Here is a 455,721-nt window from a genome sequence, read left to right as displayed (position 1 = left end):
GCCTGGCGAGCGCCTTCGAGGCGGCTCGACACGGTGCCGTCGATGATCTCGTCACCGATCTGCACCCGGACACCGCCCTGGACCGTGGGGTCCACGTCGATGTTCAGGTGCACCTGGCGGCCGTAGAGCCGGCCCAGGGCGCTGCCCAGCCGGTCCTTCTGACCGTCCGAGAGCGGAACGGCGGTGGTGACCAGGGCCACCACGCGACCACGCCGGGCTGCGGCGAGCTTGGAGTAGGACTCCAGGCCCTGCTCCAGGCTACGGCCACGCGGGTTGGTGACCAGGGTGCTGACCAGTCGGACGGTGCCCGCGTTGGCGCGGCCGCCGAGCAGCTTCTTGATCAGCTCCGCCTTGGCGACGGAACCGGCCTTCGGCTCGGTGAGACCGCTGCGCAGCTCGTGCGAGGCGCTGACGATCCGTCCGAAACGGAACAGCTCGTCCTCGACGTCGTCCAGCTGACCCGCCTTGTCGGCGGCGATGATCTCGGCGTAGGCGGCGAGTTCCTCGACCGCGTCCGCGAAGTCACGGCCACCCGACCAGCGGGACCGGACCAGGCCGGAGACCAGGTCGACGGTCTCGCCGGAGACCTGGCCGGCCAGCAGCGAGCCGACCAGCTGGGCCTTGTCCTGACCGGACCGCGAGGGGTCGGTCAGCACCCGGCGCAGCGTGACCTCGCGGTCCAGCAGCGCCGTCACGGAGGTCAGCTCCTGGGCGAGCTTGGCGACGTCCACCGAGGTGTTGTCGGTCAGGCTCTCGAGGTTCTCCCGGCCGGCGGCCAGGGCCTCACGGCTGGCGCCGATCACTTGGACGCACCCTGAGCCGCAGAGGCCTTGGCCTCCAGGTCGTCCAGGAAGCGGTCGATCACGCCACTCTGCCGGGCGGAGTCCTCGAGGGACTCGCCGACGATGCGGGAGGCGAGCTGCGAGGCGAGCGAGCCGACGTCCTGACGCAGGACGGCAGTCGCCTGCTTCTTGTCGGCCTCGATCTGCGCGTGGCCGGCGGCGACGATGGCCTCGCGCTGACGCTGGCCCTCCTCGCGCATCTCGGCGATCAGGGCAGCGCCCTGCTCACGAGCCTGCTCGTTGATACGAGCGGCCTCGTGACGCGCCTCGGAGAGCTCGGCACGGTACTGCTCAAGCAGGGCCTGGGCCTCGGCCTGAGCAGCGTCCGCGCGCTCCATGCCGCCCTCGATCGCGTCCCGACGGTCCGCCAGCACCTTTTCGATGCTGGGCAGGAGCTTCTTGCCGAGGATGCCGAAGACGATGAAGAAGCAGAGCAGGCCGATGATGACCTCGGGCCACGCGGGGAGAAGGGGATTCATCTTCTCCCCCTCCTCCGCGAGGAGGAGTGCCACGGAGGCGCTCATATCTGAACCTTTCGTCGAATGGGGCTACGACAGTAATTACGAGGAATTAGCTGCCGGTGCCGAAGACGAACGGCATGACGATGCCGATGAGGGCGAGCGCCTCGGTCAGCGCGAAGCCGATGAACATGTTGGAACGGATCAGGCCGGCAGCCTCGGGCTGACGGGCCATGGCCTGGACGCCGTTGCCGAAGATGAGACCAACACCGATGCCGGGGCCGATCGCGGCGAGACCGTAACCGACGGAGGCGATGGAACCGACGAGCTCAGCGAGCTGTGCCATTTCAGCTTGTCCTTTTCGGGGTGTGAACCGGCGGTGGTTGGCCACCGGGAGTACGAGGAGGAGTCGGGCGGGGTGCTACAGCGGGTCAGTGCGCTTCTTCGAGGGCACCGGCGATGTAGCTGCTGGCCAGCATCACGAAGATGTAGGCCTGCAGGAACTGGACCAGCAGCTCGAAGGCGGTCAGGCCGACGGTCACCACGAAGGAGACCGAGCCGTACAGCGCGCCCAGGCTCGGGCTGAGCAGGTACCAGGAGGCGATGGAGAACATCACGATCAGCAGGTGGCCGGCGAACATGTTCGCGAAGGCTCGGACCGCGAGCGTGAAGGGGCGCACGAAGATGTTCGAGAAGAACTCGATCGGCACCAGGATGAACATGACCCAGCCGGGGATGCCCGACGGCCAGCACAGGTTCTTGAAGCCGCCGACGAAGCCGTGCTTCTTGAAGGTCAGGAACATGTAGGTGAACCAGACCACCGCAGCCAGACCGGCCGGGAACGCGATCGCCGCCATCACAGGGAACTGTGCGAACGGGATGATCGACATGATGTTCATGATCCAGATGAAGAAGAACATCGAGACCAGCATCGGGACGTACTTCTCGCCCTTTTTGCCGATCGTCTCCAGCACGATGGACCGCTTGACGAAGTCGTAGCCGATCTCACCGACCAGCTGCAGCTTGCCCGGGACCAGCTTCGGCCTGGCGAACGCCGCCCAGAAGAAGCCGATCACCAGAAAGGCACAGATGAACGACAGGAGCATCGGCTTGTTGAACTCGAGGCTCCCGATCGTGAAGATCGGCTCGAACTGGAACTCGTTCAGGCCGGGAGCGGGGAATCCGCATCCATGGTCACTGAAGTGGCAGTTGCCCCCAGAGGCGAGCAACGTGAGTTCAGCACTCACCACAGACTCCTTCGTCATGACGCATGGTTACGGCAACCTCGGTGTGTCGGCGCGGCCTGCGGCCACGGTGCGGCACTGGAACTTGATGGGTATCTCGCCGACCCGGCGCGGCGTCGTCCGGTGCCGCGGGATCGTTGAAGACTGTGTGAGTCCGGGGGGCGATCCGTCCGCCGTGCGGAGAGACCTGGCCACGTCCCGTACTCGTTCGTCGCGACGGACGATAGCAGTCCGTCAGGACGGCATAAACACCGCCCCCCTCGTGCGAGGGACAGCCGGAGCCGGTCACGGCCTGCTGTCCTTCTGGTCCGAGGAGTCGTTCTGCACGTAGTAGAGCTTGGCCTTCATCCCGGCGCGGACCTGGACCGCAGTCCAGATCAGAACGCAGCCGAGCAGCGTGAAAGCGAACGCTTTGGTGTTGAACAGTGAGGTGTCCTTGAACACCGCGAGCACGATGCCCACCAGCAGGATCTGGGTGGTGTAGACCAGCAGCGCGCCGGCCATCAGCATGTGCGGGTTGTTCCTGGTCAGGCGGTCGAGCGCGACCTGACCGAAGATGAAGAAGGCCAGCACCAGCAGCGTCGCGGCGAGAGCGCCGATCAGGCCCTTCGTCCCCACGAGTGCGGTGGAGATCGCGGTGGCGACAACTCCGGCGGCCGCAGTGGAGATTGCGGCGCCGCGGAACGGGATCCGGGCGTCGTGGGACGGCATGTCGGCAACTCCGGCGGCATGTCGAGAAACGGGGGGACGGCGCTTGGGACGCGGTGGTGGCACCGCACCGAGGACGTCAGCCATGGTTCGCCGGCTCGACGGCGATCCCGTCGAGGGAGACCGACCAGGGACGGAAGTCCTCCACCTGTCAGGTCTTTCGGCGCGTTCTCGGTACTCGTGAACGGTATCACAAACTATTTGATGAGAGCTTTACCATGGACGTGTGGTACCTGTCACACCGACGGCTCAACAGTGCCGCCGTACGGGTGAAGGGAGTTGACGGCCGTTCAGCCCTGCGAGTCGCTCCGGCCGCCGACCGCCGTGGCGCCGGTGCCGAGCCGGACGAGCAGCTCCTTGTCGTCGGCCGAGAGCTCCGCCATGGCCGGGGCGTCGGCCGCGGTCACGGACTCCTTGCGGTAGCGCGGCGGCACGAAGGCCTGCACCGCGTGGGGGGCGCGCGGGCGGAACCGGGGCATCATCAGCACCACGATGCCGAGCAGGCAGAGCCCGGCCAGCCCGAGCACCAGGGTCCGGCCCCGGCCCGGCACCGAGAAGGCCACCGTGCCGAAGGCGATCAGCGCGGCCCAGAAGTACATGATCAGCACGGCCCGGCTGTGCGAGTGCCCGACCTCCAGCAGCCGGTGGTGCAGGTGCTGCTTGTCCGCCGCGAACGGGGACTTGCCCGCCCAGGTCCGGCGGACCACCGCGAGCAGCAGGTCGGCCAGCGGCAGCGCGATCACGGTCAGCGGGAGCAGCAGCGGAATGTAGATCGGCACCAGCTCGTGCACCGTGGCGGTCTGCGAACCGGTCTGATCGGTGATCAGGTCGGGGTCGACCCGGCCGGTGATCGAGATCGCGGACACCGCCAGCATCAGACCGAGCATCATCGAGCCCGAGTCGCCCATGAAGATCCGGGCCGGGTGCAGGTTGTGCGGCAGGAAGCCCAGGCACATCCCGATCAGCAGGGCGCTGAACAACACGGCGGGGGCCGCGTCGTTGATGCCGTAGCCGTACCAGAGCCGGTACGAGTAGAGGAAGAACGCCATCGCCGCGATGCAGACCATGCCGCCGGCCAGGCCGTCCAGGCCGTCGATGAAGTTCACCGCGTTGACCATCACGACCACCAGCGTGACCGAGATGACCATGCCCATGGTCGGGGTGACCGAGACCGGGCCGACGCCGGGCACCGGGATCGAGATCACCGTGACGCCCTGCCAGACCATCACACCGGCGGCGATCATCTGGCCGCCGAGCTTCACCAGGGCGTCCACGCCCCACTTGTCGTCCAGCACGCCGAGCAGCCACATGATCCCGGCCCCGGCCAGCAGGGCCCGGATGTCCGCGCTCTGGATGAACAGGTTGCCCAGGTGGGTCAGCTGGGACGCGACCGCCAGCCCGGCGCACAGACCGCCGAACATCGCGATCCCGCCCAGCCGGGGCGTCGGCTCCCGGTGCACGTCCCGGGCTCTGACCGGCGGCATGGCGCCGGCCACGATCGCGAACTTCCGGACCGGCCCGGTCAGCAGGTAGGTGACCGCGGCCGTCACGAACAGGACCAGCAGATACTCACGCACCACTGACCTCCTGCGCGACGGTCCGACGGGTGGGTACCGAAGGTACCCCCGTGATTGCCCGGGATTCGAGGTGCGTCGCCACGGAGCACACCTTATTGAGTCGGACGCGCCGCATGTGCATCGCGGTTCGCCTTCCCGGGTGTTCCGGTCCGTCAGTTTGCCGCGAGCGCGGCCGCCAGCTCCCTGACCCGGGCCCCGATCTCGGCCGGCGCACCCCCGCTGAGCAGGCGTCCGATCAGTTCGCCGACCTCCGCCATGCCCTCCACCGCCATCCCCTGGGCCGCCACCGCAGCTGTGCCCAAACGGATACCCGAGGTCTCGGCCGGCGGGGCCGGATCGTACGGGAGTGCGCACTTGCCGAGCATCAGTCCGGCCGCCGAGCACCGGCGCTCGGCCTCCACCCCGGTCAGCCCGAGCCGCCCGACGTCCGCCGTCACCAGCTGGGTGTCGGTGCCACCGGTCAGCGGCGGCGCGCCCGCCGCGCCGAGCGCCGCGGCCAGGGAGCGTGCACCATCCACCGCGCGCCGCAGGTACGCGCCGAACTCCGGCGTGGCCGCCTGCGCGAACGCCACCGCCTTGGCCGCCACCTCGTTCATCGCCGCCCCGCCCTGGCTGAACGGGAACACCGCCCGGTCCACCCGCCCCGCCAGCTGCTCCGAACAGAGCAGCAGCCCGCCGCGCGGCCCGCGCAGCAGCTTGTGGGTGGCCGCCACCGTGACGTCCGCGTACGGCACCGGGCTCGGCGCCAGACCCGCCGCGACCAGGCCGGTGGTCTGCGCGGTGTCCGCGATCAGATAGGCGTCCACCTCGTCGGCGATCTCCCGGAACGCGGCCCAGTCCAGGTGCCGGGGGTAGGAGATCCCGCCCGCCACGATCGCCTTCGGCCGGTGCAGCTTCGCCAACTCCCTGACCTGGTCGTAGTCGACCAGCTGGTCCTGCTCGCGCACCCCGTACCCGATGAAGTCGAACCACCGGCCGGAGAAGTTCGCCCGCGAGCCGCAGCTCAGGTGGCCGCCGTGCTCCAGCGACATCGCCAGCACCAGGTCGCCCGGCCGCAGCAGCGCCGCGTAGGCCGCCAGCATCGCCGAAGTCCCGGACCGGGGCTGGACGTTGGCGTGTTCGGCGGCGAACAGCCGCTTGGCCCGGTCGACCGCGAGCAGCTCGGCGGCGTCCGCGAGCGCACAGCCGCTGTGGTGCCGGTGCCCCGGGTAGCCCTCGGCGTACTTGTCCACCAGCGGGCCGGTCAGGGCCGCCAGCACGGCCGGGGTGGCGAGGTTCTCCCCCGCGAGCAGCTGCAGCGTCTCGGCCCGGCGGCCGGCCTCGGCGGCCAGCAGGTCGGCGAGTTGCGGGTCCGCCTCGCGCAGCGGCGCGGGGGCGGTCCAGGAGAGCTGCACATCATGGATCACGGTCATGGCAAGGCTCCCGGGCAGCGGACATTTCGGGCGGCACCACCCAGCCTAGGCCGCCGCCTGCCCTACGGCCCGTCAATACACCCGCCCGGGCCGCACCTCGTGCCGGGTGCCCTGCCACCGACCCCTAGTGGCTGCGGTGGGTGACCCCGGTCAGGGCCGTCACCACGGGGTCGAGGGCGTCGAATATCTCCTCGCCGCAGTTGCGGAACATGCCGATCGGGGCGCCGTACGGGTCGTCGACCTCGTCGGACTCCGGGGTCGCGGCGAGCAGCCACCCGCGCAGCGCGGCGGCCGCCCGGACCAGGGCGCGGGCCCGCTCGGTGACCTGGTCGCCGCCCCGGGGGTCCGGCAGCGTGGACGGGTCGATCCGCCGGACCAGCCGGGTGAACTCCTTCAGGGTGAAGGTCCGCAGCCCGGCCGCGTGCCCCATCGAGATCACCTGCGCCCGGTGGTCGAGCGTCGCGGTGAGCACCAGGTCGGCGTCGATCACGTGCTCGTCGAGCAGTTCACGCCCGGCGAAGCCGTCGGCGCCGACCCCGTACTCACCGAGCACGGTGGCGGCGTGCGCCTCCATCGGGGCGCCCTCGTGCCCCCAGGTCCCGGCGCTCTCCACCACGATCCGGCCGGCGAAGTCCGCCAGCCTGCTGTCCAGCTCGTGCCGGGTCAGCCGCTCGGCGATCGGCGAGCGGCAGACGTTGCCGGTGCAGACGAAGAGGATCCGGAACGAGTCGAGCGGCCGCGGCGAGACCGTGACGTACGCGGGTATGCCGAGGCCGGGGCCGGCGCCGTGCAGCGAGGCCGCTGTCAACTGCCGGCCTCCAGGTCGGGTACGACCTCCCTCAGCTGCTCGGCGCTGATCGCGCCGGCCCGCAGCAGGACCGGGACCTTGCCCGTGACGTCGACGATGGACGAGGCCTGCCCGAAGTCGGCGTTGCCGCCGTCCAGGTAGACCGAGACCGAGTCGCCGAGCTGGGTGAAGGCGTCGTCGCAGGTGGACGGCGAGGGGCCGCCGGTCCGGTTGGCGCTGGAGACCGCCATCGGGCCGACGTTGTTCAGCAGTTCGAGCGCGACGGGGTGCAGCGGCATCCGGACCGCGACGGTGCCCCGGGTGTCGCCGAGGTCCCAGCGCAGCGACGGCTGGTGCTTGGCGACCAGGGTCAGCCCGCCCGGCCAGAACGCGTCGACCAGCTCCCAGGCCTGCTCGGAGAAGTCCGTGACCAGCCCGTGCAGCGTGGTCGGCGAGCCGACCAGCACCGGGGAGGGCATGTTCCGGCCCCGGCCCTTGGCGTCCAGCAGGGCGGCCACGGCCTCCGGGCTGAACGCGTCCGCACCGATCCCGTACAGGGTGTCGGTCGGCAGCACGACCAGCTCACCCCGGCGGATCGCCGAAGCGGCCTCGCGCAGCCCGGTCTCACGATCGCCTGCATCGGCGCAGTCGTAGCGGCGGCTCATCGGTGCGGTCCCCTCTCGGAAAACTGACTGGTCGTCACTGCCACGGTCACAACGACGCCTTGCGGGCGGTGGTGAAGCGCGGCCGGTTGTTCAGGTCCCGGTGGTCGGCGGCGTCGGTCCAGCCGCTCTCCTCGCGGAACACCCACGGCACCTGTCCGCCCTGGGTGTCGGCGTGCTCGATCACCACGACTCCCCCGGGCCGCAGCAGCCGGGCGGCGACCCGCTCGATGCCGCGGATGGTGTCGAGGCCGTCCTCGCCGGAGAACAGCGACATCTGCGGGTCGTGGTCGCGGGCCTCGGGTGCCACGTACTCCCACTCGGTGAGCGGGATGTACGGCGGGTTGCTGATCACCAGGTCGAACCGGCCGTCCCAGGAGCGGTCGTCCTCGAACGCGCGGGTGGCGTCACCCGCGTGCAGGGTGACCCGGGCCCGGTCGGTGCTGGCGGCGATGTTGCGGCGGGTGTACTTCATCGCGCCCTCGTCCAGCTCGAAGGCGTGCACGGTGGAGCGCGGCAGCTCCTGGGCCAGCGCCAGCGCGATCGCGCCGGAGCCGGTGCAGAGGTCGATCACCAGCGGCTCGGCGACGTCCATGTCGCGGACGGCGTCTATGGCCCACTCGACCACCGACTCGGTCTCGGGCCGGGGCACGAACACGCCGGGACCGACCTCCAGCTCCAGGTACCGGAAGAACGCCCGGCCGGTGATGTGCTGGAGCGGCTCGCGCGCCTCCCGCCGGGAGATGGCCTCCCAGTACCGGGCGTCGAAGTCGCCGTCCTTCACCGTGTGCAGCTGGCTGCGCTTGACGTTGTGGACGTGTGCGGCGAGTTCCTCCGCGTCGAAGCGCGGCGACGGCACCCCGGCCGCGGCCAACCGCTGGGTGGCCTGGGCCACCTCCGCGAGCAGCAGGTTCATCCGTACACCCCTTGTCCGGTCAGTTCTCCTGGGCGGCGGCGGCCAGCTTGGCCGCCGCGTCGGCGTCCACGCAGGACTGGATCACCGCGTTGAGCTCGCCGTCCAGGACCTGGTCCAGGTTGTACGACTTGAAGCCGGTGCGGTGGTCCGAGATGCGGTTCTCCGGGAAGTTGTACGTCCGGATGCGCTCGGAGCGGTCCACGGTGCGGACCTGGCTGCGCCGGGCGTCGGAGGCCTCCTGCTCGGCCGCCTCCTGTGCCGCGGCCAGCAGCCGCGAACGCAGGATGCGCATCGCCTGCTCCTTGTTCTGCAGCTGGCTCTTCTCGTTCTGGCAGGACGCCACGATACCGGTCGGCAGGTGGGTGATCCGGACCGCGGAGTCGGTGGTGTTGACGGACTGCCCGCCGGGGCCGGAGGAGCGGTAGACGTCGATCCGCAGGTCGTTGGCGACGACCTCGACCTCGACCTCCTCGGCCTCGGGCGTGACCAGCACGCCGGCCGCCGAGGTGTGGATCCGGCCCTGCGACTCGGTGGCGGGGACGCGCTGCACCCGGTGCACGCCGCCCTCGTACTTGAGCCGGGCCCAGACGCCGAGGCCGGGCTCGGGGTTGCCCTTGGTCTTCACGGCCACCGAGACGTCCTTGTAGCCGCCGAGGTCGGACTCGTTGGCGTCGATGATCTCGGTCTTCCAACCCACCCGCTCGGCGAACCGCAGGTACATCCGGAGCAGGTCGCCGGCGAACAGCGCGGACTCCTCGCCGCCCTCACCCGCCTTGACCTCCAGGATGACGTCCTTCTCGTCGTTGGGGTCGCGCGGGACCAGGAGGAGCCGCAGCTCCTCCGTCAGCTCGTCGCGCCGGGCCTCCGAGGACTTCATCTCCGCGATGAAGTCCGAGTCCTCCTGCGCGAGTTCGCGGGCGGCCTCGATGTCCTCGCCGGCCAGGAGCCAGGCCCGGTAGGTGCGGGTGATCGGGGTCAGCTCCGCGTAGCGCTTGGAGAGCTTGCGCGCGTTCGCCTGGTCGGCGTGGACCGAGGGGTCGGCCAGCCTCTCCTCGAGGGCGGCGTGCTCGGTGAGGAGCTCTGCGACTGCCTCGAACATCGGGGGGCCTACTTCCGCTGGGTCTGCTGCCGGGTCTGCTGGGTGCCGGGCCTGGAGGTGGTGGGGAGACGCCAACGGCGCCGGTCCGAACGCCCCCGCGCGTACGCGGGAACGACCGGGACCGGCGCCGTACGGGCGCTAGTCCTGCTTCGCGGAGAGCTTCTTGCCGAAGCGGGCCTCGAAGCGGGCGACACGGCCACCGGTGTCGAGGATCTTCTGCTTGCCGGTGTAGAACGGGTGGCACTGCGAGCAGACCTCGGCGCGAATGACGCCACTGGTCTCGGTCGAGCGGGTGGTGAACTCGGCGCCGCAGGTGCAGGTCACGTTGGTGACCACGTACTCGGGGTGAACGTTGGGCTTCAAGGGGTTCTCCTAGGTTCGGGAGGGCACCGGGTCGGCAGCTGACAGCCGCACGTGAACCGGGACCGACGGACCAGTCTGCCAGGACTGACCGCTTCTTCCCAAACCGAGTGCGGTCCTCCGGTATTCCGGCTATGCCTTGGAGGCGGGTGCCTGGGCCGGGTTGGTCGGCTGGGTGCTGAGCACCGACTCCGGGACCGCCCGGTCCGCCGCCAGGGCCTTCCACAGCTCGGCCGCCCGGGGTTCGGCCGGGATCACCCGGTTCGGGTCGCTGGGGGCGGTCACGACGGGCAGGGTGACCATGCTCAGGTTGTCCGGGCCGATCGGTTCGAGGGTGTTGGCCAGACCGACCAGTGCGCTCACCGAGGCCAGCTCGGAGTCGGTGGTGATGCTCTTGGTGAGCTTGTCCCCGACCGACCAGAGCCTGGCCGGGTTGGCGGCCAGCCCCAGGCTCTTCACCTGGGTCAGGATCGACTTCACCATCTGCTTCTGCAGCTCGATCCGGCCGAGGTCGCTGCCGTCGCCGACGCCGTGCCTGGTCCGGACGAAGGCGAGCGCCTGGTCGCCGTTCAGCCGGTGCGTACCGGCCCCCAGGTGCAGCCCGCTGTCCTTGTCGTCGATCGCCACCGCGGTGGTCACCGTGACCCCGTTGATGGCGTCGATGAAGCTCGCGAAGCCGGCGAAGTCGACCTCGACGTAGTGGTCCATCCGCAGCCCGGTGAGCTGCTCGGTGGTCTTCACCGCACAGGCCGGGCCGCCGACCTCGTACGCGGTGTTGAACATCACGCTCCGCGCGGCGGGCGCGGCCTTCCCGCCGACCGCCGTGCAGGCGGGCCGGGCCACCAGGGTGTCCCGGGGGATCGAGACCACCTCGGCCTGCGTGTGCGCCTGGTTGACGTGCACCACCATCGCGGTGTCCGAGCGGGCGGTGCCGTCGGCGTCACCGCCGGCCAGGTCCCCGTTCTTGCCCTGCCGCGAGTCCGAGCCCAGCACCAGCACGTTGAACGAGCCGTTGGTCGAGGCGGGCGGCCGGGCGGTGCCCAGCTGGGCGTTGATGTCGACGCTCTTGATGTTCCCGTTGAGCTTCCAGTACGCGTACCCCGCCGCGCCGCCGCCGAGCACCAGCAGCCCCGCCACGGCGCACACGATGGTCCTGCGCAGGCGTATCCGCCGGCTCAGGGTCTTGCGTCGGTGCTCGGCCATAGCGTCTCGTCCTCAGCATCTGGGGCTTGGTCGGTATGACCTTCATTCTGAGCATAGGCGAATGAGATACCGATTAGTCCGTTTCTTGACTCGTGCTGAGAAGACGCCGAAGCCCCGGACCGCGGTTGCGGTCCGGGGCTTCGGGTCCAGCCGGGAGGTCAGTCCTGGCCGGGGGTGTTCTTGGCGATCACCATCAGGAACTCGGCGTTGCTCTTGGTCTGCTTCATCTTGTCCAGCAGCAGCTCGATCGCCTGCTGCGAGTCGAGCGCGTGCAGCACCCGGCGGAGCTTCCAGGTGATGGCCAACTCCTCGCTGCCCAGCAGGATTTCCTCCTTGCGGGTGCTGGAGGCGTCGACGTCGACGGCCGGGAAGATCCGCTTGTCGGAGAGCTTGCGGTCGAGCTTGAGCTCCATGTTGCCGGTGCCCTTGAACTCCTCGAAGACCACCTCGTCGGCCCGCGAGCCGGTCTCCACCAGCGCGGTGGCGAGGATGGTCAGCGAGCCGCCGTTCTCGATGTTGCGCGCGGCGCCGAAGAACTTCTTCGGCGGGTAGAGCGCGGTCGAGTCGACACCACCGGACAGGATGCGGCCGGAGGCCGGCGCCGCCAGGTTGTAGGCACGGCCCAGGCGGGTGATCGAGTCGAGCAGGATGACCACGTCGTGGCCCAGCTCGACCAGGCGCTTGGCGCGCTCGATCGCCAGCTCGGCGACGACCGTGTGGTCCTCGGCCGGGCGGTCGAAGGTCGAGGAGATGACCTCGCCCTTCACCGACCGCTGCATGTCGGTGACCTCTTCCGGACGCTCGTCGACCAGGACGACCATCAGGTGGCACTCGGGGTTGTTGTGGGTGATCGCGTTGGCGATCGCCTGCATGATCATCGTCTTGCCGGTCTTCGGCGGGGCGACGATCAGACCGCGCTGGCCCTTGCCGATCGGCGACACCAGGTCGATGATCCGGGTGGTCAGGATGCCCGGGTCGGTCTCCAGCCGCAGACGCTCCTGCGGGTAGAGCGGGGTCAGCTTGCCGAACTCGGGGCGGTTGCGGCCGCTCTCCGGGTCCATGCCGTTGACGGAGTCCAGCCGCACCATGGCGTTGAACTTCTCGCGGCGCTCGCCGTCCTTGGGCTGGCGCACCGCACCGGTGATCGCGTCACCCTTGCGCAGGCCGTTCTTGCGGACCTGGGCGAGCGAGACGTAGACGTCGTTCGAACCGGGCAGGTAGCCGGAGGTCCGGACGAAGGCGTAGTTGTCGAGGATGTCCAGGATGCCCGCGACCGGGATCAGCACATCGTCGTCGTTGACCTGGACCTCGGCCGGGCCGGCCTCGAAGCGCTCGCCCCGGGTGCCGCGGCCCCGGCGGTCGCGGTAGCGGCCGCGGCGGCCGCGACGGCCGTCGCCGAACTCGTCGTCGTCGTAGCCGCCGGCCTGCTGCTGGCCGCCGCCCTGGGGCTGGCGGTTCTGCTGCGGGGCGCTCTCCTGCTGGACCTGCTGGCCCTGCTGGCGCTCGCCGCGCTCCGGACGGTCGGTGCGGTCACGGCGGTTGCGGCGGTCCCTGCGGGACTCGCGGCTGTCGCCGTCCTGCGCGGCCTGGCCGGTCTGGCCCTCGGTCGCCTCGGTGCGCTCGCCGCCCTCGCGGCGGTCCCGACGGTCCCGGCGGTCCCGACGGGTCTCGGTGCGGCCCTCGGCGTCGAGGGTGCGGGCGTCGGTACGGGCCTCGGCGACCGCGGTGGCGGTCGAGTCGGCGGCGGCCGCGGTGGCCGCAGCGGCCTCGGCGGTCGGGGCGCCGGCGGCCGAGGTGGCCCGGCGGCGGGTGCGCTCGGCCCGGGCCGGGGCCGCGGTCTCGGCGGCGGCCTGGACCGGGATCTCGATCTGGGTCTGCGGCTCGGCGGCCGGGGCGGCCGCAGCGGCGGCGGCCCGGGTCCGGCGGGCGGGCTTCTCCTCGGCGGCGGGCGCCTCGGCGGCGGCCGGAGCCGCGGCCTTGGCGGCCCGCTTGGCGGGAGCGGCCGGGGCGGCAGCACCCGCCAGCAGCGGGTCACCGCCGCTCTTCTCCTTGATGGCGTCAATCAGCTGGCTCTTGCGGAGACGGCCGGTACCGCTGATCCCGAGGGTCGAGGCGAGCTTCTGCAGCTCGGCCAGGACCAGGCCGTCAAGGCCCGCGGCGGCGGTACGGCGGCGCTTGGCCGGAGCCGCCGGGGCGGCGGTGTCTGACGCGTCGGCGTCGGGGCGCGCGCCCATCAGATCGGTGGAGTCGCTCACTAAGGGTCCTTCCCTGGAGCGGACGTCGGCCTGTCTGGCTCGGCGACCGGTTGTGCTGTCCTGACCAACGCTTGACTGCGCCGGTCCGAGGCGGTGATCCCCCGAATGGCGCTGCCAGTCGGGGAAGAGCTGCGATGTGCACTGTGGTGCGGAGTGGCGCGGATCGGTCTCGCCGACCCCGCTGCCTGCGATACCCGGGCCCCCGTCGCGTGACGGTGGCCGGGTCCCGTCCGGGCGTGCCTCTAGTGCAGGAGCCGCGGGAGGGAGTCAGGTGCCGTCACGGCTTCGGGAAACGGCCGCATTCGCGCAGGCAGGCTGCGTACGCGCTGCGGAGGGCTCCCGGAGAATCGTGGTCCCGTTCGTCCACGGCTCCACACGTGCGGACTGGCCGCAGCAGCGGAGGCTCGGGATCGGGACGTGGCGCACGGCACCCCGGAGGGCACCTGGTGCAGCAATGAGGTTAACACTACCGACCCCCTGAGACATTCCCCGGCCCCGTTCTCGTCAATCGTGTCCGTGCGACCGTCTTGCTCAGCCGTCCAGCGGCAGTACGGCGGCGCCCGTCCCGTCGAGCCGGAGCCGGTGCGCGGCGAAGCCCTCACCTGCGAAGCTCAGCAGCTTCTCGGCGTTCGCCTCGTCCGCGAGGGCGAGCACGGTGGGGCCCGCGCCGGAGATCACGGCCGGGATGCCCTCGGCCCGCAGGGCGCCGACCAGGCCGGCGCTCTCGGGCATCGCGGAGGCGCGGTAGTCCTGGTGCAGCCGGTCCTCGGTGGCGGCCAGCAGCAGCTCGGGGCGGTTGGTCAGCGCCTCCACCAGCAGGGCGGCCCGCCCGGCGTTGACGGCGGCGTCGGAGAGCGGGACGGTCTTCGGCAGCAGGCCCCTGGCGGTCTCGGTGAGCACCTCGGTCGACGGGATGAAGACCACCGGGACGACCTGCTCGGACGGCTCCAGCCGGACCGCCCGGGCGGCGTCCTCGTCCGTCCAGGCGATGGTGAAACCGCCGCGCAGGCAGGCGGCGACGTTGTCGGGGTGGCCCTCCAGCTCGGAGGCGAGGGCCAGCAGGGCGTCGTCGTCGAGCGCGCTCGGACCGCCGATGGTGACCGCGCGGGCGGCGACGATGCCGGCGCAGATCGCGGCGGAGGAGGAGCCGAGGCCACGGCCGTGCGGTATCCGGTTGGCGCAGACCACCTCCAGGCCGCGCGGCTGGCCGCCGAGGCGGTCGAAGGCGGCGCGCATCGAACGGATCATCAGATGCCGTTCGTCGCGCGGCAGGGTGGCCGCGCCCTCACCGGCGATGTCCACCGAGAGGCCGGAGTCGGCGACCCGGACCACCACGTCGTCGTAGAGACCCAGGGCGAGTCCGAAGGCGTCGAAGCCGGGGCCGAGGTTGGCACTGGTCGCGGGAACCCGGACCCGGACGGCGGCAGCACGGAACGCGGGACCAGCCATGGTGGTGGGACTCTCCTGGGAGGTGACGGCCCGATTGGGGGCGGGCCTGCGGTGGTACGTGTGCGGGGCTCATTCGACCTGCACCCCGGCGGGGCGGGCGCGGCGCACGGCGCGGCCCGCTGCTGACCAGACTATCGAAGAGAGGTTCCACAGCGGTACACCCCGCACCCCTCCGATCTGCCGTGTTGCCGGATCTGGCCGGAAATTGTGCGGAAAAGGGCGGCAATACCGCCTGCAAGTCGGCCTGCTCGGGCAGAAATCGCTGCCCCCGATAAACAACTGGGGCCGACCCCCGAAAGAGTCGGCCCACTTGTTGACAGCCCGTCAGTCCAGCAGCCCGAGCCGGCGGGCGGCCGTCTCCGGGTCGATCGGCACGATCTGCGGCTGCGGCGCGCCGGCCACCGCCCAGTCCGGGTCCTTCAGGCCGTTGCCGGTCACGGTGCAGACGATCCGCTGACCGGGGTCGACCAGGCCGGCCTCGGCCTTGGCCAGCAGGCCCGCCACCGAGGCGGCCGAGGCGGGCTCCACGAAGACGCCCTCCTGCGCGGCCAGCAGACGGTACGCCGAGAGGATCTGACGGTCCGTCACCTTGTCGATCAGGCCGCCCGACTCGTCCCGCGCGGCGAGCGCGAAGTCCCAGGAGGCCGGGTTGCCGATCCGGATCGCGGTCGCGATGGTCTGCGGCTTCAGCACCGGGGCGCCGTCCACGATCGGGGCCGAGCCGGAGGCCTGGAAGCCCCACATCCGCGGGTTCCGCGAGCTGAGGCCGTCCTTGGCGTACTCGGTGTAGCCCTTCCAGTAGGCGGTGATGTTGCCCGCGTTGCCGACCGGGAGGACGTGGATGTCGGGGGCGTCGCCGAGCATGTCGACGATCTCGAAGGCGGCGGTCTTCTGGCCCTCGATCCGGACCGGGTTCACCGAGTTGACCAGCGCCACCGGGTACTTCTCGGAGAGTTCACGCGCAAGGGTGAGGCAGTCGTCGAAGTTTCCGTCCACCTGGAGGATCTTCGCGCCGTGCACCAGGGCCTGGCCCATCTTGCCGAGCGCGATCTTGCCCTGCGGCACCAGCACGGCGGAGACCATCCCGGCCCGCACCGCGTACGCCGCGGCGGAGGCCGAGGTGTTGCCGGTGGAGGCGCAGATGACGGCCTGGGCGCCGTCCTCCTTGGCCTTGGAGATCGCCATCGTCATGCCGCGGTCCTTGAAGGACCCGGTCGGGTTGGCGCCCTCGACCTTGAGGTAGACCTCGCAGCCCGTGCGCTCGGAGAGCACCTGGGCGGGGACGAGCGGCGTCCCGCCTTCGAGCAGGGTGACCACGGGGGTGGCGGCGGAGACCGGCAGACGGTCGCGGTACTCCTCGATGAGGCCGCGCCACTGGTGGGTACGACCGCTCTGGATGACGGCGTTCATGGTGCTTCCTACTCCCCTTCAACCCGCATGATGCTGGCCACGTCCCGCACGCTGTCCAGCGCGCGGAGCTTGTCGACCGTCGCCGACAGCGCGGCGTCGGTGGCGCGGTGGGTGACCACGACGAGCGAGGCGTCGCCGTCGCGGCCCTGCTGGCGCACGGTGTCGATGGACACGCCGTGCTCCGCGAAGGTGGAGGCCACCTGGGCCAGCACGCCCGCGCGGTCGTCCACGTCCAGGCTGACGTGGTACCGGGTGATCACCTGGTCCATCGGCTTGGCCGGGAGCTGGGTGTACTCCGAAGCGCCGGGCCCGGTGGTGCCGTTGACCTTGTTGCGGCAGACCGCGACCAGGTCGCCGAGCACTGCGGAGGCGGTCGGGGTGCCACCGGCGCCGGGGCCGTAGAACATCAGCCGGCCGGCCGCCTCGGCCTCCACGAAGACCGCGTTGTACGCCTCCCGGACCGAGGCCAGCGGGTGGCTCAGCGGCAGCATCGCGGGGTGCACCCGGGCCGTCACCGACTCGCCGTCGGCGGAGCGCTCGCAGATCGCCAGCAGCTTGACCACGCAGCCCATCGCCTTGGCGGAGGCGATGTCGGCGGCGGTCACCTCGGTGATGCCCTCGCGGTAGACGTCCGCGGCGGTGACCTTGGTGTGGAAGGCGATGCCGGCCAGGATCGCGGCCTTGGCGGCGGCGTCGAAGCCCTCCACGTCGGCGGTCGGGTCGGCCTCGGCGTAGCCCAGCGCGGTGGCCTCCTCCAGCGCCTCGGAGTACCCGGCGCCGGTGGAGTCCATCTTGTCCATGATGAAGTTGGTGGTGCCGTTGACGATGCCGAGCACCCGGTTCACCTTGTCCCCGGCGAGCGACTCGCGCAGCGGGCGGAGCAGCGGGATGGCACCGGCGACGGCGGCCTCGTAGTAGAGGTCCACGCCGGCCGCGGCGGCCGCGGCGTGCAGCTCGGCACCGTCCTTGGCGAGCAGCGCCTTGTTGGCGGAGACCACCGAGGCGCCGTTGGTGAAGGCGCTCAGGATGAGGTGCTTGGACGGCTCGATGCCGCCGACGACCTCGATCACCACGTCGATGTCACCGCGGTTCACCAGCGCCTCGGCGTCGGTGGTGATCAGGTGCTCGGGCACCCCGGCCCGGGCCCGGCCGGCCCGGCGGACCGCGACCCCGGCGAGCTCGACCGGAGCACCGATCCGCGCGGCGAGGTCGGCGGCGTCCGTCGTCATGATGCGCGCCACCTCGGAGCCCACCACACCACAGCCCAGCAACGCCACCTTCAGCGGGCGCGTACGCATCATCCGACTCCGCTCTGCTTTCTCGGGTTTCCGGCGGGTTGTCGATCGGCGCCATTCGCCGCCCGCAGGGTATTCGGTCCGTACCAGTCTCGGGGACCGGCCGCACATATCTACGGCTGGTCCAGACTCTGAGACAAGAATTTCCTCATCCGATATCGAGCCGCAAGAGATCCTCCTCCGTCTCGCGTCGGACGATCACCCGGGCCGTACCGTCCTGGACGGCGAGCACGGGAGGCTTGAGGGCGTGGTTGTAGTTGCTCGCCATCGAGCGGCAGTACGCCCCGGTCGCGGGGACCGCGATCAGGTCACCCGGCGTCAGGTCGGCGGGCAGGAAGGCGTCCCGGACCACGATGTCGCCGGATTCGCAGTGCTTTCCGACCACCCGGACCAGCATCGGCTCGGCCTCGCTGGTGCGCGAGACGAGGGCGACGGAGTACTCGGCGTCGTAGAGCGCGGTGCGGATGTTGTCCGACATGCCGCCGTCCACGCTGACATAGGTGCGCAGTCCGTCGAGTGGCTTGATCGTACCGACCTCGTACAGCGTGAACGCGGTCGGGCCGACGATCGCCCGGCCCGGCTCCACGCTCAGGCGCGGCGCGTTCAGGCTGGCGGCGGCGCACTCGCGGCGGACGATCTCGGCCAGTGCGGCGGCGATCTCGGCGGGGGTGCGCGGGTCGTCCTCGCTGGTGTACGCGATGCCCAGGCCGCCGCCGAGGTCGATCTCGGGCAGCTCGACCCCGTGCTCGTCCCTGACCTGCACCAGCAGGCCGACCACCCGGCGGGCGGCCACCTCGAAACCGGCCGTGTCGAAGATCTGCGAGCCGATGTGCGAGTGGATGCCGCGCAGTTCGAGGCTCGGGTGCGCGAGCGTGCGCCGGACCGCCTCGGCGGCCCGGCCGCCGCTCAGCGAGAGACCGAACTTCTGGTCCTCGTGCGCGGTGGCGATGAACTCGTGGGTGTGCGCCTCGACGCCGACGGTGACCCGGATCAGCACCGGCTGCCTGACCCCCTGGGCGGCCGCGATCGCGGCCAGCCGGTCGATCTCCTGGTAGGAGTCGACCACGATGTGCCCGACGCCCGCCTTGACCGCCTGCTCCAGCTCGTCCGGCGACTTGTTGTTGCCGTGCAGCGCGATCCGCTCCCCCGGCATCCCGGCGGCCAGCGCGACCGCCAGCTCGCCCGCGCTGCACACGTCGAGGTTCAGCCCCTCCTCGTGCAGCCAGCGGACGATCGCCTTGGAGAGGAACGCCTTGCCCGCGTAGTAGACGTCCGCCCCGTCGCCGAAGGCGTCCCGCCAGGCCCGGGCCCGGGCCCGGAAGTCGGCCTCGTCCATGACGTACGCCGGGGTGCCGAACTCGGCGGCCAGTGCCTTGACGTCCAGGCCGCCGACGGTGACGACGCCGTCGGTGTTCCGGTCGACGGTGCGGGACCAGACCTTGGGGTCGAGCGCGTTCAGGTCGCTCGGCGGGGCCAGGTAGTGGCCCTCGGGCAGCACGTCACCGTGGCGGGGACCGGCGGGGTGGGCGGAGCGGCTCATCGTGGTGTCCTTACGAGTAGGGGCGGTGACTGCCCTGACGGACCGTCACCGCCCCCGGGGCGCTTGGGGGGTTGGCGGTTACATCCGCTCGGGCGTGGAGACGCCCAGCAGCGTGAGGCCGTTGGCGATGACCGTGCGCGTGGCGTCGGCCAGCCAGAGCCGGGCGTGCGTCAGGTCGGTGACGGGCTCGTCGCCCTTGGGCAGGATCTGGCAGTTGTCCCAGAACCGGTGGTACGCACCGGCCACCTTCTCCAGGTAGTGGGCAACGTGGTGCGGCTCACGGAACTGACCGGCCAGGGCCAGCACGCGCGGGAACTCGCCGAGCTCGCCGAGCAGCTCGGACTCCCACTCGGTGGACAGCAGCCCGGGCTTGAAGTCCTCCGCAGAGCCCTTGGAGATGCCCCGCTCCTCGGCGTTGCGCTGCACCGAGCACATCCGGGCGTGCGCGTACTGGACGTAGTGGACGCGGTTCTCGTTGGTGTTGCTGGTCAGGATGTTGATGTCGAGCGTGATGGTGGAGTCGGTCGAGGACCGGGCCAGGGTGTACCGGGCCGCGTCCACGCCGATCCAGTCGATCACGTCGTCGATGGTGATGATGTTGCCGGCCCGCTTCGACATCCGGACCTCCTCACCATCCCGGACCATCTTGACGAACTGACCGATCTTGACCTCGATGTTCTTGTCCATGTCGTCGCCCGCGCAGGCCGCGATGGCCTTCAGCCGGTTGACGTAGCCGTGGTGGTCCGCACCGAGCATGTAGACCGAGACCTCGCTGCCCCGGTCCCGCTTGCTCAGGTAGTACGCGGCATCGGCGGCGAAGTAGGTGGTCTCGCCGTCGGCCTTGATCAGGACGCGGTCCTTGTCGTCACCGAAGTCGGTGGTGCGCAGCCAGATCGCACCCTCCTGGTCGAAGACGTGGCCCTGCTCGCGCAGCCGCTCGATCGCCTTCTCGACGGCGCCGGAGTCGTGCAGCGTCTTCTCGGAGAACCAGACGTCGAAGTGGGTGCCGAACTCGTCCATCGAGCGCTTGATCTCGGCGACCATCAGCTTGAGGCCCTCGACCCGGAAGGTCTCCAGCTGCTCGGCCTCGGGCAGGTCGAGCACGCCGGGCACGCCGGCCACCAGCGCCTTGGCGATGTCGACGATGTACTCGCCCACGTAGCCGTCGGCGGGTGCGGGCCGGCCGTTCGCGGCGGCCTGCAGGGAGGCGGCGAACTTGCCGATCTGCACGCCGGCGTCGTTCAGGTAGTACTCGGTGGTGACCTCGGCACCGGTGGCGCGGAGCACCCGGGCGAGCGAGTCACCGACCGCGGCCCAGCGGACGCCGCCGATGTGGATCGGGCCGGTCGGGTTCGCCGAGACGAACTCCAGGTTGATCTTGAGGCCCTTGAGCGCCTCGTTCCGGCCGTACGCCGGGCCGGCCTCGACGATGGTGCGGGCCAGCTCACCCTGGGTGGCGGCGTCCAGCGTGATGTTGAGGAAGCCCGGACCGGCGATGTCCACCTTCGACACCCCGGCGATCTCTCGCAGGCGCGCGGACAGGATCTCCGCGATGGCTCGCGGCGGCTTGCCGGCCGCCTTCGCGAGCTGGAGGGCCACGTTGGTGGCGTAGTCGCCGTGGTCCCTGTTCTTGGGCCGCTCGATCGTCACGTGCTCGGGCACGGCGACGGTCAGCTCGCCCGCCTCGACGGCGGCGCTCACTGCGGCCTGGACTGCCTGGGAAAGCTCTGCGGGTGTCACGGGCCCAAGCCTAGGCGAGAGGTGGTGCCCGACCGCACCCGGTTTACCCGTTGAGACGGGCGCGCCGCGGCTTTCCCACCCCCGCGTTCGCTCTCGGCGAACGTCAGCCGCTCTCCCCGAACCCGTACGCGAAGCGCTGGTGCCCACCGCCCCGCCGGCTCAGCAGCATCAGCCGCCGGACCAGCTCCACCAGCTCGGCCGGGTCGAACGGCTTACCCAAGTACCCGTCCACGCCCACCGATTGACCCTGTCGCAGCTCGGCCGGCGCACACGCGCTCACGATCGCGATCGGCAGCCGCCTGGTCGCCGGGGCCGCCCGCAGCCGGGCCGCCGTCCGCAGCCCGTCCAACCGGGGCATCATCACGTCCAGCGTCACCACGTCAGGAGCCACCCGGCGGACCACCTCCAGGCACTCCGCGCCGTCGGCAGCCGTCACCACCTCGAAGCCCTCGAGCTCCAGGTTGACTCTGATCAGCTGGCGGATCACCTCGCTGTCGTCCACCACGAGGACCCGCCCGGACGCTCCGGACACCTCACCGAGGGTAGCCGCGCACCCACCCACCCGTCCGGCCTTTCCCCACTTCCGTCCGCACCCGCCCGACCCACCCCCGAAACCCGTGCACGGACCACTCCCCCGGCCTGGTAATGTTCTCCACGTCGCCACCAAGGGACACCACGCAGGCCCCCGTAGCTCAGGGGATAGAGCACCGCCCTCCGGAGGCGGGTGCGCAGGTTCGAATCCTGCCGGGGGCACTTCGCAAGAAGTGCTGCAAAGGCCCAAGTTGACCACTGGTCGGCTTGGGCCTTCGTCATGTTCCGGGCCCGGTACGGGCCGTGGAGGCCCGCTCCTTGGTGCTTCGGCAAGCGCTTCCGGGCCAGCAGGAGCGCCGTGCAACCGGTCAGGACGAACAACAGCACCGGAACAGGTGCAGTGCGACCAGGGCGACCCCGGGCATCGCGACCGCTGCGGCAGCGGACTGCCGGCGGATCTCCCGGGCCGAGCGTCGACGGCGGCGATCCCCGGGACGGGTCCGGGGTTCAGGCGGTGGTGACCTCGGTGAAGAGGGTGGCGAGGGTGGTGTCGAAGGCGGCGGAGTAGGAGATGTCCTCGGTGTTGCCGCCCTGCTGGTAGCCGCCGATGACGCCGATGACGCGGCCGGTGGCGGTGTCGATGAAGGGGCCGCCGCTGGTGCCGCCGGGGAAGGCGGGGCAGTCGATCCGGCGTTGGTGGGCGGACCGGGCGGTGGTGACGTTGGTGCAGAGGATGGGGGCGTCGCTGCGGGAGGGGTAGCCGTAGAGGCGGGCGGTGGTGGCGAGGGGGGTGCCGAAGGCGAGGGGGTTGCCGCCGACGGCGGCCTGGATGGTGCGGCCGGTGGCGTCGGGGGCGATCTCCAGCAGGGCGTAGTCCTCGTCGGGGTTCTCGTCCCGCTGCCAGCCGCCGGTGGTGTGGATCTCAGTGACCCTCCAAGTCCCGTACGGGGCAGTGCCGTTGCGGTAACCGGGGACGAAGGTGACGCCGTCGGTGGAGGAGAGGCAGTGCGCGGCGGTGATCGCGAAGGTGCCGCTCGGGCTGGTGATGACGCTCGCCGTGCAGAAGTGGTGGCCGTCGACGAAGAGGGCGCCGACCCGGGCGGACTCGGCGTTGGCCGGGGCGGTGGCGGTCGTACCGAGTTGGGACGACGGGGTGGGCTGCGCGGACGGCGACGGCGACGGGGCCGGGGGCGGGGTGGACGACGGGGTCCTGGTGGGGGACGGCGTCGGGGTCGGGGCGGCCGGCCGCACGGGGGTGGGCGACGAGGTCTCGGGTTCGTCCTCGGACTCCGTCGGGGACGGCTCCGCCGACGGGGCGTCAGTGGTCGGGTCCGGCACCGGGAGCGGCTCGGGGGTGGGCGTGGGGGCCGTCGGCACGGGGGCTGCGGCCGGGGCGGCCACGGGCGCCGGCGTCACGCCGGGCCGGACCGCGACCCGCACCGCGGGCTTCGCGGTGGCGGGCGACATCGACAGCATCGCCGCGATCAGGGTGACGAGCGCAAGGCGGTTACCGGAGTTCATGGTGGCGCTCCCTGGTCGCGGCCGACAGCTGGACGGGTCCTTCCGAACTATGGGTGACCGATCTGGGCAACGGGTGATCTTTTCCTGGGAGTGCTCTGAGAATCCCCGATTCCCACCCAATTGACGGCCCCTCGGTCCCCCGGTCAGTCCACGATCCGGCCGTCGTGCAGCGAGACCACCCGGTCGGCCCGGTCCATCAGGTTGGGGTCGTGGGTGGCGACCAGGGCGGTGACGCCCCGGGCCTGGACCACGGCGCGGAGCAGGTCCATCACGGCCAGGCCGGTCTCGGAGTCGAGCTGTCCGGTGGGTTCGTCGGCGATGATCAGGGCCGGGTCGTTGGCCAGGGCCCGGGCGATCGCGACCCGCTGCTGCTGACCGCCGGAGAGTTCGGCAGGCCGCTGGTCGGCGTGGTCGGCCAGGCCGACCAGGGCGAGCAGGGTGCAGACCCGCTCCTCGCGCTCGGCCGCGGGGAGCTTGCGCAGCCGCATCGGGACGCCGACGTTCTCGGCCGCGGTGAGGACCGGGAGCAGGCCGAAGGACTGGAAGACGAAGCCGATCCGGTCCCGGCGCAGCGCGAGCCGCCCGGTCTCGTCCAGGCCGGCCAGGTCGGTGCCGTCCAGTGAGATCCGGCCGGCGGTCGGGGTGTCGAGGCCGCCGACCAGGTTGAGCAGGGTGGTCTTGCCGGAGCCGGACCGGCCCTTGAGGGCGGTGAGCTCGCCCCGGGCGGCGGTGAAGGAGACGCCGCGCAGGGCGTGGACGGTGCGCGGCTCGGCGCCGAAACTGCGCTTGAGGTCCTCGACCACGACCATGGGCGAGAGGGTTTCGGTCATCAGTTGTCCCCCGGGAACGGCTCGGTGTGCAGAAGCACGATTCTGCTCACCTTTCACATGGTTCGCGCAAGGTCCTTCCGCTTCCTGTTCGAATCTGACAGAGTCGTCCGCTATCCGGTAACAGGACGCCGGAACGGGGGGAATGACACATGCTCGGCTTCGTCCTGCTTCGCCTGCGCGGACGCCTGTCGCTGGCGGCGGCGGTCCTGCTCACCGTGCTGATCACCACCACGGTGCTCACCACGCTGTTCGCCTTCAACCGCTCGGTGGCCGATGCCGGACTGCGCCGCAGCCTGGGCAACGGCGCCCGGGCCACCGTGCTGGTGACGGTGGACCACACCGTGGACACCCGGGCCAAGGACGACGCCGACATCGCCCGGTTCGGCCAGGACCTGTTCGGCGGGCTGCCGGTCACCGTGCAGCAGCTCGCCCGCAGCCGCTCGTACGGCCTGCCGAGCAACGGGCGGGTCGGCGGCGAACCGGATCTGACCGTGCTGGCCGCGCTGGACCGGGACCGGGTCAAGCTGCTGGCCGGCCAGTGGCCGGCTCCGGCGGCCGCCCAGGCGACGGCCCAGGCTCCGGCCGCACCCGTCGAGACCGCCGTTCCGGAGAGCAGCCTGCAGCGGCTCGGCCTGACCGCCGCCGCACTGCCCGCCCCGGTCGAGCTCTCCGACCGCTACGGCGGCCGCCCGATCACCGTCCGGATCACCGGGGTCTACCGGGCCGCCGACCGGACCGCGCCCTACTGGCGGCTGGAACCGCTCGGCGGCCGCGAGATCCAGGCCCAGGGCTTCACCACCTTCGGGCCGATGCTGGTGGACGACAGCGCCTTCGGGACCGGACGCCTGCCACAGGGCAGCCGCGGCTCCCTGCTGACCGCCGACTTCACCGGTGCCGACCCCGACCGCGCCGATCAGGTCGGGCGCCGGGCCGCCGCCGCCAGGACCGACTTCATGCAGCAGTCGCCCGGCATGCAGGTGAACAGCGAACTCACGGACCTGATGGCCGAGTTGCACGCGGCCACGCTGGTGACCAGGTCCGGGCTGCTGACCGGGGCGCTGCAGCTGGCGGTGCTCGCCGGGGCCGCCCTCCTGCTGGTGGTGCACCTGGTGTCGGAGCGTCAGGCCGGGGAGGGCGTCCTGCTCACCGCCCGCGGCGCGACCCGGGGCCGGCTCGCGCTGTGGACCGCGGTCGAGGCCCTGCTGCTGGCCCTGCCCGCGGCCGTCCTGGCGCCGCTGCTCACCGGCCCACTGCTGCGGCTGCTCAGCGGCTTCGGCCCGCTCGCGGGGCTCCCGCTGGACACCGCCGACGTCGCCCTCAGGTGGCCGACCGCCGCTGCCTGCGCACTGATCTGTGTCGTCCTCATCGCGCTGCCCTCGATGGTCCGGGAGAGCGCCGGGAACCGGGTCGCCTCCCGCCGTCAGGCGCTGGTCGGCACCGTGGCCCGGTCCGGCGCCGACCTGGCCCTGCTCGCGCTCGCCGTGCTCGCGTACCAACAGCTCAGCGGCCGCACCGGGGGCCTCTCGGTGGAGGCGGACGGGCAGTTGGGCATCGACCCGGTGCTGGTCGCCGCCCCCACCCTGGCCCTCGGGGCCGGGACCCTGCTGGTGCTTCGGGTGCTCCCGTTCGCGGCCAGGCTGGGGGCACGGGCGGCCGCGGTCGGCCGCGGGCTCGGCCCGGCGCTGGCCGGCTGGCAGCTGGCCCGCCGCCCCGGCCGGGCGAACGGTCCGGTGCTGCTGCTGGTGCTCGCGGTCGCGACCGGCGTGCTGGCGCTCGGTCAGCACACCTCCTGGCGCGACTCGCAGCGCGACCAGTCCGACTTCGACTCCGCGGGCGGCCTGCGGATCTCGGCCTCGGCCCTGCCCCCGATCGGCCACGGCCGCTACGCCACGCTGCCCGGCGGCGAACGGCTGCTGCCGGTGGCCCGGACGGACCAGTACCTCCCCGGTGACACCACCGGCCGGCTGCTGCTGACCGACACCGCCAAGGCCGCGGCCGAACTGACCGTCCGACCCGACCTGTTCGGCCACCGCCCGCCCCGGGACCTGCTGGCCCCGCTGGGCGGAGCGCAGTCGGCCGGGGTCCTGCTGCCGGGCCGGCCGGCCCGGATCGACCTGACCGTGGACGTCCACCTCGCCGACCGCCCCCAGGTGCACAACCCCTTCCAGCTCGGCGGTGAGACGGTGGAGCGGCTGCGGTCGCCCGACCTGTGGCTGCTGCTGCGGGACGGCCTCGGCACCAGCCATCGCATCCCGCTGCCGCGCCTGCCCTCCCGGGGCGAGGCGACCGTCCCGGTGGACCTGGGCGCCCTGACCGCCGCACCGCTCGGCTCGGTCGCCGCACCGCTCACCGTGACCGGCCTGGCGGTGTCCTTCGACACCGGGTACACCGAGGAGTCCAGCACCCTGACGGTGCGCCGGATCGGCGTCTCCGACACCCCGACCGGACCGGCCACCCCGGTCCAGGCCCCGGCCGGGGCCTGGACCGGGAAGAAGACCGCCGGCGTCACGCTGCGGGGCGAGGCCACCCCCGAGCGGCTGCTGGAACTGGCCTACTCGCCGAACGACGGCACCAGCGACTCCGGGCGGATCACCGTGCTCCCGGCCGGCAGCCTCCCGGCCGCGAACGAGCTCAAGGGCCTGGCCACCCGGACCTACCTGGACGCCGTCGGCGCCCAGGTAGGGCAGCTGATCCAGCTCCAGATCGTCGGCGCCCCCGTGCCGGTCAGGATCACCGCCGCGGTGGACGTGCTGCCGGTGGCCGGGACCACCGGCATCGTCCTGGACCTCGACCAGACCACCCGCTGGCTGCTCGACCGGAACCTGAACCCGCCGCCGGTGACGGAGTGGTGGCTGCCCGCCGCAGGACCGGACGACCGCGCCCCGGCCGAGGCCGCCGCCGCCCTGCGGGCCGGCCCCGCCGCCCAGCAGCTGACGCTGCGTGAGGAGGCCACCGCCGCCCGGACCTCCGACCCGTTGAACGCCGCTCCGCAGAGCGCACTGATCGCACTCGCCCTGGTCTCCGCCGTCTTGGCCGCGATCGGCTTCGGTGCCGCTGCGGCCGCCTCGGCGGGCGAGCGGGCCGCCGAGTCCGCGGTCCTGCTCGCGCTCGGTACACCGCGCCGGCTGCTGAACCGGGCCGCGTTCGGCGAGCAGATCGTCCTGGTGGGCATCGGCACCGCGGTCGGAGCGGCCCTCGGCGCCGTACTGGTCCACCTGGTGGTGCCGCTGCTGGTGCTCACCCCGGCGGCCCGGCCACCGCTGCCCGAAGTCCTGGTCGCGCTGCCGCTCGGCCAGCTGCTGGCCCTGGCGGCGGCGACCGCCGCCCTGCCCCTGCTGTCCGCCTTCCTGGTCGGCGGCCGCCGCCGGGACGTGGCCGCCCGACTCCGGTTCGTGGAGGACAAATGAGCGCCCCCGCCCCCTGGGTCAGGACCCGGCTGCGCACCGCGCCGCTGGGCGCCCTGCTCACCGCCGTCCTGGCCCTGGCCATGGTCTTCCTGGCCGCCGCGCTGCCGCGGGCACTGGACCGGAGCGCCGACGACGCGCTGCACAGCCTGCTCGGCCCGCTCGGCCCGGTCCACACCGGCCTGCAGATCACCGCCACCGCCGCCGCCGGCGGCGGTGACCAGGCGCAGCTGCTGGACAGCAACACGGCCCAGTTCACCGGGGCGATCGGCCCGCTGCTCCCGCTCGACCCGTCCGGCCCGGTGTACGGCCGCCGGGGCCTCAAGCCGCGCTCGCTGGACAATCCCGGGCTGTCCCGCCCGGACGGCCTCTCGCCCGCCCTCTCCGTGCAGTACCTGCACGCGGTGCGGGACCGGATCGACCTGACGGCCGGTCAGTGGCCGGACGGCCCGGCCGAGGGCCCGATCCCGGTCGCGCTGTCGACGGGCGCCGCCGCCGCCATGAAGGCCGGGCTCGGCTCGGTGCTCGACGGCAGCCTCCTCGGCATGGGCCCGGGGCAGGTCAGGCTGGTCGGCCTGTACACGGCCCGCAATCCGGCCGACCCGTTCTGGGCCGGTCTGGGGTGCGCCGTGAAGGAGTGCCTCAACATGACCAGCGGGGACCCGAAGGATCCGCCGAAGACGTACTGGTACGCCGTCGCCCTGGCCGACGCCGGGTCGCTGCCCCGGCTGGCCGGCTGGGGCTCCGGGGCCGAGGACTTCTGGCAGCTTCCGGTCCACGTGGACGCGCTCCGGGCGGACCGGCTCCGCCAGACCTCCTACAACCTCGCGGCGGTCACCACCGGCCCCGTCGCCGTCCGGCTGGCCGCCGGGACCGGCCGCACCGGCCTCCGGATCAGCTCCGAACTGCGCACCCTGATCGACGAGGCCCGGACCCGGCAGAGCACGATCGCCTCGCTCACCGCGGTCGGCCCGGCCGGTGCCGCCGGCGTGGCTGCGGTGGTGCTCTGCCTCGCGGCGGCGCTGACCGCCGAGCGGCGGACGGCGGAGCTGCGGCTGCTCCGGGCCCGCGGGGCCAGGACCGGCGGGATCTGCCGACGGCTGCTCGGCGAGGGAGCGCTGACGGTGCTGCCCGCCGCCGGGTTGGGCGCCCTGCTCGCCTTCGCCCTGCTGCCCACCCCGCGCTGGTTCCCCGCCGCCGTCGCGGCGGGCTCGGTGGCCCTGCTCGCCCTGCTCGCCTTCCCGGTCCGGGCCGCCGTGCTGCTGCGCGAGCCGACCCGCCGGGCCCGGCCGGGACGCCGCCGCCTGATGGCCGAACTCACCGTGCTGGCCGCCGCGGTGGCGGCCTTCACCCAGGTCGCCCGACGCGGGGTGGCCCCGGCCGGCGAAGGGGTCGACCTGCTACTGGTGACCGCCCCGCTGCTGCTGGCGCTGACCGGCGCACTGGTACTGGCCCGGCTCCAACCGCCGCTGATCGGACTGCTGGCCCGCTGGGCCAGGCCCCGGTCCGGCGCGGTCGCCTTCCTCGGCCTGGCCCGGGCCGCCCGGGGCAGCGGCCAGCGCTCGCGCCCCTCGGTGCTGCCGCTGCTCGCCATGGTGCTCGCGGTGACCTGCGGTGCGGTCGGCGCCAGCGTGCTGGCCGCGGTGACCGCCGACCGGGACCGGTCGGCCAGGTACACCATCGGCGCCGACGCCTCGGTCAACGCCGCCCTGGACAGCGCCCTCCCGGCGCCCTTCGTCGAGGCCGCGGGCCGGCTGCCCGGGGTCCGGACCGCCCTGCCGGTCTGGACCGAGGAGCGCATCACCGTGCTGCTCGGCAACGGCGCGACCGTCCTGGCCAACGTGGTGCTGGCCGACCCGGTCCGGTACGCCGAGCTGTCCGATGCCGTCGGGCGCGGCCGGTTCGACCCGGCCCTGCTCGCCCCCCGGGCGGGCGGACCGGTGCCCGCACTGGTCACCGACGACCTGCCCGCGGGCGACTACGTGGTCCGGCTGAACAACGGCGACTCGGTGCCGATCCGCACCGTCGGCACGGTCACGGGCACCCCCGCCATGTACGGGACGGCGACCAGGGCCATCGTGCTGCCCGCGGAACCGGCCCTGGCCCAGCTGCCCCGGGTCGGCGGCCCGAACAAGTGGCTGGCCACCGGGCAGATCGACGACACCCGGGTGCGCGAGCTGGCCCGCGAGCTGCTCGGGCCGGTGGCGGCGGGCAACCAGCCCGGCCACGTGGTGCGGACCAGTGCCGGGGTGGTCCGGGAACTCGCCCGGGACCCGCTGCAGAACTCGGCCGAGCGCCTGTTCTGGGCCTCGGTCGGCGCCACCGCGCTGCTCGCGGTGCTGTCCGTGCTGCTGACCCTGTTCCGGGCCGGGCCCGAGCGGGCCGCGATGCTGGCCCGGCTGCGCACCATGGGTCTGCGGCCCCGGGAGGGGCTGGCGCTGATCCTGGCCGAGGCGCTGCCGCAGGCGCTGTTCGCCGCTCTCGGCGGCGCGTTGGCCGCGGTGGCCTGCATCCTGCTGCTCGGCCCCGCCATCGACCTCTCCCCCCTGGTCGGCGCACCGGTGGCGGCCGGCCTGCGGCTCACCGCGGCCCCGATCGCCACCCAGGCCCTCGGGCTGGCCCTGCTGGCCGGCCTGGCGGTACTGGCCGAAGCCGCCGTCACCGCCCGTCGCCAGATCACCACCGAGCTGAGAGCAGGAGACACCCGATGAACACTGCGTCCCCGAGCCTGGCCGAGCTCCAGCAGCGGGCGCTGGCCGCCGCCGCGCCCCGGAGCGTCCGCTCCGACCTGGCGGTCAGCTGCGAACGGCTGGTCCGGATCTTCAACGCGGACGGCATCGAGGTGCAGGCCCTCCAGGGGCTCGACCTGACGGTGGACCAGGGCGACCTGGTGGCCCTGGTCGGCGCCTCCGGCAGCGGCAAGTCCACCCTGCTCAACGTGCTGGCCGGGCTGGACACCCCGACCGCGGGGACCGCCGCCGTGGCGGGCTGCGACCTGCTGTCGATGAGCACCAAGGAGCGGCTGCGCTACCGCCGCGAGGTGGTCGGCTTCATCTGGCAGCAGACCTCGCGCAACCTGCTGCCGTTCCTGACGGCCGCTCAGAACGTCGCGCTGCCGATCCAGCTCAAGTCCGGCCACCGGGCCGCCAAGCGGCAGCGCTCCCGGGTGGCCGAGCTGCTGGACGCGCTGGACATCGGCGAACTGGCGGACCGTCGGCCCGCCGAGCTCTCCGGCGGCCAGCAGCAGCGGGTGGCGATCGCGGTCGCGATGGCCAACGACCCCGCGGTGCTGCTGGCCGACGAGCCCACCGGCGAGCTGGACTCGGAGACGGCGGCCGGGGTCTTCGAGGCCTTCCGCACCGTCAACCGCGAGCTCGGCACCACCGTGGTGATCGTCACCCACGACCCGATGGTGGCCGGCGAGGTCCGCCGCACGGTGGCCATCCGGGACGGCCGGACCAGCAGCGAGGTGCTCCGGCGCACCGTCACCGACGAGCACGGCCAGGAGACGGTCAGCGAGCGCGAGTACGTGATGCTGGACCGCACCGGCCGGGTCCAGCTGCCCGCCAAGTTCCTGGCCGCGCTCGGCATGGAGCACCGGGTGGCGGCCGACCTCGCGGCCGACCACATCGCGCTGCACCCGGACGACCACGACTGATCAGCCCAGCGCGGCGGCCCCGACGAAGTCGGTGTGGGTGCCCGCCGCGGTGCAGGCGTACGCCCCGGCGACCGCGCCCGCCCGGGCGCAGTCCAGTGCGGGCCGGCCGGCGAACCAGCCGTACAGGAAGCCGGTCACGTACGCGTCGCCCGCGCCGTTGCTGTCCACGACCGGCCGACCGGGGTCGACGGCCGGGAGGTGGTGGACGGTGTCCGGGTCGTCCCGGGTGAGCAGGTAGCTGCCGTCGGCGCCGGCGGTGGCGGAGACCACCGCGGCCCGGCCCTCGGCCAGCACCTGCCGCATCACCTGCTCGTGCCGGCCCCGGCAGCCGGCCACCGAGAGGAAGACCAGGTCGGAGTTGACCGCGTAGTGCCGGTGGTGCGGATTGACGCCGTCCCAGTCGTGCAGGTCGGTGGAGCTGGTCAGGCCGAGCCGGTGGATGTCGGGGTACATGTCCCGGTTGATGCCGGTGATGGAGAGGTGCACGTGGCGGCTGCGCTCCAGGTGCGGCAGGTAGAAGGCGGCCGGGAGCCGGAGTTCGGCGGGGTGGCGGCCGTCGTAGAAGGAGAACCGGCGGCCCTGGTCGTCGACCAGGTTGACCGCGCGCGGCGTGCCGGTCCGGGAGACCAGGTGGCTGAACGGCAGGCCGCGCCGCTGGTACTCGGCCAGGATCAGCTCGGCCTGCGGGTCGTCGCCGAGGAAGTCCAGGAACCGGGTCCGCAGCCCCAGGTGGTGGGCGCCGAGGGCCACGCCGTTGCCGGTGTGCGCCACGTAGTCGCGGATCGGCGGGACGTGCCAGGAGTCGGCGTCCGGCAGTTCGAGGCGGTCCACCCGGACGACGGTGTCGACGCCCGCACCGCCGACCACCAACAGGTCGTATTCGCTCATGGGCCGGAGTCAACCAGGGGCGCCCGGACATCGGCAATCCCTTGCGGAAACTTTCCGCAAGGGATTGCCGTCCGGTTCGGGCCGGGCCGGCGGCCGGGGATCAGGCCAGGACGTGCGCCGAGGGCTCGGCGCTCTCCGCCTCACCCGGCTCGGGTTTGTGATCGATCATCAGGAACGCGATCACGGCGGCCACCAGCAGGATGCCCATCGCCACCGTGGTCGCCACCGCGTAGCCGTGCACCGCGCCCTTCGCCTGCACCGCCTGGTCGGCGGCGTTCCGGCTGGCCAGGTAGGTCGCGGTGACGCTGGCCGCGATGGTGTTCAGCAGCGCGGTGCCGAACGAACCGCCCACCTGCTGGGCGGTGTTGATGGTCGCCGAGGCGGCTCCGACCTCGTGCGGCGAGACGCCCAGGGTGGCCAGGCTCATGGTCGGCATGAAGACCAGGCCCATGCCGGTGCCGAGCAGGATCTCGGCCGGCAGCACCATGGTGCTGTAGGAGCTCTCCACCTTCATCTGGGTCAGCCAGGCCATCCCGGCGGCGGCCAGCAGCAGGCCGGGCACGACCAGGTTCCGGGACGGCACCCGGGTCATCAGCCGGGCCGCGATCCCGGTCGCGCTGAGCATGATGGCGGCGGTCATCGGCAGGAAGGCGATCCCGGCCATCACCGGCGAGTACCCCTTGATGGCCTGGAGGTAGTAGGTCAGGAACAGGAACAGGCCGTACATCCCGATCACCGCGAGGCCGACCGAGAGCGCGGCGCCGCCGCGGTTGCGGTCGGCGATGATGTGGGTCGGCAGCAGGGCGTGCGGGGTGCGGCGCTCGACCAGGGCGAACAGCACCAGCAGCAGGACGCCGAGGCCCAGGCAGCCCAGCACCAGCCAGTCGCTCCAGCCCCGGGTGACCGCCTCGGAGGTGGCGTACACGATCGCCAGCAGGCCGCCGCAGCCGAGCACCGCGCCGGGCAGGTCGAGCTTGACCCGGTCGTCCTTGCCGATGTGGTCGTGCTTCAGCAGGTAGAACGCGCCGACCGCCGCACCCAGCGCGATCGGGATGTTGACGAACAGGCACCAGCGCCAGTCCAGGTACTCGGTCAGCAGACCGCCGGCGATCAGGCCGATGGCGGCGCCGCCGCCCGCGATGGCGCCGAAGATGCCGAAGGCGGTGGCCCGCTCCTTGGGGTCGGTGAAGGTGTTGGAGAGCAGCGAGAGGGCGGCCGGGGCGAGGATCGCGCCGAAGGCGCCCTGGAGCGCGCGGGCGGCGAACAGCATGCTCTGGTCGGTGGCGAACCCGCCGATCGCGGAGGCCAGCGCGAAGCCGATCAGGCCCACCGTGAAGGTGCGCTTGCGGCCGAACAGGTCACCGATCCGGCCGCCGAGCAGCAGCAGGCCGCCGAAGGCGAGCAGATAGGCGGTGATCACCCATTGGCGGTTGCCGTCCGAGATGCCGAGGTCCTTCTGCGCCGACGGCAGGGCGATGTTCACGATGGTCGCGTCCAGCACGATCATCAGCTGGGCGATGGCGATCACGGCCAGGGCCCACCAGCGGCGGGAATCGGCCTTCTGGTCTTCAGGGGCGTGCAGATGATGGGACACCGGTGGGCCGCCTTCCGAGGGATGCCGGGAGAGCTGGATGGGGCAACACTCTCTCCAGGAGATCCCCCGGAAGGGCGACAAGCAACACGATTTAAGGGTTTATGTCCAGATTTGGACTGATCAGAGCGCGGCCAGTACCTCGACCAGGTCGTCCAGGCCCAGTGAGCCCTGCGAGAGCGCCGCCATGTGCCACGCCTTCTGGTCGAACGCCTCGCCCCGCGACTCCGCCGCCGCCCTGGCCGCAGCCCGGCCGAGCAGCCAGGCGCGCTCGCCGAGCTTGTAGCCGATCGCCTGGCCGGGCAGGCCGAGGTAGCGGATCAGCTCGCTGTCCAGGAAGTCCACCGAGAGCCCGCAGTACCGGCCGAAGAACTCCCGGGCGTCGTCCGGGAGCATCCGCTCGCCGGGCTTGAACGGGGACTCGGCCGGGAAGTCCAGGCCGACGTGCATGCCGATGTCGACGATCACCCGCAGCGCCCGCATCATCTGCGCGTTCAGGTAGCCGAGCCGCTGGCCCGGGTCGGTCAGGTAGCCGAGCTCGTCCATCAGGCGCTCGGCGTACAGCGCCCAGCCCTCCAGGTTGGCGCTGACCCCGCCGATGGTGACCTGGTAGGTGGAGAGCCGGTCGGCCATGTACGCCCACTGCGCCAGCTGGAGGTGGTGGCCGGGGACGCCCTCGTGGTACCAGGTCGAGACCAGGTCCCAGACCGGGAAGCTCTCCCGGCCGAGCACCGGCAGCCAGGTCCGGCCGGGGCGGGAGAAGTCGAGCGAGGGGGCGGTGTAGTACGGGGCCGCCGCGCTGCCGCTCGGCGCGATCCTGGACTCCACCTTGAGCAGCGGCTCGGCCAGGTCGAAGTGCACGCCCTGGAGGTCGGTGATCGCACTGTCCATCAGGCCCTGGAGGTACGTCCGGACGTTCTCCTCGCCCTTGATGGCCGGGCCGTCGGTCTCCAGCCAGGCCATCGCCTCCATCGGCGTGCTGCCCGGGACGACCTTCTCCGCCTCGACCCGCATCTGCGCGTCCAGGTCGTGGAACTGCTCCCACGCCCACCCGTACGCCTCGTCCAGGTCCAGGTCGGAGCCGGTCCAGTAGCGGACCCAGCGGGCGTACCGCTCCCGGCCGGTGGTGTCCGGCTGCCCGGCCGCCGCCGCGCCGTACACGTCCCGGAGCCAGTCCCGCAGCTCGGCGAAGGCCGCGGCCGCGGTGACCGCGATCGCGGACAGCTCGGCGCGCTGCTGCTCCGGTGCGCCCTGGACGAAGTCACCGAACCAGCCGCCGGGCTGATCCCCCGCCAGCCACTCCTCGACCTGGCCGACCACCGTGGACACCTGCCGGGGGCCCGAGAGCAGTCCGCGCGCGATGCCCTCGGTGAGCAGCTCGCGGTACTGGGCCACCGCCTCCGGCAGCCTGGCCATCCGGCGGCCGATCAGGGTCCAGTGCTCCGGCGTCTCGGTGGGCACCATGGTGAAGACCTCGCGCACGCCGTGCAGCGGGGAGCCCAGGTTCCGTACCGCGCGGAAGCCCTCGCCCGCGTCGTGGACGGCGAGTTCGGCGGTGAGGCGCTCGCGGAGCAGCCGGGCGCAGCGGAGCTCGGCTTCGTCGAGCTCCGCACCGGCCGCCTCCGCCCCGTCCAGCTCGGCCAGGGTGCGGCGGGCCAGGTCGGCCACCGCCTCCAGGCCGGCCGGGGAGAGGTCGGGCAGGCGGTCGTCGTCGTCGGGGCCGAGCCCCAGGTAGACCGCGGTCAGCGGGTCGAGACCGGCCAGCGAGTGGACGTAAGCGTCGGCGATACGGCGCGGGGTGGTGCCGTCGGCAGGGGAGTTGATCAGTGCTTCAACCATTCGGCCATCCTTCCGCAGGTGGCCGGGTTTGCAACCATCTTTGCCTAGGCTTGTGCCGATGTACCGTCAGCCCGCGCGCCGCCACGGCCGGCTCCGCCAGGCCGCCACCGGGTCCCAGGTCGGGCGGTTCCGGGCGAACCGGTAGAAGCCGAGTCCGATCAGCACCGAGCAGAAGTGCCCCAGGTCGGTGAAGGTGTGCGAGGTGATCAGCGGCAGCAGGTAGAAGAACAGCAGCCCGCCGCCGTAGACCCAGCGCCAGCGCCCGGCGAAGCGGTAGGTCAGCACCCCCTCCACCCCGGCCAGCGCGTACGAGACGCCGACGTCCACGGTGGTCGCCATGTTCGCCGGCAGCCGGCCCGCGTCCACGCCCCAGGCCACGATGCCCTCGCTGATGAAGGTGGCCAGCACGTGGGCGGTGAGCGCGACCGCGAGCCAGCGCCAGGTGCCCAGCCAGCGCTCGACCGGCACGTGGAAGATGTTGTAGATCACGAAGTAGAAGAGGAACGCCGACTGCTCGGTCCAGATCGCGCTGGCCAGCAGGGCGTGCACGGGGTGCGAGCGGAGCTGGTCGATGTTGGTGCTGCGCTTGCCCAGGAACCAGTCCAGGTTGGCCGGGTCGATCCGGGCCACCACGAAGCTGGTGACGGCGAGCAGCAGCAGCCAGCAGTACGTGCCCGGGGCCGCCCTGACGTACCGCCAGACCGCCCGCGACGCCCGGACGGCCAGGCCGGCGCCCGGCGGCTCCTGCACGGTCTCCTGCATCTGCACTCCCGTTTTCCCGCCGCCGCCGACCTCTGGTCACATGATGGTCCGATATGCCCGATTCGACCGCCGGACCCGCCGGGCACGGGGGCAAACGGCGGACGGGCGGCTACCCTGGCCGCCATGGCAGCCAGCGCACCGACCTCGTCCGATCCGACTTCCCGGCGATCCGGCTACCGACGGCTCCCGGTACAGCAGCGGCGCGAACAGCTGATCGCCGTCGCCCTGGAGCTCTTCGCCTCCCGCCCGCCGGAGGAGGTGAGCCTGGACGACGTCGCCGAGGCGGCCGGCGCCTCCCGCCCGCTGGTCTACCGCTACTTCGCCGGGAAGCAGCAGCTGTACGAGGCCGCCCTGCGCAGCGCCGCCGAGGAGTTGGCGAACCGCTTCACCGTCCCGCCGGACGGCACCCCCACCGAGCAGCTCTCCGCCGTCCTGGACCGCTACTTCGACTTCGTCGCCGAACACCACACCGGGTACGGCGCCCTGCTCCGCGGCGGCTCGGTGGTCGAGACGGCGCGGACCGGGGCGATCGTGGACGAGGTCCGCCGCGCCGCCCTGCGGCGGACGGTCCGCCACCTCGGCGTCCGGGAGGCCGCCGGGCCCCGGCTGACCCTGCTGGTCCGGTCCTGGATCTCGGTGGTCGAGGCCTCCGCGCTGAGCTGGCTGGACGAGGGCCGCCAGATCCCGCCGGAGTCGCTCCGCGACTGGCTGATGGACGAGTTCGTCGTGATGACCGCCGCCACCGCCCTGCACGACCCGCAGACCGCGGCCGTGCTGGCCCGGCTGCTGGAGCGCGAGGGCCCGGACGGGCGCGCCACCCGGCTGACCGTCCGGCTCCGGGAGCTGCTGGCCTGACGGCGGGTGCGCGGCGCCGCTATCCGGCCGACCCCTGGCGCTGCACGGCCGAGCGGAAGCCGGACGGCGAGACGGCGTAGCGGGCCGTGAACGCCTGGCGCAGGGTCTCGGCGGAGCGGAAGCCGCAGCGGGCCGCGACCCGGGCGACCGGCAGTGCGGTGCCGGTCAGCAGCTGCGCGGCCGCCTCCAGCCGGGCGTCCCGGACGTACCGGGCCGGTGTCCGTCCCAGGTGTTCGCCGAACAGCCGGGTCAGGTGCCGTTCGCCGACGCCCGCGACCGCCGCCAGCGCGGCCGTGCCGAGGTCCTCCGCCAGGTGCCCCGCGACGTGGTCGGCCACCCGCCGGACCACGTCGTGCCGGGGTGCGCCGGTGGCCACGAACATGCTCATCTGCGCCTGGTTGCCCGGCCGTTGGAGATAGGTGACCAGACTCCGGGCGACCGATCGGGCCAGCTCAGGGCCGTGGTCCTCGGCGATGAACGCGAGGGTCAGGTCGAGCGCGCTGGTGACCCCCGCCGCGGTCGAGACTGCGCCGTCCCGGATGTAGATCGGCACCGGGTCGACCTCCACCGCCGGGTAGGCGGCGGCGAGTTCGGCCGCGTAGCTCCAGTGCGTGGTGGCCCGCCTGCCGTCGAGCAGCCCGGCGGCGGCGAGCACGGTGGCGCCGGTGCAGACCGAGGCGATCCGGCGGCTCTCCCGGGCCAGCCGGCGGACGTGGCCGACGATCAACGGGTGGGCCGCCGCCGCCTGGTGGCCGTACCCGCCGGTGACCAGCAGGGTGTCCAGCGGACCCCGGAGCCGCTCCAGGCTCCGGCAGCCGTCCAGCGAGAGGCCAGAACCGCACCTGGCCGGGCGGCCGCCCGGGGTGGCCACCCGGGTCGCGTACCGCGGTTCGGCGCCCAGGCGGTTGGCCGCCGCCAGGGTGGTGGTGACGCAGGCGAGGTCCAGCAGTTCCGCCCCGTCGTACCCGACCACCACGACCTGTCGCTCCGTCATGGCGGCCACCCTATGTCGGAAGGACTTGGTTCCCAGGATTCCGGACCTGCTCCCGGCCGCCCCTGGCCGGGCCGGGCGGGCGGCTCGGAGAGTGACGGCATGACCAAGACACTGGCATTCGTCGTCTACCCCGGCCTCACCGCGCTCGACCTGGTCGGACCGCTCCAGGTGATGTCGGCACTGGCCTCGCTCGACCCGACCTACCGGGTGGTGGCGGTCGGCCGCGACCTCGACCCGGTCGGGACGGACACCCCGCTGCGGCTGGCGCCGAGCCACACCTTCGCCGAGATCACGGCCCCGGACGTGCTGGTGGTCCCGGGCGGCGGCGCACCGACCATGGCCGCCCTCGCGGACCAGGAGCTGCTGGACTGGATCCGGACGGCGGCCGACACCGCCTGGACCGTCGCCTCGGTCTGCACCGGGTCGCTGCTGCTCGGCGCGGCCGGCCTGCTGGAGGGGCGGCGGGCCACCACGCACTGGGGCTGCCGGGACCTGCTCACCAGGTTCGGCGCGACGCCGGTGGCCGAGCGCTGGGTGGCGGACGGGCCGGTGCTCACCGCCGCCGGGGTCTCGGCCGGGATCGACATGGCGCTGCACCTGGTCGAACGGCTGGCCGGTCCGGAACTCGCCCGGACCGTCCAGCTGTTCATCGAGTACGACCCGCAGCCGCCGCTCGGCCCGATCGACTGGCAGTCGGTCGACTTCCCCGCCTTCGAGCCGCACACCCGCCGCATGGTCACCGACGGCCTCGCCGACCACCCGGAGCTGCTGGCCCGCCTGCTCGGCTGACGGCCCGTGCGCCGCTGACGGCCGGTCAGGCCTTGCCGAGGACCTGGCGCTGGCGGCCGAGGCCGTCGACCTCGAGCTCGACCACGTCGTTGGGCTTGAGGAAGGGGGTGCCCGGGCGGCCGAGGGTGACGCCGGCGGGGGTGCCGGTGACGATGACGTCGCCGGGTTCGAGCACCATGAAGTGGCTCAGGTAGCGGACCACCTCGTGCACCGGGAAGATCATCTCGGCGGTGCTGCCGTCCTGCCGGAGCTCGCCGTTCACCCAGAGCCGGAGCCCGAGCCGCTGCGGGTCACCGACCTCGTCCGCCGTCACCAGCCAGGGGCCGAGCGGGGTGAAGGTCTCGGCGGACTTGCCCTTGTCCCACTGCCCGCCGCGCTCGAACTGGAACGCCCGCTCGGTCACGTCGTTGACCGCGGCGTACCCGGCGATCACCGCCGCCGCCTCCTGGTGGCTGTCCAGGTAGCGGGCGGTGCGCCCGATCACGATCGCCAGCTCGACCTCGTAGTCGGTCTTCTCGCCGCCGCGCGGGATCAGCACCTCGTCGTTCGGGCCGACCACGGTGTTGCTCGGCTTCAGGAAGACCACCGGCTCGGCCGGGATCGCGGCACCCGCCTCGGCGGCGTGGTCGCGGTAGTTGAGGCCGATCCCGACCACCTTGCCCGGCCGGGTGACCGGGGCGCCGACCCGCTGCCCGGCGATGTCGACGACCGGCAGCTCACCGGCCTCGACCGCCCGGGCCAGCTCGGCCGGATCGAGCGCGGCCAGGAAGGCCCCGTCGATGTCCGGGGTCCGACCGGAAAGGTCGAAAGCGGTGCCGTCCTGACCCAGCACCGCGGGGCGTTCGGCGCCCTGAGGGCCTACACGGAGGAGCTTCACTGCCCATCACCACCTGGTTCGTCGCAAGCCATCGAGGAGGCCGCACACCTCTCCCGTCCTATGCATCCGAGGTATATCAACGGCCGGGGCCCGCGAACCAGGGGGGACGGCTCGGCCAGTTCCTATCAATTCCTCCAAGCGGCCGAGCGGCCGAATCAGCGTCCCGCACTGTTGACACACCGCCGGTCCGATGGTGTCGGGTCGGACTGGTAGACAGTCCGGTATGGCGATCAGCAAGCACATCGAGGAATTCCACGGCCTCCCCGTCTTCGACTTCCCCGGCCCGGACGGCGGCACCGACGGCGGCACCGGGCTGCCCGCACCGGAGTCGGTGGCCTGGCGGGTCCAGGTCGAGTACGAGGGCGGCAGCGACTTCGCCGCGGTCTGGGCGGCCTTCCTCGCGGCGGTGGAGGTCGAGCGGGTCCGGGCACTGGTGATCGGGCCGTGGTGGGAGGACGAGTACGAGCTGGTCGAGCCGGTGGTCACCGCGCTGACCGGCAGCGCCGACCGGCTCGGCGGGCTGCGGGCGCTGTTCCTCGGTGAGGCCACGTTCGAGGAGTGCGAGATCTCCTGGCTCCAGCTCGGCGATGTGACCCCGCTGCTGGAGTCGTTCCCCGCACTGGCGGAGCTGGTGGTGCGCGGCGCCTCCGCCGACTACGACGGCAAGGGCGGGCTGGCCCTGCGGCCGCTGCGCCACGAGGGGCTGCGGGCGCTCCGGTTCGAGGCCGGCGGCCTGCCCGCCGCGGTGGTCCGGGCGGTCGGCGAGTCCGACTTCCCGGCCCTGGAGAGCCTGGAGCTGTGGCTCGGCGTGGACGAGTACGGCGGCGACGCCACCGTGGCCGACCTGGCGCCGGTGCTGGACGGCGGTCGGCTGCCCGCGCTGCGCCGGCTCGGCCTGGAGAACAGCCTGTTGCAGGACGAGCTGGCCGCGGCGGTGGCCGGGTCGGCGGTGGCGGGCCGGCTGGAGGAGCTGAGCCTGGCCCTCGGCAACCTGACCGACGCCGGGGCGGAGGCCCTGCTCGGCCTGACCGGGCTGCGGCGGCTGGACCTGCACCACCACTACCTCACCGAAGGCATGCAGCAGCGCCTGCGGGACACCCTGGGCGCTGCCGGGGTCGAGCTGGACCTGTCCGGCCCGGAGGACCCGAACGACGACTGGCGCTACGTGGCGAACGGCGAGTGATCGCCGTCGTCGGCCACCCGGGGCACCGCCGGGTGGAGCTGTTCGCGGCGGCGGTCCGCTCGTTCGGGCTGCCGGCGCCGACCGTGCTGCCCTGGGTCGAGGTCCTGCGCGGCCAGGCCGCCGTCCCGGTGGGCGCCCTGGTCCGGGTGGACTCCCCCGGCGAGGACCCGGCCGTGGACGCGCTGCTGCGCGGCCCCGGGTACGCGCCGACCAGGGCGGAGGGGTCGGCGGCCTGGTACGCCGGGCTGCTCGGCGGGCTCGCCACCCTGACGGCGGCGGTCGAACGCGCCCCCGGGGCACGGCTGTTGGCCGACCCGGCGGAGACCGCCGTGATGTTCGACAAGCGCCGCACCCACGCCCGGCTCGCCGCCGCCGGAATCCCGGTACCGCCGGCCCTGGGCCAACCGGTCGGCGACTGGCGGGAGTTGCGCGCACTGCTGGCGGCGGCCGGGCTGCGACGGGTGTTCGTGAAGCCCGCGCACTCCTCCTCGGCCGCCGGGGTGCTGGCCCTGGAGCTCGGCCCGAACGGGCAGGCCAGGGCGACCACTTCGGTCGAGCTCACGCCGGACGGGCTGCACAACTCGCTCCGGGTCCGGCGCTACACCGCCGAGCCGGAGATCGCCGCGATCGTCGACGCGCTGGCTCCGGACGGCCTGCACGTGGAGCGCTGGATCCCGAAGGCGTCCCAGCACGGCCGCTCGGCCGATCTGCGGGTGGTGGCGGTGCACGGCAGGGTCACCCATGCGGTGGTCCGCACCAGCACCGGCCCGCTGACCAACCTTCACCTGGGCGGCGCCCGGGGCGATCTGGAGCTGGTCCGGGCCGCGGCCGGCCCCGGCTGGGCCGGGCTGCTGGAGCTGGGCGAGCGGGTCGCCGCCTGCTTCCCCGGCTCCCCGATGGTCGGGGTCGACGTGCTGCCCGGCACCTCCTGGCGGCGCTGGTACGTCGGCGAGGTGAACGCCTTCGGCGACCTGCTGCCCAACCTGCCCGGCCTGCCCGAGGGCCCGGCCGCGGGCCTGGACACCTACGCCGCCCAGGTCCGCGCCCTGCTCGAAACGGACCTGGGGCCGGACCTCGGAACAGAGCTCGGAGCGGACCGATGAACGCGATACCCGACATGAACCAGGTGGTCGGCAGCCACGATCTGCTGCTGGTCACCCTCGACACCCTGCGCTTCGACGTGGCCGAGGAGCTGGCCGCCGCCGGGCGGCTGCCGAACCTCGCCGCCGTCCTGCCCGGCGGCCGCTGGGAGCGGCGGCACTCCCCCGGCAGCTTCACCTACGCGGCCCACCAGGCCATCCTGGCCGGTTTCCTGCCCACCCCGGCCACGCCGGACGGCCCGCACCCGAGGCTGTTCGCGGCCCGGTTCGGCGGTTCGGAGACCACCGAGCCGCGGACCTGGGTCTTCGACACCCCCGACCTGCCGTCCGCGCTGGCCGCCGCCGGGTACCGGACGGTCTGCGTCGGCGGGGTCGGGTTCTTCAACCGGCAGGGCCCGCTCGGCTCGGTCCTGCCGGGGATGTTCCAGGAGAGCCACTGGGAGCCGGAGTTCGGCGTGCCCTCGCCCACCTCGTTCGAGGCCCAGGTGGCCCGGGTCGAGCAGGTGGCGGCCGAACAGCCCGCCGGGCAGCCGCTGTTCGTCCTGCTCAACGTCTCCGCACTGCACCAGCCGAACTGGTTCCACCTGCCGGGCGCGACCAGGGCCGACGGCGACACCAGGGCCAGCCACGCCGCCGCGCTGGAGTACGTGGACGCGCACATCGGCCGGCTCTTCGCCGCGATGAGCCGGCGCCGCCCGTGCTTCGCGATCGTCTGCTCCGACCACGGCACCGCGTACGGCGAGGACGGGTACACCGGCCACCGGCTCGGCCACGAGGTGGTCTGGACGGTCCCCTACGCGCACTTCACCCTTCCCGGAGCTGACACCGCATGAGGCCCTACCAGTCCTACGTCTACGCCTATCCGCACAAGACCGCGTACCGCCCGCTGGAGCCGCGGCCGGAGCTGCGCGAGCTCTGGGCGGGCGAGCCGCAGGACGCGCTCTCGCTCTACCTGCACATCCCGTTCTGCGAGGTGCGCTGCGGCTTCTGCAACCTGTTCACCCGGATCGGCAGCCCGGACGGGCTGACCACCGCCTACCTGGACGCGCTGGAGCGGCAGGCCACGACCGTCCGGGCGGCGCTGGACCAGGGGGCCCGGTTCGCGGTGGCGGCGTTCGGCGGCGGCACCCCGACCTATCTGACCGCGGGTGAGCTGGAGCGGCTCTGCGATCTGACCGAGCAGCGGATGGGCGTGGACCTGCAAGCCGTCCCGCTCTCGGTCGAGGCCTCGCCGGACACCTCGACGGCGGACCGGCTGGAGGTGCTGGCGGCCCGGGGCACCACCCGGCTCAGCCTCGGGGTGCAGTCCTTCCTGGACGAGGAGGCGAAATCGGCCGTCCGGCCGCAGAAGCGGGCCGCCGTGGAGGCCGCGCTCGGCCGGATCAGGGCGGCCGGCTTCCCGGTGCTGAACATCGACCTGATCTACGGCATCGACGGCCAGAGCGAGGCCAGCTGGCTGCGCTCGATCGACGCGGCGCTGGCCTGGCGGCCGGAGGAGCTCTACCTCTACCCGCTGTACGTCCGCCCGCTGACCGGCCTGGCCCGGCGGAGCACGCCGCAGGACTGGGACGCCCAGCGGCTGGCGCTCTACCGCGCCGGGCGGGACCACCTGCTCGGGCAGGGCTACCGGCAGGTGTCGATGCGGATGTTCCGCCGGGCCGGTGCGGCGGCCGAGGTGGACGGCGAGTACAGCTGCCAGACCGACGGCATGGTCGGCCTCGGCTGCGGCGCCCGCTCGTACACCGCCGGGCTGCACTACTCCTTCGACTACGCGGTGAACGCCACCGAGGTCCGGTCCATCATCGACGGCTACGTGGCCACCACCGACTTCGGCCGGGCCGAGCACGGCTGGCCGATGGGCCCCGACGAGGCCCGCCGACGGCACCTGCTGCAGTCGCTGCTGCAGGCCGACGGGCTCGAACTCGCGGACTACCTGGGCCGGTTCGGCTCCGCTCCGGCCGAGGACTTCCCGGCCGAGCTGGCCGCCTTCGCCGGGCGCGGCTGGCTCGCGGACTCCCCCGGACGGCTGGCGCTCTCGGCCGAGGGGCTGGCGTACTCGGACGCGGTCGGCCCGGCCCTGTTCTCCCCCGCCGTGCGGGCCCGGATGGACGGGCACGTGGCCCGGTGAGCACCTTCCTCGGACTGCCGGGCGAGCAGCCGGAGTTGACGGTGCTCTACCGGGGCCCGCTGGCCTCCTGCGACTACGACTGCCCGTACTGCCCGTTCGCCAAGCGGCGGGACAGCCCGGCCACCCTGCGCGAGGACCGGGCGGCGCTGGAGCGGTTCTGCGACTGGGTGGCCGAACAGCCCTCGGTCTCGGTGCTGTTCACCCCCTGGGGCGAGGGCCTGGTGCGGTCCTGGTACCGGCGGGCGATGGTGCGGCTCAGCCTGCTGCCGAACGTCCGCCGGGTGGCGATCCAGACCAACCTGAGCTGCCGCACCGACTGGCTGGCCGAGGGCGACCCGGCGAGCCTGGCGCTCTGGGTGACGTACCACCCGGGGCAGGTCGCCCGGGAGCGGCTGCTGACCAAGTGCCGGGAGCTGGACGCGCTCGGCGTCCGGTACAGCGTCGGCGTGGTCGGCCAGCCCGAACACCTGGCGGCGGCAAGGGAGTTCAGGGCAGCACTGGACCCAGGGGTGTACCTCTGGATCAACGCCGCCGAGGGCCGGAGCTACACCGACGCCGAGGCCGCCGACTGGACCGCGCTGGACCCGCTGTTCGGCTTCAGCCGGGAGCCGCACCCGAGCGCGGGGCGCCCCTGCCGGACCGGCTCCTCGGTGATCTCGGTCTTCGGCGACGGCTCGGTGCAGCGCTGCCACTTCGTCCGGGCCCCGCTCGGCAACATCTACGACGGCTCCTACCGCGCCGGGCTGGCCGAGCGCCCGTGCCCGCTGCCGGTCTGCGACTGCCACATCGGGTACGTGCACCTGGAGACGCTGCCGCTGTACCAGGTCTTCACCGACGGGGTGCTGGAGCGGATCCCGTACGGGATCACCTGACCAGCACGGCCAGTTGGCCGACCGCCGGGACGGCGTTGCGCGGCAGCCGGGCGGTCAGCCGGGCCAGGTCCCGGGCGGCGTCCTCGGCCACCGGGCCGCTGATGCCGGTGGCCAGCAGGTCGCGCAGCAGGCCGACCGCGTCCGCGAGCCGGCCCTCGGCGGCGAACCAGAGCGCCAGGTCGTGGCAGGTCCGCAGGGTGCGCGGGTCGTCCGGGCCGCACTCGCGGGCGAACTCGCCGATCAGCGGCCAGAGCCGGCGGGCGGCCTCGGCGGGGGCGCCGGCCACGCCGAGCGCCCAGGCCACGTCGGCCCTGGCCCGCAGTTCGGCGGCCCGGCCGGGCCGGATCGCGGCCAGCCGTCGGGCCACCTCCAGACCGTCCGCCGGGCGGTGGTCCGGCTCCTTGGCGAGCAGGTCGAGGATCAGCCGCTCCAGCTCGGCGGGCAGGTCGGGCACCAGCAGGCGCGGCCGGGTCGGCTCCACGTCGACGTGCTGGCGCATCAGGCCGACCACCGTCCCGGAGTCGAACGGCCGCTGTCCGACGCAGAGTTCGTAGAGCATGCAGCCGACCGCGTACAGGTCGGCCCGGCCGTCCACCGGCCCGTCGGCCCAGCGCTCGGGCGCCAGGTAGAGCGGGCTGCCGATCACCGTGCCGACCGTGGTGAGGCCGCCCGGGCGGCCGTCCAGGCGGGCGATGCCGAAGTCCAGCACCTTGGCGCTGCCGGAGTCGGTGACCATGATGTTCTCGGGCTTGATGTCCCGGTGCACCACCTGGGCCCGGTGGGCGGCCGCCAGCGCCTCGCAGACCTGGCCCAACCAGCCCAGTATCTGCGCCAGTTCGGGCCTGGCCTGCTTGACCACCGCGGCCAGCGAGCGGCCGTGCACCAGCTCCATCACCAGGTACGGGCTGCCGGTGGCGGTGACGCCGATGTCGTGCAGGGTGACGATGTGGGCGTGGTTGAGCTTGGCCACCGCCTGGGCCTCGTGGGTGAACCGGGCCACGTCCCCGGCCCCGAGCTCGGCCGAGTCGGAGATCACCTTGACCGCGATCTCCCGGCCGAGCCGGGTGTCGACGGCCCGCCAGACCACCCCGAACCCGCCCCGGCCGATCTCCTCGACCAGCCGGTACTTGCCGTCCAGTACGTCCCCGCCCCGCATCCCCGCTCCCCCCGAGTACCGCCGTGTCGGGGAGAGTCCACCACACGGCGGCGTCCGGGAGGGGAACAGCGGACTACTTGTTGGCCTTGGGCAGACCGGGCGGGTTCAGCTCCGCGGCGGGGACGGCCTCGTTCTCCAGGCCCCAGCGCTTGAGCACCTGGCCGTAGGTGCCGTCCTTGATGATGCTGCCGAGCGCCTCGTGCAGCGCCTTGACCAGGCCGTTGTCCTTCTTGGTGGTGGCACCGATCTTGCCGAGCACCTCGGCGCCGGCCCCGGAGTAGGTGCCGATGATCTCGGTCTCGCCGGTCTGCGCGGCGTGGAAGGCGGCCACCGGGTTGGGGCCGAGGTAGGCGTCGATCCGGCCCGAGCCGAGGGCCAGGTAGTAGTCGGAGGAGTTCTGGAAGTACTTGATGTCGACCGGCTTGAGGCCGTTCTTGATGTTCTCCTCGTTCCAGGAGACCAGCAGCTTCTCCTGGTTGGTGCCGGAGGCGACCGAGATGGTGCGCCCGGCCACGTCCTTGGGCCCGGTGACCTTCCAGGCGGAGCCCTTCTTCGCCTCGAAGCCGATGATGTCCAGCCGGTAGGTGGCGAAGTCGTACTTCTCCTTCCGGGCCTCGGTCACGGTGATGTTGGAGAGGCCGACGTCGTACTTGCCGCTGTCCAGGCCGACGAAGATGTTCTCCCAGGAGACCGGGTTGAGCTCGACCTTGAGGCCGAGCACGTCGCCGATCAGGTAGGCGATGTCCGGCTCGGTGCCGATGATGGTCTTGTTGTCGTCGGCGTAGAAGTCCAGCGGCGGGACGGAGCCGATCGATTCGACCACTCTCAGGGTCCCTCGGTTCCGGATCTCCTCCGGGACCAGGGCGGCGATCGCGTCCACCTTGGCGGTGGTGACCCGCTTCTGGTCGGCCGTCAGGTTCACCTTGGTCCCGTTCGGTGCGGTGTTGCCCTTCCCGGCCGCCGGGGCGGTCGAGGGGGAGCTGCCGCAGGCGGTGAGGACCAGGGCGGCGGCGACGAGGGTCAGGGCACGACGGGGTAGGGACATGGCGCTGCTCCAGGAGTGGGAGGGGGGTTCAGAGGACCTTGGAGAGGAAGGCGCGGGTGCGCTCGTGCTGCGGGTCGTCCAGGACGGCGGCGGGCGGGCCCTGTTCGACCACCAGGCCCTCGTCCATGAAGACCACCGTGTCGGCCACCTCGCGGGCGAAGCCGATCTCGTGCGTGACCACGATCATCGTGGTGCCGGAGCGGGCCAGGTCCTTGATCACGTCCAGCACCTCGCCGACCAGCTCCGGGTCGAGGGCCGAGGTCGGCTCGTCGAAGAGCAGCACCTTGGGCTCCAGCGCCAGCGCCCGGGCGATCGCCACCCGCTGCTGCTGCCCGCCGGAGAGCTGCCTCGGGTAGACCTCCGCCTTGTCCGCCAGGCCGACCCGGTCCAGCAGCGCCAGCGCCTGCTCCCGGGCCGCGGCCTTCGACCGGCGCAGGGCGCTGATCGGCGCCTCGGTGACGTTCTCCAGCACGGTGAGGTGCGGGAAGAGGTTGAAGTTCTGGAACACGAAGCCGATGTGGGTGCGCTGGCGCAGCACCTCGCGCTCCTTCAGCTCGTACAGCTTGCCGCCCGAGCGCCGGTAGCCGATCAGCTCGCCGTCGATCGAGACGTGGCCCCGGTCGAGCTTCTCCAGGTGGTTGATCGACCGCAGCAGGGTGGACTTGCCGGAGCCGGACGGGCCGAGCACCACCGTGACCGAGCCGGCCGCCACCGCGAGGTCGACCCCGCGCAGCACCTCCAGCTGGCCGAAGCTCTTGTGCACGCCCCGGACGTCGACCATGGTCGTGCTCATCGTTGGCCTCCAGCAGGCTTGTTGACGGGAAGTTGGCCGAGGAAGGAGCGCAGCCGCTGCAGCGGGGTCGGCGGCGGGGTGCGCTGCGAGCCGCGGGCGAAGTACCGCTCCAGGTAGTACTGGCCGAACGACAGCAGCGTGGTCAGCACCACGTACCAGACGGTGGCCACCATCAGCAGCGGCACCACCCGGCCGGTCCGGCCGTAGATCACCTGGACCTGGTAGAAGAGTTCGCCGATCGCCATCACGTAGACGATCGAGGAGCCCTTGAAGAGGGAGATCACCTCGTTGCCCGCGTTCGGCAGGATCGAGCGCATCGCCTGCGGCAGCACGATCCGGCGGATCTGCCGCAGCCGGGGGATGCCGAGCGCGGCGGCGGCCTCCAGCTGGCCCTGCTCCACCGAGATCACCCCGGCCCGGATGATCTCGGCGGCGTACGCGGCCTGGTGCAGCGCCAGGCCGAGCACGGCGGCGCCGAGCGCGCCGAGCAGGTCCATGGTCTCGAAGCTGAACACGGTCGGGCCGAACGGGATGCCGATGCCGAAGCGCTTGTAGAGGTAGGAGAGGTTGAACCAGAAGACCAGCTGGACGATCAGCGGGATGGACCGGAACGCCCAGACGTAGACCCAGGCGATGGTCTGCAGGATCGGGCTGGGCGAGAGCCGCAGGAACGCCACCACGGCGCCCACCGCGAAGCCCAGCACCGTTCCGTACAGGGTGAGTTCGAGCGTCACCCCGACCGATCGGAGGATGGTGTCGGTGGTCAGGAAGGCCCGGAAGGTGGGCCAGTCCCAGCCGGGGTTGGTGGCCAGCCCGTGCAGGAACTGGGCCACCAGCACGATCGCGGCCGCCCCGGCCAGCCAGCGCCAGGGGTGCCGGGCCGGGACGACCGGCAGGGCGGACAGGTCCTCCTCCGGTGCGATCAGGGGTCTCTCGGTGGTGACGGCGGTCATGGCGGACCTCACGGACGCTCGGGCGGGCTGATCTCGGACTTGGTGATGGCGGACCCGGTGGTGCCCCACTTCTGCAGGATCTTCTGGTAGGTGCCGTCCTGGATCAGCTGGTTGACCGCCGCCTGGAAGGCCGGGGTGAGCGGCGAGCCCTTCTTGAACGCGAAGCCGACGTCGAGGCGGCGGAACTCGCTCAGGAACCGGGTGCCGGAAGCCGGCTGCGACTCCTGGTAGCGCAGGCCGTTGATGGTGGACATCACCAGGTCGACCTTGCCCTGCTGGAGGCTGGTCAGGGTGGCGCCCGCCTCCGAGTAGGCCCGCACCTCGTACGCCTTCTTCCCGGCGTCGGTGCAGATGTTCTTCTTCGCGTTCAGCGTGGTCTCGAAGGTGGTGCCGACACCGGTGCCGATGGTCAGGCCGCAGAGCTGGCCGATCTCCTTGACCGGCTGCTGGGTGGTGTTGTCCTTCTTCACCGAGAAGCCCTGGCCGTCGTTGACGTAGGTGACGAAGTCGATCGTCTTCAGCCGGGCCTCGGTGACCCCGAAGTTGCCGGCACCGAGGTCGTACTTGCCACTGCCGAGCGCGGGCAGGATGGCCTCGAAGGCGGCCTCCTCGCGCACGATGGTGATGCCCAGCACCTTGGCCACGGCGTCGGTGAAGTCCACGTCGATCCCGGCCGCCTTCTTCACCGCCGGGTCCGGGTAGAACGCGCTCGGCGGGGTGCCGGTGGAGCCGCCGAGCTTCAGCGTGCCGGCCTTCCGGGTCTCCTCGGGCAGCAGCGCGGCCACCCGGTCCACCTTGGGGACGGTCGAGACCACGTCCTGGGCCGCCGCCGCGACCGCCGAACCCCCAGCCGGGGAGGGCGACTTGCCGACCCCCGAGCCGCAGGCGGTGAGCAGGAACAGGGCGGCGGCTACGGGCAGTACGCGTCTCACGGGGTCGGGGCCTTTCCGGTCAGGTGCTTCTCGAACGGGAGCGGGCCGAGCTGGTCCTCGGCGGGGTCGAACAGCGGGGTGTAGCCGGTGGCCAGGTAGAGCCCCTTGGCCTCGGGCTGGCGCGGCCCGGTGGTGAGGTGGATCCGCCGGTAGCCGGCCGCCTCGGCGGCCCGCTCCAGCTCGGCCAGCACCCGGCGGGCCAGGCCGCGCCTGCGGTGCGCGGAGTGCGTCCACATCCGCTTGAGCTCGGCGGTCCCCTCGCCGTGGCGGCGGTAGGCGCCGCCCGCGACCGGTTCGCCGTCCTCCAGCAGGAGCAGCAGCAGGCCGTCCGGCGGCTCGAACTCGGCGGCCGGGAAGCGGCTCATCTCCTGCCGGCCGCCCGGGCCGTACCGGGTGACGTACTCGTGCGTGAGCTCGCGGACCAGCGGCTCGGTCAGCGGGTCGTCGAAGGTCACCCGGCGGACCTCCAGCAGCGCGCTCATGCCTGGAGCGCGATCAGTTGGTGCCGGTCCCGCTCCCGCTCCAGCTCGCGGGCCTGTTCGCGGGCGGCCGCCTTGGCGGCGTCGCGCCTGGCGACCTCCTCGCGCACGATCGGGATCACGTGGCGGCCGAAGTCGATCGCGTCGTCCAGCAGGTCGTAGCCCCGGGCGGAGAGGATGTCCACGCCGAGGTCGTAGTAGTCCAGCAGGGCCTGGGCCACCGTCTCGGGCGTGCCGACCAGCGCGTTGGAGTTGCCCGCCCCGCCGGTCGCGGCGGCGGTCGGGGTCCACAGCGCGCGGTCGTAGCGCTCACCGGCGGCGGCGATCTCCAGCAGCCGCTGCGAACCGGTGTTCTCCGGTGCCCAGGCGCCGGCGCCGTCCTTCGGCCGGACCAGCAGCGAGCCGTCCGCCGCCCGGGACTTGATCCGCTCGACGGTGCGGTAGGCCTTCTCCCAGGCCAGCTCCTCGGTGGGCGCGATGATCGGCCGGAACGCGACCTGGATCCGCGGGCTGTCGGTCCGCCCGGCGTCCGCCGCGGCCTGCCGGACCCGCGCGATCTGCTCGGCGGTCTGCGCCAGCGGCTCGCCCCAGAGGCAGTAGATGTCCGCCTCGGCGCCGCCGGCCGCGTAGGCGGCGGGCGAGGAGCCACCGAACGAGACGCCGGGGCGCGGCTGTTGGACCGGGAAGACGTCGGAGACGAAGTCGTTGAAGCGGTAGTACTCGCCCTCGTGGTCGAACCGCTCCGTGCTGGTCCAGATCTTCTTCACCAGCGCGATGTACTCGCGGGTCCGGTCGTAGCGCTGGTCCTTGGTCAGGAAGTCGCCCTCCCGGCCCTGCTCGCGGTCGCTGCCGCCGGTGATGAAGTGCACGGTCAGCCGGCCGTCGCTGATCTGGTCCAGGGTCGCGAAGGTCTTGGCGGCGAAGGTCGGGTACGAGACGTTCGGCCGGTGCGCGAGCAGGATCTGCAACCGGTCCAGCCGGCTCGCGATGTACGCGGCGGCCGGGGCCGGGTCGGGCGAGCCGGAGCCGTAGGCGAACAGCACCCGGTCCCAGCCGTGGTCCTCGTGGGCGCGGGCCAGCCGCAGGGTGTAGTCGCGGTCGAAGGCGGCGGTGGAACGGGGGTTGGTCTCCGAGCCGTCACCGGTGGCGGCGATACCGAGGAACTCGACGGGCATGGCGAAGGGCCTTTCGGTCGTGCGGAAGGCGGGGCGTGGCGGGGCACGGCGAGGTGCTGCGCGAGGGGTGCGCGAAGGGTGGTTCAGCGCGTGACGGCGCGAGGGAGGAAGGGCGAGCGGAAGGACGGGGGGCCGGTCGGACGGCCGCGACTACCGGGTCAGGCGCAACACGCTGCTGACCACACTCGACCGAAGTCGATGTGGCCGCGCGTCACCAGGCGCTGCTGCTCGGGGTCCATGGAGGAAGTTGAACAGTGGATCTCACGGGGCGTCAACCTCTCCGGGATTCCTTCATGTTCTGTTATCAGTCGACTCCGACCGTTCCCCGACCGCTCTTGACAGCCGCTGTTCGTCCGCGCTTACGATCGGGTCCGGACGCGTTGAGGGGCGCGGCCCGGCGTGACGGCCCAGCCATGTCTGGAGCCGACCGATGGCCGCTGTCCTGTCCGCCCCCACCCGCCAACAGACCGACCAGCCAGACGACGCCCCGATCGTGCCCCGCCGCCGACCGGGCCGGGTGGTCGCCTCGGTGGTGGCCCTGCTGTTCCTGGCCATGGTGCTCAACTCCGTGCTGCGCAACCGGGCGTTCGAGTGGGACGTGGTGGCCCAGTACTTCACCACCACCGCGATCGTGCAGGGCCTGCTGCTCACGCTCTGGCTGACCGCCGCCGTGATGGTGCTCGGCTTCGTCCTCGGCACCGTCCTCGCGGTGTTCCGGCTCTCCGACAACCCGGTGCTGCGGAGCCTCAGTTGGGGCTTCGTCTGGATCTTCCGGTCCACCCCGCTGCTGGTCCAGCTGCTGTTCTGGTTCAACATCGGCGCGCTCTACCCGACCCTCGGCCTGGGCATCCCGTTCGGCCCGGAGTTCCTCACCGTGAAGACGGTGAACCTGCTCGGCCCGACCCTGACCGCCGTCATCGGGCTCACCCTGCACGAGGCCGCGTACGCGGCCGAGGTGGTGCGCGGCGGCATCCTCTCGGTCGACCAGGGCCAGCTGGAGGCGGCCCAGTCGCTCGGCCTCGGCCGGAGCCGGGTGCTGCGCCGGATCGTCGTCCCGCAGGCGATGCGCTCGATCGTGCCGACCGCCGGCAACATGCTGATCGGCACCCTCAAGGGCACCAGCATCGTCAGCGTGCTGGCCGTCCAGGACCTGCTCTACTCCGCCCAGTTGGTCTACAACCAGACCTACCAGGTGATCCCGCTGCTGCTGGTCGCCACTGTCTGGTACATCGCCGTCACCAGCGTGCTCTCGGTCGGCCAGTACTACTTGGAGCGGTACTACGCCCGGGGCGCCACCCGGGGCGCGCTGCCGCCCACCCCGCTGCAGCGGGCCCGGCAGCTGCTGGCCCGGGCGGGGGTGGCACGTTGAGCACCCTGGCGATCATCGGCGCGGGACCGCGCGGCACCGGGCTGCTGGAGCGGATCGCCGCCAACGCGGCCGAACTGCTGCCGACCGGACGGACGTTGGAGATCCACATGGTCGACCCGTACCCGCCGGGCGGTGGCCGGATCTGGCGGTACGACCAGTCGCCGCTGCTGCGGATGAACTCGATGGCGGAGGACGTGACGATGTTCACGGACGAGACCTCCACCATCGAGGGCCCGGTCCGACCCGGCCCCTCGCTGGCCGAATGGGCCGCCGCACCACAGGAGTTCAGCCCGTACGAACCGGTCACCGACCCCGCCGTCCGGGCCGAGCTGGCCGGGCTGGCCCCGACCGACTTCCCCACCCGCCGGGCCCAGAGCGCCTACCTGGACTGGGCGTTCCGCCACGCGGTGGCCTCGCTGCCGCCGCAGATCACGGTCACCGTGCACCGCGACACCGCGCTCTCGGTCACCGGCCCGGCCGACGGCCCGCAACTGGTCCAGCTCTCCGACGGCGTCCTGGTCGCCGACCAGGTGGTGCTCACCCTCGGCCACCTCGGCTCCGCCCCCGCAGAACAGCACCGGGAGCTGGCCCGCTTCGCCGCCCGGCACGGCCGGTTCCACCTGCCGCCCGCCTTCTCCTCCGACGTCGACCTCTCCGGCGTCGCCCCGGGCGAGCAGCTCCTGCTGCGCGGCTTCGGACTGGCCTTCGTCGACCTGGTCGCCATCCTCACCGAAGGCCGGGGCGGCCGCTTCGTCCCCGCCCCGGACGGCCCGGGCGGCCCGGACGGCCTGGTGTACCTGCCCTCCGGCCGGGAGCCGGTGATCCACGTCGGCTCCCGGCGCGGCGTGCCGTACCACTCCAAGACCGGCTACCGGCTCCAGGGGCCGCCCGCCCCGCTGCCCCGGTACTTCGACGCCGCCGCGGTCGACCGGGTGCTGGCTCGGCCCGGACCGCTCGAACTCCGCCGGGACTTCTGGCCGTTGATGGCCAAGGAGATCGGTTTCGGCCACTACCACGAGCTCTTCCACGCCCACGCCGAACGGGTCCGGCTGCCCTGGGCCGACTTCCTCGACCGGTACGAGCAGCTCGACTGGTACGCACCCGAGCTGGCCGCCCTGGTGGAGCAGGCCGTCCCCGACCCGGCCGACCGGCTCGACTTCGAACAGCTCGACCGCCCGCTCACCGGCGTCGAGCTCTCCCCCGACGGGCTCCAGCAGCACCTGCGCGACCACATCCGCGCCGATGCCGACCGCCGCGCCGATGCCGGGCACAGCACCGACCTCGGCGCCTTCCTCGCCCTGCTCTCGCTCTTCGGCCAGCTGCCCCGGATCATGGCCTCCGACCGGCTCACCGACCGCTCGGCCGCCGAGGAGCTGGACGGCTGGTGGTTCGGGTTCTTCAGCTTCCTCGCCTCCGGACCGCCCGGGTTCCGGCTCCGCCAGCTGCTCGCCCTGTCCGACGCGGGCGTGGTCCGCTTTCTCGGCGCCGACCTGCGGGTCGAACCGGACGAGCGCACCGGCACCTTCGTCGCCACCAGCCCGACCACCCCCGGCCACGCCGTCCGGGCCACCGCCCTGATCGAGGGCTACCTCCCGCACCACACCCTCGCCCGCACCGAGGACCCGATCCTGCGCGGGCTGGCCCGCGACGGCGAACTCCTCGACAGCTCCGGCCTGCTCACCGTCTCCCTCGCCGACGGCCGCCTGCTCGACCCCGCCCTCGGCGACGCCCCGCACCCCCGCCGTACCGCCCTCGGCCCCTTCACCAACGGCCGCGCCTACGCCGCCTTCGCCCGCCCCCGCACCAACGCCCCCGGCTTCCGCCAGAACGACGCCGCCGCCCGCAGCCTGCTCGACCGGCTGCGGTCCGGGGCCAGGGAAACGGCGGCGCCGGCCTCGGAGCAGGTCACCCGTGCGTAGCCGGGCGGACCGCTCCGCCCACCGGCCGTCGGCATCGCGCCGGCGGCCACCGGCGGCTGCGGCGCCGCACAGTGACAGGATGGGAGGCGCGAGCACCCGGACAAGGAAGTAGGGCTGTCATGGCGAAGCAGGCGCCGAAGGTCGACCCGGCCCAGGACCGGGCCCGGGTCACCGAGCCGAAGCACGCTGCGGCCGGTCTCCCGGCCGTGGGCCACAGCCTGCGGATGGCGAACGACCAGATGAGCCCGAAGCGGGCCCTGGCCACCCTGCTCAAGGTGAACCAGCCCGACGGGTTCGACTGCCCCGGCTGCGCCTGGCCCGAGCCGGGGAAGACCCACACCGCCGAGTTCTGCGAGAACGGTGCCAAGGCGGTGGCCGAGGAGGCCACCGAGCGCCGGGTCACCGCCGCGTTCTTCGCCGAGCACCCGGTCGCCGAACTGGCCGACCGGTCCGGCTACTGGCTCGGCCAGCAGGGTCGCCTGACCGAGCCGATGCTGCTGGAAGAGGGCGCGACGCACTACACCCCGGTCTCCTGGGACCGCGCCTTCGCGATCGTCGCCGAGGAGCTGCACCGGCTCCCGAGCCCCGATGCCGCCGCCTTCTACACCTCCGGCCGGACCAGCAACGAGGCCGCGTTCGCGTACCAGCTGTTCGCCCGTCAGCTCGGCACCAACAACCTGCCGGACTGCTCCAACATGTGCCACGAGTCCTCGGGTTCGGCACTGGTGGAGACGCTCGGGGTCGGCAAGGGCAGCGTCAGCCTGAAGGACCTCTACCAGGCCGACCTGATCATCGTGGCGGGCCAGAACCCGGGCACCAACCACCCCCGGATGCTCTCCGCCCTGGAGCGGGCCAAGCGCGCGGGCGCGAAGATCGTCAGCGTCAACCCGCTGCCCGAGGCCGGGCTGGAGCGCTTCAAGAACCCGCAGAACGCCCGCGGCCTGGCCGGTACGGGCACCAAGCTGACCGACCTCTTCCTGCAGATCCGGCTCGGCGGCGACCTCGCCCTGTTCCGGGCCCTGAACCAGCTGATCCTGAACGCCGAGAACGGTGTCGACCACGCCTTCGTGGCCGAACACTGCCTGGGCTTCGAGGAGTTCGCCGCCGAGGCGGCGGCCACCACCCGGGCCGAGGTGCTCGCCGCCACCGGCCTGCCCTGGGAGCAGATCGAGGAGCTGGCCGAGCTCACCCTCGGCTCGCAGAAGGTGATCGTCTGCTGGGCGATGGGCCTGACCCAGCACAAGCACTCGGTGCCGACCATCCGCGAGGTGGTCAACTTCCTGCTGCTGCGCGGCAACGTGGGCCGCCCGGGTGCCGGCGTCTGCCCGGTGCGCGGGCACAGCAACGTGCAGGGCGACCGGACCATGGGCATCTTCGAGCGCCCCGCCCCGGCCTTCCTGGACGCGCTGGGCAAGGAGTTCGGCTTCGAGCCGCCGCGCCACCACGGGCTGGACTCGGTCGACACCATCCGGGCGATGCGCGACGGCAGGGTGAAGGTCTTCTTCGCGATGGGCGGCAACTTCGTCGCGGCCACCCCCGACACCGAGGTGACCGAGGCCGCGATGCGCCGCTGCGCGCTGACCGTGCACGTCTCCACCAAGCTCAACCGCTCGCACGTGGTCACCGGCGCCCGGGCCCTGATCCTCCCCACCCTCGGCCGGACCGACCGGGACTGGACGGCCGCCGGCGCCCAGTTCGTCAGCGTCGAGGACTCGATGGGCATGGTGCACTCCTCGCGCGGCGGCCTGCAGCCGCCGTCGGCCACCCTGCTCTCCGAGGTGGCCATCGTCTGCCGACTGGCCCGGGCCGCCCTCGGCGAGGCGAACGACGTGCCGTGGGAGGCGTTCGCCGAGTCGTACGACACCGTCCGGGACCGGATCGCCCGCGTGGTGCCGGGCTTCGACGACTTCAACGCCAAGGTCCGCGCGCCCGGCGGCTTCGCCCTCCCGCACGGCCCGCGCGACAGCCGAACCTTCCCGACCGCCACCGGCAAGGCCAACTTCTCGGTCAACCCGCTGACCGCCCCCGAGGTCCCCGAGGGCCGGCTGCTGCTCCAGACGCTGCGCTCGCACGACCAGTACAACACCACCGTCTACGGGCTGGACGACCGCTACCGGGGCATCATCGGCGGCCGCCGGGTGGTCATGGTCAACCCGGCGGACGCGGCCGCGCTCGGCCTGACCGAGGGCGGGTACGTCGACCTGGTCAGCGAGTGGGTGGACGGCAGCGAGCGCCGGGCCCCGCACTTCCAGGTGGTGCACTACCCGGTGGCCCGGGGCGGCGCGGCCGCGTACTACCCGGAGACCAACGTGCTGGTGCCGCTGGACTCCACGGCCGAGATCAGCAACACCCCGACCTCCAAGGCGGTGCTGATCCGGTTCGAACCGGACAGCGGCAGCTGACCAGCTGACGGGCCGACACTCCGGCGCACGGGTGCCCGATATGTCCGATGTGCAACTAATCTGACATCAGCTCACCCCCACCGCCGGAGGTACCCGCGCCATGGCCGATGCCGTCCCGTCCGACAGTGCCGACCAGACCGGGGGCGCCGACCTGACCTCGGGGTCGCCCACCCCGGCCTCCCGGCTGATCCCGCTGATCGCCCCGGCGATCCTGACCGGCATCGGCGCCAGCCTCGCGCTGATCGCGATCAGCTCGGTGGCCGGGCGGCTGGAGAACCTGCTCTGGGAGATCATCCCGAGCGGCCTGGGCATCGACGGCTTCAACCCCTGGTGGATCCTGCTGATCCTCACCGTCACCGGGGTCGCCGTCGGCCTGACGGTGTGGAAGGCGCCCGGCCACGCCGGCCCCGACCCGGCCACCACCGGGCTGGTCGACCCGCCGGTCTCCCCGTTCCTGCTGCCCGGGCTGATCGTCGCCACCGTACTGGCGCTGGCCGGCGGCGTCAGCCTCGGCCCCGAGAACCCGATCACGATGATCAACATCGCGCTGGCGTACTGGATCGGACGGCGTTTCATGCCCTCCACCGGCCCGGTGCTCTGGGTCGCCCTGGCAGCCGCCGGGACGATCGGCGCGCTGTTCGGCACGCCGATCGCGGCGGCGCTGATCCTGTCCGAGATGCCCGGCCCCGGCGCGCTCTGGGACCGGCTGTTCGCCCCGCTGATCTCCGCCGTCACCGGGTCCCTCACCACGCTGCTGCTGGTCGGCAACGACTTCGTGATCAAGGTTCCCGGCTACCCGGGCACCCGGTTCGTCGACCTGCTCTGGGCCCTGCTGGTCGGCGCGGCCGGAGCGCTGCTCGGCCTCGCCGCGGTCTACGCCTTCCCGCTGGTGCACCGGACGTTCCGACAGATCCCGCACCCGGTCCTGATGCTGACCGTCGGCGGGCTGGTGCTCGGCGCACTGGGCGCGATCGGCGGCGAGCTGACCCTGTTCAAGGGCCTGGACCAGGTCAAGGAGCTGGCCCTGGACTACACCCACTACGGCTTCTGGGAGCTCGCCGGCATGGCGGTGCTGAAGATGGTGGCCCTGCTGATCGCGGCCGGCTCCGGCTTCCGCGGCGGCCGGATCTTCCCGGCCGTCTTCGCCGGGGTCGCCCTCGGCTTCGCGGTCAACGCGCTGATCCCCTCGGTGCCCCCGGCGCTCGCGGTGGTCTGCGCCATCCTCGGCATCCTGCTCGCGATCACCCGGCAGGGCTGGCTCAGCCTGTTCACCGCCGCGGTCATCGTGCCCGACCTGGCGCTGCTCCCGCTGCTCTGCGTCGCCGCCCTGCCGGCCTGGCTGATCGTCACCGGCCGCCCCGAGATGCTGATCGAGCCCGCCGACGCGGAGCCCGCGCCGACGCCGGCCTGACCGGTCAGCCGGTCGGGCCCGCCGTGGCCTCGGCACTCTTCGAGGCGGCGGCGGACGCCGAACGGCTTGCCGCGGCCGACTCCGAGGTGGACGCCGAGGCCGAGCCGGACGGCGAACCGGTGCCGGTGCTCGGAGAGGTGCTCGGCGACGTACCGGTGCTCGGCGAGGTCCCGACGGACGGCGAGCCGGACGGCGTACCGGTCGCGGACGGCGAGGTGGTGGCCGGCGGCGGGGTCACCGGCGGCTGCGTCACCGGCGGGGTGGTGACGGGCGGCTGCGACGGAAGGTCCTCCGGCTTGCTCGGCCGGATCGGCGTCGCCGCGTCCGCGCCCTTGGGCAGCTCGGGCACCTTCCAGGCACCGCCCGGGTCGTCCGACACCGACTGCGGGTCGGGGCGGACCGCGCCCAGGATCGGCATCGCGCCGATCGGCGAGACCTTGATCACCGCTCCGGTGCGCGGCGCCTGCACCACCAGGCCGCCGCCGATGTACATCGCGATGTGGGTGGCCCCGGCGTAGTAGACCACCAGGTCACCGGGGCGGAGCTGGTTCAGCGGCACCTTGGTGAGCTCGGACCACTGGTCCTGGCTGACCCGGGGGATGTTCACACCGGCGGCCAGCCAGGCCTGCGAGGTCAGGCCGGAGCAGTCGAACCGGTCCGGTCCGGTACCGCCCCAGAGGTAGTCCTTGCCCAGCTGGGCCAGCGCGAAGGTGACGGCCTTGCGCCCGGCCTGGGAGGGCGTGTGCTCCCCCTTGCCCAGCGCGCCCGAGGCGAGGAAGGCCAGCTGGGCCTCGTCCGCCCGGGTCTTCTCCAGCTGCTCCAGCTCGGTCCGCTGGGCCCCGGTCAGCGAGCTGACCATCTGCTCGACCTCGGCCAGCCGCTTGGCCACGTCCGCCTTGGCGGCCTCCTGCTGGACCACCAGCGCCTGGGCCTGGGTGAGCGTCGCCTCGGCCAGCTGCTGAAGCACCGTCAGGGTGGCCCGGTCGCCCTTCAGCCGGTCCAGGAACTCGCTCTGCGAACGCCCGGCGGCGTTCAGCAGCTCGGCCACCACGGCCGCCTCGTACGGGGAGTCGGTGAGCAGCAGCTCGGCCAGGTCGGAGGCGTTGCCGTTGCGGTACTGGGCCGCGGCCAGCTGGGAGGCGAGGTCGCTGCCGGCGTCCACGGCGGCCTGCTGGTGCTCCAGCCGGAGCTTCAGGTCGGTGACGGTGGCCTGCTGGGTGGCGAGCTTGGCGACCGTCCCGTTGTACTGCTCGGTGGCGGCCTCGGCCTCGCGATAGAGCTCGTGCAGGCGGTCCAGCATCGGGCCGAGAGTCGCCTTGGCCTGGGCCAGCGGATCTGCTCCGGCGGCGACCGAGAAGGTCGGTTCAGGCGTGCCGGGCGCGGCGAACGCGGCTCCGGTCGAGCCGAGCGCCAGGGCCGCCATCGCCAGTACCGCACCACAGCGCAGGGCGGCTCGCACCCAGGGCCGCACGCCGTTCTCCGTCGTCCGCACCCCAGCGTGCATCAGCTCGCCCCTCCCCGTTGACCCCGACCCCTGCCAGGCCGTCCGGCCTGGCAATTCCCCTGCGATCCTGCCATGCGCCCCGTGCATCCAGACAGGGGGTTACCGGGCAGTCCGGTGAATTCTCAGCTCCGATTCAGATTGGATGTGAGACACCTCTCAACAAACCATCACCAAGGCGGACCTTACCGCCCAAAATGGCGGTCCTGGGGCCCCGCCACCACGATTCGGCAGCCCTCCGGAAACCCCGGCGACACCTTCGGAACCACGACTACCGTCTCAGTTAACCTTCCGTTCACCCACCCTCCCTACCGTCGCCGGTGACATCAGCGTCAGTCCGACAACTACGACGATTGTTTGGGTCCATGGAACACATCACGTTCCTGGTGGCCGTTGTGATCATCACAGCGCTCGCCTTCGACTTCACCAACGGCTTCCACGACACCGCCAACGCGATGGCCACCTCCATCGCCACGGGAGCCCTCCGACCGAAGGTCGCGGTCACCATCGCTGCGGTCCTCAACTTCGCCGGTGCCTTCCTCTCGGTGAAGGTCGCCACCACCATCTCCGGCGGCATCGTCAACGAGAAGGCCGGGATCCAACCGGCGATCATCTTCGCCGCGCTGGTCGGCGCGATCCTGTGGAACCTGCTGACCTGGCTGAAGGGTCTGCCGTCCAGCTCCTCGCACGCGCTGTACGGCGGTCTGATCGGCGCCACCGTCGTCGGGGTCGGTCTGAACGGCGTGAACTTCGGCGTCGTCGTCTCCAAGATCCTGATCCCGGCCGTCGCCTCCCCGATCGTGGCCGGACTGGCCGCCTGGGGCGCCACCAAGCTGGCGTACCGGATCACCCGCAACGGCCGCGAGAAGACCACCAACAAGGGCTTCAAGGCGGGTCAGATCGCCTCGGCCTCGCTGGTCTCGCTGGCGCACGGCACCAACGACGCGCAGAAGACCATGGGCATCATCACCCTGGCGCTGGTCTCGGCCGGCGCCCTGCCCAAGGGCGCGCTGCCCCCCACCTGGGTCATCGTCAGCGCCGGTGCGGCGATCGCGATCGGCACCTACATGGGCGGCTGGCGGATCATCCGCTCGATGGGCAAGGGCCTGACGGACATCCAGGCGCCGCAGGGCTTCGCGGCCGAGGCCGCCGCCACCACGGTGATCCTGACCTCCTCGCACATGGGCTACGGCCTCTCCACCACCCAGGTCGTCTCGGGCGGCATCATGGGCGCCGGCCTCGGCGGCCCGAAGGCCGAGGTGCACTGGAGCATGGCCCGCCGGATGCTCTACACCTGGGGCCTGACCCTGCCCGCCGCCGCCACCGTGGCCGGCCTGGCCGCCTTCGTCGCGGACAAGGGCACCTGGGGCGTCCTGCTGGTCGGGGCCGCGCTGGTGATCGGCTCGGGTGCGATGTGGATGATCTCCCGCCGCCAGCCGGTGCACGCGGACAACGTCAACGACGTCACCCCGGTCGAGGTCCCGCCGGCCCCGACCCCCACCCCCGCCTCGACCACGGTCGCGGCCTGAGCCCGGAAGGCTTCCCCTTATGAGCATGAGCATCAAGTGGGCCGCCCTGGCCCAGACCGCCGGTGTCAGCTTCGTCGTCACCGTCGCCACCGTCGCCGTCTTCGCGCTCGGCATCATGGCGCTCTCCCGCCGGGAGGCCGCCCAGGAGGCCGCCACGACCGGCACCGCCGGACCGGGCACCGCCAACCTCGCGCTCGCCGGAGCCTCGGTCTGCTTCGCGGCCTGCGCCTCGGTGGTCGGCTACGGCCTCTACCTGATCGCCGGCTAGCACCGCGCGTACGTACGACGCCGCCCTCCCCGTCCGCCAACGGGGAGGGCGGCGTCGTGTCCGGGGTCAGTCCAGGGCGAGTTCGCGCGGCCGGTCGGCCGGGGCCTCGTCCTGGGTGGTGCGCAGCGGGACCTCGCGGATCAGCAGCACCACCAGGAAGGCCAGCAGGGCGAGCGGGGCGGCGATCAGGAAGACCGTGGCCACGCCGTGCCCGAACGCGTCGGTGACCAGCGGGACCACCGGGGCGGGCAGCGTGCGCAGGTCGGGGATGCCCCCGCCCACGGCCCCGGTCGGCAGGTGGGCGGCGGTCAGACTGTCCGTCAGGTGCCGGCTGACCTGGTGCGCGAGCAGGGCGCCGAGGGCGGAGACGCCCATCGCGCCGCCCATGGTGCGGAAGAAGGTCACGGTCGAGCTGGCGGTGCCGAGTTCGTGCCGGGGCACGGTGTTCTGCACGGCCAGCACCAGGTTCTGCATGGTCAGGCCGAGCCCGATGCCGGTGACCGCCATGGCCACCGCCAGCAGCGCGTACGGGGTGTCGTCCCTGACCGTGCCGAGCAGGGCGAAGCCGACCGCCAGCAGCCCCGTCCCGGCCACCAGGTACGCCTTCCAGCGCCCGTACCGGGTGATCAGCCGGCCCGCCACGGTGGACGACACGGCCAGGCCCAGGATCATCGGCAGGGTGAGCAGCCCGGCCATGGTCGGCGACTCCTGCCGGGCCAGCTGGAAGTACTGGCTCAGGAAGGTGGTCGAGCCGTACATCCCGACCCCGACCAGCACGCTGGCGATCGCGGCCAGCGTGACGGTGCGGTGGCGGAACAGGTCGAGCGGGACGATCGGTTCGGCCGCCCGGCGCTCCGCCGCCACGAACAGGGCGGCCAGCGCCAGCCCGCCGCCGACCATCGCCAGGGTCTGCCAGGACAGCCACGGGTAGCTGTCCCCGGCCAGCGAGATCCAGATCATCAGCAGGCTGACCGAGGCGGTGATCAGGGTGGCCCCGAGGTAGTCGATCTTCGCCTTCCGGTGCACCACCGGCAGCCGCAGGGTGCGCTGCAGCACCACGATGGCGATCAGCGAGAACGGGATGCCGAGGTAGAAGCACCACCGCCAGCCGAGCCAGCTGGTGTCCACCACCACGCCGCCGATCAGCGGCCCGCCGATGGTGGCCAGCGCGAAGACCGCGCCGAAGTAGCCGCTGTACCGGCCGCGTTCGCGCGGCGGCACCATGGCGGCGAGGCAGATCTGGGCCAGCGCGGTGACACCGCCGGCGCCGATGCCCTGGAGCACCCGGCAGGCGATCAGCTGGCCCGCGTTCTGGGACAGCCCGGCCAGCGCGGACGAGACGATGTAGATCACCAGCGCGATCTGCACCAGCAGCTTGCGGCTGACCAGGTCGGAGAGCTTGCCCCAGATCGGGGTGGCGGCGGTGAGCGAGAGCAGCGCGGCGGTGACCACCCAGGTGTACGCGGTCTGGCCGCCGTGCAGGTCGGTCAGGATGTGCGGCAGCGCGTTGGCCACCACGGTCGAGGAGAGCACCGCCACGAAGAGGCCGAGGAGGAGCCCGGAGAGGGCTTCGAGAACCTGGCGGTGGGTCATCGGGGTGTCGGTCGGGGCGGGGTCTGAAGTTGTGGTCATGCGGGTCCTTCGGCCTGGATTTTTGTTGCCTTTGGCAACCATAAGCCGAGATGGTTGACCCGGGCAACAATCAGGCGAAGTGCCTCAGCTCACCTTGGGCTCACCCAGCGCGTCGTTGAACCGCTGCAGCAGATCGGCGAGTTGGGACACGTCGGCCCGGTCCCAGTCCTCCAGCATGTCCCGGAACCGGCCGAGCCGGCCGCTGCGCGCGGCGAGGTAGCGGGCCGAACCGTCGGGGGTGAGCGAGACCAGCGAGGAGCGGCGGTCCAGCGGGTCGGTCTCCCGGGTGACCAGCTCCAGCTCCTCCAGCACCTTGATCTGCCGGCTGATGGTGGCCTTGCCCACCCCGAAGTGCAGACCGATGTCGGTCAGCCGGACCTGCCCGGCGTCCTGGATGAAGCCGAGCATGCTGTACGCCACGCCCTCCAGCGCCGGGTGCACCTGCCGGGACATCTCGGCCGCCCGGGCCCGGCCGCGCCGGAACAGCACCGCGACCTCGCGCTCCACCGCGATGAGCGCCTGCTCGGCGGTCCGGTCCTCAGTTGCCCGCTCAGTCATGGCGCCAGTATCCCGCAGCCGCGCCTCCGGTGATCGACAACTGTTTCATGATATGAAGTATCCGTTTTGCCCTTGTTTATTGAGCCATGTTCTAAGGAGAGGTTCGATGGCCGACCCGGGCCGCCAGGGATTCCTCACGGAACTGAAGGACGCGGTCACCCCGCGCGCCGCCATGCTGGTGATCGCGGTGCTGCTGCTGCAGCTCGGATTCATCACCTCGTACGTCGGTGCCCTGCACCACCCGACCCCGCACGAGCTGTCGATCGCGGTGGTCGCCCCGCCCCAGGTCGCCCCCAAGCTGGTCGGCGCCCTGGAGTCGGTGCCGGACAACGCGGTCCGTGCCACCACCGCGACCGACCGGGACGAGGCGGTCGCCCGGATCAAGGACCAGAAGGTCTACGCCGCCTGGCTGTTCGACCCGACCGGCACCCAGGACACCCTGCTGGTGGCCGACGCGCGCGGCCCCGCCGCCGCCACGGCCGCCGAGACCATCGTCACGGCGGTCGACAAGTCCCAGGGGCGGACGGTCGTGGTGGAGGACGTGATCCCGCTCGCCAAGGGCGACGCGGAGGGCCTGTCCTCCTTCTACCTGGTGGTCGGCTGGTGCGTCGGCGGCTACCTGGTCGCCTCCATCCTCGGCATCAGCGCGGGCTCGCGGCCCGCGAACCCGACCCGTGCGGTGATCCGGCTCGGCGCGCTGGCCCTCTACTCGGTCGCGGCCGGGATCGGCGGAGCGGTGATCATCGGGCCGGTGCTCGGCGCCCTGCCCGGCTCCACCTGGGGGCTGAGCGGGCTGGGCGCCCTGGTGGTGTTCGGGGTCGGGGCGATCACCATGGCGCTGGAGTGCCTCTTCGACGTGGTCGGGATCGGACTGGCGGTGCTGATCTTCGTGGTGCTCGGGAACCCCAGTGCGGGCGGAGTGTTCCCGCCGCCGATGATGCCCGCCTTCTGGCGCGCGATCGGCGCCTGGATCCCCAACGGCGCCGGCACCGACGTCGCCCGCTCGATCGCCTACCTCGGCGGGACCAACATCCTCGTCCCGCTGCTGGTCCTGGCCGCCTGGGCCGTCGTCGGCGTCGCCGTCACCATGGCCGCGGTCATGAAGCGGCCCCGCTACGGCCGCGAGCACGTCTCCGTCAAGAGCTAGCCGCACCGGGGGGCTCGGGGGATGGCAGCCGCAGACGCTGCCGTCCCCGAGCCCCCCGGCTATCCGCCCGCGTAGGCCCCCGGGTCGGCGATGATGCGGCGGACCACGCCGACCGCGGCGCCGAGCAGCGGCCCCCGGCGGCCGAGCGGCGAGACGGAGAGCCAACTGTCGTCCCAGGGGCGGGCGGTGACCCGGGCGGCGAGTTCGGCCCGCATGGTGGGGAGCAGCCACTCGCCGAGCTCGGCGTAGCCGCCGCCGAGCACCACCGCCTGCGGATCGAGCAGGTTGACCGCCCCCGCCGCCGCGATGCCGAGCGCCGTCCCGGCCCCGGCCAGGGCCGCCAGCACCTCCCGGTCGCCGCCCGCCGCGCGTTCGGCGAGCAGCGCGACCCAGTCCCCGCCGACCCCCGTCAGGCCGGCCGCCCGCAGCACGGCGGTCTCCCCCGCGTACTGCTCCAGGCAGCCCCGCGCGCCGCAGGCGCACCGCGGTCCGTCCGGCCAGACCGTCAGGTGCCCCAGCTCACCGGCGAAGCCCCGGGCACCGCGCAGCAGTTGACCCCCGATCACGATCGCCGAACCGATACCGGCCTCGGCCGAGAGGTGGCAGAAGTCGTCGGGGCGGCCCGCCAGCCAGAACTCGGCCAGGCCGCCCAGGTTGGCCTCGTTGCCGACCTCGACCGGCAGCGCGGCCAGCTCGGGCGCCCCGGCGGCCCGGAGCGCGAGCCGCAGTTCGGTGGCGACCGGGACCTCGGCCCAGCCGAGGTTGGCGGCACCCTCGATCATGCCCTCGGCCGAGCGGACCAGGCCGGGTACGGCGAGCGCGAGGCCGGCGGGGTGCAGCCCGGCCTCCTCGGCGGCCAGGCGGAGCAGTTCGGCCAGGTCCGCCAGCACGGCGGCGGGGCTCCGGCCCCGGTTGCCGACCTCCCGCCGGTGCCAGCTGCGCACCTCGCCGCGCAGGTCGACCACGCAGGCGGCGAGGTGCTCGACCCCGATCTCGCCGCCGAGGCCGGCCGGCCCGTCCTGACTGAGCCTCAGCTCGCTGCCGGGGCGGCCGACCCGGCCGTTCGGGGCGCTCCGGCCGGCCTCGGTCAGCAGGCCGGCCGCCAGCAGCTCCTCGACCAGCGAGGAGACCGCCGCCCGGGTCAGCCCGGTGCTCGCGGCGACCGCCGCGCGGGAGCACGGCCCGGCCGCGATCTCCCCGAGCACCAGAGCCAGGTTGGCCCACCGCATCCCCTGCTGACTCGCCGGTCCGACCACCTCCGGCCCACCCCCCTTGTCCGCGTACCGGCCCGTGCCGGTTTCCGCAGCGTAACCGCCGCCGCGGTCAGGCCCCGGGCAACCCCCCGGCCGCTGCGGGGGACGGGGTCGGGATCCGACGCCCTCTCACCGACCGGCCCCGGCCCGGGGCCGGTCGGTGCGGACCGGGTCCTCGGCCCGGTGCGTGAAGACCCAGCGGTTCATCGCCCAGTACCGGAACACCATCGCCAGCAGCGTCCCCACGATCATCCCGCTGAGGAAGTCCGCCGCCTCCTCCGTGAACGCGCTGACCCGCGGCTCCCGCAGATCGAGCAGGTACCGGGAGGCCACCAGCGGCGCATCGTTGACCAGCACCGCCAGCCCGCTCACCACCAGGTACAGCACCGCCTCGCGCTGCCGCCCGTGCGCCCGGAACGACCACTGCCGGTTCAGCACGTACGACACCGCCGTCGCCAGCACCGTCGCGATGGTCAGCGCGACCACCGGCTTCTCGCTCAACAGGGTGTGCCGGAGGCCGTAGTTGACCGCCATCGTGAGCAGGAAGCAGGTCCCGCCCACCAGCAGGAACTTCACCAGTCTCCGGTGCCGCACCAGGAACGGCCGCAGCCGGGGCGGGACTCGGGACAGCACCCGTTGCGTAGGTGACGGCATTTCGGCAGTTTCGCACGCCTTCGTGCCGTCCGGTACCCGGCTCCCCCGGCCGGGTGGCGGCGGCCCGGCAGCTACCCGGCGGTGATCCGGAGCACGCCGGTGGTGGTGCCCTGGAGCACCACCCGGCCGGGCGCGATGCTGCCCACCATCTGCAGGGTGTCGAAGATGAAGCCCGCCCCCAGGTACGCCGTCCGCACCGTCCGCCCGGTGGCCGGGTCGATCTCGGCATACGCGTACGGGTCCACCGCCGAGGTGCTGTCGGTGCCCGGGATCACCGGGTTGCGCAGCACCGTACGGAGCAGCCCGTCGGCGGTGGACAGCCTCGGCACCGCCGCCGACCGGGTCCGGTTGTCCCACTTCAGATCGCAGCCCGACCCGTCGGCCCGGACGTCCACCCGGCTCAGCCCGCCCCGGAAGGCGCCCGAGGAGGGCACGCTCGGCCCGGCGTCGTCCGGCAGCTTCGGGTACGGGTAGCCGTAGGTGCTGGCCACGAAGACCGCGTTGCCCACCGCCACCGGGGAGTTCTCGCTCCCGCTGCCGCCCGCCTTGAGCACCGGCACGGAGCAGACCTGCTCCCCGCTGCCCGCCCGGTAGACCAGCAGGTTCACCGTCGGTGCGGCGTTGTCCACCACGGTCACGTAGTCGGTGCCGGTGGCAGGACCGAAGAAGGTCGGGGTCGAACCGCTGCCCCAGCTGAGCTGCCCGGGCTTGCGCCCCGGCCCCCGGTCGTACGCCTGACGCCAGCTCACCTGCGGGGTGCCGTCCGCCGCTGCGGTCAGCAGGTAGGTGGCGTGGGTGGTGGTGACGGCGGTCCCGACCGGGGCGGTGGAGATCGAGTTGGACACCCGCTCGCCGGCCGGCAGCGCCAGCGTCCGGACCTCGCCGGTCCGGTCGTCCGCGGTGCCCACCACCCCGCCGCCGGTGGCGAACCAGACCCGGCCCTGCCAGTCCGGCGAGATCCCGGTGACGGCGTCGCCCGCCGGGACCGCCCCCGCCAGCGAGAGCCGCGAGTCGACGTACAGCTCCCAGCCGCCGGAGGCCGTCCTGCGGTGGGCGACCCGCAGCAGGTCCCGGTTCCCGTCGACCGCGACCAGCCGGTCGCGCTGGTCCAGGTACGCGTACACCCCGCCCAGCAACGATCCCTTGGCCAGGGCCAGTTCGGCCACCGACTCACCGGTCGCCGGATCGAGCAGGTGGACCGTCGGGGCCAGCCCGAAGATCTCGGTGCAGAGTGCGACCGGGTAGCCGTCCGCGCCGACCAGGACGGTCGGGCAGGCCGAGGCCAGGGCCGTCCGGTGCGAACGGATGCTCCCCGCGCCGGGGCCCGGCAGCGGGGTGGCGTCCGAGGAGCCGGTGTCGCCGTGCATGGTGGCCGTGCCGGGCGGGCCCGCGAAGGGGTTGGCCGGCGGCAGCGGGGTGAACACCTCGGCGGCGTGGGCCGGGGTCTGAGCGGTCAGCAGGAGCGCGGCCGTGGTGAGCACGGCAGCGCGGGCGCGCAGGCGCATGGAAGTCCCGTCGAAGAAGGGTGGACACAGGGGTGCACCCCGCCCGGCAGGACGAGAGAGGGCCCGGCAGCAGCCGGGCGGGAGGGCACCGCGCTCAACAGGCGCGGCGACAGATCGCCGAACACGCACGGGCCAGGTCGACATCGAGTCGACGGCTCAGGTGCGCGTGGCGGGTCATGGCCCCATGTTCCCGCCCTGACAACCCGTCACACAACCACCGTCTCACGGTGCGGAAGCACAGCCGCGCAAGGTGGCACCGCCAGGGGCCCGGGGAACGGCGACGCCGACCTCGTACAAGGTCTCACCAACTTGCACGGTCAGGCACTTCCGCAGTGACCCGCACGCCGGATCTCGTCGCCGTTCCCCGAGCCCCTCGGACTGCGGCTACGCCGCGACCAGCACCTCCGCCGGCTCCAGCGCCAGCTCCAGCACCTCCCGGACGTCGGCCACCGGGTGGACCGTCAGCCGGGACAGCACCTCCGCCGGCACGTCGTCCAGGTCGGGCTCGTTCCGCTTCGGGATGATCACCGTGGTGACCCCGGCCCGGTCGGCCGCGAGCAGCTTCTGCTTCACGCCGCCGATCGGCAGCACCCGCCCGGTCAGCGACACCTCACCCGTCATCGCCACGTCCGTCCGGACCTTCCGCCCGGAGAGCAGCGAGGCCAGCGCGGTGGTCATGGTGATGCCCGCGCTCGGCCCGTCCTTGGGGACGGCCCCGGCCGGGACGTGCAGGTGGATGCCGCGCTCGCGCAGCCCCGTCACCGGAAGCTCCAGCTCCGCGCCCCGCGACCGCAGGTAGGAGAGCGCGATGTGCGCGGACTCCTTCATCACGTCCCCCAGCTGCCCGGTCAGCGTCAGCCCGGTGGCCCCGGTCTCCGCGTCGGCCAGCGAGGCCTCGATGTACAGCACGTCGCCGCCCGCGCCGGTCACGGCCAGCCCGGTCGCCACCCCGGGGACGGCGGTGCGCCGCTCACCGGGCTCCTGGGCCGCCTCGGGGGTGTGGTGCGGGCGCCCGATCAGCGCGCGCAGCTCGTCCGGACCGATCGCGACCGGCAGTTCGCGCTCCCCGAGTTCGCTCTGCGCCGCGAGCTTCCGCAGCACCCGGGCGATCGACCGCTCCAGGTTCCGGACCCCGGCCTCCCGGGTGTACTCCCCCGCCAGCCGGCGCAGCGCGGCCTCGTCGACCGTCACCTCACCGGCCGTCAGACCGGCCCGCTCCAGCTGGCGCGGCAGCAGGTGGTCCCGGGCGATGACGACCTTCTCGTCCTCGGTGTAGCCGTCCAGCCGGACCAGCTCCATCCGGTCCAGCAGCGGCTCCGGGATCGACTCCAGCACGTTCGCCGTGGCGAGGAAGACCACGTCGGAGAGGTCGAGTTCGACCTCCAGGTAGTGGTCCCGGAAGGTGTGGTTCTGGGCCGGGTCGAGCACCTCCAGCAGGGCGGCGGCCGGGTCGCCCCGGTAGTCGGAGCCGACCTTGTCGATCTCGTCCAGCAGCACCACCGGGTTCATCGAACCGGCTTCCTTGATCGCCCGCACGATCCGCCCCGGGAGCGCGCCGACGTAGGTGCGCCGGTGCCCGCGGATCTCCGCCTCGTCCCGCACGCCGCCGAGCGCGACCCGGACGAACTCGCGCCCCATCGCCCGCGCCACCGACTCGCCGAGCGAGGTCTTGCCCACCCCGGGCGGCCCGACCAGCGCCAGCACCGCGCCGCCCGCCCGTCGCCCGCCGCCACCCTTGACCGAGCCGCTTCCCGCCGCCCCCGCCTCGCGGCCGCCGACCGGCCCCAGCCCCTGGTCGGCCCGGCGCTTGCGCACCGCCAGGTACTCGACGATCCGGTCCTTCACGTCGCCCAGGCCCGCGTGGTCGGCGTCCAGCACCGCCCGTGCGCCCGCGATGTCGTACGCGTCCTCGGTCCGCTCGTTCCACGGCAGTTCGAGCACGGTGTCCAGCCAGGTGCGGATCCAGGAGCCCTCGGGCGACTGGTCGGAGGAGCGCTCCAGCTTGTCGACCTCCTTGAGCGCGGCCTCGCGGACCTTGTCGGGCAGCTCGGCCGCCTCGACCCGGGCCCGGTAGTCGCCCTCCTCGTCGGCCGGGTCGCCGTTCAGCTCGGCCAGCTCCTTGCGGACGGCGTCCAGCTGGCGGCGGAGCAGGAACTCCTTCTGCTGCTTGGCCACCCCCTCCTCGACGTCCTTGCGGATGGTGTCGTTGACCTCCTCCTCGGCGAGGTGGTCCCGGAGCAGGGTGAGCGCGTACTCCAGCCGGGCCAGCTGGTCGGCCTCCAGCAGCACCTTGAGCTTCTGCTCGGCGCTGGCGAACGGCGCGTAGCCGATGTTGTCGGCCAGCTCGCCGACGCCGTCGATCTGCGCGACCCGGTCCACCACCTGCCAGGCGCCGCGCTTGCGCAGCCACTGGGTGGCGAGCGCCTTGTACTCCTTCACCAGCTCGGCGGCCCGCCCGGCCACCGGCAGCCCGGGGTCGGACTCGCGGAAGGCGCTGGTCTCGACCCAGAGCGCGGCGCCCGGGCCGGTCGTCCCGGCCCCGATCCGGACCCGGCGGACGGCCCGGACCAGCGCGGCCGGGTCCCCGTCGGCCAGCCGGCCGACCTGCTCGACCGTGGCCAGCGTGCCGACGGCGGCGTACGAGCCGTCCAGCCTCGGCACCAGCAGGACCTGGGGCTTGGCCCCGGTGCCGACACCGGACCTGGCCGCCTCCACGGCGGCCCGCACCTCGGTGTCCGACAGGTCCAGCGGGACCACCATGCCGGGCAGGACCACCTCGTCGTCGAGCGGCAGCACGGGCAGAGTGAGCGGTGTGGACGTCGATGCCATGATCTCTCCCCAGTCAGTGAAGTTGAGTTGACCTGACTAAGGTTTGGCGAAGGCCGATTGTTCCCCGGCAATTGTTCGCCCTGAGCGATCACTCCGCGCCCGGGTCGGCCCGGGCCGCCGACCTGGGATCAGACCCGCGAGGGGACCAGGCGCCGCACCGACAGGCCCCGGCCGGAGCCCCTGCGCAGCCAGTGGCCGAGGGCCACGCCGATCAGCAGGGCGGCCGGATGGCCGACCCGGGTGACGAGCTCGGAGTCGGAGACGAACTGGTAGCCCGTCATCGCGACCGCACCGGTGAGCACCAGTGGCCGGGCCGACCCGGGGAGCAGCGCGCCCAGCGCGCCCAGACTGGCCAGCACGCCGTAGCTGACGCCGATGTCGACGCTGTCCAGCGCCTCGGGGGCGAGCCGGCCGGTGGAGACCGCGAAACCCACCGCAGCCTGCGAGAGGAGGGTCGCCAGCACGTGCCCGGCGGCCAGCACCAGGATCGTGCGCCGGGCGCCGACCCGGCGCTCCAACGGCGCGACGGTGACGGCGAAGGCCCAGAAGTACGGCATCCAGACCGGCCCGGCGACCCAGAGCCCGCTCAGCAGCAGGGACCGGACCGGGTGGTCGAGCAGGTTGTGGCCGTCGGAGCTGGAGAACTCCTGCAGACGGTCCACCAGGGCGGCGTCGCCGAAGCGGGCGAACAGCGTGGTGCCGAGCAGGACGGCGAGGTAGCCGAGAGCGAAAGGGTTGCGGCGCGGCGTGGGCACGAAACTCCGCAACCGTGACCGGAGATCCGCCATTCCACCCACCACCCGACTCGTGCCACCATGTGACTTGTCGTGCTCACGGTACTTCGCCGTCCTGAGAGCCCGCTGTGAATCCACTGTGAACATGGTTCGAACCAGCACACCCCTTGGTCCGGACCATCCCTTTGCTTACGGACAAGTAGCCGTCGCGCAGAGGAGTCTGCCATCCCTTCGAGGGCATACGCACCGTTACGGGCGATATTTTCGGCGGGTAAGGTATCGCCCCGTGCCTCATCCCCGGCAGGGTCGGCACCGGCCCACCGGCCGGTTGTGTCCGGTTCACCTGCCGGGATGCTCGCGGTGTCCGTACGCTGCGAACAGAGCCGAGCGGTGCACGGACCACACCCGTGCACCCCTTCGGAGCCCGAGACCTCGGCGGACGGTCCGGGTGACCACGACGGGCCCGACACGGGCCCGGAACCGACGGAAACAAGACGACTACGAGCGGACCCCGCTGTCCCCACAGACAGCCGGGCCGCAGCCCTGGGGGCGGTGGCGTGACCGTGACAGACATTCAGCAAGAGCCCATCAACAGCAGCGCGGTGAGCACTCAGCGACGAGTCCTCGTCGTCGAGGACGAACCCACCATCGCGGAGTCCATCGCGGCCCGGCTCGGCGCCGAGGGCTTCAAGGTGGCCGTGGCGCACGACGGGCCCGGTGCGGTCGACGGCTTCCACACCTGGCAGCCCGACCTGGTGGTGCTGGACGTGATGCTGCCCGGCTTCGACGGCCTGGAGGTGTGCCGCCGGATCCAGGCCCAGCGCCCGGTGCCGGTACTGATGCTGACGGCCCGCGACGACGAGACCGACCTGCTGGTCGGCCTCGGGGTCGGCGCCGACGACTACATGACCAAGCCGTTCTCGATGCGCGAGCTGGCGGCGAGAGTGAACGTGCTGCTGCGCCGGGTCGAGCGGGCCCAGCAGGCCGCCCGCACCCCTGCCCTGGGCAGCCTGCGCTTCGGCGAGCTGGAGATCGACCACGTGCAGCGCCGGGTCCGGATCGGCAGCGGTGACGTCCACCTCACGCCGACCGAGTTCGACCTGCTGGCCTGCCTGGCCGCCCAGCCGCGCGCGGTGCTCACCCGCGAGCAGCTGCTGGCCGAGGTCTGGGACTGGACCGACGCCTCCGGCACCCGCACGGTGGACAGCCACGTCAAGGCACTGCGCCGGAAGATCGGCGCCAGCTGGATCCGCACCGTCCACGGCGTCGGGTACGCCCTGGAAGCACCCCTCTCCTAGCCGGGCACGGAGCCGGGCCACCGGGGGGCCCACGCTCCGTCCGTTCGACCCAGGAGTCCCGCGGGGGGACGACGCAGAGGCGACATGACCTTTCCACAGCAACGCAACGGTTCCCGCGGCGAGGGCGATCCGGCCCGCCGCGGCCTGGCCAGCCGCGCCGCCAGCCGGCTCTGGGCCGATGTCAGACCACTGGACCCGGTCCGGTCGATCAAGGGCAAGCTCACCCTGCTGGTGATCGTCTCGGTCTTCCTGGCCAGCCTGATGGTGGTGGTCGCGATCCGGTCCGAGACCCAGATCCGGATCATCATGATCTTCTCGATGATCGCCTCCCTGCTCTTCATGCAGTTCCTCGCCCACGGCCTGACCGCGCCACTGCGCGACATGACCGCCGCCGCCCGGGCGATGGCCGAGGGCGACTACAGCAGCCGGGTCGAGGTCAACTCCCGCGACGAGATCGGCGAGCTGGCCGCCACCTTCAACAAGATGGCCGGCGACCTGGAGGCCGCCGACCGGCACCGCCGGGAGCTGATCGCCAACGTCTCGCACGAGCTGCGGACGCCGATCGCCGCCCTCCGCGCCGTGCTGGAGAACGTCGTGGACGGCGTGGTCCAGCCGAACCCGAAGACGCTCGGCGCGGCCCTGGAGCAGACCGAGCGGCTCGGCCGCCTGGTCAGCCACCTGCTCGACCTCTCCAAACTGGACGACGGCGTGGTCCCGCTGGACGCCCGCCCGTTCGAGGTCAGGCCGTTCCTGGACGGCGTGCTGCGCGGGGTGACCGTGGACGGCGCGACGGCCGGCGGCGCGTACGGGCGGCGCGACGACGTGCAGCTGGCGCTGGAGGTCCGGCCGCCCGGGCTGGCCGCGGTGGCCGACCCGGAGCGGCTGCACCAGGTGGTGGCCAACCTGGTCGACAACGCCTGCAAGCACTCCCCCACCGGCGGCACCGTGACCGTCCGGGCCAGCGCCGGCGAGGGCCCGGGCGCGCTCCGGCTGGAGGTCGAGGACCAAGGCCCCGGCATCCCCAAGCAGGACCGCGGGCGGGTGTTCGAGCGGTTCGGCCGCAGCGGCTCCGCCACCGCGATGGGCCCCGGCAGCGACGGCGGCACCGGCCTCGGCCTCGCCATCGCGCGCTGGGCGGTCGATCTGCACGGCGGCCGGATCGGGGTGGCGGAGACCGCCCGGGGGTGCCGAATCGTGGTCACGCTGCCCGGCGGGGTACCGTCCGAACAGGAGTTGTCACCGAACTGGGACATTCCTGCGGCGGGGACTCCATCAGATCCGGCACGGCAGCACTGACCTGCGGTAATGTCCTTCTTTGAGGGGATTTCCACCGACTTGGGAGGCGATCGCTTCCCCGTCGTTGGAACTTTCTAACGCACAATTTCGGCCAAAGTACCGGTCGGCACTGTGATCTGGGCGACGCCTGGCCCAGGGGGACTGCGCGATCAGTGATCGTAGGCGTAGCCTTAATCCCCGCTGTCCACCATCCCAAAAGGAAGCGGAAGAGGGCGGTTGCCCCGTGTCGCCACACCCTGAAACCCCCGTCAGCTCGGCAAGCTCCACTGGCTTCGGCCCCAACGAGTGGCTCGTCGACGAGATCTACCAGCAGTACCTCCAGGATCCGAACTCGGTTGACCGAGCCTGGTGGGACTTTTTCGCCGACTACAAGCCCGGTACCGAGGTGACTCCAGTGACCCAGGCCGCGACCCAGGTCGGCCCCACGCCGACCGCCGTTGCCGCCCCTGCCCCTGCTGCTGTTCAGGCGGCGCCCGCCCCCGCTGCACCGGCCGCTGCCCCCGTGGCCGCGCCGGTTCAGCCGGCGCCTGCGCCACTGGCAGCGGCTCCGGCCGCGCCGCCCGCGCCGAAGGCGGCCCCGGCCGCCCCCGCGCCCGCCGCTGCGGCCGGTCCTGAGCTGATCGTGCTGCGTGGCCCGGCCAAGGCCGTCGCCACCAACATGGACGCCTCGCTGGAGGTGCCGACCGCCACGTCGGTCCGCGCCGTGCCGGCGAAGCTGTTGATCGACAACCGCATCGTCATCAACAACCACCTGCAGCGCGCCCGTGGCGGCAAGGTCTCCTTCACCCACCTGATCGGTTACGCCCTGGTCCAGGCCATCAAGGCCAGCCCGGCGATGAACTACAGCTACAAGGTGGAGGACGGCAAGTCCTACCTGGTGAAGCCCGAGCACGTGAACCTCGGCCTCGCCATCGACCTGGTGAAGCCGAACGGCGACCGCCAGCTGGTCGTCGCGGCCATCAAGAAGGCCGAGACGCTCGACTTCCTCGGTTTCTGGCAGGCCTACGAGGACATCGTCCGCCGGGCCCGCGCCAACAAGCTGACGATGGACGACTTCACCGGCGTCACCGTCTCGCTGACCAACCCGGGCGGCATCGGCACCGTGCACTCCGTGCCGCGCCTGATGCAGAACCAGGGCACCATCGTCGGCGTCGGCGCGATGGAGTACCCGGCCGAGTTCCAGGGCTCGTCCCCGGACACCCTGGCCAAGCTGGGCATCTCCAAGATCATGACGCTCACCTCGACCTACGACCACCGGGTCATCCAGGGTGCGGCGTCGGGCGAGTTCCTGCGCACGATCCACCAGCTGCTGCTGGGCGAGCACAACTTCTACGACGACGTCTTCGAGTCGCTCCGGATCCCGTACGAGCCGGTCCGCTGGGCCACCGACGTCGCCACCACCCACGACGACGAGGTCAACAAGACCGCGCGCGTCATGGAGCTGATCCACTCCTACCGGGTCCGCGGCCACCTGATGGCCGACACCGACCCGCTGGAGTACAAGCAGCGCAAGCACCCCGACCTGGACGTGGTCCAGCACGGGCTGACGCTGTGGGACCTGGAGCGCGAGTTCGCGGTCGGCGGCTTCGGCGGCCACAAGATGATGAAGCTCCGCGACATCCTCGGCCTGCTGCGCAACACGTACTGCCGCACCGTCGGCATCGAGTACATGCACATCCAGGACCCGACCCAGCGCAAGTGGCTGCAGCAGCGCCTGGAGAAGCCGTACACCAAGCCGGAGCGCGAGGAGCAGCTGCGCATCCTGCGCCGGCTGAACTCGGCCGAGGCGTTCGAGACCTTCCTGCAGACGAAGTACGTCGGTCAGAAGCGCTTCTCGCTGGAGGGCGGCGAGTCGCTCATCCCGCTGCTGGACGCGACCATCGACGCGGCGGCCGAGCACCGCCTCGACGAGGCCGTCATCGGCATGGCCCACCGCGGCCGGCTGAACGTGCTGGCGAACATCGTCGGCAAGCCGTACGGCAAGATCTTCGGCGAGTTCGAGGGCAACCTCGACCCGAAGTCGATGCACGGCTCCGGCGACGTGAAGTACCACCTGGGCTCCGAGGGGACCTTCACCGGTCTGGACGGGGAGACCATCAAGGTCTCGCTGGCCGCCAACCCCTCGCACCTGGAGGCCGTCGACCCGGTGGTCGAGGGCATCGTCCGGGCCAAGCAGGACGTGCTGGACCAGGGCGGCACCACCTTCCCGGTGCTGCCGATCCAGATCCACGGTGACGCGGCCTTCGCCGGCCAGGGCGTCGTCGCGGAGACGCTGAACATGTCGCAGCTGCGCGGCTACCGCACCGGTGGCACCATCCACCTGGTGGTCAACAACCAGGTCGGCTTCACCGCCGCCCCGGCCAGCAGCCGCTCGTCGATGTACTGCACCGACGTGGCGCGGATGATCGAGGCGCCGATCTTCCACGTGAACGGCGACGACCCGGAGGCCGTGGTCCGCGTCGCGCGGCTCGCCTTCGAGTTCCGGCAGGAGTTCCACAAGGACGTCGTGATCGACCTCATCTGCTACCGCCGCCGCGGTCACAACGAGGCCGACAACCCGTCGTTCACCCAGCCGCTGATGTACGACCTGATCGACAAGAAGCGCTCGGTGCGCAAGCTCTACACCGAGGGTCTGATCGGTCGCGGCGACATCACCATGGAAGAGGCGGAGCAGGCGCTCCAGGACTTCCAGGGCCAGCTGGAGAAGGTCTTCTCCGAGGTCCGCGACGCGGCCTCGGCGCAGTCCCCGGCCTCCAACGGCAAGCCGCAGGCGGACTTCCCGGTCAGCATCCAGACCGGCATCTCCGCCGAGATGGTCAAGCGGATCGCCGCCTCGCAGAGCAACCTGCCGGAGTGGCTGACGGTGCACCCGCGCCTGCTGCCGCAGCTCCAGCGCCGCACCGCCTCGGTCGACGACAACACCATCGACTGGGCCATGGGCGAGACGCTCGCCATCGGCTCGCTGCTGATGGAGGGCCACCCGGTCCGGCTGGCCGGCCAGGACAGCCGTCGCGGCACCTTCGGCCAGCGCCACGCGGTGCTGATCGACCGGGTCACCGGCGAGGACTACACCCCGCTGCTGTACCTGACCGAGGACCAGGCCCGCTACTCCGTCTACGACAGCTTCCTGTCGGAGTACGCGGCGATGGGCTTCGAGTACGGCTACTCGCTGACCCGCCCGAACGCGCTGGTCATGTGGGAGGCGCAGTTCGGCGACTTCGTCAACGGCGCGCAGACCATGGTGGACGAGTACATCGCCTCCGCCGAGCAGAAGTGGGGCCAGCACTCCGGCGTCACCCTGCTGCTGCCGCACGGCTACGAGGGCCAGGGCCCGGACCACTCGTCCGCGCGTCCGGAGCGCTTCCTGCAGATGTGCGCGCAGGACAACATGACGGTCGCGATGCCGACCCTGCCGTCGAACTACTTCCACCTGCTGCGCTGGCAGGCGCACAACCCGCACCACAAGCCGCTGATCGTCTTCACCCCGAAGTCGATGCTGCGTCTGAAGGCGGCGGCGAGTGCGGCGTCGGAGTTCACCTCGGGCTCGTTCCGTCCGGTCATCGGTGACACCACCGTCGACCCGGCGAACGTGCGCAAGGTGGTCATCACCGCGGGCAAGTTCTACTACGACGTCGAGGCGGCCCGTACCGAGCGCGGGGTCACCGACACCGCGATCGTCCGGGTCGAGCGGCTCTACCCGCTGCCGGTGGCCGAGCTCCAGGAGGAGCTGGCCAAGTACGGCGACGACGTCCAGTTCGTCTGGGCCCAGGAGGAGCCGGCCAACCAGGGTGCCTGGCCGTTCATCGCGATGAACCTGGTGGACCACCTCCAGGTCGTGATCGGCCGCAGCGCGGGCGCCGCCCGCCTGCGCCGGGTCGCCCGCACCGCCTCGTCCGCCCCGGCGGTCGGCTCGGCCAAGCGGCACGCCGCCGAGCAGCAGGGCCTGCTGGACGAGATCTTCATCATCTGACGCCCCGTCGTCGGTGCCCACGGGCCCCGTACCCCGCTTCGGCGGAGTACGGGGCCCGTGGTCGTTCCCGTCCCAAGTCGCCCGGTGCTGCCGTATGTTCGTCCCACTGCTGAGCAATTCTTCGGGGGAGAGTTCGGATGACCACGGATTCGGTGTTCCAGCCGCTCTCCGCGGACGACCCGCGCCAGGTCGGCAAGTACCGGTTGGCGGGCCTGCTCGGGGCCGGCGGGATGGGGCGGGTCTATCTGTCGTACACCCCGGGCGGGCGGCCGGTGGCGGTCAAGGTGGTGCGGCGGAAGTTCGCGGCCGACCCGGAGTTCCGCCGCCGGTTCCGGCACGAGGTGGCCAACGCCCGGCGGATCCACGGCCTGTACACCGCGCTGGTGATCGACGCGGGGGTGGACGACGAGACCCCCTGGCTGGCCACCTCGTACGTGGCGGGGCCCTCGCTCCAGCAGGTGGTGCGGGAGTACGGGCCGCTGCCGGTGCGCACCGTGCTGCTGCTGCTCGGCGGGATCGCCGAGGCGCTGCAGGCGATCCACGGGGTCGAGGTGGTGCACCGGGACCTCAAGCCCGCCAATGTGCTGATGGCCGCCGACGGGCCCCGGGTGATCGACTTCGGCATCGCCAGGGCCGCCGACTCCACCGTGCTGACCGACTCGGGCTCGATGATCGGCTCGCCGCCGTTCATGGCGCCCGAGCAGATCCGCGGCCTGCCGGTGACCCCGGCCACCGACGTCTTCGCGCTCGGCGCGCTGGCCGCGTACGTGCTCAGCGGGACCATGCCGTTCGGCGACGGCCCGGACACCGCGGTGCTCTACCGGGTGGTGCACGAGGAGCCCGATCTCGGTCAAGTGCCGGACAGCCTGCGGCCGTTGCTCGCCGCCTGCCTGTCCAAGCAGCCCGGCAACCGGCCCCGGCCGGCCGAGCTGATCCGGGCCGCCAGAGAACACCCGCTGCTGGACGGCGAGTTGAGGTTCACCGAGAACTGGCTGCCGGACCCGGTGACGATGGAGATCGCCCGCCGGGTCGAGCTGCTGCGGCCGCCGCCGCCGACCGTGCCGCCCCGCCCGGCCGCGGTGCCGACCCCGACCCCGAGCGCGGTACGGACCCCGACCGCCCCGGCCACCGCGCCGCCCGCCGCCGCACTCGCCGCACCGCCCCGGCCGGTCGCGCCGCCGCTCGGCGCCTTCGGTCCGCCGCCCGTCCTGCCGACCGCTCCACCGCCGGCCCCGACCGCTCCGGCCGTCCGGTCGAGGGGCGGGAGGCTGCTCGCGGGCGGGCTGGCGCTGGCCGCCGTGGTCGCGGCGGGTATCGCGTTCTGGCCGGAGTCGGAGGACACCGGCCCGTACACCACGGTCTACCGCGACCGGGAGCTCACCATCCCGCCGGCCGGCGACTACGAGTTCGACCTCGACGACGGCAGGGTGGTGCCGTCCGGCGAGTCGTCCTGGAGCGTCGGCACCGCCGGCCCCGAGTTCCGGGTGCGCGGCGAGTCGGACGTCTTCGTGGGCCGGGGCAAGGACCGGCTCGGTGCCCAGGCCTGCGCGCTCGGAGTGGAGAGCGAACCCGCCGCCGGGTCGGTCAAGTTCGACCAGGTGCCGCCCGACCGCTCGTTCTGCGTCCGGTCCCGGGCGACCGGTTCGGTGGCGGTGCTGCGGGTGCTGAAGCTGGGCGACAGCGACGGCCGGGCCACCTGCGCGCTGAGCTACTACCGTTACCAGGGCTGACCCCGGCCCGCCGCCCCGGGCCGATAGCATGCGGGAGCCCGGGGACAGCCTGCCGGGCGGGCCCACCGCTCTGCCTGTTCTGGGGGATCTCCGCACATGACCGCCGCCCCGCTGCCCGACTCCGCCCCGGCCCGGCCGCCGGTCTTCCTGCCGCTGGAGCGCACCGACCCGCGCCAGGTCGGCGGCTACCGGTTGTACGCCCGGCTGGGCGAGGGCGGGATGGGGCGGGTCTACCTGTCGTACACCCCGGGCGGCCGGGCGGTGGCGCTGAAGGTGGTGCGGCCCGAGCTCGCCGAGGAGCCGCAGTTCCAGCGGCGGTTCGCCCAGGAGGTGGCCAGCGCCCAGCGGATCCACGGGCTCTACACCGCCCAGGTGATCGACTCCGGCACGGCCGGCCGGACCCCGTGGCTGGCCACCTCGTACGTGCCCGGGCCCTCGCTCCAGCAGGTGGTGCAGCAGCACGGCGCGCTGCCGGTGCGGACGGTCCTGCTGCTGCTGGCCGGCATCGCCGAGGCGCTGCAGGCGATCCACGGGGTCGAGGTGGTGCACCGGGACCTCAAGCCCTCCAACGTCCTGGTCACGGGCGACGGTCCGCGCGTGATCGACTTCGGCATCGCGCTGGCCACCGACGCCGACGCGCTCACCCGCACCGGGATCCGGATCGGCTCCCCCGCCTTCATGGCCCCCGAGCAGGCCCGGGGCACCGAGGTCGGCGCCGCGACCGACGTCTTCGCCCTGGGTGCGCTGGGTGCGTACGTGGCCGGGGGCGTGGTGCCGTTCGGCGACGGCCCGGACACCGCGGTGCTCTACCGGGTGGTGCACGAGGAGCCGGATCTCAGCCGGGTCCCGGGCGAGTTGCAGGAGCTGCTGCTGCGCTGCCTGGCCAAGCAGCCGGAGCAGCGTCCGACGCCCGCTGAGATCATCGAGGCGGCCCGCAGCCACCCGGCCCTGGGCGGGCAGCTGCTCTTCGCCGACTGGCTGCCCGGCGGGATCACCGCCGAGATCGCCCGCCGCTCCGAGCTCCCGCCGGCCGAGCTGCTGTCCGGCCCGGACGACGAGCCGCTGTCCTCGGCCGAGGCCCCGACCGCCCTGATCGACGCCCCGGCCCCGACCAGGCTCCTCGCCCCGGCCGAGGAGCCGGCGACCCGACTGCTGACCCCCGCCGAGGAGCCGCAGACCGCTCCGGCCACCCAGGCCGCCCCGGCCGGGGCGCGGCGGACCGGCCGCTGGAAGGCCGGGCTGGCGGCGGTCCTGCTGCTGGCCGTCGGCGGCACGGTGGGCGGCGTGCTCTGGGTCAAAAACTCCGGCGCGAAGTCCGGCGGCTCCGGCCCGGGCGGGTACGCCGCCGAGTACACCGACCGGGAGCTGCTCTCCCCCGACGGCCGGTACGACTTCGACCTCAAGCTCGGCAAGGTGATCCCGAGTCAGGGGGCCACCTGGTTCCTGGGGCACAGCTCGGACGAGTTCTACCTCACCGAGGACAGTGACGCCTTCATCGCCGAGGAGGAGCAGCAGCCCACCCCGGAGCAGTGCGCGGCGGGCATCGACCAGCAGCCGGTGACGGCACTGCGGTTCGACGACGTGCCGGCCGGGCGGTACTTCTGCGTCCGCGAGCGGAGCACCCACGACCTGGCGATCGTCCGGGTGATCGGCACGAATCCGGACGGCGGGCCGGTGGAGGTCTCGCTCGGCTACTACCGGCACCAGGGCTGATCACCCGCCGGACTATCCTGGGCCGGTCACACCCCAACCGACCCGGAGCACACCGTGTACTTCACCGACCGCGGCATCGAGGAGCTGACGAGCCGGCGCGGCGACGAGGAGGTCACCTTCGAGTGGCTGGCCGAGCGCCTGCGCGAGTTCGTCGACCTGAACCCGGACTTCGAGATCCCGGTGGAGCGGCTGGCCACCTGGCTGGCCAGGCTCGACGACGAGGACGAGGACTGACGCAGCACCCGCAGGAGCGGCCCGAGGGCCCGGAGGCGACCGCCTCCGGGCCCTCGGCTTTCCCTGAGTGACCCTGAGGTTCCCCCGAGACCTCCTTGACTTCGCCTCCACGCGATATATCGTGTTGTTCAGGGGAGACGCGATACATCGCGTATCCGACAACGGGAGGCGGGACACATCATGGGCAAGTGGACGGTCAGCGAGCCTGACAGGATCACCCTGGACGAGCCGGTCGGCACGCTGCATGTGCGCGTGGTCGCCGGAGCCGTGAACGTGGTCGCCGGCGAGGGCCCGGCCCGGCTGGAGGTCACCGAGCTGGAGGGCGAGCCGCTGCAGGTCACGCTGGAGAACGGCGTCCTGACGGTCACCTACCAGGACCTCGCCTGGAGCGAGCTGGCCGAGTCGGTCAAGTCGCTGGAGACGGTGAAGAGCTTCTTCGGCGGGCTGCGCCGCAAGCGCCGCGCCGTGGTCTCGCTGAGCGTGCCGGCCGGCTCCGACGTCAAGGTCGGCTCGGTCTCCGCCGCCACCACCGTCTCCGGCATCGCCGGGCCGGTCGCCGTACACGGCGCCAGCGGCGAGACCACCCTGGTCGGCCTGATCGGCCGGACCGACGTCAACACCGTCACCGGCGACGTGAACGCCCAGTCGGTGGCCGGGGAGCTCCGGGTCAACACCGTCTCCGGGCACGTCACCGTGGTCGCCGGCACCGCCGACAAGCTGCTCGCCAAGTCGGTCAGCGGCTCGGTCACCCTGGACCTGGACACCACCACTCCGACCGACCTGCACGTCACCACGGTCAGCGGCGCGGTCGCCGTCCGGCTGCCCTCGCAGACCGACGCCAAGGTCGAGGCGGGCAGCACCGGCGGCGAACTCTCCAGCACCTTCGAGGAGTTGAAGGTCGGCGGCAGCTGGGGCACCAAGAAGCTCTCCGGCCAGCTGGGCTCCGGCACCGGCCGGCTCCAGGTCACCACCGTCTCCGGCGCCGTGACCGTGCTCCGCCGCCCGGAGGCCGAGTCCGACCGGATCGACCTGGTCAAGGAACTCCCGGCCGCCCCCACCGACCCCACCACCCAGGAGAGCTGACATGACCCCCGTCTTCGGCCACGGCCGCCTCCGCCTCTACCTGCTCAAGCTGCTGGACGAGTCGCCCCGGCACGGCTACGAGGTGATCCGCCTGCTGGAGGAGCGCTTCCAGGGCCTGTACGCGCCCTCGGCCGGCACCGTGTACCCCCGGCTGGCCAAGCTGGAGCAGGAGGGCCTGGTCGCCCACAGCACCGAGGGCGGGCGCAAGGTCTACCGGCTCACCGAGGCCGGACGCACCGAGCTGTCGACCCGTCAGAGCGAGTTGGCCGAGCTCGAGGTGGAGATCCGGGACTCCGTGGCCCAGCTCGCCGGGGCGATCCGGGAGGACGTCCGGGACAGCGCCCAGGACCTGCGGGCCGAGATCTGGGGGGCGGCCAAGGAGGCCCCGCGCCCCAGGTCCGAGGACGGCTCCGACCCCTGGGCCGGCCCCTGGGGGGACAAGGAGTCCTGGCAGCGCGCCAAGGACGAGTTCACCCAGTTCAAGCTCCAGGCCAAGGAGCAGGCGAAGCGCGCCAAGGAGCAGGAGCGGGCCGCCAAGCAGAAGGCCAAGGCGGCCGAGGACGAGGCCCGCCGCCTGCGCGCCGAGGCCAAGGCGTCCAGGACCGCCGCCCAGCAGGAGGCGCTGCGGATCAAGCGCCGGATCGAGCAGCAGGTCAAGGAGGCCGCGGCCGGCGGCGACTGGACGGCCGGCCTGGCCGAGGGGCTCTCCGAGCTCACCCGCTCGCTCTCCGGCCTGGCCGACGCCAAGTGGGGCCGCCCGGCCGACGCGCCCGCCGACGGCGGGGCCGAGGAGGTCCGACTGGACCGGATCGACCTCGACAAGCCTCCGGCCGACCTGCCCGAGTGGGCCACCACCGACCCCGCCGCCGACCCGGCCCGCGAGCTGGAGCGCCTGCTCGACCGCTTCCGCGACCAGGTCCGCGACGCCGCCCGCGACGGCGGCGTGACGCCCGCCCGGCTCGGCTCCGCCCAGGCCGTGCTGGCCGCGGCGGCCGAGCAGCTGCACCGCACCCTGGGCCGCTAGGACGCCAGGTGAGGGGCGGTACCGGTCTCACCGGTACCGCCCCTCCCGGCTGTCACGGCGTCAGGACCAGCTTGCCGAAGACGTCCCCCTCGGCCAGCCGGGCGAAGGCGTCCCTGGCCTCGGTGAGGGGCAGCACGGTGTCGACCACCGGGCGGATGCCGGAGTTGGCGCAGAGGGCGAGCAGGGCGGCGAGCTCGTCCTTGGTGCCCATGGTGGAGCCCTGGACGTTGAGTTCGAGGAAGAAGATCCGGTTCAGCTCGGCGGCCTTCGGGCTCGGGCCCGAGGTGGCGCCGGAGATGACGATGCTGCCGCCGGGCCTGAGCGCCTTGACCGAGTGGGACCAGGTGGCCGCGCCGACCGTCTCCATCACCGCGTCGACCCGCTCGGGCAGCCGGGCCCCGCTCTCGAAGGCGGCGTCGGCACCCAGCCGGAGCGCGCGGTCCCGCTTGGCCTCGTCCCGGCCGGTGACCCAGACCCGCAGGCCGGCCGCCTTGCCCAGGACGATCAGCGCGGTGGCCACTCCCCCGCCCGCCCCCTGCACCAGCACGGTCTGGCCGGGCCGGGCCGCCGCCTTGGTGAACAGCATCCGGTACGCCGTCAGCCAGGCGGTGGGCAGGCAGGCGGCCTCGGCGAAGGAGAGCTCGGCCGGCTTCGGCAGCAGGTTCCAGGTCGGGACGGCCACCCGCTCGGCGAACGTGCCCTGGTAGCGCTCGGTCAGGATCGACCGGGGCTCGTCCGGGCCGACGCCGTGGCCGCTCTGGCCGATCACCGAGTGGATCACCACCTCGTTGCCGTGCTCGTCGACGCCGGCGGCGTCACAGCCCAGGATCATCGGCAGCCGCTCGGCCGGCAGCCCCACCCCGCGCAGCGACCAGAGGTCGTGGTGGTTCAGGGTGGCGGCCTTGACCGTCACCACGCTCCACCCCGACCTGGCCACGGGCTCGGGCAGCTCGCCCAACTCCAGTGCGCTGAGCGGGTCCTCGGCATCGATACGGGCTGCGTAGGCGGCGAACATGCCCCGGACGATAGCGGTGAACCACCGCTAACCGGAACCACCCATCGGTGTGACGCCGACCTCTCGACAGCCGACAGGGGCCCGGAGAACCGCGACGCCGCCTGGCGTCGTCACCGTTCCCCGGGCCCCTGGACCGTCGGCAGGGTCCTGCCTACAGGCGGGCGACGCCCTCGCGGCGGGCCGCCTCGGCGACCGCCTTGGTGACCGCCGGCGCGACCCGCTCGTCGAACGGCGAGGGGATCACCTTCTGCGGGGTCAGCTCGTCGGCGACCACGGCGGCCAGCGCCTCGGCGGCGGCCAGCTTCATCCCCTCGGTGATCCGGGTGGCCCGGACCTGGAGGGCGCCGGCGAAGATGCCGGGGAAGGCCAGCACGTTGTTGATCTGGTTCGGGAAGTCGGACCGCCCGGTGGCCACCACGGCGGCGTAGCGGTGCGCGACCTCCGGGTGGATCTCCGGGTTCGGGTTGGCCATCGCGAAGATGAAGCAGCCCTCGGCCATGGTGGCGACGACGTCCTCGGGGACGGTGCCGCCGGAGACGCCGATGAAGACGTCCGCCCCGGCCAGCGCGTCGGCCAGCGAGCCCTTGAGCCCGGCCTTGTTGGTGACGGCGGCGATCTCGGCCTTGACGTCGGTCAGGTCGCCCCGGCCCTCGTACACCACACCGCGGCGGTCGCAGACGGACACGTCGCCGATGCCGGCCGCGACCAGCATCTTGGCGATCGCGATGCCGGCCGCGCCGGCGCCGGAGATGACCGCGCGGAGCGAGCCGATCTCCCGGCCGGTGACCTTGGCGGCGTTCCACAGCGCGGCGGTGGAGACGATCGCGGTGCCGTGCTGGTCGTCGTGGAAGATCGGGATGTCCAGGGCGTCCTGGAGCCGGCGCTCGATCTCGAAGCAGCGGGGGGCGGAGATGTCCTCCAGGTTGACGCCGCCGAAGGAGGGCGCCAGCCGGACCACGGTCTCGACGATCTCGTCGACCCCGGTGCAGGCCAGCGCGATCGGCACCGCGTCCACGCCGCCGAACTGCTTGAACAGGATGGCCTTGCCCTCCATGACGGGCAGCGAGGCCTCCGGGCCGATGTCGCCGAGCCCGAGCACGGCGGTGCCGTCGGTCACGACGGCGACCACGTTGGACTTCCAGGTGTAGTCGTTGACCAGCTCGGGCTGCTCGGCGATGGCCGTGCAGACCTTGGCGACACCGGGGGTGTAGGCGAGGGACAGGTCGTCCGCGTCGCGCACCGGCACCGTCGCCCGGATCTCCATCTTGCCGCCGCGGTGGAGCGCGAACACGGCGTCGACGGGGTCGTCGGTGTCTTGAGTGCTGCTGTGGATGATCTCCGCTGCCACGATGACCTCTTCGTCATGATCAGCGAGAGCGCGTTCCGACGGACGTTCGACCCGCTCCGGGAATACCGAAAAACCCGGGACCGCCGTGGCGGACCCGGAGGGGGTCGGGGCACTGCCGTCGGGCAACGCCCTCGGGTGAGGGTTTTTTGGGTGTCGCTGCGTTGTGCTTCCGGTCTGCCAGGGCATCGTCCGGTCGGTACCGGACCATGAGCCTAGGTCGGACTCAGGCATCGCACCTATGCCTTTTTGTCCTTTTAACGCGCATGTCATCCCCTGGTCGGACAGTTGACGACCTCTGGTTTCGGAAGTTCCAGAAGCCCTGCACCGAACAACGGCGATCATGCACGCACACCCGCAGGAGTGAACACCAGACACGGAGGGGAGCTGGCGCCTCGAATCCGGAGTCGGCGTCGTCGACTTCCGGTTCTGCGCGCCCCAGGCCTGTCGGGACCTGGCGGTCTGAGTTCTGATCGGGGGTCACCCGATACCCGATTCTGACACATCCGAGACCCGCCCCGGCAGGGCGGGATGGCAGGATCCCTGTTCCGGCCACCGACCAGGACCGTCCGCGCGACACGCGAGCGCGACCCCTCCGGTCCCGTCGCAGACCCGCGCAAGGCCCGGTGGCACGGGCACCACCTCTCCCACAGGAGGAGCTTCGCCATGCAGCGCATCACCCTCATACCTCGTCAGATCGGCCGCTGCGGTGCGGTCGTGGCAGCGGGGTCGCTCCTTCTCACCGCGTGCGGCGGCGAGCAGAAGCAGCAGAACTCCGCGGACGAACTGCACTCCCTCGTACCGGCCGGTATCAGGGCGGCCGGCGTTCTGCGGATCGGTTCGGACCTGAACTACGCACCGGTGGAGTTCCGGGACGCGAACGGCGAGGAGACCGGCCTCGACCCGGAGATCGCCGCGGCGGTCGGCAAGGAGCTCGGCCTGCGGATCGAGTTCGTCGACACCACCTTCGACAAACTGCTCCCCGGCCTGCACGACAAGCAGTACGACGTGGTGATGTCCGCGATGAGCGACAACCGCCAGCGCCGGGAGGGCACCGACGACTCGGGCAAGCAGACCGGCCCGGGCGTGGACTTCGTCGACTACTTCATCGCCGGGACCTCGATCCTGGTCCGCAAGGGCAACCCGAAGTCCATCTCGGACCTGGACGACCTGTGCGGGCACACCGTCGCCCTGCAACGCGGCACCACCCAGGCGGACGTGATCGACCGCCAGACCGTCGCCTGCACCAAGGCCGGGAAGCCGCTCAAGGTGAAGCTCTTCGACAACGACGACCTCGCGCTGGCCGAGCTGGCAGCCGGGCGCGCGGACGCGGACCTGAACGACTTCCCGGTGGCCGCCTACGTGGCCCAGCAGCGGGACGGCGGCAAGACCTTCCAGGTGGCCAGCGCCCAGCTGCAGCCCGGCCCGTACGGGATCGCGGTGCCGAAGGACAACCCTGCCCTGCGCGACGCGCTGCTCAAGGCCCTCAACCGGGTGATCCGCAGCGGCGAGTACGACAAGATCCTGACCAAGTGGAACGTGACGGCCGGGGCGGCGCAGAACGCGGTTGCCAACGGCGGGTTCTGACCGGCCCGCACCCCTCCGGTCTGCATACTTATACACGGAGTGACAGGGACACGGGATTAGTCCGGATAGCGGACACTCCGGCCCCCCGTTATCCGATTTTGATCTGAATAGTGGCCCGATCCCTGACCCCTGATGGCAGGATTCCCACCAACTCGGATCGCTTCAGCCCACCTCGGCGGAGGGTGGCGACAGCCCCGGCACCCGTACGCCGCCCCCGCGGCGCGCTCCGCCCAGCCTCTCCCACAGGAGGAGACTCCCCCCATGACCGTCCGTAACCCGCGCACCCGCCTCTTCGCCGCCGGTGCCGTCCTCGCGACCGGGTCCCTGCTGCTCACCGCGTGCGGCAGCAGCTCCTCGCCCAGCGGCGCCGCGAGCCCGAGTGGATCCGTCAAGGCCGTCACCGCCGATGCCTCGCTGGCCGCCCTCGTGCCGGCCGACGTGAAGTCGGGCGGCAAGCTGGTGGTCGCGGTCGACGCGTCCTACGCGCCGAACGAGTTCAAGGACGACAAGGGCACCATCGTCGGCATGGACGTCGACCTGGCCAACGCCATCGCGCAGAAGCTCGGCCTGACCGCCGACGTCCAGAACTCCCCGTTCACCGCGATCATCCCGGGCATCTCCGCGAAGAAGTTCGCCCTCGGCATGAGCTCCTTCACGGACACCAAGGAGCGCGAGGCGACCGTCGACATGGTCACCTACTTCACCGCCGGCACCTCCGCCGCCGTGAAGAAGGGCAACCCGGAGAAGGTCGCGGCCGACGACTACTGCGGCAAGAAGGTGGCCGTCCAGACCGGCACCACCCAGGCCGACGCGGTCAAGGACACCATCAACCCGGCCTGCACCAAGGCGGGCAAGGCCACCGTCCCGAACGACGGCGACAAGTTCGACCTCCAGACCGACGTGACCACCGCGCTGGTCTCCGGCCGCGACCAGGTCATGCTGGCCGACTCCCCGGTCATCGACTACGCGATCAAGCAGACCAACGGCCAGCTGGAGAAGCTCGGCGGCACCACCGACAGCGCGCCGTACGGCGTCGTGGTGGCCAAGGGCTCGGACCTGACCAAGGCGGTCCAGGGCGCCATCACCGCGCTGATCGCGGACGGCACCTACAAGTCGATCCTGTCGAAGTGGGGCGTCGAGGCCGGTGCGGTCGACAAGTCCGTGATCAACGGCGCCACCAGCTGACCTGTCGTCAGACCTCACTCCCCGAAGGTCCCCTGTGAACTCTCCCGACCAGGGGGTGACGAAGCAGCCGGCACGGCCCGAAAGCATCAAGGCCGTGCCGGTCCGTCACCCCGGACGCTGGGCCGGAGCCGTCGTCATCGTGGTACTCATCGCGATGCTGCTCCACGCCCTGTTCTACAACAAGGCATTCCAATGGGATGTCGTCGGCAAGTACCTCTTCGACTCCAGCATCACCAACGGCCTGGTCGTCACGCTGGAGCTGACCGCGCTCTCGATGGTGATGGGCCTGGTCGGCGGCGTGCTGCTGGCCGTCATGCGGCTCTCGCCGAACCCGCTGCTCTCCGGCGTGGCCTGGCTCTACATCTGGATCTTCCGGGGCACCCCGGTCCTGGTCCAGCTGGTGTTCTGGAACTTCCTCGGCGCGCTCTGGCCGACGCTGTCGATCGGCATCCCGTTCGGCCCCGAGTTCTGGTCCGGGTCGACCAACACGCTGATCCCGGTCTTCACCGCGGCACTGCTCGGCCTCGGCCTGAACGAGGCCGCCTACATGGCCGAGATCGTCCGCGGCGGCATCCAGTCGGTGGACGAGGGCCAGGCCGAGGCCTCGCACGCGCTGGGTATGAGCCGGTTCACCACCATGCGCCGGATCGTGCTCCCGCAGGCGATGCGCGTGATCATCCCGCCCACCGGCAACGAGACCATCTCGATGCTCAAGACCACCTCGCTGGTCTCGGTGATCGCCCTGGAGGAGCTCTTCCGGGCCGGCCAGAACATCTACTCGCGCACCTTCGAGACCATCCCGCTGCTGATCACGGTCAGCCTCTGGTACCTCTTCCTGACCTCGGTGCTGACCGTCGGCCAGTACTACGTCGAGCGGTACTACGCACGGGGCAGCAACCGGGCCCTGCCGCCGACCCCGATCCAGCGGATAAGGGCTCTGTTCCAGGGCCGGCACACCCCGCCGGCCCCGCCGGTGGTCAACCCCGGGGTGCACGGCGGAGGTAACTTCTCATGACCGAGCTGACCAAACAGGACCGGCCCGAGCACCCGATGGTCAAGGCCGAGGGCGTCCGGAAGTCGTACGGACAGGTCGAGGTGCTCAAGGGCATCGACCTGGAGGTCAAGCAGGGCGAGGTGTTCTGCCTGATCGGCCCGTCCGGTTCCGGCAAGTCCACCTTCCTCCGCTGCATCAACCACCTGGAGAAGATCAACGGCGGCTTCCTCTCGGTGGACGGCGAACTCGTCGGCTACCGCCAGAAGGGCGACCGGCTGTACGAGCTGAAGGACCGTGAGGTCGCGGTCAAGCGCCAGGACATCGGCATGGTGTTCCAGCGCTTCAACCTCTTCCCGCACATGACCGCGATGCAGAACATCATCGAGGCCCCGGTGCAGGTCAAGGGCGAGAGCCGGGCCGATGCCAGGCAGCGGGCGATGGCCCTGCTGGAGCGGGTCGGCCTGGCCGACAAGGCCGCCAGCTACCCGTCCCAGCTCTCCGGTGGCCAGCAGCAGCGGGTGGCGATTGCCCGGGCGCTCGCCATGAAGCCCAAGCTGATGCTCTTCGACGAGCCCACCTCGGCGCTCGACCCCGAGCTGGTCGGCGACGTCCTCGACGTCATGCGCGACCTGGCCCGGGAGGGCATGACGATGATCGTCGTCACCCACGAGATGGGCTTCGCCCGCGAGGTCGGCGACGCGCTGGTCTTCATGGACGGCGGCGTGGTGGTCGAGTCCGGCCACCCGCGCGAGGTGCTCACCAACCCGCAGCACGAGCGGACCAGGGCCTTCCTCTCCAAGGTGCTCTGACCCCACCGCGCAGGCGCCCGTACGGTCTCCGGACCGTGCGGGCGCCTGCGCGTTTCCGCCGGGGGCCGGAGGTAATACCCTGGGGGCAGCTCACCCGTTACGCCCTGCCCTGGAAGGACCCCCTGTGGAGCTCGCCGCGTACGCCAACTTCGCCGTTCGGCTGGTGAACAGCGAGGAGCCCGAGCGCGGCACCGACGCGCTGACCTCGGTCGAGGCGGTCCGCGCGCTGTTCGGGCCCTCGGCCCAGGCCGCCGGGCTGGCCGACGAGTCCGACCTGCCCCGGCTGCGGGCGGTCCGGACCAGGCTGCGCGGGGTCTTCGAGGCCGCCGCCGAGGGGGACGAGATCCGCGGGGTCGACCTGCTGAACAGCCTGATGATCGAGTACCCGGTCAGCCCGGTGGTCTCCGGCCACGACTACCTGGACGACGCCGGGCGGCCGCGCTGGCACCTGCACCTGGCCGACAACGCCCCCACCGCCACCGCCAACTTCACCGCGGTCGCCTGCATGGGCCTGGCCATCCACCTGACCGAGCTGGGCGCCGACCGGCTCGGCATCTGCCAGGCCGCCCCCTGCCGGAACGCGTACCTGGACACCTCCACCAACCGCTCCCGCCGCTACTGCTCCGACCGCTGCGCCACCCGCGCCAACGTCGCCGCCTACCGCGCCCGCAAGCGCGAGGAGGCCCGCCGGGCCGCCCCGGCGGCCTGAGCGGTCGTCAGAGCTCCAGATCGATCGGCCGGTACGGGCCCAGCCGGCCCGGGCGCGGCCACAGTCGGCACACGACCTGACCCAGTACCAACTCGTCGGCCACCGGCCCGTACTCGCGACTGTCGCTGCGCACGCCCTGGTTGTCGGAGAGCATCCACCACCCGTCCGGCCGCCGCTCGGCCGCCCGCTTGAGCACCAGCAGCTCCGGCCGGACGGGGTGCCTGAACAGCACCACCGCCTCCGGCCGCACCCTGACCCCGTACCGGACCAGCACCAGCTCACCGTCCCGCAGCCGCGGCCGCATCGACGGCCCCGCCACCGCGGCCACGCCGAACGGCACCAGCCCGCCGCCCTGCTGTCGACCCGTCATCCGCACCGCGACTCACCCCTCCGCGCACCCGAACCCAGGCTCTGAGGGTAATCTCAGGCGCGGGAAGACGATCTAAGGAAGGACTCCCATGCGTCTGTTTGCTTCGCGCGTCACCGCGCACGCCCACTGCGACCTGCCCTGCGGCGTGTACGACCCGGCCCAGGCCCGCATCGAGGCCGAGTCGGTGAAGGCCACTCAGGAGAAGTACCAGGCCAACGAGGACCCGGTGTTCCGGGCCCGGGCCATCGGCATCAAGGAGGAGCGGGCCGAGCTGGTCAAGCACCACCTCTCGGTGCTGCACACCGACTACTTCAAGGCCCCGCACTTCGAGAAGTACCCGCAGCTGCACGAGCTGTTCAACAACGCGGGCAAGGCCGCCTCGGCCGCCAAGGCGTCCACCGACCCGGCCACCGGCCAGGCGCTGCTGGACCTGATCGCCGAGATCGACAGCATCTTCTGGGAGACCAAGAAGGCCGCTGCCTGATCCCGGAGCCCACGCTCCTGTGCCCGGCCGCTCACCGAGCGGCCGGGCACACGCGTTCCCGAAAGGCCTTTCCGGTCTGCCGGGGCGCCCAAGTAGGCTCGCCGTATGATCCGCACCGCCGAACCCTCCGACGTCCCCCTGATCCTCGACCTGATCCGCGAGCTGGCCGACTACGAGAAGGCCCCGCAGGAGGCCGTCGCCACCCTGGAACAGCTGCACGAGGTCCTGTTCGGGGCGAACCCGGCCGTCTTCGGCCTGATCGCCGAGGACGACGGGACCGGCGAGCCGGTCGGCTTCGCGCTCTGGTTCCGGAACTTCTCCACCTGGCGCGGCACCCACGGGGTGTACCTGGAGGACCTCTACGTCCGCCCGAGCGCACGCGGCGGCGGCCACGGCAAGGCACTGCTGACCGAGCTGGCCCGGATCTGCGTCCGGCGCGGCTACTCCCGGATGGAGTGGTCCGTACTCGACTGGAACGAGCCCTCGATCGGTTTCTACCGCTCGATCGGCGCCGTCCCGATGGACGGCTGGTCGGTCTTCCGGCTGACCGACGACGCACTGTCCGCCCTCGGCGCCGAGTAGCGCACCGGTCGCCGGAGTTCGAACACGTTAGCTCGTTCCCGTGACGGTGGTCCTGGATCGCGACAAGCGTCGGTGGATAGCGGTAACGTCACGGGCGGATGCGCGGCGTTCCGACCTCTCCCGTATGGGTATGACCGGTACGTACCGCACCACCCCTCTGGACAGTTGGGGCGAAGCAGTTGAACCGAGCAACAGGAAGTGCCGCGGCTCCCGAGCCGCAAGCACCTTGCGTCACCCAGGAGGTGAGGGTGTCCCAGATCGACGGCGATCCCGGTGTGAAGGACTTCGTCGAAGTCCGGCTGCCCGCGGCAGGGGCGTACCTCTCGGTACTGCGAACGGCGACCGCCGGCCTCGCGGCCCGGTTGGACTTCACCCTGGACGAGATCGAGGATCTCCGGATCGCGGTGGACGAGGCCTGCGCCATCCTGCTCCAGCAGGCGGTGCCCGGCTCCGTACTCTGCTGCGAGTTCCGGCTGGTCGGCGACTCGCTGCGGGTCACCGTCTCGGCTCCGACCACGGACGGCCGGGCCCCCGAGCGGGACACCTTCGCCTGGACGGTGCTCTCCGCACTGGCCGGCGAGGTGGAGTCCTCGGTGGCCGCCGACAAGACGGTGAGCATCAGCCTGCACAAGAAGCGCGGCGGAGCACCGGCACCGGTGTGAGAACCGCCGGTGCGAGGCCCGCCCGTGCAGCCGTACGCCCGGCACCCCGTGTGCCGCGCGTACGGCTCCCCCGTACCGCCCCGCGGTACACCCCATGTGAAGTGCTCCCGGAACGGAACGGGTGACCGCCGTGAGTGATCTCGACCGCACAGGCGTTGCCGGAAGCCCGGCCGCCACCGCCGAGGTGACGCTGCCGCCCCAGGCGGGCGCCACCTCCCCGCACCTTGCCCGAACCGACACCGCCAACGTGCACCCGAAGGACACCCATCGGATGAGCCAGCCGACCGATCCGCCGACCGATCCGTCGCCGACGCCGGAGCAGCCGCCGGCTGCGGCCGGTGCCGAGGAGGTGCGCCCCGCGGTCCCCGTCCAGGTGCACCGCTCCGGCGCGCCGGACCGGGAGGCCGCGCGGGCGCTGTTCGTCAAGCTGGCCGGGCTGGCCGAGGGATCGCCCGAGCGGGTCGAGCTGCGCAACCAGCTGGTCCGGATGCACATCCCGCTGGTCGAGCACCTGGCCCGGCGGTTCCGCAACCGCGGCGAGCCGCTGGACGACCTGACCCAGGTCGCCACCATCGGCCTGATCAAGTCGGTGGACCGCTTCGACCACGAGCGCGGGGTCGAGTTCTCCACCTACGCCACCCCGACCATCGTGGGCGAGATCAAGCGGCACTTCCGGGACAAGGGCTGGGCGGTCCGGGTGCCGCGCCGGCTCCAGGAACTGCGGCTCTCGCTCACCACGGCGACCAGCGAGCTCTCCCAGCGGCACGGCCGCTCCCCCACCGTGCACGAGCTGGCGGAGCACCTCGGCATCTCCGAGGAGGACGTGCTGGAGGGCCTGGAGTCGGCGAACGCCTACTCCACCCTCTCGCTGGACGTGCCGGACAGCGACGACGAGTCGCCCGCCGTCGCGGACACCCTGGGCTCCACCGACCTCGCGCTGGAGGGGGTCGAGTACCGGGAGTCGCTCAAGCCGCTGCTGGCCCAACTCCCGCCCCGGGAGCAGAAGATCCTGGTGCTCCGGTTCTTCCGGAACATGACCCAGTCGCAGATCGCGGCCGAGGTGGGCATCTCCCAGATGCACGTCTCCCGGCTGCTGGCCCGCACGCTGGCCCAGCTCCGGGAGAAGCTCCTCGTCGAGGAGTGACCTCCGCCTGGGTGACCGGGGTGCGCTACTCGCCGGACGGCGCGTAGAGCACCCCGGTCACCTTCGGGTTCAGCAGCGAGCCGATCCCGACCAGGCCGAGCAGGCCCACCGCCACGCCGGCCACCTGCATGGCGCCGCCGTTCTGCCACATGAAGTACGCCACCGGCAGGCAGATCGAGTTGGTCAGCACGGCCGGGCTGCGCCCCCACCGGCGCGCCTTGAGCAGCGCACGCCCCGCCAGTAGCGGGAGCGCCCCCATCAGCAACAGGATCACTCCGCCGAGCTCACTCCGGCCGAGCGCCGGGGAGTCCCAGAAGAAGCCGGCCACGATGTCGTAGAGACCCCAGCCGGCCAGGGCCGCGCCCTGCAGCGCGGTGATCGCGGCGCCGACGAGCAGCGCGGTGGGCCGGGCAGGGCTGGGGGTGATGGATTCTGCGGTCACTCCAGCAGGGTAGCCGCAGGGCCCGGAGCACCGACCCGTAGGCTGAGCGCCATGCGCGCTCTCCTGGTCGTGAACCCGAAGGCGACCACCACGAGTGGACGCACCCGCGACGTGCTCACCCACGCCCTGCGCAGCGATCTCGCCCTTGAGGTCGCCCACACCGAGTACCGCGGCCACGCCCGCGACCTGGCCCAGGACGCCGCCGAGCGCGGGCTCGACCTGGTGGTCTCGCTCGGCGGCGACGGCACCGTGAACGAGATCGTCAACGGCCTGCTCGCGCACGGCCCGTCCGATCGGGTGCCCCGGCTGGCCGTGGTCCCCGGCGGCTCGACCAATGTGTTCGCCCGCACCCTCGGTCTGCCGAACGACCCGGTGGAGGCGACCGGCGCACTCCTGGACGCGTTGGAGCACCGGCGTGAGCGGGCGGTCAGCCTGGGCAAGGCGATGACCGAGGGCCTGCCGGACCGCTGGTTCACCTTCACCGCCGGACTGGGCTTCGACGCCGGTGTGGTGGGCCGGGTGGAGGCCCAGCGGAGGGCCGGGCGGAAGTCGACCCACGGGCTCTACGTGAGCCAGGCGCTGCGGCACTACCTCACGGAGCGTGAGCACCGCAGAAACGGCCCCATCACGCTGGAGCTGAACGGCCAGGAATCCGTGCCGGGACTGGTGCTGGCGATAATCTCCAACACCTCGCCGTGGACGTTCCTGGGCAACCGGCCGGTCTTTCCCTCCCCTTCGGCGTCCTTCGACCGGGACCTCGACATCTTCGGCATCACTCGAATGACCGCGTTCGGCACGGCTCGAACGGTGCGTCAGATTCTGCGCTCGCACACGCCTGCGGACGGCGCCGCAGGGCCGGTCGGCCCTACGGGCAAGCACCTCGTCTCCTATCACGACGTCCGACACTTCACCTTGGTTTCACAGGAACCGGCCCCGTTTCAGGTCGACGGGGACCACCTTGGAGACAGGAGTCGCGTCAGTTTCACAGGCGTTCGGCGGGCACTGCGTGTGATTGTGTGACCAGAAGGGGCCCTTGCCCTTCTTCTCGAACGCACAAGCCCCCTTCACCCCATAGAAGTACGGGCTGTGAGCTAGGCGACACCGAAGAATCAAAAATTCCTAGCCGAAGGGGGTTGTATCCGAGCCCGAGGTTTGCGAACCTCTACATGGCGATCGGGACACGTCGCAGCGGGACATACCGCGACAGTTCCCTTGATCCGCCCGAACCCCACTTCTGCACAGACCACCCGGGCCTCATGGGCCTTTGGTCCCTTTTGCTGTTGCGGGATTCGTGAAAGCGTTCACATTCACAAGCCACCATCGATTGCGTCGGCCGGGCCACAGCCTGCCGACCGGAGGAGTTGGACGAACATGGACTGGCGCCACCGCGCTGTCTGTCGCGAAGAGGACCCGGAGCTGTTCTTCCCGATCGGGAACACCGGTCCTGCTCTGCTGCAGATCGAGGAAGCCAAGGCCGTGTGCCGCCGCTGCCCCGTCATGGAGCAGTGCCTGCAGTGGGCACTGGAGACCGGCCAGGACGCCGGCGTCTGGGGCGGCATGAGCGAGGACGAGCGTCGTGCGATGAAGCGCCGCGCCGCCCGCAACCGGGCCCGCACCGCCTGACAATCCGTCAGCACCGCCTGATCAACCCATGATCAAGGGCTTGGCCGCAAGTTCGGCCGAGCCTTCCGCGGCACGGACACTTGCTAGTGTTCACTGAGAGCAATATCGTGGAGCTGTGGCGCTCACCGTGTGCAACACGTGAGGCGAGCGCCGTGCAACACCAAAGAGCCCCCGTTCCGGCCGACTCCCCCCGACGGCCGGAACGGGTTGAGAGGCCCTGTCGACCCACCCCCCCGGTCGACAGGGCCTCGTTGCCTTCTCCGCCGCCCGTGCCTTAGGGGACGGGGATCTCCAGCACCACCTTGGTGCCGCCCTCCGGGTTGGCCACCATGTCGAAGCTGCCGCCGAGCTCGTTGGTGGCCAGGGTCCGGACGATCTGCAGGCCGAGGTTGCCCGCCGTCTGCGGGTCGAAGCCCTCCGGCATGCCCCGGCCGTTGTCCTGCACCGTGATCAGCAGGTACTCCTCCGGCTTGGTGCCGCCGTTCCAGCTCTCCGACCAGCCCGTCCCGGTGGCCGGGGCCCGCCCGCGCAGCGCGCTGACCTCGACGCTGCCGCCGTCCTTCGGGTCGAAGGCGTGCTCCAGCGCGTTCTGCAGCACCTCGGTCAGCACCATCGCCAGCGGGGTGGCCACCTCGGCCGACAGGATGCCGAAGCTGCCGGTCCGCCGGGTGGCGACCTTGCCGTCCTGGGAGAGCTCCATCACCATCGCCAGCACCCGGTCCGCGATCTCGTCGAAGGCGACCTGCTCGTCCAGGGTCTGCGAGAGGGTCTCGTGCACGATCGCGATCGAGCCGACCCGGCGGACCGCCTCGTCCAGTGCGGCCCGGCCGGCCGGCGAGTCCATCCGGCGGGCCTGCAGCCGCAGCAGCGCGGCCACCGTCTGCAGGTTGTTCTTCACCCGGTGGTGGATCTCCCGGATGGTGGCGTCCTTGGTCATCAACTCACGGTCACGACGCCGGAGTTCGGTGACGTCCCGGGCCAGCACCAGCGAACCGGTCAGGGTGCCCTTGGGCTTCAGCGGGATCGCCCGCAGCGTGACCACCCCGCCCTGCGCCTCCACCTCGGTCTGCCGGGGCGCCCAGCCGCTGGCCAGCTTCACCAGCGCCTCGTGCACCGCACCGCGCGCCGGGGGCGCCAACTCGGCCGTGGTCTGGCCGAGGTGACTGCCCACCAGATCCGTGGTCAGGCCGATCCGGTGGTACGCCGACAGCGCGTTCGGGCTGGCGTAGGTGACCACGCCTTCCGCGTCGAGCCTGATCAGCCCGTCGCCGACCCGGGGCGCGGCGTCCATGTCGGTCTGCTCGACCCCGTGGTACGGGAACGTTCCTGCGGCGATCATCTGGGCCAGGTCCGAGGCGCTCTGCAGGTAGGTGAGCTCCAGCCGGCTCGGGGTCCGGACGGTGAGCAGGTTGGTGTTCCTGGCGATCACGCCGAGCACCTTGCCCTCGCGCCGGACCGGGATCGACTCGACCCGGACCGGCACCTCCTCGCGCCACTCCGGGTCGCCCTCCCGGACGATCCGCCCCTCGTCGTAGGCCGCGTCCAGCAGCGGCCGGCGGCCCCGGGGCACCAGGTGGCCGACCATGTCGTCCTGGTACGACGTAGGCCCCGTATTGGGCCGCATCTGGGCCACCGAGACGTATCTGATGCCGTCCCAGGTGGGGATCCACAGCACCAGGTCGGCGAAGGAGAGGTCGGAGAGCAGCTGCCACTCCGACACCAGCATGTGCAGCCACTCCACATCGGCACCGGTCAGGGTGGTGTGGCGGCGGACGAGTTCGTTCAGCGAGGGCACAGGGCGAGCGTATCCGGACCGGGCCCCGGGCGGCTTCTCCACTGTGGACCAGACCAATCTCGGGAGCTCTCTGGACAAGCCGGATTGGTCTAGTCCACAATGAAAGAGCACCAAGGAGCCGCCCCCCGCGCAACTGCCCTGACCGCGCGAGGCAGCTCCTCGGTCGGACGCCCCGTACCCCGTTGGCCCCGCACAGCTGACGGCCGGTGGAGGCGCCCGACGACAGCTCCGGGCTGCGGTGCCGCACAGGTTGAGGGTCCTGTGTCGGCGCCGTGGCCCGTAGTGCTTTCCGGGTCGCCCCCGGGGCACCGGGCCGTCCGCGACCGGCTTGCGACCGACATCCGCACTCCCCTCACCCGATCCCCACCCGATGCACAGATCGGGCCGCCCGGAGGCGGCCCGGCCCCGGGTCGCCTGTGGATATCCCTTGCTTGGGCCATTGGTCTAGTCCAAAATGATCGTCGGCCCACGCCCCGGCGGAAACGCCCGCACACGGCCCGCACAGCCGCCGCCGGTCATCGGATGAGGGGGACGCCATGTCAGGGAGGACGTCGGCCGCGGGGCGCTCGGGAGGACCGGCCGACGAGCCGTGCCCGTTCGGCTCCCGGGTGCAGGGATTCCGCAAGCGGGCCGGCCTGAGCCAGGAACTGGCCGCGTTACGGGCCGGCATCAGCACCAGGGCACTGCGCGACATCGAACGCGGCCGGGTCCAGCGGCCCCAGCCCCGCACCCTCCAGCGACTGGCCGCCGCACTCGGCCTGACCGGCGGCGAGCTGGCCGAACTGCTGGCCGCCGCCCGCACCGGCCCGGCGCGCAGCCCCGGCCGGCCCCGCCTGCTGATCCTCGGCCCGCTCTCGCTCCAGCGCGGCCGGACCCCCGTCCCGGTCACCAGCCCGATGCTGCGCCGCCTGCTCGGCCTGCTGGCCCTCAAGCACCCCGAGCCCTCCACCCAGCAGGAGATCACCGAGACGCTCTGGCCGTCCGGTCCGCCCAGCTCGCACCAGAGCCTGATCCACACCTACGTCAGCCAGCTCCGGCAGCTGCTGGAGCCGGTCGGCGCCCGGGCCGTCCCGCCGCCGACCGTGGTCCGGACCCCCACCGGCTACCGGCTGGAGGCGGCCCGGAACCAGATCGACCTCGGCCACTTCGACGAGCTGCTGTCCCAGGCCAGGCGGGTGCAGCGGGCACCCGACCCGGGGCCCGCGTACGAAGCGCTGACGCAGGCCCTGCAGTGGTGGCGCGGCCCGGTGCTCGCGGACGCGGACCCGGTGCTGCGCCAGCACCCGGCCGCGGTGGCGGCCAACGAGCGGCGGGTCACGGCGGTGCTGCTGCACGCCGACGCGGCGCTGCGGCTGGGCCGGCCCGAGGAGGCCGTCCCGGTGCTGTGGGACCTGGTGAACACCGAGCCGCTGCACGAGGGCCTGCACGCCCGGCTGATCCTCGCCCTCGCCAGCTGCGGGGAGCAGGCCGCCGCGCTCAAGGTGTTCAGCCGGCTGCGCGACCGGCTCGACGAGGAGTTGGGCATCGCGCCCAACGCGGAGGTCCGCGACGCCCACCTGCGGGTGCTGCGGCAGCAACTCCCCCTCGCCCAGGGCCCGGACCGGCCCGCCCCGCCCGACCCGGGCCCGCCGCCCGACCGCCCCGCGCCGCCCGGACGGACGGCGCTCCCCGAGCCGCTCCCGGCCCAGCTGCCCGCCCTGGCCGGTGCCCACATCGGGCGGCGGCGGCAGCTGCGCGAGCTGGACGCCCTGGTCTCGACCGACCCGGCCCGGCGCTCGCGGGTGATGGCGGTGGTCGGCCCGCCCGGGGTCGGCAAGACCGCCCTCGCCACCCACTGGGCGCACGCCCGGCGCGAACACTTCGGGGACGGGCAGCTCTTCGTCGACCTGCGCGGCCACTCCCCGCTGCCGACCCTGCGCCCCGGCGACGTGCTGGCCCAGTTCCTCCGGGCCCTGGGCGCTCCGCCGGACCAGCTGCCCGCCGACGAGGACGAGGCCGCGGCGCTCTACCGCACCCTGCTCGCCGACAAACAGATGCTGATCCTGCTGGACAACGCGCGCGACGCCGAGCAGGTCAGACCGCTCATCCCGGGCGCCCCGGGGTGCGCCGTGGTGATCACCAGCCGGAGCCAGCTCGCCGGGCTGGTCGCCAGCGACGGCGCGTGCCAGCTCGGCCTGGACGTGCTCGATCCGGACGAGGCCCGCCAACTGCTGGGCCGCACCATCGGCGAGAGCCGGGTGGTGGCCGAGGAGGAGGCGGCCCGCAGGCTGGTCCGGCTGTGCGGCGGCCTGCCGCTGGCGATCCGGATCGCCGGGGCCAACCTGCTCGCCCGCAACGTCCGGATCGGCGACCTCTGCACCGAGCTGGCGGGGGGCGACATGCTCAGCCGGCTGCACATCGAGGGCGACCGGCGCTCGACCGTGCGGGCCGCCTTCGACCTCTCCTACCGCGCGCTCCCGGCACCGGCCCAGCGGATGTTCCGCCTGCTCAGCCTGATGCCGGGCCCGGACGTCACCGAGGCCGGCGCCGCCGTGCTGGCGGACTCGGACCCGGCCGAATCGGCGCTGCTGCTGGCGCGTCTGACGGATGCCCACCTGGTGCAGGAGCGGGCGGGCGACCGGTACGGACTGCACGACCTGCTGCGCTCGTACGCCCGTGAGCTGGTCAGCCGGGAGGAGGCGCACGCCGCCAGGCAGCGGCTCTTCGACTGGTACCTCCACCACACCGACGCGGCGGCCCGGCTGCTCTACCCGGCCGAGTCGGCCGCCGCGCCGGCCGGCCGGGCCCCCGCCTCGGCCGCGCCGGTCTTCGCCGACCACGGCCAGGCGGCGAAGTGGCTGGACAGCGAGCGGGAGAACCTGGCCGGCGCCGTGCTCCAGGCGTCCGGCGCCGGCTTCACCGCCGTCGCCTGGCGGCTGGCGGAGAGCCTGCACAGCTACCTCTCGGTGGGGATGTACACCGGCGACTGCCTCAAGGTCGCGACCGCCAGCCTGTTCGCCGCCGTCGCCGACGGCGAACTGCGGGCCCAGGCCGCCGCCCAGCTGCGCCGGGCCGAATGCCACTGGGTGCTGGCGAACAGCACCCAGGCGCTGGAGCTGTTCGCCAGCGGGCTCGAACTCGCCCGGCAGGCCGAGTGGCTCGACGGACAGGCGCTGGCGCTGCGCCGGATCGGCGCCGTGCACCAGGAGAACGGTGCGCTCCGGCCCGCCTACGACCACCTCTCCCGGGCCGGCGGGCTCGCCCGGCCCGGGAGCGGCTCGGAGAGCGGGGACGACGTGGTCAACCTGGGGCTGATCTGCTGGAAGCTCGGGCGGCTGCCCGAGGCCGCCGAGCACTTCACCCGCGCGGGCCGGCTCTTCCGCGAGCTCGACTCCCCCTGCGGGGAAGCGGTCTCGCACACCCACCTCGGGATCGTCCAGCGCGCACTGGGCCGGCCCAAGGACGCGATCCGGGTGCTCGGCGAGACCCTGCCGGTCCACCTGAAGAACGGCAACCGGCTCAGCGAGGCGATGGCGCTGAGCTGCCTCTCCGGCGCGTACACCGACCTGGGCGACCACTCCACCGGGTCGGTGCTGGCCCACACCGCGCTCGCCGCCGCGCAGGCACTGCACAACCGGGGGCTGGAGGCCGACGCCCACCTCGTCCTCGGTGCCGCGCAGGAGCGCGCGGGCGATCCGGCCGCTGCGGCCGGCAGCTACCGGGAGGCGCTCCACCTGGCCGAGGTGGTGAACGACCGCTTCCCGCTCGCCGCCGCGCTGGTCGGGCTCGCGACCGTCCAGGCCGGGCCGGAGCCGCAGGCCGCCCTGCGGACCGCGGAGCGCGCCGTCCTGCTCGCCCGCGAGGCCGGGTTCCGGATGCTGGAGGGCTGCGCGCTCAACGTGCTGGCCTGCGTGCGGCTGCGGCTGGGCGAGACCGGGACCGCCCTGGAGACCGGGCGGGACGCACTGGTCCTGCACCGCGGGACCGGGCACCGGCCGGGCGAGGCGCGCAGCCAACTGGCGCTCGGCCGGGTGCAGTCGGCGCTCGGCGCGCCGGACCAGGCGGTCACGCACTGGCGCGAGGCGCTGCGGCTCTCCCGGGGGACGGCAGGATTCCGGCTCCGCTGAACGGCGGCCGGTCGCGGCCGTCCTTCCGGCGGCAGGACAACTGCTCCGGCAGTCGTCCCGGTTCTGCCGGTTCCCGGGGGCCGGCCGCCGGGCACCGGCAGGGCCGCAGGTCAGCGGCGGTGGGCCGGGCCCGGGACGGCCTCCCGGCGGACTTCCGGTCCTCTGGTCCGACTGCAGGGGCCCGAACAGACCGTCTCCGTACGGTGGATGGCACGGCGAGGCCGCCCCCGTGCCGTCCTGAGGCGACACCTTGCCACGCGCACGGTGTCCGTCACCACCACCCGTACGGGGCGGGCTCCTCTCCTTCTGTCATGCCACATCATCCGGACGATCAGAATGAGGTGACGATGGAATTCGCGGCCCAGACCCTACGTCAGGAAGCCCGGCGGGCCGCCGGGGTGGACGATTTCGTGGTGGCGTTCTACGAACGCACCATCGGACGTGCCGACTTCAGTCCGTCCGGGATCGCCGAGGAGCTGGGCGTCCCGCAGCAGCGCGCCGAGCAGGCCGCCGACCTGCTGCGCGAACTGCGCCTGGCCAAGCCGGCCGACGGCGGCGCGGACCGGCTGGTCGCGGTCAGCCCGGAGGCCGCCCAGATGGAGTTACTGGTCCCCCTGGAACGGGAGATCCTCGACAGCCGTCGCCGACTCGCGGACTTCCAGGGACAGTTGAACTCCTTCACGGCCGCGTTCGAGAAGCAGGCCAGGACCAGGGCCGAACCGGTGGTGATCACCGACGACTGGGAGGAGATCGAGCTGCGGCTGCTGGAGGCCACCCAGGGCTGCACCACCGAGGTCCTGGTGATGCAGCCGTGCGTGGCCCAGGAGACCCCCGAGTTACGCCTGGCCCGCCCGCTGGTCCTGGACGCGCTGCGGCGCGGCGTACCGGGCCGGATCCTCTACCCCCACACCGCCCGAGGCGACTCCGACACCCGGGCGCACATCGGCGAACTGCTGCCCGCGGGCGGGCAGGTGCGCACCACCAAGGAGGTGCGCGACCGGTTCCTGGTCTTCGACCGGAAGACCGCCTTCTTCCCGGCCGGTGACGGCGACGCGATCGCCGTCGTCTACGAGGGCGCGGTCGCGGCCTTCCTGGCCGGACTGCACGCCCGGGTCTGGGAGTCCGGGTTCGACTTCGACTCCGGTGCGGCCGGCTACGCCGGGACGCTGGAGGACCTGAAGGCCACCCTGCTCGACCTGCTGGCCTCCGGCGCCAAGGACGAGGTAATCGCCCGTCGGGTGGGCATGTCCGAGCGGACCTTCCGCCGCCATGTGGCCACGATCATGCAGGAGTTGTCGGCCACCAGCCGCTTCCAGGCCGGTGTCCTGGCCGCGCAGGGCGGCCTGGTCGAGCTGGATCTGAGGAGCGCCGCATGAGCCGGTTCGAGAACCTCGCCTACACCTCGGCGGTGCGCCAGGTGCAGGAGGAGATGGGCAGCGCCAAGGCGGCCGGGCGCCTCCTGCAGGCACCCGGCGGGGCGGCCGATCCGCTGACCTCGGCGGCGGCCGACTTCATCAGCGGCCTCGACGGCTTCCTGTTCGCCAGCGTGAGCGAGAGCGGCTGGCCGTACATCCAGTTCCGGGGCGGGCCGGCCGGGTTCGTCCACGTCCTGGACCCGCACACCCTCGGCTACCTGGACGTCCGGGGCAACCGGCAGTACATCACCGCGGGCAACGTGCGCGCCGACGACCGGGTCGCGCTGTTCTTCCTCGACCAGGCCAGACAGACCCGGCTCAAGCTGCTCGGCCGCGCCACCGCCGTACCGGTCGGCTCGGACCCCGCGCTCGCCCGGCGGCTGGACTCCCCGCGCACCGAGGGCACGGTCGAACAGCTCGTCACCATCCGGGTCGAGGGCTACGCCTGGAACTGCCCCAACCACATCACCCCGCGCTTCAGCCAGGCGGAGCTCTCCGAGGCGCTGGCCCCGGTGCACGAGCGGATCGCCCGGCTGGAACAGGAGAACGCCGCCCTGCGGGCGGAACTCGCCGGGTCGCACTGACCGGATTCGGCAGCCGGTTTCGGGCGTTGAGAACCCCGCTCGGGATTCCTTACCTTGGATTCAGTAAAGAGCCCCCGAAGGGAACGGAGACATCGCGCGATGGTCAGCGATGTGATCGATCGAAACGACCGGTTCCGGGGAATCCTGGACCGCCTCGCCACCAAGTCGATCGACGACTACTACAACCCGTACCGGCTGTTCGAGTGGCCGGACCGACTCCCCGAGGACATGTGGTGGATGAGCCCCGAGCTCACCACCACGTACGGGACGGAATGGGCCGAGAAGCTCACTCCGGAACAGCTGCACCGGCTTTCCAAGCACGAGAGCATCAATTTCTACAGCCTCAATGTGCACGGAATCCGGGAACTGCTCATCGAGGTGGTCGGCCGGATCCACACCGCCGGGTTCGAGACCCCGTCGGAGTTCTTCCACCACTTCATCGGTGAGGAGAACGAGCACATGTGGTTCTTCGCCGAATTCTGCCTCCGCTACGGCGGGAAGATCTACCGCCAGCCGGCCGGCGCGGAGACGGCCGGCACCGGGGCGGACGGCACCGGGGCGGACGGCACCTCGGCCAAGATCCAGAGCCTGCTGGTGTTCGCCCGGATCCTGATCTTCGAGGAGCTGGTCGACCACTTCAACTCGCAGATGGCCGAGGACGTCCGGCTGCACGAGACCATCCGCGGCATCAACCGGATCCACCACCAGGACGAGTCCCGGCACATCGCCTTCGGCCGCGAGCTGGTCGACCTGCTGCACCGGGACCTGAAGGAGACCGCCAGTGAGGAGGAGCTGGCGTACATCTCCACCTACCTGCGCCGGTACCTGAAGCACAGCTTCGACTCGCTCTACCACCCGCAGGTCTACCGCGACGCCGGGCTGGAGAACCCGCACGAGCTGCGCCGGGCCCTGCTGGACTCGCCCGCCCGGGCCGAGGCCGAGCAGCGCACCTTCCGCAAGACCGTCAGGTACCTGGAGAAGACGGGACTGGTCCGATGAACCGGCTGACCGGGAGCGACGGCGCGCCCGCGCTCGCCATCCTCGGACCGCAGGCCACCCGGCTGGTCCGGGAGCTCGACCGGGTCTTCGCCGACTGGGGCCTGGCGGCCGGCGCCGAGGAGATCAGCGCCCCGCCGCTGTTCCCGGTGACCGACCTGGAGAAGTTCGACGTCTACACCAACTTCCCCCAGCTCGCCTGGGTGGCGGGCTCGCTCGACCTGACGGGCGATCAGTTCAAGCCGGTGGAGGGCAGGTTCGGCCCCGGCGCGGTCGCCGAGGCCAGGTACGGGCTGCCGCACGCCACCTGTTACGGCGCGTACCTCTTCCACGAGGGCGACCAGGTCGGCGACCGGACCCTGGTCACCCTGGTCAACCGCTGCTTCCGGAACGAGGACCACTACGGCGGGCTGCGCCGCCTGGCCAGCTTCCAGATGCGCGAGATCGTCGCCCTCGGCAGCTACGAGCACACCCAGGAGGTGCTGGCCGGCTTCACCGGGCGGATCCAGTCCTTCGCCGCCGCGCTCGGGATCGGGCTGGAGAAGGTCCCGGCCGCCGACCCGTTCTTCCGCAACGACAGCGGCCGCGCCCTGCTGCAGAAGATCAGCCCGGTCAAGTACGAGTTCCAGTACGGCGACCTGGCGATCGCCTCGGTCAACACCCACCGCAACTTCTTCGGCGAGCGGTGCGCCATCCGGCTGGAGTCCGGCGAGCACGCCTACACCTCCTGTGTGGCGTTCGGGCTGGAGCGCTGGCTCGCCGTCCTGACCGAGCACTTCGGCGCGGACCTCGACGCCGCGCTGGCCGCGGTCCGGGCCGCCGCCGACCCGTCGTGACCCAACCCCGGATCGGCGTCGACCTGGTGCCGCTCTCCCGGGTCCGCGAGCTGCTGGAGCCCGGCCGCGGTCCGGTGCTCGGACGGTTCCTCTCCGCCGCGGAGCTGACCGCCTCCCGGACCCCGGACGGCGCCCCCGACCAGGCCGGGATCGCCGGTCGGCTGGCCGCCAAGGAGGCCGTCTTCAAGCTCCTCGGCGCGGTCGGACGGACGGTCCCCTGGCAGGGCATCGAGGTCCTGCGCGGCCCCGGCGGCCGCCCCGGGGTCCGGCTCTCCGGCGGCGCGGCCGAGCTGGCCCGGGAGGCCGGGCTCGGCCCGATCGACGTCAGCATCAGCCACGACGGCGGCTTCGCCATCGCCGTCGCGGCCGCCACCACTTCGCTAGCCCCCAACTCTGAAGGGATCGCCATGAGTTCCGCAGGTATCGACAAGGTCAGGGACTGGATCCTCGGCCGCCACCCCGACCGCACCGAGCTCGCCGCCGACGTCGACCTGATCGAGAGCCGGCTGGTCGACTCGCTCGCCTTCGTCGAGCTCGTCTACACGATCGAGGACGCCGCGGGCGTCGAGATCGACTTCGACAACATCGACATCGAGGACTTCCAGACCCTCACCACCATCGAGAAGGCGTTCTTCGCCTGATCCCGAGGAGGGATCTTCACCATGGATGCAGTCTCGTACACCGCACAGTGGATGGCCGCCGCCCGCTCCCAGGAGTCCGAGCGCGAGGACGCGCTCTTCGTCGACCCGCTGGCCAAGGACCTGGCCGCGCCCAGGGGCTTCGAGCTGATCGAGCGCTACGCCGGCGGCGGCCTGCTGCCGTTCATCTCCATCCGGACCCGGTTCCTGGACGACGCCATCCGGGACGTCCTGGCCGAGAGCGGCATCCAGCAGGTGGTGCTGATCGCCGCGGGCATGGACACCCGCGCGTTCCGGCTCGACTGGCCGGAGGGCACCGAGGTCTACGAGGTCGACCACGCCCTGCTGATCGCCGAGAAGCGCCGCCGGCTCGACGCCCTCGGGGCCGAGCCCCGCACCGACCGGCGCGAGGTCTCCGCCGACCTCACCGGGGACTGGCTGCCGACGCTGGAGGCGGCCGGCTTCGACCGCGAGCGCCCGACCCTCTGGGTCGCCGAGGCGCTGACCTTCTTCCTCACCGAGGAGCAGGCCGCCGGGCTGCTGCAGCTGCTCGCCTCCGCCTCGGCCCCCGGCAGCCACCTGGCCTTCGACATCCTCGGACGCGCCCTGCTGCGCAGCCCGTTCTCGAAGCCCTTCCTCGACACCCTGGCCGCCGACGGCACGCCGTGGATCTTCGGCTCCGACGAGCCGGAGGAGTTCCTGACCGCGAACGGCTGGAAGACCACCGACCTGCGCGAGCCCGGCCAGCCGGGCGCCGGCGAGGGCCGCTGGCCGTACGAGGTCCAGCCCAGGAACCGCCGCGGCGCCAACCGGCTGTGGCTGATCCGCGCCGAGATCGCGACGGCCTGATGGGCCGTCCGACCGCGGACCGCCTGGTCACGCTGGAGCGGATCGAGTCGTACCTGCCCGAACGCAGCGTACGGATCGAGGAGTTGGGCGAGCGGCTGGGCCTGCGCCGGGCCGAGCTGGGCGTGTTCCGCAAGTTCTACGGCCTGGACACGCTCCGCTACGACCCCGAGCTCCCGCTGCTGGACCTGCTGCGGCCCGCCGCCCGCGGCGCCCTGGCCGCCCTCCCCGAGGGCGGCCGGGTGGACTTCCTGGCCTACGCCCACGTCACCCAGGCCGTGGCACCGGCCGACGTGGACATCGCCCGGGTGGTCGGCGACGACCTCGGCCTGACCGGCACCGAGGCGTTCGGCCTCAGCCACCAGGCCTGCGTCAGCAGCCTGGGCGCGATCGAGGTGCTCGGCGAGCTGCTCCGGGCGGAGGGCAGCGAGGGCGGGTACGCCCTGATGGTCACCGGCGAGCAGGCGTACTCGCCGATCGTCCAGCACGTCCCCAACACCTCGATCATGGCCGACGCCGCCGCCTCCTGCCTGCTCACCCTGGACGGCGACGGCGACGTGGTCCGGTCCTTCGCCAACCGGACCCTGGGCGAGTACGCCCAGTGGCTGGAGCTGACCGCCGAGCAGAACACCGCCTTCGGCGAGCAGTACGGCAGCCGGATCGCCGAGGTGATCCACCAGGCGGTGGCGGAGGCCGGGCTGACGTTCGACCAGATCGACCTGGTGATCCCGCACAACGTCAACAAGCTGGCCTGGCGGCAGACCATCAAGGAGCTGGAGGTGGCGCCGGAGAAGGTCTTCCTGGACAACGTCCCGCGCTACAGCCACACCTTCGCCTCCGACGTCTTCGTCAACTACACCACCCTGCGGGACTCGGGGCGCCTGCTGGACGGTGCGCACTACCTGCTGGTCTCGGTCGGCCTGGGCGCCACCTTCGGCGCGATGGTGATCACCCACCGGGCGGCCGGGGGTGCCCGATGAACCGTCAGGACGTGCTGCTGGTGATCGAGAAGGCGCTCGGCGAGGTGCTGGAGCGGCCGGTCGACGGGCTCACCGAGGAGACCGCGCTCTTCGACGAGCTGCAGCTGGACTCGCTGTCCGTGCTGGGGCTGCTGATGACCGTCGAGGAGGCCACCGGGATCTCGGTCGACCCGGAGCAGCTCGACATCGACCACCTGCGGACCGTGCGGTCCTTCGCCGACTACGTCGAGGCCGCACTCCGCGAAGGAGAGGGGCCGTCATGACCGGACTCGCCGTCCGGGCCGCCGCTGCGGTGCGCTCGCCGCAGGGCCGGGGGCCGGGCGACACCCGGGCCGCGCTCGACTACTTCCGCGACCTGCTCACCCCGTTCGGGGAGAAGCCGGACGAGGAGCTGCTGAGCCGGGGCCCGCACGTCCACCACCGCGACCTGGCGGACCTGCTGGTCGCCGACGAAGGCGTCGGCCGGAGCCGGCCCGAGCTGCTGATCGTCACCCACGCCCTGCCGGACGTGGTGCCGTTCACCGCCGTCGCGCCGTACCTGGTCGACCGCCTCGGCGGCGGGGCGACCAACTTCGCGATCGCCCAGCAGGGCCTGGCCGCGCCCTTCACCGCGCTGCGGATCGCCTCGGCGTACCACCGCGCGGGACGGGCCGCGGAGGTGGTGCTGGCGGTGCTGGAGCAGACCACGCTGCCGACCGCCTTCCCGCTGGTGCAGGAGACCCCGCTGATCGACTCGGCGGCGGCGCTGGTCCTCGGCGCCGCCGACGGGGACGGCCTCCGGTTCGTCCGGGCGCACTCGGCCGGTTCGGCGGTGGAGGCCCTGAACGTGGACACCCTCGGCAGTGAACTCGGGGCGGACGGCACACTACTGGTGCTCGGCCCCTGGGTCACCGACGACCTCCCGGACCGCACCCCGGTGCACCGGGTGGCGCCCGGCAGCTACTGCACCAGCCTCTGGCTGGCGCTGGCCGAGCACTGGCAGGAGTGGCAGCAGGCCCACCGGCGGATCGTGCTCTGCGACACCGACCCGCGCACCGGGCGGAGCCACGTGGCGGTGTTCGCCACCTGACAGGCCCCGGGGCCGGGCCGGACGTCGCGTCCGGCCCGGCCCCGGCAGACATCGGACTCGGACGAGGCAACTCGACGGAAGGTTGGACCACGATGACCACGGTCAACGAGCGGACCATCAGGCTGGACTCCGCACGGACCGGCAAGGGCCCCGCGACCTGGGGGCAGCGGGCGATCTGGGGGGTCGTCACCCGGCTGGGCGACGACGCCCCCCGGTACAACGTGCCCGCCGAACTCCCGGTCTCCCCGCCCCTCCCGCCGTCCCGGGTGCTCGCCGAGCTGACGGAGCTGCTGCTGCTGCACGACAGCCTGCACACCAGGTTCCTGCCGGACGGCCCGGACGGCCTGCTGCAGGTGGTGGACGGCAGCGGCGAGCTCCCGGTGGAGGTCAGGACCTGCTCGGCCGCCGAGGCCGCGGAGGTCGGTGCCGCGCTGCTCCGGGAGTTGGCCGGGCGCTCCTTCGACCACGAGCGGGAGTGGCCGCTGCGGGTCGGCCTGGTGGAGTGCGAGGGCGAGGTCCACCGGCTGGTGCTGGTCGGCTCGCACGCCGCGATGGACTACTGGGGCCAGGGCCGGCTGCTGCGCGACCTGGAGTCGGTCCGGGCCGGGGAGACCGCCGAGTCGCTGCGGCTGGCCCGCCCGGCCCTCCAGCCCCTGGAGGCCGCGGAGTTCCAGGCCTCGCCGCTCGGCCGCCGCCGGGACGAGGCGGCCCGCCGGCACTGGGTCGAGCAGCTGACGGCCGGTCCCCGGCAGATCTTCCGGGAGCCCGCCGCGCCGGAGCTCGCCGCCGATCCGGACCGCCTGTTCCCCAACGCCCTGCTGCGCTCGCCCGCGCTGGCGGTCGCCGTCGGACGGGTGGCGGCGGAGCTGGAGGTGAGCGACGCCGCGGTGCTGCTGGGCGCGGTCTCGCACCAGCTGGCGCTGAGCTCGGGGAGCAGCGACGTGCTGTTCCAGGTGGTGGTGGGCAACCGGTTCCAGCCGGCCGCCGCCGCGGCGGTCAGCACGGTGGCGCAGGAGGCGCTGTTCCGACTCCCGGACGCGGACCGGGACTTCGGGGACGCGGTGCGGCGGACCAGGTCGCTCGCGTTCGCCGCGTTCCGGCACGCCGCCTACGACAAGTGGGCGCTGGACCGCGAGATCGCGCTGCTGGCCGAGAAGGGCGAGGCGGCCGACCACTCGTACTGGTGGAACGACACCCGGGACCCGGGCGTGGGCCCGTTCGACACCGTCGAGCGGCCCCGGGCCGCGCTGAGCGAGCTGATCGGCCGGACGGTGCTGACCTGGCCGACGGACTTCCCGGCCCGCCGGAACGTCTCGATGGCGGTGGACGTGCTGACCGCCCCCGGCGCCCTGGACCTCGCCATGACCGCCGACCCGGCCGTGATCGACCGCGCCGGGATGGAGCGGTTCCTGCGCGGGGTCGAGCGGCTGGTGGTCGCCGAGGCGATCGCCCTGGGGGACTGATGGCGACGCGGTACGCGGGGATCGCCTGGACCGGCGCGGGCTACCGGGTCGAGGTGCTGGACGGCGCGGGGCTGGCGGCGGCGGAGCCGAGCAGCTGGGGCGGCGCCCAGGTGGCCGAACTCATCGCCTGGCTGCGGGACCTGAGCCGGGAGCAGCCGACCGCCGTGGTGCTCGACAGCACCAACGGCCTGCTCGACGGCCCGATGACCGCGGCCGGTCTGGAGGTCTACCGCGCCGATCCCTGGCAGCTGCCGCCCCGGCCCGGGTTCGGCTCCGTCCCGGCCGGGCAGCTGGCGGAGCGGGCCCGCAGCGCGCCCGGCGCGCTGGCCCGGGTCACCGCCGAGGGCGGCAGCCTGACCGGCCGCGCCGAGGAGTTCTTCGAGGGCGTCCGGCGCAGCGAGCCGATCCGGGCCGAACTGCAGGCGGCCGGACGCTGGTTCGAGCACGGTCGCCGGGACGTCGACCGGGTCGCGCTCACCTTCGACGACGGCCCCGACCCGGTGCACACCCGCCAGGTGCTGGAGATCCTGGACCGCTACGGCGTCCTGGCCACCTTCTTCTGCGTCGGCCACCACGTCACGGCGCTGCCGGACGAGGTGCGCCGGATCGCCGCGGCCGGGCACGAGCTGGGCAACCACTCCTGGTCCCACCCCTACCTGCCCGACCTGACGGCGGATCAACTGCGCGAGCAGCTGGACCGGACGGCGGCGGCGGTGGCCCGGGTGACCGGCCGGGCCCCGACCCGGTTCCGGCCGCCGTACGGCGCGCTGAGCACCGGGCTGCCGACCGCGCTGGAGGGGCATCCGGCCACCCTGACGATGTTCGACGTCGACTCCCGCGACTGGACCCGGCCGGGGTCGGAGCAGATCGCCGCGACCGTCCTGACGGCCGCCCGGCCCGGCTCGGTGGTGCTGATGCACGAGGGCGCCGGCGACCGCGGCCAGACCGTCCGCGCCCTGCCGTCGATCATCGAGGGCCTGCTCGAACGCGGCCTGGAGCCCGTCACCGTGGGAGAGCTCGAAGCGCCTCCCCACCACGATCCACAACTGAAGGGTTGAGCAGCAATGAGCGATCGCTTGGCGGACCACACTGCCGAGGCGCCGTCCCCGGAGATCGAGGACCCGGCCGCGGCCGCCTTACCGTCCGGGGAGCCGGCGATCTGGTCCCGCAACTTCCGGTACTACTTCACCGCCCGCAGCGCGGGCCTGCTCAGCTGGGCCATGCTGCCGGTCGCGGTCGCGGCCGGCCTGCTCAGCGGCGGGTACGGCCTGGACACCGCCGGGTACGCGATGGCCTTCCTGGTGGCGCCGTTCGCCGGTCTGGTGCTGTTCGGCGGCGTGCTGGCGGACCGGTTCACCGCCCGCCGGATGATGATCATCGCGGACCTGGCCAACCTCACCGCGCACGTCCTGCTCGCGCTGCTGTTCCTGCACGGCATCGACCACCTCTGGCAGCTGTACGGGCTGCTGGTCGTGGCCGGCACCGCGAACGCGCTGTTCCAGCCGGGCGCCTCCTCGACCGTGCCGCTGGTGGCCCGGGACGTGCAGGGCGCCAACGGGGTGCTGCGCACCTCCGAGGCGATCACCGGTCTGGGCGGCCCGGCGCTGGCCGGCGCCCTGGTCGGGTTCGGGTCCACCGGCTGGGTGATGGTGATCTCCGCGGCCGCGTACGCGACCAGCGCGGTCTGCCTGTTCGCGCTCCGGCTCGGGGTGGTGCCCGCCCCGCCGGCCGGTGAGAGCCTGTGGCGCAACCTGGCGGTCGGCTGGCAGGAGTTCCGCTCCCGCAGCTGGCTCTGGGGCGTGATCGTGATCTGGATGTTCTACGCGGTGCTCTCCTGGGGGCCGCAGCTGTCGGTGGCGGCCGGCGTGATCGTGCCCGCGCACGGTGCCACCGCCTTCGGCCTGATCAACTGCGCGCTGGGCGCGGGCACCGTGGCCGGCGGCCTGCTGGCGATCCGTTACAAGCCCGCCCGGCCGCTCGCCGCCGGGGCGGTGGCGATGGCGGCCTACCCGCTCTACCCGCTCGGGATCGTGCTCGGCTGGCCGGTCTGGCTGCTCGCCGCGGCCCAGGTCGCGGTCGGGGTCGGGATCGGCGTCTGGGGCGTCATGTGGGCCACCAGCGTGCAGACCCAGGTGCCGGGCGAGGTGCTCAACCGGGTGCACGCCTACGAGGTCGCCGGCTCCGTCGGCATGTACCCGATCGGCAGCGCGCTGGCCGGACCGGCCGTCGACGCGTTCGGCACCGACAAGGTACTGCTGGTCGGCGTGGTGGTCGGCTTCCTCACCGTCGGCGCGCTGCTGGCCGCCCGCCCGATCCGCACCCTGGGCCGGGTGCCGACCCGCGCCTGAACCGCGCCCGGGCCGGGGAGCGTCACGCCTGCAGCTTGGCCAGCACCCGGGGTGCGTCCGGGTCCTGGCCCCGGGCGATGGCGACCTCGTAGGCCAGCTGCTGCAGCGGCAGGATCTCCAGGATCGGCTGGACCTCCTCCGGGACTCCCCGGGGGAGGGCGAAGCCCGCGGAGGCGGCGTCCACCTGCTCCTGCTGACCGATCACCACCAGGTCCGCGCCCCGCCCGCGCAGGCGGTCCAGCACCGGCTGCAGCGCCTCCCCGCCCTTGCCGTCCGGCACCACCGCGATCACCGGGGAGACGTTGTCGACCATCGCCAGCGGACCGTGCAGCAGATCCGCGCCGGAGAACGGCGAGGCCGGGATGTAGGTGGTCTCCATCAGCTTGAGCGCGCCCTCCCTGGCGGTCGGGTAGCCGTAGCCGCGCGAGGTGAGCACCAGCCGCTGGGCGAACCGGTACCGCTCCGCCAGCGCCTTCACCTCGGCCTGCCGGTCCAGCACCTCCCGGGCCAGCTCGGGCAGCACCTCGGCCGCCGCGCCGTCCCCGCCGCGCAGCCCCTCGACCAGCAGGTAGAGGGCCAGCAGCTCGGCGGTGTACGTCTTGGTGGCGGGCAGCGCCTTCTCCGGGCCCGCCAGCAGGTCGATGTGGAACTCCGACACCTCGGCCAGCGGGGAGTCGGCGTTGTTGGTCACCGCCAGGGTGACCGCGCCCGCCTCCCGGGCGGCCTTGGTGGAGGCCACCAGGTCGGGCGAGCCGCCGGACTGACTGACCGTGACCGCCAGCACGTCGGTGAGGTCGGGCCTGGCCCCGTAGGCGGTGATGGTGGACATCGAGCTGAGGCCGGCCGGCTTGCCGAGCCGGATCTCGGTCAGGTACTTGGCGTACAGCGCCGCGTTGTCGGAGGTGCCGCGCGCGGTCAGCAGCACGAAGCGCGGCTCGCGGCCGGCGATCTCGGCGGCGATCTCGCGGATCTTCGGGCCGCCCTGGTCGAGGATCCGCCGCAGCACGGCGGGCTGCTCGGCCATCTCCGCCGCCATGATCCGGCCGGGGGCAGGCGCGTGCTGCGGGTCGGTCATCTGACGGTGCCTCCGCTCGGGACGGTCGCTCCCCCTCCGTGATGCTACGAGCGGGAACGCCCCCGGGCACCCGCGGTGCGCCGTCCGAGAAAGCCCGGACGGCGCACCGGTGGGAGGTCAGGACGGGTTGTTGATCAGTTCGTCGATCTTCGCGTCGGCCTCCAGGGTGGCCGCGTCGACCGACTTGCCCTTGAGGATGTCGTTCAGCATCGTGACCAGGACGTTCTGCTTCTCGATCGCGCCCCAGCCGGGGGCGATCGGGGTGAACCAGGCGTCCGGCACCGCGTTGGCGGCGGCGGCCGTGGCCGGCTTGGACTTCAGCGGGCTGAGCTGGGTCAGGTTGTTCGGCAGGGTGTCCTTGTCGACCAGCACCTGCTGCGACTTGGCGCTGGTGAACATCCGGATCCAGTCCTTGGCCGCCTCCTGCGACTGCGACTTGGCGGTCACCGCGAGGTCCGAGCCGCCGATGAAGGAGGGCAGCGGCTTGCCGTTCGGGCCGGGCATGCCGACCACCTTCAGGCTCTCCTTGAGCTTGGGCTCACCGCCGACCGGGGCGATCGCGGTCCCGATCTCCCAGCCGTTGCCGTACATCATCGCGGTCTTGGACCGGCCGAGCACGGTGGCCTGGTTCAGCTCGTTCACCGTCAGGTCACCCTTGTTGTACGTCTTCACCAGGTCGACGAAGTGCTGGACGCCCTGCTGCGACTTGGCGTCGTGCAGCGCGCCGTGCCACTTGCCGGCACTGTCGAAACGGGCGATGGTGCCGCCGTAGGCGGTCACGTAGGACATCGCGGCGTACCAGTACGGGCCGGGCAGGTAGAGCGCGGAGTAGCCCTTGTCGCCCTTGTGCTTGGCCGCCACCTTGTCGAGCGCGGCGCGCAGCTCGTCCTCGTTCTTGGGGAACTCGGCGCTGCCGGTGGCCTCCTGGAACGCGGCGGCGTTGTAGATGCCGACCCGGGCGCCCGCGTAGTACGGCACGCAGTAGAGCTTGTCCTGGTACGTACAGGTGTTGACCAGGCCCTGGATCCAGGTGTCGGAGTTCTCGTAGCTGGCCTTGTCGACCGTCGCCAGCGAGCCGTTCAGGATGTATTTCATGGTCTCGGTGTTTCCGAGTTCGACCACGTCCGGTGCCCCGCCGCCGGCCAGCGCCGCGTCGAGTTTCGTGATCTTGTCCGCCCAGGTCTGGTAGCTGAGCTTGAGATCGACCTTCGGGTACTTCGCCGCGAACTCGTCGTTGACCTGCTGGACCAGTTCGGGCCAGCTGGCCTGCGCCTCGGGCATCAGCCAGATGGTGACGGAGCCGGTGACGGACTTCGGGTCGGTGGTACTGGGACCGCTGCCCTTGGCCCCGGAACCGGCGCTGCCCCCGCAGGCCGCTGTGCTGGCGAGCAGTGCCGCGACGCCGAACGTCGCCATGAGCCGACGGTTCACGCCATCCTCCCGGTTGCTTGGTCCGGCCCAACTGTGGTTTAGACCGGATTGCTGGAGACTGGCCTAGACCAAAGCTGAAGTCAACGATTACCGGGGCTCAAATCACGGACGTTGCAGACCTGTTGTGAGTTGTGTGCGCCCTGTTGCCGCACCGACACTAAGGGTTCCGTTAAGGCTCCCTTAAGGCCCCCTTGAGGGAGCACCGTCATTCCGCTCCGGCATTTCCCGGCCGCCGGAAAAATGCCGGGACATGACAGGTCTGACGCACCGTCAGCCACCTGCGGCGGAGCGGAATTCGACCCCGGAAAACACGGAAACCCACCTGCCGGCGCAGATGGGTTTCCGAGTTGGTGCGGGTGCGTTCGGCCTACTGGCCGGTGAGCACCTCGACGGCGGCGAGTCCGAGGACCCGGGCCGCCCCGTGGGTGGCGATGTACAGCGCGCCGGCGGGCGCGGCCTGCGGGACGCCCATCTCGACCACGGCGCCGTCCGGACGGGCCGTCAGGACCCGCTCCAGCACTGCCGTCATCCAGTCGTAGCGGTGCGCGTCCCGGACCACCAGGACCAGGCTGCGGCCCTCGGCCTCGGCCAGCAGCCGGGCCACCGTGGCGTCCAGCGCCTCGGGGGCGGCGTCCGCGGCGTCGACCTTGGCCGTCCGGGTGCCCGGGAAACGGGCCGTCAGCAGACCGGACAGGCCCCAGGGGGTGTCGTCGCCGACCGCGAAGTTGGGCTGGTCGGAGAGCGAGACCACGTACGGGCGCTCGGTCACCGGCGGGAAGGCCCGGCCCGGGGCGCGGACCACGCGCAGGGCGCGGCGGGCGGCCCGCAGGCCGATCGCCAGGTCCGGCTCGGCCAGCTGGCCCTGGGCCTCGATCCGGGCCCAGCTGCCGAGCGTGCGGACCCGCTGGGCGGCGTCGGCCAGGCGCTCCTCGGACAGCGCGCCGGAGCGGACCGCCTCGACGATCGCGTCCCGGAGCTCCAGGACGGTCTCCTCCTCGGTGGACCCGCCGCCGACGCAGATCGCGTCGGCACCGGCGGCCAGCGCCATCACGGTGCCGGGGCCCATGCCGTAGGTGTCCGCGATGGCACCCATCTCGATGCCGTCGGTGACGATCAGGCCCTGGTAGCCCAGCTGACCCCGGAGCAGGTCGGTGAGCACCGCGGGGCTGAGCGTCGCGGGCAGCTTCGGGTCCAGCGCCGGGACCATGATGTGAGCGGTCATCACGGCCTTGGCGCCGGCCTCGATCGCGGCCAGGAACGGCACCAGGTCGCGGGAGCGGAGCAGGTCCACGTCCACGTCGACCATGGGCAGGCCCAGGTGCGAGTCCACGGCGGTGTCGCCGTGGCCGGGGAAGTGCTTGGCGCAGGCGGCGACGCCGACCTGCTGCAGGCCCTCGACCCAGGCGGCGGTGTGGCGGGCGCACAGCTCGGGGTCGGCGCCGAACGAGCGGACGCCGATCACCGGGTTGCGCGGGTTGGAGTTGACGTCGGCCGCGGGCGCCCAGTTGTAGTTGATGCCGCAGGTGGCCAGCGCCCGGCCCAGCTCGCGCGCGACGTCGCGGGTGAGCGCGGTGTCGTCGACCGCGCCGAGCGCGAGGTTGCCCGGCCAGGAGGAGCCGGAGCCGACCTCCAGGCGGGTGACGTCACCGCCCTCCTCGTCGATCGCGATCAGCAGGTCGGGGTTGACCGAGCGCAGCTCGGCGGTGAGCGCCGCGAGCTGCTCCGGGTCCACCACGTTGCGGGCGAACAGGGCCACCGAGCCGAGGCCGGCCGCCAGGTGGCGGCGGACCCACTCGGGCATGGTGGTGCCGACGAAACCGGGCTGAAGGACCGTCAGGGCGTCGCGGTGCAGCTGGTCGCTGTCGGTCACGGCGGGGGTGAGGATGCTCACGCGCGGGTCATCCCTTCACGGCGCCGTCGGTCATGCCACCGACGGCCTTGCGCTGGAGGAACAGGAAGAGGATCAGGATCGGGACGGCGAACAGCGTCGAGGCGGCCATGGTGGCGCCCCAGTCGTTGCCGAAGTTGCTCTGGAACGAGGTCAGCCAGAGCGGCAGGGTCTGCGCGGTGCCCTCACCGGTCTGCTTGTTCAGGATCAGCACCAGCGGGAACTCGTTCCACGCGGTGATGAAGCCGAACAGCGAGGTGGACATCAGACCGGGGGCCAGCAGCGGGAAGACCACCTTGACGAAGGCCTGCACCCGGGTGCAGCCGTCCACCATCGCGGACTCCTCCAGCTCCTTCGGCACGGCGGCGATGAAGCCGCGCAGCGTCCAGATCGAGAAGGGCAGCACCATCATGGTGTAGAAGATCGTCAGCGGGACCAGGCTGTTCAGCATCTCGCTGTCCCGGGTGATCAGGTAGACGGCGATCACCATGACCTCCCAGGGGGCCATCTGCGCCGCCATGATCACCAGCACGAAGCTCTTCCGGCCGCGGAACTTCAGCCGGGCGACGGCGAACGAGGCCAGCATGGCGATCACCAGCGAGGCCAGCACCGCGCCCACCGTGACGGTGAGGCTGTTGCCGACCATGGTCCAGAACTGGTCGGCGTGCACGGCCCTGTCGAAGTGATCGAGGGTCGCCTCGAGCGGGATGAAGACCGGCGTCTTGCTGATGATGTCCTTGTTCGGCTTGAACGCCGTGGAGACCATCCAGTAGACCGGGAAGATGAAGAAGACGAAGAGGACGACCGCGATCAGGTTCGGCCAGCTGCGTCCGACGATCGAGCGCTTCACAGCTCGTCCTCCTGCTTCAGAATGATCCTGAAGTAGTACGCCATCAGCGCACCGAGGATCAGGATGGTGAGCACGGCGATCGATGCTCCGGCGCCGTAGTGCTGGTTACCGATGCCCTCGATGTACGCGTACACCGGCAGGGTCTCGGTGAGTCGTTCCGGACCGCCCGCGTTGAGGGTGAACACCTGGGTGAAGCACTTGAAGATCCAGATGACCTCGAGGAAGGTCGTGGCCAGGAAGAACGGGCGCAGGCTGGGGAAGATCACCGAGGTGAAGATCTTGGTGGATCCCGCACCGTCCATCCGGGCCGCCTCGTAGAGCTCGGCGGGGATGGTGGTGAGGCCGGCGTACATGTTGAAGGCCACGAACGGGACCGAGCCCCAGACCACCAGCAGGGTGATCACGAAGAACGTGGACATCTGGCCGCTGTACCAGTTGTACGTGGCCATGCTGTCCCAGCCCAGCTGGGACAGGAGCCAGTTGACGACGCCGAACTGACTGTCGAACAGCCAGGTGTAGACGGTCGTGCTGGCCACGATGGGCATCGCCCAGGCCATGATCAGGGCGAACGAGAGGAGCAGCCGCATGTTCTTGCCGAGCCGGTTCAGCAGCAGGCCGACCAGCGAGCCGAGCACCATCGTCAGCACCACGTTGACCAGCGTGAACGCGACCGAGCGACCGGCCGTGTTCCAGAAGGCCGCGTTGGTGAGCTGGTCGCTGTAGTTGTCGAAGCCGTTCCACTCGGTCAGGTGCTGAATCAGCTGACGCTTGTTCAGGTTCTGGAAGGAGATGATGAAGGTCTTCACGAGCGGCCAGCCGAGCAGGGCCAGCGTGGCCGCGACGGCGGGCAGGATCAGCAGATACGGGGCGCTCCTGGCGAGGAGGCCCGGACCGGCTGCCGGTCTGGTGTTCTTCGGGGCGCCCTTCACAGCGGCCGCCTGACTGGGATCCACGGCGTCCTTCCCGACCAATGGGGACCGTGTCTGCACCCGCTCCGAATGCACAGCCATCGTTCTCTCTTCCTACCCAACCGGCCACAAAACAGGGTGACGGCGCCGCACACCACGCTCCCCTGGAGCCTGGTGTGCGACGCCGTACGGAATTACTGCTTCTGCGCGAGGCGCTTGGTGATCTCTTCGTCGTACTTCTTGGCCGCGGCGTCGTAGTCGCCGGCGAGGGCGGCGGTCAGGAAGTCCTTGATCGGGTTCGGGGTGTTCTCGACGTTGGCCCAGGCCGCGATGTTCGGCGTGGTGTCACCGCTCGCGGAGGCCGGGATGGCCGCCTTCGCGAAGTCGGTCACGGCCAGGCTGTTCAGCGACGGCTTGTTCGGGATCAGGCCGGTCGAGGCCATCTGGCCCTCGAACTTGTCCGACATGGCGAGCTTCAGGAAGCCCTTGGCCAGGTCCTGGTTCTTGCTCGCCTGGGCGATCGCCAGGTTGGAGCCACCGAGGAAGACACCGGACGGCTTGTCCGCGGCGACACCGGGGATCGGGAAGAAGCCGATCTTCTCGGCGGCCATGTCCTTGGGGGCCGGGGCCTCCCAGCCGAGGCCGATCATGGCGCCGACGTCACCCTTGGCGAAGATGCCGCCCTGGGCCGGGGTGGCCTCGTCCTTGTCCTTCGGGGCGTTCGAGTAGCTCTGCAGCTTCTTGTACTGCTCGAACGCGGCCTTGGCCTCGGGGGAGGACAGGTTGCCGACGTACTTGTCGCCGTCCTTCTTGACGATCTGGCCCTTGTTGCTGACGACCAGGCCGAAGTAGGTGTACCACTCCTGGCCGGGCAGGTAGATCGGGTTGGTGACGCCCGGGACGGCCTTCAGCTTGTCCAGGTCGGCGTAGAACTCGTCCAGGGTCTTCGGGGCCGCGGCGATGCCGGCCTTGGTGAAGAGCTCCTTGTTGTAGATGACCACGCGGTTGGTGAAGTACCACGGCGCGGCGTACTGCTTGCCCTCGAAGACCGAGGAGTTGTTCAGGTTGGCAGCCCAGTCGTTGCCGCCCAGGTTGGCCTTGTCCTTGGTGAGGTCGAGCAGGCCACCGGTGGCCGCGTAACCCGCGGTCTGGGTGTTGCCGATCTCCAGGACGTCGACCGAACCCTCGGAGAGGGCGGTGGTGACCTTCGCGCCGATGCCGTTCCACTTCTGGATCTCGAGCTTCAGCTTGGCGCCCGGGAACTCCTTCTCGAAGTCCGCCTTGATGCCGTCCTGCCACGTCTGCGGCGCCGAACCGTCCATCACCCAGGCGGTCAGGGTCTTGCCGTTGTAGTCCTTGGGCTTGGCCGCGTCGTCGGCCTTCTTGGCGTCCGAACCACAAGCCGCAAGACCGACGACCATTGCTGCGACGCCGACCGCCGCGATGAGCTGACGCTTCACGCCATCCTCCTGAGGGATGCCCGGGTTACCCCCACCCGGGCGGCGACCCAACCGATACAAATCGGGGGGAAGGGGTCGCGAACCCTTGGGACGGGGTTGGGAAATTCATGTGTGGTCTGCAGTGGTGTAGACCAGATGCCTGGAGCTTGGCCTAGACCAATGGGCGTGTCAACGGCTCTTCGAGCAAACCGGACCACCCGTTATCAAGCCGACACCGCTCATCGTTCATCGCGTGATGAGGGCCCCGTTCACAGCCCATACGTGCAACGATGTGTGCCGTTAACGAGGAAGCGTGGCCTGGGAAGGCTTCGCGAGCACCGGGAGATGCGGCCGATGAGCAGCGACGGGGGCACCACTGCCCAGGTGAACCACCCCCAGGCCAAGAGCCTTCCGACGCAGGGGGCGGCCGATCCGACCGCGCGCGTCCCGAAGTACTACGGCCTGAAGCGACACCTGCTGCAGCTCACCGAGACGCAGCCGGCCGGCACCCCGGTGCCGCCGGAGCGCGCGCTGGCCGCACAGTTCGACACCTCCCGGACCACCGTCCGACAGGCCCTGCAGGAGCTGGTGGTCGAGGGGCGGCTGGAGCGGATCCAGGGCAAGGGCACCTTCGTGGCCAAGCCCAAGGTCGCCCAGGCACTCCAACTGACCTCCTACACCGAGGACATGCGGGCCCAGGGCCTGGAGCCCACCTCGCGCCTGATCGAGGTCGGCTACATCACCGCCGACGACCGGCTGGCCCCGCTGCTGGACATCAAGCCCGGCGGCCGGGTGCTCCGGATCGAGCGCCTGCGCCTCGCCAACGGCGACCCGATGGCGATCGAGGTGGCCCACCTCTCCGCGAAGCGCTTCCCCGCACTGCGCCGCAACCTGGTCAAGCACAACTCCCTCTACACCGCGCTGCGCGAGGTGTACGGGGTGACCGTGGCGGAGGCCGAGGAGACGATCGAGACCACGCTGGCCAACCCGCGCGAGGCCGGCCTGCTCGGCTCCGACCTGGGGCTGCCGATGCTGCAGCTGGCCCGGCACTCCTTCGACGCCGACGGCGCACCGGTCGAGTGGGTCCGTTCGATCTACCGCGGCGACCGCTACAAGTTCATCACCCGCCTGCAGCGGCCCTCTTCCTGACGGAGAGTAGTCCGGTATCCGGGAAGTTCCGCACGGAGTAGTGACACAGGTCACCCGGTGTCCTAGATTTCGCTGCCGTAGTGACCAATCGATCACCACGGGTGCTGCTCGGCGGACGCACGATCGTGTGCGTTGCGGCGCGTTGAGGTGAGCCCTCACCAGCGGAGCCGCATACATGTCGTCAGAAAACCCGCCCGGAGCGCAGCTTCCGGTGGTCACCCCAGCGCGGGTGCTCGCCGGGCTCAGCCTGCTGCTGCCGGTCGTCGCGATGCTCTGGGTGTCCTCGTACACCAAGGCCACCCCGGAGCTCGGCGGACTTCCCTTCTTCTACTGGTACCAGCTGGCCTGGGTGCCCGCCTCGGCGATCTTCACGGTCGCCGCCTACCTGCTGCTGCGCCGGGACGAGCTGGCCCGCAAGGCCGCCGCGGGCGGTGACGCGGCATGAACCACTCCGGCGTCAACTGGACCGCGCTGACGGTCTTCCTGCTGTTCTTCGTCCTGGTCACCGTGATGGGCTTCCTGGCCTCGCGCTGGCGCCGGGCCGACAACGCCCAGCACCTGGACGAGTGGGGCCTGGGCGGCCGCAGCTTCGGCACCTGGGTCACCTGGTTCCTGCTCGGCGGCGACCTCTACACCGCGTACACCTTCGTCGCCGTCCCGGCGCTGATCTACGGGGCGGGCGCGGCGGGCTTCTTCGCGGTGCCGTACACGATCATCGCCTACCCGCTGGTCTTCCTGTTCCTGCCCCGGCTCTGGTCGGTCTCCCGGGTGCACGGCTACGTCACCCCGGCCGACTTCGTGAAGGGCCGGTACGGCTCCAAGTCGCTCTCCCTGGTGGTCGCCCTCACCGGCATCCTGGCCACCATGCCGTACATCGCGCTCCAGCTGGTCGGCATCCAGGCCGTGCTGGACGTGCTCGGGGTCGGCGGCAGCGCGGACAGCAACTGGTTCGTCAAGGACCTGCCGCTGTTCCTGGCCTTCGCGGTGCTGGCCGCCTACACCTACTCCTCGGGCCTGCGCGCCCCGGCGCTGATCGCCTTCGTCAAGGACACCCTGGTGTACCTGGTGATCATCGTCGCGGTGATCTACATCCCGATGCGGCTCGGCGGCTACGGCGCGATCTTCGACTCGGCCGCGCAGAAGTTCAGCGCGGTCAACCCGGCCACCGGCAAGCCGGTCGGCTCGCTGATCACCGGGCCCAAGGCGCAGTGGACGTACGCCACGCTGGCGTTCGGCTCGGCGCTGGCGCTCTTCATGTACCCGCACTCGGTGACCGGCGTGCTGGCCTCCAAGTCCCGCAACACGGTGCGCCGGAACATGGCGATCATGCCCGCGTACTCGCTGATGCTCGGCCTGCTCGCGCTGCTCGGCTTCATGGCCATCGCGGCCGGCGTCGGCAAGGGCGTGAAGGGCTTCAACCCCCAGCTCTCGGTGCCGCAGCTGTTCGAGAACATGTTCCCGGACTGGTTCACCGGCGTGGCCTTCGCCGCGATCGGGATCGGCGCCCTGGTGCCCGCCGCGATCATGTCGATCGCCGCGGCCAACCTGTTCACCCGCAACATCTACAAGGAGTACCTGAAGCCGACCGCCACCCCGGCGGACGAGACCAAGGTGGCCAAGCTCGCCTCGCTGCTGGTCAAGGTCGGCGCGCTGGCCTTCGTGCTGCTGATGGACAAGCAGTTCGCGATCAACCTCCAGCTGCTGGGCGGGATCTGGATCCTGCAGACCTTCGTCTCCATCGTCGGCGGCCTGTTCACCCGCTGGTTCCACCGCTGGGCGCTGCTGGCCGGCTGGGCGGTCGGCATGGGCTACGGCACCTGGAAGGCGTACGGGGTCTCCTCGGCCGCCACCAAGCACTTCGGCGGCAGCTCGGCCGAGATCCCCGGGGTCGGCGAGATCGGCTACATCGGCCTCACCGCCTTCGTCCTCAACGTCCTGGTCACCGTGGTCCTCACGCTGGCCCTGCGGGCCCTCAAGGCCCCCGAGGGCGCCGACGAGACCAGCCGGGCCGACTACACCGCCGAGGCCCCGCCCGCGTCGCCGGTGAAGGTCCCCGCGCCCTCCGACTCCCCCGACTCCCCGGAGGCTCCGGAGCCCGCCGTAGCGCACTGATTCATCCGGGCGCACGGGCCCGTGCTGCGCGCGCCCTGTGATCGCGCCGTCCCCCCGGTCAACACTTGGGGGACGGCGCGATCATCCGTATGACCGGATGACCGGACAACGGGGAGAGAGACATGGCGGAACCCAGCAGCAGCGTCCTCAACGGCCACCGCACCACCCGCACCGCGACCGCACAGCCCGCGGTGCTGATCGCCACCAGACATGGCGAGAGCATCGCCAACGTCGAGTTCCAGCTGGCCGGCGAGACCGGCGCCCTGACCGTCCCGATCACCTCCAGGGACGCCGACATCCCGCTCTCCCTGCACGGCCAGGCCCAGGCGCAGGCCCTCGGCCGCTGGTGGGCCGCCCTCCCCCCGGAGGACCGGCCCCGCTCGGTCTGGTGCTCCCCGTACGTCCGCACCGCCGAGACGGCGCGGATCGCGCTGGCCCAGGCGAGCGGGCTCGGGGCGGTGCCGGTCGGCCTGGCGGTCCGCTACGACGAACGGCTGCGGGACCGCGAGCTGGGCGTGCTGGAAATGCTCACCAAGGCCGCGATCGAGAAGGAGCACCCCGGCGAGGCGGCGAGGCGGCGCAAGATGGGCGAGCTCTATTACCGGCCGTCGGGTGGTGAATCGTTTCTGGACGTCGCACTGCGGATGCGGAGCCTGTTGCGGGATCTCCGCGAGGAAGAGGACGGGCGGCCCGTTCTGGTGGTCGCGCACGACTGCCCGGTGCTGATGCTCCGCTACATCCTGGACCGGCTGACGGAATCCCAGTTGCTCGATCTCCCCCCCGTCGCCAACTGCTCCACCAGCCTCTGGCGGAACCATGCCAATTCCCTTCACCCCGAGAGCTGGAACCGCACCGACCACCTTTAACCGAAGGTGCGGCGGTACGCCTGCGGAGTGGTGCCGAGCCAGCGGGTGAAGTGGTGCCGCAGCGTGGCGGCATTGCCGAAGCCGCAGCTGGCCGCCACCGTCTCGACCGGCTCGTTGGTGCCCTCCAGCAGCCGCTGGGCCTGCAGCAGCCGCTGGTTGGTCAGCCAGCGGTGCGGGGTGGTGCCGGTCTCCTGCTGGAACCTGCGGGCGAAGGTGCGCGGCGACATGTGGGCCCGGGAGGCGAGTTGTTCCACCGTCAGCTCGTGGTGCAGGTTCCGGCGGAGCCAGTCCAGCAGGCCGCCGAGCGAGTCCTCGTCGCCCTCCGGCAGCGGCCGGGCGATGAACTGCGCCTGGCCGCCGTCCCGGTGCGGGGCGACCACCATCCGCCGGGCGATCCCCCGGGCCACCTCGGCCCCCTGGAACTTGCGGACCAGGTGCAGGCAGGCGTCGATCCCGGCGGCGGTGCCGGCCGAGGTGATCACCGGGTCCTCGTCCACGTAGAGCACGTCCGGCTCGACCCGGGTGAGCGGGAACCGGGCGGCCAGCCGGTCGGTGTGCCGCCAGTGGGTGGTGGAGCGGCGGCCGTCCAGCAGCCCGGCCGCACCGAGCAGGAAGGCGCCGCTGCAGATCGACAGCACCCGGGCACCCCGCTGGGCCGCCGCCTGCAGGGCCTCGATCAGCACCGCCGGGTACTCCTCCCGGACGGTGGTGGCGGCGGCGATCACCAGGTCGGCCCCGGCCAGCCGCTCGGCGCCGTACTCGACGTCGATGCTGTACCCGGCGTGCGTCCGGAGCCGGCCCGGCCGGTCGGAGGCCACCGCGAAGTCGTACACCGGCAGGCCGTTGTCGCTCCGGTCGAGGCCGAACACCTCGCAGGCGACGCCGAGTTCGAAGGGGTGGACTTCTTCCAGCACGACGGTCACGACGTTCTGCAGCATGGCACCAGAATGCCCGATGGCAGGATATCGATGCAATAGGTCGTTTCTGCCACTCGTCCCGGCGCCCGGGCGGCGGGACAGTGAGGACATGGACTCCTCGACCGTCGCAAGCACCCTGGCCCTGCTCGGCATCCTCGGCACGTTCGCCCTGCTGGGCGTGCTGGTGGGCCGGGACGTCGACCGCAACTCCCGGCACGGCCGGGACAACTGGCACCGCCCCGGCGGCTACCCCTACGACCCCGCGCCCGGCGCCCGGCTGCAGGGCACCCTGCCCGCCCCCTCCGACCCCGCCCCCGGCACACTGTCGCCATGGACATCGTCATCCGCCGCGCCGTCGAAGCCGATCTCGAAGCAGTCGGAGCGGTCACCCTCGAAGCCTTCGTCGGCGACGGCCACAGCCCCGCGGACGGCCCCTACGCCGCCAAGCTCGCCGACGCCCGGCCCCGGTTCGAACAGGCCGAGCTCCTCGTCGCGGTCGACCCTGGCAGCGGACAGCTTCTCGGCTGCGTGACCTTCGCGGTCGGCGGCACCGGCTTCGCCGACATCGCCGCCCCGCACGAGGGCGAGATCCGGATGCTCGCGGTCGGCGGGGCGGCCCGCGGCCGCGGCGCCGGCGAGGCGCTCGTCCGCGCCTCGATGGCCCGCAGCCGGGAGCTCGGACTGACCGCCATGGCGTTCTCCACCCGGCCCTCGATGACCTCGGCCCACCGCCTGTACGAACGCCTCGGCTTCCGCCGGGCCCCCGAGCGCGACTGGGAGGTCCGCCCGGGGGTGCTGCTGCTCGTCTACGTCATCGACCTCTGACCGCCGGCACCTGTGGCGGACCGCGCCGGGCCAGTCCCGGTGCGGTCCGCCACATTCTGCTGCCCGCAGGACCCGCCTGCGGATACGGCGGGTACGGAGCGGGCCGCCCCCGGTAGGGCCGTACCGCCCCCCGCCCGTCCGGTGCCCTTTGCGCGCCCGAGGGTGTGCGCCGGACGGCCCCCCGTCGCCGCCCCCGAACCCGCCGAGGAGTCAGCCCGACACGCTGCGCGCACAAGATGTGGGGTTACATCTTGGATGGACTACAACATGTATGCTCGCTCTCGCTGTCGAAGCAGGGGAACCCGGTGCGAATCCGGGACTGCCCCGCAGCGGTGAGCAGGCGCCCCAAGGGGTGCCCGTGAGTCCGATGACCTGCCGACGGTGTGCCACAGGGCTTCCCCGCAGACGCCATGCAGCACAGCAGTAACGTCCGGGCCTCGCGGGTGGGCCAGGGGGGTTGAATCGCGCACGCCGTCGGGCGTTGCGCGCGCTCCCCTGTGCCCCAGTGGTCCGGTAGCCCCCTCGCCGACCGCCGCCGCCAGGAGAGAAGCGCCTTGACCATCGCTGCCTCAGTTGCCCTGCCCTCCCAGGGTTCTGCCGACTCCGCACACACCGACCCCGGTGCTGCGCTGCTTCGGCTGCTCACCGACCGCAGCATCGACCTGCCCCAGGTGGACCCCGGCCACGTCGCGGCCGCTGCGCTGCGCGGCCGGAACGCCAACTCGGACTTCGCCGAGCTGCGCGGGCTGGCCGTGGAGGCTGCCGCCTCGATGATCGCCGAGGACCCGCAGTACTCGAAGCTCGCCGCCCGCCTGCTCGCGCTGGAGATCCAGGACGAGGCGATCGGCCAGGGCGCGGTCTCCTTCTCCGCCTCGATCGTGGTCGGCCACACCGAGGGCCTGATCGGCGACATCACCGCCGCCTTCGTGGCCAAGCACGCCGACGCCTTCGACGCCCTGATCGACCAGCAGGGCGACGACCGGTTCGAGTACTTCGGCCTGCGCACCGTGCAGTCCCGCTACCTGCTGCGCCACCCGATCACCCGCAAGGTGATCGAGACCCCGCAGCACTTCCTGCTCCGCGTCGCGGCCGGCCTCGCGGTCGGCGACACCGAGCAGTCGGTGGCCGAGGTGGCCGAGCTGTACACCCTGATGAGCCGCCTGGAGTACCTGACCTCCTCGCCGACGCTCTTCAACTCCGGCACCAAGCACCCGCAGATGTCCTCCTGCTACCTGCTGGACTCGCCGCTGGACAACCTGGACTCGATCTACGGCCGCTACGCGCAGATCGCCCGGCTCTCCAAGCACGCGGGTGGCATCGGCCTCTCCTACTCGCGCATCCGCTCGCGCGGCAGCCTGATCCGCGGCACCAACGGCAAGTCCAACGGCATCGTCCCGTTCCTGCGCACCCTGGACTCCTCGGTTGCCGCGGTGAACCAGGGCGGCCGCCGCAAGGGCGCCGCCTGCGTGTACCTGGAGACCTGGCACGCCGACATCGAGGAGTTCCTGGAGCTCCGCGACAACACCGGCGAGGAGGCCCGGCGCACCCACAACCTGAACCTGGCCCACTGGATCCCGGACGAGTTCATGCGCCGGGTGAACGCCAACGCCGACTGGTCGCTGTTCTCCCCGGCCGACGTGCCCGAGCTGGTCGACCTGTGGGGCGCCGAGTTCGACGCCGCGTACCTGAAGGCCGAGGCCGCGGGCAAGGCCGTCCGCACCATCCCGGCGCAGACCCTGTACGCCCGGATGATGCGCACCCTGGCCACCACCGGCAACGGCTGGATGACCTTCAAGGACGCCTCCAACCGCGCCGCCAACCAGACCGCGCTGCCCGGCCGGGTGGTCCACTCCTCGAACCTCTGCACCGAGATCATCGAGGTCACCGACGACTCCGAGACCGCGGTCTGCAACCTCGGCTCGGTCAACCTCGGCGCCCACGTCGCCGCCGGGGCCACCGCCGCCGACCTGCTGAACGCGATGGACTGGGACCGGCTGGACGCCACCGTGCGCACCGCCGTGACCTTCCTGGACCGGGTCATCGACATCAACTTCTACCCGACCACCGAGGCCGGGACCTCCAACTCCCGCTGGCGCCCGGTCGGCCTCGGCGTGATGGGCCTCCAGGACGTCTTCTTCCAGCTCCGGCTGGACTTCGACTCGGCCGAGGCCAAGCGGCTCTCCACCCTGATCGCCGAGCGGATCATGCTGGTCGCCTACGAGCGCTCCAGCGAGCTCGCCGTCCAGCTCGGCCGGCACGAGGCGTACGCGGAGACCCGCGCCGCCCGCGGCCAGCTGCACGTGGACCACTTCGACACCGCGCCGCAGTGGGCCGACCACTGGGACGCGCTGCGCGCCACCATCGCCGAGACCGGCCTGCGCAACTCGCTGCTGCTGGCGATCGCGCCGACCGCGACCATCGCCTCGATCGCCGGCGTGTACGAGTGCATCGAGCCGCAGGTGTCCAACCTGTTCAAGCGCGAGACCCTCTCCGGCGAGTTCCTCCAGGTCAACCCGTACCTGATCCGCGACCTCAAGGAGCTGGGCGTCTGGGACGCGCAGACCCGGGACGCGCTGCGCGAGTCCAACGGCTCGGTGCAGGACCTCAACTGGCTGCCCGCCGAGGTCCGTTCGCTCTACCGCACCGCCTGGGAACTGCCGCAGCGCGCGCTGATCGACCTGGCCGCCGCCCGGCAGCCGTACATCGACCAGAGCCAGTCGCTGAACCTCTTCATGGCCGCGCCGACCATCGGCAAGCTGAGCTCGATGTACGCGTACGCCTGGAAGGTCGGTCTGAAGACCACCTACTACCTGCGCTCGCGCCCGGCCACCCGGATCGCCCAGGCCGCCTCCTCCTCCGGGGCGAAGGCCGTCGTCCCGGCGCCGTCCGCCCCGGTCTCCGTGGCGGCCCCGACCACCCTCACTCCGGAGGAGGAGGCGGCGCTCGCCTGCTCCCTGGAGAACCCCGAGTCCTGCGAGGCCTGCCAGTGAGCACCACCGACCGCGAGAAGATGCTGCTCGACCCCGGCTTCGAGCTGACGCTGCGTCCGATGCGCTACCCGTCGTTCTACGACAAGTACCGCGACGCGATCAAGAACACCTGGACCGTCGAGGAGGTGGACCTGCACTCCGACGTCGCCGACCTCGCCAAGCTCAGCGAGGGCGAGCGGCACATGATCGGCCGCCTGGTCGCCTTCTTCGCCACCGGTGACTCGATCGTCTCCAACAACGTGGTGCTGAGTCTCTACAAGCACATCAACTCGCCCGAGGCGCGGCTGTACCTGTCCCGGCAGCTGTTCGAGGAGGCCGTGCACGTCCAGTTCTACCTGACGCTGCTCGACACCTACCTGCCCGATCCCGAGGACCGGGCGGCGGCCTTCGACGCGGTGGAGAACATCCCCTCCATCCACCAGAAGGCGCAGTTCTGCTTCAAGTACATGAACGCGGTCGACCACCTCGACTCGCTGCAGAGCAAGGACGACCGCCGGGCCTTCCTGCTCAACCTGATCTGCTTCGCCGCCTGCGTCGAGGGCCTGTTCTTCTACGGCGCCTTCGCGTACGTGTACTGGTTCCGGTCCCGGGGCCTGCTGCACGGCCTGGCCACCGGCACCAACTGGGTGTTCCGGGACGAGTCCATGCACATGGACTTCGCCTTCTCGGTGGTGGACACCGTCCGCCAGGAGGAGCCCGACCTCTTCGACGACGCGATGGCCAAGCAGGTCACCGAGATGCTGGAGGAGGCCGTCGAGGCCGAGCTCCAGTTCGCCGAGGACCTGTGCGGCGAGGGCCTGCCGGGGATGAACACCGCCTCGATGCGGGAGTACCTCCAGGCGGTCGCCGACCAGCGGCTGGCCCGGCTCGGCATGCCGATCCGGTACGGCTCCAGCAACCCGTTCGGCTTCATGGAGCTGCAGAACGTGCAGGAGCTGACCAACTTCTTCGAGCGCCGGGTCAGCGCCTACCAGACCGCCGTCGAGGGCTCGGTCGCCTTCGACGACGACTTCTAGGCCTGAACACCGAAGGGGCGTACGGGACTCCCGTACGCCCCTTCGGCCGGTCCGGGGCCGGTTCAGTCCCCGACCGGCCGCACCAGCCCCGCCGCCACCAGCCCGGCGACCCCGAGCGCCAGCCGGGCGTCGGCCGGGCCGCCGGTCTGCTCGGCGTACGCCGCCTCCAGCTCGGCCGTCGAACCGCCGTCGCACAGCGCGTAGATCAGCCAGGCGTGCTCGTTGAGCCAGTGGAACCGCGCCGACTCCGGTGCGAAGGCCAGCAGTTGCTGCTGCTCCGGCAGCGGGCAGACCGCCACCGGCTCGACCTTGCGGTAGCCGCGCGGATCGAGCACCGGCGGGTCCGGCACCGCGGCGACAGCGGCGGCGGCCGCGACCGCCGGGCCCCGGACGCCCGGCGCCAGCGGCGCCACCGCGTCCAGCAGCCACCGGACGAACCGCCGCCCGGCCGGGGTCAGCGCCCCGCCGTGCAGCTCCAGCGCCTGCCGGCCGAGGTAGCCGGCCCGCTCGGCGCTGGTGGTGTACCCGCCCTCGACCGCGGCCCGGCTGCCCGGTGTCGGTACGCCGACCGCCTCGGTGGCCGGCGGCGGTCCGAAGCGCTCGCGCAGCTCGGCCGGGGCCTCGGCGGCGGCCGCGAAGAACAGCACCATGTGGCTGTAGACGTGCAGGGCGGCCAGCACCCGGGTCAGCGTCCACGGGGTCAACCGCCAGGGGATCTCCACCTGGTGGCCGGGCTCGGCCACCAGCGAGCCGGTCCGCAGCACGTCGAACTCCTTCAGGTGCAGCCCCTCGTGCAGCAGGATCTCGGCCGTCATCCATGGGTCGTCCAGGTGCTCCGGCGCGATGAACAGCGCCGAGGGCAGCGGGTCGCCGCCGGAGAGCGAGTGCAGCTCGCCGTCCTCGGACGCGCCCCGGGCCAGGCCGACCAGCGAGATGTGCGGGAAGACGCCCGCGCCCGCGTGCGGCAGCAGGGCGGCCAACAGCTCGGCGCCCCGGCCGAGTCCGGCCAGCTGACCGGCGTCCGGGACCACCCGGCGGGCCCCGCGCAGCTCGGCGAAGCTGCCCTCCCTGAGCTCCTCCAGCCGTCCGGCCAGCGGCAGTTCGGCCGCCCCGGGCCGGGGATCGGTCCACACCCAGCCGACCCCGCGCCCGGCCCAGGGCCGGCAGTGCGGCGCCATCAGGCGCTCACTCGGCCCGAGGCCGTCCCCGGCGTCGAGGTCGGGATCGGTCAACTGCCTTGCTAGTTCGCCCGGTTCGGACCGGCGGTGCTCCAGCGCGAGCAGGTCGTCCTCGAACGCGTTGCGCAGCACCGGGTCGTAGAGGAACGGACGGAGCGCCGCGTCCTCCAGCGCGCCCAGCCGCTCGAACCGGTCGGCCGCCGCCGGGAAGTGCCGGGCGAGCACCGTCAGGCCGAGCCGGTAGCGGGCGAGGTTCCTGGCCTCGATGGCCTCGGCCGACCCGAACTGCGGTTCGGTGCCGAGGAGTCGGTCGATCTGTGCGTAGGACGGCGACAACGTTCACCCCAGGGTGGATCGGCGGGTCCGGCGGATGCGGCGGGCCGGCCCCGGGGACTCCGGTGGCCGGCCCGCCGTTCGGCGCTACTTCGTCGGGGCCAGGTCGGACGGCAGCCAGGCCCGCTCGTGCGGGGCGTCGGTGGTGATGCTCGGGACCGACTCGGCGGTCACCTTGGTCTTCGGCAGTTCCACGGTCTGGGACGGCATTTCGTCTCCTTTCACGAGACTGTCAGGGAGGTTCTAGGCAGCACGGGTGCGGTGGCGGTCCGGTACCTCCTCTCCGGCCTGGAGCACGTCCTGTTCCGCCACCGTGACGCTGTACAGGTCGAGCTCGCGGAACGGGTTGGGCTGGACCGTCCGCAGCCGCGTCGACCAGGCCGACAGGGTGCTCTGGTACCAGATCGGGATGGTCGGCATGTCCGCCAGGATCTCCCGCTCCGCCTGCTGGTAGAGGTCCCACGCCTGCTCGCTGGTCGGCGCGGTGTCGGCCGCGGTGAGCAGGGCGTCGACGGCCGGGTTGCTGTACCGGCCGACGTTGTCGGAGGCACCGGTCCGGAACATCGGGCTGAGGAAGTTCTCGATCGACGGGTAGTCGGCGATCCAGCCGGAGCGGAACACCGCGGTGACCTCCTGGGCGTTCAGCCTGCGCCGGAACTCCCCGAGGGTCGGGATCGGCACGAAGCGGCAGGGCACGCCGAGCGTCTCGGTGACCGAGGCGCAGACCTCCTCCATCCAGGGCCGGTTCGGCGAGTCGATGTTGGAGGTCAGCTCGATCCCGCCCCGGAACCCGGACGCGTCGAACAACTCCCGGGCCCAGACCGGGGAGTAGCTGCACAGCTCGCCGCCCTGGTTCTCGGCCCGGCCCGGGACGGCCGGCGGGACCAGGCCGTCGGAGGGCGCCTGGTGGCCCCGGAAGATCGTGTCGATCAGCTTGACCCGGTCGATCGCCATCGAGATCGCCTGCCGCACCCGCCGGTCCGCGTAGCGCTCGTCGTGCAGCGGGAAGGTGATGGTCTGGATCCCGAGGTAGGTCCGGTCGTACGTGCGGCCCGGCAGGTCCCTCCGGTACCGGTCCCCCGCCAGCGCCCAGAACGGGGTGACGTCCAGGTAGTCGAGCCGGTCCGCCACCACGTCGTGGTAGGCGTCGGCCAGGTCCGCGTAGATCCGGAACTCGACCCCGCCGATCTGCGGCCGGTCGTCGCCGGCGTAGCCGTCGTAGCGGGCCAGCAGGATGTTCCGCTCGGGTTCCCGGGAGACGAACCGGAACGCGCCGTTGCCGATCGGGTGGGCCTCGAACGCGGCCCGGTCCTCGAAGAACGCCCTCGGCAGCGGGAAGAACGCGCTGCAGCCGAGCGTGACCGGGAACTCGGAGAACGGCGCCGACAGGGTCACCACGAACCTGTGGTCGTCGACCACCTCAAGCCCGGACAGCTCGGTGACCGTCGAGTCGGGGGCGTTCACCTCGGCGAAGCCCTCGATGTGGGCCAGGAAGCCGGCCGCCTGCATCCGGTTCGGACCGTGCGCGGTGTGGTTCCAGGCATCGACGAAGCTGCTCGCGGTGACCGGCGTGCCGTCGTGGAAGGTCCAGCCGCGCTTCAGCTCGACGGTGAACACGGTGGAGTCGGTGGTGCTGATGGACTCCGCGACCGCGTTCCTCAGGTGGGCGTCGACGGGATCGTAGGAGGCCAGCCCCCGGAACAGGGCCGCGATCACCTTGACCCCGCCGGACTCGGTCGTGTGGCCCGGTATCAGCGCGTTCTCCGGCTCGGTGCCGTGGTAGCTGATGACCGTTCCCGGTACTGCTGCGGGCCGGGCGAAAGGGGTGGACGGCACGGTTCCTCCGCGAGGTCGGAGCTGGTGGGGGAGATCGGCCTCGCATGCATACCGCCGTGCATCCGAGCCACCAGAAGTCCACCAGAGCGCCGAATTGGTCGCCAGGATCCGCGGCCCGGACTAATCAACCGGGCCAACCGGACCAACCAACCGGGCCAACCCACCCGGCCAACCGGCCCGGGCGACGCAGGAGGGCCGGCCCCGGGCTGCTGCCCGGAACCGGCCCTCGGCCGACCGTCAGTCGTTGGGGACGGTGGCGTAGCGGGCGGTGCCCTCCGCCATCTGCTTCAGCGCGTCCTTGCGGTCCCGCTTGGAGAGCCGGTCGATGTACAGGTAGCCGTACAGGTGGTCGGTCTCGTGCTGGAGGCAGCGGGCGAAGAAGCCGGTGCCCTCGACCCGGATCGGGTTGCCGTCCTTGTCCTGGCCGGTGACGGCGGCGAAGTCGGGGCGGGCCAGCTCCATGTACGCGGTGGGCACCGAGAGGCAGCCCTCCGCGGAGTCGTCCAGCTGCCGCTGCCCGGCCGGCAGCTCGACCAGCACCGGGTTGACCACGTGGCCGACGTGGCGGACACCGTCGTCGTCCGGGCAGTCGTAGACGAACACCTTGGCGTCCACGCCGATCTGGTTGGCCGCCAGGCCGACGCCCTCGGCCGCGTACATCGAGACGAACAGGTCGTCGATCAGCCCGGCCAGCTCCGCGTCGAACGCGGTGACCGCCTTGTTCTCCCGGTGCAGCACGGGGTTGCCGACCACGGTGATGGGGCGCGCGGTGCCCTTGGTCAGGTCGGGCAGCTCGCCGACCACCTTCTGCTCCGCGGCCGCCTCGTGCGCGTGGTCATGGTCGTGCGCGTGGTCGTGGTCGTGCGCGTGGTCGTGCTGGTCCGCCATCGTTGCTTCCGCTTTCTGGGTCTGCCGAAGATCTACCGGGTAAAGAGTACGGCGCCCGGTGGGTCGGGGGCCCTTACTCAGCAGACCTCTTCGAGGTCCCGGTAGGCCCGGGTGGCGGGTGAGGCGGCCACCCAGCGGTCCAGCAGGCCGCCGACCAGGTTCGCCGGGGCGGCGATCCCGCACTCCCGTTCGGCCAGCCAGGACAGGCCGGAGCCTGCCTGGCTCAGGTGGCTGAGGTGCCCGGGGTGGGCCGCGTCACCGTCGTCGTGCGGGTCGTGGTGCACGGTGCGGCCGTCGTCGGCGGCCATCCGGCTCTCCGAGCAGGCGCGGCAGAGCAGCCGGACCGATGAGGTCCAGTCCTCGGCCGCGTACCCCGCGTCGGCGACCAGCCGCTCCAGCGCGTCCCGGTCGGCGGCGGTGGCCGCCTGCAGCAGCACCACGTAGGTGGGCACCGGGGACGGCGCCCAGAGCTCGATCTCGTCGAACACCGGGTAGGCCACCCCGTCCGCGACCCGCTCGCCGTGCGGGGCGCCGTCGTGCAGCACCACCTCGCCCCAGCGGCGGCCGGAGGAGGGCAGCGGGATCGAGAGCACCTCGATCCGGGCCGGGTCGAGCCGCCGGCCCCAGACCACCTCGGCCTCGCCCTCCGGGGAGAGCCGGACGGGGGTGGTGCCCAGGTCGAGCCGGACGGTGCCGTCCTGGGCACCACCGGGCAGCCGCATGCCGTACGCCTGCCAGGCCCGCCGGGCCAGCGCCCAGTCCTGCAGCGCGGTCGCCGTGATGCCGAGGTTCCACCAGTCGGGGGCGCCCTGTTCGCGGTCCAGCAGGGCGACGGCGCGCAGGCCGGCCGATCTGGCCTGGTCCCAGTCGCGGCGGAACTTGTGCAGCAGGGCGAGGTTGAACCAGGAGTCGGAGAGGCCGGGCTCCAGGTCGGCGGCCATCACCAGCAGGGTGCCGGCATCCTCGTAGCGGCCGTCACCGATCAGGGTGAAGGCGCGGTCGGTGGTCTGCCGCCAGGTCGTCGACGGCCGGTGCCGTGTGCGGTGGAAGATCCTCACGTTCCGTCCCTGCCGTAGTCGTCCGCCGGTCTACTGCCCCCCGGTCGCCGGGGCATTCTTCCCGCCTCGATCCGGGCCATTCCACGCTATGACGGCATCCAACCACGCCGCCCGTCGGACGCGCTCCCCGCACGGCTGTTCAGTCAGGTCGGTGGACGGCGGCGACGGATCGGGCCAGTGCGTCGAGCACCTTCGGGTCGTAGAGCAGGCCGCCCTCCGCCCGCAGCAGTTCGAGCACCTCCTGCCGCCCGGCCTGCTCGGTCAGGCCCCGGCCGCGGGCGGCGGCCGACAGGTCGTCAAAGGCGTTGGCCACCCGGATGATCCGGGCCGCCAGCGGCAGCGTCCGATCGGCGCCGCCGTCCGGCCGGCGGCAGGGGTCGGCCAGCCTGGCCACCTGCCCGACCACCTGCCGGGGCACCCCGGTGCGGCTGATCACCTCGCTGCCGAGCCGGGCGATCCGCTGCTGCTCCGGCTGGGGCAACAGGGCGGTGGCCCCGCCGGGCACCGGCTCCACCAGGGAGAGCTGGCCGATGTCGTGCATCAGTGCGGCGTACTCCAGCAGGGCGAGGTCCCGGCTGCCCAGGCCGAGCTCGCGGCCGAGCTCGCAGGCGGTGTCGGCCACCCGGCGGGCATGGCCCGGCGGGGTGTACCCGGCCACCTCGGTGGCCCGGGCCAGCGTCTCGATGGTCTGCCCGGTGGTGGCCCGGACGGCGGCCGCCCGCCGGAACGAGGCCTGGGCCAGCAGCAGCGGGGCGCAGAACAGCGGCAGCGCCCAGAGCCCCACCTCGCCCGCCAGCAGGCTGATCAGCATCCCGGTGGCGGCGATCGCCGAGCCGATCCCGAGCAGCGAGCGCAGCTCGTCCTCCAGCGCCGCCCCGAACCGCAGCCCCGTCCTGGCCCGCCGCTGCACCGCCGCCAGGGTGGCGTCGCAGAGCGCGGCCAGCACGGCCACCCCGGTCAGGAACACCCCGTACGCGGGCCCGGCCAGCGGCAGCTGGTCCAGTGCCCCGCTGTTGTAGAGCGGCTGGAACAGCAGCGCCGCGAAGCCCACCGTGAGCAGCCGCCGCACCGCACCGTCCACCCGGTCCGGCTCGGGACGGCGCCGGCGGTGCCGGTGCCTGCGGCCGTTCACCGGCACCAGCCCGGCCAGCGTGCCGACCCCGACCACCGCCAGCACCTGGGCCGCGCCGTGGGTGGTGGGCAGTCCGTGCAGCGGGCCGAGCAGCGCGTACGCCAGGGCCACCGCGGTGCCGATCGGGGCCTGCTCCCGGTCCCCCGGGAGGGTGACCCGGACCCGCTCGCCGACCGCGATCACCGCCGCGAAGGCGGCGGCCACCCCGGGGGCGGAGATGCCGTGGCCGAGCGCGTCGGCGCAGGACAGCAGCAGGAGCAGGGCCGCTGCGGCCCGGAGCGCACCGGTACCGGGCCCGCCGGTGCCGGTGCGGGGGTACGGCCGGCGGACCGGGGCGGCCCGCCGGCTCCGCGGGACACCGGTCACGGCGCACCGCGCAGCAGGTCGCCGCCCGCCCTGCGGGCCGGTTCGGGCACCCCGAGCGGGATGTCCGGGACCTCCCCGGCCCAGCCGCCGGGCGGCGGCAGCGCGGGCTGCCAGCCGTGCAGCCGGACGGCCTCGACCAGCGCCAGCACCATCGCCGGGTCGAACTGGCTGCCCGCGCACCGCTCCAGCTCGGTCACCGCCTCGGCCACCGGCCGGCCGCGCCGGTAGGAGCGGGTGGAGGTCATCGAGTCGAAGGCGTCCGCGACCGAGATGATCCGGGCGAACTCGGGGATCTGCTCCCCCGCCAGACCGCTCGGGTAGCCGCGACCGTCCAGCCGCTCGTGGTGGTGCAGGATGCCGCCGCGCGCCTCGTCCAGGAAGTCGATCCCCCGGACCAGCTCGAAGCCGAACACCGGGTGCACCTCCACCGCCCGCCGCTCGGCCTCGGTCAGCGGCCCGTTCCGCCGCAGCAGCTCGGTGGCCACCCCGAGCTTGCCCACGTCGTGCAGGGTGCCCGCGAAGTGCAGGGTGCGCAGCCGGTCCTCGGCCATCCCGAGCTGACGGGCGATCAGCACCGCCGCCCGGCCGACCCGCTCGCTGTGGCCCCGGGTGTACGCGTCCTTGATCTCCACCGCCTGCACCAGCGCCTGGACGGTGGCCTGATGGGCCGTCCGCTCCCGGTGCCCCTGGGCGGCGACCCAGGCCGAGATGGAGAACGGCAGCAGCGCGAGCACCGCGGCGAAGGCGCCGTACGGGCCCTGCCAGAGCACCGCGACCATCAGCCCGCCGGCCCCGTGCAGCAGGGCGGGCACCAGTGCGGGCAGCAGCGTCCCGGCCGGCCCGGTGCGCTCCCGGCCGGGTTCGGCCAGCCGTCGCATCCCGCCCACCAGCGCGGAGTTGACCAGGCAGAACAGCAGCACGGCCGCCAGCGCGGGCAGCGCCGCACCGGGGAACCGGGAGCCGAGCAGCAGCTCGGGCCCGGGCAGCAGCCGGAACAGCACCGCCGCGGCGAAGGCGGACAGCGCCAGCTGGGCCGCGTTCCAGACCCGGCGGACCGCCCGCGGCGCGGCCGCCGGAGCGGTAAGCGCGGCCGGGAGCGCCACCAAGGCGGCGGCGGCCGGCGGGAGCATCAGCACCCCGGCGAACAGCACCGGCAGGAAGACCGGCCCGGCCCGCTCCGGGGTGGCCGGCCGCGGCTGCGGCCTGGCGCGCCCGGGCACCGCCGCCCGGAGCAGCCGCAGGCACGGGGTCGGACCGCCGTGCGCGAGCGCGCCCCAGCAGACGTTCAGCCCGGCCAGCAGTCCGACCCGGGGCCAGTCGACCGGCCCGGTCAGCCAGCCGGGCCCCGGCAGCACCAGGGGCAGCAGGCAGCCGAGCGCACCGAGCAGCACCAGGGCGACGTAGCGCACCGCGCCTCGTGGCAGCGCCGGGTCAGCGTCCTCGTCAGCGATCTCCGCCTCCCGCCACGGCCGCAGTTCCCCTTCGGCACCCAGGGGCTGAGTGCTCGTCAGGAGAATAGGGCCCGGCCCGGCGGGCTGGACGCCCGATCGCGGAATGCCCCGGTCGGCGCAGTGTCAACTCACTCGAACGAGTGACGACCGGCCGGACGGCGGACTACTCCGCCGCTTCGGCCACCGTGAGCGGCTCGCCGACGCGCTGCCCCGCCCGGATCGAGTCGATCCGGGCCAGCACCTTGCCGCGCAGGTCCGCCGGGGAGTGCTCGCTGCTGCAGGAGCGCTTGACCAGGGCCTTGATGGCGGCCTCCAGCCCGTACTCCTCCAGGCAGGGGGAGCACTCCTCGAAGTGCACCCTCAGCTTGGCGCAGTCGCCCTCGGCCATCTCGTTGTCGAGCAGCTCGTAGAGGTGGTCGAGCACCTCTCCACAGTCGGTGTCGTGCGGATCGCCGCAGCTCATGAGCCCGAGCCCTTCGCTTCCTGCCCTGCCCCGCTGCCGGCCGGGACGAGCCCGCGCTCACGGGCGTAGTCCTCCAGCATGCCGCGCAGCTGACGGCGGCCACGGTGCAGACGGGACATCACCGTGCCGATGGGAGTACCCATGATGTCCGCGATCTCCTTGTACGCAAAGCCCTCGACGTCCGCGAGGTAGACCGCGATGCGGAACTCCTCCGGGATCGCCTGCAGGGCGTCCTTCACGTCGCTGTCCGGCAGGTGGTCGAGGGCCTGGGCCTCGGCCGAGCGCAGGCCGGTCGACATGTGCGACTCGGCCCGGGCCAGCTGCCAGTCCTCGATCTCCTCGGCGGCGGTGCGCTGGGGCTCCCGCTGCTTCTTCCGGTACGAGTTGATGAAGGTGTTGGTGAGAATCCGGTACAGCCAGGCCTTGAGGTTGGTGCCCTCGCGGAACTGGTGGAAGGAGGCGTAGGCCTTGGCGAAGGCCTCCTGGAGCAGGTCCTCGGCATCGGCCGGGTTGCGGGTCATCCGCAGCGCGGCGGAGTACATCTGGTCCAGGTAGCCCAGGGCGTCACGCTCGAAGCGATCCCGCCTGGCGTCCTCGGTCTCGTCGACCGACACCCGGAAGGTGTCCTCGCCGATCGCCTCGGCCAGCTCGTCGCCGGTCAGCATCTCGCCGACCTGCTCCGACTCGACCGGATCGGCCTCGTGCTCCGCTCCGACGACCGGACCCACCTCCTCGGCATCACGAGCCGGCACCGGAGTGGGTCGACCCGACAGCGAGGATATCGGGCTGACGGGCTTCTCGCCCGCGACCAGCCACTCGGACCAGTCGGGCACGGCGGCACCGGCCGCCGCTCGCTCGTCCGGCCGTTCGGGGCACACGATCGAACCCATCCTGCCCTGCCTTCCTACCGGGTCACCTTGCTGACGTGAGGTGTAAACCCGGCCGGACGCCCGGACATTCCCGGCGTGGCGCCGGTCGCGTTCAGAGCCCGGCGGCCCGGAACCCGGCGGCCCAGTCGCCGACCGCCGTGGTGATCAGCTCCAGCGCCTCGTCCTGCCCCAGCGGGGCCCGCTTGGGCACCGCGAAGCCGTGGCTGCCGTACGGGACCGCCACCAGCAGGTGGCCGGCCGGGAGTTCGGGGAACTCCTCGGGGGTGCCGAAGGTGTCCTGGCCGGCCTGCACCACCAGGGTCGGGCAGCCGGTGCCGAGCAGCTCCTCGGCCCGGCTCTTGTCCGGCCGGCCCGGCGGGTGCAGCGGGAAGGCCAGCGCGACCACGCCGGCGGCGCCGACCTGCCCGGCCGTCCGGCAGGCCACCCGGGCCCCGGCGCTGCGGCCGCCGACCAGCAACGGGAGGCCCTGTCCGGCCAGTTCGGCCATCACCGGGAGCCAGGCCTGGTCCAGCGTCTTCGGCGCCGGGCCGATCCGCTTCCCGGCCACCCGCCAGGGCTGCTCGACCAGGGCCACGGTGATCCCGCGCGCGGGCAGGGCGGCCGCCAGCGCCTGGAGGTCGCGGGCCTCGACGCCGCCGCCCGCGCCGTGGCCGAGCGCGAGCAGGGCCTTCGGGGCTCCGACGGCGGGGTACAGGGTGATCCGGGCATCGCCGACCGGGGTGGGGACAAGCATGGCGCTCCGTCAGAAGAGGGTGCTGTCGTCCGGCTCGATCTCGTCGAGCGGGCGCAGCAGTTCGGGGCTGTTGTTGCGGATGTTGCCGACCGCGGGGCCGATCGGCCGGGCCAGCAGTGCGCCCGGCGGCGGCGGGACCAGCAGGCCGCGCAGCTCGTCCGGGTCGCTCAGGCCGGGATCGAGCCAGGCGTCGAAGCCGTCCGGGTCCAGGAAGAGCGGCATCCGCTCGTGGATCGGGGCCAGCGCCGGCTCCGCCCCGGTGGTGACCACCGTGCAGGTGACCAGCCACGCGTCGGGGTGGTCGGCCGGGTAGCGGCGGTCCCGCCAGAACTCGTACAGCCCGGCCAGCGCGAGCAGGGTGCCGTCGGCCCGGTGCACGAAGTACGGCTGCTTCCGGGGCTTGCCCTTCTCGGTGGGTATGGTCTCCCACTCGTAGTAGCCGTCCACCGGCAGCAGGCAGCGGCGGGAGGCGAAGGCCTGGCGGTAGGCGGGCTTCTCGTGCACGGTGTCCGCCCGGGCGTTGATCATCTTCACCGCCGTCTCGGGCGACTTCGACCAGGCCGGCACCAGGCCCCAGCGCACCACCCGCAGCTGCCGGACCGGCGGGCCGCCGCCCTTCGGGGCCCGGTCCAGCACCACGAAGGCGGGATCGGTCGGCGCCACGTTCCAGCTCGGCACCAGGGTCTCGGTCGGGTCCCACTGCTCGACCCCGAAGACCTCGACCAGGTCCTGGGGCGCGGTGGTGGAGGCGAAACGTCCGCACATGGTGATCAGCTTGCCACGCTGTTCCCACCCGGTCCGCAGAACCGGACGGTTCCCTCCCGCCGTCCCGGCATGGGAGGGTGCTGGTCCGAACGCGGCGAGGAGGTACGGAATGGACTTCGCGGGACTCTGGGACACCGTCACCGCCACCCAGCCGGCCCCGCCGCGCTGGCTCCTGCTCGGCACCGCGGCCGTGGCCCTGCTGGCGATCCTGCCCCGCCCGCTCTGGCGGCTCAGCCGCAACGTGGTCACCATCGCCCACGAGGGCGGCCACGGCCTGGTCGCCAAACTGACCGGCCGGAAGCTGGCCGGCATCCGCCTGCACTCCGACACCTCCGGCCTCACCATCTCCTCCGGCCCGGCCGCCGGACCCGGCATGATCCTGACCGCGGCCGCCGGCTACACCGCTCCCCCGCTGCTCGGCCTCGGCGGGGCCGCCCTGCTGGCCGGGCACCACGTCACCCAGTTGCTCTGGATCGCGATCGTGCTGCTGGCCGGGCTGCTGGTGATGATCCGCAACGCCTTCGGCCTGCTCTCGGTGGTCGTCACCGGCGCCGCCTTCTTCCTCATCTCCTGGTACGGCAGCAGCCAGCTCCAGTCCGGCTTCGCCTACCTCGGGGTCTGGTTCCTGCTGCTGGCCGGCGTCCGCCCGGTGCTGGAGCTCCAGGGCAAGCGGCGCCACGACGGCGCCCGCAGCACCGACGCCGACCAGCTGGCCCACCTCACCGGCATCAGCCCGCTGTTCTGGGTCGGCCTCTTCCTCGCCGTCGCCCTCAGCTCGCTCGCCCTGGGCGGCACCTGGCTGCTGACCTGAGCCCCGGCGGTGGAACGTCTGCCAACAGTTGCCGCCCCTAGACTGAGCCCCATGACCGAAGCCCTGTGGCCCGCCCCCGTTGCGACCGGCGCCGTCGACGCCACCGTCACCATCCCCGGATCGAAGTCGGCGACCAACCGCGCGCTGGTGCTGGCCGCGCTGGCGGACAGCCCGGGCTGGGTCCGTCGGCCGCTCCGCAGCCGGGACTCCCAGCTGATGGCCGACGGCCTGCGGGCGCTGGGCGTCGGCATCGAGGAGACCGTCAACAACGCCAGCGGCGGCACCGGCGGCGGCGAGGCCTGGCGCGTCATCCCGGCCGGTCAGCTCCGCGGCCCGGCCCAGGTGGACGTCGGCAACGCGGGCACCGTGATGCGCTTCCTCCCCCCGCTGGCCGTCCTCGCCGACGGTCCGGTGCACTTCGACGGCGATCCGCGCAGCTACGAGCGCCCCCAGCACGGCGTGATCAACGCGCTCCGCGCGCTCGGCGCCCGGATCGACGACGGCGGCCGCGGCGGCTTCCCGCTCACCGTGCACGGCACCGGCGCGCTGGACGGCGGCCCGGTGGAGCTGGACGCGTCCTCCTCGTCCCAGTTCATCAGCGCCCTGCTGCTCTCCGGTGCCCGCTACAACAACGGCGTGGAGATCCGGAACACCGGCGGCAGCGTCCCGTCCCTCCCGCACATCCGGATGACGGTGGACATGGTCCGCAAGGCCGGCGCCCAGGTGGACGCGCCGGAGGACGGCGGCGAGAAGGACGTCTGGCGGGTCACCCCGGGGGCGCTGATCGGCCGCGACCTGGTGGTCGAGCCGGACCTCTCCAACGCCGCGCCGTTCTTCGCCGCCGCGCTGGTTACCGGCGGCCGGGTCACCGTCCGGGACTGGCCCAAGCACACCTACCAGCCGGGCGACCAGCTCCGCGAGCTGTACACCCGGATGGGCGGCAGCTGCGAACTGACCGACGAGGGGCTGGAGTTCACCGGCACCGGCAAGATCCACGGGATCGAGGCCGACCTGCACGACGTGGGCGAGCTGACCCCGGTGATCGCGGCGGTCGCCGCGCTGGCCGACTCCGAGTCGCACCTGTACGGCATCGCCCACCTGCGGCTGCACGAGACCGACCGGCTGGCCGCGCTGGCCAAGGAGATCAACGAGCTGGGCGGCGACGTCAGCGAGACCGAGGACGGTCTGCGGATCCGGCCACGCCCGCTGCACGGCGGCGTCTTCCACACCTACGAGGACCACCGGCTGGCCACCGCCGCCGCGGTGATCGGCCTGGCCGTGCCCGGAGTCGAGGTGGAGAACGTGGCGACCACCGCGAAGACCCTGCCGGACTTCCCGCAGATGTGGGCCGAACTGCTGGGCCAGGGCTGACGGGGAGTCGGGGACATGCGCCGTTACGGCAAGGACGCCGACGAGGACGACATCCGCAACCGCCCGGGCCGCAAGGGCTCCAAGCCGCGGACCAGGATCAGGCCCAAGCACGAGGACGCCGCCGAGGCGATGATCCTCACCGTCGACCGGGGCCGGCTGACCTGCCTGGTCGAGGCGGGCACCAAGCAGGAGCGCCAGGTGATCGCGATGAAGTCGCGCGAGCTCGGCCGCAAGGGCGTGGTGGTCGGCGACATCGTGCACGTGATCGGCGACCTCTCCGGCGACGTGGACACGCTGGCCCGGATCGTCCGGGTCGAGGAGCGCAGCTCGGTGCTGCGCCGCACCGCCGACGACGACGACCCGTACGAGCGGATCGTGGTGGCCAACGCCCAGCAGTTGGCGATCGTCACCGCGCTGGCCGACCCGGAGCCCCGCTCCCGGCTGATCGACCGCTGCCTGGTGGCGGCGTACGACGCCGGGATGCGGCCGCTGCTGGTGCTGACCAAGTCGGACCTGGCCTCGGCGGCGCCGCTGCTGGAGACGTACGCCCCGCTCGGCATCGACTACGTGGTGACCCGGCGGGACGAGCTGGAGACCGCCGGGGCGGAGGCCGTCCGGGACCACCTGCGCGGGCGCTCCACCGTGTTCATCGGGCACTCCGGCGTCGGCAAGACCACCCTGGTGAACGCGCTGGTGCCGCTGCACCAGCGGAGCACCGGTGTGGTCAACGCGGTCACCGGCCGGGGGCGGCACACCACCGTCTCGGCCCTGGCGCTGCGCCTCCCGCCGCCGCCCGGGGCCAAGCCCGGGTCGAAGAAGGCGCTCGACCCCGGCTGGGTGATCGACACCCCCGGCTTCCGCTCGTTCGGCCTCTCCCACATCGACCCGTCCCGGGTCATCCTGGCCTTCCCCGACCTGGAGCCCGGCACCGAGGGCTGCCCGCGCGCGTGCAGCCACGACGAGCCGGACTGCGCCCTGGACGCCTGGGTCGCCGACGGCCATGCCGAACAGGCCCGGCTGTACTCGCTGCGCCGGCTGCTCTCCTCCAAGGAGACCCGCGAAGGTGACTGAGCGGTATCTATCGGCCCGTCAGAAGTGTTGGATGCCGCTCCCCCGGTGATCATAGGAAGGTCGGACCAATCGGTCCGGCCCTCCGATGGGACGGGAGTCGGCTCCGATGGCATGGGCCCTGGTGATCATCGCCGGACTGTTGGAGACCGGTTTCGCGATCAACCTCAAACTCAGCGACGGCTTCACCAAGCTCTGGCCCACCGTCAGCTTCTGCCTCTTCGCGCTGGGCAGCTTCGGGCTGCTCACCCTCTCGCTCAAGACCCTCCCGGTCGGCCCGGCCTACGCGGTCTGGACCGGCCTCGGCGCCGCCGGGACGGCGATCTACGGGATGGTCTTCCTGGACGAGACCGCCTCGGTGCTGAAGCTGGTCTCGATCAGCCTGGTGATCGCCGGCGTGATCGGCCTCCAGATCAGCGGCACCGGGCACTGACCGTCCAGTTCGCGAGCCGAACTGTCCGGATCCATGGACGAATCGCTAGGGTTCGGGCATGGCCGACTACCACGACGATCTCCGACTCGCCCACGTCCTCGCCGACTCGGCCGACTCGATCACCATGGAGCGCTTCAAGGCGCTGGACCTCAAGGTCGAGACCAAGCCCGACCTGACCCCGGTGAGCGACGCCGACAAGGCCGCCGAGGAGCTGGTGCGCAGCGTGCTGCAGCGGGCCCGCCCGCGCGACGCGGTGCTCGGCGAGGAGTTCGGGCTCCAGGGCACGGGCCCGCGCCGCTGGGTGATCGACCCGATCGACGGCACCAAGAACTACGTCCGGGGCGTCCCGGTCTGGGCCACCCTGATCTCCCTGCTGGAGGTCGGCCCGGACGGCGAGCAGCACCCGGTGGTCGGCATCGTCTCGGCGCCCGCCCTGCAGCGCCGCTGGTGGGCGGCCAAGGGTCTGGGCGCGTACGCGGGCCGCAGCCTGGCCAAGGCGAGCCGGATCCACGTCTCCTCGGTGTCCCGGCTGGAGGACGCCTCGCTCTCCTACTCCTCGCTCAGCGGCTGGGAGGAGCGGGCCCGGCTGGACGCCTTCCTGGACCTCTCCCGGGCCTGCTGGCGGACCCGCGCGTACGGCGACTTCTGGTCGTACATGATGGTCGCCGAGGGCGCGGTGGACATCGCCGCCGAGCCGGAGCTCTCGCTCTGGGACATGGCCGCCCCGTGCATCGTGGTGCAGGAGGCGGGCGGCCGGTTCACCGGCCTGGACGGCTTCGACGGCCCGAACGGCGCGGACGCGGTGGCCTCCAACGGCCTGCTGCACGAGGACACCCTGCGGGCGCTGACGGTCTGACACATGGTTGCGGGCCCCGGTGACGAGTGAACGTCTCCGGGGCCCGCGGTCTGAGGTGCCGTTACTTCTGCTTGCGCAGCTCGCGGACGGCGTCCTCCAGGCGCTGACCGTAGTCGGCGTCGGCCTGGCGGAAGTTGTTGATCGCCCGCTCCACGATGTCCTCGCGGTCGGCCGAGACCTTGGCGATGAAGCCGGCCAGGTTGGCGATCAGACGGGCCTTCTCGTCCTCGGAGAAGAGCCGGTAGAGGTCGCCGGCCTGCACGAAGTCGGTGTCCTCGCTGTGCGAGGGCGCCTCGTGGTTGCCGGTCAGGCCGTTCACCGGCACCGAGGCCCAGAGCGCGCGACCGGTCTCGACCGGGCCGCCGAAGCTGTTCGGCTCGTAGTTCTTCGCCCGGCCGTGGCGGCCGTCGTAGAGGTGGCCGTCCCGGCTGTTGGTGCGCGCTTCGGCGGCGTGCGGGCGGTTCACCGGCAGGTGGTCGGCGTTGATGCCGACGCGGTAGCGGTGGGCGTCCGCGTAGGCGAACAGGCGGCCCTGCAGCATCTTGTCCGGGGACGGGCCGATGCCCGGCACGAAGTGGCCCGGGGAGAAGATCGACTGCTCGACCTCGGCGAAGACGTTGTCGGGGTTGCGGTTGAGCTCCAGCTTCCCGATCTCGATCGGCGGGTAGTCCGCGTGCGGCCAGACCTTGGTCAGGTCGAACGGGTTGAAGCGGTAGTTCGCCGCGTCGGCCGCGGGCATGATCTGGACCTGCACGGTCCAGGTCGGGAAGTCACCGTTCTCGATCGAGGTGCGCAGGTCGCGCTGGTGGCTGTCCGGGTCCTCGCCGGCCAGCTTGGCGGCCTCCTCGGCGGTGAGGTTCTTGATGCCCTGGTCGGTCTTGAAGTGGTACTTCACCCAGAAGTACTCGCCGGCCTCGTTCTGCCACTGGTACGTGTGGCTGCCGTAGCCGTTGAGGTGGCGGTAGCTGGCCGGGATGCCGCGGTCGCCGAACAGCCAGGTCACCTGGTGGGTCGACTCGGGCGAGAGGCCCCAGAAGTCCCAGACGTTGTCCGCCTCCTGCGAGCCGGTGTACGGGTCGCGCTTCTGGGTGTGGATGAAGTCCGGGAACTTGATGGCGTCCTTGATGAAGAACACCGGGGTGTTGTTGCCGACGAGGTCGTAGTTCCCCTCCTCGGTGTAGAACTTCAGCGCCCAGCCGCGCGGGTCGCGGACCGCGTCGGCCGAACCGAGGTTGCCCGCCACGGTGGAGAACCGCAGGAAGGTCTCGGTCTGCTTGCCGACCTCGGACAGGAACGCGGCCCGGGTGTACGCCGAGACGTCCGCCGTGAGCGTGAAGGTGCCGTACGCGGCCGCGCCGCGGGCGTGCACCACGCGCTCCGGGATGCGCTCCCGGTTGAAGTGCGCGAGCTTCTCGAACAGCGTCTGATCCTGGATCAGCGCCGGACCACCGATGCCCGCGGTCTCGGTGTTCTGGTTGTCGGCGACCGGTGCGCCGGCCTCCGTCGTCAGCGTGGGCCGCAGCTCGTCCTGGGTGGTCATGTCGGGTATGCCTCCGCGTGTCCGGTCGTACCGTGCCTAAGTATTGGCTCGATCCTAGCTTGGACTTTGTCTAAGTCAACACTGGAACCAAGTCGAGAACGTGGCTTACCCTGTCCCCATGAGTGACCTGCTGGAACGACTTCGCGGACGCGGCTGGCGTCTCACCTCGCAGCGGCGTGTCGTGGCCGAGGTCCTCGACGGGGACCACGTCCACCTCACCGCCGACGAGGTGCACGCCCGCGCGGTGGCCCGCCTGCCCGAGATCAGCCGCGCCACGGTCTACAACACGCTCGGCGAGATGGTGTCCCTGGGCGAGGTGATGGAGGTCGCCACCGACGGCCGCGCCAAGCGCTACGACCCCAACGCCCGGCACGCCCACCAGCACCTCATCTGCTCCGGCTGCGGCTCCATCCGCGACGTCCACCCCCAGGGTGACCTGATCGCCGCCCTCCCCGCAGGGGAACGCTTCGGCTTTGTCATCTCCGGCGCCGAGGTCACCTACCGGGGCCTCTGTCCGGACTGCAGCTGAACTTCTTCGCAGGGATCTGGCGCCGGGGTCACTGACGGTGCACCGCGTGCCTAAGCGCTGAGCTCCGCGTGCAGCGCACCGAGCAGCCGCGAGGCCCGCTCGGTGACCTCCGGCGGCCCGTAGTCGGCGGCCCGTCGGCACCAGTTCTCCGCCTGCACCGGCTCCCCCCGCCGCAGCGCGAGCAGCGCGAGCCGCAGCGCGGCCCGCCCGTGCCCGGCGTCCGCGGCCCGGGTGTACCAGACCATCGCCTCCGCCTCCTCGTCCTGACGGGCCAACAGCAGCCCCAGGTTGAAGGCGGCGCTCCGACTGCCGGCCTCGGCCGCCCGCCGGTACCAGCTCTCGGCGATCTCCAGCGCCCCCCGCTCGGCGGCCCGCACGCCCATCCGGACCTGCGACCGCCGGTGCCCGGCGTCGGCCGCGACCGCGTACCAGTGCTCGGCCTCCTCGTCCGCGTCTCCGCGCCGGTCCAGCAGCGAGGCCAGCCTGAACGAGCCCTCCGCCGACGAACCCGCCGCCGCCTGCCGGTAGCGCTCCAGCGCGCCGGTCAGCTGCCCGCGCTGCTCCAGGGCCACGGCCAGCTGCAGCGCAGCCTCGCCGTGCCCCTCCGCCGCAGCGCGCGCGTACCACTCGTGCGCCTGCTGCTGCTCCCCGCGCCCGGCGTGCAGCACGCCCAGGTTGAACGCGCCGTCGACGCTCCCCGCCTCGGCCGCCTTCGAGAACCACGGCTCGGCACCCGACTCGTCTCCACGCTGGAGCAGCACGACGGCCAGCGCGTTGCAGGCCTCCCGGTGCCCGGCGTACGCCGCGCGCCGGTACCACTGCTCGGCCTGGGCCTCGCGCCCGGCGCCCGCGCAGAGCAGACCGAGGTTGAACGCGCCGTTCTGGTCGCCCGCCTCCAGCGCGGCGCGGTACCAGCGCTCGGCGTCGACCGCCTCTCCCCGCCCGGCATGCAGCGCACCGAGGGCGTTGGCGGCGTTGCCGTCACCGGCCTCGGCCGCCTCCTGCCACCACTCGGCGGCCGAGGTCAGGTCACCCGCGTCCCGGAGCAGGAAGCCCAGCGCGCAGGCCGCGCGCGGCTCGCCGTTCTGCGCCGCCTGCCGGTACCAGCGCGCCGCCTCGTCGAGGTCGTTGCGCTCCTCCAGCAGCACGCCGAGCCGCAGCCCCGCACGGGCGTGGCTGCGGGCGGCGGCGGTGCGGTACCAGGTCTCGGCGGTCTCCTTGTCGCCCGCCGCCTCCCGCATCCGGGCCAGCCGGTACGCGGCCTCGCGGTGCCCCGCGTCGGCGGACACCTTGAACCAGCGCTCGGCCCGCACGTCGCGCCGATGCTCCATCAGATCGCCCAGCGCGTACGCCCCGAGCGGGTGGCCGTGCTCGGCGGCGAAGTGCAGCCAGTACTCGGCCGCCTCCTCCTCGCCCTGGTCGCGCAGCTGCAGCCCGAGCGCGTGCGCGGCCGGGGCCGAGCCGGCCACGGCGGCGTGCCGCCACCACTGGGCCGCCTCGGCCCGGTGGCCGCGCTGGTGCAGCAGCACGCCCAGGTTGTTGGCGGCGGCGCGCAGCCCGGCGGCCGCGGCGGTGCGGAGGTACGGTTCGGCGTCCGCCAGGTCGCCCCGGCGGAGCAGCAGCGCGCCGAGCTGGCTGGCCGCGTTCGGGTCACCCTGGTCGGCGGCCTGACGGTGCCTCGACTCCAGCGCGGCCTGCTCGCGGGCGGCCAGCGCGGTCTCGAAGCTGTCCCGGTCCGGCTCGGTGGCGGGCGGCGGGCCGTAGCTGCCGGCGGCGGGTGCGAACTCGCGCGCGGAGACCCGGACCAGACTGTCCGGGCCGAACCCGGCGTCCGTCCGAGGGACCGTCAGACCGCTGGTCCGCTGGGCGGGCAGGGCCGCCGCGGTCTCGTCGCTCTGCGCCCATGCCTCGGTGTCGGCCGCCCCCGCAACCGACTTCGATCCTCGGCCCGGATCGTTCCTTCCGATCAGCTTCATGCCGACTCCCGCTTCCCCCGAGTGCTGCGGCACCCGCCGGGGACGTGTCGGATTCGGCGGCGACGACTCCCCCTGGGCCAGGGAGTCAACTGCCGTACGGCGTCCCCCATGTGCTCCATCGTCGCATCACCCGCAACCCGCGTACACCTGCCCCGGCCAGGTTTTGGCGGGGCGGGCCGAAGCCCGGCGAGATTGCTTCAGCGCTTTGTCGATTTCCCGACACTTGACCCCCACAAACCCCGGGCACGCATCGTACCGGAGTGGACCACGGGTGAGCGCCCTCAATACAGAAGCACCGAAGGCCCGGAGAAAGATCTCCGGGCCTTCGGTTCAGAGTAGCGGGGACAGGATTTGAACCTGCGACCTCTGGGTTATGAGCCCAGCGAGCTACCGAGCTGCTCCACCCCGCGTCGTTGTGTCCCAACCATAACACGGGGGTGGAGCAGCTCGTTAACCGCTATTCGCCGGCCGGACCTCAGCCGGTCTTCTGCTGGCCCGCTGCCGCGGCGGCGTCCAGCGCCGCCTTCAGCGCCTTCTGGGCCTCGCCGTACTTGGCCCAGTCGCCGGCCTTCTGCGCCGCCTCGCCGTCGTTGAACGCCTTCTGGGCGTCCGCGATGGCCTTGGCCTGCTCGGCGTTGACCGTCCCCGGCGTGGTCGGGGTGGTGGGCGTGGTCGGCGTGGTGCCGGGAGTGGTCGGCGCCGTCGGGGTGGTCGGCGTCACCGTGGTGGCGTTGCCGAGCACCTTCTTCAGCGCCTCCTCCAGCGTGTTCTCGAAGGCCACGTTGTCGTTGCCGTACACCGCGAGCACCTTCTGCAGCACCGGGTAGTCGGCGCCGCGGCCGCGCACGTAGACCGGCTCGACGTTGAGCAGGCCGCCGCCGACCGGGAGGGTCAGCAGGTTGCCGTACTCGATGTCGGAGTCGCCGCCGATCTTCAGCGTGTTGAGCTTGTTGGCCACGTCGGTGTTCGAGTTGAACTGCGACTGCACCAGCTTGGGGCCGAGGGTGTTGGAGTCACCCGGCACCTTGAGGATGCGGATCTTCCCGTACTCGGGCCCCGGGTCCGCGCTGACCGCCATGAAGGCCGCCAGGTTGTCCCGCTTGCTGGGCACGAAGGTGGTGGTCAGCGAGAAGCTCGCCTCGGTCACCGCGGGGTCGGGCATCCGCACCGTCATGTAGTACGGCGGCTGCACCGCACCGGTGTTGGTGGTCGGGTCGACCGGGACCTGCCAGATGTCGGTGCCGTTGAAGAACGAGTTGGCGTCCGTCATGTGGTACTGGCCGAGCAGGTCGCGCTGCACCTTGAACATGTCCTGCGGGTAGCGCAGGTGCGGCATCAGCCCGGTCGGGATGTCGGCCTTGGCCTTCACGGTGCCGGGGAAGGCCTTCATCCAGGTCTTCAGCACCGGGTCCGCGTCGTCCCACTGGTAGAGCGTCACCTCGCCGGTGTAGGCGTCCACGGTCGCCTTCACCGAGTTCCGGATGTAGTTGACCTTGTTGACCGAGGTGAGCGTGCGCCCGCGCTGGTCGGTCAGCGAGTCCTTGGTGACGTCGCCCAGGGTGGTCTTGGACGCGAACGGGTAGCCGTCCGAGGTGGTGTAGCCGTCCAGCACCCAGACCAGCTTGTTGTTCTGCACCACCGGGTACGGGTCGGCGTCGATCGAGAGCCAGGGGGCGACCTTCTCCACCCGCTCCTTGGGCGTCCGGTCGTAGATCACCTTGGCACCGTTGGTGATCGCACCCGCGTACAGGATCTGCGGCTCGGCGAAGCGCACCGCGTAGGCGGCCCGGGTGAACGGGTTGTTCAGCGAGACGCCGCTCTCCCCGGTGTACTGGTACTGCTTGTCACCGGCGTCGGTGGAGTAGTCGATCTCCTGGTTGGAGCCGCCGACGATGGAGTAGGTCTTGGTCTCCTCGCCGTAGTAGATCCGCTGCTGGTAGTCGCCCAGCGCACCGGTGGACGGCAGACCCGACTCGGTGAAGACCGGCTGGCCCTTGTCGTTGACCTGGTTGCCCTTGGCCGAGACGACGCCGTAGCCGTGGGTGTACTTGAAGTGGTCGTTGATCCAGTTCCGCTGCTGCACCCCGGCGAGGTTGAGCTCGCGCAGGCCGATCACGGTGTCCTGGCCGCCGGCCTGGCCGTTGCCGTACCGGTCCACGTCCAGCGTCTTCGGGAACTTGTAGTACGAACGCTGCTGCTCGATCTGCTGGAACGTCGGCGAGACCACGTTCGGGTCCAGCAGGCGGATGTCGGCGATGGTCTGCGCGTCCGACTTCAGCGCCTCGGTGTTGGTGGTCGCCTTCGGCGAGTACTGCTGCGTCTGGCTGTCCGCGATGCCGTACGCCTGCCTGGTGGCGTCGATGTTCTTCTGGATGTACGGCGTCTCCTTGGCCTGCTCGTTCGGCTTGACCTGGAACTGCTGCACGATCGCCGGGTAGAGCCCGCCGATCAGCACCGCCGAGAGCGCCATCAGCCCGAAGCCGATCAGGGCCGGGGCCCAGGTCTTGCGGATCGGGGTGAGGAAGAACAGCGCCGCACAGATGATCGCGACGAAGAACAGGATGGTCTTGGCCGGCAGGAACGCGTTGGCGTCCACGTACCGCAGCCCGGTCCAGCCGTCGACCTGCTTGTAGGCGCCGGTCTTGACCGCCAGCGCGTACCGGTCCAGCCAGTACGCGGCCGCCTTCAGCAGCACGAACACGCCCAGCAGCACGGCCAGATGGCCCTGCGCGCCGGAGCTCGCCTTCCGCCCCGGGCCCTGCAGCCGCAGGCCGCCGTACAGGTAGTGCACGACCACCGAGGCCAGCAGCGAGACGATCACCGCGCTGAACGCGAAGCCGAGCAGGAACTCGTACCAGGGCAGCTCGAAGGCGTAGAACGAGACGTCCAGGTGGAACTGACTGTCCTTCACCCCGAACGGCGTCTGGTTGGTCCAGAGCATCCAGGTCCGCCACTGCCCGGCCGCCGCCGCTCCGGCCACCAGGCCGACCAGCAGCGCGATCGCGATCAGCAGCCACTTCTTGTACGGGGCGACGCCCATCCGGTAGCGGTCCAGGCTCTGCTGCTCCACCGACATCGCGGCCAGCGGCGGCCGGAGCCGGTACGCCAGCCAGACGTTGAAGCCGACCACCACGGCCATCGCCAGCCCGAACGCCGCGAACAGGCCGGCCTTGGTCCAGAGCTGGGCGGTGAAGACGGAGGAGTAGCGGACCGACTTGAACCAGAGCCAGTCGGTCCACAGGCCCGCGAACATCACGAACAGCAGGAAGAGCACCGCCAGCACCCCTGCGGTCAGCAGGAGTACGCGGGTGCGCCGGGAGGGCGGGCCGACTCTGGCGCGGAAGCCCGGGCCCCCCGGGCGGTCCGGCATCTGGAATACCAAGGTGGCACCTCTGCTGTGTCGTGTGGTCGGGTCGGGTCCGGTCTCCTGTGCAACTTAATCGGTCTTTACCTGAGTTCCCACGGTTAACCACGAGTTAGACGGGTGGGCACCCGGGCGGGCCGAACCGGCGGCGGCGCCGCGCATGTGAGGATTGGTCCCATGTCCGATGCACTTGATGCCCTGGCCGGCGGCAAGCCGCCCGCCGCCTCCCCGCTCACCCGCGCCGCGCTGGAGATCGACGAGTACGCCGCCACTCTCGGCTGGGACCTGCCGACCCGGCTGTTCGCGCTGGTCGACAGCACCGCGCTGCGCAAGCAGGACCCGAAGCTGGCCAAGCAGCTCGGCCTGACCGACGAGAACCCCGGCGACCTGACCGTGATCGAGCAGGACGAGCTGCCCGCCGGGATGGAGCTGGACAAGTTCCTCGGCACCATCGCCTGGCCCGACCAGGTGGTCGGCTGCGCCCTGGTGGTGGAGCGTCAGATGCTCCCGCCGGGTGCCGAGCAGACCCGCCCGAAGAACGCCACCGAAGCCCAGATCGCCGAGTGGGTGGCCAACCAGCCGGGCCGCGAGGAGGTCCGGATCACCGCGGCCGTGCTGCGCGGCGGCAAGAAGGAGATCGCGCTCCGGCTGCGCTCCAAGGACGTCGCCCGCGAGGTGCTCACCGGCCCCGACCTGGTGCCCGGTCTGACCGAGGCACTGCTCGCCACCTTCGCCTGAACCACCGGGCCGCAGACCCGCTGAGCAGCCGTCAGGCCGCGGTGGGCCGGATCAGCCGGCCGGGCAGCTCGGCAGCTCCGCGGTCTGCCCGGCCCGGATCAGGTCCAGCGACTTGAGTGCGCCGTCCAGGGTCTCCGCCTTCACCAGGCGGAGGCCCTTCGGCGTGGCCCCGGACGCCTCGGTGCAGTTGTCGGCCGGGGTGAAGAAGTACTCGGCGCCCTTGTCCCTGGCCGCGATCAGCTTCATCGAGATGCCGCCGATCGGGCCGACCTTGCCGTCGTCGGTGATGGTGCCGGTGCCCGCGACGAACTTGCCGCCGGTCAGGTCGGTCGGGGTGAGCTTGTCCACGATGCCGAGCGAGAACATCAGGCCCGCGCTCGGGCCGCCGACGTCCTGCAGCCCGATGTCGATCTTGAACGGGTAGGTGTGCTCGACGTCCGGCCTGATCCCGACCACGGCCCGGTCCGACTCGGCCGCCTTCGCGGTGACCACCGGCACCTGGGTCTCGTCGGCCGGGCCCGCCGTGGCGCTGTTGCGGTCCTTGGGAACGATGGTGAAGTTCGCCGTCTCGCCCGGCTTGTGCTTGGTCACCAGCTCGGCCACCTGCTGGGCGGTGGTCACCGGGGTGCCGTCCACCGCGACGATCCGGTCCCCCGCGTGCAGCTTGCCCTCGGACGGGCCGCCGGCCACCACGGACTTCACCACCACCTGGGTCCCGACCGGGATGCCCAGCTGGTTCAGCGCGGCGGTCTTGGCGCTGTCCTCGGAGGAGGCGAACTCCTCCGCGTTCTGCTGCTGCGCCTCCTGGTCGGTCTGACCGTCGGAGTAGACGTTGTCGTGCGGCACCACCAGCACGTCGCCGCGCAGCCAGCCGATCACCGCCGAGACCAGGCTCGGCTCGTACTTGGCGCCGGTCACCTGAACGGTCGTCATGTTGAGGTGGCCGGTGGTCGGGTAGGTCTCGTGCCCGGTGATCTGGATCACCGGCTTCCCGTCCTCCTCCTGCGTCCCGAGCGTGTTGTACGTCGGGCCGGGGCTCATCTCCGTGTACGGCACCTTCATCAGGACCGACGCGCAGAGCAGTGCTATGAGCATCAGGGTGGCTGCGAGCATCGTCGCGGAGCGGCGTGGCATGGGACCGACAGTACGGGACGGAGCCGTCACCGTGCCGCCCGGGCTACCGCTTCCGGGGCTCCGCCGGGGAGCCGGTGCTGCGCTCCATCGCGGCCCGGAAGCGCTGGTGCTCGGCCAGCGAGGCCGGATCACCGGTGGCCCTCGGGGTCCGGGCGGCCCAGCCGGCCCAGAGCATGGCGAACACCGCCGCCACGACAGGAATGATCAACCAGGCGAGCGCAGCCATGTCCGTACTCCCAGCTCGTCGTTCGTATGAGCAGATTAACCACCCGGCAGCACAACGGCTGCAGCGCCATTCGGGTTACGGCACGACGATTTGGCTCACCGCTGGGGAGTATTCGTAGGACCGGGTGCGACCGAACGGGGTGGGACGGCGGCTCAGCAGGAGCCCGCGCCGACCCACTCCTCCTCGCCGTCGGTGAAGACCTGGTGCTTCCAGATCGGCACCTCGTGCTTGAGGTCGTCGATCAGCCGCCGGGCGGCCGCGAAGGCCTCGCCCCGGTGCGGGCAGGAGACCGCGACGATGACCGCCTTGTCGGTGATCTCCAGCCGGCCGACCCGGTGCACCGCCGCCAGCGCCCGGACCGGGAACTCGGCGCAGATCTTCTCGGCGATCCGCCGCATCTCCTGCTCGGCGCTCGGGTGGGCGCTGTACTCCAGCGCGGCGACCGACTTGCCGCCGTCGTGGTCGCGCACCGTGCCGACGAAGACCGTGGTGCCGCCGGCCGCGTCGTCGCCGACCGCCTCGTACACCTCGTCCAGCGAGAGCGGGGTCTCCCGGACGGCCAGCAGGCGGATGGGGTCGTGGTTCTCGGACATGCTCACCATGATTCCTCATCCCCCGGGGTTCGCGACAAGAGGTTTCCGCATCACGATTGGGACATTCCGCCAGACGGAACGGGCTGGCGGCCGCCCGGATGCAGTCCGACCGGGCAACAGGCGCACGGCCTCGACCGCACGCCCCTGGACGGACCCGACCGCGTCAGATCCGGCGGCTCTTCCTGGCCCGGCGCACCAGCGCCGCCGTACCGATCAGCGCCACCGTGGCCCCCGCCGCCCCCAGACTGGTCGCGGCCTCCTTGCCGCCCAGCCGGCGCCCGGCCACCGCGTGCTTGCCCGCGACCTGCGCCAGCAGCTCGCCCAGCACCTGCTCGTTGGTGTACGCGGGCCGCCAGCCCGCCTCGTACAACCGGCTGCCGGAGACTACCCACGGGTACATCGTGTAGGCCAGGTCACCCGCCGGGGCCGGGGTCAGGCCCAGCCGGTGCAGCCGGGCCGCGGTGCCCAGCGCCAGCGCGGCGGGCAGTTCCATCCGGCGGATACCGGACAGCTGCTCCACGTCCTCCTGCTCCAGCCAGCCGTCGCAGCCGACCGTCACCTCGCCCTCGACCAGGCCGAGCGTCGCGTACTCCAGTGCGGCCGCCAGGTCGTCCACGTGGCAGAACTGCCAGCACGGCCGCGAACCGGCCACCACCAGCAGCCGGGGCGCCTCGAAGTGCCTGGTCAGCACGGTGTCGACGCCCGGGCCGACCACCACGGCCGGCCGCAGCACGGTCACCTGCAGACCGGGGTGCGCCCGGGGCGCGCGCCGGGCCAGCCGCTCGATCTCCAGCAGGTCCCCGACCAGCGAGGCCTCCTCGGTGGCCCGCAGCTCGGCCGACTCGGCCAGCGGCACCTCGTTGTCCGGCAGCGCGCCGTAGACCATCGCCGAGGTGCAGAGCACCACCCGGCTCACACCGGCGGCCGCGGCAGCGGTCAGCACGGTCTGCGCGCCCCGCACGTTGTACGCGCTCCGCGCCCTGGGGTCGGTCTCCATGCCGAGGTCCATGGCCAGGTGCACCACCACGTCCACCCCGGTCAGCCGCTCGGCCACCGCCGGGTCGCGGACGTCCAGCACCCGCCACTGCACGCCGGGCACCTCACCGCGCCGGTCGTCCAGCGCGAGCACCTTGCGCACGCCCGGCGAGCCGACCAGCCGGGCCGCGACCCGTTCACCGAGCACCCCCGCGGCACCGGTGACGGCCACGGTGAGCGGCTTGCCGCCGTAGGCTGGAGACGGCGAACCCGCGGCAGCAGGGGCGTCCTCACCTCCGGTCAGCCCAGAGCGAACGTCCGAAGGCGGGGAACTCACCGGCCATCCTCCACGGTTAGCTTATGTGCGTACGTACGAGTGTCACGTACCGACCATCCTGCCCGAGGCGCGGCCCCGGCGGTGCACCCGGCGCGATCGGGCCGCGCGGCCACCGCCGGTTCCGGGCACGCAGACCCCCGCCACACCACCCGCGTGACGGCCGACCAGAACGAGGACCCCGTGAGCGACCTCCCCTTCGGATTCGGCGTTCCTCCCGAGGAGCCCGAGGACGGCAAGGCCAAGCGCGACAAGGACGACAAGGCCGAAGGCGCCGAGCCGACACCGCCGCAGCCGTTCGGTTTCGGCGGGGCCAACCCCTTCGGCGCGCTGTTCGGGATGGGCGGCCCGGGGGCTCCCGGCGGGGCTCAGGGTGACAACCCGTTCGGGGCGATGCTCGGCGGTCTGAATCCCAACGACCTCGGCGCGGCGTTCCAGCAGCTCGGTCAGATGCTCTCCTTCGACGGCGGCCCGGTGAACTGGGACCTGGCCCGTGACATCGCCCGGCAGACCGTGGTCGCCGAGCAGCCCGAGGGCAGGAGCAAGGACCGCTCGGTGAGCGCCGCCGAGCGCTCGGCGGTCGCCGAGGCGGTCCGGCTGGCCGACCTCTGGCTGGACTCCGCCACCGAGTTCCCGTCCGGTGCGGGCACCGCCGTGGCGTGGAGCCGGGCCGAGTGGATCGAGGCCACCCTGCCGGTCTGGAAGGACCTGGTCGACCCGGTCGCCGAGCGGGTCGGCAACGCCATGGGCGGCGTGCTGCCCGAGGAGATGCAGGCGATGGCCGGGCCGCTGATGGGCATGATGCGCTCGATGGGCGGCGCCATGTTCGGCACCCAGATCGGCCAGGCGCTCGGCGCGCTGGCCGCCGAGGTGGTCGGCTCCACCGACGTCGGCCTGCCGCTCGCCCCGGCCGGCAAGGCCGCCCTGCTGCCGCAGAACGTCGCCGAGTTCGGCGAGGGCCTGAACATCCCGGTCGACGAGGTCCGGCTCTACCTGGCCCTGCGCGAGGCCGCCCACCAGCGGCTGTTCGCCCATGTGCCGTGGCTGCGGGCGCACCTGTTCGGCGCGGTCGAGGCGTACGCCCGGGGCATCAAGGTCGACACCACCCGGATGGAGGAGCTGGTCGGCCAGCTCGACCCGTCCAACCCCGAGGCGCTGCAGGAGGCGCTGGCCAACGGCCTGCTCCAGCCCGAGGACACCCCGGCCCAGAAGGCCGCGCTGGCCCGCCTGGAGACCGCGCTCGCGCTGGTCGAGGGCTGGGTCGACGCCGTCGTGCACGCCGCCGCCGAACCGCACCTGCCGCAGGCCGGCGCGCTCCGCGAGACCGTCCGCCGCCGCCGCGCGGCCGGCGGCCCGGCCGAGCAGACCTTCGCCACCCTGGTCGGCCTGGAGCTGCGCCCGCGCCGCCTGCGGGACGCCTCCCGGCTCTGGGCCTCGCTCGCCGACGCCCGCGGCGTCGACGGCCGGGACGCGCTCTGGGAGCACCCCGACATGCTGCCCACCGCGGCCGACCTGGACGACCCGGACGGCTTCGTGCACCGCGGCTCCGGCGACGGCGCCGAGGGCGGGATCGACTTCTCCGAGCTGGACAAGCTGCTCGGCGAGGCCGCCAAGGGCCGGGACGCCGACCAGGGCGAGGGCACTCCGGGCACGGCCGGCGACGACGAGGAGCCCGGCAAGTGACGGTGCTGCACGCCGACGCGGTCCGGACGCTGCGGTCCTGGTCGGTGGCCGACCCGGGCCAGGACCGGCTCCGGCTCGACTACCTCGACCACCTGGCCGACCGCCCCGACGGGATGTGGCGCTCCAGCCTGCCCGCGCACATCACCGCCAGCGCGGTGGTGGTCGACCCCTCGGCGGGCCGGGTGCTGCTGACCCTGCACCCGAAGGTCGGCATCTGGCTGCAGATGGGCGGGCACTGCGAGCCCGGGGACGACACGCTGGCCGCCGCCGCGCTGCGCGAGGCGACCGAGGAGTCCGGCATCGCCGACCTGGAGCTGCTCACCGCCGACGGCGGGCCGGTGCCGGTCAAGCTGGACCGCCACCGCGTCCGCTGCACCGGCAAGGACCAGCCGGAGAACACCCACCTGGACGTGCAGTACGTCGCCCTGGCACCGGCCGGGGCGCAGGCCCTGATCAGCGAGGAGTCGCTCGACCTGCGCTGGTTCGACTACGACCGGCTGCCGGAGCTGACCGACGGGTCGGTGCGCGAACTGGTCGCGCTGGCACGGAAGCTGACGGAGGGTTAGGCGGGGGCCTGCTCGCCGCTCCGGGCGTGCGGCAGGTGCGCCGCGGCGGCCACCCCCTCCAGGTAGCCGCGGGCCCGCTCGGTGCGCGGGTAGGCCGCCAGCAGGGCCCAGAACACCGGGCCGTGACCGGCCTCCAGCAGGTGCGCCAGCTCGTGCAGCAGCACGTAGTCGACCACGTACTCGGGCATGCCCTGGAGCCGGTGGGACAGGCGGATGCTGCCCTCGGCCGGGGTGCAGGAGCCCCAGCGTGAATTCTGGTTGGTCACCCAGCGGACCACCGCCGGACGGGCCCGGCCGCCCAGGTAGGCGTCGGAGAGCTCGCGGGCCCGCACGGTCAGCGCCTCGTCGCCGAGCACCCGGCGGCTCTCCTGTGCGGCCAGCCGGTCGAGCATCCGGGCCACCCAGCGCCGCTCCTCCGCCTGCGACATCCGGGCCGGGATCAGCACGATCGTCCGGTCGCCCTCGCGGTAGGCGGAGACGGTGCGCTTGCGGCGGGCGCTGCGGCGGACCTCGACCGCGGAGTCCAGTTCGGCTGCCATGACAGAGGACGGTACCCGGCGCCGCCGACAGTCCGGCGGCGGGCGGAGTTGTCCACAGGCTGTGCAGAACTATGGTCGGACAAGCCCTCCGGGCCTGTGGACAGCGCCGAGCGGGAGGACGCCGGGATCGGGCATGCTTCCACCAGCCCGCCGTACCCGCTCCGACCGGAGGCCGCCGTGCGCCCGATGGTGAAGCCCGCCCTCTCACGTCTGTGGCGCGACCACGACACCCTGCAGTTCGGCACCGTCCGGCAGCACGCCCGGGTGGTGGACGAGGTCAGCCAGCCCGTCGCCGCGTTCCTGGAGCTGCTCGACGGCAGCCGCGAGCGGCCCGCCCTGCTGGAGGCGGGCGAGCGGCTCGGGCTCGGCCGGGAGGTCGCCGAGCAGCTGCTCGGCTCGCTGGAGCAGGGCGGGCTGCTGGACGACGCCGAGGCCGGCCGGGCCCTGCTCGACGACTACCCCAAGGCCAGGCAGGAGCTGCTCGGCCCCGACCTGGCGTCACTCTCCCTGGTCCACCCGGACCCTGGCGAGGCACCCGCCGTCCTGCGCGGCCGGGCCGCCGCCCGGGTCGAGGTCCAGGGCGCCGGGCGGGTCGGTGCCGCGATCGGCGCGGTGCTGGCCGCCGGGGGCGTCGGCGGGGTCACCCTCACCGACCAGGGCCGGGTCACCGCCCGGGACTGCTCCCCCGCCGGGTACCCGCCGAGCGAGATCGGCCGGCTGCGGGCCACCGCCGCCCGGGAGGTGGTGCACCGCGCCTCCGGGGCCGCCACCGGGGACCGGCACCGCCCGCGCAGGCCCGAGGACGGGGCGCCGCCCGCCCTGGTGGTGCTGGCCCCCAGGGACGGCGCCGGGGCCTTCACCGGCGTCGCCGCCGAGGCGCACCGGCTGATGCGGGCCGGCGTCCCGCACCTGTACGTCGGGGTGCTGGAGCACCTCGGCATCGTCGGGCCGCTGGTGCTGCCCGGCGCCTCCGCCTGCGGCTCCTGCGCCACCCTCACCCGCCGGGACGAGGACGAGGCCTGGCCCCGGCTGCTGGCCCAGCTCGGCGCCGACGGCCCGGGCCGCCCCCGCACCCCGGCCTGCGACAGCGCTCTGGCCACCGCGGTGGCCGGGCTGGCCGCCCTGCACGTCGAGCTCTACCTGGACGGCGTCCGGCCACCCAGTGTGGACGGCTGGTGCGAGGTCTCCGCCGCCGACGGGATGGCCCGCCGCCTGCGGCTTCCCACCCACCCGGCCTGCGGCTGCACCTGGCCCTCGGGTCCACCGGAGCAGCGAGTGGGCAGCTGAGGCCGCCCCAGGAGTTGCCAAGGTCCGGCCGACCCCGGCGGAGCCGGTTCGGCGAGCGGGCACAATGGCCAGTGACACGTCCTGCGGGTGGGACTCGGAGCTGGGAGGCCCTGGGGTGAGCGATCTTCCGCGTAAAGCAGTGACCCGGACGGCGCGGTTGGCTGCGCTGCCGCTCGGGATAGCTGGGCGGGCCACGCTCGGGTTGGGGCGTCGGATCGGCGGCCGCTCCGCGGACGTGGTCACCGCCGAGCTCCAGCAGGCGACCGCGGACCAGCTCTTCAAGGTCCTCGGCGAGCTCAAGGGCGGGGCGATGAAGTTCGGGCAGGTGCTGTCCGTCTTCGAGGCGGCGCTGCCCGAGGAGGTGGCCGGCCCCTACCGGGCCGCCCTGACGAAGCTTCAGGACGCGGCCCCGCCGATGCCCGCCGCCAAGGTGCACGCCGCCCTGGCCGAGCGGCTCGGCCCGAACTGGCGGAAGAAGTTCCGCAGCTTCGACGACCGTCCGGCCGCCGCCGCCTCGATCGGGCAGGTGCACCGCGCGGTCTGGCACGACGGCCGCCGGGTCGCGGTCAAGATCCAGTACCCGGGCGCGGGCGACGCGCTGCTCTCCGACCTGACCCAGCTCAGCCGGGTGGCCTGGCTGCTCGGTCCGCTGATCCCCGGTCTGGACATCAAGCCGCTGATCACCGAGCTGCGCTCGCGGGTCGCCGAGGAGCTCGACTACGCCCTGGAGGCGGAGGCACAGCGGCGGCACGCCGAGGAGTTCGCCGACGACCCGGACATCACCGTGCCCGGCGTGGTCGCCCAGGCCGACCAGGTGCTGGTGAGCGAGTGGCTGGACGGCACCCCGCTCTCCGAGGTGATCACCAAGGGCACCCAGCAGGAGCGCGACCGGGCCGGCCAGTTGCTGGCCCGCTTCCTGTTCGCGGGCCCGTCCCGCACCGGCCTGCTGCACGCCGACCCGCACCCCGGCAACTTCCGGCTGATCAAGGACGACGGCCCGGTCGAGGGCTGGCGGCTCGGCGTGCTGGACTTCGGCACCGTCGACCGGCTGCCCGAGGGCCTGCCCGCCCCGATCGGCAACGCGCTCCGGATGGCCCTGGCCGGGGACGCCGCCGGGGTGCTGGACATGCTCCGCGAGGAGGGCTTCGTCAAGCCCTCGATCGAGCTGGACCCGAAGGCCGTACTGGACTACCTGCTGCCGATCATCGAGCCGACCACGGTGGAGACGTTCCACTTCACCCGGGCCTGGATGCGGGCCCAGGCGGCCCGGATCGCCGACCCGCGCTCGCCCGCGTACAACCTCGGCAAGCAGCTCAACCTGCCGCCGGCCTACCTGCTGATCCACCGGGTCACGCTGAGCACCATCGGCGTGCTCTGCCAGCTCGGGGCCAACGCCCCGTTCCGGGCCGAGATGCGGGAGTGGCTGCCCGGCTTCGCCAACCCCGTGGACGAGCCCGCCGGGAGCTGACGCCCCGACGGCCGGTACCGCCCGACCGCCCGTACCACGCGACGATGGCCGCCCCACCTCTCGGTGGGGCGGCCATCGTCGTCACGGGGGTGTTGCTGCTACTCCGTCAGGTCTCACATGAGGGCGACGGCGAGCGCCTTGCGGGCCCGCAGCGAAGCACGCTCGGCCTTCCGCACCAGGCGGCCGGCCCGAGCGACCCGCTCGCCCATCCGTTGGTGCTCGGCCTCCTGGAGGCGTTCTTGCATATGGGCGCGGGCCAGGGTTTCTTGCATGAGTTGCATCTCGCGGGTCCTGTTCTGGATCAAAAGTTCTTTGGTCTGCTCGGGGCGGACGGTCTGCTTGGCTGCGGTGGCGGTCATGTCGTGGTCCTGCTCGTGGTGCGTGCTCGGAAACGGACGGGAGTCGGCGGCATCGGCCTTGGCGGCGGCGATGCGGACCGAGTTGCGCAGTGCACTGTCCAGCGGGGGCTGCTCACCCCGACGGACGGACACGGCGCCGGCGGGGTTCACGCCGCGACCTCGGTCTTGCGCGGACGGCCACGCGGCCGCTTCCGGGCCACGACGACACCCTGGACGAAGAGCTCGCCGCCCCAGACGCCCCACGGCTCACGCCGCTCCAGCGCACCGGTCAGACACGCGTCCTTGACCGGGCAGGTGCCGCACAGCGACTTCGCGTACTCGACGTCCGCCGGGGTCTCGGCGAAGAAGACCTCCGGGTCGAAGGCACGGCACGGGATGGGCTGGCCGTTGACCTCGGCCTGGTCGTTCGCGGTGAGCTGCATAAGAGAAACCTCCGGGGGGTCGGCCTGGTCGGCCTTGGTGATGTCTGTCGGTACGGACGGGAGTGGCGGTGTGATGACCGTGGACACTGTGGCGTCTTCCTCGTCTTCTGCTGTGGATCCGGCCAGCTGACTGGTGGGGCTGGGCCGGAGGTCCCGGAGGACCTGGGTGGGTCTGACGTACCGGACAAAACAAGAGGGCCGCGAATCCCGGTGTAGACGGGTTCCGCGGCCCTGGAGGCTCGACCTGAGACTGACTCAGGTTTGGTCTCTCCAGGGTTCAGGGCCGCGGAAGGCCCACATCCGGACGGCCTTGGCGCCCATCAGGGCGGCCTTGGCCTTCATCTGCTTCTCGTCCTGCTGCTCGGCTGCTCCGGCACCGATGACCTGCTGCGCATACTCGCCGTGCTGGGCGACTGCTACTGCTGCCTTCGATGCCTTGAGCGGTCGGTCGCTACGGAGGCCATGGCCGCCGCCGAACGTCGTCCCATCAAGGGACAGACCCGTCTCGACGGAGGTGCCAAAGGTGCCGTTGCCGAGCCCATTAATGCCGAGGCCACTGACAACACCGGAGACACCGGAGCCGTTGAGACCCAGACCGATCAGGCTGCCGACCTGCGAGGGAGCGCACGAGGGCATGGCGATGACGGTCTGGCCAGTCAGGTTGGTGATCGTCTTGGTTTCCACTGTCTTCGCCTCCTCTCGGCGCTCGCGGGGCCTGGTTTCCCTGGCCCCGATGTTCGGATGTTGGTCGGTCGTGCAGGTGGTGCTGCTCGCAGAACTGCTGGGAACCACGAGGTACTGCTGTGGTACTGCTGGCAGGCGCGCGGAAGGGAGACCCTCACGGCCTTGCGATCTCGTCCCCTTGACCGCTCCGGCAGGCTATTGCGCGCTGTGTGCAGCGCGCAAACTATTTTTCCGGCGAGTTTCGAAGAGCGCCCCGGGCGGCTCTCGGGAGCGGCTCAGGCCGACTCCTCCGACTCCCCCTGAGTCTCGTCGAGGGGATCTTCCGCGGACTCGTCCGCGGGCTCCTCCCCGGCACACAACGACAACACGGCGGCCCCGTATTTGTCCAGCTTCATCGCGCCCACGCCCGAGATCACCGCCAGCTCGCGCTCGCTGGCCGGGACGTCCTCGGCGATCGCCATCAGGGTCGCGTCGGTGAAGACCACGTAGGCCGGGGCGCCCTGCTTCTTCGCCTGGACCGAGCGCCACTCGCGCAGCCGCTCGTACAGCGCCTCGTCCATGTTGGACGGGCAGCTCTCGCAGCGGCGGAGCTTGCGCTCGACCGCGTCGGTCAGGGTGCGGTCGCAGACCCGGCACTTGACCGGGCCGCGCACCTTGCGGGCGGCCGAGCGCTCGGCGCCGAACTCGACCCCGCCCTTGCCGCCCTTGCTGCGCGGCCCGGAGGCGCTGGAGCCCGGCCGCAGGCCGTCCAGGAAGCGGGTGGGCTTCCGGCTCGCCCGGCCGCCCGGGGAGCGGGAGAGGGCCCAGGAGAGCGACAGGTGCAGCCTGGCCCGGGTGACGCCGACGTAGAGCAGCCGGCGCTCCTCCTCGATCTGCTCGTCGGTCTTGGCGTAGATGATCGGCAGGGTGCCCTCGGTCAGGCCGACCAGGAAGACCGCGTCCCACTCCAGGCCCTTGGCGGCGTGCAGCGAGGCGAGCGTGACGCCCTCGACGGCGGGGGCGTGCTGGGCGGCCGCGCGCGCGTCCAGTTCACCCACGTACGCCGCCAGGTCGGTGCTCTGACCGACCGCCGACCGGGCCGCCTCGAACTCCTCGGCGAGCCGGACCAGGGCGGACAGCGACTCCCAGCGCTCGCGCACCGTGCCCGAGCCGGCCGGCGGCGCGGGCGTGAAGCCGCGGCTCGCCAGCACCGCCCTGACCTGGCCGGAGAGGTCGGGCGCGTCGGCGGTGAGCGGGTCGGAACCGGCCCGGGCGGCACCGCGCAGCAGCATCACCGCGTCGCGCACCTCGGGGCGCTCGAAGAACCGCTCCGCGCCCTTCAGCTGGTACGAGATCCCGAGGTCGGCCAGCGCCTGCTCGTAGACCTCGGACTGGCTGTTGATCCGGAACAGCACCGCGATCTCGCTGGCCCGGACGCCCTTGGCCAGCAGCGCCCTGATCTCCCGGGCGGTGGTCTCGGCCTCGGTCGGCTCGTCGGCGTACTCGGCGTAGACCGGCTCGGGGCCGGCCTCGCGCTGCGAGATCAGCTCCAGCCGGTGCTGGGCGGCCTGGCCGCGGGCCTTGGCCAGCAGGCCGTTGGCCAGGTGCACCACCTGCGGGGTGGAGCGGTAGTCCCGGACCAGCTTGACCACGGTGGCCTCGGGGTGGCGGGCCCGGAAGTTGAGCAGGTAGTCGGGGGTGGCGCCGGTGAACGAGTAGATCGTCTGGCTGGCGTCGCCGACCACGCAGAGGCTGGCGCCGCCGCCCGTCCACTGGTCCAGCAGGCGCTGCTGGAGCGGGGAGACGTCCTGGTACTCGTCCACCGTGAAGTGCCGGTACTGGGCCCTGACCTGGCCGGCGATCTCCGGCCGGTCCTCCAGGATGGCGGCGGTGAGCAGCAGCACGTCCTCAAAGTCGATCACGCCGCGGTCGCGCTTGGACTGCTCGTAGGTGGCGTAGACCCGGGCGATCTCGGCCGGGTCGCGCGGGGCCTCGCGGCCGGTCTTGAGCACGGCGGCGGGGTAGTCGTCGGGCACGATCTGGGTGACCTTGGCCCACTCGATCTCGCTGGTCAGGTCGCGCAGCTCGGTGCGCTGGACCCGCAGGCCGCTGCGCCCGGCCGCCTCGGCGACCAGCTGGACCTTGCGCTCCAGCAGCCGGGGCACCTCGCCGCCGATCGCGCGCGGCCAGAAGTACTGGAGCTGGCGGAGCGCGGCGGAGTGGAACGTCCGCGCCTGCACGCCCTCGGCGCCGAGCTGGCGCAGCCGGCCGCGCATCTCCCCGGCGGCGCGCGCGGTGAAGGTCACCGCGAGCACCTGCTGCGGCTGGTAGACGCCGCTGCGCACGCCGTAGGCGATCCGGTGGGTGATCGCCCGGGTCTTGCCGGTGCCGGCGCCCGCGAGGACGCAGACCGGGCCGTGCAGGGCCGTGGCGACGGCGCGCTGCTCCGGGTCCAGCCCGGCGAGCACCGCGTCGGCGCCGGCCGCCGGATCGCCGTAAGGGGTGTCGTACCGGTCGGGGAGACCCGAGAGCTCTTCCTGCATGCCGTCCATCCTCGCAGGGTGGACGGACGTTCCCGCCCGGGTTGTCCACAGGCCCCGCCCGCCCGGCGGATAATCGGTTCGCCGACCGGCGCGCGCGGAATGTTCTGCCGCCCGCCGGACGTTGTCGGCTCAGACCGTACGCCCCCTCGCGAAGGAGTCCACCGCCATGTCCGGCAGCGTCACGATGTACAGCACGACCTGGTGCGGGTACTGCAACCGGCTGAAGAGCCAGCTGGACCGCGAGGGCATCGGCTACGACGTGATCAACATCGAGGAGGACCCGGCCTCGGCGTCGTACGTCGAGTCGGTCAACAACGGCAACCAGGTGGTGCCGACCGTCATCGTCAAGCCGGTCAACGGCGGCGAGCAGGTCGTGATGACCAACCCGAGCCTCCGTCAGGTGCAGGCCGCGCTGGCCGGCTGACCTCCGCGCCCGCGGCTGACCTCCGGTCAGAAGCCGTGGCCCCGTTCCTCCGGGACCGGGGCCACCGGTGTCTCCGGCACCGGCCGGGCGGCCAGCTCGCCGAGGCCGTAGACGAGCCGGCAGCGGTCCGCCGAGTACCTGGTCTCGATCACCCGGACCGGGCCCCTGGCGTCGTAGCCGACCCGGGTCTGCACCAGCAGCGGGGCGCCGGGGCCGCCCTGGAACCAGGCGGCCTCCTCCGGCCCCGGCATCCGGGAGACCAGGTGGTCCACCGCGCCGATCTCGGTCCGGCCGAGCGCGGCGAGCACCGCCTCGTCGCCGCCGGGCACCGGATCCGGCTCCATCAGCGGGGTGCCGGCCGCCAGCCCGGCCCGGTAGTGGCTCTCCTCGATCGAGTAGGGCTCGCGGTCCAGCAGCCGGAGCTGGCGGCGCACCACCACCGCCTCGCCGGGCCGCAGCCCGAGCCGCTCGGCGATGTCCACCCGGGCCCGGACGATCAGCATCTCGAAGTCGACCGTGAGCCGGCGCCCGGCCGCCCTGGCCTCCCTGGCGTAGACCTCGGTCGGCGCGGCCAGGCAGTCCCGCTGCCCGGGGAGCTGGCCGGGCAGCAGCGGCGGGCCGTAGACCCGGTGGTCCAGCACCGGGTGCTCCTTGAGGTACGTGCCCTTGCCCTGCAGCCGGACCAGCCGGCCCTCGTTCACCAGCACGTCGACCGCGAGCCGGACGGTGTTGCGGGCCACCCCGTACTGCTGCTCCAGCTCGGTCTCGACCGGCAGCGGCGAGTCGCCGCGCCACTCGCCGGCGGCGATCCGGCGGCGCAGGTCGGCGGCCAGTCGCTGGTACTTCGGTGATTGGGTACTGCCGCGTGGGATTGTCACGCGAGTGAATGTAGCGATCCGGCTTGCGCCATTTCAGCGAAACCGGCCAATATTGGCCGAGATCGGGGATCTCGGTATTGATCCCGACCAGGTCGTTCGCAGTCGCCCGGCGGTGCTCCAGCCTTCTCGCAGGCTTTCTGGTCGAAAGCCCTGTCGAGAGCCTTGGCGAAGAGGGCCGCATCCCAGCCACGTACACCCGGGGGCGGAGCCATGCCCGTGACCAGTACCGCGCGCCAGTTCAAGGCGCGGCCGACCAATCTTCCACACACCGGGGCCGCCGGTGCCGATCGCCGCCCGGGGCGGGCCCTGGAGGCAGCCGACCGGGGCGCCTGGTCCGCCACCGCGAGCTTCCCGCCACAGCCGCGGAACGTGGCCAGGGCCCGGCAGCTGACCCGGACGGCCCTGGCCGCCTGGGGTGCCGCCGAGCTCGCCGACAGCGCCGAGCTGCTGATGTCCGAGCTGGTCACCAACGCGCTGCGGCACGGCCGGGGCGCGGTCTCGATCACGCTGGCGCTGACCGACAGCACGCTGCAGATCTCGGTGGCCGACTTCGGCCGGACCCTGCCGGAGGCCAGGGAGGCGGCAGACGAGGACGCCAACGGCCGCGGCCTGGCCATCGTCGGCGCCCTCTGCACCGACTGGTCGGTCACCACCCGGCTGACCGGAAAGACCGTCAGCTGCTGGCTTGAAGTCGGCCGGAAGAACGACTGAGCAAGAGATTTCGATTACGGTCGAAAATAGCCGAACAGCGGAATCAGGAACAGTAAAAGGGGCGTACGGCAATCAGCCGCACGCCCCTTTTTCGCTCCAATCGGCCGACTACCAGCGGGCCGCACTCGGCAGCGGTTCGCCGTACCAGAGTTCGACCAGGTGACGGGCGATCGAAATACCGGACGGGGGCAGGATCTCCCCCGCCGCCATCCCGGCCCGCAGCTCGTCCCGGGAGAACCAGCGCGCCTCCGCCAGCTCCTCGCCGTCCACCGTGATGGTGGTGCCGGTCGGGTCCGCCTTGCCGAGGAAGCCGAGCATCAGGCTGGACGGGAACGGCCACGGCTGGCTGGCCACGTACTCGACCTCGGCCACCGTGACGCCGGCCTCCTCGAACACCTCGCGGGCCACCGCCTGCTCGATCGACTCGCCCGGCTCCACGAAGCCGGCCAGGGTGGACCAGCGGCCCTCCGGCCAGATCGCCTGCCGGCCCAGCAGGCAGCGGTCCTGCTCGTCGGTGATCATCATGATCACCGCCGGGTCGGTCCGCGGGTAGTGCTCGGCGGCGCAGGAGGTGCAGCGCCGGACGTGCCCGGCCCCGGCCTTCTCGGTCGGCTGGCCGCAGCGCGAGCAGAAGCTGTGCAGGCGGTGCCAGTGCTCCAGCGCGACGGCGTGCACCAGCAGCCCGGCGTCGCGGTCCGAGAGCATCGCCCCGACCTCGCGCAGCCCGGCCGGACGGGCGTCGCCGTCCAGCCGCCCGGGCAGGCTGGGGCCCGCCAGCGCGAAGTACGAGGTGCCGTCCTCGTCGGTGCCGAGGAAGTAGCGGTCGCCGGTCTGCGGCGCCTCGAAGGAGGGCAGCAGCACCAGCTCGGTGCCCAGTTCGGTGTCGACCACGAAGGCCTCGCCGCCGGCGATCGGCAGCACCTTGGTGTTCGGGTGGCTCCAGGCGGCCGCCAGCCACGGCTCGTCGAAGCGGTGGTGCGCGGCCCGGTCCACCCCGGCCCTGGCCAGCGCGAGGTGCTTGGTGTCAGGCACGGTGCTCAACTCGGTCCATCCCTCGGTCGAAAGCTTCCAGGTGGTTCATGCCGTCCGGCCGGCTCATGCCTGCGGCCAGCTCTCGGCCAGGTCGCCCCACAGGTGGGCGGCGGTCTCCACGCCCTTGGCCAGCAGGTCCAGCTCGACCTTCTCGTCCACCGAGTGCCAGCCGTCCGAGGGCACCGAGATGCCCAGGAAGAGCACCGGCACGCCGAGCACGTCCTGCAGGTCCGCGGCCGGGCCGGAGCCGCCCTCCCGGGTGAACAGGATCTCCTGCCCGAACGCCTTGCCCATGGCCCGGACGGTGGCCTGCAGCGCCGGGTGGTCCAGCGGGGTCAGGCAGGGGCGGGTGGCGCCGGGGAAGGTCAGCTCGTACCGGATGCCCTCGGGCACCTGCTCGGCCACCCAGGTCCGGACGGCCTCGCGGACCTTCTCCACCTCCTGCCCGGCCACCAGCCGGAAGGAGAGCTTGAGGTGCGCCTCGGACGGCACGATGGTCTTGCCGCCGGGGCCGGTGTAGCCGCCCCAGATGCCGTTCACCTCGGCGGTCGGGCGGGCCCAGACCCGCTCCAGGGTGGAGTAGCCGGCCTCGCCCCGGGTGCCGGAGGACTTGGCGATCCGGAGCCACTGCGCCTCGTCGAAGGGCAGCGCGGCGAACAGCTCGCGCTCACGGTCCGTCAGCTCCACCACGCCGTCGTAGAAGCCGGGGACGGCGACCCTGCGGTCCGCGTCGTGCAGGCCGGCCACCAGCTCGGCGGCCACCTCGGCGGGGTTGGGCACCGCGCCGCCGAAGGAGCCCGAGTGGATGTCGGTGGTGGGGCCGTACAGGTCGATCTGCGCGTCGGCCAGGCCGCGCATGCCGGTGCAGACGGTCGGGGTGGTCTCGGACCACATCCCGGTGTCGGAGACGAAGACCACGTCGGCGGCCAGCCGGTCGGCCTCCCGGCGGACCAGCGCCTCGAAGTTCGGCGAGCCGGATTCCTCCTCGCCCTCGATCAGCAGCTTGAGGTTGACCGCGGGCGCCGTCCGGCCGGTCGCGGCCAGGTGGGCCCGCAGGCCCAGGGTGTGGAAGAAGACCTGCCCCTTGTCGTCGGCCGCGCCGCGCGCGTACAGCCGGCGGCCGATCACGGTCGGCTCGAACGGCTCGGTCGCCCAGCCGTCCTCCTTCGCCGCGGGCTGCACGTCGTGGTGGCCGTAGACCAGCGCGGTCGGCGCGGCGGCGTCCCCGGACGGCCACTCGGCGAACACCGCGGGCAGCCCGTCGGTCTCCCAGACCTCGACCACCGGGAAGCCGGTGGCCCGCAGCCGGTCCGCCAGCCACTCGGCGGACCGGCGGACCTGGCCGGCCAGGGCCGGGTCGGCGGAGACGGAGGGGATGCGCAGCCAGTCGGCGAGTTCGCGCAGGAACTCGTCCTGGTGCTGGTCGATGAAGGAGCGGACGACGCTGTCCGGGGTTTTCGTCATACGGACGACTTTAGTTCGCCGGTGCGACTCGGTGAACCGTGCTCCCGAGGAGCGGACCCGTAACCTGCGTCACCCCGGGGTCAGGGGTGACGCAGGTGACAGCGGGCTCAGGCCGAGCGGCGCAGCAGCGTCAGCTTCGACCGGGTGAACAGCATCGCCAGCAGCACCGCCACGGTCGGCAGCAGCACCACGGTCACACCGATGTTGAGCCAGGGGAAGGCGATCACGGCCTCCCGGACCGGCTCGTCCGGGCCGTACGGCATGGCCTCGATCTTGCGCAGGGCCACCGCGGGCACCACCCCGCTGATCGCTCCGAGCACCGCGCCCATCGCGGCGATCACCCCGCACTGGAAGCCGGACAGCCGGCGCCGGATGCCGCCGGTCGCGCCGACCGCCGCCAGCGTGGTGAGGTCGCGCTGCGAGTCGGCCGCGGCCAGCCCGGTGGCGATGCCGGCCGCGCCCAGCGCGACCAGGGCCGCGAAGCCGGTCAGGCCGAGCTGCACCAGGTCGGCCTTGCTGCGGTAGCCGCGTTCGACCGTGAACCGGCCGCCGTCGCTGCCGACCTTCGCCAGCGCGGCCTCCGCCTTCTGCTCGGCGGCGCTGCTCGGCGGCACCGCCGGCTGCCAGACCGAGCCGCCCTGACTGAGCGTCAGGCCGAGCTTGCGGGCGGTCTCGGGGCTGGTGAACGCCCCCGCGTTGCGCACGGTGGGGCTGAACAGCACCGCGTCCAGCACCAGTTCGTGCTTCTTCGGCTCGACCCGGGACGGCGGGGCGTCGAGCGGAGCCGCGTTCATGGCCTTCTCCTGCTCCTCGGTCAGCGGCTCGACCAGGGTGAAGGTGATCTTGCCGTCCCGGACGTAGGCCGGATCGAAGGCGATCACCTTGCCCTCCGCCAGCGCCCGGCCCGCCGCCGGGTCGCGCACGCCGGTCAGGTTGCCGAGCGCGGTGGCGTCACCGGCCAGCAGCGGACCGTTGAAGGCCGAGGCGTAACCGCCCGCGGGATCGGTGCAGCGCGGGTCCTTGGCGTACTTGCGGCTCTCCTCCTCGCTGAGTTCCGGCTGCTGGTACCGCGGGCAGCGGAGCTCCTTGCGCACCTCCAGCGACACGTAGCCGCCGCCGAAGCGCTTGCCGCCGTAGTTGGTCTCCAGGATGTCGCCGCGCGCCCCGAGATCGGGGACGGTCCGCTCCAGCGCGGCCCGCTTGGCTCCGAGACCGGCGTCGTCCTCCGGGCCGTAGCTCGCACCGATCATCACCGCACCGCTGGGCAGGGTGGCCTCGTACCGGCGGCTGCTCTCCAGGTCCGTACTGGCGGTGTAGATGCCGACCGCGACCGAACCGGCCACCGCCGCCATCACGGCCGCCACCGCGGGGGCGGTCCGCCCCCGGTGCCGGACCGAGTCGCGCAGCGCGAGCCGGGGGCTGAGCGGCAGCCAGCGGCCGAGCCGGCCGAACAGGCCGACCAGCATCGGGGTGCAGGCGACCATGCCGAGCTCGGCGATCACCGAGCCGCCGAGCACGGCCAGGGCCCGGCTGCCGACCTGCGGGCCGAGCAGGGCGATCGCGGCACCACCGGCCAGCATCAGCAGGCCGAGCAGCGCCAGCTTGCGGTTGGGCGGCTTGACCGAACCCCGGCCGGTGAGCGCCTCCACCACGTCCTGCCGGGACGCCTGGACGGCCGGGACGACCGCCGCCAGCAGGCCGGTGACCAGGCCGATCGCGGCGACCCCGAGCAGGTCCAGCGGGACCAGGTCGAAGCTGCCGAACCGCATGCCGGCGAAATCCTCCAGCCAGGGCCGGGCCGCCGCGACCAGCGCCGCGCCGAGCACCACGCCGACCAGCGCACCGGTCAGGCCGAGCACCACGCCGCCGCCGAGCACCACCGAGCGGACGTGCGAGCGGTCACCGCCGCCGGCGGCCAGCAGCCCGAGCTGCCGCCGCGAGCGACGGGCCCCGACCGCGAAGGCCGGGCCGGCCAGCAGGACGATCTCCAGCAGGGCCATCCCGGCCACCGTGGCCAGGACCGCCAGCGCGGTCTTGTCGAGCAGCATCCCGTTCCCGGTCTGCTGGGCGTAGAACGGCACGGCGGACCGCGGCGGCGGGTCCAGCACGACGGCCCGCGAGGTGACGGCGAAGCCGTACTTGTTCAGTTCCTGCACCTTGGCCCAGTCCAGGGACCGGCCGGCCGGCAACTGGACCAGCCACTGGTCGCCGCCGAACGGGCCGCGGCTCTGCTTCGCCCCGGCACCCTCCGCCGGCGCGGCGGTCAACGCACCCGGACGGGCGACCAGCTGACTGCGCTTCAGGTCGCCGGGGTACTCCACCTCGGCCGTGATGGTGAAGGACTTGCCCTCAAAACCCCCCAGCGTGGTGCTGCCGCCGATCCCGAGGCCGGAGAGCTTCAGGAACTCCGAGGTCGCGGCCAGCTCCAGCGGGGCGCTCGGGGCCCGGCCGCCGATCAGGTCGATCCGGCCCCGCCAGACCGGGTTGGCCAGGTCCATCTCGGCCGTCTCGACCCTGAGCCGGCCCTCGGTGGTGGCGGCCAGCACACTCTCGCCCTCGGCCGGCGCGATCAGCCCGGCCCCGGTGGGCAGCAGCTCCTTGAGCAGACCGGCGGCCCCGCCGGGCCCCGGGTCCTGGCTCCTCAGCTGCTCGGGGGTGGGCTTCTGGCCCGTCCGCGGGCTGTCCACCATCATGCCGTCGTCCGGATTCGGCGCCTGGACCACGGTCGTGCCCCGGCCGATCGCGCTGATCCTCGCGTCGGCCCCGCCCATCTGCCGGGTGATGGTCTGCTCCGGCGAGAGCTGGGCACTGCGGAAAACCACGTCGGCACCGGCCACGCCGAGCACCGGCAGCGCGATCATCGCGATCACCAGGGCACTGCGGCCCTTGGCGCGCAGGGCGTCCCGGCGGGCGATCCGCAGGGCGACCCGCCATGCGGTGAGCTTCACTCCGCCACCGGACCCTTGCTGTTGGTGGCGGCCGAGACCAGCAGACTGGCGGCGTCGCGGCTGACGCTCTCGTCCACCACCCGGCCGTCGCGGATGAAGACCACCCGGTCCGCCCAGGCCGCGTGCCGGGCCTCGTGGGTGACCAGCATGGCGGCGGCACCGGCGTCGCAGCGGGCCCGCAGCACGGCCAGCACGGCCTCACCGGTGGTGGAGTCGAGCGCACCGGTCGGCTCGTCGGCGAGCACCAGGCGCCGCTCGCCGATCAGCGCCCGGGCGATCGCCACCCGCTGCTGCTGACCGCCCGACATGTCGTCGGGGAAGCGGTCGGCCAGCTCGTCGATGCCCAGCTCGGTGAGTGCGGCCAGCGCCTCCCGCCGGGCGGACCTGGTGGAGACGCCGTCCAGCTCGCGGGGCAGCGCGATGTTCTCGGCGGCGGTCAGCGCGGGTATCAGGTTGTAGTCCTGGAACACGTAGCCGATCGCCCGGCGGCGGATCTGGGCCTGCTGCTTGCGGGAGAGCCCGCCGAGGGCCTGGCCCTCGACCAGCACCCGCCCGCCGGTCGGGCTGTCCAGACCGCCCGCCAGGGTCAGCAGGGTGGACTTGCCGGAGCCGGACGGTCCCATCACGGCGACCAGCTCACCGGGATGCACCTTCAGGTCGACCCCGCGCAGTGCGTGCACCTCGGCCGCGCCGTGGCCGTGGACCCGGGTGACGTTCTCCAGGTGCAGCACCGCATCGGTGCCGGACCGGTTGTTCTTGGTGGTCAACTCTCCCCCTGCTGTGACATCGGATCAGAAGACGGTGGTTCAGAACCTGACCCGGCGACGGGTCTTGGGCGGCACGGCGGGCGCGGCCGCCTCGGCCGGCGGGGCCGGTTCGGGCTCCGGTCGGAACTGGGCGAGTCGGGTCTCGCAGTGGTCCAGCCAGCGGATCTCCGCCTCGGTCTGGAAGATCAGCTGCTCCAGCACCAACAGCCAGGCCAGGTCGGAGCGCTCCTGGCCGCCCGACGTCATCGCCTGGCCCTTGAGCCGGGTGTAGTCCTGCAGCGCCTTCATGCTGTGCCGGCGCTGGCCCTGGACCACGGCCTCGACGTCCACACCGGGCACGGTGACCGCCATCGCGAGCTTGATCGCCAGCTCGTCCCGGGGCGGATTGGTCCGGGGCACCGGGGTGTCGAACCAATGACGCAGTTCCGCGCGTCCCTGTTCGGTGGCGGCGTAGTAGACGTGGCCCTCGTCGTCCTCACCGTGCGGGGCGACCAGGCCGTCCCGTTCCAGTCGGCCGAGCGTGGTGTAGACCTGGCCGACGTTGAGCGGCCAGGTGGCACCGGTCCGGGCCTCGAACTCGCTTCTGAGCTGGTAGCCGTAGCGCGGGCCCTGGTCGAGCAGGGCGAGCAGGCCGTGTCGGATGGACATACTCAGTATGTATACCCGGTATGCCCCACCGCCTCAAGCTCAGCCGGTACCGTCATCCGGTGTGAGCCCGCTGCGCATCGCCACCTTCAACCTGTTGCACGGCCAGCCGCTGGCCGCCGACGGCAGCCCGCTGCCCTACCCCGCCGAGCCGGGTGAACCCCTGGCCGACGCGGTGGCCGCACTGGACCCGGACGTGCTCGCGCTCCAGGAGGTGGACCGCCACCAGGAGCGCTCGGGCGGCACCGACCAGGCCGCGGTGGCCGCGAAGGCGATGGGCGCGGGCGACTGGCGGTTCGCCGCCGCCCTGCACGGCCGCCCAGCCCCCTCCACCGGCTGGATCCTCGACCCCGCCGTCCCCGGACTCCGGGTCTACGGCCCCGACGACGTCGACGACTCCCCCGGGCCCCCCTCGTACGGCACCGCCCTGCTCACCCGACTGCCCGTCAGCCACTGGCGGGCCCGCCGGTTCGCCCCGGCACCGTTCGGCCTGCCGCTGCGGGTCGCCGGGCGGCGCGGGCTCACCCCCGTGCCGGACGAGCCCCGGGCCGCCCTGGCAGCCGTCCTGCTGGGCGGGCAGGGCGAGTTCACCGTGGTCGCCACCCACCTGTCCTTCGTGCCCGGGTGGAACATGGCCCAGCTCGCCGCGATCCGGCGCTGGATCGCGGACCTGCCGAAGCCGCACCTGGTGCTGGGCGACTTCAACCTGATCGGGGCGGTGCCGCGGACGGTGCTGCGCAGCTCCGCCGCGTTCGGCCGGCGCCCGCAGCAGCTGCCGCCGCGGCGGCGCGGCCGGGGTCCCCGCCCCCGGCTCCAGGGCTGGCACGACCTGGCCAAGACCCCGACCTACCCGTCCCACCGCCCGGCGGTCCAGTTCGACCACGTCCTCGCCACCGGCATCCCCCGCACCGCCGCCGTCACCACCGCGGCTCCCCGGACGGGCATCTCGGACCACCGGCCGCTGGTCGTCGAGGTCGACCTCTAGGCCCTGCCGTCGGACCCCCGTCGTCCGCCCGGAAGGCGGGCGGGGCGGCGTTGGGGTGCGTGCCTCGGCGGCGCCGAGGAGGGGCCCTCCCGGCCGAAGGCTGGGATGTCGAAGGCGGGGCGGGGCCCCTCCCGGCCGAAGGCTGGGGGAGAGTCCATGCGGAGCATCGGCGACCGACGAGAAGCCGGCGAGGTGCGTGCCCCGGCGGCGGCCCACAGACGGGGGTTCGACGACAGGCCCTAGGTCCTGGGCGGGCCCTACGTGCGGGTGACCGGCTCCGCGGGCGGCGCCGGCGTCCCCCGGGCCGCGGACCGCAGCTGGGTCTGCTGCGGGAAGACGGGCTCGTACTGGAGCAGCAGCATCGCCGCGTCGTCGCCGAGCTTGCGCCCGACGTGGCGGACCACGTCGTCGTGGAGCCGCCGCAGCACCTCGACCGGCCCGCCGACCGCGCAGTAGGGCAGTCGCTCGGCGAGCGGGTAGAAGGCGCCCCGGTGGTCCCGGGCCTCGATCACGCCGTCGGTGTAGAGCAGCACCCGGTCGCCGGGCTCGACCCGGAGCCGCTGCACCGGCGGCCGGACGTCGGCCGGGTCGAGCACCCCGAGCGGCGGCACCGTCTCGGGCAGCTCCAGCGGCTGCGGGGCCTGGCCGGTGCGGAGCAGCAGCGGGGCGGGGTGGCCGCAGTTGACGATCTCGGCGGTGCCGTCGGGGCAGACGCCGATCAGCACCAGGGTGACGAACTCCTCCTCCACCCCGGGGTGGTCGTTCTCGTGCAGGGCCCGGTCGAGGCTGACGGCCAGCCAGCCGGCCACCCGGTCCAGCGCCGGCTCCTGGTGGGCGGCCTCACGGAAGGCCCCGAGCACGGCGGCGGCGGTCTCGACCGCCGCCAGGCCCTTGCCCCGGACGTCGCCGACCACCGCGCGGACGCCGTGCCGGGTGTTGACCACCTCGTACAGGTCACCGCCGATCGAGGCGTGCTCGGCGGCGGCGGCGTAGTGCACGGCGGCCCGGACGCTTCCGACCCGGTCGGGGACGGAGCGCAGCAGCACCCGGCGGGCGATCTCGGCGACCAGCTGGGCGTCGGCGAGGGCCTGCTCCTGACGCACCCTCAGGGTGGCGCTGACCCAGCCGATCGCGGCCACCAGGGCGATCGCGAAGACGGTGGCGGTGTGCACGGACTGGCCGAGCACGTCGTTGTAGGCGGCCATCAGGAAGGACGCGCCCTCGGTGAACAGGCCGACCAGCAGCGGGTACCAGGTCCGCCGGCTCACCACGGCGGCCAGCGCGGGCACCGCGGTCAGGGCCGGCTCGACGGTGACCGCGGAGTTGCTGAAGTAGTCGAGGGAGATCACCAGCAGCATGCCGATGAACGGCAGCGCCATCGAGGTCTTCGGCCAGGTGCCGGTGACCATGCCTGGAACGGCCCCCGGGGGCGACCCCGCGAGCCGGTCTCTGATCCATCCGGTCGCGCTCAACTTCGGTCTCTCCAGCGAAAGGTGGCCGGTGCCTGGGACACCTGCGGTGATGACAGAGGGTCAGGTCGTGGAGCCCTGACGGGTGGCCGGAGTACGGGAGTGACCGGTTACCGACCCCACAATAGGCGCGAATAGTGCACAGCGCACAGGTTTCGCACGATGCCGTGACGAATTGGATGCTCTGCGTGACTCAACTTGAGTCATTCCCGATCAGAAGCCGGGTCAACTCTTTTCGGTCGGGAAGTTCGGTCGGTCTTTCGATCCGGCCGCTGCGGACGTACAGGAACGAGGCGATGACCTGCTCCGGCTCGACGCCCATCAGTTCGGCCCAGGCCAGCCGGTAGACCGCGAGCTGGAGCGGGTCGGCGGTCTCCTCCCGGTGGGTCTTCCAGTCGACCACCTCCCAGCGGGGGGCTGCTGGTGACCCTGAGCCACCGTCACCCTCCTGGTAGACCGCGTCGATCCGGCCGCGCACCACCCGCCCCCCCAGCACCAGTTGGAACGGCGCCTCCACCCGGTACGGCTTCCGCCGGGCGTACGGGCTGCGCAGGAACGCCTCCTTGAGCCGGTCCAGGTCGTGCTCGTCCTCGATCCCGTCGTCGTCCACGCCGGGCAGCGCATCCGGCTCGACCAGCAGCAGCGGTTCGATCCGGGCCTGCACCCAGGCGTGGAAGCGGGTGCCCCGGCGGGCGGCGGGCTGCGGGGGTCGCGGCATCGGGCGGGCCAGCTCCCGGGCGAAGCCGTCCGGGTCGGCGGCCAGCCGCAGCAGTTGGGTGGCGGAGAGCGAGGCGGGCAGCGGGACCTCCCGGACCGCCCGGCGGGACCGCTCCAGCTCGCCCAGCAGGGCCGTCAGATCGCGGTCCCAGGACGCGACCTGACGCTCCGACTCCGGGGCCATCCGCTCCGGTGCGGGGGCGGGCTCCCCCGCCAGCCGGCGGTGCACCACCTCGGCCACCCGGCGCCGGGCCAGCTGGGCGGCCGGGTCGAGCGGCAGCGGCCAGGGGGTCTCCACCGAGGTGTCCAGCGCGGGGTTCTCCGCGTCCGGCAGCGGCGGCTCGGCCCAGACCTCGACCTCGCCGTTGCCGGGCTGCCCGGCGTGCTCGGCCAGCGCGGTGAGGAACTCGGACGGGCCCCGGCGGCGCTTCTGGCTCGGCCCCCACCAGTGCCCGGAGGCGAGCAGCAGCTCCCGGGGGCGGGTGAAGGCGACGTAGCCGAGCCGGAGCTCCTCGGTCTTCGAGTGCTCGGCCATCTCGGCCTTGAACACCTTCATCTCCTTCGGCGCCAGCTCCGCCAGCACCGGCAGAGTGGCGGCGTCGCCGCGCAGCGCGTGCGGCAGCACCTTCTTGGTGCTGGTCCAGCGCTCCCGGCCCTTGGCGCTCGGGAACGCCTCGCGGACCAGGCCGGGCACCGCCACCACGTCCCACTCCAGGCCCTTGGACTTGTGCGCGGTGAGCACCTTCACGGTGTCCTCGCCGCCGGGCAGGCTGCTGTCCAGACCGCGCTCGTACTCCTGCGCGGCGCGCAGGAAGGCCAGGAAGGCGGACAGGCCCGGGTCGCCGTCCAGGTCGGCGAAGCCGGCCGCGACGTCCAGGAAGGCGTGCAGGGTCTCCCGGCGGCGGGCGGCCAAGGCGGTCGGGGAGGCCGAGAGTTCGATCTCCAGCCCGGTCACGGCCAGCACCCGGTGCAGCACGTCCATCAGCGGCTCGGCCAGCGAGCGGCGCAACTCCCGGGTCTCCCGGGCCAGATGGGCGAACCGGACCCGGGCCTCGGCCGAGAACGGCAGCTCGTCCGGCTGCTCGGCGTCCAGGAAGCTCTCCAACGCGTCCGCCAGTGACACGACTTCGGTCGGATCGGTCTCCGCCACCGCCGCCGCCAGCGCGTCCGTCCCCTCGGACCGGCCGGTCCGGACCAGGGCGGCGGCCCGGCGGCCGAGCAGGGCCAGGTCGCGCGGGCCGATCCGCCAGCGCGGACCGATCAGCAGTCGGACCAGCGAGGCGTTCGCGGTCGGGTCCTGGAGCACCTCGCAGACCGCCACCAGGTCGGCCACCTCGGGGAGTTGGAGCAGCCCACCGAGCCCGACCACCTCGACCGGCACCTCCCGGGCGACCAGGGCGGCGTGGATGTCCGGGAAGGCCGAGCCGCTCCGGCAGAGCACCGCGATCCGTCCCGGCGCGGTGCCGGTGGCGGTGAGGTGGGCGATCCGGTCGGCCAGCCACTCCACCTCCTCGGCATGGGTCGGCAGCAGCGCGCAGCGGACGAAGCCGTCCTGCTCGGCCCCCGGGGCGGGCCGCAGCGCCTCCACGCCCGCGTGCATCTCCCGCAGCGGGGCGGCCAGTTGGTTGGCGAAGGCGAGCAGACGGCCGCCGCTGCGCCGGTTCTCGCTGAGCGAGTACCGGTGCGCGGGCGCGCCGGAGCGGCGCGGGAAGTGCCGGGGGAAGTCGTCCAGGTTGGCCACCGAGGCGCCGCGCCAGCCGTAGATCGCCTGGCACGGGTCGCCGACCGCCGTCACCGGATGTCCGCTGCCGGAGCCGAACAGCCCTGCCAGCATCAGCCGTTGGGCCACCGAGGTGTCCTGGTACTCGTCCAGCAGCACCACCTCGAACTGCTCCCGCAGCAGCGCCCCGACCTCCGGCCGCTCCTGGGCCAGCCGGGCCGAGGCGGCGATCTGGTCGCCGAAGTCCATCAGGTTCGCGGACTGCTTGCGGCGGCGGTACTCCTCCACCAGCTCCAGCAGCTCCAGCCGGGCCTTCGCGGTGACCGGGATCGCCCGCAGGTCGTCGTTGCCGAGCTTCGCGGCCGCGGCGAGATCGAGCAGCTCCCGGTCGAAGGCGCGCAGCCGGGCCGGCTGCACCAGGTGCTCGGCCAGCTCGGAGTCGAGCGCGATCAACTCGGCGACCAGACCGGAGAACGCACCGGTCAGCGACGGGTACGGGCCGCGCGAGTGGCGCAGCACCCGGGCCGCCAGCTGGAACCGGGTCGCGTCGGCGAGCAGCCGGACGTCGGGCTCGATGCCGAGCCGCAGACCGTGCTCCTTCAGCAGCCGCCCGGCGAACGCGTGGTACGTCGAGATCTCCGGCTCGCCGAGCGACTCCTGCACGTCGTCCACCACGCCGGCCCGCAGCAGCGACGCCCGGACCCGCTCGGCCAGCTCGCCCGCCGCCTTGTTGGTGAACGTCAGCCCCAGCACCTGCTCCGGCCGCACCGCCCCCGACCCGACCAGCCACACCACCCGGGCCGCCATCACCGTGGTCTTCCCCGACCCGGCCCCCGCCACGATCACCGCAGGCTCCAGCGGCGCCCCGATCGCGGCCATCTGCTCCCGGTTGAACGGGACGCCCAGCAGCTCCTTGAGCTGTTCCGGGTCACTGAGCACTGGTCGCATCCGCCAACCCTAACCACCACGGGCCCGGGGCTCAGTCCAGCAGCTGGCGGCCGTCCCGCTGGGCGGTGCAGCTGCTGCGGAAGGCGCAGCGGGCGCACGACTCCCCGGCGGACGGCGTGAAGCGTTCCGCCAGCACCTTCCCCGCCGTGTCCGCGAGCAGGTTCTCCACCCAGGGCTCCTCCGGCGGCCCCTGGTGCTGCACCTTGGGTGCGTCCGGCGCCGCCTTGGAGGCCTCCGCCCGCAGGTGGACCAGCTCCGCGCCGCCCACCTCGACCGGCTGCTGCTCGAACCCCGGCAGGCCGTCGAGCGCCCCGGCCCGGGCGGCGAGCTGGTAGACCGCCAGCTGCTTGTGCTCGGGCAGCGACTTCTCGGTCGGCAGTTGCTTGCCGGTCTTGAAGTCGACCACGTACGCCCGGCCGGCCTCGTCCCGTTCGACCCGGTCCATCGAGCCCCGGATCCGGACCGCGATGTCGCCGACCGGCAGGGTGAGGTCGAAGCCGTGCTCGGTGGCCACCGTGCTGCGGCCCCGCTCCAGCACGTGCCAGTGCAGGAACCGCTCCAGCGCCGCCCTGGCCTGCTCCTTCTCCTGCTGGGACTTCCACGGTGCGTCGAAGGCCAGCGCGTCCCAGACCGTGTCCAGCCGCTCCATCAGCACCGCGAGGTCCGCCGGGGTCCGCCCGGAGCCGACCTCGTCGGCCAGCGCGTGCACCACGTTGCCGAAGCCCTGCGCCGCCGTGGTGGTCGTCCCCGCCTTGACGTCCTTCTCCAGGAACCACTGGAGCGAACAGCCCTCCAGCTGCTCCAGCCCGCTCCCGGACAGCCGCACCGGCTCCGCCGCGTCCCGCAGCGGCTCGACCGACTCGGTCCGGTCCACCAGCCCCCACCACCGGTCGGGGTGGGCGGCGGGCACCAGCGGGGCGCCGTCCTCGTCGGCGGCCCCGGCCAGCAGGGCCAGCCGCTCGGCGGCGGCCCGCCGGAGCTCGGGCGGGCGGGCCGGGTCGACCGTCACCGCCCGCAGCTCGGCGACCAGCGCGGAGACGGCCAGCGGCCGCTTCGGACGGTGCGTCACATCCTCGACCGTCACCTGCGGGGTCCGGCGCAGCACCCGGCCGGTCCTCGGGTCGAGCTCCTCCCGGTACAGCTCGCGCAGGAACCGGGACGGCTCGTCGCCGTCCTCGGCGGGCGCCTTCACCGCGGTGACGATCAGCCGGTCCTTGGCGCGCGTGACGGCGGTGTAGAAAAGGCGCCGCTCCTCGCCCAGCAGGGCCGCCGGGGAGAGCGGCTCGGCCAGGCCGTCCCGGCCGATCCGGTCCGCCTCCAGCAGCGAGCCGCGGCGCCGCAGGTCGGGCCAGAGCCCGTCCTGCACGCCCGCCACCACGACCAACCGCCACTCCAGCCCCTTGGACCGGTGCGCCGTCATCAGCCGGACGGCCTCCGGGCGGACGGTCCGGACGGCCAGCGTGTCGGCGGCGATGTCCTGGGCCTCCAGCTCGGCCAGCAGCTCCTGGGCGCCCCGGTGCCCGGCCACCTGCTCCTCGGCCCGGGCGGCGGTCTCGAACAGGGCGCAGAGCGCGTCCAGGTCCCGGTCGGCGTTGCGGCCGGCCGCGCCGCCGCGCAGGGCGGCCCGCTCCAGCCGCTCGCGCCAGCGGCGGCTGCCGTCCCAGAGCTCCCAGAGCGCGGCCTCGGCCCCGCCGCCGCCAGCCAGCTGCTCGCGGACCTTGCGCAGCAGCACGCCGAGCTCGCGGGCCCGCCGGGCGTAGCCGGGCTCCATCGCCACCAGCCGGTCGGGCTCGGCCAGCGCCTCCCGGATCAGCTCCTCGGCCGGGCGCACCACGGCGGGCTCCTCGGCGCCGCGCAGGGCCTGGCGCTCCTCCTCCCGCAGGGCCCGGCCGAGCCGGCGCAGGTCGGAGCCGTCCAGGCCGCCGAGCGGTCCGGTGAGCAGGGTGTGGGCCTGTTCGGCGGTGCAGAGCTCGGCGGGGTGGGCGCAGACCCGGAGGGCCGTCAGCAGCGGGACCACGGCCGGCTCCTCACGGAGCGGCAGGTCGTCGCCGTCGATCTCCAGCGGCACCCCGGCCGCGCTCAGCGCCCGCCGCACGCCGGGGATGGACCGGCCGCCGGCCCGGACCAGCACCGCCATCTCGCCCCACGGCACGCCGTCCTCCAGGTGGGCGCGGCGCAGCAGGTCGGCGACCGAGTCCAGCTCGGCGCCCGGGGTCGGATAGGTGTACACCTCGACCCGGCCGCCCTCGCGGGAGGGCAGCAGGGCGCGGTGCTGGGCCAGCTTCTCGGCGGGCAGCCGGCCCATCGGCATCCGCCGGGTGAGCTCCCGGGCGGCGGCCAGCAGGACCGCGCCGGAGCGGCGGGAGACCCGGAGCACCTTGACCTCGCCGTGGCGGCCGTCGGCCTTCGGGAAGGCGTCCGGGAAGTCGAGGATGCCGTTGATGTCGGCGCCCCGGAAGGCGTAGATCGACTGGTCCGGGTCGCCGACCGCGACCAGGTCCCGCCCGCCGCCCGCGAGTTGGCGCAGCAGCCGGACCTGGGACGGGTCGGTGTCCTGGTACTCGTCGACGAAGACCACGTCGTAGCGGGCCCGCAGCCGGTCGCCGACCTCGGGGCGCTCCGCCAGCAGCACGGCGCGGTGGACGAGTTCGGCGTAGTCGAGCACGCCGCGCAGGTCGAGCACGTCCAGGTAGTCGGCCAGGAAGTGCGCGGCGGCGGCCCAGTCGGGGCGCTGCACCCCGGCGGCGAACCGGGTCAGCTCCTGGCCGCCGAGGCCGAGCTCCCGGCTGCGGGCGAGCACCGCGCGGACCTCGTCGGCGAAACCGCGGGTGGTCAGGCAGGCCCGCAGGTCGAGCGGCCAGGGGATGCCGCCGGCGCCGTCCCTGGCGTCCTCGGCGTGCCCGGCCAGCAGCTCGCGGACCATCACGTCCTGCTCCGGCCCGGACAGCAGCCGCAGCGGTTCGCCGTACGCGGCGGGCTCCTGCTCGGCTCGGAGCAGGGCGTAGCAGAAGGAGTGGAAGGTGGTGGCCTGCGGCGTGGCCGAGCCGGTGCCCAGCCGGGTGGTCATCCGGTCCCGCAGCTCCATCGCGGCCTTGCGGCTGAAGGTGAGCACCAGGATGCGTTCCGGGTCGGTGCCGCGCTCGATCCGCCGGACCACCGACTCCACCAGTGTGGTGGTCTTGCCCGTCCCCGGCCCCGCGAGCACCAGCAGCGGCCCGTCGGTGTGCTCGGCCACGGCCCGCTGGTACTCGTCCAGCACGGGCGGGGCCGGCTGCGCGAGCGGACTGCGGACCAGTCGGAACGGGGACGACACCCGGACGAGCCTACCCGCGCGGCTGCCCCGCTCCGGTCCCGTCCCACCGGGCCAGCCGGAGGTCGACCCGGGGCTCGCCGCCGACCAGCCGGAGCGGCGTGCCCTCGGACCGGTACTCGGGCAGCGCCCGGTGCTCGTGGCCGGGCAGCGGCCGCCCGTCCGCCCGCACCACCCGCCACCAGGGCACCCCCGACCCGTACAGCGCCATCACCCGGCCTACCTGCCGGGGTCCGCCCCGGCCGAGGTACTCGGCGACGTCGCCGTACGTCATCACCTGGCCGGGCGGAATGCGCTCGGTCAGGTCGAGCACCGACTCGGCGTACGCGGGCAGCTCGTCCCCCGGCTCACTGTTCGTCACCCCGGCATCCTGCCAAAGCCGGGCGATCTCCGGCACCATCCGGTCGATCGGGCCACCCCCAGGGAGGGATTCGGCGCGCCCGATGTGGCCCCTGTCCGGCACGGGCCGACCCGGCGTGCCACCATCTTCGGGGCGGTGAGTGGTGATACGAGGACAAGACCAGATGACCGGGACGGTAGAAGTGGACGTGGACGAGGGCCCGCAGGGGCCCGCCACCGCATCTCCCGTACCGCCGCCGCCGTCGCTGACCAAGGGGGAAGAAGGAGTGGCCGACGAGCCACCGAGCGGCGACAACCTCGCCGTGGACGAGCCGCTGCTCGCGGCCCGGGCGCACCGCCCGTCGGACCTGATCCGCTTCCTGGCGGGGCTCTCCGGCATAGTGGCCCTCTTCCTGGTGGCCCGCTTCGCGGTCTCCACCACCTCGGGCCTGGAACACGACATCGCGGTCAACGCGCACCGCATCCCGGGCTGGCTGACCACCGTCGCCGGGCTGGCGTCCAGCATCGCGGTGCTGGCCGTCCCGCTCTCCTTCGCGGTCGAGCGGCTGATCAAGCGGGACGGCCTGCGGGTCGCCGACGGCGTGCTCGCCTCGGTGCTGGCGTACGGGGCCTCGCTCGGCGTGGACTGGTGGGTCGCCGCGGGCGCCCCCGAGACCGTCCGGCAGGCGCTGACCCAGCTGCAGCCGAGCGGCAGCCAGGTGCTCACCGACCCGGTGCACGGCTACCTCGCGCCGGTGATCGCCTATATGACGGCGGTCGGCATGTCGAGCCGCCCGCGCTGGCGGGTCGCGCTCTGGTCGGTCGTGGTGCTCAGCGGTCTGACCGAGCTGATCAGCGGCTACACCACCCTGCTCTCGCTGATCCTGACCGTGCTGATCGGCTGGTCGGTCGCCTACGCCACGCTGTACGCGATCGGCTCCCCCAACATCCGCCCGACCGGGCAGCACCTGATGATCGGCCTGCGCAAGGTCGGCTTCGCCCCGGCCGGCGCGCACCGCGCCCCGGACGCCCCCGGCGGCACCCGGCGCTACTACGTCGAGCAGCACTCCGGCCCCCCGCTGGACGTGCACATCATCGACCGCGAGCAGCAGGCCTCCGGCTTCTTCTACCGCGCCTGGCGCCGGGTCAGACTGCGCTCGGTCGCGGTCCGGCGCAGCCCCCAGTCGCTGCGCCAGGCGCTGGAGCAGGAGGCCCTGATCGCGTACGCGGCCACCGCCTCCGGCGCCCGCGCCCCGCAGCTGGTGGCCACCTCGGAACTCGGCCCGGACGCCGCCATCCTGGTGTACGAGAAGCTGACCGGCCGTCCGCTGGACGAGCTGGCCGACGCGGAGGTCACCGACCAGGTGATGGCCTCGCTCTGGGAGGCCGTCGACGCCCTGCACGAACGCCGGATCGCGCACCGCCGCCTGACCGGCGAGTCCCTGCTGGTGGTGGACGAGAAGACCGGGTACCTGGTCAACCTCTCCGGCGGCGACATCGCGGCGGGCGACCTGACGCTGCGGATCGACGTCGCCCAGCTGCTCACCACCTTCGCGCTGCGGATCGGCCCGGAGCGCGCGGTGGTGGTCGCCAACGGAGCGCTCGGCGCGGACCGGGTCGCGGCGGCGCTGCCGCTGCTCCAGCCGGTCGGGCTGAGCCGGTCCACCCGGATCGACCTGGCCCGGCTGAACAAGGAGCGCAAGTCCGCCGCGCAGGCACTGGCGCTGGAGCAGGTCGCGGCCGGCGAGCGGACCCAGCAGCAGGCCGAGGAGGACATCGCGGCGGCCAGCGAGGACCTGCTCAGCCGGATCCGCAGCCAGATCCTCCAGGTCGTCCCGGAGGCCCCGCTGGCACCGGAGAAGATCGAGCGGCTCAAGCCGAAGACCGTGATCACCGTGGTGGCGCTGGCCTTCGCCGCGTACTTCGCGCTGACCACGGTCAAGCCCGAGCAGTTCAAACTGGACCAGATGAACCTGGCCTGGGCGGCCGCCGCCCTGGCCGCCGCCGCGGCCACCTACGTGGCGGCCTCGATGAGCCTGACCGGTTTCGTGCCGGAGCGGCTGCCGTTCCGGCGGACGGTGGCGGCCCAGATCGCCGGCTCGTTCGTGAAGCTGGTCGCGCCCGCCGCCATCGGCGGCATCGCGCTGAACACCCGGTACCTGCAGAAGTCGGGCATCCGCTCCGGCCCTGCGGTGGCCAGCGTCGGCGCCTCCCAGCTGGCCGGCCTGGCCGGGCACCTGCTGCTGCTGTTCATCTTCGGCCTGGTGACGGGCAGTCAGAAGCAGGGCGGGGAGGGCACCGACAAGGCGGTGATCATCGCGATCCTGACCGCGGCGGTGCTCTGCCTGGTGATCGCGGCGGTGGCGCCGCTGCGGCGGTTCGTGGTGACCCGGGTGCGCTCGCTGTTCTTCGGCGTGGTGCCCCGGATGCTCGACCTGATGCAGACCCCCAGGAAGCTGCTCACCGGCTTCGGCGGCATCCTGCTGCTGACCGTGAGCTTCACCGCCTGCCTGGACGCCTCGATCCGGGCCTTCGGGTACTCGATGAGCTTCTCCGCCGTCGCGGTGGTCTTCCTGACCGCCAACGCGGCGGGCTCGGCGATCCCCACCCCCGGCGGCATCGGCGCGGTCGAGATCGCCCTGATCGGCGCCCTGCTCGCGGCCGGCGTCCCGACCTCGATCGCCACCCCGGCGGTCTTCCTGTACCGGGCGCTGACCTTCTGGCTGCCGGTCGTCCCCGGCTGGTTCTGCTACAACATCCTGCAGCGCCGGGGCGCGCTGTAACGGAAACCGACGCGAACGCCGAAGGGGCGCAGGGCCACTGGCCCTGCGCCCCTTCGGCGTCGGCGTCCTAGTAGGACGGCTTGTGCGGCTCGATCTGGTTCACCCAGCCGAGCACGCCGCCACCGAGGTGGACGGCGTCGGAGAAGCCCGCGGACTTGAGCACGGCCAGCACCTCGGCCGAGCGGACGCCCGACTTGCAGTGCAGCACGATCTTCTTGTCCTGCGGCAGCGTCTCCAGCGCGTTCCCCATCAGGAACTCGTTCTTCGGGATCAGCACGGCGCCCGGGATGCTGACGATCTCGTACTCGCCGGGCTCGCGGACGTCGACGAGGAAGATGTCCTCGTTGTCGTCCTGCCACGCCTTGAGCTGCTTGGAGGTGATGGTCGAGCCCGCAGCCGCGACCTGGGCCTCCTCCGACACGACGCCGCAGAAGGCCTCGTAGTCGATCAGCTCGGTGACGGTCGGGTTGTCACCGCAGAGCGCGCAGTTCGGGTCCTTGCGGATCTTGACCTGGCGGTAGTTCATCTCCAGCGCGTCGTAGATCATCAGACGGCCCACCAGCGGCTCGCCGACCCCGGCCAGCAGCTTGATCGCCTCGGTGACCTGGATCGACCCGATCGACGCGCAGAGCACGCCCAGCACGCCGCCCTCGGCGCAGGACGGGACCATGCCGGCCGGCGGGGCCTCCGGGTAGAGGCAGCGGTAGCACGGGCCGTGCTCGGCCCAGAACACGCTGGCCTGGCCGTCGAAGCGGTAGATCGAGCCCCAGACGTACGGCTTGCCGAGCAGCACCGCGGCGTCGTTCACCAGGTACCGGGTGGCGAAGTTGTCGGTGCCGTCGACGATCAGGTCGTAGCCGGAGAAGATCTCCATCACGTTGTCGTTGTCGAGGCGCTCCTCGTGCAGGATCACGTTGACGTACGGGTTGATCTCCTGGACCGACTCGCGCGCCGACTCGCCCTTGGAGCGACCGATGTCCGACTGGCCGTGGATGATCTGCCGCTGCAGGTTCGACTCGTCGACGGTGTCGAACTCGACGATGCCGAGCGTGCCGACACCCGCCGCCGCCAGGTACATCAGGGCGGGCGAGCCGAGGCCGCCGGCGCCCACACAGAGCACCTTGGCGTTCTTCAGCCGCTTCTGCCCGGCCATCCCGACATCGGGGATGATCAGGTGGCGGGAGTACCGGCGGACCTCGTCAACGGTGAGCTCGGCGGCCGGCTCGACCAGGGGTGGCAGCGACACGGGGACTCCGATGGTCGTCAGTTCGGGGCTTGGCATGAGCCACCATCGGTGACTCTGATACGGCAACAGTGTCACTCGGTCGGGGTATTCCGAGACAGCAGGTCCGATGGGTGAGACGGTCGTCACCGGATGCTGGGACCGCGCCGATCGGCCCAACTCCCCTGGTGGCGGGGCTCAGACCCGACAGGCCGTCTCCAGCCAGATGTCCCCCAGCGACTCCTCCAGCGGCACCTGTGTCCGCCAGCCGAGACGGTCCCGCGCCGTCCGGACGTCGGCCTGCCGCCACTGCACCGGCTCGGCGGCCGGACGGTGCGGCGGGTACTGCGGCGGGTGGTGGTGCTCGGGCCCCGGCTGCACGGGCAGCGCCGCCCCCCGGCCGTCCTCGACGATCGAGCCCTCGAACCCGGCCGCCCGCACCAGCAGCTGCGCCGCGTCCCTGGCCCGGACGGCGTGGCCGCTGCCGATGTTGATCACGCCGGTGGCCGCCGAGACCGCGGCCGACTGGATCGCCCGGGCGACGTCCCGGACGTCCACGAAATCCCGGTAGCCGGACAGGTCCGGCATCCGCACCTGGTGCTCCTCCTGCTCCAGCGCCCGGCGCAGCCCCTCCGCCAGCCGACCGAACAGCGAGGCCGCGGGCGAGCCTGGCCCGACCACGTCGAAGACCCGCAGCACCGCCGCGTCCAGCCCGGAGGCCAGCACCAGCTCCGTCCCGGCCAGCTTGGACACCCCGTACGGACCGGCGGGCCTGGGCTCCGCCGTCTCCGGCACCGGCACCCCGGCCGGCATCGGCCCGTACTCGGCGGCCGAGCCGACGTGCACCAGCCTGGCCGGCTCCCGGCTGCGCCGGATCGCCTCGCAGACCGTGGCCACCGCCAGCGTGTTCGACCTGATCAGGGCGCGCGAGCTGCCGTATGTCGCCCCGGCGCAGTTGATCACCGCCTGCGGGGCGACCGCGTCCAGGAACCGGGCCAGCGCGCCGGGGCTGCCCGCCGTCAGGTCGAAGCGGATGTCGGCCGAATCGCGTCGGCCGAGCACGGTGACCTGGAGCTCCGGTTCGACCAGCAGTCGTTCGGCGACCCGACGGCCGATGAAGCCGTCGGCGCCCAGCAGCAGCACCCTCATCAGGGGGTGTCCTTCCAAGAGATTCGTACAGGGATCGGTTTGGTGCGGAGATCGGTGGGGACTAGACGCGCCGGTGCGCGCCGGGCCGGCCGAGGACCAGCCAGGCGTACGGCAGCAGCAGGGCCGCCGCCGGACCGCAGGCCAGCAGTTGGGCGGTCTCCGGCCGGTACCGGGCCGCCGTCAGCAGCGCCCCGGCCGCTCCGGCCGCCAGCAGGCCGGCCGCGGCCGGGGCCGCCCGGCCGCAGCGCAGCAGCACCGCGGCCGGGAGCAGCAGCAGGCCGAGGGCAGCCTGACCGGCCCACTGCGGACCGGTGGCCCGGTGCACGGCCTCGTACAGCAGGCCGCCACCGGGGCGGGGGCCGACCGCGGTGAGCAGCACCAGCCCGGTCAGGCCGAGCCCGGCCGTCGCCAGCAGGTGCAGGCCGGACGCCACCGGCAGCGCCGGACGCATCCGGCTCCGGAAGTCCGCCATCGTGCGGGCCGCGCCGAGATGGCCCCAGCCCACCCGGCGCAGCCAGTCGGCCGCCCACTCCGCCGCGCCGACGGCCGTCGCGGCGGCCACGCCCAGCACCGCGCCGGCCGGGCCGCCGGACGCCACCGGCAGCACCACCAGCAGCGCCACCCCGGCGCCGTACCCGGCCCGGTGCAGGACCGTTCCGCCTGGCTCGGCGGCAGCGGCACGAACCGGATGGGCGGGACGGGTCAGCGGCCGGGCGGCGGCCCAGGCCAGCCAGCCGCCGCAGAACACGGCCAGCGGCACCCGGGCACCGGGCAGCACCGCGACCCCGCCGGCCAGCGCCGCCGCCGGCAGGCCGTGCCGGACGGCGCTGCGCAGGGCTGCCCAGGACCGGCTCCGCCAGCGGACCGGCGGCTCGGACGGCAGGGCGGCGGGCGGGCGGCGCGGGACCCGGGCGTACAGCTCCTCGGCGAGCGAGAACACGTCGGCGTGCCGGTAGCGGGCCGCCTCGGCGGAGCCGATCCCGGCGTCCTCCAGGGCGGCGGCCAGCTCCAGCGCGTCCACGGCCTGCTCGCACGAGGCACGATGACGCTCCATCAGCTCCCGGACCGGGTCCGCGACCTCCCGCCCGGTCATCAGACGGCCTCTGCCACGGGCTCGGCACCGGCCGGACCGGCCACCCAGTACTCGGCGGGCCGGGCGAACGGGCGCGCCGCCGCCTTGGCCGCGGTGGGGAAGGCGGGCCAGCGGGAGACCAGCTCCAGGTAGATCTCCCGGAAGGCCGTCACCACCGGCTCCACCGCGAACCGCTCCTGCGCCCGCAGCCGCCCGGCCAGCCCGAGCCTGGCCCGCCGCTCCTCGTCGCCGAGCAGGGCCAGGCAGGCGGTGGCCAGCGCCCGGGGGTCGCGCGGCGGGACCAGCAGGCCGGTCGGCCCGACCACCTCGCGGGCCACCCCGACCTCGGTCGCCACCACCGCGCGGCCGCTCAGCATCGCATCCGCCAGCAGGCGCGGGCTGCGCTGGGCGAGCGCGGAGAACACCACCACGCTGCCCGCCGCCCAGGCCTCGGCCGGGCCGCCCTCGGGACGGCCCTCGAAGCTCACCGCCGCGTCGACACCCAGCCGCCCGGCTATCTCCCGGCAGTGCGCAAGGAAGCCGGGTGCGCCCTCCTCGCCGTACATCCGCAGCCGGGCACCGGGCAGCTCGGCCCTGACCCGGGCGAAGGCATGCAGCATCAGCGCCGGGTCGCGCCCGGGCTCCAGCGCCCCGGCCCAGACCAGCACCGGCCCGTCCGGCTCCGGCCCGGCCGCCGCCCTGGCCACCGCCGGGGTGCCCTCGTGCACCACCCTGATCCGGGCCGGGTCGGCCCCGCAGCGCTCCTGCCAGTGCCGGTCGTAGCCGCTGCCCGGGGTGAGCACGGCGGCCTGCCGGTAGGTCTCCTCGGTGAGCAGCCGGAAGAAGCCGATCAGCAGCGCGCGGACCGGCCAGCGGTACGGCGCGGTGCGGTAGCTGCGGTACTGCTCGCGCAGGTGCAGGCCGTGCTCGGTGATCACGAACGGGACCCCGTGCAGCTGCTTGGCGACCAGCGCGGGCAGCGCGGCCGGGCCGCCGCCCACCACGTGGCACAGGTCGGCCGAGCCGAGCCCGCCCTCCCCGGTGCCGTACCAGGGCGCGGAGAGCGGCCGCAGGCACTGCTCCAACAGGTCGGCGGCCACCAGGACGTCCCTGACCTGGGGCTGGCCGGCCGAGGTCTCGGCCCCGGGCGAGCGCCAGACCTGCTCCAGCACCCGCTGGGCCGGCCCCGAGGCCAGGAAGGCGGGCAGCGCCCTGTCCTCCCGGCCGAGCGCGGCCAGCCGGTAGAGCGCGGGGCCGAAGGACTCCCGCTCGCCGGGTATCACCAGTGATCCGATCAGCGACCGGTACGCCTGCAGGTAGGAGCGTCTCCGGTGCAGCGCCGGCCCCCGGCCCTTCGGCCGCCGCCCCCACAGCGGCAGCTCCGCCACCGGCAGCCGGCCCTCGGCCGGCTGCCCCGCACCGCCCAGCAGGTAGAGCCGGAACTCGTGCTCGGGCAGCCCCTCGACCAGCCGCCCGCACCAGCTGCCGGCACGCTGGGCATGGGACCCGGCACCCTCGGTGAGCAGAGCAATGCGCACGACGACCTCCAGGCAGAGCGGTTCGATTGACCGGGGTGCGGTGACGCCTCGGCCTCAGCCGACGTACCGGTACTCAGAACGGGCTCCCGGCGGGCGACTCCGCACCGCTCGACCCTGCGCAGCCGCTGACGCCTGCTGCTCCCCCACACCTGTTCGGTCCGACACCACGAAGGTAGAACGAAACGCTGACGACCCCTCGGTCACTTGCCTGGCTGCCACCTGAACGAGTGAAAGGGCGTGACCTCGGCCGGAGTGGGCCGTTCTAGACCGATCGCAGGCTCTCCGCCAGCAGCTCCCGCACCGAGCGCGCCACCAGCTCCGGGTGCTCCAGCATCGCCACGTGCCCCGCCTCCGGCAGCACCAGCAGCCGGGCGTCCGCGAACGCCGCGCAGGCCCGCCGGGCGGAGCGGTACGAGACCAGCTTGTCGCGCAGCCCGTACACCAGCAGCACCGGCGCCTTCACCTGCCCCGCCTGCCGCCAGAGCGACTGCTCGCCGCGCTCGGTGTACGCCGAGACGATCCCGCGCGCCGAGCCGGCCAGTGCCGCCAGCGAGTACGGCAGCCCGGACCGGCGCCGGTACTCGGCCACCGCCCGCTCCCACTGGGCCGGCCGCACCGCGGCCGGGTCGCCGTAGACCAGCGCCAGCAGGTCCCTTATGGCCTGCTCGACATCACCGCCCGGGCGGGTCCGGCGCAGCAGCGAGGGGACGCCGGGGACGGCGAGCAGGCCGGTCGGCCAGGCGGTGCGCTGCGGCGGCAGCTCGGGCAGGGCGGGCGAGATCAGGGTCAGGCTGCGCACCAGGTCGGGCCGGAGCGCGGCCAGCCGGACCGCCACGGCGCCGCCGAGCGAGTTGCCGAACAGGTGCACCGGGCCCCGGCCCGCCGCCTCCAGGTACCCGATCACGGCCCGGACGTGCCCGGAGAGCGAGAAGTTGCCGTCCTCGGGCGGGGCCGACCACCCGCAGCCGGGCAGGTCGACCGTCTCGGCCGAGAGGTCACCGGAGAGCTCGGCGACCAGCTCGGTCCAGTTCTCCCCCGAGCCGCCGAGCCCGTGCACGAACAGCGCGGGCGGCAGTCCGTCGTCGGCCGCGGCGGGACCGCGCACCGCCAGTACCGCCCCGGGGACCGCCACGGTCCGCTCCGGCCCCAGTCCGTCGGCCATCACCCGCTGCTCAGTGCTCATGGGGCACGATCGTAGTGAGCACGGCGGATCCGTCCCAGCCTCCACGACGTCTCACCCCCTGGACAGCGCAGGCGGGCCCCGTATTGTGTGCTTCCGACAAGGGGGTCCGGGCGCATTTCTCGCGTTCGCCCGGCGCGGATCGGGTTACCGAAAAGTAGAATCAGTCACCTTGCCAGCAATACCCGGCACACCCGTCCCAGGGGCGCTGCCGCAGACCGTGAAGTGAGGAGCGCCCGTGACGGCCGTCCAGGAGGCGCAGGAGCGCCCGCGCGGTGCCCGCCTGCCGCGCAGCGCCCGCCGTGAACAACTGCTCGGCGCCGCACAGGAGGTGTTCGTCGCGCAGGGCTACCACGCCGCTGCGATGGACGACATCGCCGACCGCGCCGGGGTCAGCAAGCCGGTGCTCTACCAACACTTCCCCGGCAAGTTGGAGCTCTACCTCGCGCTGCTCGACAAGCACTGCGACGCCCTGGTGGAGTCCACCCGCGAGGCGCTGACCACCACCACCGACAACAAGCTGCGGGTCGCCGCGACCATGGAGGCGTACTTCAACTACGTCTCCAGCGAGTCCGGCGCCTTCCGCCTGGTCTTCGAGTCGGACCTGACCAACGAGCCCGCCGTCCGCGAGCGGGTGGAGCGGGCCGCCGACGCCAGCGCCACGCTGGTCAGCCAGGTCATCGCCGAGGACACCGACCTGCCGGACGCGGAGTCCAAGCTGCTCGCCGTCGGCGTCTGCGGCCTGGCCCAGATCACCGCCAGGTACTGGCTCTCGCAGAACCTGGAGATCCCCCGCGACGCGGCGGTCAAGCTGGTCGCCAGCCTGGCCTGGCGCGGTCTCAAGGGCTTCCCGATGCACCCGGGCGAGGGCCCGGCGGACGGTGCCGCCGAATAGGCGATCACCGGACCTTCGCCGATCGGCGCGGCGGTTGCTCTAAGGTGAAGCCGTACGGCGCGAAGCCCGCGAACAGCGGTTCGAGCGTGTGGATGGCTGCAACCCGGAGGGACGGAAGCCGTGGAGGTCAAGATCGGCGTGCAGAACGCGCCCCGAGAGATCGTTCTCGAGAGCTCGCAGACTGCCGATGAGGTCGAGAGCGCGGTCACCAAGGCGCTGGAGGGCACCTCGAAGCTCTTCACGCTGACCGACGAGCAGGGCCGCCGCGTGATCGTCCCGGCCGAGCGCCTGGCGTACGTGGAGATCGGCGAGCCGAGCGTCCGCAAGGTCGGCTTCGGCACCAACTGACGCAGCGAGCAGTACGAACGGCCGTCCCCGCACCCGGGGGCGGCCGTTCTGCATCGGTGTGCGTACCGGCCGGGGTGGCGGGGTAGGCCCGAGGAGGAACCCCCCAGGGAGGCACCCCGTGGTCATCGGAACGATCGCCTTCGTCCTCATCGGCCTCGCCGTGGGCTTCGGCACGCTGGTGCTGCTGCCCGCGTACTTCCCGGCCGCCCGCTCGCTGACCGTGGCGACCGCGGTGACCGCCGCCCTGATCGGCGGCGGGATAAGCGGTTACGCCCTGGACGACCACCTGCCCGCGCTGGCCCTGCTCTTCGCCGCGGTCACCTCGGTCCTGCTGGTCTCGGTGCTCGCCCGTCCCGACCAGGTGGCCGGGACGGGGCGGCACCGGCACGCGTGAGCGCTACGAGGCCAGCCCGAGCGCGGCCATCCGCCGGGTGTGCGCCTCAGTGATCCGGTTGAACATCTTGCCGACCTCGACCAGGTCGAAGCCCTGCACCTCGGCGCCGCCGACCAGCAGGTTCGAGAGCGCGTCCCGCTCCGCCACCACCCGCTGGGACTGGCTCAGCGCCTCGCCCATCAGCCGCCGGCCCCAGAGCGCCAGCCGACCGCCGACCCGGGGGTTCTCCTCGATCGCCTGCCGGATCCGGTCCACCACGAACTGGGCGTGCCCGGTGTCACCGGAGACCCGGAGCACCAGGTCGCGGGTGTCGTCGTCGAGCCGGACGGCCACCTCGCGGTAGAAGTCGGTCGCGATCGCGTCGCCGACGTACGCCTTGACCAGGCCCTCCAGCCAGTCCGCGGGCGCGGTCATCCGGTGGAACGCCTCCAGCGGCTCGACGAACGGCGTCATCACCTCGGTCGGGTCGGCCCCGACCTCGACCAGCCGGTCGTGCAGCAGCTGGTAGTGCTGGTACTCGTTGGCGGCCATCCTGGCCAGCGCCGCCTTGTCGACCAGCCCGGGTGCGAACTTGGCGTCCTCGGCCAGCCGCTCGAAGGCGCTCAGCTCGCCGTACGCCAGCGCCCCGAGCAGGTCCAGCACGGCGGCCCGGTAGCCGGCGTCGGCCGAGCGGGCCGCCCAGCCGCCGATCGAGGCGGGCGGGTCGGAAGCGACGGGAGTGACGGATGCGTCCAGCGGGGTGCCGTCGTCGGCTGCCTGAGTCTCCATTTTCGTCACCCTATCCCCCGTGAACAGGGCCGTCCGGCGCCGAGTAGGGCACGTCACGTGTTCGAGTCGTCGCCTGACTGTATGGTGGTAGGGAAGCTCGATGTATCCCGGCGGCACATGCACGTGCCGCGTACGGACACCGGGCGTTCACGTACGCGGATGCCCGGTCGGAGACCCGATCGGCTCCGACCATGGCCCGGACCTCGGGCCCTGGCACCGCATCAGTGGCCGAGCGAGGGCCGCCGCGGACCACGCCGCTCCGGCGCAGGTCCCGCGCCTGGCCCCTCACGGGAATCCTCCCCCACGCCGCCGACCGAAGCGCCCGTCACGGGCCGTTCGGGTCGGCAGGCCGCAGGGGCCGGCGCGGTTGTGCGACCTCGTAACCGACGTGTCGGGCTGTTCTGCGGCCCGCTGCCGACCACGGGGCTGCCCGCCCGCCCTCTCGCTCTCGGCCCCACCACATGGAAGAGGCAGCACCCTGTCCACCACCGCTGAACCCACCAAGACCACTTTCCGGGAGCTCGGGATCCTCCCGGAGACCGCCGAGGCCCTGGAGGCCGTCGGCATCCTGCACCCGTTCCCGATCCAGGAGATGACCCTCCCGGTCGCGCTGACCGGCCACGACGTCATCGGCCAGGCCAAGACCGGCACCGGCAAGACCCTCGGCTTCGGCCTCCCGCTGATCGAGCGCGTCGTGGTCCGTGCCGACGTCGACGCCGGCCGGGCCACCGAGGACCAGCTCTCCGACGGTCCGCAGGCGCTCATCGTGGTCCCCACCCGTGAGCTCTGCACCCAGGTCACCAACGACCTGCAGACCGCGGGCAAGGTCCGCAACGTCCGGGTGCTCGCCATCTACGGCGGCCGGGCGTACGAGCCGCAGGTCGAGGCGCTGAAGAAGGGCGTCGACATCATCGTCGGCACCCCGGGCCGCCTGCTCGACCTGGCCGGCCAGCGCAAGCTGGACCTCTCCAAGGTCAAGGCGCTGGTGCTCGACGAGGCCGACGAGATGCTCGACCTGGGCTTCCTGCCGGACGTCGAGAAGATCATCACCATGCTGCCCGCCAAGCGGCAGACCCTGCTCTTCTCGGCCACCATGCCCGGCCAGGTCATCTCGCTGGCCCGCCGGTACATGAGCCAGCCGACCCACATCCGGGCCGCCGCTCCGGACGACACCGGCCACACCGTGGCCAACACCACCCAGCACATCTTCCGCGCGCACTCGCTCGACAAGGTCGAGATGGTGGCCCGGATCCTGCAGGCCGAGGGCCGCGGCCTGGCGATGATCTTCTGCCGGACCAAGCGCACCGCCGCCGACGTGGCCGACCAGCTGACCCAGCGCGGCTTCGCGGCCGGCGCGGTCCACGGCGACCTCGGCCAGGGCGCCCGCGAGCAGGCCCTGCGGGCCTTCCGGGCCGGCAAGGTCGACGTGCTGGTCTGCACCGACGTCGCCGCCCGCGGCATCGACGTCGAGGGCGTCACGCACGTCATCAACTACCAGTGCACCGAGGACGAGAAGACCTACCTGCACCGGATCGGCCGCACCGGCCGGGCCGGCGCCTTCGGTACGGCCGTCACCCTGGTCGACTGGGACGACATCCCGCGCTGGCAGCTGATCAACAAGGCCCTGGACCTCAAGTTCCCGGACCCGGAGGAGACCTACTCCACCTCGCCGCACCTGTACGAGCTGCTCAAGATCGCGCCCGGCACCACCGGTGTCCTGCCGCGCTCCGAGCGGACCCGGGCGGGCCTGAAGGCCGAGGAGATCGAGGACCTCGGCGAGACCGGCGGCCGTGGTGCCCGCACCGCGGGCGGTGGCCGCGGCCGTCGCCCGGCCGCCGCCGAGGCCGAGGCTCCGGCTGCGGAGCGTCCGGCCCGGGCGCCGCGCGAGCGGCGCCGCACCCGGGGCGGTGCCGCCTCCGACGGCGCCGTGGCCGTCACCGAGGCCGCTCCGGCCGCGCCGGTCGAGGACGCCGCCGAGGGCGACGCCCCGAAGCGTCGCCGTCGCCGCCCGCGTTCGGCTGCCGCCGGCACCGAGACGGCCGCCGCGGTGGCCGCTCCGGCCGCCGAGGCCGCCCCCGCCGGCGAGGCTGCCCCGCGCCGCCGGACCCGCACCCGTCGGACCACCACCGACGAGAGCTGATCCACTGACAGGCCCAGGGGCCCGGGGAACGACGCCGTCGTTCCCCGGGCTCCTGGCATGTGCCCACTAAGCTCGGCCCGTGAGCACTCCGCCGTTTCTGAAGCTGCCCGCCTGTGCCAGTGCCGTCCGGCTGGCCACCTCGCGGGGGAGCTTCGCGTCGCTGGTGGCAGAACCGGCCGGCCCGGTGCTGGGGACGGCGCTGCTGGTGCCCGGGTTCACCGGGAGCAAGGAGGACTTCATCGCCCTCCTGGAGCCGCTGGCCGGCTACGGCTACCGCACGGTGGCGGTGGACCAGCGCGGCCAGTATGAGACCGGCGGCGAGGGCGGCCCCGCCGCGTACGCGATCGACGAGCTGGCGCTCGACCTGCTCGCGCTGAGCGCGGCGCTGGAGACGGGTACGCCGCTGCACCTGCTGGGGCACTCCTTCGGCGGCCAGGTCTGCCGCCAGGCCGTGCTGGCCGCCGATCGTGCGGGCGGCCCGCTGCCGTGGAGCTCGCTCACGCTGCTCTCCACCGGGCCGGCCGCGATCGAGCCCGACGAGGCCGCCCGGACCAAGCTGCTGATCGACGCGCTGGCCGGGATGAGCCTGGAGGAGATCTGGCAGGTCCTCCAGGAGATGAACCGGGACAAGCCGAAGCCCGCCCCGGAGATCGGCGAGTTCCTGCACCGCCGCTGGGTGGCCAACCGCCCCGAGGCGCTGATCGAGATGGGCGGCCACCTGGTCTCCGCACCGGACCGGGTGGCGGAGCTGGCCGCCGTCGGCCTGCCCGTGCAGGTGGTCTCGGGTGAGCAGGACTACGCCTGGCCGGTGCCCGAACAGCGCGCGATGGCCGAACGGCTCGGCGCCCGCCACACCACCGTGCCCGGAGCGCTGCACTCGCCCAACGCCGAGCAGCCTGCCGCGACCGCGGCCGTGCTCGCCGGATTCTGGGACCTGACGAAATAACCGCCGGTCAGCGGCCTGCGGGGGCTTTGTCCGGGCAGAGATTCGTTAGTTCGGGTAATATTTGATTCTGTCCGGGAATCATCTCGCCGCAAGGCCTGTTGTCCACGATGGCGCACAGTGCGCCGAAACCGGGACTTAACGGGCGGGCAACCGCCCCGACGCAGCAGTGCGGCACCGTGGTCGATGAGGCTCGATCAGCTTCCACCCGGCGCCGGTACGAGCAGTACGACAGCAGCACCCCGGACGACGAAGACCGAGCTGTCAGTTGAAGCCTCAGTCATGCAGTGAGGCAGGGAAGGGAGAGACCCATGCGTTTCGAGATCCTCCGCCTGGACGACGTCCAGGGCACCGCCACCGACACCCTGATCGCCGATGCGGAGACCGTCCGCGAGTTCGTGGAGCGGGCCGCCCGCACCGGCGAGCGCCTGTACATCCGACCGTTCAAGACGGCGTGACCGCGCCAGGCGCGGCGCCCGCCGCGTCCGACGTACCGATACCCCACTGACGCCCCGTCACCAGATCCACCGGTGACGGGGCGTCAGTGCGTCTGCCGCACCACCGCCTCCGAGCAGCCGTACGTTTGCCGCGGTCCGGCACGGGACATTCCCCAACGGGGCTGCCGGCGGCCCGGTGTGGGGCACTCCATCCGGGTGATCGTCCTTGACGCGGCGCTCCGGAGGGAGGAGCGTTGTCCGTCATGAGGGGCGAGCCAAGCTGCCCGAGGTGCGCCGCCCGTGTCCGCGCGCCCGGTCTCTTCTCCGACACCTGGCAGTGCGACCAACACGGCGCCGTACACCCGATGCAGCCGGTGCTGCCTCCGAGCGTGGAGGCCCTGGGCGTCGCGGTGGCCAGGTCCCAGGTCCCGGTCTGGCTGCCCTGGCCGCTGCCGGTCGGCTGGCTGTTCACCGGGATCGCACACGCCGGCGACGACGTCTCCGGCGCCCGCGCGACCGCCGTGGCCTGCTCGGGCCCCGGGCCGCTGGGCGGCTTCGGCGAGCTGGTGCTGGTGGCCGAGGAGCTCGGCGTCGGCCTGGGCGCACGGTACGCGGGCCTGCCCGGCCCCGACCCGGGCGACACCGTCTCGCTCTACAAGCCGGCCGACACCAAGGTGACGGCGGCCGGGCGGGCGTCGTCGATGTTCCACGTCCCGGAGGCGCCGGCCGACCGGGCGGTCTACGTCGGCGAGGCGCGCGGGCTCTGGCTCTGGGCGATCGCCTGGCCCGAGCAGTCGGCGCTGATGATGTACGACGAGCTGGTGCTCACCGACCTGCGGGACGCGGGCGCGGAGCTGGGGCTGCTGCCGTGCGGGGCGCTGTCGCCGAGGCTGCTCGGCTGAGACCGGGGCGCGTACATTTGGGGTCCACCGATCCCTGAGGAGCCGTCACCCGTGCGCATCGACCTGCACGCCCACAGCAACGCCTCGGACGGCACCGACTCGCCCGCCGAGCTGGTCGCCAACGCCGTCGCGGCCGGCCTGGACGTGGTCGCGCTGACCGACCACGACACCGTGGCGGGCCACGCGGAGGCGGCCGAGGCGGTCCGCGGCACCGGGCTGACGCTGGTGCCGGGGGCCGAGCTGTCCTGCCGGGTCGGCGGGATCAGCCTGCACCTGCTGGCGTACCTGTTCGACCCGGCGGAGCCGGCCTTCGCCGCCGAGCGGGAGCTGGTCCGCACCGACCGGTTCCGCCGGGGGCGCGCCGTGGTGGAGCGCTGCCGGGAGCTGGGCGCGCCGATCAGCTGGGAGCAGGTGGAGCGGATCGCCGGGGCGGGCTCGGTCGGCCGGCCGCACGTCGCCAGCGCACTGGTGGAGGCGGGCGTGGTGGCCACCGTCTCGGACGCGTTCACGCATGAGTGGCTGGCCAACGGCGGCCGGGCCGACGTGCCGAAGCACGAGACCGACCCGGCGGTGGCCGTCCGGCTGGTCCGGGCGGCGGGCGGGGTGCCGGTGTTCGCCCACCCGGGTGCGGTGAAGCGCGGGCGGACGGTCTCGGACCAGGTGATCGCCGACCTGGCGGCAGCCGGCCTGGGCGGCCTGGAGGTGGACCACCTGGACCACGACGAGGAGACCAGGGCCCGACTGCGCGGGCTGGCCGCCGAGCTGGGGCTGCTGACCACCGGGTCGAGCGACTACCACGGGCACCGCAAGACCGTCCGGCTCGGCGAGTACACCACCGACCCGGAGGTCTACCGGGCGCTGGTGGCGCAGGCGACGGGGGCGAAGCCGATCACCGGGTGATCGGCGGGGCGCTGAGGGTGCGTCAGCCGCGAGCGGACCAGACAATTCGTCACATGAGCCGCGTACCGCCCCAGAACAGCCCCCGCCGATGAGCTTCTTCGACGTCACGACCTTCGGGTCGCTCTTCGTCACGCTCTTCGTGATCATGGACCCGCCGGGCACCATCCCGATCTTCCTCGCGCTCACCTCGGGCCGGGCCGCCAAGGTGCAGCGGCGGATGGCCTGGCAGGCGGCCGCCGTCGCGCTCGGCGTGATCACGGTGTTCGGCCTGTTCGGCCAGCAGATCCTCGACTACCTGCACGTCTCGATCCCGGCCCTGCAGGTCTCCGGCGGCATCCTGCTGCTGCTGATCGCGCTGGACCTGCTGACCGGCAAGATCGAGGAGCCGACCCAGACCAAGGACGTGAACGTCGCCCTGGTCCCGCTCGGCACCCCGCTGCTGGCCGGGCCCGGCGCGATCGTCGCGGTGATCCTGGCCGTCCAGGGGGCGCACGGGGCGGCGGCGGACCTCGCGGTGTGGACCGCGATCCTGGCCATGCACGTGGTGATGTGGCTGACCATGCGGTTCTCGCTGGTGATCATCCGGGTGATCAAGGAGGGCGGCGTGGTGCTGATCACCCGGCTGTCCGGGCTGCTGCTCTCGGCGATCGCGGTCCAGCTGGTGGCCAGCGGCGTCTACGGCTTCATCAAGGACTACCACTGACCCGTCGTCAGTCCAGCGGTACGCCCCGGCGGAGCGGGTCGCGCAGGTCGGTGCCGCGCCGCAGCCAGCGCTCCTCCAGCACGGCGGCGCCGTGCACCCGCTTGTACCCGGCCTCGTTCGGCGTCATCGGCAGCAGCGGCAGGAAGCGCACCGGCTCGGCCGGCTCGGCCAGCTCCAGGTCGGGGACCAGCCCGCCGGGCTCGGCCGCCAGCACCGAGGTGAACGGGGCGCCCGCCCAGAGCGGCGCACCGAGGTCGAGCGAACCGCCGGGCGCCAGCACCAGGCCCTCGACCTGAGGGGTGGCGGCGAAGGTGGCCAGCGTGCGGAGCACGTCGTCGCGCCCCCCGCGGACCGTCAGCACCAACTCGACCCGGGGGCCGCGGACCGGATCGGCGACCACCGCGGTGGGGTCGGCCATCGGAGCAGCTGACATTCCGAGCGTGACGTACCTCACCAGGTCGTCGGCGTCCGGGCCGAAGCGCAGCACCTCGATCCGGTCCGCACCCAGGAAGGTCACGGCGGCCCGGCCGCTCGGTTCACCGAAAGTTGCCAGCAGGCGGGCCTCGACCGCGGCCAGCACGGACGCGCGGGAGAGCTCGGCGGGGTCGTGGAAGTCGTGCGCCATGGCCAGACCCTAACGCCCCGCTGACACCCGCCCGGTGCACGCCCCCGGCGCTGGCGCCCTGTCAACTGTTAGGGTATGGAGCTGGCCACTGGGGAATCTCCGCCCACAGGGCCGCGACGTGAAGGAGGTGGTTCGCGGTGGATACCAGCCGACCATGCAGTACCGGCAGCTCTGCCCGGCCGCGTCGCCTTCACCCCGCCCTCGTCTGAGCGGCGTACCGACTCCTCGACGGAGTTCCTGAGGCAGCGTCACGTCCGACCGGGAGAGCACATTCCCCGGAGTCGATCCGTCCAAACCGCGCCCCAGCAAGGCGGCGGCAGGACTTTTCTCCACGGCTCCGGAAACACCCGGCCCCGGCCGCAATGAACGTGCCGCCCCGCCGTCGCACCACGGTCCGTCAGTTCCCGTGCCGCGCTGCGACGCCTCCTGCCCGAGGAGCCCGTCATGTCGATGATGAACAACCTGCGTGCCGTCGTCCGCCCGCGCCCCCGCCGTACCGGTGTGAACGGCTTCGACCCGGCCCACGAGGGCCAGACCCCGTCCGCCGTGGTGGACTGCGCGGTCTACCTGGACGGCAAGCGCAACGGCGACCGGTGCAGCCCCCGCGAGGCGGCGCGCCGGGTCCGCGCGGCCCGGGAGACGGATGCAGGATCGTTCAGCTGGATCGGCCTGCACGAGCCGACCGAGGCCGAGTTCGAGGGCATCGCCCAGCGCTTCGGGCTGCACCCGCTGGCGGTCGAGGACGCGGTGCACGCGCACCAGCGCCCCAAGGTCGAGCGCTACGACGACGTGCTGTTCGCGGTCTTCAAGACCATCCGCTACGTCGAGCACGACCAGCTCACCCCGACCAGCGAGGTGGTCGAGACCGGCGAGCTGATGGTCTTCGTCGGCCCCGAGTTCGTGATCACCGTCCGGCACGGCGGCCACAGCTCGCTGCACGAGCTGCGCCGCCGGCTGGAGAGCGCGAGCGAGTCCGGCGACGTCCCCGGCCTGCTGGCCAAGGGCCCGTCCGCCGTCCTGCACGCCATCGCGGACCAGGTGGTGGACAACTACCTGCTGGTCGCCGACCGGCTCCAGACCGACGTGGACGACATCGAGTTCGACGTCTTCGCCAACAAGGGCGGCCGGGGCGCCGACGTCGGCCGGGTGTACCAGCTCAAGCGCGAGGTGCTGGAGTTCAAGCGCGCGGTGTCGCCGCTGCTGCGCCCGATGCAGCAGCTCTCCGAGCCGGGCCAGCGGCTGGTCGACCCGGACATCCGCAAGTACTTCCGCGACGTCGCCGACCACCTGACCCGGGTGGTCGAGCAGGTGCACGGCTTCGACGAGCTGCTCAACTCGCTGCTCCAGGCCAACCTGGCCCAGGTCTCGGTGGCGCAGAACGAGGACATGCGCAAGATCACCTCCTGGGCGGCCATCTTCGCCGTCTCCACCATGGTCACCGGCGTCTACGGGATGAACTTCGACTTCATGCCCGAGCTGCACAGCAGGTACGGCTACCCGATCGTGATGGCCGGCATCGCGGTGCTCTGCATCGGCATGTACCGCGGCTTCCGCCGCAACGGCTGGCTCTAGCGTCAGCGGTTGCGGCCGCCGCGGGCGACCAGGACCAGGCCGAGCAGGATCACCACCAGGGCCGGGTACGCGGCGACCGGCGGCAGCTGGCCGAGCCAGAGCGCCGCGATCAGGGCGGCGCCGGGGGTCTCCAGCAGGATCGCGGTCGAGGTGATGGACGGGCCCAGGGTCCGCACCACCCGGTTGCTCAGCGAGTGGCCGAGCAGCTGGGCGGCGACCATCAGCAGGGCGATCTGCCACCAGACCCCGGCCGGCCAGCCGCTCATCTGCACGCCGGCGAACAGGCAGACCACCAGCAGCACCACGGCCGTGGTGGCGTAGCAGACCAGCGTGTACGCCGTGGTGCTGACCGTCCGTCGGACCTCGGCGCCCAGCAGCATGTACCCGGCGGCGGCCAGCCCGGCGCCGAGCGCCAGTGCGTCGCCGAGCAGCGCGTCCGGCGAGAGCGACATGTCGACACCGGTGAGCACCAGCACGCCGGCGAACGCCACGCAGGTGCCGATCCAGACCAGCCGGGGCGGCCGGTGCCCGAGCAGCCGCATCAGCAGGATGGTCCAGAGCGGCGTGGTGGTCACCAGCGCGGTGGCCGACGCGACCGAGGTCATCCGCAGGCTGGGCATCCAGAGCGCGAAGTGCAGCGCCAGCAGCACCCCGGCCGCCACCGCCAGCAGCAGTGCCCGGCGGCCGATCCCGCGCAGCTCGGCCCGGTGCCGCAGCAGCGCGTACGGACCGAGCACCCCGACCGACATGACGTTCCGCCAGAACGCGATCGCCAGCGCCGGGGCGGCGGTGGCGCTGATCAGCGGGGCGGAGAGCGAGATGCCGGCGATCGAGACCGCCAGCAGCAGCAGGTCCACCTTGGGCAGCACGGCCGGGCGGTCGGTGAGCGCGGGTGCCGCCACCGGGGCGGGGCTGGCGGTGTCGGGCCGGGCGGCGGGCACAGCTCTCCTCGGGACGGGACTCGGTCGGCCGCTCGGGGCGGCGACGGAACGGACGGACTACCAAGGTAAGGGCTGAAATCGTCCTATGGCACTGTCGTCCTGAGCCGTGAGACACCGTGCGGACAGCACCGGGCGGCCAAGCCTTACGCTGTCGGCCATGGAGCCTACGACGACCGACGCCCCCACCGGCCCCGACCAGTCCGCACTGGACCGGGCCCTGCTGGAGGAGGCCGCGAAGAAGTCCGGCCTGCTCTGGGTACGGGCCGACGGCCAGGCGCAGAGCCGGGCGCTCTGGCACGCCTGGCACGACGGCGCGGTGGTCGTGGTCGGCGACGGCATCGAGCAGCCCCTGCACGGGCTGACAGCCGGTCAGGGCGCCGAGGTCACCGTCCGCAGCAAGGACAAGTGGGGCCGGCTCACCGCCTGGCCCGCCACCGTCACCGAGCTCGCCCCCGGCGGCGAGGCCTGGCTCGGCGCGGTCGAGGAGCTCAAGGGCAAGCGCCTGAACGCCCCCGACACCGACACCATCGGCGACCGCTGGGCCCGCGAGTGCCGCGTCCTCCGCCTGGCACCGGTCGGCCCGCTCACCCAGCAGCCCGGCAGCATGCCGGACGCCTCCCACGCCGCCGCCCCGATGCCCAGCCCGGCCACCACCCGCAAGCCCATCCCGGCGGGGCTCCCCAAGCTGCTCTTCCGGAAGCGCTGAACCGCCTGCGGTCCGCAGTTGACCCTCACACCGTGTCAGGCCGTGGAGTAGCCCCATCATGTTCAGCATCGGAGACTTCGCGAAGCACGGCCGGGTGTCCGTCCGGATGCTCCGCCACTACGACGCCATCGGCCTGCTCCTCCCCGCCCGGGTGGACCCGTTCACGGGGTACCGGGGCTACGAGGCGGCCCAGCTCGCCCGGCTCAACCGCGTCATCGCGCTCAAGGACCTCGGCTTCACGCTCCAGCAGGTGACCGCCATCGTCGACGAGCAGGTGAGCGCGGAGGAGCTGCGCGGAATGCTCCGCCTGCGCCAGGCGGAGCTGGCGGCGGCGGTGGAGGAGGCAGCCGTCCGGCTGGCCCGGGTCGAGTCGAGGCTCCGGACGATCGAGAGCGAGGGGCGCATGCCTTCCGACGACGTAGTGGTGAAGAGCATCCCGGCGGTCCGGGTGGCCCGGCTGTCCGCCGTGGCCGAGGGGTTCGAGCCGGAGCACATCGGCCCGGTGATCGGCCCGCTGTTCGGGCGGCTCTGCGGCCTGCTCGACGAGGCCGGGCTGACCGCGGCCGGCCCGGGCCTGGCCTACTACGAGGAGGCCGAGCCCGGTTCCGAGCGGGTCCGCGCCTTCGCCGCGGTCCCGGTCAACGCCGAGCCCGACCCCGGGTACGGCTTCGAGATCGCCGACCTGCCGGCCCTGCCGGCGGTGGCGACCATCGTGCACCGGGGCGCGATGGACGACGTGCTGACGACCTCGCAGACGCTGGCCCGCTGGATCGACTCCACCGGCCACCGCTCGCTCGGCTACGCCCGCGAGCTCTACCTGGAGCTGACCGAGGACCCGGCCGGCTGGGTGACCGAGCTGCAGGAGCCGATCACCACGGCCTGACTCGGGGTCAGGACCCGGCCGGCGGTCAGCCGTTGGACCACTGGCGGGTGGAGAGCACCAGCCGGTAGCCGTCCGGGTCCTCGACCGTCACGCCCCACTCGTCCCAGTACGGGTTGTGCGCCTTCACCCGGCGCCCGCCGTGCGCCTCCAGCCGGGCCACCAGCTCCTCCGGCACGGCCTCGCCCAGGTAGACCACGAAGAGGTCCTCCACGGTCGGCCGGGGCTGTACCGCCCCCGCGTCGACCAGCTCCAGGTGCCAGGCGGCGTCCGGCCAGCCGGCCATCAGGAGCGAGTGCTCCTCGGTGCTGCCGTCGGCCTCGAACCGGTACAGCACGCTCAGGCCGAGCCCCTCGATCCAGAACCGCTCGGCCGCCGCCAGATCCCTGGACGGCCTGGCGATCCTGACATGTGACGACCCGTTCACGGTCTCCCCCTCCGTAGCCGAGCCCCGACCGTACCGCCGACCCACCCGGCGCCGGTCGGCGGGCTGCGCGGTTCGCGGCCAGGTAGCCTGGGCCCGGATCGTCGCGTAGAGAGGAAGTCCATGGCAGGGCCAGGCAGCCGGGTCTTCATCTCCCACCTCTCCGGGGTCGCCGTCTTCGACCCGAACGGCGACCAGGTCGGCCGGGTCCGCGACGTGGTGGTCTCGCTGCGGATCGGCGGCCGCCCGCCCCGGGTGCTCGGCCTGGTGGTCGAGGTGGTCGGCCGGCGCCGGATCTTCCTGCCGATGACCCGGGTGACCAGCCTGGAGTCCGGCCAGGTGCTCACCACCGGCGTGATCAACATGCGGCGGTTCGAGCAGCGGCCCTCCGAGACGCTGGTACTGGCCGAGCTGCTGGACCGCACCGTCACCCGGACCAAGAACGACGACCAGGTCACCGTGCTGGACGTGGCGATGGTGCAGACCCGGGTCCGCGAGTGGGAGATCAGCAAGGTCTTCGTCCAGGTCGGCAAGGTCTCCCGGCTGCGCAAGGCCAAGGGCGAGACGCTGACCCTGGACTGGTCCGCCGTCAGCGGCTTCTCGCTGACCGAGGAGGGGCAGGGCGCGGCCAACCTGCTGGCCACCTTCGACCAGCTCCGCCCCGCCGACCTGGCCAACGTGATGCACCACCTCTCCCCCAAGCGCCGCGCCGAGGTGGCCGCCGCCCTGGACGACGACCGGCTGGCCGACGTGCTGGAGGAGCTGCCGGAGGACGACCAGGTCGAGATCATCGGCAAGCTCAAGGACGAACGCGCCGCCGACGTGCTGGAGGCGATGGACCCGGACGACGCCGCCGACCTGCTCTCCGACCTCCCCGAGGAGGCGGCCGAACGGCTGCTCCGCCTGATGGAGCCGGACGACGCCGCCTCGGTCCGCCGGCTGCTGTCGTACGAGGAGAACACCGCCGGCGGTCTGATGACCACCGAGCCGATCGTGCTGGAGCCGGACGCCACCGTGGCCGAGGCGCTGGCCCGGGTCCGGGTGGCCGACAACAAGCCCGCGCTGGCCGCCCAGGTGTACGTCTGCCGGCCGCCGAACGAGACCCCGACCGGCAAGTACCTCGGCACCATCCACTTCCAGCGGCTGCTCCGCGAACCGCCGTACACCCTGGTCGGTTCGCTGGTCGACGACGACCTCGACCCGCTGCCGCCGGACACCCCGCTGCCGCTGATCACCAGTTACCTGGCGGCGTACAACATGGTCGCCGCCCCCGTGGTGGACGAGGCCGACCACCTGCTCGGCGCGGTCACCGTCGACGACGTGCTCGACCACCTGCTGCCCGAGGACTGGCGCGAGGCCGCCCTGCACGGCGGCGAACCGCACGGGAGCGAACCGCACGAGAGCGAGGCGAGCAGTGGACGCTGACCGCAAGGGCCGCCGGGACGAGACCCCGCGCCAGCGCCTCCAGGGCGAGCTGCGCGAACTCCGGGAGCTGCGCGAACTGCGCGCCCGCGAGGGCTCCCAGCGCAAGGCCCGCCCCGAGCCCAGCGGCCCGTCCCGGGGCCGGCTGGACCAGCCGCGCACCGCCAGGCCCGGGCTGATCACGCTGCCCGCGTACGATCCGGAGGCGTTCGGCAAGCTGTCCGAGCGGATCGCCCGCTTCCTCGGCACCGGCCGGTTCATCGTCTGGATGACGGTGGTGATCATCGCCTGGGTGCTCTGGAACACCGTCGGCCCGGCCGACCTCCGGTGGGACAACTACCCCTTCATCTTCCTCACCCTGATGCTCTCGCTGCAGGCCTCCTACGCCGCCCCGCTGATCCTGCTGGCGCAGAACCGCCAGGACGACCGGGACCGCGTCAACATGGAGCAGGACCGCGCCCGCAGCGACCGCAACATCGCCGACACCGAGTACCTGACCCGCGAGGTCGCCGCGCTCCGGCACGGCCTCGGCGAGGTCGCCACCCGCGACTTCGTCCGCTCCGAACTGCAGGCGCTGCTCAAGGAACTGGACGAACGCCGGGACACCGCAGACCGGTTGTGACCGGCAGCACGTTACTGCCGCGTCAACGGTCTTCCGGCGCAGCCGTACCATCAACACATGGCCAACGAGACAGAGGTTGCGGCAGGCGTCACGGAGGAGTCCGTACGCGAGGCGCTGGCAACCGTCAACGACCCGGAGATCAACCGTCCGATCACCGAGATCGGCATGGTGAAATCGGTCGAGATCGGTGCTGACGGCGCCGTCGGGGTCGCGATCTACCTGACCGTCTCCGGCTGCCCGATGCGGGAGACCATCACCGAGCGGGTCACCACCGCCGTCTCCGGCGTCGCCGGGGTGACGTCGGTGTCGGTCGAGCTCGACGTGATGAGCGAGGAGCAGCGCAAGGGGCTCTCCGAGCTGCTGCGCGGCGGTGCGCCCGCCCGCGAGATCCCGTTCGCCCAGCCCGGCACGCTGACCCGGGTCTACGCGGTCGCCTCCGGCAAGGGCGGTGTCGGCAAGTCCTCGGTCACCGTCAACCTGGCCGCCGCGATGGCCGCCGACGGCCTCAAGGTCGCCGTGGTGGACGCCGACATCTACGGCCACAGCGTCCCCCGGATGCTCGGCGTCGAGGGCCGGCCGACCCAGGTCGAGGACATGATCATGCCGCCGTCCTCGCACGGCGTGAAGGTCATCTCGATCGGCATGTTCACCCCGGGCAACGCACCCGTGGTGTGGCGCGGCCCGATGCTGCACCGCGCCCTCCAGCAGTTCCTGGCCGACGTCTACTGGGGCGACCTCGACGTCCTGCTGCTCGACCTCCCGCCGGGCACCGGCGACATCGCCATCTCGGTCGCCCAGCTGGTCCCGAACGCCGAGATCCTGATCGTCACCACCCCGCAGATGGCCGCCGCCGAGGTGGCCGAGCGGGCCGGCACCATCGCGCTGCAGACGCACCAGAAGATCGTCGGCGTGATCGAGAACATGTCCGGCATGCCCTGCCCGCACTGCGACGAGATGATCGACGTCTTCGGCACCGGCGGCGGCCAGACCGTGGCCGACGCCCTCACCCGCTCCGTCGGCGCCACCGTCCCCGTCCTCGGCTCGATCCCGATCGACGTCCGCCTCCGCGAGGGCGGCGACGACGGCCGCCCGGTCGTCCTCTCCAACCCCGACTCCCCCGCCGGCAGTGCCCTCCGCACCATCGCCGGCAAGCTCGGCGGCCGCCAGCGCGGCCTCTCCGGCCTCTCCCTGGGCCTGACCCCGAAGAACAAGTTCTGATCAGGCAACGGGCTGGTCAGCGGCAGGGCGCTCCCCTGATCCGCTGACCAGCCCGTTTGCCGTCACCTTCTGTCGCTGTCGGTTGGCGCTGGCTGGCCTCGCACGGCCCAGAGACGGCCCCTTGGTACCCCCTCGCCATCACGTCGCGAGCCTCTGTCTACCGCTCAGAGTGGCAACCCGTCAGTCACCTACTTCCCGCTTTCCATAGCAAGGTCAGTGCGCCGAGCCTGCCACAGGGGCAGAATAGAGGCCATGACGCGAGCTCAACGGATGCTCCTCTGGGGCGGACTCATTTTCTTTGGTGTTGCACTTATCGCCTTGGGCGCTTATTTCTTTCATCTGGGACTAGAGCGATCTAACCAAGTCTCGGGAATCATTGGCGCATTCACAGGGATCCTTGGCGTTGGAATTTCCATCTGGGGAGTCCTCCAGGCTCGGAGCCTGGCACAGCAGTCACCAGCTCGGCCATCCGGAAATACCATCAGACAATCCCAGCAGAGTGGAAGCAATTCTACAAATATCCAATCTGGGGGAGATCTCACCATCGGAGACAGAAATGACATCGGGAAGTCAAAATGATCTGGCGCCAAAGGCAGAAGGCTGGCAATAACTCGAGTCTAATTCAGGCAGGAGTAGCAAATTTCGGGCTTGGATATGACGACGTTCTAGCCGTAGCCGAGAACTGTGTAAACGGCGCCCTTTCGTCCTATTCGCAGGCCGCTTTCCGTGAAGCCGAGGCAAGGGTCCAAGAAATAACCTTAAACTTCCTTGCCGAGCTGAGCGAAAGAAATCCAGATGCACTAAAGAATGCACAGGATCCAGGAATCCAAGCAGCAATTATTGAGGCGCAGTCCGGGTACGCAAAGAGTGGCGACCAGGATCTCGGGGAGATTTTGGTGAGCTTGCTGGTTGAACGAATTGGGTCAGTCGACCGAAACATTCAGCAACTCGCACTGAACGAATCGATCTCGGCAGCCCAGAAGCTCACGGGAAGCCATCTGCGCCTGCTGACAGCCACATTCCTAATCTGCTCGGTGAGACACACAAAACTGCCGAATTACCAAACCCTTCACGCAAGAATGAAGCAGTACTACGAACCGTTCATCGACGGCTTGAAGTTTACCGAGTCTGACGTCAGCTACCTAGAGGCCGCAGGCTGCCTCAGGATCAGCTCAGTGGGCAGCAGGATTATCCCCGATTCACTCCGAAAGACCTACCCCGGGCTTTTCACGAAGGGCATCGACCCTGATCTAAATATCTCAATCAAGCCGTACCTTGACAGCGGCCTGACAATCTCTTGCATAAGAGATTCCAGCCTGGTTCAAATTAATGCGGTAGATGAAGAGTCTCTATCTGAATCGACTGGCTCACTGCCAGCCGACGAGCAAGAGGTCTTGAGGAATCTCCTGCAAGCAAATCTCATGTCTGACGATGAGATCACCGAGGAGATCCTATCGAATACGCCAAGCTTTGATGGGTTTCTTGCCTCCTGGAACGCCACATCAATTCAGCGGGCAACGCCAACGCTTGTCGGGACGGCAATCGCTCATGCCAATCTGCAGCGAATCCTGGGGGCAGAATTTGACGCTTCGATTGATATTTGGATTTCGTAACCTTGGACCACTCTAACCGGGGGAAAATCGCGCGGGTGGTGGAGCGGTTTTGGCCGGTGTCCTGTCTGGTCTGGGTCCGAGCATGATCGGGGGGCCGTAAGCTGCTGCGACTCGGTCAGGGCTTCTGGGCCTGACCGCAATTTGGCCGAGTGGCCCCCCGGTCTTGCTCGGTGCGGGGCCCGGTCCTGGCAGGTGGGTAAAACCGTGGAACCACCCGCCCCCGGCCACGGCGGGGTCTGAACCTCGGCACCCCTGGCCGCCAGCTGGCGCGGCCGGCGCCGCCGAAGCGGGGCGAAGACAGGAGCGACGGCGAGCGGCGGGCCAGCGCCGCGAGCGCAGCGAGCCTTGATTCAGTAGCGAAACTCGTAACCAACCACCCTCACCACCACAACATCCCAACATCCTTCTTAGGACCCGCCGAGCGACTGAGGCGCTCGGGCTCAGGCGTCGAAGTCGTACTCCAGCACGTACGAGGCCGCGTCCAACGTCATCTCGTTGACCTCGACCGGCTGACCACCGTCGGCGAACGCGGTGCGGCACACCAGAATGACCGGGGTACCGGCCGCCAGGCTGAGCCTGCTGGTCTCACTCATCGTGGGCATGCGCGAGCGAATCTCTTCGCGGAAGTGGACGGGCTTGGCGCCGATCTCGGCCAACCGGGCGTAGGTACCGCCGGGGCCGGTGTCCTCCTCGGTAATGGCAGTGCCCGCAACCAGGCTGGCTGGCAGGTACGAGGTCGATAGCAGCACCGGCTTCCCGTCCAGGACGAAGCGGCGGCTCCTCACGCAGGTCGCCTCACCGGGCTCAACCCCCAGCACCCCCGCCACATGCTCGGGCGCTCCCTCTTCGGTCACCTCGACCTGGTCGACCACGAGGGCCCGGTTCTCGATGTCGGCGGACCAGATGGAGCGGCCCGACCCCCACTGCTCCTGGGCCAAGCGCTGGATACCTCGTCGCCTGAGCGGCTTGAAGTCACGGACGAAGACGCCGGCGCCCTTCCGCGCCTCGGCGATCCCCTCGCTCTGGAGCACCCCGAGCGCCTGACGTGCTGTCATGCGCGCTACTTCGTAGGTCTCCATCAGGTCGTTCTCTCCCGGCAGACGGTCGCCGGGGCGGTACTCGCCGGACTCGATAGCTGCCTTGAGAGCGTTGGCAATCCGCTGGTACTTGGGCTGCTTCTCGCTGCCGCCGCTGGCCATCGCTACTCCTCCCTCTTCTCTAGACATCCTAGGGGGGAGCCCTCATGGCGGCGAGCGCGACACAGCTTGACATCTCTAGAGATGCATAGTTCTCTAGAGATGTACCGCTAGCCGCCAAGCGAATGCAGCGGGGACGGCGCGCTCATGCCTGGAAGCCGACGCGCCGTCCCCTTAGCCCCTCGTACAAGGGAGCACCATCATGCCTGCAACGCACGCCACTTCGCTCACGTCCGCCGCAGTCTGCCCGTGCTCCGGGACCGGCCTGATCCCTGTTCCGGCGAAGCACCAGGCCGCGCTGGGCAACTTCCTTCCCTGCATGGCCCACGAGATCCCCTCGCACACCGTTGCTGACGACGACGTGTGCCCGTCCTGCTCGGGGACGCTGCGTGTGCTGGACGCGGATGGCTCGATCTGCGGAACCGCCGGGGTCCTGGTGCCCTGCGGCTGCGTCGACCCCGGCCAGCACGGCGAGTGCGCGTGCCACATCGCCGAGTGGGACGAGAACGACGGCTTCACCGGCTGGTCCGTGATCCCGCTCGACGAGTTCGTTGACGACGGCCCGTACTTCCGGCGCTGCTCCACCCACGCCCCGAACCTCACCCGCGCCATGGCGGTCGCCGCGTGACCCCAACGCGCGCCCTGCCCCGGGAGGTTGACCGGCTGGCCGTGGCCGACCTGGCCCGCCTCGCCTCCCGGGGCGACCTGCCCAAGCTCGCCGACCAGATCCGCCGCACCGGCGGCTGCTCCAACCCCATCCACCTCCAAGGCTTCCGCACCCTCATCCACACCCCGACCGGCGCCATCTGGAACCGCTACTCCACCCAGCACGAACCCGGCCAGCGACTCAAGGTCGCCTGCGGCAACCGGCGGGCCTCCCGCTGCCCCTCCTGCGCCCGCACCTACTCCGCCGACACCTTCCACCTGATCCGCGCCGGACTCGCCGGAGACACCACCAAGGGCGTCGCCCCGTCGGTCCGTTCACACCCCCGCGTGTTCGCCACCCTCACGGCCCCGTCCTTCGGCCCGGTCCACAACCGGCCCGACACCGGCCCCTGCCGCTGCGGGCATGCCCACCTGGCGGGCTCCCCACTCCTGGGCACGCCGCTCGACCCGGCCGCCTACGACTACGCGGGCGCGGTGCTCTGGAACAACCACGCCCCCGACCTCTGGCGCCGCTTCACCATCGCCCTACGCCGGGCCCTGGCCAAGCGCGCCGGACTCACCCAGACCGAGTTCAAGGACGTCGCCCGGGTCTCCTTCGGCAAGGTCGCCGAGTACCAACGCCGGGGCGCGGTCCACTTCCACGCCGTCATCCGCATCGACGGCCCCGACGGCCCCGACACCCCGCCCCCGGCCTGGGCCAGCATCAGCCTCCTGGACGACGCGATCCGCTCCGCCGCCCAATCGGCCGGCGTCCCGCTCGCCAGCGCCGGGCACGTCCGAGCCCAGGTACTCCAGTGGGGCAAGCAGGTAGACGTGCGCCCCATCGGCGCCTTCGCCGGAGGAGACATCAGCGAACAGGCCGTCGCCTCGTACGTCGCCAAGTACGCCACCAAGTCGGCGGAGAGCACCGAGACCGTGGACCGCCGAATCCTGGAACGCCAGGAACTCGACCGCCACGACCTGCCCGCCCACACCCGGCGCCTCATCGAAACCTGCTGGGACCTCGACAGTCTGTACCCGGATCGGCTCCTCGCGCACTGGTCCCACATGCTCGGCTTCCGGGGCCACTTCTCCTCCAAGTCCCCGGCGTACTCGACCACCCTCGGCGCCCTCAGGCAGGTCCGCGCCGACTACCGCGCCGAGCAGGCTCGCGCCGATCTTCGGGAACGTCTGCTCGCCGCCGGGCTCCCGGACCTGGACGACCTCCCCGACACCGAGACCCTCGTCGTCGCCCACTGGTCCTTCGCCGGAGCAGGCAACACCCCCGGCGAATCCATGCTCGCGGCCAGCATCGCCGCCGACCTGCACGCCCGACGCACCACCGACCGCCAAGAGGCCCGCGCACAACTCGACCAAGAGGAAGGGGACTTGTCGTGGCTCTAAGGGGGGCTCTGCCTGATCGCTACCTGACCCCGGTCGATCTGGCCGCACTGCTGGATATCCCACTTGAGACCGTCTACCAGTGGCGCCGCAAGCGCGTGGGACCGCCCGGCTTCCGCGTCGGCCGGCACCTCCGCTTCGACCCGGCCAAGGTCCACGCCTGGATCGAGACCCTGACCAAGGAGGCGGCTGCCTGATGGCCGGACACATCCAAGACCGCTGGTTCAAAACCGAGACCGGCCCCGATGGCAAGCCGCGGCGCGTCAAGACCGACCGCTATGGCTCCGGCCTGCGCTACCGCGCCCGCTACATCGCCCCGGACGGCACCGAGCGAAGCAAGTCCTTCGCCGACCGCCAAAAGCGCCAAGCGGACCAGTGGCTCGCCCAGCTCGAAGCCGACATGACGCGCGGCCAGTACATCGACCCGAGCATCGGTCGCACGACCGTAGGCCAGTTCGCCGAGAAGTGGCTGGCCTCGCTCTCCATGGACCCTCAGTCCTACGTCAGCACCGAGCAGCGCATCCGCCTGCACGTGGTGCCGCACCTGGGGAGTCGTTCCCTGAGTTCGCTCCGGCCTTCGGACATTCGTGACTGGCTGGTGAAGCTGGCCACCGGGGGCCTTGCTCCTGCCTCTCAGCGCGTGATCTTCGCGAACCTCGGCACGATGCTGACGGCAGCAGTGGAAGACCGGATCATCCCCAGCAACCCGTGCCGGTCCGCATCGGTCCGCGCACCGAAGCTGGCTCCCCAACGCCTTACCCCCTGGACCCGCGAACAGGTTCTCGCGGTGCGGGCCGCCTTCCCGTCACGATTCCGGCCGATGGTCGATCTGGCGGCCGGTTGCGGACTCCGACAGGGAGAGGTGTTCGGTCTGGCCGCGAGTGACCTCGACTTCGCCGACGGTGTGGTTCACGTGGTCCGACAGGTCCGGCTGATCAGGAACCGGCCTGTGTTCTCCCTGCCGAAGGGCGGGCGAACACGATCCGTTCCGCTGCCTGACTCCGTTGCGGCGGCGCTCCGGGCCCACCTCTCGGCATACCCTCCGGTCACCGTCACGCTGCCCTGGCGTGGAGTCGACGGCCCTCCTGTCACGGCCGACCTGCTCTTCGTGAACGCCAAGGGCCAGAACCTGAACCGCAACCGCTTCAACATCGAGACGTGGCGCCCGGCCCTCAAATCCGCCGGCGTAATCGCCGGACGCGAGAACGGCATGCACGCACTGCGGCACTTCTACGCCTCGGTGCTGCTTCACTTCGGGGAGAACATCAAGGCCCTGAGCGTCTACCTCGGGCACCACGACCCCGGCTTCACGCTCCGGACCTACACGCACCTCATGCCGAGCAGCGAGAACCGCCCCAAGGCTGCCATCGACCTGGCGTTGAGCGGCCCCTCCCCCGCTGACGGCCCCTCGACGGCCCAACCGCCGGTCCAGGAAGAGACCTCGCCTGGTCAGGGGCCTACCGAACTGAGTTGAACAAGTTCTGACCGTACGTCAGTCCGAAGGCCCCGGAACCGGTTCCGGGGCCTTCGGCGTCCCCGGCCGTATGAGGGGATGCCTGATCGTCGGACTGCTGCCCATGGCGGCGGTCGCCCTGCTCGTCAGCCTGGCGGCAACGGTCGAGGCCGGGAACCCGGAGAACTTTCCCGGTCTACGGGCCAACCACGGTCTGCTCGTGCTCGTCCTGCTGGCGGTCACGGTGCTGGCCGCTGCGGCGGCCGTCGTGCTGGCGGCACCCGGGCCGCGCCTGCGGGCCGGCGCCGTGGCGGTGCTGAGCCTGCTGCTGGTCGGCGGGGCCGGGTGCCGCGCGGTGACGGTGGCGCCGATGCTGCACTGCCTCGGGCACATCCGGGTCTCCCAGCAGGACGACGGCTCCTACCGCTGCTACGACTGACTCAGCGGCCGTTGTAGACCGTCAGGTCGGGGACGGTGGAGAAGCCCGCACCGTAGGCGCTGACGCCGCGGCCGTAGGCGCCCAGCAGGACGCCGGGGGCCTCGCCGGCCAGGACCCAGCCGTACTCGGACTCGCGGTAGCGGAAGGGCTGCGGGAGGCCGTTGACGGGGAGGGTGAGGGGGGACCAGCCGGGGCCGTCGAGGTCGTCGGCGAGGTCCCAGGCGAGGGCGCTCTGCTGGTCCAGCCAGTCCTGGCGGAGGGCGCGGTCGAGCTGGCCGGGCCAGGTGGCGGCGAGCAGGCCGGAGCCGGCCAGCCAGGCGGCGGAGGAGGCGGAGGTGGCCTCCAGCATGCCGGTGTTGTCGGCGCTGCGGCGGCTGTCCCGGCGGGCCACCGTGACCACCACGGCGAACTTGCGGACGTCCCGGGCCTCGTAGTGCTTGGCGGGCTCCTCGCCGTGGCCCAGGGTGCCGTAGTCGACCGGCTGCTCGACCCGGCCCGGCGCCGCGCCGGCCTGCATCAGCCAGCGCCGCCCGCTCCATCCGTCGTCCAGGCCGTACCAGGGGAAGTCCGCGGCCAGGTACGGCGCCAGCGGGTCGACCGCCGCCCGGGCCTGGGCCCCCACGGTGGCGCCCACCGTTGCCGTCCCCACCGCACGACTCGTCGCGTCCATCCCCGGGCCTCCTCGTACAGCACTGACCGATCTAGCACTCTGCACAATAGCGGCGGACACGCCGACGCCCCGATCGGCACGGCGGCCGGGCGGGGCGTCGGGGGCGGGCGGTGGCGACGGATCAGGTCGCGTCGGGGTCGAACTGCGGCCGCTGCTCTTCCTTCTTCAGCGGGTCGGCCGCGGCGATCGGAGAGGCGATCGGGGAGGCGAGCGGCGCGCCCGACTTGGCCAGGTCGGCGACCGCCCGGCTCGAGGCCGGGTCGCCGTTGAGCGCGGACTTGATGTCCAGCCCGTCCCGGATCTCCTTGAACCCCAGCGGGTCCTCGTTGCCGCCGAGCAGCTGCTTGCGGACGAAGGTCTTCGGATTCAGGTCCTCGAAGTCGAAGTCCTTGTACTCCGGGCCGAGCTCCGACCTGATGTCCTCCTTCGCGCTGTCGGCGAAGGTGCGGACCTTGCGGATGAAGCCCGTCACGTCCTGGATCAGCTTCGGCAGCTTGTCCGGGCCGAAGATCACAATGGCCAGGATGACCAGCGTCACGACCTCAAGTGGGCCTATGTCTGTGAACACCCGAGCTCCCGGCGCATGATGAGGTCTGGACAGTCAGTACAGAGTAATGGCCACCGGCACGTCCCGGAGTCGCAGCTTGATGAAGCTGTGGCAAAGAAGCAGGCGGACGGCCCTGTACCGGGCCGTGGTTCAGCGGAGGTACTGCTGCAACCGGACCGGGCTGAGGGCCGGATCGGCGGTCGGCGTCCAGGAGGGCAGCGCCGCCAGGGCGCCACCGGGCCCCCGGACGGGGTACGCGGCGGGGTAGTCGGCCGGGACCACCACCGAGCCCGCACCCGGGCCGCTGACCGGGCTGACGGTGCCGTGCAGCTCCTCGCCGGAGACCGCGGAGACGCCGCCCAGGGTGACCGCCGCGACCGAGAACGCCCCGGCCGCCGCGAAGACGAACCGCCGGCCGCGCGGAGCGGGACGGACGACCGCCTGGGTCTCGGCGAGCGCCGCCAGCGGACGGACCGACCTGCGGGCCCTCGGGTCCACCCCCGGCAGGGGCGAGCCCGCGCCCAACGCGCCGGCACCGAAGGTGGCGCCGGCCCCGCGGCCGAACGAACCACCGGTCAGCCGGCTGCCGCCGAACACGCCGGCCGGCGGCAGCACGGGGCCGCCCCGGTCGTCGTCCTCGTCCTCGTCCTCGGGTAGCGAGGCGACCGCGAGCAGGCGGGACATCAGCAGGGCGGAGGGACCGGGGGCGGCACTGGTGGTGAGCAGCTGCTTGGCCGCCCGGCTCTCGTCCGCCTCGGCCAGGCAGTCGGCGCAGGTGGCCAGGTGGGCCTGGACCCGCTCGCGGGCGTCGTGGTCCAGCTCGCCGTCGACGAAGGCGGAGAGCCGGTCACCGAGGTGGTGCTGCTCGGCAACCGGCTCGGCGGCCCGCAGCGGGACCGGCCGAAGCTCCGTCACCGGCTCGGCCCGGCGCCCGAGTTGGGCCCAGCCGGAGCCTCGCCTGGCCCGGCCGGTGGGTTCGGCGGAGGTCACGTCCGCCCCCGTTCGGCCCCGGCGGGCTCGGCACCCACCGCCACCGGCTCGGCCCCGCCCCGGCGCACCCGGCCCGGAGCGGACCCCGGTGCACGGTGCTTGAGCGCGGCGCGCAGGTGCGAACGGCCGCGGTGGATCCGGCTGCGGACCGTCCCGAGCTTGACGCCCAGGGTCGCGGCGATCTCCTCGTACGAGAGGCCCTCGATGTCGCAGAGCACCACGGCCGCGCGGAACTCGGGAGCCAGCGTGTCCAGCGCCTGCTGGACGTCGGCGTCGAAGTGGGTGTCGCTGAAGTGCTGGGCCGGGCTCGGCTCACGGCTCGGCAGCCGCTCGGCGGCGTCGTCGCCGAGCGCGTCGAAGCGGATCCGCTGCCGACGGCGCACCATGTCCAGGAACAGGTTGGTGGTGATCCGGTGCAGCCAGCCCTCGAAGGTGCCGGGGGTGTAGGTGGAGAGCGAGCGGAACACCCGGACGAAGACCTCCTGGGTCAGGTCCTCGGCGTCGTGCTGATTGCCCGTCAGGCGGTAGGCCAGCCGGTACACCCGGGCGCTGTGCGCCTCGACGATCTCCGCCCAGCTGGGCGGCGTCCAGGTCTGCGCGTCGGGGCCCTCGGCGAAGGTCGCGAGCGGGGCGGGGGCGTCGGCCACCACGGTGTCGGCGGGGTGCGACTTGTCCAGGGGGGAGTGCGCAGTCTGGTTCGTCATCACGGGCTTCGGCGTACGGGCCGACGTAGAGCCGCTCAGGTGCCACGGCATCGGGACGTCGCCCTCGGCCACACCTCCTCGGTCGGCTCTTCTGCCCAGCAGGGCCACCACCATATCCACCTCACCCGTCAGATCCGGATAAAGCACCGATTCCCACCCCGGGAGCCACTGCTCCGTGGACCGATCACCACTTCCCTTCCGGGTCAACGGCCGGTCTTCGAACGCGGTTCCCGCCCGGCCAGTAATCTGTGGCTGGAAATATCGACATCAGGCGCTCCGGAAGAGGCAGCCATCACCGATTTCGGGTCCGCGCACGCGGCTCTCGCCGACACCTACGTCGGCGAGGACGCGGTGCTGACCTACGCCCGGGCCCAGTCCGCGCGGACCGGCATCCGGGCGATCGGCCCGAGCGGCGGCGCCGCACTGCGGCTGCTGGCCGCCGCGGTGGACGCCAAGGCGGTCGCCGAGATCGGCACCGGCACCGGCGTCTCGGGGGTCTACCTGCTGCGCGGGATGCGGCCGGACGGCGTCCTGACCACCGTCGACCTGGAGCCGGTCCGCCAGCAGTACGCCCGGGAGGCGTACCACGCGGCCGGCTTCGCCCCGAACCGGGCCCGGTTCATCCCCGGCCGGGCCCTGGACGTGCTGCCCCGGCTGGCGGACGGTCAGTACGACCTGGTCTTCTGCGACGGCGACCCGGCGGAGTCCCGGTCGTACCTTGCAGAATCGTTGCGCCTGCTCCGGCCCGGCGGGATGGTCTGCTTCGAAGGGGTGTTCCAACAGGGCCGGTTGGCCGAACCCGAACACCGCGACCCGCAGACCCACGCCGTCCGCGAACTGGTCCGGGACGTCCGGGAGAGCGACCGCCTGCTGCCCGCCCTGCTGCCGGTCAGCGACGGGCTGCTCTGCGCCGTCAAGCGCTGACCCGGGGTCCGGGGTCCGGGTCTCTGGGCCCGAGGACAGCACCGAGCCCGGCCCCGGTGATCCGGGAGCCGGGCTCGGTGTGCGCGTGTCTCCAGGGAGAACGCGGGAGTACCCGCTGGGTCAGCCGGTGGCCGCCTTCAGGGCGTCACCGAGGGCACTGGCCTCATCCGGAGTGAGCTCCACCACGAGGCGTCCGCCGCCCTCGAGCGGAACTCGCATGATGATGCCCCGCCCCTCTTTGGTGACCTCGAGCGGGCCGTCACCCGTCCGCGGCTTCATGGCCGCCATGCTCGTTCCCCTTCCTGCAACCGCTCAGCTACGTCCCGGCAGTCCGTCCACCGCCGGTATCGAACGCATTGATCGGAAGCCATTATCCCGCATCGGATGGCTTGATGACCAACGTCACTCTCTCCGCACCATCGGCCACACCCACCCAGAGCACCGCATTACCTGCCAGAAGCCCCGGCCCCACGGCTCCGACGACGCCGCGAAAAGGTGCCCGACCTCACACTCCCCGACACCCGCACCGCTCGGGCATGCTGGCTCCGTCCCACCCTCGATGCCACCGGGAGCCCTCGCCATGTCCGACTCCGTGCTGTTCGAACTCGACGGCGGCCTGGCCGTCATCACCATCAACCGGCCCGAGGCGATGAACGCCCTGGACACCGCCACCAAGGTCGCGCTCCGGGACGCCGTCATCGCGGCGGCCGAGGACGGTGCCGTACGGGCCGTGCTGCTCACCGGCGCGGGCGGAAAGGCGTTCTGCGTCGGGCAGGACCTCAAGGAGCACCTCGGGCTGCTCGACACCAGCGACGCCCCGCTGCGGACCGTCGCCGAGCACTACAACCCGCTGGTCCGGGCGCTGGCCGGGATGAACAAGCCGACCGTCGCCGCGGTCGGCGGCGTCGCCGCCGGGGCCGGCGCCTCGCTGGCCTTCGCCTGCGACTTCCGGATCGTCGCCGACACCGCGGGCTTCAACACCTCCTTCGCCGGGGTCGCGCTGACCGCCGACTCGGGCGCCTCCTGGACCCTGCCCCGGCTGGTCGGGCACGCCAGGGCCACCGAGCTGCTGATGTTCCCGCGTACCGTGAAGGCGGCCGAGGCGGCCGAGCTCGGGCTGGCCACCAAGGTCGTCCCGGCCGCCGAACTGGCCACCACGGCACGGGAGTTCGCCCAGCGGCTGGCGCAGGGGCCGACGGTCGCGTTCGGCGCGATCAAGACCGCGCTGGCGTACGGGGCCACCCACACGCTGAGCGAGCTGCTCGACCGGGAGGACGAGCTGCAGACCCTGGCCGGCGCCAGCGAGGACCACCGCATCGCGGTCAACGCCTTCCTCGCCAAGGAGCAGCCGGTCTACCTCGGCCGGTAGCCCGCCGCCGCTGCCCGGCCGGGGCTCGGGAACGGCGAGCGCGCGGTGAACGCCCCTAGCGGGCGTGACAGTCGATCAGGTGGTCGTTGACCAGGCCGCAGGCCTGCATCAGGGCGTAGGCCGTGGTCGGCCCGACGAAGCGGAAGCCCTGCTTCTTGAGCTCCTTGGCCAGCGCCGTGGACTCCGGCGTCACGGCCGGCACCTCCGCCAGGGTGCGCGGGGCCGGCCGGGCGTCGGGGTCCACCGCGAACTGCCAGATCAGCGCGTCCAGACCGCCGTCCAGCTCGCGCGCGACCTTGGCGTTGGCAATGGTCGCCGCGATCTTGGCCCGGTTCCGGATGATGCCCGGGTCCTGGAGCAGCCGCTCGGCGTCCGCCTCGTCGAACTCCGCCACCCGGGCGATCTCGAAGCCGGCGAACGCGGCCCGGAAGCCCTCCCGGCGGCGCAGGATGGTGATCCAGGACAGCCCGGACTGGAACGCCTCCAGCGCGACCCGCTCGAACAGCGCGTCGTCCCCGTGCACCGGCCGGCCCCACTCGGTGTCGTGGTAGACCCGGTAGTCGTCCGCCGAGTCGCCCCAGCCGCAGCGCAGCAGGCCGTCGGCACCGCTCACGGCGCCGGTCGCGGCATCCGTCATGCCCCGGCCTCGCCGTCCCGGTGGTGCGTCACCTTGGCGAACTCCTCCAGGCCCGGCAGCGGCTCCTCGTCCTCGGGCGTGTTGGCCTCCACCGCGCCGACCAGCACGCCGGTGGCCTCCAGCTCGGCGATCCGGCTGTCGCGCAGCGCGAGCTCGGCGCCCAGCCGGTCGAGCACGTCGTCGACCTCGTCCATCCGGTAGCCCCGCACCGCCATCGGCAGCCGGATCCCGTCCACGTCGGTACGGCTCAGCGGCCGGTCCTGCGGCAGCCGCGCCGCGATCCGGTCGTGCACCGCCTCGGGGAGGGTGCCGCCACCACCCAGGGCCACCAGCGCAGTTCCGCCGACCACCACAGCCATCGCCACCACGACCAACCAGAACACGAGCTGTCCTCCAGTACCTTCCGGTGGACCGGGATTGAGAGATGGGATCATGGTCCCTGAACAGACCGGGGCCCATCATTGCACCCGGGCGAGCTGTGGAGGAGACACCGGTGGCACTCCGTCTGGGCCCACGCGAATTCGGCGAGGACGAACTGGTGATCATGGCCATCGTCAACCGCACTCCGGACTCGTTCTTCGACCGCGGCGCGACCTTCGCCGACGAGGCCGCGTTCGCCGCCGCCGACCGTGCGGTGGCCGAGGGCGCGGCGATCCTGGACATCGGCGGGGTGAAGGCCGGGCCCGGCGAGGAGGTGACGGTGGAGGAGGAGCTGCGCCGGACCGTCCCGTTCGTGGCCGAGCTGAGGAAGCGTCATCCCGAGGCCGTGATCAGCGTCGACACCTGGCGGCACGAGGTCGGCGAGGCGGTCTGCGAGGTCGGCGCCGACCTGCTGAACGACGCCTGGGGCGGGGTCGACCCGAAGCTGGCCGAGGTCGCGGCCCGGTACGACGTCGGGCTGGTCTGCACCCACGCCGGCGGGGCGGAGCCCAGGACCCGGCCGCACCGGGTCGGGTACGAGGACGTGATGGCCGACATCCTGGCCGTCACCGTGGGGCTGGCCGAGCGGGCCGCCGGGCTCGGGGTGCGGCGGGACGCGCTGATCATCGACCCGGGCCACGACTTCGGCAAGAACACCCGGCACTCGCTGGAGGCCACCCGCCGGCTGCCCGAGATGACCGCGACCGGCTTCCCGGTGCTGGTCTCGCTCTCCAACAAGGACTTCGTCGGCGAGACCCTGGACCGCCCGGTCGACGAGCGCCTGCTCGGCACCCTGGCCACCACCGCCGTCTCCGCCTGGCTCGGCGCCCGGATCTACCGCGCCCACCAGGTCGCCGAGACCCGCCAGGTCCTCGACATGGTCGCCTCCATCCAGGGCACCCGCCCCCCGGCCGTCGCCCGCCGCGGGCTCGCCTAGCGCTCGGCCGGCACCACCAGGGGCTGGGGGAACTGCGAGGAGGTCCGGCGGGCGGTCACAGTGCAGAGTGCCTGATCATGTACGCACGTTGAACGCCCCCGAGTCGGCGTCGCGGTTCCCCGAGCCCCTGACGGCTGGGCTCTAGATCTCGGTGGCCGGCTGCCGGCTCTCAGCGATGATCTTGAGGACGTCGTCGATGTCGTCCACCACGTGGAAGAGTTCGAGGTCCTGCGGCCCCGCCTTGCCCTGGGCGACCAGGGTGTCGCGGATCCAGTCGACCAGCCCGCCCCAGTACGCCGAGCCGAACAGGATCACCGGGAACCGGGTGACCTTCTTCGTCTGCACCAGGGTGAGCGCCTCGAACAGCTCGTCCAGCGTGCCGAGACCGCCCGGCAGCACCACGAAGCCCTGCGCGTACTTCACGAACATCGTCTTGCGGACGAAGAAGTAGCGGAAGTTGAGCCCGAGGTCGACGAACTCGTTCAGCCCCTGCTCGAAGGGGAGCTCGATGCCGAGCCCGACCGAGAGGCCGCCGGCCTCGGAGGCGCCGCGGTTGGCCGCCTCCATCGCGCCGGGCCCGCCGCCGGTGATGACCGCGTAGCCGGCGTCCACCAGGGCCCGGCCGATGGCCACCCCGGCGGCGTACTCGGGCGAGTCGACCGGGGTCCGGGCGGAGCCGAACACGCTGATCGCGGGCGGGAGTTCGGCCAGGGCACCGAAGCCCTCGACGAACTCGGAGGTGATCCGCCAGACCCGCCAGGGGTCGGTGTGCAGCCAGTCGGTGGGGCCGGTGGTGTCCAGCAGCCGCTGGTCGGTGGTGCTGGTGCCGACCTGGTCGCGGCGGAGCAGGACGGGGCCCTTCCGCTTCTCCGGAACGCTCTTCCGCTCGGGGTCCTGGCCCTGGTCAGGACCGTCCCCGTAGTGCTTTTCGTCTCCAGTGCCTGTCATGACGAAACCCTACGCCCGTTGTTCCCCGTTTTCGGGGAACAACGGAAGGTACGCCGGGTGACGGTCAGTTGGACGTCAGCCAGGCCGTCAGCCGGGCCTCGACCTCGGCGATGGCACTGAGCGAGCAGTGCTCCTCGCGCTTGTGCGCCAGGTTCGGGTCGCCGGGGCCGTAGTTGACCGCCGGGACGCCGAGCGCGCTGAACCGGGCCACGTCGGTCCAGCCGTACTTGGCCCTGGCCTCGCCGCCGACGGCCGCCAGGAAGGCCTTGGCGGCCGGCTGGTCGAGCCCGGGCAGCGCGCCGGGGGCGCTGTCGGTCACCACCAGGTCGAAGCCCGCCAGCACCTCGCGGACGTGCGCCTCGGCCTCGGCGACGCTGCGGTCGGGCGCGAAGCGGAAGTTGACGTGCACCACGCACTCGTCCGGGATCACGTTGGCGGCCACCCCGCCGTTGATCATCGTCGCGTTCAGGCCCTCGCGGTACTCCAGGCCGTCGATCTCGACCCGGCGCGGCTCGTACGCGGAGAGCCGCCGCAGCACCTCGCCGGCCCGGTGGATCGCGTTGTCGCCGAGCCAGCTGCGGGCCGCGTGCGCCCGGGTGCCGGTGAGGCGGACGTCGGCCCGCAGGGTGCCCTGGCAGCCCCCCTCGACCATCGCGCCGCTCGGCTCCAGCAGGACCGCGAAGTCGGCCGCCAGCCAGTCGGGATGCTGCGCCGCCAGGTGGCCGAGGCCGTTGCGGCTGGCCTCGATCTCCTCGCAGTCGTAGAACACGAAGGTGAGGTCGCGGTTGGGGTCGGGCAGGGTGGCGGCCAGTCGCAGCTGCACCGCGACGCCGGACTTCATGTCGGAGGTGCCGCAGCCGTAGAGCAGGTCGCCCTCGACGTGCGAGGGCACGTTGTCGGCGATCGGCACCGTGTCCAGGTGCCCGGCCAGCAGCACCCGCTCGGCCCGGCCCAGCATGGTGCGGGCCACCACGTTGTTGCCGTACCGGTCGACGGTCAGGTGCGGGTACGCCCGCAGCGCCGCCTCCACCGCGTCGGCGAGCGGGCCCTCGCTCCCGCTCACGGAGGGGAAGTCGACCAGCCGGGCGGTCAGCGTGCCGCCGTCGAGGCCGAGGTCGAGGCTCTGGTGCAGGGAGATGTCAGGGCTGGTCATGGCGGCCAGCGTAATCGCCGCCGCGGTCGGCACCGCGCCGCCACTGCAACCGGCTGTCCCGCACAGCCGTCCGAGTGGGTACGGTGTGCGGGCGAGAACGCGAGGCGAGAGGGGTACTGGTGGCCGGGACTGCGGCGGAGGAGACGACGGGCCGTCGGCGGCGGCCGGTCCGCCTGGTGCTGATCGGGCTCACCGTGCTCGGCGTGATCGCCGGTGCCGTGGTCTGGTTCAACCGGGACACCCTGATCCCGCCGCCCGAGGGCTGCACCGTGGTCACCGCGACCGGGAAGGGCAACCTCGAACTCGCCCAGGCCGCCAACGCCGCCACCATCACCGCCGTGGCGCTCTCCCGCGGGCTGCCCGAACGGGCCGTCACCATCGCGCTGGCCACCGCGATGCAGGAGTCGAAGATCCACAACCTGGACGGCGGCGACCGCGACTCGGTCGGCCTGTTCCAGCAGCGGCCCTCGCAGGGCTGGGGCACGGTCGAGCAGATCAAGGACCCGGTCTACGCCACCAACAAGTTCCTGGACGGTCTGGTGAAGGTGCCCGGCTACGCCCGGCTGCCGCTCACCGACGCGGCCCAGGAGGTGCAGCGCAGCGGCTTCCCGCAGGCGTACGCCAAGCACGAGACCAACGCGACCCTGCTCGCCTCGGCGCTGACCGGCCGGGAGCCCGGCGCGCTGAGCTGTGTGGTGCACGACCTGGCGGCCACCACGGCGGCGGCCAACGAGGGCGGCCAGCAGCCGGGCGCGGCAGACCGGGCCCGCCGGGAGTTCGGCAAGCTGGTCACCACCACCTCGGCCCCGTCGGCCGCCAAGGACACCCGCCCGGTGCTGGCACTGACCCCGCAGCCAGGGGCGGCCCAGCGGCAGACCGGTTGGGCGCTGGCCCAGTGGGCGGTCGCCCAGGCCGGGGACCTGGGCATCGGTCAGGTGGCCTACGACGGCAAGGTCTGGAAGGTCGACAAGCCCGCCGACGGCTGGCAGTCGAAGGGCGCCGAGCAGGCCGGCGCCGAGCGCGTGCTGGTCACCATGGGGACCCCCAAGGCCGGTTGACGCACTGGTGCACTACCACCGGCCGACCGGGTGATTCCGGTCAATCCCGGTGGACGCCGGAGGCCGCCGGGCCGCGCTCGCACACATCTGCAGCACTGCCCTTGTGCGCCAAGAGGTGTGACGTTTCGCCAACTCCCCCAGCACTGGGTGGAATGTCGCGAATGTCAGAAAAAGAATCGTCCGATCTTTGCCGTTCCTTGACCATGGAACGGCGAAACCTTCTGACTGCTCCAGCGGTAATCACGTCGTCCGCCCGACGGACACCCCCGGCCCGGACACGTGCTCGCCCGGGGGGACCCCACCGATTAGGAGCACCATGTCACTCCCCCTCACGCGCCGGATCGCCCAGGCCGCACTGCTCGTCGCCGCCGTCGCGTCCCCCCTGGCCGCAGCAGGCGCGGCGTCCGCTGCGGACCTGGTGCCGCCGACCGACCTGGGGGCCGGTCTGAGCCAGCTCGACAACCCGGAGGCCTCGCTCCAGGGCGCGACCCACGACGCCGGCCACGCCGCCGCCGACACCACCGCGGCCACCGTGCAGACCGGCGTCCCGGCCACCGCCGACGTCGCGGGCAAGGCCGTCGCCGGCGCCCTGCCGGACGCCAACCAGGCCCTCGGCAAGGTGGCGGCCCCCGCCGCCAAGACCACCGAGACCGCGGGCGTCCTGGCCGCCGTCGCGGGCAAGGCCACCCCGGCCCTGGTCGACCGGCTCGCCCCCGCCGTCACCGACAAGGTGCCGCACCTGCCCGGCTCCCCCGCCGCAGGCGCCACCCGCGGCGTGCCCGGGACCGGCCTCCCGCTCGGTGCCCTCACCGGCGGCTCGCTGACCGGCCTGGCCTCCAGCGCCCTGCCCACCGGTGGCATGCCGGACACCCACCAGGTCACCGGCGCCCTCCCCGCCGGCCTGGGCCAGGCCCTGCCCGACACCAGCACGCTGCCGATCGACACCCAGGACCCGACCGACGGCAGCAACCGCCTCGGCGGTGCCCCGGGCCTCGGCGGCGCGGGCGGCCTGGGCGGCGCGCTCGGCCCGCTGGGCGGCCTGCTCGGCGGCGGCCTGCCCGGCGGCCTGCCGATCGGCTGACCCTCCGTCACCATGCCGAAGGGGGCACCTGCCGCGATGGCAGGTGCCCCCTTCGATCGCGCCGGGGCGCGGACTCAGCGCGTGAGCCGGGCCACCGCCGAGGCGACGCGTTCGTCGGTGGCGGTGAAGGCCACCCGGACGAACCGGTCGCCCGCCGGGCCGTAGAAGTCGCCGGGAGCCACCAGGATGCCGAGCTCGGCCAGTTCGGCCACGGTCTCCCAGCACGGGCGGTCCTGGGTCACCCAGAGGTACAGGCTGGCCTCCGAGTGCTCGACCCGGAAGCCGTACGCCTCCAGCGCGCCCCGCAGCGCGGACCGCCGGGCGGCGTACCGCTCGCGCTGCTCGGCCACGTGCGCGTCGTCGGCCAGCGCGGCGACCGTGGCCGCCTGCACCGGCGCGGGCACGATCATCCCGCCGTGCTTGCGGATCTCCAGCAGCTCGCGGACCACCACCGGGTCACCGGCCACGAACGAGGCGCGGTAGCCGGCCAGGTTGGAGCGCTTGGAGAGCGAGTGCACCACCAGCAGGCCCTCGTGGTCGCCGCCGCACACGTCCTGGTGCAGCACCGACACCGGGTCGGCCTCCCAGCCGAGTTCGAGGTAGCACTCGTCGCTGACCAGCAGTACCCGGTGCTCCCTGGCCCAGGCCACCGCGTGCCGGAGCTGGTCCGCCGTCAGCACCCGACCGGTCGGGTTGGACGGCGAGTTGAGCCAGAGCAGCCGGACCCGGGCCGGGTCCAGCTCGTCCACCGACTCGTACGCGACCGGTTCGGCCCCGCACAGCCGGGCGCCCACCTCGTAGGTCGGGTAGGCGAGGGTCGGGTAGGCCACCTGGTCACCGGGGCCGAGCCCCAACTGGCCGGGCAGCCAGGCCACCAGCTCCTTGGAGCCGATGGTCGGCAGGATCGCGTCCGGGCCGATCTCGGCGCCGAGCCGGCGCCGCAGCCAGCCGGCGATCGACTCGCGGAGCTCCAGCGGCCCCCAGACGGTCGGGTAGCCGGGGGTGTCGGTCGAGGCCGCCAGCGCCTTCTGGATCACCTCGGGGACCGGGTCGACCGGCGTCCCGACGGAGAAGTCGCAGAGGCCGTCGGGGTGGGCCAGCGCCGTCTTCTTGTACGGCTCCAGCTTGTCCCACGGGAAGACGGGCAACAGGTCGGAGACGCGGCGCGCCGCCCCCGGGTGGCCCGGGAGCGGCGCGTGCGTGCTGTTGTCGGTACTCACAGCTCAGTGGCCACCGATCAGTGGTCGGCGTTCTGCGGCGGGAGGGCCGCGATGAACGCGTGGTCCGAGTCGATCACGCCGAGCTTGGAGGCACCGCCCGGGGAGCCCAGGTCGTCGAAGAACTCGACGTTGGCCTTGTAGTAGTCCTTCCACTCCTCCGGAGTGTCGTCCTCGTAGAAGATCGCCTCGACCGGGCAGACCGGCTCACAGGCACCACAGTCGACGCACTCGTCCGGGTGGATGTAGAGCGAGCGGTTGCCCTCGTAGATGCAGTCGACCGGGCACTCTTCGATGCACGCCTTGTCCTTGACGTCGACACAAGGCTGCGCGATGACGTAGGTCACGCTGTCGTTCCTCCTCGGTTGGGCGTGGCAGCCCAAACTCAATTGCTTGCGTGCGCGGATACGCGCGGCGTCGTCGATGCCCGCCCCTAGTATCGCGGGTCAGGGACAGCAAATGCACAGGAGGTGCCCTTGATGATGGCTGGAACCGTCGCCGGAGGCCGTCCGGAAGTCCGGCTCGACCGCTCTGACGTGGGGCGACGGGTCTCGGTGCGGCGAATTTCGGAGATCGTGAACGACCGTCCGGTGTTCCGTGATGTGATCGGTGTGCTCGCCCGTTGGGACGACCGCGGCCTCACCGTGGTGCCCAGGACCGGCCCGGAGGTCTCCTTCCCCGAGCAGCTGCTGGTCGCCGGGAAGACGGTGCCACTGTTCCCGGCCCGGCGCGCCCCACTGCCCGTCAGTTCCCCGGTCGAGCTCCAGCGGACCGCCGCCCGCGGCTGGCCCGCCGTCGAGCAGGAGCCGCTCGGCGAGTGGGTGCTGCGCGCCTCGGCCGGCTTCACCCGGCGGGCCAACTCGGCCCAGACCCTCGGCGATCCCGGCCTGCCGCTGCCCGAGGCACTGCAGACGGTCCGGGACTGGTACGCGGCGCGCGGCCTGCCCGCCTTCTTCGAGGTGACCACCCCGGGCTCGCCGCCCGGGCTGGCGGCCGAACTCGCCCGGCTCGGCGCGGAGGAGGCCCCGACCGCCGTCCGGGTCGCACCGCTGGCCGGGCTGGTGAAGCTCGGCAGCGGGCACGACCGGGTCCGGCTCTCCCGGACCGCCGGCGACGACTGGCTCTCGCAGTACCGCCGGGTCACCGGCGACCCGGCGGTCGAGCGGGCCGCCCACCAGGTGCTGCACGGCGGCCCCTCGGTCTGGTTCGCCACCGTGCCCGGGCCCCAGGGCCGACCGCCGGTCGCGATCGGACGGTGCGTCATCGACGGCCCCTGGGCCTGCTTCGGCGCGATCGAGGTGGCACCGCCCGCCCGCCGCACCGGACTGGCGAGCACCGTGATGGCCGTGCTCGCGGCCCGCGCCGCCGAGGAGGGCGCCACCGGCGCCTACCTGCAGGTCGAGCTGGAGAACACCGGCGCGATCGCCCTCTACGACCGACTGGGCTTCACCACCAGTCACACTTACCACTACGCCGGCCTGCCCCGGCCGTAGCGTGACCGGAGAGTGTGGACTGTGACCGAGCAGAGCCGTGCACGTTTCCGCGCCGAGGCGAGGGCCGACGCCCCCGACCCGGTGCTGCTCTGTGTGCTCGCCGCCGCCGAGCACACCCTGGCCGAGCCGCCCGCCGACGGCTCCGAACCGCCCACGCTGGACGAGCTGGTGGCGGCCTGTCAGGCCGCGCTCGACCGGCATGCCGCCGCCGTCCGGCTGGCGGTCAGCGAACGCGCTCCCGCCACCGCCGACGAGGTCGCCGCCCTGCTGGCGGCCGTGCTCGGCGGGCGGGAGCGGTTCCACGGCCGTCCGGCCGACTACCGGCGGCTGGAGTCCTCGCTGCTGCCCGACGTGCTGCGGCGGCGGCGCGGCCTGCCGATCATGCTCTCGCTGGTCTGGCAGGCGGTGGCCCGCCGGGCCGGCCTGACCGTCCACGGGGTGGCGCTTCCCGGGCACTTCATCGTCGCGGTGGCGGGGCCGGCCGGCGGCGACGAGTACGTCCTGGCCGACCCGTACCACGGCGGCCGACTGCTCGACCTGCCGGACGTGGCCAGGCTGGCCACCGCCGCCGGGCACCACTTCTCCCCCGAACTCCTCAGCCCCGCACAGCCGTTGGACCTGGTCCTGCGGGTCCTCGGCAACATCCGCAGCTGGGCCGCCGACCGCCCCGAGCACGCCCGCTCTCAGCTCTGGGCCACCGAGCTCTCGCTGCTGCTCCCCCGCCACCCGGCCCAGCTCCGGCTCGAACGCGCCCAACTCATGGTCCGCACCGGGGACTTCATCGCCGGAGCGGCCGAGATGGACGCCTACGCGGAGATCCTCGACACCTTCGACCCCGACGGCGCCGCCCGTACCCGGCACGAGGCCCGCGCCGCCCGCCACCGTCTCAACTGAGCGGAACCGCCGCCGCATAGGGCCTCTCTTTCGGATCACGTCGGGCCGGCGCCGCCGGGGCACGCACCTCACCGGCTTCTCGTCAGTCGCCGATGCGCTGCATCAGGCTCCCTCCTCGGCGCCGCCGATGCACGCACCCCAACGACGCCCGCTCATCCGACGTGACCCGAAAGAGAGGCCCTAGAGCCAGCCCTTCTCCCGGGCGGCCCGCACCGCCTCGGCCCGGTTCCGCGCCGAGGTCTTCTGGATCGCCATCGAGAGGTAGTTCCGCACCGTCCCCTCCGACAGGTGCAGCCGCGCCGCGATCTCGGCGTTGACCGCCCCGTCGGCGGCGGCCGCGAGCACGTCCCGCTCCCGGGCCGTCAGCGGGTTGGCGCCCTCCGCCAGGGCGGCCGCGGCGAGGGTCGGATCGATCACCCGCTCCCCCCGGAGCACCCGGCGGATCGCCTCCGCCAGCTCCGAGGCGGGGGCGTCCTTCACCAGGAAGGCGTCCGCCCCGGCCTCCATCGCGCGGCGCAGGTAGCCGGGCCGCCCGAAGGTGGTGGCGATCACCACCCGGACCCCGGGTGCGGCGCGCCGGAGTTCGGCCGCCGCCTCGATCCCGGTCAGGCCCGGCATCTCGATGTCCAGGACCGCGACCTGGACCTCGTGGGCCGCGGCGGCGGCCACCACCTCGTCGCCGCGCGAGACCTGCGCGACCACCTCGATGTCGCCCTCCAGCGAGAGCAGCGCGGCCAGCGCCTCCCGCACCATCGACTGGTCTTCGGCCAGCAGCACCCTGATCATTCGGGCAGACTATCGGCCACGGTCCGGACCGGGACCAGGGCCCGCAGCCGGAATCCCTTCCCGCGCGGCCCCGGGCCGGTGTCGAGCCGCCCGCCGACCAGGGCGAGCCGCTCCTCCAGGCCCGAAAGGCCGTTGCCGGCGAACGACTTGCCCGCTCCCCGGCCGTTGTCGCTGACCTCCAGGACGGCGAACCGGCTGCCGTCGCCCTCCCAGGTCCGGTCGAGTCCGATGGCGCAGCGGGTGGCCCCCTGGCCGTGCCGGACCACGTTGGTGACGGCCTCCCGGAGCGCCCAGGCCAGGGCGGCGGCCTCCGGGCCGTCCAGGTCGGGCTGCGGGTCGGCGATCGCGGTGTCGGCCTCGACCGCGATCTGAGCAGCCGTCAGAGCACTGCGTGCGGCAGCGAGTTCGACCGCCAGGGTGGGGCGGCGGAAGCCGCCGATCGCCTCCCGGACGTCGGTCAGGGCCTGCCGGGCGACCTGCTCGATGTCGGTCACCTGGGCCCGTCCGGTCTCCGCCTGGCCGGAGTCCAGCAGCCGGCCCGCCAGTTGGGCCTTGATGGTGATCAGCGAGAGCGAGTGGCCGAGCAGGTCGTGCAGGTCGCGGGCCAGCCGCAGCCGCTCCTCGGAGGCGGCCAGGTGGGCCACCGTGGCCCGGGCCTCCCGGAGTTCGCGCATGGTGCTGATCAGCCGCTGGAGGCCGTTCATGGCCAGTCCGCTGAGGAAGCAGGGCAGCACGATCGCGGCCATGGTGTCGCGTTCGGTGCCGATCACCACCGCGACGCAGACCGCCGTCGCGGTGATCCCGGCCACCCCGATCAGGCCCATCCTGGCCGGGAGCACGGCCCCGACGCAGACCGCGGTGTAGGTGAAGAGCACCAGCCACGGCACCCCGAAGGTGAGCGAGGTGACCAGGGCGAGCAGCAGCATCACCCCGGCCACCGCGAGACCGCCGCGCCAGTGCGGGGAGGCCATCGAGCGGACCGCCACCATGCCCAGATAGGCGGCCAGGAACAGGATCAGGGCCGCCCAGCCGGCGATCTTGCCCGCCAGGGCGTGCTCGTCGCCGAGCAGGTCCTCCACCGGGTAGTAGAGGTAGATCATCCAGAGCGACATCCAGGCGAGTTTGACCACCAGTTGGCGGACGTTCTCCACCCGGGCCCCGGGCACCACGGCGAACGAGTCGGTGACGCCGACCGCTCCCGACCCGGTGGAGACGGGACGGAAGCGGTCGAGGTTCGGCTTCGGCATGTCGGACATCATGCCTGCTTGGTGTCCTTGCGGTAGAGGAAGGCCGCCCCGGCGACGAAGACCACCAGGAAGCCGGCCAGCCCGGCCACTGCGGTCAGGTTCAGCGACTGGCCCGGCTGCACGAAGGTGGCCAGCTGGTTGTAGAGGTAGACCGGGTTGAACTGCGCCACCGTCTTGAGCGAGTCGCCGACCGGGAACCAGGTGCCGCCGAGCAGCGCCATCAGCATGTAGACGATCATCACGATCGGCTGCACCGCGTCCGGCTGGGCCGCGTAGCCGAGCGCCACCCCGAGGGCCGCGAAGACGAAGCTGCCGAGCCACAGGGCCACGCCGAGGCCGAGCCACTGGCCGACCGAGAGCGAGACCCCCTCGATGGCGCCGATCACGAAGACCACCACGATCGCGGGCAGCGTGGTCACCGCGCAGGAGGCGATCTTGGCGATGGTGTACGCCCGGCCGGGCAGCGCGGTCAGCCGCAGCTGGCGGACCCAGCCGCTCTTGCGCTCCAGCGAGATCCGCTGCGCACTGCCGGTGAGCACCGCGCCGACCGCGCCGAAGGTGGCCATCGAGACCATGAAGTAGGCCTTCACCGACACCCCGCCGGCCACCGTGTCGGTGCTGCCGTAGGCGTTGATGAAGAAGACGTAGAGCAGGGCCGGGTAGAGCACCGTGAACATCAGGTAGCGCTTGTTCCGGAGGGTGCGCAGGATCTCGAGCTGGACCAGGGTGTTCATCGCGCGCTCTCCTCGTCGGCCTCGCCGGTGATGGTCAGGAAGGCCTGCTCCAGGCCCAGGCTGGTGACTTCGAGGGCGCGGGGGTAGAGCCCGGCCCGGTACAGGCCGGCCACTCCGGCGTCGGCGTCGGTGCTGCGGATCCGGACGCTGCGCACGCCGTCCGGACGGGTGGTCAGATCCAGCCCCACGGTGCCCGGCAGGGCGCGCAGCACGCTCTCCTCGGCGGCCCCGTCGGCGGGGTGCAGCTCGAACGAGATCCGGCGGGCGCCGGCCTTGGCCTTGATCTCGGCCGAGGTGCCGTCGGCGATCAGCCGCCCCCGGTGCAGCACCAGCACCCGGTCGGCGATCGAGTCCGCCTCCTCCAGGTAGTGGGTGGCGAACAGCACCGTCCGGCCGGCCTCCGCCTCGGCCCGCATCGCGGCCCAGAACTGCTGGCGGACCGAGACGTCCATGCCGGTGGTGGGCTCGTCCAGCACGATCAGGTCGTTGGCCCCGGCGATCGCGAGGGCGAACCTGACCCGCTGCTCCTGGCCGCCGGAGAGCTTGTCGACCTTGCGCTCGGCCAGATCGGTGATCCCGGCCTGCTCCATCACCTTCGCCGGGTGGTGGCCGCGGGGGTGGATGCCGCAGGCGAACTTCACCAGCTCGCGGACCTTCACCTCGCCCAGCAGCCCGCCGCTCTGCAGCATCGCACCGACCCGGCCGGCCTCGATCGCGGCCCTGGGGCTGCCGCCGAAGAGCGAGACGCTGCCCTGGTCGGGCTCCCGCAGGCCGAGCAGCAGGTCCAGGCTGCTGGACTTGCCCGCCCCGTTCGGGCCGAGCAGGGCGACCGTCTCACCGGGCCGCAGCACCAGGTCCAGGCCGTTCACCGCCCGCACGGCGCCGTAGCTCTTGCTCACCTGCCGGAAGGCAGCCACCTCGGTACTCATCTGTGTCCCTCTCCCCGTCGTTCTGACTCCTCAAGAATCCCGGGGAGAGGGGGTCGGCCGTCAGTGTGCACCGTCGTGTGCTCCGTATGACGGATGTCACGGGCCCCGGATGACAGGGGCCCGTGACGGGTCGTCAGCCGCCCAGCTGCTCCTTCAGGAAGGAGACCTGGAGCAGCAGCAGGTTCTCCGCCACCTGCTCCTGCGGGGTCATGTGGGTGACCCCGGAGAGCGGCAGCACGGTGTGCGGCCGTCCGGCGGCGAGCAGCGCGGAGGAGAGCCGCAGGGTGTGCGCGGCCACCACGTTGTCGTCGGCCAGCCCGTGCACCAGCATCAGCGGGCGCTCCAGCTTCGGGGCGTCCGCGGTCAGCGAGTTGGCGTCGTAGACCTCGGGGTGCCGGTCCGGGTGGCCGAGGTAGCGCTCGGTGTAGTGGGTGTCGTAGAGCCGCCAGTCGGTCACCGGGGCGCCGGAGACCGCCGCGTGGAACACGTCCGGGCGGCGCAGCACCGCGAGCGCGGCCAGGTAGCCGCCGTACGACCAGCCCCGGATCGCGACCCGGGACAGGTCCAGCGGGAACCGCCCGGCCAGCGCCTGCACCGCCTCCACCTGGTCGTCCAGGGTGGCCCCGGCGAAGTCGAAGGCGATCGCCTTCTCCCACTCCGGGCTGCGGCCCGGGGTGCCCCGGCCGTCCGCGACGACCACCGCGAAGCCCTGGTCGGCGAACCACTGCGAGGTCAGGTGCGGGTTCTGTGCCTGCACCACGCGCTGCCCGTGCGGGCCGCCGTACGGGTCCATCAGCACCGGCAGCAGCCCGTCCCGCTCCCGGTCGTAGCCGGTCGGCAGCAGGACCGCGGTGGGGATCCGCCGCTCGCCCGCGAGGACGAACTCCGGGCGGGCGGTGATCAGCGGCGTCTCGGCGTACGAGGCGACGGTGGCCAGCGGCTCACCGTCGACCAGCACCTCGACCCGGCCGCCGGGCCAGGACGGGTCCGCGCTGACCAGCACCGTGACGTCGCCGCCCCGGACCGCGGAGACCACGCCGGCGGCGCCGAGCCGGCTGAGGCCGGAGCCGTCCAGGCCGATCTCGAAGGTGCCGATCCAGCCCGGTACGGGGTCGCTCTCGTCGGCGCCGCCGCTCGCGGTGAAGAGCACGGTCGAGGCGCCCACCGAGACCACCGACCTGACGTGCAGCCGGCGGTCGGTCAGCTGCCGGTCCCCGGCCACCAGGACCCGGGCGCCGTCCTGGTCGGCGATCCGGACCAGCAGGCCCTCGGCGGTCCTGGCCGGGACGCCGGAGAACAGGTCCAGCCAGATCGGGTCGGTCTCCACCAGCGCCACCGAGGCGGCGCCGGTCTTCTGGTCCACCGTCAGGTACTGCTGGCTGCGCTGGTCCCGGGCCTGCACCAGCAGGGTGAGCTCCTGCGCGGACCAGTGCACCCGGGCCAGGTACGGGAACGCCTCCTGGTCCCAGGCCACCTCGGTCCTGCTGCCGTCCAGGCCGAGCAGCCAGAGGCCGACCGCCGCGTTGGCGGTGCCGGCCGCCGGGTAGGCGACCTCGGCGGGGACGGTGGCGGGGTTGGCCGGGTCGGCGATCCACCAGCGCTGGACCGGGCTGTCGTCGGCCCGGGCCGCCAGCAGCCGGTCGCCGCCGGGGGCCCACCAGTGGCCGCGGTCGCGGCCCATCTCCTCCTGCGCGATGAACTCGGCCTGACCCCACGTCACCCCGGCCTGCTCGGGGGCGGCCAGCGCGCGGTCCTCGGAGCCGTCGGTCCGGGTCACCCGCAGCTCGCCGCCGACGGTCGCGTACGCCACGTACTGCCCGTCGGGCGAGAACCGGGGGTCCAGCAGCGGCCCGGCGGCGGGCAGCTCGCGGACCGGCCCGGCGCCGGTCAGGTCGGCGACGAAGAGCCGGCCGGAGAGGGCGAAGGCGGCCAGCGCACCGGCGCCGTCCAGGGTGTAGCCGACGATGCCGGCCGAGCCCTCGCGGCTGCGCTCGCGCCGGGCCTTCTCGGCCGCGGAGAGGTCCTCCTCGCCGCCGCCGAGCAGGGCCACCGGGTCGGCGGCGATCTGCTCGGCACCGGTGGCGGGGTCCAGGGTCCAGAGCAGGTTGGCGCGCTCGTCGCCGCCCCTGGCCCGGAGGAAGACGACCCGGGACCCGTCGGGTGCGACGGCGAAGGACCGGGGTGCGCCGACGGTGAAGCGCTGGGTGCGCGCGTACTGCCGGGGAAACGTGTCGGTGGTCATGGCACCAGACGATAGAGGGTGATCACTCGTTCGGAGCAGCACCCGTAACCCGGCTCGCCGGGGCTTCGCGCCCCCTCCCACCGGCCCGGGGGCCGGATGGCGGGCTGCTCCGAGCGGGCATGCGGACTCACGGAAAGTAATGCAGTGCTCACCGATCGGGTATTCCTTGAGTCATCACGTCCCCCTGCCGCCCCGACCGGGGCGGTGCACCCGAGAAAGGGTGTGAGCCTGATGGCTCTCTCCATCTCCGCAGCCGTGCTGATGCTGGTCATCGTGGTGCTCCTGATCCGCCGCTCCGGCCTGAAGCTGGCGCACGCGGTCATCTGCGCACTGCTCGGCTTCTACCTGGCGTCCAGCTCGATCGCCCCCTCGATCCAGCAGGTGACCAGCAACGTGGCCGGCATGATCAACGGCATCAAGCTCTGAGCCGGCCGGGTGCGTCCGGTCGGTAGGCTGCCCGGTATGACCGCTGCCTCCGACCGGCCCGAGCGCCGGCTGCTGCTGGTGCACGCGCACCCCGACGACGAGTCGATCGGCAACGGCGCGACGATGGCCAGGTACGCCGCCGAGGGCGCCGCGGTCACGCTGGTGACCTGCACGCTCGGCGAGGGCGGCGAGGTGATCCCGCCGGAGCTGGCCGGGCTGACGGCGGACCGGAGCGACCGGCTCGGGCCGTACCGGATCGGTGAACTGACCGCCGCCATGGGCGAGCTGGGCGTCACCGACGTCCGCTTCCTCGGCGGCCCGGGCCGCTACCGGGACTCCGGGATGATGGGTCTGCCGGAGAACGACCGCCCCGACTGCTTCTGGCAGGCCCCGCTGGACGAGGCCGCGGACCATCTGGTGGCGGTGGTCCGGGAGCTGCGGCCGCAGGTGCTGGTGACCTACGACGAGCACGGCGGCTACGGGCACCCCGACCACATCAAGGCCCATCAGGTCGCGATGCGGGCCTACGAGTTGGCCGCCGACCCGGCGCACCGGCCCGGACTCGGCCCGGCCTGGCGGATCGCCAAGGTGTACTGGAACCGGATGCCGCGCTCGGTGATCGAGGCCGGGCTGGCCGCCACCGCGGCCGCCGCGCCGTTCCCGGGGGTGGCCGTCCCGGCCGACGTGCCCGGCGTGGTCCCCGACGAGCTGGTCACCACCGTGCTGGACGGCGCGGCGTACGCCGGGGCGAAGGCGGCCGCGATGGCGGCGCACGCCACCCAGATCACCGTGTCCGGCGCCTACTTCGCGTTGAGCAACGACCTCGGGCAGCCGCTGGTGGCCACCGAGTACTACCAGCTGGTCCGGGGCGAGCCCGGGCCCGAGCTGCCGGAGACCGACCTGTTCGCCGGTCTCGGGCTGGAGGCGCACCGATGATCCGCACCCTGCCCGCCAAGCTGCTCGGCACCCGGCAGCAGCGCCTGGCCGAGCGTCAGCCCTCGCGCGGCGGACGGGTGGTGGCCTACGTGCTGCTGTTCCTGCTCGGCGCCCTGGTCTCGCTCTGCGGCGGCTTCGTCCAGACCCTGTGGGCGCCGGCCGGGCTGCTGCTGGCGCTGGCCGCCTCGGTCGCGGTGTTCTACGGCGGCCTGCGGGTGACCGGCACCAAGCTCGGCGCGGGCGTGCCGCTGGCGGGCTGGTTCCTGGTCCTGATGGTCCTGATGGCCCCGCGCCCGGAGGGCGACTTCGTGTTCGCCGCCGGGTTCACCTCGTACGCCTACCTGTTCCTGGGTGCGGTCGGCGGAGTGATCTGCGCCACCCTGCCGACCCGGTCCGGGTTCGGCTTCGGCGCCCCGATCCACTGACGGGGCGTCCGGGACCGCCCCACCGTTCCCGGAGGAACCGGACGTAACGGGTTCTATCCGAACCAGTTCGCCGTATCCGTTTGCCCAGTAAGGTGGTGCCGCGACAGGCCTGCTGGCCTGCCGAAGCTATGTGAAGAGCTGGTGTCGGAGGGGTGTTCGATCCCGCCGGTCGGTGGCCCCGCCACCGCCGCCAGGACCGCTACCCCACAACCCGCGACCGCCGTCCCACGGCGCGGCCGCGAACCCGGAGCAGAGCAGCATTGAGCAGCCGCGAATCTGACAGCGCGCATCCGTCGCCCCGACGCACCGGGCCGGACGCCTACCCGTCGGGCACCCCGCCGTACGGCACGGGCATCCCGGGCGGGTTCGGCGCCGACCCGTTCGGCACGCCGCCCGGTCAGCCTGCGGCCGCCCGCCCGGGCGAGGCCGACGGCGACGACGTCCCCAAGACCGAGACCACGCTGACCACCCGGGTCCGGATCAACATCCCCGGCTCCCGGCCGATCCCCCCCGTCGTCATGCGCAGCACCGTGAAGAGCGGCGAGGCGGCGGCCCCGGCCGAGCCCGCCGGGCCCCGGCACCGCTCGGCCGCCGCCTCCTCGCCGGTGCTCGGCGTGGTCGACGCGACCGCCCCGACCAGCACCCCGGCGAACCTGCCGCCGGAGTGGCAGGAGGCCCCGGCCGCACCGGCCGAGAGCGACCCCACCGGCGAGTGGTTCAAGCCGCGGCAGAAGGCGCCGCAGGCCCCCGTGGCCGCCGGTGCGCCGCGCGCCGAGGCGGGCGCCCAGCAGCCGCAGGCCCCGCAGCCCGGGCCGCGCTCCGGCCACCAGGGCATGCCGGCCGGTCCGGTCCCCTCCGGCGCCCCGGCCTCGCCGTTCGCGCCCGGCGGGCCACCGCCGGTGGGCGGCGGCCGCCCTGACGACCCGTTCGCCGACCGGCGGCCCCAGGCTCCGTTCGCGAACGACCCGTACGCCGCCGACCCGTACGCGGCGGACCCGTTCCGGGAGGAGCCGGCCCGTCAGGCCCCCCCGGCGGCCGACCCGTTCGCCGCCCGCCACCCCGGCGAGCCGGAGGACACCCAGATCGGCGGCTTCGACCCGATCCAGGACGACTTCGACGACCACGGCGGCCGACCGGGTGCCATATCCGGCAGTGCCGCCCTGTTCGGCTCCGCCCCGCCGGCTCCGGCCGACCCGTTCGCCCCGAACCCGCAGGGCGCCCCGCAGGACCCGTTCGCCGCCTCCAGGCCCGCCGCTCCCGGCCGGTTCGCGGAGGGGCCGTACGAGCCCGCTGAGCCGTTCCCCGGCTCCCGTCCGACCGGGCCGCGCCAGGCGGCCGACCCGTTCGGTGCCGCCCGTCCCGCTCCCGCCGCCGGATCGGAGCCCGCCGGGGAGACTGCCGCCGGGCCCGCAGGGCCGGTCGCCAACGGCCCCGCCAGGACCCCGGTCCGCCCCGGACGGGGCCAGCAGGAGCCCGACCCGTTCGACACCGAGTCGGAGCCCGCCGAGGAGAGTGCCGCCAAGGCCCCGGTCCGCCGCGGCAAGGGCCGCAAGCTGGCCACCTACGGCGTGGTCCTGGTGCTGTTCGCCGGCGCGGCCGCCTACGGCACCGGTCTGATGCTCAATCAGGCCGACATCCCCAAGGGCACCACGGTGCTCGGCACCGACATCGGCGGCGACACCCGGGACCAGGCGGTCAGCGCCCTGGACGGCACCGTGGCCAAGACCGGCCGGCAGCCGCTCAAGCTCAAGCTCGGCGACCAGACCGTGGACCTCGACCCGATCGCCGCCGGGCTCAGCTTCGACACCACCGCCACGGTGGACGGGCTGACCAGGCACAGCTACAACCCGGTCCAGGTGATCGGTTCGCTGACCGGCGGCAGCAACGCGGTCTCCCCCGAGGTACGGGTGGACCGGGCCAAGCTGAAGGCCGCGCTGGAGGGCCTGGGTGCCAAGTCCACCCAGGGCCTGCAGGAGGGCTTCGTCCGCTTCACCCCGGACGGCAAGGCCGAGGTGGTCCCCGGCAAGGCCGGCCAGCAGGTCGACGCCGCCGCCGCGCTGGACCAGGTCGAGCAGGCCTTCCGGGCCCGCGCCACCGGGCAGCCGGACGCGGTGCTGACCGTCCCGGTGACGGCGGCTCAGCCGAAGGTCTCCGAGGACGCGTTGAAGGCCGCCGCCGAGTCGCTCGGCAAGCAGGTCACCAACGGGCCGGTCTCGGTCACCGCCGGCACCAAGCGCTGGGACTTCACCAGGGCGATCGCCGCCAAGGTGCTCACGCTGGCCCCGGACGCCTCCGGCAAGGTCGTCCTGACCTGGGACATCGAGAAGCTGACGGCGGAGCTGGACGGCGCCTTCAGCAAGAGCAAGACCAAGAAGGGCACCGCCCAGGTCCCGATCACCCCGCAGGACGTCGCCGACGGCATCGCCTCGGTCCTCGACAAGACCGGCACCAGGGCGTACAAGTTCGCCTGAGCCCCGCTCAGGCCCGGCGCGGGTCGGGACCACACGGTCCCGACCCGCGCTTTTCGGCTCCGCCGGACGGCGAATACTCGCCAGTGGCGTGAATTTGCCAGCAACCGTGCGTGACAACGGCCCCGGTTGAATTGGCCCGATGGCCCCCAAATTCCCTGCTGGGCCCAACAAAGCGGCAGTGTCCGATAATCGGACATGCAATTGCACTGGACATTACCTGCAATTACTGCCAAACCGGACATGGGGTCTACGCGCATCACATAGCCGAAACTACGAACGGTCCGTCCTGATACCGGAGTTGCGAAGTTCGGGTTACGGACGCGTGAACGCATTCTGTCACTGTCTGTCCGTTTTTGACCGTATCGCTGGGCGCTTGTCAAGGTGTCTGGAACTACGAAGTGGTTGATATTCCAACACGAACCAAGAAATGCACGGCCAGCAACTGGGGAACTCTTGACGTTCGATAAACGACTTGCAAGAGTCCGTGCGATCACCTTTTTGCAGCCGCTACACCCCGGGCGGGAGCTCCAGCACCATGACTAACCCCACCAAGGCCACGGCCGAGGCCGACACACTCGGGACGGCCGACACCATCGCGCCGGCCGACAACGTGTCAGCCCCGGTCTTCCGCGGGCTCTCCCCCGGCCAGCTGATGTGGCGTCGCTTCATGCGCGACCGGACGGGCATCGTCAGCGCCGCGATCGTGCTGTTCTTCATCGTGGTCGCGATCTGTGCGCCGCTGATCTCGATGATCTACGGCAAGGACCCGATCACCACCTACGGCCAGGACACCCCCGGCCTGCTCACCGACTCCGGTCTCCCGACCGGGCCCAACGGCGGCATGAGCGGTGACTTCTGGTTCGGCCTGGAGCCCGGCCTCGGCCGCGACGTCTTCATGCAGCTGGTCTACGGCATCCGGACCTCGCTGCTGATCGCCTTCGCGACCTCGCTGCTCACCACCGTGCTGGGCGTGGCGCTGGGCATCGCGTCCGGCTACCTCGGCGGCAAGACCGACTACTTCATCGGTCGCGTGATCGACATCCTGATGTCGTTCCCGTCCCAGATCTTCCTGATCGCCACCATGCCGGTGGTGATCAGCCTGCTGGTCTCCCCCGAGGAGAAGCAGCCCGACTGGCTGCCCTTCGTCGCGGTCACCATCGTGCTGTCGCTGCTCGGCTGGATGGGCCTGGCCCGCATCCTGCGCGCGACCACCCTGTCGCTGCGCGAGCGCGAGTTCATCGAGGCCGCCAAGGTGACCGGGGCCTCGCCCTTCCGGATCATCTTCCGGGAGCTGCTGCCCAACCTGTGGACGCCGATCCTGGTGCAGAGCACCCTGTCGCTCCCCGCCTTCGTCACCGCCGAAGCCGGCCTCTCCTACCTCGGCGTCGGCGTCAACGAGCCGACCCCGGACTGGGGCCGCATGATCGCGGCGGCCGCCGGCTACCTCCGGACCGACATCACCTTCCTGCTCTTCCCGGGCCTGGCGATGGTGCTCTTCGTCCTCGCCTTCAACCTGCTCGGCGACTCCGTCCGCGACGCCTTCGACCCGAAGACCAAGCGCTGACGACCGAGTAGCACCCACAGACTCCGGGGGGATCGGCACGCCCGCCCCGGGCAACCCACCGAATATCACGCATCTTCCACACAGGCAGGATGAACATGAACGCTCGTAAGTCGCGGAGGCTCGCCGCCGCCGTCATGGTTGTCGGGGCACTCACCGTCACGACCGCGTGCTCCAGCGGTCACTCGAACAGCGACGGCAAGCCGGCCGCCTCGAAGTCCGTCGGCGCCACGACGATCACGGTGGGCACCGCTGCCGACTCCGCCGGCCCGGCCCCCGCCGAGCCCGGTGCGAAGAAGGGCGGCACGGTCACGATGATCGACCGCGACGACTTCTCGCACCTCGACCCGGCCCAGGTCTACCTGAACTACAACAGCGAGGCCTCGCTGCTCTTCACCCGTCAGCTGACCGGCTACAAGTACCTGGCGGACGGCAGCCAGAAGCTCGTCGGTGACCTCGCCACCGACACCGGCACCACCACCGACGGCGGCAAGACCTGGAAGTTCACCCTGAAGGACGGGGTGAAGTGGCAGGACGGCACCCCGATCACCTCCGCCGACGTCAAGTACTCGGTCGAGCGCACCTTCGCGCCGTTCATCAAGTCCGGCCCGACGTACATCCAGCAGTGGCTGACCAACGAGAAGTACCGCGCCGCGTACCCCGGCCCGTACGAGGGCCAGGAGCTGGACGCGATCCAGACCCCGGACGCCAAGACCGTGGTCTTCACCTTCGCGGACATCCACCCGGACGCCAACTTCACCCTGGCGATGACCGGCTACGGCGTGGTGCCGAAGGCTCAGGACACCAAGGAGGCGTACGACAAGAAGCCGTTCTCCTCGGGCCCGTACCAGATCGCCGAGCACGTCACCGACAAGTCGCTCGACCTCGTCCGCAACCCGAACTGGGACCCGGCCACCGACCCGATCCGGAACGCGTACCCGGACAAGTGGCACATGGAGTTCGGCGTCCAGTCGCAGCAGTCGACCGAGCGCTTCATGGCCGACAACGGCGGCGACAAGCTGGCGTTCAGCTTCCACAACCAGGTCCACCCCAGCTTCATCGACCAGGTCAAGGCCGACGAGAAGCTCAAGCCCCGCACGCTCGAGGGCCTGACGCCGTACGTCGACTACTACTACATCAACAACACCCGGATCAAGGACCAGAAGGTCCGCGAGGCCCTGATCCGCGCCTTCCCGCACCAGCAGACCCGTCAGCTGCAGGGTGGCACCAGCTACGGCGACTACGCGACGTCGTACACCAGCCCGACCGTGCTCGGCTACGAGGCGAACGACCAGTACGACATCCTCAAGAAGCCCGAGGGCGACCCGGAGGCGGCCAAGAAGCTGCTCGCCGACGCGGGTGCGGCCGGCCAGACGATCGTCTACGCCTACAACAACACCCCGACCCAGCAGAAGGTCACCGAGGCGATCCGCATCGCCCTGGAGAAGGCCGGCTTCAAGTTCGTCCCGAAGCCGCTCGACGCCAAGACCTACTACGACGCCATCGGTCTGGTCGACAACGAGTACGACCTGTACTGGGGCGGCTGGGGTGCCGACTGGCCGACCGGTTACACCTCGCTGCAGCCGGTCTGGGACGGCGCGGCCATCGCCGACGGTGCGGCCAACTACGCGCACTTCAACGACCCGGAGATCAACCAGGCGATGAAGGACGCGGTCAAGATCGCGGACCCGGTCGCGCAGGGCAAGGCCTGGGCCGCCATCGACAAGAAGCTCCAGTCGAAGGCCGCGTCCATCCCGGACGTGTACCAGCGCTCGCTCAGCCTGTACGGCTCGGGCCTCGGCGGCGTCAAGTTCGACACCCTGTTCGGCCTGCAGTCCCCGCTGAACATCTACGTCAAGTAGTCGTCACCGGAACTCCGCAGTAGCCCGCGGTGGGGCACCGGCCTCGACATCCACTGAGGCCGGTGCCCCACCGGCAGGTCCCCTCTGCCCAACCGCCCAGCTCCGCCCACCGCACTCGCAGCCGGCGCGCCTCGACCAGGAGAGCCCGACCCCATGCTCCGTTTCCTCGTCCGCCGTTCCCTCGGCGCACTCGTCATCCTGCTGATCATCAGCATGGTCACCTTCGCGCTGTTCTTCGCCATTCCGGCGGACCCGGCGCGCCTCTCCTGCGGCAAGGTCTGCACCCCCGAGAACCTCGCCCTGATCCGGCACAGCATGGAGCTCGACCAGTCCGTGCCGATGCAGTTCTGGCACTGGTTCACCGGGATCTTCGCCGGTCGTGACTTCGCCGCCGGGCACTGCGACGCCCCCTGCTTCGGGTACTCGTACGTCAAGCAGGAGATGATCACCGACGTCCTGCTGGACCGCTTCCCGACCACCTTCTCGCTGACCCTCGGCTCCGTGGTGGTCTTCCTGATCTTCGGGATCGGCACCGGCATGCTGGCCGCCCAGAAGCAGGGCAAGCCGCTCGACAAGATCGCCAGCACCGCCTCGCTGGTCGCCAGCTCGATGCAGATCTACGTGGCCGGCCCGCTCGCCCTCTGGGCCCTGGTCTACAGCACCGACCTGCTGAAGCAGCCCGCGTACGTCCCGTTCACCGAGGACCCGGTCGGCTGGTTCACCGGCCTGCTGGTCCCGTGGATCGTGCTGTCGCTGATCTGGACCGCCAACTACACCCGAATGACCCGCTCCTCGATGGTCGAGCAGCTCTCCGAGGACTTCGTCCGGACGGCCCGGGCCAAGGGCATGTCGGGCAGCTCGGTCTTCCTCCGCTACGCCTGGCGCGGCGCGATGGGCACCATCGTCACCGTCTTCGGCATCGACCTGGGCGTCCTGCTCGGCGGCGCGATCATCACCGAGACCACGTTCAGCATGCACGGTCTGGGCTCGCTCGCCATCGGCGCGTACGTCGACTCCGACCTGTCGATGCTGGTCGGTGTGACCATGGTGGCCGCGACCCTGATCGTGGTCTTCAACATCCTCGTCGACGCCGCCTACGCTCTGATCGACCCGCGCATCCGTCTGGCCTGACCCGGCCGACACCCCTGGCCGACCCAGCCGTTCCGACCTCACGTACCACACCGAGGAGCCCCGTCCATGACCACCCAGGCCAAGCCCGAGGAGGCGGCCGCCAGCACCGGCGGCAGCTCGCCCTTCCTCTCAGTCCGCGACCTCTCGGTCCGCTTCAGCACCGAGGACGGCGTGGTCCGGGCCGTGGACAGCCTGTCCTTCGAGGTCGAGCAGGGCACCACCCTCGGCATCGTCGGCGAGTCCGGCTCCGGCAAGTCGGTGACCAACCTGGCGGTGCTCGGGCTGCACAACCCCGACAGCACCGAGATCACCGGCTCGATCAAGCTGAACGGCCAGGAGCTGGTCGGCGCACCGGTCAAGCAGCTGGAGAAGCTCCGCGGCCACACCATGTCGATGATCTTCCAGGACCCGCTGACCGCGCTGTCGCCGTTCCACACCATCGGCAAGCAGATCAGCGAGACCTACCGCAAGCACACCGGTGCGAGCAAGAAGGAAGCCCGCGACCGCGCGATCGAGATGCTGACCAAGGTCGGCATCCCGCAGCCGACCACCCGCGTGGACGACTACCCGCACCAGTTCTCCGGCGGCATGCGCCAGCGCGCGATGATCGCCATGTCGCTGGTCTGCAACCCGGCCCTGGTCATCGCGGACGAGCCGACCACCGCGCTGGACGTCACCGTGCAGGCCCAGATCCTGGACCTGCTCAAGGACCTCCAGCAGGAGATGGGCACCGCGATCATCCTGATCACCCACGACCTCGGTGTGGTGGCCAAGACCGCGCAGAACATCATGGTGATGTACGCCGGCCGGGCGATCGAGCGCGGCACCGTGCGCGAGGTGCTGAAGGCCCCTCAGCACCCCTACACCTGGGGCCTGCTGTCCTCGATGCCGAACCTGACCGGCCCGGTCGACGTGCCGCTGCGCCCGGTCCGGGGCACCCCGCCCAGCCTGATCAACCTGCCGACCGGCTGCCCGTTCAACCCGCGCTGCGACCACCGCGAGCAGGTCATCGGCGGACGGTGCACCACCGAGCGTCCGCTGCTCCTCCCGGAAACCGGTCACGCGACCGCCTGCCACCTGTCCACCGCGCAGAAGCAGGACATCTTCATCGACCAGATCCAGCCGCGGCTCGGCTGAGAGGGACCGGCGACACATCATGAGCAACGAACTGACCCTCGACCAGACCGCCGGCCCCACCGCTCCGGCCGGCGAGCCGCTGCTCCAGCTCTCCGGGCTGCAGAAGCACTTCCCGGTGATGAACGGCTTCCTGTTCAAGCGCCAGGTCGGCGCCGTGCACGCGGTCGACGGCATCGACCTCACCGTGCACGCGAACGAGGCGGTCGGCCTGGTCGGCGAGTCCGGCTGCGGCAAGTCCACCACCGGCCGCCTGGTCACCCGCCTGCTGGAGCCCACCGGCGGCACCGTCAAGTACGCCGGCCAGGACATCACGCACGCCTCGCGCAAGCAGCTCGCGCCGATCCGGTCCGAGATCCAGATGATCTTCCAGGACCCGTACTCGTCGCTGAACCCGCGTCAGACCGTCGGTGCCATCATCGGCGCCCCGATGGAGATCAACGGGATCAACCCCAAGGGCGGCATCCAGAACCGGGTGCAGGAGCTGCTGGAGACGGTCGGTCTCAACCCGGAGCACTACAACCGCTTCCCGCACGAGTTCTCCGGCGGCCAGCGCCAGCGCATCGGCGTGGCCCGCGCGCTCTCGCTCAGCCCGAAGCTGATCGTGGCCGACGAGCCGGTCTCCGCGCTCGACGTCTCGATCCAGGCCCAGGTCGTCAACCTGCTGCAGCAGCTGCAGAAGGACCTCGGCATCGCCTTCCTGTTCATCGCGCACGACCTCTCGATCGTCCGGCACTTCTCGCAGCGCGTCGCGGTGATGTACCTGGGCAAGATCGTCGAGATCGCGGACCGCAAGTCGCTGTACGAGAGCCCCCGGCACCCGTACACCCACGCGCTGCTCTCCGCCGTGCCCGAGGCCGACCCGGACGACGTCCGCGAGCGGATCCGGCTGACCGGTGACGTCCCGTCGCCGATCAACCCGCCGTCCGGCTGCCGCTTCCGCACCCGGTGCTGGAAGGCGCAGGACAAGTGCGCCACCGAGGAGCCGCCGCTGGTGCAGCTCTCCGGCAACGCGGACGGCCACCTGACGGCCTGCCACTTCCCGGAGGAGGGCACCATCACCGCCGTCCCGGAGCCCCGCCTCTCGAAGGACTGAGCACCGCGAAAGGGCCGCCCCACCGGGGCGGCCCTTTCGTCATTTCTTCAGGTCGTCTTCCCGCTCCGCCGCGAAGTGGCAGGCCGAGTCGTGCGCCGCGAGCTCGTGCAGCCAGGGCCGGACGGTGAGTTCGGGCACCTCCTCCGCACACTTCGGCTGCGCCTTCCAGCACCGGGTCCGGAACCGGCAGCCGGACGGCGGGTTGGCCGGCGACGGCACGTCGCCCACCAGCACGATCCGGTCCCGGTCGGCCCGCGCCGCCGGGTCCGGCACCGGCACCGCCGACAGCAGCGCCTGGGTGTACGGGTGGATCGCGTGGTCGTAGATCTCCAGATCGGTGCCGATCTCGACCATCTTGCCGAGGTACATCACGCCGACCCGGTCGGAGATGTGGCGGACGATCGAGAGGTCGTGCGCGATGAACATGTACGACAGGTTGAACTCGGTCTGGAGCTGCTCCAGCAGGTTGATCACCTGGGCCTGCACCGAGACGTCCAGCGCCGAGACCGGCTCGTCGCAGATGATGATCTCCGGCTTGAGCGCCAGCCCCCGCGCGATCCCGATCCGCTGCCGCTGCCCGCCGGAGAACTGGTGCGGGTACCGGTTGATGTACTCGGGGTTGAGCCCGACCACGTCCAGCAGGTCCTGCACGGCCTTCCGCCGGTCGCCCTTCGGCGCCACCTCCCGGTGGATCTCGTACGGCTCGCCGATGATGTCGCCCACCGTCATCCGGGGGTTCAGCGAGGTGTACGGGTCCTGGAAGACCATCTGGATGTTCCGGCGCACCGCCTTCAGCGCGGCGCCGGAGAGCTTGGAGATCTCCTCGCCCTTGTACCGGACCGACCCGGCCGTGGCGGGCTCCAGGTTCATCAGCACCTTGGCCAGGGTGGACTTGCCGCAGCCCGACTCGCCGACGATGCCCAGGGTCTCACCCTGCATCAGGTCGAAGTCGACCCCGTCGACCGCCTTGACCGCACCGACCTGCTTCCTGAACAGCACGCCCTTGGTCAGCGGGAAGTGCTTGACCAGGCCGCGGACCTCCAGGATCGGCTCGCCCTTCGGCACCTCCTGCTGGAAGGCCACCTCCTCCGGCACCGTGGTGCCGAGCGCACTGGCTCCGTTAGGCGTCACCGAGGGTCTCCTTCCAGAAGAAGCAGGCACTCTGCCGGCCGGCCACCTCGGCCCCCTCCGGGGTGGTGACCTGGAACAGCTTCGGCACCTCCTGACGGCAGATCTCCTGCGCCCGGGGGCAGCGCGGGTTGAACGCGCAGCCCGGCGGGATCCGCAGCAGGTTGGGCGGCAGGCCCTTGATCGCGTAGAGCTCCTGGCCCTTCTGGTCCAGCCGCGGAATGGAGTCCAGCAGCCCCCGGGTGTACGGGTGCGCCGGACGGGCGTACAGCTCGTGCACCGGCGCGGTCTCGACGATCCGGCCCGCGTACATCACCGCGATCTTGTCCGCGACGTCCGCGACCACGCCGAGGTCGTGCGTGATCAGGATCAGGCCCATGTGAAACTCGGCCTGCAACTCGGCCAGCAGGTCCATCACCTGGGCCTGCACCGTCACGTCGAGCGCGGTGGTGGGCTCGTCCGCGATGATCAGGTCCGGCTCCAGCGCCAGCGCCATCGCGATCATGATCCGCTGGCGCATGCCGCCGGAGAACTGGTGCGGGTAGTCCCCCACCCGGTCCTTGGCGGCCGGGATCCGGACCCGGTCCATCAGCTCGATCGCCTTGGCCTTGGCCTCCTTGCGCGAACTGCCCTTGTGCGCCCGAAACATCTCGCCCAGCTGGAAGCCCACGGTCAGCACCGGGTTGAGCGAGGAGAGCGCGTCCTGGAAGATCATCGCGATCTTCTGGCCCCGGATCTGCCGCCTCGCCTCCTTGTCCATGGTGAGCATGTCCTGGCCCCGGTAGCGGATCTCGCCCTGCGGGATCCGGGCCGGCGGCATGTCCAGGATGCCCATGATGGCCTGGGCGGTGACCGACTTGCCGGAGCCGGACTCGCCCAGCACGGCCAGCGTCTCGCCCGCGCTGACGCTGTAGTTGACCCCGTTGACCGCCTTGACCAGCCCGTCCCGGGTCTTGAACTCGACGTGCAGGTCCCGGACGTCGAGCAGCGGGCCCTGGTACGGCGCCTCGCGGGCGGGTTTGGTGGTGTCGACAGCAGTACTCATCGGTGCGGTCCCCTCGCTCAGCGCAGCTTCGGGTCGAGGGCGTCGCGCACCGCGTCGCCCATCATGATGAAGGCCAGCACGGTCACGGAGAGCGCAGCGGCCGGGAAGAACAGCGCGAACGGCGCGGTCCGGATCACCCGCTGGGCCGAGGAGATGTCCACGCCCCAGGAGATGGTCGGGTCCTGGAGGCCGATGCCGAGGAAGCTCAGCGTCGCCTCGGCGGTGATGTAGCCGCCGAGCGCGATGGTGGCCACCACGATCACCGGCGCGATCGCGTTCGGCAGGATGTGACGGAGCATCAACCGGGAGGTGCCGGCGCCGAGCGCCTTGCCGGCCACCACGTAGTCGGCCTGCTTGACGGTGAGCACCGAGCCGCGCATCACGCGGGCCAGCTGGGTCCAGCCCAGCACGGCCAGCGCGATCACCACGGACCAGACGGTGCGGGTGGTGAAGGCGTTCAGCAGCACCAACGCGCCGAGCAGCAGCGGAATGCCGAAGAAGATGTCGATGACCCGGGAGATCACCGCGTCCACCCAGCCGCCGAAGTACCCGGCCACCATGCCCGTCACCCCGCCGAGCAGGGTGACCGCGAGGGTGACGAAGACGCCGACGATGATCGAGGCGCGGGCCCCGTAGATCACCCTGGAGTAGATCGAGCGGCCCTGGCCGTCGTAGCCGAACCAGCCGGCCCCGAACACGTCCGCCCAGTCCGGCTTGCGCAGGTAGTTCCGGGACAGGTCGGCCTGGCGCGGGTCGGTGTCGGTGAACAGCCCGGGGAAGATCGCGATCAGCACCAGCAGCACGATCAGCACCGCCGAGATGACGAAGATCGGCCGCCGTCGCAGCTCTCGCCAGGCGTCGCCCCAGAGGCTGCGGGCCTCCTCGCGCTTGACCGGGTCCGGTTCGATCAACGTGTCCTGCGCCACCGCCAGGCCCTGCTGGCCGACGTAGTCCAGGTGGTCGCTGTCGGTCGGCGGGATGCGCCGCAGGGGGTCGTGGTCGTCGGGGAGGTCTTTGCTAGGCATAACGGATCCTCGGGTCCAGGACGGCGTACAGCAGGTCCACCAGGAGGCTGGCGACCAGGTAGACGATCACCAGCACGGTGACGATGCCCACCACGGTCGGGCCCTCCTTGGTCCGGATCGCCTTGTAGAGGATGTTGCCGACGCCCGCGATGTTGAAGATGCCCTCGGTGACGATCGCGCCGCCCATCAGCGCGCCCAGGTCGGTGCCCAGGAAGGTGACCACCGGGATGAGCGAGTTGCGCAGCAGGTGGCGGCCGATGACGGTCCGTCGGGGCAGCCCCTTGGCGACCGCGGTCCGCATGTAGTCGGCCCGCAGGTTCTCGCCGATCGAGGTCCGGGTCAGCCGGGCCACGTACGCCAGTGAGAGTGAGGCCAACACCAGCCCCGGCAGGATCAGTTGGAGGATGTCGGTGGAGTCCTGGACGGTGGCGGTGACCCAGCCGAGGTTGATCGCGAAGACGGTCTGAGCGATGTAGCCGAGCACGAAGACCGGGATCGAGATGACGATCAGGGTCAGGACCAGCACCGCCGTGTCGGCGAAGGAGCCGCGCTTGAGGCCGGCCAGCAGGCCGAGCGGCAGACCGATCACGATCTCGAAGAAGAAGGCGACCAGGGCCAGCCGGATGGTCACCGGGAAAGCGTCGGCCATGATCTCGGACACCGGGCGGCCGGTGAAGCTGGTGCCGAAGTCCAGCTGGAAGACGTTGCCCAGGTAGATCAGGTACTGCTTCCACCAGGGCTCGTCGAGGTGGTACTGGTGGCGCAGGTTGGCCACGGTCGCCGGATCGGCGGCCTTGTCGCCGAACATCGCCGCGATCGGGTCGCCCGGCAGGGTGTACACCATGATGAAGATCAGGAACGTGGCACCGAAGAAGACCGGGATCATCTGGAGCACGCGCCGGAGGACGTAGTGGCCCATCGAACCTCCTTCCGAGGGGGGTGACTTGGTGCCCGGGCCCCACCCGCCGCTCGGGCGGGCGGGGCCGGCGGGGGTGGGGTCAGCCCTTGACCTCGACCTGGGTCCAGGCCGGGTTGCCGAAGGAGTCGAACTTGACGTTCTGCACCTTGGTGGAGAAGCCCGAGTTGGTCCGGTAGTACCAGAGCGGGATGGCCGGGAAGTCCTGGGCCAGCACCGCCTCCGCCGCCTGGTAGCCGGTGGCCGAGGCCTGGATCGAGTCGGCCTGGTCGGCCGAGTTCGCCAGCTGGTCGAACTGGGCGCTGCTGTAGCCGAAGTCGTTCGAGGCCGCGCCGGTCTTGTAGACGTCCGACAGGAAGTTGGCGTTCAGCGGGTAGTCCTGCACCCAGCCGGTCCGGAACGCGCCGTTGATGGTGTGTCCGGTGATGGCCGCGCGGGCGGTCTTGAAGTCGGTCTTCGGGTCGCCGACGCACTCCACACCGGTGGCCTGGCGGATGGAGTTGCAGACCGCGTCCACCCACTCCTTGTGGCCGCCGTCGGCGTTGTACGTGATGGTCAGCTTGTTGTTCGGGACGCCGCCGCCCTCGGTGATCAGCTGCTTCGCCTTGTCGGCGTTGAAGGTGCAGGAGTCACCGCAGACACCGGCCTTGTAGCCCTCGACGCCCTCGGCCACCCAGGAGGTGGCGGGCTTGCGGGAGCTCTGCAGCACCGTCTTGGTGATGGTGTCGCGGTCGATCGCCATCGACAGGCCCTGCCGGACCTTGGCCTTGTTCGCCCCGGCCCAGTCGGGCTGGTAGAGCGTGAAGCCGATGTTCTGGATCGCGCCCTGCGGGGAGTCGATCGCCCGGTCGCCGAGGTCGGTCTTGTAGTTGGCCAGGGCCGACGGCGGCACCTGGTCCATCACGTCCAGGTTGTTGGACTGGAGGTCCGCGTAGGCGGCCTCGGCGGTGGTGTACATCTTGAACACCACCCCGCCGTTCTTCGGCTTGTCCACGCCCTGGTAGTTGGCGAAGGCCTTGGTGGTGATCTGGGCGTTGTGCTCCCAGCTGACGAACTGGTACGGCCCGTTGCCCACCGGCTTCTGGCCGTACCCGGTCGGGTCGGCGAAGAAGCCGTCCGGCAGCGGGGAGAAGGCGATGTACCCGAGCTTGTACGGGAAGTACGACACCTTGTTGGTCAGCTTGATGGTGAAGTGGGTGTCGTCCACCACGGTCAGGCCGGACATGGTGGTCTTGGTGCCCGCGCCCTTGGCCGGGTGCACGTCGGTGTAGCCCTCGATGTCGGAGAACCAGGAGCTGTTGATCTGGTTGTTCGCGGTGGTCGCGGCCCAGTTCCAGGCGTCCACGAAGTTCTTCGCCTTGACCGGGCTGCCGTCGTGGAAGGTCCAGCCGCTCTTCAGCGTGACGTTGAAGGTCTGCGAGTCGGAGGTGTCGATCTTGTCGGCCACCTGCATCCGCAGCTTGCCGTCCGCCGGGTCGTAGTCGGCCAGGCCCTTGAACAGGTTCTGCGCGATCCGGCCGCCGCCGACCTCGTTGGCGTTGGCGGGCTGGAGCGGGTTCTGCGGCTCGCTGCTCTGGTAGCTGAACGTCTTGCTCGCGTCGGCCGAGCCGCCGCCGCTTCCGCTGCTACCGCATCCGGTGGCCACCAGGGCCACGGATGTCGCACCGACAACGGCCCAGCGGACTCTGGTGGCTGCAGGCATGGAGTTCTTCCTCCTCGGGAGACTGTGACGCATCACACCCCATGAGAAGGGTCCGGTCGTGCTGGCGCGACCGTGGTACCGCCGGATGGGTGCAGGCGGGTACGCCGACGGCCCCACAGCAGTGCTGCGGGGCCGTCGGGGTGAGGCAGGGTCAGACCGTGGTCAGCACCCGCTCCTCGGCGAAGTGACACGCCGACAGGTGCGCCGCCGCGCCGTCCAGGGACGGCACCGCGAGCAGCGGGAGCTCGGTGGAGCAGCGCTCCTCCGCCTTCCAGCAGCGGGTGCGGAAGCGGCAGCCGGACGGCGGGTTGGCCGGCGAGGGGATGTCGCCCTCCAGCACGATCCGGTCCCGGTTGGCACGGGCCGCCGGGTCCGGCACCGGCACGGCCGACAGCAGCGCCTGGGTGTACGGGTGGGTGGCGTGCTCGTAGATCTCCTCGTCGGTGCCGATCTCGACCATCTTGCCGAGGTACATGACCCCGACCCGGTCGGAGATGTGGCGGACGATCGAGAGGTCGTGCGCGATGAACATGTACGACAGCTCGAAGTCGGACTGGAGCTGCTCCAGCAGGTTGATCACCTGGGCCTGCACCGAGACGTCCAGCGCCGAGACCGGCTCGTCGCAGATGATCACCTCGGGCTTGAGCGCGAGACCGCGGGCGATGCCGATCCGCTGCCGCTGGCCGCCGGAGAACTGGTGCGGGTACCGGTTGATGTACTCGGGGTTGAGCCCGACCACGTCCAGCAGGTCCTGCACGGCCTTGCGGCGGTCGCCCTTCGGCGCCACCTCCGGGTGGATCTCGTACGGCTCGCCGATGATGTCGCCCACCGTCATCCGGGGGTTCAGCGAGGTGTACGGGTCCTGGAAGACCATCTGGATGTTCCGGCGCACCGCCTTGAGCGCGGCGCCGGAGAGCTTGGAGATGTCCTCGCCCTTGTAGAGCACCTGGCCCGCGGTCGCCCGCTCCAGGTTCATCAGCACCTTGGCCAGGGTGGACTTGCCGCAGCCCGACTCGCCGACGATACCCAGAGTCTCACCGCGCATCAGCTCGAACGAGATGCCGTCGACCGCCTTGACCGCGCCGATCTGCTTCTTGAAGAGGATGCCCTGGCTCAGCGGGTAGTGCTTGACCAGGTCCTTGACCTCCAGGATGGGCTCAGCCATGGAGGGTCTCCTTCCAGAGGTGGCAGGCGCTCTTGCGGCCGGCGAGCTCGGCGCCGTTCCGGTCGAGCACCTGGTGCAGCGCGGGGATCTCGCTGCGGCACAGGTCGGTGGCCTTGTCGCAGCGCGGGTTGAAGGCGCAACCGGCGGGCACCTTCAGCAGGTTGGGCGGCAGGCCCTTGATCGCGTAGAGCTCCTGGCCCTTCTGGTCCAGCCGCGGGATCGAGCGGAGCAGGCCCTCGGTGTACGGGTGCGCCGGGTTGGCGTACAGCTCGTGCACCGGGGCGGTCTCGACGATCCGGCCCGCGTACATCACCGCGATCTTGTCCGCGACGTCGGCGACCACGCCGAGGTCGTGGGTGATCAGGATCAGGCCCATGTGGTACTCGGCCTGCAACTCGGCCAGCAGGTCCATCACCTGGGCCTGGACGGTGACGTCCAGGGCGGTGGTGGGCTCGTCCGCGATGATCAGGTCCGGCTCCAGGGCCAGCGCCATCGCGATCATGATCCGCTGGCGCATGCCGCCGGAGAACTGGTGCGGGTAGTCGCCGACGCGCTGCTTGGCGGCCGGGATCCGGACCCGGTCCATCAGCTCGATCGCCTTGGCCTTGGCCTCCTTGCGGGAGGCGCCCTCGTGCACCCGGAACATCTCGCCGAGCTGGTAGCCCACGCTGAGCACCGGGTTGAGCGAGGAGAGCGCGTCCTGGAAGATCATCGCGATCTTCCGACCGCGCAGCTGCCGGCGCTGCTCGTTGGTCATCTTGAGCATGTCCTGGCCGCGGAACAGGATCTCCCCGGAGGTGATCCGGCCGGGCGGCATGTCCAGGATGCCCATGATGGTCTGCGCGGTGACGGACTTGCCGGAACCGGACTCGCCCAGCACCGCGAGGGTCTCGCCCGCGCTGACGCTGTAGTTGACCCCGTTGACGGCCTTGGCGATGCCGTCCTTGGTCTTGAACTCGACGTGCAGGTCCCGGACTTCGAGCAACGGAGTGCCCGGAGCGAGCCGGTCGGTGGCCTGCTGCTTCTCGATCACAGTGGTCATGGTGCCTACCGCCTCTCAGCGCAGCTTCGGGTCGAGGGCGTCACGCACGGCGTCGCCCATCATGATGAAGGCCAGCACCGTGAGGCTGAGCATCCCGGCCGGGAAGAACAGCGCGAACGGGGCGGTGCGGATCACCTTCTGGGCCGAGTTGATGTCGATGCCCCAGGAGATGGTCGGGTCCTGCAGACCGATGCCGAGGAAGCTCAGCGTCGCCTCGGTGGCGATGTAGCCGCCGAGCGCGATGGTGGCGACCACGATCACCGGGGCGATCGCGTTCGGCAGGATGTGCTTGAGCAGGATCCGGCCGGTGCCGGCGCCGAGCGCCTTGGCGGCGGTGACGTAGTCGGCCTGCTTGACCGTGATCACCGAGCCGCGCATCACGCGGGCCATCTGGGTCCAGCCGAGCACGGTGAGGGCGAAGACCACCGACCAGACGGTGCGGTCGGTGAAGGCGTTCAGCACCACCAGGCAGCCGAGCAGCAGCGGGATGCCGAAGAAGACGTCGGTCACCCGGGACAGGATGGTGTCCGTCCAGCCGCCGAAGTAGCCGGCCATCATGCCGACGAAGCCACCGGTCAGGGTCACCGCGGCGGTCACGCAGACGCCGACGATGATCGAGGCGCGGGCGCCGTGCACCACCCGGGAGTAGATCGAGCGGCCCTGGCCGTCGTAGCCGAACCAGTCGGCCTGGAAGAAGTGGCTGTAGTTCGGGGGCGACAGGTAGTGGTTGCGCAGGTCGCCGGCCCGCGGGTCCACCGAGGTGAACAGGCCGGGGACGAGCGTCATCACGATCAGCACCAGGATCAGCGCGGCCGAGATCAGGAAGATCGGGCGGCGGCGCAGCTCCTCCCAGGCGTCCGAGCCGAGGCTGCGGGCCTTCTCCGGCTTCGGCGCGGGGGCCGAACTGCCGGACTGCGCCGGGATCTTGGCGGCGGTCTTCTTCTCGATCAGGTCAGGCATACCGAATCCTCGGGTCCAGGACCGCGTACAGCAGGTCGACGATCAGGCTGGCGACGAGGTAGACGATGACCAGCACGACCACGAAGCCGACGACCGTCGCGCCTTCCTTCTGGTTGATCGCCCGGAACAGCGCGTTGCCGACGCCCTTGACGTTGAAGATGCCCTCGGTGACGATCGCGCCGCCCATCAGGGCGCCCAGGTCGGTGCCCAGGAAGGTGACGACCGGGATCATCGAGTTCCGCAGCAGGTGGGTGCCGATGATCCGCCGGCGCGGCAGACCCTTGGCGGTCGCGGTGCGGATGTAGTCGGCGCGGATGTTCTCGACGATCGAGGTGCGGCTCAGCCGGGCCACGTAGGCCAGCGAGAGCGAGCCCAGCACCACGGCGGGAAGCAGCAGTTGGCTCAGGTTCATCGAGTCCTGGACGGTCGGCGTGACCCACTTGAGCTGGTCCGCGAAGAGCGTCTGGAACAGGTAGCCGAGCACCGGCACCGGGATCGAGATCAGGACCAGCGTGAAGATCAGGGTGCTCTTGTCGGCGAACCGACCGCGCTTGAGACCGGCCAGCAGGCCGATCCCGACGCCGAAGACGATCTCGATGGCGAAGGCCATCAGGGCGAGCCGGATGGTGACCGGGAGCGCCTCGGTGATCACGTCGATCACCTGGCGGCCCGCCATGGTCTCACCGAAGTTGCCGGTGAACAGCTTGCCCATGTAGTCGAAGTACTGCTCGTACCAGGGCAGATCAAGTCCCAGCTTGTGCGTGAAGGCAGCGAGCTGAGCCGGGTCCGGCGCCTTGTCGCCCCACATCGCAGCGACCGGGTCCCCGGGGAGAACGCGGACCATGACGAAGATCAACAAAGTCGTCCCGAGGAAGACCGGGATCATTTGGAGCAGTCGCCTCGCGACAAAGCGCCCCATCGTGCCTCCAATTGCTGCTCTGACGGGCCGTCATCCCGGTTCAGAGGGTTCCCATGACAACGGCCGGTGCCGAACCGCCCTTGTGGGGCGGACTGGGCACCGGCCGTGTCGGTTCAAGCCGCGCGGTGCAAGGCCTGATTACTTCTGCTTGACCTCGACCTGGGTGAAGACCGGGTCGCCGAAGGAGTCGTACTTCACGCTCTGCACGTTCTTCGAGTAGCCCGCGGTGGTCTTGTAGTACCAGAGCGGGATGGCCGGCATGTCCTTGGCCAGCTCGGCCTCGGCCTTCTGGTACAGCTCGGCGGTCTTCTCGACCGAGGTCGCCTTGTCCGCCTCGCCGGCGAACTTGTCGAACTCGGCGCTGGAGTAGCCGGCGTCGTTGGCCGCGGCACCGGTGCCGTAGACGTCGCGCAGGAAGTTGGCGTTCAGCGGGTAGTCCTGCACCCAGCCGGTCCGCATCATGCTCGGGACCTGCTTCTTCTTGATGACGTCACGCGCCGTCTTGAAGTCCGGCTTCGCGTCGCCGACGCACTCCACGCCGGTGGCCTGGCGGATGGAGTTGCAGACCGCGTCCACCCACTCCTTGTGGCCGCCGTCGGCGTTGTACGTGATGGTCAGCTTGTTGTTCGGGACGCCGCCGCCCTCGGTCACCAGCTGCTTGGCCTTGGTCGGGTCGTACTTGCAGGCGTCGCCGCAGGTGCCGGCCTTGTAGCCGTTGACGCCCGGGGCGACCCAGCTGTCGGCGGCCTGGCGCGAACCGTTCAGCACCGTCTTGGTGATGGTGTCGCGGTCGATCGCCATGGAGAGGCCCTGACGGACCTTCGCCTTGTCGACGCCCTTCCAGCCGTCCTGGTACATCGCGAACGAGATGTTCTGGATGGCGCCCTGGGCCTGGTCGACCGCGCGGTCGCCCAGGTCGTTCTTGTACGAGGCCAGGTTGCTCGGGTCGACCTGGTCGAGCACGTCCAGGTTGTCGGAGACCAGGTCCTTGTACGCGGCGTCGGCCTGCGCGTAGTTCTTGAAGACGATGCCGCCGTTCTTCGGCTTGTCGACGCCCGCGTACTTGTCGAAGGAGGCGACGGTGACGGCCTGGTTGTGCTCCCACGAGACGAACTTGTAGGGGCCGTTGCCGACCGGCTTCTGGCCGTACGCCGCAGGGTCGGTGAAGAACGCCTTCGGCAGCGGCGAGAAGGCCGTGTAGCCGAGCTTGTACTGGAAGTACGAGACCGGGCCGGTGAGCGCGATGGTGAAGTGGGTGTCGTCCACGACCTTGAGGCCGGACATCTTGTCCGTGGTCGGCTCACCCTTCTCCGGGTGCACCGCGTCGTAGCCCGCGATGTCGGAGAACCAGTCCGAGTTGATCTGGTTGTTCTTGGTGTTGGCGGCCCAGTTCCACGCGTCGACGAAGGACGCGGCGGTCACCGGGGTGCCGTCGTGGAAGGTCCAGCCGGACTTCAGGGTGACGGTGTAGTTCTGCGCGTCGGTGGTCTCGATCTTGTCGGCGACCTGGTTGCGCAGCTGGCCGTTGCTGGGGTCGTAGTCGACCAGACCCTTGAACAGGGTCTTGATGATGCGACCGCCGCCGACCTCCATGGCGTTGGCGGGCTGCAGCGGGTTCTGCGGCTCGGTGCTCTGGTAGCTGAAGGTACCGGCCGCGTTGGCCGCCCCGTTCGAGCTGGACGAAGAACCGCTACCGCAAGCAGTGGCCGCGAGGGCGACCGCGACAGCTGCGACGACCCACTTGGCCTGGCTGGCACCGCGCATGGGTGTGCCTCCTGAATCCGTGTTGCAAACGTGGAGCGCACCGCGGGGGCTGACCGGCATCGTCGCCGTGGTCAGACGGTGCTTTCCTCGCTCAGGTTCGGCGCGCACCCCTGCGCAGACCCTTGACCCGAGCTCGACTGCACCCACTATCCGTCACGCTCGGATACGAACCAGGCCATTACTGATCTCATTTTGGTCACATGAGAGGACAGTTGGTTTCGAAAATCGGACATACCAGACATACCCAGACAGGTACTAAACGGACAGTTGTCATGAATGACAGCTCGTCACGTCCGATTAACGAACAGCATCCGCCCGTACCGCTACGCGCGTTGACAGCACAGCGTCACGAAAAAGCCCGGCCGGGCGGCCCCGAAAAGGGGCGCCCGGCCGGGCCGGTGGTGCAGCGTCAGTTCTTCTTGGCGCGCGAGGCCGTGCGGCCGCGCTCCTTGGCGTCCAGGACGACCTTGCGGATGCGCACGGTCTCCGGGGTCACCTCGATGCACTCGTCCTCGCGGCAGAACTCGAGGCTCTGCTCCAGCGAGAGCTTGCGCGGCGGCACCAGGTTCTCGGTGGTGTCGGAGGAAGCGGCACGCATGTTGGTGAGCTTCTTCTCCTTGGTGATGTTGATGTCCATGTCGTCCTGGCGCGAGTTCTCGCCGACGATCATGCCCTCGTACACCTCGGTGGTGGGCTCGACGAAGAGCGTGCCGCGCTCCTGGATGCCCATCATCGCGAACGGCGTCACGACGCCCGCGCGGTCGGCCACCAGCGAACCGTTGTTGCGCATCCGGAGCTCGCCGAACCACGGCTCGTGGCCCTCGAAGATGGAGTGCGCGATGCCGGTGCCGCGGGTGTCGGTGAGGAACTGGGTGCGGAAGCCGATCAGACCGCGCGACGGGACGATGAACTCCATGCGGACCCAGCCGGAGCCGTGGTTCGTCATGGTCTCCATCCGGCCCTTGCGGGTCGCCATCAGCTGGGTGATGGCGCCGAGGTACTCCTCGGGGCTGTCGATGGTCATCCGCTCGACCGGCTCGTGGGTCTTGCCGTTGACGATCTTGGTGACCACCTGCGGCTTGCCGACGGTGAGCTCGAACAGCTCCCGGCGCATGGTCTCGACCAGGATGGCGAGCGCGAGCTCACCACGGCCCTGGACCTCCCAGGCGTCCGGACGCTCGGTCGGCAGCACGCGGAGCGAGACGTTACCGACCAGCTCGCGGTCCAGCCGGTCCTTCACCATCCGGGCGGTGACCTTGTGGCCCTTGCCGCCCTTGCCGACCAGCGGCGAGGTGTTGGTACCGATGACCATCGAGATGGCCGGCTCGTCGACCGTGATCAGCGGCAGCGCGATCGGGTTCTCGATGTCGGCCAGGGTCTCGCCGATCATGATGTCCGGGATACCGGCGACGGCACAGATGTCACCGGGGCCGGCCACCTCGGCGGGCTTGCGGGTGAGCGCCTCGGTCATCAGCAGCTCGGTGATCTTGACCTGGGCGATCGTGCCGTCGCGCTTGATCCACGCGACCTGCTGGCCCTTGCGCAGCTCGCCCTGCTCGACCCGGCAGAGCGCGATGCGGCCGAGGAAGTTGTCGGCGTCCAGGTTGGTGACGTGGGCCTGCAGCGGGGCGGCCTCGTCGTAGGTCGGGGCCGGGACATGCTCCAGGATGGTGGAGAAGAACGGCTCCAGCGAGTCGCTGTCGGCCGGCACGGTGCCGTTCTCCGGCTTGGTCATCGAGGCGACGCCGTCACGCGCACAGGCGTAGACGATCGGGAACTCGATCTGGTCCTCGGTGGCGTCCAGGTCCAGGAAGAGGTCGTAGGTCTCGTTGATGACCTCGTCGATCCGGGAGTCCGGACGGTCGGTCTTGTTGATGCAGAGGATGACCGGCAGCTTGGCGGTCAGCGCCTTGCGGAGCACGAAGCGGGTCTGCGGCAGCGGACCCTCGGAGGCGTCGACCAGCAGGACGACGGCGTCCACCATCGACAGACCGCGCTCCACCTCGCCACCGAAGTCGGCGTGGCCGGGGGTGTCGATGATGTTGATCGTGATCGGCGCGCCACCCTCCTTGGGGTGGTACTTCACCGCCGTGTTCTTCGCGAGAATGGTGATGCCCTTCTCGCGCTCCAGGTCGTTGGAGTCCATCATCCGGTCGTCGAGGTGCTGGTGGGCGGCGAAGGCACCGGCCTGCTTCAGCATGGCGTCGACCAGGGTCGTCTTGCCGTGGTCGACGTGGGCGACGATGGCAACGTTACGAATGTCACTGCGCGTGGGCATGCTGAGCGAAACTCCCGGATCGTGGGTTACGGCGCCCGGCTGCGTTCAGCGTTGATCAGCGTCTTCGCCGCGGGCGACCTGCGATCCGTTGATCGCTGCCACCCGTTCCGCCTGCTACTACCGGTCCACCCGCCGGGCACGACATGCCACGGCTTCCTCCTATGGTACGTGGAACCACCGAGCGCCACCGAAACGGGCAGGCCGGACGGGTTCCGACCCGTGCCCGCACGGGTCAGCCGAGGCGGAAGCCCAGGTCCTGGAAGCGGGGTCCGGCGAAGCCGAAGGCGCCCGCGTTGGCGACCCCGGCCCGGACCGCGACCAGGTCGGGCCGCTGGTAGAGCGGGACGGAGTGGGCCAGCTGCCAGATCCGGGCGTCGGCCTCCTGCACCAGCGCCCGGCGGGCGCCCGGGTCGAGCTCGGCGGCGGCCTCCGCGAGCAGCCGGTCGATCTCCTCGCTGCCGGTGCGGGCGTAGTTGCGGCCGACCACCGGCAGTCCGTCCGGGCCGGGCCGGGGCTTGGCGTAGCGGGGGGCCGCCGCACCGGCGTCGGCCGGGGCGGGCCAGGAGAACAGGGCCAGGTCGTACGCGCCGGTGGCCAGGTGGTCGCGCAGGAAGGCGTCCGCCGGGACGGCCTGCGGACGCAGCGTGATGCCGGCCCCGGCCAGGTCGGCGGTCAGCACGTCGGCGGCCCGGCGGGCGGCGGCGGAGCCGTCCGGGATCAGCAGGCCGAGGGTCAGCTCCTTGCCGTCCTTGGCCCGGGTGGAGCCGTTCGCCCGCCAGCCCGCCCGGTCGAGCAGCTCCGCGGCCGTGCTGGTGCCGACGGCGGTGCTGTTGTCCCGGTAGCCGTCCTGACCCGCCGTCAGCAGGTGGTGCCCGAGCGGTACGGCGGCCAGTCCGAACGGCGTCAGGGCGGCCTCCGCGACCCGCTGCCGGTCGACGGCACGGGCCACCGCGCGGCGGACGGCGGGGTCCGCGAGCGGGCCCCGGGAGCCGTTCAGGGTCAGCTGGGCGAAGGAGGTGGCGGCGGCCCGGTGCAGGGTCAGGCCCGGCAGCGACTCGGCCCGGCGCAGCGCCCGGGCCGACGCCTCGGCCAGGGTGGCCGCGTCGGGTGGGGCCGCACCGGCGCCCCGGTCGGCCGGGGTGGCGCGGTCGACCGCCTCGGTGAGCGGGGCCAGGTCGAGCTCGCCCCGGTCGAGGGCGTCCAACCGCTCGGCCGCCGGGGTGGCCAGGAAGTCGATCGCCTCCGCCTTGGCCGGGTCGCCCCACCAGCGCGGGTTGCGGGTCACGGTCGCCCTGCCGCCGGCCCGGTCGTACGTCTTCACCGTGAACGGGCCGGCCGACGGGGCGTTGGTGAGCGGCTGGTTGAACGCGGCCGGGGTCGCGGTCGCGGCGGCCGGGTACAGCGGGCTGAAGAGCGTCCGCCAGGCGGCGTACGGCTGCTTGAAGGTGACCCGGACCTCGCGGGCGTCCGCGCCCTGGGCGACGGCCGCGATCGCGGCGTAGCCGGCCGGGCGGTCGGTGCGGTAGGCCGGGTCGGCGGTGTCGGCCAGGGCGTGCCACTGGGCGGTGAAGTCGGCGGCGGTGAGCGGGGTGCCGTCGGTCCAGACCGCCTTCGGGTTGAGGCGGTAGGTGACGGTCTGCGGGCTCTGCCCGGCCGGGGTGGACTCGGCGGCGGTCAGGTAGTCCGGGTCCGGGGCGGGGCGGGCCCGGTCGTCCAGCCGGAACAGGTGCGGCAGCAGCGCCCCGGTGAGCAGCTCGGTGTCGGCGGTGGCCTCCGGCTGGAACACGTTGAGCGTGGCCGGCACCGCCTCCACCGCCCACCGCAGCGTCCCGCCCTCGCGCACCCCGTCCCGCCCGACCGCGCCCACGTCGGACCCCACCGGACCGGCCGGCCGCTCCTCGGAGCACCCGGCCAGCAGCACGGTCAGCACGGCGACGGCGACAAGCTGGCGGGCACGCATCCCCTCACTGAACCGTGCGGGTGCCCCGAGCGGGCCCCTGACACGGCGTCAGGCCGGGCAGATGCACCCGTTGGCACCATCCCGGGGCTGCGCCGACCGGGGCTCGCGGCTCTGCCTAGAGGGCGAGCTCGAACCAGACGATCTTGCCGTTGGGGGTACGGCGGCTGCCCCAGCGCTCGGCCAGCAGGCTGACCAGCTGGAGGCCGCGGCCGCCCTCGTCGGTCTCCTGGGCGCGGCGCTGGCGGGGCTGGGCGTAGCCGTCGTCCCAGACCTCGCAGACCACCGTGCGGTCGCGGAGCAGCCGCAGGCGGATGTCGCCGCGGCCGTGCCGGAGGGCGTTGGTGACGAGTTCGCTGACCAGGAGCTCGGTGGTGTCGACGAGTTCGTCCAGGCCGCGGACCAGGAGCCAGGAGCAGGCGAGTTCGCGGGCCTTGGCGACCGAGGTGGGCTCGGAGGGGAGCTTCCAGTCGCCGACCGCGTCCTCGGGGAGCGGCTGGACCTTGGCCATCAGCAGCGCGATGTCGTCCTCGCCGTGGTGCGGGATCAGCTCCTGCAGGACCTCGTCGCAGAGGCTCTCCAAGTGGCGGGAGCCGCCGTTGAGGGCGGTGCGGAAGGCCCGCAGGCCCTCGTCCAGCTGGTGCTTGCGGGATTCGACCAGGCCGTCGGTGTAGAGGCCGAGCACGGCACCGTCCGGGAGGGTGACCGTGACCTCCTCGAACGGCTCGCCGCCGACGCCGAGCGGGAGGCCGGGTGGGACTTCGAGCATCCGGGCCGGCTCGCCGGGGCTGAGCACGACCGGCGGCAGGTGGCCCGCGTTGGCGAAGATGCAGCGCTGCTTGACCGCGTCGTAGACCGCGTAGACGCAGGTGGCGAGGTAGACCTCGGCCTCCTCGCCGGGGGCGGTGGTGTCGCCGCCGAGGCCGCGGGCGATCTCGTCCAGGGCGGTGAGCACCTCGGCCGGGTCGAGTTCGAGCAGGGCCAGGGTGCGGACGGCGGTGCGGAGTTGGCCCATCGCGACGGCGGCGCGCAGGCCGCGGCCCATCACGTCGCCGATCACCAGGGCGGTCCGGCTGCCGGGCAGCGGGATGACGTCGAACCAGTCGCCGCCGACCTCGGTGTTGTTGTTGCTGGGCAGGTAGCGGCGGGCGATCTCCAGGCCGGTGGCGGCCGGGTTGCCCGGGGGCAGCAGGCTGCGCTGGAGGATCAGCGCGCGCTCGTGCTCGCGGCGGTAGAGCCGGGCGTTGTCGAGGCAGATGGCGGCGCGGGCGACCAGCTCCTCGGCGATCGCCACGTCCCGGGCGTCGAAGGGCTCGCTGCCGATCGCGCGGGAGAGCTGGACCAGGCCGAGCACCTGGTCGCGGGCGACCAGCGGGACCACCAGGGTGGAGCGCAGCAGCGGGTCGGGGCCGGGCTGCGGGACGACGCTGCGGCCGGTGCGCAGGGCGCGGGCGTGCGGGGAGCGGCGGGGGTAACAGAGCGAGCCGCCGGCCTCGGCGACCGGGACCGCGCCCTCGGCGCCGAGCACGCTGGAGGCGCCGCCGACCACGCTGGAGACGGCCACCCGGCGCAGCTCGCCGCAGCCGTCGGAGGCGCCGGGCTGGCCGGAGGGCGGGCCCGCCTCGCCGGACAGCAGGGTGGTGTAGAGGTCGACGCTGGCCAGGTCGCAGAACTGCGGGACGATCACGTCCAGCAGCTCCTTGGCGGTGGTCTCCAGGTCGAGGGTGGAGCCGATGTGGGTGCTGGCCTCGTTGAGCAGGGCGAGGCTGCGCCGGACCCCGGCGGCCTCCCGCTCGGCGACGTGACGGCTCGTCACGTCCAGCACCTGGCCCGCCACACCCATCGGGCGGCCGTTGGCGCTGTTCAGGCGGTAGAGCGAGATCGCCCAGCGCCGGCCGCCGTCCCGGGACGGCACGGTGGCGGTGCGCGGGACGACGCCGGTGAAGCGCAGATCGACGATCGGGCCGCCGCCCGCCAGCACCTTGCGCAGCGCGACCATCAGCCGGTCCGCCTCGCCGGGCAGGAAGAGGTCGTACGGGTTCAGCCCGGGGAGCTCGTGGGCGGGCAGGCCGACGGCGGTGGCGAAGGCCTGGTTGACCCGCTGCAGCCGCAGCTCGGGGTCGAACAGGAAGAATCCGGTCGGGGTCTGCCCGAAGACCGCCTCGGAGGCGGCCAGGTCGGTCTCGATCCGGCGCAGCCGGCCCAGGTCGACGGCCAGACAGGTGGCACCGGGGGTGCCGCTGTCGGGCATCACGTAGAGCTCGGCCAGGCCCTCGGCGCCGGTGGCGTCCCGGTACGGGGCGGTGCCGACCCACTCCTCGCCGGCCAGGATGCTCTCCAGCCGGGCCCGGCCGCGCTGCCAGAGCTCGCGCGGCACGAAGGTGGTGACCGGATCGGTGCCGACCGCGTCCGCGGCGGCGACGCCGAAGAACTCGGCGGCGCGGGCGCTCCACTGGGTGATCCGGCCGTCGGGGCCGATCGCGAAGGTGGCGACCCGGATGTAGTCGTAGATCGTGCCGGACTTGTCGTGATCACCCCAGTCCGCCGCGGCGGCCGCCGCTGTCCGCAGCCCCGGACCGCTCGGCTGTCCGGGCACGGCGACATGGCCGCTGCCGCTCGACGCTTTCCACGCCGGGATGCTGTTCAACGGTCCGATCCCCTCCAACCCGCGCCCATCCGGATGTCGAGAACACCGAGTATTCATCATCCGAGGGCAGGCGCACACGCCCTCAACATCACAACATCGACTCAGGACTCCACTTCCCTGCTCCTCCTTACCCGGAGTCGCCTGTTCGAACCCGATGGGCTCAGCTCAGGTGGTCGTCCTGCGGGTCGAGCTCGAACCAGACCACCTTGCCCATGCCCTCGGCCCTGGCCCCCCAGCGCAGCGCCAGCCGGCGGACCAGTTCCAGGCCCCGGCCGCCCTCGTCCGCCTCGGCGGCGTGCCGCTCGCGCGGCGGGTCGGGCAGCGGGTCGGAGATCTCCACCAGCAGCGTCTCGCCCAGGGTGAGCCGGACCCCGATCGGCGCGCTGGCGTACCGGACCGAGTTGGTGACCAGCTCGCTGACCAGCAACTCCGCGGTGTCGGTGAGGTGTTCGACCCCCCATTCGGCCAGCGCGCCGCGCACCAGCCGGCGGGCCCGGGAGACCGCGGTGGGCTCGGCGGGCAGGGTCCAGCCGGCCGTCGGGATGCCCGCCCGACCCCGGCCGAGCCGGGCCAGCAGCAGCGCCACGTCGTCGGGCTCGCGTCCCTGCTCCATGGTGTCCAGGACCGCCTCGCAGGCCTGCTGGATCGAGGCGTAGGGCTGCTCCAGCACGCTGAGCAGCCGGCCCAGGCCCACGTCCAGGTCCTTGTCCCTGGACTCCACCAGGCCGTCGGTGCAGAGCGCCAGCAGGCTGCCCTCGGGGATGTCCAGCTCGATCGACTCGAACGGGACGCCGCCGACGCCGAGCGGGGCCCCGGACGGCAGGTCGAGGATCTGGCCGACCCCGCCGGTCAGCGCGCTGCCGATCCGGGACGGCTCCTCCACCGGCTCCTTGGGGACGATCAGGATCGGCGGGATGTGGCCCGCCTTGGTCGCGGTCAGCCGCCCGGTCGACGGGTCGAAGACCGCGTACACGCAGGTGGCCAGCAGCGCCTCGTCCGGCCCCTGGGCCAGGTCGTCGGCCAGGTCGTGCACGTGCCGCAGCAGGACCTCGGGCTGCAGGTCGAGGCCGGCCAGGGTGCGGACGGCGGTGCGCAGCCGCCCCATCGTGGCGGCGGCCCGCAGGCCGTGGCCCATCACGTCGCCGACCACCAGGGCGGTCCGGCCGTCCGGCAGCGGGATGACGTCGAACCAGTCGCCGCCGACCTCGGTGCCGCTGCTGCCCGGCACGTACCGGTAGGCGACCTCGACCCCGGCGGGCTGCGGGACCTGCTGCGGGAGCAGGGTGCGCTGGAGGGTGAGCGCGGCGGTGCGCTCGCGGGCGTAGAGGCGGGCGTTGTCGAGCGAGCTGCCGGCCCGGTCGGCGAGCTCGACCGAGAAGGCCAGGTCGTCCCGGTCGAAGCCCTCCCGGTAGCCGGCCCGGCTGATCACCAGCAGGCCGATCACGATCCCCCTGGCCCGCAGCGGGATCACCAGCCGGGAGTGCACCCCGAGGTCGTGGGCGGCCTGCACCTTGGGGTCGCCGGGGTAGGTCAGGTCGCTCAACTCGTCCGGGCCCGAGAGCAGTTCGGGGACACCGGTGCGGAGCACCCGGCCGAAGGCGGAGTCCTCGGCGAAGGTGATCCGGGCGCCCCGGCGGAGCATCACCTCGACCTCGGGCGCGTCCTGCACCGAGGCGGTGCCGAGCTGGAGCAGCGAGGTCCTGCGGTCGTGGCCGTGCCGGGGCAGGTCGTCCCCGTGCGCGACCGCCTGCAGCAGGATCACCGCCGCGTAGTCGGCCAGCCTGGGCACCACCGCGCTGGCCAGCTCCTGGGCGATCCGGGTGGCGTCCAGCAGGTCGCCGACCCGGGAGCCGAACTCGTTCAGCAGCGAGAGCCGGCGCCGGGCGTGCTCGACCTTGGCCACCGCCCGGTACCGCTCGGTCACGTCCATCACGGTGCCGGAGATCCCGAGCACCCGGCCGGCCCGGTCGGTCATCCGGCTGTACGAGATCGACCGGAAGCCCGCCCTGGCGGTCACCGGCGAGGCCAGCGTGACGTCGATGACCGGCTGGCCGGTGGCCAGCACCTGCCGCTGGATCGCGGTGATCTCGTCGGCGGCCCGCTCCGGCAGCGTCTCCCCCGTGGTCCGGCCGACGTGCTCCTCGGCGGCGACGCCGTTCATCTCGGCCAGGGTGTGGTTGACCGCGGTGTAACGCAGCTCGGTGTCCAGGATCGCGATGCCCAGCGGGGACTGCTCGAACAGCGCGTCCCGGACCGCGAGGTCGCGCTCGACTGCGCGCAGCGTCCGGGCCTCGGCGAGGGCCACCTGCAGGAACGGGGTGCCGTCGCCGTCCACCAGCAGCGAGATCCGGGCCTCCACCCCGACCTCGCCCTCGTCCCGGTGCCGCAGCTCGGTGAAGCCGTGCCAGTGGCCGTTGCGCAGGGTCGCCTGGATCGCCGCCCTGACCCGGCCGACCAGCTCTGGATCGGCCATCAGCTCGTCGATCCGGCGGCCCACCAGCAGCTCGCTCGGCCAGCCGAGCAGCTCCTCGGCGGCGGGGCTCCAGAGCACCACCCGGCCGGCCGTGTCCAGGATCGCGATGGCCACCTTCACCACGTCGAACAGGCTGCCCTCGGTGTGCTCGCCGAACGCCTCCACCGGGCTGCTGTCCAGCCCCGGGTACGGGGCGGTCGGGCCGCCCCTGGCACTCGCCGGGCGCGGCTCGGCGGACGGACGGGGCCGGGTGGCGGGCTGCTGCGCGGGCTGCGGCTTCGGGGCCGGCCGGCGGAGGCGGGCCCGGGCCGAGGCGCTGCCGATCATGCGCGGACGCGGGGCCGCACCCGTCCCGGGGGCCGCCGGTCGCGGCGCGCGCCGGGGGGCTCCGTCCGAGGACGGCTGCGCTCCGCCGTCGTTACCCGTGCTCGACACCGACCGCCTCACCTATGGTGACGAATACTGCCGAACAGTGACATACCCATCAGAACGCCAGGCTACCCCGGCGAACGGGTCGGCTTTTCCGATTGATCTACCTGGCCCAATCGCCGGGACCCCGGGCCGCAGCCGGTCAGTGCAGCAGCGCGGCCACGTGCGGGAGCACCTCGCGGTCGTGCGGGAGCCAGTCGACGGTGCCCAGTTCGGTCGGGCCGAGCCAGCGCAGCAGGTCGTGGTCCTGGAGCGGGGCGGGCTCACCGGTGATCAGTTCGGCGGCCCAGATCCGGAGTTCGAGGCCGGGGCGGACCAGCCAGCTGCCCGGCAGCCGCCGGAGCGCACGGGCCCGTACGCCGAGCTCCTCGTGCAGCTCGCGTTCGAGCGCCTGCTGCTCGGTCTCCCCCGGCTCGGCCTTGCCGCCGGGGAACTCCCAGTGGCCCGCCACCTCGGGCGGTGCACTGCGACGGGCGGCCAGCACCCGCCCCTGGTGGACGAGTGCGCCGCCCACGACGATCCGGTTCTCCATGGGCCCGACCCTACTGACCGTCGGGCTCCACCCAGTACAGCTGCTTGTGCCCCCGGGCCTCGAACTCGGCGGCCAACTGCTCGGCGGCCGGCCGGGTCAGCCCCTTGGCGACCAGGAAGCGGTTGCCGTTGTCGTCCTGCCGCATCACCCGGTACGTGGTCCCCATGGCCGTCAGCGTAGGGGACGGGCCCCGACCCGTCCGGGTGTCACACCCGGGCCAGGATCTCCCCGTGCAGGACGGCGAACCAGCCGTCCCGGTCGGCGGCCCAGCGCCGCCAGCCGTCCGAGAGCGCGGCCAGCTCCGCCGGGGTGGCGTACCCGTCGGCGACCGCCGTCCGGGCGATGCCGGAGTCGACCACCCGGTCCGCCCACAGGCCGCCCCACCAGTCGCGCTGCTCCTGGGTGGCGTACGTCCAGGTGGACGAGGAGCAGGCGACCCGGTCGAATCCGGCCGCCCTGGCCCAGGCCGCCAGCCGGCGCCCGGCGTCGGGCTCGCCGCCGTTGGCCCGCGAGACCCGCTGGTAGAGCGCCATCCACCCGGCCAGCTCGGGCAGTTCGGGGTACCAGGTCATCGCGGTGTAGTCGGCGTCCCGGCAGGCGACCACCCCGCCGGGCGCCGTCACCCGGCGCAGTTCGCGCAGCACCGCCACCGGGTCGGTCACGTGCTGCAGCACCTGGTGGGCGTGCACGACGTCGAACTCGCCGTCCGCGTACGGCAGTCGGTGCGCGTCGGCGACCTCGAAGGCCACGTTGCCGACGCCGCGCCCGGCGGTGTACTCGGCCGCTGCGGCCAGCACCTCGGCCGAGGTGTCCACCGCGACCACCCGGCCGGTCGGGCCGACCAGTCCGGCCAGGTCCGCGGTGATCGTGCCCGGGCCGCAGCCGACGTCCAGCACCGCCTGCCCCGGGCGCAGTTCGGGCAGCAGGTAGGCCGCCGAGTTGGCTGCGGTACGGGACCGGTGCGAACGCAGTACCGGCTCCTGGTGGCCGTGGGTGTAGACGGCCTGACGGTCACTCATATCTGGTTCCCCCTTGGTCCGGACGGCTTCTGCGCCGTCTCTTCGAGCGTACGCATCGTCTCGACCAACGAGAAGAACTGTCTCGGATGCCAAGACAGTTGTTTGAGGAGGCCCGGAATTGCGCGAGAATCGGACCATGGGAAAGACCTACGAACGGATCGACGGCCGCCTGCGGAAGTTCATCGAGGATCAGCCGATCTTCTTCACCGCCACCGCCCCCCTCGCTGAGGACGGGCACGTCAACGTCTCGCCCAAGGGCCGGTCCGGCACCCTGGTGGTCCTGGACGAACTCACCGTCGCCTTCCTGGACTTCGGCGGCAGCACCGCGGAGACCCTGGCGCACGTGCGGGAGAACGGCCGGATCACGCTGATGTGGTGCGCCTTCACCGGCCCCCCGACCGTGGTCCGGGTGCACGGCCGCGGCGAGCCGGTGTTCCGGGACGACCCGCGCTTCGCCGAGCTGATCGGGCGCTTCGACCCGACTGCGGACGGCAGTGCGCTGCGCTGCATCGTGCTGGTGCACGCCACCCGGGTGAGCGACTCCTGCGGCTTCGCGGTACCGCTGATGGAGTACCGGGAGGACCGCAGCATGCACGCGGAGTTCTTCGACCGCAAGACCGACGAGGAGTTCGCCGCCTACTGCGAGGGCAAGCCGTACATCCCGGTCAGCGTCGACGGCCTGCCCGCGCTGCCGCTGCCGCTGCCGCCCAGGCCGTGACACGGCGAACGGCCCGCCCCCGGGGGGACGGGCCGTTCGCTCGGTGCCGGGTCAGAGCTCCGGACCGACCGGGGTCGGGGTCTCGGTGATCTCCAGCACGACCGAGGTCCAGTTGAAGCCGAGACCGATACCGGTCATCAGCACCCGCTGGCCCGGGCGCAGTTCGCCCTTCTGGACCAGCTGGTCCAGTGCGCCGAACTGGTCGGTCGCACCCGCGTGGCCGATCTCCCGGCCCCACTCCCAGTGCGTCTGCTCCAGCTCCAGGCCGAGCGGCGCCAGCACCTCCTGCTCCAGCATCGTGCGGCCGAAGTTGGGGAAGACGATGTGGTCGGCCTCGGCGGCCGAGATGCCCGCCTGCTCGGCGGCGGTGTTCACCGCGAGGACCAGCGCCGCGTTCATCCGGCGGAAGATCTCGGACAGGCCGATCCCGCTGGAGGCGAACTGCTTCATCCGGTTGATCAGGCTGATCGGGTAGGCCGAGCGGTCCGCCGGGTCGGGGTTGGCGGTGAACGGCTGGTCGGCGCGCTGGGCCCCCTCCAGCTCGGCCCGGCTCTCGCTGTGCACCGACAGCACCTTGGCGAAGCCGCGCTCGGTGGAGAGCACCGCGGCGCTGCCGCCGTCACCGAGCACCAGCCCGGTGTACGCGCGCCAGCGGTCCCAGACCGGCTCGGCGAACCGGTCCGAGGCGGTGACCAGCGCGGCGGTGCGGTCGGTGCCGGCCGCCAGGAAGGCGGCGGCCAGCTCGATCGCGGCCATCCCACCGTTGGACTGCTGTCGGACCTCCAGCGAGATCCCGTTGCCGTCCAGCACCTGGTCCTGCAGGTAGGAGCTGACGTTCCAGCCGTCCAGGCCGCAGAAGCCGGTGGTCGCGTGCAGCAGCAGCCCGAACGCGTCGGTGGACAGACCGGACTGGCGCACCGCCAGCTTTCCGGCCCGGGCCGCCATCTCCGGCTGGGAGTCGTCGTCCCCGGCCACGGTGGCGCTCAGCTGCGCCGTCCGGCGCCGGGTCAGGTTGTCGTACCAGCCCTCGTCGATCGCCTTCTCCACCGGCACCGGCTTGGGGTACCAGGCGCCGACCCCGGCTATGTACAGGTTGTCGTACTTCACTGTGGGCAGTTCCTTCCGAGGACTGGTTGTCGGACAGGCCCTAGACGGGCAGCTCGTTCTGGTCGGAGCGGTAACGGGGGCCCAGTGACCGGAGGTTCTGCTCCAGCTCCGCGCCGATCGCGGCCAGCAGCCGGGTCGAGAAGGCGCTGAACTGCTCGACGCCCTCGTCCTCCAGCCGGGCCGACCGCCCGTACTCCTCCGTGGTCTCCCGCATCACACTTCCCCTTGCGTCGTCCGAGCGAGGTTCCGGGCAGGGTCCGTCGGGTCAGGCCGCGACCGGCAGGCCCTTGGTGTGCAGCAGCTCGACCGTGCCGTCGATCGTCGCGGCCGCCTCGATCTCCCAGTCGTCGACCGCGATGCCGTACAGCTTCTGCAGCAGCACCGCGAGTTCGACCAGCACCAGGGAGTCGAGCTCCAGCGACTCGAACGGGGTGGCGGGGTCCAGGCTCTCGGCGGGGATCTCGAACTTCTCCACCATGAGGTCGACGATGTGGTTGGCGATGGCGCTCATTGCGTTCCTTTCAGCGGGGTTTGACGGGGATTCGGGCAGGGTCAGGCGGCCGTGATGTCCGGCCAGACCAGGGCGGTGGAGCCCCAGGCGAGGCCGCCGCCGAAGGCGCTGAGCAGCACCCGGTCGCCGGGCGCCACCTCGCCGGAGAGCATCGCGTCGGCCAGTGCGAGCGGGATCGAGGCGGCGGAGGTGTTGCCGACCCGGTCCAGGTTGACCACGGCGCGGGCGCGCTCGACCCCGAGGAAGTCGGCCAGCGCGTGCAGGATCCGGACGTTGGCCTGGTGGCCGACCACCCGGTCGACCGATTCGGTCGGCCAGCCGATCCGCTCCAGCAGGGCGGCGGAGGACTCCCCCATCCTGGTCACCGCGTGGGCGAAGACCGGCTTGCCCTGCATGGTGAAGTACTGGTCGGCCGGGTCCTCCGAGGTCCGCATCCGGGAGCCGCCGGCCGGGATGGTGATCAGGTCGTGCCGCTCGCCGTCGCTGCCCAGGTCGAAGCCGAGCAGCGCGCCCGGCTCCTCGGCGCTGCCGGCCTCCAGCACGATCGCGCCCGCGCCGTCGCCGAAGATCACCGAGGTGGTCCGGTCGGCGGGGTTGAGGATGCCGGAGTAGGTCTCCGCACCGATCACCAGCACCCGCTCGGCCAGCCCGGCCACGATCAGGCTCGCGGCACTGGCGGCCGCGTACACGAACCCGGCGCAGACGGCGGCGATGTCGAAGGCGGGCACGGTGCCCAGGCCCAGCCGGGCGGCCACGGCCGGCGCGGTGGCCGGGCAGGGGTGGTCCGGAGTGCTGGTGGCGAGCACCACGGCGTCCACCGAGTCCACCCCGGCGGCCTTGAGCGCCCGGGCGCCGGCCTCGAACGCCAGGTCACCGGTGGCGGTGCCGGGGTCGACCCAGTACCGCTGCCGGATACCGGTCCTGGTCCGGATCCACTCGTCGCTGGTGTCCAGCCGGCCGGACAGCTCCTCGTTGCTGACGACGCGTGGCGGCAGGTACGTGCCCAGGCCCTTGAGGACGGCGGCGCGCCGGGGGGACGGCGGGATGGTGCTCATGACCGTGGCCTCCACACATGGAAGTTGACGTTTTCTCAAGATCAGTGAATTCGCCGGCCCGGGATCTGTGCATTCTCCGGCGAATACTTCGTCAGCATTCTGACCATGCCGCGACAACCCGACTGAAACAGCCGTGCGGTACTTCGTCAGCTCTTTCGGGCAACTCCTCGGCCACGCCGCTGACCTGACGTAGTGGCCCCCGGTGGATCGACCGCGCACCGGTTCCAGGCGGAGCATGGGGGCTCCCGGACACCGACAATTCCGTGCACGGTGATCGGCTTTCACAGAGCGAAAGGTGTTCACCATGTCCGTGCTGGACGGGACTGCGGTCCAGAACGACAATCCGGCCCTGGAACCGAGAATGTCCAAGCGCCAGCGGGCGATCCTGATCCTGCTGCTCAGCTCGACGTTCCTGCTCGCAGCCGACTTCTCCCTGCTCACGGTGGCCATCCCGGTGATCGGCGACGGCCTCGGCTTCGCGGTCGGCGACCTGCAGTGGATCTCCACCGCGTTCGCCATCACCTCGGCCGGGTTCACCCTGCTGTTCGGCCGGATCGCCGACCTGTACGGGCGCCGCCGGATGTTCCTGGCCGGGCTCGCCCTGCTGGCGCTCTCCTCGCTGCTCGGCGCGGCGGCCAACGAGCCGCTGGTGCTGATCATCGCGCGGGTGCTCCAGGGCGTGGCGACCGCGATGGCGACGCCCGCCGCGCTGGCGCTGCTCACCACCTCGTTCCCGGAGGGCCCGCTCCGGGCCAAGGCACTGGGGGTGAACGGCGCGATGATCTCGGCCGGCTTCACCGTCGGCGCGGTGGCCGGCGGTCTGCTGACCGACCTGCTGAGCTGGCGCTGGGCCTTCCTGATCAACGTCCCGATCGCGGTGGCGATCATCGTGCTGACCCCGCGGCTGCTGCCGGAGAGCCGGCTGGCCGGGCGGGCGAAGATGGACGTGCCCGGTGCGGTCACCGTCTCCACCGGTCTGATCGCCCTGGTCTACGGCGTCTCCCGGGCCGGCGAGGAGGGCTGGGGCGACGCCCTGGTGCTGGTCCTGCTGGCCGCCGCCGCGGTGCTGCTGACCGTCTTCTACCGGATCGAGCTGCGGGCCGAGTCCCCGCTCGCCTCGGTGCGCATCCTGAACAAGCCCTCGGTGCTCTGGGGCAACTTCGGCGGGCTGATCGCGATCACCATGCAGACCGCGGTGATCTTCCTGGCCACGCTCTACCTGCAGAAGGTGAACGGCCTGTCGGCGATGGACACCGGCCTGGCCTTCTCCGGGCTCGGCATCGCGGCCTTCGTCGGCGGCGTGGTCGCACCGAAGGTGGTCGGGCGGTTCGGCAACCGGCTCGGGCTGGTGATCGGCCTGACCCTGCAGGTGATCGGGCCGATCGGCCTGGCGCTGACCGCGAGCGCGGACAGCAGCATCCTGCTGGTCCTGGTGCTGCTGACGGTCGCCTCGTTCGGCCACCTGACCGCCGTGGTCTCGTACATGATCACCTCCACCTCGGGCCTGCCGAACGAGGAGCAGGGCCTGGCCACCGGCCTGGCCACGATGACCCAGCAGGTCGGCCTGGCGGTCGGCATCCCGGTGATGAGCGCGATCGCCACCACCCGGATCCACGCGATGGAGGCCACCCACTCGGCCACCGACTCGGTGCTCTCCGGCCTGCGGCTCGCCTTCACCCTGGACGCCGGGGTGGTCGTGCTCGGCGGGCTGCTGATCCTGGTCTTCCTGCGCAGCCGCAAGGCCTGACGGACAGTCGGGAGGGCCCGGGGACCATGCGGTCCCCGGGCCCTCCCGCGTCCGCTCAGCCGATCTCCAGCACCAGCCCGCCGTCGGCGTCCGGGACCACCCGGACCTGCTCCAGGGTGTCCACCTGGACGGTCGGGCCGAAGGCCGCCGCGTGCGGGCCCACGCCCACCACCCGCATGCCGGCCGCCAGGCCCGCCGCGATGCCCGCCTCGGAGTCCTCGAAGACCACGCAGTCGGCCGGATCGGCTCCCAGCTCGGCCGCGCCCTTCAGGAAGCCCTCCGGGTCCGGCTTGCTCGCCCCCACCGACTCGGCGGTCACCCGCACGGCCGGCAGCTCCAGGCCGGCCGCCGCCATCCTGGTCCGGGCCAGCTCCGCGGGCGCGGAGGTGACCAGCGCGTGCGGCAGCCGGGCGATCGCGGCCAGGAACACGGCCGCCCCCGGCACCTCGACCACGCCGTCCAGATCGGCGATCTCCTCGGCCAGCATCCGGCGGTTGTCCGCCAGGTTCTGCTCCATCGGCCGCTCCGGCAGCAGGATCGCCATGCTCAGGTGGCCCTGCCGGCCGTGCACCACCCGCATCGCCTCGTCGCCGTCGATGCCGTGCTCGGCGGCCCAGCGCCGCCAGCAGCGCTCCACCGCCGTCCCGGAGTCGACCAGGGTGCCGTCCATGTCGAGCAGCAGGGCGCGGGCGGGCAGGGTGACAGGCATGGGCAAGCTCCTCAGGACGGAATCCGCGGGGTTTGTCATACCAGGCTACAAAACTCAGCCGAGCAGGTGTGCATTGACCGCCCTGGCCGCCTCCGCCAGCTCCGGCAGCTCGACCACCTCGACCCCCGCCGCCGTGAGCAGCGCCGTCCCCTGACAGGCCGTCACGAACAGGTCCGGCTCCCGCCAGGCCAGCACCACCCGGGGCACGCCCGCCGCGATGATCAGCTCCGCGCAGGTGCGCGGCCGCGACGCCCGCTGCCCGCACGGCTCCAGCGAGCTGTACACCGTCGCCGTCCGCAGCCGCGGGTCCCCCGCGGGCAGCTTGGCCAGCGCGGACTCCTCCGCGTGCACGTGCGCGTCGGTCTCCCGGCTGTACCCCTCGCTGAGCAGCTCGCCGTCGGCGCCGACGATCACCGCCCCGACCGAGAAGGCGGTCTCCGAGTCCGGGCACTTCCCGGACAGGTCGACGGCCCGGGCCAGCCAGTCGGCGTCGGTCTTCACGAGGCGGTCTCCTTCGGTGCGTAGCGGAGCAGCACGACATCGCCCACGGTACGTGCCTCCAGCAGCCGCATCCGCCGGGACGTCCCGCCCGGGAAGTCCGCCGTGCCGACGAACCTCGGCGCCCCGGCCTGTCCCACCAGCAACGGCGCCACCGCCAGCTGGAGTTCGTCCGCCAGCCCCTCGGCCAGGAACTGGGTGTGCACGCTGCTGCCGCCCTCCACCATCAGCCGCCGCACCCCGCGCGCACCCAGGTCGTCCAGCACCGCCCCCAGCCCCACCCGCTCACCCAGGCCCACCACCTCGGCCAGCCCGGCCAGTTCCGCCGCCAGCCGCTCGGCCGCCGGGGTGGTGGTGTACGCCAGCCTGGCGCCCCCGGTGTGCCAGAAGTTCAGGCCCCGCTCCAGCTCGCCGCTGCCGGTCAGGGTCACCTTGAGCGGGTACTCCGGCAGCCCCCGGCCGAGCCGCTCGGCCCGCCGCCCGGGCGAGTTGACGAGCAGTCGGGGGTTGTCCCGGCGCAGTGTGTTGCCCCCGACCAGGATCGCGTCGCACCCCGCCCGCAGCTCGTCCACCCGGTCGAAGTCGGCCGGCCCGGAGAGCAGCAGCCGCTCGGGCGAGGCGTCGTCCAGATACCCGTCGACCGACATCGCGGCACTGAGCAGGACGTACGGGCGAGCAACCACGGGACCGGTCCGTTCTGTAGCGGTCCCGCCACGGTACGACAACGGGCCCCGCACCGGCGCCGCCCGGGTCGGGCTGCGGACAGCGGAACGGCCCGCCCCGCTCGCGCGCGGGTCGGGCCGTTCTGCCGAGGGCCGGTCAGACGTTGAAGCGGAACTCCACCACGTCGCCGTCCTGCATGACGTACTCCTTGCCCTCGATCCGGGCCTTGCCCTTGGCGCGGGCGTCGGGGATGGAGCCGCACTCGACCAGGTCGTCGAAGGAGACGATCTCGGCCTTGATGAAGCCCTTCTGGAAGTCGGTGTGGATCACACCGGCCGCCTCGGGGGCGGTCGCGCCCTTCTTGATGGTCCAGGCGCGGACCTCCTTGGGGCCTGCGGTGAGGTAGGTCTGCAGGCCGAGGGTCTCGAAGCCGACCCGGCCGAGGGTGGCCATGCCGGTCTCCTCCTGGCCCATCGACTGGAGGAGTTCGAGGGCCTCGTCCTCGTCCATGCCGATCAGCTCGGACTCGATCTTGGCGTTGAGGAAGATCGCCTCGGCCGGGGCGACCAAGGCCCGCTGCTCGGCCTTGAACTCCTCGTTGGTGAGCTCCTCCTCGTCGACGTTGAAGACGTAGAGGAAGGGCTTGGTGGTGAGCAGGTGGAGCTCGCGGACCGAGGAGGAGTCGAAGCCGACCTCGAAGAGGGTCTTGCCGGACTCCAGGATCTTCTGGGCGGCCTCGGCGGCGGCCAGGGTGGCCGCGCTCTCCTTCTTCAGGCGCGACTCCTTCTGGAGCCGGGGCAGGACCTTCTCGATCGACTGGAGGTCGGCGAGGATCAGCTCGGTGTTGATGGTCTCGATGTCGTCCTTGGGCGAGACCTTGCCGTCCACGTGCACCACGTCGGGGTCGACGAAGGCGCGGATGACCTGGCAGATCGCGTCCGACTCGCGGATGTTCGCCAGGAACTTGTTGCCCAGGCCCTCGCCGACCGAAGCGCCCCGGACGATCCCGGCGATGTCGACGAAGTCGACCGTGGCCGGGAGGATCCGCTGGGAGCCGAAGATCTCGGCGAGCACGGCCAGCCGGGTGTCCGGCACGCCGACGACGCCCACGTTGGGCTCGATGGTGGCGAACGGGTAGTTGGCCGCCAGCACGTCGTTCTTGGTCAGGGCGTTGAACAGGGTCGACTTGCCGACGTTCGGCAGGCCGACGATTCCGATCGTGAGCGACATGAAGCGAAGTCCCGTGGGCTTGGAGGGCGTGGAGCGGCGCGGGTGCCCCGAGCCGATCGCCAAGTCTACGGCCCCGGCCACACCGGGCCGCCGACACCGGCGGCGCCGGGCCGCGCGTGGTGCGGGCGGGCGGATCCGAACCCGAGGACGGTGCCTTCAGGTTGATCGTTCCGACCGGGCGATTACTCCGGCCGGGGACACGGAATGAGGCGAACGCGCCATTACACAGTGTGGCGATGATCGGACCGTACGTTGGACGGGTGGAGCAGAGCATCCGTACCCAGCCGCCAGGGCCCAGACGCCGACCGCCAGCCGGTGCCGGCGAGGCCGCCGCCGTACCGGGGCCGGCCACGCCCCCCGACGCCCGGACGGCGGTGCCGAAGCTGCGGCTGCCGCCGCCGCTGCGGGCCAAGCTGCAGGCGCGGCTGCGGGCCAGGACGAAGGGCCGCAGCGGGCCGCCGGCCCGGCTGACGGCGGTGGGCACCGGGGTGCTGGCGCTGGTCGGCGCCCTGGCGGTGGCGGCGGTGGACCGGCTGCTGTTCGGCGGCCTGGGCTGGCTGTTCGGGCTCGGCTACCTGGTGCTCTGCTTCCAACTGGCCGTCCGGGTACGGCTGGCGGACCTGCCGGCCGCACCGATCAGCGGGCCGATCGCGTTCGCGCTGGCGCTGCTCTGCTTCGGCCCCGCCTCCGTGCCCGGGGTGACCGGACAGGTGGTGGCACTGGCCAGCGGGCTGGCGCTGCGGGCGGGTTGGCTGTTCACCGGCACCGGGCTGGCCGTGCTGATCGTGGCCGCCCGGTTCCTGGCGCAGCGGCGGATCCGGCGCAGCCGCAGCTCCTGAGCCGCCCGGCCGGGCCGGACCGCCATCGACCGCACCGGACCGGACGCGTCAGCTGCTCGCGGCGGCCATCGCGGCACCGACGATGCCCGCGTCGTTGCGCAGCAGTGCCGGGACCACCTCGGCCGGGCGCTGCTTGAGCAGCGGCATGAACTTGTCGTGCTTCCGGCTCACTCCACCACCGACGATGATCAGCTGCGGCGAGAACAGCCGCTCCACCAGGTCCAGGTACTCGTCCACCCGCACCGCCCAGTCGGCCCAGCTCAGCTCGTGCCGCTCGCGGGCGGCCGAGGAGGCACGGCGTTCGGCGTCCTTGCCGCGCAGTTCGAGGTGGCCGAGCTCGGTGTTGGGCACCAGCACGCCGTCGGTGAACAGGGCGCTGCCGATGCCGGTGCCGAAGGTGAGCATCAGCACCACGCCGTCCCGGTCCCGGCCGGCCCCGTGCCTGACCTCGGCCAGACCGGCCGCGTCGGCGTCGTTGAGCACGCTCGCGGGCAGGTCCAGGGTCTCCCGGAACAGGCCGGCCGCGTCCAGGCCGATCCAGTCCTCGGCCACGTTGGCGGCGGTGTGGATCCGGCCGCCGACCACCACGCCGGGGAAGGTGAGGCCGACCGGGCCCCGGTGGCCGAAGTGCGCGACCACCTCGTGCACCGCCGCGACCACCGCCTGGGGCGAGGCCGGACGGGGCGTCAGCACCTTGTGCCGCTCCTCGGCCAGGGTGCCCCGTTCGAGATCGACCGGGGCACCCTTGATGCCCGAACCACCGATGTCCACACCGAACACTGCCGTCACAGCTAGCCTCCACGTGTCCACAGACCTGTGGACAAACGTACGGGCCGTCAGCCGGAAACGCGCTACAGCTTTCCGGCCGCCTCGGCGCGGAGGTCGCGGCGGAGCTCCTTGGGGAGCGAGAAGACCAGGTGCTCCTCGGCGGTCTTGACGGTCTGCACGTCGGCGTAGCCGCGCTCGGCCAGGTAGGCGAGCACGCCCTCGACCAGGATCTCCGGCACCGAGGCGCCGCTGGTCAGGCCGACCGTGGTGACGCCCTCCAGCCAGGCCTCGTCGATCTCGTCGGCGAAGTCGACCAGGTGGGCGGCCTTGGCGCCGTACTCCAGGCCGACCTCGACCAGGCGGACCGAGTTGGAGGAGTTGCGGGAGCCGACCACGATCAGCAGGTCGGTCTCGGGGGCGATCTGCTTGACCACCACCTGGCGGTTCTGGGTGGCGTAGCAGATGTCGTCGCTGGGCGGGCTGACCAGCAGCGGGAAGCGCTTCTTCAGCTCGCCGACGGTGGCCATGGTCTCGTCCACCGAGAGCGTGGTCTGGGACAGCCAGACCACCTTGGACTCGTCCCGGACCTGCACGTTGGCGACGTCCTCGGCACCGTCCACCAGGTGGATCCGGTCGGGCGCCTCGCCCATGGTGCCGACGACCTCCTCGTGGCCCTCGTGGCCGACCAGCAGGATGTCGTAGTCCTCCTCGGCGAACCGGACCGCCTCCTTGTGCACCTTGGTGACCAGGGGGCAGGTGGCGTCGATGGTGGCGAGCTTGCCGATCTTGGCCTCGTCGTGCACCGACGGCGCGACACCGTGGGCCGAGAAGACCACGATCGAACCCTCGGGCACCTCCTCGGTCTCGTCGACGAAGATGGCGCCCTGCTTCTCCAGGGTCTGCACCACGAACTTGTTGTGGACGATCTCCTTGCGGACGTAGATCGGGGCCCCGTACTGCTCCAGGGCCTTCTCCACGGCGATGACGGCGCGGTCTACACCCGCGCAGTAGCCACGGGGGGCGGCGAGCAGGACACGGCGCTGCGCAGAGTTGGACATGGCTCCCATGGTACGGGCGGGCCCGGGCCGCGCCGACGGGGACCGGCTACCGGATAGAACCGGACGGAAGTGCTCAAATCTGAGCATGGCTGAGCAGAGTGGAGCACCCGGCGCCCTGCGCCGGAGCCTGGGCGTACGCGATCTGATGGTCTACGGGCTGCTGTTCATCGCCCCGATGGCACCGGTCGGCGTGTTCGGCGTACTGGACGCCAAGAGCCACGGCGCGGTCGCCGCGGTCTACCTGGCGGCCACCGTCGCGATGGGGTTCACCGCCTACAGCTACGCCCAGATGGTGCGCGCGGTGCCGCAGACCGGCTCGGTGTTCGCCTACGCCCGGGCCGGGCTGGGCGAGAACTGGGGGTTCGTGGCCGGCTGGATGGCGATGCTGGACTACCTGCTGATCCCGGCGGTGGCCTACCTGTTCTCCGGCATCGCGCTCAACTCCCTGGTCCCGGACGTCTCCCGCTGGGTCTGGACCGCGCTGGCCGTCCTGGTCACCACCGGCCTCAACCTGCTCGGGGTCAGGACGGCGGCGGCGGTCGGCTTCGCGGTGCTGGCGCTGGAGATCGTGGTGCTGGCCGTCTTCACGGTCTCGGCCGTGGTGGTGCTGGTCCGGGACGGCGCGCAGCGGGACTGGCTCTCGCCGCTCACCGGGGTCGGCGGCTTCTCGCTGACGGCGGTGATGGCCGCGGTCTCGGTGGCGGTGCTCTCCTACCTGGGCTTCGACGCGATCGCCTCGTTCGTCGAGGAGGCGGTCGGCGCCTCGGCCGCGGTGGCCCGGGCGGTGCTCTGGTGCCTGGCCCTGGCCGGGGTGCTGTTCGTCGGGCAGACCTACCTGGCCGCGCTGCTCACCCCGGTGACGCCGCAGCAGCTGGCCGCCGACCCGGCCGCGCAGGGTTCGGCCTTCTACGACACCGTCGACGCCTCGATCGGGCACTGGCTGCAGACCCTGGTGGCGGTCAGCAAGGCGATCGGGGCGGCCTTCGCGGCCCTGGCCGGGCAGGCCGCGGCCGGGCGGCTGCTGTTCGCGATGGCCCGCGAGGCCCGGCTGCCCCGGGCGCTCGCCGTGGTGGACGCCCGGACGGCGGTGCCCCGGCGGGCCCTGCTGGCCGCCGCCGTGGTCACCCTGGTGGCGGCGGTCTGGGCGGCCGGCCGGGACGACGGGCTCGACCAGCTGACCTCGGTGGTGAACGTCGGCGCACTGAGCGCGTTCGGGCTGCTGCACGCCTCGGTGATCGGCTGGTACACCGTCAAGGGCGACTCCCGGGACTGGTTCCGGCACCTGCTGGTCCCGCTGCTCGGCATGGCGGTGATCGGCTGGGTGCTGGTCGAGGCCTCCACCGCCGCCCAGTGGGTCGGCGCGGCCTGGCTGGCCGTCGGACTGCTGGTGCTGGTGCTGCAGAGCCCGGCCGTCCGGCGCGGGCGCTGAGCCGCCGTCACTTCCGCCCGGCGCTCCAGCTCAGGCCCCAGCCGTACGCCTCGTCGATCTGCTGGTGGTTGGACCGGCCCTCGACCTGCTGGAAGTAGCGGCCCTCGCGGTTGACCACCAGCCCGCTGCCGTCGTTCTCCAGCAGCGCGACCACGCAGCTGGTGGCCGGGAAGTCGCAGCCGTCCAGTGGCAGTTCGACCGGAGCACCGGTGGCGGGGTAGAGCGTGGCCAGCCCGTTCAGGCCGGTGAGCGGGCGGTTGTCGAAGGCGAAGGCGAACACCACCAGGCGCTGGATCAGGTCGGCGTGGTCCAGGTTGATCCAGAGGTCCTCGCCGGTGGTCACCGAACCGGTCCGGTCGTCGTTGGCGAGCTGGATGAACGGCGCCTCGTGCAGCGAGCCGAACCGCTGGCCGACCGCCTGCACGATCCCGGCGCTGCCGTCCCGCAGCTGCCAGAGGCAGGCCAGGTCCAGGTCGCGGCCCGGCTGCCCGGCCTGGGTGGCCGCCTGCATCTTCTTGGCCAGCCAGCCGCCGACACCCGAACCCGACTGCTGCTTCTGCGGCTGGCCGCCCACCGGCGTCCAGTTGAGGTTGACCCGGAGCAGGCCGCCGACCGCGCCGTGCTTGCGCAGCGACAGGCGCGGGGCCTCCTTGGTCAGCGTGATCTTGGTGAAGCTCGGCGGCGCAGCGGCGGGCGGGGCGGCCGGCGGGGCGGGAGCGGCCATCGGGGCGGGCGGCGCGGGCGGCACGGGAGGCGCAGGCATGGTGGCAGGAGCAGCAGCGGGCGCCGGCTCCGAGTCCACCTGGATGCCGTAGTCGGTGGCGAGACCGGCCAGGCCGGAGGCGTACCCCTGCCCCACCGCGCGGAACTTCCAGCCGCCACCCCGCCGGTACAGCTCGCCGAGCACGAAGGCCGTCTCGGTGTCCGCCCCGGTGTCCTCGAACCGGACCAGCTCCGCACCGGAGGCCGCGTCCAGCAGCCGCAGGTACAGGCCGGGCAGTGCGCCGAAGCGGCCGCCGTCGCTGGAGGCGGCCAGCACGACCGTCTCCACCGCCGCGTCGAGCCCGGCCAGACGGACCGTCAGGCCGTCCACCACCGCGCCGGGGGTCTGGCGCTTCCCGTTGTGGCGGACGGCGCCGGAGGCGTCCTGCGGCTGGTTGTAGAAGACGAAGTCGGCGTCCGAGCGGACCCGGCCGCCCGCGAGCAGCAAGGCCGAGGCGTCCGCGTCCGGTACACCGGGGCCGGTCGTCCAGCCCAGCTCGACCACGACCTCGGCCGCCGTCACCGGCACGTTCGCACCCTTGGAAATCACCATCAGCCCGCTGCTCCCCGAAATTGACGCCTGATCGCCCCACAGTACGACCGGGTGCAGGTTTGAGGGAGCGTGTCGGCCTGCGGGGTTAGCCTCGGTGTCATGGCCAACAGCAGCTCACCCGAGGCACCGGTCCCGGTCGGCAAGGTTTCCGCGCTCATCGGCGGCTGGGTGGACCGGCTCGGGGCGGTCTGGGTGGAGGGGCAGATCACCCAGCTCAGCCGCCGGCCGGGGGCCGGGGTGGTGTTCCTGACGCTGCGTGACCCGGACCGCGACGTCTCACTGACCGTCACCTGCTTCCGGCAGGTCTTCGACCAGGTCGCCGACGACGTCCAGGAGGGCTCCCGGGTGCTGGTCTTCGCCAAGCCCGAGTGGTACGTCGCCCGGGGCACGCTCTCGCTCCGGGCCACCGAGATCCGCCTGGTCGGGCTGGGCGAGCTGCTCGCCCGGCTGGAGCACCTGAAGCGGAAGCTGGCCGCCGAGGGCCTGTTCGCCCCGGAGCGCAAGCAGCGGCTGCCGTTCCTGCCGCACTGCGTCGGCCTGGTCACCGGCCGGGGCTCGGCCGCCGAGCGGGACGTGCTGGAGAACGCCAGGCGCCGCTGGCCGGCCGTCCGGTTCGAGGTCAGGAACGTACCGGTGCAGGGCAACGGCGCGGTGGCCCAGGTGACGGCCGCGGTCCGGGAGCTGGACGAGCACCCCGAGGTGGACGTGATCATCGTGGCCCGGGGCGGCGGCAGCGTGGAGGACCTGCTGCCGTTCTCCGACGAGACCCTGCTCCGCGCGGTCGCCGCCGCCCGGACGCCGGTGGTCAGCGCGATCGGGCACGAGCCGGACCAGCCGCTGCTGGACTTCGTCGCCGACCTGCGGGCCTCCACGCCGACCGATGCCGCCAAGCGCGTGGTGCCCGACGTCGGCGAGGAGCTGACCCGGGTGCACCAGCTGCGGGACCGCGCCCGGCGGCACATCACCCACCGGGTGGAGCGGGAGCAGGCGGGTCTGGCCGGGCTGCGCAGCCGACCGGTGCTGGCCGCCCCGCACCGGCTGGTGGACGGCCCGGCCGCGCAGGTCGAGGCGCTGCTGGAGCGGTCCCGGCGGGTGCTCGGCCACCGGCTGGACGCGGCCGGGTCGGACCTCGGGCACACCCTGGCCCGGGTGGTCGCGCTCTCGCCGCTGGCCACGCTGGAGCGGGGGTACGCGGTGCTGCAGCGGGGTGACGGCCACGTGGTGACCGACCCGGCGGTGCTGACGCCCGGTGAGACCCTGCACGCGCGGGTCGCCGCCGGTTCCTTCGAGGTGACGGCCGCCCAGGACTGAGGCCGCCCGGGGCCAGGGCCACCCGAGCGTCAGCCGCCGGGCAGCAGCCGCTGCCGGGACAGCGGCACGGAGTGCTCGTGGAAGCCGAGACTGCGGTAGAGCGCCTCGCCGCCCTCGGTGGCGTGCAGGTCGACCCGGGTCACCCGGCGGGCGTCGAACCAGGCGAGCAGCGCCTCGGTGCAGGCCCGGGCGTGGCCGCGCCGGCGGTGGGCCGGATCGGTGCAGATGTTGAAGACGAAGCCGAACAGGCCGTCGGGGTGCCCGGGCGCGGGCAGCCGCCGCTCCAGCGTCCCGACCGCGCAGGCGGCCAGCCGGCCCGGCTCGGCCGGATCGTCCAGTACGAAGGCGGCCATGGTGCGGCGGTCGGCCGGGACGGCCAGCCGCTCCCGCAGCTCCAGCTCGGCGGTCCGCCGCCACGGGCCGGGGTCGGCCCGCCCCGACATCGCCTCGAACATCAGGCCGCGCAGCCGGACCAGCTCGGCGGCGTCCTCGGGAGTGGCGGGTCTCACCTGGGTGCTCATGCCGCCGAGGGTAGCCAGCACCGGCGCCCGGACACACCCGAATTGTCCGCCGCAGCGCCTACCCTGACGGCATGACAGAGCAGCAGGGGAATAGCGCGGACGACGGCCTCGGTTACGAGCAGGCGCGGGACGCGTTGCTCGACGTGGTCCGGCAGCTGGAGGCGGGCGGCGTCCCGCTGGAGGAGTCACTGGCCCTCTGGGAGCGCGGCGAGCAGCTGGCCAAGGTCTGCCAGCGCTGGCTGGACGGCGCCCGGGCCCGGCTGGACGCGGCCCTGGCCGCCGAGGACGGGGCGGCGGAGGCCGGGGAGTAAACGGGTAGCCCGGTATGTGAGGTGGCTCACGGTCCAGTTGCGGAATAGTTTAAGTTTCACCTACTGTTGGAGCGTACTGAACGGCGCGCAAACCGCTGCTCCGTGACGCTCACGCATATCCCGTAGAGGTGGACCGTAATGACCCTGGCTCTCGACACTGCCGCTCAGGACCTGCTCTTCCGTGAGGCCCGCACCGCCAACACCTTCACCGACGAGCCGGTCAGCGACGAGCAGGTCCAGGCCATCTACGACCTGGTCAAGTTCGCGCCGACCGCCTTCAACCAGCAGCCGCTGCGCGTCATCCTGGTCCGCTCCACCGAGGGCCGCGAGCGCCTGGTGAAGCACCTCGCCGACGGCAACAAGGCCAAGACCGCCACCGCCCCGCTGGTCGCCATCCTGGCTGCGGACAACGAGTTCCACGAGGAGCTGCCGCGGCTGTTCCCGCACTTCCCGGCCGCCAAGGACGTCTTCTTCTCCGAGCGTCCGACCCGTGAGGGCTCGGCCGCGCTCAACGCCGCCCTGCAGGCCGGCTACTTCATCATCGGCGTCCGCGCCGCCGGCCTGGCCGCCGGCCCGATGACCGGCTTCGACGCCGAGGGCCTGAACAAGGAGTTCTTCGCCGACGGCGAGCACTCGGTGGTGGCCGTGGTCAACATCGGCAAGCCGGGCGACGAGGCCTGGTTCCCGCGCTCCCCGCGCCTGGAGTACGACGAGGTCGTCACCACCGTCTGACGGTGACCCCGCAGCAGCACGAAGCCCCCGGCCGCACGGCCGGGGGCTTCGTCGTGTTCGTCCTGCTCGGCGGACCGGCTACTTCAGCGACTGGGCGAACTCGGTGAGCTCCTCCCAGTCGGCGGTGCCGGTGACCACCGTGGTGCCGGTGCCGCTCGAGACCACCAGGCCCCGGTACGACTTGCCCTGGTAGCGCTGCCACTCCTGGCCGCCGATCGTCGCGGTGCCGGCCGGCTGGGCGCCCTCCACCGCGAAGGCCACCGCCTTGTCCTGCGGCTCGGTGCTCTGCTCGATCGCCGCGTACTGGCCGGCCGGGGTCAGGAACCCCAGGTGCCAGGCCTTCGGCCGCTTCTTGTCCTTGTCGTACTCGACCGAGGTGGGCTTCCACTTCTCGGACAGGCCCTGCGGGGCCAGCAGCGGGTACGGCGCCGCGCGCTTCGCCGATGCCGCCGACGAGCGGTAGTCGACCGCCTTGATGCCCGAGCCCTCCGAGTGCGGGATGAACAGGTACCCGACGAAGACCACGCCACCGATCGCCAGCATCGACAGGACCATGTCCCGTACCGTCTGCCGACCCCTCATGCTGCTGTTCCCTGCCATTCCCTCATGGTGGACCATCCCCGTTCCGGCCCGGGTCACCGGGGTCCTCCCGGAGGGGTGAATCCGGCCGGTCGTGGCCGGAGCCCGAGGTCAGCCGGGGGTGCGCCACAGACAGTCATCCGGTGGACAGATACGATCGCAGGACCCTCATCACGGCGTTCGACCTGGCAGTTGTCGGGCGCTCTGGCCGTCGCGTACAGAGAGGTATCGACGATGACCGCCCAGCACAGCAACTTCCCCAGCTCCCTGATCGTGGCCCCGGAGGCCCCCGATCGGAACCTCGCCCTCGAACTCGTCCGGGTCACCGAGGCCGCCGCCATGGCGGCCGGCCGGTGGGTCGGCCGGGGTGACAAGAACGGCGCCGACGGCGCGGCCGTGAAGGCCATGCGCACCCTCGTCTCCACCGTGTCGATGAACGGCGTGGTCGTCATCGGCGAGGGCGAGAAGGACGAAGCCCCGATGCTCTACAACGGCGAGCGGGTCGGCGACGGCACCGGTGCCGAGTGCGACGTCGCGGTCGACCCGGTCGACGGCACCACGCTGACCGCCAAGGGCATGGCCAACGCCGTCGCGGTGCTGGCCGTCGCCGACCGCGGCACCATGTTCGACCCGAGCGCGGTCTTCTACATGGACAAGCTGGTCTGCGGCCCCGAGGCCGCCGACTACGTCGACATCACCGCCCCCGCGGCCGTGAACATCCGCCGGGTCGCCAAGGCCAAGGGCAGCTCGGTCGAGGACGTCACCGTGATGGTGCTCGACCGGCCGCGCCACGACGGCCTGGTCCGGGAGATCCGCGAGGCGGGCGCCCGGATCAAGTTCATCTCCGACGGCGACGTGGCGGGCGCGATCATGACCGCCCGCGCGGGCACCGGCGTCGACCTGCTGATGGGCATCGGCGGCACGCCGGAGGGCATCATCGCGGCCTGCGCGATGAAGTGCATGGGCGGCGTGATCCAGGGCCGGCTGTGGCCGAAGGACGACGCCGAGCGGCAGAAGGCGCTGGACGCCGGGCACGACCTGGACCGGGTGCTCACCACCGACGACCTGGTCAGCGGCGAGAACGTGTTCTTCGTCGCCACCGGCATCACCGACGGCGAGCTGCTCCGCGGCGTGCACTACCGCCAGGCGACCGCCACCACCAGCTCGCTGGTGATGCGCTCCAAGAGCGGCACCATCCGGGAGATCCACTCCACCCACAAGCTCTCCAAGCTGCGGGCGTACAGCGCGATCGACTTCGACCGGGCCAACTGAGCCCGGCCGCACGTGTGTGACCGGGTCGGCGTACGCCGGGCCCGGTCACGTACCGTCAGCCCGCTATCCGGCGGGCGGCCGGTATCCGCAGCTCGGACTCCCGGCGGCGGCGCCGGGCCAGCACCACCCGGCGCTCGGCCGCGGTGAGGCCGCCCCAGACGCCGTACGGCTCCGGCTGGGCGAGCGCGTGCTCGCGGCACTCCAGCAGCACCGGGCAGCCGGCGCACACCTGCTTGGCGTGCTCCTCCCGGGAGAGCCGGGCCGCGGTGGGCTCCTTGGACGGGGCGAAGAACAGCCCGGCTTCGTCCCGGCGGCAGGCGGCCCCGGTGTGCCAGGGACTGTCGTCCCGTTGGTCGAGCCGCTGCGCCGCCACCGGTGCGGTGGTACTGCGGGCCGCCGGTTGGGTGGCGACACGGGCGCTGGACTCGATCGGATGCAGCACGGCTTACTCCTGACGAGGCTCAAGAGGACTCAGGGGAAGCTCCCTGCCCGGCTGCCCCGTGACCGACCCCACCCGCGGCGTCCGTCGGTCTCAACCGCCCCCGGGGTCACAGCCGTACAAGAAACGATGTGCGTGGGAACTACCCCACCGCCGCCGGGTTCATGCACACCGCATGCACCTGACTACACCCTGCACTCGTCCCAGGACCGGGTGCCCGCCGGGAAGTTGACGCCCCGTGAGCCCTCCGGCGTCAGCCGTCGAGCTGCTTGCGCACCCAGTCCTTGAGCTTCTTGCCCCGGCGCGGCCTCGCCTCGCAGCCGCCGAAGACCGCCGCACCCTTGACCCGGACCACCGGGGCGTACGGATCGGCCGAGGTCTGCTCCTTGACGTCGAAGCCGCCGAAGATCCCCACCCCGCTGCCGTGCAGCGAGACGTTCTCCGGCACCTTGATGTCGACCCCGCCGAAGACCGCCCACACCTCGATCTCCACCTCGGGCGACTCGAACACGGCGTCGGTGAGGTCGATCTCCACCCCGCCGAACACCGCCACCGCGCGCAGCTGCGAGCCCACCCGCCAGCGGCCCTTGCGGCTGGCGCCGCCGAAGACCGCCACCATGGTCGGCGCCTCGCTCCGGGCCGGGGCCTGCGGGACCGGCTGGGCCCGCGGGGCCGGCTTCTCGGTGGAGATCGGCCGGTGCGCGGGCAGGTCCCTGGTCAGCGGCACCAACTCGCCCAGCGTGCGGGCGTTGTAGGCCGCTTCGATCCGCTCGGAGTGCTCCTCGACGGTGAGCCGGCCCTCGGCGTACGCGTCCCGCAGCAGCTCGGCGATCCGCTCCCGGTCGGCGTCCGAGGCGCGCAGCTCGGCCTCGGCCACCGGGGCGGTGTCGAGCGGCTTCTTGGTCAGGTCCGGCACGGGCCCGGACTCGGTCATGGCTACGGGCGGCTGGCCCGGCTGATCGTCCTGCGACGGCGAGTTGTCCACGGCGCCAGCCTAGCCACCGGACCCCCTGCCGAACGAGAGTTCGGCGACAGTCGGCGTGACCCCGGTCACGCAGGTTCACCTGCGCGCACCGGGCGTCCGGGCGGGACCTAGTCTTGAAGGTGCTTCGTCGACGCAGCCGGAATCAGTTAAGGACCTCCACGCATGGCTCCCACGCCAGAGTTCGCCTACTCCGACCTCCTCCCCCTCGGTCCGGACACCACCCCGTACCGCAAGCTGACCTCCGAGGGCGTCAGTGTCATCGAGGCGGGCGGCCGCCGCTTCCTCCAGGTCGAGCCCGAGGCCCTGCGGCTGCTCACCGCCGAGGCGATGCACGACATCTCGCACTACCTCCGCCCCGCGCACCTGGCCCAGCTCCGCCGGATCCTGGACGACCCGGAGGCCAGCCCGAACGACCGCTTCGTCGCGCTGGACCTGCTGAAGAACGTCAACATCTCGGCCGGCGGCATCCTGCCGATGTGCCAGGACACCGGCACCGCGATCGTGATGGGCAAGCGCGGCCAGAACGTGCTGACCGAGGGCCGGGACGAGGCCGCCATCGCGCGCGGCGTGTACGACGCGTACACCAAGCTCAACCTGCGGTACTCGCAGATGGCCCCGGTCACCATGTGGGACGAGAAGAACACCGGCTCCAACCTCCCGGCCCAGATCGAGCTGTACGCGACCGACGGCGACGCGTACAAGTTCCTGTTCATGGCCAAGGGCGGCGGCAGCGCCAACAAGTCGTACCTCTACCAGGAGACCAAGGCCATCCTGAACGAGGACTCGATGCTCAACTTCCTTGAGCAGAAGATCCGTTCACTCGGCACCGCGGCCTGCCCGCCGTACCACCTGGCGATCGTGGTCGGCGGCACCAGCGCCGAGTTCGCGCTGAAGACCGCCAAGTACGCCTCGGCGCACTACCTGGACGAGCTGCCCACCAGCGGCGACGCGGCCACCGGGCACGGCTTCCGCGACCTGGAGCTGGAGGCCAAGGTCACCGAGCTGACCCAGAAGATCGGCATCGGCGCCCAGTTCGGCGGCAAGTACTTCTGCCACGACGTCCGGGTGATCCGGCTGCCCCGCCACGGCGCCTCGCTGCCGGTCGCGATGGCCGTCTCCTGCTCGGCCGACCGGCAGGCGCTGGGCAAGATCACCGCGGACGGCGTCTTCCTGGAGCAGCTGGAGACCGACCCGGCGAAGTACCTGCCGGACACCACGGACGAGCACCTCGACGACGACGTGGTGCGGATCGACCTGAACCAGCCGATGTCCGAGATCCGCGCCGAGCTCGCCAAGTACCCGGTGAAGACCCGGCTTTCGCTCACCGGCACGCTGGTGGTGGCGCGCGACATCGCGCACGCGAAGATCAAGGAGCGGCTGGACGCGGGCGAGGGCATGCCCCAGTACCTGAAGGACCACCCGGTCTACTACGCCGGCCCGGCCAAGACCCCGGAGGGCTTCGCCTCGGGTTCGTTCGGCCCCACCACGGCCGGGCGGATGGACAGTTACGTCGACCAGTTCCAGGCCGCGGGCGGCTCGATGGTGATGCTCGCCAAGGGCAACCGGTCGAAGCAGGTCACCAAGGCGTGCGCCGAGCACGGCGGCTTCTACCTCGGCTCGATCGGCGGACCGGCGGCGCGGCTGGCGCAGGACTGCATCCGCAAGGTCGAGGTGCTGGAGTACGCCGAGCTCGGCATGGAGGCGGTCTGGCGGATCGAGGTCGAGGACTTCCCGGCCTTCATCGTGGTCGACGACAAGGGCAACGACTTCTTCGCCGAGGTCACCGACGGCCCGCTGATCACCAGCCTGCGGGTGCGGTCGGCGGAGTAACCGTCAGAAATGCCGGATGCCCCCGGGATCACCCGGGGGCACTCGGTGGGGACACCTGCTGCTACGGGCGGTTGGTGACCACGCCGAGGGGCTCGTAGTCCCCGTCCTTCTTCGGCTCCTCGACCGGCGGGACAGCCCCGGTCGCCGACTCGTCGGTGGCCAGGCCGTCGAGGACCTCGAGAAGCTGTGCCTCCGGGTCCACGGTGGTGGGGGTCTGCTCGACAGGTGCGACCTCGGCCACCGGCTGGGTCTCGGCCGGGGTCTCGGTGGTGGTCTCGGTGTCGGCCATGACGCCGCCTTTCGGGTAATGAGATTTTGTGTCAGCCCGGACGGACGGGTCAGGGCGCAGGCCCAGTATCGTAGGCCCCACTAAATGTCTTATAAACACCACGGGGCCCGTCTGCTTCTCCAACGTTTGCCGGCTTCCTCATAAGCTGGCGCCTCATCTTGGCCATCATCGGGGGATCTCTCATGGAGCTACAGGGGCAACACCCACTGCGCTTCCAGGTGCTCGGCCCCGTGCAGGCGTGGCGCGGAGAGCAGCAGCTCGCACTCGGCTCACCACAGCAACAGGCCGTCCTGATCGCACTACTGCTCAACCGCGGCCGCCCGGTCACCACCCAGGACCTGGTGGACGGCCTGTGGGGAGACCGCCCCCCACCGCAGGCGGTGGCCGCGCTGCGCACGTACGTCTCCCGGCTACGCGCATTGATCGAGCCCAACCGTGAAACACGTGCCCCCGCCGAACTCCTGGTCTCGGTGAGTGACGGGTACGCGCTGCGGATCCCGTCGGAGTCGCTCGACCTCTCGGTCTTCGAGCGCGAGTTCGCCAGCGCGGCGACGGCCAAGGCGAGCGGTGACTACCACGAGACCCACCGGCTGCTGACCTCCGCGCTCTCGCTCTGGAGCGGGCGCCCGCTGGCCGGCATTCCCGGCCCGCACGCCGACGCCTACCGGGTCCGGCTGGCGGAGCGTCAGATCACGGCCGGGGAGGAGCGCTGCGCGGCGGCGCTCGAGATCGGTCTGCACGCCGAGACGGTGACCGAGCTGAGCTCGCTCTCGGCGGAACACCCGCTGCGCGAGCAGTTGCGCGAACTCCTGATGCTCGCGCTCTACCGCTGCGGCCGACAGGCCGAGGCCCTCGGCGTCTACTCCGACACCCGGAAGCTGCTGATCGAGGAGCTCGGGGTCGAGCCCGGTGCCGGACTGGCCGCCATGCACTCCCGGATCCTGGCCGCCGATCCGACCCTGATGCCCGCTCCGACCTCCTCCAGGGCGAGCACCCCTGAGGAGGCGGCAGCCTTCGTTCCGCCCGCTCAACTCCCGGCCGACGTCTCGGATTTCAGCGGCCGAACCGAGCTGGTGACCGAATTGCGCGACGTGCTGCGCAGCGGATCCGGCCAAGCTGTGGTGGTCACCTCGCTGGCCGGCATCGGAGGCGTCGGCAAGACCACCCTGGCGGTGCATCTGGCCCACAGCATCCGCGCCGAGTTCCCGGACGGGCAGCTGTACGTCGATCTTCGGGGGCCGAGCGCCTCTCCGGCCGATCCGGCGGTCGTCCTGGGCGACTTCCTGTACGCGCTCGGCGCGCCGGAGACACCGGACACCCTGGAACAGCGCGCCGCGCTCTACCGCTCGCTGCTGGCGGACCGCCGGATGCTCATCCTGCTGGACAACGCCAAGGACGCTCGGCAGTTGCTCCCGCTGATCCCCGGTGTCTCGGGCAGCGCGGTGCTGATCACCAGCCGCTCCCGGCTCGCCGAGTTGCCCGGCGCGCACCTGGTCGACGTCGAGGAGCTGACACCGGAGGAGGCGCTCACGCTGTTCTCGGCAATCGTCGGCGAGCAGCGGGTCGCCGCCGAACCCGAGGCGGCCCTGGCCGTGGTGACGGCCTGTGGGTTCCTGCCGCTCGCGGTCCGGATCGCCGCCGCCCGGCTGGCCAGTCGTCCGCGCTGGAGCGTCTCGGACCTCGCGCGGCGCTTAGCGGACCAGCGGCGGCGGCTGCACGAACTGCAACTCGGCAACCTGGCCGTGGAGACCACCATCGGTCTCGGCTACGGCCAGCTCTCGGCCGACGAGGCCCGGGCCTTCCGGCTGTTCTCACTGATCGACTCGCCGGACCTGCCGCTCGACGCGGCGGCCGCCCTGCTCGGCACCACCGAGGAGCGGGCCGAAGCGCTGGCCGAAGCGCTGGTCGAGGCCAACATGCTGGAGTGCTTCACTCCCGGCCGCTACCGCTATCACGACCTGCTCAGGCTCTTCGCGCAGCGGCAGAACGAGAAGCTCAAGGACACCGACGGGCAACGAACCTCCCTGCTGCGGCTGTTGGACCAGCTGCTGGCCAGCATGCGGAACGCGGCCCGGGCGATCGAGCCGGACGACGTGCTGCTCGAAACCATGCACCAGCCGGTCGCCACCGGGCTGACGCTGCCGGACAGCACGGCCGCCGGCAGCTGGCTGCGGTCCGAGGTCGCCGTGCTCCTCAGCAGCATCGAGGCCGCCGTCCAGGAGCCGCTGGAGCTGCTCCGGCCTGCCGTCGACCTGCTCATCATGCTGAACAGCCTGGTCGAGGACCCGACCCATGGTCAGCGCATCCGGGTCGCGCTGCACACCGCCGACGTCAACGCCCGGCCCCATGCGGACTCGGCGGCGCTGGCCCGGATCGGATTCGCCCTGGGCTTCCTCCAGCACATGTCCGGGGAGTACCAGAACGCGGAGGTCGTGCTCCGGCAGAGCCTGGAACTGCTCAGCCCGGACGACCGGACCCTGCGTCTCTCGGTGGCCAACCTGCTGGCGATCGTGCTCAGTCTCTCGGACCGGTCGGCCGAAGCCCTCCCGTTCTTCGAGCAGGCCCACTCGATCAGCCTCAGTCTCGACACCGCCGTGAGTCAGGCCCGCCTGCTCGGCAACATCGCCCGGTCCCACCTCGACCTCGGCCAGCACGAACCCGCCGTGCGGTCCGCCCGGGAGGCGGTGGCTGCCGCCCGGATCTCGGGCAACGTCCCCTGCCTGGCCGACACGCTGTACCAACTCGGCGTCGTCCTGAGGTCCACCGGTCTCCCCGGGGAGGCTGCCACCCAGTTGCGCGAAGCCCACCGGCTCTACCAGTCGCAGCAGCACCGCCTCTGGGAGGGCTACTCCCTCGCCCGGCTCGCGCCCTGCCTGCTCGCCGACGGCCAGTACGCCGAAGCGGCCGAAGCGGCCGACGAGTCGCTGGCCATCGCGCAGGAGCTGGATGCCGCCTACTGCCAGGGCCTCGCCAACGCGGCGCTCGGTGAGGCGCTCCTGAAGCTTGGTCAGCCGGCGCGTGGGCTGGCCTGTCTCCAGGAGGCGCTCGCCGTGTTCACGCGGCTCGGTGTGCCCGAGGTCCTCCCCGTGCAGGACCTCATAGAGCAGCAACAGCACACCGAGCCCGCCGCACCCCCCGCGCCGTAACCCGTCCCCCGACAGGTACCCCCTCGGCGCGTCGGCGCCCCCGCAGCCCCCCGGCTGCGGCGGCGCCTCGACGCTTCCCCGGCGCTGGTCACTACTGTGGCAGCCGCCGATTGACATCCGATAAACGCCGGAACGGCGGGCATCGGTGCAGCTCAGCGCGGGCCACCCCGGCGCGCCACGCGGCGCGGGGCGCGGTTCCGCACCACCCCCGGCCGCCCCGGAATGCTCCCGCCATCCCGGCCAAATTCATCCCAACAACCACGAGTTGGCCTGAAAAGGACCCTACGGTCGGTTGATCGCGCCTATTCTCGGAGGCCAGCGACGTATTGACGGCGCGCCGGCAAGTGGAGCGGAGCAACAGGCAGGGCAGCGGCGCAGCACAGAGTGACGCGGGAGCGTGACGGACCGTCACGCACGGTGGACGGCGCCGACAGGAGGCAGCCCGGTCACCGGCGGGTGGCGGCCAGGGTGGAAAGGTGCCTCTCAATCGTGACGACCGGACAGATATCCGATCCCGCCCAGGGCCACGGGCCCTCCCACGCCGACCACGAGTGCCGCCGCCGCACCGAGCGCGCGCTCCAGGCGGTGGCCTTCGACACCATCGGCGCCCGCTACCTGGAGGCGTTTCCGGACAAGGCCGGCCAACTGGCCTGCGGCGAATGGCTGCTCACCGCGCTGGAGCCGGGCGCCCAGGTGCTGGACGTCGGCTGCGGCACGGGTGATCCGACCGCCCGCCAGCTCACCGACGGCGGCCTGCGGGTGACCGCGATCGACCTCTCGGACGGCATGCTGCAGCTCGCCCGGCAGACCGTGCCGACCGCCGAGCACCACCGGATCGACATGTACGACCTGGCCACCGAGCGTGCCGTACGGGCCTGGGGCGTACCGGAGTTGGGGCCCGCAGCGGTCGGCCGGTACGCCGCCGCGACGGCGTTCTTCTCGCTGATCCTGCTGCCGCAGGCCGAGATCCCGGAGGTGCTCGGGCGGATCCGGGCGCTGCTCCGGCCTGGCGGGCTGCTCGCGCTCGGGATGGTCGAGGCGGACCTCGACGACACGCCGCTGCCCTTCCTCGGCCGCGAGATAAGAATCAGCGGCTATCTGCGCGAGGAGCTGGAGCTGATCCTGCACCGGGCCGGATTCGCGGTCGAGGCGCACTCCGGCCACCCGTACGCACCCGCGAGCACCGCCCTGCCCCCGGAGGAGCAGCTGTTCCTCCGCTGTCGACGGGTCGACTGACGGCTCCTCGGTCCCCCCGGCCCGTCCCCTCCGCAGAACTCGCAGAACGGCAGCCCGTGCGCGACCTTCCCGAGCCCCGTACGGGGCAGCTTCCCGCCGTCCCGCCCCAGCGCCGTCCGCCGCCGCTGCCGGGCGGGCGCGCCCGTACGGCCGAGCGGCTGGCGTACCTGGACGGCGCCACCCGGCGGATCAACAGCTCGCTCGACCTGGCCGCCACCCTGCGCAACCTCGGCAAGGTGCTGGTCCCGGCGCTGGCCGACGCCGCCGTGGTGCACCTGCGCGAGCCGCTGCCCGACATCGAGCGGGACCCGGGCAGCCCGACCGCGCTGACCATCCAGCACCGGCACGGCACCCGGCTCGGCCGCCGGGCCAGGACCCAGCGGCTGCGGCCCGGCGGCCCGGTGGCCCGGGCGCTCAACCAGCAGTTCCCGACCGGCCCGGTGGTCCTCGGGACGCCGTCCGCCGCCCGGCTCCGCCCGCTGTTGGAAGAGCTCTACGGCGCCCGCACGCTCGGCCGGCTGGCCACCGGGACGGCGCTGCTGGCGCTGCCGCTGCGCGGCCGCAAGGCGGTGCTCGGCCTGCTGCTGCTGATCCGGCGCCCCGGCAAGAGCGGCCAGGCCGCCCCCGCGCACACCCCGTTCGGCGACGCCCGGCACACCGAGGACGCCTTCGCCCTGACCTCCGCCTACGACGCCGCGATGGCCTTCGACGCCACCGACACCGCCACCGCCGCCCACCTGGCCACCCAGGCCGGTCTCGCCGTGGACACCGCGCTGCGCTACTCCCGCGAGTGGGAGATCGCCGACGAGCTCCAGCGCAGCATGCTGCCCACCCACCTCCCGCAGCGGCACGGCGTCCGGCTGGCGCACCGCTACCTGCCGTGCGAGCGCGGCGCCCAGGTCGGCGGCGACTGGTACGACTCGGTCCCGCTGCCCGGCAACCGGGTCGCCCTGATCGTCGGCGACGTGATGGGGCACTCGCTCACCTCGGCCGCCATCATGGGCCAGCTCCGCACCAGTGCGCAGACCCTGGCCGCGCTCGACCTGCCCCCGCACGAGGTGCTCTACCACCTCGACGAGCAGGCCCAGCGCCTGGGCCGGGAGCAGCACTTGGCCACCTGCGTGTACGCCGTCTACGACCCGATCGCGAACCGGGTGGTGCTCGCCAACGCCGGCCACGTACCGCCGGTGCTGATCAGCCCGGACGGACGGGCCGAGCTGCTGGAGCTGCCGCCCGGCGCCCCGATCGGGGTCGGCGGGGTGGACTTCACCTCGGTGGAGCTGCCCGCGCCGCCGGGATCGGCCCTGCTGCTGTTCACCGACGGGCTGGTGGAGTCCCGGCGGCGCTCCCTCACCACCGGCCTGGAGCTGCTCCGCACCCGGCTGGGCGGCACCCGTCCGCACTCCCCCGAGCACCTCTGCACCGAGGCCCTGCGGATCCTGCCGCCCGGCGACCGCGCCGACGACGTCGCCCTGCTGGCCGCCGCCTTCGACGGCATCCCGGCCGAGGACGTGGCGTACTGGTACCTCCAGCCGCGGCACGAGACCCCCGGGCGGGCCCGGCGGCTGGTCGGCCACGCGCTCCGCCGGTGGGGCCTGGAGACGCTGGCGGAGAACACCGAGCTGATGGTCAGTGAGCTGGTCACCAACGCGATCCAGCACGCCACCCGGCCGGTGACGCTGCGGCTGGTGCGCACCTCGGTGCTCCGCTGCGAGGTCGGCGACGACAGCGCGCTGCTCCCCCGCGCCCGCCGGGCCCGCCCCGACGACGAGCGGGGCCGGGGGCTGCAGATAGTGGCCCGGTGCGCTGAGCGCTGGGGCGCCACCCGGCTCGGAGCGGGGAAGGTGGTCTGGTTCGAGCAGCGGCTGCCCCCGGGCGACCGGCTCAACCCGCAGGCGCCGCCAGCGCGGTGAGTGCCGCCAGCGCCTCGGTGCCGAGCACCGCCTCGGCCAGCGGGGGGTTGTCCGCCAGCCGGTACACCGCGCGGACCACGTCGGCCTGCCAGAGCAGGTCGACCGCGTCGGCGATCTCGGCCGCCGTGGCGTGGTCGCCGGTGGCGGTGCGGGTGTGCCAGTCCCGGAGCAGCGCCTTGACCACGGTGAACGCCAGCCGGCGCCCGCGCACCAGCTCGGCCCGGGAGTTGAGGGCGAAGACGTCGATGGTGGCGTGCCCCTTGGCGGTCAGCCCCTGGTAGGAGCCGGACTCCAGGTAGAGCAGCAGGTGGTCGGCCGGGTCCTCGGTGGCCGGGTCTATCAGCAGCGCGGCCCCGCTGACCGGGTCGAGCGGGAAGCGGTCGCGCTTCTGGTTGGAGTTGCAGTAGGCGCAGGCCAGCAGGTGGTTGTGCCAGTCGAAGGTGCGCAGCGGCGCCCGGGCGATCGGCTCGAAGTGGTCGATGTCGGTGCCCAGGTTGTCGCCGCAGTACATGCAGCGCAGCAGCCCGGGCGTCATCCGGTGCAGCAGGGTGCGCAGCCTGGCCTTCGGCTCGCGGGCCGTCCGCCAGGCCGCCCGGCCGGTCGCGGTGGTCGGCCCGGCCCGCCGGATCGCCTCCGTCCGCCGGGTCAGCTCGGCCTCCAACTGCTCGGTCAGCGGCGGCCGTTGCAGCGGGATCATCGCCCACCGCCCAGTCTGTCCCTGGCCTCGTCCACCCGGGCCGCCAGCGAGGCGTTCAGCCGGGCGCCCAGCTCCCGGTACTCGGCCACCTCGGCGCTGGAGGCGTGGCCGGCGTACAGCTTGCGCTCCAGCGCGATCAGCAGCCGCCGCTCGGCCTCGGCCTGCGGCGAGTAGACGCTCGGCAGCCCGAACAGCTCGGTCAGCGCGGCGTCGTCCCCGCTGCCGTAGACGATCCGCTGGTGCAGGTCCTCGTCCAGCACGTACGGGGCCGACTCCTCGCCGGGGCCGGGCAGTCGGACCAGCCCGCCCGGGTCGGCCGACTGGCAGACGTAGGGGCTGTGGGTGCTGACGATGAACTGCAGGTGGGGGAAGTGCCCGACCAGCCACTCGCCCAGCCGCTGCTGCCAGTCCAGGTGCAGGTGGGCCTCGGCCTCGTCGATCAGCACCACTCCGGGCACCGGTACGCACGGCGGCGCCCCGTCGATCACCAACTCCTGCTCCGGGTGGGCCTGGTGGACTCTGGCCAGCAGGTCGAGCACCAGCCCGACACCGGCGGCCAGGCCGCCGCCGAGCGGGAACTCCGCTCCACCGCAGGCCACCTGGAGCCCGTCGCTGTCGATCCGGCCGATCCGGTACCCGGCCGGCAGCAGCCCGTCGTCCAGCAGCGCCCGCACCCCGGCGACCAGCTCGACCGCACCCGGCTGGCGCTCCAGCGCGAGCAGCTGCTGACCGACCAACCAGCCGACACCGTCCGCGGGTTCGCGCCGGGCGTCGTAACTGGCCCAGAAGCCGAGCACTCCGTTCCGCCGCCCGGTGACGCCCTCCTCGGTCCTGGTCACCCGCCAGTGCGCACCGTCCAGCCGGACCCCGCCCTCGTCCTCCCCCGGGGCCAGCCAGCCCTCGGGGTCGGTCTCGGCTCCGAGTGCGGCGGCCAGGGCGGCCAGCAGCGTGGTCTTGCCCGCGCCGTTCGGCCCGGCCAGCACCGTCCAGCCGGCGTGCGAACCGTCCGGCCGGGTCAGGTCGAGATCGACGTTCCTGCTTCCCCGGAAGCCGCGCAGGTTCTCCACTTCGAGCCTGGAGACGTACATACGCCCACCCCTCCCCGATCACTGCGGTCAGCCTAAAAAGTCATTACCCGTCACGACCCGGTCCTGACCGGCAACTCGCGGAGAACCTCGGGCGACGGGACGACGAACCGTGCATCACGGGACGATCCGCACCGGCAGCTCCACCAGCACCTCGCGCAGCGCGGCCGCGAACCGTTCGTACTCGGGGGTGCGGGCCGAGCCGGGACGGGTGGCCAGACCGATCCGGCGGCCCGGCGCCGGATCGGCGAACCGGACCGAGGCCAGCCGGTCGGTCCGGCCCGCCTCGACGTCCAGGGCGGTGGCCGGCAGCAGGGTGACCCCGAGCCCGCCGGCCACCAGCTGGACCAGGGTGGAGAGCCCGGCGGCCCGGGTGGAGCCGCTGGAGCCGTCGGCGCCGACCTCCCGGCAGAGGTCGAGCGCCTGGTCGCGCAGGCAGTGCCCCTCCTCCAGCAGCAGCACGTCCAGGTCGAGCAGCACGTCCCTGGGCACGTCGATCCGCCCGGCCAGCTCGTGCTCGGGCGGCGTGACCAGCACGAAGTCCTCGTCGAACAGCGGGATGTCCCTGGTCGGCGCGGATCCGCCGGAGGGCAGCGCGAGCAGCAGCACGTCCAGCCGTCCGGCGGCCAGCCCGTCCAGCAGCGCCGGCGTCCGCTCCTCGTGCACGTGCAGCTCGAGCTCGGGGTAACTGCTCCGGACCAGCCGGAGCACGGTCGGCAGCAGGTACGGCGCCACGGTCGGGATCACCCCGAGGTGCAGCGGCCCGGTGAACGGGCGGCGGGCCGCCTCGACCTCCTCGGTGAGGGCGTGCAGCGAGGAGAGCACCCGGCGCGCGTGTTCGGCGACCCGCTCCCCCAGGGGAGTGATGATGACCCGCCGCGTCGTACGCTCGACCAGCTGCGCCCCGAGCACCTCCTCCAGCGCGGCGACCGCACCGGAGAGCGCGGGCTGGCTGGTACCGCCCGCTGCGGCGGCCTCGCGGAAGTGCCGGTGCTCGGCGACCGCCAGGAAGGCCTTCAGCTGGGCGATGGTCGGGGTCCGGGGCTTCGGGTTCACGGTATTGATAACTCTCTCCGATCAGATGGATCGAGTCTAACGATTTCCGCTATCAGTTCCGGTGTGCGACTGTTGATGTTGTCCGCATACCGGACATTTTTCCTCAGATTCCAAGCCTGGAGAAGCGAACGTGCTGACGATCGGTGACAAGTTCCCGGAGTTCGAACTCAACGCCTGTGTGGACCTGGACGCCGCGAGCGCCTTCGCCGAGATCAACCACAAGTCCTACGAGGGCAAGTGGAAGATCGTCTTCTTCTGGCCGATGGACTTCACCTTCGTCTGCCCGACCGAGATCGCCGCGTTCGGCAAGCTGAACGAGGAGTTCGCCGACCGGGACGCCCAGATCCTCGGCGTCTCCGGCGACTCCGAGTTCGTGCACCACGCCTGGCGCAAGGACCACAAGGACCTGCGCGACCTGCCCTTCCCGATGCTCGCCGACGTCAAGCACGACCTGATGCGGGCCTGCGGCGTCGAGGGCGCGGACGGCACCGCCCAGCGCGCGGTCTTCATCGTCGACCCGAACAACGAGATCCAGTTCGTCATGGTGACCGCCGGCTCCGTCGGCCGTAACCCCAAGGAGGTCCTCCGGGTCCTCGACGCGCTGCAGACCGACGAGCTCTGCCCCTGCAACTGGACCAAGGGCGAGGACACCCTCGACGCCCAGACCCTGCTGGCGGGCTGACCCATGGCACTGGACGAGCTCAAGGCCGCCCTGCCGGACTACGCCAAGGACCTCAAGCTCAACCTGAGCGCGGTCATAGGCAACTCGGAGCTGCCGGCCCAGCAGCTCTGGGGCACCGTGCTCGCCTGCGCGATGGCGACCCGCTCGCCGGCCGTACTGCGCGAGCTGGAGCCCGTCGCCAAGGCCGAGCTGAGCCCGGAGGCGTACACCGCCGCCAAGGGCGCCGCCGCCATCATGGGCATGAACAACGTCTACTACCGGACCACCCACCTGCTCTCCGACAAGGAGTACAGCGGGATGCGGGCCGGTCTGCGGATGAACATCATCGGCACCCCGGGCGTGGAGAAGGCCGACTTCGAGCTGTGGTGCTTCGCGGTCTCCGCGATCAACGGCTGCGGCCAGTGCCTCGACTCGCACGAGGCCGTGCTCCGCAAGGCGGGCGTCGAGCGCGAGGTCATCCAGGCCTCCGTCAAGATCGCCGCCGTGGTGCAGGCCGTCGCGGCCACCCTCGACTCCGAGGCCGTGCTCGCCGCACTCTGACGCGGTATCGGTCGGTGACGACCCAAGGGCCCTGTTCGATCTGCGGATCGAACAGGGCCCTTGGTCGTCGCCGGTCAGGCGCCGTTGACCCGTGCGGCTTCCAGCGCCTCGAAGACCTGCTGGCCCGCAGCGGCCCGCCGACGCAGGTGGACCACCACGGTGTTGGTGACGGCGATCAGCGGGACCGAGACGATCGCGCCGCCGATCCCCCCGACGATGGTGCCCGCCGCGACCCCGAGCACCACGGCCAGCGGGTGCACCCGGACCGCCCGGCCCAGGATCAGCGGCTGGAGCAGGTGCCCCTCGATCTGCTGCACCGCGACCAGCACGACCATCACCATCAGCGCGGTGAACGGCCCCTGCGTCACCAGCGCGATCAGCACCGCGATGGTCCCGGTCACCAGGGCGCCGACCAGCGGCACGAAGGCCCCGAGGAAGACGATCACCGCCAGCGGCAGCGCGAGCTGCACCCCGAGCAGCTGGATGCCGATCCCGATGCAGAGCGCGTCGATGAAGGCCACGCAGACGGTGCCGCGCACGTACGCGGTCAGGGTCGCCCAGGCCTTCGGCCCCGCACCCGCCATCGCGTAGCGGGACTGGCGCGGCAGCATGCCGAGCATCCAGCCCCAGATCCGGGCGCCGTCGTACAGCAGGAAGAACGTGGTGAAGGCGGTCAGCACCACGCCGGTCAGCACCTCGACCGCGATGGTCACGCCGGTGAAGCCGGCCGAGGTGATCTGCTCCGAGTTGGTGCCGATCGCGGTGGAGATCTGCTTGGCGAAGTCGGTGATCTGCTGCTCCGTCAGGTGGAACGGGCCGGTGACCAGCCAGTCCCTGATCCGCTCGACCCCGGCCTGGACCTGGTCGGTGACCGAGTGCAGGTTGGTGGTCACCTGCCAGACCACGAACCAGCCGACCAGTCCGATCCCGGCGACCCCGCTCAGGAAGGTGCCCGCCGCCGCCAGTGAGCGCGGCACCCCGCGCCGGCGCAGCCAGGAGACTGTCGGTTCCAGCAGCGCGGAGATCAGCAGCGCCGCCAGCACCGCGAAGGCGACCAGCCGCAGCATGTCGACCACCCGGAACAGCAGGTAGAGCGCACCGGCCAGCAGCAGCAGCCGCCAGGTCGACTCGGCGGCCACCCGCAGCCCCCACGGCACCGCCTCGGCCGGGGTGGCCGGGCGCGGTGCGTGATACTCGCGGACCGGTTCGGACCTGAGCTCGGCCACCACCGGTTCCGGCTCACGGGGCGTCGGCAGCCGACCGCCCCCCTCCGGCTGCCCGGCCGAGTCCTCGCCCAGGTCCTCGCGCGGCTCCTCGTCCTGCGGCACCGCCGCCGCGGCCGCCCGCTGCTGCAGTGCGCTGCCCAAGCGGACCGCCGCCCGGGATATCCACCAGCCCTGTGCCACCGTCGACCACCGTTCCCCGTTCACGCCGTGGGCCCCGCCACGACCGTCCGGGGACGACGCTACCGGGCGGGGGCGGGGCAGCACCCGGCAGTTCCGCAGCCGGAATCCGACAAAACGTCACAGACCACTACGTTTCGGGTCAGCGAATAGTGGGGAGGTGCCCGTTTACAGGACCAACTGTCCGCGGACCGGCGGGCTCGGAGCTCCAGGACCCACTCCGGGTGTCGCGTCCGCACCAGGACCGCACCGCCCGAGGCACACTGGTCAGCCGGCCCGGGCGGCGCGGCCCGCCCCGTGGGCCCGGCGTACGACAACGGCCCCGATCCCAGCAGGGATCGGGGCCGTTCGTGGTCTGACGGTGTGTCTAGTACCAGTGGTGGGACTGCCAGAACGACCAGGCGCCACAGGGCGAGCCGTAGCGGCTGTTCATGTAGTTCAGGCCCCACTTGATCTGCGTCTGCGGGTTGGTCCGCCAGTCCGCGCCGGCCGAGGCCATCTTGGAACCGGGCAGCGCCTGGACCAGGCCGTACGCGCCGGAGCTGGGGTTGCTCGCGGTGTAGTCCCAGCCGCTCTCGCGCTTCACGATCTGGCTGAAGCACTGGAACTGCGCCTGGTCGCCGACGATCTGGAGCGCCATCTCCTGGACCGAGCCCGGGCTGACGGCGGCCATCACGGAGCGCGCCTTGGCGCGGTTCGCGGCCTCCTCGTCGGACTTGCGCTTCGCCTCGGCGGCCTTCGCGGCCTTCTCGGCGTCGGCCTTGGCCTGCGCGTCGGCGGCGGCCTTCTGGCGCGCGGCCTCCTCGGCGGCCTTCTTGGCTGCGGCGTCGGCCGAAACCTGCTGCGCGGTCGCCTGGCGGCTGAAGTTGTCGCTGACAGCCTGCGCCTGGGCACCCGTCGGGACGTCCTGGAGCAGGGTGGCTCCCGCGACGTCGACCGTCTGGGTCTGCGTGCCCTCGCTGCCCGAGGCCACACCCACGACGGCACCTACGGCGGTGACGGCGGTGGCTGAGGCGACAGCAACGCCCCGGACCGAGATCCGAGTCACATGGTTTCCTTCCGGCGTCGCCCCGTGCACGTGACCGCTGGGGCGCAACATGCCCCTTGTCGCTGGTCTCCTTGGTGGTACTGGTCACGGGAGACGCGGGCCCGGCACCGGACCGGCGGGTGCCGGATCGGCGTTTCGTTCGGGCGGCGTACGGCTCATCCTTGTTCAGTTTTCCGCCCGCCAACCGGAGTTGTCGGGTGATATGTGCCGTACGCGGGGCCTGACAGAACCCTCACCATGCCGCACGGGGACGGGTCAACGCAATTCCCGGTTGCGTGGCGCATCTCACAGACTTCGCGACCAGCACGTTTGCCCGAGTCGGAGACGAAGGACCGTCAGATGTGGTGACAACAGCGGGACCTGATACTTCGTACCAGGTCCCGCTGTCCGGTTCTGCCCTGTTATGACCGGGGTCGACCTAGGGCTGTACGTCCTCGAGCAGCTCCGTCACCAGGGCCGCGATCGGCGACCGCTCCGAGCGGGTCAGCGTGATGTGGGCGAACAGCGGGTGCCCCTTCAGCTTCTCCACCACCGCGACCACGCCGTCGTACCGGCCCACCCTCAGGTTGTCGCGCTGGGCGACGTCGTGGGTGAGCACCACCCGCGAACCGGAGCCGATCCGGGACAGCACGGTGAGCAGTACGTTCCGCTCCAGCGACTGCGCCTCGTCCACGATCACGAAGGCGTCGTGCAGCGACCGGCCCCGGATGTGGGTGAGCGGGAGGACCTCCAGCATCCCGCGGGAGATCACCTCCTCGATCACGGCCGGGGTGGTGACGGCGGAGAGGGTGTCGAAGACCGCCTGCGCCCAGGGGCTCATCTTCTCCGACTCGGAACCGGGCAGATAGCCCAACTCCTGCCCGCCGACCGCGTAGAGCGGCCGGAAGACCATCACCTTCCGGTGCTGCTGCCGCTCCAGCACCGCCTCCAGGCCGGCGCACAGCGCCAGCGCGGACTTTCCGGTACCCGCCCGGCCGCCCATCGAGACGATCCCGACCTCCTGGTCGAGCAGCAGGTCGAGGGCGACCCGCTGCTCGGCGCTCCGGCCGCGCAGTCCGAACGCCTCCCGGTCGCCCCGGACCAGCCGGACCCGGCCGTCCTGGGTGACCCGGCCGAGGGCCCGGCCGCGCTCCGAGGTGAGCACCAGACCGGTGTGCACCGGGAGCTCCTCCGCCCCCTCCACGTCCACCGCGACGTCGTGGCCGGCGCCGAACAGCGCGTCCACCTGGTCGCCGGAGACCTGCAGTTCGGACATTCCGGTCCAGCCGGAGGTGATCGCCAGCTCCGCCCGGTACTCCTCCGCGAGCAGGCCGACCGCGCTGGCCTTGATCCGCATCGGGAGGTCCTTGGAGACGACGGTGACGTCGTACCCCTCGGCCTGGAGGTTCCGCGCGACCGCGAGGATCCGGGTGTCGGCCTCGCCGCCGCCGAGGCGGTAGCCGGCCGGGAGCACCGAGGTGTCGGAATGGTTGAGCTCGACCCTGATGCTGCCGCCCACCTCGCCGACCGGGATCGGCTCGTCGAGGCGGCCGAAGCGCACCCGGAAGTCGTCCAGCAGCCTCAGCGCCTGGCGGGCGAAGTAGCCCAGCTCCGGATGGTGCCGCTTGGCCTCCAACTCCGTGACCACCACCACGGGGAGGACGACCTCGTGCTCCTCGAAACGGGTCATGGCGAGAGGGTCCGCCAGGAGCACGCTGGTGTCGAGAACGTACGTGCGCCGGTCTGGTGTCCGGCGGCTCTTTGTACTGACCACTAGGCCTCCAGAGCGGATGACCCTGCGTCACCCGCGGCATGCCGGTCCCCGCGACCCCGGTTGGCCGGAGTACCGGTCTGCTGGTGGTATTCCCAGGCGAACCGCACCACGAACCCCACGACGGATCATCGTTGGTTAACTTTCGGTGTGTCAGCGCCGGGACGGCAGGACCTCAGAGCCCGAGGCGACGGTTCCTCAGCTGACTGCATCACCGTGGGGGACGACCCCCACACCCCCAGCCCCGCCACCCGCCGGCCTCGTTCACAGCCCGAGGCGACGGTTCCTCAGCTGGTAGTCGCGCAGCGCCCGCAGGAAGTCGACCCGGCGGAAGGCCGGCCAGTAGGCCTCGCAGAAGTAGAACTCGCTGTGCGCGCTCTGCCAGAGCAGGAAGCCGGAGAGCCGCTGCTCGCCCGAGGTGCGGATGACCAGGTCGGGGTCGGGCTGGCCCTTGGTGTACAGGTGTTCGGCGATGTGCTCGACGTCGAGGATCTCGGCCAGCTCCTCGATCGAGGTGCCGCGGCCGGCGTGCTCCTGGAGCAGCGAGCGGACGGCGTCGGCGATCTCGTGCCGGCCGCCGTACCCCACCGCGACGTTGACGGTGATGCCGTCGATGTGGGCGGTGCCCTCGGCGGCCTCCTTGAGCACGTCCGAGGTGCGCGCGGGGAGGAGGTCGAGCGCACCGACCGGGTGGACCTTCCAGCGCCCGTCGGCGGCGAGCCGGCGGACGGTGTCCTCGATGATCCCGAGCAGCGGGACCAGCTCGTCGGCCGGGCGGGAGAGGTTGTCGGTGGAGAGCATCCAGAGCGTGACCACCTGGACGTGCGTCTCGTCGCACCAGCCCAGGAACTCGCTGATCTTGTCGGCGCCGCGCTGGTGCCCGTCGGCCGTGGTGCCGCCGGTGGCGCGGGCCCAGCGGCGGTTGCCGTCCAGGATCACGCCGATGTGGTGCGGGGTGTTCGCGAGGTGGACCTCGACCCGGCGACCGTAGAGGCGGTAGGCGTTGTCCAGCAGGGTTCGGAGACCCGGCGTGCGCTCCACCACGTCGCGCAGACCCATGTTGTTCGGCCCCTCCGTGCTTGTTCCCCGCAGGTACGGCAAATACCCTCGCGCAGCCTACTCCCGGAGCGGTCTGCACGGTAAAGCCGCAGGTACCGATGGTGTCACGGGTCGAAACCGGCCGTGTGACGCGGGACACGGAACGGTCTCCGCTTCCTTAAATGTCCCGTAAGCCGACGCCGACTTCTTGACGCTTGCCAATGGTCTAGTCCAGCTTTTGACCGAGGGCAGCAACCACCCCACAGGTCGCCACCCTCACCGGCACCACTGCGGACCTCCCCTCCCCCACACGGAGCCGCCGCGCCCCCCACCGCGGCGGCTCCTCCCCTCCCCCAGGAGTGCTCCATGGCCCGAACGCTGCAGCAGCCGTCCCACCGGCGCCGGCGCAGCCCCGTCCCCGCCGCCCTCGCGGCCGGGACCACCGCCCTCGCCCTGGCCGCCACCGGGCTGACCCTGTTCGCCGGCGGCGCCAGCGCCGCGGTCGGCAACCTGGTGGCCAACGGTGGCTTCGAGGCCGGGAACCTCTCCGGCTGGACCTGCACCGGCGGCGCGAGCGTCGTCTCCTCCCCGGCGCGCTCCGGCACCGCCGCGCTGAACGCGGCACCGACCGCCGGTGACACCGCCGAGTGCCGGCAGGTCGTCAGCGTGCTCCCCAACACCAGCTACTCGCTGGCCGGTTGGGTGCAGGGCCCGTACACCTACCTCGGCGTGCGCGGCACCGGCGGCACCGACCCGTCCACCTGGTCGAGCCAGGGCAGCTGGAACCAGCTCTCCTCCACCTTCACCACCGGTGCCGGCGTCAACAGCGTCACCGTGTACGTGCACGGCTGGTACGGCCAGGGCGCCTACAACGCGGACGACATCACGCTGACCGGCCCGGGCGGCACCGCCTCCCCGTCCGCCTCGGCCTCCGCCTCGCCCAGCGCGTCCGCCTCCGCCTCGGCCTCCCCGAGCGCCTCGGCCTCGCCGTCGGCCAGCGCCTCCCCCTCGGCCTCCGCCTCGCCCAGCGCGAGCGCCTCGCCGTCGGCCAGCGCCAGCCCGACCGTGACGCCCACCGGCCCGGTCACCGACCTGCCCAAGCACGTGGTCACCGGCTACTGGCACAACTTCGACAACGGCGCGACCGTCCAGAAGCTGAGCGAGGTGCAGAGCGCGTACGACATCATCGCGGTCTCCTTCGCCGACGCCGTCCCGACCAAGGCCGGGGCGATCAGCTTCACCCTGGACCCGGGCCTGTCCACCAAGCTCGGCGGCTACACCGACGCCCAGTTCCGGGCCGACGTGAAGGCCAAGCAGGCGGCCGGCAAGAAGGTCATCCTCTCCATCGGCGGCCAGAACGGCGCCATCTCGGTCGGCAACTCCACCGCCGGTGCCGCCTTCACGGACAGCGCCTACGCGATCCTGAAGGACTACGGCTTCGACGGCATCGACGTCGACCTGGAGAACGGTGTCGACCCGGTCAACCTGGGCAACGCGCTGATCAACCTGCAGGCCAAGGTCGGCTCGAAGTTCGTCCTGACCATGGCGCCGGAGACCATCGGCGTCTACAGCACCGCCGGTGCCTACTTCCAGCTCGCGCTGAAGACCAAGGACATCCTGACGGTCATGAACACCCAGTTCTACAACTCGGGTGGCATGAACGGCTGTGACGGCAAGGTCTACAACCAGGGCACCATCGACTTCATCACCGCCCAGGTCTGCACCCAGATCCAGGGCGGCCTCCGCCCGGACCAGGTCGGCATCGGCGTCCCGGCCTCCAGCAAGGCGGCCGGCGGCGGCTACGTGGCCCCGAGCGTGGTCAACAACGCGCTCAGCTGCCTGGCCACCGGCACCAACTGCGGCACCTTCGTCCCGCCGGCCAAGTGGCCGACCATCCGCGGTGCGATGACCTGGTCGACCAACTGGGACGCCAACAACGGCAACGCCTTCTCCAACACGGTGGGCCCGTTCGTCCACGCCATGCCGTAACACCTCCCCGGTGCGCCGCCCTATGAGGGTGGGGCTGCGTACCACCGAGGCCCGCCGCACCCACCAGGTGCGGCGGGCCTCGCCGTTCTCCCGCCGGACGGCCACCGCCTGACGGCCGGTCAGCCGTACGGCTACTGCGCGACCAGCACCGCCGCCAGGGTGCCGAGCAGCAGGAACGGGCCGAAGGCCAGCGCGTCCCCCCGCCCGGCCCGGCGGGTGAGCAGCAACGCGGCGGCCCAGAGCCCGGCCAGCAGGAAGGCGTACACCAGGCCCGCGAGCACGGTGCCCCAGCCGGAGAGCGCGAGCAGCGCGCCCAGGCTCGGGGCCAGCTTGGCGTCGCCGAGGCCGATCGGGGCCAGCAGCGCCAGCACGGCGAAGCCCAGGCCGAGGGCGGCGGCGGCGAGCAGGCAGCGCAGCAGCGACTGACGCTCCGTCGCCAGCAGCAGGACGGCGGTCCCGGCCGCCAGGGTGGCGGTGAGGACGTCCGGCAGCCGGTGCACCGAGGCGTCGACCAGGCCGAGCACCAGCCCGAGCAGCGCCGTCCAGACCAGCACCGGCCACCCGGCCGCGCCGTACCCGGCCCCGACCGCCGCCCCGACCCCGGCCGCGAGCAGCCCGACCACCGGCAGTGGGAAGACCCGCGCGGCGGGCTCCCCTTCATAGGGGACGGCGTACCGTCCGACCGCCCACCGCACCCCCGGGGCCACCGCGAGCCCCGCCGCCGCCCCACCCAGAATCGCGAACACGGCACCAGCCTGGCAGACGCACCTGATGTTGTGTCCAAGAGCACGTGATGATCAGGGGTCAACCGCCGTAGAGTTACCCGGCATGCAGGTCATCCAGTCCAGCAAGCTCGCCAATGTCTGCTACGACATCCGCGGCCCGGTGCTCGATGAAGCGATGCGACTGGAGGACCAGGGGCATCGCATCCTCAAGCTGAACACGGGCAATCCCGCCGTCTTCGGCTTCGAAGCGCCGCCGGAGATCCTCCAGGACATCCTGAAGAACCTCTCCACCGCGCACGGCTACGGCGACTCCAAGGGGCTGCTCTCCGCGCGCCGCGCGGTGGTGATGCACTACGAGGAGCGCGGCCTGCACGGCCTCACCGTCGAGGACGTCTTCCTCGGCAACGGCGTCTCCGAGCTGATCCAGCTGGCGATGACCGCGCTGCTGGACGACGGCGACGAGGTGCTGGTCCCGGCGCCGGACTACCCGCTCTGGACGGCCTCGGTCAGCCTGTCCGGCGGCACCGCGGTGCACTACCGCTGCGACGAGCAGTCGGAGTGGTACCCGGACCTGGCGGACATGGAGTCCAAGGTCACCGACCGGACCCGGGCGATCGTGGTGATCAACCCGAACAACCCGACCGGGGCGGTCTACCCGCTGGAGATCCTGGAGGGCATCGTCGAGATCGCCCGCCGCCACAAGCTGGTGATCTACGCGGACGAGATCTACGACAAGATCCTCTACGACGACGCGGTGCACATCCCGCTCGCGACCCTGGCGCCGGACCTGTTCTGCGTCACCTTCAACGGCATGTCCAAGTCCTACCGGGTGGCGGGCTTCCGCTCCGGCTGGATGGTGCTCTCCGGCGACCGGGTCCGGGCCCGCAGCTACATCGAGGGCCTGAACGTGCTGGCCAGCATGCGGCTCTGTGCCAACATGCCCGCCCAGCACGCGGTGGCGGCGGCGCTCGGCGGCCGGCAGTCCATCAAGGAGCTGATCCTGCCCGGCGGGCGGCTGCTGGAGTCGCGGGACGCGGCGTACAAGCTGCTGAACGAGATCCCCGGCGTGAGCTGCGTGAAGCCCAAGGGCGCGCTGTACGCGTTCCCCCGGCTGGACCCGCAGGTGTACAAGATCAAGAACGACGCGCAGATGGTGCTGGACCTGCTCCGGGCCAAGCGCATCCTGATCGTCCAGGGCTCCGGCTTCAACTGGCCCGAACCGGACCACTTCCGGCTGGTCACGCTGCCCCGGCCGGAGGAGATCACCGACGCGGTGACCCGGATCGGCGACTTCCTCTCCGGGTACGTCCAGCCCTGACCCGGTAGGACGCGTCCGGCCGGACGCCCGTCGGGACAACCACGGCCGGAGCCCCGGCCGGACGATCCCCAGAGGGTTGGGATCGTACGGTCCGGGGCCCCGGCCGTGACGTTTCTGCCGTTCCGGTCGGAGCGTCAGCCGAGGCGCTGCACCAGGGCCTCGTACTCGTCCCAGAGCGCCTTCGGGGTGTGCTCGCCGAACAGCTCCAGGTGGGCCGGCACCAGCGCGGCCTCCTGGCGCCAGATGTCGGCGTCCACCGAGAACAGCAGGTCGAGGTCCTGCTCCGGGATGTCCAGGCCCTTGAGGTCGAAGCCCTCGACGGTCGGCAGCACGCCGATCGGGGTCTCGACGCCCGCGCCGGTGCCCTCCAGGCGCTCGACGATCCACTTCAGCACCCGGCTGTTCTCGCCGTAGCCCGGCCAGACGAAGTCACCGGCCGAGTTCTTGCGGAACCAGTTGACGTAGTAGATCTTCGGCAGCTTGGCCGCGTCGGCCTGGGCGCCGAGCTTCAGCCAGTGGCCGAAGTAGTCGCCCATGTTGTAGCCGCAGAACGGCAGCATCGCGAACGGGTCGCGGCGCAGCTCGCCCACGGTGCCCTCGGCGGCGGCGGTCTTCTCGGAGGCGATGTTGGCGCCCAGGAAGACGCCGTGCTGCCAGTCGAAGGACTCGGTCACCAGCGGGACGGCGGTGGCCCGGCGGCCGCCGAACAGGATGGCCGAGATCGGCACCCCGGCCTGGTCCTCCCACTCCGGCGCGATGGTCGGGCACTGCGCGGCCGGGACGGCGAACCGCGCGTTGGGGTGGGCGGCGGGGGTGCCGGACTCGGGGGTCCAGTCGTTGCCGCGCCAGTCGGTCAGGTGGGCCGGGGGCTCCTCGGTCAGGCCCTCCCACCAGACGTCGCCGTCGTCGGTCAGCGCGACGTTGGTGAAGACCGTGTTACCCCACAGCGTCTCGATCGCGTTGGCGTTGGTGTCCACGCCGGTGCCGGGGGCGACGCCGAAGAAGCCGGCCTCCGGGTTGATCGCGTAGAGCTGCCCGTCGGCGCCGAACCGCATCCAGGCGATGTCGTCGCCGATGGTCTCGACCTTCCAGCCCGGGATGGTCGGCTGGAGCATCGCCAGGTTGGTCTTGCCGCAGGCGGACGGGAAGGCGGCGGCGATGTACTTGGGCTCGGCACCGCTCGGCGGGGTGAGCTTGAGCACGAGCATGTGCTCGGCCAGCCAGCCCTCGTCCCGGGCCATCGTGGAGGCGATCCGGAGCGCGTAGCACTTCTTGCCCAGCAGGGCGTTGCCGCCGTAGCCGGAGCCGAAGGACCAGATCTCGCGGGTCTCCGGGTAGTGCGAGATGTACTTGGTGGTGTTGCAGGGCCACGGCACGTCGGCCTCGCCCTCGGCCAGCGGAGCGCCGACGGTGTGCACGGCCTTGACGAACTCGCCGTCCTCGCCGAGCTGGTCCAGCACGGCCTGGCCCATCCGGGTCATCACGCGCATCGAGACCGCGACGTAGGCGGAGTCGGTGATCTCCACGCCGTACGCCGCCAGCGGGGAGCCGACCGGGCCCATCGAGAACGGCACGACGTACATCGTGCGGCCCTTCATCGCGCCCTGGAACAGGCCGTCCGCACCGGTGAAGATCTCCCGCATCTCGGCGGGGGCCTTCCAGTGGTTGGTGGGTCCTGCGTCCTTCTCCTGCTCGGAGCAGATGAAGGTGCGGTCCTCGACCCGGGCCACGTCGGACGGGTCGGAGGCGGCGTAGTAGGAGTTCGGCCGCTTCTCCGGGTTGAGCTTCTTGAAGGTGCCCTGGGCGACCAGCAGATCGGCGAGGCGCTGGTACTCCTCCTCCGAGCCGTCGCACCACTCGACGCGGTCCGGCTGGGTCAGCTCCGCGATCTCGCTCACCCAGGCCAGCAGACGCTTGTGGCGGGTGGGCGCGGATGCGCTGAGAGCAGAGTTCTCGTACGACACGATCGCTCCGTTTCACGCCATCCCGGCTGGGAGACGGCGTCGCGGGGGTTTGAGGGTGGTTACACCGTAGCTCCGGCCTCAAGGCCCCAACACGGCAAGATGGCAATTTCGACCGAAGTTTTACGCCATCTTGGAGAAGTACTGGCGAGTAACAAGGCGCTTCCGGCCGACCTCGACCCCTCGGTCACCTCGATCGAATACTCCATTACGTCCAAAAGTGGTGACCGTCACTACCTACATGCCGGTAACCTACGGAACCGTAGGTAGCATGTTGGCCATGACGGACGTATCGGTCGAGATCAAGCCCAAATGGCGCGGATGGCTGCACGCGGGCATGTTCCCGGCGTCACTGGCCGCCGGAATCGTGTTGATCTGCCTGGCGCCCTCGACCGAGGCCCGGATCGCCTGCACGGTCTACTCGGTCAGCGCCTGGCTGCTGTTCGGGGTCAGCGCGGTGTACCACCGCTTCACCTGGGGCCCGCGCGGGGACGCGGTGCTGCGCCGGCTCGACCACGCGAACATCTTCCTGATCATCGCGGGCTCGTACACCCCGTTCACCATCCTGCTGCTGGACGGTGGCCAGCGGCAGATACTGCTCTGGCTGGTCTGGGGCGGAGCGCTGGCGGGGATCGCGTTCCGGGTCTTCTGGGTCGGGGCGCCGCGCTGGCTCTACACGCCCTGCTACCTGGCGCTCGGCTGGGCCGCGGTGTTCTTCCTGCCCGCCTTCCTGCGCACCGGCGGCGCGGCGGTGGTCACGCTGCTGATCGTCGGCGGCGTGCTCTACAGCCTGGGCGGGGTGGTCTACGGACTGAAGAAGCCGAACCCGTCACCGCGCTGGTTCGGCTTCCACGAGGTCTTCCACGCCTTCACCCTGGGCGCGTTCATCACCCAGTACGTCGGGGTCTCACTGGTGGCGTACAGCATCGCCAACTGAGCGGCCGTCCAGCCGCTCCCTGGCCCGCCGGCAGCGCTCGCAGTGCGCCGCCTCCGGCCCGTCCGGGGCGGGCCGGTGCTGACCCCGCACCCGGAACCGCCGGGCCACGTCCAGCATCACCAGGGCGACCTCGGCGGCCGCGACGATCCAGACCATCCTCGGACCGCCGAACAGGTACGCCACCACCACCGCCAGCGCGGCGGCCAGGCCCACCAGCGCGCCCCCGAGCCGCACTCCCCGCACCGCCATCTGCTCCCCTCCCACCACCCGCCGGGACATCTACGCCACACACAGTGACATGCCGGTCAGGCGGCCAGGCGAACGAGGGGTCAACGGTTCGTCAAATCGCCGGGCCCGCCTGCACAGCTCCGGCACGAACGAGAGCGGCACGGGGAAGGATCCCCCGTGCCGCCCTCCGGTCGGACCGTCGGATCAGCCGCCGTGCCCGCGGCGCCGGAGCACCAGGCCGATCCCGGTCAGGGCGGTGGCCGCCAGGGCCGTGCCTGCCACCCCCGCCGTCAGCAGCGGCAGGCCCTCCGACTCCGCAGCCGGAGCGGCCGCCTCGTAGCCGCCGCCCTTGCCCGCCCGGTCGTACGCCGAACCGGGCAGCTTGTCGCCGTACCGCTGGTGCACCAGCTGCTGGTAGCCGGCCAGGGTGACCCCGGCCGCGCCGACCGAGCGGGTGGCGTCCTCGTCCAGCGGCAGCACCCGGCCGCCGCGCAGCACGTACCAGGCGTTCAGCTGCGGCTCCCGGAACACGGTCCCGCCGCCGCTGCTCGCGGCCTGGGCCGCGTAGTCCGTCTCGTCACCGCCGGTGGCGATGTTGACGACGTGCCAGCCGTCGTCCTGCCGGACGGTCCAGACCGAGGCGGTCTGCCCGTCGGCCGCGACCGCCTTGCTGGCCACGAACTCGGCCTTCGCCACGGCCGCTCCTGCCGTACCCGCCACGAACGCCGGGTCCAGGGTGAAGACCGGCACGGTGGCGCCGCTCAGCCGGGGTGCGGCCTGTGCGGCGGCCCGGGCCTCGTCGGCCGGGCTGAGGTCGATCGACTTGGTCGGCGGAACGCCCTTGCGGGCGAAGAACCGGCCCAACTGCTCCATCACGGCCGGGGATTCGACCGTGCTGCGGGCCGCCGACAGCTCGGCGGCGGCGATCGGGGCCGGGGCGCCGCCCTCCGCCGCCGAGGCGGGGAGCGCGAGGGCCAGGCCGAGGGTGGCGGCCAGCGCGGTGACGGCCGCGAGGCGGTGGGTGTGCCTACGCATGTCGGTCATCTCCTCACGCACCGATCCGGTAGAGGGAGTGGGTCCAGGAGAACGAGCTGTTGCTCACGTAGTACGAGTAGTCGGCCCAGTTGTAGCGGTTGTTCGAGGGCCACGGGTCGCCCCAGTAGACGAAGTTGTTGCTGCTGTCGTAGCCGTAGATCACGTGCATGTGGCCGCCGCCGGAGCTCCACTGGATCCGGGTCTCGATCGGCCGGTTCGCGTTGATCTCGGTCTGCACGGTGGTGTTGCGCAGGTACCCGGTGACGTACGAACCGGAGTTGATGCCGATCCAGCTCAGCGCGGTCTGCACGTTGGCCAGCGTCGCCTGGTTGTTGGGGCAACTGGCGTTCACCGAGCGGTTGAAGGCGACGTTGCAGAACTGGTTCTGGCTGTAGCTGTAGCCGAAGTACGTGGCGATGGTGTTGCCACTCGCGGCCCAGCACCAGTTGGTCTGCTGCTGCGACTGCATGGTGATGTTGAGCTTGCGCGCCGCCAGGGCCGAGACCGCACCCGGGGTCACCGAGGCCGGCTGGGCGTGGGGGATGGCGGCGGCGGGCGCCGGGGTGGCGGTGACCACCGTGAGGGCCGGGGCGAGGATGCCGAGAGCGAGGGCGGCGACCGCCTGGCGCAGGCGTGTCCGGGAAGTTGGCATGGGCTTCTCCTCCTTGCGAATCCGCAGGAGAGGGGATGTGGGGGACCGCGTCCGGACGCGGTGGACAGAGCATCGATCCGTGGCGCGTTCCGGTCAACGCATCCCGTCGGCGGCCCCGGCCCGGTGTGAACGGGCCCGCGCCGGCTGTGAACGGAACTCCCGTTCGTGGGCCGTGAATCCGTCCGTACTGGTGACAACTCGCCGCGTCCGTGTGAATATTCACGGTCAACCAGGCAGACGGGAGTCGGCCATGCAGCAGACCGTCCAGCCCGAGCTGGCGGCGGTACTCCGTACCGGTCCGTTCCACCTCGCGCTGCGCGCCGCGATCGGCGCGCGCGGGCTCGCCCTCAGCCGGCTGCGGCAGCACCTGGCCCAGCGCGGTGTCCAGGTCGGCGTGACCAGCCTGAGCTACTGGCAGCAGGGCCGGCGCCGCCCCGAGCGGGCCGAATCCCTGCGCGCGGTAAGGGTGTTGGAGGAGGTCCTGGAGCTCCCCGAGCACTCGCTCACCCGGCTGCTCGGTCCCCGCCAGGCCCCCGCGGGCCCCACCTCCCCCGCCACCCGCCCCTACCGCGACCTGATCGCCCCCGCCGCCGCCGTGGACGGCCTGCTCGCCACCATCGCCGGACCGCGCGACACGGGCCTGCACACCGTCACCCACATCGAGCGGGTCCGGATCGGCGCCGACCGGCAGATGGTCCGCCGCGACTCCCAGCACGCCCTACGGGCCCACCGCGACGGCATCGACCGCTACCTCGCGCTCTACCAGGGCGACCCCGGCTGCGACATCACCCGGGTCGCCGTCCGGGCCGAGGAGAACTGCCGCCCCGGCCGGATCCGCCGCGACCCCGGCGCCGAACTCCTGGTCGCCGAGCTCCTGTTGGACCGCCGCCTGCGCACCGGCGACACCCACCTGCTCGGCTACGGCTTCGACGACGCCCCCGCCGCCGGCCCCAGCTGCGAGTACGTCCGCGGCTTCAACTCCGGCGCCGGCCAGTACGTCCTCCAGGTCACCTTCCACCCGGACGCCCTCCCGGTCCGCTGCCACCGCTTCGCCTCCCGCACCCCGGGCGGGGAGCCGTACGAGACCGAGGAGCTGACCCTGGACGGCCACCACTGCGTCCACCTGGTGGCCGGCGCACTGACGCCGTGCCTGCTCGGCATCCGCTGGGACTGGGACTAGCCGGCACCGGGGCCGAGGGACGGATCCTGGTGACGCCCCTCCTCCGCCCCGGTCTCAGGCCTCGAAGCTCAGGCTGACGCAGTCCTCGACCGGCCGGTACCCCAGCTTCCGGTAGATCGAGTTGCTGGTCGGATTGGCCAGGTCGGTGAAGAGCAGCACCTCGTCCGCACCAGCCGCCAGCGCGTGGGCGGACCCTGCCGCCACCACCCCGCTCGCGTACCCCCGCCCCCGGTGCTCGGGCGGCGTGTAGACCGGCCCGATCCGCGACATGCCGCCGATCACCGCACTGACGGCGGCGAAGGAGACCGGCACGCCCTCCTCGTCCTCCCAGACGTGCAGGTCCCCGGCGGCGGTGCGCCGTTCGACCGTGGGCCGGTGGTTCTCGCCGGGAACGGCGAGTTCGGCCTCCGCGACGAAGGCGGAGAACCACTCCACCAGCAGGTCGGCGTCCGCCGCCGTGGCGGGCCTGACCCTGCCGCCGGGCAGCGGCGAAGGGTCGACCAACTCGCCCAGCCGGTAGAGCCGTTCATTGGCCATCAGGGTGGACCGCTCCGGCCGCGCCGCCGCGAACGCGGTCGCCTGCGCCAGCCCGCCGCCGATCCCGGGCAGCTCGACCCCGGCCAGCGCCAGCGCCAGTTCGGCCCCGGCCCGCTCCGGCATCCGGCCGAGCCGCAGCGCGTACGGCGGCGTCCGCAGGAACGCCCCCGCGACGGGTGCGTCCGGCGCCGGACGCCACCAGCCGAACTGCGGATCGTCCGGGCCGAAGACGTGCGGGCCGTTCGTGGTGATGCTGTGCAGCACGGTCAGCAGCACGGTGTTCTCGGCCCGGTGGGCGGCGAGGAAGTCACCGGCCTGCGCGCGGAAGTCGTCCGGGGAATCACTGAGGGTCCAGGTCATGAGGCATCCTGGCTGCTCCCCGGCCGCTCCCGCACCTGCTTTAACCCCCCGCTTCAGCTCCCCGCTTCAACTCCCGCGCCACCGACCCGGACGCCGAGCTTCGCGGCCAGCTCCGCCGGGTCCGCGGTCGGGGCGTCGCAGCTGAAGTGGTGGCAGACGTACGCGGCCGACTCGCCGTCCAGCAGCGGCCGGTCGGCCAGCAGCGGCACCTCGGTGGAGCCCGGCTCGCCGACCGCCACCACCGCGCCCGGGGCGGTGCCCAGCAGAGCGGTCCGGTGCAGCAGCGCGGTCTCCGCCACGTCGGCCCGGCCGACCACCGCCACCTCGCGCGGCCCGTCGGCCAGCGCCTCGGCGGCGGCCAGACCCCAGCCGATGAACCGGGGTGCCCGGCTGCCCAGTGCGCCGACGATCGCCAACCCCCGCTCGGCGGCGGTCCGGTGGCGCTCCGAGCCGGTGTACGCGGCGTAGCCCAGCAGGGCCGCGGCGGCGGCCGTCCAGCCCGAGGGGGTGGCGTTGTCGGTCGGGTCCTGCGGGCGGCGGATCAGCTGCTCCGCGTCGTCCGCCGTGTCGTACAGCGCCCCGGACGCAGTGTCGACAAAGTGACCCAGCACGGTGTCCAGCAGCCCGCCGGCCAAGCCGAGCCACTCGGCGTCACCGGTCACCGCGTACAGCGCGAGGAAGCCCTCGGCGGTGTCGGCGTAGTCCTCCAGCACACCCGCGTTGGCCCCGGCCCGGCCGTCCCGGGAGGTGCGCAGCAGGCGGCCGTCCTCGGTCAGGTGCACCGCCAGCAGCAGATCGGCGGCCCGGACGGCCGCCTCGACCAGGTCGGGCCGCTCCAGCAGGGCGCCGGCCTCGGCCAGCGCGGCGATCGCCAGCCCGTTCCAGGCCGCCACCACCTTGTCGTCCCGGGCCGGGGCCGGCCGCAGCGCCCGCGCCTCCAGCAGCCGGGCCCTGATCCGCTCGTACGCCGCCCGGTCGACCGGGTCGGAGAGCAGCTGGAGCACCGAGGAGCCGTGCTCGAACGTCCCCGTCACCTCGAACAGCTCCACCGCGAGCGCCCCGTCCTCGGCGCCCAGCACCTCGGCCAGCTGCTCCGGCGTCCAGGCGTAGTACGCGCCCTCGGCGGACTTGCCGCTGGCCGGGTCCAGGCTGTCCGCGTCCAGCGCGGAGGCGAACCCGCCCTCGGGAGTGCGGAGTTCGGCGAGCAGGAAGTCGGCGGTCTCCAGCGCGATCCGGCGCGGCAGCTCCTCGCCGGTGGCCCGCCACAGGTGCAGGTAGACCCGGAGCAGCAGCGCGTTGTCGTACAGCATCTTCTCGAAGTGCGGCACCACCCACCCGGCGTCCACCGAGTACCGGGCGAAGCCGCCGCCGAGCTGGTCGTAGATCCCGCCCCGGGCCATCGCCTCGCAGGTGTGCCGGGCCATCTCCAGCGCCTCGGCCGAGCCGGTGCTCGCGTGGTGCCGGAGCAGGAACTCCACCGCCATCGACGGCGGGAACTTCGGCGCCCCGCCGAACCCGCCCCGCTTCGCGTCGTAACTCCGGCCCAGCTCGGCCGCCGCCTTCGCCAACTCCTCGGCCCCGGGCACCTGGTGCACCCCGCTGCCGACCCCGTACACCGAGGCCCGCTCCGCCAGGTCCGCCCGGATCCGCTCGGCCACCTCGCCGACCTCGTCCCGCCGGTCCCGCCAGGCGGCACTGACCCCCTCCAGCACCTGCCGGAAGCCGGGCATGCCGTGCCTCGGCTCCGGCGGGAAGTACGTCCCGAAGTAGAACGGGTCCTTCTCCGGCGTCAGGAACACCGTCATCGGCCACCCGCCCTGCCCGGTCGCCGCCTGCACCGCCTCCATGTACACCGCATCCACGTCCGGCCGCTCCTCGCGGTCCACCTTCACCGCGACGAAGTGCTCGTTGGCGTACCCGGCGATCGCCTCGTCCTCGAAGGACTCGTGCGCCATCACATGGCACCAGTGGCACGCCGCGTACCCGACACTCAGCAGCACCGGCACCCCGCGCCGCCGCGCCTCCTCAAAGGCCTCCGGCCCCCAGGGCCACCAGTCCACGGGGTTGTCAGCGTGCTGCAGGAGGTAGGGGGAGGTCGCATCAGCAAGCCGATTCATGGTTGACAGTCTGCCACCGGGCTCAGCGGGATCCACACAAGCCACTCGGCGGCCGGTAGGACCGTCAGGAGTCAGGCAGTGTCGCTCGGTTCGGCCGGCCGGCGCCACTCAGTGGCTTTGAAGCAGCCCATGAGCCAATGAGCTTCCGCCTCGTTGAGGATGATGTCACCGATCGACGGTACGAGACCGAAGCGGAGCATCCGCTCCTGTATGTGTACGGGCTCCCAGTCGAGATCATGATGGAGCAGTACAGCGAACGGCTCGCCGCGCTTCTGCCAGAAGACCATGGGCTCGCCATAGTCATTCTTGAACGGCTTGACGATGCCGGTCCGCGCGAACTCAACGTTCGCCATGTCCGCCCACCTGCCGACCCCCTCCCGCTCCCAAGCCAGGTATCCCCGCATGCTCCGCACGAATCCCTCAGACGTGGAATCGTCCAGCACGGACTCTCGTCGGATAACAACAGACTTCAGTGTCTTCCGTAGCGCTTTGGCTCGGCGGAGCTGACGGGTTGCGTTGGCCCAGAAGAGGCCACCTCGCTCTGGATCATGGACTACACAGAGGACAGGGAGACTGCCGTCACGCCAGTTGGCGCCGTGATCCCCGACCTGGACGCGGTGTCCTCGCCTAGTACGTGTCGAGATCCCGCCTTTGACCTGTACAGCCAGGGAGTCCGCCGTCCGCTGCCCGTCTTGAACGAAGGTGACGTGCAGGTCCTCCCCGTAATCGTTTGCGCCATCGATCTCCTGCACGATGTGGCCGTGCCGCTCCAGCAGCGAACGAACCTCGTTCACGGCCATGCGTCCAATACGCCGACTCTCGAGAACCTTTGGCATCTCGCCCCCTCCCAATCCGTTCGGCCAAGGCTAGGGCAGAGCACCGACGCGCAACCCGACTTCGGGGCCCCCGAGTTGGCACCGCAGTGTCGAGCGGCGAAGATCAGCTGGACGTCCAGTGGCCGGGATGATGCGGTCAGTGGGCGTCCGCGTCGGGCCGGGGCAGTTCGTCGAGGTCGAGGGTGTACGTGCGTCCGTCGGCCAGCTCGATGGGCAGCTTGCCAGAGCCGTACTTGTGCGTGTGAGCCGCGATGTAGCCGGAGCCGGTGGGCTGGGTGTGGACGACGACCTCGGCGGTGTACGGGTCCACCACCATGTAGACCGGGATGCCGTAGCGGCCGTACTTCGCGGTGCAGTCGTCGTAGTCCTTGCGCACGGAGGAGGCCGACACCACCTCGGCGATCAGCAGCACGTCCTCGAAGCCGTAGCGCTTGCCCTCCCGCTGAGCGTCCTCCCGCATGATCGCGAGATCGGGTGCGGAGTTCTCGTCGGCTGGGAAGTCGATGTAGACGTCGGAGACAGTCTTCGCATGACGCCCGAACGAGAGGATCGTGTCGTACTGCATCGACTTGATCGTGCTGGAGTGCTCTTCGCTCTGCGGAGTCATGACCACCTTCCCGTCGGTACCGAAGAAGACCACGTACCCAGCGGGGAACTCGGTGTGCATGACCGCGTCGACGCTCATCAACGGCTCCTTCCTGTCGCCTCTCAGGGTAGGACGCCACGGTCCCGCGCGGGGTCGACCTGAGGGCGCTCTGACGGGTGTCAGTCCTTGGGCTGCTCGGGCTCCTCGGTGAAGTTCACCCGGCCGAACTGCTTGTTCATGGACTTGACCAGGAACCAGGTGGCGATGGCGAGGGCGGCGAAGACCACGAAGCCGAGCAGGCCGGGGGTCACCTTGGCCTTGTCGTAGGCGAGGGCCGCGGAGGCGAGGTCGTTCAGGTGCATCGGGGTGCTCATGTCTCCCATGGTGACCCGGCCCTACACGGGCCGGGTCACCGGGGTGGGGCGTGTCGGGGCGTCAGGCGGTGGTGACGGGGGCGCGCAGGCCCGCGAACAGGTCGTCCTCGGGGAGGTCGGTGTCGACCAGCGAGCGGACCAGTTCGTAGTCCTCGGTCGGCCAGACCTTCTTCTGGACGTCCAGCGGGATGCGGAACCAGGGGCCGTCCGGGTCGATCTGGGTGGCGTGCGCGATCAGCGCGCGGTCCCGGGTCTCGAACCACTCGTCGCAGACCACCCGGGTGGTGATCTCGCGCTCCTTGCGGCCGCTCTCCTCCCAGCCGGCGATCCACTCGCCGTACGGGGACTCCAGGCCGTTCTCGACCAGGTAGGCGTGCATCGCCTTGATCCGGCCCATCGGGAAGCCGTGGTTGTAGTAGACCTTGGACGGCTGCCAGGGCGCGCCGGCCTCGGGGTAGGCGTCCGGGTCACCGGCAGCGTCGAAGGCCGCCATGGTGATCTTGTGGGTCATGATGTGGTCGGGGTGCGGGTAGCCGCCGTTCTCGTCGTACGTGGTGATCACGTGCGGACGGAACTCGCGGATCAGCTTCACCAGCGGGGCGGCCGCCTCGGCCACCTCCTGGAGCCCGAAGCAGCCCTCGGGCAGCGGCGGCAGCGGGTCGCCCTCGGGCAGGCCGGAGTCGACGAAGCCGAGCCAGGCCTGCTTGACGCCCAGGATCTCGCGGGCGGCGTCCATCTCCTTCCGGCGCACCTCGTGGATGTTCTCCTCGACCCACGGGTCGCCCTGGAGCTTGGGGTTGAGAATCGAGCCACGCTCACCGCCGGTGCAGGTGGCGACCAGCACGTCCACCCCCTGCGAGACGTACATGGCCATGGTGGCGGCGCCCTTGCTGGACTCGTCGTCCGGGTGCGCGTGCACCGCCATCAGTCGCAACTGCTCAGTCAACGCCTGGTTCCTTCCGGGAATCCATCCGGTTCGTCGGGCCGGTCCCCCGCCGCGTCCGGCGCGGATGCTGCCCTCCTATAGTGACTGACCGGAGGGCCCGTCCATTCCCCCGGTGGACCGTGGGCCCCTCGTCGAAAGGACTGAGCCGCCCATGGACTCCGGACGTACGACCACCGCACCCGCCCCGCAGGGCCGTTACGGCAAGCTGGGCAACCGCGAGGCCGACCGCCGGCTGCGGGTGATCGGCCTGGTCTGCGGGGTGCTGGGCCTGGCCCTGGTGGGCTGGATCGGTGCCGGGTACATCGCCAAGGGCTCGGTCATGAACGGTCTGCTGCCGGGCTTCCAGGTGGTCTCCGCCGAGGAGATGCAGGTGCAGCTCTCGGTGCACAAGGAGGACGGCACCGCGGGCGTCTGTACCGTCCGCGCGCAGTCCGAGGACGGCGGCGTGGTGGGACTGCACGACTTCCCGGTCCCCGCGGCCGGATCCCGCTACGACGAGGTGGTCACGCTGCGCACCACCGCTCGCGCCACCACCGCCGAGCTGCTCGGCTGCACGCCCGCCGAGTAATCCGTTCGGGCGCATATTCGACGGTCGGAACGGGCATCCGCACCGGGTGGCACCCGCCGGGGCGCCGCCGGAGCGCCGCCCGGGAGCCATCCGGACGTCGCCGGTGCGCCGTCCGGGCCCTCCCGCTCCGGTCGGGAAATTGTTAGGCTCGTGGTTTCGCCCCTCTCCGGCCGGACGGCACGAGAGCGGGCGTTGCTTTGTAGTACGACCCGTACGAGCAGTACGACCCGTTCCCGGCTGACACCAACCCTCAGCGCAGCCCAGCACCTACGAGGAGCACCTGTGACCCAGACCAGCGAGAACGTGACCTGGCTCACTCAGTCCGGCTACGACCAGCTCAAGGCTGAGCTGGACTACATGACGGGCCCCTGGCGGACCGAGATCGTGAAGAAGATCGAGGCGGCCCGCGAGGAGGGCGACCTCAAGGAGAACGCCGGCTACCACGCGGCCCGGGACGACCAGGGCAAGGGCGAGCTGCGGATCCGCCAGCTCACCCAGCTGCTGGAGCGCGCCAAGGTCGGCGAGGCCCCGGCGGACTCCGGCGTGGTGGCCCCCGGCATGGTCGTGACGATCGCCTTCGACGGCGACGAGGACGACACCATGCTCTTCCTGCTCGGCTCCCGCGAGATGGCGGGCGCGTCCGACGTGGACGTGTACTCCCCGCAGTCCCCGCTCGGCTCGGCCATCGACGGCAAGAAGGTCGGCGACGAGGCCCACTACGAGCTGCCGAACGGCAAGCGCGCCATGGTCAAGGTGATCGCGGCCAAGCCGCACGCCTGATCCGCCGCGAGCACCCCGCGACACGCCCGAGCGGCGGCCGCCCCCATCGAAGGGGACGGCCGCCGCTCGCGTACGTGACGGGTGCTCAGGCAGGGTGCCCGGGCAGGTGCTCAGGCAGGCGCTCAGCCGATGGCGGAGCGGTACTTGCGCACCGACAGCCAGGAGAAGAACGCCATGATCGCCAGCGACCAGAGCACCGAGAGCAGGATGGCGTTGTCCATCGGCCAGCCGCCGGAGACCGGGCCGACCTGGTTGCCGAACAGGTCCCGGCAGGCCTGCACGGTGGCGCTGAACGGGTTCCAGTAGGCGACCGCCTGCAGCCAGCCCGGCATCGAGCTGACCGGGACGAAGGCGTTCGAGATGAAGGTCAGCGGGAACAGCCAGATCAGGCCGGCCGAGGTGGCCGCCTCCGGGCTGCGCACCGACAGGCCGATCAGCGCGCCGATCCAGGAGAACGAGTAGCCCAGCAGGAGCAGCAGCCCGAACGCGGCCAGCGCCTTCGGGAAGCCCTCGTGGATCCGCCAGCCGACGATCAGCGCGACGATCGCCAGCACCAGCAGGGTGAAGGCGGTCTGCACCAGGTCGGCCAGCGTACGGCCGACCAGCACCGCGGAGCGGGTCATCGGGAGCGAGCGGAAGCGGTCCACCAGCCCCTTGGTCATGTCCTCCGCGATACCGGCGGAGGCGCCGGCCACCGCGAAGGTGACGGTCTGGGCGAAGATGCCCGCCATCAGGAACTGGGTGTACGAGTTGGCGCTCGCGGTGGTGCCGGGGATCTGGATCGCCCCGCCCATCACGTACGAGAACAGCAGCACGAACATCACCGGCTGCATGAGCCCGAAGACCACGATCTCGGGGATCCGGGTCATCCGGCGCAGGTTGCGCTTGGCGATCACCCAGGAGTCGTGCAGCATCGCGCTGATGCCGTGCCGCTGCTGGGGGACGGCCAGGCCGATCGCGTGCTCGGTGGCGGTGGTCATCAGGCGTCCTTCCCTTGGCTCTTGCGGCCCTTGGCGGGCTGCTGCTCGTCCTCGTCCTCGATCTCGCTGACGGTGGCGTGGCCGGTCAGCGAGAGGAACACGTCGTCCAGGGTCGGACGGCGCAGACCGATGTCGTCGATCTCGATCGAGCGGGCGTCCAGCTCGCGGATCACGTCGGCGAGCACCTTGGCGCCACCGCTGACCGGGACGGTGATCCGGCGGGTGTTCTTCTCCACCGACGGGTCGCCCTTGGCGTACGGGACCAGCGCGGCCAGCGCCTCGGTCACGTCGTCCCGGTTGTGGACCACCACCTCGACCCGCTCGCCGCCGATCTGGGCCTTGAGCTCGTCGGCGGTGCCGCGGGCGATCACCTTGCCGTGGTCGACCACCGCGATGTCGTGGGCGAGGCGGTCGGCCTCCTCCAGGTACTGGGTGGTGAGCAGCAGGGTGGTGCCCTGCTCGACCAGCGTCTCGATCACCTCCCAGAGCGCGAGCCGGTTCCGCGGGTCGAGGCCCGTGGTCGGCTCGTCCAGGAACATCACCGGGGGCCGGACCACGAGTGCCGCCGCCAGGTCGAGCCGGCGGCGCATGCCGCCGGAGTAGGTCTTGGCGGTGCGGTCGGCGGCCTCGGAGAGGTTGAACCACTCCAGCAGCTCCTTGGCGCGCGCCTTCGCGTCCCGGGAGCTCATCTGGTAGAGCTCGCCCACCATCTGGAGGTTCTCCCGGCCCGTCAGGTACTCGTCGACGGCGGCGTACTGGCCGGAGAGGCCGATCAGACTGCGCACCTTGTTCGGGTGCTTGAGCACGTCCACCCCGGCGACCACGGCGTGGCCGGAGTCGGGGCGGAGCAGCGTGGTGAGTACCCGGACCGTGGTGGTCTTGCCGGCGCCGTTCGGGCCGAGCAGCCCGAGAACCGTGCCCTCCGGGACGTCGAGGCTGACGCCGTCCAGGGCACGTACGTCACCGAAGGTCTTGACCAGGTTCTCGGCTTGGATGGCTGGCGCCATGAGCCTGCCTCATCTCCTCTGACGGTATGACTGATATGTCCACTTTGACCCGAGGGGAATACCCGGTCGAGCCGGGTTCCATGCCAGGAAGGGACATCTGAGACGCGATGCATCGCGAGAATGGCATCTCGCGATATATCGCGTCAAGGATCGGGCTCGCGGCGCGCTGGAGCAGCGCGGAGCCGACCCGCACCGACACCCTCTCAGCTGGGACTGACAACCGCCCCTGGTTTTCCTGTTACTGGGTCACCACGTAGGCCGCGTCCCGGAGTTCGCCCAGCACCAGGGCGCAGTGCTCGGGCCCCTTGGTCTCCAGGTGCAGGTCCACCTCGACCTCGGTCAGGCCGAGCCGGGGGTCGATCCGGACGTGCGCGATGTCCAGCACGTTCGCGTCCACCCGGGTCAGCACGGCCAGCAGATCGGCCAGCGCGCCCGGCTTGTCGGCCAGCCGGACCCGGAGCGACAGGTAGCGGCCCGCCGCCACCAGGCCGTGCCGCAGCACCCGCTGCATCAGCTGCGGGTCGATGTTGCCGCCCGAGAGGACCGCCACCACCGGCCCCTGGAAGCCGTCCGGCTGCTCCAGCAGCGCCGCCACCGGGCTCACCCCGGCCGGCTCCACCACCAGCTTGAGCCGCTCCAGGCCGACCAGCAGCGCCCGGGACAGTCCCTCCTCGGAGACCGTCCGGACGCCGTCCGCGAGGGTGTTCACCACCTCGAACGGAATGTCACCCGGACGGCCCACCATGATCCCGTCCGCCATGGTGGCGAACCGCTCCAGCGAGACCGGCCGCCCGGCCGCCAGCGAGGGCGGGTAGGCGGCCGCGTTGGCCGCCTGCACCCCGATCACCTGGACGTCCGGACGCAGCGGCTTGACCGCCGCCGCGATCCCCGCCAGCAGCCCGCCGCCGCCCACCCCGACCAGGATGGTGCGGACCTCCGGGCACTGCTCCAGGATCTCCAGGCCGACGGTGGCCTGACCGGTGATCACGTCCCAGTGGTCGAACGGGTGGATGAACACCGCACCGGTCGCGTCCGCGTAGCCCTGCGCCGCCCGGAGCGCCTCGTCCACCGTGCTGCCGTGCAGCCGGACCTCGGCGCCGTAGTCCCGGGTCGCGGCCACCTTGGGCAGCGGGGCCGCCAGCGGCATGAAGACGGTCGACCGCACGCCCAGCAGCGACGCCGCCAGTGCCACCCCCTGGGCGTGGTTGCCCGCGCTGGCCGCCACCACGCCGCCGGCCCGCTGCACCGGCGAGAGGCCGGCGATCCGGACGTACGCGCCGCGGAGCTTGAACGAACCGGTGCGCTGCAGGTTCTCGCACTTGAGGTGCACCGGGGCGCCGATCAGGCCGGAGAGGTAGCGGCTGCTCTCCATCGGGGTGACGCGGGCGACGCCGGCCAGCATCTTGTGGGCGCCGCGGACGTCGTCGATGGTGATCGGCCAGTTGTGCATGGTGCCTCTCGCAGAGCGTTCAGTTGCAAGGTCCAGGGGCCCGGGGAGCGGCAGGCGGAGTGCCGCCGCTCCCCGGGCCCCTGTCTTCCGACCGCGGGTGCCGCTAGCCGAGGGCGCGGGTCAGGTCGGCGAGCAGGTCGTCGACGGACTCGATGCCGACGGAGACCCGGATCAGGTCGGCCGGGACCTCCAGGGCGGAGCCGGCCACCGAGGCGTGGGTCATTCGGCCGGGGTGCTCGATCAGCGACTCGACGCCGCCGAGGGACTCGCCCAGGGTGAACAGCTCGGCCCGGTTGCAGACGTCGACCGCGGCCTGCTCGCCACCGGCGACCCGGAACGAGACCATCCCGCCGAAGGCCTTCATCTGCTTGGCGGCGATGTCGTGGCCGGGGTGCGAGGCCAGGCCGGGGTAGAACACCTGGGTGACCTTGGGGTGCGAGGTGAGCAGCTCGGCGATCTTCTCGGCGTTGGCGCTGTGGCGGTCCATCCGGACTCCGAGGGTCTTGATGCCGCGCAGCACCAGCCAGGCGTCGAACGGGCCCGAGACCGCGCCCATCGCGTTCTGGTGGTACGCCAGCTCCTCGCCGAGGCCGGCCTCGGCCGCCACCAGGGCGCCGCCGACCACGTCCGAGTGGCCGCCCATGTACTTGGTGGTGGAGTGCACCACCACGTCGGCGCCGAGCGAGAGCGGCTGCTGCAGGTAGGGGCTGGCGAAGGTGTTGTCCACCACCAGCAGCGCACCGGCCCGGTGGGCCACGTCGGCCAGGCCGGCGATGTCGGAGATGCCGAGCAGCGGGTTGGACGGGGTCTCCACCCAGACGGCGCGGGTGGTCGGGCGGATCGCGTCCCGGACCGCGGCGAGGTCCTGGGTGTCCGCCACCGAGAACTCGACGCCCCAGCGGGTCAGCACCTTGGCGAACAGCCGGAAGGTGCCGCCGTAGGCGTCGTTGGGGATGACGATGTGGTCGCCCGGCTTCAGCACGGTGCGCAGCAGGGTGTCCTCGGCGGCCAGGCCGGAGGCGAAGGCGAGGCCGCGGGCGCCGCCCTCGATCGCGGCGAGGCACTCCTCGAGGGCGGTCCGGGTGGGGTTGGCGGAGCGGCTGTACTCGTAGCCGTTCCGCAGGCCGCCGACGCCGTCCTGCTTGTACGTGGAGACCTGGTAGATCGGTGTGACGACGGCCCCGGTCTGGGGGTCTGCTTCCTGCCCCGCGTGGATGGCGAGAGTCTCGAAGCCCTGGGGAAGCTGGTGCTCGGTCATACCGCTGAGCCTAGGGCCTCCCTGACGGTTCCCGCCGGATCGGCGAGGCGGCTACGATCTCCACTTCTCGCACACATGTCCAGGCCGCGGGCGGACGGATCGTCAGGACCGCACAACTGAACCACCGGAGTCGTACGTGCTCTTCCTCACCATCGCGGTCATCGGACTGCTGTTCACCCTCTACAAGTCCTGGAAGTCCAAGCGGGACAACGGCCGCAGCCACGCCGAGCTGCTGGCCGACCCGGACCGCGCCTCCCGGTTCGGGCTGGTGCCCAACCAGGGCCTGGTGCTCGGCCGGACCACGCTCGACGACGACGGGCGCGCGGCCCTGGCCGCCACCCGGGAGGGCCGCTGGCAGGAGGCCGCCGCCTACGTCGCCGCGGCCGGCACCGACTGGGACGAGCGCTGGGAGCGGATCGAGCTCTTCATCAACTCGGCCGCCCAGGACGACCGCTGGCTGAACGCCTGGCGCCGGGAGCGGCCGTCGGACTCCGACGCCGCCTCGCTGCAGGTCAACGCGCTGGTCCACGCGGGCTGGGCGATCCGCGGCTCGGGTTTCGCCGACACCGTCACCGACGAGATGCGCGACGGGTTCCGGCGCAAGCTCAACGAGGCCACCGAGGTCGCGGCCGAGGCCGTCCGGCTCGCCGCGGCCGAGGACCCGGCCCCGTACCTGGCCCAGCTGGCGCTGGCCCGCGGGGACAACTGGTCGAACGAGCGCTTCCAGGAGTTCTGGGCCGAGCTGGTCAAGCGGACCCCGCTGAACCGGGACGCGCACTGGCAGGCGATGCAGTACTGGTGCCGCAAGTGGCACGGCAGCAACCCGCTGATGCACACCTTCGTGGACAGCGCGATCGCCGCCGCCCCGGCCGGCAGCCTGCTCAGCACCCTCAAGCTGGACGCCCTGGGCGAGCAGTATGACAACGCCGAGACCCTGGACAACGCCACGCTGCGGGACGCCGTGGACACCGTGCTGGCCGACATCGCGGCCGCCCGGCCCGACCACCCCGAGCTGGCGACCGCCCGCGGCATGGTGCTCCGCTTCCTGGCCGGCCAGGGCCGGCACTCCGAGGCGCTGGCCCAGTTCCAGGCGCTCGGCCCGATCATCCCCACCCCGTTCCTGCGCTCCGGCAACGGCCCGGACGAGTTCGTCGAGCTGCGCGCCCGCACCGTGGTCGCGCTCGGCGGCAAGTAGCCGACGGGCGTCCGGCGGGCCGTCCGGCGGAATCCGGGCGGCCCGCCGGGCGTTGGAACCGGTACCGTCACCCCGACCCTGGGAGCAGGCCGTGCTGTTCAACCGTCACAAGAGCGAGCTCGTCACCGCCGAGCAGGCGCTGCCCGGCCGGGCTGCCCCGCTGTTCACCCTGACCGAGCCGCACACCGTGCTCGGCACCCCGCTGGAGGGCCCGTACCCGGCCGGTCTGGCGGTGGCGGACTTCGGGCTCGGCTGCTTCTGGGGGGCGGAGCGGAAGTTCTGGGAGCTGGACGGCGTCTGGACCACCCTGGTCGGCTACCAGGGCGGTCACACCGCGCACCCGACGTACGAGGAGGTGTGCAGCGGGCTGACCGGGCACACCGAGGCCGTCCGGGTGGTCTACGACCCGGCGCTGGTCTCGTACGAGGCGCTGCTGAAGACCTTCTGGGAGGCGCACGACCCGACCCAGGGCTTCCGCCAGGGCAACGACCGGGGCACCCAGTACCGCTCCGCCGCGTACACCCACTCCCCGGCCCAGCTGGCCGCCGCCGAGGCCTCCCGGGAGGCCTTCCAGCCCGCGCTCGACGCGATCGGGCTGGGCCCGATCACCACCGAGATCGGCCCGGCCGGCCCGTTCTACCCGGCCGAGGCCTACCACCAGCAGTACCTCTCGGACGCCAAGAACCCGAACGGCTACTGCGGTCTCGGCGGCACCGGCGCCAGCTGCCCGATCGGCGTGGCCCGCACCGGGGCCTGAGGCCGCGGCGGGTACGCGCGAAGGCCCCGCCGGGAGACCGGCGGGGCCTTCGTCATGGCGCGGGGATCAGCTGGTGCTGCCGAGCAGCTTCTTGATCTGCTCGTAGCCCATGCCGCTCTGGTTCAGCATCTTGATCTGCGCCTCGGGGATGCCCTTGGCCGCCAGCTCCTTGATCTGGGCCTCCGTCAGCGGGGCCGCGGCCGGCTTGCTGCCGATCTTGGGCTTGATGCCGGTGGAGGAGCCCAGCATCGAGGAGACGATCTGCTCGAAGTCGGACATGGCGAACTTGGTGGCGCCCTCGGGTGCCTTCGGGGCCTCGGCCGCGTCCTTGCTGAAGGTCACCTTGACCGGCAGGTGCGCGTCGGCCGGCAGGTCGGCGTCGACCTGGGCCAGGTCGAACGAGATCGCCGAGACCGAGCCGTCCTTGACGAAGACGTCGAGGCCGATCTTCTTGTCCGGGATGTCGGTCGGCGCGGCGCTGGGCAGCTTGTCCAGGCCCGGGACGTCCTTGAGGACCGGCCGGACGCTCTTCAGCAGGTCGTCCGCGAGGGCCTTGGCCGGGGCGGCGACGTAGATGTGGTCGGCGCCGTCCTGCTTGCCCTTGTCCTCGAAGGTGACGTTGCGGGAGAGGACGTCCTTGACCGTGTTGACCAGGCCGGAGGCGACCTTCGGGTCCACCGACGGGGCGGCCGAGGCGCCGCCGGTCTTGGCACCGGCGGCCTTGGTCGCCTGGTCCGCGAACTCCTTGAGGGTCTTGCCCTCGATGGAGATCCACTTGCCGGCGACCGCGTCCTGGACCACCTTCGGGAAGGCGCGGGCGGCGTCCTTGAGCTCACCGGCGTTCTCGCCGGCCAGCTGGGCGATGCCGTCGACGTCGGCCTTCACGTAGAAGTTGCCGTCGACCCAGCGCAGGTCGGCGTAGCTCTTGCCGCTCTTGCCGGCCAGCGCGTACGCGACGTCGAAGCCCGGGTCCTGGCCGAGCGCGTTGAACGGGTCGGCGCCGGACTGGGCGTCCTTGAAGGACTGGATGTCCTTCAGCGGCTTGTCCGCGCTGACCGCGACCGAGATCTTCAGCTCGGCCATCAGCTCGGCGGTCTTGCGGTCCATCGGCTTGCCCTTGGAGCTGGCGAGCTTGTCGAAGGCGAGGATCTCGTCGGCGGTGGCGCCGAAGGAGAGCTCGGCCTTGAGGGTCTTGCCGTCGGTGATCCGGCCGAACGCGTCGGAGACCTTCTCGGCGGCGGTGAGCTGCTTGACGGTGCCGCAGGCGGCGAGGCCGGTGGCCAGAACGACGGTACAGGCGGTCGCGGCGACGGCCCCCCGGACCGTGCGGCGCATGGTGGTGTTGATGGAAATCCCCCCGTAAGGCTGCGCCCCGGCGACGTGTACAACCCGGGCGGCAAGGCTTGGCTGCTCTGGATACGGTGCCCAGACAAGCAGCTTTCACCCGCCGGGGCACCCCGATTTCGCCGCTCGTGGCGGAATCGGGACGTGCCCCGTAATTTATCCGGCTCTTATGACAAGTCGGACACCGGGCTCAGACCGCGCTGCCGGCCTTCCAGGTCGCCCAGTCCATGTTCCAGCCGTTCAGGCCGTTGGCCGGATCGACCGTCCGGTCACCGGAGTTGACCACCTCGACCACGTCGCCGACGATCGAGCCCGCGTAGAACTTCGCCCCGTTGGTGTTCGGGTCCGAAGCGCCCTTGGTGTCCTTGAGCGCGATGCAGCCGTGGCTGGTGTTGGCGTTGCCGAACTGCGAGTTCGGCGACCAGTAGTTGCCGTGGATGAAGGTGCCCGAGGTGGTCAGCCGCTGCGCGTGCGGCACGTCCGGGATGTTGTACTCGTCGCCCAGGCCGACCGTGGCGGAGTCCATCTTGGTCTGCTGGTACTGCTCGGAGATGACCAGCTTGCCGGCCCAGGTCCGGTGCTCGGGGGCGCCGCCGATGATCGGGTAGGTCGCGGTGACCACGCCGTCGGTGGTGACGGTGAGGGTGTCGGCGGCGAGGTCGGCCACGCTGGTCTGGCTGCGGCCGATGGTGAAGACCACGTCCTTGGACTGGGTGCCGTAGACGCCCTTGGCGCCCTCCACGTCCTTCAGCCGGAGCTGGAGGGTGACCTTGGTGCCCTTGGCCCAGTACTGCTGCGGGCGGAAGTCCAGCCGGGTGCTGGAGAACCAGTGCCCGACGATCTCGACGCCCGGCGCGGCGGTCACCATGATCGCCTGCTGGACCGCCTTCCGGTTGGTGACCGCCTTGTTGAAGTTGATCGAGACCGGCATGCCCACCCCGACCACCGCGCCGTTCTCGGGGGTGAAGTAGCCGATGAAGGTGTTGGCCGGCGAGGCGGTGCCGAACTTGGTGTTCGCGTCCGCCTCCAGCTTGTCCTTGTCGACCGCGACGACCGCGACGGTGTACTTGGTGCCGCTGGCGAGCGGCCCGGTGGAGGCCCAGCTCGCCGCGTCCGCGGCGAGCTGCCCGGGTATCTCCTTGCCGTCCTCGCCGGTGACCTTGACCGAGCTCAGCTTCCCGTCGGCCACGGTGACCTGGACCGGATCGGTGAACGAGGCGTCCGTCACACCGTCGGCCGGAGCGACGGTGATCTTGGCGACCGAGGTCTTCGGCGAGCTGCTGCCGCCGGCGCTGCCGCCCGCACCGGCGCCGCCCTGGTCGGAGTCGTTGCAGGCCGCCAGGAGCAGCACCGGGGCGCCCAGCATGCCCGCCAGCATCCCGCGTCGGCTCCAGCTGCGGCCGGGGGTGGAGCGCTGCTCATCGGCTGACGTCACGGTGGGTCTCCCTGCTCTTCACCTGCGGGCGTTACGGATACAAACAACGCAATCCAGGACGAAGCGGTTCCGTCACCAAACGGTTGAGATCGTATGAGACTACTGAAGAACCCGCCATAACGGACGAATCGCCCGCCCGGAGCAGTCCGGACGGGCGATCGGTGGTGCGGGGCCGGCTACTCGACGGCGTACTCGTCCCAGTTCTCGTCGGCCGGGTCGAACTCGGTCTGGGCGGACTCCCAGGTGGCCGAGGTCAGCTCGATGCCGGGAACCTCGCCGAGCAGCGCCACCGGGTCGATGAAGTGCGCGAGCGAACCGGACGGGTCCACCTCGATCGCCTCCACCGACTGGGTGCGCTCCTCGTCGTCCAGGTACTCGTCGCTCTGCACCTGGGCGAGTGCGGCGGCCTTCAGGGCCTGCTCGTCGGTGATCTCGGCGATGATCTCGATGCTGAGGCGTACGTAACGCGGGGCGTCCTGCTCGGGCAGGTCAGTGCTGGTCATGTGTGCGAGCGTAGGCGAGCCCGGGCGCTGCCGGGAAACCGGGATGAACAGGCAGGGCCGGCCCCCGGATACCGGGGACCGGCCCTGCCGTCTCCGTCCGACTCCCCCACCCGGGAGCCACGGAGACGCGCCTTGCGGCGCGGTAGGTGCCGCAGGAGCCGCCTCACCCTGGTCCCGGTCGAGACCGGTGCCAGGGGCGGGACGACGACAGCCCCTACGGGCGGACACGGCGGGCCGGGTCAGGGCCGACCGACGTGTCCGTGGTGACCGCAGTACCGGGGAGCCGCTCCCGACCTCTGCTGTCACCGTGCTCGGCGTCTTGCCGTGACCACTACATTGCCCGAGCCGTGTTAAGCCCGTGCTGCGTGGAGGTGACGCCGGTGTACCACTTCGTGGGAGGACGGATCCTCACCCCGGCGGCGGCCCGGGCGGGCTGACGACGGGTCAGTGGCCGGCCCGGCTGGCCAGGAAGGCCAGCAGGTCGTGGCTGGTCACGATGCCCTGCGGCTTGCCCTCGACCAGCACCACGGCGGCGTCGGACTTCTCCAGCACGGTCATCAGGCTGGTCACCGTCTCGCCGGAGCCGACCACCGGCAGCGGCCTGGACATCACGCTCTCCAGGCTGTCGGTGAGCGCGATCCGCTGGGTGAACAGGCCCTCCAGCAGCTCCCGCTCGACCACCGAGCCGATCACCTCGCCCGCCATGATGTCGGGGTGCCCGGCGCCCGGGGAGACCACCGGCATCTGCGAGACGCCGAAGTCGCGCAGCACCCGGACGGCCTCGGCGACCGTCTCGCTCGGGTGCATGTGGACGAACTGCGGGACGCCGCTGTGCTCGATCGCGTCCTTGCGGGCCAGCACCTCGGCGATGTGCGCCTCGTCGGTCCCGGACGGCAGGAAGCCGTAGTCGGCCATCCAGTCGTCGTTGAAGATCTTCGAGAGGTAGCCGCGGCCGCCGTCGGGCAGGATCACCACGACCACGTCGTCCGGGCCGAGCCGCTTGGCCACCTCCAGCGCGGCCACCACGGCCATCCCGCAGGAGCCGCCCACCAGCAGGCCCTCCTCCTTGGCCAGCCGGCGGGTCATCTGGAACGAGTCCTTGTCCGAGACGGCCACGATCTCGTCCGCGACGTTCCGGTCGTAGGCGGTCGGCCAGAAGTCCTCGCCGACGCCCTCGACCAGGTACGGGCGGCCGGTGCCGCCGGAGTAGACCGAGCCCTCGGGGTCGGCGCCGATCACCTTGACCGCGCCGCCGGAGGCCTCCTTGAGGTAGCCGCCAGTGCCGGAGATGGTGCCGCCGGTGCCGACGCCCGCGACCAGATGGGTGATCTTCCCCTCGGTCTGCTCCCAGAGCTCGGGGCCGGTCGAGTGGTAGTGCGAGGCCGGGTTGTCCGGGTTGGAGTACTGGTCCGGCTTCCAGGCGTTCGGGGTCTCCCGGACCAGGCGGTCGGAGACGTTGTAGTAGGAGTCCGGGTGCTCGGGGGCGACCGCGGTCGGACAGACCACCACCTCGGCGCCGTAGGCCCGCAGGGTGTTGATCTTGTCGGTCGACACCTTGTCCGGACAGACGAAGATGCAGTGGTAGCCCTTCTGCTGGGCCACGATCGCCAGGCCGACGCCGGTGTTGCCCGAGGTGGGCTCCACGATGGTGCCGCCCGGCTTGAGGGCGCCGGACGCCTCGGCGGCCTCGATCATGCGCATCGCGATGCGGTCCTTGATCGACCCCCCGGGGTTGAAGTACTCGACCTTCGCCAGCACGGTGGCGCTGATGCCGTCGGTGACCTTGTTGAGCTTCACCAACGGCGTGTTGCCGACCAGGTCGATGATCGAATTGTGGTACCGCACGGGGGTCCTCCCGGTCTGGGGCGCTACGACAGCTATGAGTACTTCAAAGCCTAGGGCGTCTCAAGGGATGGACGCGCACCTGCGGGACTTCCCGCCCCGATGGGTCCCGCTTCCGGCCCGTTCACCCGCCGGATGGGCGATGCTCCCCGATAGGCCCCCGGTTCGCTGGGTACCTAAGAGGGACAGAGCACTGGCGGCGCCCCGGATGGGGCCAGGTGAAGGGGGTCCGGGGTGGCAGGGGCACAGGTGTCACGAGCCCGCGTGGCCCGGCGGATCGCCACGGCGGCCGCGTACGGCGGCGGCGGGCTGGGGCTGATCGGGGTCGGGCTGATCGGCCTGCTGGTGACCGAGAGCAAGCTGGCGATCCGGGCGGTCGGGCTGCTGGAGGGCGACCCGCCACACGCGGACGGGGTGTACGGGGCGGCCTTCGCCGACCCGGCGAGCGACCAGCCGCCGCTGGTGCTCGCCTTTCTGGGTGATTCCACGGCCGCCGGGCTCGGGGTCACCCGGGGGCAGGAGACCCCCGGCGCGCTGCTCGCGGCCGGGCTCGCCTCGGTGGCCGAGCGCCGGGTCCGGCTGGTCAACGTGGCCCGCTCCGGCGCGCAGTCCGGCGAGCTGGCGGGCCAGCTGGAGCTGGCCCTGCCGCACCGGCCCGACCTGGCCGTGATCATCGTCGGCGCCAACGACGTCACCAAGCACACCCCCGCCGCCCTGGCGGTCCGTCAGCTCGGCGACACCGTACGGGCGTTGCGCGCCGCCGGCTGCCAGGTGGTGGTCGGCACCTGCCCCGACCTGGGCACCATCAAGCCGGTCCGGCCGCCGCTGCGCTGGGTGGCCCGGCGGCTCAGCCGCCAGCTGGCCGCCGCCCAGACCATCGCGGTGGTGGAACAGGGCGGCCGGACGGTGTCGCTCGGGTCGCTGCTGGGGCCGGAGTTCGCGGCCCGGCCGGAGATGTTCGCGGCCGACCGCTACCACCCGTCCGCCCAGGGCTACGCGACCGCCGCGATGGCCCTGCTGCCCTCGCTCTGCGCCGCGCTGGAGCTCTGGCCGGAGGAGTACGCGCCGCAGGCCGGGCCCGAGCAGGTGCTGCCGATGGCGGTGGCCGCGGCGGCCGCGGCCGGGCGCTCCGGCACCGAGGTGGCCGCCGCCGAGCGGCTGGGCGACCTGGGCCGGCGCTGGGCCGAGGTCAAGCTGCGGCTGCGGCTCGGCCTGCCGGACAGCGCCGAGCGCACCCCCGAGCCGGCGTCGGCCAACTCACACGCGGGAACGGGTGACGTTCGAGCTACTTAGCGGTAACTTTCCTCCCGGGCTGACCGCTTGAGCCGGAGTACGGTCGGACGTGAACGCCCCACCAGCCCGGAGCCACCCATCGAGGAGCCGTCATGCCCGAAGCCGTCATCGTCAGCGCCGCCCGTTCGCCGATCGGCCGGGCCTTCAAGGGCTCCCTCAAGGACATCCGCCCGGACGACCTGACCGCGCAGATCATCGGCGCCGCGCTGGCCAAGGTGCCCGAGCTGGACCCGCGCTCGATCGAGGACCTGATGCTGGGCTGCGGCCTGCCCGGCGGCGAGCAGGGGCACAACCTGGCCCGGATCATCGCGGTCCAGATGGGCATGGACTACCTGCCGGGCGCCACCGTCACCCGGTACTGCTCCTCCTCGCTGCAGACCACCCGGATGGCACTGCACGCGATCAAGGCGGGCGAGGGCGACATCTTCATCTCGGCCGGCGTCGAGACCGTGTCCCGCTCGGTCAACGGCACCTCGGACGGCATGCCGGGCACCCTGAACCCGCTCTTCGACGAGGCCGTGGCGCGCACCGCCGACCGGGCCGCCAAGGGCGGCGGCGAGTGGCACGACCCGCGCGAGGACGGCCGGGTGCCGGACGCGTACATCGCGATGGGCCAGACCGCCGAGAACCTGGCCGCGCTCAAGGGCATCACCCGGGCCGAGCAGGACGAGTTCGGCGTGCGCTCGCAGAACCTGGCCGAGGCGGCCATCAAGTCCGGCTTCTGGGCCCGCGAGATCACCCCCGTCACGCTGCCCGACGGCACCGTGGTGAGCACCGACGACGGCCCGCGCGCCGGGGTCACCCTGGACGCGGTCTCCGGCCTGAAGCCGGTGTTCCGCCCCGACGGCACCGTTACCGCCGGTAACTGCTGCCCGCTGAACGACGGCGCCGCCGCCCTGGTGATCATGTCCGACACCAAGGCCCGCGAGCTCGGCCTGACCCCGCTCGCCCGGGTGGTCTCCACCGGCGTCAGCGGCCTCTCCCCCGAGATCATGGGCTACGGCCCGGTCGAGGCCAGCCGCCAGGCGCTCAAGCGGGCCGGTCTGACCATCGACGACATCGACCTGGTGGAGATCAACGAGGCCTTCGCGGCCCAGGTCATCCCCTCCTACCGGGACCTGGGCATCCCGCTGGAGAAGCTGAACGTCAACGGCGGCGCGATCGCGGTCGGGCACCCCTTCGGCATGACCGGCGCCCGCCTCACCACCACCCTGATCAACTCCCTCCAGTGGCACGACAAGCAGTTCGGCCTGGAGACCATGTGCGTCGGCGGCGGCCAGGGCATGGCGATGGTGATCGAGCGCCTGAGCTGAGAGTGACACGACAGGTACACACCACCCGTTTGGCGTGACCCTGTGTAATTGAGGGCCGGATCACATCGGAATCGTGGTCCGGCCCTCCGCACGCCCTTTCGGAACCGTTTTGTCGACGCCCCGAAGTCGGTCAACTCCGCTGCGTAGAACGGGACTACCTAACAATTTGAGGACAAGGGCGAAAGTCACGTACAAATCGGACATCTGCCACTGCAGTAACTCGCCCCCATGCGGCAGTGTGGAGAGGTAACCCCGTTCCGCTCCTCGCTAGGAGTACGTTCCGTGAGCGTCGTGTACATCTCCCTGCTGCTGGTCCTGATCGCCCTCTGCGCCGCCGTGCTGTTCCAGCTGCGCAGCCTCTCCCGTCGGCTCGCCACCCGGTCCGAGACGTCAAGTGCCGCCGCCCCGGCCCTGGTTGACGAAGCCGTGATCCGTCGCGCGGTCAACGAGGCGCTCGCCGCCGACCGCGAGCGGGAGATAGCCGAGGCCCGGGCCTTCTGGGCCGAGCAGGAGGCCAGGGCCACCGAGGACGCCCCGCTCTTCGACTCGCCCTTCACCAGCACCGGGCTGAGCGCCGCCGAGGAGTGGCCGCTGTTCTTCCCGCGGCCGACCGGCCCGCAGGACGCGGCCGACCACGCCGGCACCATGGACCCCGAGTTCGGCGAGGCGCTGCGCTCCGCGCTGGAGGACCTGATCGGTGAGGACGGCGGCACCCCCGCCGCCCGCCCGTCGGCCGCCGGCGGCCACCCCGCCGGTGCCGGACACCCCGCCGCCGGCGGCCACCCGGCCGGTGGCGAGACCGCGGGCGAGGCCCGGGCCCGCCGCGAGGCCGACCTGCTGGCGACCGGCCTGGAGGCCGGGCTGCTGGACCCCGAGCCGGCCGTGGACGCCGACCCGGTGCCCGCGCCCGACCCGCGCCGCCACCCTTCGCACCCCGACTTCGTGCCGAGCCAGACCCCGTCCCGCGAGTGGACCGACACCCGGCTGACCTCGCTGGCCGAGGAGGCCGTCGCGCTCACCGACGTCCGGCCCGGCCCGCTCGGCACCCTGGACGTGTACGCCTTCGCCGACGGCACCACGCTCTGCGTCGCCCCCGGCGACCGGGAGGCCGCCTACCGCCTGATCGACGCCGTCCGGGCCGGTGAGGACGTCCGGCTGCTCGGCGGCTCCCGCTTCTCCGGCTCGTACTCGCTGACCTTCTCCACCGACGAGGAGACGGTCTACGTGCTGGCCGACCGGGTGGTCGCCAGCATCTGAGCCGCCTGCACCAGGGCCTGCACGCACGAAGGCCGGTCGAGTCCACGGGGTTGCGGACTCGACCGGCCTTCGTCGTGCGTTCAGGCGGTCAGGCGGTCGACCGCCTCGACCTCGGCCACCGCCGCGGCCAGCTCGGCCGGCCCGGCCACCGCCGCCAGCTCCCGCCCGGCCACCGCGAGCTGGTCGCCCACCGCGAACGGCCCGGCGTCCGGGAACTCCCGGGCCGGCTCCCCCGCCGCCGCCAGCGCCCGGCCGGCCAGCCCGGCCGCCAGCGCCAGCACGGCGGCGGCCCTGCTGGGGTGGCCGTCGACGGGCCCGAGCAGCCGGCTCTGCGGCATCGAACGGAAGCGGTCGGCCAGCCGGTCCACGGCGGCCGTCAGGGTCTGGGGATCTGCCATACCGCGAGCCTAGTCATGCGCCAGGGGCCCGGGGAACGGCGGCACCGGCCACCGGTCCCCGAGCCCCTGGCTGCGCCACGGCTCGGGAGCGACTAGTCGTCGCCGCGCAGGATCGCGATCAGGCGCAGCATCTCCAGGTAGATCCAGACCAGCGAGAGGGTCAGCCCGAAGGCCGCCCGCCAGGACTCTTGCTGCGGGGCGCCGCCCTGGATGCCCGCCTCGATCTCGGCGAAGTCCAGCGACAGGAAGAATGCGCCGAGCGCGATGCCGACAATGCCGACCAGGATGCCCAGCGGGCCCGAGCGCAGGCCCATGTCGGCGCCCAGCATCGAGGCCACCATGTTGATCAGCATCAGCAGCACGAAGCCCATCGCGATCGCGATGCCGATCCTGGTGTAGCGCGGGGTGACCCGGATCCGGCCGGACTTGTAGGCGATCAGCATCGCCGCGAAGACCGCCGCCGTGCCCAGCACGGCCTGGATCGCGATACCCGGCCAGATGGTGTTGAAGGCGTGGGTGACGGCGCCGAGGAAGAAGCCCTCCAGCGCCGCGTACGTGATGATCAGCGGGGCGCTGACGCTCCGCTTGAAGCTGATCACCATGCCGACCACGAAGGCCGCCAGGGCGGCGCCGATGGCCGGGCCGAAGTTGGCGGCGGGGAGTGCGAACCAGGCGATCGCGCCGAACGCGACCAGGGTCAGCAGGGTGAGCGCCGTCCGGGCGACCACGTCGTCCATGGTCATCCGGCCGGTCTGCAGCGGGCCGGCCGAAGGAGCCTGGTACATCTCGACCAGCTGCTCGTCCGTCAGCGGACCGCCCTGCGGCTGGGCGTAGGGGTTGTTGCCGTACGGGTTGCCGGCGCTCGGGGCCCCGGCGGCCGGGGTGCCGGTCTGCGCCGGACCGGTGTTGAACCCCGCGTAGCCGGTGCCGTTGTCGCGGGTGAAGGAGCCCTCCCGCGAGAAGACCGGGTTGCTGCTTCTCATGTCATTCCCTCCGGGGCAGCGTGGTGCCACCCGCACCGCTCCAGGGTAATGCCTTGGCAAAGGAAGAAGCCTACGCCGCGAGGATGATCTCGCCTGCCGCCACCGCGCGGACCGCGCGGTCGAACGGTGCCGCGGGGAGTGCCGCGGAAACTGGTGCCCGGGGCCGGACTCGAACCGGCACGGCCTCACGGCCAAGCAGTTTTAAGCTGCCCGTGTCTGCGTTCCACCACCCGGGCGGGAACCCCATCCGCCCCTGTACGGGCTACCCACGAGACTAGTCGCCCGGCGCGCTCTTTCGCACACTCTCCGCCCGCTAATTTGTCATGTTTCCTTGCCATCTGACGAATCGTCGGTGATTCGGCCACCATCCATCCTTAATCGGCCACAGCCCGTCTCTCGGGGCTCGTGTCATACCGCAGGAGGAGAGCCGGAGGCCCCGTGTACACCCAGCGGCGGTGCCGCCAACCGTCCCCCGGAGCGACGGATTCCATGATCACCGCCGGGAGGATGAAGTAGCGGCCGACGCCCTGTGCGGCGGCCGTCCAGACCTCTCCCCGTACGCCCCGTCCGCAAGGAGTCCCCCGTGACCACCACGACCGCATCCGCCGTCCAGACCGGCCAGGCGGCCGCCCGAGCCACCGGCCTGAACAAGGTCTACGGAGAGGGCGAGACCCGGGTGGTCGCGCTGGACAACGTCAGCGTGGCGTTCCCGCAGGGCCAGTTCACCGCCATCATGGGCCCCTCCGGCTCCGGCAAGTCGACCCTGATGCACTGCATGGCCGGCCTCGACACCGTGTCCTCCGGCTCCTCGATGATCGGTGACACCGAGCTGGTCGGGCTGCGCGACAAGCAGCTCACCAAGCTCCGCCGGGACCACATCGGCTTCGTCTTCCAGGCCTTCAACCTGCTGCCCACGCTGACCGCGCTGGAGAACATCACCCTGCCGATGGACATCGCGGGCCGCAAGGTCGACCAGCAGTGGCTCGACCAGGTGGTGGCGACCGTCGGCCTCTCCGGCCGGCTCTCGCACCGCCCCTCGCAGCTCTCCGGCGGCCAGCAGCAGCGGGTCGCCTGCGCCCGCGCGCTCGCCTCCAAGCCCGACATCGTCTTCGCCGACGAGCCCACCGGGAACCTGGACTCGCGCTCCGGCTCCGAGATCCTCTCCTTCCTGCGCAACTCGGTGCGCGAGCTGGGCCAGACCGTCGTGATGGTCACCCACGACCCGGTCGCCGCGTCCTACGCGGACCGCGTGATCTTCCTCGCCGACGGCCGGATCGTCGACGAGCTGACCGACCCCACCGCCGACAGCGTCCTGGACCGGATGCGCCGCTTCGACGCCAAGGGCCGCACGAGCTGACGCTCCGCCACCCACCGGCCCGAACCCAACACCCCCCAGGACACCCCATGTTCCGCACCGCACTGCGCAATGTGCTCGCCCACAAGGGCCGCCTGCTGATGACGGTACTGGCCGTCATGCTCGGCACCGCCTTCGTGGCGGGCACCATGGTCTTCTCCGACACCCTCGGCAAGGCCATGACCAACAGCTACTCCAAGAGCTACTCCGACGTCTCGGTCCTGGTCACCGACAACTCGGCCTCCGCCTACGCCCGCGCCTCGGAGAAGAGCGGCGCCGACACCGAGCTGACCAAGGCCACCGTGGACCAGTTGGCCACGCTGCCCGGCGTGGCCAAGGCCCGCGGCGTGGCGGCCGGCTTCACCGCCGTGGCCGACAAGCAGGGCACCCTGATCGGCCAGGCCTTCGCCGCGTTCGGCGCCAACTGGAGCCCGGACGCCACCGGTCAGGACTCGCGCTACCCGATGGCCGAGGGCCAGGGCCCGAAGCGCTCCGGCGAGATCGCGCTCGACCGCGCGACCGCCGACAAGGGCGGGTACAAGGTCGGCGACACCGTCCGGATCGCCGGCAACGGCCCGGCCCAGGACGCCCGGCTGACCGGCATCTTCACCACCGACGACCCGGAGATCACCTCCGGCGGCACGCTCGCCCTGATGGACACCGCGACCGCGCAGCAGTTCCTGCTGGCGCCCGGTCAGTTCTCCAGCATCGCCGTCCTGGCCAAGCCCGGTGTCTCCCAGACCGCGCTCCAGGACCAGGTGCTGACCAAGCTCCCGCCGGGCAACCAGTACACCGCCCAGACCGGCGACCAGCTCAACGCCGACCAGGCCAAGCAGATCGAGTCCGGCACCAGCAACATGAAGACCATGCTGCTGGCCTTCGCGGGCATCTCGCTCTTCGTCGGCATCTTCATCATCGCCAACACCTTCACCATGCTGATCGCCCAGCGGATCAAGGAGCTGGCGCTGCTGCGCGCGGTCGGCGCGAGCCGGGGCCAGATCACCCGCTCGGTGCTGGCCGAGGCGCTGCTGATCGGGCTGACCGCCTCGCTGACCGGTCTGCTGGCCGGCGTCGGCATCGGCGCCGGGATGCAGGCCCTGATGGCGCACTTCGCCGACGGCATGCCGACCGGCCCGCTGGTGGTCGCCCCGGCCACCGTGGTGGTCGCGCTGCTGGTCGGCGTGCTGGTCACCGTGGTCTCCGCGGTACTGCCCGCGCTCCGCGCCTCCCGGGTCGCCCCGGTGGCCGCGATGAGCAGCGGCGACGCCCCGACCAGCCAGAAGAGCCTGATCGTCCGGAACGTGTTCGGCTCGCTGCTCACCGCCGGTGGATTCGCCATGATCCTGGGCGGGGCCGCGATGGGCGGGGACGACGGCCGCTACGTGATCATGGGCGGCGCCCCGATCGCGATGATCGGCATCTTCGTCCTGCTGCCGCTGCTCTCCCGTCCGGTGATCGCGCTGGCCGGCCCGCTGCTGGCCCGGCTGGCCGGTACGCCGGGCAAGCTGGCCCGCCGCAACGCGGTGCGCAACCCGCGCCGGACCGCCACCACCGCCGCCGCCCTCACCATCGGCCTGACCCTGGTCACCGCGATGACCGTGCTCGGCGCCTCGGTCAGCGGCGCGGTGGACCGGATCGTCACCAAGGGCGTGGTGGCCGACTACGACGTCAGCAGCGCCAACCGGATGAGCCTCTCCCCCGAGCTGGCCGCGAAGATCGCCAAGGCCCCCGGCGTGACCGCCTCGGCCCCGATCGGCAACGCCTACTGGGAGCTGGACGGCCGCAGCGGCGCGGTCAGCGGGGTGAACGCGCAGCAGCTGCCCAAGCTGCTCGACCTGACCATGGACAGCGGCTCGGTCGACGCGCTGGCGAAGGGTCAGGCGCTGGTCGCCTCCGACACCGCCAAGAAGCAGGGCCTGACGGTCGGTTCGGCCATGAAGGTCGACTACCGCGACGGCTCCACCGGCACCCTCACCGTCGGCGGCGTGTTCCAGCCGATCGACCTGCTCTCGCCCACCGTGGTGGCCGACAGCGTGATGGCCCAGCACGACAAGGAGGCCGACATCCGGGACATCCTGGTGAAGGGCGCGAACGGCCCGACCAAGGAGCTCCAGCAGTCGGTCAAGGCGGCCACCGGCAACAACCCGGTGATCGAGGTGAAGAGCCAGCAGGACATGAAGGACGAGTTCAGCAAGATCATCGCCTTCGCGCTGAACATGATGTACGGCCTGCTCGCCATGTCGGTGCTGGTCGCCGTGCTCGGCGTGGTCAACACCCTGGCGATGTCGGTGTTCGAACGGAAGCGGGAGATCGGGATGCTGCGTGCGATCGGGCTGGACCGACGGGGCATCAAGCGGATGGTCCACCTGGAGTCGGTGGTGATCTCGCTGTTCGGCGCGACCATCGGCGTCCTGCTCGGCACCTTCCTGGCCTGGGCGGTCAACTCCACCCTGAGCTCCAGCATCCCGGGCCTGGTCACCGAGCTGCCGTACGGCCAGCTGCTGCTGTTCCTGCTGATGGCCGGGCTGGTCGGCCTGGTGGCCGCGCTCTGGCCGGCCCGCCGGGCGTCCAAGCTGGACATCCTGTCGAGCATCAAGACCGACTGACGGGACGACAGCGGCCCCCACCGGAGAGGGTTTCCGGTGGGGGCCTTCGGTTTTCCGACTGCTGACGTTCTGAACTGCTGTACTCCGCCCGGTCGCACGGCCGGCTGAGCACCACGGAGGTCGTGGTCCGGCGGCGCTGCCGGGCGGAGATCCTCCGACTCATACCCCGGGTCGTCCCGGGGCCGGTCGTCCTACTTGCTCGCGAGCTCCTTCACCGGCTCGGCGGCGGCCACGGGCTTCGGCGCGGGGGCCGCGGCCTCCTGGAACGCCTCGAACGGCTTCTCCATCTGGGCCAGACCGACGGTCTCGCGCTTCAGGAACATCGCCAGCGTCCAGTCGGTGAAGACCCGGACCTTGCGGTTCATGGTCGGCACCCGGCTGCCGTGGTACAGGCGGTGGAACCACCAGGCCGGACGGCCCTTCAGCTTGTACTTGCCGAAGAGGATCGCCACGCCCTTGTGCAGGCCGAGACCGGCCACCGCACCGAGGTTCTTGTGCTTGTACTCGGCCTGCGGGAAGCCCCGCATGCCCGAGATCACGTTGTCGCCGAGCACGATCGCCTGCCGGACCGCGTGCTGCGCGTTCGGCGGGCACCAGGCGCCCTCGCCGACGGCGAGGTCGGGCACCTGGGCGTTGTCGCCGGCCGCCCAGACGTAGTCGAAGCCCTGGACCTGGAGGGTCGGGGCGGTGTCCACGTGACCGCGCGGGCCGAGCGGCAGACCGAAGTGGTTGAGGATCGGGTTGGGCTTGACGCCGGCCGTCCACACGATGGTGGAGGCATCCGCCTCGACGCCGTTCTTCAGCACCACGTGCTGGTCGACGCAGGAGTCCATCGAGGTCTCGATGTAGATCTCGATGTTGCGCTCTTCGAGCTTCTCCTTGGTCCACAGACCGAGGTCCGGGCCCATCTCCGGGAGGATGCGGTTGGCCGCCTCCACCAGGATGAAGCGCATGTCGTCGCGGCTGACGGTGCGGTAGATCTTCGCCGCGTCCCGGGCCATGTCCTCGACCTCGGCGATGGTCTCGACGCCGGCGAAGCCGCCGCCGATCACCACGAAGGTCAGGGCCTTGCGGCGGATCGCCTCGTCCGTGGTGGACTCGGCCTTGTCCAGCTGCGCCATGACGTGGTTGCGGAGGCTGATCGCCTCCTCGACCGTCTTCATGCCGATGCCGTGCTCGGCCAGGCCGGGGATCGGGAAGGTGCGGGAGACCGAGCCGGTGGCGACGACCAGGTAGTCGAAGGACAGCTCGTACGAGTCGCCCGCCGCCGGGTGGATGGTGGCGACCTTGCGGGCGTGGTCCACAGCGGTCACGTGACCGGTGAGCACCTCCGCCTTCTTCAGGGCGCTGCGCAGCGGGGCGACGAGGTTGCGGGGCGCGACGTTGCCGCCGGCCGCCTCGGGAAGGAAGGGCAGGTACGTCATGTACGACCGCGGGTCGACGACCGTGACGGTCGCTTCGCCGTAGCGCATCTTCTTGAGGATGCGCATCGCGGCATACAGGCCGACGTAACCACCGCCGACGATCAGGATGCGAGGACGCTCCGTGGTGCTCATATCGGAAAGTATCCACCCCCGTTCGGGGGCACCTTCGTGAGGCCCGTCACAAGCCTCTGGACACCACCTGCTACACTGCGCGGCCACACCTGCCACCGGGCGGTGTCACCTGACCGCGGCGGAGCGCTCCTGGTGCGGCCTCCGGCCGACCGGGCCGCTCTGAGCAGCAACGATCCCGGCGGCAGACGGGTTCCCGCACTGGTGTTTCGATTCCATCACCGACTCGCGGGCCTGCCTGCGATCCCATGGGCACCCTCCGGAGTCGACCTTCGGTCCCGGATTCCGGACGGACCGGGCATCCAACTGCGACGAATGACTGGATCGCCATGTGAAGAAATTCACGAAGTTTCTCGCGGCACGCCGTGCAGCGGACGGCCCCGGGTGCCATTCAGGCGTCCCGGGGCCGTCCGACGGGGGTCCGGCAGGGGTCGGCGAGCGGTCAGGAGACCAGGCTCCAGGCGATCCCGTCGAGGATGTCGTGCTCGCTGACGACCAGCTCGGCGGCGCCCGTCCGCTCCATGATCTCCAGCAGCACCAGGGCGCCGGCCCCGATCACGTCCACCCGGCCCGGGTGCATCACCGGGATCGCGGCGCGCTGCTCGTGCGTCATGGTCAGCAGCCGCCCGGCCACCTCGCGGACCTGGTCCACCGTCAACCGGGCGTGGTGGATCGCCGCGGAGTCGTACGAGGACAGCTCCAGCGCGATGCCCGCCACCGTGGTGACGGTGCCCGCCAGGCCGACCAGGGTGGCCGCGGTGGTCAGCGGGACCACCTCGGCGGCCCGGTCCAGCGCGGCCCGGACATCCGCCCGGACGGCCTCGATCAGCTCGGGCCCGGGCACCTCGGTGCCGGCGAAGTGACGCTCGGTCAGCCGGACGCAGCCGATGTCCACCGAGCGGGCCGCCTCGACCACCTGGTCGCCGAGCACGAACTCGGTCGAGCCGCCGCCCAGGTCGAAGACCAGGTAGGGGGCGGCGAACTGGCCCCCCGTCAGCTCCTTGGTGGCGCCGGTGAAGGAGAGCAGGGCCTCCTCGTCGCCGCTCACCACGGTCGGCTCGACCCCGAGGATCCCGTGCACCCCGGCCGCGTACTCGGCGCTGTTCTCGGCGTCCCGGGAGGCACTGGTGGCGACGAACCGCAGCCGGTCGGGGCCGACCCCGTACTCGGCCAGCACGGCGGCGTACTCGCGGCAGGCGGCGAAGGTGCGCTCCAGCGCCTCGGGCGCCAGCCTCCCGGTCCGGTCGACGCCCTGGCCGAGCCGGTTGATCACCATCCGGCGGTCCAGGTCGGTGATCTCCCCGGTCTCCGGGTCGAGGTCGGCGACCAGCAGCCGGATCGAGTTGGTGCCGCAGTCGATCGCGCCGACCCTGGTGACGCTCATGCGGACTCCGTCCCGGCCGTGTCGACCTCTGCTTCTGCCTCGGCCCGCTTGGCCGCGCGCTCGGCGGCCAGCTGCTCCTTGGCCGCGATCACGGCCTCGTGGTCGTGGTCCTTGGCCCGGTTCCTGGCCACCCGGCCGCCCGCTGCCTCGACCTCCTCCGGCGAGACGCAGGGGCCCTTGGCCCACCAGTCCTCCAGCATCCCGATCGCCTCGTCGCCGAGCGGGTTGACGCCCGGGCCGGCCGCCAGCGAGTGGCCGACCAGCACGTGCAGGCACTTCACCCGGTCCGGCATGCCGCCGGCGCTCGGGAAGCCCTCCAGCACCTCGATGGCGTCCCGGCGCGCGATGTAGTCCTCGTGCGCCTTCAGGTACGCCGCCGCCAGCTCGGGGTCCTCGGCCAGCCGGGCGGTCTGATCCTTCATCACCCCGTCCGCCTCCAGGGTGCCGATCAGCGAGGCGGCCTTGGGGCAGGTCAGGTAGTACAGGGTCGGGAACGGCGTCCCGTCCGGCAGCCGGGGCGCGGTCTCCACCACGTCGGGGTTGCCGCACGGGCAGCGGTGCGCCACCCCGCGCAGGCCGCGCGGGACGCGGCCGAGCTGGGCCGCGATCGCGGCGACGTCCTGGTCCGGGACGGTCGGGTTCTCAGTCATGGGGGTGCTGCCTCTGGCGGTATCTAGCGGGGTGCGGGGGTGGAGTCGGCCTGGTCGACCGAGTCCCAGACACTGGCGTACCAGGGCTGGGCGGCCTTGGCCTGCGGGGCTGACGCCGCGTCGGCCGAGGAGGGCTTGGTGCTCGGCGGGTTCGGGTCCACCGAGATGAACGGGGTCTCACCCGGCATCGCGTAGTGCAGGCGCTCGCGGCCCTGCGCCTTCACGAACTCCGGGTCCTGCCAGCGGGCGCGCTCCCGGCGGAGCTGCTCGACCTGCTGCCTGGCGTGCTCGGCCTTGGTCCGCTGGGCGGAGATCTCCGAGCGCTGCGAGATGAACTGCCGGGTCGGGTAGGCGAGGATCGCCACCAGCGAGCAGAGCACGAGCACCAGCACGGTGGCCCGGCTGGTGAAGCGGGGTCGCCCCGCCATACCCGGAATCTTCCACATCACTGCTGCCCCTCCTGCCGCGCACACGCCGGTGCCCCGGCCCACCACCCTACGGGGTGGGAGCCGGGGCACCGGTGCAGAAGCCTGGGGTGTCAGCCCCCGGTCTCTCAGGCCTCGGACTTGAACCGCGGGAACGCGCCGCGGCCGGCGTACTCGGCGGCATCGTCGAGGATCTCCTCGATCCGCAGCAGCTGGTTGTACTTGGCGACGCGCTCGGAGCGGGCCGGGGCGCCGGTCTTGATCTGGCCGCAGTTGGTGGCGACGGCGAGGTCGGCGATGGTGACGTCCTCGGTCTCACCGGAGCGGTGCGACATCATGCAGCGGTAGCCGTTGCGCTGGGCCAGCTCGACGGCGTCCAGGGTCTCGGTCAGCGAACCGATCTGGTTGACCTTCACCAGCAGCGCGTTGGCGGTGCCGGTCTCGATGCCACGGGCCAGGCGGGCCGGGTTGGTGACGAACAGGTCGTCGCCGACGATCTGGACCTTGTCGCCCAGCTCGACGGTCATGGCCTTCCAGCCGTCCCAGTCGGACTCGTCCAGCGGGTCCTCGATCGAGACCAGCGGGTACGCGGCGACCAGCTCGGCGTAGTACGCGATCAGCTCGGCGGAGGAGAGCGCCTTGCCCTCGAACTGGTAGGCGCCGTCCTTGAAGAACTCGGAGGCAGCGACGTCCAGCGCGAGCGCGACGTCCTTGCCCGGGGTGTAGCCGGCCTTCTTGATGGCCTCGACGATGAGGTCGAGGGCCTCGCGGTTGGAGTCGAGGTTCGGCGCGAAGCCGCCCTCGTCGCCCAGACCGGTGGAGAGGCCGCGCTCCTTCAGCACGCCCTTGAGCGTGTGGTAGACCTCGACGCCCCAGCGGACGGCCTCGGAGAAGGACTCCGCGCCGATCGGCGCGATCATGAACTCCTGGATGTCGACGTTGGAGTCGGCGTGCGACCCACCGTTGAGGATGTTCATCATCGGGACGGGCAGCACGTGCGCGTTCGGGCCGCCGAGGTAGCGGAACAGCGGCAGGTCGCTGGCCTCGGAGGCGGCGTGCGCCACGGCGAGGGAGACGCCGAGGATCGCGTTGGCGCCGAGCGAGGACTTGTCCGGGGTGGCGTCCAGGTCGAGCATGGCCTGGTCGATCAGGCGCTGCTCGGTGGCGTCGTAGCCGACCAGCTCCGGGCCGATCTGCTCGATGACGGCGAGGACGGCCTTCTCGACACCCTTGCCGAAGTAGCGGTTCTTGTCGCCGTCGCGCAGCTCGAGAGCCTCGAAGGCACCGGTGGAGGCGCCGGACGGAACGGCGGCACGGCCGGTGCTGCCGTCGTCGAGACCGACCTCGACCTCGACCGTGGGGTTGCCGCGGGAATCGAGGATCTCGCGGGCTACGACGACATCAATGGACGGCACGAGGCATCTCCTTGGCGGAAGCGGGATGTGTTGTCGTTTACGACCAGAGCCTAACCGCACCTCGGCCCGGGACCACGCTGACCTTGGTCCTGTCTCACCGTGTGGCCCGGCTACTCACCGGTAGTTCACCTGAATGACCGCGAACGGGGCCGAACCGGAACGAGCCGGTGCGGCCCCGCGCTGACGGTGTGTCGTGGATCGGTGCGGCCCGGTCAGCCGAGCTTGAGCACCTGGCCCGGCAGGATCAGGTCCGGGTCGCCGCCGATCACGGCCGTGTTCGCCTGGTAGACCTGGTGCCAGTCCAGCCCCTGGGCGGCGGCGATGCCGGAGAGGGTGTCACCGGACTTGACGGTGTATCCGCCGGTGGCGGCGGGTGCCTTCGGCGCCGCGTGCTTCGGCGCGCTGACGGTCGGCGCGGCCGCCTTGGGGGTGGCCGGCTTCGGCGCCGCCTGCTGCTTCGGGGCGGCCTTGGTCTCCGCCTTCGGGGCGGCGGCCCGGGTCTCCGAGCGCGAGGCCTTGCCCGCCGAGGTGTCGACCTGGGCGGGCGAACCGCCCTTGGTCAGACCGGCCTTGACGGAGCAGACCGGCCAGGCGCCGGGGCCCTGCGAGGCGAGCACCTTCTCGGCGACGGCGATCTGCTGGCCCTTGCTGGCCTGGTTGGCCTGCGCGGCGTAGGACTGGCCGCCGAAGGCCTTCCAGGTGCTCGGGGTGAACTGGAGCCCGCCGTAGAAGCCGTTGCCGGTGTTGATGCTCCAGTTGCCGCCGCTCTCGCACTGGGCGACCTTGTCCCAGGTGTCGACCGGGGCGGCGTGGGCGCCGGTGGCGCTCAGCAGCGGCAGCGCGAGGCCGACGCCTGCAACTCCCGCGACGGCGATGACCTTCTCGGCCTGCGTACGACGACGATGACGGCCCGAACCGGTGAAGAGCATGAAGAAGTCCCTCTCCGCACGCCTGCGAGGTGAGCTGTCGGGTTCGGACCGGGAGGTGGCCCGGCCGCCATCGCTGGCGGCTTCACCCCAAGCCGTGGGGGACGGCGAATTACGTGGGTCCCCCGCCCCTGCCCAAGGGTCTGGTCGGTGTCCCGGCAGCGCGGCGGGCAGGATTCGGCGTTCCGCGCACGGGGTTCGCAGCTGCGAACACCAGGGAGAGTAAGCAGATGACCAGATGGATCACAAGCTTATGTCGAACAGATCACACATAAATCACGCTGCGCAGCGGGACGTCCACAAACCATACTGGTATGTCCGGATTGATGCGTACTCAGATCACGCCCGATCAGATCTGACCGACACGCCGTCAGTTCTCCGGGGTGAACGACACCGGCAACTCCCGCAGCCCGCGCATGATCAGGCCGCCCCGCCAGCGCAGCTCGGCCGGATCGGCGGCAAGTTGCAGGTCCGGCAGCCTGGTCAGCAGCGTGGCGAGGGCGAATTGACCCTCCATCCGGGCGAGCGGCGCACCGATGCAGTAGTGGATGCCGTGACCGAATCCGAGGTGCGGGTTGTCCTTGCGCGCCAGGTCCAGGGTGTTCTCCCCGGCGAACCTGGCCGGGTCGCGGTCGGCCGCGGCCAGCACCACCAGCACCGGGTCGCCGACCGGGATGTCCACCCCGCCGATGCTCAGCGGGTGGGTCGCGAACCGCCAGGTGGCCAGCTCCACCGGACCGTCGTAGCGCAGCAGTTCCTCCACTGCCGTGGCCAGCAGCTCCTTCTCGCCGCGCTGCACCGACTCCTGCAGCAGCGCCCGCTGGGCCGGGTTGCGGAGCAGCGCGTAGGTCCCGTTGCCGATCAGGTTGATGGTGGTCTCGAAGCCGGCGAACAGCAGGATGAAGGCCATCGCGGCGGCCTCGTTCTCGGTCAGGTGCTCACCGTGGTCACTGGCCCGGATCAGCCCCGAGATCAGGTCGTCGCCGAGATCGGCCCGCTTCCGGTGGATCAGCTCCAGCAGGTACGTCCTGATCTTCTTCACCGCCCGGCCCACCCCGCCGCGCTGGCCGCCGTGGTGACGGATCATCGCCCCGGCCCAGTCGCGCAGGTCGTCCTGGTCCTCCGGCGGCACGCCGAGCAGGTCGCAGATCGCGTAGATGGGCAGCGGGAAGGCGAACTCGTGGATCAGGTCGGCCGAGCCGCGCTGCGCGAAGTCGTCGATCAGGCGGTCGGTCAGCTGCTGCACCCTCGGCTCGAACTCGGCCACCCGGCGGGGGGTGAACGCCTTCGACACCAGCCGGCGCAGCCGGGTGTGGTCCGGCGGGTCGATGTTCAGCAGATGCGTCATCAGATCGGCCTGCCGCTCCCCCGGGATGCCGACCCGGCCGGTCTTGTGGGCCTGTCCGCTGTGGTGCGCTGGGTTCTTCGAGAGCCGCCCGTCCGCCAGTGCCTGCCGGGCGTCCGCGTACCGGGTGACCAGCCAGGCCTCCACCCCGCTGGGCAGCGTGGTGCGGTGCACCGGAGCGTGCTCGCGCAGCCAGGCGTACGCGGGATAGGGGTCGGCGGCGAACTCCCAGGTGAAGAGTTCCGGCTGGGCGGTTCGGTGCGTGTCCGGCATGTCCTGAACCGTAACCCGCGGATGCACCTGCGGAAGTATGCGTGAGCCTGGTCACCTGGCGGGTAAATGCCCTTGCGGAGGATCGGCTCGTGCTTACGATCCTCCGATACGGTCTCGGTGGACGCCGGTGCGGCGTGCTCCACCGGGCGTAGCGCTCAAGGAGGAGCAGGCCATGCGGGTAGCCGGGGCAGTGGTGGTCATCGCGGTACTCGAAGGCGGTTCAGGCGTCGACCTGGCCCGCCGCTTCTCGGCGGCCGGAGCGGCCGGCATGCTGATCGCCGACCAGCACCCCGGTGTCGCGGAGGACCTCGCCACCGAACTCGACCGGCCCGGCTGCCCCGTGGTCGGCGTCAGCGGCGACGCCCGGCAGCCCAGTGACGTGGCCGCCCTGGTGGCCACCGCCGCCGAGCACCTCGGGCCGATCGACCTGTTCTGCATCACCGGCCCCGGTGGCGAACGCATCCTCGCGCTGGCCGAACTCCCGGACCACCTGGCCCCGCTGGCCGAGCTGCTGGCCCAGATCGGCGACGCCATCGGCGAGGTCGTCACCGACACCGTCCCGGCCCAGCGCCGACCGGTCGGGACCGCCGTCCAGGCCTGACCCGCTCAGTACGGCGGCCCGATCGGCCGCCCGTCGCTGTAGTAGGTGCGGAGCAACGAGAGTTCGACCACCGGACGGCCGGCCGCCAGCGCTCGCCGGGCGGCGTCCAGCCCGTCGAACTTCCGCACGTCGCGCCGGTACTGGCTGGTCCCCTCCAGCCGCAGCTCGTTGTCGAGCTCGGACAGCCCGGCCTCGTCCCGGACGAAGGTGACCAGCAGGCAGTCGCGCTCCAGCCGGTCGAGGTAGTCCTGCCGGAGCATCCAGACGTCGCCGGAGCCGCCCCGATCGGCGCTGCGGGTCCAGCCGAGCGCGCGGAGGGCCTGGTCCCAGTCCCGGCCTGCGGCCACCGGATTGCCGTCGAGGGCCAGGTACCTGGCCTGCTGGCGCTGGCAGTTGATCCCGCCCCGGTCGTGCGTCTCGAAGTCCCAGGGCCAGATGCAGTGGTCCAGCTCCGCCGTGCCGAGCAGCTCCGGCCGGCCGGGCAGGGCGGCGAGCACCTCGGCCAGGCTCCGGTCCAGCTCGGCCCGGGCCGTGGCGCTCGCCCTCGACACCTTGCCGGAGTTGGCCGGTCCCGACTCGCCCGGCAGGACCCAGGCGTAGCAGTACCAGCCCGCGCCCAGCACCATCGCCGCCGCCACCGCGAGCAGCAACAGGCGGCGCACCCAGGGAAATCCGATCTCGGTCATCCGGGCGAGACTGCCAGCCGGGTGTCACGGCCCGGCCACGAATCCGTCCGCGATCCGGCACACCGTCAGGCCAGGCCCTCCGCCGAACGGATCCGGTCCCGGTAGGCGCGGGCCGCGGTGCGCAGGGCGGCGTCCACGTCCACGTCCGCGTCGTAGGCCCGTTGGGCCAGCGCGAGCAGCAGGCGGCCGGCCGACTCCTGGGTGAGCTCGGCGGGGAGCTCGTACGCGGCGTCGGGGACGGCGGTGAAGCCGGCCCGGCGGACCCGGGAGACCAGCTTGGCGGCGTAGGCGAGGGCGGGCAGTCCGGCCGGGACGCCGTCCAGGACCGACTCGCGCTGCTTCTCGGCGGCCTTGAGCTGCTCCCAGTTGGCCTCGACCTCGGCGGCCTCGGTGGCCTCGACGTCGCCGAAGACGTGCGGGTGGCGGTACATCAGCTTCTCCACGATGTCGCCCGCGACGTCGTCGATGGTGAACGGGTCCTCGGCGTGCTCCTCGGCGATCCGGGAGTGGAAGAAGACCTGGAGCAGGACGTCGCCGAGCTCCTCCCGGAGCGTCGCGCGGTCGCCCTCCTCGATCGCCTCGACCAGCTCGAACGCCTCCTCCACCAGGTACTTCACCAGCGAGGCGTGGGTCTGCTCGGCGTCCCAGGGGCAGCCGCCGGGCGAGCGGAGCCGGTCCATCACCGAGGCCAGGTCGAGCAGCCGGGCACCGGGCAGGTCGTACGAGCCGGGCAGCACCTCGATCTCGGGCACCCGGCCGGCCTCCTCCACCGCGATCCGGGCCAGCGCGTCGGTCAGCCCGGGGTCGCCGTCGGTGCTGCCGAGCCAGAGCACGGTGCCCTCGGTGCCGGTGAGCAGCCGGGCCAGCGCCGGGGCGGAGCCGCGTTCGACCAGCTCCACCTCGACGCCGGCCTGGCGGACGGCGGGGAGCTGGGGGTGCTCCGGGTCCGCGGCGAGGACCCGGGCCGCCCCGTGCAGGGCCTGCCAGGCGGGCCAGGAGAGCAGGCCGGGGGCGACCCGGTGGGTGGTGGTGAGCAGGATCAGCTTCGGAGTGTCCACGGCTCCGAACCTACCTGCTCAGGCGGTGGCGGCGGGCTGCTTGATCCAGTCGGAGACGGTGTTGGCGAGGCCGATCTGCTGGACGTCCCAGTGGCCGTAGCGCGGGTTGACGTCGATCTTCAGCTTGGCCCCGGCGTCGGTGAGGGCGGCCCGGACGACGGCGTCTCCCTCGCTGGTGCGGGCGTCCTTGCCCGCGGCGGCGGCGAGCTTCCTGATGCCCAGCTGCTGGCGGTAGAAGGCGTCCACGTCCCCGGCGGCGACGCTCTGCTTGAACAGCAGCTCGCGCTGGAGCTCCGCCATGCCGCCGAGCATCTCGGCCTCGGCCTCCCGGGCGTCGGCGATCTCCCCGTCGGTGACGGTGAGGTTCCGGTCGGCCAGGGCCCGGTCCACCACCTGGTTGAGCACCAGTTCGGCGACGGTCCGGCGGACCAGCCCGGCCCGCTCGGTGCTGCGCTGGCCGCCCGACTCCGCCGCCACCGCGTCCCGCAGCCCGGTCACCCGGGACTCGACCGCCGCGATGCTGATCCGCTCACCGCCGACCACGGCCGCCGAACCCTGGTGCGGCGTCCCACTGCCGCACGCGGCCAGGGTGGCGCCCGCCAGCAGGACGACGACGACGGTGCAGCTGCGGCGGAGCGCGGAACGGGTGCGGATCACGTGGGGCTCCCGGGAGTTGTGGGGTGCGCGTGGTTCTCCTGACGGGGTCCAGTCTCCAAGCTCCGGGGCGTTTGGCCAAGGGTGTCGGCGCGAGCCGGGGGCCTTGATTCGGGCATTCCGGTCGGACCGGAAACCGGTTGGAGCAACAGATGGTTGACGACCTATCATCCAAACCTCTGATCATTTTTGACGTTAGTGAGTTCATTCGGTGAAGCTCTCCCGCGTTTCGGCTGTCCTGACCGCAGTCGCCCTCACTCCCGCGATCCTGTTCCCGACCTCGGCCGGTGCCGCCGACAGCACCACGCCGGCCGGTGTCTCGGCCAAGGACGCACCGGACCAGGCGGACGAGGACAACCTGGTCGCGATCCTGCGGATCATCGCCGACAAGAACACCGGCCGCGCCCTGATGGCGGCGGCCCAGAAGGCGATGGACGGCACCGCGGCGGACCGGGTGTACTTCCTCACCACCGGCCGGTACCTGGCCCAGCTGTTGGACGACCGGGTCCGGGTCGCCCGGGCCATGGGCGAGGGCGGCCCGGCGGTGCAGGCGGCCGCCCGCGCCGCCCTGGACGTGAACACCGCCGAGGCCATCCACGAGTTCCTGACCACCGGCCTCGCGAAGGCCCAGAGCGCCGACCGGGTGACGGTCAGCCGGCTGGCCGAGACCGAGGGGCCGGCCGTCCGGAAGGCCGCTCTCGCCGCACTGGAGGCCGGTGACTACAAGGCGATCGGCGCGTTCTTCAACGGCGGGCAGGAGCAGGCCCGGACCGAGGACCGGATCGCCACCACCCGGTTGATGTCCGTCGGTGGCCCCACCGTCAGGAAGGCCGCCAACGCCGCCCTCAGCGGCAGCTACGCCGACATCGCCGAGTTCCTGAACCACGGCTGGGCCAAGGCTGACGCCGAGGACAAGGCGGACGCCAAGGCCGCCGAGGACAAGGCCGCCGCCGAGAAGGCAGCTGCGGACAAGGCCGCTGCGGAGAAGGCGGCCGCGGACCAGGCCGCTGCCGAGCAGGCCGCCAAGGACAAGGCCGCCGTCACCCAGGCGAAGCTGCCCGGCACCCCCGCCGTCGCCCCGGCGACGACCACCGGCCACACCGAACTCGCCGCGACCGGCGCCGACTCGGACCTGCCCTGGCAGATCGGCGGTGGCGCGGCCGCCCTCGGCCTTGGCGCGGCCCTGCTGGTGGCTTCGCGCCGCCGCCCGGGCATCGAGGTCTGATCCCGGCTCAACAGGTGAAGGGGGCGCTTCGGCACCCCCCTTCGTCATGCGCTCAGCCGGTGGCGTACGGGTTGTCCCGGACCGGGGTGGGCGGCGGGGTGGCCGCACCGAGGCCGTTGAGGTGGGTGCGGAGCCGCAGGACGTCCGGGTGGTGCGGGCCGTGGCTGCGCTCGCGTTCCAGCAGCAGTTCTAGCAGCCACCGCCAGGCGCCCTCGCGGTCGCCCAGCTGAATCCTCAACAGGCCCATCTGCTCGCGGAGTTCGAAGGAGCGGTCGGGGTCGGCGGCGGCCCCGGCCAGCAGCTGCCGGTACTCCGCCAGCGCCTCCGGGTAGCGGCGCTGCTCGCGCAGGGTCCGGGCGTAGATGGTCCGTACGGTGTGCACCAGCGGTGCGGCGTCGCCGAGTTGGGCCCGGGCCTGCGGCAGCAGCCGGGCAGCCAGGTCCGTCACCTCGGCGTAGCGCCGGGCCGCGACCAGGTCGGAGAGCTCGGCGCAGGCGGCGGTGAGGTCCTCCGCCGGACCCGGCCGGGCCGCAGGCACAGCGGGCGCGGCGGCTGCGGTGGGCACCGGGCCGACGGACTGCGGCTGGTGCGGGTACCGGTAGGGGTGGGTCGGATCGGGCAGCGCGCCGTACGGGGGCTGGAGTTCGGCCCCGGCGGCGGGGAGCAGCGGCAGCAGCCGGGCGTACACCCGGCGGGCGTCGGCCGGGCGGTCCTCGGGGCGCTTGGCCAGCAGCTCCAGCACCAGGGCCTCCAGCGCGGCAGGCACCTCGGGCCGGATGCCGCGCAGGGGCGCGGGCGGCTCGTCGACGTGCCGCCGGAGCACCCCGAGCGCGGTCGGGGCGCGGAACGGGGCCTCGCCGGCCAGCATCTCGTGCAGCAGGCAGCCGAGCGCGTACAGGTCGCTGCGCGGGTCGGCGGTGGCGGACAGGGCCTGCTCGGGTGCCATGTAGGCGGGGCTGCCGATCGGGACGCCGGTCAGCGTCAGCCGGGTCGCGTCGGCGTCCAGGGCGGTGGCGATGCCGAGGTCGAGCAGCACCACCCGGCCGTCCTCACGGACCATCACATTGCTCGGCTTGAGGTCGCGGTGCACCACCGGCACGGCGTGCACGACGGTCAGCGCGGTGCACACCTGGGCCGCGACGGCGACCGCCCAGCCGATCGGGAACGGGTCCCGCTCGGCGATCAGGTCGGCCAGGCTCAGACCGGGGACGCGCTGCATCACCAGGTAGAGCTCGCCGCCGTCCTCGCCCGCGTCGAAGACGGTGACCAGGCCGGGGTGGTCGAGCGCGGCGGTGATCCGGCTCTCGCGCAGGAAGCGGCGCCGGAGCTCGCCGCCCCGGCTGGCGCCGGCGTCCGCGCCGGTGCCGTCGGCGGAGCTGAGCAGGTCGGTGCGGAGCAGCTTGACCGCGACCTGGCGGCCGAGCCGTTCGTCGTGCCCGGCCCAGACCTGGCCCATGCCGCCGTGGCCGATCTTCTCCGCCAGCCGGTAGCGGCCGGCGATCACCCGGGAGCTGCTCACCGGCCGCCGTCCTGGGACTGACGGCGCAGCAGCTCACCGAGCTGCTGGAGGTCGTCCTGGGTCGGCGCGGACCGCTGCGGCTGCGGTGCCTGCTGCGGGTGGTGCGCCTGCTGGGGCTGCGCCGCCCCGGCCAGGTACGGCGGCGGCGGGTACCAGGCGGCGGGCGGAGCCGGCGGGGCGGCCTTCGGGGTGCCCCAGACGCTGCGGGAGTCGGCCACAAGCAGGTGCACCGGCGCACCGAGCATCAGCGCCAGCACGGCGAAGCCGCCCGCCAGGTCCCAGCCGGTCTCGGTGCCCTTCTCGGTCAGCCCGAGGCTGACGTACATCAGCAGCTGGAGCAGCCCGAACACCACCGCCCCGAGCACGTCCCAGACCCGCTTGCGGCGCAGCGCGAGCAGCAGCGGGGGCACCATCCCGAGCGTCCCGAGCGTGACCAGCGGGGCGAGGCAGAGCAGGACCTTCGGTCCGGCCCGGAACGGACCGGGCGCGCCGAACTGCTGACCTGCCATGCGGACTCCCGTACGAGGACTGAACGTTCCCGCACACGGTACCCTCCGGCACCCCCCGCCAGCAGCGGCTCTCAGGGTTCCAGGGTGCCCGCCGCCAGACCGTCCGTCAGGCCCTGGGTGAGGGTGCGGGCCAGCGCCGCGGCCTGCTGGAGCGCGGCCTCGAACTCGGCGATCCGGTGGAAGGCGGCGCCGAGTTCGCGCTGCCGCTCGATCGGGAGCCGGGGCAGCTCGAACCGGCGGATGTCCAGCCGGGTGGTGCCGGAGGCGTAGCTGCTGGCCCGCCGGGTGGCGTCGGTGGCGCGCAGCCGGCCCGCGAGGTGGTCGGGGTCGAGCTGGCCGGGGTCGGGGCGCAGCAGGTGCACCCGGGCGCCGAGCGCCGCGCCGTCGTACGGGTCGCCGGGGCGGACCACCCGGGCGGCGGCGTTGGCCAGCGCGGGGACCAGCACGTCGCCGGGGCGCGCCATGAGCACCGGTCCCTCGGCGGCGAGCACGGCGGCGGGCGGGGTGCCCGCGATCAGGTCCTGGTCGGTGAGCAGCGGGGTCTCCCCCGGGGCGAACGGGGTCCGGGCCGGGGCCCCCTGGCCCGCCGGGTGGACCTCCAGCGCCCCGGCCCGGGCGAGTTCGCCGACCGTGACGGTCGGCGGTGTCCCGGCCGCTGCGACTGGCCGGACCCTGGGCAGCAGGGCCTCGGGCTCGGCGAGGGCGGCGAACCGCTCGGCCAGCCGGAGTTGAAGGTGGGTCAGCCCGTCGGCGTCCTCGGCCGGGGCGGCCGGGGGGAGGTGGCGGGCGGGGGCCAGGTCGGTCTCGTCGTCGAGCAGGTCGATCGCGGCGACCGTCCGGTGCACGCCCGGCCGGTCGGCCGGCAGCGGCGCCCCGGTCGCGGCCGCGGCGTCGAAGGCCCGCCAGGCGTCCAGCACGGTGCGGTGCAGCAGCGGCCAGTCGATCCGATCCCGGCCGCCCTCGCCGGGCCCGGCCCCGGTGGCGTCCAGCAGCAGCACCTGGCGGAAGTCGTCGCCCGGCACCGGCCCGCGCAGCACCCACAGGTGCAGCGGGACCCCGTACGGCGGGGCGGCTCCGGCGGGCAGGGCGACCACGGCCCGCAGCGCGCCGGAGCGGAGCAGCTCGGCCCGCACCCGGCGGCCCGCCCGGCGGGAGGCGACGGTGGGCGGGAGCAGCAGCGCGGCCAGCCCGCCCGGGGCGGTGTGCGCCAGGCAGTGCAGCACCCAGGCGAGTTCGGACTCGCCGCGCGGCGGGACCACCCCGGCCAGCCAGCGGGAGTCGTACTGGAGCTCGTCGTGGCCCCAGTCCCGCTCGTTGTACGGGGGTTGGCAGAGCACCGCGTCGGCGGTCCCGCCCGGATGGGCGTCGGCGCGCAGGGCGTTGCCGGGGCGGAGGTCGAGGCCGAGCGGGCCCGCGGTGGCGGCGGGGGTGTGCAGGGCGAGCCGGAGCAGGGCCAGCGCGCCGTGCACCGGGTCCGCCTCCTGGCCGGCCCGGCGGGCCGCCCGGGGGGCGGCGAGCAGCAGGGCGCCCAGGCCGCAGGCCGGGTCGAGCACCGAGCCGGGGTGCCCGGCCAGTGCGGCGAGCAGCCCGGCGGCCTCCGGCGGGGTGGGGCCGAGCTGACGGCTGTTCGCCTCGCCGTAGCGGGCCAGCAGCTGCTCGTACGCGGCCACCGGGCCGTCCCGGTCGGCCAGGCGGGCCAGCAGCCGGGCCAGGTCGAGGTAGGTGGCACCGGCCAGGACGGGGAGGTCGAGCAGCGCGGGGGCGTCCGGGCCGAGGGTGCTGACGGTCAGTCGGCGCAGCTCCCGGGGCAGTGCGGTGGCCAGGGCGGTGTCGGGCTCCCCGGCCAGCGCGGCCCAGGCGGCGGGCTCGCGGTGCAGCAGCAGCAGGAAGGCCCCGGCCGCCGGGACGGCGCCGGCCGGGTGGCCGGCCGGGTCGCGCAGGGTCTCCAGCCCGCGCCAGACCTGCTCCAGCACCGGGAGCTCGGCGAGCTTGCCCTGCTCCCGGAGCCACTGCTCGACCTGGTCGAGCCGGAAGGTCGGGCTGCTGTCACTGCCGCCCGCCGGACGCGGGAAGTCGGGGTGGCGGCGGCGCCAGTTGCTCACCGCGGCCCGGCCGACGCCCGCCAGCCTGGCGATCTCGACGGCGGTCACCTCGGGGCGGTCCGGCATCCGGTCCGGCATCTGGGGGCTCCTTCGGGGGCGGCGTGTGACCACACAGCATAGCGATGACGCCTCCGGCGCGACGTTCACGCGTGAACAGAGCACTTTCCCGAATCACTGTTGACATCGTTCACAGCTGATGATGTGATCTACCCATCGCAAGCGGCAGCCGCCGCACCGCGAACAGCCCGACAAGACCTGGGAGTTCCGCCATGGCCATCGCCACCACCACCCGCCGCCGCGCCGCCCTGCTGCTCACCGCGGGCCTGGTCGTCCTCGGTGCCACCGCCTGCACCGACACCGACCCGGCGGTCTCCACCGAGGCCAAGCCGGCCGCCACCGCCCCGGCCGACGGCAGCAAGGCGCCCGACGCGGGCAAGAGCAAGGACGCGGCGAAGGCCCCCGCCAAGATCGGCGACACCATCGCCCTCAAGGGCGCACTGCCGGAGAGCACCGCCGACGTCACCGCGGTGAAGCTGGTCGACAACGCCGAGGGCGCGGACGAGTTCAACAAGCCGGCCGACGGCAAGCGCTTCGTCGCGGTCCAGTTCCGGATCAAGGCCACCGGCAAGGGCTACAACGACTCGCCGTCCAACAGCGCCAAGCTGATCGACGCCCAGGGCCAGGCCTTCAACACCAGCCTGTCCGACACCAAGGCGGGCCAGTCCTTCGCCGCCGGCACCACCATCGCGACGGGCGAGAGCGGCCTCGGCTTCCTCACCTTCGAGGTCCCCGCCGACGCCAAGCTCGACAAGGTGCAGTTCACCCTGGACAGCGGCTTCGCCCCGCAGACCGGCCAGTGGAAGCTCGGCTGACCCGCCGTCGGCCCCGGGGGAAACCGAAGGCGGCCTCGGGCACCGAGACCCGAGACCGCCAGCTGCTCCTGCTCCTGCTTCCGGCCGGAGCCGGCCGGGCTACTTCTTCGCCCCCGCCAGATCGTCGAACATCGTGGTCAGGAACTCCCGGCACCAGTCCAGCAGTTCACGCCCGACCAGCGGCTTGCCGCCGATCCGGCCGGTGGACGGCCGGGGCACCAGCAGCTGCTGGGCGGTGGCCTTCACCTGGCTGCGCGGGTAGAGCCGGTTCAGCCGCAGCTGCTGCGACTCCCGCAGCTCCACCGGACCGAACCGGACGTTGGCCCCGGCCAGCGTGATGTCGCCGATCCCGCACCGCCGCGCGTACAGCCGCAGCGCCGCGACCAGCAGCAGGTTCTCCACCGGCTCGGGCAGCTTGCCGTAACGGTCCGTCAGCTCCTCCCGGACCTGGACGATGTCCTCCTCCGAGTTCACCGCCGCGATCGAGCGGTACGCCTGCAGCCGGAGCCGCTCGCCCGGGGCGTAGTCGTGCGGCACGTGGGCGTCCACGGGCAGCTCGATCTTCACCTCCAGCGGCTCCTCCTCCGGCTCCCCGCCACCGCCGGCCAGCGAGTCGCGGAACTCCGCCACCGCCTCGCCGACCATCCGCATGTAGAGGTCGAAGCCGACCCCCGCGATGTGCCCGGACTGCTCGCCGCCGAGCAGGTTGCCCGCGCCGCGGATCTCCAGGTCCTTCATCGCCACGTACATACCGGCACCCATCTCGGTGTGCTGGGCGATGGTGGCCAGGCGCTCGTGCGCGGTCTCGGTGAGCGGCTTCTCCGGCGGGTACAGCATGTACGCGTAGCCGCGCTCGCGGCCGCGGCCGACCCGGCCCCGCAGCTGGTGCAGCTGGGACAGGCCGAAGGTGTCGCCGCGCTCCACGATCAGGGTGTTGGCGTTCGAGATGTCGATGCCCGACTCCACGATGGTGGTGGAGACCAGCACGTCGAACTCCTTCTCCCAGAAGTCGACCACCACCTTCTCCAGCTGGTTCTCGCCCATCTGCCCGTGCGCGGTGGCCACCCGGGCCTCCGGCACCAGCTCCTTGATCCGGGCGGCCGCCTTGTCGATCGACTCGACCCGGTTGTGGATGTAGAACACCTGGCCCTCGCGCAGGAGTTCACGCCGGATCGCGGCCGAGATCTGCTTCTCGTCGTACGGGCCGACGAAGGTCAGCACCGGGTGCCGCTCCTCCGGCGGGGTGGTGATGGTGGACATCTCCCGGATGCCGGTGACCGCCATCTCCAGCGTGCGCGGGATCGGGGTGGCCGACATGGTCAGCACGTCCACGTTGGCCCGCAGCTTCTTCAGCTGCTCCTTGTGCTCGACGCCGAAGCGCTGCTCCTCGTCGACGATGACCAGGCCCAGGTCCTTGAACCTGGTCTCGTTCGAGAACAGCCGGTGGGTGCCGATCACCACGTCCACCGAGCCCTCGAACAGCCCCTCCAGCACGGCCTTGGCCTCGCTGTCGCTCTGGAACCGGGACAGCGCCTTCACGTTCACCGGGAAGTTGGCGTACCGCTCGGCGAAGGTCGAGAAGTGCTGCTGCACCAGCAGCGTGGTCGGCACCAGCACCGCCACCTGCTTGCCGTCCTGCACCGCCTTGAACGCGGCCCGGACCGCGATCTCGGTCTTGCCGTAGCCGACGTCGCCGCAGATCAGCCGGTCCATCGGGACCGACTTCTCCATGTCCGACTTGACCTCGGCGATGGTGGTCAGCTGGTCCGGCGTCTCCGCGTACGGGAAGGCGTCCTCCAGCTCGCGCTGCCAGGGGGTGTCCGGGCCGAAGGTGTGGCCGGGGGCCGCCATCCGCGCGCTGTAGAGCTTGATCAGGTCGGCCGCGATCTCCTTGACCGCCTTCTTGGCCCGCTGCTTGGTCTTCGCCCAGTCCGCGCCGCCGAGCCGGTGCAGGGTCGGGGCCTCGCCGCCGACGTACTTGGTCACCTGGTCCAGCTGGTCGGTCGGCACGAACAGCCGGTCGCCGGGGTGGCCCTTCTTCGCGGGGGCGTACTCCAGCACCAGGTACTCGCGGGTGGCGCCCTGCACGGTGCGCTGCACCATCTCGACGTACCGGCCGACGCCGTGCGCCTCGTGCACCACGTAGTCGCCGGCCGCCAGCGCGAGCGGGTCGATCGCGTTGCGGCGGCGGGACGGCATCCGGCGCATGTCCTTGGTGGAGGACTTCTGGCCGGACAGGTCGGTCTCGGTGATGACGGTCAGCTTGAGCTGCTCGTCCACGAAGCCGTGCTCGATCGAGCCGCAGGAGACGTACACGACGTCCCGGGTCGGCGCCTCGCCCAGGTCAGCGACCAGCCGGGCCGGGATGCCCTCGCCGCTCAGCACCTCCGCGAGCCGGGAGGCCGGGCCGTGGCCCTCGGTCACCATCACGACCCGCCAGTCGGCGTTCAGCCGCTCCTTGGCGTCCGCGATGGCGCGGGCGGTGTCGCCCCGGTACGCCTCGACGGCGTGCATGCCGAGGGTGAGCGTGTTGGCGTCGAACTCAAGGATCTCGGTGACCGAGGAGTCGCTGGTGGCGAACGGACTGACGGACCACCAGGGCAGCCCGACCTCGGCGGCGTGCTCCCGGACGTCGGCGAGCGACCAGAGCGAGGCGGCCGAGACGTCGATCATCTCGATGTCGATCGGGCGGTCCCCACCGGAGGCGGCGGCCACCCAGGAGGCGTGCAGGAACTCCTGACTGGTCGCCACCAGGTCGGCCGCCCGGGTGCGGACCCGCTCCGGGTCGCAGACCATCGCGACCGAGCCCTGCGGCAGCACGTCGAGCAGCAGCTCCATCTCGTCCACCAGGACGGGCGCCAGCGACTCCATGCCCTCGACCGCGATGCCCTGGGCGATCTTGTCCAGGATCTCGGCCAGCTCGGGGTGGCGCTCCGCCAGCTCGGCGGCCCTGGCCCGCACCTCGTCGGTCAGCAGCAGCTCGCGACAGGGCGGCGCCCACAGGCCGTGCTGCGCGATCTCCAGCGAGCGCTGGTCGGCGATCTTGAAGAACCGGATCTCCTCGACGTCGTCGCCCCAGAACTCGACCCGGAGCGGATGCTCCTCGGTCGGCGGGAAGACGTCCAGGATGCCGCCGCGCACCGCGAACTCGCCGCGCTTCTCCACCAGTTCGACCCGGGAGTAGGCGGCGGCCGCGAGCTTCCTGGCCACCTGCTCCAGGTCGTGCTGCTCGCCCCGCTGGAGCGCCACCGGCTCCAGCTCGGCCAGGCCCTTCACCTGCGGCTGCAGCACCGAGCGGACGGGGGCCACGATCACCTGCACCGGACCGGCGGCCGGGTCGTCGGCGCGCGGATGGACGATCCGGCGCAGCACCGCCAGCCGGCGGCCGACCGTGTCCGACCGCGGCGACAGCCGCTCGTGCGGCAGCGTCTCCCAGGCCGGGAACTCGGCCACCGCGTCCGGCGGCAGCAGCGACCGCAGGCTGGCCGCCAGGTCCTCCGCCTCCCGGCCGGTGGCGGTCACCGCGAGCACCGGACGGCCCCGCTCCCCCGCCTTCCCGGCCAGCGAACGCGCCAGTGCGGCGATCGCGAACGGACGGGCGGCGGGCGGTCCCACCAGGTCGAGGTGCTGCCGCTGCCCGGCGGCCGCGGCCTCGATCGCCTCGGCGAGGGCGGCGTCCCGTACGACGACATCGAGCAGTCCGGACAGGCTCATACTTCTCGGCTCCACGGCTGGAGTGCCCAGGCGCCGGAGCGACCGGCCGGGCAACGCGAACGGCCCGGAACGCGGAGCGCCCCGGGGGTCACCAGCGTACGCCGTGGGCAACCTTTTGCAGGTGTGCAACCGGGCGGACGCCCGGAGGCGGGCCACCCCACAGATCACGAACTCGACATATTGCTGTCACTGCACGTCCATGGTGGTCGCGCAAGATGGTGTTCGTGCCCGCCGCACCCAACCGTGGGGGATGGCTGTGGCGGCGCGGACGCACCCCGATGGGGGTCGGAGTGCGTGGCCGGGCGGCCCTGGGTGGGGGCGCCCGCGCCCATTCGCGGGAGCCGTGGTGCCCTTTCCTGGAGGGCGCCGCGGCCCCTGGCTTTTTCCCGGCCGGTGCCGTTTCCGCCACTTTGCCCGAAGGCCCACGGAGCCCGGCCGGGCTCCGTACTCTCTCGTGTGAAGGCGGTGTGGGGACACCGTGAATCGCGATGGAGGGGGTACTTCGTCATGCGCGTCGTCATCGCAGGCCAGGGGTATGTGGGGCTGCCACTGGCGGTCCGGGCCGCCGAGGTCGGGCACCAGGTGGTCGGGTACGACGTGGACGAGCGGCGGGTCAAGCGGCTCGCCCTCGGCGAGTCGTACGTCGAGGACATCCCGGCCGAGCGGCTGCGGCCGCTGCTGGAGAGCGGGGCGTACCAGCCGACGGCCGACCCGGCCGAGGTGGCGGGCTTCGACATCGCGGTGATCACCGTGCCGACGCCGCTCCGGGACGGGGTGCCTGACCTCTCGTTCATCGAGTCCTCGGCCGAGCTGCTGGCCCGCTACCTGCGCCCGGGCGCCACCGTGGTGCTGGAGTCGACCACCTACCCGGGCACCACCGAGGAGCTGCTCGCCCCGCTGCTGGAGCAGGGCTCCGGCCTGACGGCCGGTCAGGACTTCCACCTCGGCTACAGCCCGGAGCGGATCGACCCGGGCAACCCGACCTGGAAGCTGGAGAACACCCCGAAGGTGGTCTCCGGCACCTCGCCGGCCGGGCTGGCGGCGGTGGACGGCTTCTACGCCCAGCTGGTGGAGCGCACCGTACCGGTCTCCTCCACCAAGGAGGCCGAGCTGACCAAGCTGCTGGAGAACACCTTCCGGCACGTCAACATCGCCCTGGTGAACGAGCTGGCGATGTTCGCGCACGACCTCGGCATCGACGTCTGGGAGGCGATCGACGCCGCCTCGACCAAGCCGTTCGGCTACCTGCGCTTCACCCCGGGGCCCGGCGTCGGCGGGCACTGCCTGCCGATCGACCCGTCCTACCTGTCCTGGCGGGTGGAGCGGGCGCTCGGCCAGTCGTTCCGCTTCGTCGAGCTGGCCAACGACGTGAACAGCCACATGCCCGACTACGTGGTGCGCCGGCTGACCGAGGCGCTGAACGACCGGCAGCGCTCGGTCAAGGGCTCCCGGGTGCTGCTGCTCGGGCTGGCGTACAAGAAGAACACCGGTGACGCCCGGGAGACCCCGGCCGCCCGGGTGGCCGAGCTGCTGGTCCGGATGGGCGCCGAGGTGCGCGCCGCCGACCCGCACGTGGTGGTCGGCGTGCACGTGCCCGACCCGGTCATCCCCGGCCAGCGCGCCGCCGAGCCGGACGCCCACGGCGACCCGTTCGCCGCCGTGCTCCGGGTCGAGGCCACCCCGGAGGAGCTGGCCGCCGCCGACGCCGTGGTCCTGCTCGCGGACCACGACGACTTCGACTACGAGGCGATCACCGCCCACTCCCGCTACGTGCTGGACTGCCGCCGCCGGCTCACCGGCGGCTCGGTCGAGGTGCTCTGACCGGACGTCAGCCCCGGCGGATCACCGAGCTGGGGTACTCGTGGCCGTCGTCGACGATGACGATCTTCGGGAGTACCCGGGTCTCGGTGTCGACGGCCCCGGCCGGGGCCGTCGGAGCGGCCGGGGGCACCGGCGGCTTCGGCGGCACGGCCGGGATGACGGCGGTGGCGGCCTCGGTGGCGGGCTTGCCGGTAGTGGGCTTGGCGGGCACGACGTCCTGCACCGAGTCCTGCGGCTCGGCCGCGTCCTTGGGCTCGGCCGCTGCCGCCGGCTTCGGTGCGGGCTTCGCTTCGGGCTTCGGTGCCAGCTCGACGGGCTTCTCGATCTGGCCGACCGCCGCGCCGGTGAGGGCCGCCAGGGTCTGCTTGATGTGGTCGAGGTGCTGCTGCACCTGCTCCAGCTCGGCGGCGAACTCGCGCTGCTCGCGCTCGCTGGCGGACTGGACCTGCTCCGCCTCCCGGCGGGCCTGCGCGATCAGCTCCTCCGCCTTGGCGTTCGCCTGCGCGTCGGACTGCTTGATCTGGGCCAGCACGGCCTCGCGGTGCTGCTCCGCCTCCTTGAGGCGGCGCTCGGCGGTGGCCGAGATCTTGGCGTCCTCGCCGTCCGCCTTGGCCTCCGCCGCGGCGAAGGTCTCGTCCGCGCGGCGGCGCAGCTCGGCCAGCTTGTCCTCGGCCGCCTCCTCGTACTCGGCGGCGGCGACCCGGACCTTGGCGGCCTCGGAGGTGGCGGTGTCCCGGATCGTCCTGGCGTCCCGGTCGGCGTCCGAGCGGAGCTGCTCGGCCTCGGCCCTGGTCCGCTCCTCGGTCCGGCGGGCGGCCGCGTCGGCCTCGGTCCGGGTGGTGGCGCCGAACTCCTTGGCGGCGGTGGCGGCGGCCTGCCCCTGGTCGTACGCCTCGTCCCGGGCGTCCTCGGCGGCCCGCTCGGCCTTCTCCCGGACGGCCAGCGCCTCGGCCTGGGCGATGTCCATCAGCTTGACGGCCTGCTCGCTCAGCAGCGCGAAGTCCGGGTCCGGCGCGTCCTCGGCGGCCCGGATCACCTCGGCCAGCCGCTTCTCCATCTCCCGGGCGCCCGAGCCGAGCACGCTCAGCTGCTCCCAGGCCCGGTCCCGTTCGGCCGTGCGCGCGGCCAGCGCCTGCTCGACCTGCTCGGGTGCGTAGCCCCGTCGGGCAGCGGTGAAGCCGTGCTGGGAGACTGCGTCGCTCATGGGCTCTTCCCTCGTGCTCGCGGGCTGCGGAGCCCCGGTTCGGTCTGAGAACAAGGATCGCCGGTACGACGTTCCTCTTGACCTATTTTGCGCAGATGGGATCGAAACCCAAACAAGGCAGAGCCGGGGTACGGCCAACGGGCGCGCCGTACCCCGGTCCGGGTGACCGGGATCACCAGGGTCACCCGGTCGGACCGGTCAGAACAGTCCGTCCCAGAACTGCTCCAGCAGCACCGACCACCAGGTCTCCGGCGACTGCAGCGCGGCCGGGTCGACCTCGGCCAGCTGGGCCTGGAAGTCGGTGGTCCAGCGGCCCGCCTGATCAGGCGTCAGGCCGTAGCGCAGCCGCCACATCCGGCCGAGCAGGGCGAGCGCGCGGACGAACTCCGGGACACCGGTGTTCACGAACCGCGGCGGCTCGCCGCCGTTCTCCAGGTCGACCGCGACCACGGCGGCGGTGCCGTACTGGACGCAGAGCTGGCGGCCGTAGTCGTTGCCCAGCACCAGGTAGCCGCCGAAGTCGGGCCCCTGCGGCAGACCCCGCTCGGCGGCCAGCTCGGCCAGGGTCGGGATCGGCCGGCCCTCCTGGGCCTGGGCCCAGAAGAACGGCGTGAAGTCGCGCGGCAGCCCGGCCCACATCAGGGTCTGCGCGACCGGCTCGGGCACACCCTGCCGGGAGACCGCGCGCTGCTCGAACCGGAACACCGACGGGCCGAAGACCTGCCCGAGCTCGGCCGCCAGCTGCTGCGGCCCGGCCGGCGGCAGCGGCACCGGCGCGCCGGACGGCGTACCGGGATGCGGCAGCGGCGCCCGGACCGGACGGGGGCGCCGCGGGGCGGCGGCCAGCTGGTGCAGCTGGTCGACGTGGTCCAGCAGCACCGCCATGCCGGCCTGCCGGGCCGCCTGGTCCCGGCCGTACGGCGCGGTGTGGCTGAGCCGGACGTTCGGCCAGGCGGCCCGGACCATCCGCAGGCAGTACCCGCCCGGCAGGTCGCAGCACTCCAGGTCGGTGTGGAGTTCGAGCACCTGGTCCGGCGGCACGTTGAGCCGGCGCAGCTCCTGCAGCGCCTTCCACTCCGGGTGCGGGGTGCCGGGCTCGCTGCGCTGGATCAGGGTCTGCTCGGAGCCGTCGGGGCCCCGGTAGCGGACCACCGCGCTGCTGCCGGGGCCGATCGACGGCACCCCGGGCTGCACCGGCGGCGGGACCGGGGCGGGCATCGGCGCCGGGGGCACGGCCGGGGCCGGGGCGCCCAGCGAGGCGGCGTCCGGGTACCCGTAGCCGACCGGCGGCGCACCGGGCACCGGCAGCGAACCCGGCACCGGCGGCGAGCGCAGCTCGGCGGGCGGGGGCGGCGGCGGGGCGCTCGGGGCGTGGCCGGGAGCCGGCCGGGCCCCCGGCGGCGGGGTGGCCGGGCCGCGCAGCTCCACCGGGGGCGGGGGCGGCGGGCCGGCCGGGTGGCCGGGCGCCGGCGTGGCACCGGGCGGAACGGGACCACCGGGCAGGCCGTGCAGCCCCGGCACGCCGTCGGCCGCCAGCAGGGTCGGCGCGTACGGGGCGCCGGGCGGCGCCGGGGGCTGTGCCCCGGGCGGCGGCGGGGCGAGCATGGTCGGGGCGTCGCCGGCCGGGCGCCCGGAGGCGGGCGGCACGGTGAACACCGCGGGCGGCGGGGTCGGCGGGCCGTCGGCCGGTCCGGGCCCGGGCAGGTACATCGCCGGCTCGGTCGGCGTCGCCCCGGCCACCACGGGCACGGGCGGAGCCACCGGCGGCGCGGGCGGCGGCACTGCAGCAGGCGGCACTGCGACGGGAGGCGCTGCGGGCGCGGCCGACGGCTTCGCCAGGCTCGGGCCCCCGGCCGCGGCCGGGTCGCCGAGCCGGGCGTTCTCGGCCGCGATGGCCGCCTCCCCCGCGTCCTTGAGCCACTGCGGCGGGCTGAGCAGGAAGGAGGTGGCCTCGACCGCGCCCTGCACGGGCTTGGCCGCCCCCGCCGGGTTGGGCTCGGTCGGGCTGCCGTAGGCGGCCTCGTACCGGGTGACCACCTCGTTCACCGGCAGCGCGGGCCAGAGCGTGCTGGCCCCGCTGTCCCGGGCGATCACCAGCCGGGGCCCGGGCGCCGAGCCCGGGTCGGCCGACGGGGTCTCCGACCGCTGCTCCGCCCAGCAGACGAAGCCCAGGTCGAACTCCCGTACCCGGACCTCACGTTGCTGCGATCGCGGCACCCCGGCGTTGATCCAGTCCTCGGCCAGCTCCTGCGCCTGCGCGTACGTCACCACGCCTGCTGCGCCCCTTCCCCGTTCGCGGGAACGTTCACCGGAACGTTCGCCGGGACGGCGCGGACGAAGCCGCCGTCCACCATCATCGCCGCCACCGTCTCCAACTCCTGCGGGCTGCCCGCCAGTCGGAGCAGGAACTGGTCGAAGTCCGCCCCGCACGGCAGCAGCAGCCTGGCCACCCGCTGCTCGGGGCTCTCCGCCGGGTCGCCGGCGTCCCGGGCGTCGTCGTACAGGCAGAACCAGACCGAGCCGGTGCCCTCGCCGCGCACCTTCAGCGCCAGCAGGCCGCCCTGCACGTACGCGATGCCCAGGTAGTCCTTGGTCAGGTGGTCGCGCAGGCACTTGTTGGCGTACACCAGGTCCTGGACGCCGTACTCCTCACTGAGCGTCAGGAACGGCTGGTCCAGCAGCAGTCCGAGCTCGGTGTCCAGGGCGACGCCGACCGGGGCCCGGCCGCCCGCGAGCTTGAGGAAGTCGCGGTAGGCGGGCGGCAGCGGGTGGCCGAGCCGCTGCTCGGCGCGCTGCACCAGGTCCTCGGTGACGGCCAGCGGGTCGCCGCCGTCCAGCGCCAGCGGGAAGTGCGCGGGGCGATGCTCCTGCAGCGGCCTGGTGCCCCGGCGGCCGTGGTCGGCGCCCGAGTGGGCCAGGCCGCCGTGGTGCCGGAGCAGTGCCTTGACCTCGACCGGGACCAGCTCCATCCGCCGCCAGCCGGGGGCGGCCCGGCCCATGACGTGGTGCCAGGTCCAGCCGGGCGGGGTCGCCACGGCGGTGTCCTGGTCGGCCCAGAGCGGGTGGCCCTGGGTGTACAGCGCGGCGTTGGCCGACACGTAGTCGGTCAGCCGCAGCTCGTCCACCCCGAAGCCGTCCGGCGGGTCGGCCACCTCGGCCACCGCCGCGGCGTACGGGCCGAAGTCTGGCATCCCCGCGGCGTCCACCTGCACCCCGGCCGGGTACTTGCCCGCCCGGAGCGGATCGGGAAACTGCACCACCTGCCCCGCGTACGCCCCGTTGGGCGCGGCGGCAGTACCGGGCCGACCTGTCGTCATCTGGGTGCCCCCACTGGCTGCTACGACGATTGCTGCAGACAGCCTAGGGGGTGCGGCGGGGCCCCTGGGGCCCCGGCCCGGGTGGTCAGGACGCGGACCACCCGGGCCGCTGCCGCTCCGTCAGACCCTGGTGAGGGCCTTGGCCAGGGTCTCGGCCACGAAGGCCTGCTGGTCCTCGGTCAGGTGCGGGTGCAGCGGGAGGGTGAGGATCTCGGCGGCGGCGCGCTCGGTCACCGGGAAGCTGCCCTCGGGGTGGCCGAGGTACTGGAAGGCGGGCTGGAGGTGGACCGGGACGGGGTAGTGCACGCCCGCGCCGATGCCCGCCCCGTGCAGGGCGGCGAACACCTCGTCCCGGCCGCGGGCCACCCGGACCGCGTACAGGTGCCAGACGTGCACGTTGCCGGGCAGGGTGACCGGGAGGGTCAGCCCGGGCAGCCCGGCCAGCAGTTGGTGGTAGCGGGCGGCGGCGGCCCGGCGGGCGTTGTTCCAGCCCGGCAGGTGGCGCAGCTTGGCCCGCAGCACCACCGCCTGCAGGGTGTCCAGTCGGGAGTTGAAGCCGAACCGCTCGTGCAGGTACTTCTGGCTGGAGCCGTGGTCGCCGATCTCCCGCACCGCTGCCGCCAGTTCGGCCGAGTCGGTGACCACGGCGCCCGCGTCGCCGTAGGCGCCGAGGTTCTTGCCGGGGTAGAAGCTGGTGGCGGCGAGCACGCCCCAGGAACCGGACGGGCGGCCGTGCCGGGTGGCGCCCTGGGACTGGGCGCCGTCCTCGATCACCGGGCGGCCGTCGGCGATCTCCAGGATGTGCTCCACCGGCGCGAGTTGGCCGTTCAGGTGGACCGGCAGATAGGCGTCGGCGGCGACCTCGGCGGCCCGGGCCGGGTCGATCAGCAGCGAGTCGGGGTCGACGTCCACCAGGACGGGGTAGAGCCCGGCCCGGGACACCGCCTCGGCGGTCGCCACGAAGGTGTTGGCGGGCAGCACCACCCGGGCCCCGGCCGGCAGCTCGAGGGCGCGCAGCGCCATCTCGATCGCGTCCGTCCCGTTGGCGGTGCCGATCGCGTGGGCGACGCCGGAGAAGGCCGCGTACTCGGCTTCGAAGGCGGTCACGTCCGGGCCCTTGATGTAGGCGCCGGAGGTCAGCACCCGGTCGAAGCCGACCCGGACCTCCTCGGCAACCTCGGCGTGGGCGGCTTGCAGGTCGACGAGCGGGATCGGGTTCATCGGATACCTCCGTGGATACCGCCGGCTTCAGCCGGAGAGGGGTCAGGGGCAGGCAGGCCGCCAAAAAGGCGGGATGACATCACGGCAGCTGATCAATCGTCGTACGGGGATGAAAACGGGCATTACCGTGTGACGTGTGAGTGCCACTTCCGTGAAGCGGGCGTTCAAGTACCGCTTCTATCCGACCGATGCGCAGGCAGCTGTGCTTTCGCGTACGTTCGGGTGCGTGCGGAAGGTGTACAACCTGGCGTTGCAGGCTCGCAGCGAGGCGTGGACGCTGCGTCAGGAGCGGGTCGACTACAACGCCACGTCGGCGATGCTGACGGCGTGGAAGAGGACCGAGGAGCTGGCCTACCTCCGCGATGTGTCGTCGGTGCCGTTGCAGCAGGCGCTTCGGCACCTGCAGGGGGCGTTCGCCGGCTTCTGGCGGAAGCGGGCGAGGTACCCGACGTTCAAGTCCCGGAAGAAGTCCCGCCGGTCCGCCGAGTACACCAGCTCCGCGTTCCGCCTCCGGGACGGAATGCTCACCCTGGCGAAGATGGACCAGCCGCTGGCGGTCGTGTGGTCGCGCCCGCTTCCCGAGGGCGCGGTGCCGTCCACGGTCACGGTCTCTCAGGACAGCGCGGGCCGCTGGTTCGCCTCGCTGCTCTGCGATGACCGGCCGGCCATGCCGGGGTCCGTCAACGCGGTCGTCGGGATCGACGCCGGGATCATCAGTCTGGTGACCCTCTCCACCGGGGAGAGGATCACCAATCCCCGCCATGAGCGGCGGGACCGTGAACGCCTCGCCAAAGCCCAGCGAGAGCTGTCCCGCAAGGTCAAGGACTCCAACAACAGGGCCAAGGCCCGGTTCAAGGTCGCCCGCCTGCACGCACGGATCACCGACCGGCGCCGGGACTTCCTGCACAAGCTCACCACTCGCCTCGTCCGTGAGAACCAAACGGTCGTGATCGAGGATCTGCCGGTCCGCAACATGCTCAAGAACCACAGGCTCGCCCGCGCCATCTCCGATGCGTCCTGGTCCGAGCTGCGCAGCATGCTTGAGTACAAGGCCTCCTGGTACGGGCGGGACCTGGTCGTGGTCGACCGCTGGTTCCCCTCCTCCAAGCTGTGCTCCGCCTGCGGCACGATGCGCGGCACGATGCCGCTCAATGTCCGTGAGTGGACGTGCGACTGCGGGACGACCCACGACCGGGACGTCAACGCAGCTCGCAACATCCTGGCCGCCGGACTGGCGGTGTCGGCCTGTGGAGACGGTGTAAGACCTCAACGGAACACTCCGGGCGGGCAGTCGTCGATGAAGCAGGAAGTGGTCCCACCGCCGCGCACCCGCGCAACGGCTCAGCCGCAAGACTGAGGGGAATCCCCACGTTCACGTGGGCGAGGAAGTCAACCGACAGGCCCTTCCAGGGAGAGGTGTTCGACGAGCAGGGGCAGGGAGCCGCCGGCCAGGCAGCGGCCGGTCCTGGCGTCCCACTTCCAGTGGTGCCGGGGGCACTCGATCACGCCGTCGGCGATCGCGGCGTGGCCCAGGTCCTCGCCCGCGTGCGGGCAGTAGCGCTGGAACCGCAGGCCGTCCCGCTCCACCAGCTGCTCGGCGGCGGCGGTCCGCTCGCGGACCAACTGGCGGGTCTGGGCGGGCTGGTGGCCGTAGCGGAGCAGGCTGAGCAGGGTCAGGTCGAAGACGTCCGGGTCGCGGTGCAGGCTGAGCCGCATCGAGAGCAGCGCCTCCTCCCAGCCGGCCCGGCCGTCCAGCACGGCGCGCAGCGCGCGGGCCGGGACCCGGATGGTGTAGGCGGGGTCGACCGGTTCGTCCTCCAGCTCGACCCGCTCGGCCAGTTCGCCGAGCGGCAGGGCGCAGACGGTGCCGTCGGTCTCCAGCCGCAGGTCGCGCCGGTAGTCGGCGAGCAGCGGCCGATTCAGCCGCTGGAGCCGGTCGAAGTGCTCGGCCACCTCGGCGGCGTCCACTGCCGGGGCCGGGCCCCGGTGGTAGGCCTCCCACTCGTCCCGGCGCCGCTCCCGGTAGGCGGCCAGGTAGCCGGCCGGGTCGGTGGCCCAGCTGCCGGGCCCGGACGGGCGGTCGACCGGGTCGCCGGGGGCGGTGCGGAGCACCTCGGTGTCCGGGCAGGCGTCCGCGAAGGTCGCGGCGACGTCCTCCCAGTGCGGGAAGATGGTGGCGGCGCGGTCGTTGAAGCGGTCCAGCCCGGGGTCGAGGAAGCAGGCGGGCCCGGCCGAGGGCAGGTAGGCCCGGGCGCCGGTCAGCTTCACCTTGCGGACCAGGGTGTCCAGCAGGTCGGCCCGGACGGCGGCGGTCTTGGCGGCCATCGCCTCGGCCGGGTAGTCGTAGGCGTTCGGGTACCACATCGCACCGGAGTACTGGGCGGCCAGCAGGTCGATGCGGTCCGGGAGTTCGGACATCGGGGTGTTGCAGTCGTTCAGGTCGAGGAAGCGGTAGCCGCCCAGGTCGAGCAGCAGTCCGCTGTCCTCCTTGTGGCTGGTGTCGAGCAGCATGGTGGCGGTGGCGTCCGGGCCGAGCCGGTACGACTCCCGGTGCCCGAGCAGCACCTGGCGGCCGAAGCCGAGCCGGTTCAGCCGCTTGCGCAGGCCGTGCGAGCGGAACCGCGGCACCAGCACCGTGACGTCCCGGTCCAGCTGCCCGAGCAGCCGCTCGTCGAAGTGGTCCTCGTGGGTGTGCGAGATGTAGAGGAAGTCGTAGTCTCCGGCCACCACTTCGGGCAGCAGCTCCCGGTTGTCGGGGTAGGGGAACCAGGCGTCCAGGAAGGCGGGGTGGAACCAGGGGTCGATCAGGATGCGCAGACCGGCGTGCCCGACCACGAATCCCGCGTGGCCGAGATGCCTGATCTCGGTCAACCGAGGATCGCCCGGAGCGCGCCGACCACGGTGTCCTGCTGGTCCTCGGCGAGGGTGTGGTAGAGCGGCAGGATCAGCGAACGGCCGGTCAGCAGCTCGGTGTTGGGCAGCGGCACCCGGGCGGAGTCCTTGTACGGGGCCTCCAGGTGGGCTGCCATGATGCCGCGCCGGGCGGACACCCCGGCCGCGGCCAGCCGGGTCAGCACCTCGGTGCGGTCGGGCGCGTCCTCGGGCAGCAGCAGCCAGCAGGCCTGGAAGTTGCCGGTGCCGTGCGCCGGGTCGGCCACCAGCCGCTCGCCCAGCGGGCCGAGCAGGGTCCGGTAGCGGTCCGCCAGTTCGCGCCGGCGGGCCACCATCGCGGGCAGCTTGCCGAGCTGGACCAGGCCGATCGCGGCCTGGATGTCAGTCATCCGGTAGTTGTAGCCGATCTCGTCGTACGTCTCGACCACCCCGGCCCCGCCGCTGGCGGCGTGCCGGTCGGCGGCCGAGACGCTCATCCCGTGCTCGCGCAACCGCCGCAGCCGGGCGGCGAGTTCACCGTCCTGGCAGGTGACCATGCCGCCCTCGCCGGTGGTCAGCAGCTTGCGCGGGTGGAAGGAGTACGCGGCGATCACCGCGCCGCTGCCGACCGGGCGGCCGCGCAGCAGCGAGCCCGCCCCGCAGGCGGCGTCCTCGATCACGGTGATGCCGCGCGGCCCGGCCAGGGCCTCGATCGCGGCCAGGTCGACCGGTACGCCGCCCTGGTCCACCGCGATCACCGCCCTGGTCCGCTCGGTGAGCAGCGGGGCCACGGTCTCGGCGGTCAGGTTGCCGGTGGCCGCCTCGACGTCCGCGAAGACCGGGACGGCGCCGACGTAGGTGACCGCGTTGGCGGTGGCGATGAAGGAGAGCGAGGGCACCACCACCTCGTCCCCGGGGCCGACCCCGGCGCCGAGCAGCGCCAGGTGCAGCGCGGTGGTGCAGGAGGAGACGGCGACGGCGTGCGGCACGCCCAGGTACGCGGCGAAGGCCCGCTCGAACTCGGCGACCCGGGGGCCCTGGGCCACCCAGCCGGAGCGGACGGCCTCGGCGGCGGCCTGGGCCTCCTCCTCACCGAGCCAGGGGATCATCACGGGGATGAGGGGCAGGACGGGGGTGGTGGACACGGAGCTGCTCCCGGATGCGGCGGTACGAGACGGTCAACGGTGCGGTGGGACGGGCCGGTTACTGCTCGCGCCACCAGGCGACCAGCTGGCGCAGGCCCTCGTCCAGGCCGAGCTCCGGCTTCCAGCCCAGCTCGCGCTCGGCGGCCGAGATGTCGGCCAGCCGGCGGACCACGCCACCGGCGGTGCCCCGGGCCGGGCCGTGCTCGACGTCCAGCTCGGAGTCCATCGCGCGCAGCAGCGCGTCGGCCAGGCCGCGCAGCGAGACCTCGGTGGAGGTGGCGATGTTGTAGACCTTGTCGGTGACCGGGGCGGCGGCGGCCAGCAGGTTGGCCCGCGCGATGTCCTCGGTGTGCACGAAGTCCATGGTCTGGGCCCCGTCGCCGAAGATCAGCGGCGGCTCCCCGCCATTGATCCGCTCCATCCAGCGGATGAACACCTCGGTGTAGCGGCCGTGCACGTCCATCCGGGGGCCGTAGACGTTGAAGTAGCGCAGCGCCACGTAGTCCAGCCCGTACATCGCGTGGAAGCTGCGCAGCAGGCCCTCGTTGAAGACCTTGGCCGCGCCGTACAGGGTGTCGTTGTGGTATGGGTGCTGGGTCTCCGGCGTCGGGAAGGTGTCGGCCAGCCCGTAGACCGAGGCAGTGGAGGAGGCGATCACCTTCTTCACCCCGCACTCGGCGGCGGCCTCGACCACGTCGAAGGTGCCGTCCACCATGATCTCCAGCGCCAGCCGGGGCTCGGCCGCGCACTGGGTGATCCGGATCGCGGCCAGGTGGAAGAGCAGGTCGGTGTCGGCGCCGAGCAGCTCGCGCAGCAGTGCGCGGTCGCGGATGTCGCCGTCCACCACCCGCAGCTGCCCGGGCTTCGCGATCGACTCGGCGTGCGCCAGGTTGGCCATCCGGCCCCGGACGAAGTTGTCGAGCACGACCACCTCGCGGGCGCCGGCCGCGAGCAGTTGGTCGACCACGGTCGAGCCGATGGTCCCGGCACCGCCGGTGACCAGGCAGCGGGAACCCTCGATCGGGACAGCGTTCATCGGGCGGTGGCCCTCTCCTGAGCAGTGATCAGTTCTACGTCGCCGGCGGACTCCACCGGGACGGTGGCGCCGCCGAGTTCGAGGCTGCGCGAGGCGGCGTGCAGCAGCCGCAGCACCCGCAGGCCGGACCGGCCGTCGGTGAGTGGCGCCCGGCCCTCGGTGATCGAGGCGGCGAACTCCGCCATCACGTTGCGCAGCGCCTCCTGCTCGACCAGCGCGGGGGCGACCATCTCGCCGACCCGGTAGGAGATCAGCGCCTGGTGCCGGATCGCGTCGGTCAGCTCGTCCGGCGGGGTGAGGTCCACCCCGCGGTCGTGCACGGCCAGCCTGGCCTGCGGGTTGAGGTCGTCCCAGACCAGGGTGCGGCGGGAGCCGCCGATCATGGTGGTGCGGACCTTGGTCGGGGAGAGCCAGTTGACGTGGCAGTGCGCCAGCGCGCCGTTGCTCAACCGCACCGTCAGGTACGCCACGCAGGCCCGGCCGGCCCCGATCGGGTCGGCGCCCTGGGCGCTCACCCCGACCGGCTCGACGCCCGGCGGCAGCACGAAGTCCAGGATCGACAGGTCGTGCGGGGCCAGGTCCCAGAGCACGTCCACGTCGGGCTGGACCAGCCCGAGGTTGATCCGCACCGAGTCGAAGAACTGGATGTCGCCGAGCTCCCCGCCGTGCACCAGCTCCCTGATCCGCCGCACCACCGGGGTGTAGCAGAAGGTGTGGTCGCACATCAGCACCAGCCCGCGCGCCTCGGCCAGCTCGCAGAGCTCGGCCGCGTCGTCGGCGGAGGTGGTGATCGGCTTCTCCACCAGGACGTGCTTGCCCGCCTCCAGCGCGGCCCGGACCAGCTTGTAGTGCGCGGCGGCGGGCGTGGCGATCGCGACCGCCTGCACCCGCTCGTCCGCCAGCACCTGTTCGAACGAGGTGGTGGACCTGACGGTGCTGTACTCCCCCAGCACCCGCCGGGACCTGGCCTCGTCCAGGTCGCAGAGCCAGTGCAGCCGCAGTGCGGCCGTCTGCTGCGCGTTCCGGACCAGGTTCGGTCCCCAGTAGCCGGCCCCGACCACGGCCATGCCGATCCGCTCGGCGACCCTCGGTTCGGGCACCCCCGGTGTCGGTACGTGCTCTCCGGGCGCCTCGTGCGCCTGCTCTCCGGACGACGTCATCGCAAGACCCCCCTTGCTCGGTACCGGTGGGCCCCATCGCCCCCGGCTGCCCCTGCGGACGGCCCGCTCCCCCACGGTCGGCCCGGCCCGCTGCCGGAACGCTATCGGCTGCCGTCAGGGCGCGGGGGGCGAATACGGAAAACGTGGGGGAATGGTGAAACCGGGTCAGCCGACACCGGGTCAGACCCCCGACGTGCGGGGTGTCGGCGGTGTTTGGCACGCTGGACCCCTACTGTCGGAGGCGGCCACGACCCAAGTGAGGAGCAGTGCCCATGGAGGAGACCGGAGCGCCGACGCTGCGCCACCACCGGGACAGCCTGCTGCCCGCGATGGCCGCCGCCCTGTCGCTGAAGAACGGCACCGTGCACACCCTGGCCGGGCACAAGCCCGACCGGCTGCCCGAGCTGCACCCGCTGGTCGACGAGTTCCTGGCCGCGCTGCCGGACGAGCAGCGCGAGCGGTTCGTCGGGCGCTGCCCGGAGGCGGAGCTGCTGTCCCGGTTCCTGAGCGAGGTGGACACCACCCGGTCCAAGCGCTCCGCCCGCAAGCCGCTCACCCTGCACGACGCCCGCAAGGCGCTCAAGGGCTCGCGGCTGACCACCGTCCGGATCCGTGAGGAGGGCGACCCGGCGCACGGCACCCACGCACCGCCGTGCCGCTCCTGCGAGCCGCTGCTCGGCCACCTCCAGGTGGCCAGCGTCGCCGTCGGCCCCACCTCCTCCTGATCTCCGCCCGTCCCTCTGGAGCCCCCGCTGAACTCCGCCCTCCGTACCCAGCCCCGTTTTCCCGCCGATGTCGCGGCCGCGCTCAAGCAGGCCGGCTGGCACCCCGGCCGCTGGCAGATCCGGCAGGCCGAGGAGTGGGCCGACGCCCTGGTCGCGCACGGCTCCCCGGACGGGGTCCAGCACGCGGTCTTCCCGGCCGCGATCGAGGCCTGGGCCGAGTTCGGCGGGCTGGCCTTCGACCTAGCCGGGGCCGGCCGCGAGATCGCCCGGACGCCGTTCCTGCTCGACCCGCGGTGCGGGCTGCACCAGCCGCGCACGCTGGCGGACCTGGGCCGGGCCCTGGGCAGCCGGGTCGCCCCGCTCGGCGAGGAGGCGTTCGGCCAGGCGCTGCTGGCCGTCGACGAGGAGGGCCGGGTGTACAGCCTGGACCACACCGGCGAGTGGTACCTGGGCCGTTCGGTCGACGCGGCGGTGGCCACCCTGGTGCTCGGCCTGCAGCCCGAACGGCTGCGCGCGCTGACGGTATGACCGTACGGGTCGGTACGTGACATTTTCGCCAATCCCCTGCCGCTGAAGTCCGGTTGAGTCCACACTGACCCCCAGCCCGATGGTGGAGCTTTCGCGGAGAACAGCAGGGGGATTCGTGTCGGAACGCCAACCGCTCTTCGACAACGCCAAGTTCGCCGCCGTCGCGCTGGTGGTCTGCGCCCACACCTGGATGCCGCTGCTGGAGCAGAACCGCACGGTCGGCGCCGTGGTGCTGACCATCGCGGCCTTCTCGATGCCGGTCTTCATCGTGCTCTGCGGCTACTTCGCCCGGCCCAGGCCCGGCCGCCCGCAGGTGGACGGCGGGCGGCTGATCACCCAGATCGCGGTCCCGTACCTGGTCTTCCAACTGCTCTACAACCTGGTCGGGATGCTGCTGGAACAGGAGCTCCAGCCGATCCGGCTGCTGGAGCCGCGCTGGCTCACCTGGTTCCTGCTCTCACTGCTGATCTGGCGGCTCAGCGTCCCGCTCTGGACCGCCCTGCGGCACCCGCTGCCGGTCGCCGTGCTGGTCGCGGCCGGCTCCGGCGCGATGCACGCCTACCCGGCCGAGCTCGCCCTCGGCCGGACCCTGGGCTTCCTGCCCTGGTTCGTGCTCGGGCTGGTGCTGCGGCCGCGGCACTTCGAACTGCTGCACCACCGGACGGTCCGCGCGCTCGCCCCGTTCGGCCTGTTCTCGGCGTTCGCCGCGGTCTGGCTGGCCTACCCCAAGCTGCTGAACTCCGCCTGGGTCGAGTACACCGAGACCGCGGCCCAACTCGGCGTCGCCTACCCGGTCTGGCTGACCGTCAAGGCCGCCCTCGGTCTGCTCTCCCTGGTCGCCGCCGCCTCCTTCCTCGCCCTGCTCCCGGCCCGCCGGCTGCCCTGGACCCGGCTCGGCGCCGCCTCGCTGTACGTCTACCTGCTGCACGGCTTCCCGCTCAAGGTGCTCCAGGCCAGCGGCGTCTACCACGCCCGCTCCCTGCACCACGCCTGGACCGCCCTGCCGGTGTACGGCGCCTTCGCGCTCGGCCTGGCGGTGCTGCTCAGCCTGCCGCTCAGCGTCCGGCTGTTCGGCCCGCTGGTGCAGCCACCGGTCGCCCGGCTGCTGCTCCGCCGGCCGCCGGGCACTACGTCAGCCGCGCCTGCTGGACCGCCAGTCGGGACGGCAGTACCGCCTCCACCCGGAAGCCCCCGTCCGGCTCCGGCCCGGCGCTGAAGCTGCCGCCCAGCGCGAGCACCCGCTCGCGCATGCCGACCAGCCCGTTGCCACCGCTCGGCAGGACGGTCTCCCGTTCCGTCCCGCCCGGGCAGTCGTTCAGCACCGCGACCCGCACGCCGTTCGGCACGAAGGCCAGCAGCACCGAGACCCGCGCGCCCCCGGCGTGCTTGTGAGCGTTCGTCAGCCCCTCCTGCACCACCCGGTACGCGGTCTGCTCGGCCTCCGGCACGAACTGCCGTCTGGCCCCGCTCACCGTCAGCGTCACCGGCATCCCGGCCGCCTCCGACTGCTGCACCAGCCGGGTCAGCTCGGCCAGCCCCGCCGGGGCGCCCACCGCCTCCTCCGACATCCGCAGCACCCCGAGGATCTCGCGCAGCTCGTTCAGCGCCTGCCGGCCCACCTCGCCCATCAGCCGGGCGCTCTGCTGCGCCTTCTCCGGGTCCTTCGGGATCACCCGCTCCAGCGCCCCGGCGTGCACCACCATCAGGCTCACCCGGTGCGCCACCACGTCGTGCATCTCCCGGGCGATCCGGGTCCGCTCCTCCAGCCGGGCCCGGCGGGCCCGCTCCTGCGCCTGCTCGGCCAGCAGGTCGAGCTCGGTCTCCAGGCCGTGCGCCCGGTCCTTGAGGCTCTCCACCAGCCGGCGGCGGGCCCCCAGGTACAGCCCGGTCACCACCGGGGGCACCGTCACCCCGATCGCGATCATGACCGCCATCAGCACGAACACCCAGGTCGGCGGGAGTTCACCGGGCGGGGCCTCACCGGGCGCGGTCTCGGGGGCCAGCATGCTGAACAGCACCACGGCCAGCGTCTCCACGAACGCCAGCGCCGACAGCGCCACCATCCGCCACCGTCTGGTCGGCCACTCCCAGGTCGCCGCCAGCGTGTACAGCGAGACCATCAGCAGCACGATGCCGAACGACCCCGGTACGAAGACCAGCGCCACCACCATCGGTACCGCGGGCCACCTGCGGCGCACCACCAGGGTCGCGCCGGACAGCGCGCCCAGCACGGCCACCGCCAGCGCGGCCGGGAACGGCCAGTGCAGTTGCTGCGCCGCCGTCACGTACGCCCCGAAGGCACACTCCAGCCCGGCCAACCCGGCCAGTCCGACATCCAGCACCACGCTACGGCGCCGCCCCCACCACCACAGTGCTGGGCCCGGCCCGCCCCCCTCCGGCGAGTTGCTCATGCGGCTCAGCCTAGGGCACCGGCTGCACCGGCCTCCGGCCGTGCCCGGCCCGGCCGGCCGGTCCGGAACCGCGATCGGTGTCCGCCATGCGGTTATCTCGCCGAGACGGCACCGGGTGCCACCTATGCTGGTCGCGTCGGACAGCGCGGTCCGCACACACCGCCTGCACCCGGGCGGCGAGAGCCGTTGCCGAACCCCACCACCACAGGGAGCCAGCCGTGACCGCTCCGGTCCCCACTCCGGCGGAGAGCCCCACGCCGATCGCCGACAACGCCGCGCTCCGCGCGGACATCCGCCGCCTCGGCGACCTGCTCGGCGAGACCCTGGTCCGCCAGGAGGGCGCCGAGCTGCTCGGCCTGGTCGAGCAGGTCCGCCTGCTCAGCCGCACCGACGGCGAGGCCACCGCGGAACTGCTCGCCGGCATCGACCTGGAGACCGCGGCCAAGCTGGTCCGGGCCTTCTCCACCTACTTCCACCTGGCGAACGTCACCGAGCAGGTGCACCGCGGCCGCGAGTTCGCCACCCGCCGGGCCAAGGACGGCTCGCTGCTGGCGCAGACCGCCGACCAGCTCGCGGACGCCGACCCGAAGCACCTGGCCGACACGCTGGCGAACCTGGCGGTCCGTCCGGTCTTCACCGCGCACCCGACCGAGGCGGCCCGCCGCTCGGTGCTGAACAAGCTGCGCCGGATCGGCGAGCTGCTGGAGCGGATCCACCGCGAGCACGCCGCCTCCGGCCTTTCGGCCACCGACCCGGTCCGGCACAGCTCGGCCAAGCGCCAGGCCGACCGCCGCCTCGCCGAGGTGATCGACCTGCTCTGGCAGACCGACGAGCTGCGGATCGCCCGCCCGGAGCCGACCGACGAGGCCCGCAACGCCGTCTACTACCTGGACGAGCTGTACCGCGAGGCCGTCCCGGAGGTACTGGAGGAGCTGCATGAGGAGCTGGCCCGGGTCGGGCTGAGCCTGCCCGAGGGCGTCCGCCCGCTGACCTTCGGCACCTGGATCGGCGGCGACCGGGACGGCAACCCGAACGTCACCCCGCAGGTCACCTGGGACGTGCTCAACCTCCAGCACGAGTACGGCATCAAGGACGCCCTGGCGGCCGTCGACGACCTGCGCAACTCGCTCTCCACCTCGGTCCGGCTGGCCGGCGCCTCGGAGGAGCTGCTCGCCTCGCTGGACGCCGACCTCGCGCTGCTGCCCGAGCTGAGCCCGCGCTACAAGCGGATGAACGCCGAGGAGCCGTACCGGCTCAAGGCCACCTGCGTCCGGCTCAAGCTGGAGAACACCCGCGAGCGGCTCTCGACCGGCACCCAGCACGTCCCGGGCCGGGACTACCTGGGCACCCGCGAGCTGGTCGCCGACCTGAAGCTCATTCAGGACTCGCTGCGGGCCCACCGGGGCGGCCTGATCGCCGACGGCCGGCTGGCCCGGGCGATCCGCACCGTGGAGGCGTTCGGCCTCCAGCTCGCCACCATGGACGTCCGCGAGCACGCCGAGGCGCACCACCACGCGCTCGGCCAGCTCTTCGACCGGCTCGGCGAGGAGGCCTGGCGCTACGCGGACATGCCGCGCGAGTACCGGCAGAAGCTGCTCGCCAAGGAGCTGCGCTCGCGCCGCCCGCTGGCGCCCACCCCGGCCCCGCTGGACGCCGCCGGGACGAAGACGCTCGGCGTCTTCAACACCATCCGCGAGGGCTTCGAGCGGTTCGGCGACGAGATCGTCGAGAGCTACATCATCTCGATGTGCCAGGGCGCGGACGACGTCTTCGCGGCCACCGTGCTGGCCCGCGAGGCCGGCCTGATCGACCTGCACGCGGGCATCGCCACCATCGGCATCGTGCCGCTGCTGGAGACCACCGACGAGCTCCAGGAGGCCGACCGGATCCTGGACGAGATGCTCTCCGACCCCTCGTACCGCCTGCTGGTCTCGCTCCGCGGCGACGTCCAGGAAGTGATGCTGGGCTACTCGGACTCGTCCAAGTTCGGCGGCATCACCACCTCCCAGTGGGAGATCCACCGGGCCCAGCGCCGGCTGCGCGACGTCGCGCACCGGTACGGCATCCGGCTGCGGCTGTTCCACGGCCGCGGCGGCACCGTGGGCCGCGGCGGCGGCCCCTCGCACGAGGCGATCCTGGCCCAGCCCTGGGGCACCCTGGAGGGCGAGATCAAGGTCACCGAGCAGGGCGAGGTGATCTCCGACAAGTACCTGCTCCCGTCGCTGGCCCGGGAGAACCTGGAGCTGACCATCTCGGCCACCCTGGCCGCCTCCGCGCTGCACACCGCACCGCGCCAGGCGCCCGAGGAGCTGGCCCGCTGGGACCAGGTGATGGACCGGGTCTCGGCCGCCGCGCACACCTCGTACCGCGCGCTGGTCGAGCAGGAGGACCTGCCGAAGTACTTCTTCGCGGCCACCCCGGTGGACCAGCTGGCCTCGCTGCACCTGGGCTCCCGCCCGTCCCGCCGCCCGGACTCGGGCGCCGGCCTGGACGGGCTGCGGGCCATCCCGTGGGTCTTCGGCTGGACCCAGTCCCGGCAGATCGTGCCCGGCTGGTACGGCGTCGGCTCCGGCCTGGCGGCGGCCCGGGAGGCCGGTCTGGGCGACGTGCTGGCGGAGATGCACGGTCAGTGGCACTTCTTCCAGAACTTCCTGTCCAACGTCGCCATGACGCTGGCCAAGACCGACCTGCGGATCGCCCGGCACTACGTCGAGCAGCTGGTGCCGGCCGAGCTGCACCACGTCTTCGACCAGATCGTGGCCGAGCACGAGCTGACCCTGAAGGAGGTGCTCCGCCTCACCGGTGAGAGCGAACTCCTGGAGCACAACGAGGTGTTGAAGCAGACCTTCACGGTCCGCGACGCCTACCTCGACCCGATCTCCTACCTCCAGGTCGCTCTGCTCCGCCGCCAGCGCGAGCTGGTCGCCCAGGGCCGCGACGAGGACCCGCTGCGGGCCCGGGCGCTGCTGCTGACCGTCAACGGCATCGCGGCCGGCCTGCGCAACACCGGCTGACCGTTCAGGACGTGAAGAGGGGCGGTCCGCACGGACCGCCCCTCTGTCGTCTCCTGACGCCCGCTCAGTGCACCGACACCCGGCCGGACTTGCGGCGGCGCAGCCACATCGCCGCACCCCCCGCCACCACCACCAGGCCGCCGCCCACGGCGTACAGCCCGGACGAGGCGCCCAGCTCCCCGGCGACCGGCGCGGGGAACTGCGCGGCGGCGGGCTCCGGCGTCCCGACCGGCTTCGCGCTCGGATCGGCGGCCTGCGCCGCCGAGGCACCGAACGCCGAGACGGACAGCGCCAGCGCCGTACCTCCGACGACACGTCCGACACGGACGCGCTGTGACCGAATCACGGTCCTTACCCCCAGTTCCAACCCCTCAACCCTGCGTACGGGCCTGACGTTATCCGATCGGACGGGTCGTTCCCACACGGATTGAGGAACGATCAAGCAAGCGTTGTACGACCGTTGCCCAAACCCGGCGCGGTCTCTTGACGGACCGTCAGGAGTTGTACGTGCCCTGTGCGCGTTCCAGGCCCTCGGTGAGCAGGGCCTCCACCGCGTCGGCCGACCGGTCCACGAACCAGTCCAGCTCCTTGCGCTCGGTCGAGGAGAAGTCCTTGAGCACGAAGTCCGCGACGTCCATCCGCCCCGGCGGGCGGCCGATCCCGCAGCGCAGCCGGTGGTAGTCGGGGCCGAGCGACTTGGTGATCGACTTCAGCCCGTTGTGGCCGTTGTCGCCGCCGCCGAGCTTGAGCCGCAGAGCGGCGTAGTCGAGGTCCAGCTCGTCGTGGACGGCGACCAGCGCCGAGGTGGGCGCCTTGTAGAAGTCGCGCAGCGCGGTGGTCGGGCCGCCGGAGAGGTTCATGAAGGTCATCGGCTTGGCCAGCACGACCCGCTTGCCACCGATCCGGCCCTCGGCGATCTGGGCTCGGCTCTTGTGGGTCTTGAACCTGGCGCCGATCCGCTGCGCCAGCAGGTCGACCACCATGAACCCGATGTTGTGCCGGTTCCGGGCGTACTCGTCGCCGGGGTTGCCGAGGCCGACGACCAGCCAGGGACCGTCGTAGTCGTTCATGTACCGCTCCTCATTCTTGGACCCTCCGGCACCTGTCTGGTTCAGCCATCATCCCGGACGCACCGCTGCCCCGGTCACTCCGAGTGGAGCGGCCGGGGCAGCGGTCAGGCAGCGGGTGGGGCTCAGGCCTCGGCGGCCGCGGCCTCGGCGTCGGCGTCGGCCTGCGAGGCCTGGGCGCCGATGACCTGCAGCACGACGGTGTCGCCGTCGATCGCCAGCACGGTGCCGGCCGGCAGGGTGATGTCCTTGGCCAGGACGGAGGCACCGGCCTCCAGGCCCGCGACCGAGACGGTGACGTTCTCGGGCAGGTGGGTGGCCTCGGCCTCGACCGGGAGGGCGTTCAGCACGTGCTCGAGCAGGTTGCCACCGGCGGCGAGCTCGCCCTCGGTGAGGACCGGGATCTCGACGGTGACCTTCTCGCCGCGCTTCACCAGCAGGAGGTCGACGTGCTCGATGGTGCGCTTGATGGCCTCACGCTGCACGGCCTTGGGGAGGACGTACTCGTCCTTGCCCTCGATCGGGACGACCAGGAGGGCGTTCGGGGTCTTGAGCGCCATCATCAGGTCGTGGCTCGGCAGGTTCAGGTGGACCGGGGTGTGACCGTGACCGTAGACGACACCGGGGACGAAGCCGGCGCGACGGGCGCGACGGGCGGCACCCTTGCCGAACTCGGTGCGGGACTCGGCGGCAAGGCGGATCTCGGACACGTCTGCTCCTCATAGAAAACGGGTGCAGACAAGCGAAAACCGCCGAAGCCACACCCTCAAATACTTGGGGGATTAGCTCGACGGCAGACGACGGCTGAATGGTTCTCAGCAGCGCGTCGATCACGGAGACGGCACCGAATGGGCGCGCAGCATCCCTCGCCGAGCAGTCTCACGAGTCTAACCGCACGGCTCGTCAACCACGAAATCGGCCCCCTGCGCCCGGGGGCGCAGGGGGCCGATCAGGAGGTGATGCGGGGTCAGTGCACGCCCTCGAACAGGCTGGTGACCGAGCCGTCCTCGAACACCTCGCGGATCGCGGCGGCGATCGACGGGGCGATCGAGAGCGTGGTCACCTTGTCCAGCTGGAGCTCCTGCGGGGTCGGCAGGGTGTTGGTGAACACGAACTCGCTGACCCGGGAGTTCTTCAGGCGGTCGGCCGCCGGGCCGGAGAGCACACCGTGGGTGGCGGCCACGATGACGTCCGCGGCGCCGTTGTCGAACAGCGCGTCGGCGGCGGCGCAGATGGTGCCGGCGGTGTCGATCATGTCGTCGACCAGGACGCAGACCCGGCCCTTAACGTCACCGACCACCTCGGCGGAGAGGATGGTGTTGGCCTGGGTCATGTCGCGGCGCTTGTGGATGATCGCCAGCGGGGCGCCGAGGCGGTCCGACCACTGGTCCGCGACCTTCACCCGGCCGGCGTCCGGCGAGACGATGGTCAGCTTCGAGCGGTCGACCTTCCGGCCCACGTAGTCGGCCAGCAGCGGCAGCGCGAACAGGTGGTCCACCGGGCCGGAGAAGAAGCCCTGGATCTGCGCGGTGTGCAGGTCCACGGCCATGATCCGGTCGGCGCCGGCCTGGGCCAGCAGGTCGGCCACCAGGCGGGCCGAGATGGGCTCGCGCCCGAGGTGCTTCTTGTCCTGCCGGGCGTAGCCGTAGAACGGCAGGATCGCCGTGATGCTCCGGGCCGAGGCCCGCTTCAACGCGTCGATCATGATGAGCTGTTCCATGATCCACTGGTTGATCGGAGCCGTGTGGCTCTGCATCACGAAGCAGTCCGCGCCTCGGGCGGAGTCCAGGAAGCGGACGTAGATCTCACCGTTGGCGAAGTCCAGCGCCTTGGTGGGCACCAGCTCGGTCCCGAGAGCCGCCGCCACCTCGCTCGCCAGCTCGGGGTGGGCACGGCCGGAGAAGAGCTTGAGCTTCTTCTCACCCGACGTCGTGATCCCGCTCACTGCACCGTCTCCTCGTGTTGCTGACGCACATGAACCCGCCGCGCCGCACCCCGGCGTGGCCGGGGTGGGAGGTCAACGGGGGATGGGGAGTACGCCCAAGACACGGGCCAGGGAGCCCAGTGGCGCACGTATGTACTCCAGGTTACGCGCTGGGCCGCGAAGCGTCCGCCCCGGCCCACTCCCCAAGATCCCCAGCGGGCCGCTCAGGCCTCGTTGGCCTCGGCGGCCGCACGGGCCGACTCGGTGCCGGGGCGCTTGCGCTCCACCCAGCCCGGGATGTTGCGCTGCGGGGCCCGGGAGACCCCGAGCGCACCGGCCGGCACATCGCTGATGATCACCGAGCCGGCCGCCGTGTAGGCACCGTCCCCGACGCTCACCGGGGCGATGAACATGTTGTCCGAACCGGTGCGGCAGTGGGCCCCGATGGTGGTCCGGTGCTTGTTCACGCCGTCGTAGTTGACCGTCACGGAGGCCGCGCCGATGTTGGTGTGCGCGCCGATCGTGGCGTCCCCGATGTACGAGAGGTGCGGCACCTTGGCGCCCTCGCCGAGCTCGGAGTTCTTGATCTCCACGTAGGTGCCGACCTTGGCCTTGCGGGCCAGCCTGGCGCCCGGGCGCAGGTAGGCGTACGGGCCGACGCCGGCCTGCTCGCCGATCTCGGCGCCGATGGCCGTGGCGTTGCTCACAGTGGCGCCGGCGCCGACCAGGGTGTCGGTCAGGGTCGAGTTCGGACCGACCTGGCAGCCCTCCCCCAGGTGGGTGGCGCCGTGCAGCTGGGTGTTGGGCAGCAGCACCGCGTCCGGCTCGTAGGTGACCTGGACGTCGATCCAGGTGGTGGCCGGGTCGACCACGGTGACGCCCTCGCGCATCGCCCGCTCGGTCAGCCGGGAGTTCAGGATCCGGCGGGCCTCGGCCAGCTGGACCCGGTCGTTGATGCCGAGGATGTCCCGGTAGTCGGCCGCCACCACGGCACCCACCCGGTGGCCCGCCGTCCGGAGGATGCCGAGGGTGTCGGTGAGGTACTCCTCGCCCTGCGAGTTGTCGGTGGTCACCTGGGCCAGCGCCTCGGCCAGCAGCTTGGCGTCGAACGCGAACACACCGGAGTTGATCTCGGCGATGGCGCGCTGCTCGGGGGTGGCGTCCTTCTCCTCGACGATCGCGGCGACCGCGTCCGCCCCGTCCCGCAGGATCCGGCCGTAGCCGGTGGAGTCCGGCACCACCGCGGTCAGCACGGTGACGCCGTTGCCCTGGGCGGCGTGCGAGGCCACCAGGGCGGCCAGCGTGGCACCGGTGAGCAGCGGGGCGTCGCCGGTGGTGATCACCACCGTGCCGTCCGGCTGCTCGCCGTCGGCGGCCAGCGCGGCCAGCGCCGTGCGCACCGCGTGGCCGGTGCCGTTCTGCTCCAGTTGCACGGCGGTCCGCACGCCGGGGTAGTACTCCGCCAGGTGCGCCTCGACCAGCTCGCGCTGGTGGCCGACCACCACCAGCAGCCGATCCGGCGTCAACTCCTGGGCGGCGGCCACCGCGTGGCCGACCAGGGTGCGACCGCAGATCGGGTGCAGCACCTTGGGCAGGCTCTTGGACTTCATCCGAGTCCCGCCGCCGGCGGCGAGCACGATCACGGCAGCAGGGTTGTTGGCACTCACGCGGGAGGCTCCTCGGTTCGGCGCAGGAAGAGGGGAGGGCGCCCGGAGGGGCGGCACTCCGCACGGCCGCGCCCGGGCTGCCCCGAGCTTAGCCGGGACACGACTCGGCCCCCGGACCGCCCGGGCGGTCCGGGGGCCGCCGTGAAGGCTCCCGGAGGAGGATTCGAACCCCCATAAGCTGGACCAAAACCAGCTGTCCTGCCCTTAGACGATCCGGGAAGGAGCAGTGCCGTGCCGGTCCCCCGGCACGCGGTCCACAGCCTACGGGGTACGGGCCCGCACATCCACCACCTTGAGGGGCCCCTGGCGGTTCCCGACACGTTCTTCCCAACCGGGGCGGCATTACCTACGATGCCGTAGGTTACGGCTACGTAGGTAGCCCCTTCCCTCAAGGACACCCATGACGATCCAGGCCAGCGAAGCGCCTCCCGGGGCCGACGCCGTCGCCGCCACCCAGCTGTCCGCCACCCGGGGCGGCGAGCGGCAGGGGCTCGCCGAGCGGATCACGCTCGGCCTCTTCATCGGAGTGCCCTTCCTGGCCCTGCTGGCCGTCGTGCCGGTGGCCTGGGGCTGGGGCCTGGGCTGGACCGACCTGGCGATCGCCACGGTGATGTACTTCGTCGCCTGCCACGGCATCACGGTCGGCTTCCACCGCTACTTCACCCACGGCTCGTTCAAGGCCAAGCGCCCGCTGGTGATCGCGATGGCGATCGCCGGGAGCCTGGCGATCGAGGGCCCGCTGGTCCGCTGGGTGGCCGACCACCGCAAGCACCACCGGTTCAGCGACAAGGACGGCGACCCGCACTCGCCCTGGCGCTACGGCGAGTCGGTGCCCGCGCTGATGAAGGGCCTCTGGTGGGCCCACATGGGCTGGCTCTTCGACGAGGAGCAGACCCCTCAGCTGAAGTACGCGCCCGACCTGGTGAAGGACCCCGCCATAAGGACCATCTCCCGGCTGTTCTGGGTCTGGACCCTGGTCTCGATGCTGATCCCGCCGCTGGTCGGCGGCCTGGTCTCGATGTCCTGGCAGGGCGCGCTGACCGCCTTCTTCTGGGGTTCGCTGGTCCGGGTGGCACTGCTGCACCACGTCACCTGGTCGATCAACTCGATCTGCCACGCGATCGGCTCCCGCCCGTTCAAGTCCCGCGACCGGTCCGGCAACGTCTGGTGGCTGGCGGTGCTGTCCTGCGGCGAGTCCTGGCACAACCTGCACCACGCCGACCCCACCTCGGCCCGGCACGGCGTGCTGCGCGGCCAGATCGACTCCTCCGCCCGACTGATCCGCTGGTTCGAACAGGCGGGCTGGGCGAAGGATGTGCGGTGGCCGGACGCGGAGCGGATCGCCGCCCGCCGCACCGCATGACCCGACGCCTGCAGCATGATGTAAGGGTGAACGGGAGCAACGGAGACACCACGGACGGTCGGACCAGACGAGCGGAGACCGCCCGTACCCGGTCCGCCGCCCCCGCCCGTACCACCAAGCCCGGCCGGGTCCGGATGACCGGCAAGCAGCGGCGCGAGCAGCTGCTCGACATCGGCCGGACGGTCTTCGCCGAGCGCGGCTACGACGGCACCTCGGTCGAGGAGATCGCCGAACGGGCGGGCGTCTCCAAGCCGGTGGTCTACGAGCACTTCGGCGGCAAGGAGGGGCTGTACGCGGTCGTGGTCGACCGCGAGATGCAGCTCCTCCTCGACATGGTCACCGGCGCGCTGACCGGCGGGCACTCGCGCGAGCTGCTGGAGCAGGCCGCCTTCGCCCTGATGGACTACATCGACACCTCGACCGACGGCTTCAAGATCCTGGTCCGGGACTCGCCGGTGGCCCAGTCCACCGGCAGCTTCGCCTCGCTGATCAGCGACATCGCCGTCCAGGTCGAGGACATCCTCGGCCTGGAGTTCAAGTCGCGCGGCTTCGACGCCCGGCTGGCACCGATGTACTCGCAGATGCTGGTCGGCATGGTCGCGCTCACCGGCCAGTGGTGGCTGGAGGTCCGCCGGCCCGGCAAGGCCGAGGTGGCCGCGCACCTGGTGAACCTGGCCTGGCACGGCCTGGAGGGAATGGAGCGGCACCCCAAGCTGGTCGGGGACCGGCAGCTCTGACCACTGTGTGCGCTCTGTTCACGGGGGAAGTCTTGACGTCAAGAGGCTTCATATCGACACACCCGTGGCTACACTGATCCACATGGAGGACGAGGTCGACCGGCTGGTCGCTGCATGGCGCCGTGAGCGCCCCGACCTCGACGTGTCCCCGCTGGAGGTGCTCAGCCGGGTCAGCCGGCTCGCCCGGCACCTGGACCGCGCCCGCCGCACCGCCTTCGCGGAGCACGGCCTGGAGCCGTGGGAGTTCGACGTCCTGACCGCCCTGCGCCGGGCCGGCTCCCCCTACCAGCTCTCCCCCGGCCAGCTGCTCACCCAGACCCTGGTCACCTCCGGCACCATGACCAACCGGATCGACCGGCTCACCGGCAAGGGGCTGGTCAAGCGGCTGCCCGATCCGGACGACCGCCGCGGCGTCCTGGTCCGGTTGACCGAGGACGGCCGCGACCGCGCCGACGAGGCGCTGGCCGGCCTGCTGGCCCACGAGCGGGCCCTGCTCGCCGAACTGACGGGCCACCAGCAGACCGAGCTCGCGGGGCTGCTCCGCCAGCTGGTGGCACCCTTCGACAGCGCCGGCTGACCAGGGGCTCGGGGAACGGCGACGCTACGTGGCGGGCGGGGCAACAGGCGAAAGTGCCTGACCGCACACGTACGTTGAACGCTCCTGAGGTCGGCGCCGCCGTTCCTCGGGCCCCTGGTGGCTGATCGTGTGCCTAGAAGCCGTCCGGGTAGGGGGCGCTGAGGGCGGGGACGGGCTGGGCCTCGGGGGTGTGGTAGCCCGGGAGGAGTTCGGCGAGCCGGCGGCGGACCTCGGCGTCGGAGTTGCCCGCCGCGGCCTGGTAGAGGCCGGTCAGGCCGCCGGCCAGGTCCTCCGGGCCGGCCGAGTGGTCGGCGACGGTGGCGTAGATCCGGGCGTGGGCGGTGGGCAGGCGTTCCTCGCCCTCGGAGAACAGGGCCTCGTTGAGCTTCTCACCGGCCCGCAGGCCGGTGTACCTGATCTCCACCTCCTCCGCCTCCAGCTGCACCTGCCGGGCGAAGTTGTGCACCAGGTCGACGATCCGCACCGGCTCGCCCATGTCCAGCACGAACACCTCCCCGCCGTGCGCCATCCGGCCGGCCTCCAGCACCAGCCCGACCGCCTCCTCAATGGTCATGAAGAAGCGGGTCACGTCGGGGTGGGTGACCGTCACCGGGCTGCCGCTGCGCAGCTGTTCGGCCAGTACCGAGAGCAGCGAGCCGCGCGAGCCGAGCACGTTGCCGAACCGGACCGCCGAGAAGACGCCCGTCCCGAGGTTGCGCGCGTCCCGGGCGTTGGCCTGCACGATCAGCTCGGCCAGCCGCTTGCTGGCGCCGAGCACCGAGGTCGGGTCGGCGGCCTTGTCGGTCGAGATCAGCACGAACCGCTCGACGCCGGTGGCCAGCGCCGCCTCGACCAGGTTGTCGGTGCCCAGCACGTTGGACTTCACCGCCTCGGAGGGGTGGCGCTCCAGCAGTGGCAGGTGCTTGTGCGCGGCGGCGTGGAAGACCACCTCGGGCTTGAGGTCGCGGAAGATCTGCTGGATTCTCGGCCGGTCCCGGATGTCGGCGATCACCAGGGCGTCGTCGGTGAGCAACGCCTCGCCCCAGATGTCCAGTTGGAGCCGGTGCAGATTGGACTCGTCGTGGTCGAGCATGTACAGCTCGGCCGGGTTGAAGGCGTGCAGCTGGCGGCAGAGCTCGCTGCCGATCGAGCCGCCCGCGCCGGTCACCAGGACCCGGCGGCCCTCGATCACGGCCCGGACGTCCGAGGAGACCACGTGCACCTCGTGCCGGCCGATCAGCCGGTTCACGTCCAGGCTGCGCAGGTCGGAGCCGACCACCTCGCGGCGGAGTGCGGAGAGGAAGGACGGCAGGTAGCGGACCGCGGCTCCGGCTCCCGCGGCGGCGGTGGCCAGGGCGCGGACCTTCTGGTGGGCCAGGCCGGGGATGGCCAGCACCACCACCTGGGCCCGGTGCTCGACGGCGAGTTCGGTGAGCTCGGCCAGCGTGCCCAGTACCGGTGCCCCGCTGACCAGTTGACCCGCCTTGAGCGGGTCGTCGTCCAGCAGCCCGACCGGGAGGAGCCCGAAGTCGGGGGTGCGGCCCAGGTCGCGGACGAGGGCCGTCCCGGCCGAGCCGGCACCGACCACGATCGTACGCAGACCTGAACCACCTTCCGGGAGTGGGCGGTTGGGTTCATTCAGGCGTGCGGCATTGCTGTACGGCGACATGTGTCCTCCGAATTCCCTGACCTGACGATGTCGGTACCTGGGGTTGGGGGGCTGGTCAGCCGGCGCCGGGGCCTGTGGCGACGGTTGGGGTGGGGCGCGGGGGCGGTGGAACGGCCGGCTCGGACGGGCTGACGCCCGCCCGGCGGGCGACCGCGACGGCCGCGAGGGTGGAGTGCACCCCCAGCTTGCCGAGCACGTTCTGCATGTGGGTGCGGACGGTGTGCGGGGAGAGGTAGAGCCGCTCGGCCACGGCCTGCCGGCCGAGCCCGGCGACCATGCAGCGGAGCACCTCCTCCTCCCGGGGGGTGAGGCTCTCCACCAGCCGTTCGCTCTCCGTCCGGTCGCGCCGGGCGGCGGTCAACTCCCGTACCACTCCGGTGAGCAGTGCGGGCGGCAGATGCGTCTCGTCGCGCAGGACGCCGCGGATCACGGCCATCAGGCGCGGCAGTGAGCTGTCCTTGGCGACCCAGCCGCAGGCCCCGGCCTGGAGGGCCCGGACGGCGCGGCGCGGGTCGTCCTCGCCCGCGAGCACCACCGCACGCAGCTCGGGGTAGCTCCGACAGGCCCGGGCGAGCAGCGGCAGGCCGTCGGCCGGCGGCCCGGACGGGGGCCTGGGCGGAACGGCGGGCAGCAGGACGGGCGGCCTCCTGGGTGCCGGGGCGCGTCCGAACTGCTCGGCGGGCTCCGCCGGTTGGCGCAGCCGCCGGGTGGCCGGTGTGCTCGCGGGGCCGAGGTCGGCATCGATCAGGATCACGTCGAAGGCCCGCCCTTCGGCGGCGGCCCGCTCCAGGGCGCGCTCGGCCCCGGCCGTGCTCCCGGCCACGCCGACCTCGACGTCGGCCTCGGCGGCCAGGGTGGCCGCCAGTGCCTCGGCAAAGATGCGGTGGTCGTCGACCACCAGGACGCGAACCCGTCCCATCGTCGTTCCCCCCCTGCTCAGGTGCCGACCCCCACCGGCTGCCGGGTCCACTGCGGTGGGCGCTCCCACGTCCGCCCCCCGGTTCCCTGCGGGACTCAGCGTACGGATACCGGCAGGGAATCGGTGGGGGTTTGGTGAAGTTTCGTCATTCGCCGTGCAGTTGTCCGGACATGACACCGCCCCGGGCCGACAGTGCATCGGTCCGGGGCGGGGTCATGCGTGGTCAGCCGAGCCGGCGGGCTCCGGCGGCCGGGACGGCGGTGAAGGTGCGCGGCTCGGCGTGGCCGGCCGCCTTGAACGCGCCGGTCACGGCGGCCGCGACCCCGTCCAGCAGCTCGGCCGCCACCAGGGCGATCACCGAGCCGCCGAAACCGCCGCCGGTCATCCGGGCGCCGAGCGCACCGGCCTCCACCGCCGCGGCCACCGCGAGGTCGGTCTCCGGGCAGGAGACCCGGTAGTCGTCCCGGAGCGAGGCGTGCCCGGCGGTCAGCACCGGCCCCAGCCCGGCCGGGTCGTCCGCGTCCAGCAGGGCGATGACCTGCTCGACCCGGGCGTTCTCGGTCACCACGTGGCGTACCAGCGGCCGGAGTTCGGCGGGCAGCCGGTCCAGCGCGGCCGGCAGGCCGGCCCGGTCGAGCTCGCGCAGGGCGGACAGGCCGAGCAGCCCGGCGGCCCGCTCGCAGCCGGCCCGGAGCTCGGCGTACGCGCCGTCGGCCAGGTCGTGCTTGACCCGGGTGTCGATCACCAGCAGCCGCAGGCCGCGGGCCGCCAGGTCGAGCGGGACCTGGCGCTGCGACAGGTCCCTGGTGTCCAGGAAGAGCGCGCCGCCCTCGGCGCAGCACATCGAGGCCATCTGGTCCATCACACCGCACGGGACGCCGACGAAGGCGTTCTCGGCCCGCTGCGCGAGCAGTGCCAGCTCGGCCGCGTCGAGCTCCAGGTCGTACAGGTCGCGGTACGCGGTGGCGACCACGCACTCCAGTGCGGCCGAGGAGGACAGGCCCGCCCCGGTCGGCACGTCGCTGTCGAACCAGAAGTCCGCGCCGCCGACCTGGTGGCCGGCCTCGCGCAGCGCCCAGACCACCGCCGCCGGGTACTTGGCCCAGCCCGTCACGGAGCCGGGCGCCAGCGCGGCGACCTCCAGCTCGACCACCTGGCCGTCGCCCTGCTCGCTCCACAGCCGGAGCAGGCCGTCGGTGCGGAGCCGGACGGCCGCCCTGGCGGCGTGCGGCAGGGCGATCGGGAGCACGAAGCCGTCGTTGTAGTCGGTGTGCTCGCCGATCAGGTTGACCCGGCCGGGTGCGGCCCAGACCCCGGTCGGGTCGGCGCCGTGGACGGACTGGAAGTCGGTCATGCTTGCTTCTTCTCCAGGGTGAACTGCCAGGCGTCCCGGACGATCTCGTCCAGGTCCGCACGACGGGGGGTCCAGCCCAGCGCCTGGTGGGCGCGGGCGGCGGAGGCGACCAGGACGGCCGGGTCGCCGGGGCGGCGGTCGGCGACCACGACCGGGATCTCCCGGCCGGTCACGCGCTTCACCGACTCGATCACCTCACGGACCGAGAAGCCGCTGCCGTTGCCGAGGTTGCAGATCAGGTGCTCGCCGGCCTTGGCGGCGCCCAGCGCCAGCAGGTGCGCGTCGGCCAGGTCGGCGACGTGGATGTAGTCGCGGATGCAGGTGCCGTCCGGCGTCGGGTAGTCCTCGCCGTAGACCGCGATGTGCGGGCGCTCGCCCAGGGCGGCCTGGAAGACCAGCGGGATCAGGTGCGACTCCGGGTCGTGCCGCTCGCCGAAGGCGACACCCGAGGAGCTGCCGTACGCCCCGGCCACGTTGAAGTAGCGCAGCGAGACGGCGGCCAGGCCGTGCGCGGCCGCCTCACTGGTGATCAGGTGGTCGACCGCGAGCTTGGTCGCGCCGTAGGTGTTGGTCGGCGAGGTGCGGGCGGTCTCGGCGATCGGGACCTGCTCCGGCTCGCCGTAGACGGCGGCGGTGGAGGAGAAGACCAGGGTGCCGACGCCGGCCTTGCGCATCGCGCTGATCAGCTCCAGCGAGCCGGCCACGTTGTTGCGCCAGTACTTCTCCGGGTCCGCGACCGACTCGCCGACCTGGGAGCTGGCGGCGAAGTGCAGCACGCCGTCGTAGGAGGAGTCGAGCACCTCGGCCGCGTCCTGGATCCGGCCCCGGACGAACTCGGCCCCGGCCGGGACGCCCTCGCGGAAACCGGTGGAGAGGTCGTCCAGCACCGTCACCTGGTGGCCGGCCTCCAGCAGGTGCGCGGTGACCACACTGCCGACGTAGCCGGCGCCACCGGTTACCAGGTACTTACTCATGGTGCGACCTCCCGCAGGCGATGGGCCGCCGCTTCCGGCGACACATCGTTGATGAATGCGTCCATGCCGGATTCGACCCCGGCCAGGAACTTGAGCTTGCCTACCGTACGACGGATCGTGAAGAGCTCCAGATGCAGTGCGAGCTCCTCCCGCCGCCCGGCGGGTGCCTGGTGCCAGGCCGCGATGTACGGGGTCGGAGCCGCTCCGTCGAACAACAGGTCGAAGCGGCGCAGCAGTTCGAGGTAGACCCCCGGGAACTCGGCCCGCTCCGCCTCGGTCAGCCCGGTCAGGTCCGCCACCCGGCGGTTCGGGTACAGGTGCACCTCGTACGGCCAGCGGGCCGCGAACGGGACGAACGCGGTCCAGTGCTCACCCCGGATCACCACCCGTACGGGGTCCGCCAGTTCGGCCGCGAGCAGGTCCTCGAACAGGTTGCGGCCGGTCGCGGCGCGGTGCTCGGCGGCGCGGTCGGCCATCCTGGCGGTGCGCGGGGTGGTGAACGGGAAGGCGTAGATCTGGCCGTGCGAGTGGGCCAGCGTCACCCCGATCTCGGCACCCCGGTTCTCGAAGCAGTAGACCTGCTGCACGCCGGGGAGGGCGGACAGCTCGGCCGTCCGGTCGGTCCAGGCGTCCAGCACCAGGCGGGCCCGCTGCTCGGTCAGGTCGGCGAACGAGGCGTCGTGGTCGGCGGTGAAGCAGACCACCTCGCAGCGGCCCACCCCCGGCTGCAGCTCGCGCAGCGGCGTGGGGTCGGGCAGGACCTCGGCGGCCGCACCGTGGGCGAGCGAGGGGAAGCGGTTCTCGAAGACCACGACCTCGTAGTCGGGGGCCGGGACCTCGCTCAGCCGGCCCTCCCGGGACGGGCAGAGCGGACACTCGTCGGCCGGGGGGTGGTAGGTGCGGCCCTGGCGGTGCGCCGCGACCGTGACGTGGTCGCCGGTGACCGGGTCGCGGCGGACCTCCGACAGGGCGGTGGCGGCCTCCAGCGGACGCAGGTCGGTGAAGGCCCGGTCGGCGGACTCGTCCGCATCGAAGTAGATGAGCTCGCGGCCGTCCGCGAGCTTGGTCGTGGTCTTCTGCACGGCTCCGCCTTCCGATGTGCGCTGGCGCTCACATAATCAAACGGAACCCCACAGAAGTCAACAGAAGGCTGCTTCTTCAGGTCCGGGTGATGCGCTCCAGGAGTCCGGTGCGGGCGGCGGTGGCGGTGGCTTCGAGCCGGGTGCGGGCGCCGAGCTTCATCAGGACCCGCTGGACGTGGGTACGGGCCGTGCTCGGGGCGATGCCCATACCGGCCGCGATGGCGGTGGTGTCCTGGCCCTCGGTGATCCGGATCAGCACCTGGACCTCCCGCCGGGTGAGCGCCCGCAGCAGCCGCACCGCGTCGTCGTCCGGCTCGGCCACCGGACGGAGCAGCCGCTCGAACGCCCCCTGCAGCACCTCGACCGCGCAGGCGGCCTCCCCGGCCCGGACCCGGGTGATCGCCCGCTCGACCACCTCTATCCGCTCGTCGCTGCGCACGTAGCCCGCCGCCCCGGCCGCGAACGCCGCCGCCACCCGGCCGGGCTCGCCGACCGGACCGAGCACCACCACCGCGATCTCCGGCCGCTCCCGGCGCAGCCGCCGCAGCGGCTCGAAGGCGTCCGGACCGCCCGGCCCGGCCACCCCCAGCAGGCACACCTCCGGCCGCCGGCCGATCACCGCCTCGCCGACCGTGCGGGCCGGCGACCCGATCGCGAGCACCCGGTGTCCGCGCAGGGCCAGCGCGGAGGCCAGTGCCTCCGCGAGCAGTCTGTGGTCGTCGACCACCACGAGCCGAACGCCCACGGCGCCTCCACTCCCCGTCCGGCCCGCCCGTCGCACCCCGTCCGTACCCGGCGGGCGGCCGTGACGCACCATCAGAGCGCATTCGGCCCCGCCCCGCCAGAGTGCGATCGCGCCGACCCGGCTCCGGAAACACGAAAGGCCCCCGCCGTAATGGCGGGAGCCTTCGTAGTTGGAGCCCCCATGCGGAATCGAACCGCAGACCTTCTCCTTACCATGGAGACGCTCTACCGACTGAGCTATAGGGGCGAACCGGTCGAACGAGGAAGACATTACACGGTGATCGGCCGGTACGGGAAATCCGCCCCCGCGCCCCCTCCGACGGCCCGCCCGACGTCCCGTCAGCCGGGCTCGGCGGCGAGCCCGGGGCGGCGTGCGGTGACCAGGTCGCGCCCCCTGGTCTCGGGCAGCGCGAGCAGGCTGAGCAGGGAGACCACGCCCACCCCGGCCGCGTACCAGCCGATCGGGACGGCGGTGCCGTAGCTGCTGCTGAGCCGGGTGGCGACCAGCGGTGCGGTGGCCCCGCCGACCACGCCGCCGAGGTTGTAGCTGAGTGCCACGCCGGTGTACCTGAGCCGGGTCGGGAACAGCTCGGGCAGGTAGCCGGCGATCGGCCCGAGGTGCAGGCCGAGCACCGCCAGCGAGCCGATCAGGGCCACCCCGACCAGGACCGGCCTGGCGGTCTCCAGCAGCGGGAACAGCACCAGGGACCAGCCGATGCTCAGCCAGGTCGCGGCGATCAGCGTCCGCCGCCGCCCCCAGCGGTCGCCCCGGCCCGCGCCGAACCAGACCGTGCCCGCCTTGACCAGCGTCCCGGCCAGCAGCAGGCCGAGCACCAGGCCGCTGGGCAGGCCCAGTTCGGCGGTCGCGTAGGCCAGCGCGTACGTGGTGGTCAGGTAGAACAGCGTGTACCCGACCATGACCGCGAGGCCGCCGAGCAGCACCGTCCGGCCGTGGTCCCGGAGCAGCTCGACCACCGGCACCCGGGCCCGCTCCGGCTCGTCCCGGAACACCGGCGACTCGGCCACCCGGAGCCGGACGAACAGGCCGAACGCCACCAGCACCGCCGAAGCCAGGAACGGCACCCGCCACCCCCAGCTCAGGAACGCCGCCCGGCCCAGCCCCTCGGAGAGCGCCAGGAAGACCGAGTTGGCCAGGAAGAACCCGGCGCACGGGCCGAGTTGGAGGTACCCGCCGTACCGCCCGCGCCGCTCCGGCGGGGCGTGCTCGGCCAGCAGCAGCGCCGCGCCGCCCCACTCCCCGCCCAGGCCGATGCCCTGACAGAACCTCAGGAACACCAACAGCAGCGGCGCCCAGATCCCCCACGCCCCGTAGCCGGGCAGCAGGCCGACCAGCGCGGTGGAGACCCCCATCAGCAGCAGCGAGCCGACCAGCGTGGTCTTCCGCCCCAGCCGGTCGCCGTAGTGGCCGAACAGCACCGCCCCGACCGGCCGGGCCAGGAACGCCACCGCGTAGACCGAGAAGGCCGCCAGCAGCGAACCCGCCGGACCGAGGCCCGGGAAGAAGACCCCGCCGAAGACCAGCGCGGCCGCCGTTGCCTAGTTCCCTCTCGCAGTCTTAGAAGCCCCGCCCGGAATCGGTCCGGACGGGGCGAGGGGGGTGCTACTCGGGGCAGCTCGGCGAGCACGCCCACCGGGTGTAGCCGGGGCCGCTTGCGGCTTCCTGGTGGCCGATCGGGGCCGGTTTGACGGCTTCCCTCCGGCACCGGGTGCAGCGGGGGCTAGCGGGCCGTACACGGGGCCACGTCTCGCCGAGGGCGGTTAGGTGGTCGTCCTGGTGGCCGAAACTGATCACGCACGGATCGCCCTCGGGGGTCTGCCGTTCGTCGCAGGTGGCTTTCCGCATCACGCTGCCCCCATGTAGGTGTAACCGAGATCGTGACCGGCCGCCGCAGCGTCCAGCGCTTGCCGCCGCTGTCCCTGTCGCTGTGGTTCGTCGGCGAGTACCACCCAGAGCGGCACCACGCGGTACGTGCCCGGTCGGGGCAGATCCTCGGGGCTCGACTCGGTGATGGGCGTTGGCTCAGGGACGCTCTCCGGCTCGACCGTTTCGGGGACGCTCTCCGGCTCGGGAGTGGGCTCCGACTCGACTACGGGCACCACCTCGGGGACGCTCTCCGGCTCGGGAGTGGGCTCCGACTCGACTACGGGCACCACCTCGGGAGCGACTTCCCGCGGCTGGTGCGCTCGCTGCTCCCGCTCGGCCGCAACAGCGTGCACTTCCTGCGGGGTGTAGCTGACGGACGGAACCCGAACCGGCTCGGGCAGGACTGCCGGGGCGGGGGTCGGGGCGGGGGTGGGCACCGGGAACACGGGGCGCTCGCGGGTGAGGTACGCGGGGGCGCGGAGCCCGGGAACGTCTACCACGATGGGGCGGGGGGCTCCGGCTCGGTGGCGACCCGCGGGGGTATCGGTCGCGCCGCTCATGTAGAGCGCCAGGGCGCACGCTGCGACCAGGCAGCCGGCCACTGTGTAGAGCCAAGCCCAGAATGTAAAGTCGGTCATGTCGGCAGCTCCAACTAGCTGTGCGGACAACGACCCCCGGAGCCGGGCCTAATCGGCGACGGGGGTTCTTTCGTGCCCGACGGTACGCCAACCGGTATAGGTCGGTCCAGGCCCGTTCAAGCCGGTATAGGCCGGATGGATTGTCTAGGCTGCTCCGCATGGCAGCGCGTGAGATCGACCCCCGAGGGGCCAAACCCCCGTTTCGGCAGGTCGCCGCAATCCTGGCGGCCGAAATCAAGGCCGGAACGCTGGCACCAGGAAGCCCCGTCCCATCCGAAGCGAACCTCTCCGAGCGTTTCGGCGTTGCGCGGAACACGGTCCGGGCCGCCCTCGGCGTTCTCCGGGATGACGGGTTGGTCCACACCGTCCCGAGCCGGGGCACCTACGTATCGGACCCGAGCGACCAGGCCGAGCCCGGGAACGAGTAGGCCCCGCCCTACTGGAGTCACCAGCGGGACGGGGCCAAGAGGCACGGGAGTCGGCAGGGGGTCGTTGTTCCGTTGGAGCCCCCGCGCCCGCCGTTCACTCTATCTCGGCGCCCTCGGTGGCCTGGTTCCGCAGTTCGCCGACCCTGCTGCGGAACAACGACTTCGCCGCCCACACCCCGTAGGGCTGAGTCGGTGCCGCCGTTTCGATCAGGTGGTGCGCCCGCGCCTTGAGATCAGCACTCCACAACACGACGTGCTGCTGAGCACTCCGCCCGCACTGTTGCGGCTCACCGGGCAGGCAGAGCGGCAAGTCCGGGCCGATCTTGTTCGCCGCGTGACGGACGTACCGGGCAACGTCCAACCACTGGTCCGGAGTCCGGGTTGCCCACCCGGTGGGGGCGTCGCCAGGCCACGGTGTCCAGTCGTCCCCGTAGTGGTCGCCATGGTCGTCCAATGCTGCTCCCTCGCGCGCCGGATGGTGGCTTCCGATGCTAGGGGGTTGGGGCTCCGGGCGGGTCGCAGTGCCCCACCGAGGGCACGCAGGGCTGACACGGTCCGCACATCGGAAGGAACTGCGGGGGCGTGCACGACTGTGCCGTGTCGCACTCCCGCTCGATGGTGGCGAGGGCTTCGGCGAGGCGGTCGCTGGCCCAGATATCGGCCAACGGCGAGTCAAGCACGTTGCCCACCGGCATGAACCGGCCGAGCACGCACGGCACGACACTCCCGTCCGGCAGGATTGCGCACTTCTCGTGTGCGCAGTGCCCGCACAGATCGGCGACCTTCGGCGCGACTCCGCGGCTTGCCCGTCCGAACGCCCGCATCCGGTCGCCGCCGACTTCCTCAACCCCGAGGCTGATCAGGTCTTGCAGGGCTTCCGCGGCTCGCTGCCCCGGCCGGGTGGTCACGACACCGCCCCGGATCGGAATCCCGAGTTCGAGCGCCTTCGTCACGTTCGCCCGGGTCTTCCGGTGCGATCCGCGGTGTTGGGTTACGGCGTCGTGCTGGTCGGCCTGGTCGCTGTAGTAGGACGTGGCGAGGCTGGTCCCGGTGGACTTGAACACGTCCCACAGCGCGGGCGTGATGTAGGTCATGTTCGAGAACACTTCGACCGCGAGCCCCTTGCCCCGGGCGTAGATGATCAGGTCCCCGAGGTGCGGGTAGAGCGTCGGTTCACCGCCGATGAACTGCACGTTCTTCGTGCCCATGGCGGCGAGCTGGTCGAGCACGGACCGCCAGTTGTCGGCGGTCATCTTGCCGTGCGTGCCCTGCGGGCCGGAGTCCGCATAGCAGTGATCGCACTCTTCGTTACAGAACCCGGTCACCTCCAGCCACGCGAAGTCGAGCGGCGCCGGGGGCCGAGGGGTGGTCAGCTTGGGCTCGGGGGTGGTGATGGTCATGACTCTGTGCTCCCTCCGTAGAGTCGGCCGCCGGCTCGGGTGGTCGGCGGTGTCTCGCTGGTGGTGCAAAGGGCCCGCCCCGATCTACTCACGGAAGGTTGATCGGGGCGGGCGGTGCTGTTCCTCACCCCTTGCGGGGCATCCCGTCGGCCGGGCGGGGCGGGACGGTGTCGGAGCGCCTGTCACGTCTGACAGGTCGGCCGTGCACACGTTGCGAACTCCCCACCGGGGAACAGCGGTTGCTCACCTCACGTCGTTGTGCGGCGAGCCACCTGCCCTACGGCAGGCGTGGAACCCCGTTCCGGCGGGGGTGTTGACCCATTTCCGCCCCGCCGGAACGGGAGTACAGGGCAGTGCGCCGAGCGGGCGGCGCCGTGCCGGGTTGGGTGCGCCCGAGGGAGATCACCAGCGGCTCGCCCGGGAACAGCTCGGCCCACGGTTCGCTGAGAATCGCGCCGTACCGGCCGCAGGTCTCGCAGCACCAGGCCGAACCGTCCGGACCATCCGCCGGAACCTCGGCGTACGGGGTCACCTTGACCCGATGCCGGGGCCCCTCGGGGCACTCGGGTGGGCTGGTCACGCGGCGACATGGACTCCTGCGGGCTCGCCGATGAACAGCAGCGGCAGCCCGTGACCGGCCGCGCGGGCAGCGAGGGCACACCGCACCCGGTCGGCCTGGTAGCGCGCCAACCTGCCCTCGAACTGGTTCGGCTTGAGCCACACCAACGCCCGGATTTCCTCACTCGCCCCCACCGGGATGGACAGGCCCTCGGCCTCCGCGGCGGTCAACACCCCGCCGTCGAGCACGATGTTCAGCCCCTCGTTGGCGCCGCTCGACTCGTTCGCCTCCATCTGGTCGATGGCGAGGGCGTGCGTCAGGGTCCGGCGCAACCCGGTCTCCTCGAACAACTCCCGCGCGGCAGCGTCGGCGATCCGCTCGCCCTTGTGGGCACCGCCACCCGGCAAGATCGGCTGATCCTTGTACGTGGTCTCCTCGAACAGCACGGCCCCGTCCTCGCGGGTGATCAGCACCACGCAGCCGAGGCGGCGGCGAGGCTGCTCGGATCGCTCAATGTCGTTGTGCGCCAATGGTTTTACCTCCAACTAGGTAGATCGGTGAACCCGTCCCGACTGGGCAGCAACCACGCAACGAAGCCGGGGCGGGGGCGTTGTGCAACCCGCCGGATCAGTGGTCCGACGGGAATCAACGGGGTCGCCCTGGTCCAGCCCCGACGGCAAGACCAGGGCGACCTGTGCGCACCGCCGCGCGCACAACTCCGCCGAGTGGGACCGGCGGAGCACCGGCCCGCACACTGCCTGTCGGGGGGATCAGGCAGCGGGGCCGACCCGTCCGAGTACGCCAGGAAACGGGCGCACAGGGGACGGGAGACCAGAAAGTTAGACGGCGGCGTCGACCCGCGCGGGGCCTCGGCGCCGGTTCAGCGCACCAGCCCACGTGTTCAGCTTCGAGCCGAGGCTCAGCCGACGGACGTAGCGCATGTGGTGCCCCCGACAGACCGTGATCTGTTTGCGTTGGGGCGTGGACGGTATCTCGGTCACCTCGGCTGCCGCTTCGCACGGAACACAGAAGCCCGTCCGCCACGCTGACAGTTCCGCGCTGCTCACGTCCGGACCCGCCGAGCCCCGGCCGACAAGGCAGCCCGGACCCGTGCCCGTGCCCGTCGTCGGCGCTGCCACCCTTCGATCAGCCCGGGACCGTGGGACGTGCCGAGCATGGCGAGCGCCAGGGCGAAGAAACACGCGACCCATCGGCGACCGTCGTTCGGTACCGCCATGGCGACACCGAGCACCACACCGGACGGGAGGGTGCAGACAAGGAACATGCCACCCATCGCCAGCGTCAGCCGGCTCACGTCGGTTCCTCCGTCGGGGTCGTGATCATCGGACGGTAGCTCAGAAGCCCGTAACTCCGGTGCTCCGGCTTCTCCGCGGCGTGCTCGAACGGCCACAACTCGGCCGTCTCGCGGTCGACGCACTCGCCGGAGTCCGCGCCGCACCGGGCGCCGTCGTCTTCCTCGCCCTCGCAGTAGACGACGTGGATTTCGTCGCGGTCGTTGTCCGGCCCAACCTGCCAGAGCAGGAACCGGAACATTCGCCGCTTACCGGCTTCAAGGGACGGTGCTCCGAGTGCCACGGTCAGCCCACCTTCGCGTGAACGGGCTCGGGGGTCACCAACACCATGTGCGTACGTACCCTCTCGTTGGCGGTTGGGGCCCGCACGTGCAGGGGGTCGGCCGTCCACGTCTCGCCGTCTACCGGCCACGGGGTGAGGGTCCATCCGGAATCGGTGACGCCCGTGACTTCACCGACCCGCCCCAACTTCGTGTCCACCACCAGGTCACCGACCGTCGGACGGAACAGGGCGACAACGGGGGACGCTTCCGCAGCGAGAGCGACCAGCCCGGCCCGGAGCACGTCCACCAGGTTGCGGACTGCTTCGGGGCGTGCCCTGCCGAAGTCCACCAGGGTTTCACCCGTGATGGGCGAGGCCGAGTCGATGGTGAGCGAGGGAAGCGGGCAGCCGACCGCCTCGGCGATTTCGCGCAGTGCCTCGCACGCCTCGCGCGCCTGTCTGCGGTGCTCCCTGACGATCTTGCGCAACTTCGTGTTGGCCACGGTGACCCCTCGCGTTGCCGGTCGGTCTGTGTGCCTCTACGCAACCGCATGACCACGCTCCGGGGTAGGCTCGCAACGCTCGCGCGATATACGACCCATAAAAGCGGAACGGGGAGTTCCACCCATGGCGAAGCGTCAGCCAAACCCTTCCCTGGCACGACTCTTGACGGAAGCACAGCTCACACAGGGTGCATTCGCACGGGCAGTCAACCTGGTGGGCACAGAGAGCGGTCGGCCAACGGGCTACAGTCAGCCGAACGTCTCCCAGTGGGTAGCCGGGACAGAGCCCGAGGCCCCGGCACAAGCTGCCATCCTTGAAGCCCTCGCCCGCCGGCTCGGCCGTCTGGTGACTCACACCGAGGCAGGTTTCCCGCCACCACCCGACCAGCCGACCGGACCGACAGGTACCGTCGAGTCACTGATCGAGTTGGGGAGGGCGGATATGGACCCCTCGCGGCGGAGCGTGCTCGGCGCAAGCCTGTTTGCAGTCGCATTGAACGTGCCGGGGTGGCAGGACGTACTAGCTCGCGCCGAGTCAATCCAGCGCGGCGCGACCATCCGGATAGGGATGCCCGAAGTTGCTTCAGTGATCGCCATGACCGAGGAACTCAGCACCCTTGACGACAAGTTCGGCGGTCGGGCTGCCCGCCCCATGGCGGCGAGCTACCTGGTCAACCAGGTGGGGCCATACCTTCGCGCCGAGGCCCCCGAGGCGGTGCGTCAGGCGATGATGTCAGCCGCCTCGGATCTCTGCTACCTCACGGGATATATGGCGGTGGATGAGGGGCTGCACGGTCTTGCACAGCGCTACTACACCAAGGCGCTGGAGCTGGCAGGTATCGCTGGTGATCACGTGACCTACTGCACCACGCTCCGTGGCATGAGCGTGCAGGCGGTGGACCTCGGGTATGGGCGGCGAGCAATGCAGCTTGCGGACGCTGCTTCAGCGGCTTCACCAGTTGCAGGGCCCCGAATGAGAGCGTTCCTCGCGGGGCAACAAGCCCACTCGGCAGCACAAATCGGGGACGTGGCAACCGCCATGCGGTTGATCGGCGAGGCAGAGCGGGCGATGGACCGTGCAGAGTCGGAGAGTAAGGCGTTCGGCTCTTACGACCCTTCGTCGCTCAACTACCACATTGGTCAAGTTCGTTACGAACTAGGCGACTTGAGCGGGGCCGTCGAGTCCCTAGAGCTGTCCGACAAGCTACGCCACGGCAACTACCGACGCACCCGAGTCCGGTACGGCGCGCTACTGGCCGAGTGGCAGCTCAAGGCAGGCAAGTTCGAGAACGCATGGGCAACGTGGCACACAGTCCTAGACGACTACCCGCTAGTTCAGTCCGGCCGAGCTGACGCGAAGATCCGGAACATGCTCGGGCTTCTAACCAGCCACCCCACCAACCCTGATGCCCGCGATCTCTACGAACGGGCACGGACGTTGGTCCCGGTTCGCCTCGCCGCGTAGCCGAGCCCGCCGAGGCCCCGCCGCTCTGCCACGGAGCGACGGGGCTTCGTCGTGTCTACGCCGCGAGGGCGACCAGCTCGGCCACCAGGGCGCGGGTATGCCGAACCGGCGTCACCAGGGCGAGCCCGGCCGGGGTCGGCTGGTCCGCCTCGCGGTCGACCAGGTACAGCCCCCATGCAACCTCGGCTCGCCGGCCGCCCGGGATGCGCTGCACGGACATGCCGTACCGCTCGGTGATCCCGGCCCGCACCAGCACGGCGTCAAGGCTCGACGCCGTGTCGTAGGCGTCGGCCTGGTCGTCACGGGACAGGATGAAATGACGGTCTCTGGTCACGGTCACGCTGCCACCACCAGGGGCGAGGCGGGGCGGTGCTGCCCGGCGTCACAGATGGTCCACGGGGCATCGTGCTCCCGCCACAGTCCCGAGTCCGGGTCCTGCGTCCACTCGACCATGCCGACCAGGCCCCGGCTGGTGGTCTCTCGCGCAACCACGCGGAACGCCCGGTACGTCGTTGTCTCCGCGAGCAGCCTTGCCACGATCCCCCCTTGTGTTTCCAGGACCGGAGGCAGGTCCTCACAAGTCCGTACGTGCGTAGTGGCGAGCAGGTCTGACACTCCCGTGCAGACCTCCCATCCCCCCTCAGCCCCGTTCCAGCAGCGATTACGGGGAGTTACATATATCGAGCTTTCGACCGTCCAGTGGTTGCGGTGCGTGACCATGTAGTGACCCTAGTACAGATGTTCAGTGGATGGAAGGGCATTATTTTGAACGTGTTCAAGTCAGTTTTTGACACGCTCTCCTGCCCTACTTCTCCAGACGTGAGGCAGGCCAGAAGGTTGCACCCGGACGCGAACTTTTCTCCAGCGGTTTTGATCGTCCCCCCCGCCACTGACATGTCAGACGCTTCCGGCATTGCTAACAGAGCGTCAGCAGTTGAAGCGTGAACATGACACGGAGAGTAGCTAGTGCGCGGCCCGATCCGCGCCACCGACGCTATGACCTCAAGCCGACTTGAGTGCAAAAACTTCCCGGCGAAGCTCGGCGAGCGCGAGGGCAGTTGAGCCGGCTCGGCGGGTCACCGTGGCCACGGTTCGCCCCTCGGCGTCGCGTAGGTGTAGGTCGACCAGGGCGCCGCACCGGGTGATCTCCAGCGTTCCGCCGTCTGCGGTTCCGATGATCACCACTGCTTCGCTCCGGCGAGGTACAGCGCGGAGAAACGTTCCTGCCCGCGGTACCGGGCTCGCTGGACCTGTTCAGCCGTGATGCCCATGTCCTCGGCAAGCGTGCTGTCGGGCACGTCGGTGCCGTACCGCGGGACCGGGGAAATCCCGTGGTCCGCCTTGAGTACGTGGCGCATCCGGTCGGACAGCAGCCCGAGGGCGTGGTGAACCTGGGTCCGGACCACCTTCCGGCGGTACGCCAACCGGTCCGAGGACTCGACCAGCTCGGCGGGCATCCCGAGTTCTTCGGCGAGCACCATCCCGAGCGTGATCGCCTCGCCGCTTTCCTCGGTCCCGGCCGGAGCGTCAAGGTATTCGACTCCCTGCCAGGACAGCCGGCACGCCCTCGCATTCTCGGGGCTCATCTTCCGGTCGCCCATCGGGTCGGCCTGTACCGCGAGCTTTTCCGCGGCGTACGGATCGCCGCTCGCAAAACGCATCGCAAGTTCGAAGTCCTTCGCCGCCCGAGGGCTCACGCCGGACCACGTGTCGGCTCGGCGGGCGTCGGTTATCGCCCCTTCGATGGTGCGCTGAATGTAGGCGGCGAACTGCGCGACGGTTTCCCCTTCGAAACGCTCGACTGCCCGCCAGACGGCAACCCTGCCTTCCTGTGCAAGGTCTTCGGCTCGGGCCTGGTCTTCGCTGCCGGAGAACTTCGAGTGCCGCCGCGCGGCCTCGGTAACGATTCCCTCGGTCTCACGGATAATCGCCGTGATAGCGGAAAGGTCATTCGCCTTCGCAGCGGAAATCTGGTCGTCGGTAAGGTTGAGCATGGTTGGCCACTCCGCGTGTTGGGTCTTTGGCCTTTGGGGGAGGCCAGGGATGACCCGGAACGGAGCCGGAAAAGGGCAGACTTCTCCCTAGAGCGCCTTTCGTTTGATTGGAAAAAGGGCATGAAAAAGCCCCGTCCCGGGTGAGCAGGACGGGGCTTTATGCATTCGCCGTATCGCTGCGTTGCATTCGAATCTAGGTTTCGAATTACGCACGGCCAATGTGGTTAAAACGGGGCAAGCTACTCACATAGCGGGACATAACCTCGGGACTGTCACTGTGAGCGTTATATTTCGTCACTCACGGCCAACTCGTTACCTCTCATGTCACGTCTAGTAACGGCAAGGAGGCTCAGAGCCCCGAACCGGCCGCCAAAGTAAGCTGACCGTTATCAAACAGGGCACAACCTTTGGTGCTCTCGTGTGTCTAATCGGGACTTGCAGAGCCTCGGCGAGTGTGCATGGAATTCGCTTGACAGATCAGTAATCCGACCCGTAAAGCGACCCCCACGACCGCCCGCCTATCTCTGCCTCGCCCTCAATCGGCACGCCGTAGAGGGGCCACGTCATGCAGCGTTCGATCTCGCGCGCCACGTCGGCCGCCTCGCCCTTCGGAGCTGACAAGAGGCATTCGTCATGGATCGGCAAGCGCAACATGTCGAGCAGTCCGGCTTCCTCGATATTGATTAGGCTCTGCCCGAGCACATCGCGCGCCGCAGACTGACACATGTAGTTCGTCACGGCGTACGTACGGTCCCGGTCGAGCGGCAGCCGGCGACCCGTGACCGAGATGGACACCATTCCGGTCTCGAAAGCCTCACGCTGCCACCTGCGGGCCGCGCGCTTAATCTCTGGGTACAGACGGTCATACGCCCGGATAGCGCGCTGTACGTCCTCAACGGGCACGCCGGACTGACGTGAAATCGTCGCCGCGCCACCGCCATAAACCTTTCCTAGACCGGTTGACTTACTTAGCTTGCGCTGCTTTGGAGTGAACCCCTCACCAAAAAGAATGCTCGCGGTGTAATCGTGCAGGTCCCTCCCGTCTGAGATTGCGGATTTCATGGCCTTAACGTCGGCCAAGGCTGCCAAAACTCGAAGCTCGACCGCCTTGAAATCGCAAGAGATGACTACGTGCCCTTCGTCCGCCAGCAGCGCGCGCCGGATCATCTGGTCCGAACTCGGGAGCGTCTGGAGAGCGGGCCGAGTGATACTCATTCGGCCGGTTCGGGCTTGCAGGCTGTTAATGAACGGATGGACGCGCCCGAGCTGGTCGACGGTCTCAAGGAACGTCGACGTATACGCCGAGCGCCACTTGCCCGCGCGCTTCGACTTGAGCACCGCGGCGGCGAGCGGGTTCGGGGTCCTGGTGCCCAACGGCTCACCCTGCAACGAGAGATCGGCGAGGGCGTGCAACACGCTCTTGTCGACCCGCAGGGCGCCGCTCGCGGTTGTCTCGGTGAGAACTTCGCCCATACCGACCAGCGCGGCCGACAGTTGGGCGGTCGAGTTCACATTGTCGACGCCGTACCGCCGAGCTGCCGCGGCGAAGTGGTGGGCGTCCTCGCCGAGTTGGGTGTCAAGCGCCCTGGTGTACTCGGTGTCCAGCACCAGGCCCGTCCGCTGCATATGCGCGCAGATTCGGGCTATCTCGTGTTCGTACGGGATCAGAGCCGGCCGAACCTCTAGCCGTGCGAGTTCGCGCCGTAGGACGGGCTCCAGCCGGGCCGTCAGGATTACGTCGAGCCCGGCGTAAAGGAGGTAGGTCGGATCTTCGAGCGGGATTCCGGCCCATCCGGTCTCTTTGGTCAACCCGTGCGACCGGAATACGGCCGTGAGCCCTGCCTGAGTGTCCGGCGCCGAGGGGTCGACCCAATACGCGCTAAGCGGCTTGAGACCGGTCCCGATGCCCATTTCTTGGGGCTGCCTCGGGTCAATCAGGCTGGCAAGTAGCCGGGTGTCCGTGGTGTGCGGCGCGAGTTCTTCGAGCGAAACCCCCGCGTGCCGATCCAAAACCAACCAGTCAAACGGGGCGTTGTGAATGAGCATCTCCGGGATTCGCCGAAGGGCATCCCGGGCGTAGGACTCGAAATACCCGCCTCGCTCCCACAGGAGTACCCATGCCTCGCGGGCGTCGCCGAATTGCACGGTCCTGATCCGGTAGCCGGTCGAGAAGATGTTGAGCCCGGTCGTCTCGGTATCCACCGCGATAGGGCCCGCGTGCCGGACCCGGTAAAGCCACTCCCAGAACTCCCGTAGATCGTCTGTCGTCTCTGGCACCCGGACCGTTACCGGCTCGCCGGCTACCTCATGCCGAAATATCTTCATAACCGCCGAAAGCGGGCCGCCCACCCGAAGGCGGACGACCCGGATTCAGTCGGCGAAAATCCCCGGCCCCTTCGCGTCGGGGCTCTGGTCGGCGAGGCGGAGCCCGACCAGGGAGATACCGCGCTTGGTCTTCTTTCGGCTCACCCCACGTTCCTCTAGCGCGTCGTAGAAAGCCCTTCGGGTCCACCGCTCCCGAGCGGGCAGGTTCTCGGCCTCGCACCATTCGAGATAGGTCGTGAAAGCCTCGGACCCGTTGACCTGGTGGGAATCGTCGGCCGTCTCCAGGATGCCCGGAAGGAAGCCGGCGAGGCTGTCGGAAGTCTCGCGGTACTCACGACTTGCACCCGTGATGACCTGCGGGTCTTGCAGGCCCTCGCGGTACCACTCGCGCGCTCCGCGGACTGCCCACGCTGCGATCCCCTCGCGCTCGGCGGCGAGCTTGCGGGGAAGTTCGTAATCCCGCTCGCCCGGGGCGAAGTACCTCACGAAAGGCACCATGCGGACTCGCCGCCAAAGGCCCTCATCCTGCGACTTGAATTTTGGCCTGTGGTTGGTCGCCAGCAGCAACAGGAAGGCAGGCCGGAACTCGAAGAACTCGCGGTGCAAAAACCTTGCCTGTATCAGGTCGCCACCGGTCGAGCGCTTGATAATCGCCTCGCTCATGGGCTTGCCCGCTTCACCCTCGGATGCCATGACAAGGCGTGCCGCCCTAAGCGCTGCTAGGTCATTTGGGATGCCACCGCCCTTTCGTTCCTCGAACGTGCTGAAAGCGGTTGTCTTCGTGATGGCCCGGAATACCTCGGTCAGCCCGTCAAGGAATACGGACTTCCCGTTAGCCCCCTTGCCCCACAGCACCATGAAAACTTGTTCCCTGGTGTGTCCGGTGATCCCGTAGCCAATCACTCGGCGAAGGTATGCAGGCATGTCGGGCGAGTCCGGAAAAACCTCGGTAAGGAACCGCTCCCAGCGCGGGCACTCGGCATCCGGGCGGTAGTCGAGATCCAGGCAGTAGGTCAGTAGGTCGGCCTGGTCGTGCGGACGGAGCGTGCCGGACCGAAGCTCTACCACGCCGTTTCGGAAGGACAGCAGATCGGGGCGCGAGTCGAATTCATCGGCGCTCGCGTATATGCCGTCGATCGACTTTAGCTCGGTCATCAGGTTGTCGATTCGGGAAGTCATGGTGAAGCCCTTCGCCGACTTCTGGTCATTGGCGAGGACCAGAGCAGCGCCCATGCGGTGGATTTCCTGACGGACCCGCACGTCACTGCGGAGCCAAACCCGGCCGTCCCACGTAAGGAACCCAATGCCCGGCGCGTACCGAATGCGACCAGCCGCCCATTTGGCAAGGGCCGCGGCGTTCATGGCGTCGCTCTCGCCGTACTCGGCGATCAGCTCGGCGAGGATGCCGACCGCGCTTGCTTCGTCCCCCTCGGTCAGGCCACCGGCCGGAGCCAACTCGGCTACTGCGGAGCGGAGTTCGATGGGCTCGACCCGGGGCAGTGCCCGAGCGGTGGCGACCGCACGGTGAAGCTCGGCGGCGAACCCGTGCGGATCGCTCTCGCGCCACTCGGTCAAGTCGCCGTGCTCGGAAGGGAGTTGCAGCACCAGCACCGTGACACCGTGCGAGGCGAGACCGTCGGCAAGTCGCCGAGTGTTCCCCTCGCCGGCCGTGTCCTGGTCGCCGCAGAGGATGACCAGCGAACCGCGCAGTCCCTCGGCCAGCTCGGCGACCAGCTCGGCCGAGTGGGACAGTGAGGCGCCCCGGATCGCCACCGAGTCGTACCCGACCGCACACGCCGTCAGGGCGTCGCTTGGGCCCTCGCACAGCAGCCACGTTCCGTAACCGCCCTGCCCGCGCATCACGCCGTACGGGGTCCAGCGGTGGCCCTTCGGGTTGGCCAGCGACACCCACCGAGAGGGGCAATCGCCGGACAGGTCCCGGCCCTGTAGTCCTCGGGGTGTGCCGTCCCAATCGAGCAGGGGGACGACCAGCCGGGGGTACGCCCGGTACCCGCGGGAGAGGTAGGGGAAGGCGTTGCCCTGGCGGCCGTCGTCGGCGCCGAGTTGGAGATCCGCGGCCGTCTCCGGGTCGATACCGAAGCGGGCCCGAAGGTAGCCCCGGGCGACCCGGCCCGTGTGGTTGTCGTCGGCCTGGTCGACCAGGGCGGCCGAGGCTCGGTCGACGTACGCGGCGAGGGCGGCCGTGTGCCCCACGGTGACCAGCTCGGGGCGCGCGCTGCTGACCACGGCGCCGGGGCCGGTGGAGTCGAACAGGTCGGACCAGGAGAGGCGAACGGAGCGGATCACGTCTTCGGTGTCGCAGCCGGCTCGGCACGTGATGCGGATCTTGCTGTTGTCGCCTCGCCAGATTCGCAGACTCGGCCGTGAGTCGGAGTGCGCGGGACACACAGCGGTGTATCCGCCGTCCTGGTGCTCTGAGACCTCGGCGAACCGGCCGAGCAGATCAGCGAACAACACGCTGTGCCCCCCGAATGTCGCTCAGCAGATCGGCGAAATCCGCGAGGCTGATAGTCACGTACCAGCGGCTGGTGTCGGTCCCGCGGGCGGTGTAGTCGGCGCCGTAAAGGCACACGGCATCGTCTACGGGCATCCCGAGGGAGTTCCGAATAGCTGTCCACGTGCTCACGGAGAAATGAACGCGCCCTGTTCCCGCACCGTGGTTCCGACGCTTGTGCACCACCGCGGAGAGAGGGAATCCGGCGTGGTCCGCCTCGGCGAGCCCCTGACGAATCCACGTCGGAACGGCGGGCGACTTCACATCCTTGCACTCCAGAATGAACGGATAGCAATGGATATCGCCAACGTCCCGGGCCCCTTCCTGTGCAGCTCGGCGGACGTTGTCGGCACTCGCCGGGTTGAGAAACCTACCCGTCGGGTCGACCAGGCCGAGGGAGCGGTTAAGGAAATCCCGAACGGTGCTCTCCCATGCGGTGCCCTTGTCCTTGTTGGGATTACTCATCGTCGCCACCGGTTCCCCAGATGACAATTACGGCCAGCGCCAGGGCACAGAAAATAACTCCGGCCAGGGCGGCGACCAGAAAGAAGCCGAACGGCTCGCTTGTGACCACGATCATGGTTCCCCCTAGAAAATGCAGAAAGGGGCCGAGGGCGTGTTGCCCCCGACCCCTTCTGTGTGTTGTCAGTCGTCGTCTTCGTCGTCCGCGTACAGGTCTGCAACGTCCGGCAGGACCAAGCGCACGTGCTCGCTGGAAATCCACTCACGGCGAAGCGACTTGCGGCGGGTAAAACCGCTCTCGGTGCCGGTCGGCTTGACCAGCAGCATGGGGCGCAACCTGCCATCGACTAGCTTTGTGGTGACCTTTTCCACCACGGCGTCAGCGAGCCGTACGCGGTTGCCCTGGCGGGCGCCGTACACCACCAGGTCGCCGCGGTGCAGTTCCTCGCCGGCGTAGTCGACAATAATTCCGCGCTTACCCATCGTTGGATTCCCCCTCGTTGTGGTTCATGAGATGCAGATACGCCGTGAAAGCCTGTTGGGAGACCACGCCGTTTCCGGCTGCCTTGAGCTGTCGAGCCCTATTGAGTCCCGGGATATGGGTAATCCAGCCGCGAGGAAGGCCCATGAGCCATTCCGCAAAGACGGCCGCGAGTCGCTTACCGCCTCGGGGCCCGAACTCGACCGGAACAGGGGCCGGACGGCCAGTGATGGTTTCCCACCGGTGAACCGCAGGGCCGTAGTCCTGCCACCATTCGCGCGGGCTGTGAAATGCTCCCGGAGTTTCCTCGGCGGTGTCCGGGTCGACGGGCAGCAGGAAAGAGACTTCGTCGTCAAGATTCGGCCCGTGCCCGCCCGCCTTCCGCTTATCCGGATGCTGCGGGGCACCGTTCGATCCGAGGTTTGCCGTAGGCGTTTTGAACAGCTTGTGCGCCCGTTCCCGGTCGAATAGGCGGGCTACGGCGGTAACCAAATCGTCGCCCCCGGCGCCCTCGCGGTCAGCCTTTGCGAAATCAGGCCCCCGTGATGCGTCCGACGCTGTTGGAGTCGGTAGCAAGGGTGGCGATGCAGAACCACCTATCTCTACTGTGGGCGGCTCCAGTTCCGGACGCCCGGAAGCAACACCATTTCGCGTCATACCCGAGCGCGGCCAAGTCCCCGAGAACGACCGAGAGGCCCCGGCCTCGGATGGCGGATACGTTCTCCAGGAATGCGAGCCGTGGTCGTAGAACGCGAATGGACTCCGCGACGTTTTCCCAGATGCCCGAGCGCGCACCACGAATCCCCACCCGCTTTCCAGCGTTGCTAATGTCTTGGCAGGGAAAGCCCGCCGTGATGATGTCGACTCGGCCCTGTAGCTTGCGCCAGTCGTATTGCGTGATATCCCCGATGTTCGGGGCGTGCGGATATCGGGTGGCGAGAATCAGCGAGGCGTAAGGGTCGATCTCGGCGACGTAGCGCACACGCTCGCCAGTCAGCGACTCCACCGCCCTACCGATCCCGCCATACCCGGCGCACAACTCCAGAATTGGAATGTCTCTCCCCCTTGAGACATGGCAAGGGGCCCCGAGGAATAACCCCGAGGCCCCGGCCGGCTAGAACTTCGGCTCTGCCACGGCGTCGTTCCAGGACTTGAGAACCCGGATTACGGGCTTGACGTACGAAACGTCCTTGCCCCGCTTGGTGGTGTACTCGACCAGCTCGATTTCGAGCGAGCACAGAGCCTCGCCGCCGATCTTGTCCAGAGCGTTTTCCACCTCGTGCAGAACCTGCGCCAGAGTCCACGAACCGGTCTGGAACCGGAAAAGGCCGAGATCCGGGTCATCCGCCAGACGGAACAGCACGGAAATGGACGGGCCGGGACCGCGCTTAGCCTTGTGCGCCGCCTTACGGTCCTCCATTAGCTCCGGGCAACGGCAAGGCTTACCCTTGTCCTCCTCGGGGCTCAGGAACTCGATTCCGTCGCAGTGGTGGATAAGGGCCGAGCCGTTCCACAGCTTGAGATCCGAGGAAATCGCCGAGGCGCCGTCGATGATTACCTTGACCTTGTTGGTCGCGGTGTCAACGACGATAAAGTTTTCCTTGTCGGTGTCGGTCTCGACCGGGGTTCCGCCGAGAAGCTGAGCGATTGCGGCAGCCACCTCGGGGTCACCGGTGGACGCCCGCCACTCGGAAAGCGCAACGGGCAGATTGTCCACCTGCTTGCCGGAATGGAACCGACCCACGGTGTCGTCACTGAAAGTTGCCTTCGGCTTCGCCGCGGGGTCCGTCTCGAAAATGCGCATGGCCATACTGAATCCCCCTGATTTTGGGCAAGAAAAAAGGGGCGCGGCCCGAATGGCCTGCCCCTGAAATTGCGTCCTGCAGAACGGTCTAGCCTGCGCGTCGCTCCGTACCGGTAACCAGCCGGCGAACCGACTTAGCGATAGCGCGGCCGATGACAGTCTTGGAAATTGTGCGGTCCCACTCGAAGACGCGCCGCAGCGTGAGGAACACGCCGAAAACCTCTTCGTCAATGCGAACCGGCTTAAAACTCCAGTCCTGCCCGGTGATGTGGAGAACAGCCGCACCGTCAATTTCCGGCATGGGCTCGCTCGTGCCGTCCGGGGAAATGATCCGGTCAGCGTTCGCGTAAGCGGCGAGCTGCAACGCCACGTCCGGATATGTGCTCTTGCTGGTCTTCCAGTCGACCATCAGCAGATGCGGGGTTCCGGACCGGTCCGGGGTCGGCTTTCCGTCCTCGCCGAGCCACACCCGAATGAGCGCGTCGAAACTCCCGGCGTACTCGTGCGTATCGCTCCACGCGATATCCTCGGCACGCACCATCTCGGGGCGAACGGCCGTAAGGAAGTCGGCGAATCCCAGCCGGTAGGGCTCTAGATCCGGGTGAACTCGGCCGATTTCCTCCAGTCGCAACATTCGCTCGAACATGTCGTGCGCATCGCTACCGACCTTCGCCCGAATCTTGGTGTACCGAATATGCGCGTTGCGCACATAGTCGATTGCGCCCTCGGGGTCGCGCTCCGCGATGGTGGCGACAGCGGAAAGGCTGTTGACGGCCGTCTCGGCAGCCATGCGGGCCGCCCAGTGAGTAAGAAAAGGCTTCGGGAGCATCGAGATTATCGACGTGACCCCCGGGTACTTGACGGCGGTGTCAGGGTCGACGTACCACCGTGACCCGCCGCGCTGGATGGTCCGGATTCGTCCGGCCATGGTTCCCCCTCGGGGTTGGGGGTGGTGACGGGTGACGTTCAAGAGGGTGTTTTCTGTTTTATCTAGACACCCGTGTGTATAGAAGAAACCAGATTTTGCGTCTCCAACGTCACCCGTCACCACCGCTGGTCAGTCCCGCCGGACGGCGAGAGAGTCGGCAAGCCGGTGGAGATCGGCGAGGCTGCCGGAGTTGGTCACGGTCACGTCTGCCTCGGCCTGGTCTAGGGCGGTCTCGGTGACGTGCTGTCCCTCGGCGCCGCCCAGCTCGCCGGCCTCGGGGCGGACGACCCGAACCACCAGGGCGCCGCGGGCTCGCAGGGTTTCGAGTTCGTTGACGTGGCGCACGTCGGCAATGACCACGGGCAGGTTCCACCGCTCGGCCACGTCCAGCCGACCGAGGGCGAGCCGTACCCAGTAGTCCGGATCGTGTTCGCGCACTGCCTCGCCGAGCCGTTGCAGGGTGCGGCGCACTTCGGGGAACTTCGTCTTCGCCGTTTCCCACCCGTACCGGCCGACCAGATCAGACAGGCGGATCGGCAGGTGACCGTACGACGTGGACTCGGCCCCTACGATCGGGTCAAGGTCGAGCGCGGCAGCTCGCAGGGGGTCGGCGAACGCGACTCGCACGAAAGCGAATTGGCGACCGAGCCTCGCCCCGATGCTGTCCTTACCGCTCTGCGCCTTACCGATCAGCGCTACATGGCGGTAGGTCACTCGCCGTCGACCTCAAACGGAAACGCGAGCTGGTCGACGTGCTCCGGGTCACGGGTGGCCACGATGCCCGCGGCGGTCGTCTTGGCATCCTCCCAACGCTGCACCGCCTCACCAGTACCGAGAACCGCCGCCGCCAGGGCGAGCACCAGGGCGGACGGAAGGGACGGCACATAGTGCGCGACCAGGGCCAGCGCGGCGACCAGGACGGCGTACACGCGGGCCGGGTGGGCGTAAATGAACTTCACTGTGGTTCCTCCGAGTTGGGTGTGTTGGTGCCGCCGTGAGCCCGGCGGCGAACTGGTGAATCAGGCGAACAGGCGGGCCCACGTGGTGGGGCCCACAACGCCGTCAGAACTGATCCCCTGGTCCGACTGGAACCGACGGACAGCCCGATCGGTGGCCGAGCCGAAATCACCGTCGGCGCCGTACGGGGCCAGCAGCGAGCCGTACCCGCGCCGGATCAGGGCGGACTGAATCGCGCGGGTGGTGCTGCCCTTCGCCCCTCGGGCGGTCATGTATCCCGGGTACGGCGTGCTGGTCGAACCACCGCCGCCGCCACCCGGGGCAGGCATTCCGGCCTGAACCCATGCGTACAGGCGCCCACCCGGGCAGTTGGTAGCGAAGCCGTCCCGGTGCCCTCGCTTGGCCAGGGTTCGGCCGGTCTTCGCGCACGCCAGGTCGTACAGCTCGCGGGCAGCTCGCAGGGCCGCATCTGTGGGGGCCTGGTCGCCACCGACGGCGATCTGAACCCCGATCCCCGACCTGTTGTGATCGGGACAGTGCGCACCCTGTAGGGCCCATCCGCGACCCTCGTAGACCTCGCCGGCCTGCGAGACCACGAAGTGGTAGCCGATGCCGGACCAGGAGTTGTTCAGGTGCTCGCGCTCGATGGCCTGCGGGATGGCAACTCCCGTACGGGTGATTGGGGTTGCGCCGTCGTAGTGAATGAAAAACTCGGTCCGCTCGGACAGTGGCACGGTCGCTACGTCGCCGGTCCACGGGCGGGCGCCCCACGCCGAGCGGGAGATGATGTTGACGGACAAGGTGCTGTCTCCTGACATGCGAGAACCCCGCCCGGAGTAGGCCCGGACGGGGCTCGGTGATGAGTGAATTCGGTTGTGCGGTGGCCTACTTGGCGACTGCCTGCACGATGGCCACCAGGGCGCCGCCTACGCCGGTCAGCGCGGCGACGGGCAGGGCATAACGCCACCGCTCAAGGGCCCGGATTCGGTCTTCGTGGTCGTCCAGTTCGGCGCGCACGCCCTCGGCCTGCTGACCGATGGACCGGACCTCGGAGCGGAGCCCAATTACCTGGTCGTAGATTTCCCTCGCGCCGATGCTGACCACGCCGAGCTGATCAGGCGGGATCGGCGGGCCCGTCGAACCTGATTGGGGCATTCGGGTCTGTCTCCTCTGTGCGGATGGTGACCGCAGCGGAGAGCGGACGGTAATCAACGGTCCGTCGCAGTAAGGCAGTTACGGCCCCCTCGGCAACCGCTGACACCTCCTCGCCCGCCCTGCGGTAGGTCTCTGGTGTCGGTGGTCCCGGGTCCTGCCCGGTCGCGTACGCCACGATGGCCCGTACGTCCTCGGCGGGCAGCACGATGGACAGGGTGTAAGCCTGTGCGTCTGCCACGGTCTCTCTCCTTTCAGTAGCCGGCCGGGGCGGTCACGGACGACCAGGCCCCGGCGGTGGTTGCTGCTGGTGCGGTGCTGGTGGACACGCCCGAGGCGAGGCCGAGCCCGACGGAAAGCGAGGGTGTGCCGACGGACTGCCGCGCTTGCAGCAGCAGACGGCGCCACGTGCCCGCCCTGGTGTGCGGCGGGTCGAGCGTGTGCAGCCACTCGCAGCGAATCCACTGGTTCGCCCCGGCGCCGAGGGCGGTCACGGCCGAAGTCGCGCGGCCCGAGTCCACGTCGAACAGGCGGAACTCCACGAATCCGGAGCCGCTGACCGTGGCCCGGAAGTCGAGCCGGACGACCGCGCGATTCAAGTTCCCGGTGCCGAGCTGAGCAACTGCCCGGAACGTCGTTCCTCCGGGCCACCCCTCGTACGGGGCCATGGTGAGGGGTTCGTCCCGGGCACCCTTCGCCGGGTTTCTCTCCAGCGCGTCAAGGCGCCTTCGAAGGTCTGCGAACTCGGCTGCCAGACTAGGGACTTGCAGCGCTCCCGACACTGGCGAACACCTCCCCGGGGACCAGGCTCAACGTGCACTCTTCTCCGGCGTCGGTGAGCTTGACGGCAATCTCAGTGATCTTGTACGCGCCGTCCAGCACCAGGCGCCCCCCGAAGCGGGCACGGACTCGGACCAGCTGCCCCACGGCGAGATCACCGGGCCCCGGGTATGCGTCCGGGTACAGCCGAACTCCCGGGATTGTGACGGGAGTTGATCCCTCGGAGATCATCTGTTGCGAGTACCCGGTGAGCACGTCGACCGTGGTCACGTCCTGCCGGGACTGCACCGCAGACAGCCGGGGCGCCCGAAGCTCGGCGGGCAGGTTGTACCACCAGGCGGCGAGCTGGTCGTCAGCCTCGCCCCCGCCCGTGGTCACTGCCTCGGTGACCATGTTCGTACCGTCGACCGAGTAATTCGGAATGTCGCAGTTCGCCCCGTGCTCTAGGGCGAGATCGGTAGGGACACCCGCGGCAGGGCCGAAGCGGAACACATTCATTACGCGGCTTCCGGACCACCCAAAGGTGATTCCGAAATCAAATCCGCCCTGTACTCCGGCAAGATCCTCGACAGCCTGTCCGAGGGCTTTCCGCTCGTACCGGCGGTACGCCCGGTCCCGCAGGACCCCGGTTACCGCCGAGCCGTCCCACTGGAGCGCCCGCGGGCCCGTGTTCCATGGATACTGCCCGGTGCCGTCCCCGAAATCCTGCACCAGGCTTTTCACGATGGCACCTTGGTCGCGCTGTGCGAACACCGCGTCATAGGTGATCAGCCGGCGCCGGTAGTAGGCCCAGAGCCCGAGGCAATTCAGCGTGGCTTCCTCGTTCTCAAGGTCGACACTGTAGGCCACCAGCGGGCCACCCCAGAGGATTTGTTCCCCGCGCTGGATATAGACCAGCACACGCCAGGGCGCCAGGGCGGACCAGTCGAAAGCCCATAGCGGGACCTTGACCGAGGCGGGCCCCGATCCGTTCGCCACCAGTGAGTAACTCAGATCCGACACCGGTAGCTCGCCCCAAATGCTACCGGTCAGGAACTCGGCGAAGATCACCCGATAGTCAGCGGTCATCCTCGCCCCTTACTCCAGTGGAATCACGGTCATCTGTGAATACGACTGCCACTCATCGAAGTAGCAGAACCCGCCCTGTGCATACAGCGCGTGCCACACCTTGAGCGGCTTGTTTTTCGGAATGAGAACCTGACAGGCGCCCCAATGCGGGGTGAGGCCGAGATTTGTTTTCTCGTACTTCCGCAGAGATTCCCAGTAGACGGCCGTGTCGGACCACGTCCAGATGGAATGCCAGCCCTCGCGGTCAGCGGGGCCGGTAACGCGAACCTGATAGCTCAGAATCCCTACGCGGTCATACGTGGTCGCCGGGCCGTCGTACCGCAGGACCAGGCCAGAGCCGTTGGCGTCCGGGTCGTTCACGCCCCACCAGCCGGAGTTACCGCGCGCCGTCTGCCCGGTCATAAAAGCGCGGTTGACCAGGGGTTTTGCGTCGGTTTGGCCCTTCACGTACATACGGTCTTCGTCGGCGGAGTAGATGAGTCCGCCCTTGTACTGAGAGCTGGCGAGTGCTGCGACGCTCTGCCCCGAGGCCGTTCGCAGGGGCGTTAGCGGGGTCGGATCACCCTGCCCCGTGGTCGAGTACCGCATATCCTCGATATCGGCCGCCGTAAGGCTGGTGGCGCCCTTTTTAACGCGCACCTTGGCCAGGGTCACGTAACTCTCGTACGGGACCGAGGGGGCCGCGGCGCCGTCGACCCCGCGCACTACGTCAATGCACCAGCCCGGGGCGAGATTACCCGGAGCGTAGTTCGCTAGGGCCACCTCGGCGTACGTCGAAACGTCGTTATCGTCGGACACTCGGGCCACGATCACGTCATAGCGATCAGCGGTCGCCGAGGCGGTCGCCAAATTGAATTGGACGCCGGGCGCGGGTAGGTCGACGTAATACGCCTGCCGCAGGTCGCGGACTCCCGATTTCGTCAGTGGCACCCATGCGCGTCCGCCGGCTACCGCCACACGGGCGGAGCTGCCAACCACGGGCGTAACCTTGAGTCCGTCGCTTGCGAAACCGGGGATCACCCCGATATTCAGTCCTCGGATATCCGCCAGGAGCGCGCGGAAGTCGTTCGAGTCGTATTCGCCCTTGTGCAGGTAGATCGGTGCGCGGATACCTCCTGCCATGCCTTACCCCCTTATATCCATGCGGAGCGCCAACGTATGTCAGCACCCCTGTTCTTGTCGCCGAGTAGGTCATCAAATTCGAGCCGAACCACTCCGGGCCGAAGCGGGAACCACACGGAATCGGCGGTCAACGCCCCGTAGCGCGAGGCTCCGTTGAGAAGCACAGCCCGAGTCCGGGTGTGGATTGTCAGTACCTCACTGGTCGGTACGGATATCTGCACGGTGATCCGCTCGCCGGTCGCCCGGTTGATAATCGTCGGGTTCACGACCGGGCCCGTAACGGTGAACGTTGGCCAGGTCGGGGTGTTGCCGTCCACCGTGAGATCCACCGGCGGCGAGATGTATACCGCACCGGCTTTCATCACGCCCCATGGAAACCGGAACGGGAATGCCTTCACCGAGCCCCGAGGGGCCAGCGGCAGGACCCGGGCGGCCGACTGCTGGTCCGCGTAGAGCACCGGGTCAGCGGCGTACAGCTCCACGTCGAACCGCGCGGCTCCGGCAGCGAAGACAGCACCGACCGGCGCCGACCGCTTGCGCACCCGCGCCGTGAGCCGGCCGAGGTTCCCCGCGATCCCGGGGACGGCGAACCGCAACACCTGATCGCCGCCGCCGGGTTGGAACGCCCGAAGCACGTCCGCGAGGGCGCCCGGGTCGTCCAGCACGGTGAACCCGAGTTGGATGATTCGGGCGCCGAGGTAGTCGGTTCCGGCGCTCGACCCGTGCCGCTGCAAAAGGTTCCGGTCCGCCGTACGGATCTCGGGACTGTCCAGCAGCCCCGAGGGTTCGTCCAGCACGATCGGGCCGGGGCCGCCCAGCAGCAGCCCCCCGTACTCCATCGTGAACGGCTGCCCAGTAAAGACAGCCAACTAGGCCACCCCCGTTCGTAGTTGCCACGCGATATCGCGGGCGATCTCGTACGGGCTCGCCCCGGTCCGGGCGTGCACCGTGATGGACGGCGCCGAACTGGTCGCCTCAGAGCCGACCGGGGCCAGCACCGGAGCGGGCACCCGAACGCGCGGCACGGTGACCAGGGCGCGGAGCTTCGCCGTTAGAGCGGGCTCGGCCTGGTCAACGCCCTCGCCAATTCCGGCGGGAATCCACCGGCCCACTCGGGCCGCCATGACCCGCGAGGGCGATTTGATTCCGAGCGCGTCGGCGATAGGCCCCGGAATTGCGTCCTTAGCCCATCCGATCAGTTTGTCTTTCAGCCAACCGCCCATGCCCTGAATGCCCTCCCAGATTCCGCGCGCCAAGTCCTTCCCCTTGTCGACCAGCAGGCTCCGGAAGTCGCCTACTGACTCCATGACCTTGACGGCCAGGCCACCAACCCAGGTGACGAATTCGTCGAATTTCGCTATTGCCTTTTCCACGAACTCGGCTACCGGGCGGGCAGCATCGCGGAATGCAGTAGCGAGCTTGCCCATAAACGCGACCGATGCGCCGACCCCGTCAATCACTAGCCCAATCGCGTCGACCAGGCCGGAGAAAATTGGCCCGGCCAGCTTGATAATCACCGGGACAACGGTGCCGATAATGTCGGCCGCGAGCCGTCCCAGCCACGACAGAATAGACGTGACTACCGAGATGACGGGCTGTGCCTTGTCGACCAGTTCGCGCAGTTTTCCGCCGATCAGCTCGGCAGCCGGCGCCACCCGGTCCCGGATGAAATCGGACAGTGCCGCGAAAATCGGTTGCAGGTTCTCGGCTATCGCGGTGTAAACCCGCATTGCAGCGGGCCAAACGGTCTCAACCAGGATGCGGCCGATAGACGACAGGATCGGGACGACTGCCGAGGCAACCGCCGAATACATGGTCATCATGGCGGGGATAAGGCCGTTCGCAATGATTTCCCCGAGGCCGCGCAAGGCAGGAAGTAGCGACGTCTGCGCGAGCGACACCAGCCGTTCCAGACCAGGCATCAGGTCGTCTCGCAGGTCGCCGCCGAGGCCGACCAGCGTTTGCCCGAAAGAGCCGACCGCCGAGGGACCAGGGCCCGAGAACGTATCGAAGAAGCCGGCGACCAGCTTGCGCCCATAATCCAGTGCCGGACCGAAGACAGAAGCCACTACGGCCCCGCCTCGCTCCAGCACGGGAATCACGTTGTCGCCAATGAAGTTCGACACCCCGACTTCAAGGCTCCGCTTGAACCCCTCGATTCTGGACTTAGCGTTGTTGTGCAGCGCGTCGCCCATTTTCTCGGCAGCTCCGGCGGTATCCCCGAGCGCCTTTACGGCGGTGCTGGGATCGAGCGCCCAAAGGGCCTGTCCCATGTCCTCGGCTTTAGTTCCAAAAAGGCCGACAGCAGCCGCGGAACGCTCCGCCGGGTCCTTTATCCCCTTGAGTGCGTCGAGTACCTGTTGAAGGCCCTCGCGCGCCCCCGGTCCGCCCGCAGCGATTTTCTTTGTCATCGCTTCGGCGTTAAGGCCGATAGCCTCGTACGCCTCGGTGCTGGCCTTAGATCCGTCCGTGGCCCTGATTTGAAATTCCTTCAGGGCGTCGGCGACAACGTCCGTGTCACGCGCACCCGCCGCCATACCCTGAGACATAAGTCCCATGGCGTCTGCGGCCGACAATCCCAAGTCACGGAACTTCGTGGAATACTCGTTCATGGTGTCGGCCATGTCGTCGGCACGCGGGCCCATCTGTTGCATTCCCCTGGTGAGAATGTCTAGGGCTTCGGTGCCGTCTTTAGCCAACCCGTTTTTGAGCATCTGTCCGACCGCGTTACTGGTCTGGCCCAAATCGAGTTCGAACGTGTTGCTTAGATCCGTTACCTTCCCGGTAATGGATTCAATCTGCGCGTTGGTTGCGTCCGGCGGAAGGATGCCGGATCGCATCACGCCGGATATTGCCTGTGCGGCTTCCTCTACGTTCTCGGTTACCCCGTGGGCGTAGAGTTGCCCCGCGGCTTTTCCGTACCGAGCTGCTTCCTCGGGCGTACTGCCTAGGCTCGCCTGAATCTTGCCGTTAATGGCGCCCTGGTCGAGAGCGTCGCTGAATCCCTTTACGAGAACGGCAGCAGCGGCGAGCCCGACCGCCAGTAGCGAGCCCTTAAGGAATCCGCCCATTTTGCCAGTGAATCCCTCGCCGGCTGCCTGCCCGCCCTGCTGTCCGGCTGCCTCGCCGGCTTGCTCCGTGGGGCCTGTAACCTGCTGCTCTAGCTCTCGGGCAAAGCCCTCGACCTCGGGCACGATGGACAGATAGCCCATTCCGACTTCGACGGCCATTACTCACCCCCGCCCGTCGGTTGGAATCGCGCCAGATACGCCCCGACTTCCTGCGGGCTCCGGCTGGTCGAGCCGATCCGTCCGGCCTTGACACCCGGCCGCGGAATAGGCTCCGGCCGCCTACTCGGGGACTTAGCCCCGGCATTCCCTCGCTGCCAATTTGCCTCGGACAGGCGGTCGTGAACGGCCGCGAGTAGCTGTGTCTCAAGCGTCCACGCGGCATCGGGACCGGCCAGCGACCGGGCCAGCGCGGAATCCGGCGGAAGCCCTGCGATAAGGGCCCGTAGGCGGCGCCACGTGAGCCCCGAGGCAGGGCGCCACAGGTCCCGGATATCGGTCCCGTAGTAGCGTTGGAAATCCGCTTCGATAGCCTCGCCGTGCTCAGTCAGGAAGTCGGCGAGGGCTCGGATTCCCCCGGCGTCACGCCCTGGTGTCGCTGCCACCGGCGGAACAGTTCACCGATTGCGGAGAGCGGGACGGGCAGCGCGTCGAACTCGGACCACTGGTCGGCGAGACCGGACCGCAGCAGCGCGACGATATCGGTAGCCGAGGGCGATTCGATATTGACATGGCCTAGCACCGACTTATCGAGATCACCGGCCGCCGGAAGGACGAACGTGGTCCCGGCAAGAGCGAACTTGAACGGCTCGCGCTTGGCCTCGGACACCCATACGTCAAGGTTGAAAACGTCACTCATAAAGGCACCTCACGATCATGCAGAAACGTTCCTGCGGCAGGGCAAAAAAGGGGTTACGGCGCCGGGGCGGTAAGCCACGCCGGGTCATCGCTGAACTTCACGGCCACGGTGCCGTCAGCAGCGGGATAGGCGGTGATCGTGAGTTCGTAGGCCAGGGCTTCGTCACCCTTGTAAGTCAGGTCGCCGACCTCGGTCACCTCACCATCCGGAATCACGATGCGGATATGGCTGGTGCCGTCGACCACGTCGAATCCGAACATGCGCCGATCGGGGCCCGGTGCCTTAATCGAGAGCACCGCCTTACCGGACGTGCCGGTTACCTTCGAGCCCCGGTGGTAAAGCTCCAGCGTAGTTTTGCTGGTCTCGATGGCAGTGAACTTGAACGTCATTTCCGAGGAACTGACGACCTTTCGGACCGTGGCCCCGCCCTGCCACGCCTTGATTTCGGTCGTATCGGCGCTGTTGGACTCCGTGATTCCGTCGTCCGAGATCCAGCCGATATCGACCGCAGCAGCCGGCCATGCGGTCGTTGCGTCGACCGGGGCCGTAGTGCCCTTCGGCGCGGTGTACGCGGCGCCGGTAATGGCGACCCGTACGGCGTTCGCGTTGAGAGTCATTCATCCCCCTTGAGTGTGTTTACTGCGGGAAGCACTCGGCCCCGCATGTGGATTTCGACCGCCAGGGCGTAACGGGGGCTGCCGGATTCGTCGTCAGGAAGCCAGGCGAGCCCACCGACTTCGGTAATCCGATACACGGTGACTTCGTCCCGTACGCCCGGGATTGAATCGAGCAGCGCACGCACCAGGGCGGCGAGATCATGGGCGCCGGATTCCGTCGGCGACCAGGCGTGAATATCGAGCCTCGGGCGGTCGGTTACCGGCGTCGGCCTGGTGCCCCCGACCCGCTCGACCCGAACGAACTCGGGCGGCCGGGGCGAGGGAATCCGGGAGACGACGGGCACCGGGCGGCCGATCTCGGCGAGTGCCTGCCGGAGATAGCCCGTGACCACCGCCACCGCATCCGGCATGAGGACCAGGGGCCTAGTCATCGGCGCCGTCCAGCCCCCGGAGAAGGTCCCGCCGCGAGCCCCCGCGCCCGCCCGCATTCGGGAAGTCGTAGTTGCCCATTACCGCGCTGCGGATGCGGAGTCGACCTGTCTTCTGGTCGGTCTTGAAGATGCCCCCATTGGAACCTGCCGAGGCGGCGATACGGCGCGCGATTCGGTCAAGCTCGGTGCCGACTTCCGGCAACTTCATAAGCGACCGGATGCCGGACTTGTTGGGCTTGAACTTCCGGAAGCGCGTCATCCGTCCACCGCCTTTAGCCGTACTTCGGTGTGGTGGTGGCGGTCGCCGAGCGGGAACCGCGCGGGCTCCGCATCGACTTCGAGCAGCCGGCCGAGGGCGGTCACCCGGTCACCCGGGATCAGGTCCACGTCGACCCCGCGGCGGGTGATCAGTCGCCACCCGGTGACGACCACGGGCCGATCCCCCTCGGCCTCGGTGCTCATGTCCGGCAGGACTTCGACCCGGGGCACGGTCGTGCTGGTCGCCCTGGTCCAATCCCGCTCGGACGTGGTGTTGCCGTAGCGGTCAACTCGCCACGGGGCACGGTGAGTTACGACCGTCTGCCGGTACCGGATCATTCGAGATCCACCACGGCAGCACGGCGCCGGTACCGTGAGAGCTGGTCGCGCTCGGCCTCGGCGAGGCTCGCCCCGATGGTCTCCGCGGCGTAGGTCACGGCCACGCCCCCGACCGATTCCTGTCGGAGATCCGCCGGGTTGTTGATGATCCGGGCGGCGAGGGTGAGCACGACCGCGAGCACGTCGCCCGGGACAGTCGAGTACCCGGCGGTGTAGGTCACCAGTGCAGGCGTGTACGGGTACCGGGTGACCCGGAGTCGGTCACGGACCAGTTCCCATCCGGACGGCTCGACCACTCCGCCAGCTACGGTCACGGCGTCCACCGAGGCCACTGGCCGGAGCGGAAGGGAAATCCAACCCGAGCGCGGGTTGAACATGGCGGTGGTCGAGCGGCGGGTGAAGTCCTGCCGTGCCTCGGTCCGCACGATGCGCGACGCTAGGTCGAGCACCAGGGCGGAACCGGGCGGAAGTTCGTCCGGCGTTCGCTGCATCCAAGCGGCTAGCTGGTCGACGCTGGCGAGCGGCGCGAGAGTCGTCACGGTGCCCCCCTCGGTCGGTCGGTGATGATCTGTGCGCCGCACTCCAGACAGCGCGCCACGGTCCGGGAAGCCCCGTCAGCAGAATCGAGAACCGGAAAGCTCTCGATGCGCGACGGGGCTTCGCAGGAATCCGTGTGCGGAATTCGGAGGGGCGGCGCCGCAGCGCGCTTACGCGGCGGCATTCCGAACCCCCTTTACTTGGCCTGAACGCCGTTGAGACGCGCGGCAGCCTGGCCACCGAACAGGGCGACACCACAGAAGAACTCGATTCGAGTCCGGAAAGCGGGCTTCGAATCCAGCTCGCCGAGGTCTCGCACGGTGACGCCACCGTTGGTAAGGCCGGTAACCGCCTTGTCGCCCTCGCTCCGGCCGAACTTCACCGCGTAAATCGAGCTGGCATCCGTGGCGGTACCCTGCGTCTCGGTGGTCGGCAGAATGTCGACGCCCGCGGCAGTCTGGCCCGGGTCGAGCAGCGGAATACCCTGGTAAGTGGCGATCCGCTTACCAGTAAGGGCCTCCTGAACCATCTCGTAACCGCCGAGACGGCGAGCCGAACTCGCAATCTTGGCGATAATCTTGCGGTTCGCGTAGAGCGCGCCGTTACCCGCGGACAGGCCCGGGACCTGCGCAATCAGCGCGTCAAGGGCGTCGAAGAAATCGTGCCCACCGACGATCGGACCCATTCCGTTGGTACCCGCGGAAAGGACCTGGTTTCCGACCAGCCGCTTACGCAGACCGTCGAAACCCTGCGGGTCCGTGGCGGTGTCACCGTTGAAAAAGGCGTCCTGAAACTTATAGGCGGACGCCTTTACCTTGAGCTGTTCCTGTAGGGCGCGCTGATCGTTCAAGTTGCCTCGGGTCTTGGCAATGAACGTATCCACATCGGCGTCACCACCGAGGATTACCAGCGTCTCGGTCTTCGTGTTCACGGTGCCGGTGGACTCGCTGTACGCGGCGTTCACGGCTCGGAACTCAACGCCCGGGAGCGTCGCCTCGGAGTTGTAGGCGTAGGCGTTTCCCTCAATGGTCATGAGGGGCAGTCGGTCGAGAATCGGCGACTCCTGAACGAACGTCTCGATAACGCCGCGCTGGAGATCGGTGGTCGAGAGCTTCGCGGCCTCGGCCAGGCTAAGCGCCATGTGCATTTCCCCCTGATTTTGGGCATGAAAAAGGGCCGCTCCCGCAGAGTGCGGAAGGGCCTCGGGCTAGGTGGTGCTGATCAGCTCTCGCGCTTCACCCGCCGCAGTCGCTCGTACGGGCTGGTCGGCTCGGGCTCGGCGGCACCGCGCGGACCGGCGCCAACATCGCCCCACGGAGCGGGAGTTGAGCCGGGAGCGTCGGCCGCAAGATACGGCTTGGACTCAAGTAGCTTGGTGATAGCGGCAGTTACCGCCGTAGCGTTGATCGCGCCGCCGGAGCCGGCGAGGGCGGACAGGTCCACCAGGGCGAGCGCGTCGGCCGGGTCACGGAGTCGACCAGCGGCAGCCGCGCGAACCTCGGCGCGCACCAGCTCGGCCGCGAACTCGGCCCGGATCTCGGATCGGATGCTGTCCAGATCGGTCCCCTTCTGCGCGGCGTTGCTCCGGCGGAGTCGAGCGGACTCGGCCTCGGCCTCGGTGGCGCGCTTCTCGGCAGCCTCTCGGGCTGACTCCGCGGCAGCGAGGGCGTCGGCCTGGTCGCCACCCGGCGGGGTCGGATCACCCGAGGGCGCCGGAGTCTTCGCCGGGTCCTGGTCGGTCGGCTTCGGGTCGCCGGTCGGACCGGTCGGGGCCGGGTTCGGGTTCGGGTTCGGGTCGTTGGGCATGAGTTCCCCCTAGAAGATGTATCCGTGCTTTTGCAGCAACGCGATTTGCTGATCTCTGGTCTTCGCCCTGCGGAAAATCTCCTCGGGCATCATTCGCGTCTCGCCTCGGCGGGCATATCGGGTCTCGCCGACCTTCACCAGCTCGCCGAGGTTCTTCCCGCCGAGTCCGCGGCGGGTGGTCGACTCCGAGGTAATCGAGACTTTCCCTCGGGTGGTGGTCACGGTCTGCATCCCCCTGCGGGCGTTCACGACCATGTCGATATGCGCGCCCTCTTCGATCGCCTTGACGGCTGCCGCACCGAACCGCTTGTGCTTCTCCTCGGCGGTCATCTGGTCGAAGATGGATTTAGGGTCCGTCAGCTCGCGGGTACTGGTGTCCGAGACCGGGTCCATGCCGCAGTCACATTTCGGGTGCCGCTGAAATCCGGTGCTGTGCGAGTACTGGCGACCAGCGAGCACGATGCACCGAGCACACGCCGGAGCGTGGACCACTCGCACGTATCCCTGACAGCGAGGGTGCGCGGTCATGGCTACGGAAGTCGCTGCCCTGGCGGTGTCTGCCACGGTGGTACTGGTCATCATGGCCATTTGGGTCATGCCCCGAAGCGCTGCCATCTCGGCGGACTCGCCGGCCGCCAGAGCTTGCGCCGTGGTGATGGCAGGCATATACAGCAGCGAGGCGAGCGGGCGCCCGTCCATTGCGATACCGACAAGGGACGAAGCTTGGAACTCGGCGAGCGGGGCGGCAATGGCCCCTTGCGCCACCATCGACGCACCCACGAAAGCCTGTGCGCCCTGTGCCACGGAAAGCTGACCGGCCATCACGGCTCGCAGGATCGCCGCCCCTTCCTCCCCCTGCATTGCAGCTAGGATTCGATCCGGAGTCACGTCTCGCCAAATGCTCTGTACGGCCGTGACAACGCCGCGGGAGACCGCCTGTACCTCTCGGTACCGAACGTCTGCGAGCGTCGCGCTATCGGCCATCAGGCAGCCTCGGGAGCGGGCTCCGGGGCAGGTTCCTCGGCCGGGCCCGGCTTAGGACCGAACATGTCGGCAAGGTTCCCGCCGAGGATCGCCGCGGCCTGGTCGTCCCGCATCGTTTTCCACCGGGCGATTTCCTCGGGAGTGACCCCGGGAATCCTCTCCCACAGCGCTTCGTCCGGGACGTTAATGGCCTTGAGCTTCGTCAGGGCATCCGCGTACTGCGCGTCAGATCGGAATTGCGGATCTCGCCACACCACATCGCCGAGGGCGAGGGATGCGGCCCGCTTCGGCTCGCCGGCCGCGAGGGCTTCGAGCCTCATGATTTCCCGCAGGGCAGCGCCGGTATAGCGGTGCCGCTCGCGCACCTTGGCCACTAGTCCGGCCTCATTCTGCGCGAGTCCGTCGACACCGACATTCACCATGCGACCGACCAGGTAATGCCCGGGGGTGCGGGTTTGGGCGGCGATGTGGTCGACCAGTTCTCGGATCAATTCAATGAATCCCCCGAGCGGAGCGGCCGAGAATTCGGCGATAGCGGCCCCGGGCTTCTCCAGCCAGAGTAGACGGTCGGACCGGAATTTCCCGATCGGTAGGTCTTCCTCGCCGATCACCTCGCCCGCTTCGTCCAGGATCTCGCGGACCGGGCGATCCATGCCGAGCACCGCCCGAGCGGGCAGGGCAACCGAGTCCGCGGCAGTCAGCACGTGAGCCCAAAGCGCGTTCACGGCATTCTGTAGCGGGATGACGTTGTGGATTTCGGAGACCGGCGGAGCGACCAACCGGGTTCGGTTCGGGATTTCCACCAGCGGGACAGCGCCGAGCGGGTTAGCGAAGTGTGCGGATTCCGACCGCAGCAGTCCCGCCGTACGCTCGGTCCACTCGCCGCCGTTAACGTGGCGTTCCCACCGGTAAACCATATCCGGGAGGAACAGGGTTGCGAACTCTAGAGCCCCGTCGCGCCAGACCTTGAGCCCAGCAGAACGCACCCTACGGCGCCCCGGTACGTACTCGACAATGGCCTGTGAGTCCGGCTCGAAAGTGATTTCCGTAGTGACGCCGTCGGGCTTCCACACCAGCGCGTAGCAGCGTCCGGAAACCAGGCTCTCAAGCATCGAGAGCCCGATCTCTACGTCACATTCGGACGCGCGCCAGGCTCGGCCGGCTGCCTTGTCTATGCTCCCGTCGTCAAGGCGGAAGCCCATCGGGTGCATTCGCTCGACCATGGCGTTAGGGACGATGCTGCACCAGTTGTCGGCGAAGCCATCGAATAGCCCGCCGGTCTGCGTCCGGAACTCTGGAGAAGCGAACTTCAACGGGTGTTTACCGTCGTAGTAGTCGCCCCAGATTTGCGCCTTGACCTTACGGGCTTCGAGCTTCCGCCGTAGGCGAGTCGTCATTTCTAGCGGGGTCTCAGCCACGCGCCGCACCCCCTTTTGGGCAAGAAAAAAGCCCCGCCCGGTAAGCCCGGACGGGGCTGGATTGGATGCGCCAGAGGGCGCGCTATGCACTCGCGGCGCGAGGCTTCTTAAGCGGACGGCGGACATAGCCGTCAAGGGCCATCACAAGGGCCGCAATTCCGTCGATCCGGGCCGAGGACTTATCCCGATCCGGCTTGACGGGCCTCATGTTGTCATTGCCGTCTCTGTAGATTTCGACCACCGACGCATTCCAGCGCAGGACGGGGTTACCGCCGTGCTGAATCTGGTTCTCGCGCAGCAGCCTTTCAAGCTCTTTGCTGCCGGGGCTCATGCCTAGGTATGTCTGCGCGATAGGCACCACGTCGACCCCGCGGGTTTTCTGTTCGACCCGCTGCACAAGCTGACCGGCAAACATTCGGTCATAGGAAACGCGCTGCACGTCGAGCCGTCGACAATCCGCGATGATCTGCCGCTCGATAGCGCCATAGTCAATCGCGTCGCCCTCGGTCAGCGTCAGCAGTCCAGCATTTACCCACTCGCCGAGAGGGACCATTAGTTGCTGCTCTAGGTCGGCTAGGCGTTCCTCCGGCAACCAAAATCGCGGAATGATCTCCAATTCCACGCCGGGTTTCCGGGACTCGACCACCAGCACCCATGCCGACAAGTCCGAGACCGCGGACAAGTCGACCCCGCCCCACGCTCGGCGATATCGAAACGCTTCCGAGTCCACCGACCCGGCGTTCTCATCCCACAGTGAGAGCGGAAGCCACCGCGTGCTGTTCCGCATTCGCATGTTGAGCGACAGTCGGCAGAAAGTCGGGAAGTAACTCGGCGTGCTTTTCGCCTTAGCGGCCTCACGGCGCATATAGGCGAGGCTCGGTGAAGTCCCGAGACCGGGATTTGCCTTCCGCCATGTTGCCTCGGCGAAAGGGTCGTCACCGGGTTCAGCGGCCCAAATTACACCGTAGTGCCCGGGGTCGGTTACAACCCCGTCCGCAATGCGCCGAGTATAGGTGTGCTTCTCATCGTAAATGCTTCCCTCGGTGCCCTCATCCGCGGTTGTGATGAACACAACCAACGGCTGATCCCGGGCACCGGTTCCGGTCTCGATAGCGTCGACCAGATCGCGCCGCTTGTGCACGTGGACTTCGTCCACCAGGGCACCGGACACGTTCAGGCCGTGAGCCGTTTCGGCAACCTTGGAAAGGGCCCGGAACACCCCGCCCGTGCGAGGCACACGGATTACACCGCGCAGGACTTCGACCCGCCCGCGGATAGCCCGAGACGTAAGGGCCATCCGCTTAGCGTCATCGAAGACTCGTTCCGCTTGCGGGAGCGAGCCGGCTGCCGCGTAAACCTCGGCGCCGATCTCCCGATCCGCGAGCAGCAGCACCAGGCCGATACCGGAACTAAGCGTGCTCTTGCCCGCCTTACGCGGTACTTCGATCCACACCGTTCGGGTAACCCGGACGGCTCGGCCTATCTCGGGGTCGTACCATAGCCAACCGAAAACCGGCGCGATGATCCACGCGATTTGCCACGGGGCGAGCTTGAGTCGAGTCCCGCCCCACCGACCTTTAGTGTGTTTCATGGTCTCGATAGCGCGCACGGCACGCCGAGCAGCCTCTACGGAGAAGTAAGCGCCGGGCTGCTGGTGCTGCTGGTGAGCGACCACTAGGGGCCTAGATTCCAGAGCCTCGGCTATCTCATCCTCGGTCATGCCGAGTTCGAGCAGCGCGTCATACGGAACCGGCAGGGCGTCAGTCGAAGATATCTCCGTCATCATCGCCCCCGTGCTCCGGCGGGGTAATCCTGGTGGCCGAGGCAGGCGAAAGCCCGAGTTCTCCCACCAGTGCCCGCAGATGTGATCGGTACTGCCCGAGGATGGTCACCCACGGGTTTTTGACCCGGCCCCGTTCCGTCTCGACCACCAGGCCGTCACGGCTCAACTCGCGTTCGCCCTGCCAGATTCGAGCGGCGGTAATGCAGTACTCCGCAGCCACTTCACGCTGTGAGTCGACCAAGCCGGCTGACTGCACCAGCGCCGGAACGACACGGGCCCAGACAGCCGCAGCAAAGTGCCGCACGTCCTCGGCCTGGTCGCCAGGAAGTAGCTCGCCCCAATCGGGCTCGACCGGATCTGTCGGGGCGAACTTCGCGCCCTCGGAATTCCGGTCGGAACGGAAGGTGCCTTCCCTTACGGCCGCAATATGGGGTTTCGGCTTTCGCCCTGAAATTGCCACAGAAAGTCACCTCCACAGAAATGCCCGATTTAGCCATCAGATTTTTTTCCCTCCCTGCCGCGCTTTGGGCCCCGGGAGGGGAGTCACCCCCCTGGGTAAACCCGCAGGTCAGGGGCTTTTGAGGGGCTTTTGGCGCTCCGAGGCCCATCCTCCGGGCTGGTGAACGGCCGTCTCGCGGCTGTGACACGACGTGCACAGCGGGCGAAGCCGTGACCATGCGTCAGGATCGGGCACGCCTCTTGCGACCAGTGAGCGGCGCGACTCGGGGAAGTGGTCGGCGACCACCGCGAGGCGAGCGCAGAGCACACACCACGGGTGCGCATAGAGATAGGCCCGTCGGACCTTCGGCCACCGAGGGCCGTACGCGCTTCCGCCTGGTGTGCCTCGCTGTTCGTCCGCCTCGGCCTGGTGGCGCGGGCAGCGTCCGCCAGTGGTCAGCTCGGGGCACCCGGGGACCGAGCACGGGGGGCGTGGTCTGCGTGGCACGGGGCACCTCCAATCGGGCGTCAGGGTGGGTGCCCGTGGCTATGCTTTTCGCCATGACTAAGCACGAACGCCGGATCACCGAGCCGGCCGCACCACCCCATGGGGTGTTCTCAACTCCGCCTGTCAGCAGGCTTCGAGCCCAGTCGGCGAGCCTGTTGGGTGAGCCCGTGGTGGTGATGATCCAGCCCGACACGATCAGCTTCACCAGCCTGGACGGGAAGCTACTCACAGCGGACACTGTCGAACTGTCGGTGCGTGAGTCCGGCGGGCAACCCCTGGTGCTCCCGCAGACGTTCGGGCCCCAGGTGGCGCCCGGTTGGAAAGCTCGGCTCACCGCCCGGACGGACGAACTGGTGATCCACTACCCGAACGGCCTTGTGTTCTACGACGGGACCATGCCGACGAACGGCCCATGGCTGTCCAAGGTGGCCACCGCCGGATCTCTCGTTATGGTGACTGGCCCCATGGCTGGGCTGCCGGACATGGAACCGGTCATCCTGGCCGGGCGCGCTATGTGGGTCCGTCTCCCGCTCACCGTTTCCTGACTTCGCTTTGTCGGCCCCGCACTCGCGGGGATGCCCCACCTGAGCAACACCCTCCCCACATGCGCGGGGGTCTGCTGGCGTGACCTACGGGCCGTCAGAGCGGTGTACTGGCAGCCCCGAAGTCCTCGCGCGTCTTGGCCTTGTGACAGGGCCTACAGAGCGCCTGCACGTTGCCGTCTGTGTCCTCGCCGCCGAGGGCTAGCGGGATGATGTGGTCCACGTCGATGGCACTCGGCGGGAAGTCCTGCCAGCACCATTCACACCGCCCCTTGCCGGCCTGTTCGATCCGCTTCCGTAGGCGTGCGGCCCCGTCGTAGGTCCACGCTGCCTGAGCCTGCCTAGTACGCCGAGCTTGGACCGACGGACGGCCCTCGTAGGCCCCGTGGTGTGCCTCGCAGCGCCCTCGGTGGGTAGCGGGCTCGGTGCAGTCGATACAGCGCATGTCCCGCCCCCCTGTTGGTCGGTGGTGGCCCGTAGGCTGCCCGGATGGACCGTGACGAACTGGTGGCCGTGGCTGCGAGCATCAGAACCCGCCGAGGCGAGATCAGTGCCGACCTGGCCGAGCTGCCCGCAGGGTGCCAAGAGTGGTACGCGCAAGCCGAGTTCCTATCTGCGGTCGACACGCTGCTAGCGGGTCTGGCACGGCAGTTGACCACTCCGTAAGTCGGTGCCCGCCCCCGGACTCGAACCGGGATGACACGCGCCGTGGTGGGCACGCTGCCTCGCCGTTTGGGCTAGGCGGGCTCTGTGTAGCAGGCGAACCGTGTCACCCCTGCTGTGGACACCCCGCGGACGCTCCGTCGGTGCCGTTCCTGGCTGTTCTGGTGCCCCTCGCGGGGCGGGTGGGGACCGCACTCGGTTTGCCCCTTTCGGGTGCGCCCTGGCGGACGCCGTTACTCGGGCTGGTGCGGTCCCCGGTCCGAACTGTCAGCGCTCGGCGGTAGGTTGGCCGTGTGATTCATGCGATGTGTGATGGCTGCTGGGTAGTCGGTCCCGGGCAGCTCGACCCGAAGAACAAGAGTGTTCATCTCGACATGGTGAAGCTCCCGCCCGTGCCCGAAGGGCCCCGAACCGTTGAACGGTGCTGCTTCTGCTGGGCACCGACCGTGGCGGGCATCCGAGTACCGCACGACCCCGCCGCGCCTATGCCGGTATGCGAGGGCGTAGCCGGTTACCACTCCGGTGCCCGAGGTGCGGGCGACCCGACCACCACGGACCCCGAATCGCTCGCGCAGGATGCCGAGTTCGGCGCGCCGGAGTACGACGACACCGATACGTCCGGCCCACGGGTGATCATGGCCACCCTGTAGGGGCCGAGGGGCCGCACTCGGTTGCCCCGGTCGGTTCGCCCTGGCGGACGCCGATTCCCGGGCGAGTGCGGCCCCGCTGGTGCTCTGCCTCACGACTCCGGCGGCCACCCCCGAGAGGGTGCGTGGTGCACGGGCAGAGCATCAGTGAGAGGGGTACTCGGTCCGCCGTCCTTATCGGTGGGGTGCGCGGTATTCCCGCTCTCACTAGTAGGGGGAGACCAGAGATGCCCTGTGCCTTCCGGCCGGAGCGTTCTCGTTCTTCCCTCACTCATTGGGGGAGACCAGACATGCCCTGGTGGTGACGGGTGACGTTCGAAGGACCGTTTTCTGTTTTATCTAGACACCCGCGCGTATAGAAGAAATTAGATTTTGCGTCTCCAACGTCACCCGTCACCACCCCCGCTGTGTGCGCAGCGAGCACGACGAAGCCCCGACCGGTCGACGTGACCAGGCCGGGGCTTCGGTGATGCTGCTACGCCGCTAGGGCGGGTTCTGGTGCCCGTGCCCGGCCTCGGTGAAGCTTCGGGGCGTCGGTGCCTGCCGGAGTCGGTACGGGGGCCGCTACGGGCTCCGCGAGGCGGACGGACGTGCCACCGGTCGCCGGGGCATCGGGCGTTGTCGAGTCGGGTCGGCTCGGGTCGCCCTCGGTCGCACCGACCAACTCGGATACCGGGTCGTGCTTCACCTCGGCCGTGATCACAACTCGGTCTTCCCTGCTCCGCCGGTTCGGGCCCTTGAACGGGTACAGCGTGACCCTGACGCCGTACTCCTCCAGCATCCCGCGCCGCTCGGCATCGTCGGCTGCCTCATGCCACTTGTCCGCCACGGTCTTGCCGGTGAACACCTTGTGCCACCCCGCGGGCCGTTCGGGCTTCGCCTGCAACTCGGCTATCTCGCTGTTGACTCGGGCGTACTCGGCGCGGAACCACGCGGCATCGTCCTCGGACTCGTACAGCCCTGCCGAGCGGTCGTCCCGAAGTCGGGTCTTCACCATGGACAGTTCGGCGATCTGGTCCGCGTAGCCGGTACCCGGGTCGTAGACCGTTTCCATGAGCTTCCCGGCCCCGTACTGCGCGAGGAACCACACAGTCACCTCGGTTTCGAGCTTTGGCGCGCTGTACGTCGGTGCCGGCTTGCAGTGCTCCGAGCCGATCACCCCGCGCCAACTGGCCGTGCACGCCACTCCGGGGTACTTGACACCCCCGAGTGTTGCGGTGCCGTGCCGTTGGACCTCCTGTGCGCACACCCCGCAGCCGATACGACCCGTCAGCAGCCGCGTACCCTTCGGTGCTTGCTTGACCTTCTTACCGGTGTTGCCGTGCGGCTTCGCCCGTTCCTTTGAGGTGAATCGCTTCACCAGGGCACGGTGTGTTGCCCAGTCCCACAGTGGTGGAGCGATGCGGACCGGACGCCCGTCCTTCAGCAGGGGCTCGCCCTTGTGCATCAGGTAGCCGAGGGCCGCCTTACTGACCAGGATTCGGGCGAGGGATCGGCCGTCCCACGGACGCCCCTCGGACTCACGGCCGTATAGAACGGCAATCCGGTCGGCCGGACTGAGCACGCGGGCACGGGTGAGTCTCGCCGCCTCGGTGTGCTCGGTCACGCTGCCTGTCTGGTCGGCAAGGATGCGCCGAGCTACTTCCCGGATCTCCTCAGCGGAACCGGTGGTGGTGTCCAGATCGGTGTGTGACACCTTCCCGACGGGCGACAGCCGGACATGCATGTACCCGTACGACGGGCGGTGCGCGACCTGTCCAGCGGAGCGGGCCCGCTTGGACTCGTCCCGGAGCCGGGTCCGGGTCTGGCGGTGCTCCATCTGCGCCCCGAGCGCTTTGATCGTGAAGTCGGTTTCCTGGTTGGGGTCGTCAAGGTCCCACACGCCGATGTGGTCCGCAGTCACCAGCTTTCGCCCGGTGTCCCGGATCGCGTACCCGGTGTTCAGCACGTCGACCAGGTTGCGGCCGAGGCGGTCGACCGCAGACGCCACCAGTCCGTCATACGGGCCCTTCTGGTCGCAGAGCCACGGGCCGAGTCCGGGCCTGGTCCGCGGGTCGGTGGCGCCCGATACCTCCCAGTCATCGGCCCAAGCGATGATGTGTCCGCCTACGTCGGCCGCTGCTTTCAGGTTGGCGTCACGCTGCTTGGTCGGGCTACTTGTGGTGCCCTTCACCCGGCTCAGTCGGCGCACTCCGACCAGGCACATGCCGCAACCGTCGTACGGGGTAACCGGGGCGTTCTCGGCGCCCTTCGGCGCGGTCTTCCTGGTCCTCATCGCTGGTATCTCCCTTGCAGGTTCCTACCTGCGGGGGGAGTCCAGACGTGCCCACTCGGCCAACTACAGAACGTCGGCCTAGGCGGTCCCGTAGATGAAGAAGTCGTAGTACTCGATCGTGGTGCCGACCAGCGCGGCCGCCGCCACCCGGCGCAGCGCCGGGGCCGGACCGTCGGGCCGGACGACGGCCACGGCCGTCGGAGGGGAGGAAGTCATGCCCCCACCCTGCGGCGCCCCGACCTGCGGGGACAGCCGTCACCCGGGTGATTCGGGAGCGCGGCGGCGGATGCCCGCCGGGGGTGGTGCGTGTCCTGCTACCTGGCGGTATGGTGTGCGCTCCTGGGCAGGAAAGGACGCGGACATGCAGGAACTGTTCAGCAATCGTGGTGTCCTCCTCAGAGTCCTTCCGGTGCTCGGTCTGGCGCTCGGGTTCTTCCTGCTGGACACGGGGCTGACCCTCTGTCGGGAGGGCGGCTCGATCGGCTGGCCGATACCCGGTGCGGTGGTCGCCGCGTGTTCGCTCGGCCTGACGGTGCGCAGCTTCCGCTGACCGCGCCGTTCTATGCTGGGTTGATCCGATACGCCCGAATCAGTAGGTGAGCACGTGTCAGCCCCCGGCCGACCCCGCGCCTGGTGGGCGCACGCAGCCAGGGCCGACCGGCCGCCCGTCCCCCGGGTGCTGATGCTCAGGGCCGCGACCGGCATGGCCACCCCGCTCGCCCTCGGCCTGCTGCTCGGACGGCTCGACCTCGGCCTGTACGCCGGCCTGGGCGCGATGCACGCCACCATGAACGACCGGCTGGAGCCCACCGCGCTCCGGGCCCCCCGGATCGCCGGCGCGGTGCTCTGCTCCGCGCTCGGCATGCTGATCGGCGCCTTCCTCCAGCACGAGGGCGTCGGGGAGCTGCCCGCCGGGGCCGTCCTCACCCTGGTCGCGTTCGCCTCCGGCGCCCTCAGCGCCACCGGCCCGCGCGGCTCCGGGGCCGGGATGCTGCTGCTGGTCTCCGCCACCCTCGGCGCCGGCATGCCGCTCCCCCACCCCTGGTGGGCCGCCCCGCCGATGATGCTGCTCGGCGCCGGGTTCGTGCTGCTGCTCGGCCTCCCGCACCGCGCCCACGCCGAGCACCCGGAGGCCGACCCGCGCCGCCGCGCCCTGGCCGCCGCCCTGCGCGCCCTCGGCGCCACCCTCGCCGACCTCGGCACCCCCGAGGGCGCCGACTCCCGCCGCCTGCTCACCGCCCGGCTCAACCAGCTCCAGGACCTGCTGTCGCACCCGTACCGTCAGGAACCCGCCCGGACCGGGGAGTTGCGCCGCCTGTACGAGGCCCTGCTGGCCGCCACCGAGACCGCCAGCGGACTGCTCTGGGCCTGGCGGCCCGTCCCCGCCGAGGTCGCCGCCCTCCCCGGCGCGCTGGCCGACGCCGTCCTCGGCGGACCACAGCCCGAGTACCCCCGCTGGCACCCCGACACCCCCGCCCTGAAGGCGCTGGACGCCGCCCTGCGCGCCGTCGCCGACACCGCGGCCGGGCGCCCGGCCGAACTCGGCACCGCCCCCGCCCCGCCGCCCGACCCCTGGCGGCTGCGGGCCCGGCTGCTCTCCCCCGCCTCCACCCGGTACGGCCTGCGGGTCGCGCTCTGCATCGCGGTCGCCGGGGTGGTCACCGCCGGGGTGCCGCTCAGCCGCAGCTACTGGGTGCCGATGACGGTCGCCTTCGTGCTCAAGCCCGATCTCGGCTCGGTCTTCCAACGGGCCGTCAGCCGCTCGGTCGGCACCGTGCTCGGGGTCGCGGTGGCGGCCGCCCTGCTTCCGGTGGCCTCCTCGGAGTGGGCGCTCGCCGTGGTCGCGGCCCTGTGCGTCGCGCTGCTGCCGTACTCGGCCGGGGTGCACTACGGGCTCAACGCGGCCGTGATGACGCCGATGGCGCTCGTGCTGGTCCAGTTCGGCGGCGAGCCCGGCACCGCCGAGCTCTGGCCCCGGGTCCTGGACACCGTCCTCGGCAGCGGCATCGTGCTGGTCTTCGGCTACCTGCTCTGGCCCGAACGGCCGCGGCACCGGATCGAACCCCGGCTGGTCGCCGCCACCACCGCCGTCCGGGCCTACCTGGTCTCGGTGACCGGCGACGGCGAGCCGCGGGCCGAGGTCTGGCTGCGCCGGACCGCCTACCGCGCCCTGGCCGACGCCCGCCAGGAGGTCCGGCACGGGCTGACCGAGCCGCCGCCGAACGGGCGGCTGGCCGAACAGTGGCTGCCCGCCACCGCCGCCCTGGAGCGGCTCAGCGGGGCGGTCGCCGCGTACGGCGCCCAACTCCGGTACGGCGGCCGCCGACCCGACCCCGCCGAGGTGGCCCGGGTGGTGGACGCGCTCGACCGCCTCACGGCCGCCGCCCGCACCCACTGCCCGCCGTCCGGCCCGGTCGAACGGCCCACCGGGCCGCACGACCCCGACCTGAGCGTGCTGGGCCGTGCGGCGGGCGAGCTCGAAGCACTGCTCGGCTAGGGCCTGCCACAGGCTCGGGCCCGGTCGGCGGGCCGGCGGGTCACTCCTGTTCGGCGAGTTCCATCCAGGCGAGCTCGAGCTCCTCCTTGTCCTCGCGGACCTTGCGGAGCTGGGCGTCCAGGTCCGAGATCTTGGCGAAGTCGGCGGCGTGCTCGGCCAGTTGGGCGTGCAGCTTGACCTCCTGGGCGTCCAGCTTGACGATCTGGCGCTCCAGCTTCTGCATCTCCTTCTTCACCGCCCGGCTGTCCCCGGCCGGCTTGGCGGCCGGGGTCGCCAAGGACGCCGGGACGGCCTGCTCGACCATCTTGGCCCGCCGCTCCAGGTACTCGTCGACACCCTTCGGGAGCATCCGCAGCCGCTTGTCACCGAGCAGCGCGTGCACGGTGTCGGTGGTCCGCTCGATGAAGAACCGGTCGTGGCTGATGACCACCATCGAGCCGGGCCAGCCGTCGAGCAGGTCCTCCAGCTGGTTCAGGGTCTCGATGTCCAGGTCGTTGGTGGGCTCGTCGAGGAAGAGCACGTTCGGCTCGTCCATCAGCAGCCGGAGCAGCTGGAGCCGGCGCCGCTCACCACCCGAGAGGTCGCCGACCGGCGTCCACTGCTTGTCCTTGGTAAAGCCGAACTGCTCGCAGAGCTGACCGGCGCTCATCTCCCGGCCCTTGCCGAGGTCGACCCGGCCGCGGATCTGCTCGACCGCCTGCAGCACCCGGGTGGCCGGGTCCAGCTCGGCGATCTCCTGGGAGAGGTAGGCCAGCCGGACGGTCTTGCCGACCTTGATCACGCCGGACGCGGGCTGCACGTCGCCCTGGGTGGCGTGGGCCGCCTGCATCGCGCGCAGCAGCGAGGTCTTGCCCGCGCCGTTGACGCCGAGCAGGCCGATCCGGTCGCCGGGGCCGAGGTTCCAGGTCAGGTTCTCCAGCAGCAGCTTGGGACCGGCCTTGACGGTGACGTCCTCCAGCTCGAAGACCGTCCGGCCGAGCCGCGCGTTGGCGAACTTCATCAGCTCGCTCTTGTCGCGCGGCTCCGGCACGTCGGCGATCAGGGCGTTGGCGGCCTCGATCCGGTAGCGCGGCTTGGAGGTCCGGGCCGGGGCGCCGCGGCGGAGCCAGGCCAGCTCCTTGCGGGCCAGGTTCTGCCGCTTCTGCTCCTCGGTGGCCTCGGCCCGGGTGCGCTCGGCCCGGGCGAAGACGTAGTCGGAGTAGCCGCCCTCGTACTCGCGGACCTCGCCGCGCTGGACGTCCCACATCCGGGTGCAGACCTGGTCCAGGAACCACCGGTCGTGGGTGACGCAGACCAGGCCGGAGCGGCGGTTCTGCAGGTGCTTGGCCAGCCAGGCGATGCCCTCGACGTCGAGGTGGTTGGTGGGCTCGTCCAGCACCACCAGGTCGTGCTCGCCGAGCAGCAGCTGGGCCAGCGCGATCCGGCGGCGCTCGCCACCGGAGAGCGGGCCGATCACGGTGTCCAGGCCCTCGGCGAAGCCGGGCAGGTCGAGCCCGCCGAACAGGCCCTGGATGATGTCGCGGATCCGCGAGTCACCGAGCCACTCGTGGTCGGCCCGCCCGGCGATGACCTCCTGCCGGATGGTCTTCTTCGGGTCGAGCGAGTCGTGCTGGGTGAGCACCGCGAGCTGCAGGCCGCCCGAGTGGGTGATCCGGCCGCTGTCCGGCTCCTCCAGCTTGGCGAGCATCCGGATCAGCGTGGTCTTGCCGTCACCGTTGCGCCCGACCACACCGATCCGGTCCCCCTCGCTGACGCCGAGGGTGACCCCGTCGAGCAGGGCCCGGGTGCCGTAGACCTTGCTGACGGACTCGATGGTGGCGAGGTTGACGGCCACTGCAGCTGCGCTCCTGGAACTAGAGAGGCCGGGAGACGTCCCGGGACCTCCAGCCTAGTGGGGTGCTCAGCCGGCGCTGTCCAGCCGTGCCCGCTGGTCCGCCGACAGCTCCAGGTCCAGGGCGGCCAGGCTCTCCTCCAGCTGGGCCAACGAGGAGGCGCCGGTCAGCGGGATCACCGGCAGGTCGCCGCCGAGCAGCCAGGCCAGCACCACCTGGTTGTGGGTGGCCCCGGTCTCCGCCACGACCTGGTCCAGCGCGATCCGGCGGGCCCGGGTGCCCGCGTGGTCGAAGACCGGGGGCAGCGGCTTGGCCGCCTCGTTGCCGTAACTGCCGCCCAGCAGCGGCGAGTAGGCCACCAGGGTCAGCCCGGGGTTCCGGCGGAGGTAGGAGAGCAGTTCGCCGGTGACCACGCCGTGCTCACCGTCGGTGGTGAGGGTGCCGGGCAGGTCGGCCCGCCGGCGGTAGTAGCTGTGGCTGTACTGGAGCACCTCGTACCCGGCCACCCCGGACCGCGCGGCCAGGGTGCGGGCCTGCTCGACCCGCCAGGCCCAGTGGTTGCTGACGCCCAGCAGGCCCACCGTGCCCTCGTCCACCAGCTCGCCGAAGGCGCCGACCGTCTCGGCCAGCTCCACCCCGGGGTCCTCGACGTGCGCGTACAGCAGGTCCAGCTTGTCCACGCCGAGCCGCTTGCGGCTCTCCTCGGCCTCGGTCCTGATCGCCTGTGCCGACAGGCCCTCGCGGTTCTCCACGTAGCCCGTGCCGGCCGTCTTCGGCCGGGCCCCCAGCTTGGTGGCGATCACCACCTCGTCGGTGATGCCCCGGCTGCGCCGCCAGTTGCCGAGCACCTGCTCACTGGCACCGCCCCGGCTGTCGTCGAGCCAGTAGGCGTAGTTGTTGGAGGTGTCGATGAAGTTGCCGCCGGCCTCGACGTAGCGGTCCAGGACGGCGAAGGCGGTGGCCTCGTCCGTGCGCGTGCCGAACAGCATCGCGCCCAGGCTGAGCACACTGACCTCGCGGCGGGTCTTCGGGTCGGTGCCGATCGTGCGGTACTGCATGCCAGTCTCCCCCTGTCACGGCCCGTCAACTACGGGCGCTGATCAGGAGTCTGGCTTCTGGAGTGCACTCCAGGTCAACTGGTCCAGACCTCCGCACCGCGCACCGGTCCGTACGTCACGTGCGCCGCCCGGCAGGTGCCGGACGCCCGCAGCGCCCGGGCGACGGCCTCGGCCGCCTCGGCGTCCTCGGTCAGGAAGGCGGTGGTCGGGCCCGAACCGGAGACCAGCGCGGCCAGCGCACCCGCCTCGGTGCCGGCCCGCAGGGTGTCGGCGAGCGAGGGGCGGAGCGAGACGGCGGCGGGCTGCAGGTCGTTGGACAGCGCCTTCGCCAGCAGCACCGGGTCACCGGCGGCGAGCGCCGCCAGCAGCGCCGGATCGGCGTCGGGGACCGGCACATCGGCCTCGGTGTGGCCACCGGTGCCAGCGCGGAGTCGGTCGCACTCTCCATAGACCGCAGGCGTGGAGAGCCCGCCGTCGGCCACCGCGAAGACCCAGTGGAACGTCCCGGTGACCGGCAGCGGCTCCAGGATCTCGCCCCGCCCACGGCCCAGCGCGACCCCACCGAGCAGGGCGAACGGCACGTCGGAGCCCAGCTCGGCGGCCAGCTCGTGCAGCACCCCAGCCGGGGTGTCCAGGCCCCACAGCGCGTCGCAGGCGACCAGCGCGGCCGCCCCGTCGGCACTGCCGCCGGCCATGCCGCCGGCCACCGGGATCGCCTTGTCGATGTGCAGCGCGACGTTCGGCTCGATGCCATGGTGCGCGGCGAGCAGCCTGGCCGCCCGGGCGGCCAGGTTGGTGTCGTCCAGCGGCACCGAGGCGGCGTCGGGCCCGGAACAGGTGAGGGTGACGCCCTCGCCGGGGCGGGCCGTCACCTCGTCGCCGAGGGCGACGGCGAAGAACACGTTGGCCAGGTCGTGGAAGCCGTCGGCCCGCAGGCCGCCGACCCCGAGCTGCGCGTTGACCTTGGCGGGCACCCGGACGGTGATCACGTCTTACTCCGGCTTCGGCTTGTGCTCGGCGATCGCGGCGAACTGCTCCACCGTCAGCATCTCGCCGCGCAGCTTGTGGTCGATCCCGGCGGCGGCCAGCGCCTGCTCGGCCCCGGCCGGGGAGCCCGCCCAGCCGGACAGGGCGGCCCGCAGGGTCTTGCGGCGCTGGGCGAAGGCGGCGTCCACCACGGCGAACACCTCCTTGCGGGAGGCGGTGGTCTGCGGCGGCTGACGGCGGATCAGCGAGACCAGCCCCGAGTCGACGTTCGGCGCGGGCCAGAAGACGTTCCGGCCGATCGCCCCGGCGCGCTTGACCTCGGCGTACCAGTTCGCCTTGACGGACGGCACCCCGTACACCTTGTTGCCCGGCTTGGCGGCGAGCCGGTCGGCCACCTCGCTCTGCACCATCACCAGCGTGCGCTCGATGCTCGGGAAGGTGGCCAGCATGTGCAGCAGCACCGGCACGGCCACGTTGTACGGCAGGTTGGCGACCAGCGCGGTGGGCGGCGGGCCCGGCAGCTCGGTGACCTCCATCGCGTCGCTGAGCACCAGGTCGAAGTCCTTCACCCGCTCCGGCAGCCGGGCGGCCACCGTGGTCGGCAGGTGCCGCGCCAGCAGCGGGTCGATCTCCACAGCCGTGACGTGCCGCGCCACCTCCAGCAGCGCCAGCGTCAGCGACCCGAGCCCGGGCCCGACCTCGACCACCACGTCCTCGGCCGTCACCCCGCCCGCCCGGACGATCCGGCGCACGGTGTTGCCGTCGATCACGAAGTTCTGCCCGCGCTGCTTGGTGGGCTTCACCCCGAGCGTGGCGGCCAGCTCACGGATGTCGGAGGCGCCGAGCAGGAAGCTGTCGGCCGTGGGGGTGGGGTCGGTGCTACTCACCCCGCAAGGATACGGGCCGCTCAGTACCCGAAGGCGCGCGCCGTGTTGGCGGCGATCGCGGTGGCGAGGCCGTCGTCGGACAGGCCCAGGGTGGCCGCCATCGAGCGGAGCGTGATCGGGATCAGGTACGGCGCGTTGGGGCGGCCCCGGTACGGGTGCGGGGTGAGGAAGGGGGCGTCGGTCTCGATCAGCACCCGGTCCAGCGGGGTGGCCAGCAGGGCGTCCCGGAGCGGCTGGTTGGCCTTGAAGGTGACCGGGCCGGCGAACGAGAGGTACCAGCCGTGCTCGGCACAGACCTTGGCCATCTCGGCGTCACCGGAGTAGCAGTGGAAGACGGTGCGCTCGGGCGCGCCCTCCTCCAGCAGCAGGTCGATCACGTCCTGGTGCGCCTCCCGGTCGTGGATCACCAGTGCCTTGCCGTGCCGCTTGGCGATCTCGATGTGCCGGCGGAACGACTCCTTCTGGATGTCCACGCCCTCGGGCCCGGTCCGGAAGTAGTCCAGGCCGGTCTCGCCGACCGCGAGCACCTGGGGCAGCGCGGCCAGTCGGTCGATCTCGGCCAGCGCCGCCTCCAGCGCGGGCGAGCCGCCCGGCGCCCGGCGCTGCCCCGACCAGCCGTCGGGGTCGCCGAGCACCAGCCGGGGCGCCTCGTTGGGGTGCAGCGCGACGGCCCCGTGGACCTGCTCGAACTCCGCCGCCAGCTCGGCCGCCCAGCGGGAGCCGGCCACGTCGCAGCCCACCTGGACCACCGTGGTCACCCCGACCGAGGCGGCCTTGGCCAGGCTCTCGGCCGGGGTCCCGGACTGCATGTCCAGGTGGGTGTGCGAATCGGCGACCGGCACCCCGAGGGGGACGGGCAGCGGCGGCGGGGTCGAGCGGTCGTCGGCCATCAGGCGGCGGGCTTCTCTTCCAGGCGGGGGAACAGGATCTCGCCCTTGACCACGGTGGCACCGGCGGGCAGCCGGCCCCAGTTCGCGACGGTGGCGATGGTCTGCGAGGCGAGCGAGCCGAGCGACTCCTCCGCGCCGAGCGACTCCCAGAGCTTCTCGGCGGTGGCCGGCATCAGCGGGTTGAGCAGCACGGCGGTCGCCCGCAGCGCCTCGGCGGCGGTGTACAGGATGGTGGCGAGCCGGGCCTGGCCCTCGGCCGACTCGTCCTTGGCGACCTTCCACGGCTCCTGCTCGGTGAGGTAGCCGTTGACCTGCTTGATGAACTCGAAGACGGCCGCGATGCCGCCCGCGAAGTCCAGCTCCTCGCCGATCTTGCGGTCGGCCAGCTCGGTGGCCGTCACCAGACCGTCGGCGACCGCCTGCTCGGCCGCACCGGCCGCCGTGGCGGCGGGCAGCGAGCCCTGGTAGTACTTCCCGACCATGGCGGCGACCCGGGAGGCCAGGTTGCCGAAGTCGTTGGCCAGCTCGGAGGTGTACCGGGCGGAGAAGTCCTCCCAGGAGAACGAGCCGTCGGTGCCGAACGGGATCGCCCGCAGGAAGTAGTACCGGTACGCGTCCACGCCGAAGTGCGAGGTGAGGTCCTGCGGGGAGATGCCGGTCAGGTTCGACTTGGACATCTTCTCGCCGCCGACCATCAGCCAGCCGTTGGCGACCACGCGCTTGGGCAGCGGCAGCCCGGCGGCCATCAGCATCGCGGGCCAGATCACCGCGTGGAAGCGCAGGATGTCCTTGCCCACCAGGTGCACCGAGGCCGGCCACAGCTCGGCGAAGCGCTCCGGGTCGGCGCCGTACCCGGCGGCGGTGATGTAGTTCTGCAGCGCGTCCACCCAGACGTACAGGACGTGCTTCTCGTCCCAGGGCAGCGGGACGCCCCAGTTGAAGGTGGAGCGGGAGA

411 protein-coding genes, 6 tRNA genes, 2 pseudogenes and 2 riboswitches (2 of these 421 running past the window's edge) are annotated in these 455,721 nt (G+C 71.7%); of the genes and pseudogenes, 155 read left to right on the top strand and 264 right to left on the bottom strand.

All coding sequences use genetic code 11. The annotated features are described in order from the left end of the window. The 20 genes from ABT118_RS12580 to ABT118_RS12485 form a co-directional block, all read right to left on the bottom strand. Positions 1-803, bottom strand: partial view of a F0F1 ATP synthase subunit delta gene (locus tag ABT118_RS12580; RefSeq protein WP_350663635.1) — the 5' portion only. Its footprint begins 13 nt before the window's first position; 803 of the gene's 816 nt are visible here — the first part of the coding sequence; the start codon lies at positions 801-803; the stop codon falls past the left edge of the window. Next, the gene (locus ABT118_RS12575) at positions 800-1,366 is read right to left on the bottom strand and encodes a F0F1 ATP synthase subunit B (RefSeq protein WP_350663622.1); all 567 of its coding nucleotides are present in this window, start codon (positions 1,364-1,366) and stop codon (positions 800-802) included. The genes ABT118_RS12580 and ABT118_RS12575 overlap by 4 nt, the downstream gene beginning before the upstream one ends. Before the next feature lie 46 nt (positions 1,367-1,412). Then, the gene (gene atpE / locus ABT118_RS12570) at positions 1,413-1,646 is read right to left on the bottom strand and encodes an ATP synthase F0 subunit C (RefSeq protein ID WP_350663608.1); all 234 of its coding nucleotides are present in this window, start codon (positions 1,644-1,646) and stop codon (positions 1,413-1,415) included. An 85-nt stretch (positions 1,647-1,731) separates the two neighbouring features. Then, positions 1,732-2,565 carry a F0F1 ATP synthase subunit A gene (atpB, locus tag ABT118_RS12565; protein WP_350663594.1) on the bottom strand — a complete coding sequence of 278 codons (834 nt, stop codon included), beginning with the start codon at positions 2,563-2,565 and terminating at the stop codon, positions 1,732-1,734. A gap of 264 nt (positions 2,566-2,829) precedes the next feature. After that, positions 2,830-3,255, bottom strand: a complete 426-nt coding sequence (locus tag ABT118_RS12560; protein ID WP_350663580.1) for a Cg1360 family ATP-synthase-associated protein — start codon at positions 3,253-3,255, stop codon at positions 2,830-2,832. A gap of 287 nt (positions 3,256-3,542) precedes the next feature. Next, a complete protein-coding gene (locus ABT118_RS12555; protein ID WP_350663570.1) occupies positions 3,543-4,829 on the bottom strand; it encodes an MraY family glycosyltransferase in 1,287 nt (428 codons plus the stop codon). Positions 4,830-4,981: 152 nt separating this feature from the next. After that, positions 4,982-6,241, bottom strand: a complete 1,260-nt coding sequence (gene glyA, locus ABT118_RS12550) for a serine hydroxymethyltransferase (RefSeq protein ID WP_350663557.1) — start codon at positions 6,239-6,241, stop codon at positions 4,982-4,984. Between the two features lie 124 nt (positions 6,242-6,365). Then, entirely contained in the window at positions 6,366-7,007 is a 642-nt protein-coding gene (locus ABT118_RS12545) for an arsenate reductase/protein-tyrosine-phosphatase family protein (RefSeq protein WP_350665328.1), read from the bottom strand. 38 nt (positions 7,008-7,045) lie between these two features. After that, positions 7,046-7,693 carry an L-threonylcarbamoyladenylate synthase gene (locus tag ABT118_RS12540; protein ID WP_350663545.1) on the bottom strand — a complete coding sequence of 216 codons (648 nt, stop codon included), beginning with the start codon at positions 7,691-7,693 and terminating at the stop codon, positions 7,046-7,048. 46 nt (positions 7,694-7,739) lie between these two features. After that, entirely contained in the window at positions 7,740-8,606 is an 867-nt protein-coding gene (gene prmC, locus ABT118_RS12535; protein ID WP_350663530.1) for a peptide chain release factor N(5)-glutamine methyltransferase, read from the bottom strand. Between the two features lie 19 nt (positions 8,607-8,625). Next, a complete protein-coding gene (gene prfA, locus ABT118_RS12530; RefSeq protein ID WP_350663509.1) occupies positions 8,626-9,705 on the bottom strand; it encodes a peptide chain release factor 1 in 1,080 nt (359 codons plus the stop codon). Between the two features lie 138 nt (positions 9,706-9,843). Next, on the bottom strand, positions 9,844-10,068 hold the full coding sequence (gene rpmE, locus ABT118_RS12525; RefSeq protein ID WP_350663492.1) for a 50S ribosomal protein L31: 225 nt from the start codon (positions 10,066-10,068) through the stop codon (positions 9,844-9,846). A gap of 129 nt (positions 10,069-10,197) precedes the next feature. Then, positions 10,198-11,268: an LCP family protein gene (locus ABT118_RS12520; RefSeq protein ID WP_350663478.1), complete on the bottom strand. Its 1,071-nt coding sequence runs from the start codon at positions 11,266-11,268 to the stop codon at positions 10,198-10,200. A 158-nt stretch (positions 11,269-11,426) separates the two neighbouring features. Beyond that, complete coding sequence (gene rho, locus ABT118_RS12515) at positions 11,427-13,523, bottom strand: transcription termination factor Rho (protein ID WP_350663468.1); 2,097 nt, start codon at positions 13,521-13,523, stop codon at positions 11,427-11,429. A gap of 531 nt (positions 13,524-14,054) precedes the next feature. Continuing rightward, positions 14,055-14,972, bottom strand: a complete 918-nt coding sequence (gene thrB, locus ABT118_RS12510; RefSeq protein ID WP_350663456.1) for a homoserine kinase — start codon at positions 14,970-14,972, stop codon at positions 14,055-14,057. 324 nt (positions 14,973-15,296) lie between these two features. After that, complete coding sequence (gene thrC, locus ABT118_RS12505) at positions 15,297-16,382, bottom strand: threonine synthase (protein WP_350663442.1); 1,086 nt, start codon at positions 16,380-16,382, stop codon at positions 15,297-15,299. An 8-nt stretch (positions 16,383-16,390) separates the two neighbouring features. Then, a complete protein-coding gene (locus ABT118_RS12500) occupies positions 16,391-17,683 on the bottom strand; it encodes a homoserine dehydrogenase (protein WP_350663424.1) in 1,293 nt (430 codons plus the stop codon). A 142-nt stretch (positions 17,684-17,825) separates the two neighbouring features. After that, positions 17,826-19,217 (bottom strand): diaminopimelate decarboxylase, encoded by a 1,392-nt coding sequence (gene lysA, locus ABT118_RS12495; protein ID WP_350663404.1) that lies wholly within the window; start codon positions 19,215-19,217, stop codon positions 17,826-17,828. A 78-nt stretch (positions 19,218-19,295) separates the two neighbouring features. After that, positions 19,296-20,957, bottom strand: coding sequence for an arginine--tRNA ligase (argS, locus tag ABT118_RS12490; RefSeq protein WP_350663392.1), 1,662 nt, complete (start codon positions 20,955-20,957; stop codon positions 19,296-19,298). 103 nt (positions 20,958-21,060) lie between these two features. Further along, complete coding sequence (locus ABT118_RS12485) at positions 21,061-21,489, bottom strand: response regulator (protein ID WP_350663378.1); 429 nt, start codon at positions 21,487-21,489, stop codon at positions 21,061-21,063. 149 nt (positions 21,490-21,638) lie between these two features. Between ABT118_RS12485 and ABT118_RS12480 the strand changes: the two genes are divergently transcribed. Further along, positions 21,639-21,710 (top strand) — tRNA-Arg (locus ABT118_RS12480). A gap of 285 nt (positions 21,711-21,995) precedes the next feature. On the opposite strand, the gene ABT118_RS12475 is transcribed toward ABT118_RS12480, so the two are convergent. Then, positions 21,996-23,009 carry a trypsin-like serine peptidase gene (locus ABT118_RS12475; RefSeq protein ID WP_350663361.1) on the bottom strand — a complete coding sequence of 338 codons (1,014 nt, stop codon included), beginning with the start codon at positions 23,007-23,009 and terminating at the stop codon, positions 21,996-21,998. 143 nt (positions 23,010-23,152) lie between these two features. Further along, positions 23,153-23,839, bottom strand: coding sequence for an ABC transporter ATP-binding protein (locus ABT118_RS12470; RefSeq protein ID WP_350663344.1), 687 nt, complete (start codon positions 23,837-23,839; stop codon positions 23,153-23,155). A gap of 149 nt (positions 23,840-23,988) precedes the next feature. Between ABT118_RS12470 and ABT118_RS12465 the strand changes: the two genes are divergently transcribed. The 3 genes from ABT118_RS12465 to ABT118_RS12455 are packed head-to-tail and all read left to right on the top strand — an operon-like array spanning position 23,989 to position 30,901. Then, a complete protein-coding gene (locus tag ABT118_RS12465; protein WP_350663316.1) occupies positions 23,989-27,246 on the top strand; it encodes an ABC transporter permease in 3,258 nt (1,085 codons plus the stop codon). Next, on the top strand, positions 27,243-29,954 hold the full coding sequence (locus ABT118_RS12460) for a hypothetical protein (protein WP_350663308.1): 2,712 nt from the start codon (positions 27,243-27,245) through the stop codon (positions 29,952-29,954). The genes ABT118_RS12465 and ABT118_RS12460 overlap by 4 nt, the downstream gene beginning before the upstream one ends. Continuing rightward, the gene (locus ABT118_RS12455) at positions 29,951-30,901 is read left to right on the top strand and encodes an ABC transporter ATP-binding protein (protein WP_350663297.1); all 951 of its coding nucleotides are present in this window, start codon (positions 29,951-29,953) and stop codon (positions 30,899-30,901) included. The genes ABT118_RS12460 and ABT118_RS12455 overlap by 4 nt, the downstream gene beginning before the upstream one ends. On the opposite strand, the gene ABT118_RS12450 is transcribed toward ABT118_RS12455, so the two are convergent. From ABT118_RS12450 to ABT118_RS12435, 4 genes are all read right to left on the bottom strand, one after another. Beyond that, on the bottom strand, positions 30,902-31,789 hold the full coding sequence (locus tag ABT118_RS12450) for a carbohydrate kinase family protein (RefSeq protein ID WP_350663276.1): 888 nt from the start codon (positions 31,787-31,789) through the stop codon (positions 30,902-30,904). Positions 31,790-31,889: 100 nt separating this feature from the next. Then, a complete protein-coding gene (locus tag ABT118_RS12445) occupies positions 31,890-33,383 on the bottom strand; it encodes an MFS transporter (protein ID WP_350663260.1) in 1,494 nt (497 codons plus the stop codon). A gap of 120 nt (positions 33,384-33,503) precedes the next feature. Continuing rightward, complete coding sequence (locus ABT118_RS12440; RefSeq protein ID WP_350663238.1) at positions 33,504-35,219, bottom strand: DUF885 domain-containing protein; 1,716 nt, start codon at positions 35,217-35,219, stop codon at positions 33,504-33,506. A gap of 66 nt (positions 35,220-35,285) precedes the next feature. Next, positions 35,286-35,981, bottom strand: a complete 696-nt coding sequence (locus tag ABT118_RS12435) for a rhomboid-like protein (RefSeq protein ID WP_350663217.1) — start codon at positions 35,979-35,981, stop codon at positions 35,286-35,288. Between the two features lie 123 nt (positions 35,982-36,104). On the opposite strand from ABT118_RS12435, the gene ABT118_RS12430 reads away from it, so the two are divergent. Beyond that, on the top strand, positions 36,105-36,836 hold the full coding sequence (locus ABT118_RS12430) for a TetR/AcrR family transcriptional regulator (protein WP_350663205.1): 732 nt from the start codon (positions 36,105-36,107) through the stop codon (positions 36,834-36,836). Positions 36,837-36,855: 19 nt separating this feature from the next. On the opposite strand, the gene ABT118_RS12425 is transcribed toward ABT118_RS12430, so the two are convergent. Next, positions 36,856-37,830, bottom strand: coding sequence for a GlxA family transcriptional regulator (locus tag ABT118_RS12425; protein ID WP_350663191.1), 975 nt, complete (start codon positions 37,828-37,830; stop codon positions 36,856-36,858). 99 nt (positions 37,831-37,929) lie between these two features. Between ABT118_RS12425 and ABT118_RS12420 the strand changes: the two genes are divergently transcribed. Next, positions 37,930-38,619 (top strand): DJ-1/PfpI family protein, encoded by a 690-nt coding sequence (locus ABT118_RS12420; protein WP_350663176.1) that lies wholly within the window; start codon positions 37,930-37,932, stop codon positions 38,617-38,619. Positions 38,620-38,644: 25 nt separating this feature from the next. Here the strand turns inward: ABT118_RS12420 and ABT118_RS12415 are convergent, their stop codons facing one another. After that, a complete protein-coding gene (locus tag ABT118_RS12415; protein WP_350663158.1) occupies positions 38,645-39,496 on the bottom strand; it encodes a fumarylacetoacetate hydrolase family protein in 852 nt (283 codons plus the stop codon). Positions 39,497-39,719: 223 nt separating this feature from the next. On the opposite strand from ABT118_RS12415, the gene ABT118_RS12410 reads away from it, so the two are divergent. The 5 genes from ABT118_RS12410 to ABT118_RS12390 are packed head-to-tail and all read left to right on the top strand — an operon-like array spanning position 39,720 to position 44,779. Beyond that, positions 39,720-40,679, top strand: coding sequence for an STM4015 family protein (locus ABT118_RS12410; protein WP_350663137.1), 960 nt, complete (start codon positions 39,720-39,722; stop codon positions 40,677-40,679). Continuing rightward, the gene (locus ABT118_RS12405) at positions 40,676-41,782 is read left to right on the top strand and encodes an STM4014 family protein (RefSeq protein ID WP_350663125.1); all 1,107 of its coding nucleotides are present in this window, start codon (positions 40,676-40,678) and stop codon (positions 41,780-41,782) included. The genes ABT118_RS12410 and ABT118_RS12405 overlap by 4 nt, the downstream gene beginning before the upstream one ends. Positions 41,783-41,796: 14 nt before the next feature. Then, positions 41,797-42,612 carry an STM4013/SEN3800 family hydrolase gene (locus ABT118_RS12400; protein WP_350665319.1) on the top strand — a complete coding sequence of 272 codons (816 nt, stop codon included), beginning with the start codon at positions 41,797-41,799 and terminating at the stop codon, positions 42,610-42,612. After that, positions 42,609-43,907: an STM4012 family radical SAM protein gene (locus ABT118_RS12395; RefSeq protein ID WP_350663114.1), complete on the top strand. Its 1,299-nt coding sequence runs from the start codon at positions 42,609-42,611 to the stop codon at positions 43,905-43,907. The genes ABT118_RS12400 and ABT118_RS12395 overlap by 4 nt, the downstream gene beginning before the upstream one ends. After that, positions 43,904-44,779: an STM4011 family radical SAM protein gene (locus tag ABT118_RS12390; RefSeq protein WP_350663102.1), complete on the top strand. Its 876-nt coding sequence runs from the start codon at positions 43,904-43,906 to the stop codon at positions 44,777-44,779. Before ABT118_RS12395 ends, ABT118_RS12390 begins: the two co-directional genes overlap by 4 nt. Here ABT118_RS12390 and ABT118_RS12385 read toward each other — a convergent pair. From ABT118_RS12385 to ABT118_RS12355, 7 genes are all read right to left on the bottom strand, one after another. Beyond that, the gene (locus ABT118_RS12385; RefSeq protein WP_350663064.1) at positions 44,772-45,935 is read right to left on the bottom strand and encodes a serine/threonine-protein kinase; all 1,164 of its coding nucleotides are present in this window, start codon (positions 45,933-45,935) and stop codon (positions 44,772-44,774) included. The genes ABT118_RS12390 and ABT118_RS12385 overlap by 8 nt on opposite strands. A gap of 73 nt (positions 45,936-46,008) precedes the next feature. Then, the gene (locus ABT118_RS12380; protein ID WP_350663042.1) at positions 46,009-46,980 is read right to left on the bottom strand and encodes a transporter substrate-binding domain-containing protein; all 972 of its coding nucleotides are present in this window, start codon (positions 46,978-46,980) and stop codon (positions 46,009-46,011) included. Positions 46,981-47,008: 28 nt separating this feature from the next. After that, positions 47,009-47,773 carry an amino acid ABC transporter ATP-binding protein gene (locus ABT118_RS12375; protein WP_350663028.1) on the bottom strand — a complete coding sequence of 255 codons (765 nt, stop codon included), beginning with the start codon at positions 47,771-47,773 and terminating at the stop codon, positions 47,009-47,011. Beyond that, positions 47,770-48,726 (bottom strand): amino acid ABC transporter permease, encoded by a 957-nt coding sequence (locus ABT118_RS12370; RefSeq protein WP_350663000.1) that lies wholly within the window; start codon positions 48,724-48,726, stop codon positions 47,770-47,772. Before ABT118_RS12370 ends, ABT118_RS12375 begins: the two co-directional genes overlap by 4 nt. A gap of 8 nt (positions 48,727-48,734) precedes the next feature. Further along, on the bottom strand, positions 48,735-49,658 hold the full coding sequence (locus ABT118_RS12365; RefSeq protein ID WP_350662971.1) for an ABC transporter substrate-binding protein: 924 nt from the start codon (positions 49,656-49,658) through the stop codon (positions 48,735-48,737). Continuing rightward, positions 49,655-50,140, bottom strand: coding sequence for a GNAT family N-acetyltransferase (locus ABT118_RS12360; protein WP_350662959.1), 486 nt, complete (start codon positions 50,138-50,140; stop codon positions 49,655-49,657). Before ABT118_RS12360 ends, ABT118_RS12365 begins: the two co-directional genes overlap by 4 nt. Continuing rightward, complete coding sequence (locus tag ABT118_RS12355) at positions 50,137-51,312, bottom strand: LLM class flavin-dependent oxidoreductase (protein WP_350662934.1); 1,176 nt, start codon at positions 51,310-51,312, stop codon at positions 50,137-50,139. Before ABT118_RS12355 ends, ABT118_RS12360 begins: the two co-directional genes overlap by 4 nt. Before the next feature lie 430 nt (positions 51,313-51,742). Between ABT118_RS12355 and ABT118_RS12350 the strand changes: the two genes are divergently transcribed. From ABT118_RS12350 to ABT118_RS12335, 4 genes are all read left to right on the top strand, one after another. Beyond that, positions 51,743-52,681, top strand: coding sequence for an amino acid ABC transporter permease (locus ABT118_RS12350; RefSeq protein ID WP_350662907.1), 939 nt, complete (start codon positions 51,743-51,745; stop codon positions 52,679-52,681). Further along, positions 52,678-54,600, top strand: coding sequence for an FAD/NAD(P)-binding protein (locus ABT118_RS12345; RefSeq protein WP_350662877.1), 1,923 nt, complete (start codon positions 52,678-52,680; stop codon positions 54,598-54,600). The genes ABT118_RS12350 and ABT118_RS12345 overlap by 4 nt, the downstream gene beginning before the upstream one ends. A gap of 119 nt (positions 54,601-54,719) precedes the next feature. Further along, complete coding sequence (locus ABT118_RS12340) at positions 54,720-57,002, top strand: FdhF/YdeP family oxidoreductase (RefSeq protein WP_350662863.1); 2,283 nt, start codon at positions 54,720-54,722, stop codon at positions 57,000-57,002. Positions 57,003-57,102: 100 nt separating this feature from the next. Then, complete coding sequence (locus tag ABT118_RS12335) at positions 57,103-58,413, top strand: ion channel protein (RefSeq protein ID WP_350662833.1); 1,311 nt, start codon at positions 57,103-57,105, stop codon at positions 58,411-58,413. Positions 58,414-58,417: 4 nt separating this feature from the next. Here ABT118_RS12335 and ABT118_RS12330 read toward each other — a convergent pair whose 3' ends face one another. Further along, positions 58,418-59,917 (bottom strand): C40 family peptidase, encoded by a 1,500-nt coding sequence (locus ABT118_RS12330; RefSeq protein ID WP_350662816.1) that lies wholly within the window; start codon positions 59,915-59,917, stop codon positions 58,418-58,420. Positions 59,918-60,279: 362 nt separating this feature from the next. On the opposite strand from ABT118_RS12330, the gene ABT118_RS12325 reads away from it, so the two are divergent. Continuing rightward, positions 60,280-61,443, top strand: coding sequence for an inorganic phosphate transporter (locus ABT118_RS12325; protein ID WP_350662788.1), 1,164 nt, complete (start codon positions 60,280-60,282; stop codon positions 61,441-61,443). Between the two features lie 19 nt (positions 61,444-61,462). Beyond that, complete coding sequence (locus ABT118_RS12320) at positions 61,463-61,711, top strand: hypothetical protein (RefSeq protein WP_502884531.1); 249 nt, start codon at positions 61,463-61,465, stop codon at positions 61,709-61,711. A gap of 117 nt (positions 61,712-61,828) precedes the next feature. On the opposite strand, the pseudogene ABT118_RS12315 reads toward ABT118_RS12320, so the two are convergent. Beyond that, positions 61,829-63,304 (bottom strand): annotated as a pseudogene (locus ABT118_RS12315) (MDR family MFS transporter); the annotation flags it as partial. 123 nt (positions 63,305-63,427) lie between these two features. Continuing rightward, positions 63,428-63,901, bottom strand: a complete 474-nt coding sequence (locus tag ABT118_RS12310; protein ID WP_350662750.1) for a MarR family winged helix-turn-helix transcriptional regulator — start codon at positions 63,899-63,901, stop codon at positions 63,428-63,430. A gap of 106 nt (positions 63,902-64,007) precedes the next feature. Here ABT118_RS12310 and ABT118_RS12305 point away from each other — a divergent pair, with 106 nt between their 5' ends. Further along, positions 64,008-65,048: a DUF3533 domain-containing protein gene (locus ABT118_RS12305; RefSeq protein ID WP_350662716.1), complete on the top strand. Its 1,041-nt coding sequence runs from the start codon at positions 64,008-64,010 to the stop codon at positions 65,046-65,048. Positions 65,049-65,107: 59 nt separating this feature from the next. Here the strand turns inward: ABT118_RS12305 and ABT118_RS12300 are convergent, their stop codons facing one another. The 5 genes from ABT118_RS12300 to ABT118_RS12280 all read right to left on the bottom strand — a co-directional run bounded on the left by ABT118_RS12300 (position 65,108) and on the right by ABT118_RS12280 (position 72,044). Then, positions 65,108-66,277 carry an ROK family protein gene (locus ABT118_RS12300; RefSeq protein WP_350662702.1) on the bottom strand — a complete coding sequence of 390 codons (1,170 nt, stop codon included), beginning with the start codon at positions 66,275-66,277 and terminating at the stop codon, positions 65,108-65,110. Between the two features lie 153 nt (positions 66,278-66,430). Beyond that, the gene (locus ABT118_RS12295; protein ID WP_350662672.1) at positions 66,431-66,955 is read right to left on the bottom strand and encodes a GtrA family protein; all 525 of its coding nucleotides are present in this window, start codon (positions 66,953-66,955) and stop codon (positions 66,431-66,433) included. Between the two features lie 71 nt (positions 66,956-67,026). Further along, a complete protein-coding gene (locus tag ABT118_RS12290; protein WP_350662660.1) occupies positions 67,027-68,460 on the bottom strand; it encodes an NHL repeat-containing protein in 1,434 nt (477 codons plus the stop codon). A 384-nt stretch (positions 68,461-68,844) separates the two neighbouring features. Then, complete coding sequence (gene lon, locus ABT118_RS12285; RefSeq protein WP_350662649.1) at positions 68,845-71,289, bottom strand: endopeptidase La; 2,445 nt, start codon at positions 71,287-71,289, stop codon at positions 68,845-68,847. Positions 71,290-71,417: 128 nt separating this feature from the next. Then, positions 71,418-72,044: a rhomboid-like protein gene (locus tag ABT118_RS12280; RefSeq protein WP_350662633.1), complete on the bottom strand. Its 627-nt coding sequence runs from the start codon at positions 72,042-72,044 to the stop codon at positions 71,418-71,420. Between the two features lie 542 nt (positions 72,045-72,586). Here ABT118_RS12280 and ABT118_RS12275 point away from each other — a divergent pair. The 8 genes from ABT118_RS12275 to ABT118_RS12240 all read left to right on the top strand — a co-directional run bounded on the left by ABT118_RS12275 (position 72,587) and on the right by ABT118_RS12240 (position 84,371). Beyond that, positions 72,587-73,321, top strand: a complete 735-nt coding sequence (locus ABT118_RS12275; RefSeq protein ID WP_350662621.1) for a response regulator transcription factor — start codon at positions 72,587-72,589, stop codon at positions 73,319-73,321. An 84-nt stretch (positions 73,322-73,405) separates the two neighbouring features. Further along, positions 73,406-74,617, top strand: a complete 1,212-nt coding sequence (locus ABT118_RS12270; protein WP_350662592.1) for a sensor histidine kinase — start codon at positions 73,406-73,408, stop codon at positions 74,615-74,617. 223 nt (positions 74,618-74,840) lie between these two features. After that, complete coding sequence (locus tag ABT118_RS12265) at positions 74,841-78,587, top strand: multifunctional oxoglutarate decarboxylase/oxoglutarate dehydrogenase thiamine pyrophosphate-binding subunit/dihydrolipoyllysine-residue succinyltransferase subunit (protein WP_350662575.1); 3,747 nt, start codon at positions 74,841-74,843, stop codon at positions 78,585-78,587. A gap of 137 nt (positions 78,588-78,724) precedes the next feature. Further along, complete coding sequence (locus ABT118_RS12260; protein WP_350662555.1) at positions 78,725-80,317, top strand: serine/threonine-protein kinase; 1,593 nt, start codon at positions 78,725-78,727, stop codon at positions 80,315-80,317. Between the two features lie 96 nt (positions 80,318-80,413). Continuing rightward, a complete protein-coding gene (locus tag ABT118_RS12255) occupies positions 80,414-82,030 on the top strand; it encodes a serine/threonine-protein kinase (RefSeq protein WP_350662531.1) in 1,617 nt (538 codons plus the stop codon). A 54-nt stretch (positions 82,031-82,084) separates the two neighbouring features. After that, positions 82,085-82,264 (top strand): DUF6104 family protein, encoded by a 180-nt coding sequence (locus ABT118_RS12250; RefSeq protein ID WP_350662506.1) that lies wholly within the window; start codon positions 82,085-82,087, stop codon positions 82,262-82,264. A gap of 180 nt (positions 82,265-82,444) precedes the next feature. Continuing rightward, positions 82,445-83,347: a DUF4097 family beta strand repeat-containing protein gene (locus ABT118_RS12245; protein WP_350662493.1), complete on the top strand. Its 903-nt coding sequence runs from the start codon at positions 82,445-82,447 to the stop codon at positions 83,345-83,347. 1 nt (position 83,348) lies between these two features. Next, the gene (locus tag ABT118_RS12240) at positions 83,349-84,371 is read left to right on the top strand and encodes a PadR family transcriptional regulator (protein WP_350662479.1); all 1,023 of its coding nucleotides are present in this window, start codon (positions 83,349-83,351) and stop codon (positions 84,369-84,371) included. 52 nt (positions 84,372-84,423) lie between these two features. Here ABT118_RS12240 and ABT118_RS12235 read toward each other — a convergent pair whose 3' ends face one another. Both ABT118_RS12235 and ABT118_RS12230 read right to left on the bottom strand, forming a co-directional pair. Beyond that, a complete protein-coding gene (locus tag ABT118_RS12235) occupies positions 84,424-85,386 on the bottom strand; it encodes a zinc-binding dehydrogenase (RefSeq protein WP_350662464.1) in 963 nt (320 codons plus the stop codon). A 151-nt stretch (positions 85,387-85,537) separates the two neighbouring features. Continuing rightward, positions 85,538-86,734, bottom strand: coding sequence for an NAD(P)-dependent malic enzyme (locus tag ABT118_RS12230; protein WP_350662452.1), 1,197 nt, complete (start codon positions 86,732-86,734; stop codon positions 85,538-85,540). A gap of 663 nt (positions 86,735-87,397) precedes the next feature. Between ABT118_RS12230 and ABT118_RS12225 the strand changes: the two genes are divergently transcribed. From ABT118_RS12225 to ABT118_RS12205, 5 genes are all read left to right on the top strand, one after another. Next, positions 87,398-88,318: an ABC transporter substrate-binding protein gene (locus tag ABT118_RS12225; protein ID WP_350662440.1), complete on the top strand. Its 921-nt coding sequence runs from the start codon at positions 87,398-87,400 to the stop codon at positions 88,316-88,318. Between the two features lie 261 nt (positions 88,319-88,579). Further along, positions 88,580-89,503 (top strand): ABC transporter substrate-binding protein, encoded by a 924-nt coding sequence (locus ABT118_RS12220; protein ID WP_350662430.1) that lies wholly within the window; start codon positions 88,580-88,582, stop codon positions 89,501-89,503. A 94-nt stretch (positions 89,504-89,597) separates the two neighbouring features. After that, positions 89,598-90,518: an amino acid ABC transporter permease gene (locus ABT118_RS12215; RefSeq protein ID WP_350662412.1), complete on the top strand. Its 921-nt coding sequence runs from the start codon at positions 89,598-89,600 to the stop codon at positions 90,516-90,518. Positions 90,519-90,553: 35 nt separating this feature from the next. After that, complete coding sequence (locus ABT118_RS12210; RefSeq protein WP_350665281.1) at positions 90,554-91,306, top strand: amino acid ABC transporter ATP-binding protein; 753 nt, start codon at positions 90,554-90,556, stop codon at positions 91,304-91,306. A 124-nt stretch (positions 91,307-91,430) separates the two neighbouring features. Next, a complete protein-coding gene (locus ABT118_RS12205; protein ID WP_350662385.1) occupies positions 91,431-92,015 on the top strand; it encodes a CGNR zinc finger domain-containing protein in 585 nt (194 codons plus the stop codon). 7 nt (positions 92,016-92,022) lie between these two features. On the opposite strand, the gene sodX is transcribed toward ABT118_RS12205, so the two are convergent. Then, positions 92,023-92,385, bottom strand: a complete 363-nt coding sequence (gene sodX, locus ABT118_RS12200) for a nickel-type superoxide dismutase maturation protease (RefSeq protein WP_350662371.1) — start codon at positions 92,383-92,385, stop codon at positions 92,023-92,025. An 88-nt stretch (positions 92,386-92,473) separates the two neighbouring features. Between sodX and sodN the strand changes: the two genes are divergently transcribed. The 4 genes from sodN to ABT118_RS12180 all read left to right on the top strand — a co-directional run bounded on the left by sodN (position 92,474) and on the right by ABT118_RS12180 (position 95,257). Continuing rightward, the gene (sodN, locus tag ABT118_RS12195; RefSeq protein ID WP_350662348.1) at positions 92,474-92,869 is read left to right on the top strand and encodes a superoxide dismutase, Ni; all 396 of its coding nucleotides are present in this window, start codon (positions 92,474-92,476) and stop codon (positions 92,867-92,869) included. A 105-nt stretch (positions 92,870-92,974) separates the two neighbouring features. Further along, positions 92,975-93,451, top strand: a complete 477-nt coding sequence (locus ABT118_RS12190; protein ID WP_350662313.1) for a GNAT family N-acetyltransferase — start codon at positions 92,975-92,977, stop codon at positions 93,449-93,451. 248 nt (positions 93,452-93,699) lie between these two features. After that, positions 93,700-94,113: an ATP-binding protein gene (locus ABT118_RS12185; protein WP_350662293.1), complete on the top strand. Its 414-nt coding sequence runs from the start codon at positions 93,700-93,702 to the stop codon at positions 94,111-94,113. A gap of 271 nt (positions 94,114-94,384) precedes the next feature. Then, positions 94,385-95,257, top strand: coding sequence for an RNA polymerase sigma factor SigF (locus ABT118_RS12180; protein WP_350665259.1), 873 nt, complete (start codon positions 94,385-94,387; stop codon positions 95,255-95,257). A 25-nt stretch (positions 95,258-95,282) separates the two neighbouring features. Here ABT118_RS12180 and ABT118_RS12175 read toward each other — a convergent pair whose 3' ends face one another. After that, the gene (locus ABT118_RS12175) at positions 95,283-95,699 is read right to left on the bottom strand and encodes a hypothetical protein (RefSeq protein ID WP_350662283.1); all 417 of its coding nucleotides are present in this window, start codon (positions 95,697-95,699) and stop codon (positions 95,283-95,285) included. A 51-nt stretch (positions 95,700-95,750) separates the two neighbouring features. Here ABT118_RS12175 and ABT118_RS12170 point away from each other — a divergent pair, with 51 nt between their 5' ends. Together ABT118_RS12170 and ABT118_RS12165 are read left to right on the top strand one after the other, a co-directional pair. After that, complete coding sequence (locus ABT118_RS12170; RefSeq protein WP_350662265.1) at positions 95,751-96,719, top strand: diacylglycerol/lipid kinase family protein; 969 nt, start codon at positions 95,751-95,753, stop codon at positions 96,717-96,719. Between the two features lie 351 nt (positions 96,720-97,070). Beyond that, complete coding sequence (locus ABT118_RS12165; protein ID WP_014138019.1) at positions 97,071-97,322, top strand: WhiB family transcriptional regulator; 252 nt, start codon at positions 97,071-97,073, stop codon at positions 97,320-97,322. A gap of 274 nt (positions 97,323-97,596) precedes the next feature. Here the strand turns inward: ABT118_RS12165 and ABT118_RS12160 are convergent, their stop codons facing one another. Next, complete coding sequence (locus tag ABT118_RS12160) at positions 97,597-99,108, bottom strand: sensor histidine kinase (RefSeq protein WP_350665248.1); 1,512 nt, start codon at positions 99,106-99,108, stop codon at positions 97,597-97,599. A 545-nt stretch (positions 99,109-99,653) separates the two neighbouring features. Between ABT118_RS12160 and ABT118_RS12155 the strand changes: the two genes are divergently transcribed. From ABT118_RS12155 to ABT118_RS12095, 13 genes are all read left to right on the top strand, one after another. After that, on the top strand, positions 99,654-103,223 hold the full coding sequence (locus tag ABT118_RS12155; protein WP_350662215.1) for a BTAD domain-containing putative transcriptional regulator: 3,570 nt from the start codon (positions 99,654-99,656) through the stop codon (positions 103,221-103,223). 347 nt (positions 103,224-103,570) lie between these two features. Next, entirely contained in the window at positions 103,571-104,599 is a 1,029-nt protein-coding gene (locus ABT118_RS12150; protein ID WP_350665237.1) for a LuxR C-terminal-related transcriptional regulator, read from the top strand. Beyond that, positions 104,596-105,222 (top strand): pyridoxamine 5'-phosphate oxidase family protein, encoded by a 627-nt coding sequence (locus tag ABT118_RS12145; protein WP_350662197.1) that lies wholly within the window; start codon positions 104,596-104,598, stop codon positions 105,220-105,222. Before ABT118_RS12150 ends, ABT118_RS12145 begins: the two co-directional genes overlap by 4 nt. A 99-nt stretch (positions 105,223-105,321) precedes the next feature. Continuing rightward, positions 105,322-106,221 carry a diiron oxygenase gene (locus ABT118_RS12140; RefSeq protein WP_350662174.1) on the top strand — a complete coding sequence of 300 codons (900 nt, stop codon included), beginning with the start codon at positions 105,322-105,324 and terminating at the stop codon, positions 106,219-106,221. After that, entirely contained in the window at positions 106,218-107,054 is an 837-nt protein-coding gene (locus ABT118_RS12135) for a class-II aminoacyl-tRNA synthetase family protein (RefSeq protein WP_350662152.1), read from the top strand. Before ABT118_RS12140 ends, ABT118_RS12135 begins: the two co-directional genes overlap by 4 nt. Continuing rightward, a complete protein-coding gene (locus ABT118_RS12130) occupies positions 107,051-107,695 on the top strand; it encodes a 4'-phosphopantetheinyl transferase superfamily protein (RefSeq protein WP_350662144.1) in 645 nt (214 codons plus the stop codon). Before ABT118_RS12135 ends, ABT118_RS12130 begins: the two co-directional genes overlap by 4 nt. Positions 107,696-107,716: 21 nt before the next feature. Further along, positions 107,717-108,541 carry a class I SAM-dependent methyltransferase gene (locus tag ABT118_RS12125; RefSeq protein WP_350662116.1) on the top strand — a complete coding sequence of 275 codons (825 nt, stop codon included), beginning with the start codon at positions 107,717-107,719 and terminating at the stop codon, positions 108,539-108,541. Further along, positions 108,541-109,518, top strand: coding sequence for a 3-oxoacyl-[acyl-carrier-protein] synthase III C-terminal domain-containing protein (locus tag ABT118_RS12120; protein WP_350662103.1), 978 nt, complete (start codon positions 108,541-108,543; stop codon positions 109,516-109,518). Before ABT118_RS12125 ends, ABT118_RS12120 begins: the two co-directional genes overlap by 1 nt. Next, entirely contained in the window at positions 109,515-109,781 is a 267-nt protein-coding gene (locus ABT118_RS12115; RefSeq protein ID WP_350662078.1) for an acyl carrier protein, read from the top strand. The genes ABT118_RS12120 and ABT118_RS12115 overlap by 4 nt, the downstream gene beginning before the upstream one ends. Then, positions 109,778-110,587 (top strand): hypothetical protein, encoded by an 810-nt coding sequence (locus ABT118_RS12110; protein ID WP_350662056.1) that lies wholly within the window; start codon positions 109,778-109,780, stop codon positions 110,585-110,587. Before ABT118_RS12115 ends, ABT118_RS12110 begins: the two co-directional genes overlap by 4 nt. Before the next feature lie 92 nt (positions 110,588-110,679). Continuing rightward, the gene (locus tag ABT118_RS12105; RefSeq protein WP_350662043.1) at positions 110,680-112,050 is read left to right on the top strand and encodes a condensation domain-containing protein; all 1,371 of its coding nucleotides are present in this window, start codon (positions 110,680-110,682) and stop codon (positions 112,048-112,050) included. Beyond that, on the top strand, positions 112,050-113,108 hold the full coding sequence (locus ABT118_RS12100) for a polysaccharide deacetylase family protein (RefSeq protein ID WP_350662021.1): 1,059 nt from the start codon (positions 112,050-112,052) through the stop codon (positions 113,106-113,108). Before ABT118_RS12105 ends, ABT118_RS12100 begins: the two co-directional genes overlap by 1 nt. A gap of 6 nt (positions 113,109-113,114) precedes the next feature. Further along, positions 113,115-114,398, top strand: a complete 1,284-nt coding sequence (locus ABT118_RS12095) for an MFS transporter (RefSeq protein WP_502884530.1) — start codon at positions 113,115-113,117, stop codon at positions 114,396-114,398. Between the two features lie 22 nt (positions 114,399-114,420). On the opposite strand, the gene ABT118_RS12090 is transcribed toward ABT118_RS12095, so the two are convergent. The 6 genes from ABT118_RS12090 to ABT118_RS12065 form a co-directional block, all read right to left on the bottom strand. After that, the gene (locus ABT118_RS12090; RefSeq protein WP_350661981.1) at positions 114,421-115,473 is read right to left on the bottom strand and encodes an SIS domain-containing protein; all 1,053 of its coding nucleotides are present in this window, start codon (positions 115,471-115,473) and stop codon (positions 114,421-114,423) included. A gap of 117 nt (positions 115,474-115,590) precedes the next feature. Further along, positions 115,591-116,904, bottom strand: coding sequence for an extracellular solute-binding protein (locus tag ABT118_RS12085; protein WP_350661957.1), 1,314 nt, complete (start codon positions 116,902-116,904; stop codon positions 115,591-115,593). Between the two features lie 367 nt (positions 116,905-117,271). Next, entirely contained in the window at positions 117,272-118,795 is a 1,524-nt protein-coding gene (locus tag ABT118_RS12080; protein ID WP_350661925.1) for a glycoside hydrolase family 3 protein, read from the bottom strand. 7 nt (positions 118,796-118,802) lie between these two features. Beyond that, positions 118,803-119,642 carry a carbohydrate ABC transporter permease gene (locus ABT118_RS12075; RefSeq protein WP_350661897.1) on the bottom strand — a complete coding sequence of 280 codons (840 nt, stop codon included), beginning with the start codon at positions 119,640-119,642 and terminating at the stop codon, positions 118,803-118,805. Further along, complete coding sequence (locus ABT118_RS12070; RefSeq protein ID WP_350661880.1) at positions 119,639-120,652, bottom strand: carbohydrate ABC transporter permease; 1,014 nt, start codon at positions 120,650-120,652, stop codon at positions 119,639-119,641. Before ABT118_RS12070 ends, ABT118_RS12075 begins: the two co-directional genes overlap by 4 nt. Positions 120,653-120,744: 92 nt before the next feature. Beyond that, entirely contained in the window at positions 120,745-122,010 is a 1,266-nt protein-coding gene (locus ABT118_RS12065) for an extracellular solute-binding protein (protein ID WP_350661832.1), read from the bottom strand. A gap of 333 nt (positions 122,011-122,343) precedes the next feature. Between ABT118_RS12065 and ABT118_RS12060 the strand changes: the two genes are divergently transcribed. The 4 genes from ABT118_RS12060 (at position 122,344) to ABT118_RS12045 (ending at position 126,116) form a co-directional block, all read left to right on the top strand. After that, positions 122,344-123,138 (top strand): GntR family transcriptional regulator, encoded by a 795-nt coding sequence (locus ABT118_RS12060; protein ID WP_350661793.1) that lies wholly within the window; start codon positions 122,344-122,346, stop codon positions 123,136-123,138. A gap of 211 nt (positions 123,139-123,349) precedes the next feature. After that, positions 123,350-123,583 (top strand): DUF3311 domain-containing protein, encoded by a 234-nt coding sequence (locus ABT118_RS12055; RefSeq protein WP_502884529.1) that lies wholly within the window; start codon positions 123,350-123,352, stop codon positions 123,581-123,583. Beyond that, the gene (mctP, locus tag ABT118_RS12050; protein WP_350661751.1) at positions 123,580-125,250 is read left to right on the top strand and encodes a monocarboxylate uptake permease MctP; all 1,671 of its coding nucleotides are present in this window, start codon (positions 123,580-123,582) and stop codon (positions 125,248-125,250) included. Before ABT118_RS12055 ends, mctP begins: the two co-directional genes overlap by 4 nt. Before the next feature lie 122 nt (positions 125,251-125,372). Continuing rightward, complete coding sequence (locus ABT118_RS12045) at positions 125,373-126,116, top strand: histidine phosphatase family protein (RefSeq protein WP_350661740.1); 744 nt, start codon at positions 125,373-125,375, stop codon at positions 126,114-126,116. Here ABT118_RS12045 and ABT118_RS12040 read toward each other — a convergent pair. Beyond that, positions 126,113-127,054, bottom strand: a complete 942-nt coding sequence (locus tag ABT118_RS12040; protein ID WP_350661725.1) for a helix-turn-helix domain-containing protein — start codon at positions 127,052-127,054, stop codon at positions 126,113-126,115. The two genes, ABT118_RS12045 and ABT118_RS12040, sit on opposite strands and share 4 nt — an antisense overlap. Positions 127,055-127,363: 309 nt before the next feature. Here ABT118_RS12040 and ABT118_RS12035 point away from each other — a divergent pair, with 309 nt between their 5' ends. The 3 genes from ABT118_RS12035 (at position 127,364) to ABT118_RS12025 (ending at position 131,864) form a co-directional block, all read left to right on the top strand. Continuing rightward, positions 127,364-127,858, top strand: a complete 495-nt coding sequence (locus ABT118_RS12035) for a GNAT family N-acetyltransferase (protein ID WP_350661702.1) — start codon at positions 127,364-127,366, stop codon at positions 127,856-127,858. A 265-nt stretch (positions 127,859-128,123) separates the two neighbouring features. After that, positions 128,124-128,252, top strand: a riboswitch (cobalamin riboswitch). 166 nt (positions 128,253-128,418) lie between these two features. Continuing rightward, the gene (locus ABT118_RS12030; protein ID WP_350665224.1) at positions 128,419-130,848 is read left to right on the top strand and encodes a ribonucleoside-diphosphate reductase subunit alpha; all 2,430 of its coding nucleotides are present in this window, start codon (positions 128,419-128,421) and stop codon (positions 130,846-130,848) included. 20 nt (positions 130,849-130,868) lie between these two features. Then, on the top strand, positions 130,869-131,864 hold the full coding sequence (locus ABT118_RS12025) for a ribonucleotide-diphosphate reductase subunit beta (RefSeq protein ID WP_502884538.1): 996 nt from the start codon (positions 130,869-130,871) through the stop codon (positions 131,862-131,864). Between the two features lie 62 nt (positions 131,865-131,926). On the opposite strand, the gene ABT118_RS12020 is transcribed toward ABT118_RS12025, so the two are convergent. The 11 genes from ABT118_RS12020 to ABT118_RS11970 form a co-directional block, all read right to left on the bottom strand. Further along, entirely contained in the window at positions 131,927-133,378 is a 1,452-nt protein-coding gene (locus ABT118_RS12020) for an aKG-HExxH-type peptide beta-hydroxylase (protein ID WP_350661646.1), read from the bottom strand. A gap of 84 nt (positions 133,379-133,462) precedes the next feature. Further along, complete coding sequence (locus ABT118_RS12015; protein WP_350661628.1) at positions 133,463-133,585, bottom strand: hypothetical protein; 123 nt, start codon at positions 133,583-133,585, stop codon at positions 133,463-133,465. Positions 133,586-133,618: 33 nt separating this feature from the next. Next, positions 133,619-135,211, bottom strand: coding sequence for a peptide ABC transporter substrate-binding protein (locus tag ABT118_RS12010; RefSeq protein WP_350661616.1), 1,593 nt, complete (start codon positions 135,209-135,211; stop codon positions 133,619-133,621). Positions 135,212-135,448: 237 nt separating this feature from the next. Further along, on the bottom strand, positions 135,449-136,099 hold the full coding sequence (gene def / locus ABT118_RS12005) for a peptide deformylase (RefSeq protein ID WP_350661583.1): 651 nt from the start codon (positions 136,097-136,099) through the stop codon (positions 135,449-135,451). Between the two features lie 77 nt (positions 136,100-136,176). Further along, positions 136,177-137,157 (bottom strand): tetratricopeptide repeat protein, encoded by a 981-nt coding sequence (locus tag ABT118_RS12000; protein ID WP_350661562.1) that lies wholly within the window; start codon positions 137,155-137,157, stop codon positions 136,177-136,179. A 139-nt stretch (positions 137,158-137,296) separates the two neighbouring features. Then, entirely contained in the window at positions 137,297-138,655 is a 1,359-nt protein-coding gene (locus ABT118_RS11995) for an HD-GYP domain-containing protein (protein ID WP_350661550.1), read from the bottom strand. Beyond that, on the bottom strand, positions 138,652-140,064 hold the full coding sequence (locus ABT118_RS11990) for an HD-GYP domain-containing protein (protein WP_350661524.1): 1,413 nt from the start codon (positions 140,062-140,064) through the stop codon (positions 138,652-138,654). The genes ABT118_RS11995 and ABT118_RS11990 overlap by 4 nt, the downstream gene beginning before the upstream one ends. A 205-nt stretch (positions 140,065-140,269) precedes the next feature. Then, on the bottom strand, positions 140,270-140,569 hold the full coding sequence (gene rsrA / locus ABT118_RS11985) for a mycothiol system anti-sigma-R factor (RefSeq protein WP_350661502.1): 300 nt from the start codon (positions 140,567-140,569) through the stop codon (positions 140,270-140,272). Continuing rightward, positions 140,566-141,297, bottom strand: a complete 732-nt coding sequence (locus tag ABT118_RS11980) for a sigma-70 family RNA polymerase sigma factor (protein WP_502884537.1) — start codon at positions 141,295-141,297, stop codon at positions 140,566-140,568. The genes rsrA and ABT118_RS11980 overlap by 4 nt, the downstream gene beginning before the upstream one ends. Before the next feature lie 253 nt (positions 141,298-141,550). Then, positions 141,551-142,192: an alpha/beta hydrolase family protein gene (locus ABT118_RS11975; RefSeq protein ID WP_350661480.1), complete on the bottom strand. Its 642-nt coding sequence runs from the start codon at positions 142,190-142,192 to the stop codon at positions 141,551-141,553. Between the two features lie 9 nt (positions 142,193-142,201). Next, on the bottom strand, positions 142,202-142,957 hold the full coding sequence (locus ABT118_RS11970) for an SOS response-associated peptidase (protein WP_350661465.1): 756 nt from the start codon (positions 142,955-142,957) through the stop codon (positions 142,202-142,204). A 109-nt stretch (positions 142,958-143,066) separates the two neighbouring features. Between ABT118_RS11970 and ABT118_RS11965 the strand changes: the two genes are divergently transcribed. The 5 genes from ABT118_RS11965 (at position 143,067) to hisN (ending at position 147,496) form a co-directional block, all read left to right on the top strand. Then, a complete protein-coding gene (locus ABT118_RS11965) occupies positions 143,067-143,768 on the top strand; it encodes a M50 family metallopeptidase (protein ID WP_350661432.1) in 702 nt (233 codons plus the stop codon). Between the two features lie 51 nt (positions 143,769-143,819). Next, the gene (aroA, locus tag ABT118_RS11960; protein WP_350661415.1) at positions 143,820-145,139 is read left to right on the top strand and encodes a 3-phosphoshikimate 1-carboxyvinyltransferase; all 1,320 of its coding nucleotides are present in this window, start codon (positions 143,820-143,822) and stop codon (positions 145,137-145,139) included. Positions 145,140-145,154: 15 nt separating this feature from the next. After that, positions 145,155-146,210 (top strand): ribosome small subunit-dependent GTPase A, encoded by a 1,056-nt coding sequence (gene rsgA, locus ABT118_RS11955; RefSeq protein ID WP_350661394.1) that lies wholly within the window; start codon positions 145,155-145,157, stop codon positions 146,208-146,210. 106 nt (positions 146,211-146,316) lie between these two features. Further along, on the top strand, positions 146,317-146,640 hold the full coding sequence (locus tag ABT118_RS11950; RefSeq protein ID WP_350661372.1) for a DMT family transporter: 324 nt from the start codon (positions 146,317-146,319) through the stop codon (positions 146,638-146,640). A gap of 58 nt (positions 146,641-146,698) precedes the next feature. Continuing rightward, a complete protein-coding gene (gene hisN / locus ABT118_RS11945; RefSeq protein ID WP_350661360.1) occupies positions 146,699-147,496 on the top strand; it encodes a histidinol-phosphatase in 798 nt (265 codons plus the stop codon). Positions 147,497-147,557: 61 nt separating this feature from the next. Here hisN and ABT118_RS11940 read toward each other — a convergent pair whose 3' ends face one another. After that, complete coding sequence (locus ABT118_RS11940; RefSeq protein ID WP_350661333.1) at positions 147,558-149,036, bottom strand: catalase; 1,479 nt, start codon at positions 149,034-149,036, stop codon at positions 147,558-147,560. 118 nt (positions 149,037-149,154) lie between these two features. Between ABT118_RS11940 and ABT118_RS11935 the strand changes: the two genes are divergently transcribed. Then, positions 149,155-149,565, top strand: coding sequence for a Fur family transcriptional regulator (locus ABT118_RS11935; protein ID WP_350661324.1), 411 nt, complete (start codon positions 149,155-149,157; stop codon positions 149,563-149,565). Between the two features lie 50 nt (positions 149,566-149,615). Here ABT118_RS11935 and ABT118_RS11930 read toward each other — a convergent pair whose 3' ends face one another. The 3 genes from ABT118_RS11930 to ABT118_RS11920 form a co-directional block, all read right to left on the bottom strand. Further along, positions 149,616-151,541: a tetratricopeptide repeat protein gene (locus ABT118_RS11930; RefSeq protein WP_350661306.1), complete on the bottom strand. Its 1,926-nt coding sequence runs from the start codon at positions 151,539-151,541 to the stop codon at positions 149,616-149,618. A 336-nt stretch (positions 151,542-151,877) separates the two neighbouring features. Next, positions 151,878-151,951: transfer RNA gene (locus tag ABT118_RS11925), tRNA-Met, on the bottom strand. 65 nt (positions 151,952-152,016) lie between these two features. Then, positions 152,017-154,911 carry a UPF0182 family membrane protein gene (locus tag ABT118_RS11920; RefSeq protein WP_350661285.1) on the bottom strand — a complete coding sequence of 965 codons (2,895 nt, stop codon included), beginning with the start codon at positions 154,909-154,911 and terminating at the stop codon, positions 152,017-152,019. 171 nt (positions 154,912-155,082) lie between these two features. Between ABT118_RS11920 and ABT118_RS11915 the strand changes: the two genes are divergently transcribed. Beyond that, a complete protein-coding gene (locus tag ABT118_RS11915) occupies positions 155,083-155,643 on the top strand; it encodes a PPA1309 family protein (RefSeq protein WP_350661272.1) in 561 nt (186 codons plus the stop codon). A 51-nt stretch (positions 155,644-155,694) separates the two neighbouring features. On the opposite strand, the gene ABT118_RS11910 is transcribed toward ABT118_RS11915, so the two are convergent. From ABT118_RS11910 to ABT118_RS11895, 4 genes are all read right to left on the bottom strand, one after another. Then, positions 155,695-156,777 (bottom strand): YlbL family protein, encoded by a 1,083-nt coding sequence (locus tag ABT118_RS11910; RefSeq protein ID WP_350661258.1) that lies wholly within the window; start codon positions 156,775-156,777, stop codon positions 155,695-155,697. Positions 156,778-156,820: 43 nt separating this feature from the next. Beyond that, on the bottom strand, positions 156,821-157,003 hold the full coding sequence (locus ABT118_RS11905; RefSeq protein ID WP_350661248.1) for a hypothetical protein: 183 nt from the start codon (positions 157,001-157,003) through the stop codon (positions 156,821-156,823). A 152-nt stretch (positions 157,004-157,155) separates the two neighbouring features. Next, positions 157,156-157,596, bottom strand: coding sequence for a molybdenum cofactor biosynthesis protein MoaE (locus tag ABT118_RS11900; protein WP_350661236.1), 441 nt, complete (start codon positions 157,594-157,596; stop codon positions 157,156-157,158). A 163-nt stretch (positions 157,597-157,759) separates the two neighbouring features. Further along, a complete protein-coding gene (locus tag ABT118_RS11895; protein ID WP_502884528.1) occupies positions 157,760-158,908 on the bottom strand; it encodes an NAD-dependent epimerase/dehydratase family protein in 1,149 nt (382 codons plus the stop codon). Positions 158,909-159,088: 180 nt separating this feature from the next. Between ABT118_RS11895 and ABT118_RS11890 the strand changes: the two genes are divergently transcribed. Continuing rightward, positions 159,089-160,588, top strand: a complete 1,500-nt coding sequence (locus tag ABT118_RS11890) for a zinc-dependent metalloprotease (RefSeq protein WP_350665188.1) — start codon at positions 159,089-159,091, stop codon at positions 160,586-160,588. Then, entirely contained in the window at positions 160,585-161,154 is a 570-nt protein-coding gene (locus ABT118_RS11885; RefSeq protein WP_350661205.1) for an NUDIX hydrolase, read from the top strand. Before ABT118_RS11890 ends, ABT118_RS11885 begins: the two co-directional genes overlap by 4 nt. Here the strand turns inward: ABT118_RS11885 and ABT118_RS11880 are convergent. Further along, positions 161,151-161,693: a M48 family metallopeptidase gene (locus tag ABT118_RS11880; protein WP_350661187.1), complete on the bottom strand. Its 543-nt coding sequence runs from the start codon at positions 161,691-161,693 to the stop codon at positions 161,151-161,153. The two genes, ABT118_RS11885 and ABT118_RS11880, sit on opposite strands and share 4 nt — an antisense overlap. A gap of 186 nt (positions 161,694-161,879) precedes the next feature. Here ABT118_RS11880 and ABT118_RS11875 point away from each other — a divergent pair, with 186 nt between their 5' ends. Together ABT118_RS11875 and ABT118_RS11870 are read left to right on the top strand one after the other, a co-directional pair. Beyond that, a complete protein-coding gene (locus tag ABT118_RS11875; protein ID WP_350665171.1) occupies positions 161,880-162,980 on the top strand; it encodes a ThiF family adenylyltransferase in 1,101 nt (366 codons plus the stop codon). A 115-nt stretch (positions 162,981-163,095) separates the two neighbouring features. Continuing rightward, positions 163,096-164,448 carry an ABC1 kinase family protein gene (locus tag ABT118_RS11870; RefSeq protein WP_350661142.1) on the top strand — a complete coding sequence of 451 codons (1,353 nt, stop codon included), beginning with the start codon at positions 163,096-163,098 and terminating at the stop codon, positions 164,446-164,448. A 113-nt stretch (positions 164,449-164,561) separates the two neighbouring features. On the opposite strand, the gene ABT118_RS11865 is transcribed toward ABT118_RS11870, so the two are convergent. From ABT118_RS11865 to ABT118_RS11850, 4 genes are all read right to left on the bottom strand, one after another. Further along, on the bottom strand, positions 164,562-164,879 hold the full coding sequence (locus tag ABT118_RS11865; RefSeq protein WP_502884536.1) for a putative WhiB-interacting protein: 318 nt from the start codon (positions 164,877-164,879) through the stop codon (positions 164,562-164,564). 74 nt (positions 164,880-164,953) lie between these two features. Further along, a complete protein-coding gene (locus ABT118_RS11860; protein ID WP_502884527.1) occupies positions 164,954-165,316 on the bottom strand; it encodes a WhiB family transcriptional regulator in 363 nt (120 codons plus the stop codon). Between the two features lie 168 nt (positions 165,317-165,484). After that, positions 165,485-165,913 (bottom strand): hypothetical protein, encoded by a 429-nt coding sequence (locus tag ABT118_RS11855; RefSeq protein WP_350661103.1) that lies wholly within the window; start codon positions 165,911-165,913, stop codon positions 165,485-165,487. Positions 165,914-166,188: 275 nt separating this feature from the next. Beyond that, the gene (locus tag ABT118_RS11850) at positions 166,189-168,360 is read right to left on the bottom strand and encodes an ATP-dependent DNA helicase UvrD2 (protein ID WP_350665145.1); all 2,172 of its coding nucleotides are present in this window, start codon (positions 168,358-168,360) and stop codon (positions 166,189-166,191) included. 241 nt (positions 168,361-168,601) lie between these two features. On the opposite strand from ABT118_RS11850, the gene ABT118_RS11845 reads away from it, so the two are divergent. Then, positions 168,602-168,859 carry a mycoredoxin gene (locus tag ABT118_RS11845; protein WP_350661091.1) on the top strand — a complete coding sequence of 86 codons (258 nt, stop codon included), beginning with the start codon at positions 168,602-168,604 and terminating at the stop codon, positions 168,857-168,859. A gap of 26 nt (positions 168,860-168,885) precedes the next feature. Here the strand turns inward: ABT118_RS11845 and ABT118_RS11840 are convergent, their stop codons facing one another. Continuing rightward, a complete protein-coding gene (locus tag ABT118_RS11840; RefSeq protein WP_350661074.1) occupies positions 168,886-169,737 on the bottom strand; it encodes a GntR family transcriptional regulator in 852 nt (283 codons plus the stop codon). Positions 169,738-169,953: 216 nt separating this feature from the next. Between ABT118_RS11840 and ABT118_RS11835 the strand changes: the two genes are divergently transcribed. Further along, positions 169,954-170,448 carry an ATP-binding protein gene (locus tag ABT118_RS11835; RefSeq protein ID WP_350661040.1) on the top strand — a complete coding sequence of 165 codons (495 nt, stop codon included), beginning with the start codon at positions 169,954-169,956 and terminating at the stop codon, positions 170,446-170,448. A 108-nt stretch (positions 170,449-170,556) separates the two neighbouring features. Here ABT118_RS11835 and nudC read toward each other — a convergent pair whose 3' ends face one another. The 5 genes from nudC to ABT118_RS11810 form a co-directional block, all read right to left on the bottom strand. Beyond that, a complete protein-coding gene (gene nudC, locus ABT118_RS11830) occupies positions 170,557-171,489 on the bottom strand; it encodes an NAD(+) diphosphatase (RefSeq protein ID WP_350661028.1) in 933 nt (310 codons plus the stop codon). A gap of 54 nt (positions 171,490-171,543) precedes the next feature. Beyond that, positions 171,544-172,944: a dipeptidase gene (locus ABT118_RS11825; RefSeq protein ID WP_350660999.1), complete on the bottom strand. Its 1,401-nt coding sequence runs from the start codon at positions 172,942-172,944 to the stop codon at positions 171,544-171,546. Positions 172,945-173,051: 107 nt separating this feature from the next. Beyond that, positions 173,052-175,892: an FtsX-like permease family protein gene (locus ABT118_RS11820; RefSeq protein WP_350660981.1), complete on the bottom strand. Its 2,841-nt coding sequence runs from the start codon at positions 175,890-175,892 to the stop codon at positions 173,052-173,054. Then, the gene (locus ABT118_RS11815) at positions 175,889-176,659 is read right to left on the bottom strand and encodes an ABC transporter ATP-binding protein (protein WP_350660965.1); all 771 of its coding nucleotides are present in this window, start codon (positions 176,657-176,659) and stop codon (positions 175,889-175,891) included. Before ABT118_RS11815 ends, ABT118_RS11820 begins: the two co-directional genes overlap by 4 nt. Positions 176,660-176,698: 39 nt before the next feature. Further along, on the bottom strand, positions 176,699-177,307 hold the full coding sequence (locus ABT118_RS11810) for a PadR family transcriptional regulator (RefSeq protein ID WP_350660939.1): 609 nt from the start codon (positions 177,305-177,307) through the stop codon (positions 176,699-176,701). Positions 177,308-177,368: 61 nt separating this feature from the next. Here ABT118_RS11810 and ABT118_RS11805 point away from each other — a divergent pair, with 61 nt between their 5' ends. Continuing rightward, on the top strand, positions 177,369-178,289 hold the full coding sequence (locus tag ABT118_RS11805) for an endonuclease/exonuclease/phosphatase family protein (protein ID WP_350660914.1): 921 nt from the start codon (positions 177,369-177,371) through the stop codon (positions 178,287-178,289). A 257-nt stretch (positions 178,290-178,546) separates the two neighbouring features. On the opposite strand, the gene ABT118_RS11800 is transcribed toward ABT118_RS11805, so the two are convergent. The 4 genes from ABT118_RS11800 to ABT118_RS11785 all read right to left on the bottom strand — a co-directional run bounded on the left by ABT118_RS11800 (position 178,547) and on the right by ABT118_RS11785 (position 186,853). After that, positions 178,547-179,698: a PP2C family protein-serine/threonine phosphatase gene (locus ABT118_RS11800; RefSeq protein ID WP_350660882.1), complete on the bottom strand. Its 1,152-nt coding sequence runs from the start codon at positions 179,696-179,698 to the stop codon at positions 178,547-178,549. Between the two features lie 253 nt (positions 179,699-179,951). Next, positions 179,952-183,143: an ATP-dependent helicase gene (locus ABT118_RS11795; protein WP_350660866.1), complete on the bottom strand. Its 3,192-nt coding sequence runs from the start codon at positions 183,141-183,143 to the stop codon at positions 179,952-179,954. 31 nt (positions 183,144-183,174) lie between these two features. Continuing rightward, positions 183,175-186,456 carry an ATP-dependent helicase gene (locus tag ABT118_RS11790; RefSeq protein ID WP_350660826.1) on the bottom strand — a complete coding sequence of 1,094 codons (3,282 nt, stop codon included), beginning with the start codon at positions 186,454-186,456 and terminating at the stop codon, positions 183,175-183,177. Positions 186,457-186,466: 10 nt separating this feature from the next. Beyond that, complete coding sequence (locus ABT118_RS11785; protein WP_502884526.1) at positions 186,467-186,853, bottom strand: MGMT family protein; 387 nt, start codon at positions 186,851-186,853, stop codon at positions 186,467-186,469. Between the two features lie 124 nt (positions 186,854-186,977). On the opposite strand from ABT118_RS11785, the gene ABT118_RS11780 reads away from it, so the two are divergent. After that, positions 186,978-189,575 (top strand): flippase-like domain-containing protein, encoded by a 2,598-nt coding sequence (locus tag ABT118_RS11780; RefSeq protein WP_350660765.1) that lies wholly within the window; start codon positions 186,978-186,980, stop codon positions 189,573-189,575. Between the two features lie 67 nt (positions 189,576-189,642). On the opposite strand, the gene moeZ is transcribed toward ABT118_RS11780, so the two are convergent. The 5 genes from moeZ to ABT118_RS11755 form a co-directional block, all read right to left on the bottom strand. Then, positions 189,643-190,821, bottom strand: a complete 1,179-nt coding sequence (gene moeZ / locus ABT118_RS11775; protein WP_350660742.1) for an adenylyltransferase/sulfurtransferase MoeZ — start codon at positions 190,819-190,821, stop codon at positions 189,643-189,645. 174 nt (positions 190,822-190,995) lie between these two features. Next, a complete protein-coding gene (locus ABT118_RS11770; protein WP_350660717.1) occupies positions 190,996-191,946 on the bottom strand; it encodes an NAD-dependent epimerase/dehydratase family protein in 951 nt (316 codons plus the stop codon). Positions 191,947-192,007: 61 nt separating this feature from the next. Further along, positions 192,008-193,039: a hypothetical protein gene (locus tag ABT118_RS11765; protein WP_350660691.1), complete on the bottom strand. Its 1,032-nt coding sequence runs from the start codon at positions 193,037-193,039 to the stop codon at positions 192,008-192,010. Beyond that, the gene (locus ABT118_RS11760) at positions 193,039-194,556 is read right to left on the bottom strand and encodes a DUF3492 domain-containing protein (RefSeq protein ID WP_350660677.1); all 1,518 of its coding nucleotides are present in this window, start codon (positions 194,554-194,556) and stop codon (positions 193,039-193,041) included. Before ABT118_RS11760 ends, ABT118_RS11765 begins: the two co-directional genes overlap by 1 nt. Before the next feature lie 262 nt (positions 194,557-194,818). Next, on the bottom strand, positions 194,819-195,739 hold the full coding sequence (locus tag ABT118_RS11755) for an alpha/beta fold hydrolase (RefSeq protein WP_350660662.1): 921 nt from the start codon (positions 195,737-195,739) through the stop codon (positions 194,819-194,821). Between the two features lie 235 nt (positions 195,740-195,974). Here ABT118_RS11755 and ABT118_RS11750 point away from each other — a divergent pair, with 235 nt between their 5' ends. The 3 genes from ABT118_RS11750 to ABT118_RS11740 all read left to right on the top strand — a co-directional run bounded on the left by ABT118_RS11750 (position 195,975) and on the right by ABT118_RS11740 (position 197,373). Beyond that, complete coding sequence (locus tag ABT118_RS11750) at positions 195,975-196,631, top strand: TetR/AcrR family transcriptional regulator (RefSeq protein WP_350660643.1); 657 nt, start codon at positions 195,975-195,977, stop codon at positions 196,629-196,631. A gap of 120 nt (positions 196,632-196,751) precedes the next feature. Further along, on the top strand, positions 196,752-196,979 hold the full coding sequence (locus ABT118_RS11745) for a DUF3107 domain-containing protein (protein WP_350660628.1): 228 nt from the start codon (positions 196,752-196,754) through the stop codon (positions 196,977-196,979). Between the two features lie 118 nt (positions 196,980-197,097). Beyond that, a complete protein-coding gene (locus tag ABT118_RS11740) occupies positions 197,098-197,373 on the top strand; it encodes a hypothetical protein (RefSeq protein ID WP_350660614.1) in 276 nt (91 codons plus the stop codon). Between the two features lie 3 nt (positions 197,374-197,376). On the opposite strand, the gene ABT118_RS11735 is transcribed toward ABT118_RS11740, so the two are convergent. After that, positions 197,377-198,141, bottom strand: a complete 765-nt coding sequence (locus tag ABT118_RS11735) for a ferritin-like fold-containing protein (RefSeq protein ID WP_350660606.1) — start codon at positions 198,139-198,141, stop codon at positions 197,377-197,379. A gap of 592 nt (positions 198,142-198,733) precedes the next feature. Here ABT118_RS11735 and ABT118_RS11730 point away from each other — a divergent pair. The 6 genes from ABT118_RS11730 to ABT118_RS11705 all read left to right on the top strand — a co-directional run bounded on the left by ABT118_RS11730 (position 198,734) and on the right by ABT118_RS11705 (position 204,166). Beyond that, positions 198,734-200,281 carry a DEAD/DEAH box helicase gene (locus ABT118_RS11730; RefSeq protein ID WP_502884535.1) on the top strand — a complete coding sequence of 516 codons (1,548 nt, stop codon included), beginning with the start codon at positions 198,734-198,736 and terminating at the stop codon, positions 200,279-200,281. 79 nt (positions 200,282-200,360) lie between these two features. Continuing rightward, positions 200,361-201,227: an alpha/beta fold hydrolase gene (locus ABT118_RS11725; protein WP_350660587.1), complete on the top strand. Its 867-nt coding sequence runs from the start codon at positions 200,361-200,363 to the stop codon at positions 201,225-201,227. A 308-nt stretch (positions 201,228-201,535) separates the two neighbouring features. After that, on the top strand, positions 201,536-201,682 hold the full coding sequence (locus ABT118_RS11720; protein ID WP_350660555.1) for a DUF8834 family protein: 147 nt from the start codon (positions 201,536-201,538) through the stop codon (positions 201,680-201,682). 242 nt (positions 201,683-201,924) lie between these two features. After that, a complete protein-coding gene (locus tag ABT118_RS11715; RefSeq protein ID WP_350660537.1) occupies positions 201,925-202,563 on the top strand; it encodes a DUF6758 family protein in 639 nt (212 codons plus the stop codon). 51 nt (positions 202,564-202,614) lie between these two features. Continuing rightward, positions 202,615-203,463 carry a PHP domain-containing protein gene (locus ABT118_RS11710; RefSeq protein WP_350660513.1) on the top strand — a complete coding sequence of 283 codons (849 nt, stop codon included), beginning with the start codon at positions 202,615-202,617 and terminating at the stop codon, positions 203,461-203,463. Positions 203,464-203,551: 88 nt separating this feature from the next. Then, positions 203,552-204,166: a MarC family protein gene (locus ABT118_RS11705; RefSeq protein ID WP_350660466.1), complete on the top strand. Its 615-nt coding sequence runs from the start codon at positions 203,552-203,554 to the stop codon at positions 204,164-204,166. Positions 204,167-204,173: 7 nt separating this feature from the next. Here the strand turns inward: ABT118_RS11705 and ABT118_RS11700 are convergent, their stop codons facing one another. After that, complete coding sequence (locus ABT118_RS11700; protein ID WP_350660446.1) at positions 204,174-204,791, bottom strand: suppressor of fused domain protein; 618 nt, start codon at positions 204,789-204,791, stop codon at positions 204,174-204,176. A 444-nt stretch (positions 204,792-205,235) separates the two neighbouring features. On the opposite strand from ABT118_RS11700, the gene ABT118_RS11695 reads away from it, so the two are divergent. Beyond that, a complete protein-coding gene (locus tag ABT118_RS11695) occupies positions 205,236-206,363 on the top strand; it encodes a magnesium and cobalt transport protein CorA (protein ID WP_350660432.1) in 1,128 nt (375 codons plus the stop codon). A gap of 2 nt (positions 206,364-206,365) precedes the next feature. Here the strand turns inward: ABT118_RS11695 and ABT118_RS11690 are convergent, their stop codons facing one another. Next, the gene (locus tag ABT118_RS11690) at positions 206,366-207,304 is read right to left on the bottom strand and encodes a DMT family transporter (protein WP_502884525.1); all 939 of its coding nucleotides are present in this window, start codon (positions 207,302-207,304) and stop codon (positions 206,366-206,368) included. A gap of 157 nt (positions 207,305-207,461) precedes the next feature. On the opposite strand from ABT118_RS11690, the gene ABT118_RS11685 reads away from it, so the two are divergent. Together ABT118_RS11685 and ABT118_RS11680 are read left to right on the top strand one after the other, a co-directional pair. Then, a complete protein-coding gene (locus tag ABT118_RS11685; protein ID WP_350660412.1) occupies positions 207,462-208,010 on the top strand; it encodes a pyridoxamine 5'-phosphate oxidase family protein in 549 nt (182 codons plus the stop codon). Positions 208,011-208,068: 58 nt separating this feature from the next. Further along, positions 208,069-208,893: a MerR family transcriptional regulator gene (locus ABT118_RS11680; protein ID WP_350660403.1), complete on the top strand. Its 825-nt coding sequence runs from the start codon at positions 208,069-208,071 to the stop codon at positions 208,891-208,893. Positions 208,894-208,918: 25 nt separating this feature from the next. On the opposite strand, the gene ABT118_RS11675 is transcribed toward ABT118_RS11680, so the two are convergent. Further along, positions 208,919-209,317, bottom strand: coding sequence for a VOC family protein (locus tag ABT118_RS11675; protein ID WP_350660397.1), 399 nt, complete (start codon positions 209,315-209,317; stop codon positions 208,919-208,921). A gap of 120 nt (positions 209,318-209,437) precedes the next feature. On the opposite strand from ABT118_RS11675, the gene ABT118_RS11670 reads away from it, so the two are divergent. From ABT118_RS11670 to ABT118_RS11655, 4 genes are all read left to right on the top strand, one after another. Then, positions 209,438-210,739: a magnesium transporter MgtE N-terminal domain-containing protein gene (locus ABT118_RS11670; protein ID WP_350660381.1), complete on the top strand. Its 1,302-nt coding sequence runs from the start codon at positions 209,438-209,440 to the stop codon at positions 210,737-210,739. 76 nt (positions 210,740-210,815) lie between these two features. Continuing rightward, positions 210,816-211,358, top strand: a complete 543-nt coding sequence (locus ABT118_RS11665) for a DUF1003 domain-containing protein (RefSeq protein ID WP_350665117.1) — start codon at positions 210,816-210,818, stop codon at positions 211,356-211,358. Between the two features lie 57 nt (positions 211,359-211,415). Further along, on the top strand, positions 211,416-212,576 hold the full coding sequence (locus ABT118_RS11660; RefSeq protein ID WP_350660347.1) for an Mrp/NBP35 family ATP-binding protein: 1,161 nt from the start codon (positions 211,416-211,418) through the stop codon (positions 212,574-212,576). Positions 212,577-213,151: 575 nt separating this feature from the next. Beyond that, positions 213,152-214,189 (top strand): LPO_1073/Vpar_1526 family protein, encoded by a 1,038-nt coding sequence (locus ABT118_RS11655; protein WP_350660332.1) that lies wholly within the window; start codon positions 213,152-213,154, stop codon positions 214,187-214,189. Positions 214,190-214,629: 440 nt separating this feature from the next. Here the strand turns inward: ABT118_RS11655 and ABT118_RS11650 are convergent, their stop codons facing one another. Then, positions 214,630-215,388 carry a GntR family transcriptional regulator gene (locus ABT118_RS11650; protein ID WP_350660313.1) on the bottom strand — a complete coding sequence of 253 codons (759 nt, stop codon included), beginning with the start codon at positions 215,386-215,388 and terminating at the stop codon, positions 214,630-214,632. A 199-nt stretch (positions 215,389-215,587) separates the two neighbouring features. Here ABT118_RS11650 and ABT118_RS11645 point away from each other — a divergent pair, with 199 nt between their 5' ends. From ABT118_RS11645 to ABT118_RS11625, 5 genes are all read left to right on the top strand, one after another. After that, positions 215,588-216,013, top strand: coding sequence for a hypothetical protein (locus ABT118_RS11645; protein ID WP_350660295.1), 426 nt, complete (start codon positions 215,588-215,590; stop codon positions 216,011-216,013). Then, positions 216,010-217,434 carry a replication initiator protein RepSA gene (gene repSA, locus ABT118_RS11640; RefSeq protein ID WP_350660289.1) on the top strand — a complete coding sequence of 475 codons (1,425 nt, stop codon included), beginning with the start codon at positions 216,010-216,012 and terminating at the stop codon, positions 217,432-217,434. Before ABT118_RS11645 ends, repSA begins: the two co-directional genes overlap by 4 nt. After that, a complete protein-coding gene (locus ABT118_RS11635) occupies positions 217,425-217,628 on the top strand; it encodes a helix-turn-helix domain-containing protein (RefSeq protein ID WP_350660275.1) in 204 nt (67 codons plus the stop codon). Before repSA ends, ABT118_RS11635 begins: the two co-directional genes overlap by 10 nt. Continuing rightward, positions 217,628-218,905, top strand: coding sequence for a tyrosine-type recombinase/integrase (locus tag ABT118_RS11630; protein WP_350660258.1), 1,278 nt, complete (start codon positions 217,628-217,630; stop codon positions 218,903-218,905). Before ABT118_RS11635 ends, ABT118_RS11630 begins: the two co-directional genes overlap by 1 nt. Positions 218,906-219,008: 103 nt before the next feature. Then, complete coding sequence (locus ABT118_RS11625; protein WP_350660242.1) at positions 219,009-219,323, top strand: hypothetical protein; 315 nt, start codon at positions 219,009-219,011, stop codon at positions 219,321-219,323. Between the two features lies 1 nt (position 219,324). Here the strand turns inward: ABT118_RS11625 and ABT118_RS11620 are convergent, their stop codons facing one another. From ABT118_RS11620 to sigE, 4 genes are all read right to left on the bottom strand, one after another. After that, a complete protein-coding gene (locus tag ABT118_RS11620) occupies positions 219,325-219,993 on the bottom strand; it encodes a hypothetical protein (protein ID WP_350660236.1) in 669 nt (222 codons plus the stop codon). A 121-nt stretch (positions 219,994-220,114) separates the two neighbouring features. Further along, positions 220,115-220,561 carry a sec-independent translocase gene (locus tag ABT118_RS11615; protein WP_350660228.1) on the bottom strand — a complete coding sequence of 149 codons (447 nt, stop codon included), beginning with the start codon at positions 220,559-220,561 and terminating at the stop codon, positions 220,115-220,117. A gap of 129 nt (positions 220,562-220,690) precedes the next feature. Continuing rightward, entirely contained in the window at positions 220,691-221,530 is an 840-nt protein-coding gene (locus ABT118_RS11610; protein ID WP_350660217.1) for a zf-HC2 domain-containing protein, read from the bottom strand. Continuing rightward, a complete protein-coding gene (gene sigE, locus ABT118_RS11605) occupies positions 221,527-222,234 on the bottom strand; it encodes an RNA polymerase sigma factor SigE (protein ID WP_502884524.1) in 708 nt (235 codons plus the stop codon). The genes ABT118_RS11610 and sigE overlap by 4 nt, the downstream gene beginning before the upstream one ends. A 291-nt stretch (positions 222,235-222,525) precedes the next feature. Between sigE and ABT118_RS11600 the strand changes: the two genes are divergently transcribed. Further along, positions 222,526-223,158: an O-methyltransferase gene (locus ABT118_RS11600; protein ID WP_350665108.1), complete on the top strand. Its 633-nt coding sequence runs from the start codon at positions 222,526-222,528 to the stop codon at positions 223,156-223,158. A gap of 120 nt (positions 223,159-223,278) precedes the next feature. Here the strand turns inward: ABT118_RS11600 and ABT118_RS11595 are convergent, their stop codons facing one another. Next, positions 223,279-223,446, bottom strand: coding sequence for a DUF3117 domain-containing protein (locus ABT118_RS11595; RefSeq protein ID WP_082597987.1), 168 nt, complete (start codon positions 223,444-223,446; stop codon positions 223,279-223,281). Positions 223,447-223,738: 292 nt separating this feature from the next. Between ABT118_RS11595 and ABT118_RS11590 the strand changes: the two genes are divergently transcribed. Continuing rightward, positions 223,739-224,527, top strand: a complete 789-nt coding sequence (locus ABT118_RS11590; RefSeq protein ID WP_350660175.1) for an enoyl-CoA hydratase-related protein — start codon at positions 223,739-223,741, stop codon at positions 224,525-224,527. Between the two features lie 55 nt (positions 224,528-224,582). On the opposite strand, the gene ABT118_RS11585 is transcribed toward ABT118_RS11590, so the two are convergent. Together ABT118_RS11585 and ABT118_RS11580 are read right to left on the bottom strand one after the other, a co-directional pair. Next, a complete protein-coding gene (locus ABT118_RS11585; protein ID WP_350660165.1) occupies positions 224,583-225,164 on the bottom strand; it encodes a DNA-3-methyladenine glycosylase I in 582 nt (193 codons plus the stop codon). Beyond that, complete coding sequence (locus ABT118_RS11580) at positions 225,161-225,547, bottom strand: DivIVA domain-containing protein (protein WP_350660152.1); 387 nt, start codon at positions 225,545-225,547, stop codon at positions 225,161-225,163. The genes ABT118_RS11585 and ABT118_RS11580 overlap by 4 nt, the downstream gene beginning before the upstream one ends. A 161-nt stretch (positions 225,548-225,708) precedes the next feature. On the opposite strand from ABT118_RS11580, the gene folP reads away from it, so the two are divergent. After that, a complete protein-coding gene (gene folP, locus ABT118_RS11575; RefSeq protein WP_350665094.1) occupies positions 225,709-226,521 on the top strand; it encodes a dihydropteroate synthase in 813 nt (270 codons plus the stop codon). A gap of 141 nt (positions 226,522-226,662) precedes the next feature. Here folP and ABT118_RS11570 read toward each other — a convergent pair whose 3' ends face one another. Next, positions 226,663-227,469 carry an LOG family protein gene (locus ABT118_RS11570; protein WP_350660133.1) on the bottom strand — a complete coding sequence of 269 codons (807 nt, stop codon included), beginning with the start codon at positions 227,467-227,469 and terminating at the stop codon, positions 226,663-226,665. Between the two features lie 64 nt (positions 227,470-227,533). After that, positions 227,534-228,622 (bottom strand): succinyl-diaminopimelate desuccinylase, encoded by a 1,089-nt coding sequence (dapE, locus tag ABT118_RS11565; RefSeq protein WP_350660117.1) that lies wholly within the window; start codon positions 228,620-228,622, stop codon positions 227,534-227,536. A 119-nt stretch (positions 228,623-228,741) separates the two neighbouring features. Here dapE and ABT118_RS11560 point away from each other — a divergent pair, with 119 nt between their 5' ends. Both ABT118_RS11560 and ABT118_RS11555 read left to right on the top strand, forming a co-directional pair. Beyond that, complete coding sequence (locus tag ABT118_RS11560; protein WP_350660102.1) at positions 228,742-229,680, top strand: VldE C-terminal domain-containing protein; 939 nt, start codon at positions 228,742-228,744, stop codon at positions 229,678-229,680. 316 nt (positions 229,681-229,996) lie between these two features. Further along, the gene (locus tag ABT118_RS11555) at positions 229,997-230,761 is read left to right on the top strand and encodes a hypothetical protein (protein WP_350660094.1); all 765 of its coding nucleotides are present in this window, start codon (positions 229,997-229,999) and stop codon (positions 230,759-230,761) included. A 74-nt stretch (positions 230,762-230,835) separates the two neighbouring features. Here the strand turns inward: ABT118_RS11555 and dapC are convergent, their stop codons facing one another. After that, positions 230,836-231,981 (bottom strand): succinyldiaminopimelate transaminase, encoded by a 1,146-nt coding sequence (gene dapC / locus ABT118_RS11550; protein ID WP_350660087.1) that lies wholly within the window; start codon positions 231,979-231,981, stop codon positions 230,836-230,838. A gap of 17 nt (positions 231,982-231,998) precedes the next feature. Beyond that, positions 231,999-232,325 (bottom strand): ferredoxin, encoded by a 327-nt coding sequence (gene fdxA, locus ABT118_RS11545; RefSeq protein WP_350660066.1) that lies wholly within the window; start codon positions 232,323-232,325, stop codon positions 231,999-232,001. A 135-nt stretch (positions 232,326-232,460) separates the two neighbouring features. On the opposite strand from fdxA, the gene ABT118_RS11540 reads away from it, so the two are divergent. Both ABT118_RS11540 and ABT118_RS11535 read left to right on the top strand, forming a co-directional pair. Then, on the top strand, positions 232,461-233,471 hold the full coding sequence (locus ABT118_RS11540) for a GNAT family N-acetyltransferase (RefSeq protein ID WP_502884534.1): 1,011 nt from the start codon (positions 232,461-232,463) through the stop codon (positions 233,469-233,471). 21 nt (positions 233,472-233,492) lie between these two features. Continuing rightward, entirely contained in the window at positions 233,493-234,365 is an 873-nt protein-coding gene (locus tag ABT118_RS11535; RefSeq protein WP_350660041.1) for a transglutaminase family protein, read from the top strand. 180 nt (positions 234,366-234,545) lie between these two features. On the opposite strand, the gene ABT118_RS11530 is transcribed toward ABT118_RS11535, so the two are convergent. The 5 genes from ABT118_RS11530 to ABT118_RS11510 all read right to left on the bottom strand — a co-directional run bounded on the left by ABT118_RS11530 (position 234,546) and on the right by ABT118_RS11510 (position 240,303). Next, the gene (locus ABT118_RS11530; RefSeq protein WP_350660030.1) at positions 234,546-235,151 is read right to left on the bottom strand and encodes a response regulator transcription factor; all 606 of its coding nucleotides are present in this window, start codon (positions 235,149-235,151) and stop codon (positions 234,546-234,548) included. Further along, entirely contained in the window at positions 235,148-236,398 is a 1,251-nt protein-coding gene (locus ABT118_RS11525; RefSeq protein ID WP_350660013.1) for a histidine kinase, read from the bottom strand. Before ABT118_RS11525 ends, ABT118_RS11530 begins: the two co-directional genes overlap by 4 nt. 8 nt (positions 236,399-236,406) lie before the next feature. After that, on the bottom strand, positions 236,407-237,132 hold the full coding sequence (locus tag ABT118_RS11520; RefSeq protein WP_350659984.1) for an ABC transporter permease: 726 nt from the start codon (positions 237,130-237,132) through the stop codon (positions 236,407-236,409). Further along, positions 237,129-238,061: an ABC transporter ATP-binding protein gene (locus tag ABT118_RS11515; RefSeq protein ID WP_350659968.1), complete on the bottom strand. Its 933-nt coding sequence runs from the start codon at positions 238,059-238,061 to the stop codon at positions 237,129-237,131. Before ABT118_RS11515 ends, ABT118_RS11520 begins: the two co-directional genes overlap by 4 nt. Positions 238,062-238,194: 133 nt before the next feature. Continuing rightward, entirely contained in the window at positions 238,195-240,303 is a 2,109-nt protein-coding gene (locus tag ABT118_RS11510) for a S9 family peptidase (protein ID WP_350659954.1), read from the bottom strand. A gap of 231 nt (positions 240,304-240,534) precedes the next feature. On the opposite strand from ABT118_RS11510, the gene ABT118_RS11505 reads away from it, so the two are divergent. The 9 genes from ABT118_RS11505 (at position 240,535) to ABT118_RS11465 (ending at position 251,345) form a co-directional block, all read left to right on the top strand. Beyond that, positions 240,535-240,729, top strand: coding sequence for a DUF2304 domain-containing protein (locus tag ABT118_RS11505; RefSeq protein WP_350659942.1), 195 nt, complete (start codon positions 240,535-240,537; stop codon positions 240,727-240,729). A gap of 36 nt (positions 240,730-240,765) precedes the next feature. Beyond that, the gene (gene mshB / locus ABT118_RS11500; RefSeq protein WP_350659935.1) at positions 240,766-241,665 is read left to right on the top strand and encodes an N-acetyl-1-D-myo-inositol-2-amino-2-deoxy-alpha-D-glucopyranoside deacetylase; all 900 of its coding nucleotides are present in this window, start codon (positions 240,766-240,768) and stop codon (positions 241,663-241,665) included. Continuing rightward, on the top strand, positions 241,662-242,090 hold the full coding sequence (locus ABT118_RS11495) for a DUF6113 family protein (protein WP_350659919.1): 429 nt from the start codon (positions 241,662-241,664) through the stop codon (positions 242,088-242,090). The genes mshB and ABT118_RS11495 overlap by 4 nt, the downstream gene beginning before the upstream one ends. A 260-nt stretch (positions 242,091-242,350) precedes the next feature. Then, a complete protein-coding gene (locus ABT118_RS11490; RefSeq protein WP_350659912.1) occupies positions 242,351-244,561 on the top strand; it encodes a peptidoglycan binding domain-containing protein in 2,211 nt (736 codons plus the stop codon). Between the two features lie 535 nt (positions 244,562-245,096). Beyond that, positions 245,097-246,125 (top strand): ABC transporter permease, encoded by a 1,029-nt coding sequence (locus ABT118_RS11485; protein WP_350659900.1) that lies wholly within the window; start codon positions 245,097-245,099, stop codon positions 246,123-246,125. 95 nt (positions 246,126-246,220) lie between these two features. Beyond that, positions 246,221-247,984, top strand: a complete 1,764-nt coding sequence (locus ABT118_RS11480; protein WP_350659886.1) for an ABC transporter substrate-binding protein — start codon at positions 246,221-246,223, stop codon at positions 247,982-247,984. Between the two features lie 153 nt (positions 247,985-248,137). Continuing rightward, on the top strand, positions 248,138-249,115 hold the full coding sequence (locus ABT118_RS11475) for an ABC transporter permease (RefSeq protein ID WP_350659875.1): 978 nt from the start codon (positions 248,138-248,140) through the stop codon (positions 249,113-249,115). A 66-nt stretch (positions 249,116-249,181) separates the two neighbouring features. After that, the gene (locus tag ABT118_RS11470; protein WP_350659858.1) at positions 249,182-250,252 is read left to right on the top strand and encodes an ABC transporter ATP-binding protein; all 1,071 of its coding nucleotides are present in this window, start codon (positions 249,182-249,184) and stop codon (positions 250,250-250,252) included. A gap of 19 nt (positions 250,253-250,271) precedes the next feature. After that, entirely contained in the window at positions 250,272-251,345 is a 1,074-nt protein-coding gene (locus ABT118_RS11465) for an ABC transporter ATP-binding protein (protein WP_350659839.1), read from the top strand. Between the two features lie 39 nt (positions 251,346-251,384). Here ABT118_RS11465 and ABT118_RS11460 read toward each other — a convergent pair whose 3' ends face one another. The 17 genes from ABT118_RS11460 to ABT118_RS11380 form a co-directional block, all read right to left on the bottom strand. Further along, the gene (locus ABT118_RS11460) at positions 251,385-252,440 is read right to left on the bottom strand and encodes an ABC transporter ATP-binding protein (RefSeq protein WP_350665084.1); all 1,056 of its coding nucleotides are present in this window, start codon (positions 252,438-252,440) and stop codon (positions 251,385-251,387) included. A 25-nt stretch (positions 252,441-252,465) separates the two neighbouring features. Further along, the gene (locus tag ABT118_RS11455) at positions 252,466-253,518 is read right to left on the bottom strand and encodes an ABC transporter ATP-binding protein (protein ID WP_350659827.1); all 1,053 of its coding nucleotides are present in this window, start codon (positions 253,516-253,518) and stop codon (positions 252,466-252,468) included. Positions 253,519-253,535: 17 nt separating this feature from the next. Then, positions 253,536-254,543, bottom strand: a complete 1,008-nt coding sequence (locus tag ABT118_RS11450; RefSeq protein WP_350659811.1) for an ABC transporter permease — start codon at positions 254,541-254,543, stop codon at positions 253,536-253,538. Then, positions 254,536-255,462, bottom strand: a complete 927-nt coding sequence (locus ABT118_RS11445) for an ABC transporter permease (protein WP_350659795.1) — start codon at positions 255,460-255,462, stop codon at positions 254,536-254,538. The genes ABT118_RS11450 and ABT118_RS11445 overlap by 8 nt, the downstream gene beginning before the upstream one ends. A gap of 79 nt (positions 255,463-255,541) precedes the next feature. Beyond that, positions 255,542-257,161, bottom strand: a complete 1,620-nt coding sequence (locus ABT118_RS11440; RefSeq protein ID WP_350659776.1) for a peptide ABC transporter substrate-binding protein — start codon at positions 257,159-257,161, stop codon at positions 255,542-255,544. A 151-nt stretch (positions 257,162-257,312) separates the two neighbouring features. After that, positions 257,313-258,326, bottom strand: coding sequence for an ABC transporter ATP-binding protein (locus ABT118_RS11435; RefSeq protein WP_350659751.1), 1,014 nt, complete (start codon positions 258,324-258,326; stop codon positions 257,313-257,315). Continuing rightward, positions 258,319-259,368 (bottom strand): ABC transporter ATP-binding protein, encoded by a 1,050-nt coding sequence (locus tag ABT118_RS11430; protein WP_350659742.1) that lies wholly within the window; start codon positions 259,366-259,368, stop codon positions 258,319-258,321. Before ABT118_RS11430 ends, ABT118_RS11435 begins: the two co-directional genes overlap by 8 nt. A 15-nt stretch (positions 259,369-259,383) precedes the next feature. Continuing rightward, the gene (locus ABT118_RS11425) at positions 259,384-260,328 is read right to left on the bottom strand and encodes an ABC transporter permease (protein WP_350659720.1); all 945 of its coding nucleotides are present in this window, start codon (positions 260,326-260,328) and stop codon (positions 259,384-259,386) included. After that, positions 260,321-261,247, bottom strand: a complete 927-nt coding sequence (locus ABT118_RS11420) for an ABC transporter permease (RefSeq protein WP_350659703.1) — start codon at positions 261,245-261,247, stop codon at positions 260,321-260,323. Before ABT118_RS11420 ends, ABT118_RS11425 begins: the two co-directional genes overlap by 8 nt. A gap of 138 nt (positions 261,248-261,385) precedes the next feature. Next, positions 261,386-263,011, bottom strand: a complete 1,626-nt coding sequence (locus ABT118_RS11415; protein WP_350659682.1) for a peptide ABC transporter substrate-binding protein — start codon at positions 263,009-263,011, stop codon at positions 261,386-261,388. Between the two features lie 409 nt (positions 263,012-263,420). Further along, positions 263,421-265,289 carry a translational GTPase TypA gene (typA, locus tag ABT118_RS11410; RefSeq protein WP_350659662.1) on the bottom strand — a complete coding sequence of 623 codons (1,869 nt, stop codon included), beginning with the start codon at positions 265,287-265,289 and terminating at the stop codon, positions 263,421-263,423. Positions 265,290-265,521: 232 nt separating this feature from the next. Next, complete coding sequence (locus tag ABT118_RS11405) at positions 265,522-267,249, bottom strand: ABC transporter family substrate-binding protein (protein ID WP_350659642.1); 1,728 nt, start codon at positions 267,247-267,249, stop codon at positions 265,522-265,524. Positions 267,250-267,364: 115 nt separating this feature from the next. Next, positions 267,365-269,950 carry a SpoIIE family protein phosphatase gene (locus ABT118_RS11400; RefSeq protein WP_350665073.1) on the bottom strand — a complete coding sequence of 862 codons (2,586 nt, stop codon included), beginning with the start codon at positions 269,948-269,950 and terminating at the stop codon, positions 267,365-267,367. A gap of 103 nt (positions 269,951-270,053) precedes the next feature. Continuing rightward, entirely contained in the window at positions 270,054-272,693 is a 2,640-nt protein-coding gene (locus tag ABT118_RS11395) for a SpoIIE family protein phosphatase (protein WP_350659637.1), read from the bottom strand. Positions 272,694-272,937: 244 nt separating this feature from the next. Then, positions 272,938-273,327 (bottom strand): (deoxy)nucleoside triphosphate pyrophosphohydrolase, encoded by a 390-nt coding sequence (locus tag ABT118_RS11390; protein ID WP_350659627.1) that lies wholly within the window; start codon positions 273,325-273,327, stop codon positions 272,938-272,940. A gap of 10 nt (positions 273,328-273,337) precedes the next feature. Continuing rightward, positions 273,338-273,493 (bottom strand): SPOR domain-containing protein, encoded by a 156-nt coding sequence (locus tag ABT118_RS11385; RefSeq protein WP_350659619.1) that lies wholly within the window; start codon positions 273,491-273,493, stop codon positions 273,338-273,340. Between the two features lie 40 nt (positions 273,494-273,533). Beyond that, positions 273,534-274,346 (bottom strand): methyltransferase domain-containing protein, encoded by an 813-nt coding sequence (locus tag ABT118_RS11380; protein WP_350659612.1) that lies wholly within the window; start codon positions 274,344-274,346, stop codon positions 273,534-273,536. A gap of 136 nt (positions 274,347-274,482) precedes the next feature. On the opposite strand from ABT118_RS11380, the gene ABT118_RS11375 reads away from it, so the two are divergent. Continuing rightward, positions 274,483-275,064 carry a pyridoxamine 5'-phosphate oxidase family protein gene (locus tag ABT118_RS11375; RefSeq protein ID WP_350659603.1) on the top strand — a complete coding sequence of 194 codons (582 nt, stop codon included), beginning with the start codon at positions 274,483-274,485 and terminating at the stop codon, positions 275,062-275,064. Positions 275,065-275,115: 51 nt separating this feature from the next. Here the strand turns inward: ABT118_RS11375 and ABT118_RS11370 are convergent, their stop codons facing one another. Genes ABT118_RS11370 through ABT118_RS11355 form a run of 4 tightly spaced genes read right to left on the bottom strand, consistent with a single transcriptional unit; the run spans position 275,116 to position 277,737 of the window. Then, positions 275,116-276,171, bottom strand: coding sequence for a ketoacyl-ACP synthase III family protein (locus ABT118_RS11370; RefSeq protein WP_350659581.1), 1,056 nt, complete (start codon positions 276,169-276,171; stop codon positions 275,116-275,118). 40 nt (positions 276,172-276,211) lie between these two features. Continuing rightward, positions 276,212-276,385, bottom strand: a complete 174-nt coding sequence (locus tag ABT118_RS11365) for a hypothetical protein (RefSeq protein ID WP_350659564.1) — start codon at positions 276,383-276,385, stop codon at positions 276,212-276,214. A 51-nt stretch (positions 276,386-276,436) separates the two neighbouring features. Then, positions 276,437-276,682, bottom strand: a complete 246-nt coding sequence (locus tag ABT118_RS11360) for a phosphopantetheine-binding protein (protein ID WP_350659553.1) — start codon at positions 276,680-276,682, stop codon at positions 276,437-276,439. A gap of 41 nt (positions 276,683-276,723) precedes the next feature. Further along, complete coding sequence (locus tag ABT118_RS11355) at positions 276,724-277,737, bottom strand: beta-ketoacyl-ACP synthase III (protein WP_350659533.1); 1,014 nt, start codon at positions 277,735-277,737, stop codon at positions 276,724-276,726. 304 nt (positions 277,738-278,041) lie between these two features. Here ABT118_RS11355 and ABT118_RS11350 point away from each other — a divergent pair, with 304 nt between their 5' ends. Continuing rightward, positions 278,042-279,484 carry an MFS transporter gene (locus ABT118_RS11350; RefSeq protein ID WP_350659504.1) on the top strand — a complete coding sequence of 481 codons (1,443 nt, stop codon included), beginning with the start codon at positions 278,042-278,044 and terminating at the stop codon, positions 279,482-279,484. 55 nt (positions 279,485-279,539) lie between these two features. Here the strand turns inward: ABT118_RS11350 and ABT118_RS11345 are convergent, their stop codons facing one another. The 4 genes from ABT118_RS11345 to ychF all read right to left on the bottom strand — a co-directional run bounded on the left by ABT118_RS11345 (position 279,540) and on the right by ychF (position 282,584). Then, on the bottom strand, positions 279,540-280,193 hold the full coding sequence (locus tag ABT118_RS11345) for an HAD-IA family hydrolase (protein ID WP_350659484.1): 654 nt from the start codon (positions 280,191-280,193) through the stop codon (positions 279,540-279,542). A gap of 54 nt (positions 280,194-280,247) precedes the next feature. After that, positions 280,248-280,694 carry a cytidine/deoxycytidylate deaminase family protein gene (locus ABT118_RS11340; protein ID WP_350659469.1) on the bottom strand — a complete coding sequence of 149 codons (447 nt, stop codon included), beginning with the start codon at positions 280,692-280,694 and terminating at the stop codon, positions 280,248-280,250. Then, positions 280,691-281,374, bottom strand: a complete 684-nt coding sequence (locus ABT118_RS11335) for a RibD family protein (protein ID WP_350659453.1) — start codon at positions 281,372-281,374, stop codon at positions 280,691-280,693. The genes ABT118_RS11340 and ABT118_RS11335 overlap by 4 nt, the downstream gene beginning before the upstream one ends. A 136-nt stretch (positions 281,375-281,510) precedes the next feature. After that, positions 281,511-282,584: a redox-regulated ATPase YchF gene (gene ychF, locus ABT118_RS11330; RefSeq protein ID WP_350659441.1), complete on the bottom strand. Its 1,074-nt coding sequence runs from the start codon at positions 282,582-282,584 to the stop codon at positions 281,511-281,513. Between the two features lie 260 nt (positions 282,585-282,844). Between ychF and ABT118_RS11325 the strand changes: the two genes are divergently transcribed. Beyond that, positions 282,845-283,423: a DUF6542 domain-containing protein gene (locus tag ABT118_RS11325; protein WP_350659410.1), complete on the top strand. Its 579-nt coding sequence runs from the start codon at positions 282,845-282,847 to the stop codon at positions 283,421-283,423. Positions 283,424-283,471: 48 nt separating this feature from the next. On the opposite strand, the gene ppgK is transcribed toward ABT118_RS11325, so the two are convergent. Then, positions 283,472-284,212 carry a polyphosphate--glucose phosphotransferase gene (ppgK, locus tag ABT118_RS11320; RefSeq protein WP_350659400.1) on the bottom strand — a complete coding sequence of 247 codons (741 nt, stop codon included), beginning with the start codon at positions 284,210-284,212 and terminating at the stop codon, positions 283,472-283,474. A gap of 62 nt (positions 284,213-284,274) precedes the next feature. After that, positions 284,275-285,249, bottom strand: a complete 975-nt coding sequence (locus ABT118_RS11315; RefSeq protein WP_502884523.1) for a 4-hydroxy-3-methylbut-2-enyl diphosphate reductase — start codon at positions 285,247-285,249, stop codon at positions 284,275-284,277. Between the two features lie 85 nt (positions 285,250-285,334). Between ABT118_RS11315 and ABT118_RS11310 the strand changes: the two genes are divergently transcribed. Continuing rightward, on the top strand, positions 285,335-286,678 hold the full coding sequence (locus ABT118_RS11310; protein WP_350659372.1) for an APC family permease: 1,344 nt from the start codon (positions 285,335-285,337) through the stop codon (positions 286,676-286,678). A gap of 7 nt (positions 286,679-286,685) precedes the next feature. Here the strand turns inward: ABT118_RS11310 and ABT118_RS11305 are convergent, their stop codons facing one another. Further along, positions 286,686-287,993 carry a TerD family protein gene (locus ABT118_RS11305; protein ID WP_350659354.1) on the bottom strand — a complete coding sequence of 436 codons (1,308 nt, stop codon included), beginning with the start codon at positions 287,991-287,993 and terminating at the stop codon, positions 286,686-286,688. A gap of 99 nt (positions 287,994-288,092) precedes the next feature. Between ABT118_RS11305 and xseA the strand changes: the two genes are divergently transcribed. Then, entirely contained in the window at positions 288,093-289,304 is a 1,212-nt protein-coding gene (gene xseA, locus ABT118_RS11300; RefSeq protein WP_350659337.1) for an exodeoxyribonuclease VII large subunit, read from the top strand. A gap of 29 nt (positions 289,305-289,333) precedes the next feature. Here the strand turns inward: xseA and ABT118_RS11295 are convergent, their stop codons facing one another. Next, positions 289,334-289,825 carry a GNAT family N-acetyltransferase gene (locus tag ABT118_RS11295; protein ID WP_350659318.1) on the bottom strand — a complete coding sequence of 164 codons (492 nt, stop codon included), beginning with the start codon at positions 289,823-289,825 and terminating at the stop codon, positions 289,334-289,336. Positions 289,826-289,896: 71 nt separating this feature from the next. Between ABT118_RS11295 and ABT118_RS11290 the strand changes: the two genes are divergently transcribed. Both ABT118_RS11290 and ABT118_RS11285 read left to right on the top strand, forming a co-directional pair. Beyond that, entirely contained in the window at positions 289,897-290,136 is a 240-nt protein-coding gene (locus ABT118_RS11290; protein ID WP_350659296.1) for an exodeoxyribonuclease VII small subunit, read from the top strand. 138 nt (positions 290,137-290,274) lie between these two features. Next, positions 290,275-290,868 (top strand): malonic semialdehyde reductase, encoded by a 594-nt coding sequence (locus ABT118_RS11285; protein ID WP_350659277.1) that lies wholly within the window; start codon positions 290,275-290,277, stop codon positions 290,866-290,868. Between the two features lie 78 nt (positions 290,869-290,946). Here ABT118_RS11285 and ABT118_RS11280 read toward each other — a convergent pair whose 3' ends face one another. Continuing rightward, entirely contained in the window at positions 290,947-291,450 is a 504-nt protein-coding gene (locus tag ABT118_RS11280) for a DUF4245 domain-containing protein (protein ID WP_350659266.1), read from the bottom strand. A 231-nt stretch (positions 291,451-291,681) separates the two neighbouring features. Here ABT118_RS11280 and glpX point away from each other — a divergent pair, with 231 nt between their 5' ends. Next, positions 291,682-292,719 carry a class II fructose-bisphosphatase gene (gene glpX, locus ABT118_RS11275; protein ID WP_350659257.1) on the top strand — a complete coding sequence of 346 codons (1,038 nt, stop codon included), beginning with the start codon at positions 291,682-291,684 and terminating at the stop codon, positions 292,717-292,719. A gap of 55 nt (positions 292,720-292,774) precedes the next feature. Here the strand turns inward: glpX and ABT118_RS11270 are convergent, their stop codons facing one another. Both ABT118_RS11270 and ABT118_RS11265 read right to left on the bottom strand, forming a co-directional pair. After that, the gene (locus ABT118_RS11270; protein ID WP_350659237.1) at positions 292,775-293,161 is read right to left on the bottom strand and encodes a WhiB family transcriptional regulator; all 387 of its coding nucleotides are present in this window, start codon (positions 293,159-293,161) and stop codon (positions 292,775-292,777) included. Between the two features lie 250 nt (positions 293,162-293,411). Then, positions 293,412-294,092: a DUF1707 domain-containing protein gene (locus tag ABT118_RS11265; RefSeq protein WP_350665059.1), complete on the bottom strand. Its 681-nt coding sequence runs from the start codon at positions 294,090-294,092 to the stop codon at positions 293,412-293,414. Positions 294,093-294,305: 213 nt separating this feature from the next. Here ABT118_RS11265 and ABT118_RS11260 point away from each other — a divergent pair, with 213 nt between their 5' ends. After that, on the top strand, positions 294,306-295,973 hold the full coding sequence (locus tag ABT118_RS11260; protein WP_350659226.1) for a fumarate hydratase: 1,668 nt from the start codon (positions 294,306-294,308) through the stop codon (positions 295,971-295,973). A gap of 61 nt (positions 295,974-296,034) precedes the next feature. Here ABT118_RS11260 and ABT118_RS11255 read toward each other — a convergent pair whose 3' ends face one another. Then, positions 296,035-296,262, bottom strand: coding sequence for a hypothetical protein (locus ABT118_RS11255; protein WP_350659207.1), 228 nt, complete (start codon positions 296,260-296,262; stop codon positions 296,035-296,037). A gap of 182 nt (positions 296,263-296,444) precedes the next feature. On the opposite strand from ABT118_RS11255, the gene ABT118_RS11250 reads away from it, so the two are divergent. The 3 genes from ABT118_RS11250 (at position 296,445) to ABT118_RS11240 (ending at position 302,557) form a co-directional block, all read left to right on the top strand. Next, the gene (locus ABT118_RS11250) at positions 296,445-299,408 is read left to right on the top strand and encodes an AfsR/SARP family transcriptional regulator (RefSeq protein ID WP_350659201.1); all 2,964 of its coding nucleotides are present in this window, start codon (positions 296,445-296,447) and stop codon (positions 299,406-299,408) included. 585 nt (positions 299,409-299,993) lie between these two features. After that, positions 299,994-300,644, top strand: a complete 651-nt coding sequence (locus tag ABT118_RS11245) for a class I SAM-dependent methyltransferase (RefSeq protein WP_350665048.1) — start codon at positions 299,994-299,996, stop codon at positions 300,642-300,644. Positions 300,645-300,700: 56 nt separating this feature from the next. Next, complete coding sequence (locus tag ABT118_RS11240; RefSeq protein ID WP_350659188.1) at positions 300,701-302,557, top strand: SpoIIE family protein phosphatase; 1,857 nt, start codon at positions 300,701-300,703, stop codon at positions 302,555-302,557. Here the strand turns inward: ABT118_RS11240 and ABT118_RS11235 are convergent. The 3 genes from ABT118_RS11235 to ABT118_RS11225 form a co-directional block, all read right to left on the bottom strand. After that, a complete protein-coding gene (locus ABT118_RS11235; RefSeq protein ID WP_350659180.1) occupies positions 302,529-303,254 on the bottom strand; it encodes an HNH endonuclease in 726 nt (241 codons plus the stop codon). The two genes, ABT118_RS11240 and ABT118_RS11235, sit on opposite strands and share 29 nt — an antisense overlap. Beyond that, on the bottom strand, positions 303,251-304,342 hold the full coding sequence (locus tag ABT118_RS11230; protein ID WP_350659158.1) for an AAA family ATPase: 1,092 nt from the start codon (positions 304,340-304,342) through the stop codon (positions 303,251-303,253). Before ABT118_RS11230 ends, ABT118_RS11235 begins: the two co-directional genes overlap by 4 nt. 114 nt (positions 304,343-304,456) lie before the next feature. After that, complete coding sequence (locus tag ABT118_RS11225; RefSeq protein WP_350659147.1) at positions 304,457-305,395, bottom strand: LysR substrate-binding domain-containing protein; 939 nt, start codon at positions 305,393-305,395, stop codon at positions 304,457-304,459. A 130-nt stretch (positions 305,396-305,525) separates the two neighbouring features. On the opposite strand from ABT118_RS11225, the gene ABT118_RS11220 reads away from it, so the two are divergent. Together ABT118_RS11220 and ABT118_RS11215 are read left to right on the top strand one after the other, a co-directional pair. Beyond that, on the top strand, positions 305,526-306,077 hold the full coding sequence (locus ABT118_RS11220) for a peroxiredoxin (RefSeq protein WP_350659135.1): 552 nt from the start codon (positions 305,526-305,528) through the stop codon (positions 306,075-306,077). 3 nt (positions 306,078-306,080) lie between these two features. Then, positions 306,081-306,617, top strand: coding sequence for an alkyl hydroperoxide reductase (locus ABT118_RS11215; RefSeq protein ID WP_350659117.1), 537 nt, complete (start codon positions 306,081-306,083; stop codon positions 306,615-306,617). Between the two features lie 74 nt (positions 306,618-306,691). Here ABT118_RS11215 and ABT118_RS11210 read toward each other — a convergent pair whose 3' ends face one another. From ABT118_RS11210 to ABT118_RS11195, 4 genes are all read right to left on the bottom strand, one after another. Then, positions 306,692-307,984: an AI-2E family transporter gene (locus ABT118_RS11210; RefSeq protein ID WP_350659108.1), complete on the bottom strand. Its 1,293-nt coding sequence runs from the start codon at positions 307,982-307,984 to the stop codon at positions 306,692-306,694. Between the two features lie 403 nt (positions 307,985-308,387). Beyond that, positions 308,388-309,068, bottom strand: a complete 681-nt coding sequence (locus ABT118_RS11205) for an aggregation-promoting factor C-terminal-like domain-containing protein (protein WP_502884522.1) — start codon at positions 309,066-309,068, stop codon at positions 308,388-308,390. A gap of 418 nt (positions 309,069-309,486) precedes the next feature. Beyond that, positions 309,487-310,821 (bottom strand): RNA 5'-3' helicase PhoH2, encoded by a 1,335-nt coding sequence (gene phoH2, locus ABT118_RS11200; protein WP_350659063.1) that lies wholly within the window; start codon positions 310,819-310,821, stop codon positions 309,487-309,489. 261 nt (positions 310,822-311,082) lie between these two features. After that, positions 311,083-311,877: an isoprenyl transferase gene (locus tag ABT118_RS11195; RefSeq protein WP_350659049.1), complete on the bottom strand. Its 795-nt coding sequence runs from the start codon at positions 311,875-311,877 to the stop codon at positions 311,083-311,085. Between the two features lie 345 nt (positions 311,878-312,222). On the opposite strand from ABT118_RS11195, the gene ABT118_RS11190 reads away from it, so the two are divergent. Beyond that, positions 312,223-313,845, top strand: a complete 1,623-nt coding sequence (locus ABT118_RS11190; RefSeq protein ID WP_350659038.1) for a chitinase — start codon at positions 312,223-312,225, stop codon at positions 313,843-313,845. A 131-nt stretch (positions 313,846-313,976) separates the two neighbouring features. Here the strand turns inward: ABT118_RS11190 and ABT118_RS11185 are convergent, their stop codons facing one another. Then, positions 313,977-314,591, bottom strand: coding sequence for a prepilin peptidase (locus ABT118_RS11185; protein WP_350659024.1), 615 nt, complete (start codon positions 314,589-314,591; stop codon positions 313,977-313,979). Positions 314,592-314,673: 82 nt separating this feature from the next. Here ABT118_RS11185 and ABT118_RS11180 point away from each other — a divergent pair, with 82 nt between their 5' ends. Next, the gene (locus tag ABT118_RS11180) at positions 314,674-315,888 is read left to right on the top strand and encodes a pyridoxal phosphate-dependent aminotransferase (protein ID WP_350659006.1); all 1,215 of its coding nucleotides are present in this window, start codon (positions 314,674-314,676) and stop codon (positions 315,886-315,888) included. A 134-nt stretch (positions 315,889-316,022) separates the two neighbouring features. Here ABT118_RS11180 and ABT118_RS11175 read toward each other — a convergent pair whose 3' ends face one another. Continuing rightward, positions 316,023-317,852, bottom strand: coding sequence for a phosphoenolpyruvate carboxykinase (GTP) (locus ABT118_RS11175; RefSeq protein ID WP_350658978.1), 1,830 nt, complete (start codon positions 317,850-317,852; stop codon positions 316,023-316,025). A 268-nt stretch (positions 317,853-318,120) separates the two neighbouring features. Between ABT118_RS11175 and trhA the strand changes: the two genes are divergently transcribed. Beyond that, complete coding sequence (gene trhA / locus ABT118_RS11170) at positions 318,121-318,786, top strand: PAQR family membrane homeostasis protein TrhA (RefSeq protein ID WP_350658961.1); 666 nt, start codon at positions 318,121-318,123, stop codon at positions 318,784-318,786. Here the strand turns inward: trhA and ABT118_RS11165 are convergent. The 3 genes from ABT118_RS11165 to ABT118_RS11155 form a co-directional block, all read right to left on the bottom strand. Continuing rightward, positions 318,757-319,035, bottom strand: coding sequence for a hypothetical protein (locus tag ABT118_RS11165; RefSeq protein WP_350658932.1), 279 nt, complete (start codon positions 319,033-319,035; stop codon positions 318,757-318,759). The genes trhA and ABT118_RS11165 overlap by 30 nt on opposite strands. Before the next feature lie 183 nt (positions 319,036-319,218). After that, entirely contained in the window at positions 319,219-320,049 is an 831-nt protein-coding gene (locus tag ABT118_RS11160; RefSeq protein WP_350658923.1) for a hypothetical protein, read from the bottom strand. 13 nt (positions 320,050-320,062) lie between these two features. Continuing rightward, positions 320,063-320,701 (bottom strand): papain-like cysteine protease family protein, encoded by a 639-nt coding sequence (locus ABT118_RS11155; RefSeq protein ID WP_350658914.1) that lies wholly within the window; start codon positions 320,699-320,701, stop codon positions 320,063-320,065. Between the two features lie 250 nt (positions 320,702-320,951). On the opposite strand from ABT118_RS11155, the gene ABT118_RS11150 reads away from it, so the two are divergent. Beyond that, on the top strand, positions 320,952-321,881 hold the full coding sequence (locus tag ABT118_RS11150; protein ID WP_350658898.1) for a hypothetical protein: 930 nt from the start codon (positions 320,952-320,954) through the stop codon (positions 321,879-321,881). Positions 321,882-321,935: 54 nt separating this feature from the next. Here ABT118_RS11150 and ABT118_RS11145 read toward each other — a convergent pair whose 3' ends face one another. From ABT118_RS11145 to mca, 7 genes and pseudogenes are all read right to left on the bottom strand, one after another. Then, positions 321,936-322,778, bottom strand: a complete 843-nt coding sequence (locus tag ABT118_RS11145; RefSeq protein ID WP_350658889.1) for a GNAT family N-acetyltransferase — start codon at positions 322,776-322,778, stop codon at positions 321,936-321,938. 53 nt (positions 322,779-322,831) lie between these two features. Further along, positions 322,832-324,895: a thioredoxin domain-containing protein gene (locus ABT118_RS11140; RefSeq protein WP_350658867.1), complete on the bottom strand. Its 2,064-nt coding sequence runs from the start codon at positions 324,893-324,895 to the stop codon at positions 322,832-322,834. A gap of 71 nt (positions 324,896-324,966) precedes the next feature. After that, positions 324,967-325,248: a hypothetical protein gene (locus tag ABT118_RS11135; RefSeq protein WP_350665372.1), complete on the bottom strand. Its 282-nt coding sequence runs from the start codon at positions 325,246-325,248 to the stop codon at positions 324,967-324,969. Between the two features lie 81 nt (positions 325,249-325,329). Beyond that, a pseudogene (locus ABT118_RS11130) lies at positions 325,330-325,695 on the bottom strand (DUF4365 domain-containing protein); the annotation flags it as partial. Positions 325,696-325,867: 172 nt separating this feature from the next. Continuing rightward, on the bottom strand, positions 325,868-326,416 hold the full coding sequence (locus ABT118_RS11125) for a Uma2 family endonuclease (RefSeq protein WP_350658848.1): 549 nt from the start codon (positions 326,414-326,416) through the stop codon (positions 325,868-325,870). Between the two features lie 80 nt (positions 326,417-326,496). Beyond that, positions 326,497-326,700 carry a hypothetical protein gene (locus ABT118_RS11120; RefSeq protein ID WP_350658830.1) on the bottom strand — a complete coding sequence of 68 codons (204 nt, stop codon included), beginning with the start codon at positions 326,698-326,700 and terminating at the stop codon, positions 326,497-326,499. Between the two features lie 52 nt (positions 326,701-326,752). Continuing rightward, positions 326,753-327,637: a mycothiol conjugate amidase Mca gene (gene mca / locus ABT118_RS11115; protein WP_350658820.1), complete on the bottom strand. Its 885-nt coding sequence runs from the start codon at positions 327,635-327,637 to the stop codon at positions 326,753-326,755. 151 nt (positions 327,638-327,788) lie between these two features. On the opposite strand from mca, the gene ABT118_RS11110 reads away from it, so the two are divergent. Together ABT118_RS11110 and greA are read left to right on the top strand one after the other, a co-directional pair. Then, positions 327,789-328,205 carry a DUF4307 domain-containing protein gene (locus tag ABT118_RS11110; RefSeq protein WP_350658801.1) on the top strand — a complete coding sequence of 139 codons (417 nt, stop codon included), beginning with the start codon at positions 327,789-327,791 and terminating at the stop codon, positions 328,203-328,205. A gap of 282 nt (positions 328,206-328,487) precedes the next feature. Continuing rightward, entirely contained in the window at positions 328,488-328,985 is a 498-nt protein-coding gene (gene greA / locus ABT118_RS11105) for a transcription elongation factor GreA (RefSeq protein ID WP_350658791.1), read from the top strand. Between the two features lie 122 nt (positions 328,986-329,107). On the opposite strand, the gene ABT118_RS11100 is transcribed toward greA, so the two are convergent. The 4 genes from ABT118_RS11100 to ABT118_RS11085 form a co-directional block, all read right to left on the bottom strand. Next, positions 329,108-329,965: an ABC transporter permease gene (locus ABT118_RS11100; protein ID WP_350658778.1), complete on the bottom strand. Its 858-nt coding sequence runs from the start codon at positions 329,963-329,965 to the stop codon at positions 329,108-329,110. Continuing rightward, complete coding sequence (locus tag ABT118_RS11095) at positions 329,965-330,972, bottom strand: ATP-binding cassette domain-containing protein (RefSeq protein WP_350658752.1); 1,008 nt, start codon at positions 330,970-330,972, stop codon at positions 329,965-329,967. Before ABT118_RS11095 ends, ABT118_RS11100 begins: the two co-directional genes overlap by 1 nt. A 238-nt stretch (positions 330,973-331,210) precedes the next feature. Continuing rightward, positions 331,211-332,422: a threonine ammonia-lyase gene (gene ilvA, locus ABT118_RS11090; protein ID WP_350658728.1), complete on the bottom strand. Its 1,212-nt coding sequence runs from the start codon at positions 332,420-332,422 to the stop codon at positions 331,211-331,213. 103 nt (positions 332,423-332,525) lie between these two features. Continuing rightward, positions 332,526-333,680, bottom strand: coding sequence for a cystathionine gamma-synthase (locus ABT118_RS11085; RefSeq protein WP_350658714.1), 1,155 nt, complete (start codon positions 333,678-333,680; stop codon positions 332,526-332,528). Between the two features lie 136 nt (positions 333,681-333,816). Here ABT118_RS11085 and ABT118_RS11080 point away from each other — a divergent pair, with 136 nt between their 5' ends. Both ABT118_RS11080 and msrA read left to right on the top strand, forming a co-directional pair. After that, positions 333,817-334,875 carry a hypothetical protein gene (locus tag ABT118_RS11080; protein WP_350658696.1) on the top strand — a complete coding sequence of 353 codons (1,059 nt, stop codon included), beginning with the start codon at positions 333,817-333,819 and terminating at the stop codon, positions 334,873-334,875. Positions 334,876-334,966: 91 nt separating this feature from the next. Beyond that, positions 334,967-335,632 (top strand): peptide-methionine (S)-S-oxide reductase MsrA, encoded by a 666-nt coding sequence (msrA, locus tag ABT118_RS11075; RefSeq protein ID WP_350658685.1) that lies wholly within the window; start codon positions 334,967-334,969, stop codon positions 335,630-335,632. 66 nt (positions 335,633-335,698) lie between these two features. On the opposite strand, the gene ABT118_RS11070 is transcribed toward msrA, so the two are convergent. The 4 genes from ABT118_RS11070 to ABT118_RS11055 form a co-directional block, all read right to left on the bottom strand. Continuing rightward, complete coding sequence (locus ABT118_RS11070; protein ID WP_350658665.1) at positions 335,699-336,967, bottom strand: hypothetical protein; 1,269 nt, start codon at positions 336,965-336,967, stop codon at positions 335,699-335,701. Positions 336,968-337,166: 199 nt separating this feature from the next. Continuing rightward, complete coding sequence (locus ABT118_RS11065; RefSeq protein WP_350665031.1) at positions 337,167-338,354, bottom strand: L,D-transpeptidase; 1,188 nt, start codon at positions 338,352-338,354, stop codon at positions 337,167-337,169. 233 nt (positions 338,355-338,587) lie between these two features. Then, entirely contained in the window at positions 338,588-338,914 is a 327-nt protein-coding gene (locus ABT118_RS11060; RefSeq protein WP_350658657.1) for a hypothetical protein, read from the bottom strand. Between the two features lie 444 nt (positions 338,915-339,358). After that, positions 339,359-340,759, bottom strand: a complete 1,401-nt coding sequence (locus ABT118_RS11055; protein WP_350658651.1) for a cystathionine beta-synthase — start codon at positions 340,757-340,759, stop codon at positions 339,359-339,361. 246 nt (positions 340,760-341,005) lie between these two features. On the opposite strand from ABT118_RS11055, the gene ABT118_RS11050 reads away from it, so the two are divergent. From ABT118_RS11050 to ABT118_RS11040, 3 genes are all read left to right on the top strand, one after another. Further along, positions 341,006-342,049: an SGNH/GDSL hydrolase family protein gene (locus tag ABT118_RS11050; protein WP_350658640.1), complete on the top strand. Its 1,044-nt coding sequence runs from the start codon at positions 341,006-341,008 to the stop codon at positions 342,047-342,049. A gap of 92 nt (positions 342,050-342,141) precedes the next feature. After that, positions 342,142-343,362: an acetyl-CoA C-acetyltransferase gene (locus ABT118_RS11045; protein ID WP_350658631.1), complete on the top strand. Its 1,221-nt coding sequence runs from the start codon at positions 342,142-342,144 to the stop codon at positions 343,360-343,362. Between the two features lie 282 nt (positions 343,363-343,644). Continuing rightward, positions 343,645-344,619 (top strand): hypothetical protein, encoded by a 975-nt coding sequence (locus ABT118_RS11040; RefSeq protein WP_350658616.1) that lies wholly within the window; start codon positions 343,645-343,647, stop codon positions 344,617-344,619. A gap of 80 nt (positions 344,620-344,699) precedes the next feature. On the opposite strand, the gene ABT118_RS11035 is transcribed toward ABT118_RS11040, so the two are convergent. The 3 genes from ABT118_RS11035 to ABT118_RS11025 all read right to left on the bottom strand — a co-directional run bounded on the left by ABT118_RS11035 (position 344,700) and on the right by ABT118_RS11025 (position 346,236). Beyond that, positions 344,700-345,017, bottom strand: coding sequence for a hypothetical protein (locus ABT118_RS11035; protein ID WP_350658610.1), 318 nt, complete (start codon positions 345,015-345,017; stop codon positions 344,700-344,702). 92 nt (positions 345,018-345,109) lie between these two features. Further along, positions 345,110-346,000 (bottom strand): Bax inhibitor-1/YccA family protein, encoded by an 891-nt coding sequence (locus ABT118_RS11030; protein ID WP_350658602.1) that lies wholly within the window; start codon positions 345,998-346,000, stop codon positions 345,110-345,112. 151 nt (positions 346,001-346,151) lie between these two features. Continuing rightward, positions 346,152-346,236, bottom strand: a tRNA-Leu gene (locus ABT118_RS11025). A gap of 347 nt (positions 346,237-346,583) precedes the next feature. Here ABT118_RS11025 and ABT118_RS11020 point away from each other — a divergent pair. Together ABT118_RS11020 and ABT118_RS11015 are read left to right on the top strand one after the other, a co-directional pair. Next, positions 346,584-347,357, top strand: a complete 774-nt coding sequence (locus ABT118_RS11020) for an ABC transporter ATP-binding protein (RefSeq protein WP_350658583.1) — start codon at positions 346,584-346,586, stop codon at positions 347,355-347,357. 47 nt (positions 347,358-347,404) lie between these two features. Then, on the top strand, positions 347,405-349,960 hold the full coding sequence (locus ABT118_RS11015; protein ID WP_350658556.1) for an ABC transporter permease: 2,556 nt from the start codon (positions 347,405-347,407) through the stop codon (positions 349,958-349,960). Positions 349,961-350,151: 191 nt separating this feature from the next. Here ABT118_RS11015 and ABT118_RS11010 read toward each other — a convergent pair whose 3' ends face one another. The 7 genes from ABT118_RS11010 to ABT118_RS10980 all read right to left on the bottom strand — a co-directional run bounded on the left by ABT118_RS11010 (position 350,152) and on the right by ABT118_RS10980 (position 357,931). Beyond that, positions 350,152-351,516, bottom strand: a complete 1,365-nt coding sequence (locus ABT118_RS11010) for an NAD(P)/FAD-dependent oxidoreductase (protein WP_350658542.1) — start codon at positions 351,514-351,516, stop codon at positions 350,152-350,154. A 439-nt stretch (positions 351,517-351,955) separates the two neighbouring features. Next, complete coding sequence (locus tag ABT118_RS11005; RefSeq protein WP_350658530.1) at positions 351,956-352,897, bottom strand: Ppx/GppA phosphatase family protein; 942 nt, start codon at positions 352,895-352,897, stop codon at positions 351,956-351,958. Beyond that, the gene (locus ABT118_RS11000) at positions 352,894-353,547 is read right to left on the bottom strand and encodes a DUF501 domain-containing protein (protein ID WP_350658510.1); all 654 of its coding nucleotides are present in this window, start codon (positions 353,545-353,547) and stop codon (positions 352,894-352,896) included. The genes ABT118_RS11005 and ABT118_RS11000 overlap by 4 nt, the downstream gene beginning before the upstream one ends. A 23-nt stretch (positions 353,548-353,570) precedes the next feature. Next, positions 353,571-353,975, bottom strand: coding sequence for an FtsB family cell division protein (locus ABT118_RS10995; protein ID WP_350658499.1), 405 nt, complete (start codon positions 353,973-353,975; stop codon positions 353,571-353,573). 125 nt (positions 353,976-354,100) lie between these two features. Continuing rightward, on the bottom strand, positions 354,101-355,387 hold the full coding sequence (gene eno, locus ABT118_RS10990) for a phosphopyruvate hydratase (RefSeq protein WP_350658486.1): 1,287 nt from the start codon (positions 355,385-355,387) through the stop codon (positions 354,101-354,103). A 212-nt stretch (positions 355,388-355,599) separates the two neighbouring features. Further along, positions 355,600-356,316: a transglycosylase family protein gene (locus ABT118_RS10985; RefSeq protein ID WP_350658463.1), complete on the bottom strand. Its 717-nt coding sequence runs from the start codon at positions 356,314-356,316 to the stop codon at positions 355,600-355,602. A gap of 5 nt (positions 356,317-356,321) precedes the next feature. Further along, positions 356,322-356,472, bottom strand: a riboswitch (cyclic di-AMP (ydaO/yuaA leader). A 211-nt stretch (positions 356,473-356,683) separates the two neighbouring features. Then, positions 356,684-357,931: a cytochrome P450 family protein gene (locus tag ABT118_RS10980; protein ID WP_350658439.1), complete on the bottom strand. Its 1,248-nt coding sequence runs from the start codon at positions 357,929-357,931 to the stop codon at positions 356,684-356,686. Between the two features lie 172 nt (positions 357,932-358,103). Here ABT118_RS10980 and ABT118_RS10975 point away from each other — a divergent pair, with 172 nt between their 5' ends. Beyond that, positions 358,104-358,532, top strand: a complete 429-nt coding sequence (locus ABT118_RS10975) for an SDR family NAD(P)-dependent oxidoreductase (protein ID WP_350658423.1) — start codon at positions 358,104-358,106, stop codon at positions 358,530-358,532. Positions 358,533-358,537: 5 nt separating this feature from the next. On the opposite strand, the gene ABT118_RS10970 is transcribed toward ABT118_RS10975, so the two are convergent. From ABT118_RS10970 to ABT118_RS10960, 3 genes are all read right to left on the bottom strand, one after another. Further along, positions 358,538-359,218 carry a hypothetical protein gene (locus ABT118_RS10970; protein ID WP_350658389.1) on the bottom strand — a complete coding sequence of 227 codons (681 nt, stop codon included), beginning with the start codon at positions 359,216-359,218 and terminating at the stop codon, positions 358,538-358,540. Positions 359,219-359,283: 65 nt separating this feature from the next. After that, complete coding sequence (locus tag ABT118_RS10965) at positions 359,284-360,276, bottom strand: nucleoside triphosphate pyrophosphohydrolase (RefSeq protein WP_350658379.1); 993 nt, start codon at positions 360,274-360,276, stop codon at positions 359,284-359,286. Positions 360,277-360,294: 18 nt separating this feature from the next. Further along, positions 360,295-360,933: a SurA N-terminal domain-containing protein gene (locus tag ABT118_RS10960; RefSeq protein WP_350658355.1), complete on the bottom strand. Its 639-nt coding sequence runs from the start codon at positions 360,931-360,933 to the stop codon at positions 360,295-360,297. Positions 360,934-361,141: 208 nt separating this feature from the next. Between ABT118_RS10960 and ABT118_RS10955 the strand changes: the two genes are divergently transcribed. After that, positions 361,142-362,155, top strand: coding sequence for an ALF repeat-containing protein (locus ABT118_RS10955; protein WP_350658317.1), 1,014 nt, complete (start codon positions 361,142-361,144; stop codon positions 362,153-362,155). 52 nt (positions 362,156-362,207) lie between these two features. Here ABT118_RS10955 and ABT118_RS10950 read toward each other — a convergent pair whose 3' ends face one another. The 3 genes from ABT118_RS10950 to ABT118_RS10940 form a co-directional block, all read right to left on the bottom strand. Next, positions 362,208-363,674, bottom strand: coding sequence for a serine/threonine-protein kinase (locus tag ABT118_RS10950; protein WP_350658301.1), 1,467 nt, complete (start codon positions 363,672-363,674; stop codon positions 362,208-362,210). After that, positions 363,671-364,183 (bottom strand): hypothetical protein, encoded by a 513-nt coding sequence (locus ABT118_RS10945; protein ID WP_350658274.1) that lies wholly within the window; start codon positions 364,181-364,183, stop codon positions 363,671-363,673. The genes ABT118_RS10950 and ABT118_RS10945 overlap by 4 nt, the downstream gene beginning before the upstream one ends. A gap of 71 nt (positions 364,184-364,254) precedes the next feature. Beyond that, positions 364,255-366,363, bottom strand: coding sequence for an N-6 DNA methylase (locus tag ABT118_RS10940; protein ID WP_350658260.1), 2,109 nt, complete (start codon positions 366,361-366,363; stop codon positions 364,255-364,257). Positions 366,364-366,554: 191 nt separating this feature from the next. Between ABT118_RS10940 and ABT118_RS10935 the strand changes: the two genes are divergently transcribed. Then, positions 366,555-367,157: a DUF4352 domain-containing protein gene (locus tag ABT118_RS10935; RefSeq protein WP_350658228.1), complete on the top strand. Its 603-nt coding sequence runs from the start codon at positions 366,555-366,557 to the stop codon at positions 367,155-367,157. A gap of 99 nt (positions 367,158-367,256) precedes the next feature. Here ABT118_RS10935 and mfd read toward each other — a convergent pair whose 3' ends face one another. After that, positions 367,257-370,871, bottom strand: a complete 3,615-nt coding sequence (mfd, locus tag ABT118_RS10930; protein ID WP_350658214.1) for a transcription-repair coupling factor — start codon at positions 370,869-370,871, stop codon at positions 367,257-367,259. A 507-nt stretch (positions 370,872-371,378) separates the two neighbouring features. On the opposite strand from mfd, the gene ABT118_RS10925 reads away from it, so the two are divergent. Then, positions 371,379-372,692 (top strand): nucleotide sugar dehydrogenase, encoded by a 1,314-nt coding sequence (locus ABT118_RS10925; protein WP_350658187.1) that lies wholly within the window; start codon positions 371,379-371,381, stop codon positions 372,690-372,692. Positions 372,693-372,699: 7 nt separating this feature from the next. Here the strand turns inward: ABT118_RS10925 and ABT118_RS10920 are convergent, their stop codons facing one another. The 4 genes from ABT118_RS10920 to ABT118_RS10905 all read right to left on the bottom strand — a co-directional run bounded on the left by ABT118_RS10920 (position 372,700) and on the right by ABT118_RS10905 (position 378,434). Continuing rightward, positions 372,700-373,896, bottom strand: coding sequence for a hypothetical protein (locus ABT118_RS10920; RefSeq protein ID WP_350658149.1), 1,197 nt, complete (start codon positions 373,894-373,896; stop codon positions 372,700-372,702). 198 nt (positions 373,897-374,094) lie between these two features. Next, positions 374,095-376,167, bottom strand: a complete 2,073-nt coding sequence (locus ABT118_RS10915) for an SUKH-4 family immunity protein (RefSeq protein WP_350658141.1) — start codon at positions 376,165-376,167, stop codon at positions 374,095-374,097. Beyond that, positions 376,161-377,213 carry an SMI1/KNR4 family protein gene (locus ABT118_RS10910; RefSeq protein WP_350658132.1) on the bottom strand — a complete coding sequence of 351 codons (1,053 nt, stop codon included), beginning with the start codon at positions 377,211-377,213 and terminating at the stop codon, positions 376,161-376,163. Before ABT118_RS10910 ends, ABT118_RS10915 begins: the two co-directional genes overlap by 7 nt. Positions 377,214-377,333: 120 nt before the next feature. Then, positions 377,334-378,434, bottom strand: a complete 1,101-nt coding sequence (locus ABT118_RS10905) for a DegT/DnrJ/EryC1/StrS family aminotransferase (protein WP_350658117.1) — start codon at positions 378,432-378,434, stop codon at positions 377,334-377,336. Positions 378,435-378,570: 136 nt separating this feature from the next. Here ABT118_RS10905 and ABT118_RS10900 point away from each other — a divergent pair, with 136 nt between their 5' ends. Beyond that, the gene (locus ABT118_RS10900; RefSeq protein WP_350658101.1) at positions 378,571-379,791 is read left to right on the top strand and encodes an RNA-guided endonuclease InsQ/TnpB family protein; all 1,221 of its coding nucleotides are present in this window, start codon (positions 378,571-378,573) and stop codon (positions 379,789-379,791) included. Between the two features lie 32 nt (positions 379,792-379,823). Here ABT118_RS10900 and ABT118_RS10895 read toward each other — a convergent pair whose 3' ends face one another. The 4 genes from ABT118_RS10895 to ABT118_RS10880 are packed head-to-tail and all read right to left on the bottom strand — an operon-like array spanning position 379,824 to position 384,646. Beyond that, entirely contained in the window at positions 379,824-381,305 is a 1,482-nt protein-coding gene (locus ABT118_RS10895) for an MBL fold metallo-hydrolase (protein ID WP_350658089.1), read from the bottom strand. Then, a complete protein-coding gene (locus ABT118_RS10890) occupies positions 381,302-382,450 on the bottom strand; it encodes a DegT/DnrJ/EryC1/StrS family aminotransferase (RefSeq protein WP_350658081.1) in 1,149 nt (382 codons plus the stop codon). Before ABT118_RS10890 ends, ABT118_RS10895 begins: the two co-directional genes overlap by 4 nt. A gap of 58 nt (positions 382,451-382,508) precedes the next feature. Continuing rightward, on the bottom strand, positions 382,509-383,486 hold the full coding sequence (locus ABT118_RS10885) for an NAD-dependent epimerase/dehydratase family protein (RefSeq protein WP_350658062.1): 978 nt from the start codon (positions 383,484-383,486) through the stop codon (positions 382,509-382,511). Further along, positions 383,483-384,646 (bottom strand): Gfo/Idh/MocA family protein, encoded by a 1,164-nt coding sequence (locus tag ABT118_RS10880; protein ID WP_350658044.1) that lies wholly within the window; start codon positions 384,644-384,646, stop codon positions 383,483-383,485. The genes ABT118_RS10885 and ABT118_RS10880 overlap by 4 nt, the downstream gene beginning before the upstream one ends. A gap of 272 nt (positions 384,647-384,918) precedes the next feature. On the opposite strand from ABT118_RS10880, the gene ABT118_RS10875 reads away from it, so the two are divergent. The 3 genes from ABT118_RS10875 to ABT118_RS10865 all read left to right on the top strand — a co-directional run bounded on the left by ABT118_RS10875 (position 384,919) and on the right by ABT118_RS10865 (position 387,115). After that, on the top strand, positions 384,919-385,371 hold the full coding sequence (locus ABT118_RS10875) for a YwqJ-related putative deaminase (RefSeq protein ID WP_350658028.1): 453 nt from the start codon (positions 384,919-384,921) through the stop codon (positions 385,369-385,371). Between the two features lie 15 nt (positions 385,372-385,386). Continuing rightward, positions 385,387-385,899, top strand: a complete 513-nt coding sequence (locus ABT118_RS10870) for an SUKH-3 domain-containing protein (RefSeq protein ID WP_350665015.1) — start codon at positions 385,387-385,389, stop codon at positions 385,897-385,899. Positions 385,900-386,014: 115 nt separating this feature from the next. Then, entirely contained in the window at positions 386,015-387,115 is a 1,101-nt protein-coding gene (locus ABT118_RS10865; RefSeq protein WP_350658011.1) for an acyltransferase family protein, read from the top strand. Here ABT118_RS10865 and ABT118_RS10860 read toward each other — a convergent pair. Next, a complete protein-coding gene (locus ABT118_RS10860) occupies positions 387,027-388,310 on the bottom strand; it encodes a sensor histidine kinase (RefSeq protein ID WP_350658003.1) in 1,284 nt (427 codons plus the stop codon). The genes ABT118_RS10865 and ABT118_RS10860 overlap by 89 nt on opposite strands. A gap of 218 nt (positions 388,311-388,528) precedes the next feature. Between ABT118_RS10860 and ppc the strand changes: the two genes are divergently transcribed. Next, entirely contained in the window at positions 388,529-391,324 is a 2,796-nt protein-coding gene (gene ppc, locus ABT118_RS10855) for a phosphoenolpyruvate carboxylase (protein WP_350657980.1), read from the top strand. A gap of 64 nt (positions 391,325-391,388) precedes the next feature. On the opposite strand, the gene ABT118_RS10850 is transcribed toward ppc, so the two are convergent. From ABT118_RS10850 to ABT118_RS10825, 6 genes are all read right to left on the bottom strand, one after another. After that, the gene (locus ABT118_RS10850; RefSeq protein WP_350657966.1) at positions 391,389-391,670 is read right to left on the bottom strand and encodes a hypothetical protein; all 282 of its coding nucleotides are present in this window, start codon (positions 391,668-391,670) and stop codon (positions 391,389-391,391) included. A 148-nt stretch (positions 391,671-391,818) separates the two neighbouring features. Next, positions 391,819-392,394 carry an aminoacyl-tRNA hydrolase gene (gene pth / locus ABT118_RS10845; RefSeq protein ID WP_350657954.1) on the bottom strand — a complete coding sequence of 192 codons (576 nt, stop codon included), beginning with the start codon at positions 392,392-392,394 and terminating at the stop codon, positions 391,819-391,821. 122 nt (positions 392,395-392,516) lie between these two features. After that, the gene (locus ABT118_RS10840) at positions 392,517-393,101 is read right to left on the bottom strand and encodes a 50S ribosomal protein L25/general stress protein Ctc (RefSeq protein WP_350657938.1); all 585 of its coding nucleotides are present in this window, start codon (positions 393,099-393,101) and stop codon (positions 392,517-392,519) included. A gap of 257 nt (positions 393,102-393,358) precedes the next feature. Beyond that, positions 393,359-394,336, bottom strand: coding sequence for a ribose-phosphate diphosphokinase (locus ABT118_RS10835; protein ID WP_350657925.1), 978 nt, complete (start codon positions 394,334-394,336; stop codon positions 393,359-393,361). A gap of 203 nt (positions 394,337-394,539) precedes the next feature. Continuing rightward, positions 394,540-395,982, bottom strand: coding sequence for a bifunctional UDP-N-acetylglucosamine diphosphorylase/glucosamine-1-phosphate N-acetyltransferase GlmU (gene glmU, locus ABT118_RS10830; RefSeq protein ID WP_350657912.1), 1,443 nt, complete (start codon positions 395,980-395,982; stop codon positions 394,540-394,542). Positions 395,983-396,130: 148 nt separating this feature from the next. Next, positions 396,131-396,201, bottom strand: a tRNA-Gln gene (locus ABT118_RS10825). 181 nt (positions 396,202-396,382) lie between these two features. On the opposite strand from ABT118_RS10825, the gene ABT118_RS10820 reads away from it, so the two are divergent. From ABT118_RS10820 to ABT118_RS10810, 3 genes are all read left to right on the top strand, one after another. Next, positions 396,383-397,345: an acyl-CoA desaturase gene (locus ABT118_RS10820; RefSeq protein ID WP_350657888.1), complete on the top strand. Its 963-nt coding sequence runs from the start codon at positions 396,383-396,385 to the stop codon at positions 397,343-397,345. Then, positions 397,342-398,082, top strand: coding sequence for a TetR/AcrR family transcriptional regulator (locus ABT118_RS10815; RefSeq protein ID WP_502884521.1), 741 nt, complete (start codon positions 397,342-397,344; stop codon positions 398,080-398,082). Before ABT118_RS10820 ends, ABT118_RS10815 begins: the two co-directional genes overlap by 4 nt. A gap of 82 nt (positions 398,083-398,164) precedes the next feature. Further along, the gene (locus ABT118_RS10810) at positions 398,165-398,659 is read left to right on the top strand and encodes a MarR family winged helix-turn-helix transcriptional regulator (protein WP_350665003.1); all 495 of its coding nucleotides are present in this window, start codon (positions 398,165-398,167) and stop codon (positions 398,657-398,659) included. 133 nt (positions 398,660-398,792) lie between these two features. Here ABT118_RS10810 and ABT118_RS10805 read toward each other — a convergent pair whose 3' ends face one another. The 9 genes from ABT118_RS10805 to ABT118_RS10765 form a co-directional block, all read right to left on the bottom strand. Next, positions 398,793-400,247, bottom strand: a complete 1,455-nt coding sequence (locus ABT118_RS10805) for a polysaccharide biosynthesis protein (RefSeq protein ID WP_350657843.1) — start codon at positions 400,245-400,247, stop codon at positions 398,793-398,795. A 136-nt stretch (positions 400,248-400,383) separates the two neighbouring features. Continuing rightward, on the bottom strand, positions 400,384-401,247 hold the full coding sequence (locus ABT118_RS10800; RefSeq protein WP_350657835.1) for a LuxR C-terminal-related transcriptional regulator: 864 nt from the start codon (positions 401,245-401,247) through the stop codon (positions 400,384-400,386). Between the two features lie 223 nt (positions 401,248-401,470). After that, the gene (galK, locus tag ABT118_RS10795) at positions 401,471-402,601 is read right to left on the bottom strand and encodes a galactokinase (RefSeq protein ID WP_350657822.1); all 1,131 of its coding nucleotides are present in this window, start codon (positions 402,599-402,601) and stop codon (positions 401,471-401,473) included. Continuing rightward, the gene (galE, locus tag ABT118_RS10790; protein ID WP_350657807.1) at positions 402,598-403,575 is read right to left on the bottom strand and encodes a UDP-glucose 4-epimerase GalE; all 978 of its coding nucleotides are present in this window, start codon (positions 403,573-403,575) and stop codon (positions 402,598-402,600) included. Before galE ends, galK begins: the two co-directional genes overlap by 4 nt. Beyond that, positions 403,572-404,657, bottom strand: a complete 1,086-nt coding sequence (galT, locus tag ABT118_RS10785; RefSeq protein WP_350657795.1) for a galactose-1-phosphate uridylyltransferase — start codon at positions 404,655-404,657, stop codon at positions 403,572-403,574. Before galT ends, galE begins: the two co-directional genes overlap by 4 nt. Positions 404,658-404,733: 76 nt before the next feature. Then, complete coding sequence (locus ABT118_RS10780; protein WP_350657781.1) at positions 404,734-405,402, bottom strand: response regulator transcription factor; 669 nt, start codon at positions 405,400-405,402, stop codon at positions 404,734-404,736. Positions 405,403-405,572: 170 nt separating this feature from the next. Next, positions 405,573-405,648: transfer RNA gene (locus tag ABT118_RS10775), tRNA-Thr, on the bottom strand. A gap of 92 nt (positions 405,649-405,740) precedes the next feature. Further along, positions 405,741-406,868, bottom strand: a complete 1,128-nt coding sequence (locus ABT118_RS10770; protein ID WP_350657768.1) for an MFS transporter — start codon at positions 406,866-406,868, stop codon at positions 405,741-405,743. Positions 406,869-407,264: 396 nt separating this feature from the next. Continuing rightward, positions 407,265-407,639 carry a hypothetical protein gene (locus ABT118_RS10765; RefSeq protein ID WP_350657753.1) on the bottom strand — a complete coding sequence of 125 codons (375 nt, stop codon included), beginning with the start codon at positions 407,637-407,639 and terminating at the stop codon, positions 407,265-407,267. 443 nt (positions 407,640-408,082) lie between these two features. On the opposite strand from ABT118_RS10765, the gene ABT118_RS10760 reads away from it, so the two are divergent. Further along, positions 408,083-408,352 carry a GntR family transcriptional regulator gene (locus ABT118_RS10760; protein ID WP_350657747.1) on the top strand — a complete coding sequence of 90 codons (270 nt, stop codon included), beginning with the start codon at positions 408,083-408,085 and terminating at the stop codon, positions 408,350-408,352. A gap of 94 nt (positions 408,353-408,446) precedes the next feature. On the opposite strand, the gene ABT118_RS10755 is transcribed toward ABT118_RS10760, so the two are convergent. The 5 genes from ABT118_RS10755 to ABT118_RS10735 all read right to left on the bottom strand — a co-directional run bounded on the left by ABT118_RS10755 (position 408,447) and on the right by ABT118_RS10735 (position 412,389). Next, on the bottom strand, positions 408,447-408,806 hold the full coding sequence (locus ABT118_RS10755) for a hypothetical protein (RefSeq protein ID WP_350657737.1): 360 nt from the start codon (positions 408,804-408,806) through the stop codon (positions 408,447-408,449). A gap of 37 nt (positions 408,807-408,843) precedes the next feature. Further along, positions 408,844-409,752, bottom strand: a complete 909-nt coding sequence (locus tag ABT118_RS10750; RefSeq protein ID WP_350657728.1) for a radical SAM/SPASM domain-containing protein — start codon at positions 409,750-409,752, stop codon at positions 408,844-408,846. 576 nt (positions 409,753-410,328) lie between these two features. After that, complete coding sequence (locus ABT118_RS10745; RefSeq protein ID WP_350657705.1) at positions 410,329-410,841, bottom strand: NUDIX domain-containing protein; 513 nt, start codon at positions 410,839-410,841, stop codon at positions 410,329-410,331. Positions 410,842-411,622: 781 nt separating this feature from the next. Further along, a complete protein-coding gene (locus ABT118_RS10740; RefSeq protein WP_350657702.1) occupies positions 411,623-411,907 on the bottom strand; it encodes a DUF7848 domain-containing protein in 285 nt (94 codons plus the stop codon). Positions 411,908-411,909: 2 nt separating this feature from the next. After that, positions 411,910-412,389, bottom strand: a complete 480-nt coding sequence (locus ABT118_RS10735; protein WP_350657701.1) for a hypothetical protein — start codon at positions 412,387-412,389, stop codon at positions 411,910-411,912. Between the two features lie 124 nt (positions 412,390-412,513). Between ABT118_RS10735 and ABT118_RS10730 the strand changes: the two genes are divergently transcribed. Further along, entirely contained in the window at positions 412,514-413,854 is a 1,341-nt protein-coding gene (locus ABT118_RS10730; RefSeq protein WP_350657700.1) for an NsdA family TPR-like regulatory protein, read from the top strand. Between the two features lie 55 nt (positions 413,855-413,909). On the opposite strand, the gene ABT118_RS10725 is transcribed toward ABT118_RS10730, so the two are convergent. From ABT118_RS10725 to ABT118_RS10565, 33 genes are all read right to left on the bottom strand, one after another. Beyond that, positions 413,910-414,194, bottom strand: coding sequence for a hypothetical protein (locus ABT118_RS10725; protein ID WP_350657699.1), 285 nt, complete (start codon positions 414,192-414,194; stop codon positions 413,910-413,912). Further along, positions 414,191-414,346 carry a hypothetical protein gene (locus ABT118_RS10720; RefSeq protein WP_350657698.1) on the bottom strand — a complete coding sequence of 52 codons (156 nt, stop codon included), beginning with the start codon at positions 414,344-414,346 and terminating at the stop codon, positions 414,191-414,193. The genes ABT118_RS10725 and ABT118_RS10720 overlap by 4 nt, the downstream gene beginning before the upstream one ends. 686 nt (positions 414,347-415,032) lie before the next feature. Then, a complete protein-coding gene (locus tag ABT118_RS10715; protein WP_350657697.1) occupies positions 415,033-415,848 on the bottom strand; it encodes a sigma-70 family RNA polymerase sigma factor in 816 nt (271 codons plus the stop codon). Positions 415,849-416,325: 477 nt separating this feature from the next. Next, complete coding sequence (locus tag ABT118_RS10710; RefSeq protein WP_350657696.1) at positions 416,326-418,173, bottom strand: DNA polymerase; 1,848 nt, start codon at positions 418,171-418,173, stop codon at positions 416,326-416,328. 45 nt (positions 418,174-418,218) lie between these two features. Then, the gene (locus ABT118_RS10705) at positions 418,219-420,648 is read right to left on the bottom strand and encodes a phage/plasmid primase, P4 family (protein ID WP_350657695.1); all 2,430 of its coding nucleotides are present in this window, start codon (positions 420,646-420,648) and stop codon (positions 418,219-418,221) included. Further along, positions 420,638-421,153, bottom strand: coding sequence for a hypothetical protein (locus ABT118_RS10700; protein WP_350657694.1), 516 nt, complete (start codon positions 421,151-421,153; stop codon positions 420,638-420,640). The genes ABT118_RS10705 and ABT118_RS10700 overlap by 11 nt, the downstream gene beginning before the upstream one ends. After that, entirely contained in the window at positions 421,146-421,268 is a 123-nt protein-coding gene (locus ABT118_RS10695) for a hypothetical protein (protein ID WP_350657693.1), read from the bottom strand. The genes ABT118_RS10700 and ABT118_RS10695 overlap by 8 nt, the downstream gene beginning before the upstream one ends. Before the next feature lie 65 nt (positions 421,269-421,333). Continuing rightward, positions 421,334-421,633 (bottom strand): hypothetical protein, encoded by a 300-nt coding sequence (locus ABT118_RS10690; protein WP_350657692.1) that lies wholly within the window; start codon positions 421,631-421,633, stop codon positions 421,334-421,336. After that, positions 421,626-422,123, bottom strand: coding sequence for a DNA (cytosine-5-)-methyltransferase (locus ABT118_RS10685; RefSeq protein WP_350657691.1), 498 nt, complete (start codon positions 422,121-422,123; stop codon positions 421,626-421,628). The genes ABT118_RS10690 and ABT118_RS10685 overlap by 8 nt, the downstream gene beginning before the upstream one ends. A gap of 40 nt (positions 422,124-422,163) precedes the next feature. Continuing rightward, complete coding sequence (locus ABT118_RS10680; RefSeq protein WP_350657690.1) at positions 422,164-422,670, bottom strand: DNA cytosine methyltransferase; 507 nt, start codon at positions 422,668-422,670, stop codon at positions 422,164-422,166. Between the two features lie 75 nt (positions 422,671-422,745). Beyond that, positions 422,746-423,435, bottom strand: a complete 690-nt coding sequence (locus ABT118_RS10675; protein WP_350657689.1) for a recombination directionality factor — start codon at positions 423,433-423,435, stop codon at positions 422,746-422,748. Between the two features lie 88 nt (positions 423,436-423,523). Continuing rightward, positions 423,524-424,363, bottom strand: coding sequence for a hypothetical protein (locus tag ABT118_RS10670; protein WP_350657688.1), 840 nt, complete (start codon positions 424,361-424,363; stop codon positions 423,524-423,526). Positions 424,364-424,492: 129 nt separating this feature from the next. Further along, a complete protein-coding gene (locus tag ABT118_RS10665) occupies positions 424,493-425,077 on the bottom strand; it encodes a deoxynucleotide monophosphate kinase family protein (RefSeq protein WP_350657687.1) in 585 nt (194 codons plus the stop codon). Then, the gene (locus ABT118_RS10660; protein ID WP_350657686.1) at positions 425,074-425,322 is read right to left on the bottom strand and encodes a hypothetical protein; all 249 of its coding nucleotides are present in this window, start codon (positions 425,320-425,322) and stop codon (positions 425,074-425,076) included. The genes ABT118_RS10665 and ABT118_RS10660 overlap by 4 nt, the downstream gene beginning before the upstream one ends. A gap of 60 nt (positions 425,323-425,382) precedes the next feature. Beyond that, positions 425,383-426,120, bottom strand: coding sequence for a peptidoglycan recognition protein family protein (locus tag ABT118_RS10655; protein WP_350657685.1), 738 nt, complete (start codon positions 426,118-426,120; stop codon positions 425,383-425,385). Positions 426,121-426,205: 85 nt separating this feature from the next. Continuing rightward, on the bottom strand, positions 426,206-426,475 hold the full coding sequence (locus ABT118_RS10650) for a hypothetical protein (RefSeq protein ID WP_350657684.1): 270 nt from the start codon (positions 426,473-426,475) through the stop codon (positions 426,206-426,208). Between the two features lie 251 nt (positions 426,476-426,726). Beyond that, positions 426,727-427,140: a hypothetical protein gene (locus ABT118_RS10645; protein WP_350657683.1), complete on the bottom strand. Its 414-nt coding sequence runs from the start codon at positions 427,138-427,140 to the stop codon at positions 426,727-426,729. An 88-nt stretch (positions 427,141-427,228) separates the two neighbouring features. Then, complete coding sequence (locus ABT118_RS10640; protein WP_350657682.1) at positions 427,229-428,320, bottom strand: hypothetical protein; 1,092 nt, start codon at positions 428,318-428,320, stop codon at positions 427,229-427,231. 9 nt (positions 428,321-428,329) lie between these two features. Further along, positions 428,330-429,442 (bottom strand): hypothetical protein, encoded by a 1,113-nt coding sequence (locus ABT118_RS10635; RefSeq protein ID WP_350657681.1) that lies wholly within the window; start codon positions 429,440-429,442, stop codon positions 428,330-428,332. 11 nt (positions 429,443-429,453) lie between these two features. Beyond that, positions 429,454-430,311, bottom strand: a complete 858-nt coding sequence (locus ABT118_RS10630) for a phage distal tail protein (protein ID WP_350657680.1) — start codon at positions 430,309-430,311, stop codon at positions 429,454-429,456. After that, on the bottom strand, positions 430,312-432,672 hold the full coding sequence (locus ABT118_RS10625; RefSeq protein ID WP_350657679.1) for a phage tail tape measure protein: 2,361 nt from the start codon (positions 432,670-432,672) through the stop codon (positions 430,312-430,314). It lies immediately after the preceding gene. Between the two features lie 385 nt (positions 432,673-433,057). Next, complete coding sequence (locus ABT118_RS10620; protein ID WP_350657678.1) at positions 433,058-433,369, bottom strand: hypothetical protein; 312 nt, start codon at positions 433,367-433,369, stop codon at positions 433,058-433,060. 53 nt (positions 433,370-433,422) lie between these two features. Beyond that, entirely contained in the window at positions 433,423-433,986 is a 564-nt protein-coding gene (locus ABT118_RS10615) for a phage tail tube protein (protein ID WP_350657677.1), read from the bottom strand. After that, the gene (locus ABT118_RS10610; protein WP_350657676.1) at positions 433,983-434,396 is read right to left on the bottom strand and encodes a hypothetical protein; all 414 of its coding nucleotides are present in this window, start codon (positions 434,394-434,396) and stop codon (positions 433,983-433,985) included. Before ABT118_RS10610 ends, ABT118_RS10615 begins: the two co-directional genes overlap by 4 nt. A gap of 13 nt (positions 434,397-434,409) precedes the next feature. Beyond that, positions 434,410-434,676, bottom strand: a complete 267-nt coding sequence (locus ABT118_RS10605; RefSeq protein ID WP_350657675.1) for a hypothetical protein — start codon at positions 434,674-434,676, stop codon at positions 434,410-434,412. Then, the gene (locus ABT118_RS10600; protein WP_350657674.1) at positions 434,673-434,879 is read right to left on the bottom strand and encodes a hypothetical protein; all 207 of its coding nucleotides are present in this window, start codon (positions 434,877-434,879) and stop codon (positions 434,673-434,675) included. The genes ABT118_RS10605 and ABT118_RS10600 overlap by 4 nt, the downstream gene beginning before the upstream one ends. A 131-nt stretch (positions 434,880-435,010) precedes the next feature. Continuing rightward, entirely contained in the window at positions 435,011-435,553 is a 543-nt protein-coding gene (locus tag ABT118_RS10595; RefSeq protein ID WP_350657673.1) for a hypothetical protein, read from the bottom strand. Between the two features lie 194 nt (positions 435,554-435,747). Further along, complete coding sequence (locus ABT118_RS10590; RefSeq protein ID WP_350657672.1) at positions 435,748-436,692, bottom strand: major capsid protein; 945 nt, start codon at positions 436,690-436,692, stop codon at positions 435,748-435,750. Positions 436,693-436,772: 80 nt separating this feature from the next. Continuing rightward, entirely contained in the window at positions 436,773-437,357 is a 585-nt protein-coding gene (locus tag ABT118_RS10585; protein WP_350657671.1) for a hypothetical protein, read from the bottom strand. A gap of 9 nt (positions 437,358-437,366) precedes the next feature. After that, the gene (locus ABT118_RS10580) at positions 437,367-438,218 is read right to left on the bottom strand and encodes a VG15 protein (protein WP_350657670.1); all 852 of its coding nucleotides are present in this window, start codon (positions 438,216-438,218) and stop codon (positions 437,367-437,369) included. Positions 438,219-438,340: 122 nt separating this feature from the next. Next, positions 438,341-439,759, bottom strand: coding sequence for a phage portal protein (locus ABT118_RS10575; RefSeq protein WP_350657669.1), 1,419 nt, complete (start codon positions 439,757-439,759; stop codon positions 438,341-438,343). A gap of 82 nt (positions 439,760-439,841) precedes the next feature. Further along, the gene (locus tag ABT118_RS10570; RefSeq protein WP_350657663.1) at positions 439,842-441,545 is read right to left on the bottom strand and encodes a terminase large subunit; all 1,704 of its coding nucleotides are present in this window, start codon (positions 441,543-441,545) and stop codon (positions 439,842-439,844) included. Continuing rightward, positions 441,520-442,002 (bottom strand): P27 family phage terminase small subunit, encoded by a 483-nt coding sequence (locus ABT118_RS10565; protein WP_350657641.1) that lies wholly within the window; start codon positions 442,000-442,002, stop codon positions 441,520-441,522. Before ABT118_RS10565 ends, ABT118_RS10570 begins: the two co-directional genes overlap by 26 nt. 539 nt (positions 442,003-442,541) lie before the next feature. On the opposite strand from ABT118_RS10565, the gene ABT118_RS10560 reads away from it, so the two are divergent. After that, positions 442,542-443,033, top strand: a complete 492-nt coding sequence (locus ABT118_RS10560) for a hypothetical protein (RefSeq protein WP_350657631.1) — start codon at positions 442,542-442,544, stop codon at positions 443,031-443,033. Between the two features lie 94 nt (positions 443,034-443,127). Here the strand turns inward: ABT118_RS10560 and ABT118_RS10555 are convergent, their stop codons facing one another. Further along, on the bottom strand, positions 443,128-443,475 hold the full coding sequence (locus ABT118_RS10555; RefSeq protein ID WP_350657620.1) for an HNH endonuclease: 348 nt from the start codon (positions 443,473-443,475) through the stop codon (positions 443,128-443,130). 44 nt (positions 443,476-443,519) lie between these two features. Here ABT118_RS10555 and ABT118_RS10550 point away from each other — a divergent pair, with 44 nt between their 5' ends. After that, positions 443,520-443,696, top strand: a complete 177-nt coding sequence (locus ABT118_RS10550) for a hypothetical protein (RefSeq protein ID WP_350657606.1) — start codon at positions 443,520-443,522, stop codon at positions 443,694-443,696. A gap of 5 nt (positions 443,697-443,701) precedes the next feature. Here the strand turns inward: ABT118_RS10550 and ABT118_RS10545 are convergent. Further along, positions 443,702-443,777 (bottom strand) — tRNA-Gly (locus ABT118_RS10545). Positions 443,778-443,986: 209 nt separating this feature from the next. Here ABT118_RS10545 and ABT118_RS10540 point away from each other — a divergent pair. Continuing rightward, the gene (locus ABT118_RS10540) at positions 443,987-444,343 is read left to right on the top strand and encodes a hypothetical protein (protein ID WP_350657595.1); all 357 of its coding nucleotides are present in this window, start codon (positions 443,987-443,989) and stop codon (positions 444,341-444,343) included. A gap of 472 nt (positions 444,344-444,815) precedes the next feature. On the opposite strand, the gene ABT118_RS10535 is transcribed toward ABT118_RS10540, so the two are convergent. Both ABT118_RS10535 and ABT118_RS10530 read right to left on the bottom strand, forming a co-directional pair. Then, on the bottom strand, positions 444,816-446,615 hold the full coding sequence (locus ABT118_RS10535; protein ID WP_350657585.1) for a recombinase family protein: 1,800 nt from the start codon (positions 446,613-446,615) through the stop codon (positions 444,816-444,818). 78 nt (positions 446,616-446,693) lie between these two features. Next, positions 446,694-446,831 (bottom strand): hypothetical protein, encoded by a 138-nt coding sequence (locus ABT118_RS10530; RefSeq protein ID WP_350665365.1) that lies wholly within the window; start codon positions 446,829-446,831, stop codon positions 446,694-446,696. Positions 446,832-446,976: 145 nt separating this feature from the next. Here ABT118_RS10530 and ABT118_RS10525 point away from each other — a divergent pair, with 145 nt between their 5' ends. Further along, entirely contained in the window at positions 446,977-447,165 is a 189-nt protein-coding gene (locus ABT118_RS10525; RefSeq protein ID WP_350657563.1) for a hypothetical protein, read from the top strand. A gap of 54 nt (positions 447,166-447,219) precedes the next feature. Then, a complete protein-coding gene (locus ABT118_RS10520) occupies positions 447,220-449,112 on the top strand; it encodes an FUSC family protein (RefSeq protein WP_350657554.1) in 1,893 nt (630 codons plus the stop codon). A 40-nt stretch (positions 449,113-449,152) separates the two neighbouring features. On the opposite strand, the gene ABT118_RS10515 is transcribed toward ABT118_RS10520, so the two are convergent. From ABT118_RS10515 to metG, 6 genes are all read right to left on the bottom strand, one after another. Next, complete coding sequence (locus ABT118_RS10515) at positions 449,153-450,946, bottom strand: ABC-F family ATP-binding cassette domain-containing protein (RefSeq protein WP_350657543.1); 1,794 nt, start codon at positions 450,944-450,946, stop codon at positions 449,153-449,155. Positions 450,947-451,012: 66 nt separating this feature from the next. Next, the gene (locus tag ABT118_RS10510; protein ID WP_350657531.1) at positions 451,013-452,002 is read right to left on the bottom strand and encodes an aldo/keto reductase; all 990 of its coding nucleotides are present in this window, start codon (positions 452,000-452,002) and stop codon (positions 451,013-451,015) included. Between the two features lie 74 nt (positions 452,003-452,076). Further along, entirely contained in the window at positions 452,077-452,991 is a 915-nt protein-coding gene (locus ABT118_RS10505; protein ID WP_350657514.1) for a 4-(cytidine 5'-diphospho)-2-C-methyl-D-erythritol kinase, read from the bottom strand. 3 nt (positions 452,992-452,994) lie between these two features. After that, positions 452,995-453,876: a 16S rRNA (adenine(1518)-N(6)/adenine(1519)-N(6))-dimethyltransferase RsmA gene (gene rsmA / locus ABT118_RS10500; RefSeq protein ID WP_350657502.1), complete on the bottom strand. Its 882-nt coding sequence runs from the start codon at positions 453,874-453,876 to the stop codon at positions 452,995-452,997. A gap of 20 nt (positions 453,877-453,896) precedes the next feature. Then, the gene (locus tag ABT118_RS10495; RefSeq protein WP_350657487.1) at positions 453,897-454,766 is read right to left on the bottom strand and encodes a TatD family hydrolase; all 870 of its coding nucleotides are present in this window, start codon (positions 454,764-454,766) and stop codon (positions 453,897-453,899) included. After that, positions 454,766-455,721 carry the 3' portion of a methionine--tRNA ligase gene (metG, locus tag ABT118_RS10490; RefSeq protein WP_350657477.1) on the bottom strand. Its footprint extends 664 nt past the window's final position, so 956 of the gene's 1,620 nt are visible here — the last part of the coding sequence; the start codon falls outside the window, past its right edge; it ends in the stop codon at positions 454,766-454,768. Before metG ends, ABT118_RS10495 begins: the two co-directional genes overlap by 1 nt.

The organism is Kitasatospora sp. NPDC002040 (assembly GCF_040296785.1).
GTDB lineage: Bacteria > Actinomycetota > Actinomycetes > Streptomycetales > Streptomycetaceae > Kitasatospora.
Note: the sequence above shows the minus strand (reverse complement) of the source record. Positions and strands in the feature narration are given on the sequence as shown.

What these genes read in the sequence shown, in the direction of transcription:
- ABT118_RS10700 (WP_350657694.1), bottom strand. Translation starts at nt 421,153, where the DNA reads ATGAGTAATCCCAACAAGGACAAGGGCACCGCATGGGAGAGCACCGTT.
- ABT118_RS11305 (WP_350659354.1), bottom strand. Translation starts at nt 287,993, where the DNA reads ATGGTGATTTCCAAGGGTGCGAACGTGCCGGTGACGGCGGCCGAGGTC.
- ABT118_RS11380 (WP_350659612.1), bottom strand. Translation starts at nt 274,346, where the DNA reads ATGAGTGACCGTCAGGCCGTCTACACCCACGGCCACCAGGAGCCGGTA.
- ABT118_RS11455 (WP_350659827.1), bottom strand. Translation starts at nt 253,518, where the DNA reads ATGAGTACTGCTGTCGACACCACCAAACCCGCCCGCGAGGCGCCGTAC.
- ABT118_RS10690 (WP_350657692.1), bottom strand. Translation starts at nt 421,633, where the DNA reads ATGGGTAAGCGCGGAATTATTGTCGACTACGCCGGCGAGGAACTGCAC.
- sodN (WP_350662348.1), top strand. Translation starts at nt 92,474, where the DNA reads ATGCGTCTGTTTGCTTCGCGCGTCACCGCGCACGCCCACTGCGACCTG.
- prmC (WP_350663530.1), bottom strand. Translation starts at nt 8,606, where the DNA reads ATGAACCTGCTGCTCGCGGAGGTGGCCCAGGCCACCCAGCGGTTGGCC.
- ABT118_RS11120 (WP_350658830.1), bottom strand. Translation starts at nt 326,700, where the DNA reads ATGGGAGACATGAGCACCCCGATGCACCTGAACGACCTCGCCTCCGCG.
- ABT118_RS11065 (WP_350665031.1), bottom strand. Translation starts at nt 338,354, where the DNA reads ATGCTGGCGGGCATGCTGGGCGCCCCGGTGCTGCTCCTGGCGGCCTGC.
- ABT118_RS11505 (WP_350659942.1), top strand. Translation starts at nt 240,535, where the DNA reads ATGGCTCTCTCCATCTCCGCAGCCGTGCTGATGCTGGTCATCGTGGTG.
- ABT118_RS11785 (WP_502884526.1), bottom strand. Translation starts at nt 186,853, where the DNA reads ATGGTGCCGGAGATCGCCCGGCTTTGGCAGGATGCCGGGGTGACGAAC.
- ABT118_RS11415 (WP_350659682.1), bottom strand. Translation starts at nt 263,011, where the DNA reads ATGCGCGGTGCCAGCCAGGCCAAGTGGGTCGTCGCAGCTGTCGCGGTC.
- ABT118_RS11265 (WP_350665059.1), bottom strand. Translation starts at nt 294,092, where the DNA reads ATGACCGAGTCCGGGCCCGTGCCGGACCTGACCAAGAAGCCGCTCGAC.
- ABT118_RS10695 (WP_350657693.1), bottom strand. Translation starts at nt 421,268, where the DNA reads ATGATCGTGGTCACAAGCGAGCCGTTCGGCTTCTTTCTGGTCGCCGCC.
- ABT118_RS10530 (WP_350665365.1), bottom strand. Translation starts at nt 446,831, where the DNA reads ATGACTTCCTCCCCTCCGACGGCCGTGGCCGTCGTCCGGCCCGACGGT.
- ABT118_RS11070 (WP_350658665.1), bottom strand. Translation starts at nt 336,967, where the DNA reads ATGCGCCGCACGGTCCGGGGGGCCGTCGCCGCGACCGCCTGTACCGTC.
- trhA (WP_350658961.1), top strand. Translation starts at nt 318,121, where the DNA reads ATGTTGGCCATGACGGACGTATCGGTCGAGATCAAGCCCAAATGGCGC.
- ABT118_RS11085 (WP_350658714.1), bottom strand. Translation starts at nt 333,680, where the DNA reads ATGACCGAGCACCAGCTTCCCCAGGGCTTCGAGACTCTCGCCATCCAC.
- ABT118_RS10650 (WP_350657684.1), bottom strand. Translation starts at nt 426,475, where the DNA reads ATGCCCCAATCAGGTTCGACGGGCCCGCCGATCCCGCCTGATCAGCTC.
- ABT118_RS12435 (WP_350663217.1), bottom strand. Translation starts at nt 35,981, where the DNA reads ATGCAGGAGACCGTGCAGGAGCCGCCGGGCGCCGGCCTGGCCGTCCGG.
- ABT118_RS11800 (WP_350660882.1), bottom strand. Translation starts at nt 179,698, where the DNA reads ATGGTCACCGGCACCTGGCCGAAGACCTCGATGGCGCTGCCGTTCATC.
- ABT118_RS11365 (WP_350659564.1), bottom strand. Translation starts at nt 276,385, where the DNA reads ATGCGGGAGACCACGGAGGAGTACGGGCGGTCGGCCCGGCTGGAGGAC.
- ABT118_RS10750 (WP_350657728.1), bottom strand. Translation starts at nt 409,752, where the DNA reads ATGACCATCACCACCCCCGAGCCCAAGCTGACCACCCCTCGGCCCCCG.
- ABT118_RS11045 (WP_350658631.1), top strand. Translation starts at nt 342,142, where the DNA reads ATGCCCGAAGCCGTCATCGTCAGCGCCGCCCGTTCGCCGATCGGCCGG.
- ABT118_RS12035 (WP_350661702.1), top strand. Translation starts at nt 127,364, where the DNA reads ATGGACATCGTCATCCGCCGCGCCGTCGAAGCCGATCTCGAAGCAGTC.
- ABT118_RS10810 (WP_350665003.1), top strand. Translation starts at nt 398,165, where the DNA reads ATGGAGGACGAGGTCGACCGGCTGGTCGCTGCATGGCGCCGTGAGCGC.
- ABT118_RS11215 (WP_350659117.1), top strand. Translation starts at nt 306,081, where the DNA reads ATGGCACTGGACGAGCTCAAGGCCGCCCTGCCGGACTACGCCAAGGAC.
- ABT118_RS12140 (WP_350662174.1), top strand. Translation starts at nt 105,322, where the DNA reads ATGGTCAGCGATGTGATCGATCGAAACGACCGGTTCCGGGGAATCCTG.
- ABT118_RS10525 (WP_350657563.1), top strand. Translation starts at nt 446,977, where the DNA reads ATGCAGGAACTGTTCAGCAATCGTGGTGTCCTCCTCAGAGTCCTTCCG.
- ABT118_RS12270 (WP_350662592.1), top strand. Translation starts at nt 73,406, where the DNA reads ATGACCTTTCCACAGCAACGCAACGGTTCCCGCGGCGAGGGCGATCCG.
- ABT118_RS12225 (WP_350662440.1), top strand. Translation starts at nt 87,398, where the DNA reads ATGCAGCGCATCACCCTCATACCTCGTCAGATCGGCCGCTGCGGTGCG.
- ABT118_RS12220 (WP_350662430.1), top strand. Translation starts at nt 88,580, where the DNA reads ATGACCGTCCGTAACCCGCGCACCCGCCTCTTCGCCGCCGGTGCCGTC.
- ABT118_RS11145 (WP_350658889.1), bottom strand. Translation starts at nt 322,778, where the DNA reads ATGACCTGGACCCTCAGTGATTCCCCGGACGACTTCCGCGCGCAGGCC.
- ABT118_RS12170 (WP_350662265.1), top strand. Translation starts at nt 95,751, where the DNA reads ATGCGCGCTCTCCTGGTCGTGAACCCGAAGGCGACCACCACGAGTGGA.
- ABT118_RS12465 (WP_350663316.1), top strand. Translation starts at nt 23,989, where the DNA reads ATGCTCGGCTTCGTCCTGCTTCGCCTGCGCGGACGCCTGTCGCTGGCG.
- ABT118_RS12045 (WP_350661740.1), top strand. Translation starts at nt 125,373, where the DNA reads ATGGCGGAACCCAGCAGCAGCGTCCTCAACGGCCACCGCACCACCCGC.
- ABT118_RS12295 (WP_350662672.1), bottom strand. Translation starts at nt 66,955, where the DNA reads ATGCCGTCACCTACGCAACGGGTGCTGTCCCGAGTCCCGCCCCGGCTG.
- ABT118_RS11585 (WP_350660165.1), bottom strand. Translation starts at nt 225,164, where the DNA reads ATGACGGATGCCGCGACCGGCGCCGTGAGCGGTGCCGACGGCCTGCTG.
- ABT118_RS11430 (WP_350659742.1), bottom strand. Translation starts at nt 259,368, where the DNA reads ATGACCACTGTGATCGAGAAGCAGCAGGCCACCGACCGGCTCGCTCCG.
- ABT118_RS12235 (WP_350662464.1), bottom strand. Translation starts at nt 85,386, where the DNA reads ATGTTCGCCGCCTACGCAGCCCGTATCGATGCCGAGGACCCGCTCAGC.
- ABT118_RS10925 (WP_350658187.1), top strand. Translation starts at nt 371,379, where the DNA reads ATGCGCGTCGTCATCGCAGGCCAGGGGTATGTGGGGCTGCCACTGGCG.
- ABT118_RS12155 (WP_350662215.1), top strand. Translation starts at nt 99,654, where the DNA reads ATGTCAGGGAGGACGTCGGCCGCGGGGCGCTCGGGAGGACCGGCCGAC.
- ABT118_RS12370 (WP_350663000.1), bottom strand. Translation starts at nt 48,726, where the DNA reads ATGACCGCCGTCACCACCGAGAGACCCCTGATCGCACCGGAGGAGGAC.
- ABT118_RS10635 (WP_350657681.1), bottom strand. Translation starts at nt 429,442, where the DNA reads ATGGCAGGAGGTATCCGCGCACCGATCTACCTGCACAAGGGCGAATAC.
- ABT118_RS10940 (WP_350658260.1), bottom strand. Translation starts at nt 366,363, where the DNA reads ATGCCGGACCGGATGCCGGACCGCCCCGAGGTGACCGCCGTCGAGATC.
- ABT118_RS11705 (WP_350660466.1), top strand. Translation starts at nt 203,552, where the DNA reads ATGAGCTTCTTCGACGTCACGACCTTCGGGTCGCTCTTCGTCACGCTC.
- ABT118_RS11920 (WP_350661285.1), bottom strand. Translation starts at nt 154,911, where the DNA reads ATGCCGGACCGCCCGGGGGGCCCGGGCTTCCGCGCCAGAGTCGGCCCG.
- mshB (WP_350659935.1), top strand. Translation starts at nt 240,766, where the DNA reads ATGACCGCTGCCTCCGACCGGCCCGAGCGCCGGCTGCTGCTGGTGCAC.
- ABT118_RS12400 (WP_350665319.1), top strand. Translation starts at nt 41,797, where the DNA reads ATGAACCAGGTGGTCGGCAGCCACGATCTGCTGCTGGTCACCCTCGAC.
- ABT118_RS12115 (WP_350662078.1), top strand. Translation starts at nt 109,515, where the DNA reads ATGAACCGTCAGGACGTGCTGCTGGTGATCGAGAAGGCGCTCGGCGAG.
- atpB (WP_350663594.1), bottom strand. Translation starts at nt 2,565, where the DNA reads ATGACGAAGGAGTCTGTGGTGAGTGCTGAACTCACGTTGCTCGCCTCT.
- xseA (WP_350659337.1), top strand. Translation starts at nt 288,093, where the DNA reads ATGGCCAACAGCAGCTCACCCGAGGCACCGGTCCCGGTCGGCAAGGTT.
- ABT118_RS11150 (WP_350658898.1), top strand. Translation starts at nt 320,952, where the DNA reads ATGCAGCAGACCGTCCAGCCCGAGCTGGCGGCGGTACTCCGTACCGGT.
- ABT118_RS10550 (WP_350657606.1), top strand. Translation starts at nt 443,520, where the DNA reads ATGGACCGTGACGAACTGGTGGCCGTGGCTGCGAGCATCAGAACCCGC.
- ABT118_RS10640 (WP_350657682.1), bottom strand. Translation starts at nt 428,320, where the DNA reads ATGACCGCTGACTATCGGGTGATCTTCGCCGAGTTCCTGACCGGTAGC.
- ABT118_RS11970 (WP_350661465.1), bottom strand. Translation starts at nt 142,957, where the DNA reads ATGTGCGGACGTTTCGCCTCCACCACCGCGCCCCAGGACCTGGTCGAG.
- ABT118_RS11345 (WP_350659484.1), bottom strand. Translation starts at nt 280,193, where the DNA reads ATGCCTGTCACCCTGCCCGCCCGCGCCCTGCTGCTCGACATGGACGGC.
- ABT118_RS12320 (WP_502884531.1), top strand. Translation starts at nt 61,463, where the DNA reads ATGAGCATGAGCATCAAGTGGGCCGCCCTGGCCCAGACCGCCGGTGTC.
- ABT118_RS10590 (WP_350657672.1), bottom strand. Translation starts at nt 436,692, where the DNA reads ATGGCGCTTAGCCTGGCCGAGGCCGCGAAGCTCTCGACCACCGATCTC.
- ABT118_RS12135 (WP_350662152.1), top strand. Translation starts at nt 106,218, where the DNA reads ATGAACCGGCTGACCGGGAGCGACGGCGCGCCCGCGCTCGCCATCCTC.
- ABT118_RS11950 (WP_350661372.1), top strand. Translation starts at nt 146,317, where the DNA reads ATGGCATGGGCCCTGGTGATCATCGCCGGACTGTTGGAGACCGGTTTC.
- ABT118_RS11235 (WP_350659180.1), bottom strand. Translation starts at nt 303,254, where the DNA reads ATGATCCCGCTGCAACGGCCGCCGCTGACCGAGCAGTTGGAGGCCGAG.
- ABT118_RS11315 (WP_502884523.1), bottom strand. Translation starts at nt 285,249, where the DNA reads ATGTCCAACTCTGCGCAGCGCCGTGTCCTGCTCGCCGCCCCCCGTGGC.
- hisN (WP_350661360.1), top strand. Translation starts at nt 146,699, where the DNA reads ATGGCCGACTACCACGACGATCTCCGACTCGCCCACGTCCTCGCCGAC.
- rsrA (WP_350661502.1), bottom strand. Translation starts at nt 140,569, where the DNA reads ATGAGCTGCGGCGATCCGCACGACACCGACTGTGGAGAGGTGCTCGAC.
- ABT118_RS11755 (WP_350660662.1), bottom strand. Translation starts at nt 195,739, where the DNA reads ATGAGCACTGAGCAGCGGGTGATGGCCGACGGACTGGGGCCGGAGCGG.
- ABT118_RS11405 (WP_350659642.1), bottom strand. Translation starts at nt 267,249, where the DNA reads ATGCGTGCCCGCCAGCTTGTCGCCGTCGCCGTGCTGACCGTGCTGCTG.
- ABT118_RS11480 (WP_350659886.1), top strand. Translation starts at nt 246,221, where the DNA reads ATGAACGCTCGTAAGTCGCGGAGGCTCGCCGCCGCCGTCATGGTTGTC.
- ABT118_RS10820 (WP_350657888.1), top strand. Translation starts at nt 396,383, where the DNA reads ATGACGATCCAGGCCAGCGAAGCGCCTCCCGGGGCCGACGCCGTCGCC.
- ABT118_RS11355 (WP_350659533.1), bottom strand. Translation starts at nt 277,737, where the DNA reads ATGAGCACCATCCCGCCGTCCCCCCGGCGCGCCGCCGTCCTCAAGGGC.
- ABT118_RS10710 (WP_350657696.1), bottom strand. Translation starts at nt 418,173, where the DNA reads ATGAAGATATTTCGGCATGAGGTAGCCGGCGAGCCGGTAACGGTCCGG.
- ABT118_RS12120 (WP_350662103.1), top strand. Translation starts at nt 108,541, where the DNA reads ATGGGCCGTCCGACCGCGGACCGCCTGGTCACGCTGGAGCGGATCGAG.
- ABT118_RS11975 (WP_350661480.1), bottom strand. Translation starts at nt 142,192, where the DNA reads ATGCTTGTCCCCACCCCGGTCGGCGATGCCCGGATCACCCTGTACCCC.
- ABT118_RS11435 (WP_350659751.1), bottom strand. Translation starts at nt 258,326, where the DNA reads ATGGCTGAGCCCATCCTGGAGGTCAAGGACCTGGTCAAGCACTACCCG.
- ABT118_RS11140 (WP_350658867.1), bottom strand. Translation starts at nt 324,895, where the DNA reads ATGAATCGGCTTGCTGATGCGACCTCCCCCTACCTCCTGCAGCACGCT.
- rsgA (WP_350661394.1), top strand. Translation starts at nt 145,155, where the DNA reads ATGCGCCGTTACGGCAAGGACGCCGACGAGGACGACATCCGCAACCGC.
- ABT118_RS12310 (WP_350662750.1), bottom strand. Translation starts at nt 63,901, where the DNA reads ATGACTGAGCGGGCAACTGAGGACCGGACCGCCGAGCAGGCGCTCATC.
- ABT118_RS10970 (WP_350658389.1), bottom strand. Translation starts at nt 359,218, where the DNA reads ATGACCGAGATCGGATTTCCCTGGGTGCGCCGCCTGTTGCTGCTCGCG.
- ABT118_RS11620 (WP_350660236.1), bottom strand. Translation starts at nt 219,993, where the DNA reads ATGGACGCGACGAGTCGTGCGGTGGGGACGGCAACGGTGGGCGCCACC.
- ABT118_RS12150 (WP_350665237.1), top strand. Translation starts at nt 103,571, where the DNA reads ATGGAATTCGCGGCCCAGACCCTACGTCAGGAAGCCCGGCGGGCCGCC.
- ABT118_RS10600 (WP_350657674.1), bottom strand. Translation starts at nt 434,879, where the DNA reads ATGAGCACCGAGGCCGAGGGGGATCGGCCCGTGGTCGTCACCGGGTGG.
- ABT118_RS11845 (WP_350661091.1), top strand. Translation starts at nt 168,602, where the DNA reads ATGTCCGGCAGCGTCACGATGTACAGCACGACCTGGTGCGGGTACTGC.
- ABT118_RS12575 (WP_350663622.1), bottom strand. Translation starts at nt 1,366, where the DNA reads ATGAGCGCCTCCGTGGCACTCCTCCTCGCGGAGGAGGGGGAGAAGATG.
- ABT118_RS12290 (WP_350662660.1), bottom strand. Translation starts at nt 68,460, where the DNA reads ATGCGCCTGCGCGCCCGCGCTGCCGTGCTCACCACGGCCGCGCTCCTG.
- ABT118_RS11360 (WP_350659553.1), bottom strand. Translation starts at nt 276,682, where the DNA reads ATGAGCGCCATCGCCAACCACATCGTCGACCTCATGGTGGAGAAGTTC.
- galK (WP_350657822.1), bottom strand. Translation starts at nt 402,601, where the DNA reads ATGACCGACTTCCAGTCCGTCCACGGCGCCGACCCGACCGGGGTCTGG.
- ABT118_RS11195 (WP_350659049.1), bottom strand. Translation starts at nt 311,877, where the DNA reads ATGGGTCTGCGCGACGTGGTGGAGCGCACGCCGGGTCTCCGAACCCTG.
- ABT118_RS10605 (WP_350657675.1), bottom strand. Translation starts at nt 434,676, where the DNA reads ATGACGCGCTTCCGGAAGTTCAAGCCCAACAAGTCCGGCATCCGGTCG.
- ABT118_RS11735 (WP_350660606.1), bottom strand. Translation starts at nt 198,141, where the DNA reads ATGGAGACTCAGGCAGCCGACGACGGCACCCCGCTGGACGCATCCGTC.
- ABT118_RS12430 (WP_350663205.1), top strand. Translation starts at nt 36,105, where the DNA reads ATGGCAGCCAGCGCACCGACCTCGTCCGATCCGACTTCCCGGCGATCC.
- ABT118_RS12060 (WP_350661793.1), top strand. Translation starts at nt 122,344, where the DNA reads ATGAGCAGCGACGGGGGCACCACTGCCCAGGTGAACCACCCCCAGGCC.
- ABT118_RS12475 (WP_350663361.1), bottom strand. Translation starts at nt 23,009, where the DNA reads ATGAACTCCGGTAACCGCCTTGCGCTCGTCACCCTGATCGCGGCGATG.
- ABT118_RS11625 (WP_350660242.1), top strand. Translation starts at nt 219,009, where the DNA reads ATGGCGGCGGTCGCCCTGCTCGTCAGCCTGGCGGCAACGGTCGAGGCC.
- ABT118_RS10985 (WP_350658463.1), bottom strand. Translation starts at nt 356,316, where the DNA reads ATGCTCTTCACCGGTTCGGGCCGTCATCGTCGTCGTACGCAGGCCGAG.
- ABT118_RS10730 (WP_350657700.1), top strand. Translation starts at nt 412,514, where the DNA reads ATGGCGAAGCGTCAGCCAAACCCTTCCCTGGCACGACTCTTGACGGAA.
- ABT118_RS10670 (WP_350657688.1), bottom strand. Translation starts at nt 424,363, where the DNA reads ATGGCCGGACGAATCCGGACCATCCAGCGCGGCGGGTCACGGTGGTAC.
- ABT118_RS11030 (WP_350658602.1), bottom strand. Translation starts at nt 346,000, where the DNA reads ATGAGAAGCAGCAACCCGGTCTTCTCGCGGGAGGGCTCCTTCACCCGC.
- ABT118_RS11310 (WP_350659372.1), top strand. Translation starts at nt 285,335, where the DNA reads ATGGCTGAGCAGAGTGGAGCACCCGGCGCCCTGCGCCGGAGCCTGGGC.
- ABT118_RS11230 (WP_350659158.1), bottom strand. Translation starts at nt 304,342, where the DNA reads ATGTACGTCTCCAGGCTCGAAGTGGAGAACCTGCGCGGCTTCCGGGGA.
- ABT118_RS11730 (WP_502884535.1), top strand. Translation starts at nt 198,734, where the DNA reads ATGACCCTCCCGGTCGCGCTGACCGGCCACGACGTCATCGGCCAGGCC.
- ABT118_RS11905 (WP_350661248.1), bottom strand. Translation starts at nt 157,003, where the DNA reads ATGGCTGCGCTCGCCTGGTTGATCATTCCTGTCGTGGCGGCGGTGTTC.
- mfd (WP_350658214.1), bottom strand. Translation starts at nt 370,871, where the DNA reads ATGAGCCTGTCCGGACTGCTCGATGTCGTCGTACGGGACGCCGCCCTC.
- ABT118_RS11670 (WP_350660381.1), top strand. Translation starts at nt 209,438, where the DNA reads ATGGCAGGGCCAGGCAGCCGGGTCTTCATCTCCCACCTCTCCGGGGTC.
- ABT118_RS11570 (WP_350660133.1), bottom strand. Translation starts at nt 227,469, where the DNA reads ATGACAGGCACTGGAGACGAAAAGCACTACGGGGACGGTCCTGACCAG.
- galE (WP_350657807.1), bottom strand. Translation starts at nt 403,575, where the DNA reads ATGAGTAAGTACCTGGTAACCGGTGGCGCCGGCTACGTCGGCAGTGTG.
- ABT118_RS11965 (WP_350661432.1), top strand. Translation starts at nt 143,067, where the DNA reads ATGGACTTCGCGGGACTCTGGGACACCGTCACCGCCACCCAGCCGGCC.
- ABT118_RS11165 (WP_350658932.1), bottom strand. Translation starts at nt 319,035, where the DNA reads ATGGCGGTGCGGGGAGTGCGGCTCGGGGGCGCGCTGGTGGGCCTGGCC.
- ABT118_RS12110 (WP_350662056.1), top strand. Translation starts at nt 109,778, where the DNA reads ATGACCGGACTCGCCGTCCGGGCCGCCGCTGCGGTGCGCTCGCCGCAG.
- ABT118_RS11590 (WP_350660175.1), top strand. Translation starts at nt 223,739, where the DNA reads ATGTCCGACTCCGTGCTGTTCGAACTCGACGGCGGCCTGGCCGTCATC.
- ABT118_RS11685 (WP_350660412.1), top strand. Translation starts at nt 207,462, where the DNA reads ATGGAGCCTACGACGACCGACGCCCCCACCGGCCCCGACCAGTCCGCA.
- ABT118_RS12145 (WP_350662197.1), top strand. Translation starts at nt 104,596, where the DNA reads ATGAGCCGGTTCGAGAACCTCGCCTACACCTCGGCGGTGCGCCAGGTG.
- ABT118_RS10555 (WP_350657620.1), bottom strand. Translation starts at nt 443,475, where the DNA reads ATGCGCTGTATCGACTGCACCGAGCCCGCTACCCACCGAGGGCGCTGC.
- ABT118_RS11930 (WP_350661306.1), bottom strand. Translation starts at nt 151,541, where the DNA reads ATGAAGCTGATCGGAAGGAACGATCCGGGCCGAGGATCGAAGTCGGTT.
- ABT118_RS12165 (WP_014138019.1), top strand. Translation starts at nt 97,071, where the DNA reads ATGGACTGGCGCCACCGCGCTGTCTGTCGCGAAGAGGACCCGGAGCTG.
- sigE (WP_502884524.1), bottom strand. Translation starts at nt 222,234, where the DNA reads ATGACGAACCAGACTGCGCACTCCCCCCTGGACAAGTCGCACCCCGCC.
- ychF (WP_350659441.1), bottom strand. Translation starts at nt 282,584, where the DNA reads ATGTCGCTCACGATCGGAATCGTCGGCCTGCCGAACGTCGGCAAGTCG.
- ABT118_RS11645 (WP_350660295.1), top strand. Translation starts at nt 215,588, where the DNA reads ATGCCTGCAACGCACGCCACTTCGCTCACGTCCGCCGCAGTCTGCCCG.
- ABT118_RS12520 (WP_350663478.1), bottom strand. Translation starts at nt 11,268, where the DNA reads ATGGCCGAGCACCGACGCAAGACCCTGAGCCGGCGGATACGCCTGCGC.
- thrC (WP_350663442.1), bottom strand. Translation starts at nt 16,382, where the DNA reads ATGAACGCCGTCATCCAGAGCGGTCGTACCCACCAGTGGCGCGGCCTC.
- ABT118_RS11375 (WP_350659603.1), top strand. Translation starts at nt 274,483, where the DNA reads ATGGGAAAGACCTACGAACGGATCGACGGCCGCCTGCGGAAGTTCATC.
- ABT118_RS11660 (WP_350660347.1), top strand. Translation starts at nt 211,416, where the DNA reads ATGGCCAACGAGACAGAGGTTGCGGCAGGCGTCACGGAGGAGTCCGTA.
- ABT118_RS12395 (WP_350663114.1), top strand. Translation starts at nt 42,609, where the DNA reads ATGAGGCCCTACCAGTCCTACGTCTACGCCTATCCGCACAAGACCGCG.
- ABT118_RS12355 (WP_350662934.1), bottom strand. Translation starts at nt 51,312, where the DNA reads ATGCCCGTCGAGTTCCTCGGTATCGCCGCCACCGGTGACGGCTCGGAG.
- ABT118_RS11720 (WP_350660555.1), top strand. Translation starts at nt 201,536, where the DNA reads ATGCGTTTCGAGATCCTCCGCCTGGACGACGTCCAGGGCACCGCCACC.
- ABT118_RS12500 (WP_350663424.1), bottom strand. Translation starts at nt 17,683, where the DNA reads ATGATGCGTACGCGCCCGCTGAAGGTGGCGTTGCTGGGCTGTGGTGTG.
- ABT118_RS11765 (WP_350660691.1), bottom strand. Translation starts at nt 193,039, where the DNA reads ATGACCGGGCGGGAGGTCGCGGACCCGGTCCGGGAGCTGATGGAGCGT.
- ABT118_RS11910 (WP_350661258.1), bottom strand. Translation starts at nt 156,777, where the DNA reads ATGCCACGCCGCTCCGCGACGATGCTCGCAGCCACCCTGATGCTCATA.
- ABT118_RS11900 (WP_350661236.1), bottom strand. Translation starts at nt 157,596, where the DNA reads ATGTCCGAGAACCACGACCCCATCCGCCTGCTGGCCGTCCGGGAGACC.
- ABT118_RS11015 (WP_350658556.1), top strand. Translation starts at nt 347,405, where the DNA reads ATGTTCCGCACCGCACTGCGCAATGTGCTCGCCCACAAGGGCCGCCTG.
- ABT118_RS10580 (WP_350657670.1), bottom strand. Translation starts at nt 438,218, where the DNA reads ATGCAGGGGGAGGAAGGGGCGGCGATCCTGCGAGCCGTGATGGCCGGT.
- typA (WP_350659662.1), bottom strand. Translation starts at nt 265,289, where the DNA reads ATGCCCACGCGCAGTGACATTCGTAACGTTGCCATCGTCGCCCACGTC.
- ABT118_RS11450 (WP_350659811.1), bottom strand. Translation starts at nt 254,543, where the DNA reads ATGCCTAGCAAAGACCTCCCCGACGACCACGACCCCCTGCGGCGCATC.
- ABT118_RS11935 (WP_350661324.1), top strand. Translation starts at nt 149,155, where the DNA reads ATGAGTGACCTGCTGGAACGACTTCGCGGACGCGGCTGGCGTCTCACC.
- ABT118_RS11880 (WP_350661187.1), bottom strand. Translation starts at nt 161,693, where the DNA reads ATGGCAGCCGAACTGGACTCCGCGGTCGAGGTCCGCCGCAGCGCCCGC.
- mctP (WP_350661751.1), top strand. Translation starts at nt 123,580, where the DNA reads ATGAACCACTCCGGCGTCAACTGGACCGCGCTGACGGTCTTCCTGCTG.
- ABT118_RS12425 (WP_350663191.1), bottom strand. Translation starts at nt 37,830, where the DNA reads ATGACGGAGCGACAGGTCGTGGTGGTCGGGTACGACGGGGCGGAACTG.
- ABT118_RS12350 (WP_350662907.1), top strand. Translation starts at nt 51,743, where the DNA reads ATGGCCGCTGTCCTGTCCGCCCCCACCCGCCAACAGACCGACCAGCCA.
- ABT118_RS11250 (WP_350659201.1), top strand. Translation starts at nt 296,445, where the DNA reads ATGGAGCTACAGGGGCAACACCCACTGCGCTTCCAGGTGCTCGGCCCC.
- ABT118_RS12440 (WP_350663238.1), bottom strand. Translation starts at nt 35,219, where the DNA reads ATGGTTGAAGCACTGATCAACTCCCCTGCCGACGGCACCACCCCGCGC.
- ABT118_RS11530 (WP_350660030.1), bottom strand. Translation starts at nt 235,151, where the DNA reads ATGATCAGGGTGCTGCTGGCCGAAGACCAGTCGATGGTGCGGGAGGCG.
- ABT118_RS12385 (WP_350663064.1), bottom strand. Translation starts at nt 45,935, where the DNA reads ATGCGGGGCGGGGACGTACTGGACGGCAAGTACCGGCTGGTCGAGGAG.
- ABT118_RS12300 (WP_350662702.1), bottom strand. Translation starts at nt 66,277, where the DNA reads ATGCGGTGGGCCAACCTGGCTCTGGTGCTCGGGGAGATCGCGGCCGGG.
- ABT118_RS11940 (WP_350661333.1), bottom strand. Translation starts at nt 149,036, where the DNA reads ATGACCACCCAGGACGAGCTGCGGCCCACGCTGACGACGGAGGCCGGC.
- ABT118_RS12210 (WP_350665281.1), top strand. Translation starts at nt 90,554, where the DNA reads ATGGTCAAGGCCGAGGGCGTCCGGAAGTCGTACGGACAGGTCGAGGTG.
- ABT118_RS12540 (WP_350663545.1), bottom strand. Translation starts at nt 7,693, where the DNA reads ATGAGCCGCCGCTACGACTGCGCCGATGCAGGCGATCGTGAGACCGGG.
- ABT118_RS11260 (WP_350659226.1), top strand. Translation starts at nt 294,306, where the DNA reads ATGGCTCCCACGCCAGAGTTCGCCTACTCCGACCTCCTCCCCCTCGGT.
- pth (WP_350657954.1), bottom strand. Translation starts at nt 392,394, where the DNA reads ATGAACGACTACGACGGTCCCTGGCTGGTCGTCGGCCTCGGCAACCCC.
- ABT118_RS12070 (WP_350661880.1), bottom strand. Translation starts at nt 120,652, where the DNA reads ATGGCTGTGCATTCGGAGCGGGTGCAGACACGGTCCCCATTGGTCGGG.
- ABT118_RS11650 (WP_350660313.1), bottom strand. Translation starts at nt 215,388, where the DNA reads ATGGCCAGCGGCGGCAGCGAGAAGCAGCCCAAGTACCAGCGGATTGCC.
- ABT118_RS10625 (WP_350657679.1), bottom strand. Translation starts at nt 432,672, where the DNA reads ATGGCCGTCGAAGTCGGAATGGGCTATCTGTCCATCGTGCCCGAGGTC.
- ABT118_RS11160 (WP_350658923.1), bottom strand. Translation starts at nt 320,049, where the DNA reads ATGCGTAGGCACACCCACCGCCTCGCGGCCGTCACCGCGCTGGCCGCC.
- ABT118_RS12560 (WP_350663580.1), bottom strand. Translation starts at nt 3,255, where the DNA reads ATGCCGTCCCACGACGCCCGGATCCCGTTCCGCGGCGCCGCAATCTCC.
- ABT118_RS11125 (WP_350658848.1), bottom strand. Translation starts at nt 326,416, where the DNA reads ATGAGCGTCGACGCGGTCATGCACACCGAGTTCCCCGCTGGGTACGTG.
- ABT118_RS10510 (WP_350657531.1), bottom strand. Translation starts at nt 452,002, where the DNA reads ATGCAGTACCGCACGATCGGCACCGACCCGAAGACCCGCCGCGAGGTC.
- ABT118_RS12260 (WP_350662555.1), top strand. Translation starts at nt 78,725, where the DNA reads ATGACCACGGATTCGGTGTTCCAGCCGCTCTCCGCGGACGACCCGCGC.
- ABT118_RS11680 (WP_350660403.1), top strand. Translation starts at nt 208,069, where the DNA reads ATGTTCAGCATCGGAGACTTCGCGAAGCACGGCCGGGTGTCCGTCCGG.
- ABT118_RS10885 (WP_350658062.1), bottom strand. Translation starts at nt 383,486, where the DNA reads ATGAACGCTGTCCCGATCGAGGGTTCCCGCTGCCTGGTCACCGGCGGT.
- ABT118_RS10905 (WP_350658117.1), bottom strand. Translation starts at nt 378,434, where the DNA reads ATGAACCCGATCCCGCTCGTCGACCTGCAAGCCGCCCACGCCGAGGTT.
- ABT118_RS10585 (WP_350657671.1), bottom strand. Translation starts at nt 437,357, where the DNA reads ATGCCCAACGACCCGAACCCGAACCCGAACCCGGCCCCGACCGGTCCG.
- ABT118_RS11190 (WP_350659038.1), top strand. Translation starts at nt 312,223, where the DNA reads ATGGCCCGAACGCTGCAGCAGCCGTCCCACCGGCGCCGGCGCAGCCCC.
- ABT118_RS11135 (WP_350665372.1), bottom strand. Translation starts at nt 325,248, where the DNA reads ATGGCGAACGTTGAGTTCGCGCGGACCGGCATCGTCAAGCCGTTCAAG.
- ABT118_RS10980 (WP_350658439.1), bottom strand. Translation starts at nt 357,931, where the DNA reads ATGCCGGACACGCACCGAACCGCCCAGCCGGAACTCTTCACCTGGGAG.
- lon (WP_350662649.1), bottom strand. Translation starts at nt 71,289, where the DNA reads ATGGCATCGACGTCCACACCGCTCACTCTGCCCGTGCTGCCGCTCGAC.
- ABT118_RS10620 (WP_350657678.1), bottom strand. Translation starts at nt 433,369, where the DNA reads ATGAGTGACGTTTTCAACCTTGACGTATGGGTGTCCGAGGCCAAGCGC.
- ABT118_RS12375 (WP_350663028.1), bottom strand. Translation starts at nt 47,773, where the DNA reads ATGAGCACGACCATGGTCGACGTCCGGGGCGTGCACAAGAGCTTCGGC.
- ABT118_RS11810 (WP_350660939.1), bottom strand. Translation starts at nt 177,307, where the DNA reads ATGTCCATCCGACACGGCCTGCTCGCCCTGCTCGACCAGGGCCCGCGC.
- ABT118_RS12015 (WP_350661628.1), bottom strand. Translation starts at nt 133,585, where the DNA reads ATGCCGTCCCAGACCGTGGAACTGCCGAAGACCAAGGTGACCGCCGAG.
- ABT118_RS12180 (WP_350665259.1), top strand. Translation starts at nt 94,385, where the DNA reads ATGAGCCAGCCGACCGATCCGCCGACCGATCCGTCGCCGACGCCGGAG.
- ABT118_RS10880 (WP_350658044.1), bottom strand. Translation starts at nt 384,646, where the DNA reads ATGACGTCGTCCGGAGAGCAGGCGCACGAGGCGCCCGGAGAGCACGTA.
- ABT118_RS11825 (WP_350660999.1), bottom strand. Translation starts at nt 172,944, where the DNA reads ATGACGAAAACCCCGGACAGCGTCGTCCGCTCCTTCATCGACCAGCAC.
- lysA (WP_350663404.1), bottom strand. Translation starts at nt 19,217, where the DNA reads ATGAGCCGCTCCGCCCACCCCGCCGGTCCCCGCCACGGTGACGTGCTG.
- ABT118_RS12100 (WP_350662021.1), top strand. Translation starts at nt 112,050, where the DNA reads ATGGCGACGCGGTACGCGGGGATCGCCTGGACCGGCGCGGGCTACCGG.
- ABT118_RS11000 (WP_350658510.1), bottom strand. Translation starts at nt 353,547, where the DNA reads ATGACTGAGAACCCGACCGTCCCGGACCAGGACGTCGCCGCGATCGCG.
- ABT118_RS10535 (WP_350657585.1), bottom strand. Translation starts at nt 446,615, where the DNA reads ATGAGGACCAGGAAGACCGCGCCGAAGGGCGCCGAGAACGCCCCGGTT.
- ABT118_RS10610 (WP_350657676.1), bottom strand. Translation starts at nt 434,396, where the DNA reads ATGCCGGATGCGGTGGCGGTGGTCACGGGCTATCTCCGGCAGGCACTC.
- ABT118_RS11285 (WP_350659277.1), top strand. Translation starts at nt 290,275, where the DNA reads ATGACCCTGGCTCTCGACACTGCCGCTCAGGACCTGCTCTTCCGTGAG.
- ABT118_RS10860 (WP_350658003.1), bottom strand. Translation starts at nt 388,310, where the DNA reads ATGAGCAACTCGCCGGAGGGGGGCGGGCCGGGCCCAGCACTGTGGTGG.
- ABT118_RS11465 (WP_350659839.1), top strand. Translation starts at nt 250,272, where the DNA reads ATGAGCAACGAACTGACCCTCGACCAGACCGCCGGCCCCACCGCTCCG.
- ABT118_RS11770 (WP_350660717.1), bottom strand. Translation starts at nt 191,946, where the DNA reads ATGAGGGTGCTGCTGCTGGGCGCCGACGGCTTCATCGGCCGTCGGGTC.
- folP (WP_350665094.1), top strand. Translation starts at nt 225,709, where the DNA reads ATGGCCATCGTCAACCGCACTCCGGACTCGTTCTTCGACCGCGGCGCG.
- ABT118_RS11280 (WP_350659266.1), bottom strand. Translation starts at nt 291,450, where the DNA reads ATGAGGGGTCGGCAGACGGTACGGGACATGGTCCTGTCGATGCTGGCG.
- ilvA (WP_350658728.1), bottom strand. Translation starts at nt 332,422, where the DNA reads ATGCACAACTGGCCGATCACCATCGACGACGTCCGCGGCGCCCACAAG.
- ABT118_RS11780 (WP_350660765.1), top strand. Translation starts at nt 186,978, where the DNA reads ATGACCGGGACGGTAGAAGTGGACGTGGACGAGGGCCCGCAGGGGCCC.
- ABT118_RS11475 (WP_350659875.1), top strand. Translation starts at nt 248,138, where the DNA reads ATGCTCCGTTTCCTCGTCCGCCGTTCCCTCGGCGCACTCGTCATCCTG.
- ABT118_RS11060 (WP_350658657.1), bottom strand. Translation starts at nt 338,914, where the DNA reads ATGACCAGCACTGACCTGCCCGAGCAGGACGCCCCGCGTTACGTACGC.
- ABT118_RS11875 (WP_350665171.1), top strand. Translation starts at nt 161,880, where the DNA reads ATGGTGAAGCCCGCCCTCTCACGTCTGTGGCGCGACCACGACACCCTG.
- ABT118_RS11100 (WP_350658778.1), bottom strand. Translation starts at nt 329,965, where the DNA reads ATGACCACCGCCACCGAGCACGCGATCGGCCTGGCCGTCCCCCAGCAG.
- ABT118_RS11595 (WP_082597987.1), bottom strand. Translation starts at nt 223,446, where the DNA reads ATGGCGGCCATGAAGCCGCGGACGGGTGACGGCCCGCTCGAGGTCACC.
- ABT118_RS12095 (WP_502884530.1), top strand. Translation starts at nt 113,115, where the DNA reads ATGAGCGATCGCTTGGCGGACCACACTGCCGAGGCGCCGTCCCCGGAG.
- ABT118_RS11700 (WP_350660446.1), bottom strand. Translation starts at nt 204,791, where the DNA reads ATGGCGCACGACTTCCACGACCCCGCCGAGCTCTCCCGCGCGTCCGTG.
- ABT118_RS10920 (WP_350658149.1), bottom strand. Translation starts at nt 373,896, where the DNA reads ATGAGCGACGCAGTCTCCCAGCACGGCTTCACCGCTGCCCGACGGGGC.
- ABT118_RS11495 (WP_350659919.1), top strand. Translation starts at nt 241,662, where the DNA reads ATGATCCGCACCCTGCCCGCCAAGCTGCTCGGCACCCGGCAGCAGCGC.
- ABT118_RS10995 (WP_350658499.1), bottom strand. Translation starts at nt 353,975, where the DNA reads ATGGCGGGGCGACCCCGCTTCACCAGCCGGGCCACCGTGCTGGTGCTC.
- ABT118_RS10815 (WP_502884521.1), top strand. Translation starts at nt 397,342, where the DNA reads ATGACCCGACGCCTGCAGCATGATGTAAGGGTGAACGGGAGCAACGGA.
- ABT118_RS12025 (WP_502884538.1), top strand. Translation starts at nt 130,869, where the DNA reads ATGCTGCTCGACCCCGGCTTCGAGCTGACGCTGCGTCCGATGCGCTAC.
- ABT118_RS11155 (WP_350658914.1), bottom strand. Translation starts at nt 320,701, where the DNA reads ATGCCAACTTCCCGGACACGCCTGCGCCAGGCGGTCGCCGCCCTCGCT.
- ABT118_RS11695 (WP_350660432.1), top strand. Translation starts at nt 205,236, where the DNA reads ATGTCGATGATGAACAACCTGCGTGCCGTCGTCCGCCCGCGCCCCCGC.
- ABT118_RS12420 (WP_350663176.1), top strand. Translation starts at nt 37,930, where the DNA reads ATGACCAAGACACTGGCATTCGTCGTCTACCCCGGCCTCACCGCGCTC.
- ABT118_RS10645 (WP_350657683.1), bottom strand. Translation starts at nt 427,140, where the DNA reads ATGGCCCCGTACGAGGGGTGGCCCGGAGGAACGACGTTCCGGGCAGTT.
- ABT118_RS11470 (WP_350659858.1), top strand. Translation starts at nt 249,182, where the DNA reads ATGACCACCCAGGCCAAGCCCGAGGAGGCGGCCGCCAGCACCGGCGGC.
- ABT118_RS12240 (WP_350662479.1), top strand. Translation starts at nt 83,349, where the DNA reads ATGACCCCCGTCTTCGGCCACGGCCGCCTCCGCCTCTACCTGCTCAAG.
- ABT118_RS11395 (WP_350659637.1), bottom strand. Translation starts at nt 272,693, where the DNA reads ATGATCGGCAGCGCCTCGGCCCGGGCCCGCCTCCGCCGGCCGGCCCCG.
- ABT118_RS11540 (WP_502884534.1), top strand. Translation starts at nt 232,461, where the DNA reads ATGGCTGGAACCGTCGCCGGAGGCCGTCCGGAAGTCCGGCTCGACCGC.
- ABT118_RS12360 (WP_350662959.1), bottom strand. Translation starts at nt 50,140, where the DNA reads ATGAGCGCGCTGCTGGAGGTCCGCCGGGTGACCTTCGACGACCCGCTG.
- ABT118_RS10715 (WP_350657697.1), bottom strand. Translation starts at nt 415,848, where the DNA reads ATGCTCAACCTTACCGACGACCAGATTTCCGCTGCGAAGGCGAATGAC.
- ABT118_RS12380 (WP_350663042.1), bottom strand. Translation starts at nt 46,980, where the DNA reads ATGTCCCTACCCCGTCGTGCCCTGACCCTCGTCGCCGCCGCCCTGGTC.
- ABT118_RS11425 (WP_350659720.1), bottom strand. Translation starts at nt 260,328, where the DNA reads ATGCCTGACCTGATCGAGAAGAAGACCGCCGCCAAGATCCCGGCGCAG.
- ABT118_RS11515 (WP_350659968.1), bottom strand. Translation starts at nt 238,061, where the DNA reads ATGAGTACCGAGGTGGCTGCCTTCCGGCAGGTGAGCAAGAGCTACGGC.
- ABT118_RS12040 (WP_350661725.1), bottom strand. Translation starts at nt 127,054, where the DNA reads ATGCTGCAGAACGTCGTGACCGTCGTGCTGGAAGAAGTCCACCCCTTC.
- ABT118_RS10875 (WP_350658028.1), top strand. Translation starts at nt 384,919, where the DNA reads ATGGAGGAGACCGGAGCGCCGACGCTGCGCCACCACCGGGACAGCCTG.
- ABT118_RS11400 (WP_350665073.1), bottom strand. Translation starts at nt 269,950, where the DNA reads ATGAATACTCGGTGTTCTCGACATCCGGATGGGCGCGGGTTGGAGGGG.
- ABT118_RS11390 (WP_350659627.1), bottom strand. Translation starts at nt 273,327, where the DNA reads ATGGAGAACCGGATCGTCGTGGGCGGCGCACTCGTCCACCAGGGGCGG.
- ABT118_RS10675 (WP_350657689.1), bottom strand. Translation starts at nt 423,435, where the DNA reads ATGCGCATTTTCGAGACGGACCCCGCGGCGAAGCCGAAGGCAACTTTC.
- ABT118_RS11655 (WP_350660332.1), top strand. Translation starts at nt 213,152, where the DNA reads ATGATCTGGCGCCAAAGGCAGAAGGCTGGCAATAACTCGAGTCTAATT.
- dapE (WP_350660117.1), bottom strand. Translation starts at nt 228,622, where the DNA reads ATGACCAGCCCTGACATCTCCCTGCACCAGAGCCTCGACCTCGGCCTC.
- ABT118_RS11715 (WP_350660537.1), top strand. Translation starts at nt 201,925, where the DNA reads ATGAGGGGCGAGCCAAGCTGCCCGAGGTGCGCCGCCCGTGTCCGCGCG.
- ABT118_RS11520 (WP_350659984.1), bottom strand. Translation starts at nt 237,132, where the DNA reads ATGAACACCCTGGTCCAGCTCGAGATCCTGCGCACCCTCCGGAACAAG.
- ABT118_RS12125 (WP_350662116.1), top strand. Translation starts at nt 107,717, where the DNA reads ATGGATGCAGTCTCGTACACCGCACAGTGGATGGCCGCCGCCCGCTCC.
- ABT118_RS11630 (WP_350660258.1), top strand. Translation starts at nt 217,628, where the DNA reads ATGGCCGGACACATCCAAGACCGCTGGTTCAAAACCGAGACCGGCCCC.
- ABT118_RS10615 (WP_350657677.1), bottom strand. Translation starts at nt 433,986, where the DNA reads ATGACTCTCAACGCGAACGCCGTACGGGTCGCCATTACCGGCGCCGCG.
- ABT118_RS12330 (WP_350662816.1), bottom strand. Translation starts at nt 59,917, where the DNA reads ATGCACGCTGGGGTGCGGACGACGGAGAACGGCGTGCGGCCCTGGGTG.
- glyA (WP_350663557.1), bottom strand. Translation starts at nt 6,241, where the DNA reads ATGACCGTGATCCATGATGTGCAGCTCTCCTGGACCGCCCCCGCGCCG.
- ABT118_RS11555 (WP_350660094.1), top strand. Translation starts at nt 229,997, where the DNA reads ATGTCACTCCCCCTCACGCGCCGGATCGCCCAGGCCGCACTGCTCGTC.
- ABT118_RS11110 (WP_350658801.1), top strand. Translation starts at nt 327,789, where the DNA reads ATGGACTCCGGACGTACGACCACCGCACCCGCCCCGCAGGGCCGTTAC.
- atpE (WP_350663608.1), bottom strand. Translation starts at nt 1,646, where the DNA reads ATGGCACAGCTCGCTGAGCTCGTCGGTTCCATCGCCTCCGTCGGTTAC.
- ABT118_RS12455 (WP_350663297.1), top strand. Translation starts at nt 29,951, where the DNA reads ATGAACACTGCGTCCCCGAGCCTGGCCGAGCTCCAGCAGCGGGCGCTG.
- ABT118_RS10800 (WP_350657835.1), bottom strand. Translation starts at nt 401,247, where the DNA reads ATGGGACGGGTTCGCGTCCTGGTGGTCGACGACCACCGCATCTTTGCC.
- ABT118_RS11485 (WP_350659900.1), top strand. Translation starts at nt 245,097, where the DNA reads ATGACTAACCCCACCAAGGCCACGGCCGAGGCCGACACACTCGGGACG.
- ABT118_RS11445 (WP_350659795.1), bottom strand. Translation starts at nt 255,462, where the DNA reads ATGGGCCACTACGTCCTCCGGCGCGTGCTCCAGATGATCCCGGTCTTC.
- glpX (WP_350659257.1), top strand. Translation starts at nt 291,682, where the DNA reads ATGACCGCCCAGCACAGCAACTTCCCCAGCTCCCTGATCGTGGCCCCG.
- ABT118_RS11350 (WP_350659504.1), top strand. Translation starts at nt 278,042, where the DNA reads ATGTCCGTGCTGGACGGGACTGCGGTCCAGAACGACAATCCGGCCCTG.
- ABT118_RS10910 (WP_350658132.1), bottom strand. Translation starts at nt 377,213, where the DNA reads ATGACGACAGGTCGGCCCGGTACTGCCGCCGCGCCCAACGGGGCGTAC.
- ABT118_RS11420 (WP_350659703.1), bottom strand. Translation starts at nt 261,247, where the DNA reads ATGGGGCGCTTTGTCGCGAGGCGACTGCTCCAAATGATCCCGGTCTTC.
- prfA (WP_350663509.1), bottom strand. Translation starts at nt 9,705, where the DNA reads ATGTTCGAGGCAGTCGCAGAGCTCCTCACCGAGCACGCCGCCCTCGAG.
- ABT118_RS11440 (WP_350659776.1), bottom strand. Translation starts at nt 257,161, where the DNA reads ATGCCTGCAGCCACCAGAGTCCGCTGGGCCGTTGTCGGTGCGACATCC.
- def (WP_350661583.1), bottom strand. Translation starts at nt 136,099, where the DNA reads ATGGCGGACCAGCACGACCACGCGCACGACCACGACCACGCGCACGAC.
- ABT118_RS11290 (WP_350659296.1), top strand. Translation starts at nt 289,897, where the DNA reads ATGACAGAGCAGCAGGGGAATAGCGCGGACGACGGCCTCGGTTACGAG.
- ABT118_RS11255 (WP_350659207.1), bottom strand. Translation starts at nt 296,262, where the DNA reads ATGGCCGACACCGAGACCACCACCGAGACCCCGGCCGAGACCCAGCCG.
- ABT118_RS12190 (WP_350662313.1), top strand. Translation starts at nt 92,975, where the DNA reads ATGATCCGCACCGCCGAACCCTCCGACGTCCCCCTGATCCTCGACCTG.
- sodX (WP_350662371.1), bottom strand. Translation starts at nt 92,385, where the DNA reads ATGACGGGTCGACAGCAGGGCGGCGGGCTGGTGCCGTTCGGCGTGGCC.
- ABT118_RS12105 (WP_350662043.1), top strand. Translation starts at nt 110,680, where the DNA reads ATGACCACGGTCAACGAGCGGACCATCAGGCTGGACTCCGCACGGACC.
- ABT118_RS11510 (WP_350659954.1), bottom strand. Translation starts at nt 240,303, where the DNA reads ATGACCACCGACACGTTTCCCCGGCAGTACGCGCGCACCCAGCGCTTC.
- ABT118_RS12305 (WP_350662716.1), top strand. Translation starts at nt 64,008, where the DNA reads ATGGCCGACCCGGGCCGCCAGGGATTCCTCACGGAACTGAAGGACGCG.
- ABT118_RS11795 (WP_350660866.1), bottom strand. Translation starts at nt 183,143, where the DNA reads ATGCGACCAGTGCTCAGTGACCCGGAACAGCTCAAGGAGCTGCTGGGC.
- ABT118_RS11180 (WP_350659006.1), top strand. Translation starts at nt 314,674, where the DNA reads ATGCAGGTCATCCAGTCCAGCAAGCTCGCCAATGTCTGCTACGACATC.
- ABT118_RS12470 (WP_350663344.1), bottom strand. Translation starts at nt 23,839, where the DNA reads ATGACCGAAACCCTCTCGCCCATGGTCGTGGTCGAGGACCTCAAGCGC.
- ABT118_RS11525 (WP_350660013.1), bottom strand. Translation starts at nt 236,398, where the DNA reads ATGCCGAAGCCGAACCTCGACCGCTTCCGTCCCGTCTCCACCGGGTCG.
- ABT118_RS12340 (WP_350662863.1), top strand. Translation starts at nt 54,720, where the DNA reads ATGGCGAAGCAGGCGCCGAAGGTCGACCCGGCCCAGGACCGGGCCCGG.
- ABT118_RS12090 (WP_350661981.1), bottom strand. Translation starts at nt 115,473, where the DNA reads ATGACCGACCCGCAGCACGCGCCTGCCCCCGGCCGGATCATGGCGGCG.
- ABT118_RS10570 (WP_350657663.1), bottom strand. Translation starts at nt 441,545, where the DNA reads ATGATGACGGAGATATCTTCGACTGACGCCCTGCCGGTTCCGTATGAC.
- ABT118_RS10975 (WP_350658423.1), top strand. Translation starts at nt 358,104, where the DNA reads ATGCGGGTAGCCGGGGCAGTGGTGGTCATCGCGGTACTCGAAGGCGGT.
- ABT118_RS11010 (WP_350658542.1), bottom strand. Translation starts at nt 351,516, where the DNA reads ATGAGCACCACGGAGCGTCCTCGCATCCTGATCGTCGGCGGTGGTTAC.
- thrB (WP_350663456.1), bottom strand. Translation starts at nt 14,972, where the DNA reads ATGGCTGGTCCCGCGTTCCGTGCTGCCGCCGTCCGGGTCCGGGTTCCC.
- ABT118_RS11295 (WP_350659318.1), bottom strand. Translation starts at nt 289,825, where the DNA reads ATGAGCACCCAGGTGAGACCCGCCACTCCCGAGGACGCCGCCGAGCTG.
- ABT118_RS12255 (WP_350662531.1), top strand. Translation starts at nt 80,414, where the DNA reads ATGACCGCCGCCCCGCTGCCCGACTCCGCCCCGGCCCGGCCGCCGGTC.
- aroA (WP_350661415.1), top strand. Translation starts at nt 143,820, where the DNA reads ATGACCGAAGCCCTGTGGCCCGCCCCCGTTGCGACCGGCGCCGTCGAC.
- ABT118_RS12460 (WP_350663308.1), top strand. Translation starts at nt 27,243, where the DNA reads ATGAGCGCCCCCGCCCCCTGGGTCAGGACCCGGCTGCGCACCGCGCCG.
- ABT118_RS11095 (WP_350658752.1), bottom strand. Translation starts at nt 330,972, where the DNA reads ATGGCGCCAGCCATCCAAGCCGAGAACCTGGTCAAGACCTTCGGTGAC.
- ABT118_RS11385 (WP_350659619.1), bottom strand. Translation starts at nt 273,493, where the DNA reads ATGGGGACCACGTACCGGGTGATGCGGCAGGACGACAACGGCAACCGC.
- ABT118_RS12450 (WP_350663276.1), bottom strand. Translation starts at nt 31,789, where the DNA reads ATGAGCGAATACGACCTGTTGGTGGTCGGCGGTGCGGGCGTCGACACC.
- ABT118_RS11005 (WP_350658530.1), bottom strand. Translation starts at nt 352,897, where the DNA reads ATGAGCGTCACCAGGGTCGGCGCGATCGACTGCGGCACCAACTCGATC.
- ABT118_RS12410 (WP_350663137.1), top strand. Translation starts at nt 39,720, where the DNA reads ATGGCGATCAGCAAGCACATCGAGGAATTCCACGGCCTCCCCGTCTTC.
- ABT118_RS10935 (WP_350658228.1), top strand. Translation starts at nt 366,555, where the DNA reads ATGGCCATCGCCACCACCACCCGCCGCCGCGCCGCCCTGCTGCTCACC.
- ABT118_RS10495 (WP_350657487.1), bottom strand. Translation starts at nt 454,766, where the DNA reads ATGGCCGACGACCGCTCGACCCCGCCGCCGCTGCCCGTCCCCCTCGGG.
- ABT118_RS11915 (WP_350661272.1), top strand. Translation starts at nt 155,083, where the DNA reads ATGTCCGATGCACTTGATGCCCTGGCCGGCGGCAAGCCGCCCGCCGCC.
- ABT118_RS12245 (WP_350662493.1), top strand. Translation starts at nt 82,445, where the DNA reads ATGGGCAAGTGGACGGTCAGCGAGCCTGACAGGATCACCCTGGACGAG.
- ABT118_RS10760 (WP_350657747.1), top strand. Translation starts at nt 408,083, where the DNA reads ATGGCAGCGCGTGAGATCGACCCCCGAGGGGCCAAACCCCCGTTTCGG.
- ABT118_RS11035 (WP_350658610.1), bottom strand. Translation starts at nt 345,017, where the DNA reads ATGGCAGATCCCCAGACCCTGACGGCCGCCGTGGACCGGCTGGCCGAC.
- ABT118_RS12335 (WP_350662833.1), top strand. Translation starts at nt 57,103, where the DNA reads ATGGCCGATGCCGTCCCGTCCGACAGTGCCGACCAGACCGGGGGCGCC.
- ABT118_RS10560 (WP_350657631.1), top strand. Translation starts at nt 442,542, where the DNA reads ATGACTAAGCACGAACGCCGGATCACCGAGCCGGCCGCACCACCCCAT.
- ABT118_RS12325 (WP_350662788.1), top strand. Translation starts at nt 60,280, where the DNA reads ATGGAACACATCACGTTCCTGGTGGCCGTTGTGATCATCACAGCGCTC.
- ABT118_RS10945 (WP_350658274.1), bottom strand. Translation starts at nt 364,183, where the DNA reads ATGGCAGGTCAGCAGTTCGGCGCGCCCGGTCCGTTCCGGGCCGGACCG.